General features: G+C 41.6%; 406 protein-coding genes, 2 tRNA genes, 12 pseudogenes and 2 riboswitches (2 of these 422 only partly in view). Of the genes and pseudogenes, 354 read left to right on the plus strand and 66 right to left on the minus strand.

Annotated elements, in window-relative coordinates; genetic code table 11:
- The 21 genes from I2432_RS02285 to I2432_RS02385 form a co-directional block, all read left to right on the plus strand.
- On the plus strand, nucleotides 1-360 hold the 3' end of the coding sequence (locus I2432_RS02285) for a PFL family protein (RefSeq protein ID WP_206156406.1). 978 nt of this gene lie to the left of the window's left edge; 360 of the gene's 1,338 nt are visible here — the last part of the coding sequence; the start codon falls outside the window, past its left edge; the stop codon is at nucleotides 358-360.
- Between the two features lie 74 nt (nucleotides 361-434).
- Nucleotides 435-1,142, plus strand: coding sequence for a histidine phosphatase family protein (locus I2432_RS02290; protein WP_012678458.1), 708 nt, complete (start codon nucleotides 435-437; stop codon nucleotides 1,140-1,142).
- Nucleotides 1,132-1,875, plus strand: coding sequence for a M15 family metallopeptidase (locus tag I2432_RS02295; RefSeq protein WP_043040136.1), 744 nt, complete (start codon nucleotides 1,132-1,134; stop codon nucleotides 1,873-1,875). Before I2432_RS02290 ends, I2432_RS02295 begins: the two co-directional genes overlap by 11 nt.
- Complete coding sequence (locus I2432_RS02300; protein WP_206156405.1) at nucleotides 1,872-2,444, plus strand: glucosaminidase domain-containing protein; 573 nt, start codon at nucleotides 1,872-1,874, stop codon at nucleotides 2,442-2,444. The genes I2432_RS02295 and I2432_RS02300 overlap by 4 nt, the downstream gene beginning before the upstream one ends.
- Nucleotides 2,445-2,893: 449 nt before the next feature.
- The gene (hrcA, locus tag I2432_RS02305; protein ID WP_206156404.1) at nucleotides 2,894-3,928 is read left to right on the plus strand and encodes a heat-inducible transcriptional repressor HrcA; all 1,035 of its coding nucleotides are present in this window, start codon (nucleotides 2,894-2,896) and stop codon (nucleotides 3,926-3,928) included.
- A 44-nt stretch (nucleotides 3,929-3,972) separates the two neighbouring features.
- Nucleotides 3,973-4,542 (plus strand): nucleotide exchange factor GrpE, encoded by a 570-nt coding sequence (gene grpE, locus I2432_RS02310; protein WP_126436367.1) that lies wholly within the window; start codon nucleotides 3,973-3,975, stop codon nucleotides 4,540-4,542.
- A gap of 404 nt (nucleotides 4,543-4,946) precedes the next feature.
- Nucleotides 4,947-6,776 carry a molecular chaperone DnaK gene (dnaK, locus tag I2432_RS02315; protein ID WP_041785294.1) on the plus strand — a complete coding sequence of 610 codons (1,830 nt, stop codon included), beginning with the start codon at nucleotides 4,947-4,949 and terminating at the stop codon, nucleotides 6,774-6,776.
- Between the two features lie 156 nt (nucleotides 6,777-6,932).
- Entirely contained in the window at nucleotides 6,933-8,069 is a 1,137-nt protein-coding gene (dnaJ, locus tag I2432_RS02320; protein ID WP_206156403.1) for a molecular chaperone DnaJ, read from the plus strand.
- A 326-nt stretch (nucleotides 8,070-8,395) separates the two neighbouring features.
- Nucleotides 8,396-9,187 carry an enoyl-CoA hydratase gene (locus tag I2432_RS02325; protein WP_206156402.1) on the plus strand — a complete coding sequence of 264 codons (792 nt, stop codon included), beginning with the start codon at nucleotides 8,396-8,398 and terminating at the stop codon, nucleotides 9,185-9,187.
- Nucleotides 9,188-9,266: 79 nt separating this feature from the next.
- A complete protein-coding gene (gene fabT / locus I2432_RS02330) occupies nucleotides 9,267-9,701 on the plus strand; it encodes a fatty acid biosynthesis transcriptional regulator FabT (protein ID WP_012515055.1) in 435 nt (144 codons plus the stop codon).
- On the plus strand, nucleotides 9,701-10,675 hold the full coding sequence (locus I2432_RS02335; protein WP_012678450.1) for a beta-ketoacyl-ACP synthase III: 975 nt from the start codon (nucleotides 9,701-9,703) through the stop codon (nucleotides 10,673-10,675). Before fabT ends, I2432_RS02335 begins: the two co-directional genes overlap by 1 nt.
- Nucleotides 10,676-10,732: 57 nt before the next feature.
- The gene (locus I2432_RS02340) at nucleotides 10,733-10,957 is read left to right on the plus strand and encodes an acyl carrier protein (protein WP_012515057.1); all 225 of its coding nucleotides are present in this window, start codon (nucleotides 10,733-10,735) and stop codon (nucleotides 10,955-10,957) included.
- A gap of 194 nt (nucleotides 10,958-11,151) precedes the next feature.
- Complete coding sequence (fabK, locus tag I2432_RS02345) at nucleotides 11,152-12,138, plus strand: enoyl-[acyl-carrier-protein] reductase FabK (RefSeq protein ID WP_012678449.1); 987 nt, start codon at nucleotides 11,152-11,154, stop codon at nucleotides 12,136-12,138.
- Nucleotides 12,139-12,150: 12 nt separating this feature from the next.
- Complete coding sequence (gene fabD, locus I2432_RS02350; protein ID WP_206156401.1) at nucleotides 12,151-13,071, plus strand: ACP S-malonyltransferase; 921 nt, start codon at nucleotides 12,151-12,153, stop codon at nucleotides 13,069-13,071.
- A gap of 16 nt (nucleotides 13,072-13,087) precedes the next feature.
- Nucleotides 13,088-13,822, plus strand: coding sequence for a 3-oxoacyl-[acyl-carrier-protein] reductase (gene fabG / locus I2432_RS02355; RefSeq protein ID WP_206156400.1), 735 nt, complete (start codon nucleotides 13,088-13,090; stop codon nucleotides 13,820-13,822).
- Nucleotides 13,823-13,837: 15 nt separating this feature from the next.
- Complete coding sequence (gene fabF, locus I2432_RS02360) at nucleotides 13,838-15,070, plus strand: beta-ketoacyl-ACP synthase II (RefSeq protein ID WP_159334817.1); 1,233 nt, start codon at nucleotides 13,838-13,840, stop codon at nucleotides 15,068-15,070.
- A 1-nt stretch (nucleotide 15,071) separates the two neighbouring features.
- Nucleotides 15,072-15,545 carry an acetyl-CoA carboxylase biotin carboxyl carrier protein gene (gene accB, locus I2432_RS02365; RefSeq protein ID WP_012515062.1) on the plus strand — a complete coding sequence of 158 codons (474 nt, stop codon included), beginning with the start codon at nucleotides 15,072-15,074 and terminating at the stop codon, nucleotides 15,543-15,545.
- Complete coding sequence (gene fabZ, locus I2432_RS02370; protein ID WP_012515063.1) at nucleotides 15,542-15,964, plus strand: 3-hydroxyacyl-ACP dehydratase FabZ; 423 nt, start codon at nucleotides 15,542-15,544, stop codon at nucleotides 15,962-15,964. Before accB ends, fabZ begins: the two co-directional genes overlap by 4 nt.
- A gap of 34 nt (nucleotides 15,965-15,998) precedes the next feature.
- Entirely contained in the window at nucleotides 15,999-17,363 is a 1,365-nt protein-coding gene (locus tag I2432_RS02375) for an acetyl-CoA carboxylase biotin carboxylase subunit (protein ID WP_043040143.1), read from the plus strand.
- A gap of 8 nt (nucleotides 17,364-17,371) precedes the next feature.
- The gene (accD, locus tag I2432_RS02380) at nucleotides 17,372-18,238 is read left to right on the plus strand and encodes an acetyl-CoA carboxylase, carboxyltransferase subunit beta (protein ID WP_014622368.1); all 867 of its coding nucleotides are present in this window, start codon (nucleotides 17,372-17,374) and stop codon (nucleotides 18,236-18,238) included.
- On the plus strand, nucleotides 18,235-19,005 hold the full coding sequence (locus I2432_RS02385; RefSeq protein ID WP_012515065.1) for an acetyl-CoA carboxylase carboxyl transferase subunit alpha: 771 nt from the start codon (nucleotides 18,235-18,237) through the stop codon (nucleotides 19,003-19,005). The genes accD and I2432_RS02385 overlap by 4 nt, the downstream gene beginning before the upstream one ends.
- A gap of 229 nt (nucleotides 19,006-19,234) precedes the next feature.
- On the opposite strand, the gene serS is transcribed toward I2432_RS02385, so the two are convergent.
- Nucleotides 19,235-20,512 carry a serine--tRNA ligase gene (serS, locus tag I2432_RS02390; RefSeq protein WP_206158973.1) on the minus strand — a complete coding sequence of 426 codons (1,278 nt, stop codon included), beginning with the start codon at nucleotides 20,510-20,512 and terminating at the stop codon, nucleotides 19,235-19,237.
- A gap of 599 nt (nucleotides 20,513-21,111) precedes the next feature.
- Here serS and I2432_RS02395 point away from each other — a divergent pair.
- Nucleotides 21,112-22,164, plus strand: a complete 1,053-nt coding sequence (locus I2432_RS02395; RefSeq protein ID WP_151374899.1) for an acyltransferase — start codon at nucleotides 21,112-21,114, stop codon at nucleotides 22,162-22,164.
- 166 nt (nucleotides 22,165-22,330) lie between these two features.
- On the opposite strand, the gene I2432_RS02400 is transcribed toward I2432_RS02395, so the two are convergent.
- From I2432_RS02400 to I2432_RS02420, 5 genes are all read right to left on the minus strand, one after another.
- A complete protein-coding gene (locus I2432_RS02400) occupies nucleotides 22,331-22,714 on the minus strand; it encodes a DUF956 family protein (protein ID WP_012678440.1) in 384 nt (127 codons plus the stop codon).
- 134 nt (nucleotides 22,715-22,848) lie between these two features.
- Nucleotides 22,849-23,760, minus strand: coding sequence for a PTS system mannose/fructose/sorbose family transporter subunit IID (locus tag I2432_RS02405; RefSeq protein ID WP_012679088.1), 912 nt, complete (start codon nucleotides 23,758-23,760; stop codon nucleotides 22,849-22,851).
- A gap of 15 nt (nucleotides 23,761-23,775) precedes the next feature.
- Nucleotides 23,776-24,585 (minus strand): PTS mannose/fructose/sorbose transporter subunit IIC, encoded by an 810-nt coding sequence (locus I2432_RS02410; protein WP_012679089.1) that lies wholly within the window; start codon nucleotides 24,583-24,585, stop codon nucleotides 23,776-23,778.
- Between the two features lie 167 nt (nucleotides 24,586-24,752).
- Nucleotides 24,753-25,745 (minus strand): PTS sugar transporter subunit IIB, encoded by a 993-nt coding sequence (locus I2432_RS02415; protein ID WP_012515071.1) that lies wholly within the window; start codon nucleotides 25,743-25,745, stop codon nucleotides 24,753-24,755.
- Nucleotides 25,746-26,096: 351 nt separating this feature from the next.
- Nucleotides 26,097-26,909 carry an HAD family hydrolase gene (locus tag I2432_RS02420; protein WP_012678437.1) on the minus strand — a complete coding sequence of 271 codons (813 nt, stop codon included), beginning with the start codon at nucleotides 26,907-26,909 and terminating at the stop codon, nucleotides 26,097-26,099.
- 255 nt (nucleotides 26,910-27,164) lie between these two features.
- Between I2432_RS02420 and I2432_RS02425 the strand changes: the two genes are divergently transcribed.
- From I2432_RS02425 to lytR, 4 genes are all read left to right on the plus strand, one after another.
- Nucleotides 27,165-28,625 (plus strand): NCS2 family permease, encoded by a 1,461-nt coding sequence (locus I2432_RS02425; protein WP_165620132.1) that lies wholly within the window; start codon nucleotides 27,165-27,167, stop codon nucleotides 28,623-28,625.
- Between the two features lie 366 nt (nucleotides 28,626-28,991).
- Complete coding sequence (gene tsaE / locus I2432_RS02430; RefSeq protein WP_014622376.1) at nucleotides 28,992-29,435, plus strand: tRNA (adenosine(37)-N6)-threonylcarbamoyltransferase complex ATPase subunit type 1 TsaE; 444 nt, start codon at nucleotides 28,992-28,994, stop codon at nucleotides 29,433-29,435.
- Nucleotides 29,428-29,955, plus strand: coding sequence for a GNAT family N-acetyltransferase (locus tag I2432_RS02435; RefSeq protein ID WP_014622377.1), 528 nt, complete (start codon nucleotides 29,428-29,430; stop codon nucleotides 29,953-29,955). Before tsaE ends, I2432_RS02435 begins: the two co-directional genes overlap by 8 nt.
- Entirely contained in the window at nucleotides 29,956-31,218 is a 1,263-nt protein-coding gene (lytR, locus tag I2432_RS02440) for a glycopolymer--peptidoglycan transferase LytR (protein ID WP_165625996.1), read from the plus strand. It begins immediately after the preceding gene.
- Between the two features lie 169 nt (nucleotides 31,219-31,387).
- On the opposite strand, the gene I2432_RS02445 is transcribed toward lytR, so the two are convergent.
- The 3 genes from I2432_RS02445 to I2432_RS02455 form a co-directional block, all read right to left on the minus strand.
- Nucleotides 31,388-31,684 carry a hypothetical protein gene (locus I2432_RS02445; protein ID WP_012679094.1) on the minus strand — a complete coding sequence of 99 codons (297 nt, stop codon included), beginning with the start codon at nucleotides 31,682-31,684 and terminating at the stop codon, nucleotides 31,388-31,390.
- A complete protein-coding gene (locus I2432_RS02450) occupies nucleotides 31,681-32,100 on the minus strand; it encodes an HIT family protein (protein WP_111689882.1) in 420 nt (139 codons plus the stop codon). The genes I2432_RS02445 and I2432_RS02450 overlap by 4 nt, the downstream gene beginning before the upstream one ends.
- A 456-nt stretch (nucleotides 32,101-32,556) precedes the next feature.
- A complete protein-coding gene (locus tag I2432_RS02455) occupies nucleotides 32,557-32,865 on the minus strand; it encodes a hypothetical protein (protein ID WP_043038651.1) in 309 nt (102 codons plus the stop codon).
- A gap of 536 nt (nucleotides 32,866-33,401) precedes the next feature.
- Between I2432_RS02455 and I2432_RS02460 the strand changes: the two genes are divergently transcribed.
- The 12 genes and pseudogenes from I2432_RS02460 (at nucleotide 33,402) to rbfA (ending at nucleotide 43,952) form a co-directional block, all read left to right on the plus strand.
- Nucleotides 33,402-34,127 (plus strand): ABC transporter ATP-binding protein, encoded by a 726-nt coding sequence (locus I2432_RS02460; RefSeq protein WP_012678429.1) that lies wholly within the window; start codon nucleotides 33,402-33,404, stop codon nucleotides 34,125-34,127.
- 3 nt (nucleotides 34,128-34,130) lie between these two features.
- Nucleotides 34,131-35,165 carry an ABC transporter permease gene (locus I2432_RS02465; protein WP_043983780.1) on the plus strand — a complete coding sequence of 345 codons (1,035 nt, stop codon included), beginning with the start codon at nucleotides 34,131-34,133 and terminating at the stop codon, nucleotides 35,163-35,165.
- A gap of 62 nt (nucleotides 35,166-35,227) precedes the next feature.
- Nucleotides 35,228-36,019: a cell cycle regulator CcrZ gene (gene ccrZ, locus I2432_RS02470; RefSeq protein ID WP_012515084.1), complete on the plus strand. Its 792-nt coding sequence runs from the start codon at nucleotides 35,228-35,230 to the stop codon at nucleotides 36,017-36,019.
- A complete protein-coding gene (trmB, locus tag I2432_RS02475) occupies nucleotides 36,019-36,654 on the plus strand; it encodes a tRNA (guanosine(46)-N7)-methyltransferase TrmB (RefSeq protein WP_115250646.1) in 636 nt (211 codons plus the stop codon). The genes ccrZ and trmB overlap by 1 nt, the downstream gene beginning before the upstream one ends.
- Before the next feature lie 59 nt (nucleotides 36,655-36,713).
- Nucleotides 36,714-36,800, plus strand: a tRNA-Ser gene (locus tag I2432_RS02480).
- A 1,359-nt stretch (nucleotides 36,801-38,159) separates the two neighbouring features.
- Nucleotides 38,160-38,642 (plus strand): ribosome maturation factor RimP, encoded by a 483-nt coding sequence (rimP, locus tag I2432_RS02485; RefSeq protein ID WP_042670147.1) that lies wholly within the window; start codon nucleotides 38,160-38,162, stop codon nucleotides 38,640-38,642.
- Between the two features lie 109 nt (nucleotides 38,643-38,751).
- Nucleotides 38,752-39,906: a transcription termination factor NusA gene (gene nusA, locus I2432_RS02490; RefSeq protein ID WP_012515088.1), complete on the plus strand. Its 1,155-nt coding sequence runs from the start codon at nucleotides 38,752-38,754 to the stop codon at nucleotides 39,904-39,906.
- A 15-nt stretch (nucleotides 39,907-39,921) separates the two neighbouring features.
- The gene (rnpM, locus tag I2432_RS02495) at nucleotides 39,922-40,218 is read left to right on the plus strand and encodes an RNase P modulator RnpM (protein WP_012515089.1); all 297 of its coding nucleotides are present in this window, start codon (nucleotides 39,922-39,924) and stop codon (nucleotides 40,216-40,218) included.
- A complete protein-coding gene (locus I2432_RS02500; RefSeq protein ID WP_042670148.1) occupies nucleotides 40,211-40,513 on the plus strand; it encodes a YlxQ-related RNA-binding protein in 303 nt (100 codons plus the stop codon). Before rnpM ends, I2432_RS02500 begins: the two co-directional genes overlap by 8 nt.
- A gap of 19 nt (nucleotides 40,514-40,532) precedes the next feature.
- Nucleotides 40,533-41,328: pseudogene (locus I2432_RS10505) on the plus strand (translation initiation factor IF-2 N-terminal domain-containing protein); the annotation flags it as partial.
- A gap of 68 nt (nucleotides 41,329-41,396) precedes the next feature.
- Nucleotides 41,397-43,412, plus strand: a complete 2,016-nt coding sequence (gene infB, locus I2432_RS02505; RefSeq protein WP_373419095.1) for a translation initiation factor IF-2 — start codon at nucleotides 41,397-41,399, stop codon at nucleotides 43,410-43,412.
- Between the two features lie 189 nt (nucleotides 43,413-43,601).
- Nucleotides 43,602-43,952, plus strand: a complete 351-nt coding sequence (rbfA, locus tag I2432_RS02510) for a 30S ribosome-binding factor RbfA (RefSeq protein ID WP_012515093.1) — start codon at nucleotides 43,602-43,604, stop codon at nucleotides 43,950-43,952.
- 71 nt (nucleotides 43,953-44,023) lie between these two features.
- On the opposite strand, the gene I2432_RS02515 is transcribed toward rbfA, so the two are convergent.
- Nucleotides 44,024-45,055: an alpha/beta hydrolase fold domain-containing protein gene (locus tag I2432_RS02515; protein ID WP_206156397.1), complete on the minus strand. Its 1,032-nt coding sequence runs from the start codon at nucleotides 45,053-45,055 to the stop codon at nucleotides 44,024-44,026.
- A gap of 229 nt (nucleotides 45,056-45,284) precedes the next feature.
- Between I2432_RS02515 and I2432_RS02520 the strand changes: the two genes are divergently transcribed.
- The 4 genes from I2432_RS02520 to I2432_RS02535 all read left to right on the plus strand — a co-directional run bounded on the left by I2432_RS02520 (nucleotide 45,285) and on the right by I2432_RS02535 (nucleotide 50,334).
- On the plus strand, nucleotides 45,285-45,719 hold the full coding sequence (locus I2432_RS02520; RefSeq protein WP_206156396.1) for a CopY/TcrY family copper transport repressor: 435 nt from the start codon (nucleotides 45,285-45,287) through the stop codon (nucleotides 45,717-45,719).
- A complete protein-coding gene (locus I2432_RS02525) occupies nucleotides 45,719-47,950 on the plus strand; it encodes a heavy metal translocating P-type ATPase (RefSeq protein WP_043983775.1) in 2,232 nt (743 codons plus the stop codon). The genes I2432_RS02520 and I2432_RS02525 overlap by 1 nt, the downstream gene beginning before the upstream one ends.
- An 869-nt stretch (nucleotides 47,951-48,819) precedes the next feature.
- Nucleotides 48,820-49,770: a DUF3137 domain-containing protein gene (locus I2432_RS02530; RefSeq protein WP_043983774.1), complete on the plus strand. Its 951-nt coding sequence runs from the start codon at nucleotides 48,820-48,822 to the stop codon at nucleotides 49,768-49,770.
- 12 nt (nucleotides 49,771-49,782) lie between these two features.
- Nucleotides 49,783-50,334 (plus strand): LemA family protein, encoded by a 552-nt coding sequence (locus I2432_RS02535; protein ID WP_038674501.1) that lies wholly within the window; start codon nucleotides 49,783-49,785, stop codon nucleotides 50,332-50,334.
- A 415-nt stretch (nucleotides 50,335-50,749) separates the two neighbouring features.
- Here I2432_RS02535 and I2432_RS02540 read toward each other — a convergent pair whose 3' ends face one another.
- Nucleotides 50,750-51,532 (minus strand): DeoR/GlpR family DNA-binding transcription regulator, encoded by a 783-nt coding sequence (locus tag I2432_RS02540; protein ID WP_206156394.1) that lies wholly within the window; start codon nucleotides 51,530-51,532, stop codon nucleotides 50,750-50,752.
- 201 nt (nucleotides 51,533-51,733) lie between these two features.
- Between I2432_RS02540 and lacA the strand changes: the two genes are divergently transcribed.
- The 11 genes from lacA to I2432_RS02595 all read left to right on the plus strand — a co-directional run bounded on the left by lacA (nucleotide 51,734) and on the right by I2432_RS02595 (nucleotide 61,870).
- Nucleotides 51,734-52,159 (plus strand): galactose-6-phosphate isomerase subunit LacA, encoded by a 426-nt coding sequence (gene lacA / locus I2432_RS02545; RefSeq protein WP_012515101.1) that lies wholly within the window; start codon nucleotides 51,734-51,736, stop codon nucleotides 52,157-52,159.
- A 15-nt stretch (nucleotides 52,160-52,174) separates the two neighbouring features.
- A complete protein-coding gene (lacB, locus tag I2432_RS02550; RefSeq protein WP_043983773.1) occupies nucleotides 52,175-52,690 on the plus strand; it encodes a galactose-6-phosphate isomerase subunit LacB in 516 nt (171 codons plus the stop codon).
- Between the two features lie 8 nt (nucleotides 52,691-52,698).
- Entirely contained in the window at nucleotides 52,699-53,631 is a 933-nt protein-coding gene (locus I2432_RS02555; RefSeq protein ID WP_043983772.1) for a tagatose-6-phosphate kinase, read from the plus strand.
- Nucleotide 53,632: 1 nt separating this feature from the next.
- The gene (lacD, locus tag I2432_RS02560; protein ID WP_206156393.1) at nucleotides 53,633-54,625 is read left to right on the plus strand and encodes a tagatose-bisphosphate aldolase; all 993 of its coding nucleotides are present in this window, start codon (nucleotides 53,633-53,635) and stop codon (nucleotides 54,623-54,625) included.
- A gap of 297 nt (nucleotides 54,626-54,922) precedes the next feature.
- Nucleotides 54,923-55,753, plus strand: a complete 831-nt coding sequence (locus I2432_RS02565; RefSeq protein WP_043030517.1) for a PRD domain-containing protein — start codon at nucleotides 54,923-54,925, stop codon at nucleotides 55,751-55,753.
- A 10-nt stretch (nucleotides 55,754-55,763) separates the two neighbouring features.
- Complete coding sequence (lacF, locus tag I2432_RS02570; protein ID WP_012515107.1) at nucleotides 55,764-56,075, plus strand: lactose-specific PTS transporter subunit IIA; 312 nt, start codon at nucleotides 55,764-55,766, stop codon at nucleotides 56,073-56,075.
- Between the two features lie 3 nt (nucleotides 56,076-56,078).
- Entirely contained in the window at nucleotides 56,079-57,761 is a 1,683-nt protein-coding gene (locus I2432_RS02575) for a lactose-specific PTS transporter subunit EIIC (RefSeq protein ID WP_111692241.1), read from the plus strand.
- Between the two features lie 9 nt (nucleotides 57,762-57,770).
- Complete coding sequence (gene lacG, locus I2432_RS02580) at nucleotides 57,771-59,180, plus strand: 6-phospho-beta-galactosidase (RefSeq protein ID WP_206156392.1); 1,410 nt, start codon at nucleotides 57,771-57,773, stop codon at nucleotides 59,178-59,180.
- A 210-nt stretch (nucleotides 59,181-59,390) separates the two neighbouring features.
- Nucleotides 59,391-60,266 carry a DUF4300 family protein gene (locus I2432_RS02585; RefSeq protein WP_206156391.1) on the plus strand — a complete coding sequence of 292 codons (876 nt, stop codon included), beginning with the start codon at nucleotides 59,391-59,393 and terminating at the stop codon, nucleotides 60,264-60,266.
- 160 nt (nucleotides 60,267-60,426) lie between these two features.
- Nucleotides 60,427-61,041 carry a trimeric intracellular cation channel family protein gene (locus I2432_RS02590; protein ID WP_012678408.1) on the plus strand — a complete coding sequence of 205 codons (615 nt, stop codon included), beginning with the start codon at nucleotides 60,427-60,429 and terminating at the stop codon, nucleotides 61,039-61,041.
- A gap of 4 nt (nucleotides 61,042-61,045) precedes the next feature.
- Entirely contained in the window at nucleotides 61,046-61,870 is an 825-nt protein-coding gene (locus I2432_RS02595) for a Cof-type HAD-IIB family hydrolase (protein ID WP_043029425.1), read from the plus strand.
- A gap of 410 nt (nucleotides 61,871-62,280) precedes the next feature.
- Here I2432_RS02595 and I2432_RS02600 read toward each other — a convergent pair whose 3' ends face one another.
- Nucleotides 62,281-62,838, minus strand: coding sequence for a TetR/AcrR family transcriptional regulator (locus tag I2432_RS02600; protein ID WP_012515113.1), 558 nt, complete (start codon nucleotides 62,836-62,838; stop codon nucleotides 62,281-62,283).
- Nucleotides 62,839-62,969: 131 nt separating this feature from the next.
- Between I2432_RS02600 and I2432_RS02605 the strand changes: the two genes are divergently transcribed.
- The 7 genes from I2432_RS02605 to I2432_RS02635 all read left to right on the plus strand — a co-directional run bounded on the left by I2432_RS02605 (nucleotide 62,970) and on the right by I2432_RS02635 (nucleotide 69,763).
- Nucleotides 62,970-63,812, plus strand: a complete 843-nt coding sequence (locus I2432_RS02605; protein WP_043983767.1) for a DegV family protein — start codon at nucleotides 62,970-62,972, stop codon at nucleotides 63,810-63,812.
- 270 nt (nucleotides 63,813-64,082) lie between these two features.
- Entirely contained in the window at nucleotides 64,083-65,066 is a 984-nt protein-coding gene (locus I2432_RS02610) for a LacI family DNA-binding transcriptional regulator (RefSeq protein WP_043029426.1), read from the plus strand.
- Entirely contained in the window at nucleotides 65,059-65,970 is a 912-nt protein-coding gene (gene rbsK, locus I2432_RS02615) for a ribokinase (RefSeq protein WP_042670173.1), read from the plus strand. The genes I2432_RS02610 and rbsK overlap by 8 nt, the downstream gene beginning before the upstream one ends.
- On the plus strand, nucleotides 65,945-66,343 hold the full coding sequence (gene rbsD, locus I2432_RS02620) for a D-ribose pyranase (RefSeq protein WP_041785314.1): 399 nt from the start codon (nucleotides 65,945-65,947) through the stop codon (nucleotides 66,341-66,343). The genes rbsK and rbsD overlap by 26 nt, the downstream gene beginning before the upstream one ends.
- A 15-nt stretch (nucleotides 66,344-66,358) precedes the next feature.
- On the plus strand, nucleotides 66,359-67,837 hold the full coding sequence (locus I2432_RS02625; RefSeq protein ID WP_206156390.1) for a sugar ABC transporter ATP-binding protein: 1,479 nt from the start codon (nucleotides 66,359-66,361) through the stop codon (nucleotides 67,835-67,837).
- A gap of 1 nt (nucleotide 67,838) precedes the next feature.
- Complete coding sequence (locus tag I2432_RS02630) at nucleotides 67,839-68,780, plus strand: ABC transporter permease subunit (RefSeq protein WP_012515120.1); 942 nt, start codon at nucleotides 67,839-67,841, stop codon at nucleotides 68,778-68,780.
- Nucleotides 68,781-68,794: 14 nt separating this feature from the next.
- Nucleotides 68,795-69,763 carry a substrate-binding domain-containing protein gene (locus I2432_RS02635; RefSeq protein ID WP_012515121.1) on the plus strand — a complete coding sequence of 323 codons (969 nt, stop codon included), beginning with the start codon at nucleotides 68,795-68,797 and terminating at the stop codon, nucleotides 69,761-69,763.
- 427 nt (nucleotides 69,764-70,190) lie between these two features.
- On the opposite strand, the gene I2432_RS02640 is transcribed toward I2432_RS02635, so the two are convergent.
- Together I2432_RS02640 and I2432_RS02645 are read right to left on the minus strand one after the other, a co-directional pair.
- Nucleotides 70,191-71,761, minus strand: a protein-coding gene (locus I2432_RS02640) for an IS3 family transposase (protein ID WP_206158698.1) whose coding sequence is annotated in 2 segments (ribosomal slippage) — nucleotides 70,191-71,116 and nucleotides 71,116-71,761 — 1,572 coding nt in all. Because the reading frame shifts where the segments join, the coding sequence is not laid out codon by codon here.
- A gap of 300 nt (nucleotides 71,762-72,061) precedes the next feature.
- Nucleotides 72,062-72,808 carry a hypothetical protein gene (locus tag I2432_RS02645; RefSeq protein WP_165627891.1) on the minus strand — a complete coding sequence of 249 codons (747 nt, stop codon included), beginning with the start codon at nucleotides 72,806-72,808 and terminating at the stop codon, nucleotides 72,062-72,064.
- A 190-nt stretch (nucleotides 72,809-72,998) separates the two neighbouring features.
- Between I2432_RS02645 and I2432_RS02650 the strand changes: the two genes are divergently transcribed.
- From I2432_RS02650 to I2432_RS02730, 17 genes are all read left to right on the plus strand, one after another.
- Nucleotides 72,999-74,630, plus strand: coding sequence for a Na/Pi cotransporter family protein (locus tag I2432_RS02650; RefSeq protein WP_206156389.1), 1,632 nt, complete (start codon nucleotides 72,999-73,001; stop codon nucleotides 74,628-74,630).
- A 116-nt stretch (nucleotides 74,631-74,746) separates the two neighbouring features.
- A complete protein-coding gene (gene nagA, locus I2432_RS02655) occupies nucleotides 74,747-75,895 on the plus strand; it encodes an N-acetylglucosamine-6-phosphate deacetylase (RefSeq protein ID WP_012515125.1) in 1,149 nt (382 codons plus the stop codon).
- An 86-nt stretch (nucleotides 75,896-75,981) separates the two neighbouring features.
- Nucleotides 75,982-76,821, plus strand: coding sequence for an aldo/keto reductase (locus I2432_RS02660; protein WP_165627892.1), 840 nt, complete (start codon nucleotides 75,982-75,984; stop codon nucleotides 76,819-76,821).
- Between the two features lie 50 nt (nucleotides 76,822-76,871).
- Complete coding sequence (locus I2432_RS02665; RefSeq protein WP_269205574.1) at nucleotides 76,872-77,075, plus strand: hypothetical protein; 204 nt, start codon at nucleotides 76,872-76,874, stop codon at nucleotides 77,073-77,075.
- Nucleotides 77,076-77,341: 266 nt separating this feature from the next.
- Nucleotides 77,342-77,875 carry an isoprenylcysteine carboxyl methyltransferase family protein gene (locus I2432_RS02670; protein WP_012515132.1) on the plus strand — a complete coding sequence of 178 codons (534 nt, stop codon included), beginning with the start codon at nucleotides 77,342-77,344 and terminating at the stop codon, nucleotides 77,873-77,875.
- Between the two features lie 387 nt (nucleotides 77,876-78,262).
- Nucleotides 78,263-79,174, plus strand: a complete 912-nt coding sequence (glyQ, locus tag I2432_RS02675; protein WP_165623030.1) for a glycine--tRNA ligase subunit alpha — start codon at nucleotides 78,263-78,265, stop codon at nucleotides 79,172-79,174.
- Between the two features lie 365 nt (nucleotides 79,175-79,539).
- Nucleotides 79,540-81,579, plus strand: coding sequence for a glycine--tRNA ligase subunit beta (glyS, locus tag I2432_RS02680; RefSeq protein WP_206156388.1), 2,040 nt, complete (start codon nucleotides 79,540-79,542; stop codon nucleotides 81,577-81,579).
- Between the two features lie 537 nt (nucleotides 81,580-82,116).
- Nucleotides 82,117-82,374, plus strand: coding sequence for a DUF896 family protein (locus tag I2432_RS02685; RefSeq protein ID WP_012515137.1), 258 nt, complete (start codon nucleotides 82,117-82,119; stop codon nucleotides 82,372-82,374).
- 531 nt (nucleotides 82,375-82,905) lie between these two features.
- Nucleotides 82,906-83,070 carry a streptolysin S family TOMM toxin gene (locus tag I2432_RS02690; protein ID WP_012678394.1) on the plus strand — a complete coding sequence of 55 codons (165 nt, stop codon included), beginning with the start codon at nucleotides 82,906-82,908 and terminating at the stop codon, nucleotides 83,068-83,070.
- A gap of 227 nt (nucleotides 83,071-83,297) precedes the next feature.
- Entirely contained in the window at nucleotides 83,298-84,248 is a 951-nt protein-coding gene (locus tag I2432_RS02695) for a SagB/ThcOx family dehydrogenase (RefSeq protein ID WP_206156387.1), read from the plus strand.
- A complete protein-coding gene (locus tag I2432_RS02700; RefSeq protein ID WP_206158974.1) occupies nucleotides 84,245-85,309 on the plus strand; it encodes a streptolysin associated protein SagC in 1,065 nt (354 codons plus the stop codon). Before I2432_RS02695 ends, I2432_RS02700 begins: the two co-directional genes overlap by 4 nt.
- A gap of 12 nt (nucleotides 85,310-85,321) precedes the next feature.
- The gene (locus I2432_RS02705; RefSeq protein WP_021320450.1) at nucleotides 85,322-86,680 is read left to right on the plus strand and encodes a YcaO-like family protein; all 1,359 of its coding nucleotides are present in this window, start codon (nucleotides 85,322-85,324) and stop codon (nucleotides 86,678-86,680) included.
- Entirely contained in the window at nucleotides 86,655-87,326 is a 672-nt protein-coding gene (locus I2432_RS02710) for a CPBP family intramembrane glutamic endopeptidase (protein ID WP_206156386.1), read from the plus strand. The genes I2432_RS02705 and I2432_RS02710 overlap by 26 nt, the downstream gene beginning before the upstream one ends.
- Nucleotides 87,323-88,009, plus strand: a complete 687-nt coding sequence (locus I2432_RS02715; protein WP_206156385.1) for a SagF family protein — start codon at nucleotides 87,323-87,325, stop codon at nucleotides 88,007-88,009. Before I2432_RS02710 ends, I2432_RS02715 begins: the two co-directional genes overlap by 4 nt.
- 22 nt (nucleotides 88,010-88,031) lie before the next feature.
- Complete coding sequence (locus tag I2432_RS02720; protein ID WP_206156384.1) at nucleotides 88,032-88,955, plus strand: ABC transporter ATP-binding protein; 924 nt, start codon at nucleotides 88,032-88,034, stop codon at nucleotides 88,953-88,955.
- Between the two features lie 8 nt (nucleotides 88,956-88,963).
- Nucleotides 88,964-90,091 (plus strand): SagH family ABC transporter permease subunit, encoded by a 1,128-nt coding sequence (gene sagH, locus I2432_RS02725; protein ID WP_206156383.1) that lies wholly within the window; start codon nucleotides 88,964-88,966, stop codon nucleotides 90,089-90,091.
- Nucleotides 90,088-91,206: an ABC transporter permease gene (locus I2432_RS02730; RefSeq protein WP_042670190.1), complete on the plus strand. Its 1,119-nt coding sequence runs from the start codon at nucleotides 90,088-90,090 to the stop codon at nucleotides 91,204-91,206. The genes sagH and I2432_RS02730 overlap by 4 nt, the downstream gene beginning before the upstream one ends.
- Before the next feature lie 132 nt (nucleotides 91,207-91,338).
- Here I2432_RS02730 and I2432_RS02735 read toward each other — a convergent pair whose 3' ends face one another.
- The 4 genes from I2432_RS02735 to I2432_RS02750 all read right to left on the minus strand — a co-directional run bounded on the left by I2432_RS02735 (nucleotide 91,339) and on the right by I2432_RS02750 (nucleotide 97,436).
- A complete protein-coding gene (locus tag I2432_RS02735) occupies nucleotides 91,339-92,619 on the minus strand; it encodes a thioester-forming surface-anchored protein (protein WP_206158975.1) in 1,281 nt (426 codons plus the stop codon).
- Between the two features lie 309 nt (nucleotides 92,620-92,928).
- The gene (locus tag I2432_RS02740) at nucleotides 92,929-94,872 is read right to left on the minus strand and encodes a thioester-forming surface-anchored protein (RefSeq protein WP_206158976.1); all 1,944 of its coding nucleotides are present in this window, start codon (nucleotides 94,870-94,872) and stop codon (nucleotides 92,929-92,931) included.
- Between the two features lie 393 nt (nucleotides 94,873-95,265).
- Nucleotides 95,266-96,351: a hypothetical protein gene (locus I2432_RS02745; protein WP_206156380.1), complete on the minus strand. Its 1,086-nt coding sequence runs from the start codon at nucleotides 96,349-96,351 to the stop codon at nucleotides 95,266-95,268.
- A 455-nt stretch (nucleotides 96,352-96,806) separates the two neighbouring features.
- Nucleotides 96,807-97,436 carry a copper homeostasis protein CutC gene (locus I2432_RS02750; RefSeq protein ID WP_043983756.1) on the minus strand — a complete coding sequence of 210 codons (630 nt, stop codon included), beginning with the start codon at nucleotides 97,434-97,436 and terminating at the stop codon, nucleotides 96,807-96,809.
- 210 nt (nucleotides 97,437-97,646) lie between these two features.
- On the opposite strand from I2432_RS02750, the gene I2432_RS02755 reads away from it, so the two are divergent.
- From I2432_RS02755 to I2432_RS02765, 3 genes are all read left to right on the plus strand, one after another.
- A complete protein-coding gene (locus I2432_RS02755; RefSeq protein ID WP_043983755.1) occupies nucleotides 97,647-98,201 on the plus strand; it encodes a GNAT family N-acetyltransferase in 555 nt (184 codons plus the stop codon).
- Between the two features lie 457 nt (nucleotides 98,202-98,658).
- Nucleotides 98,659-99,171, plus strand: coding sequence for a methylated-DNA--[protein]-cysteine S-methyltransferase (locus I2432_RS02760; protein WP_012679132.1), 513 nt, complete (start codon nucleotides 98,659-98,661; stop codon nucleotides 99,169-99,171).
- A gap of 3 nt (nucleotides 99,172-99,174) precedes the next feature.
- Nucleotides 99,175-99,528, plus strand: a complete 354-nt coding sequence (locus tag I2432_RS02765) for an arsenate reductase family protein (protein WP_014622436.1) — start codon at nucleotides 99,175-99,177, stop codon at nucleotides 99,526-99,528.
- 77 nt (nucleotides 99,529-99,605) lie between these two features.
- On the opposite strand, the gene I2432_RS02770 is transcribed toward I2432_RS02765, so the two are convergent.
- Complete coding sequence (locus I2432_RS02770) at nucleotides 99,606-100,433, minus strand: exodeoxyribonuclease III (protein WP_012515158.1); 828 nt, start codon at nucleotides 100,431-100,433, stop codon at nucleotides 99,606-99,608.
- A gap of 352 nt (nucleotides 100,434-100,785) precedes the next feature.
- Here I2432_RS02770 and I2432_RS02775 point away from each other — a divergent pair, with 352 nt between their 5' ends.
- The 40 genes and pseudogenes from I2432_RS02775 (at nucleotide 100,786) to I2432_RS10295 (ending at nucleotide 147,155) form a co-directional block, all read left to right on the plus strand.
- Complete coding sequence (locus tag I2432_RS02775) at nucleotides 100,786-105,690, plus strand: S8 family serine peptidase (RefSeq protein WP_206156379.1); 4,905 nt, start codon at nucleotides 100,786-100,788, stop codon at nucleotides 105,688-105,690.
- A gap of 174 nt (nucleotides 105,691-105,864) precedes the next feature.
- Nucleotides 105,865-107,544, plus strand: a complete 1,680-nt coding sequence (locus I2432_RS02780; protein WP_043030542.1) for a hypothetical protein — start codon at nucleotides 105,865-105,867, stop codon at nucleotides 107,542-107,544.
- A gap of 534 nt (nucleotides 107,545-108,078) precedes the next feature.
- Nucleotides 108,079-109,359, plus strand: a complete 1,281-nt coding sequence (locus I2432_RS02785; RefSeq protein WP_043036553.1) for an SHIRT domain-containing protein — start codon at nucleotides 108,079-108,081, stop codon at nucleotides 109,357-109,359.
- Nucleotides 109,360-109,744: 385 nt separating this feature from the next.
- Nucleotides 109,745-110,443, plus strand: a complete 699-nt coding sequence (locus I2432_RS02790; protein WP_206156377.1) for a YoaK family protein — start codon at nucleotides 109,745-109,747, stop codon at nucleotides 110,441-110,443.
- Between the two features lie 219 nt (nucleotides 110,444-110,662).
- On the plus strand, nucleotides 110,663-112,666 hold the full coding sequence (metG, locus tag I2432_RS02795; protein WP_043030544.1) for a methionine--tRNA ligase: 2,004 nt from the start codon (nucleotides 110,663-110,665) through the stop codon (nucleotides 112,664-112,666).
- Nucleotides 112,667-113,223: 557 nt separating this feature from the next.
- The gene (locus I2432_RS02800) at nucleotides 113,224-114,117 is read left to right on the plus strand and encodes a helix-turn-helix domain-containing protein (protein WP_024273139.1); all 894 of its coding nucleotides are present in this window, start codon (nucleotides 113,224-113,226) and stop codon (nucleotides 114,115-114,117) included.
- A 352-nt stretch (nucleotides 114,118-114,469) separates the two neighbouring features.
- Complete coding sequence (locus tag I2432_RS02805; protein ID WP_012515166.1) at nucleotides 114,470-114,610, plus strand: hypothetical protein; 141 nt, start codon at nucleotides 114,470-114,472, stop codon at nucleotides 114,608-114,610.
- A gap of 112 nt (nucleotides 114,611-114,722) precedes the next feature.
- Nucleotides 114,723-114,881 (plus strand): hypothetical protein, encoded by a 159-nt coding sequence (locus I2432_RS02810; RefSeq protein WP_021320463.1) that lies wholly within the window; start codon nucleotides 114,723-114,725, stop codon nucleotides 114,879-114,881.
- 13 nt (nucleotides 114,882-114,894) lie between these two features.
- A complete protein-coding gene (locus tag I2432_RS02815; protein WP_021320464.1) occupies nucleotides 114,895-115,041 on the plus strand; it encodes a hypothetical protein in 147 nt (48 codons plus the stop codon).
- A gap of 22 nt (nucleotides 115,042-115,063) precedes the next feature.
- Entirely contained in the window at nucleotides 115,064-115,231 is a 168-nt protein-coding gene (locus tag I2432_RS02820; RefSeq protein WP_012515168.1) for a class IIb bacteriocin, lactobin A/cerein 7B family, read from the plus strand.
- Nucleotides 115,232-115,457: 226 nt separating this feature from the next.
- On the plus strand, nucleotides 115,458-117,611 hold the full coding sequence (gene comA, locus I2432_RS02825; RefSeq protein ID WP_012515169.1) for a peptide cleavage/export ABC transporter ComA: 2,154 nt from the start codon (nucleotides 115,458-115,460) through the stop codon (nucleotides 117,609-117,611).
- A 14-nt stretch (nucleotides 117,612-117,625) separates the two neighbouring features.
- Nucleotides 117,626-118,993, plus strand: a complete 1,368-nt coding sequence (locus I2432_RS02830) for a bacteriocin secretion accessory protein (protein ID WP_206156376.1) — start codon at nucleotides 117,626-117,628, stop codon at nucleotides 118,991-118,993.
- A 508-nt stretch (nucleotides 118,994-119,501) separates the two neighbouring features.
- Complete coding sequence (locus I2432_RS02835) at nucleotides 119,502-119,738, plus strand: hypothetical protein (RefSeq protein WP_024273149.1); 237 nt, start codon at nucleotides 119,502-119,504, stop codon at nucleotides 119,736-119,738.
- A gap of 457 nt (nucleotides 119,739-120,195) precedes the next feature.
- On the plus strand, nucleotides 120,196-121,209 hold the full coding sequence (gene nrdF, locus I2432_RS02840; protein WP_012515172.1) for a class 1b ribonucleoside-diphosphate reductase subunit beta: 1,014 nt from the start codon (nucleotides 120,196-120,198) through the stop codon (nucleotides 121,207-121,209).
- Between the two features lies 1 nt (nucleotide 121,210).
- Nucleotides 121,211-121,618, plus strand: a complete 408-nt coding sequence (nrdI, locus tag I2432_RS02845) for a class Ib ribonucleoside-diphosphate reductase assembly flavoprotein NrdI (RefSeq protein ID WP_206156919.1) — start codon at nucleotides 121,211-121,213, stop codon at nucleotides 121,616-121,618.
- Nucleotides 121,619-121,664: 46 nt separating this feature from the next.
- On the plus strand, nucleotides 121,665-123,836 hold the full coding sequence (gene nrdE, locus I2432_RS02850) for a class 1b ribonucleoside-diphosphate reductase subunit alpha (protein ID WP_043030545.1): 2,172 nt from the start codon (nucleotides 121,665-121,667) through the stop codon (nucleotides 123,834-123,836).
- 525 nt (nucleotides 123,837-124,361) lie between these two features.
- Nucleotides 124,362-125,705, plus strand: coding sequence for a branched-chain amino acid transport system II carrier protein (brnQ, locus tag I2432_RS02855; RefSeq protein WP_126436428.1), 1,344 nt, complete (start codon nucleotides 124,362-124,364; stop codon nucleotides 125,703-125,705).
- Nucleotides 125,706-126,205: 500 nt separating this feature from the next.
- Nucleotides 126,206-126,502: a WXG100 family type VII secretion target gene (locus tag I2432_RS02860; protein WP_012515178.1), complete on the plus strand. Its 297-nt coding sequence runs from the start codon at nucleotides 126,206-126,208 to the stop codon at nucleotides 126,500-126,502.
- Nucleotides 126,503-126,571: 69 nt separating this feature from the next.
- Nucleotides 126,572-129,760, plus strand: a complete 3,189-nt coding sequence (esaA, locus tag I2432_RS02865) for a type VII secretion protein EsaA (RefSeq protein ID WP_206156375.1) — start codon at nucleotides 126,572-126,574, stop codon at nucleotides 129,758-129,760.
- 10 nt (nucleotides 129,761-129,770) lie between these two features.
- Nucleotides 129,771-130,250, plus strand: coding sequence for a secretion protein (locus I2432_RS02870; protein WP_230923370.1), 480 nt, complete (start codon nucleotides 129,771-129,773; stop codon nucleotides 130,248-130,250).
- Nucleotides 130,251-130,566: 316 nt separating this feature from the next.
- A complete protein-coding gene (locus I2432_RS02875) occupies nucleotides 130,567-130,809 on the plus strand; it encodes a type VII secretion protein (RefSeq protein ID WP_012678362.1) in 243 nt (80 codons plus the stop codon).
- A gap of 2 nt (nucleotides 130,810-130,811) precedes the next feature.
- A complete protein-coding gene (gene essB, locus I2432_RS02880) occupies nucleotides 130,812-131,969 on the plus strand; it encodes a type VII secretion protein EssB (RefSeq protein WP_206156373.1) in 1,158 nt (385 codons plus the stop codon).
- Nucleotides 131,970-131,980: 11 nt separating this feature from the next.
- Complete coding sequence (essC, locus tag I2432_RS02885; protein ID WP_206156372.1) at nucleotides 131,981-136,357, plus strand: type VII secretion protein EssC; 4,377 nt, start codon at nucleotides 131,981-131,983, stop codon at nucleotides 136,355-136,357.
- 12 nt (nucleotides 136,358-136,369) lie between these two features.
- Nucleotides 136,370-136,699 (plus strand): DUF4176 domain-containing protein, encoded by a 330-nt coding sequence (locus I2432_RS02890; RefSeq protein WP_012515184.1) that lies wholly within the window; start codon nucleotides 136,370-136,372, stop codon nucleotides 136,697-136,699.
- A 3-nt stretch (nucleotides 136,700-136,702) separates the two neighbouring features.
- Nucleotides 136,703-137,137 carry a YwqH-like family protein gene (locus I2432_RS02895; RefSeq protein WP_012678359.1) on the plus strand — a complete coding sequence of 145 codons (435 nt, stop codon included), beginning with the start codon at nucleotides 136,703-136,705 and terminating at the stop codon, nucleotides 137,135-137,137.
- A gap of 1 nt (nucleotide 137,138) precedes the next feature.
- Nucleotides 137,139-137,423: a TIGR04197 family type VII secretion effector gene (locus tag I2432_RS02900; protein WP_043030550.1), complete on the plus strand. Its 285-nt coding sequence runs from the start codon at nucleotides 137,139-137,141 to the stop codon at nucleotides 137,421-137,423.
- A 9-nt stretch (nucleotides 137,424-137,432) separates the two neighbouring features.
- Nucleotides 137,433-137,987: pseudogene (locus I2432_RS10465) on the plus strand (T7SS effector LXG polymorphic toxin); the annotation flags it as partial.
- A gap of 105 nt (nucleotides 137,988-138,092) precedes the next feature.
- Nucleotides 138,093-139,355: a hypothetical protein gene (locus I2432_RS02905; protein ID WP_346265916.1), complete on the plus strand. Its 1,263-nt coding sequence runs from the start codon at nucleotides 138,093-138,095 to the stop codon at nucleotides 139,353-139,355.
- Nucleotides 139,337-139,726, plus strand: a complete 390-nt coding sequence (locus I2432_RS02910) for a hypothetical protein (protein ID WP_154803729.1) — start codon at nucleotides 139,337-139,339, stop codon at nucleotides 139,724-139,726. The genes I2432_RS02905 and I2432_RS02910 overlap by 19 nt, the downstream gene beginning before the upstream one ends.
- A gap of 9 nt (nucleotides 139,727-139,735) precedes the next feature.
- Nucleotides 139,736-140,158, plus strand: coding sequence for a hypothetical protein (locus tag I2432_RS02915; RefSeq protein ID WP_206156370.1), 423 nt, complete (start codon nucleotides 139,736-139,738; stop codon nucleotides 140,156-140,158).
- Between the two features lie 69 nt (nucleotides 140,159-140,227).
- Nucleotides 140,228-141,649: a hypothetical protein gene (locus tag I2432_RS10290; protein ID WP_249093348.1), complete on the plus strand. Its 1,422-nt coding sequence runs from the start codon at nucleotides 140,228-140,230 to the stop codon at nucleotides 141,647-141,649.
- Nucleotides 141,642-142,073 (plus strand): UCP033725 family protein, encoded by a 432-nt coding sequence (locus tag I2432_RS02925; protein WP_042670223.1) that lies wholly within the window; start codon nucleotides 141,642-141,644, stop codon nucleotides 142,071-142,073. Before I2432_RS10290 ends, I2432_RS02925 begins: the two co-directional genes overlap by 8 nt.
- A gap of 10 nt (nucleotides 142,074-142,083) precedes the next feature.
- The gene (locus I2432_RS02930; RefSeq protein ID WP_052495504.1) at nucleotides 142,084-142,932 is read left to right on the plus strand and encodes a DUF4299 family protein; all 849 of its coding nucleotides are present in this window, start codon (nucleotides 142,084-142,086) and stop codon (nucleotides 142,930-142,932) included.
- Nucleotides 142,933-142,972: 40 nt separating this feature from the next.
- The gene (locus I2432_RS02935; protein ID WP_249093352.1) at nucleotides 142,973-144,286 is read left to right on the plus strand and encodes a glycohydrolase toxin TNT-related protein; all 1,314 of its coding nucleotides are present in this window, start codon (nucleotides 142,973-142,975) and stop codon (nucleotides 144,284-144,286) included.
- On the plus strand, nucleotides 144,276-144,599 hold the full coding sequence (locus I2432_RS02940) for an Imm59 family immunity protein (protein WP_043029553.1): 324 nt from the start codon (nucleotides 144,276-144,278) through the stop codon (nucleotides 144,597-144,599). The genes I2432_RS02935 and I2432_RS02940 overlap by 11 nt, the downstream gene beginning before the upstream one ends.
- Nucleotides 144,600-144,632: 33 nt before the next feature.
- Nucleotides 144,633-144,920, plus strand: a complete 288-nt coding sequence (locus tag I2432_RS02945; protein ID WP_206156925.1) for a hypothetical protein — start codon at nucleotides 144,633-144,635, stop codon at nucleotides 144,918-144,920.
- Nucleotide 144,921: 1 nt separating this feature from the next.
- A complete protein-coding gene (locus I2432_RS02950) occupies nucleotides 144,922-145,344 on the plus strand; it encodes a hypothetical protein (protein WP_043030553.1) in 423 nt (140 codons plus the stop codon).
- Between the two features lie 488 nt (nucleotides 145,345-145,832).
- The gene (locus I2432_RS02955) at nucleotides 145,833-146,075 is read left to right on the plus strand and encodes a hypothetical protein (protein ID WP_080358081.1); all 243 of its coding nucleotides are present in this window, start codon (nucleotides 145,833-145,835) and stop codon (nucleotides 146,073-146,075) included.
- Nucleotides 146,076-146,089: 14 nt separating this feature from the next.
- On the plus strand, nucleotides 146,090-146,350 hold the full coding sequence (locus tag I2432_RS02960; protein WP_206156369.1) for a hypothetical protein: 261 nt from the start codon (nucleotides 146,090-146,092) through the stop codon (nucleotides 146,348-146,350).
- Between the two features lie 322 nt (nucleotides 146,351-146,672).
- Nucleotides 146,673-147,155 carry a hypothetical protein gene (locus I2432_RS10295; RefSeq protein WP_428843968.1) on the plus strand — a complete coding sequence of 161 codons (483 nt, stop codon included), beginning with the start codon at nucleotides 146,673-146,675 and terminating at the stop codon, nucleotides 147,153-147,155.
- A 452-nt stretch (nucleotides 147,156-147,607) separates the two neighbouring features.
- Here the strand turns inward: I2432_RS10295 and I2432_RS02965 are convergent.
- Nucleotides 147,608-148,893, minus strand: a pseudogene (locus tag I2432_RS02965) (transposase).
- Between the two features lie 389 nt (nucleotides 148,894-149,282).
- Here I2432_RS02965 and ccdA2 point away from each other — a divergent pair.
- The 8 genes from ccdA2 to I2432_RS03005 all read left to right on the plus strand — a co-directional run bounded on the left by ccdA2 (nucleotide 149,283) and on the right by I2432_RS03005 (nucleotide 157,105).
- Nucleotides 149,283-149,993, plus strand: a complete 711-nt coding sequence (gene ccdA2 / locus I2432_RS02970) for a thiol-disulfide oxidoreductase-associated membrane protein CcdA2 (protein WP_014622479.1) — start codon at nucleotides 149,283-149,285, stop codon at nucleotides 149,991-149,993.
- Between the two features lie 13 nt (nucleotides 149,994-150,006).
- Nucleotides 150,007-150,657, plus strand: coding sequence for a TlpA family protein disulfide reductase (locus I2432_RS02975; protein WP_043029461.1), 651 nt, complete (start codon nucleotides 150,007-150,009; stop codon nucleotides 150,655-150,657).
- Nucleotides 150,658-150,674: 17 nt separating this feature from the next.
- Nucleotides 150,675-151,787, plus strand: a complete 1,113-nt coding sequence (msrB, locus tag I2432_RS02980; RefSeq protein ID WP_043029462.1) for a peptide-methionine (R)-S-oxide reductase MsrB — start codon at nucleotides 150,675-150,677, stop codon at nucleotides 151,785-151,787.
- A gap of 267 nt (nucleotides 151,788-152,054) precedes the next feature.
- A complete protein-coding gene (locus tag I2432_RS02985; RefSeq protein ID WP_165623575.1) occupies nucleotides 152,055-152,795 on the plus strand; it encodes a response regulator transcription factor in 741 nt (246 codons plus the stop codon).
- On the plus strand, nucleotides 152,792-154,510 hold the full coding sequence (locus I2432_RS02990; RefSeq protein ID WP_206156367.1) for a cache domain-containing sensor histidine kinase: 1,719 nt from the start codon (nucleotides 152,792-152,794) through the stop codon (nucleotides 154,508-154,510). Before I2432_RS02985 ends, I2432_RS02990 begins: the two co-directional genes overlap by 4 nt.
- Nucleotides 154,511-154,549: 39 nt before the next feature.
- Complete coding sequence (locus I2432_RS02995) at nucleotides 154,550-155,638, plus strand: MmcQ/YjbR family DNA-binding protein (protein WP_043052850.1); 1,089 nt, start codon at nucleotides 154,550-154,552, stop codon at nucleotides 155,636-155,638.
- Between the two features lie 14 nt (nucleotides 155,639-155,652).
- Nucleotides 155,653-156,357, plus strand: coding sequence for a B3/B4 domain-containing protein (locus I2432_RS03000; protein WP_206156366.1), 705 nt, complete (start codon nucleotides 155,653-155,655; stop codon nucleotides 156,355-156,357).
- Nucleotides 156,358-156,616: 259 nt separating this feature from the next.
- Nucleotides 156,617-157,105 (plus strand): prolyl-tRNA synthetase associated domain-containing protein, encoded by a 489-nt coding sequence (locus tag I2432_RS03005; RefSeq protein ID WP_206156365.1) that lies wholly within the window; start codon nucleotides 156,617-156,619, stop codon nucleotides 157,103-157,105.
- Between the two features lie 510 nt (nucleotides 157,106-157,615).
- On the opposite strand, the gene I2432_RS03010 is transcribed toward I2432_RS03005, so the two are convergent.
- Nucleotides 157,616-158,089: an arginine repressor gene (locus tag I2432_RS03010; RefSeq protein ID WP_165623104.1), complete on the minus strand. Its 474-nt coding sequence runs from the start codon at nucleotides 158,087-158,089 to the stop codon at nucleotides 157,616-157,618.
- A 140-nt stretch (nucleotides 158,090-158,229) separates the two neighbouring features.
- Between I2432_RS03010 and I2432_RS03015 the strand changes: the two genes are divergently transcribed.
- From I2432_RS03015 to I2432_RS03065, 11 genes are all read left to right on the plus strand, one after another.
- Entirely contained in the window at nucleotides 158,230-158,910 is a 681-nt protein-coding gene (locus I2432_RS03015) for a Crp/Fnr family transcriptional regulator (RefSeq protein WP_014622486.1), read from the plus strand.
- 268 nt (nucleotides 158,911-159,178) lie between these two features.
- Nucleotides 159,179-160,414, plus strand: coding sequence for an arginine deiminase (gene arcA, locus I2432_RS03020; RefSeq protein ID WP_043029465.1), 1,236 nt, complete (start codon nucleotides 159,179-159,181; stop codon nucleotides 160,412-160,414).
- Between the two features lie 9 nt (nucleotides 160,415-160,423).
- On the plus strand, nucleotides 160,424-160,855 hold the full coding sequence (locus I2432_RS03025) for a GNAT family N-acetyltransferase (protein WP_012515214.1): 432 nt from the start codon (nucleotides 160,424-160,426) through the stop codon (nucleotides 160,853-160,855).
- Between the two features lie 14 nt (nucleotides 160,856-160,869).
- The gene (argF, locus tag I2432_RS03030; protein WP_012515215.1) at nucleotides 160,870-161,883 is read left to right on the plus strand and encodes an ornithine carbamoyltransferase; all 1,014 of its coding nucleotides are present in this window, start codon (nucleotides 160,870-160,872) and stop codon (nucleotides 161,881-161,883) included.
- A 162-nt stretch (nucleotides 161,884-162,045) separates the two neighbouring features.
- Nucleotides 162,046-163,539 carry a YfcC family protein gene (locus tag I2432_RS03035; RefSeq protein WP_014622488.1) on the plus strand — a complete coding sequence of 498 codons (1,494 nt, stop codon included), beginning with the start codon at nucleotides 162,046-162,048 and terminating at the stop codon, nucleotides 163,537-163,539.
- A gap of 16 nt (nucleotides 163,540-163,555) precedes the next feature.
- On the plus strand, nucleotides 163,556-164,887 hold the full coding sequence (locus tag I2432_RS03040) for a dipeptidase (RefSeq protein WP_206156364.1): 1,332 nt from the start codon (nucleotides 163,556-163,558) through the stop codon (nucleotides 164,885-164,887).
- Nucleotides 164,888-164,904: 17 nt separating this feature from the next.
- The gene (gene arcC / locus I2432_RS03045) at nucleotides 164,905-165,855 is read left to right on the plus strand and encodes a carbamate kinase (RefSeq protein ID WP_043029469.1); all 951 of its coding nucleotides are present in this window, start codon (nucleotides 164,905-164,907) and stop codon (nucleotides 165,853-165,855) included.
- A 219-nt stretch (nucleotides 165,856-166,074) separates the two neighbouring features.
- A complete protein-coding gene (gene asnA / locus I2432_RS03050) occupies nucleotides 166,075-167,067 on the plus strand; it encodes an aspartate--ammonia ligase (RefSeq protein ID WP_126436451.1) in 993 nt (330 codons plus the stop codon).
- Nucleotides 167,068-167,235: 168 nt separating this feature from the next.
- Nucleotides 167,236-167,775, plus strand: a complete 540-nt coding sequence (gene rsmD, locus I2432_RS03055) for a 16S rRNA (guanine(966)-N(2))-methyltransferase RsmD (RefSeq protein WP_014622490.1) — start codon at nucleotides 167,236-167,238, stop codon at nucleotides 167,773-167,775.
- On the plus strand, nucleotides 167,765-168,265 hold the full coding sequence (gene coaD / locus I2432_RS03060; RefSeq protein ID WP_014622491.1) for a pantetheine-phosphate adenylyltransferase: 501 nt from the start codon (nucleotides 167,765-167,767) through the stop codon (nucleotides 168,263-168,265). Before rsmD ends, coaD begins: the two co-directional genes overlap by 11 nt.
- Nucleotides 168,243-169,280, plus strand: coding sequence for a SepM family pheromone-processing serine protease (locus I2432_RS03065; RefSeq protein WP_206156363.1), 1,038 nt, complete (start codon nucleotides 168,243-168,245; stop codon nucleotides 169,278-169,280). The genes coaD and I2432_RS03065 overlap by 23 nt, the downstream gene beginning before the upstream one ends.
- Nucleotides 169,281-169,583: 303 nt before the next feature.
- Here I2432_RS03065 and I2432_RS03070 read toward each other — a convergent pair whose 3' ends face one another.
- Entirely contained in the window at nucleotides 169,584-170,843 is a 1,260-nt protein-coding gene (locus I2432_RS03070) for an ISL3-like element ISSeq1 family transposase (RefSeq protein WP_014622678.1), read from the minus strand.
- Between the two features lie 479 nt (nucleotides 170,844-171,322).
- On the opposite strand from I2432_RS03070, the gene I2432_RS03075 reads away from it, so the two are divergent.
- Both I2432_RS03075 and rlmN read left to right on the plus strand, forming a co-directional pair.
- Nucleotides 171,323-171,937 (plus strand): YutD family protein, encoded by a 615-nt coding sequence (locus tag I2432_RS03075; protein ID WP_012678319.1) that lies wholly within the window; start codon nucleotides 171,323-171,325, stop codon nucleotides 171,935-171,937.
- Between the two features lie 3 nt (nucleotides 171,938-171,940).
- Nucleotides 171,941-173,023 (plus strand): dual-specificity RNA methyltransferase RlmN, encoded by a 1,083-nt coding sequence (rlmN, locus tag I2432_RS03080; RefSeq protein WP_043030580.1) that lies wholly within the window; start codon nucleotides 171,941-171,943, stop codon nucleotides 173,021-173,023.
- Nucleotides 173,024-173,445: 422 nt separating this feature from the next.
- On the opposite strand, the gene I2432_RS03085 is transcribed toward rlmN, so the two are convergent.
- Nucleotides 173,446-173,943: an A24 family peptidase gene (locus tag I2432_RS03085; protein ID WP_249093356.1), complete on the minus strand. Its 498-nt coding sequence runs from the start codon at nucleotides 173,941-173,943 to the stop codon at nucleotides 173,446-173,448.
- A gap of 351 nt (nucleotides 173,944-174,294) precedes the next feature.
- Here I2432_RS03085 and I2432_RS03090 point away from each other — a divergent pair, with 351 nt between their 5' ends.
- From I2432_RS03090 to ileS, 17 genes are all read left to right on the plus strand, one after another.
- Nucleotides 174,295-174,825 (plus strand): Dps family protein, encoded by a 531-nt coding sequence (locus tag I2432_RS03090; protein ID WP_012515230.1) that lies wholly within the window; start codon nucleotides 174,295-174,297, stop codon nucleotides 174,823-174,825.
- A 372-nt stretch (nucleotides 174,826-175,197) separates the two neighbouring features.
- On the plus strand, nucleotides 175,198-175,431 hold the full coding sequence (locus I2432_RS03095; RefSeq protein ID WP_012515231.1) for a YqgQ family protein: 234 nt from the start codon (nucleotides 175,198-175,200) through the stop codon (nucleotides 175,429-175,431).
- Nucleotides 175,406-176,377 carry an ROK family glucokinase gene (locus I2432_RS03100; protein ID WP_206153029.1) on the plus strand — a complete coding sequence of 324 codons (972 nt, stop codon included), beginning with the start codon at nucleotides 175,406-175,408 and terminating at the stop codon, nucleotides 176,375-176,377. The genes I2432_RS03095 and I2432_RS03100 overlap by 26 nt, the downstream gene beginning before the upstream one ends.
- 9 nt (nucleotides 176,378-176,386) lie before the next feature.
- Nucleotides 176,387-176,767 (plus strand): rhodanese-like domain-containing protein, encoded by a 381-nt coding sequence (locus I2432_RS03105; RefSeq protein ID WP_012678312.1) that lies wholly within the window; start codon nucleotides 176,387-176,389, stop codon nucleotides 176,765-176,767.
- A gap of 395 nt (nucleotides 176,768-177,162) precedes the next feature.
- The gene (gene typA / locus I2432_RS03110; protein ID WP_012678311.1) at nucleotides 177,163-179,004 is read left to right on the plus strand and encodes a translational GTPase TypA; all 1,842 of its coding nucleotides are present in this window, start codon (nucleotides 177,163-177,165) and stop codon (nucleotides 179,002-179,004) included.
- Nucleotides 179,005-179,085: 81 nt separating this feature from the next.
- Entirely contained in the window at nucleotides 179,086-179,334 is a 249-nt protein-coding gene (locus I2432_RS03115) for a DUF3165 family protein (protein WP_012515235.1), read from the plus strand.
- A 152-nt stretch (nucleotides 179,335-179,486) separates the two neighbouring features.
- Nucleotides 179,487-180,848 (plus strand): UDP-N-acetylmuramoyl-L-alanine--D-glutamate ligase, encoded by a 1,362-nt coding sequence (gene murD / locus I2432_RS03120; RefSeq protein ID WP_206156362.1) that lies wholly within the window; start codon nucleotides 179,487-179,489, stop codon nucleotides 180,846-180,848.
- A complete protein-coding gene (locus I2432_RS03125) occupies nucleotides 180,845-181,927 on the plus strand; it encodes a UDP-N-acetylglucosamine--N-acetylmuramyl-(pentapeptide) pyrophosphoryl-undecaprenol N-acetylglucosamine transferase (RefSeq protein ID WP_206156361.1) in 1,083 nt (360 codons plus the stop codon). Before murD ends, I2432_RS03125 begins: the two co-directional genes overlap by 4 nt.
- Complete coding sequence (locus tag I2432_RS03130) at nucleotides 181,928-183,118, plus strand: cell division protein FtsQ/DivIB (RefSeq protein ID WP_206156360.1); 1,191 nt, start codon at nucleotides 181,928-181,930, stop codon at nucleotides 183,116-183,118. It abuts the gene before it with no gap.
- 211 nt (nucleotides 183,119-183,329) lie between these two features.
- A complete protein-coding gene (gene ftsA, locus I2432_RS03135) occupies nucleotides 183,330-184,694 on the plus strand; it encodes a cell division protein FtsA (RefSeq protein WP_012678306.1) in 1,365 nt (454 codons plus the stop codon).
- 23 nt (nucleotides 184,695-184,717) lie between these two features.
- Nucleotides 184,718-186,046 carry a cell division protein FtsZ gene (gene ftsZ / locus I2432_RS03140; RefSeq protein WP_206156359.1) on the plus strand — a complete coding sequence of 443 codons (1,329 nt, stop codon included), beginning with the start codon at nucleotides 184,718-184,720 and terminating at the stop codon, nucleotides 186,044-186,046.
- Between the two features lie 2 nt (nucleotides 186,047-186,048).
- Nucleotides 186,049-186,720 (plus strand): YggS family pyridoxal phosphate-dependent enzyme, encoded by a 672-nt coding sequence (locus I2432_RS03145; protein WP_012678304.1) that lies wholly within the window; start codon nucleotides 186,049-186,051, stop codon nucleotides 186,718-186,720.
- 12 nt (nucleotides 186,721-186,732) lie between these two features.
- A complete protein-coding gene (locus I2432_RS03150) occupies nucleotides 186,733-187,395 on the plus strand; it encodes a cell division protein SepF (protein WP_012678303.1) in 663 nt (220 codons plus the stop codon).
- A 4-nt stretch (nucleotides 187,396-187,399) separates the two neighbouring features.
- Complete coding sequence (locus I2432_RS03155; RefSeq protein WP_014622505.1) at nucleotides 187,400-187,657, plus strand: YggT family protein; 258 nt, start codon at nucleotides 187,400-187,402, stop codon at nucleotides 187,655-187,657.
- The gene (locus I2432_RS03160; RefSeq protein ID WP_206158978.1) at nucleotides 187,654-188,448 is read left to right on the plus strand and encodes a YlmH family RNA-binding protein; all 795 of its coding nucleotides are present in this window, start codon (nucleotides 187,654-187,656) and stop codon (nucleotides 188,446-188,448) included. The genes I2432_RS03155 and I2432_RS03160 overlap by 4 nt, the downstream gene beginning before the upstream one ends.
- 9 nt (nucleotides 188,449-188,457) lie before the next feature.
- Nucleotides 188,458-189,213: a DivIVA domain-containing protein gene (locus tag I2432_RS03165; RefSeq protein ID WP_206158979.1), complete on the plus strand. Its 756-nt coding sequence runs from the start codon at nucleotides 188,458-188,460 to the stop codon at nucleotides 189,211-189,213.
- Between the two features lie 270 nt (nucleotides 189,214-189,483).
- A complete protein-coding gene (gene ileS, locus I2432_RS03170) occupies nucleotides 189,484-192,282 on the plus strand; it encodes an isoleucine--tRNA ligase (RefSeq protein WP_206156358.1) in 2,799 nt (932 codons plus the stop codon).
- A gap of 657 nt (nucleotides 192,283-192,939) precedes the next feature.
- Here ileS and I2432_RS03175 read toward each other — a convergent pair.
- The 3 genes from I2432_RS03175 to I2432_RS03185 all read right to left on the minus strand — a co-directional run bounded on the left by I2432_RS03175 (nucleotide 192,940) and on the right by I2432_RS03185 (nucleotide 196,153).
- Nucleotides 192,940-193,242 (minus strand): DUF1827 family protein, encoded by a 303-nt coding sequence (locus I2432_RS03175; protein WP_012515246.1) that lies wholly within the window; start codon nucleotides 193,240-193,242, stop codon nucleotides 192,940-192,942.
- A gap of 61 nt (nucleotides 193,243-193,303) precedes the next feature.
- Nucleotides 193,304-193,750, minus strand: coding sequence for an NUDIX hydrolase (locus I2432_RS03180; protein WP_206156357.1), 447 nt, complete (start codon nucleotides 193,748-193,750; stop codon nucleotides 193,304-193,306).
- A 147-nt stretch (nucleotides 193,751-193,897) separates the two neighbouring features.
- The gene (locus I2432_RS03185) at nucleotides 193,898-196,153 is read right to left on the minus strand and encodes an ATP-dependent Clp protease ATP-binding subunit (protein WP_206156356.1); all 2,256 of its coding nucleotides are present in this window, start codon (nucleotides 196,151-196,153) and stop codon (nucleotides 193,898-193,900) included.
- A gap of 282 nt (nucleotides 196,154-196,435) precedes the next feature.
- On the opposite strand from I2432_RS03185, the gene I2432_RS03190 reads away from it, so the two are divergent.
- On the plus strand, nucleotides 196,436-196,666 hold the full coding sequence (locus I2432_RS03190; RefSeq protein ID WP_012515249.1) for a DUF1797 family protein: 231 nt from the start codon (nucleotides 196,436-196,438) through the stop codon (nucleotides 196,664-196,666).
- A gap of 444 nt (nucleotides 196,667-197,110) precedes the next feature.
- On the opposite strand, the gene I2432_RS03195 is transcribed toward I2432_RS03190, so the two are convergent.
- Nucleotides 197,111-198,121, minus strand: coding sequence for an LPXTG cell wall anchor domain-containing protein (locus I2432_RS03195; RefSeq protein WP_206158980.1), 1,011 nt, complete (start codon nucleotides 198,119-198,121; stop codon nucleotides 197,111-197,113).
- A 346-nt stretch (nucleotides 198,122-198,467) separates the two neighbouring features.
- On the opposite strand from I2432_RS03195, the gene I2432_RS03200 reads away from it, so the two are divergent.
- The 16 genes from I2432_RS03200 (at nucleotide 198,468) to I2432_RS03275 (ending at nucleotide 213,352) form a co-directional block, all read left to right on the plus strand.
- Complete coding sequence (locus tag I2432_RS03200) at nucleotides 198,468-199,151, plus strand: amino acid ABC transporter permease (protein ID WP_206156354.1); 684 nt, start codon at nucleotides 198,468-198,470, stop codon at nucleotides 199,149-199,151.
- A gap of 1 nt (nucleotide 199,152) precedes the next feature.
- Nucleotides 199,153-199,890 (plus strand): amino acid ABC transporter ATP-binding protein, encoded by a 738-nt coding sequence (locus I2432_RS03205; RefSeq protein ID WP_021320504.1) that lies wholly within the window; start codon nucleotides 199,153-199,155, stop codon nucleotides 199,888-199,890.
- 459 nt (nucleotides 199,891-200,349) lie between these two features.
- A complete protein-coding gene (locus tag I2432_RS03210; protein WP_043029482.1) occupies nucleotides 200,350-202,044 on the plus strand; it encodes a phospho-sugar mutase in 1,695 nt (564 codons plus the stop codon).
- A gap of 111 nt (nucleotides 202,045-202,155) precedes the next feature.
- A complete protein-coding gene (locus I2432_RS03215; RefSeq protein WP_043029483.1) occupies nucleotides 202,156-203,010 on the plus strand; it encodes a bifunctional methylenetetrahydrofolate dehydrogenase/methenyltetrahydrofolate cyclohydrolase in 855 nt (284 codons plus the stop codon).
- Complete coding sequence (locus tag I2432_RS03220) at nucleotides 203,007-203,861, plus strand: NAD(P)H-hydrate dehydratase (RefSeq protein WP_206156352.1); 855 nt, start codon at nucleotides 203,007-203,009, stop codon at nucleotides 203,859-203,861. Before I2432_RS03215 ends, I2432_RS03220 begins: the two co-directional genes overlap by 4 nt.
- A gap of 282 nt (nucleotides 203,862-204,143) precedes the next feature.
- Complete coding sequence (gene xseA, locus I2432_RS03225) at nucleotides 204,144-205,484, plus strand: exodeoxyribonuclease VII large subunit (protein WP_043983712.1); 1,341 nt, start codon at nucleotides 204,144-204,146, stop codon at nucleotides 205,482-205,484.
- Complete coding sequence (locus I2432_RS03230) at nucleotides 205,462-205,677, plus strand: exodeoxyribonuclease VII small subunit (RefSeq protein WP_012515261.1); 216 nt, start codon at nucleotides 205,462-205,464, stop codon at nucleotides 205,675-205,677. Before xseA ends, I2432_RS03230 begins: the two co-directional genes overlap by 23 nt.
- Nucleotides 205,677-206,546: a polyprenyl synthetase family protein gene (locus I2432_RS03235; RefSeq protein WP_206158981.1), complete on the plus strand. Its 870-nt coding sequence runs from the start codon at nucleotides 205,677-205,679 to the stop codon at nucleotides 206,544-206,546. Before I2432_RS03230 ends, I2432_RS03235 begins: the two co-directional genes overlap by 1 nt.
- Nucleotides 206,539-207,366: a TlyA family RNA methyltransferase gene (locus tag I2432_RS03240; RefSeq protein ID WP_206156350.1), complete on the plus strand. Its 828-nt coding sequence runs from the start codon at nucleotides 206,539-206,541 to the stop codon at nucleotides 207,364-207,366. Before I2432_RS03235 ends, I2432_RS03240 begins: the two co-directional genes overlap by 8 nt.
- A complete protein-coding gene (locus I2432_RS03245) occupies nucleotides 207,353-207,823 on the plus strand; it encodes an arginine repressor (RefSeq protein ID WP_021320511.1) in 471 nt (156 codons plus the stop codon). Before I2432_RS03240 ends, I2432_RS03245 begins: the two co-directional genes overlap by 14 nt.
- Before the next feature lie 17 nt (nucleotides 207,824-207,840).
- A complete protein-coding gene (gene recN, locus I2432_RS03250) occupies nucleotides 207,841-209,502 on the plus strand; it encodes a DNA repair protein RecN (RefSeq protein WP_206156349.1) in 1,662 nt (553 codons plus the stop codon).
- Nucleotides 209,503-209,718: 216 nt separating this feature from the next.
- Nucleotides 209,719-210,591: a cell surface protein gene (locus I2432_RS03255; RefSeq protein WP_111710439.1), complete on the plus strand. Its 873-nt coding sequence runs from the start codon at nucleotides 209,719-209,721 to the stop codon at nucleotides 210,589-210,591.
- A 148-nt stretch (nucleotides 210,592-210,739) separates the two neighbouring features.
- Complete coding sequence (locus I2432_RS03260) at nucleotides 210,740-211,579, plus strand: DegV family protein (RefSeq protein ID WP_037584068.1); 840 nt, start codon at nucleotides 210,740-210,742, stop codon at nucleotides 211,577-211,579.
- Nucleotides 211,572-212,414 carry an SGNH/GDSL hydrolase family protein gene (locus I2432_RS03265; protein ID WP_021320515.1) on the plus strand — a complete coding sequence of 281 codons (843 nt, stop codon included), beginning with the start codon at nucleotides 211,572-211,574 and terminating at the stop codon, nucleotides 212,412-212,414. The genes I2432_RS03260 and I2432_RS03265 overlap by 8 nt, the downstream gene beginning before the upstream one ends.
- Nucleotides 212,392-212,979: a YpmS family protein gene (locus tag I2432_RS03270; RefSeq protein WP_012515269.1), complete on the plus strand. Its 588-nt coding sequence runs from the start codon at nucleotides 212,392-212,394 to the stop codon at nucleotides 212,977-212,979. The genes I2432_RS03265 and I2432_RS03270 overlap by 23 nt, the downstream gene beginning before the upstream one ends.
- Before the next feature lie 97 nt (nucleotides 212,980-213,076).
- Nucleotides 213,077-213,352, plus strand: coding sequence for an HU family DNA-binding protein (locus I2432_RS03275; RefSeq protein ID WP_012515270.1), 276 nt, complete (start codon nucleotides 213,077-213,079; stop codon nucleotides 213,350-213,352).
- 60 nt (nucleotides 213,353-213,412) lie between these two features.
- Here the strand turns inward: I2432_RS03275 and I2432_RS03280 are convergent, their stop codons facing one another.
- The 3 genes and pseudogenes from I2432_RS03280 to I2432_RS03290 all read right to left on the minus strand — a co-directional run bounded on the left by I2432_RS03280 (nucleotide 213,413) and on the right by I2432_RS03290 (nucleotide 215,136).
- Nucleotides 213,413-214,201: an ADP-ribosyltransferase gene (locus I2432_RS03280; protein ID WP_228269162.1), complete on the minus strand. Its 789-nt coding sequence runs from the start codon at nucleotides 214,199-214,201 to the stop codon at nucleotides 213,413-213,415.
- Between the two features lie 226 nt (nucleotides 214,202-214,427).
- Nucleotides 214,428-214,895, minus strand: a pseudogene (locus I2432_RS03285) (MFS transporter); the annotation flags it as partial.
- A complete protein-coding gene (locus tag I2432_RS03290) occupies nucleotides 214,876-215,136 on the minus strand; it encodes a helix-turn-helix domain-containing protein (protein WP_247874349.1) in 261 nt (86 codons plus the stop codon). The pseudogene I2432_RS03285 and the gene I2432_RS03290, both read right to left, overlap by 20 nt.
- 370 nt (nucleotides 215,137-215,506) lie before the next feature.
- Between I2432_RS03290 and I2432_RS03295 the strand changes: the two genes are divergently transcribed.
- Nucleotides 215,507-215,680, plus strand: a complete 174-nt coding sequence (locus I2432_RS03295) for a hypothetical protein (RefSeq protein ID WP_012515275.1) — start codon at nucleotides 215,507-215,509, stop codon at nucleotides 215,678-215,680.
- Between the two features lie 47 nt (nucleotides 215,681-215,727).
- Here I2432_RS03295 and I2432_RS03300 read toward each other — a convergent pair whose 3' ends face one another.
- Nucleotides 215,728-216,663, minus strand: coding sequence for a dihydroorotate oxidase (locus I2432_RS03300; RefSeq protein WP_206156348.1), 936 nt, complete (start codon nucleotides 216,661-216,663; stop codon nucleotides 215,728-215,730).
- A gap of 242 nt (nucleotides 216,664-216,905) precedes the next feature.
- Here I2432_RS03300 and I2432_RS03305 point away from each other — a divergent pair, with 242 nt between their 5' ends.
- From I2432_RS03305 to I2432_RS03355, 11 genes are all read left to right on the plus strand, one after another.
- Nucleotides 216,906-217,601: a phosphoglycerate mutase gene (locus tag I2432_RS03305; protein ID WP_206158982.1), complete on the plus strand. Its 696-nt coding sequence runs from the start codon at nucleotides 216,906-216,908 to the stop codon at nucleotides 217,599-217,601.
- Between the two features lie 108 nt (nucleotides 217,602-217,709).
- Entirely contained in the window at nucleotides 217,710-218,231 is a 522-nt protein-coding gene (locus I2432_RS03310; RefSeq protein ID WP_041785362.1) for a transcription repressor NadR, read from the plus strand.
- A gap of 392 nt (nucleotides 218,232-218,623) precedes the next feature.
- Complete coding sequence (locus tag I2432_RS03315) at nucleotides 218,624-219,163, plus strand: hypothetical protein (protein ID WP_014622531.1); 540 nt, start codon at nucleotides 218,624-218,626, stop codon at nucleotides 219,161-219,163.
- Between the two features lie 153 nt (nucleotides 219,164-219,316).
- A complete protein-coding gene (locus tag I2432_RS03320; RefSeq protein WP_115266811.1) occupies nucleotides 219,317-220,435 on the plus strand; it encodes an ISAs1 family transposase in 1,119 nt (372 codons plus the stop codon).
- Between the two features lie 142 nt (nucleotides 220,436-220,577).
- Nucleotides 220,578-221,348: a formate/nitrite transporter family protein gene (locus I2432_RS03325; protein WP_012678274.1), complete on the plus strand. Its 771-nt coding sequence runs from the start codon at nucleotides 220,578-220,580 to the stop codon at nucleotides 221,346-221,348.
- Between the two features lie 111 nt (nucleotides 221,349-221,459).
- Nucleotides 221,460-223,514, plus strand: a complete 2,055-nt coding sequence (gene pbp2b, locus I2432_RS03330; RefSeq protein ID WP_206156347.1) for a penicillin-binding protein PBP2B — start codon at nucleotides 221,460-221,462, stop codon at nucleotides 223,512-223,514.
- A gap of 11 nt (nucleotides 223,515-223,525) precedes the next feature.
- Nucleotides 223,526-224,122 carry a recombination mediator RecR gene (gene recR / locus I2432_RS03335; protein WP_012679200.1) on the plus strand — a complete coding sequence of 199 codons (597 nt, stop codon included), beginning with the start codon at nucleotides 223,526-223,528 and terminating at the stop codon, nucleotides 224,120-224,122.
- Between the two features lie 147 nt (nucleotides 224,123-224,269).
- Nucleotides 224,270-225,316 (plus strand): D-alanine--D-alanine ligase, encoded by a 1,047-nt coding sequence (locus I2432_RS03340; RefSeq protein WP_206156346.1) that lies wholly within the window; start codon nucleotides 224,270-224,272, stop codon nucleotides 225,314-225,316.
- Nucleotides 225,317-225,554: 238 nt separating this feature from the next.
- Nucleotides 225,555-226,940: a UDP-N-acetylmuramoyl-tripeptide--D-alanyl-D-alanine ligase gene (locus tag I2432_RS03345; protein ID WP_165623119.1), complete on the plus strand. Its 1,386-nt coding sequence runs from the start codon at nucleotides 225,555-225,557 to the stop codon at nucleotides 226,938-226,940.
- 83 nt (nucleotides 226,941-227,023) lie between these two features.
- A complete protein-coding gene (locus tag I2432_RS03350) occupies nucleotides 227,024-227,719 on the plus strand; it encodes a TMEM164-related integral membrane acyltransferase (RefSeq protein WP_206156345.1) in 696 nt (231 codons plus the stop codon).
- 168 nt (nucleotides 227,720-227,887) lie between these two features.
- Nucleotides 227,888-229,432 carry a peptide chain release factor 3 gene (locus I2432_RS03355; RefSeq protein ID WP_042670316.1) on the plus strand — a complete coding sequence of 515 codons (1,545 nt, stop codon included), beginning with the start codon at nucleotides 227,888-227,890 and terminating at the stop codon, nucleotides 229,430-229,432.
- A 143-nt stretch (nucleotides 229,433-229,575) separates the two neighbouring features.
- On the opposite strand, the gene I2432_RS03360 is transcribed toward I2432_RS03355, so the two are convergent.
- The gene (locus tag I2432_RS03360) at nucleotides 229,576-229,719 is read right to left on the minus strand and encodes a hypothetical protein (RefSeq protein WP_158303440.1); all 144 of its coding nucleotides are present in this window, start codon (nucleotides 229,717-229,719) and stop codon (nucleotides 229,576-229,578) included.
- Between the two features lie 119 nt (nucleotides 229,720-229,838).
- Between I2432_RS03360 and cshA the strand changes: the two genes are divergently transcribed.
- Nucleotides 229,839-231,455, plus strand: a complete 1,617-nt coding sequence (gene cshA / locus I2432_RS03365) for a degradosome RNA helicase CshA (protein ID WP_012678268.1) — start codon at nucleotides 229,839-229,841, stop codon at nucleotides 231,453-231,455.
- Between the two features lie 126 nt (nucleotides 231,456-231,581).
- A complete protein-coding gene (locus I2432_RS03370; protein ID WP_012678267.1) occupies nucleotides 231,582-233,585 on the plus strand; it encodes a KUP/HAK/KT family potassium transporter in 2,004 nt (667 codons plus the stop codon).
- A 216-nt stretch (nucleotides 233,586-233,801) separates the two neighbouring features.
- On the opposite strand, the gene I2432_RS03375 is transcribed toward I2432_RS03370, so the two are convergent.
- Nucleotides 233,802-234,083 carry a GIY-YIG nuclease family protein gene (locus I2432_RS03375; RefSeq protein WP_206156344.1) on the minus strand — a complete coding sequence of 94 codons (282 nt, stop codon included), beginning with the start codon at nucleotides 234,081-234,083 and terminating at the stop codon, nucleotides 233,802-233,804.
- A gap of 32 nt (nucleotides 234,084-234,115) precedes the next feature.
- Nucleotides 234,116-234,883: a tRNA1(Val) (adenine(37)-N6)-methyltransferase gene (locus I2432_RS03380; protein WP_206156343.1), complete on the minus strand. Its 768-nt coding sequence runs from the start codon at nucleotides 234,881-234,883 to the stop codon at nucleotides 234,116-234,118.
- A 117-nt stretch (nucleotides 234,884-235,000) separates the two neighbouring features.
- On the opposite strand from I2432_RS03380, the gene I2432_RS03385 reads away from it, so the two are divergent.
- From I2432_RS03385 to sodA, 5 genes are all read left to right on the plus strand, one after another.
- Nucleotides 235,001-235,741, plus strand: coding sequence for a lysophospholipid acyltransferase family protein (locus I2432_RS03385; protein WP_164335069.1), 741 nt, complete (start codon nucleotides 235,001-235,003; stop codon nucleotides 235,739-235,741).
- Between the two features lie 315 nt (nucleotides 235,742-236,056).
- Nucleotides 236,057-236,734 (plus strand): helix-hairpin-helix domain-containing protein, encoded by a 678-nt coding sequence (locus I2432_RS03390; RefSeq protein ID WP_012515294.1) that lies wholly within the window; start codon nucleotides 236,057-236,059, stop codon nucleotides 236,732-236,734.
- The gene (locus I2432_RS03395) at nucleotides 236,715-238,958 is read left to right on the plus strand and encodes a DNA internalization-related competence protein ComEC/Rec2 (protein WP_206158983.1); all 2,244 of its coding nucleotides are present in this window, start codon (nucleotides 236,715-236,717) and stop codon (nucleotides 238,956-238,958) included. The genes I2432_RS03390 and I2432_RS03395 overlap by 20 nt, the downstream gene beginning before the upstream one ends.
- A 112-nt stretch (nucleotides 238,959-239,070) precedes the next feature.
- On the plus strand, nucleotides 239,071-240,132 hold the full coding sequence (gene holA / locus I2432_RS03400) for a DNA polymerase III subunit delta (RefSeq protein WP_206156918.1): 1,062 nt from the start codon (nucleotides 239,071-239,073) through the stop codon (nucleotides 240,130-240,132).
- 77 nt (nucleotides 240,133-240,209) lie between these two features.
- Nucleotides 240,210-240,815: a superoxide dismutase SodA gene (gene sodA, locus I2432_RS03405; RefSeq protein WP_043983699.1), complete on the plus strand. Its 606-nt coding sequence runs from the start codon at nucleotides 240,210-240,212 to the stop codon at nucleotides 240,813-240,815.
- A 277-nt stretch (nucleotides 240,816-241,092) separates the two neighbouring features.
- On the opposite strand, the gene I2432_RS03410 is transcribed toward sodA, so the two are convergent.
- Both I2432_RS03410 and queA read right to left on the minus strand, forming a co-directional pair.
- Complete coding sequence (locus tag I2432_RS03410; protein WP_206156917.1) at nucleotides 241,093-242,310, minus strand: DUF3114 domain-containing protein; 1,218 nt, start codon at nucleotides 242,308-242,310, stop codon at nucleotides 241,093-241,095.
- Between the two features lie 9 nt (nucleotides 242,311-242,319).
- Nucleotides 242,320-243,348 (minus strand): tRNA preQ1(34) S-adenosylmethionine ribosyltransferase-isomerase QueA, encoded by a 1,029-nt coding sequence (gene queA / locus I2432_RS03415; protein WP_012678257.1) that lies wholly within the window; start codon nucleotides 243,346-243,348, stop codon nucleotides 242,320-242,322.
- A 267-nt stretch (nucleotides 243,349-243,615) separates the two neighbouring features.
- Between queA and nagB the strand changes: the two genes are divergently transcribed.
- From nagB to alaS, 10 genes are all read left to right on the plus strand, one after another.
- Nucleotides 243,616-244,320 carry a glucosamine-6-phosphate deaminase gene (gene nagB, locus I2432_RS03420; RefSeq protein ID WP_206158984.1) on the plus strand — a complete coding sequence of 235 codons (705 nt, stop codon included), beginning with the start codon at nucleotides 243,616-243,618 and terminating at the stop codon, nucleotides 244,318-244,320.
- A 171-nt stretch (nucleotides 244,321-244,491) separates the two neighbouring features.
- The gene (locus I2432_RS03425) at nucleotides 244,492-245,208 is read left to right on the plus strand and encodes a pseudouridine synthase (protein ID WP_012515300.1); all 717 of its coding nucleotides are present in this window, start codon (nucleotides 244,492-244,494) and stop codon (nucleotides 245,206-245,208) included.
- A gap of 91 nt (nucleotides 245,209-245,299) precedes the next feature.
- Entirely contained in the window at nucleotides 245,300-246,277 is a 978-nt protein-coding gene (locus I2432_RS03430) for a competence protein CoiA (RefSeq protein ID WP_043030612.1), read from the plus strand.
- The gene (gene pepF, locus I2432_RS03435) at nucleotides 246,267-248,069 is read left to right on the plus strand and encodes an oligoendopeptidase F (protein ID WP_206156340.1); all 1,803 of its coding nucleotides are present in this window, start codon (nucleotides 246,267-246,269) and stop codon (nucleotides 248,067-248,069) included. The genes I2432_RS03430 and pepF (I2432_RS03435) overlap by 11 nt, the downstream gene beginning before the upstream one ends.
- A gap of 199 nt (nucleotides 248,070-248,268) precedes the next feature.
- Nucleotides 248,269-248,826 (plus strand): GNAT family N-acetyltransferase, encoded by a 558-nt coding sequence (locus tag I2432_RS03440; RefSeq protein ID WP_012678253.1) that lies wholly within the window; start codon nucleotides 248,269-248,271, stop codon nucleotides 248,824-248,826.
- Entirely contained in the window at nucleotides 248,816-249,451 is a 636-nt protein-coding gene (locus tag I2432_RS03445) for an HAD-IA family hydrolase (RefSeq protein WP_206156339.1), read from the plus strand. The genes I2432_RS03440 and I2432_RS03445 overlap by 11 nt, the downstream gene beginning before the upstream one ends.
- Before the next feature lie 46 nt (nucleotides 249,452-249,497).
- Nucleotides 249,498-250,136 (plus strand): HAD family hydrolase, encoded by a 639-nt coding sequence (locus tag I2432_RS03450; protein WP_172954538.1) that lies wholly within the window; start codon nucleotides 249,498-249,500, stop codon nucleotides 250,134-250,136.
- Nucleotides 250,137-250,218: 82 nt separating this feature from the next.
- On the plus strand, nucleotides 250,219-250,926 hold the full coding sequence (locus I2432_RS03455; protein ID WP_206156338.1) for an O-methyltransferase: 708 nt from the start codon (nucleotides 250,219-250,221) through the stop codon (nucleotides 250,924-250,926).
- A 62-nt stretch (nucleotides 250,927-250,988) separates the two neighbouring features.
- Nucleotides 250,989-251,990, plus strand: coding sequence for a peptidylprolyl isomerase PrsA (gene prsA, locus I2432_RS03460; RefSeq protein WP_111692313.1), 1,002 nt, complete (start codon nucleotides 250,989-250,991; stop codon nucleotides 251,988-251,990).
- A 355-nt stretch (nucleotides 251,991-252,345) separates the two neighbouring features.
- Nucleotides 252,346-254,964, plus strand: a complete 2,619-nt coding sequence (gene alaS, locus I2432_RS03465; RefSeq protein WP_206156337.1) for an alanine--tRNA ligase — start codon at nucleotides 252,346-252,348, stop codon at nucleotides 254,962-254,964.
- Nucleotides 254,965-255,086: 122 nt separating this feature from the next.
- Here alaS and I2432_RS03470 read toward each other — a convergent pair whose 3' ends face one another.
- The gene (locus tag I2432_RS03470; protein WP_014622554.1) at nucleotides 255,087-256,250 is read right to left on the minus strand and encodes a DNA/RNA non-specific endonuclease; all 1,164 of its coding nucleotides are present in this window, start codon (nucleotides 256,248-256,250) and stop codon (nucleotides 255,087-255,089) included.
- A gap of 421 nt (nucleotides 256,251-256,671) precedes the next feature.
- Between I2432_RS03470 and I2432_RS03475 the strand changes: the two genes are divergently transcribed.
- Nucleotides 256,672-257,958, plus strand: a complete 1,287-nt coding sequence (locus tag I2432_RS03475; protein WP_012678246.1) for a polysaccharide deacetylase family protein — start codon at nucleotides 256,672-256,674, stop codon at nucleotides 257,956-257,958.
- Between the two features lie 269 nt (nucleotides 257,959-258,227).
- Here I2432_RS03475 and I2432_RS03480 read toward each other — a convergent pair whose 3' ends face one another.
- A complete protein-coding gene (locus tag I2432_RS03480; protein ID WP_012515312.1) occupies nucleotides 258,228-259,310 on the minus strand; it encodes a DEAD/DEAH box helicase in 1,083 nt (360 codons plus the stop codon).
- 95 nt (nucleotides 259,311-259,405) lie between these two features.
- Between I2432_RS03480 and udk the strand changes: the two genes are divergently transcribed.
- Both udk and I2432_RS03490 read left to right on the plus strand, forming a co-directional pair.
- Nucleotides 259,406-260,032, plus strand: a complete 627-nt coding sequence (udk, locus tag I2432_RS03485) for a uridine kinase (RefSeq protein WP_012515313.1) — start codon at nucleotides 259,406-259,408, stop codon at nucleotides 260,030-260,032.
- A gap of 22 nt (nucleotides 260,033-260,054) precedes the next feature.
- Nucleotides 260,055-260,327: a DUF1294 domain-containing protein gene (locus I2432_RS03490; RefSeq protein WP_021320543.1), complete on the plus strand. Its 273-nt coding sequence runs from the start codon at nucleotides 260,055-260,057 to the stop codon at nucleotides 260,325-260,327.
- Nucleotides 260,328-260,520: 193 nt separating this feature from the next.
- Here the strand turns inward: I2432_RS03490 and I2432_RS03495 are convergent, their stop codons facing one another.
- On the minus strand, nucleotides 260,521-261,336 hold the full coding sequence (locus I2432_RS03495; protein WP_043983694.1) for a PrsW family glutamic-type intramembrane protease: 816 nt from the start codon (nucleotides 261,334-261,336) through the stop codon (nucleotides 260,521-260,523).
- Nucleotides 261,337-261,471: 135 nt separating this feature from the next.
- Between I2432_RS03495 and I2432_RS03500 the strand changes: the two genes are divergently transcribed.
- The 3 genes from I2432_RS03500 (at nucleotide 261,472) to I2432_RS03510 (ending at nucleotide 264,229) form a co-directional block, all read left to right on the plus strand.
- Nucleotides 261,472-261,969 (plus strand): GAF domain-containing protein, encoded by a 498-nt coding sequence (locus tag I2432_RS03500; protein WP_012678242.1) that lies wholly within the window; start codon nucleotides 261,472-261,474, stop codon nucleotides 261,967-261,969.
- On the plus strand, nucleotides 261,969-263,645 hold the full coding sequence (dnaX, locus tag I2432_RS03505; protein WP_206158985.1) for a DNA polymerase III subunit gamma/tau: 1,677 nt from the start codon (nucleotides 261,969-261,971) through the stop codon (nucleotides 263,643-263,645). The genes I2432_RS03500 and dnaX overlap by 1 nt, the downstream gene beginning before the upstream one ends.
- 380 nt (nucleotides 263,646-264,025) lie before the next feature.
- A complete protein-coding gene (locus I2432_RS03510) occupies nucleotides 264,026-264,229 on the plus strand; it encodes a DUF3272 family protein (RefSeq protein ID WP_024273159.1) in 204 nt (67 codons plus the stop codon).
- Here the strand turns inward: I2432_RS03510 and birA are convergent.
- Entirely contained in the window at nucleotides 264,204-265,145 is a 942-nt protein-coding gene (birA, locus tag I2432_RS03515) for a bifunctional biotin--[acetyl-CoA-carboxylase] ligase/biotin operon repressor BirA (protein WP_196819946.1), read from the minus strand. The two genes, I2432_RS03510 and birA, sit on opposite strands and share 26 nt — an antisense overlap.
- A gap of 511 nt (nucleotides 265,146-265,656) precedes the next feature.
- Nucleotides 265,657-267,054, minus strand: a complete 1,398-nt coding sequence (locus tag I2432_RS03520; protein ID WP_115250549.1) for an ISNCY-like element ISSeq2 family transposase — start codon at nucleotides 267,052-267,054, stop codon at nucleotides 265,657-265,659.
- 190 nt (nucleotides 267,055-267,244) lie between these two features.
- Between I2432_RS03520 and I2432_RS03525 the strand changes: the two genes are divergently transcribed.
- The 39 genes and pseudogenes from I2432_RS03525 to I2432_RS03715 all read left to right on the plus strand — a co-directional run bounded on the left by I2432_RS03525 (nucleotide 267,245) and on the right by I2432_RS03715 (nucleotide 313,486).
- Nucleotides 267,245-269,482 carry a leucine-rich repeat domain-containing protein gene (locus tag I2432_RS03525; RefSeq protein ID WP_196819947.1) on the plus strand — a complete coding sequence of 746 codons (2,238 nt, stop codon included), beginning with the start codon at nucleotides 267,245-267,247 and terminating at the stop codon, nucleotides 269,480-269,482.
- A 342-nt stretch (nucleotides 269,483-269,824) separates the two neighbouring features.
- Nucleotides 269,825-271,030: a methionine adenosyltransferase gene (metK, locus tag I2432_RS03530; protein ID WP_012515321.1), complete on the plus strand. Its 1,206-nt coding sequence runs from the start codon at nucleotides 269,825-269,827 to the stop codon at nucleotides 271,028-271,030.
- 315 nt (nucleotides 271,031-271,345) lie between these two features.
- Nucleotides 271,346-272,605, plus strand: coding sequence for a UDP-N-acetylglucosamine 1-carboxyvinyltransferase (gene murA, locus I2432_RS03535; RefSeq protein WP_206156335.1), 1,260 nt, complete (start codon nucleotides 271,346-271,348; stop codon nucleotides 272,603-272,605).
- A 425-nt stretch (nucleotides 272,606-273,030) separates the two neighbouring features.
- The gene (locus I2432_RS03540) at nucleotides 273,031-274,575 is read left to right on the plus strand and encodes an MFS transporter (RefSeq protein ID WP_014622570.1); all 1,545 of its coding nucleotides are present in this window, start codon (nucleotides 273,031-273,033) and stop codon (nucleotides 274,573-274,575) included.
- A gap of 85 nt (nucleotides 274,576-274,660) precedes the next feature.
- Entirely contained in the window at nucleotides 274,661-275,689 is a 1,029-nt protein-coding gene (locus tag I2432_RS03545; RefSeq protein WP_043983690.1) for a sugar kinase, read from the plus strand.
- Between the two features lie 20 nt (nucleotides 275,690-275,709).
- On the plus strand, nucleotides 275,710-277,500 hold the full coding sequence (uidA, locus tag I2432_RS03550; protein ID WP_043983689.1) for a beta-glucuronidase: 1,791 nt from the start codon (nucleotides 275,710-275,712) through the stop codon (nucleotides 277,498-277,500).
- A gap of 41 nt (nucleotides 277,501-277,541) precedes the next feature.
- Complete coding sequence (locus tag I2432_RS03555; RefSeq protein ID WP_012679236.1) at nucleotides 277,542-278,213, plus strand: FadR/GntR family transcriptional regulator; 672 nt, start codon at nucleotides 277,542-277,544, stop codon at nucleotides 278,211-278,213.
- Between the two features lie 192 nt (nucleotides 278,214-278,405).
- A complete protein-coding gene (locus I2432_RS03560; protein WP_043025537.1) occupies nucleotides 278,406-279,023 on the plus strand; it encodes a bifunctional 4-hydroxy-2-oxoglutarate aldolase/2-dehydro-3-deoxy-phosphogluconate aldolase in 618 nt (205 codons plus the stop codon).
- A gap of 30 nt (nucleotides 279,024-279,053) precedes the next feature.
- The gene (gene uxaC, locus I2432_RS03565; RefSeq protein ID WP_043983687.1) at nucleotides 279,054-280,451 is read left to right on the plus strand and encodes a glucuronate isomerase; all 1,398 of its coding nucleotides are present in this window, start codon (nucleotides 279,054-279,056) and stop codon (nucleotides 280,449-280,451) included.
- A 254-nt stretch (nucleotides 280,452-280,705) separates the two neighbouring features.
- Nucleotides 280,706-281,800 (plus strand): mannonate dehydratase, encoded by a 1,095-nt coding sequence (locus tag I2432_RS03570; protein WP_014622577.1) that lies wholly within the window; start codon nucleotides 280,706-280,708, stop codon nucleotides 281,798-281,800.
- Between the two features lie 14 nt (nucleotides 281,801-281,814).
- Complete coding sequence (locus tag I2432_RS03575; RefSeq protein WP_206156334.1) at nucleotides 281,815-282,654, plus strand: SDR family oxidoreductase; 840 nt, start codon at nucleotides 281,815-281,817, stop codon at nucleotides 282,652-282,654.
- 265 nt (nucleotides 282,655-282,919) lie between these two features.
- On the plus strand, nucleotides 282,920-283,723 hold the full coding sequence (locus tag I2432_RS03580) for an HAD family hydrolase (RefSeq protein WP_111677895.1): 804 nt from the start codon (nucleotides 282,920-282,922) through the stop codon (nucleotides 283,721-283,723).
- Between the two features lie 123 nt (nucleotides 283,724-283,846).
- On the plus strand, nucleotides 283,847-285,637 hold the full coding sequence (locus I2432_RS03585; RefSeq protein WP_206158986.1) for a glycoside hydrolase family 3 protein: 1,791 nt from the start codon (nucleotides 283,847-283,849) through the stop codon (nucleotides 285,635-285,637).
- A 559-nt stretch (nucleotides 285,638-286,196) separates the two neighbouring features.
- The gene (locus I2432_RS03590) at nucleotides 286,197-287,498 is read left to right on the plus strand and encodes an albumin-binding GA domain-containing protein (RefSeq protein WP_206156332.1); all 1,302 of its coding nucleotides are present in this window, start codon (nucleotides 286,197-286,199) and stop codon (nucleotides 287,496-287,498) included.
- A 293-nt stretch (nucleotides 287,499-287,791) separates the two neighbouring features.
- Entirely contained in the window at nucleotides 287,792-288,346 is a 555-nt protein-coding gene (locus I2432_RS03595; RefSeq protein WP_043040353.1) for a GNAT family N-acetyltransferase, read from the plus strand.
- Nucleotides 288,339-289,622 (plus strand): CBS-HotDog domain-containing transcription factor SpxR, encoded by a 1,284-nt coding sequence (gene spxR, locus I2432_RS03600; RefSeq protein WP_012515337.1) that lies wholly within the window; start codon nucleotides 288,339-288,341, stop codon nucleotides 289,620-289,622. The genes I2432_RS03595 and spxR overlap by 8 nt, the downstream gene beginning before the upstream one ends.
- A gap of 16 nt (nucleotides 289,623-289,638) precedes the next feature.
- Entirely contained in the window at nucleotides 289,639-290,499 is an 861-nt protein-coding gene (locus I2432_RS03605) for a methionyl aminopeptidase (protein WP_014622584.1), read from the plus strand.
- A gap of 1 nt (nucleotide 290,500) precedes the next feature.
- The gene (locus tag I2432_RS03610; RefSeq protein WP_206156331.1) at nucleotides 290,501-291,439 is read left to right on the plus strand and encodes a YihY/virulence factor BrkB family protein; all 939 of its coding nucleotides are present in this window, start codon (nucleotides 290,501-290,503) and stop codon (nucleotides 291,437-291,439) included.
- A gap of 133 nt (nucleotides 291,440-291,572) precedes the next feature.
- Nucleotides 291,573-292,856: a 3-phosphoshikimate 1-carboxyvinyltransferase gene (gene aroA, locus I2432_RS03615; RefSeq protein WP_206156330.1), complete on the plus strand. Its 1,284-nt coding sequence runs from the start codon at nucleotides 291,573-291,575 to the stop codon at nucleotides 292,854-292,856.
- Nucleotides 292,849-293,343 (plus strand): shikimate kinase, encoded by a 495-nt coding sequence (locus I2432_RS03620; RefSeq protein WP_021320558.1) that lies wholly within the window; start codon nucleotides 292,849-292,851, stop codon nucleotides 293,341-293,343. Before aroA ends, I2432_RS03620 begins: the two co-directional genes overlap by 8 nt.
- A 197-nt stretch (nucleotides 293,344-293,540) precedes the next feature.
- Complete coding sequence (locus I2432_RS03625) at nucleotides 293,541-294,971, plus strand: LCP family protein (RefSeq protein ID WP_042670356.1); 1,431 nt, start codon at nucleotides 293,541-293,543, stop codon at nucleotides 294,969-294,971.
- Between the two features lie 77 nt (nucleotides 294,972-295,048).
- Nucleotides 295,049-296,680 (plus strand): 23S rRNA (uracil(1939)-C(5))-methyltransferase RlmD, encoded by a 1,632-nt coding sequence (gene rlmD / locus I2432_RS03630; RefSeq protein WP_206158987.1) that lies wholly within the window; start codon nucleotides 295,049-295,051, stop codon nucleotides 296,678-296,680.
- A 19-nt stretch (nucleotides 296,681-296,699) separates the two neighbouring features.
- Nucleotides 296,700-296,981 (plus strand): CD1845 family protein, encoded by a 282-nt coding sequence (locus I2432_RS03635; RefSeq protein WP_111689996.1) that lies wholly within the window; start codon nucleotides 296,700-296,702, stop codon nucleotides 296,979-296,981.
- A gap of 77 nt (nucleotides 296,982-297,058) precedes the next feature.
- Nucleotides 297,059-298,096, plus strand: coding sequence for a DUF6017 domain-containing protein (locus tag I2432_RS03640; protein WP_111690549.1), 1,038 nt, complete (start codon nucleotides 297,059-297,061; stop codon nucleotides 298,094-298,096).
- Nucleotides 298,096-298,581 carry a PcfB family protein gene (locus I2432_RS03645; RefSeq protein ID WP_111689997.1) on the plus strand — a complete coding sequence of 162 codons (486 nt, stop codon included), beginning with the start codon at nucleotides 298,096-298,098 and terminating at the stop codon, nucleotides 298,579-298,581. Before I2432_RS03640 ends, I2432_RS03645 begins: the two co-directional genes overlap by 1 nt.
- Nucleotides 298,578-299,846 (plus strand): annotated as a pseudogene (locus I2432_RS03650) (VirD4-like conjugal transfer protein, CD1115 family); the annotation flags it as partial. The gene I2432_RS03645 and the pseudogene I2432_RS03650, both read left to right, overlap by 4 nt.
- 497 nt (nucleotides 299,847-300,343) lie before the next feature.
- Nucleotides 300,344-300,508: a hypothetical protein gene (locus I2432_RS03655; RefSeq protein WP_154803975.1), complete on the plus strand. Its 165-nt coding sequence runs from the start codon at nucleotides 300,344-300,346 to the stop codon at nucleotides 300,506-300,508.
- 146 nt (nucleotides 300,509-300,654) lie between these two features.
- Nucleotides 300,655-302,565 carry a group II intron reverse transcriptase/maturase gene (gene ltrA, locus I2432_RS03660; protein WP_206158988.1) on the plus strand — a complete coding sequence of 637 codons (1,911 nt, stop codon included), beginning with the start codon at nucleotides 300,655-300,657 and terminating at the stop codon, nucleotides 302,563-302,565.
- A gap of 103 nt (nucleotides 302,566-302,668) precedes the next feature.
- A pseudogene (locus I2432_RS03665) lies at nucleotides 302,669-303,181 on the plus strand (type IV secretory system conjugative DNA transfer family protein); the annotation flags it as partial.
- Between the two features lie 163 nt (nucleotides 303,182-303,344).
- On the plus strand, nucleotides 303,345-303,656 hold the full coding sequence (locus I2432_RS03670; RefSeq protein ID WP_111690001.1) for a single-stranded DNA-binding protein: 312 nt from the start codon (nucleotides 303,345-303,347) through the stop codon (nucleotides 303,654-303,656).
- Between the two features lie 3 nt (nucleotides 303,657-303,659).
- Nucleotides 303,660-303,875 carry a Maff2 family mobile element protein gene (locus I2432_RS03675; RefSeq protein ID WP_000394022.1) on the plus strand — a complete coding sequence of 72 codons (216 nt, stop codon included), beginning with the start codon at nucleotides 303,660-303,662 and terminating at the stop codon, nucleotides 303,873-303,875.
- 19 nt (nucleotides 303,876-303,894) lie between these two features.
- Entirely contained in the window at nucleotides 303,895-304,761 is an 867-nt protein-coding gene (locus I2432_RS03680) for a VirB6/TrbL-like conjugal transfer protein, CD1112 family (protein WP_111690002.1), read from the plus strand.
- Nucleotides 304,762-304,780: 19 nt separating this feature from the next.
- A complete protein-coding gene (locus I2432_RS03685) occupies nucleotides 304,781-305,044 on the plus strand; it encodes a conjugal transfer protein (protein ID WP_111690003.1) in 264 nt (87 codons plus the stop codon).
- Between the two features lie 3 nt (nucleotides 305,045-305,047).
- The gene (locus I2432_RS03690; RefSeq protein WP_111690004.1) at nucleotides 305,048-305,437 is read left to right on the plus strand and encodes a PrgI family protein; all 390 of its coding nucleotides are present in this window, start codon (nucleotides 305,048-305,050) and stop codon (nucleotides 305,435-305,437) included.
- The gene (locus I2432_RS03695) at nucleotides 305,349-307,778 is read left to right on the plus strand and encodes a VirB4-like conjugal transfer ATPase, CD1110 family (RefSeq protein ID WP_165619934.1); all 2,430 of its coding nucleotides are present in this window, start codon (nucleotides 305,349-305,351) and stop codon (nucleotides 307,776-307,778) included. Before I2432_RS03690 ends, I2432_RS03695 begins: the two co-directional genes overlap by 89 nt.
- Nucleotides 307,779-307,781: 3 nt before the next feature.
- Nucleotides 307,782-309,905, plus strand: a complete 2,124-nt coding sequence (locus I2432_RS03700) for a CHAP domain-containing protein (RefSeq protein WP_165622921.1) — start codon at nucleotides 307,782-307,784, stop codon at nucleotides 309,903-309,905.
- A 12-nt stretch (nucleotides 309,906-309,917) separates the two neighbouring features.
- Nucleotides 309,918-310,157: a hypothetical protein gene (locus I2432_RS03705; RefSeq protein ID WP_000711921.1), complete on the plus strand. Its 240-nt coding sequence runs from the start codon at nucleotides 309,918-309,920 to the stop codon at nucleotides 310,155-310,157.
- Nucleotides 310,132-311,685 (plus strand): CD1107 family mobile element protein, encoded by a 1,554-nt coding sequence (locus I2432_RS03710; RefSeq protein WP_111690007.1) that lies wholly within the window; start codon nucleotides 310,132-310,134, stop codon nucleotides 311,683-311,685. Before I2432_RS03705 ends, I2432_RS03710 begins: the two co-directional genes overlap by 26 nt.
- Before the next feature lie 94 nt (nucleotides 311,686-311,779).
- On the plus strand, nucleotides 311,780-313,486 hold the full coding sequence (locus I2432_RS03715) for a DNA topoisomerase 3 (protein WP_111690008.1): 1,707 nt from the start codon (nucleotides 311,780-311,782) through the stop codon (nucleotides 313,484-313,486).
- Between the two features lie 75 nt (nucleotides 313,487-313,561).
- Here the strand turns inward: I2432_RS03715 and I2432_RS03720 are convergent, their stop codons facing one another.
- Nucleotides 313,562-314,959: an ISNCY-like element ISSeq2 family transposase gene (locus I2432_RS03720; RefSeq protein ID WP_115250549.1), complete on the minus strand. Its 1,398-nt coding sequence runs from the start codon at nucleotides 314,957-314,959 to the stop codon at nucleotides 313,562-313,564.
- Nucleotides 314,960-315,141: 182 nt separating this feature from the next.
- On the opposite strand from I2432_RS03720, the gene I2432_RS03725 reads away from it, so the two are divergent.
- The 12 genes and pseudogenes from I2432_RS03725 (at nucleotide 315,142) to I2432_RS03780 (ending at nucleotide 334,306) form a co-directional block, all read left to right on the plus strand.
- Complete coding sequence (locus tag I2432_RS03725; protein ID WP_009643971.1) at nucleotides 315,142-315,321, plus strand: AbrB/MazE/SpoVT family DNA-binding domain-containing protein; 180 nt, start codon at nucleotides 315,142-315,144, stop codon at nucleotides 315,319-315,321.
- 17 nt (nucleotides 315,322-315,338) lie between these two features.
- The gene (locus tag I2432_RS03730; RefSeq protein WP_206159073.1) at nucleotides 315,339-316,790 is read left to right on the plus strand and encodes a DUF8451 domain-containing protein; all 1,452 of its coding nucleotides are present in this window, start codon (nucleotides 315,339-315,341) and stop codon (nucleotides 316,788-316,790) included.
- A gap of 173 nt (nucleotides 316,791-316,963) precedes the next feature.
- Complete coding sequence (locus I2432_RS03735) at nucleotides 316,964-325,684, plus strand: helicase-like domain-containing protein (protein ID WP_206158989.1); 8,721 nt, start codon at nucleotides 316,964-316,966, stop codon at nucleotides 325,682-325,684.
- 41 nt (nucleotides 325,685-325,725) lie between these two features.
- Nucleotides 325,726-326,385: a DNA-binding protein gene (locus I2432_RS03740; protein WP_206158990.1), complete on the plus strand. Its 660-nt coding sequence runs from the start codon at nucleotides 325,726-325,728 to the stop codon at nucleotides 326,383-326,385.
- Nucleotides 326,386-326,843: 458 nt separating this feature from the next.
- Nucleotides 326,844-328,997, plus strand: coding sequence for a peptide cleavage/export ABC transporter (locus tag I2432_RS03745; protein ID WP_111690012.1), 2,154 nt, complete (start codon nucleotides 326,844-326,846; stop codon nucleotides 328,995-328,997).
- 31 nt (nucleotides 328,998-329,028) lie between these two features.
- Entirely contained in the window at nucleotides 329,029-329,190 is a 162-nt protein-coding gene (locus tag I2432_RS03750; RefSeq protein ID WP_172454088.1) for a bacteriocin, read from the plus strand.
- Nucleotides 329,190-330,503: a GHKL domain-containing protein gene (locus I2432_RS03755; RefSeq protein WP_111690014.1), complete on the plus strand. Its 1,314-nt coding sequence runs from the start codon at nucleotides 329,190-329,192 to the stop codon at nucleotides 330,501-330,503. The genes I2432_RS03750 and I2432_RS03755 overlap by 1 nt, the downstream gene beginning before the upstream one ends.
- Nucleotides 330,503-331,252 (plus strand): response regulator transcription factor, encoded by a 750-nt coding sequence (locus I2432_RS03760; RefSeq protein ID WP_231146896.1) that lies wholly within the window; start codon nucleotides 330,503-330,505, stop codon nucleotides 331,250-331,252. The genes I2432_RS03755 and I2432_RS03760 overlap by 1 nt, the downstream gene beginning before the upstream one ends.
- A 341-nt stretch (nucleotides 331,253-331,593) precedes the next feature.
- Nucleotides 331,594-332,121: an EntV family bacteriocin gene (locus I2432_RS03765; protein WP_206158991.1), complete on the plus strand. Its 528-nt coding sequence runs from the start codon at nucleotides 331,594-331,596 to the stop codon at nucleotides 332,119-332,121.
- A 775-nt stretch (nucleotides 332,122-332,896) separates the two neighbouring features.
- Nucleotides 332,897-333,034, plus strand: a pseudogene (locus tag I2432_RS10510) (LytR/AlgR family response regulator transcription factor); the annotation flags it as partial.
- Nucleotides 333,035-333,370: 336 nt separating this feature from the next.
- Nucleotides 333,371-333,601, plus strand: a complete 231-nt coding sequence (locus tag I2432_RS03775) for a Blp family class II bacteriocin (protein WP_010817848.1) — start codon at nucleotides 333,371-333,373, stop codon at nucleotides 333,599-333,601.
- A 543-nt stretch (nucleotides 333,602-334,144) separates the two neighbouring features.
- On the plus strand, nucleotides 334,145-334,306 hold the full coding sequence (locus tag I2432_RS03780) for a hypothetical protein (protein ID WP_206158992.1): 162 nt from the start codon (nucleotides 334,145-334,147) through the stop codon (nucleotides 334,304-334,306).
- 957 nt (nucleotides 334,307-335,263) lie between these two features.
- On the opposite strand, the gene I2432_RS03785 is transcribed toward I2432_RS03780, so the two are convergent.
- Nucleotides 335,264-336,595: a relaxase/mobilization nuclease domain-containing protein gene (locus I2432_RS03785; RefSeq protein WP_111690018.1), complete on the minus strand. Its 1,332-nt coding sequence runs from the start codon at nucleotides 336,593-336,595 to the stop codon at nucleotides 335,264-335,266.
- Nucleotides 336,596-336,600: 5 nt separating this feature from the next.
- Nucleotides 336,601-336,951: a plasmid mobilization protein gene (locus tag I2432_RS03790; protein ID WP_111690019.1), complete on the minus strand. Its 351-nt coding sequence runs from the start codon at nucleotides 336,949-336,951 to the stop codon at nucleotides 336,601-336,603.
- A gap of 303 nt (nucleotides 336,952-337,254) precedes the next feature.
- Between I2432_RS03790 and I2432_RS03795 the strand changes: the two genes are divergently transcribed.
- The 11 genes and pseudogenes from I2432_RS03795 to I2432_RS03845 all read left to right on the plus strand — a co-directional run bounded on the left by I2432_RS03795 (nucleotide 337,255) and on the right by I2432_RS03845 (nucleotide 345,997).
- Entirely contained in the window at nucleotides 337,255-338,154 is a 900-nt protein-coding gene (locus I2432_RS03795; protein ID WP_111690020.1) for a helix-turn-helix transcriptional regulator, read from the plus strand.
- A 64-nt stretch (nucleotides 338,155-338,218) separates the two neighbouring features.
- Nucleotides 338,219-338,833, plus strand: a pseudogene (locus I2432_RS03800) (GyrI-like domain-containing protein).
- 12 nt (nucleotides 338,834-338,845) lie between these two features.
- Complete coding sequence (locus I2432_RS03805) at nucleotides 338,846-339,397, plus strand: ClbS/DfsB family four-helix bundle protein (RefSeq protein WP_165622983.1); 552 nt, start codon at nucleotides 338,846-338,848, stop codon at nucleotides 339,395-339,397.
- 115 nt (nucleotides 339,398-339,512) lie between these two features.
- Nucleotides 339,513-341,399 carry a group II intron reverse transcriptase/maturase gene (gene ltrA, locus I2432_RS03810; RefSeq protein ID WP_249093364.1) on the plus strand — a complete coding sequence of 629 codons (1,887 nt, stop codon included), beginning with the start codon at nucleotides 339,513-339,515 and terminating at the stop codon, nucleotides 341,397-341,399.
- Between the two features lie 103 nt (nucleotides 341,400-341,502).
- A pseudogene (locus I2432_RS03815) lies at nucleotides 341,503-342,012 on the plus strand (type IV secretory system conjugative DNA transfer family protein); the annotation flags it as partial.
- Nucleotides 342,013-342,092: 80 nt separating this feature from the next.
- On the plus strand, nucleotides 342,093-342,641 hold the full coding sequence (locus I2432_RS03820; RefSeq protein WP_043025566.1) for a DUF6609 family protein: 549 nt from the start codon (nucleotides 342,093-342,095) through the stop codon (nucleotides 342,639-342,641).
- A gap of 46 nt (nucleotides 342,642-342,687) precedes the next feature.
- The gene (locus I2432_RS03825) at nucleotides 342,688-342,906 is read left to right on the plus strand and encodes a hypothetical protein (protein WP_038674400.1); all 219 of its coding nucleotides are present in this window, start codon (nucleotides 342,688-342,690) and stop codon (nucleotides 342,904-342,906) included.
- Nucleotides 342,907-342,965: 59 nt separating this feature from the next.
- Nucleotides 342,966-343,607 (plus strand): annotated as a pseudogene (locus I2432_RS10470) (KilA-N domain-containing protein).
- Between the two features lie 138 nt (nucleotides 343,608-343,745).
- Complete coding sequence (locus tag I2432_RS03835; protein ID WP_043983682.1) at nucleotides 343,746-344,120, plus strand: hypothetical protein; 375 nt, start codon at nucleotides 343,746-343,748, stop codon at nucleotides 344,118-344,120.
- Nucleotides 344,121-344,296: 176 nt separating this feature from the next.
- Complete coding sequence (locus tag I2432_RS03840; protein WP_206156328.1) at nucleotides 344,297-345,502, plus strand: ATP-binding protein; 1,206 nt, start codon at nucleotides 344,297-344,299, stop codon at nucleotides 345,500-345,502.
- Nucleotides 345,503-345,739: 237 nt separating this feature from the next.
- A pseudogene (locus I2432_RS03845) lies at nucleotides 345,740-345,997 on the plus strand (hypothetical protein).
- 340 nt (nucleotides 345,998-346,337) lie between these two features.
- Here the strand turns inward: I2432_RS03845 and I2432_RS03850 are convergent.
- The 5 genes from I2432_RS03850 to I2432_RS03870 form a co-directional block, all read right to left on the minus strand.
- Entirely contained in the window at nucleotides 346,338-346,982 is a 645-nt protein-coding gene (locus tag I2432_RS03850; protein WP_014622656.1) for a histidine phosphatase family protein, read from the minus strand.
- A gap of 18 nt (nucleotides 346,983-347,000) precedes the next feature.
- On the minus strand, nucleotides 347,001-347,366 hold the full coding sequence (locus I2432_RS03855; RefSeq protein ID WP_021320585.1) for a YccF domain-containing protein: 366 nt from the start codon (nucleotides 347,364-347,366) through the stop codon (nucleotides 347,001-347,003).
- Nucleotides 347,363-347,842, minus strand: coding sequence for an aminoacyl-tRNA deacylase (locus I2432_RS03860; protein WP_014622658.1), 480 nt, complete (start codon nucleotides 347,840-347,842; stop codon nucleotides 347,363-347,365). The genes I2432_RS03855 and I2432_RS03860 overlap by 4 nt, the downstream gene beginning before the upstream one ends.
- 160 nt (nucleotides 347,843-348,002) lie before the next feature.
- Nucleotides 348,003-348,566, minus strand: a complete 564-nt coding sequence (gene thiT / locus I2432_RS03865; protein WP_012678185.1) for an energy-coupled thiamine transporter ThiT — start codon at nucleotides 348,564-348,566, stop codon at nucleotides 348,003-348,005.
- Nucleotides 348,567-348,612: 46 nt separating this feature from the next.
- A riboswitch (TPP riboswitch) is annotated at nucleotides 348,613-348,709 on the minus strand.
- Between the two features lie 328 nt (nucleotides 348,710-349,037).
- Nucleotides 349,038-349,904 carry a glycoside hydrolase family 25 protein gene (locus I2432_RS03870; protein WP_012678184.1) on the minus strand — a complete coding sequence of 289 codons (867 nt, stop codon included), beginning with the start codon at nucleotides 349,902-349,904 and terminating at the stop codon, nucleotides 349,038-349,040.
- A gap of 216 nt (nucleotides 349,905-350,120) precedes the next feature.
- Between I2432_RS03870 and I2432_RS03875 the strand changes: the two genes are divergently transcribed.
- Entirely contained in the window at nucleotides 350,121-350,624 is a 504-nt protein-coding gene (locus I2432_RS03875) for a hypothetical protein (RefSeq protein WP_043029568.1), read from the plus strand.
- Nucleotides 350,625-350,834: 210 nt separating this feature from the next.
- Here the strand turns inward: I2432_RS03875 and I2432_RS03880 are convergent, their stop codons facing one another.
- The 3 genes from I2432_RS03880 to pepF (I2432_RS03890) form a co-directional block, all read right to left on the minus strand.
- On the minus strand, nucleotides 350,835-352,028 hold the full coding sequence (locus I2432_RS03880) for an MFS transporter (protein WP_206156327.1): 1,194 nt from the start codon (nucleotides 352,026-352,028) through the stop codon (nucleotides 350,835-350,837).
- A gap of 498 nt (nucleotides 352,029-352,526) precedes the next feature.
- On the minus strand, nucleotides 352,527-353,030 hold the full coding sequence (locus tag I2432_RS03885) for a glutathione peroxidase (RefSeq protein ID WP_206156326.1): 504 nt from the start codon (nucleotides 353,028-353,030) through the stop codon (nucleotides 352,527-352,529).
- Nucleotides 353,023-354,822, minus strand: coding sequence for an oligoendopeptidase F (gene pepF / locus I2432_RS03890; RefSeq protein ID WP_206156325.1), 1,800 nt, complete (start codon nucleotides 354,820-354,822; stop codon nucleotides 353,023-353,025). Before pepF (I2432_RS03890) ends, I2432_RS03885 begins: the two co-directional genes overlap by 8 nt.
- Nucleotides 354,823-355,019: 197 nt before the next feature.
- Here pepF (I2432_RS03890) and ppc point away from each other — a divergent pair, with 197 nt between their 5' ends.
- From ppc to ftsX, 15 genes are all read left to right on the plus strand, one after another.
- Nucleotides 355,020-357,803 carry a phosphoenolpyruvate carboxylase gene (gene ppc, locus I2432_RS03895; protein ID WP_206156324.1) on the plus strand — a complete coding sequence of 928 codons (2,784 nt, stop codon included), beginning with the start codon at nucleotides 355,020-355,022 and terminating at the stop codon, nucleotides 357,801-357,803.
- Between the two features lie 207 nt (nucleotides 357,804-358,010).
- Nucleotides 358,011-359,291 (plus strand): cell division peptidoglycan polymerase FtsW, encoded by a 1,281-nt coding sequence (gene ftsW / locus I2432_RS03900; protein WP_012678178.1) that lies wholly within the window; start codon nucleotides 358,011-358,013, stop codon nucleotides 359,289-359,291.
- Nucleotides 359,292-359,637: 346 nt separating this feature from the next.
- Nucleotides 359,638-360,498 carry an Rgg/GadR/MutR family transcriptional regulator gene (locus tag I2432_RS03905; RefSeq protein WP_021320592.1) on the plus strand — a complete coding sequence of 287 codons (861 nt, stop codon included), beginning with the start codon at nucleotides 359,638-359,640 and terminating at the stop codon, nucleotides 360,496-360,498.
- Between the two features lie 50 nt (nucleotides 360,499-360,548).
- Complete coding sequence (locus I2432_RS03910; RefSeq protein WP_154231861.1) at nucleotides 360,549-360,689, plus strand: HGH motif RaS-RiPP peptide; 141 nt, start codon at nucleotides 360,549-360,551, stop codon at nucleotides 360,687-360,689.
- Between the two features lie 72 nt (nucleotides 360,690-360,761).
- Nucleotides 360,762-361,868, plus strand: coding sequence for a radical SAM protein (locus I2432_RS03915; protein ID WP_041790494.1), 1,107 nt, complete (start codon nucleotides 360,762-360,764; stop codon nucleotides 361,866-361,868).
- Entirely contained in the window at nucleotides 361,822-362,907 is a 1,086-nt protein-coding gene (locus tag I2432_RS03920) for a radical SAM/SPASM domain-containing protein (protein WP_012678175.1), read from the plus strand. The genes I2432_RS03915 and I2432_RS03920 overlap by 47 nt, the downstream gene beginning before the upstream one ends.
- Nucleotides 362,894-363,154 (plus strand): hypothetical protein, encoded by a 261-nt coding sequence (locus I2432_RS03925; RefSeq protein WP_012678174.1) that lies wholly within the window; start codon nucleotides 362,894-362,896, stop codon nucleotides 363,152-363,154. Before I2432_RS03920 ends, I2432_RS03925 begins: the two co-directional genes overlap by 14 nt.
- The gene (locus tag I2432_RS03930; RefSeq protein ID WP_021320595.1) at nucleotides 363,147-364,046 is read left to right on the plus strand and encodes an ABC transporter ATP-binding protein; all 900 of its coding nucleotides are present in this window, start codon (nucleotides 363,147-363,149) and stop codon (nucleotides 364,044-364,046) included. The genes I2432_RS03925 and I2432_RS03930 overlap by 8 nt, the downstream gene beginning before the upstream one ends.
- Complete coding sequence (locus I2432_RS03935) at nucleotides 364,036-364,776, plus strand: ABC transporter permease (RefSeq protein WP_111690554.1); 741 nt, start codon at nucleotides 364,036-364,038, stop codon at nucleotides 364,774-364,776. Before I2432_RS03930 ends, I2432_RS03935 begins: the two co-directional genes overlap by 11 nt.
- Complete coding sequence (locus I2432_RS03940) at nucleotides 364,769-365,347, plus strand: hypothetical protein (RefSeq protein ID WP_154298852.1); 579 nt, start codon at nucleotides 364,769-364,771, stop codon at nucleotides 365,345-365,347. Before I2432_RS03935 ends, I2432_RS03940 begins: the two co-directional genes overlap by 8 nt.
- 271 nt (nucleotides 365,348-365,618) lie before the next feature.
- A complete protein-coding gene (locus tag I2432_RS03945) occupies nucleotides 365,619-367,175 on the plus strand; it encodes an ATP-binding cassette domain-containing protein (RefSeq protein WP_206156323.1) in 1,557 nt (518 codons plus the stop codon).
- Between the two features lie 9 nt (nucleotides 367,176-367,184).
- Entirely contained in the window at nucleotides 367,185-368,747 is a 1,563-nt protein-coding gene (locus tag I2432_RS03950) for an ATP-binding cassette domain-containing protein (protein ID WP_043052932.1), read from the plus strand.
- A gap of 382 nt (nucleotides 368,748-369,129) precedes the next feature.
- A protein-coding gene (gene prfB / locus I2432_RS03955; RefSeq protein WP_115266987.1) for a peptide chain release factor 2 occupies nucleotides 369,130-370,231 on the plus strand; the annotation gives its coding sequence in 2 pieces (ribosomal slippage) (nucleotides 369,130-369,201 and nucleotides 369,203-370,231; 1,101 coding nt in all).
- A gap of 50 nt (nucleotides 370,232-370,281) precedes the next feature.
- Nucleotides 370,282-370,974 carry a cell division ATP-binding protein FtsE gene (gene ftsE, locus I2432_RS03960; RefSeq protein WP_012678167.1) on the plus strand — a complete coding sequence of 231 codons (693 nt, stop codon included), beginning with the start codon at nucleotides 370,282-370,284 and terminating at the stop codon, nucleotides 370,972-370,974.
- On the plus strand, nucleotides 370,967-371,896 hold the full coding sequence (gene ftsX / locus I2432_RS03965; protein WP_041785395.1) for a permease-like cell division protein FtsX: 930 nt from the start codon (nucleotides 370,967-370,969) through the stop codon (nucleotides 371,894-371,896). The genes ftsE and ftsX overlap by 8 nt, the downstream gene beginning before the upstream one ends.
- A 536-nt stretch (nucleotides 371,897-372,432) precedes the next feature.
- On the opposite strand, the gene I2432_RS03970 is transcribed toward ftsX, so the two are convergent.
- Nucleotides 372,433-373,074: an MBL fold metallo-hydrolase gene (locus I2432_RS03970; RefSeq protein WP_111677937.1), complete on the minus strand. Its 642-nt coding sequence runs from the start codon at nucleotides 373,072-373,074 to the stop codon at nucleotides 372,433-372,435.
- 336 nt (nucleotides 373,075-373,410) lie between these two features.
- Between I2432_RS03970 and I2432_RS03975 the strand changes: the two genes are divergently transcribed.
- The 13 genes from I2432_RS03975 (at nucleotide 373,411) to lacD (I2432_RS04035) (ending at nucleotide 390,301) form a co-directional block, all read left to right on the plus strand.
- A complete protein-coding gene (locus tag I2432_RS03975; protein WP_206156322.1) occupies nucleotides 373,411-375,888 on the plus strand; it encodes a bifunctional DnaQ family exonuclease/ATP-dependent helicase in 2,478 nt (825 codons plus the stop codon).
- Nucleotides 375,889-375,999: 111 nt separating this feature from the next.
- Nucleotides 376,000-376,389 carry a cell wall elongation regulator TseB-like domain-containing protein gene (locus I2432_RS03980; RefSeq protein ID WP_043030657.1) on the plus strand — a complete coding sequence of 130 codons (390 nt, stop codon included), beginning with the start codon at nucleotides 376,000-376,002 and terminating at the stop codon, nucleotides 376,387-376,389.
- Nucleotides 376,386-377,597 (plus strand): pyridoxal phosphate-dependent aminotransferase, encoded by a 1,212-nt coding sequence (locus I2432_RS03985; protein WP_012678162.1) that lies wholly within the window; start codon nucleotides 376,386-376,388, stop codon nucleotides 377,595-377,597. The genes I2432_RS03980 and I2432_RS03985 overlap by 4 nt, the downstream gene beginning before the upstream one ends.
- 12 nt (nucleotides 377,598-377,609) lie before the next feature.
- The gene (gene asnS / locus I2432_RS03990; protein ID WP_012679348.1) at nucleotides 377,610-378,956 is read left to right on the plus strand and encodes an asparagine--tRNA ligase; all 1,347 of its coding nucleotides are present in this window, start codon (nucleotides 377,610-377,612) and stop codon (nucleotides 378,954-378,956) included.
- A gap of 297 nt (nucleotides 378,957-379,253) precedes the next feature.
- A complete protein-coding gene (locus tag I2432_RS03995) occupies nucleotides 379,254-380,276 on the plus strand; it encodes an LPXTG cell wall anchor domain-containing protein (protein ID WP_206158994.1) in 1,023 nt (340 codons plus the stop codon).
- A gap of 527 nt (nucleotides 380,277-380,803) precedes the next feature.
- Nucleotides 380,804-381,694: an RNase adapter RapZ gene (gene rapZ / locus I2432_RS04000; protein WP_012515369.1), complete on the plus strand. Its 891-nt coding sequence runs from the start codon at nucleotides 380,804-380,806 to the stop codon at nucleotides 381,692-381,694.
- Entirely contained in the window at nucleotides 381,691-382,668 is a 978-nt protein-coding gene (locus I2432_RS04005; protein ID WP_012679350.1) for a YvcK family protein, read from the plus strand. Before rapZ ends, I2432_RS04005 begins: the two co-directional genes overlap by 4 nt.
- The gene (gene whiA, locus I2432_RS04010; protein WP_012679351.1) at nucleotides 382,665-383,576 is read left to right on the plus strand and encodes a DNA-binding protein WhiA; all 912 of its coding nucleotides are present in this window, start codon (nucleotides 382,665-382,667) and stop codon (nucleotides 383,574-383,576) included. Before I2432_RS04005 ends, whiA begins: the two co-directional genes overlap by 4 nt.
- Nucleotides 383,577-383,937: 361 nt before the next feature.
- Nucleotides 383,938-385,335: a C69 family dipeptidase gene (locus I2432_RS04015; RefSeq protein WP_126436569.1), complete on the plus strand. Its 1,398-nt coding sequence runs from the start codon at nucleotides 383,938-383,940 to the stop codon at nucleotides 385,333-385,335.
- Nucleotides 385,336-385,559: 224 nt separating this feature from the next.
- A complete protein-coding gene (locus tag I2432_RS04020; RefSeq protein WP_043030662.1) occupies nucleotides 385,560-387,110 on the plus strand; it encodes a zinc ABC transporter substrate-binding protein AdcA in 1,551 nt (516 codons plus the stop codon).
- Nucleotides 387,111-387,380: 270 nt separating this feature from the next.
- Complete coding sequence (locus I2432_RS04025; protein WP_206156320.1) at nucleotides 387,381-388,109, plus strand: GntR family transcriptional regulator; 729 nt, start codon at nucleotides 387,381-387,383, stop codon at nucleotides 388,107-388,109.
- Nucleotides 388,110-388,120: 11 nt separating this feature from the next.
- Nucleotides 388,121-389,296 carry an SIS domain-containing protein gene (locus I2432_RS04030; RefSeq protein ID WP_206156319.1) on the plus strand — a complete coding sequence of 392 codons (1,176 nt, stop codon included), beginning with the start codon at nucleotides 388,121-388,123 and terminating at the stop codon, nucleotides 389,294-389,296.
- A gap of 9 nt (nucleotides 389,297-389,305) precedes the next feature.
- Nucleotides 389,306-390,301 carry a tagatose-bisphosphate aldolase gene (gene lacD / locus I2432_RS04035; protein ID WP_206156318.1) on the plus strand — a complete coding sequence of 332 codons (996 nt, stop codon included), beginning with the start codon at nucleotides 389,306-389,308 and terminating at the stop codon, nucleotides 390,299-390,301.
- Nucleotides 390,302-390,342: 41 nt separating this feature from the next.
- On the opposite strand, the gene I2432_RS04040 is transcribed toward lacD (I2432_RS04035), so the two are convergent.
- A complete protein-coding gene (locus I2432_RS04040) occupies nucleotides 390,343-391,062 on the minus strand; it encodes a GntR family transcriptional regulator (RefSeq protein WP_206158995.1) in 720 nt (239 codons plus the stop codon).
- Nucleotides 391,063-391,201: 139 nt separating this feature from the next.
- Between I2432_RS04040 and I2432_RS04045 the strand changes: the two genes are divergently transcribed.
- From I2432_RS04045 to I2432_RS04065, 5 genes are read left to right on the plus strand one after another with little or no spacing between them, the layout of a single operon-like run.
- Nucleotides 391,202-392,986, plus strand: a complete 1,785-nt coding sequence (locus I2432_RS04045) for a glycoside hydrolase family 35 protein (RefSeq protein WP_206158996.1) — start codon at nucleotides 391,202-391,204, stop codon at nucleotides 392,984-392,986.
- The gene (locus tag I2432_RS04050) at nucleotides 392,983-393,468 is read left to right on the plus strand and encodes a PTS sugar transporter subunit IIB (RefSeq protein ID WP_014622687.1); all 486 of its coding nucleotides are present in this window, start codon (nucleotides 392,983-392,985) and stop codon (nucleotides 393,466-393,468) included. Before I2432_RS04045 ends, I2432_RS04050 begins: the two co-directional genes overlap by 4 nt.
- Before the next feature lie 45 nt (nucleotides 393,469-393,513).
- Nucleotides 393,514-394,395 (plus strand): PTS mannose/fructose/sorbose/N-acetylgalactosamine transporter subunit IIC, encoded by an 882-nt coding sequence (locus I2432_RS04055; RefSeq protein ID WP_206158997.1) that lies wholly within the window; start codon nucleotides 393,514-393,516, stop codon nucleotides 394,393-394,395.
- On the plus strand, nucleotides 394,382-395,200 hold the full coding sequence (locus I2432_RS04060) for a PTS system mannose/fructose/sorbose family transporter subunit IID (RefSeq protein WP_021320614.1): 819 nt from the start codon (nucleotides 394,382-394,384) through the stop codon (nucleotides 395,198-395,200). The genes I2432_RS04055 and I2432_RS04060 overlap by 14 nt, the downstream gene beginning before the upstream one ends.
- 3 nt (nucleotides 395,201-395,203) lie before the next feature.
- Nucleotides 395,204-395,605, plus strand: a complete 402-nt coding sequence (locus I2432_RS04065) for a PTS sugar transporter subunit IIA (protein WP_043983663.1) — start codon at nucleotides 395,204-395,206, stop codon at nucleotides 395,603-395,605.
- 106 nt (nucleotides 395,606-395,711) lie between these two features.
- Here I2432_RS04065 and I2432_RS04070 read toward each other — a convergent pair whose 3' ends face one another.
- The 3 genes from I2432_RS04070 to I2432_RS04080 all read right to left on the minus strand — a co-directional run bounded on the left by I2432_RS04070 (nucleotide 395,712) and on the right by I2432_RS04080 (nucleotide 397,467).
- On the minus strand, nucleotides 395,712-395,972 hold the full coding sequence (locus I2432_RS04070; RefSeq protein WP_012515383.1) for a type B 50S ribosomal protein L31: 261 nt from the start codon (nucleotides 395,970-395,972) through the stop codon (nucleotides 395,712-395,714).
- Between the two features lie 124 nt (nucleotides 395,973-396,096).
- A complete protein-coding gene (locus I2432_RS04075; RefSeq protein ID WP_042670471.1) occupies nucleotides 396,097-397,029 on the minus strand; it encodes a DHH family phosphoesterase in 933 nt (310 codons plus the stop codon).
- A 9-nt stretch (nucleotides 397,030-397,038) separates the two neighbouring features.
- Nucleotides 397,039-397,467 (minus strand): GNAT family N-acetyltransferase, encoded by a 429-nt coding sequence (locus I2432_RS04080; RefSeq protein ID WP_043025613.1) that lies wholly within the window; start codon nucleotides 397,465-397,467, stop codon nucleotides 397,039-397,041.
- Nucleotides 397,468-397,723: 256 nt separating this feature from the next.
- Here I2432_RS04080 and add point away from each other — a divergent pair, with 256 nt between their 5' ends.
- The 6 genes from add (at nucleotide 397,724) to I2432_RS04110 (ending at nucleotide 402,172) form a co-directional block, all read left to right on the plus strand.
- Nucleotides 397,724-398,749, plus strand: a complete 1,026-nt coding sequence (gene add, locus I2432_RS04085; protein WP_043983662.1) for an adenosine deaminase — start codon at nucleotides 397,724-397,726, stop codon at nucleotides 398,747-398,749.
- Between the two features lie 60 nt (nucleotides 398,750-398,809).
- The gene (locus tag I2432_RS04090; RefSeq protein ID WP_012678143.1) at nucleotides 398,810-399,256 is read left to right on the plus strand and encodes a flavodoxin; all 447 of its coding nucleotides are present in this window, start codon (nucleotides 398,810-398,812) and stop codon (nucleotides 399,254-399,256) included.
- Between the two features lie 322 nt (nucleotides 399,257-399,578).
- On the plus strand, nucleotides 399,579-399,872 hold the full coding sequence (locus tag I2432_RS04095; RefSeq protein ID WP_041785397.1) for a chorismate mutase: 294 nt from the start codon (nucleotides 399,579-399,581) through the stop codon (nucleotides 399,870-399,872).
- Nucleotides 399,853-401,085: a chloride channel protein gene (locus I2432_RS04100; RefSeq protein WP_206156916.1), complete on the plus strand. Its 1,233-nt coding sequence runs from the start codon at nucleotides 399,853-399,855 to the stop codon at nucleotides 401,083-401,085. The genes I2432_RS04095 and I2432_RS04100 overlap by 20 nt, the downstream gene beginning before the upstream one ends.
- A 145-nt stretch (nucleotides 401,086-401,230) precedes the next feature.
- The gene (rplS, locus tag I2432_RS04105) at nucleotides 401,231-401,578 is read left to right on the plus strand and encodes a 50S ribosomal protein L19 (RefSeq protein WP_021320621.1); all 348 of its coding nucleotides are present in this window, start codon (nucleotides 401,231-401,233) and stop codon (nucleotides 401,576-401,578) included.
- A 522-nt stretch (nucleotides 401,579-402,100) separates the two neighbouring features.
- Nucleotides 402,101-402,172: transfer RNA gene (locus I2432_RS04110), tRNA-Arg, on the plus strand.
- Between the two features lie 150 nt (nucleotides 402,173-402,322).
- Here I2432_RS04110 and I2432_RS04115 read toward each other — a convergent pair.
- Complete coding sequence (locus I2432_RS04115; RefSeq protein ID WP_014622390.1) at nucleotides 402,323-403,582, minus strand: ISL3-like element ISSeq1 family transposase; 1,260 nt, start codon at nucleotides 403,580-403,582, stop codon at nucleotides 402,323-402,325.
- A 131-nt stretch (nucleotides 403,583-403,713) separates the two neighbouring features.
- Nucleotides 403,714-404,472 carry a DNA/RNA non-specific endonuclease gene (locus I2432_RS04120; RefSeq protein ID WP_043029597.1) on the minus strand — a complete coding sequence of 253 codons (759 nt, stop codon included), beginning with the start codon at nucleotides 404,470-404,472 and terminating at the stop codon, nucleotides 403,714-403,716.
- Nucleotides 404,473-404,637: 165 nt separating this feature from the next.
- Between I2432_RS04120 and I2432_RS10515 the strand changes: the two genes are divergently transcribed.
- From I2432_RS10515 to I2432_RS04130, 3 genes are all read left to right on the plus strand, one after another.
- Nucleotides 404,638-404,850, plus strand: coding sequence for a competence regulator inhibitor paratox (locus I2432_RS10515; RefSeq protein WP_012515393.1), 213 nt, complete (start codon nucleotides 404,638-404,640; stop codon nucleotides 404,848-404,850).
- Between the two features lie 281 nt (nucleotides 404,851-405,131).
- The gene (locus I2432_RS04125; RefSeq protein WP_037578738.1) at nucleotides 405,132-405,347 is read left to right on the plus strand and encodes a helix-turn-helix transcriptional regulator; all 216 of its coding nucleotides are present in this window, start codon (nucleotides 405,132-405,134) and stop codon (nucleotides 405,345-405,347) included.
- A complete protein-coding gene (locus tag I2432_RS04130) occupies nucleotides 405,344-406,120 on the plus strand; it encodes a DUF3169 family protein (protein ID WP_206156316.1) in 777 nt (258 codons plus the stop codon). Before I2432_RS04125 ends, I2432_RS04130 begins: the two co-directional genes overlap by 4 nt.
- Before the next feature lie 68 nt (nucleotides 406,121-406,188).
- Here the strand turns inward: I2432_RS04130 and I2432_RS04135 are convergent, their stop codons facing one another.
- From I2432_RS04135 to nrdH, 4 genes are all read right to left on the minus strand, one after another.
- Nucleotides 406,189-407,445 carry a chloride channel protein gene (locus I2432_RS04135; RefSeq protein ID WP_206156315.1) on the minus strand — a complete coding sequence of 419 codons (1,257 nt, stop codon included), beginning with the start codon at nucleotides 407,443-407,445 and terminating at the stop codon, nucleotides 406,189-406,191.
- Nucleotides 407,446-407,529: 84 nt separating this feature from the next.
- Nucleotides 407,530-408,489 (minus strand): class 1b ribonucleoside-diphosphate reductase subunit beta, encoded by a 960-nt coding sequence (gene nrdF / locus I2432_RS04140; RefSeq protein WP_014622701.1) that lies wholly within the window; start codon nucleotides 408,487-408,489, stop codon nucleotides 407,530-407,532.
- A gap of 172 nt (nucleotides 408,490-408,661) precedes the next feature.
- The gene (nrdE, locus tag I2432_RS04145; RefSeq protein ID WP_111690045.1) at nucleotides 408,662-410,821 is read right to left on the minus strand and encodes a class 1b ribonucleoside-diphosphate reductase subunit alpha; all 2,160 of its coding nucleotides are present in this window, start codon (nucleotides 410,819-410,821) and stop codon (nucleotides 408,662-408,664) included.
- Between the two features lie 20 nt (nucleotides 410,822-410,841).
- A complete protein-coding gene (gene nrdH, locus I2432_RS04150; protein WP_021320625.1) occupies nucleotides 410,842-411,060 on the minus strand; it encodes a glutaredoxin-like protein NrdH in 219 nt (72 codons plus the stop codon).
- Between the two features lie 422 nt (nucleotides 411,061-411,482).
- Here nrdH and I2432_RS04155 point away from each other — a divergent pair, with 422 nt between their 5' ends.
- The 8 genes from I2432_RS04155 to I2432_RS04190 all read left to right on the plus strand — a co-directional run bounded on the left by I2432_RS04155 (nucleotide 411,483) and on the right by I2432_RS04190 (nucleotide 422,122).
- Nucleotides 411,483-411,746: a phosphocarrier protein HPr gene (locus I2432_RS04155; protein WP_012515399.1), complete on the plus strand. Its 264-nt coding sequence runs from the start codon at nucleotides 411,483-411,485 to the stop codon at nucleotides 411,744-411,746.
- Between the two features lie 4 nt (nucleotides 411,747-411,750).
- Complete coding sequence (gene ptsP, locus I2432_RS04160; protein ID WP_021320626.1) at nucleotides 411,751-413,484, plus strand: phosphoenolpyruvate--protein phosphotransferase; 1,734 nt, start codon at nucleotides 411,751-411,753, stop codon at nucleotides 413,482-413,484.
- Nucleotides 413,485-413,685: 201 nt separating this feature from the next.
- Nucleotides 413,686-415,113, plus strand: coding sequence for an NADP-dependent glyceraldehyde-3-phosphate dehydrogenase (locus I2432_RS04165; protein WP_111690046.1), 1,428 nt, complete (start codon nucleotides 413,686-413,688; stop codon nucleotides 415,111-415,113).
- 652 nt (nucleotides 415,114-415,765) lie between these two features.
- Nucleotides 415,766-416,980, plus strand: a complete 1,215-nt coding sequence (locus tag I2432_RS04170; RefSeq protein WP_115250829.1) for an FtsW/RodA/SpoVE family cell cycle protein — start codon at nucleotides 415,766-415,768, stop codon at nucleotides 416,978-416,980.
- Nucleotides 416,981-417,084: 104 nt separating this feature from the next.
- Complete coding sequence (locus I2432_RS04175; protein ID WP_012678130.1) at nucleotides 417,085-417,645, plus strand: HAD-IA family hydrolase; 561 nt, start codon at nucleotides 417,085-417,087, stop codon at nucleotides 417,643-417,645.
- Complete coding sequence (gene gyrB, locus I2432_RS04180; RefSeq protein WP_021320630.1) at nucleotides 417,646-419,598, plus strand: DNA topoisomerase (ATP-hydrolyzing) subunit B; 1,953 nt, start codon at nucleotides 417,646-417,648, stop codon at nucleotides 419,596-419,598.
- A gap of 148 nt (nucleotides 419,599-419,746) precedes the next feature.
- Nucleotides 419,747-421,471 carry a septation ring formation regulator EzrA gene (gene ezrA / locus I2432_RS04185; RefSeq protein WP_012678128.1) on the plus strand — a complete coding sequence of 575 codons (1,725 nt, stop codon included), beginning with the start codon at nucleotides 419,747-419,749 and terminating at the stop codon, nucleotides 421,469-421,471.
- Nucleotides 421,472-421,822: 351 nt separating this feature from the next.
- Nucleotides 421,823-422,122, plus strand: a complete 300-nt coding sequence (locus tag I2432_RS04190; RefSeq protein ID WP_249093367.1) for a hypothetical protein — start codon at nucleotides 421,823-421,825, stop codon at nucleotides 422,120-422,122.
- Between the two features lie 184 nt (nucleotides 422,123-422,306).
- Here the strand turns inward: I2432_RS04190 and I2432_RS04195 are convergent, their stop codons facing one another.
- The gene (locus I2432_RS04195; protein ID WP_138119098.1) at nucleotides 422,307-422,780 is read right to left on the minus strand and encodes a DUF1694 domain-containing protein; all 474 of its coding nucleotides are present in this window, start codon (nucleotides 422,778-422,780) and stop codon (nucleotides 422,307-422,309) included.
- Between the two features lie 213 nt (nucleotides 422,781-422,993).
- Here I2432_RS04195 and eno point away from each other — a divergent pair, with 213 nt between their 5' ends.
- Together eno and I2432_RS04205 are read left to right on the plus strand one after the other, a co-directional pair.
- A complete protein-coding gene (gene eno, locus I2432_RS04200) occupies nucleotides 422,994-424,301 on the plus strand; it encodes a surface-displayed alpha-enolase (RefSeq protein WP_012515409.1) in 1,308 nt (435 codons plus the stop codon).
- Nucleotides 424,302-424,539: 238 nt separating this feature from the next.
- Nucleotides 424,540-424,629, plus strand: a complete 90-nt coding sequence (locus I2432_RS04205) for a type I toxin-antitoxin system Fst family toxin (RefSeq protein ID WP_111677961.1) — start codon at nucleotides 424,540-424,542, stop codon at nucleotides 424,627-424,629.
- Nucleotides 424,630-424,748: 119 nt separating this feature from the next.
- Here the strand turns inward: I2432_RS04205 and I2432_RS10530 are convergent.
- Nucleotides 424,749-424,884, minus strand: a pseudogene (locus tag I2432_RS10530) (site-specific integrase); the annotation flags it as partial.
- 343 nt (nucleotides 424,885-425,227) lie between these two features.
- On the opposite strand from I2432_RS10530, the gene I2432_RS04210 reads away from it, so the two are divergent.
- The 3 genes from I2432_RS04210 (at nucleotide 425,228) to I2432_RS04220 (ending at nucleotide 431,118) form a co-directional block, all read left to right on the plus strand.
- Nucleotides 425,228-426,798 (plus strand): IS3 family transposase gene (locus I2432_RS04210; RefSeq protein ID WP_206158698.1). Its coding sequence is split into 2 segments (ribosomal slippage): nucleotides 425,228-425,873 and nucleotides 425,873-426,798, totalling 1,572 coding nucleotides; the frame shifts between segments, so codons are not numbered across the junction.
- Nucleotides 426,799-427,242: 444 nt separating this feature from the next.
- Complete coding sequence (locus tag I2432_RS04215) at nucleotides 427,243-427,872, plus strand: HAD family hydrolase (RefSeq protein ID WP_231147224.1); 630 nt, start codon at nucleotides 427,243-427,245, stop codon at nucleotides 427,870-427,872.
- Nucleotides 427,873-428,337: 465 nt separating this feature from the next.
- Complete coding sequence (locus I2432_RS04220) at nucleotides 428,338-431,118, plus strand: DUF8508 domain-containing protein (RefSeq protein ID WP_206158998.1); 2,781 nt, start codon at nucleotides 428,338-428,340, stop codon at nucleotides 431,116-431,118.
- A 428-nt stretch (nucleotides 431,119-431,546) separates the two neighbouring features.
- Here I2432_RS04220 and I2432_RS10410 read toward each other — a convergent pair whose 3' ends face one another.
- Nucleotides 431,547-431,684, minus strand: coding sequence for a putative holin-like toxin (locus I2432_RS10410; protein ID WP_074632251.1), 138 nt, complete (start codon nucleotides 431,682-431,684; stop codon nucleotides 431,547-431,549).
- 231 nt (nucleotides 431,685-431,915) lie between these two features.
- A riboswitch (PreQ1 riboswitch) is annotated at nucleotides 431,916-432,034 on the plus strand.
- Between I2432_RS10410 and I2432_RS04230 the strand changes: the two genes are divergently transcribed.
- The 26 genes from I2432_RS04230 to I2432_RS04355 all read left to right on the plus strand — a co-directional run.
- Nucleotides 432,032-432,538 (plus strand): QueT transporter family protein, encoded by a 507-nt coding sequence (locus tag I2432_RS04230; protein ID WP_042670491.1) that lies wholly within the window; start codon nucleotides 432,032-432,034, stop codon nucleotides 432,536-432,538. Its footprint overlaps the riboswitch before it by 3 nt.
- Nucleotides 432,539-432,630: 92 nt before the next feature.
- Nucleotides 432,631-434,589 (plus strand): NAD-dependent DNA ligase LigA, encoded by a 1,959-nt coding sequence (ligA, locus tag I2432_RS04235; RefSeq protein WP_042670492.1) that lies wholly within the window; start codon nucleotides 432,631-432,633, stop codon nucleotides 434,587-434,589.
- A 12-nt stretch (nucleotides 434,590-434,601) separates the two neighbouring features.
- A complete protein-coding gene (locus I2432_RS04240) occupies nucleotides 434,602-435,624 on the plus strand; it encodes a diacylglycerol kinase (RefSeq protein ID WP_043029612.1) in 1,023 nt (340 codons plus the stop codon).
- A gap of 8 nt (nucleotides 435,625-435,632) precedes the next feature.
- Nucleotides 435,633-437,933, plus strand: a complete 2,301-nt coding sequence (gene pulA / locus I2432_RS04245) for a type I pullulanase (RefSeq protein ID WP_138119998.1) — start codon at nucleotides 435,633-435,635, stop codon at nucleotides 437,931-437,933.
- Nucleotides 437,934-438,079: 146 nt separating this feature from the next.
- Complete coding sequence (gene glgB, locus I2432_RS04250; RefSeq protein ID WP_206158999.1) at nucleotides 438,080-439,960, plus strand: 1,4-alpha-glucan branching protein GlgB; 1,881 nt, start codon at nucleotides 438,080-438,082, stop codon at nucleotides 439,958-439,960.
- A 66-nt stretch (nucleotides 439,961-440,026) separates the two neighbouring features.
- Entirely contained in the window at nucleotides 440,027-441,166 is a 1,140-nt protein-coding gene (locus I2432_RS04255) for a glucose-1-phosphate adenylyltransferase (RefSeq protein WP_012678117.1), read from the plus strand.
- Entirely contained in the window at nucleotides 441,156-442,289 is a 1,134-nt protein-coding gene (glgD, locus tag I2432_RS04260; RefSeq protein WP_043025646.1) for a glucose-1-phosphate adenylyltransferase subunit GlgD, read from the plus strand. The genes I2432_RS04255 and glgD overlap by 11 nt, the downstream gene beginning before the upstream one ends.
- Entirely contained in the window at nucleotides 442,286-443,716 is a 1,431-nt protein-coding gene (glgA, locus tag I2432_RS04265; protein WP_206159000.1) for a glycogen synthase GlgA, read from the plus strand. Before glgD ends, glgA begins: the two co-directional genes overlap by 4 nt.
- An 18-nt stretch (nucleotides 443,717-443,734) precedes the next feature.
- Entirely contained in the window at nucleotides 443,735-446,131 is a 2,397-nt protein-coding gene (locus I2432_RS04270; RefSeq protein WP_206159001.1) for a glycogen/starch/alpha-glucan phosphorylase, read from the plus strand.
- A gap of 340 nt (nucleotides 446,132-446,471) precedes the next feature.
- Complete coding sequence (locus I2432_RS04275; RefSeq protein ID WP_012515426.1) at nucleotides 446,472-446,669, plus strand: F0F1 ATP synthase subunit C; 198 nt, start codon at nucleotides 446,472-446,474, stop codon at nucleotides 446,667-446,669.
- A 33-nt stretch (nucleotides 446,670-446,702) separates the two neighbouring features.
- Complete coding sequence (atpB, locus tag I2432_RS04280) at nucleotides 446,703-447,419, plus strand: F0F1 ATP synthase subunit A (RefSeq protein WP_206159002.1); 717 nt, start codon at nucleotides 446,703-446,705, stop codon at nucleotides 447,417-447,419.
- A 17-nt stretch (nucleotides 447,420-447,436) separates the two neighbouring features.
- Entirely contained in the window at nucleotides 447,437-447,931 is a 495-nt protein-coding gene (gene atpF / locus I2432_RS04285; RefSeq protein ID WP_012678113.1) for a F0F1 ATP synthase subunit B, read from the plus strand.
- The gene (locus tag I2432_RS04290; RefSeq protein WP_037578685.1) at nucleotides 447,931-448,467 is read left to right on the plus strand and encodes a F0F1 ATP synthase subunit delta; all 537 of its coding nucleotides are present in this window, start codon (nucleotides 447,931-447,933) and stop codon (nucleotides 448,465-448,467) included. The genes atpF and I2432_RS04290 overlap by 1 nt, the downstream gene beginning before the upstream one ends.
- Before the next feature lie 15 nt (nucleotides 448,468-448,482).
- Entirely contained in the window at nucleotides 448,483-449,988 is a 1,506-nt protein-coding gene (atpA, locus tag I2432_RS04295) for a F0F1 ATP synthase subunit alpha (RefSeq protein ID WP_012515430.1), read from the plus strand.
- Between the two features lie 17 nt (nucleotides 449,989-450,005).
- The gene (locus I2432_RS04300; protein WP_012515431.1) at nucleotides 450,006-450,881 is read left to right on the plus strand and encodes a F0F1 ATP synthase subunit gamma; all 876 of its coding nucleotides are present in this window, start codon (nucleotides 450,006-450,008) and stop codon (nucleotides 450,879-450,881) included.
- Nucleotides 450,882-451,048: 167 nt separating this feature from the next.
- On the plus strand, nucleotides 451,049-452,455 hold the full coding sequence (gene atpD, locus I2432_RS04305) for a F0F1 ATP synthase subunit beta (RefSeq protein ID WP_021320644.1): 1,407 nt from the start codon (nucleotides 451,049-451,051) through the stop codon (nucleotides 452,453-452,455).
- A gap of 12 nt (nucleotides 452,456-452,467) precedes the next feature.
- Nucleotides 452,468-452,884 (plus strand): F0F1 ATP synthase subunit epsilon, encoded by a 417-nt coding sequence (locus I2432_RS04310; RefSeq protein WP_012515433.1) that lies wholly within the window; start codon nucleotides 452,468-452,470, stop codon nucleotides 452,882-452,884.
- Nucleotides 452,885-453,017: 133 nt separating this feature from the next.
- Nucleotides 453,018-453,254 carry a DUF1146 family protein gene (locus I2432_RS04315; RefSeq protein ID WP_206159003.1) on the plus strand — a complete coding sequence of 79 codons (237 nt, stop codon included), beginning with the start codon at nucleotides 453,018-453,020 and terminating at the stop codon, nucleotides 453,252-453,254.
- A gap of 64 nt (nucleotides 453,255-453,318) precedes the next feature.
- Nucleotides 453,319-454,590: a UDP-N-acetylglucosamine 1-carboxyvinyltransferase gene (gene murA, locus I2432_RS04320; RefSeq protein ID WP_037578679.1), complete on the plus strand. Its 1,272-nt coding sequence runs from the start codon at nucleotides 453,319-453,321 to the stop codon at nucleotides 454,588-454,590.
- A gap of 3 nt (nucleotides 454,591-454,593) precedes the next feature.
- Complete coding sequence (locus I2432_RS04325; RefSeq protein WP_012678107.1) at nucleotides 454,594-454,782, plus strand: DNA-directed RNA polymerase subunit beta; 189 nt, start codon at nucleotides 454,594-454,596, stop codon at nucleotides 454,780-454,782.
- 31 nt (nucleotides 454,783-454,813) lie between these two features.
- Nucleotides 454,814-455,692, plus strand: coding sequence for a DNA/RNA non-specific endonuclease (locus tag I2432_RS04330; protein WP_206159004.1), 879 nt, complete (start codon nucleotides 454,814-454,816; stop codon nucleotides 455,690-455,692).
- A 13-nt stretch (nucleotides 455,693-455,705) separates the two neighbouring features.
- Entirely contained in the window at nucleotides 455,706-455,864 is a 159-nt protein-coding gene (locus I2432_RS04335; RefSeq protein WP_206159005.1) for a hypothetical protein, read from the plus strand.
- Nucleotides 455,865-456,600: 736 nt separating this feature from the next.
- Nucleotides 456,601-457,644, plus strand: a complete 1,044-nt coding sequence (gene pheS, locus I2432_RS04340; protein ID WP_021320646.1) for a phenylalanine--tRNA ligase subunit alpha — start codon at nucleotides 456,601-456,603, stop codon at nucleotides 457,642-457,644.
- 34 nt (nucleotides 457,645-457,678) lie between these two features.
- Entirely contained in the window at nucleotides 457,679-457,840 is a 162-nt protein-coding gene (locus I2432_RS04345; protein ID WP_172452926.1) for a hypothetical protein, read from the plus strand.
- Nucleotides 457,834-460,239: a phenylalanine--tRNA ligase subunit beta gene (gene pheT, locus I2432_RS04350; protein ID WP_206159006.1), complete on the plus strand. Its 2,406-nt coding sequence runs from the start codon at nucleotides 457,834-457,836 to the stop codon at nucleotides 460,237-460,239. Before I2432_RS04345 ends, pheT begins: the two co-directional genes overlap by 7 nt.
- A gap of 236 nt (nucleotides 460,240-460,475) precedes the next feature.
- Nucleotides 460,476-461,373, plus strand: partial view of an ABC transporter permease gene (locus I2432_RS04355; RefSeq protein ID WP_206159007.1) — the 5' portion only. 179 nt of this gene lie beyond the right edge of the window; the window shows 898 of its 1,077 coding nt (coding positions 1-898); the start codon lies at nucleotides 460,476-460,478; its stop codon lies beyond the right edge, outside the window.

Consider the following 461,373-nt stretch of genomic DNA (forward strand, 5'->3'; position numbering starts at 1 on the left):
TTTATCCCTGTATCAGAGGACGAGGGCATGATTGCAGCAGTGCAGGGAGGCTCGCTTAATCTTGAAAAGCTGGAAGCCATGACTGCCATTTGCTCAGTTGGCTTGGATATGATTGCGATCCCAGAAGAGACACCATCTGAAACCATCGCAGCTATGATTGCTGATGAGGCAGCTATCGGGGTGATTAACCAAAAGACAACAGCTGTTCGTATTATTCCAAAGGGTAAAGAGGGTGATATGATTGCTTTTGGTGGCCTTTTAGGTACAGCCCCAGTCATGCCTGTCAACCCACATTCGTCTCTTGAGTTTATCGCGCGTGGTGGGCAGATCCCTGCACCTATCCATAGCTTTAAGAATTAACTGCTAGCACTTGCATGGTTTTGCAAGTGTTTTCTTTTAATGCTATAATAGCAGAGAGACTTTGGAGGTTCATTATGACAAAAACAAGATTATACATTGCCAGACATGGCAAGACGATGTTCAATACCATTGGTCGTGCACAGGGCTGGAGTGATACCCCCTTGACAAAGGCAGGAGAAGAAGGCATTCGTGAATTGGGACTTGGTTTGAAGGCTGCTGGTATTCCATTCAAGGCTGCTTTTTCGAGTGATTCAGGTCGTACCATGCAGACAATGGAGATTATTCTACGAGAGTCTGACAATGAGTTTTTACCCTACACTAGAGATAAGCGGATTCGTGAGTGGTGCTTTGGTAGCCTGGATGGGGCTTATGATTCTGAGCTGTTTTTAGGTGTTCTTCCTAGAACAAAGGCCTTTGAAAATCGTGACAATCTGCGTGATGTGCCTTATTCAGAATTAGCAGAGAGTATTGTCGAGGTTGATACTGCTAACTGGGCAGAGCCCTGGGAGGTATTGAGCAAGCGTATCTATGAGGGCTTTGAGGCTATCGCGCTTGCTGTTGAAAATGCAGGAGGTGGCAATGCTATCGTGGTTAGTCATGGCATGACCATCGGTACCTTTATGTGGCTAATTGACCCAGATAGGGAAAAGCAATACATTGACAATGGAAGCGTCACTGTTGTGGAATATGAGAATGGGCAGTTTACCATCAAAACGATTGGAGATATGAGCTACCGCTATCGTGGTCGTGAGATAATTGAGTCAATAAGAGATGAAGAATAACACTATAAGAGTCCTTTTACAGGCCTTGGTCGTCCTGTTGTTTTTATCAGGGGTTTACCTCTTTATCAAGCCTGAAAAACAGGCTGTAGGCCCCAAGGCCAATCAAACAGTACCTGCCCCAAAGGCAGCTAAGCAGGCTAAAAAGACTACTGATCTGCCAAAGGTATCAACTACGGACTGGCAGCTGGTCCTTGTCAATCGCGATCACCCTCAAGAGGAAATGAGTCCTGAGTTGGTTGAGATTAATGGGATTCCTATTGATAAGCGCATTGAGCAGGAGACGGCTGATTTTCTAGCAGCGGCGCAGACGATTGAACCTCAGGAGCACTTGATTGCTGGTTATCGTTCGGTTGTCCAGCAAGAAGAGCTTTATCAGTCTTATATTGCCCAAGAGCTGGCAAATGATCCTAGCCTGACCCAAGAGGCAGCTGAAGCCTTGGTTCGGAAATATGCCCAGCCAGCAGGCACTAGTGAACATCAGACTGGTCTAGCCATTGATATGAGCACAGTAGATAACTTAAACGCTAGTGATCCTAAGGTGGCACAGGAGATTCAAAAAATAGCTCCACAATTTGGTTTTATTTTGCGCTATCCAAAAGGGAAGCAGACTAGCACAGGGATTGAGTATGAGGACTGGCATTATCGCTATGTTGGTAAAGCCTCTGCCCAATACATTACCGCTCATAGCCTCAGCCTGGAAGAATACCTAACACGATTGAAGGAGAAAAAATGAGAAAACGACTTAAATTTTCCTATTTTCTAGTGTTTTTAGTGTTCATTATGGTGGCTTTGATTGGTCCCTTGTTGTTCAATGCCAAAGGCACATCGGCCAGTCAAGAAATGCCTGTTCCCTATACAGAGAAGCAATTTATCCAGTTGGTTGCTAAGGAGGTCAAGCCATTGGCCAAAAACTATGGCATTCGTCCTTCTATTTTGGTTGGTCAGATTATTTTAGAAACCAATTATGGCAGAACCCTGTTGGCGGCCAAATACCACAACCTTTTTTCACTGCAGCCAGCTCCAGGGCAGGCTTCCATTAGCCTCAAGAAGCAAGCAGCTTCAAAGCACAAGACAGTCTATGCTATCTATCGGGACAGAGAGGACTCTATCAGAGCTTACTTATCATGGCTTAGTCAAGGCACAGGCGAGGAGAAAAAGCTTTACCAAAGCCTAGCAACTGAAAAAGGGTATAAAAAACCTGCTAAAAGTCTGCAGACCTATCGCTATTCTGATGATAAAGACTATGCCCAAAGGCTTGTGCAGCTGATTGAAGTAAGAGGTTTGACAAGCTATGATGATTGAGGAGATGAAAAAGACACCGAAACAACTGGTAAGCTCAGGTATTTGCTTTAGTAGGTATTGCAACTTTGTATCAGCTTGAAGATGTAAGCCTTAAGAGTAGGAGCTGTGAGCACGCAGCCTGATTTATCCTACTCTACTAAAGGCTTGATTGTTAGGCCTTAAGGCTTCAGGCAGTTAAGCTAATCCCCCTTACAGCTTAGCGCTCCTTTTAGCTAGCGAGTCGGGAGAAGCCAATACCAGTCTGAGAGGTAGTAAGTGGCTCTCTATTACTTCTTTCAAGCATAATGTCAAAGGCAACACTGTCAATGTTTTATAAAAATTAGCACTCTAAAAAAAGAGTGCTAATTTTTTGAGTTTTTTTCTTGACATGCTAGTTTAAAAGGATATAATAGAACTATAAATTAGCAGTCCAATGTATAGAGTGCTAACAGAAAGGGAGTGATTGGTTTGTGATCACAGAGAGACAATCTAATATTTTGAATCTTATTGTAGATTTATTTACACAGACCCATGAACCAGTTGGCTCTAAGGCTTTGCAGTCACTTATTGCTTCTAGTAGTGCCACTATTAGAAATGACATGGCAAAGCTTGAAAAACTAGGATTGCTGGAGAAGGCTCACACATCAAGTGGGCGCATGCCAAGTGCGGCAGGCTTTAAATATTTTGTAGAGCATTCTCTTAATCTTGGCAGCATTGATGAGCAGGACCTTTATCAGCTGGTCAAGGCCTTTGATTTTGAGGCCTTTAAGCTGGAGGACGTTTTGCTAAGAGCCAGCCAGATGCTATCGGATACGACCGGCTATACGGCGGCGATTTTAGATGTTGAGCCTGCAAGGCAAAGGCTGACAGGCTTTGATATTGTTCAGCTATCTAGTCATGATGCCTTGGCAGTTTTGACCTTAGATGAGTCCAAGCCGTTGACCGTACAGTTTGCCATTCCTAAGAATTTTATGAATCGTGATTTGCTGGTGCTTAAGGGCATTGTTGCTGATCGCTTACTTGGCAAAGATGTCATGACTGTTCATTACAAGCTGCGAACAGAAATCCCTCAGATTGTTCAGAAGTATTTTACGGTGACGGACAATGTTTTGGATTTGTTTGACTATATCTTTGTTGGGCTTTTTCGAGAAACGATTTTTGTCTCTGGCAAGGTTGCTGCTCTTGATTATGCTGGCCTTGCGACCTATCAGTTTCTTGATGAGGAGCAGCGCTTAGCCCTATCCATCAGACAGAGTCTATCAGAGGAAGAGATGGCAACGGTTCAGGTTGCTGACAGCAGTGAGTCAGCCCTAGCAAACGTGACCTTGCTGACCTACAAGTTTTTAATTCCATACAGAGGATTTGGCCTGTTAAGCTTAATTGGGCCGGTTGATATGGATTATCGTCGTAGCGTTAGCTTGATTAATGTGATTGGTCAGCTGCTGGCTGTGAAGCTAAGAGATTATTACCGTTACTTAAACAGCAACCATTATGAGGTTCACTAAGGCCTTAATATGATTTAAGAAAATGTAAGAAAGGGGTAGACACCTTGTCTAAAAAACCAAAAGAAGAGCTCAAGGATCAAGAGGACATTCTTGATGAGGCTGCTGAGGAAGCAGTAGAGCCAGTTGAAGAGGCTGATCAATCAGCTGATACTGTTGCTGATGAAGCAGCCAAAGAGATATCTGAGCTAGAGTTGGCTCTCCAGCGAGCAGAGGATTTTGAAAATAAATACCTCAGAGCTCACGCAGAAATGCAAAATATTCAGCGTCGTGCGAATGAAGAACGCCAAAGCTTGCAGCGCTATCGTTCACAGGATTTAGCTAAAAAAATCCTTCCAAGCTTAGATAACTTGGAGCGTGCTTTGGCTGTTGAGGGTCTGACAGATGATGTCAAAAAAGGCCTAGAAATGGTGCAAGAAAGCCTTGTTCAAGCCCTTAAAGAAGAAGGTATTGAAGAGGTTCCTGTGGAAGCCTTTGACCACAATCTGCACATGGCAGTCCAAACCCTACCAGCAGATGATGACCACTCAGCAGATAGTATCGCTCAGGTTTTCCAAAAAGGCTATAAGCTTCATGAGCGCTTACTAAGACCAGCGATGGTGGTTGTGTACAACTAGTCACTAATGATGGCTATTAAAATGGCTCGTCATTAGACGGCAACCGCTGTGGCGGCTTGCCTAGACTCCTTACTAGCTCAATAGCAAAATGGTATCGATTTTGCTATCTCACGTCGCAATTATCCCGTGATGATAGCTAATCAATAAAATGAATCATGTCCGAAATGACGGTAAACTATGAAAATAAGAAATAAGATTGCTGCTTTTTGCGCTAGCAAAAGCGAACGAAGTGAGCATTACCGATACTCTTCGCCGTGGCAAAAGTCATAAAACATTAGTGTTTTATGACTCGGAAAATTTGAGACTTTAGGCTCAAATTTCAGCTATGAGATTCCATAGGAAGCTGCTAGCGTCCGTGCCACATAAGAGGAGTATCATAAATATATAAAAGAGGAAAAAATATTATGTCTAAAATTATTGGTATTGACTTAGGAACAACAAACTCAGCAGTAGCAGTTCTTGAAGGAACAGAAAGCAAAATCATTGCCAACCCAGAAGGCAACCGCACAACCCCTTCAGTAGTGTCATTTAAAAACGGTGAAATCATTGTCGGTGACGCTGCCAAGCGTCAAGCAGTGACAAACCCTGATACTGTTATCTCAATCAAATCAAAAATGGGAACCTCTGAAAAGGTTGCTGCTAATGGTAAAGAATACACACCACAAGAAATCTCAGCAATGATTCTTCAATACCTTAAAGGCTATGCAGAGGACTACCTTGGTGAAAAGGTAACAAAAGCTGTTATCACAGTTCCTGCCTACTTCAACGATGCACAACGTCAAGCTACTAAGGACGCAGGTAAGATTGCTGGGCTTGAGGTAGAACGTATCGTCAACGAACCAACTGCAGCAGCTCTTGCTTACGGTCTTGACAAGACAGATAAAGAAGAAAAGATCTTAGTCTTTGACCTTGGTGGTGGTACCTTTGACGTGTCTATCCTTGAATTGGGTGATGGTGTCTTTGATGTGCTTGCAACTGCTGGTGACAACAAGCTCGGTGGTGACGACTTTGACCAAAAAATCATTGATTTCTTAGTAGCAGAATTCAAGAAAGAAAACGGAATCGACCTATCACAAGATAAAATGGCTCTTCAACGCTTGAAGGACGCTGCTGAAAAAGCTAAAAAAGATCTTTCAGGTGTCACTCAAACTCAAATTTCATTGCCATTCATCACTGCTGGCGCTGCTGGTCCTCTTCACTTGGAAATGAGCCTGTCTCGTGCAAAATTTGATGACCTGACTCGTGATTTAGTAGAGCGTACGAAGGTTCCTGTTCGCCAAGCGCTGTCTGATGCAGGCTTGAGCTTATCAGAAATCGATGAGGTTATCCTTGTTGGTGGTTCAACTCGTATCCCAGCTGTGGTTGAAGCTGTTAAGGCTGAAACTGGCAAAGAGCCAAACAAATCAGTGAACCCTGATGAAGTTGTAGCGATGGGTGCTGCTATCCAAGGTGGTGTGATCACTGGTGATGTTAAAGACGTTGTTCTTCTTGACGTGACACCATTGTCACTTGGTATCGAAACAATGGGTGGCGTCTTTACAAAGCTTATTGACCGCAACACAACAATTCCAACCTCTAAATCACAGGTCTTCTCAACTGCAGCAGACAACCAGCCAGCTGTTGATATCCACGTGCTTCAGGGTGAACGCCCAATGGCGGCAGATAACAAAACACTTGGACGTTTCCAATTGACAGACATTCCTGCAGCCCCTCGTGGTATCCCACAAATCGAAGTAACCTTTGACATCGACAAAAACGGTATCGTTTCTGTTAAGGCAAAAGACCTAGGTACTCAAAAAGAACAACACATTGTCATCAAATCTAACGATGGTCTTTCTGAAGAAGAGATTGAACGCATGATGAAAGACGCTGAAGCCAATGCTGAAGCCGATGCAAAACGTAAGGAAGAGGTTGACCTTAAAAATGAAGTTGACCAGGCTATCTTTGCAACTGAAAAGACTATTAAAGAAACTGAAGGCAAAGGCTTTGACACAGAGCGTGATGCTGCTCAAGCAGCTCTTGATGAGCTTAAGAAGGCTCAAGAGTCAGGCGACCTTGATGATATGAAAGCTAAGCTTGAAGCGCTTAATGAAAAAGCACAAGCCCTTGCTGTTAAAATGTACGAGCAAGCAGCTGCAGCACAACAAGCCCAGGCTGGTGCAGAAGGTGCAGCAGATACAGGCTCAACAAACAGTGGCGATGATGTTGTAGATGGTGAGTTCACTGAAAAATAAGCTGTGAGGAGCTGAGGCCGCTCAGTAAAGCTAGAAACTGAGGCGATAGTCCCCTCCCCTAATTGCTAGAAAATAGCATAGCAAGGCTAAATAAATAGAAATCAAATAGGCGGGGCGCCTCGCTCCGTCTGTTTTTGTCAATGAAGGAAAGAATAAATGAATAATACGGAATTCTATGATCGTCTTGGAGTCTCAAAGGACGCTTCAGCCGATGATATTAAACGAGCTTACCGTAAGATGTCTAAGAAATACCACCCAGACATTAATAAAGAGCCGGGAGCTGAGCAAAAATACAAGGACGTGCAGGAGGCTTACGAGACCCTAAGCGACTCACAAAAGCGCGCAGCCTATGATCAATACGGTGCAGCCGGAGCAAATGGTGGCTTTGGTGGTGGAGCAGGAGGCTTTGGCGGCTTTGATGGCGGCGGCTTTGGTGGCTTTGAGGATATTTTCTCAAGCTTCTTTGGTGGCGGCGGTATGCGTAATCCCAATGCCCCACGTCAGGGTGATGACCTTCAATACAGGGTCAACCTTTCCTTTGAGGAGGCCGTTTTTGGGACTGAAAAGGAAGTCAGCTACAATCGTGAATCAACCTGCAGCACCTGTGCAGGCTCAGGAGCTAAGCCTGGAACAAGTCCTACAACCTGCCGTAAATGTCATGGCTCAGGGGTTATCAATGTTGATACGCAGACCCCACTTGGCATGATGCGTCGTCAGGTGACCTGTGATGTCTGTCATGGCAGCGGTCAAGAAATCAAAGAGCCTTGCCATACCTGTCATGGAACTGGTCATGAAAAGAAGGTTCATAAGGTTTCAGTAAAAATCCCAGCAGGTGTTGAAACCGGCCAACAAATCCGCCTACAGGGTCAGGGTGAAGCAGGCTTTAATGGTGGACCTTATGGTGATTTGTTCGTTATTTTAAATGTGCTTCCAAGTAAACAGTTTGAGCGCAATGGCTCTACTATTTACTACAGCTTGAATATTTCATTTGTTCAGGCTGCTTTGGGAGATACAGTAGATATTCCAACGGTCCATGGTGATGTTGCCATGTCTATTCCCGCTGGAACACAAACTGGTAAGGTATTTCGCTTGAAGGGCAAGGGGGCTCCTAAGCTTCGAGGCGGAGGCCAAGGAGACCAGCATGTAACTGTAAACATTGTAACGCCTACCAAGCTCAATGAGGCTCAAAAGGAGGCCTTGAAGGCTTTTGCGGAGGCTAGTGGCGAAAAGCCGATTGCTCCAAAGAAAAAAGGTTTCTTTGACAAGGTCAAAGACGCTCTAGAGGATATTTAAGCGGGTCTTGTTTACACACTCTATGAGCGATTGATCACAATTGTATAGAAATGGTTGAGCATAGGTCATGCTAAAGCTGCAGAGTCTGAGACATTTTTGTCTTAGGCTCTTTTTGTTAGAGGTATAAGGGCTGTGCTGGATCTAAGCTTGGCTTTGGAACTGAACTTTTTAAATTGCGTATATAATTTTAATGTATTTTTTACAATCTTTTTCTTGCATAACGACTGATTCTAGTGTACTATAGTCTAGTAATTAATTTGATTGTCAAATTATTTGGTCATAAAATTATTTGTTCATCAAATAAGCTGTCAGAAAAGAGGAGTGATATGACGTTTCAAAATATCATTTTTGAGCTTGAAGAGGATTTGGCCATTTTAACCTTAAATCGTCCAGAGGTTTCTAATGGCTTTAATATTCCAGCCTGTCAGGAGATTCTTGAGGCTATCCAGGTGGTTAAGGATAATCCCTCTTTGCGCTTTTTAGTGATTAAGGCAAAGGGTAAGGTCTTTTCAGTCGGTGGTGACTTGGTTGAGATGCAAAATGCTGTTGAAAGAGATGATGTCCAGTCTCTGGTCAAGATTGCTGAGCTGGTTCAGGACATTTCCTTTGCTATCAAGCAATTGCCAAAGCCTGTTATCCTCTGTGCTGATGGTGCGGTGGCTGGTGCGGCCTTTAATATTGCCCTAGCGGTGGATTTTTGTATTGCTAGCACCCAGACAAAATTTATTCAGGCCTTTGTTAATGTCGGCTTAGCGCCAGATGCAGGCGGTCTTTTCTTGTTAACACGTGCCGTTGGCCTAAATAGAGCGACTCATCTGGTGATGACCGGTGAGGGGGTGACAGCAGAAAAAGGGCTTGAGTACGGATTTGTCTATCGAGCTGCTGAGTCAGATAAGCTTGATAAGACCTGTAGTCAGCTGTTAAAGCGTTTGAGGCGTGGCTCTTCAAATTCCTACGCCGGCATGAAATCTTTGGTATGGCAAAGCTTTTTTGCAGGTTGGGAGGATTATGCTCAAAAAGAGCTTGCTATTCAAGAGGAATTGGCCTTTAAGGAGGACTTTAAAGAGGGCGTCAGGGCTTATGGAGATAGGAGGCGGCCAAATTTTCAGGGGAAATAGCTCTTATGTGCTTGCAAAATACTTTGATGTCTGATATACTTTGAAAATCAAAGTATTTTACAGCTAGGGAGGTGTTTACTTGGAATATAATAAGATTAATCAATATTTAGTTGATATTTTCAACAGAATTTTGGTTATTGAGGAAATGAGCTTAAAAACAAGTCAATTTAATGATGTTTCTCTAAAGGAGATGCACACAATTGAGATTATTGGAAAATATCAGCAGGTAACGCCAAGTGACATCGCAAGAGAGCTCATGGTTACCTTAGGAACGGTTACCACTAGCTTAAACAAGCTAGAGCTAAAGGGCTATATTGAAAGAACAAGGTCAAGCGTGGATAGACGGGTTGTTTACCTGTCACTGACCAAAAAGGGGCGTCTTCTGGATCGTCTCCATGCAAGATTCCATAAAAATATGGTCGGTCATGTGATCGCTGATATGAATGAGGACGAAATGCAAGCCCTGTTACGTGGCTTGGGGAACTTACATCAGTTTTTGGAGGATTTGGTTTAATGGTCTTTTCAAAAATTAGTCAGGTGGCTCATTATACGCCTAAGCAGGTTATTAGTAATGACGATCTGTCGCAAATCATGGACACCAGCCACGAATGGATTTCGTCACGGACTGGGATTGAGAAGCGTCACATTTCCACTGTGGAGATGACCAGTGATTTAGCCATTCGGGTAGCAGAGCAATTGTTAGCAGGGTCAGGATATGATGCGACTGCACTTGATTTTATCATCGTTGCTACGATTAGCCCAGATGCTAGCATGCCATCGACGGCAGCAAAGGTTCAGGCTGCTATCGGTGCTACTAATGCATTTGCTTTTGATATGACAGCGGCCTGCAGTGGCTTTGTCTTTGCCTTAGCAATGGCGGATAAGTTGATTGCATCAGGGGCTTATCAAAGAGGCTTGGTTATTGGAGCAGAGACCCTGTCTAAGATTATTGATTGGCAGGATAGAAGCACAGCTGTTTTATTTGGAGATGGTGCTGGCGGAGTCTTATTAGAGGCCAGCGAGCAGCAGCATTTTCTAGCTGAGGCCTTACATACTGATGGTGCGCGAGGTCAAAGCCTGACATCAGGTCAGAGCAGTCTGCGCTCACCATTTTCTCAAGGACAGGAGGTCAACTCCTTTCTTCAGATGGATGGTCGTGCTATCTTTGACTTTGCGATTAGAGATGTTTCAAGAAGCATTACAGCAATCATTGAGCAATCAGGATTGGCCAAGGAGGAGTTAGACTATCTGCTTTTACATCAGGCCAATCGGCGTATTTTAGATAAGATGGCTAAGAAAATTGGTATGCCAAGAGAGAAATTTCTGGAAAATATGATGCACTATGGCAATACCAGTGCAGCTAGTATACCAATCTTACTATCTGAATCAGTCCAGAATGGACAGCTTAAATTAGATGGCAGCCAGCATATTTTACTGTCGGGCTTCGGCGGAGGTTTGACATGGGGCAGTCTAATTGTTAAAATCTAGTTATATCATGTGCCTAGCACATTTATAAAATAAATATTTATATTAAGGAGACATAAAATGGCAGTATTTGAAAAAGTACAAGAAATTATCGTTGAGGAGCTTGGTAAAGACGCAGAAGAGGTAACCCTAGAAACTACCTTTGATGATTTAGATGCTGACTCACTTGATGTTTTCCAAGTGATCTCAGAAATCGAAGATGCCTTTGACATTCAAATCGAAACAGAAGAAGGCTTAAACACAGTTGGTGACCTTGTTGCCTACGTTGAAGAAAAAACAAAATAAAGCTCAAGCAAGTGAGAATACTGATTAACCAGCCTGCTGATTAATGAACTGCTTTAGTTGGTCAATTGATATGTAATAATCGAACCATCAGGGTGAGATTAGACCCTCTTTCAGGCTCTAACTCGCTCTTTCTTCTTATTATGATAGTTTGATTATCAAATTATTCTCCTGATTTCTTTGCATAGAAGGTTATTATGAAAACACGTATTACAGAATTACTTAATATTGATTATCCCATTTTTCAGGGAGGTATGGCCTGGGTGGCTGATGGTGATCTAGCAGGTGCTGTCTCCAATGCTGGTGGTCTTGGGATCATTGGTGGAGGAAACGCTCCTAAAGAGGTGGTCAAGGCAAATATTGATCGTGTCAAAGCGATCACAGATAAGCCCTTTGGGGTTAATATCATGCTGCTATCTCCCTTTGCAGATGACATTGTCGATTTGGTGATCGAAGAAGGTGTCAAGGTGGTGACCACTGGCGCTGGAAATCCAGGGAAATACATGGAGCGCCTTCATGAGGCAGGTATTATCGTGATTCCAGTTGTTCCTAGCGTTGCCCTGGCTAAGCGCATGGAAAAATTAGGCGTTGATGCTGTTATTGCTGAAGGAATGGAGGCTGGTGGCCATATCGGTAAATTGACAACGATGACCTTGGTTAGGCAGGTGGTAGATGCTGTTTCTATTCCAGTTATTGCAGCAGGTGGGATTGCAGATGGTCGAGGTGCAGCAGCAGCCTTTATGCTGGGTGCTGAGGCTGTTCAGGTTGGAACTCGATTTGTTGTGGCAAAGGAATCTAATGCTCACCAAAGCTTTAAGGATAAAATTTTGAAGGCTAAGGACATTGATACTGTCATTTCAGCTCAAGTTGTTGGTCATCCGGTACGCTCTATCAAAAATAAGCTAACATCAGCTTATGCTAAGGCTGAAAAAGAATTTTTAGCAGATCGTAAGGCTGCTAGTGACATCGAAGAAATGGGAGCAGGAGCTCTGCGCAACGCTGTGATTGATGGTGATGTGATCAATGGCTCTGTCATGGCAGGGCAGATTGCAGGCTTAATTAGAGCAGAAGAAAGCTGTGAAGCCATCCTAAAGGATATCTACTATGGTGCAGCAGCAGTGATTAGTCAAGAAGCTAAGCGCTGGCAAGCTCTTGCAGCTGATGACAAAAACGAAACGATATAAATAAGGAGAAGTATGACAAAAACAGCCTTTTTATTTGCTGGTCAGGGTGCTCAGACACTAGGCATGACAAGAGATTTGTATGACCAATATGCCATTGCTCGTGACACCTTTGATCAGGCTAGTCAGCTTTTAGGCTATGATTTACGCAAGCTCGTTGATACCGACCAGGATCGGTTGAACCAGACAGCCTACACGCAGCCAGCAATCTTAACCGCTTCAGTCTCCATTTACCGTATCTTAACTTCTTACGGGGTTCATCCTGATATGGTGGCGGGGCTTTCTCTTGGAGAATATTCTGCTCTAGTTGCGGCAGGTGCTCTGAGCTTTGAGACTGCTCTAGAGTTAGTTGCAAAAAGGGGACGCTTTATGGAGGAAGCAGCGCCTGCTGGCTCTGGTAAAATGGTGGCTGTGATGAATACAGAGGCTAGGCTTATTGAGGAGGCTTGTCAAGAGGCTTCCTCGGTTGGTGTTGTGTCACCTGCTAACTATAATACGCCAGGACAGATTGTTATTGGTGGGACAGCTGAGGCTGTCAATGCAGCACTTGAAATCTTAAAAGCAAAGGGAGTGAAGCGTTTAATTCCGCTGAATGTCTCAGGACCTTTCCATACAGCACTTTTAGCGCCTGCTAGTCAAAGGTTGGCAGAGGAGCTCAGCAAGATTCAATTTCAGGACTTTGATCTGCCACTGGTTGGAAATACAGAGGCTAAGGTCATGGAAAAGGATCGGATTGCAGAATTATTGGCGCGTCAGGTCATGGAGCCTGTTCGTTTTTACGACAGTATTGAGGTTATGAAGGCTAACGGTGTCAATCAGTTTGTTGAGATTGGCCCTGGCAGGGTTTTAACAGGCTTTATTAAAAAAATCGACAAAAAGCTGCTATGCAGCAGTGTTGAAGATGTGCCAAGCCTACAATTGTATTTGGGAAAATAGGAGGGAATGCTAAGCTATGGAAATTAAAGGAAAAAACGTTTTTATCACAGGGTCAACAAGAGGTATTGGACTAGCAATGGCTCACCAATTTGCAGGACTGGGTGCAAACATTGTTCTCAATGGTCGCTCAGCAATTTCTGATGAGCTGGTGGAGACGTTTAAGGATTACGGTGTGAAGGTTGTGCCGATCTCAGGAGATGTTTCAGAGGGTGCTGATGCTAAGCGAATGGTTGATGAGGCTATTGAGCAGCTTGGCTCTGTGGATATTTTGATCAACAATGCTGGTATCACTAATGACAAATTGATGCTCAAAATGTCAGAGGAGGACTTTGAGTGCGTCTTAAAAGTCAATCTGACAGGAGCATTTAACATGACACAATCGGTCTTAAAGCCGATGACAAAGGCTCGCCAGGGTGCTATCATCAATGTGTCTAGTGTTGTCGGCCTAACAGGAAATATCGGTCAAGCAAACTATGCAGCGTCCAAGGCTGGCTTGATTGGCTTTACCAAATCAGTTGCTCGTGAGGTTGCGGCGCGTGGCATTCGGGTAAATGCAATTGCACCAGGCTTCATTGAATCTGATATGACAGGTGTCCTTTCTGAAAAGATGCAGGAGCAGATTTTAAGTCAAATTCCAATGAAGCGTATTGGTAAGGGGCAGGAAGTTGCTCAGGCAGCAAGCTTCCTAGCTAGTCAGGATTATATTACTGGTCAGGTGCTTGCCATTGACGGCGGCATGACAATGCAATAAAATAGAGGTATTAAAATGACATTAAACAGAGTAGTTGTAACAGGTTATGGCGTGACTTCCCCAATTGGGCATACTCCAGAGGAGTTTTGGTCAAGCTTAAAGGCAGGTCATATTGGTATTAAGCCTATCACAAAATTTGATACGAGTGACTTCGCTGTTAAGAATGCAGCAGAGATTCAGGATTTTCCATTTGATAAGTATTTTGTCAAAAAGGATCTAAATCGCTTTGACATGTATTCCTTGTATGCCTTATATGCTGCGACAGAGGCGATTGAACATGCTGGCCTAGATATTGAAGCGATTGATTCTGACCGCTTTGGTGTTATTGTAGCGTCTGGTATTGGAGGCATTCAAGAGATTGAAGAGCAGGTGATTCGGTTACATGAAAAAGGGCCAAAGCGTGTTAAGCCGATGACTCTGCCAAAGGCCTTGCCAAATATGGCGGCTGGTAATGTTGCCATGAAGCTGAATGCCCAAGGCGTATGTAAGTCAATCAATACAGCCTGTGCCTCTTCAAACGATGCTATTGGCGATGCCTTTCGTACAATTAAGTTTGGTCTTCAAGATGTGATGATGGTTGGAGGATCAGAGGCAGCCATTACAAAATTTGCCATTGCGGGCTTCCAAAGCTTGACTGCCTTGTCAACAACTGAGGACCCAAGCCGCAGCTCTATTCCATTTGATAAGGATCGAAACGGTTTTATCATGGGTGAAGGATCAGGTATGCTGGTTTTGGAAAGCTTAGAGCATGCTCAAAAGCGCGGTGCGACTATTTTAGCTGAGATTGTTGGCTACGGCAATACCTGTGACGCTTACCACATGACCTCACCACACCCAGAAGGACTTGGTGCTCGTAAGGCCATTAATCTAGCATTGCAGGAGGCTGGTATTGATGCAGCAGCTATTGACTACGTGAATGCTCATGGCACCTCAACTCCTGCCAATGAAAAAGGAGAAAGTCAAGCTATCGTTGCAGTACTTGGCAAAGAGGTTCCTGTCTCATCAACCAAGTCCTTTACAGGCCACCTACTAGGGGCAGCTGGTGCTGTGGAAGCTATTGCAACGATAGAAGCAATGCGGCATAATTATGTTCCAATGACAGCTGGGACAAAGGAACTGTCAGACGACATTGAAGCAAATGTTATTTTTGGACAAGGAAAAGAAGCCGATATTCGTTATGCCATTTCAAATACCTTTGGCTTTGGAGGTCATAACGCTGTATTAGCCTTTAAGCGTTGGGAGGATTAAAATGAATATTCAAGAGATAAAGGATTTGATGGCACAGTTTGATGCTTCAAGCCTCCGCGAATTTTCATTCAAATCAAGTGATGGGGAACTGTTATTTAGTAAAAATGAGCATCGTCCGGTGGCAGCACCAGCTCCTGAGCCTGTTACCTTGCATCAGGAGGTAGCACCTATTAGCCTTACGCAGGAGATTGTCTCTAGACAGGAATCACTCCCTGCTTCTTCAGATCTGCAAGAGCCAGAAGGAGAAGTAGTTGACAGTCCTCTTGTTGGTGTGGCTTATCTTGCAGCTGGTCCTGACAAGCCTCCATTTGTTACTGTTGGAGATAGTGTCAAAAAGGGACAGACATTGTTAATTGTTGAGGCGATGAAGGTCATGAACGAGATTCCTGCTCCCTGCGATGGTATCGTGACAGAGATTTTAGTGGCCAATGAGGACGTGGTTGAGTTTGGACAAGGATTGGTACGCATTAAATGATGGATATAAAACAGATTCAAGAAGCACTGCCACATCGTTACCCAATGCTGCTTGTTGATAGGATTTTAGAGGCTTCAGACGATGAAATTGTTGCCATCAAAAATGTCACTATCAATGAGCCCTTCTTTAACGGTCATTTTCCTCAGTATCCAGTCATGCCAGGTGTTTTGATCATGGAGGCCTTGGCACAAACTGCTGGCGTCTTGGAGCTATCAAAAGAGGAAAATAAAGGCAAGCTTGTTTTTTACGCTGGTATGGACAAGGTAAAATTTAAAAAGCAGGTGGTTCCGGGAGACCAGCTAGTCATGACAGCTAGGTTTATTAAGCGTCGTGGGACAATAGCAGTTGTTGAGGCCAAGGCAGAGGTTGATGGCAAATTAGCAGCTAGTGGGACCTTGACCTTTGCTTTTGGGCAGTAAAAGACTAATCGTCTGTGGAGGAAAAAAGAAACCTATGTTTAACAAAATCTTAATTGCCAATCGTGGTGAAATAGCAGTGCGGATTATTCGTGCAGCACGAGAATTAGGCATTTCCACAGTTGCTGTTTATTCCGAGGCTGATAAAGAGGCTTTACATACGATCTTGGCAGACCAGGCCATCTGTATTGGACCGTCAAGATCAAAGGAATCCTATCTCAATATGAATTCTGTCTTGTCGGCAGCTATTGTGACAGGGGCGCAGGCTATCCACCCAGGATTTGGTTTTTTAAGTGAAAATTCAAAATTTGTGACCATGTGCGAGGAAATGAACATCAAGTTTATTGGCCCCTCAGCAGCTGTCATGGATAAAATGGGCGACAAAATCAACGCCCGCGCTGAGATGATTAAGGCAGGTGTTCCTGTTATTCCAGGCTCAGACGGCGAGGTTTACAATGCCCAAGAGGCCCTTGAGGTCGCAAGGCGGATTGGCTATCCAGTGATGCTAAAGGCTGCTGCAGGCGGTGGAGGTAAAGGAATCCGAAAGGTTGAATCCGAGGCTGATTTAGAGGCTGCTTTTAATGCTGCTAGTCAAGAAGCTCTAGGAGCTTTTGGTAATGGTGCCATGTATTTGGAGAAGGTTATTTATCCGGCAAGGCATATTGAGGTGCAAATTTTAGGTGATTCACAGGGGCATGTGATACACCTTGGAGAGAGAGATTGCTCCTTACAGCGTAACAATCAAAAGGTACTGGAGGAAAGCCCTTCGATTGCGATTGGCACAACACTGCGTCAAAGGATGGGTGAAGCTGCTGTTCGTGCTGCCAAGGCGGTGTCCTATGAGAATGCTGGCACAATTGAGTTCTTATTAGATGAAGCTAGCGGTGATTTTTACTTTATGGAGATGAATACGCGTGTTCAGGTAGAGCACCCCGTAACAGAGTTTGTTACAGGCGTTGACATTGTGAAGGAGCAATTGCGGATCGCAGCAGGTCTTCCTTTATCAGTTCGCCAAGAGGATATTGTGATTACAGGCCATGCTATTGAGTGTCGTATTAACGCAGAAAATCCAAGCTTTAATTTTGCTCCAAGCCCTGGTAAGATTACAGATCTTTACCTACCAAGTGGAGGTGTTGGGCTTAGGGTTGATTCTGCTGTCTACAGTGGTTATACGATACCGCCTTATTATGATAGTATGATTGCTAAGATTATCGTTCATGGAGATAACCGATTTGATGCTTTGATGAAGATGCAAAGGGCTCTGTTTGAGTTAGAGATTGAAGGGATTATGACCAATATTGATTTTCAGATGGACTTGATTTCAGACAAGCAAGTGATTGCGGGTGATTACGATACCTCATTTTTGATGGAGACCTTTTTACCCAGCTACAATAAAGATTAGGAGTAGGTATGGCCTTATTTAGTAAAAAAGACAAATATATCCGTATTACTCCCAATAATTCTCTCAAAAGCTCTGTCAGTCGTAATGTTCCAGAGGTGCCAGACGAATTATTTGCCAAGTGTCCTGCCTGTAAGCACATGATTTATCAAAAGGATCTAGGACCGGCAAAGATTTGTCCGACCTGCTCCTATAATTTTAGGATTTCTGCTCAGGAGCGCTTGGCCTTAACCGTCGATGAAGCCTCCTTTCAGGAATTGTTTACAGATATTGAAACCAAGGACCCATTAAGATTTCCAGACTACCAAGCCAAGCTACAAAAGGCAAGGCAGGCTACTGGCTTGCATGAGGCTGTGCTGACTGGAACAGCTCTGGTCAAGGGACAAAGGCTTGCCTTAGCCATCATGGACTCGCATTTTATCATGGCAAGCATGGGGACCGTTGTTGGTGAGAAAATCACTCGCTTATTTGAGCTGGCTATTAATGAGCGGCTCCCAGTTGTTATTTTTACGGCGTCTGGTGGAGCCCGTATGCAAGAGGGCATTATGAGTCTGATGCAGATGGCTAAGGTTTCTGCAGCTGTAAAGAGACATTCAAATGCTGGGCTTTTTTACCTGACTATCCTAACTGATCCGACCACAGGTGGTGTGACAGCGAGCTTTGCAATGGAGGGTGATATGATTATCGCAGAGCCTCAGTCCTTGGTTGGTTTTGCAGGTCGACGCGTCATTGAGACGACAGTTAGAGAAAATTTACCAGATGACTTTCAAAAGGCAGAGTTCTTAAAAGAGCATGGCTTTGTTGACGCTATTGTGAAGCGGACTGACCTGCGTGATCGGATTGCTCATTTGGTGGCATTTCATGGAGGTGTATCATGACAGACGTCGCAAGAATATTAAAGGAAGCGCGTGACCAGGGTCGAATGACAGCTCTAGATTATGCCAGTTTGATTTTCGATGAGTTTATGGAGTTGCATGGGGATCGTCAGTTTGCTGATGATGGCTCTATTGTTGGTGGAATTGCCTATTTGGCTGATCAACCGGTCACAGTGATTGGTATTCAAAAAGGAAAAAATCTTCAGGATAATTTAGCTAGAAATTTTGGTCAGCCACACCCAGAGGGCTACCGTAAGGCCTTACGCTTAATGAAGCAGGCTGAAAAATTTGGCCGTCCGGTGATTACCTTTATCAATACAGCAGGGGCTTATCCGGGCGTCGGTGCTGAGGAGCGCGGTCAAGGTGAAGCTATTGCCAGAAACTTGATGGAAATGAGTGACCTCAAGGTTCCTATCATTGCTATTATTATTGGCGAGGGCGGATCAGGCGGTGCTTTAGCTTTAGCTGTTGCTGATCAGGTTTGGATGCTGGAAAACACCATGTACGCTGTTCTTAGTCCAGAAGGCTTTGCCTCTATCCTCTGGAAGGATGGCTCTAGGGCTACTGAAGCTGCTGAGCTCATGAAAATTACCGCAGCTGAGCTGTATCAAATGGGTGTCATTGATCGGATTATTCCAGAGCGGGGTTATTTTTCGAGTGAGATTATTGAGATGATAAGATCACACTTAATTGACGAAATCACTCAGCTACAGGCTAAGTCCTTGGAGGAATTACTGGATCAGCGTTACCAGCGCTTTAGAAAATATTAAGGACATCAAAAAGACCTCTGTAAGGCTAGCAGTTAGCTAGGAGTTACAGAGGTCTTCTTTATTGTTAGGATCAATCTCATTAATCGGCTCTTTGTCCCCCTACAATTGATAAAGAGCCTTTTTTTGTACATAGGAAAAGCTCTATCATTTCTGCTGTGGCCTTACCCACTATAGAAAGATAGAGCCCATTAATTGTCGTGCTGACGCCTTATTCGGTCAATCTTTGGCTTTAGCGTGGCTTGATAAGCTCTAGTCCTCCCATATAAGGACGAAGCACTTCTGGAATCGTCACTGAGCCGTCCTCATTTTGGTAATTTTCTAGGATAGCAGCTACGGTACGCCCGACAGCAAGCCCAGAGCCATTTAGGGTGTGTAGCAGCTTAACCTTGCCGTCTGCCTCATCGCGGTAGCGAATTTGTGCGCGTCGTGCTTGAAAATCTTCGGTATTTGAGCAGCTTGAGATTTCGCGATAGGTGTTTTGAGCAGGGATCCAAACCTCTAAATCATAGGTTTTAGCGGCCGAAAAGCCCATATCCCCAGTACAAAGAGCCAAGACACGATAAGGGAGCTTTAGCTTTTGGAGAATATGCTCGGCATTGGCGGTCATTTTTTCCAGCTCATCATAAGATGTTTCAGGCTTAGCAAACTTAACCATTTCGACCTTATGGAATTGGTGTAAGCGAATCAAGCCACGAGTGTCGCGGCCAGCAGAGCCAGCCTCAGAGCGAAATGATGGGCTCATTGCAGTAAAGTAGATTGGCAGCTCCTTACCATCTATGATGTCACCACGATAGTAATTGGTTAATGGGACTTCAGCAGTTGGGATAAGAACAAAGTTTGTCCCATCTAGCTCAAAGGTATCCTCCTTGAATTTTGGATATTGACCAGTGCCAAACATAGAGTCATGATTAACCATATAAGGAGGAATGATTTCTTGATAGCCCTCTTTTAGGTGCTCATCAAGCATGAAGTTATAAAGGGTACGCTCCAGCCTTGCACCAAGATTTTTATAGAATAAGAAGCGAGCACCGGTAACCTTTGCGCCACGCTCCCAATCAAGGATATCTAAGGCTTCTCCAAGATCCCAATGCGCCTTGATGTCAAAATCAAACTGACGTGGCTTTCCCCAGCGACGAATCTCTACATTGTCCTCTTCATCAGCTCCAATAGGAACTGAATCATGGGGAGTATTTGGCAAAACAGTGATGATACCGGTAATTTCTTGGTCAATGTCAGCTAGCTTAGCATCAATTGCCTTGATGTTAGCAGCTAGCTGCTGCATGTCAGCAATCTGTTGGCTAGCGTCTTTCTTTTGGCGTTTGGCTTGGGCGATAGCAGCAGAGGCGATGTTGCGCTGAGCTTTTAGCTCTTCTGTTTGAACAAGCAGGGCGCGTCGCTGTTCATCTAAGGCTTTTAGGGTGGTCAAGGTATCCTCTGACACACCACGTGTCTTGAGCTTAGCAGCGACAGCATCAAAATTGGTACGAATACGCTTAAGATCTAGCATAAATAAATCTCCTTTTTAGTGGTGATAAGATGGTCAGTTATAAAATAGCACGAGCAAAACTAGCTGATGGCTTTGCTATTTCTGACGAGATAAAAAAGCACAGCCTATGAATACACTGGAGCGCCTGAGCGCGGTTCCATCCAGCTTCACAATCTGTGCACTTAATTCATATTTAATTGGTAGACGGTAGAATTTCGTATGACTCCTCTATCTGTTTTCAGCAACCACAGACTCTCTGAAAGACAGAGCCAGACTACTTATCCGCTAGACCTATTATAACAAAAAAGGAGAAAAAGTAAACTCCCAAATGAGTGTCAGCTACATCAAACGCGCGAACTAGTTATTTTGGAATTAGAGTAGACACTTTCAATGTTTTTCCTATAGTAAAGTCTATAAAAAACAAGACATATCCTTGAAATACAGAAAGCTTTCTTTTCTTGCTAAAACTTTTTCATGCGTCTGTCGCGGAGCGTCAGTAATACAAAAGGCTGATGACAAGTAGAGCTTAGGTCATAGGCACAAAAAATCTCGTTGTCAGACAAAATCAAATCGTTAAATATTAAAAATTGTGGTAAACTAATATTATGTGTAAAAATGTAATGACATTAGATAAGCACCGCCATTACGGTTTAGATTTATTGCGAATCATTTCCATGTTTATGATTGTGATCACACATGTTTTGGGAAAGGGTGGCTTGCGGTCAACTGTCGAAGGTGAGGCAGATTCTTATTTTATTGTTACCTGGATGATTCAGGTTCTTGTTTATGGAGCTGTCAATTGCTATGCTTTGATTAGTGGCTATGTGGGCATTAAGTCGCCCTATAAATATTCCAAAATCGTTAATATTTGGGTACAAGTTTTCTTTTATAGCTTTCTGATGACCCTTTTGTTTGCCCTATTTGGCTTTCCAGTTAGCTTGGAGAATTGGCGTCAGGCCCTATTTCCCATAGTGAGTGGCAATTATTGGTATATCACAGCCTATTTTGGCTTGCTGATTTTTATGCCTATGATCAATGGTGGACTCAATACCTTATCCAATAAGCAGCTAGGCCGCTTGGTGCTGCTGGTTTTTGGTGTTTTTTCGTTGATCCCAGCTTTGATGAATCAGCAGGTCGATGAATTTTCCTTAAGCAAGGGCTTTGAAATGACCTGGCTGATTATTCTCTACATTGTTGGAGCCTATTTAAGGAGAATAGAGCTAAGCAGGATTAGTCATAAGCTTCTTATTGCGGTTTATATGGGATCTTTGGTGGTTACCTATATCATGAAATTTATGGTGGGAAATATCTGGTACTGGTATGTGTCTCCCAGCCTGACCTTGGGAGCTATCGCTTTATTTATCCTTTTTGCTAAGCTAAAGCTGACATCAGAAACTATTCTGCTGCGCTTTATTGTGATCGTATCTCCAACGACCTTAGGCATTTATCTGGTGCACTTACACCCCTTGCTGGTCAAATTTATTATTCGTGATTTTGCAGAGCCCTTTGTCAATGCTCCTATCCTTTTATATCCACTACTGATATTTGGTGTCGGCATTGTGATTTATTTCTTGTCCTTTTTGGTTGAACAGGCAAGATTGATGCTTTTTAAAAAACTAGGCTTTCAAAATTTGTTGAAATGGGTGGACAAGAAAATCCCCTTTGCAGATTGATGAGGAGTAAGGTTAGATTTAGCTTGAAGAAAGGATTTGCTTAAGCTTGTTTTTCAAGCTTTTTTGTTAGCAACGAAAAAAACTCTTAGACATATTGCTATGGTGCTATGTCTAAGAGTATTATCATGCTGGTCTATGACCGTAATATTGAGTTAAGGCAGGCCCATCAATGAGATTTCTTATCCTTTTTTTGACGATGAAATAGCTTTGCTATTATGGTTTGGACCAAGGTCGGCAGCTTGATGACCTTGTCATTGCCAATTGTTTCTCTAGCAACCTTCAAGATTTTTCCTGAATCCTTTGAAGCAAAGAGAAATTTGCCTTGATCGGTAAAGATTTCAAAGTGACGACTGACCTTTTTTCCAGAAACATTGGCACCGATTTGGTTAATGGCCGTCCAGGGAATTTGAATGAAGTCCTCAACGTTTTTATCATTGTAAAATTCCAAAGCCTTATCTCCAAGTAAGATTTTCCCAACCTTTCCTCCGATTCCAAGATAGGAGACAGCTGTTGTCTGAAGGATCACCCTTTGATTTAAAGATTGTGCCATAATAAGTCCTTTATTGTTTTTTGTTTATTATAACATAAAAATATAGCTTGTAGCAGGCTGAATACTGGCCTTTGCTAAGGCTTTAGGCAGCCAAAAATTAAGGAACTGGGAAGCCCCCAATTCCTTAATCTTTATTACATGATGTGAAGAAGGTGTGCGATGATACCAAATGCAAACAAGGCAATGATGATTGCGATTGGTGATACTTTTTTCTTCAATAACCACATGCAAAGGAAGGTAAGTAGTAATCCAGCAAGTCCTGGGATCAATGAGTCCAATTGCCCTTGAAGGGTTTGTGATTGAACTTTATCAAGGCTCATGCCACCCATAGCTTGTCCAAGAATACTTTTTAGCTCAGCACCTTTAACGGCTCCCTCAGGGAAGACAACATAGGCACCTTCAGAAAGCTGCTTGCCTGGAAGGTTGATGGTAAAGTTGATAGATACCCAGCGTTGTACAAGGACAGCAAGGATAAACATACCAAGGATAGAAGCTCCCTTAGTGATGTCTTGTAGGATACCACCTGACATGTCTTTGGTGATTTCAGATCCAGCCTTGTAGCCAAATTCTTGAGTGTACCACAAGAAGGCCATACGGATAATGTTCCAGCCAAAGAAGAAAAGGAGTGGACCGACAAGGTTACCAGTTTGTGCAAGAGAAGCACCAAGAGCACCAAGGATAGGACGCACTGTAAACCAGAAGACAGGATCACCAATACCTGCAAGAGGTCCCATCATACCGATCTTAACCCCTTGGATAGCAGCGTTGTCAATAGCAGTACCGTTGGCACGTTCTTCTTCAAGGGCAAGCGTTACCCCGATGATAGGAGCAGCCACATATGGGTGAGTGTTAAAGAATTCCATATGACGCTCAAGTGCAGCAGCACGATCTTCTTTAGTTGTGTAAAGCTTTTTAAGTGCTGGGATAAGTGCATAAGCCCAACCCATGTTTTGCATACGCTCATAGTTCCAAGACCCTTGAAGGAATTGTGAACGCCACCAAACACGTTTACGGTCAGCTTTTGTTAATTTAATTTGTTCAGTCATTAATCTTACCCCTTTCTAGTAGTCTTCTAGGATATCGCCGATTGGGTCAGCAGAGCCTGCTCGACCTCCACCGTTACCACCTTGTTTTGAAAGGTTAAGGTAGATAAAGGCAATAGCCACACCGATAACACCCATAGCGATAAGTGTTAATTGGGTCACAGCTGCAAGGGCAAAACCAAGTGCGAAGAATGGCCATACCTCACGTGTAGCCATCATGTTGATAACAAGAGCGTAACCTACGGCAACAACCATAGCACCACCGATTTGCATACCTTCATTCAACCAAGCTGGCATAGCCTTCAAGACACTTTGAACGGCCTCAGTTGGCACAGCAACAAGAAGTGCAGCTGGTACAGCAATACGCAAGCCTTGAAGAAGAAGTGCAGCAAAGTGGAAGCGCTCGATAGCAGAGAAGTTACCCTCTAAAGCAGCCTTGTCCCCAGCGTGAACAAGTACAGTTGAAATGGTACGAACAATCATAGTAAGGAAAAGACCTGCAACCGCAAGAGGAATAGCTGTTGAGTATGCAAAGGTAATCCCTTTTTGAGTAAAGTCGCCACCCTTAACCATGATAATAGCCGCTGCAACAGATGCAAGAGCAGCGTCAGGAGCTACAGCAGCACCAATGTTTGCCCAACCAAGTGCAAGCATTTGAAGAGTACCACCAAGCATAACACCTGCTTCAAGGTGACCAGTCACAAGTCCGATTAAGGTACACGCAACAAGTGGTTGGTGCATTTGAAATTGGTCCAAGATACCTTCAAGACCGGCAAAGAAGGCAACGATAACGACCAAGATTGCAGAAATTAATGAAATATCTGACATTTTGTTATCCTTTCGTATATGAGTCAATTGTCAATGGACAATATAAAGCGTTATTAAGTGATGATGATTTGTCTAGAAGCAATCATCAGGCTTATCATATCATCGCAGCAGTCTAGATAAGATGCATGGCTTGTTGAGCTCAACAGGCCTGCCTATTATCTGATTGCTTATTGCACATTTGCTTTTTGGATAAGCTCAAACAGGTTTTTCTTAGAGTCATTTGGCACCTTACGAACGTCAAATGACACACCTAGATCACGTAATTTTTCAAAGGCAGCAACGTCATCCTTGTCCATAGACAATACGTTATTAACCATTGTCTTACCTGTTGAATGCGCCATTGATCCAACGTTCAGCTCTTTGATCTCAACGCCGCCTTCAATCGCACGAAGGGCGTCCTGAACAGTTTCAAACAAGATAAGAGCATGAGTGTTACCAAAGCGTGGGTCTTTAGAAGCCTCAATCAATTTACTGATTGGAACAACATTAGCCTTAACCCCACCAGGAGCCGCCTGCTTGATCAATTGCTTACGAAGCTCGTCCTTAGCCACAGAATCTGACGCTACAATAATACGATCAGCCTTAGAAGCTGGTGTCCATGCAGTTGCTACCTGACCATGAAGAAGACGAGTGTCAATACGAGCAAGGTTGATTTTTAGCTTACCATCTCCAATGACAGTTCCCTTAGGAATAGCTCCTTGAAGCGCTTGACCACCACCATTAGCTGTAGAAGCCTCCTCAACTGGATTGAGCTCTTCAGGAAGGGCTTTAATACCGTCCTTAGATTCTTTAATGATGTTTGCAGCGACTTGTTCAACACCTGCATTAGCGTCCATCAAACGCTCAGTGTAGGCCTGAATAAGCATTGGCAAGTTGAGACCAGTGATGATAGCCATTTTGCGATCAGGATTTTCTCCTGCCACACGACTAGCCTGATTAAATGGAGAACCACTCCAAAGGTCAGCTAGTACAAGGATTTCATCATCAGCATCAAATTGTGCGATAGCATTGTTGAAGTGTCCATACAGGTCATCTGGTCCTTCATTTGGCATGAAAGTGACAACTTGAACTTTCTCTTGTTCACCAAAAATCATAGAACCAGATTGATGAATACCTTCAGCAAATTTACCATGGCTGGCAATAATAATACCGATACCCATTCTTGTTCTTCCTCCTTATTAAAATATTTTTCGTTGAAATGAAGAAGAATAATCTCCTTCCAAATAGCATTTGGCAATTCTTTTTCACTTAAACGAAATTCAAGAACGTCTCTATTTTAAAACGTTTTCACTTAAAAATCAAGCCCTTTCGGAAAAATCTTACGAAATATGAAAAAATTTTCATAATGCGCTGCCGAATAAGTAGAATATTGATAATAAAGGGATTTTTATGCCGCATAAAAAAGAAAATATGCTGAAAAATAACGAAAATATTAGAAATTCTTTCATCAATTGACGGAAACGGCATTAAGAAAACCATCGTTTTCTGCAAAACAATGGTTTCGTTTGCTTTCATAAGAAAAGCTCCTCTAGTTTTCTAGCGACTCCGTCTTCTTCGTTGGAGTAGGCTAATTGCTGGTCTGCAAAGGGCAGCAGCACAGGGCTGGCATTTTTCATGGCATAGCCGGTTCCGGCAAAGGCCAGCATTTCTGTGTCGTTATGCTCATCACCAAAGGCGATTAAATCCTTAGGCTCCTTGTTGTAAATGCTAAGCAGGTATTTTAAGGCATAGGCCTTATTAATGTTTTTGGGGGACATCTCAAGGATATTTAAGGGACCACCCCAAGAGTCCACCTCAATTTCGTCCTTGAAGAAGGCGCGCATGGCCTTGGCTAGGGCATACTTATCCTCATGATGCGTTTGCATGAGAAGAGCATTTGGATCCTGCGTGATTTTGTCGATCTGTAAAGCCATATCTGGTGTGATGGCCTCAACACCAAAAAGGTTGGGGTCAATGCTCTCAGGCCTATTCATGGTAATGTAGAAGGCTTTTCGGTACTCACTAGCAATAAAGTCCATCTGGAAGTCCTCTTGCACTGCTAGGAGTTTGAGAAGGTATGCCTTATCCAGAGTCACATTATGCTCGTATTTCCATCTTTGCTCAGGTAGGTGGGTCAAAGAGCCATTAAAGCTAATCATAGGTGTCTTTAGCTCTAGCTGAAGGTAGTAGTCAATAGCCATACGATAAGGACGTCCTGTCGAGATGATGACCTCATGTCCCTTAGCTTGGACGGCCTTAATGGTTTTTTGAGTATAGGTAGAGATGGTATTGTCGTGATGCAATAAAGTCCCGTCTAAATCAATAGCAATTAGTTTTTTAGTCATACACTAGATTATAACAAATTTTAGGATCAGTGGAAGAGAAAATTGCTGCTTGGACGGTTGATAGAAAAAGGCTGTTAAATTTTGAACGATCATGATAAACAAACGAAAAAAGCTATTGAAAATAGAACGATAAAATGTTATGATGAATATATCGTTCGTAAAACGATAATAATCATTTGGTTTTAAGAGAAAAAGCTTATCTGATGAGATAAGGGCTTTTTTGATTTTGCCTATCAATAAGGAGACTCCATTCAAATGGAAAAGTTTTTTAAGTTAAAAGAAAATGGCACGACGGTTTCAACAGAGCTGATGGCTGGTGTGACGACCTTTTTTGCGATGTCATATATCTTATTTGTTAACCCAAGTATTTTGAGTGCAGCGGGTATGCCGTCTCAGGCGGTGTTTTTAGCGACTATCATTGCAGCTGCTATCTCTACCTTGATCATGGGTTTGTTTGCTAATGTGCCTTACGCATTGGCTCCTGGTATGGGACTTAATGCTTTCTTTACTTACACTGTTGTTTTTAGCTTAGGATTTTCTTGGCAGGAGGCCTTGGCTATTGTCTTTCTTTGTGGTCTGTTTAATATCTTTATCACTGTCACAAAGCTTCGCAAGAGCATTATCAAGGCTATTCCAGTAAGCCTGCAGCATGCTATTGGCGGAGGTATTGGAGTCTTTGTTGCTTATCTAGGTTTTAAAAATGCTAACCTGATCACCTTTTCGCTATCATCTGCTGAGATTGTTACTGTAAATGGTGTTGAGCCAGCTAAGGCAACTGCTGAAACATTTGCTAATGGCGTCTTCTCTGTTAATGCTAATGGTGGTGTGGTTCCAGCTATTTCAACCTTCACCGATCCGAGTGTTTTGCTAGCAGTTTTTGGTCTGCTGCTAACAGCAGTGCTTGTGCTTAAGAACGTTCGTGGAGCCATCCTAATTGGTATTACAGTTACAACTTTAGCCGGTATTCCTATTGGAGTGGTTGATCTTTCTGCTGTTAATTTTGCGGACAATCACATCAGCTCAGCCTTTGCCGAATTAGGGACAACATTCTTGGCTGCCTTTGATGGTATGGCGTCACTGTTTAGTGATTCAAGCCGCTTGCCGCTTGTTTTAATGACGATCTTTGCCTTTAGCTTGTCTGATACCTTTGATACGATTGGAACCTTTGTTGGAACTGGTCGTCGAACAGGGATTTTCTCTGAGGAGGATGAGAGAGCTTTAGAAAACAGCTCTGGCTTTAGCTCAAAAATGGACCGCGCGCTCTTTGCTGACGCTATTGGTACTTCAATCGGAGCTTTATTTGGGACCTCAAACACCACAACCTACGTTGAGTCTGCTGCTGGTATTGCAGAGGGAGGACGTACAGGTCTAACAGCTGTATCAACTGCTGTCTGCTTTGTCTTATCTGTTTTACTGCTGCCGATCGTGGGAATTGTTCCAGCCGCTGCGACTGCACCAGCTTTAATCATTGTCGGTGTTATGATGGTATCGTCCTTCCTTGATGTTGATTGGAGCGACTTTGATGTTGCCTTACCGTCCTTCTTTGCCGCTTTCTTTATGGCACTTTGCTACTCTATTTCATACGGTGTGGCTGGCTCCTTTATTTTCTATTGCTTGGTGAAGCTTGTGAAGGGCAAAACCAAGGAGATTCACCCGATTCTTTGGGGAGCAACCTTCTTATTTATTCTGAATTTTATCATTTTAGCGTTATTGTAAATGACTGATGAGGTACCGAGGTGCCTCTTTTTTGTTGGGACAATAAAGACAGGGATCACCGTCTGGACTGGGACTATGGGCTTTCTAAGATCATAGGCATTGCCGCCTTTTCCTAGTCCTATATTTAGACTAGATCTTAGGGTTTTAGAGCTTCGAATTGATTTCTAGAGCATTTAGTCCTGGCTATTACAGCAGAATATCATGACTGTTAGACTCGCTTGATTTGCTGATGGCTCTTTTGATTTATTGGCCTTTAAAGCTGATTGAGCTTTGACGACATTATATGAGGGCTTACGAGCCTAGAATATTTTACTGACAGGCTGGCTTAGGCTTGGAAGACCGTTTTTTTTCTGTTATAATAGCCTTATGTTTTATAGCAAAAATGAGAATGAATTGATCGCTTACGGGCAAGGCATTGGTAGACAGCTAAAGGCAGGAGATGTGCTTATCTTGACTGGTGACTTAGGTGCTGGTAAAACAACGCTGACCAAGGGGATCGCTAAGGGTTTGGGGATTGATCAGATGATTAAAAGCCCAACCTATACTATCGCTCGAGAATATGAGGGAAGACTACCCTTATATCATTTAGATGTTTATCGGATTGGTGATGATCCAGACTCTATTGATTTAGATGATTTTATCTTTGGTGGTGGGGTTACTGTGATTGAGTGGGGCGAGCTTTTAGCCGAGGAAACCCTGCATGACTACCTTGAAATTTTAATAACAAAAACAGAAACAGGCCGGCAGGTTGATTATCTAGCACATGGTCATCGATCAGAGGCACTTCTTGAGGAGCTTAAGCATGTCTGAGCAGGTGGTGACAATCGAAGAGGCCAAGGCCTCAGATGCGTCAGCTTTGATCACCCTAATCAAGGAAGCTGCTGATGAGACAGATTTTATCACAGGGACTGAGGCCGTCATAGCTGCTACCGTAGAGGAGCTTGAGTGTTTTCTAGAGGCTAGTCAGGAATCTTTGACAGATATTTGCCTTTTGCTAAGGGTGGGAGATACATTAGCTGGCCTGCTAAATATAGCTGGTAAAGCATATCGTGAGACCAGCTATGTTGGCGATTGCTTTATGCTGGTCTTGACATCCTACCGCAATCATGGCCTAGGGCAGCTGTTGATGGAGACTGCCCTTGATTGGGCCAGAGAAACAAAGCAGCTTTGTGCTTTGGAGCTGGAGGTTCAGGCTCGAAATACTTGTGCCTATCATATTTATGAGAAATATGGCTTTAAAATAGAGGGCGTCAAAAGAAAGGACGTCAAATCAAGAAATGGAGACTATCAGGATGTTTACCTTATGCGTAAATATCTGGAACGTGAATAGATGAAAATTGGAAAAAAAATCTTTTTAATGCTGACAGCTATTGTGCTGTTGACCTTGGGGGCTATGGGAGTTTACCTAACCAATGCCTATACCTTTTCAACTGGAGAATTGTCAAAGACCTTTAAGGATTTTGCAACGTCCTCCAAAAAAAGTGATGCCATTCAACAGACAGAGCCCTTTTCAATTCTATTGATGGGAGTTGACACAGGATCGTCTCACAGAACCTCTACCTGGCAAGGAAATAGTGATTCTATGATTCTGGTTACGATTAACCCTAAGACCAAAAAGACAACCATGACAAGCTTAGAAAGAGACATTCTAATCACCTTATCAGGCCCAAATGATAATGAGATGAATGGAGCAGAGGCTAAGCTAAATGCTGCTTATGCAGCTGGTGGTGCGCAGATGGCTATCATGACGGTTCAGGACTTGCTAAATATCACGATTGACAAATACGTTCAGATTAACATGCAAGGGCTCATTGATTTGGTTAATGCTGTTGGTGGCATTACTGTTACCAATGAATTTGACTTTCCTATCTCTATTGCAGACAATGAGCCTGAGTATCAGGCTACCGTTGCACCAGGAACTCACAAGATAAATGGAGAGCAGGCCTTGGTATATGCTAGAATGCGCTATGATGATCCAGAGGGAGACTATGGTCGTCAGAAGCGTCAGCGAGAGGTCATTCAAAAGGTGCTGAAAAAGATTCTTGCCCTTAACAGTATCAGCTCCTACCGAAAGATCTTGTCAGCTGTTAGTGGTAATATGCAAACCAACATTGAAATATCATCACGAACCATTCCTAATCTTTTAGGCTATACAGACGCCCTTAAAAATATCAAGACCTATCAGCTAAAGGGTGAGGGAGCGACCTTGTCAGATGGCGGCTCCTATCAAATTGTGACCTCAGACCATCTCTTAGAAATCCAAAATCGCATTCGTGCTGAATTAGGCCTTGAAAAGCTTAGTCAGCTAAAAACGACTGCCACAGTTTACGAAAACCTTTATGGCTCGTTAAAAACTCAGTCTACTCAAGATAGCAGCTATTATTACAATTCAGGCAGCCTGCCAGCCTATACAGACTCATCTACCCAGTACTCAACCTATTCCTCAGAGACGTCCTCTAGCAGCACCTATCAGGACACAACAGCTGGTACACAAGAGTCAGGAGCAGCTAATGTGACTCCTAGCCCTCAAGCAGACTCACCAGCAGAGCAGCAATCAAGCGGTACAACCACTGGTACACCAGCAGTGCCTTAGGGCACAGCCAAAAAAACGAAGAAATCTCATCAAGGCTTGATCCTGTGAGTAATTTCTTCGTCTTTTTTGTACATACAAAAAGAGCCCATAATCCCTATAGCGGACTTGTCCACTACAGAAACGATAGAGCCCTTTTTTGTCACCTTGAGGCTTGGTAGTCTGCTTAGGCTTATGGGGTTTCCTGCTGGTACTTGCTCATACGTTGTTGGATTTCAGTCAGATGGGCCTGAGCTTCTTGGTTAAAGGCCTGCCATTTGTAGGCTAATTCTGTTCCTGCTGCTTGAAGCGTTCGAGCCTCCTTTTGAATGATGGCGAGATTTGCCTTAATCCTATCAACATCGGCCTGGATAGCCTTCTTAGAGGTTTGCATGGCTACTAGGGTTTCTTTGATTTGATGACGTTTACGATACACTTGGTAGGCTAAAACGGATGTGAGACCAATTGTGGTCATTGTTTTTAGAGTCATTGGCTAATCTCCTGACTAATTTGTTGTGCCAAGGCTGCTAGGGCTGGGAAGTCAGGCTCATGTGTTGTATACTGAATAGCGATCCCGTCTTCTTGGCTGTAGCGAGGAACGAGGTGCACATGCGCGTGAAAAACAGTCTGACCAGCTAGCTCTTCATTATTGTTGATAATGTTCATTGCAGTAGCACCAGTTGCTCTTTGAATAGCGCGAGCGATTTTAGGTAATCGTTCAAAGGTTTGACCAGCTGTCTCGGCGTCCATTGCCAGGATATTTCGGACATGCTTTTTAGGAATCAAGAGGGTATGACCCGCTGTTGTTTGCGAAATATCCAAAAAAGCGAGTACCTGCTCATCCTCATAAACCTTGGAGGAGGGAATCTCACCGCTAATAATGCTGCAAAAGATACAATTTTCCATGTGATAATCCTTTCGTCTGCGTAGCAATGGCTCAGCTCAAATCAGTAGTCGAATAATTTTAGAATAAGAAATCAGTAGTTGCTCAGTGACCATAGCTATCTCATACTATAGCTATCTTAGCATGTACTGGTCTATATTGCAATTGTTTGTAGCTGGAGCTAATGGTTATCGATCACATGACTAGCAGGGCCTTTTGAATCATGCTGATGGACAAGCGATTATGGTTAAGCACACAGCTAGGCTTGCTATGTGCTGTAAGCTAGATCCTTAAAAGGTGTGCATTTGCGCATTATCGTATGATAGTGACATGGCACAATATCTGTAAGGACAAGAGTTTCAGAGAGTATGAGGTGCTGGAACTTCTTGACAGTTAAGGCTGAGAAAGCTTTTAGAACAAAAAAAGATTGAAGCATCAGCAACATAGGCCTTATCTTCAATCGAGTGCGGATGGCTTTACTACAGGCTAGGGTCCTCGTTTTGCGAGAATTTATCAGGAACAGCCCATAGGCTAGGGTCCTCATTTTGTGAGAATTTATCAGGAACGGCCTCTTGAGCTTCTTCAGAGCTGACCTGCCATTCGTTTGCAGTGTTTACTTCCTGTGGCTTTTCAGAGATAGTTTGCCAGCCATCTGTGATAACCACCTCCTGTGGCTTTTCAAAGATAGTCTGCCATTCGTTAGCCTTAGCCTCTGTTTGGACTAGGCCTGAAATTGAAAGTGCTGAAAGTGATACCAAACCAAATGTTAAAAAGCGTGACAAATTCATAACATACCTCCTTTGTCATTAAAGACGCAACACTTATTTACATGTTAACGATAACATTATATTATTAAAAATTCAATACAATAAGATAATATTATCATGATTTTTTAGATGACGCCTTAGATGAGCTGCTATTTAGGATCACCAGGTCATTCGAATATGATGTGATAGATGGTTAGGACTGATAGATCAAGCTAATATAGCCTCTGTTTTTATAGCTAGGCCTTTTTCTTGATGATCTTAAAATAGACTTCAGATTCACTCAGCGTTTTTAGCTGATGGGAGCATTGATCAAAACAGTTAACGCTCTGTGCAGAAATTTGTTATAATAGCTAATATAAGTGTACCCTTAGTATTAGCTGCCCCAGCTTTCTTAAGTAGGGTCAAGCTAATCGGTCTTATCAGTGCTTCAAAGCGCTGGATAGGCTGATGATGACAAAGCATTGCCTAGTAAGTCCTATCTGTCTAGGCTAATAACCTGTCATCTAGGGAAGCTAGTATGCAAAGCTACAATAGATTAGATATTAGAAAGAAATGATATGTTAAACATTGAGAATGTCACTGGAGGCTACCTTAATATTCCAGTTTTGAAGGATATTAGCTTTTCTGTTGGAAATGGAGAGCTAGTAGGGCTTATTGGTCTAAATGGTGCTGGTAAGTCAACAACGATTAATGAAATTATTGGGTTTTTAAAGCCTTATAAGGGAAGGATTTCCATTGATGGCTTAACCTTGGCGGAGCATGAAGCTGATTATCGCAAGAAAATTGGCTTTATCCCAGAAACACCAAGCTTATATGAGGAGCTGACCTTAGCAGAGCATATCAATACGGTAGCTATGGCCTATGATATTGATGTGGAGCTGGCACATAAGCGAGCTGAGCCCTTCTTAGAGCTGTTTCGTTTGACGGATAAGCTGGATTGGTTTCCAGTGCATTTTTCTAAGGGAATGAAGCAAAAGGTTATGATTATTTGCGCTTTTGTCATTGATCCTAGTCTTTTTATTCTTGATGAGCCCTTTTTGGGGCTTGACCCCTTAGCAATTGCTGATTTGATTAAGGCTTTAGAGGTTGAAAAGGCAAAGGGCAAGTCAATTCTAATGAGTACCCATGTGCTGGATTCGGCAGAAAAAATGTGTGACCGCTTTGTGATATTGCATCAGGGGCAGGTGCGTGCGCAAGGGACTCTGGCGGATTTGCAGGCAGTCTTTGGAGATGCTTCAGCTAGTCTTAATGACATTTACCTAGCGCTGACAAAAGAGGGGTAAGCTATGAAGGCATTATTTCGTAAGCGTCGTCAGGAGTTTCAGCATAAGCATACCAAGTATTTGCCTTATGTCTTTAATGATCATTTTGTTCTTGTCTTGCTGTTTCTTTTGGGCTTTATTCTTTTTCAGTACAGTCAACTACTCAAGCATTTTCCTGCTAATCCTCTACCGATTCAGCTAGGCTTGTTGATTGCTGTCTTGTTTTTGCTTAGTCTGGGGTCTGTTGCCACTTATCTTGAAAGGGCTGATCAGCATTTTTTGCTGACCAAGGAGGCAGAGGTTATTGCCCATATCAGGTCAGCAGAGCGCTTGTCCTTTATTCTTTGGTCTAGCCTTCAAACGGTCTTGCTGTTACCTTTATTTCCTTTGTTTCAAAGGCTTGGTGTTTCCTTGCTTGCCTTTGTGCTATTGCTTGGTGTTTTGGTGCTGGCTAAGCGCTTACTGTTAAAGCGTAAGGTGGCAAGCTTTTTGAGCTCCAAGGGGCTTGATTGGGAAAAAGCGATTGCTTTTGAGGCAGATCGCCAGCAGGCCATTTTAAAGTTTTATGCTTTGTTTACAAATGTTAAAGGAATCTCAACCAAGGTTAAGGAAAGACCTTACTTGAACCCTATACTTAAGCTTGTCAAGGCAGATAGCAAAAAGGTTTGGACAAACCTATATTTAAGGGCATTTTTACGAAGCTCTGATTATTTAGGGCTATTTTTACGTCTGCTCTTGCTTAGCTCTTTAGCTCTTGCCTTTATTTCCAACCCTTATTTAGCAGTAGGCTTGGCCTTGGTCTTTCATTATTTAAGTCTTTTTCAGTTATTATCACTTTATCATCATTATGATTACCATTATATGAGTGGGCTTTACCCGACTAAACCGCAGCATAAGCAAAGAAATCTACTTTCTTTGTTGAGGCAATTAAGTGGTTTGATGCTTATCGTCAATCTTGTGCTCTGCCGTTCTTGGCAAAATGCTCTTGTGTTGATTGTGGCGATGGGATTATTAAATCTTCTTTACTTACCGTACAAGTTAAAGAAGATGATTGACTAAGTCCTTTAAAACAAGTAAAATAGGGATAACTGGTTACAGAAGATAGAAAAGGAGGGGATAAGGTGACAACAACCGAACAGGATCTTGTATTGACTCCCTTGCGCGGAAAAAGTGGCAAAGCCTACAAAGGGACCTATCCAAATGGCGAAAGCGTCTTTATCAAGCTTAATACAACACCAATCCTACCTGCCTTAGCAAAGGAACAGATTGCCCCACAATTGCTTTGGGCAAAGCGTATGGGGAATGGCGATATGATGAGTGCTCAAGAGTGGCTCAATGGTCGTACCCTGACTAGAGAAGATATGAACAGTAAGCAAATCGTCCATATCCTGCTGCGCCTCCACAAGTCCAAGCAGTTGGTTAATCAATTGCTTCAGCTCAACTATAAAATTGAAAATCCTTATGACCTTTTAGTAGACTTTGAGCAAAATGCACCTTTGCAAATTCAACAGAATTCTTATTTACAGGCTATCGTCAAGGAGCTAAAGCGCAGCCTACCTGAATTTCGCTCTGAGGTGGCCACGATTGTACATGGTGATATCAAGCATAGCAACTGGGTGATTACCACCAGTGGCATGATTTTTTTGGTGGACTGGGATTGTGTGCGCCTAACAGATCGAATGTATGATGTGGCTTATTTGCTAAGCCACTATATTCCTCGGTCGCGATGGGCAGACTGGCTATCCTATTATGGCTATAAAAATAATGATAAGGTCATGCAAAAGATTATTTGGTATGCTCAATTCTCCTATCTGACTCAGATTTTAAGGTGCTTTGATAAGAGAGATATGGAGCATGTCAATCAAGAGATTTACGCTCTTAGGAAATTTAGAGAAATGTTTAGAAAGAAATAATGCGAGTTAGAAAACGAAAGGGTGCGCAGGAGCACTTGGAAAACAATCCTCACTATGTCATTTTAGAGCCGGAGGCTGCTAAGGGGCGCTGGTGTGAGGTCTTTGGTAATGATCATCCGATCCATATTGAGGTTGGCTCAGGCAAGGGAGCTTTTATCACAGGTATGGCGTTGAAAAACCCAGAGATCAACTATATTGGCATTGACATTCAGCTATCAGTGCTGAGCTATGCGTTAGATAAGGTCCTAGCCTCTCAGGCTCCTAATGTTAGGCTCTTGCGGGTTGATGGGTCAAGCCTGACCAATTATTTCGATGCCGGTGAGGTTGATATGATGTATTTGAATTTTTCAGATCCTTGGCCCAAAAGCAGGCATGAAAAGCGTCGACTAACCTACAAATCCTTTTTAGACACTTATAAGCAGATTTTGCCGGAAAATGGTGAAATTCATTTTAAAACAGATAATCGTGGCTTATTTGAGTATAGCCTAGCGAGCTTTTCACAGTATGGCATGACACTCAAGCAGGTTTGGCTGGACTTACATGCTAGTGATTACCCAGACAATGTCATGACCGAATATGAAGCTAGATTTGCTAAAAAGGGGCAGGTTATTTACCGCTTAGAAGCAACATTCTAGTGGCTATTTTGACAAAAATATGATACACTATTGAGGTTGAGTTGATCAGCCTTTTATCTGGAGAGGTCGCATAGTGGCCGAGTGCGCACGCTTGGAAAGCGTGTAGTCCTTAACGGGGCTCGGGGGTTCGAATCCCCTCCTCTCCTTATATCCTCTTGGTATATCAAGGGTTTCGGGGTTTTCGCCCGTTTTTCACCCGTCAAATTTGAGATTTTGAAAAATGCTTTTGACCTGATGGTCATTTTTTTTCTTTTAACTTATCCAATTGGTGAACATATATTTTAGGCTCTATCATTTCTGTAGTGGATTTATCCAGTATGGAAATGATAGGGCTTTTTGAGTACAAAAAAGTCCCATAAGACTTATCATGAGAAGCACTAACAATCTCATTAGAAAGTATCTTATGGAACATATCGATAATATCACATTCCGCTTCGCTGTTGTCGGATTAATAATTTTGTTGCTCTAATTTTTTCAATACTTTTTGACTAATTAGTAAAACCACTACTCCTAAAAATATAGTCCCAGTAAAGTCATAAAAAGGACCTCTTCCTGTAAGGGCAAACCAAATGAATCTCGAAATAATAACAAGAAATGTTATACAAATACTATATCTTTTTGACATTAAAACCACATGCACCTTCCAAAGCTCCAAATTAATGATGCTGCAGCTGCAGCAGGGGCTACGTTCTTGATGCCCACTTTAAGTATTAGTTTCGCTATTTCCGCTGCTGCTTTACGTTGAACTAGACCTACAATGCCTCCACTCAAGCAGTATTCTCATCTTCAAGTATATCAAATGTCACTTGAAATACGAGTCTGTTTTTGAAATCGTTTTTATGATACAATGAAAAAGATTACAGTTTTTATTATATCCTCATATAAACTTATATAGCTCATAAATAGTGGTATTAAAATTACAAATTGAACTAATTTAAGCTTTATTAAATGATTTAACTTCATGTACCTACGTATTAAAAAATGGGCTAGTTATTGAGCTGAGGATTATAAAAAAATCACAACACTAAACATATTTATTTTATATATATTAATTTAAATATAATTAAATAACGTAAAAATCATTGACAATATAATATATCATACAAATATACTAATATGTTATATAACTATCAATGGCCTCTCTCGCATACGCATAGATCTGTTCTGATGGGAGGTTTTCTCGTTTTGGTAATGACCATGAAGCAGCCGCAAATATTATTTTAGTTGTCTTTTTTACCCTTTAATATTTTATCATATGAATACAAAGGTTAGAGGGGATAAGGAAAGAGAAAAAAGCAAGGTTAAAGATCTCCTCTCCTTTTAAAAAATAGGATTTTTGAGGCCTTATTGACACTTTTAGTAGGGATTTTCTTGCAATTCATTTTGATTGTGGTATAATAGGTTAAAATAATACAGAAGGGTGGTGAGAAATATCTCGCCACTTTTGTGTTGATTATCAAGAGGACAAGGCTATAGAGGTATAGCAGTCATCAGTAAAGGAGGTTATTAACATCGCAAACACAGCTATTATTGATATTGTTACCCAAACCGTAGAACCTGTAATTAAAGCACCCTATGAATTGGTCGACATCGAATACGACAAAATGGGCAGTGATTATGTCCTTAGTATCTTAGTTGATAAGGCTTCTGGGATTACTGTTGAGGATACTGCTGAGCTCACAGAGCTCATCAGTCCACTCTTAGATACGATTTCTCCAGACCCTTTTCCAGATCAGTATATGCTGGAGGTTTCCAGCCCTGGGCTAGAGCGTCCTTTAAAGACTGCTGAGAGCTTGAAGGCTGCGGTAGGCTCATATATTAATGTCAGTCTTTATCGGGCAATTGATAAGGTGAAGGTTTTTCAAGGAGATTTAGTGGCTTTTGATGGCGATACCCTAACCATTGATTATCTAGATAAGACGCGTCACAAAACAGTTGAGATTCCTTACCAAGCAGTGGCTAAGGCTCGCTTAGCTGTCAAATTATAAGGCAATTGCTGAGCGATCTGTCTTAGTCGGTTGGCTAAGCCCTAAATGGATTAATTTATAAGATAAGAAAGGATTTTTACCAAGCTTTGAGAGCAAGGTAGACAACATTATGAGCAAAGAAATGCTAGAAGCCTTCCGTATTTTGGAAGAAGAAAAACACATTGATAAGGCAGATATCATTGAGGCAGTCACTGAATCACTGAAATCAGCTTATAAACGTCGTTATGGTCAAGCAGAATCCTGCGTCATTGAATTTAATGATAAAACAGCAGATTTTCAGGTTTTTACGGTTCGTGAGGTTGTTGAAGAGGTATTTGATAGCCGTCTGGAAATTAGCCTGAACGATGCCCTTGCCATTAGCTCAGCCTATGAGTTAGGAGATAAAATTCGTTTTGAAGAATCAGTCAGCGAGTTTGGACGTGTGGCTGCTCAGTCTGCAAAGCAAACCATTATGGAAAGGATGCGTCGTCAGATGCGAGAAATCACCTTCAATGAGTACAAGCAGCATGAAGGTGAAATCATGACGGGTACGGTTGAGCGTTTTGACCAACGTTTCATTTATGTTAACCTTGGTTCCTTAGAGGCTCAGCTCTCACACCAGGACCAAATACCAGGAGAAACCTTCAAGTCACATGATCGGATAGATGTTTATGTCTACAAGGTAGAAAACAATCCAAAGGGTGTTAATGTTTTTGTTAGTCGTAGTCACCCTGAGTTTATCAAGCGCATCATGGAACAGGAAATTCCAGAGGTTTTTGACGGGACTGTTGAGATTATGAGTGTTTCTCGTGAGGCAGGTGACCGTACTAAGGTTGCTGTGCGTAGCCATAATCCAAACGTTGATGCGATTGGAACGATCGTTGGACGTGGCGGCAGCAACATCAAAAAGGTTATCAGTAAATTCCATCCAAAGCGCTATGATGCTAAGACAGGACTTGAGATCCCAGTAGAAGAAAACATTGACGTTATCCAATGGGTAGATGACCCTGCTGAATTTATCTACAATGCCATTGCACCTGCTGAGGTTGATATGGTTCTCTTTGATGATGACGATCTTAAGCGTGCGACTGTGGTGGTGCCTGATAATAAGCTATCGCTTGCTATTGGCCGTCGTGGTCAAAACGTTCGTTTGGCAGCTCATTTGACAGGCTATCGCATTGACATCAAATCAGCCAGTGAATATGAACGCCTTGAAGCAGAAAAAGAAGCAGCAATGACTGAAGCAGTAGCTACAGAGGAGCTCTTAACCAACGAGGAAGTGTAAGAAAAGAGGTGTTTTATGCCTAAAGTAAAAAAAATACCTTTACGTAAGTCGCTTGTTTCTGGTGAGATCATTGATAAGCGTGACCTCCTTCGTATTGTCAAAAATAAGGAGGGGCAGATTTTTATTGATCCAACCGGCAAGCAAAATGGGCGTGGTGCTTATATCAAGCTGGATAATCAAGAGGCACTTCTGGCTAAGAAAAAGCAGGTTTTTAATCGTAGCTTCTCAATGGAGGTTCCAGAGAGCTTTTACGATGAAGTGATTGCATATGTTGATCACAAAGTTAAAAGAAGAGAGCTAGGCCTTGAATAGTTTAAATAGATTATCTCATTTGATCGGACTGGCTCAGCGGGCCAAAAAAGTGATTTCAGGTGAGGAATTGGTCATCAAAGCTATTCGACATCAGCAAGCCCATCTTGTTTTTTTAGCCAATGATGCCGGCCCAAATATCACTAAAAAAGTAACAGATAAAAGTAATTATTACAATGTAGAAGTCTCCACAGTGTTTAGTGCACTGGAATTAAGTGCTGCACTTGGCAAGCCTCGTAAGGTGGTTGCCATTGCAGACGCTGGATTTTCAAAGAAAATGAGGACTCTTATGAAATAGACGAATAGGAGGACACAAATTGTCAAAGAAAAGATTACATGAAATTGCCAAGGAAATTGGCAAAAGTAGTAAAGAAGTCGTTGAGCGTGCCAAATCCTTAGGATTAGATGTCAAAAGCCATGCGTCAAGCGTTGAAGAAGCAGATGCTAACAAAATTGCCTCTAGCTTTTCAGCAGGTGTGACTAAGAATGGTCAAGCAGGTTCAGCAAAAGACAAGCAAGTAGCAGAACAAAAAGCAAAAGCAGCTAAAGCCACTACACCACAGCCAGCAGCCTCTAAAGCAGCAGAAAAGCCAGCTGCTGCGACACAAGAAGCATCACAGCCGGTTGCTGTTAAGCCAAAGAGCCGCAATTTCAAGGCAGAGCGTGAAGCACGTGCCAAGGAGCAGGCAGCGAGACGGCAGGCTGGGCAAAATCGCTCTAATGACCGCAAGTCAGACTATCGTCAACTTGGACGATCACAAGGTCAGCAGACGGAGCGAGCTGGCCACAAGTCACAAAATCAGCAAAGAGATAGACGCTTTGATAACAGGCCATCATCTGGAAATAACCGAAACGATGGGCATAGACAAGCTGGTAATCGTGACAAAAACCGTTCCTTTAACGCTAATAGTCGTCAACAGGATACAGGACGTCAAGGGCAGACCCAAGCCGGTGCTCCTAAGATTGATTTTAAGGCGCGTGCTGCTGCCTTAAAGGCTGAACAAAACGCAGAGTATGCCAGACAAAGGGAATCACGTTTTCGTGAACAAGAAGAGGCGAAGCGCTTAGAGCAGCAGGCAAGGCAAGAGGCTAAGGCAGCCGCCCTCAAGGCTCAGACAGAGGACAAAAAGCATCGTGAAGCCCCAGCTAAGGCTACTGAGCCAGCTGAGCCGGTAGCTAGTATAGCTGCTGCACCGGTAGCAAAACCGGTTGATAAGCGTCGAAAAAAACAAAATCGTCCAGACAAAGCGCATGATAGGGATCATGGCCTAGAAGATGGACAAAAGAAAAATAAGAAGAGTTGGAATAGTCAAAACCAAGTGAGAAATCAAAAGAATAGTAACTGGAATAACAACAAGAAAAACAAAAAAGGTAAGCATCATAAGAATAGCAACACAGCTCCAAAACCAGTAACAGAGCGTAAATTCCATGAACTACCAAAAGAATTTGAATATTCAGAGGGAATGACCGTTGCTGAAATTGCAAAACGGATCAAGCGTGAGCCAGCTGAGATTGTCAAGAAATTATTTATGATGGGTGTGATGGCAACGCAAAACCAATCCTTAGATGGTGATACCATTGAGCTCTTAATGGTGGATTATGGCATTGAAGCTAAGGCCAAGGTGGAGGTTGATGAAGCTGATATTGAGCGCTTCTTTACTGATGATAGCTACCTTAATCCTGAGAATATTGTTGAGCGTGCACCGGTTGTTACCATTATGGGACACGTCGATCATGGTAAGACGACCCTGCTTGATACCCTTAGAAATTCTCGTGTTGCAACAGGAGAAGCAGGAGGGATCACCCAGCATATTGGAGCTTACCAGATTGAGGAGGCAGGCAAGAAGATTACCTTCCTAGATACACCAGGACATGCTGCCTTCACAAGCATGCGTGCACGTGGAGCGTCAGTGACAGATATTACCATTTTGATTGTAGCTGCTGATGACGGGGTAATGCCACAAACCATTGAAGCTATTAACCATTCTAAGGCGGCTGGTGTTCCAATTATCGTTGCCATCAACAAGATTGACAAGCCAGGGGCTAATCCTGAGCGTGTTATTTCAGAATTGGCTGAGCATGGGATCATCTCAACTGCTTGGGGTGGTGAGTGTGAGTTTGTTGAAATCTCTGCCAAATTTAACAAAAACATTGATGAGCTGCTAGAAACAGTGCTTTTGGTAGCTGAGGTTGAAGAGCTAAAGGCTGATCCTACGGTTCGTGCGATTGGTACGGTCATTGAGGCTAGACTTGACAAAGGTAAGGGTGCGGTTGCGACACTTCTGGTCCAACAAGGAACCCTACACGTACAGGATCCAATCGTTGTTGGAAACACCTTTGGTCGTGTGCGTGCCATGACAAATGACCTTGGTCGTCGTGTGAAATCAGCTGAGCCGTCCACACCGGTATCTATTACTGGTCTCAATGAAACCCCTATGGCGGGTGATCATTTTGCGGTCTATGCTGATGAAAAAGCAGCGCGTGCAGCAGGGGAGGAGCGTGCTAAGCGTGCCCTTCTCAAGCAACGTCAAAACACGCAACGTGTCAGCCTTGATAATCTATTTGATACCCTTAAGGCTGGGGAGATCAAAACCGTTAACGTAATCATCAAGGCAGACGTACAGGGCTCTGTGGAAGCTTTGGCAGCCTCACTCCTTAAAATTGATGTTGAGGGCGTTCGAGTGAATGTTGTTCACTCTGCTGTTGGTGCTATCAATGAGTCAGATGTGACCTTGGCAGAGGCTTCAAACGCTGTTATCATAGGTTTCAATGTGCGTCCGACACCACAGGCGCGTCAGCAGGCTGATACAGATGATGTTGAGATTCGCTTGCACAGCATTATCTATAAGGTGATCGAAGAGGTTGAGGAAGCCATGAAAGGTAAGCTTGACCCTGAGTATCAAGAAAAAGTTCTTGGTGAGGCTATTATTCGTGAAACCTTTAAGGTCTCTAAGGTTGGGACAATCGGAGGCTTTATGGTTGTTAATGGTAAGGTAACGCGCGATTCAAGCGTACGTGTCATTCGTGATAGCGTGGTTATCTTTGATGGTAAGCTAGCCAGTCTTAAGCATTATAAGGACGATGTTAAGGAGATTGGTAATGCCCAAGAGGGTGGTTTGATGATTGAAGGCTTTAATGACATTAAGGTCGATGATACCATTGAGGCTTACGTCATGGAAGAAATTATCCGTAAATAGTCGTGGTGGCTAGTAGCTTAAACAGCCTTGTCCTAAGGCAATAGACAATGTCACCACCTGATTTGAACAATCACTATTAATAGTATAGCCATCAGCCTAATAGAGAAAAAGGCTTGAAAGTCATCAAGCTTTTCTCTTGTTATTGGGCTATTAAGAGTCTGTACTATTTGACAATAGAAAGGAAGGGCCATGACAAATCATCGTATTGATCGTGTTGGTATGGAAATCAAGCGTGAGGTCAACGAGATTTTACACAAAAAGGTTCGTGATCCACGTGTGCAGGGTGTTACGATCACAGAAGTGCAAATGCTGGGCGATTTGTCAGTTGCTAAGGTTTACTATACCATTATGAGTGACCTAGCTTCAGACAATCAAAAGGCTGAAATAGGCCTAAAAAAAGCAACAGGAACCATTAAGCGTGAGCTTGGTAAGCAATTAACCATGTATAAAATTCCGGATTTGGTTTTTGAAAAGGACAATTCTATCGCCTATGGCAATAAAATTGATCAATTGCTTCGTGAGTTAGAAAAGAAACAGTAATCATGCTGTGATCAGAAAATGCCTACCAGGCTTTGGCAAAAAGCTCAAGTCTGGTAGGCATTTTTGTATTATTATTTTTGGGGTTCGTACTCTTTTTTTATGGTATCAATGATTTGGTATTGTGCTGTCTTGGCCTCTTCAATCGGGTAAATAGGATAAACATGGTTCATCTCTTCTCCAACAAAGAGCTGGTGTGTATGCTTTCTTTCTGCCAACATCTTATCAAATTTCGTGATGTCTGGGTAAAAGATTTCGTGAGTTCCGACAAACATGGTAATAGGTGCTAGTCCACTTGTATCGCCATAAATAGGGCTAACGTAGGGGTGCTTAGTGTTGTTTTCACCACGTCGTGCCCAGATATCGCCCACGATCCGCAGCCCCCAGGCAGACAAGATAGGGTCAGAGGATTCGTATTTTGGAATATCTGGATTAGATAGGGTGACATCAAGCCAAGGAGAAAGCAGGATAATGTCCTTAGGTTGAGTGATATTCTCAGTTTTTAAGGCTAGGGCAAGTCCCAGTGCCAAGCCACCACCAGCAGAGTCTCCCATGATAGTGATGTTTTGAGGGCTAGTGCTTTTTAGAATATCCTGATAAAGACTAACTAATCTTGGCATAGCGACATCATAGGTATAGGTCGGAGCCTTTGGATAAATGGGCAATACAATCTTAGCATCAAGGCTAGTTGACAAGGTTTTGAGCATGTCAATATGGTATGAGGTCGGGTTGTTTAGGTAGGAGCCACCATGCAGGTAGAGAATGACCTTTTGATCTGATGATTTATTAGGTTTTTCATTCCAGCTGTGAACCTGCATGTTGTCTCTGCGCTCTGTCTTTAACTCTCCGTTGACCTCATTTTGAGTGAGATTAAAGCCTTGATTGCTCTTTTCACCGGCTGACTTGACGTAGTTGTAGAAGGTATTCTCATCTTGCTCGGCATAATAGCTTTTGTCTCGTTTAAGCCAAAAATATTGTTCGATAAACCAACTTTTCCAGGATCGCGTGCTGGCTTGAACGACTGTTTGGCTACCTATAGCTGTGAGTAGAAGGACCAGTAGGATTAGCTGTCTTTTAAGATATGTCAATGTTTTCTCCTTAATCATTACAGTATTACTGTCATATAGTAATATACAAGGACTCATTTTGTCAATATAAAGTTAATCAGATAAGACCAGAAAGCTCAGACTATTAAAAGCTAGCTGCTGACTTTAGCTGTCAGTCTTTTTTTGACGCTGTTTCTCATAAAGAGACCTTTTTTAGTTATTATTTGTTTACAAATGTAAACAAATAAGCTATACTTAGTAAAACTACAGATGAAAGAGAGGTAGTGATGTGGATACAATATCTGATGCAGAATGGGAGGTTATGCGTGTTGTTTGGGCTAATGGGAACATGAAGAGCTCTGAGATTATTGCTATTCTTCATGCAAAATACCGCTGGTCTGATTCTACCGTTAAGACCTTGATTGGACGTTTGGTTAAGAAAAAAGCCCTAAGGGCTGATAGACAGGGACGGTCCTATATTTACCAGTCCTTGCTTGATCAGGATAGGCTAGAGCTTGCGATCTTACGTGAGAGGCTTGATGGCATGTGTCAGCGTCACCATAGTCATCTGCTGCTAGCCTTACTCAAGGAAACCCCGATGACCTTGGAGGATATTCAGAACTTTCAAGTATTATTGGAAGCTAAAGCAGCGCAAGCGGTACCTGATGTTTTGTGTCATTGCTTACCGGGGCAATGTTATTGTCAGAAAAAGGAGGAACATTAATGGCTAAAGAAACCTTTATGCTAGAGGGCATGCATTGCACCTCCTGTGCGCTAGCGATTGAACAGGCGGTTAAGCAATTACCAGGTGTTGAGGACGTGGTGGTTAATGTGACAACTGAAAAGCTGTCAGTAACTTACTTGGCTGCTAGGTTGACCTCAGCAGAGATTATTCAGGCTGTAAGAGATGCAGGCTATAAGGCAGAGCTGCTTGATGAGACTGATGTGAGGGGACAAATGGACCGTCTAGAGGAGCAGGCGCATCAGACTTGGTATCGTTTTGTCTGGTCTGCTTTGTTCAGTCTGCCGCTGGTCTACCTGTCAATGGGGCCTATGCTTGGCTTGTGGCTGCCTGATGCCCTATCTCCTCGTTTGCATGCGATAAGCTATGGTCTTGTTCAGCTTTTGCTGACCCTGCCTGTCCTTTTCTTGAATCGGCAGTACTATGTAAATGGCTTTAAGGCACTGGTAAAGAAACACCCTAATATGGATTCGCTTGTGGCATTAGCCACTAGTTTTGCTTTTAGCTACAGTGCTTATAGCTTCTTTAAGATTGTGACTGGAATGGACTCGTTTGTTCATCAGCTTTATTTTGAATCTGTCGTGGTTATTTTGACCCTGATTACCCTTGGCAGCTATCTGGAGAGCCGCACAAAGGGGCGAGCCTCGCAAGCTATTCAAAAGCTGCTGTCCTTAACGGTCAATGATGTCAGGGTTATTCGTCAAGGAGAGATCCAGCTGATTCCTTTAGAGCAGGTGACGAGTGAGGATATTTGCTTTATTCAACCAGGCGAAAGGGTCGCTATTGATGGGCTGATACTAGACGGACAATCTGCTGTTGATGAGTCCATGCTGACAGGAGAGAGCCTACCAGTGGATAAGCAGGCTGGTGATCATGTATTTGCTGGTACCATCAATGGCCAAGGAGCTCTAAAGGTTCAGCCATCTAGGCTTGGGCAGGATACGTTGCTAGCGCAAATCATTCAGCTAGTAGAGCGTGCACAGCAGACTAAGGCTCCGATTGCTGCGATTGCTGATAGGGTATCTGGTGTTTTTGTCCCTATCGTATTAGGCTTATCCCTGCTGAGCTTTCTTTTTTGGTTCTTTGTTATGAGAGAAAGCCTTGATTTTGCTTTGACAGTGGCTACTGCTGTGTTGATCATTGCTTGTCCTTGTGCTTTGGGGCTAGCAACTCCCACTGCCATCATGGTTGGCTCAGGTCGTGCAGCTGAGCAAGGGATTCTCTTTAAGGGAGGAGATATTTTAGAAAAGACTTATCAGGTGCAGACGATTGTGTTTGATAAAACAGGCACATTGACGCAAGGAAAGGCTCAATTGCAGCATATCGTCCTTCTTGCTGCTGATAAAGAGCAGGCTCTTCAAGAGGTTGCTTCCTTAGAACAGTATTCGCAGCACCCTTTAGGAGAGGCGATTGTTAAGGCAGCACGTGATCAGGACTATGACCTGTTAACGGTGACAGACTTTCAATCGTTTGTTGGCTTAGGTGTTACTGGATCCATTGATCAGCACCGCTTGGCTGTTGGTAATAGTCAGCTGATGGTGCAGCAGGGGATTGCGATAAGTGCTGCTCAAGCCTATGCTGAGCAAGCTGCTTCAAAGGGGCAAACTGTTATCTATTATGCCAAAGATGGTCAGTTATGTGCCTTATTTATCGTTGCCGATAGGATAAAAGCAGATAGCAGAGCAACAGTAAAAGCCTTGCAGGATTTGGGCCTTCAAACGGTTATGCTAACAGGTGATCATGCTATAACTGCTCGAGCGATTGCTGATGAGGTAGGGATTGATCAGGTCTTTAGTCAAGTCTTACCTGCTCAAAAGGCGCAGGTTATTGCTGATTTGAAGGCTAGTGGGCAGCTGGTTGCGATGGTTGGTGATGGGATTAATGACGCACCTGCCTTGACCTTAGCCGATGTTGGTATCTCGATTGGCTCTGGGACGGATATTGCTATTGAGGCAGCGGATATTATTCTGATGACATCGTCATTGTTAGATGTGGTTGACTGCTTGGAGCTTAGTCTTCAAACCATCAGAGTAGTTAAGCAAAATTTATTTTGGGCCTTTATCTACAATAGCTTAATGATCCCTATTGCTATGGGAGCTCTTCACATATTTGGCGGCCCTCTATTAAACCCAATGCTGGCTGGCTTTGCCATGAGCCTTAGCTCAATATCAGTGGTATTAAATGCTTTGCGATTAAGGCATCAAAAATGGTAAAGGCTCTCACCGACCTTACCGTCAGTATAGTAAAGCTAAAGGCCTGCGCCGACAAAAGGCATAAGCAAAACAAAGAGCAGGAATAAAAAAGCAGATCATTTATTGGTTAAGGCTACCAGAAGCCACCAAGTGCTATAGCAACCTGATATGGCAAATAGCACCGAAAAATATGACAGGTATAGGATAACCTTACATTATCGCTGAGAGATTTAAAGGTGCTATTATTGTTACCGATCATAGGTTTCTTCATATTGACACCACTTTTTAGCTGTTAATATGAGAAGACGGTTTAAGCAGGCTTCGTATTTTGATTGAGAATAGACTAAGTGAATTGTTCTATGACAAAGAAAGGATAACAGGCTTTATGAGTTAATAGGGTGTCATTAGCTCCCAGCTTATTTTTGGACTAATATCAACAGAAGAGCAGTAAACCAAGCAAGGGTTTGCTGTTTTTTCTTGCTCAGCATGAGACGGAAAAAGAGAGCATAACAAGCAATCAAAAAGAGCAGCTGAATCATGGTCAGGCAAAGACAGCATGCGAAGAACAAGCTGAATAGTGACTCCAAAAGAAGGGCTGGCGCTGATAGTCTTGATCTCATAGAGGCCTTTATGGCTTCCCTGATAAGCAGGGGTATTGCTCACAACATGATTAGGTAAAAAAGAGCACAATGATGCCTATATTAACATTATGTGGTTGTTATTGAGCGTCATTTAAATCTAATGATAGAAAAAATAGTTTAAAAATGGTATAATATTATAAATTAGCTGTAACTCAATTGTCATTTATAGGTTAAGCAAAAGCATAAAGTGACTGGTGTTATCAAGAGCAGCTGAGAGCTGCTGATGGAGAAGTATCTGGAGTAAGTGAGATGAACGAAAATACTAAGCGATTGACAGATCCTATTGTTTTGGAGAAGATTAGAGCTATAGAAGCTTCGCCTGAGCATCACCAAAAGCTGGAGCAAATTAAAAGCGATATGAGTGGAAATGCTAGAAAGAATAATCTGGGCTGGCTGACAATGGTGATAGGCGCAATCATCTTGTATGGCATGGTTGACCGATCTCTTGCCTTATTTCTCATTATCTTTGTGGGGGGCTTGGTTTGGCCGCGGCTGAAAACATTCAAAACAGCAAATGAGCTCTCCTATGTGGATCACTTTTTGCTGCCTGTTTTACAGGAGGCCCTGCCAGATGTCAAGATAGATTACTATTCAGGGATTGAGCTCTCCTTACTAAAGCTTGCAACACCGTCCTCCAGATGGTATGACAGTAATTGCCATATTATTTTTGGAGATGACATGCAGACAGAATTTTGCAATCTTTATGCCTACCATGAGGAAAATGAGGATGATAACTGGCATCGGGTCACTGATTTTAACGGACAGGTGCTGCTGGCTAAATATTATACAGCTATCAAGGGTTATATTAGAATTGTGCCGACTCAAAAGGGCTTTTTGGGCAGAGAAAAGGTCCATAGTGGCTACAAGGCTAAGCTAAAGGGTGAGGTGCAGCTGGAAATGGAGGACATTCGCTTTAATGAAACGTACAATGTGTACTGCACAGATGAATTAAGCGCTAGAATGCTCTTAAATCCTTATATGCTGGCAGTGCTTGATGAATGGAGAGAGGAGATGCCTGTAGCAGTTTATATGAATGGTGATACTGTTGTTGTGTCCTTCTATTCCGGTCAACAGCTCTTGAAAACCCCTAGCTCTAGAGGGGCTATTGAAAAGCTAGCGTTAAGTAGCGAATATGAAAACATTCAAGACAAGCTTGTTAAGATGTACCGCTTGTTGGATACACTAAATCATCAGCTTTAAGGAGGCTTTTTTATGTCAGTGACGTCATCTATGTTAACACTTATTCTTTGCATGACTATACTATGGCTTATTGGAGTGAGAAACAAATTAGAAAGGTATCGAATCGTTATAGAGGAGTCTAAACGAAATGTCGATATTGCTCTTGAGAAGAGATATGATACCATTTCGGAAATGCTAAAAATCGCTAAGTCCTATGCCAAGCATGAGGAAAAGGTCTTTACTGAACTCGTGAAGCTGCGTCAGGGGCTTTCCTTGGAGGAAACAAATGATGTGATGAGGACACAGGAGCAGGCCTTGAATGAGGTTTTTGCTGTAGGAGAGGCTTATCCGGAAATGCGCTCCTCTGAGCAGTTTTTGAGCCTGCAAAATGAGATTGCTAAGGAAAATGCAGCCTTGGCAGCAGCAAAACGCATTGTCAATAGTAATATTAGTCTCTTCAATCAAGCGGTGGTTGCTTTTCCGGTATCAATTGTAGCCAGCCTTATCAATGTCAAGCAGATGACCTTTCTTGATATTGACCTTGACCATAAAAAGAGTCTTGATCAGCTGGACTATACCATTTAGGCTGTCTGCTCGTTAAGAGGTGAGGTAGGTAAATAGCTGTTAGAAAGCGGCTAAGCTGTCGTATGAGCCCTTTCACAGCCCTCAGCGTAGAAAAAGAGTGGAATAACCATTCAATCGTCATGACCTGGCGATGTTGATTAGGTTATCCACCCTCGAGCAGCTGATTAAAAAGGCCACATCGCTTGAAAAATGAGGGCTAAGAGCCCTCCAATCAACTCTATAGTTTGACGATTTTAAAAGAGGAAGGATTTTTGTCCTAGCCTCTTTTTGCTTTGCTTAACGTGTGACAAGTTAAAAAAGGCATGAAGCCCCATTGCAATATTAGTGGTTTCATGCGCTTTTATGGTGCTATTTCGTTTGATGGCTTTGTTTACCTGCTGGACTCATGGTGGAAACAGATAGAGAGGTAGGCTGTCTAGCTGCTGACCTGATTGTCAGCTGGCCTTGCGACCAAGAGCTTGGCAAATTGACGGTAACGCTCCTTAACGCTGTCACTAACCTTGGAGTCGGTGATAATGGCGTCGATATTGTCAAGGTGATAAAAGCTGTAAAAGTCATAGGCGTTAAACTTTTGGTTGTCAGCGAGCAGGTATTTTTCGATGGCATTGTCACAGGCTAGGCGCTGAATAACCCCTTCGTTTTCACTGTAGGTGGCAATGTCATTTTTATAAATACCGTTGCAGCTGATGAAGGCCTTGGCAAACTTCAAGGATAAGATGGTTTGACTGGCAAGACTACCAACAAAGGCACCTGTAATAGCTCGATACTCACCACCGATAAGAATGAGATCAACAGTTTTGCTTTTATTAAGAATCGTAAAAACAGGCAGGCTGTTGGTAATAATCCGTATGTGGCGATTGACTAGAGCCTCAGCCAAGCATTCTAAGGTCGTTCCGGGACCTATAAAAATGGTCTCGCCATCGTTAATGAGCTGGCTGGCATACCTAGCAATTTCTTTTTTTTCTTCAATTTGTACGGTTAATTTCTCAGTATTTGACCGCTCGAGCTTTTGAGGCATAGCAATGCTTTGGGCACCACCATGAATGCGGACTAATTTTCCGGCTTTTTCTAGCTCATCTAAATCTCGTCTGGCTGTCATATCTGAGACCTTTAGTTGTTCAATGATATCGTGAACCGTAATAATACCGTTGGCGTTTACCTTTTCAATGATTTTTAACAGTCTCTCACGCTTAAGCATGACCGCTCTCCTTATCTAGGATATGATTAGTTAATGATAGCACAAAGCATCGTTTTTTTCAATAAGCAACAAAATTCAAAAAAAATAAAACAAAAATATCAAAAATATATGTTGATAAATGTTTGTTTTTAATATAAAATAATCTTGTAAACGATTAACAAACAATATCGAACAAAATTAATCAAATGTAAAGGAGATGTGATGGCTATTATTTTGGGTGCAGATGCACATGGCAATGAGTTGAAAGAGGTTCTTAAAAGCTTTCTTCAGCAGGAAGGCTTTGATGTGACAGACGTGACAGACATAGATAAGGATTTTATTGACAATACCTTGGCAGTTGCTCAGGCGGTCAATGATAAGGACACTAATCTTGGTATTATGGTCGATGCTTATGGTGCAGGCCCATTTATGGTGGCGACCAAGCTAAAAGGCATGATAGCAGCAGAGGTTTCTGATGAGCGCTCTGCCTACATGACACGTGGCCACAATAATGCTCGTATGATTACCCTTGGTGCAAGGATTGTTGGTGAGGAGCTGGCAAAAAACATTGCTAAGGCTTTTGTGGTCGGCAGCTACGATGGCGGACGCCATCAAATACGTGTAGACATGCTCAATAAAATGGCTTAACGAAGGGAAGATATCATGAAAATTGCTATTGGCTGTGACCATATTGTGACGAATGAAAAAATGGCTGTTTCAGATTTTTTGAAATCAAAGGGCTATGAGGTGATTGACTGTGGGACCTATGACCATACCCGCACCCATTACCCGATTTTTGGGAAAAGGGTTGGTGAGGCTGTCGCCAATGGCCGAGCTGATCTTGGTGTCTGTATCTGTGGCACTGGTGTTGGGATCACTAATGCTGTCAACAAGGTTCCTGGCATTCGCTCAGCGCTTGTTAGGGATATGACAACAGCACTGTATGCAAAAGAGGAGCTCAATGCAAATGTCATAGGCTTTGGCGGTAAAATCACAGGCGAGCTTTTAATGTGTGATATTATTGATGCTTTTATCAAGGCAGATTATAGGGAAACTGATGACAATAAAAAGCTGCTTGCTAAAATAGCTCATTTAGAGACACAGCACGTCAATCAAGAGGATCCTGACTTTTTCAACGAATTTCTGGACAAATGGGATCGCGGTGACTACCAGGATTAGGAGAGCATATGATTTTAACAGTAACCTTAAATCCTTCTATTGATATTTCCTATCCTTTGGAGGCCTTAGCCTTGGATCGGGTAAACCGCGTGGAAGCGGTTCAAAAAACAGCTGGCGGCAAGGGGCTGAATGTGACCAGAGTGTTAGCAGAAGCTGGTCAGTCAGTTATGGCAACAGGATTTATTGGTGGGAAACTGGGTGACTTTGTCATTCATCAGTTACAAGAACAGGGCATTTCTAACCAATTCTTCAAAATCAAAGGGGAAACGAGAAATTGTATTGCTGTTTTACATGAAGGCATGCAGACGGAAATTCTGGAAGCTGGTCCCTACATTGATATGGACGAGGCTGAAGGCTTTTTGAACCACATGAGTATTATTGCTAAGCAGTTTGATGTCTTAACCTTTTCAGGCAGTCTGCCTAAGGGTCTGACCGCTCACTATTATCAAGACTTGATTACTATGGCGAGAGCCTATGGCAGCAAAGTGGTTTTAGATTGCTCTGGTGCTCTTTTAAAAGCGGTACTGGCTAGCAAAGATAAACCAACTGTTATCAAACCCAATTTGGAAGAATTGGAGGATTTGATAGGCCAACCTGTCACATTAGATGAGGAACGTTTAATCTCTCTGTTGAGTCAACCTTTATTTGAAGGGATAGAATGGATTATTGTTTCTCTTGGTGCCCAAGGAGCCTTTGCCAAACATCATAACAGGTTTTACCGTGTTACCATTCCTAAAATTGAGGTAGTCAATCCTGTTGGATCTGGTGACGCTACTGTGGCAGGGATTGCTTGGGCTTTGGCAGAAGGAGATGACGATGAGACGCTTCTGAAAAAAGCCAATGTTTTAGGCATGTTAAATGCGCAAGAAACAAGAACAGGTCATGTGAATATGGCACATTTTGATGAGCTATTTGACCGTATTCAAGTAGAGGAGGTATAAGATGACATTAACAAGAAACAAAAAAGCTTATTTAGAAAAGGTCAGTCGTAAGGGAATCATTTCGGCTTTGGCCTTTGATCAGCGCGGTGCCTTGAAGCGCATGATGGCAACCCACCAAGACACAGAGCCTGCTCCTTGGCAAATCGAGGCCCTAAAGGCTCTGGTATCAGAGGAGCTAACCCCCTATGCCTCCTCTATCCTGCTTGACCCTGAATATGGCCTGCCAGCCACTAAGGTGCGTGATCAGAAGTCTGGCTTATTATTAGCCTATGAACAAACTGGCTATGATACGACAACCACCAGCCGCCTGCCAGATTGTCTGGTGGATTGGTCAGTCAAGCGCCTCAAGGAGGCTGGGGCTGACGCAGTGAAGTTCTTGCTTTACTATGATGTTGATGGAGATGAATACATTAACCAGCAAAAGCAGGCCTATATTGAGCGTATCGGCTCAGAATGTCAGGCAGAGGAGATACCATTTTTCCTTGAGCTGTTGACCTATGATGAGGTGATAACAGACAATCAGAGTGTAGCCTTTGCCAAGCTAAAGGCACACAAGGTTAATGAGGCCATGAAGGTCTTTTCAGCTGAGCGCTTTGGGGTTGATGTCCTAAAGGTAGAGGTTCCTGTCAATATGGCCTATGTTGAGGGCTTTGCAGAGGGTGAGGCTGTTTACAGCAAAGAGGAGGCTATTCAAGCCTTTCGTGATCAAGAGTCTGCTAGTCATTTGCCATATATTTATTTGAGTGCGGGTGTATCAGCTAGTCTGTTTCAAGAGACCTTGGTTTTTGCGGCAGAGGCAGGAGCTAGGTTTAATGGAGTGCTATGTGGTCGGGCTACCTGGTCAGGAGCAGTAGCGGTGTACATGTCAGAGGGCGAGGCGGCAGCGCGTCAATGGCTTCGCACAGAGGGATTTCAGAATATTGATCGTCTCAATCAGGTGCTTGAGAAAACAGCCAGCCCTTGGACAACAAAGCTTACTCTTGATGAAGCCTAGTAAAGGCATGATAAAAGCAATGCCAGGACATTGCTGTGACAGTAACAGCCTATCCTAATCAAATGGTAAGACTTTTCCAAGAAGCTGAGGCTGCAATAGCCCTAGGTGAGACCTTGGTTGTGATAGCAGTATTGAAGAAAGGGTTTACATTTTTAGGATAATGCCTTATAATAGCATTACAATGACAATCGTATATGGTGGATTGTGACTAAAGCTGATTTAGGCAAGACCGCAAACGAATTGGGAGCTTTTTTCTGATTGGTTTGTGGTCTTTTTATGTTAAAAAAGGAGGTAAGAATGTTCCGACTGATTCGTCCATTGAATAACAATGCCGCCTTGGTTAAGAATGCTGCCAACGAGCAGGCAGTAGTTATGGGGGCAGGAATTGCTTTTCAGAAGAAAAAAGGAGACTTGATTCGAGAAGAAGCCGTTGAAAAAACATTTTTATTAAAAAATGATGAAGCAAGGGAAAACTTACTGCTCTTGCTAAAAGATGTGCCGTTAGATGTCATTACGGTGACCTATGATGTGATTGATTGGTTGGTCTTGACCTATCATTACCCGGTCCAGCAGTACCTTTATGTGACATTGACCGATCATATCTATGCTGCTTATCACATGCTGCAAAAGGGGACCTATTCGGTTAATCGCTTGCCTGACATTTCTAAAGAATTTGGTCAGGAATATGAGATGGCACAGGCTGCTCTGGAGATGTTTCGGCAAAGGCTAAGGACAACCTTTCCAGATGATGAGGTGACAAAGATTGCCCTGCATTTTATTAATGCTAAGGGTGAGGAATCTAGTCCTCAACGAGAGCATAGCAGCACCAAAAAGCTCCTTAATCAGGTGGAAGCAGCCCTGCTGGCTAATGGGATCACACGAACAAGCACTAACAGTCATTTTTATGATCGACTGATGATCCACTTGACCTATTTTATCCAGTCGCTAGACCGTAAGAATCAAGGCTATCATGCTATGGGGAGCTTGGAGGAGCAAATCAAAAAGGAATACCCAAGAGCCTATGAGATAGGCAGTGCTATCTATCAGCTGATGACAGATCTAACAGGTCAAGAGCTGGTAGAGTCTGAAAAAATCTATATTGTAATCCATATTCAACGCTTACTATAAAGGAGACAAAATGACTAAAGACGAGATAACCATGCTTGGTTTTGAAATTGTTGCTTATGCTGGTGAAGCCAGATCGAAGCTGATTGAGGCCTTAGAGGCCGCTAAAAAGGGCGATTATGACAAGGCAGAGACGCTTTGTCAATCAGCCAATCAATCCATTTTAGAAGCGCATAAGGCGCAGACGAGTCTTTTGCAGGAGGAGGCGACAGGCTCAGATATTGCCTTTAGTGTTACCTTGATGCATGGACAGGACCATTTGATGACGACTTTGCTGCTGCAGGATATGATGAAGCACCTTATTGAGCTTTACAAGAGAGGATAAGACATGAACAAGCTAATTGAACACATTGAAAAGAGAAAGCCTTTATTTGAGAAGATTTCTCGAAACATTTACCTACGTGCTATTCGTGATGGCTTTATTGCAGGTATGCCGGTCATTTTGTTTTCAAGTATCTTTATTTTACTGGCTTATGTTCCAAATGCTTGGGGCTTTCATTGGAGTAAGTCTGTTGAAGCCCTACTCATGCTGCCTTATAGCTATTCAATGGGTATTCTTGGCTTTTTTGTTGCGGGGACAACAGCCAAGGCCTTGACTGACTCGATCAATCGTCAGCTAGAAGCTACCAATCAGATGAATTATTTATCAACCATGCTTGCTGCAATGGTTGGCTTTCTACTAATGGCTGCTGATCCTGCAAAAGAAGGCGGCCTTCTAACAGGCTTTATGGGAACAAAGGGACTTTTGACTGCCTTTATTTCTGCCTTTGTGACGGTAATCATTTATAAGCTTTGTGTCAAAAATCATGTGACCATTCGCATGCCTGATGAGGTACCGCCTAACATTTCACAGGTATTTAAGGACTTGATCCCATTTACCTTATCTATTGTTTTGCTTTATCTTGTGCAGCTGATTGTCAAGCACACCTTGGGTGTTAATGTTGCTGAGTCCATCGGTGCCTTATTAGCGCCATTGTTTCAGGCTGCAGATGGTTATTTGGGAATCACGCTTATTTTTGGAGCCTATGCCTTCTTTTGGTTTGTGGGGATTCATGGTCCATCCATTGTTGAGCCGGCAATTGCAGCGATTACCTATGCCAATGCTGAGGTCAATCTCAACCTCTTGCAGGCAGGCCAGCATGCTGATAAGATCCTCACCTCTGGTACGCAAATGTTTATTGTGACAATGGGCGGTACGGGAGCCACTCTTGTTGTGCCATTTATGTTTATGTGGCTGACCAAATCAAAACGCAACCGAGCTATTGGACGTGCTTCTGTTGTGCCTACGTTCTTTGGGGTTAATGAGCCGATACTCTTTGGTGCTCCGCTGGTGTTAAATCCGATTTTCTTTATTCCTTTTATTTTGACACCGATTGTTAATGTTTGGATCTTTAAATTCTTCATTGATGTTTTGGGAATGAATAGCTTTACAGCCAACCTGCCTTGGACAACGCCAGCTCCGCTTGGCTTGGTATTAGGAACGAACCTTCAGGTGCTGTCCTTTGTCCTTGCTGCTGTGTTGATTGCTGTTGATGTTTTGATTTATTATCCTTTCTTAAAGGTCTATGATGAGCAAATCCTTGCTGAGGAGATAGCTGGAAATACCTCTCATCAATCTCTAACAGATAAGGTAGCTGCTAGCTTTGATACTAAAAAAGCGCAGGCTATTCTTCAAAAGCACCAACCAATCACCGCAGAAGCTAATATCCTTGTGCTTTGTGCAGGTGGTGGAACAAGCGGCCTTTTGGCCAATGCGCTGACAAAGGCTGCCAAGGAATACCAAGCACCAATCAAGGCTGCTGCAGGCAGCTACGGTGCTCACAGGGAGATATTGTCGCAATATCAGCTGGTTATCCTAGCTCCGCAGGTTGCTTCTAATTATGAGGACATCAAGCTGGAGACAGACAAGCTAGGCATTAAGCTGGCCAAGACAGAAGGAGCAGAATACATCAGACTGACGCGTGATGGTCAAGCTGCCTTGGCTTTTGTGCAACGAGAGCTAGAAAACTAGGAGGTCATCATGATCAAACGATTACCTGACGATTTCATTTTTGGTGGTGCTACAGCAGCTTATCAGGCTGAGGGTGCCACAACAATAGACGGTAAGGGAGCAGTGGCTTGGGATCGTTATTTGAAGGACAATTATTGGTACACAGCAGAGCCAGCGAGTGATTTTTATCATCAGTATCCTGTTGATTTGGCCTTGGCTGAGCAATTTGGGATTAATGGTATTCGCATTTCCATTGCTTGGTCGCGGATTTTTCCAGAGGGCTTTGGCGAGGTTAATGCTAAGGGTGTCGCCTTTTATCACAGCCTTTTTGCTGAATGTCACAAGCACCATGTTGAGCCCTTTGTGACCCTGCATCATTTTGACACGCCAGAAGCGCTTCATTCAAGGGGAGATTTTCTTAACCGAGAAAACATTGATCACTTTGTTGCTTATGCTGCTTATTGCTTCAAGGAATTTCCAGAGGTGAGCTATTGGACAACCTTTAATGAGATTGGACCGATTGGTGATGGACAGTATTTGGTCGGGAAATTTCCTCCTGGCATTAGTTATGACTTGGCCAAGGTATTTCAATCACATCACAACATGATGCTAGCTCACGCGCGTGCTCTTGTGCACTACAAGGAACAGGCTTATCCTGGCGAAATTGGTATTGTTCATGCGCTGCCAACAAAATACCCTCTAGACCCAAAAAAGCCTGGTGATGTTCTAGCGGCAGAGCTAGATGATATTATTCACAATAAATTTATCCTAGATGCTACCTACCTAGGGCGATACTCAGAAAAAACAATGGCTGGTGTTAAGCATATTCTTGCTGAAAATGGCGGCAGCCTTGATCTAAGACCAGAAGATTTTGAGCTATTACAGGCAGCCAAGGATTTAAACGATTTTCTTGGGATTAATTACTACATGAGTGATTGGCTGCGTGCTTTTGATGGTGAGACCGAAATCATTCATAATGGCAAGGGAGAAAAAGGCGGCTCCAAATATCAGATAAAGGGGGTTGGTCAACGCGTGTTTGATGTTGATGTGCCGCGTACAGACTGGGATTGGATGATCTATCCACAGGGGCTTTACGATCAAATCATGCGGATCAAGGCAGACTATCCAGGCTATAAAAAGATTTATATCACTGAAAATGGCCTTGGCTACAAGGATACCTGTATTGATGGCAGGATTGATGATGACGCTAGAATTGATTACATCAAGCAGCATTTGGCTGTGATTGCAGACGCTATCGGTGCTGGGGCTAATGTTAAGGGCTATTTTATCTGGTCCTTGATGGACGTCTTTTCTTGGTCAAATGGCTATGATAAGCGTTATGGCCTCTTCTATGTTGATTTTGAAACCCAAAAGCGTTACCCTAAAAAAAGCGCTTATTGGTATCAGCAGCTAGCTACCACAAAAACCATTTCAGTGTAATCTCCTAACGAAAAGCACCGGCACAAGGGCTGCAAGGCTTCAAGAGCTGGTGCTTTTCTTTTTTATGCTATACTGGTAACGATGAGATCATGACATAAAGAGATAGCAAGTGGGTTGTAGCAACCTCGTATTAGCTGCCAGCTGCTGATAATCTCATTTGGTGATGATGGAGAGTACCAGCTTGAATGACTCATTAAAAAGGAGGTTATGATGAAAAAAGTAATGATGTCTTTGCTAATCCTTGCTACGGCAACTCTTGGGGCTTGCCAGGCTTCTCACCAGTCTGATCAGCCCAAGCAAGAGCAAAAAGAGCCACAGGCTAAGAAGAAGGGACGTCTTTTCCTATCTAACATGAACAGTGCAAAGAGCCAGCAGGAGGTCAGAGCTGCCCTATCACATCAGCTGAAGGAAGCTAATGTCAATGCCTTTATGGCTGGTGTCCAAGAATATAATAGCCTAGTTGGCAAAACAGGCTTGACAGGGGCCTTTACCTATCAGAAGCAGCCTGATTATGATGTGGTAGCAATTGATGAGCTGTGGTTGCAAAAGCAAGGTGACTTTATTGGTACGAATTGCCGGATCAACACCTTTATGCTGTTAAAGGACACGATAGCCATCAAGCCAATCAGCAGTGATGACACGCTTTTATTTATGGACGAGGACGCCATTACTACAAGACAGCTCTTTACGCAGGCAGAGACAGAGCGCTTTAAGCAGCTGTTTTCAAGGGTGAAAACGGAAGCCACCAAGGACATTCAGGTGCATGCCAAGCATATGCAAGAGCATTTCTCAGCTGTTAGCTTTAATGGTCCAGCCAAAATGCTTGCTGTTGTGATTCACGATCAGCTAGATGGTGATTATTTGTTTATTGGTCATGTGGGAGTGCTGGTAGAGCATAAGGGCAAGTATCTGTTTGTTGAGAAATTGTCCTTCCAAGAGCCCTATCAGGCAATTCTCTTCGATCAAAAACAGGATTGCTACCAATACCTCTACCATAAATACAAGACCTATCAAACCAAGACATCAGCAGAACCCTTTCTCATGGAAAATAACAAGGCTGTGAATTTGGCAAGCTATCGCTCCTAACTCCTGCTACTAGGAGCCTAGCCTATATAGGGGCTAAATCTTTGGTGCAAACAAAAACAGGTCATCAGTAGGATTTTTGAGGACCTTGCTCTTATTTTGACTTATATTTTGATTAAAAAGATGGTAGACTAATAGGGGATTAGGAAGCATTAGGTGAGTTATGACAATTGATATGTGGGAGCTTTTAAGCATTATTGGAACGATAGCCTTTGCCTTGTCCGGCGCTATTGTCGCTATGGAGGAGGAGTTTGATGTTCTGGGGATTTTTATTCTAGGCTTTGTCACAGCCTTTGGTGGTGGGGCTATTAGAAATACCTTGATCGGACTGCCTATTGAAGCCTTATGGGGACAAAGACCAGAATTTGCCTGCGCTTTTATAGCTATTATTCTGATCATGCTGTTTCCTAGGCTGGTGGCTAAGGGCTGGGTCAGAGCAGCGGTGCTAACTGATGCTATTGGGCTTGCAGCCTTTAGTGTTCAGGGGGCTTTACATGCTGTTCGACTGGCCCAGCCTTTAAGTGCTGTTATTGTAGCAGCGGTTCTTACAGGAGCAGGCGGTGGTGTTGTCAGAGATGTCCTGGCAGGCCGTAAGCCAACTGTTCTTAGAAGTGAGATTTATGCTGGCTGGTCTATCATAGCAGCACTTGTGCTTTATTTTAAGCTGGCCACTTCAAATGTTGAATGCTACTTGCTGGTTGTTTTATTGACAGTCATGCGTATGATTGGCAACAAAAGACAATGGCACCTACCTAAGATAAAATGGAAAGAGGACTGATACGATGATTCAGCTTATAGCAATTGATTTAGACGGTACCCTGCTGGATAGCAAAAAGCACATTCCAAAAGAGAATATCAAGGCTATCCAAGCAGCTGCACAAGAGGGGATAAAAGTTGTTCTCTGCACAGGCCGCCCCCAGTCTGGGACAAGGCCGTATTTTGAGCAATTAGGCTTGAGTGATAAGGAGGAGTACCTTATTTTAAACAATGGCTGTAGCACCTATAGGAGCCCAAGCTGGGAGCTGCTACATTATCAAAGCCTGACCTTTTCAGCTATTGAGCACCTTTACCAGCTGTCACAGCCCTTTTCAGATATTTACCTCACCCTGACTGGAGAGCGTGATTATCTTGTGATAGATAGCAAGGTTCCAGATATGGTTCAGGCTGATGGTGATTTGGTTTTTACAAAGGTAAAGGCTACTAACCTATCTCAGTTATCCAACAGCAGTCAAATCATATTTCAGGCTATGTACATGGGAGAAAAGGCTGCCCTAGATACTTTTGAGGCTCTTGTTAGAGAAAAACTCAGCGCAAGCTTTAGTGTGGTCCGCAGTCAAGAGACCATACTAGAGGTAATGCCGGAGTGTGTGACCAAGGCCTCTGCCCTGAAAGAATTAACCGCTGATCTGAGGCTGCGTCCAGACCAAGTGATGGCTATTGGAGATGCAGCAAATGATCTTGAAATGTTAGCCTATGCTGGCTTAGGTGTCGCTATGGGAAACGCTGATGAGGCCATTAAAAAGGTCGCTGACAAGGTAAGCCTCTCCAATGATCAAGCAGGTGTGGCCCATGCCATTAATCAATTTGCATTGAAAAAGGGCTCTTAAGCACAGTCAAACCAGCCCGTCAGAACAGGCATCCAAAAGCTAGAGATGATAAGCTCAGTTTTAGAGGTGTTGACTAGAGCTGAGCTGTCTTGGAACACCACAAGCCTAGGTGTGTGAGATCGACTGAAAAATAAAACACGAAAAAACCTCCAACAAAGGAGGTTCTGGATTGAAGAACAGGCTAATCTCGTCAGCCTCTTCAGTCTTTTTTTATGGCTTGGCTAAAAGTAAGAGCCTTTAAGCCTCTGCACAACAGCGAGCGACAAGTCACACCTTGCCTGTAGTAGGGCTAGTACATATCTTGGTAGGCAGTGCCAGTGCTTAAGTCAAGCCAGCTAAGCGTCCTGTCTGATGGTGCAAGCTTGGTTTCTTGGGAAGTTGTCTAGGAGCTATAGGTGATCTAGAGACAACTAGGCTAATAAGGGCAGCCCCATAGCAGCCATCTCCTCGGCAGGAACAACCATATCATCAGAAATCCAATTGGAAAGGACAGAGACAATAGCGTTGCTCCAAAAGAGCAGTGCGTAGTGAGACAGCTTTTTTTCCTGCCACTTTTGGTAGGCTCTCAAACGCTTAGTAACCATCTGCGTCAAGAGCTGCTGCAGGTGATGGTTAAAGATAATACTAAGCAGCGTCGCTTCTTTTTTGGCCTCTGTAAACAGATAAAGCCATGCCTGATAGGCTTGTGTCTTTAGATCAAAGGCCTTCAGTCCACGAAAGATACGTCTGATAACAGAAGTCAACAGACACTCAAGAATATCCTCTTTTGAGCTGTAATTGCGGTAAAAAGCATTTCTTGAAACCCCAGCTCTAGCTACCAATTCTGAAATGGTAATGTGTCCTAAGGGCTTCTTTTCTAGTAAGCTAAGCAGAGCAATTTCAATAGCTTCTCGTGTTAACCGTCTGGATTCCTGATTGCAGTGGGCTAAATTTTGAAGGGACTGTTTAGAAATTGGTTTACCAGCCATTACAAATACCTTTCAAGTGTTACATCTGATGTCGTTTAGCTAGCAAAAGCCTAGCTAGTGATGATATAATTTTATGGGAAAATGCTTACTTTGTCAACCAAAACAGACTATGAAGGAAAAGAGGAAAACGAATGACCTGGAAAATTGTATCGGATTCAGGCTGCGATATTAGAGCCCTAAAAAGCCAATCCAATCACCTGCGCTTTGAGCGTGTGCCGCTAACCCTACAGATTGGTTCAGATATTTTTAGAGATGATGATGGTCTAGATATTGATCAAATGATGGAGACTATGTATCAGTCCTCTAAGCCAGCAACCTCAAGCTGCCCAAGTCCTGATGCTTTTTTACAAGCCTACAGGGGAGCAGATAATGTCATTGCCATTACCATTACCGGTACGCTATCAGGCAGTCACAATAGTGCTAGATTAGCTCAAAATGATTTGCTTGAGGAAAATCCGAACGCAAACATTCACGTGATTGACTCTTTGTCAGCAGGTGGTGAGATGGATTTGATTGTGTTAGAGCTAGAGCGGTTGATCAATCAGGGGCTCTCTTTTGATGAGGTCGTTGAGAAAATTACAGCTTATCAGGAAAAGACTAGGCTTGTTTTTGTGCTGGCTAAGGTTGATAATCTGGTTAAAAATGGCCGCCTGAATAAGCTCATTGGTAAGGTGATTGGCTTATTAAACATCAGAATGGTAGGACAGGCAAGTAAGGAAGGCACGCTTGAGCTGCTTCAAAAGGCCAGAGGTCAAAAAAAGGCAGTGTCAGCTGTTTTAGAAGAGATTCAAAAGGCAGGTTATAAGGGAGGGCGAGTCTTTATCTCCCATGCCAAAAACCCTAAGATCTGTGAACAGATTACAGAAAAAATTAGAGCGATTTACCCAGAAGCAGAGATTCAAACCAGCCCAGCCTCAGGCCTATGCAGCTTCTATGCAGAAGCTGAAGGGCTTCTCATGGGCTATGAGGTTTAAGGCCTATTAGTCCAAAAGCAGCAAATGCTGCTGGTAGCTGAGCCTGTCTGGGCAGTTGCTTGTTATGTCAGTGTTTAAAACCTAGCTCGTGTAGCTTTGCACCCCAAGGTTAGAGGTCTTGTCTAATTCTTGGGGTATTTTGGTTGCTTGATTTTTTAACTGTTCTTAAGAGTCACAAAATAAAATGGGGAAAAGTATTGACAGTGATTTAGAAAACGGTTACAATAACAACATGAGAACGGTTCCACAAAAAAGAAGGTGATAAGACTTATGGTGACAATTAAACAGGTAGCCAAGGAAGCTGGTTTATCAAAGTCAACAGTTTCACGCTACATTTCACAAAAAGGCTATGTCAGTGAGGAGGCAAGAGATAGGATTAAGGCAGCTATTGAAAAGCTGCACTACAGTCCAAATCTGTCTGCTCAATCCTTAAAAACCAAGAAAAACCAGCTGGTGGGCTTACTTCTGCCGGATATTTCTAACCCTTTTTTCCCTCGCTTGGCTAGAGGGGCTGAGACCTTTTTGAAGGAAAAGGGCTACCGAGTCATGCTGGGAAATCTCTCAGACAATCCAGTCTTGGAGGAGGAGTATCTTAATGTCATGCGACAAAGTAATGCGGCTGGCATTATTACGACACATGACTTTACCAAGACTCACCCGGAGATTGACATTCCAATTGTGGTGGTTGACCGGGTCAATCAAGAAACCCAATTTGGTGTCTTTTCAGACAATGAAGAGGGTGGGCGACTGGCTGCCCAGAAGGTTTGTGAGTCGGGTGCTGATCATATTCTTCTTATCCGAGGGCCGCTAGATGATGCTGAAAACCTGCACGAGCGTTTTGAAGCTAGCCTAACCTACCTTCAGGAGGCTGGTGTTCGGACGTCTATTTGCGATAGTAGTAGCTTTGACTTTGAAGCCATTCAAGACGAAGCCAAGCAGGCCCTGGCTGATTTTCCAGATTTGGATAGTGTCATTGCACCATCAGATATCCATGCCATTGCTTACATTCATGAGCTTCATTCCTGTGGTAAAAGGATTCCAGAAGATGTTCAGGTGATGGGCTACGATGATATTTTGATGAGTCAGTTTATTTATCCATCACTTTCAACCATTCATCAATCCTCTTACTTGCTGGGCTATAAGGCCGCTGAATTGGTTTATCAGATTACCAACCAGCTTCCGATTGATGAAAAGCGCATAAAATTACCCGTTCACTATGTGGAACGCGAAACAATAAGGAGAAAGCATGAGTAATATTGTGATTATTGGTAGCATTTCTATGGACCTTGTCATGGAAACTAAGCGGATTGCTAAGGAGGGAGAAACGGTCATTGGAGAAGCCTTTTCTATGGTTCCTGGTGGTAAAGGAGCCAATCAGGCTGTCGCTGTAGGACGGCTGAGCTTAGACAGTGATAGAATTACCATGTTAGGAGCTGTTGGGCAGGATTCCTTTGGGCCACTCTTGCTTGACAACCTCAAAAAGAATGGTGTTTCTGTGGAGTATGTGGGAACGGTACCATTATCTAGTGGAATTGCCCAGATTACCATTTTCAATCATGATAATCGCATTATTTATTGCCCGGGGGCTAATGGTCAAGTAGATACCAGGACATGGCAGGCGGAGTGGGAGGTGTTAGCGGCAGCAGACCTGGTGATCCTGCAAAATGAGATTCCCCATGAGGCTAATCTGGCTATTGCTCGTTATTGTCATGAGCGTGGCATCAAGGTCCTCTACAATCCTGCACCAGCTCGTGAAACAGACTTAGACCTGTTGACTTTTGTAGACTACGTTACCCCAAATGAGCATGAATGTCAGGATCTATTCCCAGAGCTGAGCCTTGAAGAGGCTCTAAGGACCTATCCCAACAAGCTAATCGTGACACTCGGGATTAGGGGAGCTGCTTATTGTGATGGTAAGGCTATTCATGTGATTCCAGCTATCAAGGCAGAGGCGGTTGATACCACTGGAGCAGGTGATACTTTTAATGGTGCCTTTGGTCTTGCGATCTCACATGGGCTAAATACAGCGGCAGCCTTACGCTTTGCGACCTTGGCTTCTCACCTATCTGTCCAACAATTTGGTGCCCAAGGGGGCATGCCAAGGCTAGAAGAAATGAAGGAGCATGAAGCATATGAAAAAGCATGGGATTTTAAATAGCGATGTAGCTAAGCTGGCTGCCGATTTAGGACATACTGATCGTGTCTGCATTGGAGATTTGGGGCTGCCGGTTCCTGTAGGAGTCCCGAAGATTGATCTGGCACTTAAGCGTGGTCTGCCAAGTTTTCAGGACGTGTTAGGCATGTATCTTGAGCATGTGGTGATTGAGAAGGTGATTCTTGCTGAGGAAATAAAGACAGCTAATCCAGATCAGCTAGCAGCTATTTTGACACAATTAGATGACACAGTAGCTGTTGAATATGTCAGTCACGAAGAGTTGAAAGCGCTTAACAAATCCGTTAAGGCAGTTATCCGAACAGGAGAGGATACACCTTATTCAAACATCATTTTACAATCAGGAGTTACTATTTAGAAGGGAGGTAGAACCATGAAAATTGAAATGACTGCCATTTCTAAATCCTTTGGGAGCAATAAGGTGCTAGAAAAAATAGATCTGGTGCTGCATTCAGGCCAAGTTCATGCTTTAATGGGAGAAAATGGTGCAGGAAAATCTACCCTGATGAATATTCTAACCGGGCTTTTTCCAGCTAGCTCAGGAACCATTGTCATTGATGGTGTTGAAAAGCAATTCTCCAATCCCCAAGAAGCAGAGGCATTTGGGATTAGCTTTATTCACCAGGAGATGAACACCTGGCCTGATATGACGGTGCTTGACAACCTCTTTCTTGGACGTGAAATCAAGGGAACCTTTGGCCTTTTAGACCAAAAAGCAATGAAGGAAAAGGCAAAGCGTGCCTTTGACCGCTTGGGGATTTCTATTCCACTTGATTTACCGATTGGGAGCTTGTCTGTTGGTCAGCAGCAGATGATTGAGATTGCCAAGAGCCTGTTGTCAGAGGTGTCTTTATTGGTCATGGACGAGCCCACAGCCGCCTTAACAGATCGTGAGACAGAAAGTCTTTTTCAAATGATAGCCAGCTTGAAAAAAGAAGGGGTAGGCATTGTTTATATCTCTCACCGGATGGAGGAGATTTTTAGGGTGACAGATCTGATCACTGTGATGCGTGATGGCATTGTTGTTGACACAAAGCCAACAGCTGAGACTAATCCAGCTGAGCTGGTAAAAAAAATGGTCGGTCGTGACATTGATGATTACTACCCAGCAAAAGCAGCTGAGCTTGGAGAGCTGGTCTTTGAAGTGGAGAACTTATCTGGTGAGTGCTTCAAGGACATTTCATTTCAGGTTCGAGGGGGTGAAATTCTTGGTTTTTCAGGCTTGATGGGTGCTGGTAGGACAGAAGTGATGAGAGCAATCTTTGGTCTAGATAAGAGGACAGCTGGACGAATCAGACTTAATGGCCAAGACATTCAGGTGACTAATCCGGTACAGGCAATCAGGGCAGGTATTGGCTTTTTAACAGAGGATCGTAAGGAGGAGGGGTTAATTCTTGATTTTTCCATCAAGGACAATATGACCCTTCCAAGCCACAAAGACTTTAGCAAGAATGGCTTTTTTGATGACAAGACCAGTCGTGATTTTGTTCAAAAAATGATTGACCGCCTGCGGATCAAATCAGGAAGGCCAGAGATGGTTGTTGGCAACCTCTCTGGAGGTAATCAGCAGAAGGTGGTTCTTGCTAAATGGATTGGCATTGCACCTAAGGTGCTGATTTTAGATGAGCCAACCAGAGGTGTTGATGTTGGTGCCAAACGTGAGATTTATCAGCTAATGAATGAGTTAGCTGATAGAGGTGTTCCGATTGTACTAGTCTCCTCTGATTTGCCAGAGGTTCTTGGGGTTAGTGATCGGATCGTGGTTATGCATGAAGGGAGAATCACTGGAGAACTTAGTCGAGGAGAAGCCACTCAAGAAAAGGTAATGCAGCTAGCAACAGGAGGTAAGTAAGGTGAAGCAGGCTATGAAATACATGTCAGAGTTAACAACTCTGATAGCGCTGGTGGGCTTGATGATCGTGATAACCATTATCAATCCAAGCTTTTTAACCACTAACAATTTATTGAATTTATTACTACAGGTAACAGCTAATGGGTTTATTGCCTTTGGCATGACCTTTGTGATTCTAACAGGTGGGATAGACCTGTCTGTCGGATCAAGTTTGGCTTTATCAAGTGCACTTGCAGCAGGCTTGATTGGTGGTGGCCTTCCTGTTCCTGTCGCAATTGTGCTAGCCATCTGCTTGGGTGGGCTCTTTGGCATGCTAAATGGCTTACTGATTGCTTATGGGAAATTAGCACCCTTTATTGTCACCTTGGCCACCATGACGATTTTTCGTGGAGCTACCTTGGTTTATACCAATGGAAATCCAGTGACAAAGGGACTTAGTGATAGCTTTCTTTTCCAATTTTTGGGGCAGGGCTATATTGTTGGGATTCCCTTTCCTGTGATTCTCATGTTTCTTGTTTTTGTGATATTGGCTATCTTGCTACATAAAACAGCCTTTGGTAAAGCTGTCTACGCACTGGGAGGAAATGAAAAAGCAGCGTATATCTCAGGCATTAAGTTGAATAAGGTCAAAATCATTATTTATACCATTTCAGGCATGATGGCATCGCTATCTGGATTGATTATCACATCACGCCTTAGCTCAGCCCAGCCAACAGCGGGTGCTAGCTATGAAATGGACGCTATTGCTGCGGTTGTCTTGGGAGGGACCTCTCTCTCAGGAGGTAAGGGCCGTATTTGGGGAACCTTGATTGGTGCTTTGATCATTGGTGTGCTAAACAATGGCTTGAATATTATTGGTGTGTCTGCATTCTGGCAGCAGGTTGTCAAGGGGATCGTTATTCTGATTGCTGTCTTACTTGATCGTTTTAAAGTAGCAAAATAAAAGGAGGCTAACAAATGACATTTGGTAAAAAACTAGGCTTTTTAGCCCTTATTCTCTCAATGGTGCTTGTACTTGGTGCTTGTGGCAAGACTGGTCTAGGTGGGTCATCATCAGAATCAACCAAAGAGACCACTAAAAAGGAAGCCAAGGATTTGAAGCTCGGAGTTTCCATTTCGACAACTAACAACCCTTATTTTGTGGCCATGAAGGACGGTCTTGATAAGGCTGCCAAGAAAACTGGTGTCGCTATCAAGGTTGCAGACGCTCAAGACGATGCTGCTCGTCAAGCAGATGATGTGCAAAACTTTATCAGTCAACGGGTGGATGCCCTTCTCATCAATCCAGTTGATTCAGATGCGATTGTCCCCGTTATTAAGGCGGCAAATACTGCTCATATCCCAGTCATCTTGATTGACCGAGGCAGCAATGGCGGTGAGGTCTTGACAACCGTTGCTTCTGACAACGTAGAAGCAGGTAAAATGGCAGCTGATTTTATTGTCAAAAAGCTTGGTGATAAGGCCAAGACTTTTGAATTGTCAGGTGTTCCAGGAGCTTCAGCTACTGTTGATAGAGGCAATGGCTTTAATAGCATTGCAAAAGAACACTTGACAGTTTTGTCTAGTCAGTCAGCAGGCTTTGATCGTGCAAAAGCTCTTAATACAGCTCAAAACATGATACAGGCTAATAAAGATGTTCAAGTTATTTTTGCTCAAAATGATGAAATGGCGCTAGGAGCTGCTCAGGCTGTGAAGGCTGCTGGTCTGAAAAATGTCCTTATTGTTGGTATTGATGGTCAGCCAGATGCTCATCAGGCTATTGAAAAAGGTGATCTCACAGCCACTATTGCTCAACAGCCGGCCAAGATGGGTGAGATTGCCATTCAAGCAGCTGTTGACCACTATCAGGGTAAGGCTATTGACAAGGAAACAGTATCTCCTATCTACCTTGTAACAAAAGAAAATGTTGATAAGTACAACTGGTAATAGAGCTAGTAGCTATCTAGCAGACCCTTTTAGAGAAGGCTTGCGAACTTAGCTGGTCAGCAGAAGCATCAAAAATAGCTGCTTGTCTGGTGGACAGGTAGCTGTTAGTTCAGAGCTACGACCTCTTGCCTATTAATGGCTATTAAGCTGATTTCAAGCTAGCTATCGTGAAAAAAGATAGACAGAAGCCCCTAAGCATTTGGGGCAGTCTAGCTTAAAAGATATCATACTGCTAGTCGGCTGGTAGTGATGCTTACTGAGGTGGTTTGATTAGTAGAGATGGTAAGATAGAGATCTTCTGACGTTTTTTGCTACCCCTTTTTTGTTCAAGCCTGCTTGCTTGATTAATGGCCCCCTCAAAAGAGTAAAAAAAGCTGGAGCCGCTTTGAACTGCTCCCTGTCAAGTAGACAATGAAATAATAAAAGATTAAGCAACGGCCTTGTTCCTCACTTCAAGAGGGGCAAGGCCGTTGTGCTTCTCTTGAAATCGTTCGTTATTGTAAAAATAGATATAGTCATCAATATCATAAACTAACTCCTCAAACGTCTTGTAATCCTTCAAGTCATAACACTCCGTCTTAAAGTGACCAAAGAAGCTCTCAATTGGGGCATTGTCAATGCATTTACCAACTCGTGACATTGAACGTGTCATCTGATACTGTGTTGTTACCATGCGATATTCCCGCGACGTGTATTGGGAGCCTCTATCACTATGAAGCAATGGTGTGGCTCCTGAGTTAATCTCTATTGCCTTTCTTAGAGTTTCCATAACAAGTGGATTATCATTGTGCTTACTGATATGGTAAGCTACGATAGAGCCGTCATAAAGGTCTTTAATAGCACTTAAATAAGCCTTACAACCTCGTCCATACTGTAAGAAAGTCACATCTGTACACCATTTTTGATTAGGGGCATGAGCTGCAAATTCTCTATTGAGAATGTTCTCTTCGATATTCACAAAACTGGTTTTCGTGCAATAACCACGAGAACGACGGATAATTGAGGAGATACCAAGAATGCGCATTAGGCGACGAATTCGCTTCTTGTTATAAGTTGTTCCAAGTTTCCGATTGACAGCTCGCGTCATTCGACGATACCCTAAAATTCCCTTGCGTTTGGTATGAAGTTCCTTTATGGTTTTTAATAGTGTTCGATTTGTCTCCTCAGATGTCGTCTCTTTGTGATTAAGCCACTTATAATAACCTGATCGAGATACACCAATCAATTGGCATAACTGGCTAATAGAAGCTTCACTATGCTTATCGGAATAATCTTTAATAGCTTGAAATTCTTCTAAGTAACGTCCGATTCTTACCGTCGGTTTCTGCGTCTGATTTCTTCTAACTTTTTTAGCAATCCTACCTCCATTTCAAGGTAACGATTGCGTTCCTCTAACTGTTTGATTTTAAGCTGTAACTCTTCTTCCGGAGTAAGGTTAAGCTTACTTTCTAACCCTTTCCCTCTGCGGTCTAGAAGTCCTTGGCTACCGTCCTTCTCAAACTTTCTTACCCATGAATAAACTTGTTGGTAAGAAATACCGTATTTTTCAATAGCTGCTTGATAGTCCTTATCATGAGCAATGGTGAAGTTGACAATCTCAACACGTTCTTCAAAAGTGGTTTTTCGTCCTTGCTTCATACGACTTAGTCCTTTACTAGTGGTTTGTAATGCTTTATCACTAGTATACTGGTTTATCCAACGTTTGAGAACACTTTGACTAGAAATATGATATGTCTCAATAATCGTCTCTAAACTTCCTAAGTTGTTTAAATAGTCTTGTACAGCTTGTTCCTTCAATTTTTTACTGTATTGTTTCCAAGTTCGACTTTCTTTAAGACCATCTATGCCTGAGTTTTCGTATTTTCTAATCCACTTCTTGATAGTTGTACTAGCCACTCCATAAGAACTAACTAAGGTTGAAATAGATACTCCTTGTTCTTGATACAGCTGTACAAGCTCTAACTTTTCTTCTACTGATTTTGGGCTTCTCTTGGACATATGAAAACTCCTCCTATAGTTTCTAGTGAATTTTTGTTTTTTCACTGTCCACTATAAGGGGAGTATATCACTTGGGCCCAGCTTTTTTGCAGCTTAGAGGGCTTTAACCTTTATGAGCTGCTCTTTTATTGGAACTGCTCTTGGTATAATTGGCTATTAGCCCTATCTACTGATCCCCAATCGTTAGAATTTTGGTCTAACCTTTTGGAATCACCGCAGTAATGTCAAGTCCTGTTTTTATGGCTATTATTTTCTCTAGTGGCACGAAAGCATGACTTCCGCAGCTCTAGCTGTCCTTTCTTAGCTTTGTCCTGCTGGAGCAGTGTTTTCGGTTTGCTCTGTTGCAGGTGGTTGAGGACTAGGTGTGTTGGTTTCTGGTTGAGGATTTGGCTGAGGGTTAGGACTAGGCGTTGGCTCTGGGTTCTCTGGAGCTGGACTAGGACTAGGCTGAGGATTCGGCTTAGGACTAGGTTTAGGGTTCGGTGCTGGCGTCGTTCCCCCAGAAGACGGTGTGGTATGCTTTATTTGTGGAGCCGCAGGAGCTGGTGCTATATTTTTTTCTGCTGCTGGTGTTGCAGTCTCAGGCTGTGCAGTGCTAGGCTTTGAAAGTCCAATAGCGTCAAGTCTAGCCTGTAAGGCAGCTTTTTTAGCCTCATCAGAGAGCTTACTAATGGCTTTTTGTGCAGCCTCCTTAAGTTCAGGGCTTGGATTGTCCTCGGCTGCCTTTAGGACCTTGATAGCAACGTCTTCTTGATTGTGCTTTAAGCTGACAGCTGTTAGTCGAGCCTGTAATTCCTCCTTAGACTGGGTCTTTTTTAGCTGATTAATTGCTTTTTGAGCCTTTGCGATAGCTTCTTTAGTTGGGTTGTCTTCGGCCTCCTTGACTAATGCTTGAGCCTTAGTTAACAGCTCATAGCCCTTAGATTGGGTGGTAATGGTAGCTGGCTTTGGAGAGAGGCTACTAAACATAAGGTAGGCCCCTCCTGCAATGGCAATAGTAAGCAAGCTAATGATGAGGTAGTGGGTCTCTTTTGTCGGTTTTCTCATGGTATCTCCTTTGAAATCATTGTCGCTTGAGTAGCACTATTATACCCTGAATATAGGAAAATGAAAAGAGGACTAGGGCTCTAAAATAGGTTCTAAATGAGCACTATTTAAAAGGATTAAAAAACCCTTGTGATAACTGAATAAATACATTAAAATAGAAGAGAATAAATAAGCGAGTGAGGACAATATTGTGTCGGTAAATTGGCAAGACATTGCGTTTCATTTTTTTGGGGGTCTAGGTCTTTTTCTTTTCAGTATCAAATACATGGGAGACGGCTTGCAGCAGGCCGCAGGTGATAAGCTTAGGTATTACATTGATAAATACACAAGCAACCCCTTCTTTGGTATCTTAGTTGGAATGGCTATGTCTGCTTTGATTCAGTCTAGCTCGGGTGTGACGGTGATTACAGTTGGCCTAGTATCTGCAGGCCTTTTAACCCTACAGCAGGCGATTGGTATTGTCATGGGGGCCAATATTGGAACGACGGTGACCTCCTTTTTGATTGGCTTTAAGCTGGGAGATTACGCCCTGCCCATGATTTTTATTGGGGCAGCCTGTCTCTTTTTCACGTCAAATAAAAAGCTTAATAACCTAGGTCGTGTCATCTTTGGTGTGGGAGGGATTTTCTTCTCCCTCAACCTAATGGGCGATGCGATGGATCCTTTAAAATCAGTCTCAGCCTTTCAGCATTATTTAGCGACACTTGGAGACAAGCCCTTTCAGGGTGTTTTTATCGGGACAGCATTGACCATGCTGATTCAATCCTCAGCGGCCATCATTGGTATTTTACAGGGGCTTTTTTCGGGCGGTCTGTTGACCTTGCAGGGTGCTATTCCTATTTTGCTTGGCTCTAACATTGGTACCTGTATCACAGCGGTTTTGGCAGCTATAGGCTCTAATATTGCTGCTAAGCGTGTTGCCGCTGCTCATATTCTTTTTAATGTTATTGGGACAGTCATCTTTATGATTTTGCTGATGCCATTTACCTCCTTTATGCTATGGCTTCAGTCTGTTTTGGCCCTGTCACCTGAGATGACCATTGCCTTTTCACATGGGACCTTTAACATCACAAATACCCTGTTGCTGCTTCCTTTTATCAGCACTCTGGCAAAGCTTGTGACTACCTTAATTCCAGGTGAAGACGAAATCGTCAAATATGAAGCCTTGTATTTGGACCGTTTACTAATCACTCAGGCTCCTTCTATTGCCTTGGGAAATGCCCATAAGGAATTGGTACATCTGGCTTCCTATGCTATTCAGGCCTTTGAGGCCTCTTATAGCTACATTATGACAGCAGAGGACAGGTTTGGCGAAAAGGTGAGGCGATATGAGAAGGCGGTCAATACGATTGATGAGGAGCTGACCACTTACCTTGTTGATATTTCCAATGAAGCCCTTAGTCCTAGTGAAAATGAGGTTTTAGCAGGTCTGTTGGATTCGTCTCGTGATTTGGAGCGAATTGGTGACCACTCTGAGTCGTTGGCGACTCTCATTGAGGGGATTACAGCAAAGCAGATTGACTTTTCAGCAGCTGCACGTGGTGAATTAACAGAAATGTATCACCTGACCCACTGTTTAACTTTAGATGCGATTAGGGCGATTGTGGATAGTGACAAGGCTCTAGCCCAGTCTATTGTTGAGCGTCATAGGACGATTGAGCAAAAAGAGCGTCAATTGCGTAAAACACACATCGAACGCCTCAATCGTGGCGAATGCACAGCACAGGCAGGGATTAATTTTATTGACATTATATCTCATTACACACGTATCACTGACCACGCCCTAAATCTAGCTGAGAAAGTACTTTCAGGACAGCTCTAATAAAAGGGAAAACTTGAAATAGTATTCAGGTTTTTCTTTTTAACAGAAGGACTGGTATATACCATTTACAAAATAAGAATTAAGGCGTATAATAAACGAAAAAGGGAGGAAAAAAGATGACAAGCTATATTAAAGCAGATTGCTTTTATTACCCCAACGAGGTAAAGCCAGCAGGCTATTTGGAGCTAAATAATGGCACATTTGGTCATTGGACGGCTACTGTTGATGATCAGGCAGAGGTTATTGATTATACAGGCTATCAAATAGCACCAGGACTTGTAGATACTCATATTCATGGCTATGCTGGTGCTGATGTGATGGATAATTCAGCAGAAGGTCTCCATGCCATCAGTGAGGGTCTCTTATCAACAGGAGTGACCTCCTTCTTACCGACTACCCTAACGTCAACCTTTGAGCATCTAGAGCAGGTGTCTGCAACCGTTGCTTCTGTTGCTGATCAGGTCAAAGGAGCAAAGATTCAGGGGATTTATTTTGAAGGGCCTTACTTCACTGAGGAATACAAGGGAGCCCAAAACCCAATATATATGAAAAATCCTCGCTTAGACGAATTTGCAGCTTGGCAAAAAGCAGCTAAGGGCTTGATCAAAAAAATAGCTTTGGCTCCTGAGCGTGATGGCGTAGAAGCATTTGTCTCTGAGGTGACCAAGCAGGGTGTCACAGTAGCTTTAGGTCACTCAAATGGTACCTATGCTGAGGCTAAAAAGGCAGTAGCAGCAGGAGCTAGTGTTTGGGTTCATGCCTACAATGGGATGCGTGGCTTGACTCATCGTGAGCCTGGTATGGTTGGAGCTGTTTATAATATTCCTGGAACGGTTGCAGAGCTGATCTGCGACGGACATCATGTCTCACCTGTTGCTTGTGATATTTTGATGCAGCAAAAGGGGCATGAGCATGTGGCTTTGATTACGGACTGTATGCGTGCAGGCGGTTCACCAGATGGTGATTACATGCTTGGAGAGTTTCCGGTTATTGTGGAAAATGGCACAGCTCGCTTGAAGGATAGTGGTAATCTAGCAGGCTCTATCTTAAAATTAAAGGACGGCATTAAAAATGTTGTTGCCTGGGGAATTGCAAGTCCAGCAGAAGCAATTCACATGTCCTCTTACGTCCCAGCTGCTTCGGTTGGTATTGATGATGTCTGTGGCCAAATCAAGGCAGGTCATGCTGCTGACTTTATTGTTCTTGATAAGGACTTAGAATTAGTAGCAACCTACCTAAATGGTCAAAAGGCCTTTGAGGCTTGATACAGCAAAGGAATTGGGCTAGTGATCAGCTCAATTCTTTTTGCTTTGCTTATCATTGTGCTACAATGAAAAAGGAGGTTTTAGATATGATTAAAACAGTAACAATGGCTAATGGTCTTGCTATTCCAGTGCTTGGCTTTGGGACCTTTAAGGCTGCTGATGGTGAGGAGGCCTACCAATCCACCCTAGGAGCGATTAAGGCAGGCTATCGTCATATTGACACAGCTGCCATTTATCACAATGAAAAAAGTGTTGGACAGGCCATTCGGGATTCGGGCGTTCCTCGTGAAGAGCTCTTTATTACCACTAAGCTCTGGAATGATGCTCATAGCTATGATGGCGCTAAGGCAGCCTTAGCAGCCTCTCTTGAGCGCCTTGGACTAGAGTATGTAGACCTTTATCTGATTCATTGGCCAAATCCTAAGGCTCTTAGGGATTGCTGGCAAGCAGCCAATGCAGCAGCTTGGTCTTATATGGAGGAGGCTGTTGAAGCAGGCTTGGTTCGCTCGATTGGTGTCAGCAACTTTATGGTTCACCATCTGGAGGCTCTTAAACAGACAGCAACCATTACACCAGCAGTCAACCAGATTCGCTTGGCGCCTGGCTGCTATCAAAAAGAGACGGTTGATTATTGCCGCAGGCATCACATTTTGCTAGAGGCCTGGGGTCCATTAGGACAAGGAGAGATATTTGCCGATGATACCATGCAGGCATTGGCTAAAAAGTACAACAAGACAGTGGCTCAGCTAGCCCTTGCTTGGTCTATTGCTGAGGGCTTTATTCCTCTACCTAAGTCGGTGCACAAGGAACGCATAGTAGAAAATATGGCTATTTTTGATTGTGAGATTAGTCCAGAGGATTCAGAGCGCATTCGTTGCCTGCCGGGTATGTCAGCTATCCCAGATCCTGATACCAAGGACTTTTAGCAAGAGCTGCAGGGATTAAGTGGGTTGCCTTAGTAGCGCTTGCTCGTGCTTTGGTCAAAACACCGCAGCTGTTATTGGCAGATGAGCCAACAGGCGCCCTGGATATTGAGGCTGAGCAGGAGGTCTTACAAGCCATCAGAGCTTGTCAGACTGAGGATATGATTGTCTTAATGGCAACACACAGCGATGAGGTTGCAGCGCAATGTGACGCTATTTACCATATTGAGGATTTGTGTTTACGACAGGCGAAGTAGGTCAGGCCTGCAAAATGCCTCTTGGGTGCTGCTTGCTGCTCGTGAATTGACTGAGTCTAGGAGCTGTCTTTTGATGGTGATTTGGTACGACCTTAAAGCTTTGATGAGGTCTCTTGATGGTGCTGTGTGACGACCTCTTGTTTTTAGAGATCAAAGAAAGACATCTTTTTTTTGAAAACGGTTTGACAAGGCTTTGTAACTTAGCTATAATTTTAATTAGTGTTTCGTGAAAGAAACAGATTAAACTAGAATAAAGGAGTCTTACTTTGATTATCCTGTTATTGATGCTATTGATGTTTGCTATTCGTTTAGTATTCTTAAAAAAATCGATCAAAAACGAGAAGGCTATCCTGGCTAATGGAGGCAAGGAATTTGGTGCGCAAAACACTAAGTTTTTGACCCTGCTGCATATCATGATTTATGTCTTTGCTGTGACAGAGGCATTGCTCAAGCAGATTAAGTTTGATGGCATTAGCTTTCTTGGCTTGCTGCTGATGATTTTTTCGATAGCTGTGCTATATGAGGTAACTCGGATCTTGGGAGATATTTGGACAGTGAAGCTGATGCTGGCAAAGGACCATAAATATGTCGATCATTGGCTCTTTAAGACTGTTAAGCACCCCAATTACTTTTTAAACATTGCTCCAGAGCTGGTTGGTATTGCTTTGCTTTGCCATGCTCAGATTACGGCAATGCTGCTTTTCCCTTGCTATATTATTGTGATTTATCTGCGTATTCGTGAAGAAAATAGGCTCTTGTCTGAGGTTATTATTCCAAACGGAACTCGTCCAAAATCATAATAGTTGATTAGACAATCATAGGATTTTGTGATAAACTAACCAATAGGAAAGAAAATAGCAGGTTTCTGATCTAAAGCGAGCTCGGGGCTGGTGAGAGCCGAGTGATGGTACTGCTGGTTGGCGCTTTCTCTAAAGAGCAAGCTCAGGTGTTTGTAGCTTGCTTGACATCTGTTTATCAACAAGATCAAATGAAGTAATAAATTAGGGTGGAACCGCGTTTTGACGCCCCTATGCCTTTAGGTGTAGGTGGCTATAGACGCGGTTTTTTTCTTTGAAAAACTGTTTAAGAGCCAACCATAAGCCAAGTTGTCCCACCTTACGAGCCAAGCCTTAGCCAGCCTTTGGTTAGTGCCTGCTGTAAGATATAAAAAATAGAAAGAGGAAATCATGAGTAACAAACTTACCTTTCAAGAGATTATTTTGACGCTACAGCAATATTGGAATGATCAAGGCTGTATGCTAATGCAAGCCTATGACAATGAAAAAGGAGCAGGGACCATGAGTCCTTATACCTTCCTTCGCGCTATTGGTCCAGAGCCTTGGAATGCTGCCTATGTGGAGCCATCTCGTCGTCCTGCTGACGGCCGATACGGCGAAAATCCCAATCGTCTGTATCAGCACCACCAATTTCAGGTGGTGATGAAGCCTTCTCCAAGTAATATTCAGGAGCTTTACCTGCAATCTCTTGAAAGACTTGGGATTAATCCATTGGAGCATGATATTCGATTTGTTGAGGACAACTGGGAAAATCCTTCAACCGGCTCAGCTGGACTTGGCTGGGAGGTCTGGCTTGATGGTATGGAGATTACACAATTTACCTACTTCCAGCAGGTGGGAGGCCTAGCAACATCACCAGTGACAGCAGAGGTCACCTATGGCTTAGAGCGCTTAGCCTCATACATTCAAGAGGTGGATTCGGTCTATGATATCGAATGGGCACCTGGTGTTAAGTATGGCGAGATTTTTCTTCAGCCAGAATATGAGCATTCCAAGTATTCCTTTGAGGTATCCAATCAGGACATGCTGCTTGAAAACTTTGAGACCTTTGAAAAAGAAGCAGAGCGTGCTTTAGCACAAGGGCTTGTCCACCCAGCCTATGACTATGTCTTGAAATGCTCTCATACCTTTAACCTGCTTGACGCTCGTGGTGCAGTCTCTGTGACAGAGCGTGCTGGCTATATTGCTCGGATTCGTCATTTAGCTCGCAGCGTTGCCAAAACCTTTGTTGCAGAGCGTAAAAAGCTTGGCTTCCCATTGTTAGATGATGCTAGCCGAGTAGCCTTGCTGGCAGAGGACTAAGGAGCTGGACCTAAACCAGCTCCTTGTAGTAAATGCAGCTTGTATGATCTTGTAAGCTCTAGTTGCTGCTAGCAGCTTACCTATCTGGTAGGTGCTTTTTAAAAGCGATGATGCTTAAAGGCCTGGTGACTAGTCCTGTCAAGCTCAGTCTTTCTGCTAAGTGATCTTGTCTAACAGGCAGCTTATTAGCAGGCTTGCAGGATTAGGAGCTAGTGATTTGGTCTCCTAAACCTACCCCATAACTTGAAGAAAGGAAAGAAAGATGGGACAAATCTTGTAGACAAAGGATCGTCCAAGCTTGCCCAAGGCATGCTAGGATCGGTTTGATCTTCTCTTTTAGATTTGATACCCATAGGATTTTAATGATGACAAAAGATTTACTTGTAGAACTTGGTCTTGAAGAGCTTCCTGCCTACGTTGTCACACCTAGTGAAAAGCAGCTTGTGCAGCGTATGGCTGATTTTCTTAAGGCCAATCGGCTTAGCTATGACGCAATCGAAGGCTTTTCAACGCCCCGTCGTTTAGCAGTGCGTGTGCTGGGCTTAGCTGATCAGCAGACTGATCTGACAGAGGATTTTAAGGGACCCTCTAAAAAAATTGCTCTTGATGCTGATGGTCAATTTTCAAAAGCCGCTCAGGGCTTTGTTCGTGGAAAGGGCTTGACCGTTGATGACATCGAATTCCGAGAGGTCAAAGGCGAGGAATACGTTTATGTCACCAAGCATGAAGTGGGCAAGCAGGCTAAGGACGTTTTAGCAGCGGTGCCCGAGGTTCTTGCTTCCTTGACCTTCCCAGTCAGCATGCACTGGGCTAACAACAGCTTTGACTATATTCGTCCGGTGCATAGCTTGATTGTACTGTTAGATGATGAGCCTTTGGAGCTTGACTTTTTAGACATTCATTCGGGACGTATCAGTCGCGGGCATCGCTTCCTTGGAGAAGAGACTAGCATTACAAGTGCTGATTCCTATGAGGCTGATCTGCGCAGCCAATTCGTCATTGCCTCTGCTAAAGAGCGTCAAGAGATGATCATAGCACAAATCAGAGCCATCGAAGCAGAGCAAAAGGTTCAGGTGGATATTGATGAGGACCTCTTAAATGAGGTGCTCAACCTGATAGAATACCCAACTGCTTTCATGGGAAGTTTTGATCCCAAGTACCTGGAAATCCCAGAAGAGGTTCTAGTAACCTCAATGAAGAACCATCAGCGTTATTTTGTCGTGCGTGATCAGGCTGGCAAGCTAATGCCGAATTTTATTTCTGTTCGTAACGGTAATGCTAAGCATCTTCAAAATGTGATTAAGGGCAATGAAAAGGTGCTTGTTGCTCGTCTTGAAGATGGAGAATTTTTCTGGCGTGAGGACCAAAAGCTATCTGTTGAGGATTTGGTTGCTAAGCTAGCTCATGTGACCTTCCATGAAAAGATAGGCTCTCTGGCTGAGCATATGGACCGGACCAAGGTTATTGCAGCCTTTCTTGCTGACCAGGCTGGACTCTCAGAAGCAGAAAAAAGTGCTGTCGCTCGTGCTGCCCAGATTTATAAATTTGACCTGCTAACTGGCATGGTTGGGGAATTTGATGAGCTACAAGGCATTATGGGAGAGAAATACGCCCTTTTAGCTGGCGAAGCTGCTGCTGTCGCAACAGCGATTCGTGAGCATTATTTGCCGGATTCGGCAGAAGGAGAGCTGCCTGAAACAAAGGTTGGTGCTGTTCTTGCTCTTGCTGATAAGTTAGACACCCTGCTGTCCTTTTTCTCTGTTGGTTTGATACCGTCAGGATCCAATGACCCTTATGCCCTACGTCGTGCAACTCAAGGGATCGTCCGAATTCTTGAGCATTTCGGCTGGAGCATTCCTATGGATAAGCTGATTGATAGCCTATATGAGCTGTCATTTGAGAGCTTGACCTATCAGCATAAGGCTGAGGTGTTGGACTTTATTTGTGCACGTGTGGATAAAATGATGGGCTCAGCCATTCCAAAAGATATACGTGAAGCAGTTTTGGCTAGCTCAAGCTTTGTTGTACCAGAAATGTTAGCAAGAGCAGAGGCTCTGGTTGCAGCAAGCCAGCTAGACACCTACAAGCCAGCTGTCGAGTCGCTGTCTCGTGTCTTTAATCTAGCGAAAAAGGCAGCTAACGCTGTGCCGATTGATACGAGTCTCTTTGAAAATGACTACGAAAGGGCTTTGGCACAGGCTGTTGATTCACTAGTGTTATCTGGCTCAGCCAAAGAACAGCTAGCTCAGGTCTTTGCCCTTAGTCCAGTTATTGATGACTTCTTTGACCATACGATGGTCATGACAGAGAACGAAGCCATTAGATGTAACCGCTTAGCGCTGTTAGCAGAGCTGGTTAAAAAGGTAGAGACCATTGCGGCCTTTGACCGATTAAATACTAAATAATTCGCTGTGTAAGATTAAGCACATCGCCCTGTGTTAGCTGTTCGTATTCCCTAGATGATATAGGTGACTGATTACCTGCCTTGGGATAAGTCCTTCCCTAAGCACTCAAGACTTATCAAGCAATTGATACTTAGTCAAATCAGTCCCTCTTGCTTGCTAGGGGATATCGTCTTGGGCTAGCTTTGCTAGCAATAGCTGTGCTGGTCAGTGGTCAATAAAAGCATCAGGATCGCTGTTAGTAAAGTGAGCATGGATTTTAGCTTTTCACAAGAAGTTAGCTACAGCCTTCTTAGCAGAAGCATAAGGCTAAGCAGCTGCTGGCACAGCCTTAGATATAGACAAAAAGAGTGCAGTACTCTATGTCACAAACGAAAGAGAAAGGATTAGAGGCAGCCCCATTTGCAGGAAACCCTTGCTGGCAAAGCTGGTGAAAAAGGACTTGAAAGGTCCTAGTAACGGTCCTAAAGAGACTGTCTAGCCCATCATCAAGCCTCATCAGCTGCCCACTGCTTTTGGTGCAGCCCTTATATGTGATTTATGGATCCTAAAAAAATCGCTCGTATTAACGAGCTTGCAAAAAAGAAAAAAACAGTTGGCTTGACTGGTCCTGAAAAGGTAGAGCAGGCCAAGCTGCGTGAGGAATACATTGAGGGCTATCGCCGCTCAGTGCGCCATCACATTGAAGGCATTAAGATTGTTGATGAAGACGGAAACGATGTTACTCCTGAGAAATTAAGACAGGTGCAGCGCGAAAAAGGTCTGCATGGACGGTCACTTGATGATCCGGAATCTTGATTATTAAATGAATATAAATATTTTGCCATGATTTAATGTTACTAATGAGAAAAAGATAAACAAAGACAAATAGCTTTAATCATTAGGTCTTTCGGCAAAAGAGTCATTATTTTTAGAAATGGTTAATTGTGAGGCACTAACCATCTGTCTCATCAATACAGTTGTAGGTAGAGATAATAATATCTCTACCTATTTTAATGCGTTTCATTAAAAAGACTGATAGTTTATAAATGCCATTAAAGAGATAGGCTTAAGACTTTGTCAAGCTCAATAAGCTAACCTTTCTGAAAAAAAATAATGACATTTTTGTAAGAAAATATTAAAGAAAGCATTTACATATGTCTTGAATTTTAATATAATATAGTTGGTAAGAATTGAATGGTCACTTTAACAAGGGCGATACAAAATAGCTAGCCTTGTGTTGCTGGATACTGGCTCATGATTGCTTTTGCTATCAGTTGAGAGGTATTCTCATTTAACTCTTATCAGTGTTTTGTTTTACCGATCAGGCGATATAAGGAGGTAAGCATTATGTTACAATTTACTTCAAATATCTTAGCTACTAGTGTAGCAGAAACAACTCAAGTTGCTCCTGGTGGTTGCTGCTGTTGCTGTTCTTGTTGTTGCTGCGTCTCAGCTTCATGGGGCAATACTACCATAAACAACAATTATGGTGCAGCTGAGCCAAAAGCGTAAACTTTAATACTTCTATTTAATAGTTAATAGCTAGATCACAATCATTAGTTTGCTAGCGACTAAGGTTACAGTTTGTAATTGATGGTGTTAGCTGGTGTTGGATAGGGGTGTTACATGACAAGAGACGAAGACAATCAGCTTGATGTCAACGTCTTGTAGTAATTAGCAGGTACTAGTCGGTACCTGCTAATTACTATTATTTATTAATATATTACAGGAAGACAGTTATGCCATTTTTTTCTAAGGAAAAACAACGTTCGGATAACCAAAGTGACCTAACAAGAGAAGAAGCACGACAGTTATTTGAATTTAATACCAATCACTTATCGTTATCAACCTATCATCATCAAACGGTATTAAAAACATCAAAACAGCTTGTGGCACAGCATTTGATGCCTGATGAAACAGACAATCTTAGCCAACGGTTTTTGATGAATTACAAGGCTAATAACAATTACCTAGGGTTTAAGACCAGTGTGGCTGAGTTTTTTACGGATTCTGCAGTGACCACCTTTTCAAATAGTGACTATTTTGAGGATAGGGCAAACACGATAGCACTTCCTAAAGCTAAGAAGGTCTCAGCAGCCCTATCAACCTGTATCACCAACCGGAGAAGTCATAGGCAGTTTATAGATGAGGAGATGCCTTTGCAGGATTTGGCTGATTTGCTTTATTATGCTTGTGGTGTCAGCTCTCAGGCGATTATCAAAGAAGGCATGACTAAGACAGTAGCCTTAAGAAATTGTGCTTCTGGTGGGGGTCTGTACCCCATCACCTTATTTTTCTATGCAAGAAACGTAGAAACACTCAAGGACGGTTTTTATGAATACCTTCCTTATCAGCACGCCCTGAGGTGTCATCATCTTAGTGATCAGGAGGATATTAGAGCCTTTGCCGAATACGGACCGATCACTGCCGAAAACTGCAATGTCATTCTTATCTATGTTTATCATTACATCAAAAACACACGTAAATATGGAAATCAAGCTACTGCTTATGCCTTTATTGAAGCTGGAGAGATTGCTCAAAATGTTCAATTGGTCTCAACAGCTTTGGTATATGGAAGTGTTGATATTGGGGGGTACAATAAGGAATACCTCCAAGAAAAGCTAGGCTTGGATGGCTTGACCCAGCATGTGATTCACATGACGATTATTGGAAATAAGGAGTCTCAATGAAATATCAATTAAATAGCAATGTTCGCATTGTGCAATTTGACGATACGTTTTGCTTTAGAAAAGGCCTATGGGATTTTAATGAAGCTGTTTTAGACATTGCACAAGAGCCACAAGCCTTAAAAGAAGCCTACTACAGTATCATCTCCGATTGGTTTAACGGGAAGGTTATTGATACTGATACCTACGAAAAAACACTAGAGTCTGACTTATTTGCAAAATTGTCAGAGGTCATCACAGCCTTGTATTATAACGACCTATTGATGCTTGAGGACGCTTATGCTCTTGAAGAAAATATCATGAAGGTCTTAACAGGCAATTATCATTTCATAGCTGAATCAGGACAGGCTAAGGATACTGCACCTGTCTTATTTATCAGTGATTCAAGCTATGTCAATGAATCTGCTGAGCTGCTGGCCAAGCACCTGAACTTAAACCTTCAGGTGGCTAGCGATGAGCTAAAAATGCTCATTCAAGAAACAGATGTTACCTCTCGCTTAGATGCTCTGGAGCACCATCGCAACATGAAGTGCTTATCTGAGAAGCTCGCAGACTATCAGAGTATTGTTATTTGTCAAGGCCGGTTGAATATTATGATGCTGCGTCACCTTAATGAAATCAGTGTGGCCTTGAAAAAACAATTGGTGCTTGGCTTTGTTGATGGGCCATTTATCCATGGTTGTACCTTAAATCCTCCTCATAGTGCTGATTTTGATAGCTTGGAGAGAAGGGTGCTGGCACGTCTACAGGACCATACGCTTTATCAGCGCTTTGCAAGTCAGCAGCTGCCGCCAACGCAGCCTGTTAGCTCCTCTTATGTGCCTTTGTTAAATGTGTTAATGAATCTGGTTGTCAGTGAGGCCTTTATTATAGCTCAAACAGGAAGCTCAAAATTTGAAGGGCGTTTGTTAAGTGTCTATTTGCCAACGCTTGAGATTCAGGTGCAGGATATTTTGAAAATGTCTAATTCTCAGACACAAGGGGCTCTGGCAAAATTAAGGTATGAGGATCAACAGATTTCAACACGTGAGATTGTTAAAAAACTCCTTCAAGAAGAGTCATAAGGAGGTCTAACAATGCTACATTATTACCCTTCGTTCAACCATATCCTTGATAAGCTAAAGGGCCTTAGTGGTAACCGAACTGGTATCTTAAATCAGTCTCAGGTTCCTATTTGTAACCATCCTCATGATGTTTACCTAAAGAGTGTGACAGGTCAGATGCCTGATTACCACAAGCAGTTTATTGGTGAGCTGAGTCAGGTGAGCTATCATATCATCGGTTATGGCAGTCATTATGAGGAGGCCTTGATCAAATACTTAGGTGAAAGCATTGAGCGTTATGCCACTGTTATTGCTGGGGAATTATTATCAGACCGGATTGTTTATGCTTCTTATAGAGAATTGAGCCAGACAGATCCTGTCATGCCCTTAGAGTATTTGCAGGTTTTTACACAGGAACAAATTGACCGTTGTCATGATTTGCACATGATCATGTGTGATAAAATGGTGACACAAGACGATGTCTTGGGCTGGGTTAAGTGTCCGATGTTTTTTGAAGATAAGGAGATGTATGTGCCTGCCCAAATGCTTTGCGTTGGCTATAAGACCAACCAGGCTGTAGGCGAAAAGCACATCATTCCAGGTTTTTCAACGGGGACAGCCTCTCATACAACACTAGAAGCAGCCATGTGTAATAGCTTGATTGAGTATATTCAAATTGACTCTATGATGCTTAGCTGGCATACTAAAAAGCCTTGTCCCAAGGTGATTATTGATGATCCGGAAATTCTAGCTCTTTTGGAGGAAGCTAGACTTGGTAAGGACAGTCTCTATGAGATTATCCCTATTGACATGACTGTTGGAGAGGATAATCCGCTTTATACCTTTGGTATTATCCTCAAAAACAAATACAAGGAAGGTCCTTATCTCTTATTTGGGGTTCAGGCAGGCTTGGATCCTAAGCATACCCTGTTAAGAGGAATCATGGAGGCCTCAGCTATTAGCTATAGCTATTACTATAATTTGTTTTATAATCCAACGTCAACACAAAATGCTGAGAGTGATTCTCCCTTGTTCTTAGACCTAGATAGTAATGTTTTTTACTATGCTCATCCAAAGGATCAGGAGCTTAAATGGGAGGCCTTTGAGCCCTTGATTTCAGGAGAGGTTCGTCTTAGCGACCTGACAAGTCATGCTGGGAAAGATAAAAAAGAGGATTTAAAGACACTACTAGCTTACACTAAAAAAGTAAGTCCCAATGCTGTCTTTTTAGACATTACTCCTCCTGAGGCCTCAGAAAAAGGCTGGTACGTGACACGTGTCCTCACTCCTGAGCTTCTTGAGATGTGTATTCCTGCCTTTCCATTTGCTAATCATCCACGTATGAGACAGTTTGGAGGTGTGACAAATGCCTTTGTACACCCAATGCCTTAACCTATGCTTTTTAATGGCTACCTTTTGTCCGTCGATCGCGATGCAGGCTATTTTTGGCCAAGGTCGTGATAGCTATAGCTTTAATCTGATAGGCTTTTTAAGAGCCGTACTGGTTTATTATGCCCTTGTCTTAACAGGGATTTACCTGCTGTCACCTTCTATTAAGGTACCCTTAGGTCATAGTGATGGTCGTCTCTTGTTCATTGGTTTTATCTTGAGCTTTGTTGTGCTCTTTGTTGAGGTTGCTTTTTTGCATATTAGCCGCTGCTGGCAAAAAAAAGAGTGGCTTCCCTTAGTCCTATCATTTGTCGGAACGACACAAAAATGGCCACAGATAGGCTATCCCTTGGTTTTGGCCTGCTGTGAGGAAATCACCTATCGTTTGATTTGGTTTAACATCTTGTGGCTTCAATGGCGATTGCCAATTGCTCTTGTCTTGTTGATCACCAGCCTGTGCTATGCCCTAAACCATTTCCTGATGGGCAGATCCATTTTTTACGCCAAAATAGTGACCGGTCTTATTTATGGAAGTATTTATTATGTTAGTCAGAGCTTCTGGCTGGTGTTGCTTGTTCATGTTGGAGGCAATTTATGGGTTGAAGGCTTGAGTCATCTTCAATCAATGCATAAGAAGGTGGTACGATGATCATAATACTAGCATTACTATCCTTTTTAATCCTAGTGACCCTTTTTCTAACAAGTCATAAAAGACGTCGCTTAGTCAGATGGCATTTAAGGCATATCAGGGCAGTGTCCTATCAGCAATGGCTTGATCTATTGCTTGGTCTAATCCAGCTTGGCCTAGTGGTTGTTTGTCTATTATTTTCTGATGCTTTAGCTCTTGATGGTTTGCTGGCCTTTTTGGGTCGAGTATCCTTTGGTTGGCCAATCATTTGTTATGTGCTATTGTATGGCATAGCCTTGGTAGAGCTGACCCTGTTGGTTCTGGTCTTGCTTTTTGATCTTATGCTGAAAAAGGATAGTCGCCTACTCTTAGGAAAAATGACTTGGCTAGCCTTTAAATTAGATAGGGCAGCAGCTAGCTTTCTTTTATTAAGTCTTGTCACACTGGTTGATGCCTTTTGCTATTTGGGTTTATGTCTCTTTTTAGGAAAAGGCTCAGTGGCAGGTCTTACGATTGTGGTTTTGGGCTATGCCTTGGTCAAGGCCTGTCGTTACTCAGGCTGGCTACAGCAGCTACTAGCCATATGCCTCTTTAGTGTGATTGGTGTCTGGTGTGTGACAGCCGCCTTATTATATGGCTGGCTGATTGGTTTGCTTTTATTGACCTTAACTTATCTGCTAATTAGTTTTAAAGAGCAGCATTAGAGTTGGAAAGAAGGAATAATATATGAGTTTTGTAGAGTTAAAAGATGTTGTCAAGGTCTATCGAGGCGGCAAAAAGGCAATAGATCATGTCTCACTGACAATTGAGGAAGGGAGAATCTACGGCCTTTTAGGGCCTAATGGCGCTGGTAAGTCAACCTTAATCAATGCTATTTTAGGGTTAATCCCTTTGAATGCTGGCGAAGTGACTGTTTTACAGCAATCTTATAAATCTATTCGAAAAATTAGTTCCAAGATTGGCTATGTCCCTCAGGATATTGCTGTTTATCCTGATTTAACAGCCTATGAGAATGTTGAGCTTTTCGGCTCTCTCTATGGCTTAAAGGGAAGTGAGCTCAAGGAGCAGGTCCTAAAAAGCTTGGAGTTCGTAGGGTTAAAATCACAGGCAAGCCAGTTTCCAAGTCAGTTTTCAGGAGGTATGAAAAGACGGTTAAACATTGCCTGTGCTTTGGTGCATTCTCCTAAGCTAATCATCTTTGATGAGCCGACGGTAGGGATTGACCCACAGTCTCGTAATCATATTTTAGAGTCTATTCGCTTGTTAAATGAGCAAGGAGCTACTGTTATTTACACGACCCACTACATGGAAGAGGTTGAGGCCTTATGTGATTACATTTACATTATGGATCATGGTCAGGTGATTGAAGAGGGCAGTCAGGCCGAGCTAGAAAGACGCTATGAGGCTGATTTCACAAAGCAAATCATGGTGACAGTCGCAGCTGACCAAGCAATCGATCTCTCTGATAAGCCCAATTGGAGATTGATGGATAATGAGCTTGAAGCAGTTCTCTTGATTGAAAATGAAGACATTGGCTCAGTTGTTCGTCAGTTAACAGATGCTCATATTGCTTTTAGTGAGATTAGGCATAAGCATTTGAATTTAGAAGAAATCTTCCTGCATTTGACTGGTAAGAAGCTAAGAGATTAGGGGTTGTTATGGTCTTATTTCATTTAATCAAAAAAGAAAGCTTACAGATTTTTAGGGATCGGACTGCTTTGTTGATGATGGTGGTTTTTCCTATCTTGATGATTCTGATTTTAAGCTTTGCTTTTAAGTCCAGCTTTAATACAGCAGCTACTGTTCCTAAATTGACGGTTCGTTATCAGCTTGAGGGCAAGGAAACAGAGTATCAAAAGAACTTTATCACGTTTTTAAAGCTGTTAAATAAAGAGCTTCATTTAGAAGCTAAAGAAACCAAGGATATCGCCAAGGCTAAGCAAAAGGTCAGTGAGGGCGCCTTAACAGCAGCTCTAGAGGTTAAGAGCGATCAAAACATTGAGGTGACCACCAACAGCATTAACCAACAGAATGCTGATTTGATTAATATGCTTGTCAATATCTATGTGGATAACGCCAAGACCTATGATTCGATTGCTAACCTTTATCCAGAAGCCATTAGCAACATCAAGAAAAGAAAAATAGACTATATCGCCTCTAGCTCTGTGCAAACCAGTAAAGGCATGAGCTCAGCGGATTACTATGCTATTTCCATGTTTACCATGATTACCTTTTATAGCATTATGTCAGCGATGAATCTGGTGCTATCAGATCGTCAGCAAGGGGTGGCTAGCCGCATTTATTTGACAGGAGTCTCAAATAGTGCTATTTTGCTTGGAAAATTAATTGGTGGTATGCTAGCAACAGCAGTCCAGCTAACCATTCTTTATGTCTTTACCCGATTTGTGTTACGTGTTAATTGGGGGCCCAATGACTGGCAGATTATCGGTGTGACAGCCTCGTTAGTTTATTTGTCTGTTGCCATCGGTATCGGACTTGCGACTGGTATTAGAAATCAATCCTTTTTGACGGTAGCGTCTAATGCAGTCATTCCGATCTTTGCCTTTTTGGGAGGGAGCTATATTCCTTTATCAACCTTAAATAGCGCCTTGATTAATCAGCTGTCTAATATTTCCCCGATAAAATGGGTCAATGATAGCTTGTTTTATCTTATTTTTGGTGGGCAATCCAATCCCATACCGGTTACCTTAATGGTTAATCTTGGCATAGGAACAGCCTTTATCCTCTTTGCTTTGGTCAGAATGAGAAAGCAGGTGGCAGCATGATTCCTTTTATTAAAGCTCTATTTATCAAAATTAGACGTAAAAAAACAAGCTATATCACCTTTATCCTGTTGCCTATGCTAACAACAATGCTGGCCTTGTCCTTGAGCTTTACAGGGGGAAGTCAAGCCAAGATTGGGATCTTAGATAAGGATAAGAGTCAGGTTTCCAAGCAATTTGTGTCGCAATTAAAGCACAATAAAAAGTATCAGATATATACTAGGCTAGAGGAAAGGGCTATTGATCAATACCTAAAGGCCAAGACACTAGAGGCTGTGCTGACCATTGAGCCGGGCTTTGGTGAGAAGGTTCTAAAAGGAGATACTCAAAAGCTTGCACTGCGTTCGATTGCTGATAGTCAAATAACAGAATGGTTTAAGGCGCAGGCTAATTATCTCTTGGAGAATTACAATATCATTGGTGATGCGGCAGCAGGCAATCAAGAGGTTTTCAAGAAGATTTCAGCCCATAACACAAAGCTATCCTACAAGGTCAAAGAAATCACCCTAGCTGATCGTTCCCAAAGTAAGTCTGTTTCCTCGACAACAACTGGCTTTTTATTGATCCTAATGCTAGGCAGTACCAGTGTCTTGTACGGTGGTATCTTGCTTGATAAGTCCAGTCAAATCTACAATCGCTTAGTCTTATCAAGGCTATCAAGGCTTCAATACATGCTGAGCTATGTCTGTGTTGGTATTGTTGCCTTTGCGATACAAATAGTGATTATGCTGGGATTACTCAGGGTAGCAAATGTCAGCTTTTATATTCCAACAGCCATTGTTTTGTTGACCTTCTTCCTTTATAGTTTGTTAGCTATAGGCTTTGGCTTAATGATTGGTGCAGTTTCTAAAAATGCGCAACAAAGCAGTCAATTGGCTAATCTGATTGTGATGCCAACCTCTATGTTGGCAGGTTGTTTGTGGCCGCTTAGTATTACGCCGCCTTATATGCAGGCGATTGGAAAGCTACTCCCACAGCATTGGGTGCTAACCATCATCAGCACTTTCCAAAATGGCGGTAATCTAGGTGAGGCTTGGCCTTATTTCTTGGCCTTGTTTGTAGCAGCCATGACCTTAATGGTACTAGCAAGCGTGCTGATGAAGCCTTTACATCGCTAGACTAAGTTGTCTTACCCTTTTTGAACAAAGCTTAAAAAGCCTTATCGTTCCATTTATGGCGCGATAAGGCTTTTGTGTTGTATTAGACTAGATACTGATCAACTAAACGACTACAGATAATCTTTTAGTGTCTTAGTCTTTTCTTTTGCGTCTTGTTAGGAAGCCTAATCCAAGAAGAGAGAGTAAGCCTGTTCCAAGTCCTGTCATTAGACTGCCTGCTTCATTTGTTCTTGGTAGTCCCTTGCCGCTAGATTGGCTAGTAGCGTTTGACGGCTTGGTTGGTTTTTGAGGTTTAGCTTCTGACTGAGGCGCAGGTTTAGGTTGAGGTTTTGTCTCTGGTTGAGGTGTAGGTTTAGGCTCAGGTTCCGGCTTAGGCATTGGTTCCGGCTCAGGCTGCGGTTCTGGTTTAGGCTGAGGTTCCGGTTTAGGCTGAGGTTCCGGCTTAGGCTGAGGTTCCGGCATTGGCTTAGGCTCAGGATCTGGCTTAGGTTCAGGATCAGGCTTAAGTTCAGGATCTGGCTTAGGCATTGGTTCTGGCTTAGGCTCAGGTTGTGGCTTAGGCTCAGGTTGTGGCTTAGGCTCAGGATCTGGCTTAGGCTCAGGATCTGGCTTAGGCTCAGGATCTGGCTTAGGCTCAGGTTGTGGCTCAGGCTTAGGCTCAGGATCTGGCTTAGGCTCAGGCTCTGGTTTAGGCTGCGGCTCAGGCTTAGGCTTAGGGCCAGGTTTCGGAAGAGGTACTAAAGTTGAACCAAGAAGATTTTGAAATGGCTTATGCCTGTCGTAACTTTGTTGTGTTGTTACATAAATATCTAAATGATATGTTGGCTGTTCATGTCCTTTAGCTGCTTTCTCTCCAGTTTCAATTAAATTCATAAGAGATTTATTTTCTTCTTCAGTTAGGTGATAATTGTCTTTAAAGTATTGCTTGTCGAAACTATCGCTGAAATACCAGATAGCTAGCTGGGTTAATATTCTACTTTTAGTATTATCATGACTCAATTGCTTATTGGGATAACCGTTAGCAAGAACTGCTACTAGAGCCTTACCAATATCTCCAATTTGTCTGGGGTTACTAGCGTTTTGTTTAAAAGTTTCAGTTGTTCCAGTTAATTTATTATATAAAGGTAGTTTGTATGGGTATGGTATAGATTCAGGAGTAGGATATACACTTTCCCAGTTCTCTGGCCATTCTTTATCTCTGTTAAAGCAATAGACTACATTGCTATTTTCTGTTTTTCTCTGACTTTCATTTGTTGGTGTTACATACAGAAAAAGTGGCGATGCATACCTAGTTCCATCATTCCACCCATAATACTGCTCGGCTAGGATTCTGGCTGATCCGCCGATAAAGCTGCCCGACATGATGATGCAGACTGTCGAGGCTGCCAGCATCTTCTTCATTGTTTTTCTCATGTTTCTCTCCTTTGAGTTTAGAAATAGTCATTCCCAAACCTTTCTTCTCCGTAGAATAGCTTAACATGGTGAGTCTAAGCTGTGAATCATTTTCTGATAATTGGCGTCCGTAGTTTCGTTTTTTTTTTAATTAAAACGTAAATTGTCTGATATTATTTTGGGTTAGCAAAACCAGTCTAAAGCTGGAAAAATAGTATTGAGGCCAAACAATAGGGAATGCAAAAAAGCTAATCGTTCGGAGTAAAACGATTAGCTTTTTTGTCATCTAGTTGATAGCCAATGATTAAAAGGCTATGGGTAGTGTTTTAGTTATTGCTTTCTTTTGCGTCTAGTTAGGAAGCCTAATCCGAGAAGAGAGAGTAAGCCTGTTCCCAATACTGTGATCAAGCTGCCTGTGTCATTTGTTTTTGGCAGTGATTTGCCGCTAGATTGGCTAGTAATGGTTGATGGCTTGGTTGGTTTTTGAGGTTTAGCTTCTGACTGAGGCGCAGGTTTAGGTTGAGGTTTTGTCTCTGGTTGAGGTGTAGGCTTAGGTTCTGGTTTAGGGTCCATTGGCTTAGGTGCAGGGTCAGGCATTGGATGTGGCATTGGATCTGGGGTAGGAGTAGGATTTTCTCCACGAGGTCCTTGTTCCCCGCGTTCGCCTTGAGGCCCTTGCTCCCCGCGTTCGCCTTGAGGTCCTTGCTCCCCGCGTTCGCCTTGAGGTCCTTGCTCCCCGCGTTCGCCTTGAGGTCCTTGCTCCCCGCGTTCGCCTTGAGGTCCTTGCTCCCCACGTTCGCCTTGAGGTCCTTGCTCCCCACGTTCGCCTTTTTCTCCATCTTTTCCAGGATCACCCTTAGGACCAGGAATGCCTTGTTGCCCAGGGTCTCCTTTTTCACCTTTAGGCCCAGGCTGCCCGTCCTTACCATCTTGTCCGTCTTTACCAGGATCCCCTTTGGGACCAGGAATGCCTTGTTGCCCAGGGTCCCCTTTTTCACCCTTAGGCCCAGGCTGCCCGTCCTTACCATCTTGTCCGTCTTTACCAGGGTCCCCTTTGGGACCAGGAATGCCTTGTTGCCCAGGGTCCCCTTTTTCACCCTTAGGCCCAGGTTGCCCATCTTTACCATTTTCTCCATCTTTTCCAGGATCACCCTTAGGCCCAGGCTGCCCGTCTTTACCATTTTGTCCGTCACGTCCAGGAGCACCATCTTTTCCTGTATCGCCTTTAGGACCCTTTTCACCAGGCTTACCGTCTAGACCTTTTTCACCTTTAGGCCCACGTTCTCCGGTTTCTCCTTTGTCACCTCTAGGTCCCTGTGGTCCAGTATCACCTTTAGGGCCGCGCTCGCCTCTTTCACCTGGTTTGCCATCTAGTCCATCACGTCCAGGTTTACCAGGATCTCCTTTTTCCCCACGTGGACCATCTAGACCATGTTTGATAAATATTCTGTCAATCTCTTCGTTTAAATCCTTATCATATCTTCCATTTTTATTCTTGTCATTATAAGTAATAATCCAGTAGCCGTTGTTATATCCTTGTCGCCCAGCTTCAAATGTTAATTTATAGCACTGACAATTTTCTTTGTATGGTATATCAGGAACCGGAGATTTAGAAATTAAATGTGTGCCAAGAAGATTTTGATATCCATATTTTTTATAACCACCAGATTTATAAATGTATAAATCTAATGTCTGTTTTTTATTTAATTCCGCTTTTTCGCCTATGGTTATTAGTTCAAATAATTTTTGTTCTTCTGTTTCAGTCAAACCATAATTGGTACGGAAACTTTCTTTAGGGTAACTATCAGTAAAATACCATATGGCTAATTGAGTGACTTTCCTTGCTGAAGAATCTGATAAGCCAAGATTAGAATTAGGATATCCCTTGCTTAAAAGAGAAACCAAAGTTTTTGTAATTTCTGGGACAGTATTTCTAAAATTTGAAGCATTGCTTTTAAATGTATTATCATCTCCTGAGATTCTATCATATACTGGTAAACCATTATGTATACTCGAAACATTATGAAATCGTTCTTCCCAAGGATCTGGGTAAAATTTTGTTTTGTTAAAGCAATAAACTACACGTTGCTTACTCAAATCTCTAACTGAATTAATTGCAGGTGTTACATATAGAAATGAAGGATTTTCATGTTTTCCATCTTCCCACCCATAATATTCCTCCGCCAACACTCTGGCTGATCCGCTGATGAAGCTGCCTGACATGATGATACAGAGCGTCGAGGCTGCTAGCATCTTCTTCATTGTTTTTCTCATTGTTTCTCTCCTTTGAGTTTAGGTATAATCATTCCTAAACCTTTCTTTTTCCAGACAATACTTTAGCACGACGCCTGCGGGCTGTGAATAGCTTTCTGACAATTGCTCTCCGTAGTTTCGTTTTTTTTTTTTTTTAATTAAAATCGAAATTGTCTGATATTGTTACACATCAACAAGACTTATATAAGGCTAGAAAAGCATTGTTATTGGGAGGCTAATGGTTCTTACAACTCACGAGCTGTATGCACAGGCTGGGCGGTTGCTTAATGATTAATGGTCTATTCATTAGCTCATACAAATAGGCCTTACTGACGTTGAGAATCCATAAGAAAACACCCCATGATGAGTTGTTTTGTCTAACCATTGGGGTGTGGATATTAGGCTTATTGTGATTTATGGTGTGGGCTTAGCGATCATGGCATGGGCGTGCGTCACACCGTATTGATCTAGGTTGATGCAGGTCATCTGATGGCTGCTGCAATCGTATCGGTAAAGCTTTTTGGGAAAGAGGAAATAGTAGCTGCTTGAGGTCATCATAAAGTAGGGAGAGCTTGTCTCCTGACCGGCTAGCTCCTCAAAGCGAATGGTTCTTTCCTCTCCGGTATCTAGCTGGTAGATGGTCCATGCAAAGTCAGGATTATAATGCTGATCATTTTCGATGATAAGCTCATTGGTTTTGGCATGGTGGTAAATGGCTCTAGGACTGTTGACATGAAGCATGAGGTAGGACTTTTGACCGCTATCTAAGTCATAGGTCATCACCTTGTTACCAGGTCTAGGTTCTCCAGTTTCTAAAATGCCATCAGCAGCCTGAGTAATGTAAAGGGTTCGTCCGACGTTGACCATGCGCAGATAGGCAGTGCTTTCGTCCAGATCTATCCGATCAGTGATAGTAAAGGATTTGTCCATTTTCCATAGCTCAGTTTTGGGTTGCTGACTCTTGATGTCTACAGCACTGACAAGCAGGTACAGAGCGTCATCAATCACCAGAAACTGATTGCTGGCATTAATGGTGTCTCGGTTTGGGATAGACTTGTGAGCCTGTTTTTTCAGGTGGCAGTCATACTTGTAGCAGTCAATACGATCGGCAAAGACAGCTGTTGTGTAAAAGTAATCACCATCAGTTGTAGAGGTGTAGGCGTCATTGCCATCAGCATGAAGAACCTTTTCTTCTAGGCTTGCTTGATCAATGTGAGTTAACAGGATCTTAAGATCATTTCCCTCTCTTGTCTTTGCAAAATATCCCTGATTTGCCTGCTTAAAGCTTTCTCGCTCAAATAGCTTGTGTTGTGTTCGAGAGACAGTCTCAACAGGCACCAGACTGTCAGCTTTTTCCATAAAGGTCCTAACATGATCCTTGTCAAAAATAGCGACTTGATAGGGCTTACTAATCTTGGAGTGGCAAGCAGATAGGGAAAATCCTCCTAATGCTAGTATCAATATCGTCAGCAATAGCTTATAAAAATACCTTATCATCATTATTTATTCCAATTCTTATAGGTAGGATGGTAAACATAAACCTAAAGTCTAAATGATTAAGTAGCTTAAAAATAAAAAGAAAGCGCTCTTTGTTTATAATATCACAATAATCAATAGGAAATGAATAATGATTCACTAATGATTTCCTATAATTGCTTATTTTATGTTTTAATTTAGAAAAAAGTTATCTGTTTTTTAATACTAACCAAAGCTTTTAGGCAGCTCAGAAGCTGATGATAGATACTGATAGTAGTAGAGCCAGCTATGGTTTTCTATCAATGTGTGGCTTTCTCTTTTTCTGGACGGCAGCCTTTTTGATGTAAAGGCAGTGAAGGTCCTATGCTATTAGTTTGCTAGGAGCCTAGTTCAAAGGCTCAAGCATAGCCTTCAACGAGAGTGGCAGCTATTATTTGCCCCCTTTTAAGGAATACTTTTTTCTTCACTTGAGCTGATGCTTAGATGATTTTTGTGCCATGCACAATAGCTGTTCCTGTTAGTTGGCTTAGCTCTTGGCAGTTGTCAGCTGTGATACCACCGCCAATCATGATTTCGATACGATTTCGAGCAGCCTTGACTAGCTGCTTGATATGGTCAATGTTTTCATAGATGGATCTGGTATCGCTTGAGCCATGAAGCAGGATTCGTACAAAACCATAGTCGATGAGCTGTTCTATGCTTGCGATTTGTTGGTCACGAGCAATCAGGTCAAAGGCCATGTGAAAGACCAGAGGGAGTCCCTGTGTAGCTGGTAGGAGCTGTTCGATAGCGTCGGTGTCAAGCTGGTTGTCCTTAGTCAGCAAGCCCATGACCAAGGCGTCAGTTCCTGCTTCGATAGCCTTTAAGATATCTGCCTCCATGGCACGTAATTCGATGTCGTTATAGACAAAATTACCCCCTCTTGGGCGGATCATTGTTGCAACACTAATCTGCTTGTCATGTAAGAGGTCGCAGGCTTCCTTGATGACGCCATAAGAGGGGGTGGTGCCACCGACTGCAAGGTTGTCGCAGAGCTCAACGCGATTGACTGACTGGCTGGTCAATTGGCTTAGCATGGTTAGGTTTTCAGCACAAAATTCTTTAATCATAATGGTTCTCCTTTGTGATTTACTTTATTATAGCATGATTGCTGGCAATCCTTGAAGAGGCTTTTTGTCAAATGATGACTATTATGCTATACTCAGCTGAGATGAGAAGCAGGCATACCGCTATGAGGTGTCCCTAGCAGAGTGACAAGGTGTAAGGCTTTTTGCGGTAGCATAGCATCATCAAATCAGAATAGATTGTGAGTGTGAACGATGGAGATTAGACTTGCTTTTCCTAATGAGCTTAGTCAGATCATGACAGTGATCAATTCAGCTAAGTCTGCCTTAGCCCAATCAGGCTCTAGTCAGTGGCAGGGGGACGATGGTTATCCTGCTTATCAGGATATTGCTGCTGATGTGTTGCAAGGGCAGGGCTATGTGGCTTTGCTTGAGGGGCAGATTGTTGCTTATGCGGCTGTTATTGATGGCCAAGAGGACGCCTATGACAGGATTTATGATGGGAAATGGCAGCATAATCACCGCCGTTATGTGACCTTTCATCGTGTGGCGGTACTGAGTGATAGGACTGGTCAAGGGCTTGCTCAGACCTTTTTGCAAGGGCTCATTGAGGGGCAGCATGGGCCAGATTTTCGGATAGATACTCATGAGCATAATCAGGTCATGCGGCATATCATTGAAAAGCTAGGCTTTGTTTATTGTGGCAAGGTACCGATTGATGGCGAGCGCTTAGCCTATCAAAAAATAAAGAAAAGCCATGAAAGAGCCGCTTATCAGGAGACTAGCGAGGATAGCCGCTATAGCTATTGATATAGGACCAGAAGAAGCTCATGAGGCCTTTAGTTAGCTATCAGGCAAGCAAGACTGAGCCGGTAAATATGTCTGCCTATCCCAATGTGATAAAATGCAGCTTATAGACGAGCTATCTGATGACCTGTGAGAGATTGGTCTAGCCCCACGCTATGTGTTTTTATTTGAGTAGGTATTAGCGCATGGAATGACTTTTTAATCAGAACATTGGCCTTTAATTAGAACAACATCTAATCAGGCACCAGCGCGTGAAACAGCTTTAGCATGTTGTGTCTTTCCAGCTTCGTTTTTCAAGGGGGACAGCTGTATAGTAAGCGACTTTTGACACTAACGATTGTATGGCAGCATTGAAAGAGCCGCTATTGTTTTTTCATGCGTTTGTTGTGGTGTCAGAGGGCTCCTTCTTGCCTTTAGCTAGGCTTTTTCTTATAATAAATAGTCAAGGGAATAAGCTATTATGTGGGGAGGTCAGATCTTGCCATTGTACGAGTGTGTGTATCAATCGCCCTTAGGAAAAATATCCTTGGTTGCGACTGATGTTGCTTTAATAGGAGCCTGGTTTGAAGGTCAAAGGTATTTTCAGGCTGGGATTAAAGTGCAGCCCATCTGGCAGGAGCAGCATGCCCTGTTAAAAAGAGCCTGTTTGTGGCTTGACGCTTACTTTGAGAGGAAGCCCTATCCCATGCTTGATTGCTTATCTCCACAGGGTACTGATTTTCAGCGAGCTGTTTGGCGAGAATTGCAGACGATAAGATGGGGAGAGACCTTGAGCTATGGTGAGCTTGCCAAGCGCCTGCAGTGTCGTTCGGCTCAGGCTGTTGGTGGTGCCATAGGACGTAATCCTTTAAGTATTTTTATTCCCTGTCATCGTGTACTGGCTGCTGATGGTCGCTTGATTGGCTATGCTGGAGGACTTGAAAAGAAGGCCTGGTTGCTCAGGCACGAGCAAATTAGTGTTAATAAGGAGTAACTGATGATTACCATTTACCAATACCCAAAGTGTAGTACCTGTCAAAAAGCTCTTGCTGAGCTAAAGACCTTGGTTTCTGAGGTTGATGTCATTGATATTAAGGCCAATCCCCCTAAAGCTGAGCAGCTGAAACAATGGCTAGAGCATTCAGATTATAGCCTCAAAAGCTTTTTCAATACCAGTGGTATGCGTTATCGTGAGCTTGGGCTTAAAGATAAGGTTAATTCACTGAGCATCGAGGAGGCAGCAGAGCTTTTGGCAACAGATGGCATGCTGATTAAGCGGCCGATCCTCTTACAGGATAATCAGGTCTTGCAGGTGGGGTATCGAACAGCCTATAAGGATCTAGGTCTTTAAGCGATTAAAAAAAACGGTTCTCTTGGAGAGCCGTTTTTTTTTGATGCTTGGACTGATTTGTCCGAATGCCTCTGACCTTATAGGTCAATTTCTAATAAAATTGGTGTGTGGTCCTGACGTTCTCCTGAGGAAATCATCTCTGAGCGACTAACCTTATCAATCAACCGATTTGACGTGAGCCAGTAATCAATTCTCCAACCGGTATTGTTCAATTTACTGGTCTTGCTGCGCTGTGCCCACCAGCTATAAACGTTTGGAATATCGCCATGAATAAAGCGAAAGGTATCCGTAAACCCTCGGTTAAGCAGGTTAGTAAAGCCAAGCCGTTCCTCATCTGTAAAGCCCGGAGAGCGGTGGTTGCTAGCTGGGTTAGCCAGGTCGATCTCCTTGTGGGCAACGTTGTAATCACCAGTAGCCAAAACAGGCTTTTGGGCATCGAGCTGGGCTAGGTAGTCGGCATATTTTTGATCCCAGAGTTGGCGCTCTTCCAAGCGTCTAAGCCCATCACCAGCATTTGGAGTGTAGACCTGTGTGACAAAGAAATCGTCAAATTCTAGGGTGATAATGCGCCCTTCAGCGTCCATAGTGGTAGGAGCTCCGATATCTGGGAATGTGACAATGGGATTGAGCTCTTTTTTATAGAGAAACATGGTTCCGGCATAGCCTTTTCTGGCCGGCTCAACAGATGAACGCCAAACATTGAGATGATTAGGAAAATAGCCAAGCAAGCTCTCAAGGTGCTTCTTGGTAGGGCCTTTGGCAGATAGCTTTGTCTCTTGAATCGCGATAATATCAGCGTCTTGTGCCACGAGAGTATCAAGCACAGCGCGTGATAAGAGGGCTCTAGGAGATTCACCAGTGAGGGCAGCATTTAAAGAATCAATGTTCCATGAGATGAGTTTCATTTTTCTTCGCTTTCTAAATGATAATCTTAACCTATATTGTAACAAAAAAATAAGGCCAAGGCGACTGTGGAAGCTTGGTTCTGTTATAGGTATGAGGACAGGTAATGTCTAAAAATGGTGTGACATTTTTGAAGTCTAGCGGCTGAGTTTAGCCTTATCTGTTGATGAGACAGGTTCTGAGAGGCTTCATTTCAGTGAGTTGAATGATTAAAAAATGACATAAACTGAGAGCTTCTAGTCTTATTGCTTTTGCGATTAAAAAATGGTTAAATAGCTTAGACATTATTGATTAAAACATAAATGAATCATTTGTTTAAAATAACCTTTTTTAATAAATCTAGGAGGACATCAAGTGGAGAAAAAAGAACGCTTCTCACTGAGGAAATATAAATCAGGAATGGTTTCTGTGTTGATTGGAATCCTTTTTCTGACAGGAATAGGATCAGTTGCGGCTGAGGAGCAGGGAGTTAGCTCAGCTCACGTGTCAGCAGGACAACATCAAGAATCAAGGGAGGTGCTATCTGTCTCTCAGGCTAGTGAGGGAGCTGCTGTTAATGCTCAGGACATCGACAGCCAGTCAAGTAAAGCAGAGGAAAAGACAGAGGAAGCAACGGAGCCTGGATTAGTTCCTTCCGAAATGGAAGCGCTAACGCAAACTAATCAGTCAGTCAAGCAGCAAGAAGAATCGCGCGAGCTACCTCCAGTAAATATGGATACTCACCGCTGGATAAAAACAGAAGGAGCTTGGAATAGAGGCTATAAGGGTCAAGGTAAGGTTATTGCTGTTATTGATACTGGTATTGACGCTAGTCACCATGCCATGCGCATTACAAACCCAGCAGCTGCTAAGTTTACATCAAAGGCAGATATTGACCAGCGCAAAAAAGCAGCAGGCATTCAGTACGGTGTCTGGCTAAGCGATAAGGTAGTCTTTGCCCACAACTATGTGGAAAACAATGATAAGGTAAAGGAGATAAAGGACGATCCGTTTGAGGGCCTTGGCGATTTGGATTTTGATGTGATTGTGCAGCAGATTGATATTAGGAGGAACCGTCCGCAGTCAATAGAGGCACCTCAGGAAACGGTTATCAAGCTTGATGACACATCAGGAGGAACTATCATTGACTGGCAAGATACAGATGATGACAGCAAATATGAATCGCATGGCATGCATGTGACAGGCATTGCAGCTGGAAATGGCCTAAAGGCTGCCGCAGCAGGAGAACGCTTTTTAGGCATTGCTCCGGAGGCTCAGGTCATGTTTATGCGGGTTTTTACCCATGATTTGATGGGAACTGGAGATCCCTTGTTTATCAAAGCCATTGAAGATGCTGTGGCACTGGGTGCTGATGTGATTAATTTAAGTCTGGGCTCGGCCAATGGGTCTCAATTGAATGGGAATCGTGCCCTGATGGCAGCTATCGAAAAGGCAAGGCAGGCTGGTGTCTCTGTGGTCGTTGCTGCAGGTAATGAGCGTGCCTTTGGGTCAGATCATGCAGACCCGTTGGTGACAAATCCTGATTATGGCTTAGTGGGGGCTCCATCAGCAGGTCGGACTCCTACCTCAGTTGCGTCTATTAATAACAAAGTGATTATAGAGCGTCTGATGACGGTGGAGGGCTTGAAAGATAGAGCTGACTTAAATCATGGAAAGGCTATCTATTTGGAATCTGTTGATTTCAAGGACATTAAGACTAGTCTTGGCTTTGATGTGCCATACTCATTTGTTTATGTCAAAGCTTTGACAAAAGAAGGCTACCAAGAACGCGAAGTGAGTGGCAAGATTGTCTTGGTGCAGCGTGATCCTAATCGGAAATACGACGATATTATAGCAGAGGCCAAGCAGTATGGTGCAGTCGGGGTCTTGATCTTTAACAATGAGCCAGGCAAGGCTAACCGAACCATGCGTCTGAGTTCAAAGGGAATGGTGCTGCCATCTGCCTTTATCTCTTATGAATTTGGCATGGCAATGGCTGCTTTAAATGGCGATGGAACAGGCACTCTGACCTTTGATGCTGAGGTCTCTAAGGCCATTAGCCAAAAGGGAAATGAGATGAACTATTTCTCTAACTGGGGCTTGACCTCAGATGGCTATTTGAAGCCTGACATCACTGCTCCAGGTGGAGATATTTACTCGACCTTCAACGATGATCACTATGGTAGCCAGTCAGGAACTAGTATGGCAACCCCACACATTGCAGGGGCAAGCCTTTTGGTCAAGCAATATCTAGAAGCGCTTCAACCACAGCTTGCCAAGGATAAGCTAGCAGATCTGGTCAAAAATATACTGATGAGTAATGCTCAAGTTCACGTCAACCCTAAGACCAATACCACCACGTCACCACGCCAGCAGGGAGCAGGGCTCTTGAATATAGAGGCCGCGGTAACCAGTGGTCTGTACCTGACAGGTAAAGACAACTATGGCAGTATTTCTCTTGGAAATGTGACTGATCAAATAAGCTTTGAGGTGACAATTCATAACTTGTCTAATCAGGCTAAGTCGCTGCGCTACCAGACAGAATTGTTGACTGATCAGGTGGATACTAAGGAAGGACGTTTTGCCTTACGTTCAAGATCTCTGAAAACCTATCAGGGAGAACAGGTTGACGTACCTGCTCAAGGACACAAGACCATTACCATTACCCTAGATGCCTCAAGCTTTACAGAGGAACTCTCTAAGCAAATGCCAAATGGCTATTACCTTGAGGGCTTTGTTCGCTTTGTGGATAGTAAGGACGAGCATAAGGATAACATCAACATTCCATTTGTTGGCTTTAAGGGAGCCTTTGAAAACCTACCTGTTGTTGAAGCCTCTATTTATGAGCTAAAGGCTCAAGGAAAAACTGGCTTTTATTTTGACAGCTCAGGGCTAAGGGACGAGATTTATGTTGGCAATCATTTTACCGGGCTGGTGACTGTTGGTACAGATACCAATGTCTCTATGACTACTATTGCTGACAATGGCTTGCACACACTAGGAACCTTTCGCAATAAAGACGGTAAATTTGTGTTGGAGCGAAATGCAGCTGGCTATCCTGTGTTGGCTATCTCTCCAAATGGCGACAACAATCAAGACTTTGCTGCCTTCAAGGGGGTGTTCTTACGTAAATACCAAGGCCTGCACGCCAGTGTCTATAAGGCAACAGATACAGACCGTAAGGAGTTGCTCTGGACGAGCCCATCAGCCCTTCAGGGGGATAAAAACTTTAACAGTGATATTCGCTTTGCCAAGTCAACAACGCTGTTAGAAACAGGCTTTAGTGGTAAATCGCTGACCGGAGCTGACCTACCAGATGGCAAATACCATTATGTGGTTTCTTATTATCCAGATGTGGTAGGAGCGAAACGTCAAGAAATGGTCTTTGAGGTGATTGTGGACCGTCAAAAGCCGGAACTAGGAACAGCAAGCTATAACCCTGTGACCCATCGCTTCAGACCGTCCCAGTGGCTTGATCGCGGTCAGGCCGGTATTCTTCGAGATAGTGTTTTTTACTTGGAAACAAAGGATGACAAGCCTTATACGATTACCATTAATGATGGCTTAAAGTATGTGACCGTATCAGACAATAAGCAGTTTGTTGAGCGCTTAGCAGATGGCTCTTTTGTCCTGCCAGTTGATCAGGTGGCGCTTGGTGATTTTTATTACATGGTCGAGGATTTTGCAGGCAATGTTGCCATTGCTAAGCTGGGAAATCACTTGCCAGAAAAAATCAGTCAGGCTGAGTTGGCATTGCCCCTAACTGATATTAATGCTCAGCATCAGCTGGGCTACAGTGATAACCTCAATATGACTGCTGCAGATACAGGACTGGTGACAAATGAAGCAGAGCTTCTCATTATTAGCCGCAATAGACCACAGAGTCGTTTGGCTAATTTAGGTCAAACCGCTGTCATCTCGCCGAATGATGATGGAAACAAGGATTTTGTGGCATTCAAGGGCTTGCCACATCAAGTGTATCAAGATCTAAAGGTAACGGTCTTTGCCCAGGAGGATACAGCTATGACAAGCCCAATCTGGTCTAGCCAACCAGGTGCAAGCGTGGCTAATGTTGACAGCACCGCTTGGTATGGCACAAGAGCCTCAGGAGCTAGGGTGATGGCAGGACATTATCGCTATGTTGTTTCTTATCTAGACGCTAATGGTATGCCTCAAGCAGAGACCTATGGGGTGACAGTCAGCCATCAAAAGCCAGTCATTACGCCAGCCAGCTTCCAAGCTGATGGTGCTACTGAGGTCTTTCGTCCGGGACCAAGCAAGGGACAAAGTCCAATAGGTATTGTTAGAGAAGAGGTCTTCTACCTTGTCAAGAAAGATGGACGCAAGTTTGATCTAACTGTCGAAGATCAGCTGATCAGATTCAAGGATAATAAGGTGATGATTGCTCAAAATGCAGACGGCACCTACACCATTCCTAAGGTTGAAGGCGTTGCAGAAGCAGATTATTATTATCTAGTGGAAGACGAGGCAGGTCAGATTGCTTATATGAGCTTAGCTGCTTTGCGAGCTGTAGGACCAGACAAGGGAGTAGTGTCCGTTGCCTTGGCACTTGATGTGCTTGAGAACAAAAAAGAGCCAGCCTTTACTTATCTTATTCGTGATGAGCAGGGCAAGCCAATCGAGCAGCTGGATTATTTCAATAGCTCAGCTAATAGCTTGATATTGCCATTTGGACGCTACACCGTTGAGCTCTTGGCTTATGACAATCATCTGTTTGAGCTAAGGTCTGACAACTTGGTTAGCTTTAGTCTAGATGCGGATACAAGGCTTGCTTCAGTTGCCTTTGAGATGACAAGGCCTATTGTGGCTTCTGTTTGGCTCTTGTTTAACCAAGTCTTGCCAGAAGGCAGCAGGGTCAGCCTGAAAGCAGCAAATGGTCAGTTGATTTCTCTAGCTCCGTCTCTCTATGTTCCAAGTGCCTATGGTAAAACACTGCGACAAGGAAGCTATGAGGTCCTCGTTGAGCTACCGGAGGGCTATCAGCTAATCGGTCAAGGAGGTCTAGAGGTATCACATAATGGCGTGATTGAGCTTACCTTTGAGGTTATCAAAGCTAAGCAGCCTCAGCTAGAACATCAGGCTGGAGGCTTGACTCATTATACCGGCTCATCAATCACTAGCTCTGCCCTAACAGCACAAGCAGTTAAAAAAGCCCAAGTCCTACCATCAACGGGTGAGCAAGCAGCGGTCAATCTAGTCCTGCTAGGCTTGCTCAGTCTTGGAGCAGCAGGCTCTTGCCAGCGTCAAAAGAAGTACTAAGCAAGCTCTATGAGCGTAGCCTGTCAGCTGTATTGATCACTCTAGCTGAGGTGCTCTAAGAGCTGATAAAAATGTCTGGCTGAGATGTCATATTTTGAGGGGAAATGTGGTACAATAGCGGTGAGAAGATATTGAATACCCCTGATAGCCTTAGGGTGTGACGAGGAGATTAGTATGACAAAAAAAGTTGCTTCTTTGGTGCTGATTGGCTTAGACAGCTTGATCCTGGCTGGCTTTTACTGGATTTATTTGCCGCCAATGAACGTGATGAGCTTAGAATTTTGGTTTTTCGTGATTCTTGCGCTTATCTTGGCGATGGTGAGTCTTTTTATCCTGTCCTTGTTTGGGTTGAAAAAAACAGTGACCAGCTTTTTCACGCAAAAGTCTGGCCGCAAGGACGTGACCTCAGGTCTTTCACTCAAGCAATTAACCGGTGGCATAAAGTGGCTTGGTCTTGCCCTTGCTGTTATCATTGCTGGCTTGTCCTTGCTGCTAGCTGTTAACACTAGAATGTTTCGTGCTAAGTCCTATGCTCATGTGATTAAGGTAAAGGACGCTGATTTTAACAAGGATTTTCCGGATACGGATCTGTCAGCCTTGGCGCTTTTGGACCGAGATTCGGCTGAGAAGATTGGAGATACCTATCTTGGGACCATTGATAAGGTATCACAGTTTGGTATTTCTGATGAATACCGTCAGATTACGATCGGCAAGCTCCCTTATCGTGTCTCTCCCTTAGAGTACAAATCCTTCTGGAAATGGCTAACCAATCGTAAGGACGGTATTGGCTATTATGTCAAGGTCAATCAGACAACTGGTAAGGCAGAGCTAGTCAAGTTAAAGCAGCCTATGAAGTATTCTCATTCTGAATTTATGTTTAGAGATACAATGAGGCATTTGCGCTTCCAATACCCGATGACCATTTTTTCAGACCCGTCATTTGAAGTTGATGACGACGGTAACCCTTACTATGTCGCAACAACCTACGCTCCGAAATTTGGCCTGTCCTCTCAGGAGCCGACAGGTGTTATCCTGCTAGATGCGGTTAGCGGCAAGTCTAAATACTATGAGCTAAAGGACGTTCCAAAATGGGTTGATCGTGTCTATTCTGCTGATAATGTCTTAGAAAGGGTTAATGACTATTACACCTATCAAAAGGGCTATTGGAACACTGTCTTTAGCCAGACAGATGTCAAGCAAACAACAGACAGTTATAACTACATTACCATCGGCTCAGACATTTATCTCTATACAGGAATCACCTCAGCAACAGCTGATTCGTCAAACCTAGGCTTTATTTTGGTTAACATGCGTACAAGAGAGATCACTAACTATAAGCTGCCTTCTGCAACAGAGGCCTCTGCCATGAAATCAGCCGAGGGTGAGGTTCAGGAGAAAAAATACACTGCAACTGCACCAACCCTAGTCAAGTTAAATGACAAGGCTTATTACCTTATCTCATTGAAGGACGGGGCTGGTCTGATAAAATCCTATGCCTTGGTTGATGCAGAGGATTATCAGCAGGTAACAGTGAATAATGACATTCAGACCCTAATCTCACAATTCACAGATAAGGACACAAGCTCGCTGTCAGTGTCAGACACCAATGATCAGAAGGTCAAGATGATTACTGGGCAGGTGGAGCAATTGGCCAGCCAGATTATCTCAGGAACAACGGTTTATTACATTTCCTCCAAGGGTCAGATTTATAAAATCAAGGCAAGCAGTGAAACTAGTGACCGTCTGCCTTTCCTAAAGGTCGGAGACCAGTTTAAGGCTCAGCTGGCTGATGACAACTACCTCAATCACATGACCATTGAGAGCTCGTCAGCAGACCAAGCTATAACAGAGTAATATTGTTTAGCTTTAGCTTGGCTGGCAGCCACTGCTTTATGCAGTTGTAAGAGTAGCTGGTACTATCAGAGTAGCCGCAGGAAAGCTCAGTCACCTGTGGCTCAGGGACTAACGAGGAGCAGCTGCTATTGGAGATCAGTTGTAGAAAGTACCAAACCAAAGCTCGCTCCTTTCTTGAAGAAAACCATGTCATTGCAATGTGGCATGGTTTTTGTTTGCCTTTTAAAATGGCTAAACAGCTGATTGTAGGATAGTTTTGATTAAAAATTCTAATAATTAAAAATGATAATTATCATATGATTAATGTTTTGTGATATTATATTGTCATCAAAGAGTGCTTGAAACGCCTTACCTATAGGTTTTTCAGAAAAATTAAACCAAGTCGGATGTGACATATAACTGTAAAATAACAGAAATGTACAAGAAACAGTTTAATCTTGACTAAACAGAAAATACCTTTTATAATAAAAGTATAATTATCTGTCATTGATAATTAGGAGACATTATGTCCATTATATTTAAAGGGGAATAAAAATGGCAAAAAAAGAAATGAAGTACTATCTTCGTAAGTCGGCTTTCGGACTAGCTTCAGTATCTGCAGCCTTGTTAGTTGGTACAGCTTCTGTATCGGCTGCGACGACAAGGGCTACTACTGCTGCACTAAAAAAAGATGCAGAAGCTAAACTGAGTGCTTTATCGGCTCAATATCCTGGAATGGTAGATCTGGAAGCTCTTAAAAAGGAAATGAAAGATAAAGTTCAGCCTGAAGAATTTTCAGCTTTACTTGCTTCTGCTACAGCAAAGGCAGAAGCTCAAGCAGAAGCAGAGAGACAAAGACGTGCCGAAGAAGAAGCAGCCAGACGTTGGGAAGAAGCAGCTAACGAAGCTCTTCGTAAAGAAAAGAGTACAGTTATCTACATTTTCGGTAACAAGCAAGGCATTACCTTACCACAGGAGCTTCTTGATGCTGCTAAAATGCCAGACTCTGTAGTGGTTAAGAAGGGCGAAAAGGTTCCATTACCAACCTATGGTAATGTCAGAACTGCAACTGGTGAATGGAGATTTACTGGCTGGTCACGCTACACAAATGATGGCGAAACTAAGCTTACAGAAGGCTACACTGCACCAGGTGATGGCGATATTACCTTAATTGGTGATTGGGAATTTGTTCCGTTTAATGCTAACGTTCTTGTGTCATATGTGGATACAGAGGGTAATGTTTTAGGGGAAACTGTTGCGGTATCACAAGGCTTGCCGGGTGAAGCGTACGATACTACCTCACTTCGTCTTGATAAGATTGAAAAAGATGGTAAGGTCTACAAGTTCAAGAAGCTTCAAGAGGGCTCACCTAGTGAAACTGGTACAACTCTAGAAGGCGATCTTCGTGTGGTTTATGTGTACGAAGAGGTTAAACCTGAGCCTAAGCCAGAACCAAAACCTGAGCCTAAGCCAGAACCAAAACCTGAGCCTAAGCCAGAGCCAAAACCTGAGCCTAAGCCAGAGCCAAAACCTGAGCCTAAGCCAGAACCAAAACCTGAGCCTAAGCCAGAGCCAAAACCTGAGCCTAAGCCAGAACCAAAACCTGAGCCTAAGCCAGAGCCAAAACCTGAGCCTAAGCCAGAGCCAAAACCTCAACCTAAACCAGCTCCAAAACCTGAAGCTAAGAAGGAAGAGAAGAAACCAGCACCTAAGCAAGAAGCTAAGAAGCTTCCATCAACAGGTGAAGCAACACATCCATTCTTCACAGCGGCAGCTCTTGCAGTTATGGCAAGTGCAGGTGTGGTTGTTGTGTCAACAAAACGCAAGGAAGACTAATGTTGTGCTCCAATGAAAGGCTGTCCTTAGCGTTATAGCTTGTGTAAGCTACAAGTTGTTGAAGAGGCCGACTAAGAAGTCATCAGAAATGGTGGCTTTTTAGTTTTTTTATCAGGTTTACCTGCTTGTCCTCATAGAGGGTGAGTACTTTTTGGCTAATGGTTAGTCTTATGGTGTTAGTTGATCCTGCAAAGCATCTTGATAAAAGAGACTGCCTATGCTATACTAAAGCTGTATTTGGGGGACTTACCGAGTCTAGCTGCAGAACTTGCTTTGGTGACTATCTGTGATCAAGGGCAATTGAGCTTAGCTTATCCTCCTAATAATCACATCAAATACTGTTTGTCAGTATTTTTCTTTTGGAATCACATTAAGGAAGGCAAGTATGTCAAAGAGGAAACGAAAAACGTATCAGGTATATGAGGGCTTAAGGTGCGCCATGATGCTTTGCTTTATCAGTGGTTATGTCAATGCCTTTACCTACATGACGCAAGGCAGGCGCTTTGCAGGGGTTCAGACAGGTAATCTCTTATCCTTTGCGATTCGTCTTTCTGAGCGCCAGTTTGACCAAGCTATGCAATTTTTACTGCCTATCATTGTTTTTATGATTGGACAGGCCTTTACCTACTTTATGCATCGCTGGGCCAATAAGCATGGTTTGCATTGGTATCTTTTGTCTAGCTTTATCTTGACCCTGATTGCTCTTGTGACAGCAATCCTAACCCCCTTATTGTCGTCATTTTTTACAGTTTCAGCTCTAGCTTTTTTTGCGTCAATTCAGGTGGATACCTTTAAAACCTTGCGTGGTGCAAGCTATGCAAATGTGATGATGACTGGCAATATTAAAAATGCTGCCTACCTATTGACAAAGGGACTATATGAGAACAACAAAGAGCTAGTCCATATTGGTCGCAATACCTTGATTATTATCCTCTCCTTTGCCCTTGGAGTGGTCTGTTCTACTCTCTTATCACTATCCTATGGTGAGTATGCCTTATCTCCCATGCTGATTCCATTGTGCTACGTGAACTACCTCTTAGCACAGGAATTTTATCATCATCAGGTATCATTGAAAAATGATTGAAGCTCACTAATTGATATCCTCCTCTTATAGTTTTTGGTGACTGTTTGTTTTTTACTATTGACTATCAAGGGGAGGCAGCGGTTAATAGGGTAAGTGATCATTTTTTATGCTAAAATTGTGGTATAATGTCAGTTGATAGCTGACAGGACTCAGCTTGGGAATGGGTATTGCCCTGATCCCTGAATTAGAAAGGTTTCATTAGCCTTGAAAGGACGTAAGATGACTAAGAAAAAACCATTTTATATTACAACTCCTATTTACTACCCGTCAGGTAAGCTTCATATTGGCTCCGCCTATACTACGATTGCCTGTGATGTTCTTGCTCGCTATAAGCGTATGATGGGTTATGATGTTTTTTATTTGACTGGTCTTGATGAGCATGGTCAAAAGATTCAGGATAAGGCACAAGAAGCCGGCTTATCCCCTCAAGCTTATGTTGATGGCATGGCTGAGGAAGTCAAGGCACTATGGAAGCTCCTTGATATCTCTTATGATAAGTTTATCCGCACCACTGACGACTATCATGAGGAGGTGGTTGCTGCTGTATTTGAGAGGTTGCTGGCGCAGGATGATATTTATTTAGGGACCTATTCAGGCTGGTATTCTGTTTCAGATGAGGAATTTTTTACAGAAAGTCAGTTAGCTGAGGTTTATCGCGATGAAGCTGGCAAGGTCATTGGTGGTGTGGCACCATCAGGGCATGAGGTCGAATGGGTCTCTGAAGAATCTTATTTTTTACGCCTGAGCAAGTATGCGGATAGATTGGTTGCCTTCTTTAAGGCTCAGCCTGATTTTATTCAGCCGGACGGTCGCATGAATGAAATGCTTAAAAACTTCATTGAGCCAGGTCTGGAGGATCTAGCGGTGAGTCGAACAACCTTTACCTGGGGAGTTCCTGTACCATCAGATCCTAAACACGTTGTTTATGTCTGGATCGATGCTCTCTTAAACTATGCAACAGCACTAGGCTACGGTCAGAAGGATCATGCTAACTTCGATAAGTTCTGGAGTGGTAGGGTTTTCCATATGGTTGGTAAGGATATTTTGCGTTTCCACAGCATTTATTGGCCAATTTTGTTGATGATGCTTGATTTACCAATGCCAGAGCGTTTGATTGCTCATGGCTGGTTTGTCATGAAGGATGGTAAAATGTCTAAATCAAAGGGAAATGTGATTTACCCTGAAATGCTGGTTGAGCGTTTTGGTCTTGATCCTCTGCGTTATTACCTCATGCGTTCCTTGCCGGTTGGCTCTGATGGCACCTTTACCCCAGAGGATTATGTTGGTCGGATTAATTATGAGCTGGCTAATGACCTTGGTAACCTTTTGAACCGCACAGTTGCCATGATTAATAAATACTTTGACGGCAGGGTTCCTGCTTATGTCAAAAACGTTACAGCCTTTGATGCGGATCTGGAGCAGGTTGTGGCTGATCATATTTCCGAATACCACAAGCAAATGGAGGCTGTTGATTACCCACGTGCCTTAGAGGCCGTATGGACGATTATTTCACGCACGAACAAATACATTGACGAGACAGCTCCTTGGGTGCTTGCCAAAGCAGCTGATAGTAAGGAGCAGCTAGCCAGTGTGATGGCACATTTAGCTGCAAGTCTGCGCGTGGTGGCTCATTTGATTCAGCCATTTATGATGACAACCTCAGCTGCTATGATGGAGCAGCTAGGTCTCGGTGCCAAATATCATCTGGAAGAGCTTGATTTAGCAGATCTTCCGACAGGTGTGACGGTTGTTGCCAAAGGAGAGCCGATCTTTCCTCGTCTTGATATGGAAGCAGAGATTAACTATATCAAAGAGCAAATGAAAATGAGTACAGCTAAGCCGCAAGAAGCAGACTGGGATCCTGAAAAGGTAGCCCTTAAGTCTGAAAAGGATACGATTACTTTTGAGGCCTTCGATGCTATAGAGCTTCGTGTAGCAGAGGTAAAAGAGGTATCACGAGTTGAAGGCTCTGAAAAACTGCTGCGCTTTAGATTAGATGCTGGTGATGGCGAAGACCGTCAAATCCTGTCAGGTATTGCAGCCTATTACCCAAATGAACAAGAGCTCGTCGGCAAGAAGGTGCAAATTGTTGCCAACCTCAAGCCGCGAAAAATGATGAAAAAATATATCAGTCAGGGCATGCTTTTGTCAGCAGAGCATGATGGCAAGCTGACAGTGCTGACGGTTGACCCGAGTGTGCCAAATGGTGCGATTATTGGCTGATTGGGCTTTTAGATGACAATATCCCGTATGGGTCTTGCTAATAGATTGATTAGCAGGAGCATACGGGATTTTTGGTGTCTTAAAAACGAAATAAACAACAATGCTTTAGACAGAAGTGCTCTTTCAAAAATGGTATATAATGATTAAAAAGAAAGAAATGGATATGTGAATCAAGTGACGTTTTTGACTGATATCTCTTTAAACTGCTACTGCGCCACAGCCTTGTATGACGATGCTAGTGTTAACGTGTGAACGAACAATGAATCAGATTGGCTAGTTTATTTTGAAAGATGCTCAACAAAGCTATTAGAGTTATTTGAGGTGTCGCCTTGATTTTATTTACTTTATTACCTTCTGAGAGGAAGATGCTAAGGGAGATGGCATCTAAGTCTCAAATCCGTATGTCGGATTCATTATTTGTGGCTTCCAATTTCACCCAGAAGACCTATGAAGAGAGTAGTGAAAGTAGGTAATTACTATATCATTTCATTATTTTTTAAAAATAAAAAATTTTGTTATAATTTAGAATATATGAAAGTATAGGAGAATTTATTTTAGTGGGAGATATTAAGATTGAGATTGGCAAAAGGATTCGTACAGCACGCTTAGATAAAGGATTCACTCAGATAGATATTTGTGATGATGAATCTGAATTGACAATACGACAGTTGGCGCGTATTGAGAATGGACAAGCTATGATTACATTACCTAAGATAATCTTTCTGTCAGAGAAGCTTGGTATTCCAGTTCAGGACTTAATTGATGAAAAAATAGAGATTCCTAAACGCTATTTGGAATTGAAAAATAAACTCATAAAATCTCATACTTATGGCGATAAAGAGAGAATTCGTCACCATGAGTCAATGTTCAATGAAATTTATGAAGAGTTTTATGATAATTTACCAGAAGAGGAACAGCTATTAGTAGAGGTTTTACAAGTTAGATTAGATGTTTTTTCGAGTAGAAATTCTGAGTTTGGAATCAGTTTACTTGAGGAATATTTTCATCAGATTCTAAAAAAGAAGTATCATAGCTATAATGACCTTTTGATTATTGACTTATATCTCTTTTGTTGTGCGGTTGGTTTGGAGGATAAAACTTATTTTGATGATTTATCACAAAAAGTTCTGTCGTACATTGACTATAGTGATTTTGAGCGCATATATGTATTAGAAAAAATATTGCTTTCTATACTGATACAAGTCGAACCAGAGAAGTATCTTTTGTATACGAAAGTCTTTAGAGAAATTATGGAAACAACGAATAATTTTCAGCATAAGCCGGCTATCTATGCTTTTGAAGCAAAGTATTATTTACAAGTGCGGAAAGATGTTGAAAAGACGATAGAGTTATACGATAAGTCGATTATGTTCGCAAGAATGCTTAATGATTCAGTATTAGTAAGTAATCTAGAAAAAGAAAAACTAGAGGACTTAGGCAACCTGACTTAGAAGTCATGTTGCTTTTTTTATGTTTTGAATATAATAAGATTATAAAAAACGAGACAAATTAAAAAGAAAGGAGCAAAGGTATGATTCTAGCAATTATACTTACAGCTTTGATTTGGATTGCAGGATGATACAATCATCTATTTGTTATCAAATCAAAAAAATTTTTATCGAGCATAAAGAGATTACCATAAAAAATAACTCTGACTTTGATAGGTTATGTAGGGTTGCTATCAATCATGAACTGTTCAAGATTATATATTTAACTCTTAGAGCAGAAGAGGTAATCAAATATACAGGTGGAGTAATCCGACATATAGAAGTTTCACGTATAGAAATTGAAGAAGGAGAATAGATGGAACAATTTAAAAATTTAAGTCAATCTGAATTACAAAACACCAATGGAGGAGGTGCTTGGTCTCCAATTGTGACAGTACCGGTACCAGTTGTTTTACCTATGAAGGTAGTTAAATGGGTAGCTGGTTTCTTTGAATAGCATATTAAACTAAAAATAAAAGGAGGAAGCTATAAAAGATATTCGAGTCTCAAATAGATAATAGAGATACTGTAACACACAGATAAAATTTAAATATAAGGAGAAAAATAATATGACTAGATTTGAAACACTAGACAACATGAATTTTGTATCATTATCTGAAGCAGAAATGATGGAAATGACTGGAGGTGGCTTTGATATTGCAGCTCCTATCAAAGCTATTTTTAACGCTGGTAAAGAATTTGGCCGTGCATTGGCAAAGTGGATTTAAAGGGTAGAAAATTATGGAGCAACTAAAAAATTTAACGTTATATCATTTAATTATTTTAATTGTAGTTATCTTGTTACTATGGTATTTTGCTCCAAGTATTATAAATGCCATTTTTGAAATAGGTAAAGAATTTGGACATGCATTAGCAAAATGGTTTTAACATAATAAAAGGGAGAAAAAGTATGGAAAATTTTGTAAATTTATCAGAACAAGAGTTGAAGGAAATGACTGGAGGTGCGGTATTGGAGACTGCTGCAGTTATTTATGTCACAAAATGGGTAGCGGGTGGTGCGATTGCCCTTTTTGGAGCAGGAGCTTTTGTTGGATACACTGAAGGGAAGAAAAAATAATTTCTAAGTACGAAACAATTGCAACTATCGTGTTTAGAGTCTATAAACGTACTATATTTCAAAAGTTAGGAGCAAAATCTAATGCTCAAATAAGAAGAGCTTGGGACAAGCCACCCCAAGCTCTTCTTATTTGAGCTGAAACTAATTTTGTCTAGAATTATTTTGGCGATTTTCTAAATATATAAAATTATAATAGAAAATAAAATATAACAATTTAGGAGATTCTATGAAATTTAGAAGAAAACACTACCGTGCTCAGGTTGATACTCGCGATTGTGGCGTAGCTTCTCTGGCCATGATTTACGGTTATTATGGATCGTATTATTCGCTAGCAACGTTACGTGAAGCTGCAAAGACAACGCAGGAAGGGACTACAGCTTTTGGTTTAGTCAAAGTTTCTGAGGCGCTTGGGTTTGAAACGAGAGCTATTAGGGCTGACATGAGTTTATTTGATGTGGAAGGATTATCTTATCCTTTTATTGCCCATGTTCTAAAAAAAGGTAAGTTCCTTCATTATTATGTGGTAACAGGACAAGATAAAAAATATATTCATATTGCAGATCCAGATCCAACTGTAAAGTTGACTTGTCTTTCTCGTCAGCGATTTGCTTCAGAGTGGACAGGTGTGACAATTTTTATCGCTCCTACTCCTGAATACAAACCTCACAAGGAAAAGAAAAATAGTCTGCTAGATTTTGTGCCTCTCCTAGCAAAGCAAAAAGGATTGATTACTAATATCGTTGTGGCAACGCTTTTGGTAACGATTATCAATATTATTGGTTCGTATTATCTTCAATCAATCATTGATACCTATGTTCCTAGTGTGATGAAGAATACACTAGGTATTATTTCCGTAGGTTTGGTTATTGTCTATGCCCTTCAACAAGTGATCTCATATGCGCAAGAGTATTTATTGCTGATATTAGGGCAACGTTTATCTATTGATGTAATTCTTTCTTATATCAAACATATTTTCAACCTTCCTATGTCTTTTTTCGCGACGAGAAGGACCGGGGAAATTGTTTCTCGTTTTAATGATGCTAATTCAATCATTGATGCTTTAGCAAGTACAATTTTATCTATTTTCCTTGATGTTTCTGTCATTGTAATTATATCTCTTGTTCTTTTTTCGCAGAATGTAAATCTATTTGTTATCAGTTTGCTTGCTCTGCCTATCTATGCAGTGATTATCTTTGCCTTCATGAAGCCATTTGAACGGATGAATCAAGAGACAATGGAAGCAAATTCAATCATGTCATCTTCTATTATTGAAGATATAAACGGTATTGAGACTATTAAATCATTAACTAGCGAAAAGATAAGATACCAAAAAATAGATAAAGAATTTGTAGCTTATCTTAAGAAATCTTTCAACTATAGTAGGGCAGAAAGCCAACAACGAGCATTGAAAAAAGTAGCTCAGCTTATCCTAAACGTGAGCATACTCTGGATAGGAGCCAATCTGGTTATGGACGGAAAAATGAGTTTAGGTCAACTGATTACCTATAACTCTCTCCTAATCTACTTTACAAATCCTCTGGAGAATATTATCAATCTTCAAACGAAACTTCAAACCGCTCAAGTCGCTAATAATCGATTGAATGAGGTATATCTAGTTGAATCCGAGTTCTCTGAAAAGAAGAATGTTCAAGACTTATCTTTGACCTCTGGTGACATAAAATTCAATGATGTTAGCTATCGATATGGATATGGAAAAGATGTTTTATCAGAAATAAATTTGCATATTAAACGAGGAAGCAAGGTTGCTTTTGTTGGGATTTCAGGTTCTGGAAAAACGACTTTAGCTAAGATGATTGTCAGTTTCTTTGAACCAAGCAAAGGCGAAATATCATTAAATAATGTGAATCTAAATCAAATTGACAAACATGCTCTTCGCCAGCACATTAACTATCTTCCTCAACAACCTTACGTATTTAATGGGACAATCCTTGAGAATTTACTTCTTGGAGCACGTGAAGGGACGACTCAAGAAGACATTATGAAGGCAGTAGAATTGGCTGAAATCAAGTCTGATATTGAACGTATGCCTTTGAATTATCAAACAGAGTTAACCTCAGATGGTGCAGGGATTTCTGGAGGTCAACGTCAACGTATTGCCTTAGCAAGGGCATTATTGACAGATTCTCCTGTTTTGATATTAGACGAAGCTACAAGTAACTTGGATATTTTGACTGAGAAGCGAATTGTTGATAACCTGATGGCTTTAGATAAAACCTTGATATTTATTGCTCACCGTTTAACTATTGCAGAGCGTACAGAGCATGTCGTCGTTTTGGATAAAGGAAAGATCATAGAGCAAGGAACACACAGAGACCTTGTTTCTCAGAATGGCTTTTATGCTCACTTGGTCAATAGTTAGGAGGATTTGATAAAATGAATAACAATATATTAGAAAGTGCGGAATTTTATAACCGTCGTTACCACAACTTTTCTAGTCGTATCATTCTACCTACTTTGCTGCTTTTCTTGTTTGGTGTTTTCTTCCTAGCATTTGCAAAGAAAGAAATTTCTATTATTTCAACTGCAACAGTTGAACCAAATATAATTCTTTCCAATATTCAATCTACAAGTAATAATACAATATTAACCAATAATCTAAAAGATAATAAATATGTCAAATTTGGAGACTTATTGATAAAATATGATTCAAGAAAAGAAGGTATTCAACAAGAGACCTATCAAACTCAATTAAATAATTTACAAATCCAAAAAGAACAGTTAGAGCTATTAAAAGCAAGTATTGAAGCTGGAAACAGTCAATTTCCAGAAAAAGATAATTATGGATATTATCAAACATTTATTGACTACTTAAATCAGATAAACACCTTATCAGCCAATGTAAATCAGCAAAATGAAAATGTCTCTTCACAAAATACTGCAGCTAGCAATCAGCAAGTAGAAATTGAGAATGCCATCAAAGGTCTCACAAGTCAAATTTCAGATTATCAATCTGTTCGCTCGGCGATTCAAAATGGAACAGTGGTAGATCTTGATAATCGGGCTTATTCTATCTATAGGAGTTATCTAACTCAAACATCGAGTTTGGTAGATAATACTGATAAAACCGCTGTTATTAATCAATTTGTTGCTCAAATTGATAGTCAGATCAATCAACTAGAGAGTAGTGTAGCTGGTTATCGGATTCAGCATGCTGGTTCAGGAGTGCAACAATCTTACTCTTCAACTCTAGAGAGTCAACTGGCTTCCTTAAAAGCGCAAAGCATAACCAAAGTTGAGCAAGAGTTGTCTGCTTTGTCGAATCAAATTACAGAATTAGAGGGAACAAATAAACTTCAGAAGAACACATCATCTAAGACCTCTATAGTTGCCAATGAAGATGGTGTGTTGCATCTTAATCAGGAATTTATTGGTGCAAATATTGTTCCTTCAGGAACAATATTTGCTCAAGTTTATCCAGAAATGAAAAAAGGAACTGTTGTAAAAATCACAGGTTATTTACCTTCGACGGAAATATCAAGTATTTCTATTGGAGATACAGCACGATTTTCCACGAAAGATGATAATGGCGAAACTCTTGATTTAATAGTTAAATTATCTAGTATTGACAATGCTGCAACTAAAACAAAAAATGGGAATTATTTTAAAGTTGAATCTAAGTTACAGCTTAAAGAAAAAGAAGCTCAATTATTGAAATATGGGCTTGAGGGTAAATTTATTTTAATTACGGGAACAAAAAGTTACTTGAATTACTATATTGATAAATTTATCGGTGAGAAGTAAACTGGATCATCGTTTTAATATCAGGAAGCTATCTTAAGTTTTTAGTAATGAAGAATATTTATCTACTCTAGGTTCTGAGGGACACTGAAATAGTGGAATTATTTCTGGGATTTATCACGCTAAAAATATTTTATGATTACAAGAAATACACATCAACTTTTTGACCGACTATTATTGTCGGTCTTTTTTATGAATACAACAGTTACCTCACTAGAAAAGTTTTAAAGCCATATAAAGAACTACTTTCGTTTGTTTTTTGTGATAGAAAAAATAAGAATAATTGTTTAAACTATTTTTAGGAGGGATAGAGTCTCCAAGCTTTTAATATTATCAGTCAAAGTGAAATAACAATTTCAAAGAGGCTGATGACATTATTTTTGAGGTATTGTGACCACAATACCTGAGCTCACCACAACCCAAAGATCAAGTTTAGGTTCATTAATTCCTAGTCATATAGTGTACGGCGTACAGTTGTTTATTGTACGACTAGGAATCATGAAGAGTTATCGTGATAAATGACATAAGAAATGTTAGACGAGAAGTAAAACTTACTCGTAAAGCAAATAAGATTTTGGAAGATATGCTGAGAGTTGCCCCATCAGATAGTTTTTCAGAGTTTATTCGTAAAAGACTTTTAAATAATTTTCCTGAAGAAAAGTATATTGAAAACTTTCTAGAAAATTATTTAAAAATCGAGTTGTTGTATGGGATTCGGAACATCAGTAGAGATATTCATAAAATCTAATTTTACGCTACTCAAGGACAGTAAGCAGCAGCTTTGCTGATGCTTAATCTGGATATGAGCTGTCTGCTAGTTGAGGGGATTGGTGAGCATACAGACAGGGCTTTCGTTAAGGTGCTGCTAGCTCCTTTTATGATTTCTTTTTCATAAATTAATCTATATATTGTATCAAAAAATATTGCAAAGCACTATATATTGTGTTATTATAACAAACATAAGAATTAAGTATACTTAATTCAGTCGGAGAAAAAAGCGGGCTTAGCCTTGCTTACAAAGCAGTTGCTGACTGGTTAGGGATCTTCAGCAAGAAATTATCATTAGCCTGTAGGATTGCCCTTTAGAGCAAGTCTTTTTGTGTTGCCTAAATGTGGCACTTAGCAGTCTTCCCTAGTCCTAAAGCTGTAGAAGGCTTGGCAGCTGAAGGATTGATATTGCGACTATCAAGCTTGAAGGAGAAAACATGACCCAATATTATTACGACCGATCACAGTCACCCATTGACTATGCCTTGTCTCAAACCAAAAAAAGTTTGCGCTCTGTCAATTGGAATCAGCTTAATGACGACAAGGACCTGGAGGTCTGGAACCGAGTGACGCAAAATTTTTGGCTGCCTGAGAAGGTTCCTGTTTCTAATGACCTTAATTCTTGGCGTTCTTTGGGGGAGGATTGGCAAAGGTTAATTACAAGAACCTATACCGGCTTGACCTTGCTAGATACGGTTCAAGCAACAGTTGGAGATGTGGCACAAATTCAACATTCTTTGACCGATCATGAGCAGGTGATTTATACTAATTTTGCCTTTATGGTTGCTATTCACGCTAGGTCCTATGGGACAATCTTTTCGACCCTGTGCAGCAGTCAGCAGATCGAAGAGGCCCATGATTGGGTGGTGTCAACAGAGAGCTTACAGGAGCGAGCGCGTGTGTTGATTCCGTATTATACTGGTGATGACCCTCTGAAGTCTAAGGTCGCAGCAGCTATGATGCCAGGATTTTTGCTGTATGGCGGCTTTTACCTTCCTTTTTACCTGTCAGCTAGAGGCAAAATGCCCAATACCTCAGATATTATCCGACTAATCCTGAGAGATAAGGTCATTCACAATTATTACAGTGGCTACAAGTATCAACAAAAGGTGGCAGCCCTAAGTCCTGAAAAGCAGGCTGAGATGAAGGCCTTTGTGTTTGATCTGCTTTATCAGCTGATTGATTTGGAGAAGGCTTACCTGAGGGAATTGTATGACGGCTTTGATCTTGCTGACGATGCGATTCGCTTTAGCGTCTATAATGCTGGAAAATTTTTGCAAAATCTAGGGTATGATTCTCCCTTTACTGAGGAGGAAACACGTATTTCTCCTGAGGTATTTGCTCAGCTATCAGCGCGAGCAGATGAGAACCATGACTTTTTCTCAGGAAATGGCTCTTCTTACGTGATGGGAGTTACTGAGGAAACCACTGATGACGATTGGGAGTTTTAAGATGGCTGCAAGGATAATGCTTGTTTATTTTTCATCGCGATCTAACAACACTCACCGCTTTGTGCAAAAGCTAGATGCAAAGGCCCTCAGGATTCCAATTAGTGGGGAGCCTCTCTTGGTTAATGAGGACTATATTCTTATTGTCCCCACCTATGCTGCTGGTGGCTCAGACAGCAAGGGAGCTGTTCCCAAGCAGGTGATTCATTTTCTAAACAAGGCTAACAATCGAAGGCACTGTAAGGGGGTTATTTCCTCTGGCAATACCAACTTTGGTGATACCTTTGCCATTGCAGGACCCATTATTGCCCAAAAATTGCAGGTGCCGCTTTTGCACCAATTTGAATTGCTGGGGACACAAAGAGATGTCATCAAGGTGCAGGCGATTTTAGCAGGTGATGAAGCCTTATAACTAATGATAGAAAAACGATCACACATTGTAACGAAAGGAAAAAAGAATGTCACAAAAAGAGTCCTACCTCTCATTAAATGCCCTTACACGCTTTAAACGAGCAGATGGTACCTATCACTTTGACAGTGATAAGGAGGCTGTTCAGCGCTATTTAGAGGAGCATGTCTACCCACAAAGCCTATCCTTTGATAGTTTGGAGGAGAAATGGCGTTATTTGGTGGCGCATGATTATTATGATCAAGAGATTTTAAAGGCTTATTCGGCTGAATTTATCACTGAAGCCTTTACCTACGCTTACCAGCAAAAGTTCTCATTTTTGAGCTTAATGGGAGCCATGAAATTTTACCAGTCCTATGCGCTTAAAAGCCTAGATGGGTCACAATACCTAGAGCATTTTGAGGATCGTGCTGTTATGAATGCCTTGTTTTTGGCTAATGGTGATCCTGATTTGGTGCGGGATTTGATTGATCAGATACTTAGCAGGCGCTTTCAACCGGCAACCCCTACCTTTTTAAATGCAGGTAAAAAGCGTCGTGGCGAATACATTTCCTGTTATTTGCTGCGAATTGAAGACAACATGGAATCTATTTCGCGTGCGATTGGTACGAGCCTGCAGCTCTCAAAAAGAGGTGGTGGCGTTGCTTTGTGCTTAACTAACCTAAGAGAGGTTGGCTCTCCCATAAAAGGCATTGAAAATCAGGCGACAGGCATTGTGCCGGTGATGAAGCTGCTGGAGGATTCCTTTTCCTATGCCAATCAGCTAGGGCAAAGGCAGGGGGCAGGTGCGGTTTACCTCAATGTGCACCACCCAGAGATTCTGACCTTTTTAGATACGAAGAGAGAAAATGCAGACGAAAAAATCCGTATCAAGTCACTGGCGTTAGGCGTTGTCATTCCTGATATTACCTTTCAGCTGGCGCGGGAAAATAAGGACATGGCACTATTTTCTCCCTATGACATTAAGCGAGCTTATGGTAAGGACATGTCAGATATTGCCATTACCGAGGAGTACGACCGCCTAGTGGCCAACCCAGCCATTAAAAAGACCTATATCAGTGCCCGTAAGCTCTTTCAGCTTATTGCAGAGCTTCATTTTGAATCTGGCTACCCTTATCTCTTGTTTGATGATACGGTTAATAAGCGCAATCCACACCCACAAAAGGGGCGGATTGTCATGTCAAACCTTTGCTCTGAAATCGCTCAGGTCAGCACAGCCAGCACCTTTGAAGAGGATTTGACCTTTAAGCAAATCGGCGAGGACATTTGCTGTAACCTTGGCTCTATTAATATTGCCGAAGCCATGAAGCATGCGGCTGGCTTTGAGCAATTGATTGCAACTAGCATTAGGGCCTTGGACCATGTGTCAAGGGCCTCAGACGTCAGCTGCGCTCCTTCTGTTGAAAAGGGGAATGCTGCTAATCATGCTGTTGGTCTTGGGGCGATGAACCTGCATGGTTTTTTGGCGACCAATCACATCTTTTATGATTCAGCTGAAGCAGTAGATTTTACTGATCTCTTTTTCCACACAATGGCCTATTATGCCTTTAAGGCTTCTAGTCAATTGGCTAAGGAAAAGGGAGCATTTGCTGGCTTTGAGCAATCAACCTATGCAGATGGCAGTTATTTTGCTCGTTATTTGACTGAAGAGGCTAAGCCTAAGACAGCCAGAGTTGCAGCCTTGCTTGAGCACTATGGGTTTCGAGTGCCTAGTGTGGCTGATTGGCAGGAATTAGTTGCGACGATTCAAGAGACAGGCCTTGCCAATGCTCACTTGATGGCAGTTGCACCAACCGGTTCGATCAGCTACTTGTCCTCATGTACGCCGAGCTTACAGCCTGTTGTTGCACCGGTTGAGGTGCGAAAGGAAGGGCACTTAGGAAGGATTTATGTGCCTGCTTATCAGATAAGCGATGATAACTATGCTTATTATGAGCGTGGTGCCTATGAGGTTGGGCCTGAGCCTATTATTAATATCGTAGCGGCGGCTCAAAAGCACGTTGATCAGGCAATTTCCTTAACCCTATTTATGACAGACCAAGCAACAACACGTGATCTCAATCGTGCCTATATACACGCCTTTAAGTTAAAGTGTGCGTCCATTTATTATGTCCGCGTCAGACAGGACGTTCTAGAAGGAAGCGAGCAGTATGAGGAAGATACGATTGTAGCGCTTACCGATAATGCTTCAGGCGAGGCATGCCAATCCTGCATGCTTTAGATCTTTTTTAGCCTTAAAAATAGGCAGCACCAATCAGCCTTCATGCTCTGTCTAGCCAGTTTGTTAATAGGCTTATAGTATCGCTTGATCCAACAGGCTGATGGCAAGCTCTCTTGAGCTTAATGCAGCTCAGCCTGATTTGTGATCAATGCTTGCTGACAAGACCCTTGTCAAATGAAGTGGGCTACCGGTGCTTGTTGTAAGGACATTTGGCTTGGATAAGCCAATGCTTGCTGATTTGCTTAAGGAGAATCAAGAAAAAAGCTCCCTCTTCAATCGATAATTACTGGGGCTTGTCTCCGTATTAACCACTGGGATTTCTTGTAACTGTCAAAACAATCAGAAAATTCAAAACAACCTATAGTATTTCTAAAATATTCTGTTATAATAAAAAAATAGCTGGTTAGGCTAAGACAGCATAGTGTGAGAGACAAGGGTTTGGCTGTGTCTATCTTAGCTTAACTGAAGTGCTAGTATTTTGTACAGAAAGGGTGTAGGCTTTTCAGCTTACATAAGTGGTTGCCGATGGTTAGAAAAGGATTTTTAACGGGCTTACTTTTATTTGGTATCTTTTTTGGAGCAGGAAATTTGATTTTTCCACCGACCTTAGGTGTTGGCTCAGGTCAGGAATTTTGGTCTGCGATTTTGGGCTTTTGCCTATCTGGCGTAGGATTAGCGGTGATTACGCTTTTGCTAGGTACACTGACAAATGGTGGTTACAGAGAGGAAATGACTCAAAAATTTGGATCATGGTTTTCGATAACCTTTCTCGTTGTGCTTTATTTGACGATTGGTCCTCTTTTTGCCATTCCAAGAACGGCAACGGTTTCCTTTGAGGTTGGAGTCAGCCCACTTGTCGGCCATAGCCCACTTGCTCTTTTCTTGTTTTCAGCCTGCTTTTTTGCGGCTGCCTATTTTCTTGCCATTAGGCCAAACGGTATCCTAGATAGCGTTGGGAAAATTTTAACACCAGTCTTTGCCTTGCTTATTCTACTACTAGTGGTGGTAGGAGCCATTGTTTACGGAGGGCAGGAGCCTGCTCAAGCAAGCGCAGCCTATGCAGATCAGGCTTTTGGCAGCGGTGTTCTGGCTGGCTACAATACCTTAGATGCTCTGGCAGCTGTCGCTTTTTGTCTGGTGGCAACAGAAACCCTTAAACAGTTCGGCTTTCAAAGTAAAAAGGAATACCTATCGACCATCTGGGTGGTAGGGATCGTCACAAGTCTTGCTTTTAGTATTCTTTATATCGGTCTTGGCTTTTTAGGCAATAGGTTTCCTATTCCAGCTGATGTTTTAGCTGATCCTAATGTGAACCAAGGTGCTTACGTGCTGTCTCAGGCCTCTTATCAATTGTTTGGTTCCTTTGGCCGCTTGTTCCTTAGTGTGATGGTTATTTTAACCTGCTTTACCACAACGGTTGGTCTGATTGTCTCGGTTTCAGAGTTCTTTGAAAAGAGCTTTCGTTTCGGGAATTACAGGCTCTTTGCAAGATTATTTACCTTTGTTGGCTTTTTGATTGCTAATCTTGGCTTAAATGCTGTCATTACCTTTTCTGTTCCGGTCTTGACCCTGCTTTATCCGATTGTTATTGTCATGGTCGTTATTATTTTGCTCAACAAGCTAGTATCTCTCTCTAAAAAGGGCATGACATTAACTATTGGCTTAGTGGCCTTGGTCTCCTTGATGGAGGTCTTGGCAAGCCAATTTCAGCTGGGAGCTTTGACAGCACTGGTAGGCTTGCTGCCCTTTCATACAGTGTCTATGGGCTGGCTAGTCCCAGGTCTAGTAGGCTTGCTTGTGGCTATGCTTTTGCCGGATAAGCAAAAAGGTCAAGCCTTTGATCTAGAAGCCTTTAATCATCAGGATTAGTACCTATCATCGCTATAGCAAGAGCTATTTAAGCAGTGTTCTTACCTTAAAGATCCTCACTCAATGACCTTGAGTGGGGTCTTTTTTCTTTGTCTAGTAGTGTGACTTGCACTAGCTTTTTGCTAATGCCTACCTAGTGCAAGATACCCTAGTGCTGCTTAAGGCGTCTAGCTACTCTTAGCATAGTGAAAAAGCGTGATCCTAGAGTTACTTGATTTGCAAAGTGTTTTTTCTTACGATGCTTCTAAGACTATTGGTGTGTATCTATAGTATCAGCCAAGCCTTGTGGGCTGTGTTTTTGGTTTCTCAGCCCTTACTAGCTTCTAAATAGACTCTCATACAGATTAGCTATCAAAAAAGAAATTTTATACCATAATTAATAGTAAAGAACATTTAATATAATAACAAAATAAAAAAATTAAACAAAATATACACAAAAACTTGTAAAAATTGTAACAATATGTTAGTATTAAGTTATTAAATAGTTAAAGGAGACAATTATGTCAGGACAAATTCGTGTATCGCCAGAAACGCTTCAGTCACGTGCGCGTGAATATGGTAAAGCATCAAATGATATTACAACTATCTTGAATAACCTTCAACGTCTTCAAGATACCCTTCGGACAGAGTGGGAAGGTGCGGCATTCCAAGGCTTTGATAATCAATTTAACGAGTTGAAGCCAAAGGTACAAAACTTTGCAGAGCTAATGCAGCAAATTAATACACAGCTTGATAAAACTGCACAAGCGATGCAACAAAATGACCAAGAGTTGTCTCGTAACTTTGGTCTGCATTAAACATAAGAAACTGGTAAGGTTGGGGAGGGCTCCTCAGCCTTTTTTTATTTTAGCGATTAAGGAGCAGCAATGAGTAAGAAAACACTAATGGTATTAACAGGGTTACTGTTGATATTAACAATGTCAGTATCTTTTTTTGCTATTGTCAAACCTTCATCTATTGGCATGGAAGCTTCAGATCAAGCAGCTAAGAAGCATACCATAAGGATTGCAGCGGTCAATGAAGATGCAGGCATGACCTATAATGGCCAGCCGGTGAACATAGCCTCAGCTCTATTAGCGTCATTTTCTTCTCATACGGATTATGATGTTGAGCTGGTCTCGCGATCAATTGCAGAGCGAGGGCTGGAAAATAATGTTTATCAGCTAATGCTAGTGTTACCTAGTAAATTTTCAGAAGAGGCTCTGGCTCTTGAAACCACAAATCCAAACTCAGCAACCTTTCATTACCAAATTACCTCAGACCAATCCTTAACAGTGAAGCAGGCAGAGCAGGCTGTGATTGATTTGAAGTCTTTGTTTAATAAGGATTTGATTACGATTTATTTCTCAAGCATTATTGGAAATCTCCAAAGTGCTCAGTCTCAAATGGTAGATGCTATATCAAATGAGGATAAGGTGTTATCAGCTTATCAGCTTCATTTAATCAATCCTTTGTCTCTGCATTCTCAGCAGTTTACAGGCTTAGGGACAGCTCCTAATGAGCTACTTTCTAACTATTTGACCTTTAATAAAGAGTTGAACCGTTCAACAGATGCTTTTAAGTCAATTATTGATGTTGATAAGACCTATGAGTCTGAATTGGCACAGATCAAGGCTCAGCAAGAGGGCTGGCAGCAATCTCTTAGCGCTCGTGAAGACAAGCTACTAGCCTATGATAAGGGCTTTTCTAATCTAACCATTGAAGAGCAATTAGCAAAGCTGACTGAAATCAATGCTTATGTGACAGAAAAGCTGAATGAGCCAGCCATTTGGAAGGATACTCTGGATAAGGCAACAGCTTATAACCAAGACATTACAAGCCTCCTAAAATACCTAAGAGGGCTAAATACCAAGATTACCACCACCCTTTCTAATTATGATGCCAATATCAAGCAGGCGATTGAGTCCTCCTTGTCTCATAGGGATCCGGGAGCTGGTGGTATGGGTAAAACCTTAGGAAGCTATATGGAATCACTGAAGGCTAGCATGCTATTGCAGACCAAGCAGAAGTGGCCGGCATTTTGGTATAGTGATGAGATGATTGCGGCTTTTCCTTTGTCAGAGCAGGATAGGCAGCACTTGAAAAATATCAATGCTTTTATGCGTTGGTATAGTCACAAGTATTTGCTGCCCTTGCCTCAGCTGAGAGCCTCAAGCCTTGAAGGGCTTTATCTTGCTCAGGTCAAGGAGGATAGAAAAAGACACCTTGCTGAGACTAGAAGTCTTACAATATCTGGGGTAAAGGGAAGAGCCAAGCAGCTTGATATTACCGTTCCAAAGCACTATCAGCTAGAGGTTGAGCGCCATTTGCTGCGTAGTCTTGGTGAGGGGCATTATCAGATTGACCTTGAGGATCAGGATACCTCTGATGTGACTATTCAGTATAGGCTGTCAGTGACTGATTCAGATGTGACTCTTTTTAGTCCGGTAGTTGTCTCAGCACAGCTGCTGACTTCAGAAGAGGTGACTGCCTTAAATACAGAAGATGATGAAGATGCCGCAGACGAGGACTATGTACCAGATTCTAACGGACCTTTGTCTAAGCGTAGGAGAGGGTCTAAATCCTCTGCTACAGCTACGAGACTGACAAGGAAGGCTACAAGAGCTGGTGAGTCAGCTCAGCAGGTGATTGATCGAACCTATACGGTACAAGATGTCATTGCAGATACCACCTATACGCCTACGGAAAATGCTAAGGCTCTTTTCCAAGATGTTCAATCCTACTTGCAGCTATCAGGTCTGGCTACAGCCTATTTTGGGCGTGATTTGTCAGAGGGTGTCTATAGTGAGACAGCTATCACACCACGTGAGGGCTCTGTAGCAGCCTTAGCTAATGGAGATGACCTCAAGGCCATTATGACTAATCTGATCAAGCAAGCAACAGTGGAGGCTCTAAAGGCTGATTTAACGATTTCAGAAGAAGAGCTTGCAAGCATTGAAAAGCGTAGGGTCAGTGTGGAGGAGCTGACGAAGACCATTGAGGGCTTACGTGTAGCAACAGCTGATTTGAAGACACGTCTAAGCCAAATCCTAGAGGAATTAGGAGTGGTGCATAAGACGCTTCAAGAAAAGCCGGTCTTTACTACTACAGAAAAATGGGACAACACAGACATGGTAGCTGTCAGCATGACCATGAATAGTGACCTTTCTAAGCTAATGGCAGCTAGTAGGGTATTGATGGACAATACCAAGTCCAATCAAATCGTTTCTGAAACCATTGAGGGCACCATCAAGCAGCTATCAAATGATGTAACGACCCTTGAAAAAAATGGAGAGGCACTAAAGGGCCATGTGACAGAGCTAAAGGATACCATGACAGGGGATTATGGCTCCAATGCAGCATTTTTAAAGGCCTTTACAGCTGTTTTAAGCAATACCAAAAAGGGAAATGCCAAAAATACAGCAGTCTATGAGTATTTATCAAATCCGGTAGATGCCTCTAAGATTGATAGGGTGTTATCAGCAGCAGCTGGTCTCAAAGCAGTTAGGCAGGACGAGCGCTCAGGGCTTTTGATTATCCTGATCACTTACTTGACTAGCTTGGCAGTGGCCTATCTTTTCCAGCAGGGAGCAGGTTTGCAGGGGAGCTTAAGAGTGACACAGCGTCTTGCTTGGAAAAATGCTGTCGCACCAATGACTTATTTAAGTGGTATGGTCTTATTGATCGCTCCAGTGATTGCTGTCATTTCGGGCTATAGATTGGATTTTTCGCTGGGGCAATTGGCTTTCTTTGCTTTATTACTTGCGGTCATGATGTTGGTAATGACCTATACGCTTAACCTGCTGCTGGAAAAAACAAGAAGTCTGGGATTTTTAATGAGCATTGGTATTCTGATGTTGTATCTTATCACAGCAGCTCAGCTGTTTGATGCCTACTATGCTCGTTCGCCTCAGTTACTGGTTAGGCTGTCTCCTTTGACCTATTTGGAATTAATGGTGAGGGCCTTTATCAATCGTCAAGGAGGACTAACCATTCCAATGACTATATTAGTTGTTCTAGCCTTAGCCTTGGCGGTTGCTAATGCTTACCATTACCGACAGGTTAAGGATAGGTGAGGAGGCTATGATGAGAAAAATAATGACTTTGCTGGTTTTGGCTGGCCTTAGCCTTGGGCTGAGCTCTGCTGTTTTGGCAAATGACGGTTCCTTACATATTGATACCTCTCTTAATCAGGGGGGTGAGAAAAAAGACATTAGCTACATCGAGCAAGAGGGCGATCTGTTTGCCCTATTTCAATCAGAGACAGACTTAAGCATTAAAAAGAAACAGCAGCATAGAAAAGAAGCTAGTCAGACGACCAAGAATCACCTATTTATGACTCATATTGATAGTGACAACCTTGTTGCAAGGTATCAGCCACTCTTATTTAACCCAGAGCAGCGTCTGGCAGCAACAGATGACCAGTATGGTGTTTTGCTCGCTCAAAAAACTATCGGCATCACTTGGCAAATGCTGGCCATACTTCTTGTGGGAGCTGTACTGACTGGCTATTCTCTGACTAGAGGGCGATTATCAAGGCAAAAACACAAAAGACATCACGAGTAGAATCGTCTGTCAAGAGTATCTACTCACTGAAAATAGAGTGCTAGCTTGGGAGACTTCCTAATGCTGCATTTATAAGAAAAGGCCCTCAGCTGTTTTGACAGTATTGGGCAAGGCCTCAGGGTCTGTAGCAAATATGAAGAGCTGCTTTGATCAGCAGGTGGCAAATCAGTCAATACAAATGCTTGAAAGCCTACCTGCTGAGAAAAGTGTGTGTTCTACGATACTTTAGTGATGTGAATCACCTCAAGAGGCTTTTAGCTAGCTTGGCAGGTGATGTCAGGTGACATGGAAACTTATCAGGAAAGGGCTAATTTTTATGGAGAATTATATTAGTATCAGTCTTGATTGCTCGCATTTTTTTCCACAGGAATTTGATTTGCGGGTACCAAGGACAATGACCTTTAAGGAGCTATTACAAATCGTATCAGATGCTTATGGTTTGGGATTTCAGGTGGTAAATCCCAGTGCTAGAAATGAGCAAGGTGGTCAGCTGATGACAAGCACCAGTCGCATGGATACCCTAAAAAATGGTGCACTGTTAGTATTGGAAAATTTATAAACATGGAGAAAAAGATGAAAACAATAATACGTGAGCTATTGGTTGAGGATGTTAAAGGAGATGCTGAGGTTGCTTATGCCTTACTAGCTTCTGAGCATTCTCTTTTTGTTCCTTCCAAATTGGAGCAGGCTTCCGACAAGCTGATTCTAGAGGCTAGTCTTGATGACATGTATGACTGGTCAGCCCTAGAGACGATGATCGTTGAGGAAAAGCTAAGGCATTTGCTAAATCTTAGTGAACTGTTTGATCAGCTCTCGGACTCAAAGTTCACCTACAGCTTTACACCAGATAATCTGGTCTTTAACCGTAATGCAGAGCCACAGTTGATTTTTCGGGGAATCAAGGATCAGGTTCCTCCTTACCAGCCGCTTGAGCGTGAGGTCTTTGTGAATACACTGAAATGTATGACAATTGCCTTGCTTGATAAAAAGACCAGCTATGACGCTCTGATGGATGGCAAGCTTCCCTTTTACAAAGGCAATCTTTTTTGCGAAGCAGTAGCTAAGGCTGAGATGCTGCAGGAGTTGCAGGAGCTTTTAGCGACAAAGTACCATGAGGAGCAAAAAGACAATAAAGAGCATTTTTCTCGTGTTGCTAACAAGACGATATCGCGCTTGAAATTGACCACCATTTGTTCATCAGTGCTTGCTTTGTTGTCTTTGGCGGGCGTTCTTTATTTTCTATTGTTTGCTATGCCTTATCAGGAAATGGTTGCTAGTCTGCGTATGGCTTTTATTAATCAAGACTATTCTAAGGTTATCACAACAGCGAAGCATACAGACAGCAAGGCCTTAAGCCAGGGTGATAAATATATTGTGGCTTACTCTGTCATAATGACAGAGCCTCTAACAGACAAGCAAAAGGAGGAATTAAGTAAAATATCGAACCAGTCTAATGAAGATTATTTACGCTATTGGGTGCTGATTGGGCAAGCAAAGATAGATGATGCCATGGATATTGCGAGCTATCTGGACGACCCGCAGCTCTTGATGTACGGCTTGACTAAGAAGATTGATGATGTTCAGCGAGATCCTAATCTGACAGCAGAGGCGCGTACAGAGCAGCTTAATAGCTATAAGAGCAAATTAGACGAGCTCAAAAAGGCCTACCTAACCCCTAGAGAGGAAAAGGCAGCAGGCTCTAGCAGTGACAAGGAGTGACGGAGGAATTTATGATATACCTTATTTATGATGACAATGCCTATCACCTTTATTCGGATACCGTTTATCAGTTGGGACCTTCATCAGGGTCTGATATTTTCCTGCCCTTGCTAAAAGATATTACCTTATCAGTGGAGGGATCAGGTGTTGTCCTACTGGAAAAGAGCTATAGCACTGGTAAGCATTGTGTTGCTCTTTCTGATGAGGTTACGGTGACCTTACTTATTTTTGAAGCTGTCACTAAATACCTGCTGCCAGACTCCTCGCTTTACATTTCAGGAGAGACTACCGCAGCACTTCAATTGCTTGATTACCCTAGTGAGCTGGTGCTGACCCTGGACTCGGATTCTGCCAGCTGCTATAGCCCGGTGCCTTATTATCTAAATGGTAAATGGACGAAAGGCAAGCAGCCTCTTAAAGCATCTGATGAACTTGTTTTTTCAGATGGCTTAGTGCTTAGTTTTCAGGATCAGCTGCTATCGATTCAGTCCTTGTATGCTATTCAGACAGCATTGCTGCCTCTTACAGAGGCAGTAGCTGAGGATAGAGCCAGTGAATTTCATCGTTCTCCTAGGATTATCCTGCGTGAGCCTGAGGGAAAGGTGACGATTGCTTCTGTACCCACAGATGATGAAGGGAAAAGACAGTCTTTATTAAAGCTGATCATAACGCCGTTTGCGATGATTGTCTTTACAGGGCTCTCCTATGTCTTTTTCCGAGGTGGGGGCATGCTCATGATGATGATGGGAATGTCTGTGATTACGATTGGAAGCTCCATTCATTCTTATTTTTCAGATAAAAAATGGCATAAAGAAGCCCAGCAGCAAAAAATCAAGGATTATCTAGCCTATTTGGATACCAAGTATGTAGAGCTAGCCGGCTATCGTGAAGAGCAAATCGAAGCACTGCTGTATCATTACCCTAATATGACGACTATTCTGGAGATGGCACAAAAAACAGATCGCCGTATTTATGAGAAGGCTCCATATCATTTTGACTTTTTGACCTACTGCTTGGGGCTAGGTGATACTCCAGCTAGCTTTCACATTGATTATTCAGATTCTGAGCTGACCAAGCATCATGAAAAGGCAAGGAAAAGGGTTCAAGAGCTGATTGCTTATTATCGGGTGACAGCACAGGTGCCTATCCAAAATGCGATTGCCAGTCCAATCGGTTATATTGGAGCACGCAAGGTCGTGATTGAGCAGGTTCAGCAGCTGATGATGCAGATCGCTACCTTCCATAGCTATCATGATGTGCAGTTTATTCCTATTTTTCGAGAAGAAGAGCTGCCATTGTGGAATTGGAGCCGGTGGCTGCCTCATACTAAGCTAAAGGCGCTAAATAGTCGTGGCTTTGTTTATAGCCAGCGAACACGTGACCAATTGTTGACCTCGCTTTATCAGCTGATCAAGGAGCGGCAATTAGACAGTGAGCAGGATAAGGGGACAGAAAAGCAATACACTCCGCATTATATAGTGCTGATTACTGACATGAGCCTCATGCTTGACCACAATATCATGGAATACATCAATGAGGATTTGTCTCATCTAGGCATTCATTATATTTTTGTTGAAGAGGTCATTGAAAGTCTCCCTGAGCATGTCAAAACAGTTATTGATTATCGTGGAGATAAGCATGCTCAGCTCATTTTGCAGGAGGGGCTCTACCTCAATAAGGCCTTTACCCCGCTTCAGCCCTTATCTATGAAGGATAAGGAGATCTTTGCTAGACATATGGCAGGGATTAATCACGTTGAAACCTTACGCAATGCGATTCCAAATAGTGTGACCTTTCTTGAAATGTATGGCGTTAACAAGGTCGAGGAGCTTAATCTCTTAAAGCGCTGGAAGGAAAATGAGGCCTACCAAACAATGGCTGTTCCGCTTGGGGTGCGTGGTCGTGATGACATCTTGTACCTAAACCTTCATGAAAAAGCCCATGGACCACATGGCTTGATTGCAGGAACGACTGGATCTGGTAAATCAGAGCTGGTTCAGTCTTATATTTTGTCCTTGGCGGTGAATTATCATCCCTATGAGGTTGCCTTTTTGCTGATTGACTACAAGGGTGGTGGTATGGCCAATCTCTTTGCTGATTTACCACATGTCGTTGGAACCATTACCAACCTAGATGGCAATCAGGCCAATAGGGCTTTGGTATCGATTAAGGCAGAGCTGAAAAAGCGTCAGCGGATTTTCCTTGAAAATGATGTCAATCATATTGATCAATACACTAAGCTATTCAAGGAAGGACGAGTTAAGGAGCCCCTCCCACACCTGTTAATCATCAGCGATGAATTTGCAGAATTAAAGGCCAATCAGCCAGAATTTATGGACGAGCTGGTCTCAACCGCCCGTATTGGTCGTTCTCTTGGTGTTAAGCTCATTTTAGCAACGCAAAAGCCAAGTGGTGTCGTTAATGACCAGATTTGGTCGAATGCGAAGTTTAAAATTGCTTTGAAGGTTCAAGATGTTGCAGATTCTCGTGAGGTGATCAAAACCCCAGATGCAGCAGAGATTACCCAGGTTGGTCGTGCTTATCTCCAGGTTGGTAACAATGAAATTTACGAGCTGTTCCAAAGTGCCTGGTCTGGAGCAGACTACGATCCAAAGGGACGACATACGATTCAGCATGAGACAACGGTCTATGAAATCACAGCTAATGGTCAATACCAAGCGATTAACAAGGACCTTAGTGGACTTGACAAGAAGAGAGAAGCAAAATCCATGCCAACAGAGCTAGATGCGGTTGTAGCAGAGGCTCAGCAGCTCTTTGAGGACCTGCATATTCCAAAGGTGGCCAGCCCTTGGCTGCCGCCCCTTTCAGAAAAAATCTATGCCAGTGATTTGCAATCGACGCATTTCAAGGACTATTGGGGACAGACACAGGACTTGCAGCCTGTTTTGATTGGCTATCAGGATATTCCTGAGCAGCAAGAGCAGTCCCCGCTCTATTTTCACATGGAAAAGGCTGGGCATATCCTCTTAGTGTCTAGTCCCGGCTTTGGGAAGTCTACCTTCCTTCAAGGCTTTGCTTTAGATGTGATGCGAAAGCAAACACCGGCACAGGCTCATTTTTACCTCTATGATTTTGGGACAAGCGGCTTGATTGCGCTTTCTGATTTTCCACATGTGGCAGATTACTTTACTCTAGATGAGACAGACAAGATCATGAAATCACTTCGTTATTTAAGTGAAGAAATCAAGACCCGTAAGCATGCCCTATCTAAGGCTAAGGCAACCAACCTCAATCAGTACAATCAATTGTCCAAGGATACCTTCCCGGCTCTTTTTGTCATCATTGATGGCTTTGATAGTGTCATGGACGCACCATTTGTAGATGCTGTCTACAATGTCTTGAACGTTATTGCGCGTGATGGGGCTTCCTTGGGAATGTACCTTGTTGTGACCTTATCAAGGCTTAATACCATGAGGCTACAGCTGCAGTCTAACTTTAAGACCAAGCTATCCCTCTTCTTGTTTGATAATAGTGATTTATCAAGTGTGGTTGGTCGCTCAAATATCCCACTAGATGATATCAAGGGACGAGCTATCATGAAACGTGACGACATTATCCAATTTCAGATTGCCTTGCCATATAGCAGTGAGTACTATACAGATTATATGGCGGAGGTAAAAAGAGAGGTCGAGGCGATGAGGGCTGTTTATCAAGGTGCTTTGCCAGCGGCTATTCCAATGCTGCCAGAAAAGGTCACACCAGATATGATAGCAGCCATGTCAGACTCTGCTCAGGACTTTGTGATTGGTTTGGAGCGAGAGGAGGTTGTTCCTGCTGGCTTTACCTTTAAAAAGCCAATACTGATGGCCTCTGATAGCCCAGCCTTTGTGGCTAACTATTATAAGCTGCTTGATTTTCAGTTGCAGCGTCTGGCTGACCAGTACCGTACGGTTATTTTAGATCCTAGTCAGCGCATTGCAAGGCAATTCTTTGAGGATAGTCAACGCTTTAGCACAGCCTTAGATGTTGGAGACACTCTAAGGGCTATTGTAGAGGACTTTAAAAAGCGTCTTGCAGCACCTGGTCAGGATTATCAAAAATGGCTAGTTGTGATTCCTGATATTGCAGCTACAGCGCTGGCAGCAGGAATTAGCGAGGAAGACTTTAAGCAGCTTGTGACCGAGGGCAGCCAGTATGGGGTCACCCTTATCTTTGTTGGAGCTTATCAGGATCTGGTCAATAATACCTATGATAACTTTGTGAAGCTTGCAAATCAGCTCATTGAGCAGGTCTTTTTAGGCATGCGGATCAGTGATCAAAGCCATACACGATATGCCTATATCAGCAATGAGCCTTCACTTAGACCGACCCAGGGCTATATCCTATACCCAGAAGGCTATGACTTTATTCAATTATTAGAGATTTAGAAAGGAACAAAGATGTCAACAGTTACGATGCTTCCACTTGGTAGTATTGTCATTTTAAAGGGCAATACTAAGAAAATGATGATTATTGCGCGTGTGATTGCAGCTCCAATCAAAGGGGAGGTTTACCGCTTTGACTATGGTGCCTGCCTGTATCCGGAGGGCATGATGGGGGATAGTTTGATTTACTTTAATCATGACGATATTTTTAAGATTATTCAAGAAGGCTATGCTGATGATGACAATGCTCTGATGTTAGAGACGATAGCACAGGCTTTAGCAACAACGGACATTCCAAAAGGAGATGTTTCAGCCTTAAACGATAGAAAGACTGTTGAGGACTAGCTTATGGGGCAAGTTGACTACAATCATATCAATCAGCTTCAACGTCAGGTTGACCAGCACAGGGCCAGTCTATCAACGGCTACAGCAGAGATAGCGTCAATAGACGAAAAGCTAGAGCGCTTGCGTTGTGCCAAGGCTTCTGTTGGAGCGATTCAAGGAGATGTTCATCAGATCAAGGTCTCTGTGATGGCTAAGAGGGATCAGCCTGATTGGAAGGGGGAACGTAAGGACCGCTTGATGTCGAGCTGGGAGGAGTTCTCTCATGACTATCGCCACTTTCAGCTGGAGCTAGATGCTTATTACGATGCCATTTGTGATACGATAACACGCTTGGAGAATCAAAAATATGAGCAGCAAGGGCTTATCGGCTGGTGTCAGAGCATGATTAATAGCTTGGGAAATGAGATTGAAAAGCTATTTCATATTAGGGAGGGCTAGCATGTTTGGTGTTATTCAATTATCTGAGGTTGTTTTTGGAGCACATGTGTTAAGCCTGACTGCTGCTAAGGCTAGCTTGTCTGATGTCAAAGCTAGCTTTCCCAGCCATCAGTCATCAAGTAAGGTGCTCGATCTGTATCAGGCAGAGTTTGAAGCTCTCTCTCAGCTTGTCTCTGCCTATGCTAGGCTTTTGGAAAAGGATATTGCTTTGATTGCTGAGGCTGGTCAAGAATTGGCCCTAACAGATAAGCAGTTGGGACAAGCCATAGGATTTAGGTTACAATAGGAGGAGGGTATGGGATATAAGATTCACTTTGAGGCCATCAGTGCCGCCCAACAAAGCACCCAAACCACGATCAGTGCTTGGGGAGATGGGATGACGAGTATCCAGACCGCCCTGTCAGCCTTGATTGGAGACAGTCGCTTTCAGGGTCAGACCGCTAACGCCATCAAGAGCTACCTGAGTGAGGTGCATGGGACACTCTTACAAACCCTGCAAAGCCTGATGAATGATTACTCAGCCAGCCTCCTGCTGTATAAGGACGGCTATTACCAGATAGACAGCAACAGCCATGCCCAGTTACCAGGTCAGGTCTTTAAGACCCTGCAGTCAGAGCTTCGACTCTCGCAGGCTCACCTCAAGGATCAGCTTGAGTTACTACAGAATGCCAGGGCTAAGGTATCAGACTTGGTGCACTATTCTGGTGTCAGTCATGCCAAGACAGTGGTGGATTATAGCGAGCTGATCACTGATATCAATCGTTTGGACGAGGCCATCATTCAATACGAAAGCAATCATGCCAGTCAGGACTTGTCCGCCTTCAAGGAGCTTTTGGCTTCGACCAAGGCCTTGATAGCAGAGTACAGCAGTAAGCCCAAGCGGGCTGGGAGCTATCAGGTTGGGGATATAGGACAGCTCAACACCATAAAACGCTTTGCGACAGCTTATCAGGGGGTGGCTCGTCATCTTGAGACCAATGCCAAGCGTCTCCAAGTGGCGCAGGAGCGAGATCAGGCCCGTTTTGAGGCAGTAGCTGCAGAGGACAGGGCCAAGCAGGGCTGGATAGATCTAGCACTCAGCCTTGTGACAATAGCGGTTGGGGTAGCGGCTATCGTCATGACAGCAGGGGCAGCGACTCCCTTGGTGGTTGGGGCCTGTGTAGTTGGCAGTGGAACAGTTGCTTATGGGGCGTCGAACCTGTATGAGGCTGGGCACAACATTTATCTAGGTAGCGTTGGCGATGGGCTTACAGTGGCTACCAATCCCCTTCGGGATACCTTGTTCATGGGGAATGACAGGCTGTACCATCAGGTTGGTGGTTTGTTCACAACAGCCAGTGCAGCACTAATCCCGATAGGCCAGACCAAGAGTATTGCCAAGGGCTTAACAGAGTTCACGATCGGTGAGGTTGGCGGCTTTATCGGTGGTCAGGCCAGCTATCATGGCACCAAGCTCCTAGGTGGTAGTGAGCAAGACGCCCAAAGAGCTACATTGGTAGGGAATATCCTAGGAGGACTTGCCGCCTCAAGCGCCGCCAGAAGGTTCAGCTTGAATGAGCTACCAACTTCCAAATCGTTTATAGATGGCATGAGTCCTGAGGATAGTCAGCGCTACATTCAATGGAACAAATACGCAAAGGCAGGGCTTAGTCCGTCGGATCGGGTTCGCGTTCTGGAAATTTCGGAGAAGGCGCCGAAAATTAAACTAAAAAGTAGGAAGAATCGGCAAAAGTTTTTTAAAAAAATTGAAGCAATTGACAAAGAAGTTACTCGCCGACCAGATCCATCAAGTTATTTAGCTCCAGAATACATAGAAGCCCATCGTCATTTGTTTGATAATGGAGCTGCTAGATTCCAAAGATTCCAACCTAGTGAAAGTTGGAACAATGGGGTTGTTGGTGGTAAGGATGGCATGAGCTTCTGGGTTAGTAAGGATCATGCGGATATTATTGAGGATATTGCCAAGGGTGATAATCGTCTCTACGAGACGCTACTCGGCTTCGACGAGGGTTATCTTGGCAATGATCCGCTCTATCGCTTGGATCTTTCGCCCAAGATGGTTTCAAAAAAGGGTGTTTCAATACCAAGTGGTAATGAATCGGGAGCTAATGAATGGTGGCGACCGGGAGGCCGAACCTATCCAGGTAATATGCCAGAATGTGTTATAAAAGGTATCAGTACAAAGAAAGGAGAGCATACATGGAACGTAGTCAATTAACATGGGAAGAAGTCAGTCAATACGAGGAAGTCAAGGGTTATGGTCAACAGGTGTGGAAGCATCAGGGAGAATATTATCTAGTTAGGGAAGAAGGAGGAATTGCCACACAACGAGTAGTGTATAACCTACCTAATGAACTTTTTCAATTATTGGATAGTGGCCGAAAATCTTTATTAGAAATAGATTTTTATGTCAAAAATAACTGCTGGCCACCGAATATAAGTCAGGAAGAAGCAGATAGACTCTTTTTAAGGGACAATCCTGAGCTATTGGAAAATGATGTTGACAATCAAAAACTCTTTACGCGAAAAGAACTAGAGGAGTTATTGCCGAAGGGATCCCTTATTTTAGCAAGCAGCGATAGCGATTAAGGTAATAATATGGGGATAACGCAAATGACGTGGGAAGAATACGAAACGTTTAACAAAGTAGAGACGCCTGATAATCTTTATATTCGTGAACACCGAGGTCATTATTATACTGTTTTTGAACTTGGTATTGCTTCTGTTCGCCGAATTTTTGAAATTAAGGCTATAGATTTTAAGGAGTATATGTCTGGGAAACACTCAGCAGATGATTTGCTTTTTAAGTCACAGAATGATTGCTGGCCACCAACGGAAGAGGAGAAAAATCGAATAATGAAAGAAAGAGCCAAAGATAGACCAATGGTCCTCATTTCTAATCCTAAAAATCAAATGCTTTTTACCCAAGAAGAGCTAAGAAAACTGATTCCAATTGCGGAGCAAAAATGGATAGATTGGAAGGGAAAGCTGCCAGATGATTATATTAGTCCTTTGAAGTAATGTTTAAGATAGCGGAGCTGTGGTTAGCTCTGCTATTTTAAAACTAGCTTTGCGACAGCTTATCAGGGGGTGGCTCGTCATCTTGAGACCAATGCCAAGCGTCTCCAAGCAGCGCAGGAGCGAGATCAGGCTCGCTTTGAGGCAGTAGCTGCGGAGGATAGGGCCAATCAGGGTTGGGTGGATCTAGCACTCAGCCTTGTGACAATAGCGGTTGGGGTAGCGGCTATCGTCATGACAGCAGGGGCAGCGACTCCCTTGGTGGTTGGGGCCTGTGTAGTTGGCAGTGGAACAGTTGCTTATGGGGCGTCGAACCTGTATGAGGCTGGTCACAACATTTATCTAGGTAGCGTTGGTGATGGACTCACAGTGGCTACCAATCCTATTCGGGATACCTTGTTCATGGGGAATGACAGGCTGTACCACCAGGTTGGTGGGCTGTTCACAACAGCCAGTGCAGCCCTAATCCCGATCGGACAGACCAAGAGCATCGCCAAGGGCTTAACGGAGTTCACGATCGGGGAGGTCGGCGGCTTTATCGGTGGCCAAGCCAGCTATCATGGCACCAAGCTCTTAGGCGGCAGTGAGCAAGACGCCAAGCGCGCTCACTTAGTTGGTAATATCCTAGGAGGCCTCGCTGCTTCAAGCGCCGCCAGAAGGTTCAGTTTGAATGAGCCAATAGCAGCTAAGGTGACGAAACCGACCTACAACCGCCAGCAGCTTTTGAAGAACCTTGAGAACAGCAGGCTGGCAAGAGAAAGCTCAAGGTTTCAGAATTATGTAGCAAGAGAAAAGTTAGTGAAGTTTAGGGGAGCTAGTAATGTAGACAATTCCCTTAAGGTAATAAGCACTTGTAAGGAAGGCACTGTAAAATCAACAAATCAAATTATTTTTGAAAAGTTGAAAGAACACAATTTAAATTTAAATGAATTCAAGCGGTTACGAATGAGTCGTGTTTCTAATATGACAGAACTAGAGCTGAATATGATGAAAGATATTCGTGAAGCAATACCTCATCCAACAAAGCAGACAGTAATGTCAAAAATAATTCCAGTCGAAAACGCGGATAATTTTTTGAATGGATACTGGGATCCTCGTGCAAGAGGGTATTTTTCAAAATTATCTGATGTGAAAGATGTAAAAAATGCAGATGATGTTATAAATGCATTGCGTCTGGATTATGAAGGCACTCCTTACATAGATGTGAATGGCAATAATGTTAATGATTTTGTTCGTATTGAGTTTACTACAAATCAAATTGATGATATAGAGATTCCATATGGTAAAGAAATGGGAGGAGGCTACATAGATCCGTATCCTGCAACTGGAAATGGTTTTACATCTTCTCCAGATTTCATTGTTCCCGAATATGTTGCTAAAGGAAATATTCCCTTAAATGATGGGACTAAAATATATCTAAATATAGATGAAGAAGAGGTTTTGGTTGGTAAACTTGAGGGCTCGTTTAAATACATGAAAGGAAATTATGAATAAAGTATTTGTGGTTTACAATGGTTCTTCTTACTCACGACACATGTCTACTGATGGAGGAGAATATGTGTATAGTACGGATCCAACAGTTTTAGGGCAAGGATTCGAGATTGAAGGAGATGGTTTAAATCAAACATATCGCAAGTTTATTCTAAATGATGACATTGAGGCTATTTACAGTATCCGAGATACAGTACTCTTTGAAGGACGCGAATTTGATATTGTAAAATCAAGCGATGATAATTTTGATCAACCGGATTCTTATGTGTGTATTTATACAGATGATGTTGATTTACTAAAAGAGCATCAGCTTTGGGAAGATGCGGAGGTTATGGAAACACAATATGGTCATCTCTGGTATATGTCTGCTAAAATTCCTGTAGAAAAAGTGACAATTTTACGTAGAAGAAAATACATTGATATTTGAGAGGAAAAGTATGGATTCAACTACTTTTATGCTTGTTAGCTCAATTGAGTTAAGCATTGCTAATTTATTACAAAGTGAACTCTTTGAATGCGCCGGTATAGTCTTTAAGGGGGCGGACCATAGTATTAAGATGGATTCTCAAATCGCTTCATTTCAAGCTGTCAAGTTTGCAGTTAAAGATGAGTCAACATTTGGGTTTGATATCTCTAGGATAGGAGATTGCTATAAGGTAGTTATACCACCTCTAGCAACAGAGTCAGATTGGGTTGGCGCTTTGATGTTTCTCAAAATGCTCATGCTTATACTAGAGGTATCATGTCAACAGGGAGAACAGATATATGATGTTGAAACAATAGAGAAGTTTCCTTTCACATCTATCTTATTACGGAATATTCAACAGTTAACACAGGCCTTAAATCAGGTTTCATTATTATCGGCTGAAGGTATTAAAAGGACTGTTCATTTTAGTATGACATTTTTGGATCAGATTTTCTCAGTTTCTAATGAACACATTTTAGAATCTTATGATACACACATGAAACTGACTCAGCATATCCAAGCGTATTTTTCAGAGCAACAAGTGTTTCGACTAGAACAGAATAATGATAATAATCTTGTGGTAGTTAATTATCTTAAGAATGATGGAGTAACAGTGTTACCCTCTAAACCAGAATTAACTGCTGTTAATCAGCATTATCAGGACAGTAGCCACAAAATAATGTATCTTATAGCTACAATAGATGGAAATGGCAAACGACTAACTGAAGAAAAGTATGAGGACTGTATTACTCACCTATCCCAACGGACGACTCTATTAGATGGGAAATTACTTATCGTGAAGCCGGCAGTTAGTAAGTAAGCTTAAAGCATAAATTCATTTTGCGACAGCTTATCAGGGGGTGGCTCGTTATCTTGAGACCAATGCCAAGCGTCTCCAAGCAGCGCAGGAGCGAGATCAGGCTCGCTTTGAGGCAGTAGCTGCGGAGGATAGGGCCAATCAGGGTTGGGTGGATCTAGCACTCAGCCTTGTGACAATAGCGGTTGGGGTAGCGGCTATCGTCATGACAGCAGGGGCAGCGACTCCCCTAGTGGTTGGAGCCTGTGTGGTCGGCAGCTGCACAGCTGCTTATGGCGCGTCGAATCTTTTTGAGGCTGGGCACAACATTTATCTAGGCAGCGTTGGTGATGGACTCACAGTGGCTACCAATCCGCTTCGGGATACCTTGTTCATGAGAAATGACAGGCTGTACCACCAGGTTGGTGGCTTGTTCACAACAGCCAGTGCAGCCATGATCCCGATCGGACAGACCAAGAGCATAGCCAAGGGCTTAACGGAGTTCACAATAGGTGAGGTTGGCGGCTTTATCGGTGGCCAGGCCAGCTATCATGGCACCAAGCTTTTAGGAGGCAGCGAGCAAGACGCCCAAAGAGCTACATTAGTTGGTAATATCCTAGGAGGAATTGCCGCCTCAAGCGCCGCCAGACGGTTCAGCTTGAATGAGCCGATAGCAGCTAAGGTGACGAAATCAGCCTACAACCGCCAGCAGCTCTTGAAGAACCTTGAGAACAGCAGGCTGGCAAGGCAAAGCTCAAGGTTTGACGATTACCTTCGAAGAGAATACCAGTTAAAGGGAAGGTATTTTGCAGAAAGAATCACCATGCCAGATGGATCACAAGCATATATGTCTGCTGATTGTTTTGCTGGAGTTCAGGTACCTGTTCGTTCAAGAACTTATGTAGATACAGCAAGTCATATTAAATGGCCAAATGCAGATGGATTTGTTTTAGATAAAAATGGGATTCCAGTTACTGTATCTGCTAATTTAAAGGCAGGGCATATTGTTGACCGTTATGGAGAGCCATATGGTAGATTTACTAGTCCAGTTGAAAATAGTGAAATATTACCGTTTAATAAACGAGGGCTACCATATCCTAAGAATTTTCAAAAGTATCATCAATATGAGGTATTGGAAGATTTAACAGAAGAAAACATTATAAAAGCATTTAATAATGCACCTGCTAATATTCAAGAAAGCATAAGTGACGCGATGAAGAACAGAGGATTCACTTTTTCTGATTTAGCAGATAATCGCAGAGGAAAAATAGCTAGAGTTTTCGGAAATGGCGGAGGAGTTCAAATTCAATTTGGTAGTTCTCTAATATATTATGAGGATTTAGGTTTAATAAGAGAGGTAAAAATAGGTGGAAACTAAGGAAATTGAAAACCTGAAGCAAGACTTGCTTCAGGAAATTCAAGAAAAAGGTTACTTATCACTAAAATATGTTTTGTTTAACGAACAAGATAGAACGCCATATGCAGTTCATATTTTCTATCGTCAAAATGTTTTTATGGTCAACAGTAGAGATGATAGATCATATGTGAATGGAAAAACATTTGAATTCAATAATTTTCAGGAAGCTAAAGATAAATTTTTATCTATCTTAGATTTTATCGTTCGTGAGGGTAAAAGAGAAGTTAAAAAAAGGGGGAATTATATGTACCCCTCACCTTTATGGGATGATTAGTCACATTTTTGGTTCCGGTTGAGATTGTATTCTATGTTAAAGAGATTAAAAGACACCCTGATTGATGTAAGTAAGGGAGAGCCTAGAATTTTGGAAGATTTGTTAGGACTTCATCTAGGAGATTTAGGTGATTCCCCAGTAGCCATTGATATTCCAAAAGAATCCATTCGAAATCTGAGAATCCCAAGCGGTAATGAAGGATTTGCATTTGATGGTTTATGGAAACCTGGAGGCCGAACCTATCCAGGTAATATGCCAGAAGCAGTCATTGATGAGGTTCCATGGGGAGACTACACTATTAGACCTTTAGGAGGAAATTAATATGGGAATAACGCAAATGACGTGGGAAGAATACGAAACGTTTAACAAAGTAGAGACGCCTGATAATCTTTATATCCGAGAGCATAATGGAACATATTATACTGTTTTTGAACTTGGTATTGCTTCTGTTCGCCGAATTTTTGAGCTTAGTGCAGCTGATTTTGAGGAATATTTAAAAGGTCTTCGCACAGCAGACGAGATTCTCTTTAAGGCTCAAAACGACTGCTGGCCGCCAACAGAAGAGGAGAAAAGGAATGTTCAGAAACAATTGTTGATAAAGCATCCAATATCTTTAATAGATGTTCCGAAAAGTAGAGCATATTTTACTCAAGAGGAATTGAAAGAGCTAATTCCAATCGCAGAACAACAGTGGATAGATTGGAAGGGAAAGCTGCCAGATGATTATGTCAGTCCTTTGAAATAATATTTAAGATAGCGGAGCCGAGATTAGCTCTGCTATTTTAAGACTTATCGGTGGTCAAGCAAACTATCATGGCACCAAGCTCTTAGGCGGCAGTGAGCAAGATGCCCAAAGAGCTACATTGGTAGGGAATATCCTAGCAGGCTATGCCGCCTCAAGCGCCGCCAGAAGATTCAGCTTGAATGAGCCAATAGCAGCTAGGGTGACGAAACCGACCTACAGCCGCCAGCAGCTTTTGAAGAACCTTGAGAACAGCAGGCTGGCAAGAGAGAGTTCTAATTTCGGAGGCTATATAAAAAAAAGAAAGTGTTACAAAATATCCAACTCAAATAGATAGTAAAGTAACAGTTGGGGCTAAGGAAAATCTTCCTGGTTGGATTGCAGATTCATTTACAGATAGTCACTATAGAACAGTTATTACAGGTGAGGAAATAACACTTTATAGGACTTTTGGAGGGGCGTCAGATGCTGGAGGTGGTTTTGTCACAACGGTGCCTGCAACTAATCGTATACAAGCAAAAATAGATACAGCTTTACTTCCAGAATGGAAAAATACTAGACAATATGAGGCTGTAATTAAAATACCAAAGGGGAGTCAATTGAATATTGGCAAGGTTGCCCCACAGACGGTTAAATCTTCAGGAACAACCTTAATTGGAGGTGGAGATCAGGTCTTACTTCCCAATCGGTGGCCATTGGAGTGGATTCAAGAAATAAGGATCGTTCCTAACTAAAAAAGGAGAAATTTATGGATAATAATAACTGTTTTCAACATACACAAAGGCTTAGAGAGTTGATAGAACTTGAGTATCCCGAGCAAAAAAACTATTCAGGAATATTAAGAGATCTTTATGTTTTGACTAATGATATTGATAATAATCGGATTGTTGGGAATATTAATTTTTCAAGTTTAGCTAGACAATTTGTTGATGATACAACACAGTATGATAGTCCAATTTTAAAAACTTTGAAGGACTTAGAAGTATGCCTAAATAAGAAGAGGAGATGATGAGTGAGATTAGATTGCTCGAATGGATTAAAATGTTAAGATGAATTATGATAAAAAACTGAAGAAAAGAGGAACAAGAGTAAGCTGATTATGCATCAATCTTTTATGAAAGCTTACTCGGCTTCGACGAGGGTTATCTTGGCAATGATCCGCTCTATCGCTTGGATCTTTCGCCCAAGATGGTTTCAAAAAAGGGTGTTTCAATACCAAGTGGTAATGAATCGGGAGCTAATGAATGGTGGCGACCAGGAGGCCGAACCTATCCAGGTAATATGCCAGAATGTGTTATAAAAGGTATCAGTACAAAGAAAGGAGAACATACATGGAGCGTAGTCAATTAACATGGGAAGAAGTCAGTCAATACGAGGAAGTCAAGGGTTATGGTCAACAGGTGTGGAAGCATCAGGGGACTTACTATCTAGTGACTAATGAAGGCGGTATAGCTGAGCAGCGAGTAGTATATGAGTTGCCGTATGATTTATTTCAATTATTGGAGCAAGGAAAACGGAATTTAGGGGAGATTGCTTTTAAATTACAAGATGGTTATTGGCCGCCGACAGAGGAGGAGAAGAAAAAAGCAAAAAAAGAATTCTTAACAAAGCATCCATCGTCTCTGATTAACGTTCCTAAAAATAGAGAGCTCTTTACTCAAAAAGAACTTGCGGAATTGATTCCGATTGCAGAAGAACTCTGGATAGAAGGTGAAGGTAAATTGCCAGATGATTATGTCAGTCCTTTGAAATACAATCGTATTACCCTGACCGTCGATATTAACAGTCTCGCCCTTTGCGGGCGAGTGGATTGAAATTAAATTGATACCAATTCCAAAAAATAAAACATCACGTCTCGCCCTTTGCGGGCGAGTGGATTGAAATATCAATGAAAAGAAAGTAAATCCCAAAAAACACGTCTCGCCCTTTGCGGGCGAGTGGATTGAAATTAGGATTGATTTTAGCTCAAAGAGCAGATAGTCAGTCTCGCCCTTTGCGGGCGAGTGGATTGAAATTCATATTGCTTTTGGACGTGTAACTCATTTTGGCTGTCTCGCCCTTTGCGGGCGAGTGGATTGAAATTTTGCTGCTATGCAAGGAGTGACACTGATTGAAGTCGCTCTCTTCTCGAGGGCGTGGTCCGTATCCCTGGTACTTTTCATGAAGGGATAAATCATATCACATTAATCAAGTTGATTTAAGTTTTTTATGGTACTATGTCAAATAGATAAAAATCTCTGTGTCAAGTGTAGTGGGTGACTGATAACTAAGCACGAGAGGAGACGAAGGTCGCCTTCTCTTTTATGATGTTCAAAGCAAGGTAAATACTTTTCTTGAAGTTGTCAACGTTTCTGAATCCAAAAGCATTGCGCTTGATACCTTTGATAAATTTGTTAGTTGCTTCAAGCTTGGCGTTAGAATAAGGCAGTTCAATGGCATTGATGATATAGTCGTTATAGCGTATAAAGGTGTTTAAAGTCGTTTTGAAGGTGTGATTGAGATGAGGCAAAGCATCTTGACTTAACCCAAAGAAGAGCTCTGTCTTCTTTTCTTGCAAGTGAAAAAGAAGTCATTGGTACAGATCATAATAGCCTTTTAACTCAGGGATTCGTTTGAAAATCTTATTGAGACATTGTCTAGGAGTTAATGTTTCTCTAAAGGTCCTAGAGTAGAAAGTATTAAGAGATAGTTTCCAGTTATCCTTTAGACTAAGCTTCCAATAGTATTTAAGAGCCCGATATTCAAGAGCTTTCTTATCAAATGGCTTCATGAGTTGAATGCGAGTTTGATTGAGCGCTCTACTCATGTGCTACACAATGTGGAAGCGATCGAGAACAATTTTAGCTTTTGAGAGTGAACTAGTCCAGTGGACTAATTCAGCCTGAGCTTAAAAATAGAAGAGCGAAGGGTTTAATGAGAGGAATGTAACTTCCTGACATATCGACAGTAACAACTTTGCCCTTATTTCTAGCTTCTTTGGAGTACTTAAAGAAGTGATTTCGAATGGTTGTTTGACATCTGTTATTGCGAATGATAATGATTTTCTTGGTGTTGAAATCCTGAGCGATAAAGGCTAGTTTGCCCTTTTGATAAGAGAATTCGTTCCAGGAAAGCACCTCAGGTAAGGTGGTGTAAAAGTGACATTGCTTGAGCTTATGATAGACGGTAGAGGTAGAGATAGCGAGTTTAGCAGCGATATGCGTAAGAGCCTCTTTATTGAGCAATAGCTGAGAGATCTTCTGTCTAACTGGTTCAGAGATTTGGCAACTTTTCTTCACGAGATTGGTTTCAGAGACAGTTACCTTGCGACAGGACTTACACTGAAATCTTCTCTTTTTCAATCGGATAAGACTAGGGTCCCCCAATTTCGATGAAGGGAATTTTAGAAGGTTTCTGGAAGTCGTATATGATTTGTTTCCCTTTGCAGTGCTTATACTTAGGAGGGTGATAGTCCAGTGTAGCGCTGACTTCGATATGTGTATCATGCTGGATAGCCTTATTCAAGGTGATATTTTGATCTTTAATTCCGATGAGTAGTGTGGTATGATGAATCTTTCCATAAGATACTTTTTAATGATAGTTTAGTTGCTTTTCATGATAAGTCTTATGGGACTTTTTGTGTACTCAAAAAGCCCTATAATTTCCATGGTGGCTTTACCTACTACTGAAATTATAGAGCCCTAAAAACCAATCTGAGGTTGTTGCAACAGGATTGGTTTTTTCTTGTGATTGCAGATCAGACTTTTCAAAAGAACAAGCACATTATCTCAGCTAGACTGGTGCTTGATAGCTCCTGAGCCCTTGTTTGCTGTAGTTGATAGGACTTGGCTGATGGCCTAGTCAGGCATATCGTATCAAATTCAAGTTTTTTCATGTCACTGTCTATAGTTTGTCTGCCCTACTTTAGGTAGAATAGAGGTAACTTAAGAGAGGAGTTTATTATGGAATTAACGATGCTTTTGATGGTTTCAGTTTTCATTGCAGGGCTGTTATCATTCTTTTCCCCTTGTATCTTTCCAGTTCTGCCGGTGTATTTAGGCATTTTGTTAGATTCTGATGATTCTAGGTCTATTACTATTTTTGGCAAGAAACTATATTGGTACGGTATTGTTAAGACCCTTGCTTTTATTTCAGGTCTATCTACCATTTTTATCATTTTAGGCTATGGGGCGGGGTTACTAGGTAATATTTTATATGCTGCTTGGTTTCGCTACCTACTTGGTGCCTTTGTGATTTTGTTAGGTATTCATCAAATGGAAATCGTAACCATTAAGAAGCTGCAATTTCAAAAGAGCGTAGCATTTCAAAATAAGAAGGACCGCAATGCTGTTTTAAATGCCTTTTTGCTGGGAATTACCTTTAGCTTTGGTTGGACGCCCTGTGTTGGACCAGTTCTTAGCTCGGTGCTTGCCTTAGCGGCTTCAGGTGGCAGTGGGGCTTGGCAGGGTGGCTTCTTGATGATTATTTATACCTTGGGCTTAGGCCTACCATTTTTACTACTATCTTTTGCTTCTGGTATTGTGTTGAAGCACTTTAATAAATTAAAACCACACATTCCTCTATTGAAGAAGTTAGGTGGCTTACTTATTGTTGTAATGGGCTTACTGTTGATGACAGGAAATCTCAATAGTTTATCAGGTTTATTTGAATAAAGGAGAAGAAACAATGAAAAAAACCACACTTTTAACAACAGGCTTAGCATGTCTTGCTTTATTAACTGCATGTTCGGCGAAGGATAAAATGGCCATGAATGATAGTAAAAAAGACCATATGACCATGACTGATCACAAATCAAAGATGAAAAAGGATCAAAAAGACATGATGTCAGACAAGAAGGATATGATGTCAGATGACAAGCACATGTCAGATGCTGACAAGGCTAGCAAGAATGATGGGCAAATGGCCCCAGACTTTGAATTAAAGAGTATTGATGGCAAAACCTATCGTTTGTCAGACTTTAAAGGCAAGAAGGTTTACTTGAAATTTTGGGCCTCATGGTGTTCTATCTGCTTATCAACCTTAGGTGATACACAGTCATTAGCTACGATGAAGGATAAGGATTTTGAGGTCTTAACCATTGTTTCACCTGGTCATCAGGGTGAAAAATCCGAGGCTGATTTCAAAAAATGGTTTGAAGGAACAGACTTTAAGGATTTACCAGTCTTGCTCGATCCAGATGGTAAGCTGCTAGAGGCTTATGGTGTGAGATCTTATCCAACTGAAATTTTTGTTGGCAGTGATGGTGTTTTAGCTAAGAAGCATATTGGTTATGCAAAGAAATCAGAGATTGAAAAAACCTTAAAGGAGATTAAATAAGCAAAGGAGGCTGTCTCATGGAACACAAATGGAAATTATTGCTACTCGTTTTTGGAGCCTTAGTATTTTTAGGAGGTGTTTTGATGGTCTTTCAAAGAGGCTACGCTACTAGCTACCATAATAATCAGGTCAAGCTGCCTGCCAAAGGGACGTCTCAGCTCAAGAAGACTGCTAATGCCAAGTTGCCTGAGAAGAAAAAGGAGATTTACCTTGCAGGAGGCTGTTTCTGGGGTGTGGAGGAGTATTTTTCAAATGTTGATGGTGTTCTAGATGCTGTTTCTGGCTATGCTAATGGTAGAGGTGATACAACGTCTTATCAATTATTGCATCAGACAGGACATGCTGAGACGGTTCAGGTTGTGTATGATGCTAATCGGATTAGCTTAAAGGAGCTTCTTTTACACTACTTTAGAATTATTGACCCAACAAGCCTCAATAAGCAGGGCAATGATCGTGGCAGTCAGTACCGTACAGGCGTTTATTATACTGATCCATCTGATTTGACTGTTATTGATACAGTATTTCAGGAAAAGGCTTCGGATTACAAAAAGAAAATTGTTGTGGAAAAAGCTCCCCTAAAGAGCTTTACCAAGGCTGAGGAATACCATCAGGATTACCTCAAGAAAAATCCTAATGGCTACTGCCATATTAATGTCAACGAGGCTTCTTACCCAGTGATTGATAAGACAAAATACCCTAAGCCAAGTAAGGAAGAGATTAAAAAGAAGCTATCAAAGGATGAGTATCGTGTGACCCAAAACAATGAGACTGAAAAAGCCTTTTCAAATAGGTATTGGGATTCCTTTGAAGCGGGGATCTATGTAGATGTGGTCACTGGTGAGCCGCTGTTTTCTTCCAAGGATAAGTTTGAATCAGGCTGTGGCTGGCCAAGCTTTAGCAGACCTATTAGCCCAGATGTGCTACGCTATAAGACAGACAAGAGCTTTAATATGAACCGCACAGAGGTGCGAAGCCGCTCAGGCAATTCCCATTTAGGTCATGTCTTTACCGATGGTCCTAAGGATCAGGGTGGTCTGCGTTATTGTATTAACAGTTTATCCATTCGATTTATTCCAAAGGCTGAAATGGAAGCTAAAGGCTATGGTTACCTTTTAACAGCAGTTGATTAGAAGATTATCCTAAGATTTGTTATAATAAGATGAGGAAGCACAGATGATTGATTATAGTTATTAAGACCTGAAGATTACTTCAGTCGATATTGCTAAATGTGATCAGGCTCATGTCCTTTAGTCTTGCTTAAGAGGTAGTAGCTTTTAAAAGAGTGATTACGATAAGAGGCATTTGCTCAGAGCTTGTCCTATTTAGCTCTTGTCGAGCTATGTGCAGAGCTTGTATGACTATGGTCACTAAGCATTAGAAATAGTAGGAGAAATGGTGTGTACTCATTACTTATTGTTGAAGACGAATACCTTGTGCGTCAGGGTATTCGTTCTTTGGTTGATTTTGACCAATTTGCCATCGATCGTATAGCAGAGGCTGAGAATGGTCAGGTGGCTTGGGAGTTGTTCCAAGAAAATCCTTATGACATTGTTTTAACAGATATTAATATGCCAAAGCTTAACGGCATTCAACTGGCAGAGCTTATAAAGGCAAAGGCTCCAAAGACTCATCTTGTTTTTTTGACAGGTTATGATGATTTCAATTATGCCCTATCTGCCTTAAAGCTAGGGGCTGATGACTACCTGCTAAAGCCATTTTCCAAATCAGATGTTGAAGAAATGCTCAAAAAGCTAAAGCAGAAATTAGAAAAGCTCAAAAAAACAGAGGCCCTTCAAAAACTAGTTGATAAGCCGCAGCAAGAAGGCTCAGAAATTAAGCTAGCTATTCAGGAGCGTTTAGCGGATTCAAGTTTAACGCTAAAAAGCCTATCAAGTCAGCTGGGCTTTAGCCCTAACTACCTAAGTGTTTTAATCAAAAAGGATCTAGGTTTGCCCTTTCAGGATTACCTGATTCAGGAGCGTCTCAAAAAGGCTAAGCTCTTATTATTAACAACGGATTTGAAGGTTTATGAGATAGCAGAGCAGGTTGGCTTTGAGGATATTAATTATTTTTCCCAGCGCTTTAAGCAGTTGGTTGGAATGACACCAAGGCAATATAAAAAAGGAGAAGGCCAATGAAGCGCTACCCTCTTTTAGTACAATTAGTGAGTTATTTTTTTCTGATTGTGATTTCACTAATCACTATTCTGGGAGTGATTTATTATCAGACCAGCTCTCATAATATCAGGCAGCTCATTGAACGCGAAACCAGACAGAGCATTCGGCAGAGCTCTCAATTTATTGATGCCTACATTAAGCCATTAAAGGAGACAACCTCAGCCTTGGCTAATCATACGAGCATTCAGACCTTTGCCAAGGAAGCTAAGAGCAATGATCAAAGCCAGGTATTGGCATTGATGACAACTGTGCTGTCGACCAATTCAGACCTGCTCTCAGCGGTTCTGGTGACAAAGGATGGTCGTATGGTCACAACCAACCCAAAGCTAATCATGACTACCTCGCATGATATGATGGCAGAGCCCTGGTACAAGTCAGCTATTGACCGCAAGGCCATGCCGGTGTTGACCCCTGCAAGGCAGCTGTCCTCACATTCTAAAAAGGACTGGGTGGTGTCTGTGACTCAAGAGGTTGTGGATCAAGCAGGAAACAATCTGGGGGTGTTGCGGCTAGATATTGGCTACAATACCATCAAATCCTCCCTAGATCAATTGCAGCTTGGGCGTAAGGGCTTTGCTTTTATTGTTAATGATAAGCATGAATTTGTCTATCACCCTAAAAATACCGTCTATAGCTCAGAGCGAGAAATGGCCGCAATGAAGCCCTACCTTGCTGTTGCTGATGGCTATACAAAGCCTAAGGATTATTTTGTTTACCAAAGGGTGATTCCAGACAGTCAATGGACCTTGATTGGAGTTGCCTCTTTGGATCAGCTCTATCATGTGCAGCGGCAGATTTTTTGGTCCTTTTTAGGGACGGGTCTGCTTGCAACTGTCATCTGTGGTCTTGGGACAGTATTTGTTCTGAGAAGCTGGATTGGTCCTATCAGGAGGCTTCAGGCTCTCATTTTAGCTATTCAAAAGGGTAACCGTCAGCTGCGTGCTGAGGAAATTGGCTCGCCTGAGTTAGCTGATTTGGCACGTCAGTTTAACGCCATGCTGGATCAAATTGATAGCCTTATGGTATCAGTGGCCGACAAGGAAAAAGCCATTGGGCAGTATCGTCTGCAAGCCTTAGCCAGCCAAATTAACCCTCATTTTTTGTACAACACCTTAGATACTATTATTTGGATGGCAGAGTTTAATGACAGCCAGCGTGTAGTTGATGTCACCAAGTCTCTGGCTAAGTATTTCCGCTTGGCCTTAAATCAGGGAAATGAATTCATTAGCCTTGCTGATGAATTGGATCACGCTCGTCAGTATTTGTTTATACAAAAGCAGCGCTATGGTGAGAAGCTGCACTATGAGATCAAGGGGCTTGAGAAATATCAGGACTTTATGATTCCTAAGCTGATTCTTCAGCCCTTGGTGGAAAACGCCATTTATCATGGTATTAAGGAGGTTGATAGACCTGGAATAATCAGAGTGACTGTATCAGAAGCTGATCGTCATGTGATATTATCCGTTTGGGATAATGGAAAGGGCATAAGCTTAGCTGATGACAGCAGTCAGACCCTGCTTGAACGTGGTGGTGTTGGCTTAAAAAATGTTGACCAGCGCTTGAGGTTGCAATATGGTCATCTCTATAGAATGGCAATCACTAGCGAGCAGGCTGTTTTTACTGAGATTAAGCTTTATCTTCCCAAGGCGCTTGATAGCCTAGATGAGGCCCCCTAATCAATATTCCCTTAGTAGCAACAAGGAAAAGAGAGGTTTATGTCTTTAGAATCCGATTATTTTAAGCGAAAAAGTCCTATATTTGAAGCCCTTATCCCTTATGGCTTTACCCAAGAGGGTGACACTTATTGTTATCAGGAGTCATTTATGGAAGGAGATTTCAAGGCCTTGATTACGATCAAGTCGTCTGGTCAGCTCTCAGCTAGAGTGATTGATACTGACCTTGGGGAGGACTATCTCCCCTTGAGAAATGATAGACAGCAGGGAGTTTATGTTGGTCAGGTTCGTCAAGCTTATCTAGAGCTTCTTGGACGTTTATCAGCTGCCTGCTTTAGGTCTACCCCTTTTCAGACAAGGCAGGCCAACCAAGTGGCAACAAGCATTAGCCAGCAGTGGAATGATCCACTAGATTACCCCTTTGAAAAATTCCCTAATATTGCCACTTATCGTGTTTCTGGCAAGTGGTATGCGATGGTATTGCCCCTGCTAGCCGATAAATTAGGACAGGTGCCAAAGGTCTTACAGGGGCAAATGGTTGAGGTATTGACTGTTAGAATTGCTCCTAATCAGCTAACACACCTCTTGCAGCAACGTGGTGTTTACCCAGCCTATCATATGTCTAAAAAGACCTGGATTAGCCTATTACTAGATGGTACACTAGCAGATGATCAGCTCTGGGAGCTAGTCACGAAAAGTCGTCAATTGGCTAATCCTAATGGCCTAGCTAACCCAGATGGACCAGATTACTGGGTGATTCCTGCTAATCTCAGCTATTACGATATTGACGCGGAATTTGCAGCTAATCCTGACATTCTCTGGACGCAAAAGGCTTCCATAAAAGCTGGAGACTATGTTTTTATTTATATCACTGCACCGACCAGATCGATTCGCTATGCCTGTCAGGTCTTGAGATCAGACATTCCTAATCAAGGCTATCGGAAAAATGCGAAAATTAAGACCTTAATGTCGCTACGCTTGTTGCATTGCTACGAAGATGGTTTGATTTCCCTTGATTTGATGAAACAGTATGGGGTTAATGCTGTTCGCGGTCCAAGACGGTTAAGCCCACAATTAGTTGCATTTTTGAAGGAAAAAGAGTATTTTAAAGATGTGAAACAAAAAGAATGATAAGGAGAGTGGGTATGACTCAATTTATAGCAGATCAGAGCTTTTGGGAATTATTTCCTGATGCTAAGCTAGGTGTTTTGTTGCTCAGGAACTATGACAATCAGGAAGACTCCCCACAAGAGGTCAAGCAATTATTGGCAGACAGCCATGACATAGCTAAGCAGTATTTGACTGAAGAGTCGTTTAGTGACAATGAGATCATTCAGGTCTATCGTCAAGCCTATCAGCGTTTTAAGACAAAAAAGGGAGCCAGATCCAGTATTGAAGCTCTCCTAAAGAGGGTGGCAAATGGTCAAGTCCTGTCCTCCATTAACCCTCTGGTGGATATTTACAATGCAGCCAGTCTACGGTTTGGTCTGCCAGTTGGCGCAGAAGATAGTGATTGCTTTGTAGGTGACTTACGCCTGACGTTAACAGAGGGAGGCGATGAGTTTTACCTCATTGGTGATTCTAAAAACAGTCCAACTCTGCCAAATGAGCTCTGCTACAAGGACGATGCTGGTGCTGTTTGCCGCTGCCTAAACTGGCGCGATGGCGAAAGGACAATGATTACCGATCGCACTAAAAATGCCTTTTTAATCATTGAAGCATTGGATACCAAGACTCAGGCAAGATTGCAGGACGCTCTTAAGTTTATCGAAGACAAGGCCAAGCGCTACCTGAAGGCAGAAACAGCACTATATACGCTGGATAAAACCTCACCAAGTATCACGCTTTAATCAAAAAAAGCTAGGAAGCCAGTATTCCTAGTTTTTTCAGTTGTTCAGGTGCTTTTATCTGGTGTTGTCGAGGGAGATTTCCTTATAGCTGTAGGATATGGTATGACAGGGAAACAGTTTTTGCTTGTTTGATCTAATTAAGCGATTAATAAAAGCTTTTAAGCTGTTGTTTATGCTAAAGGGCTTTCTTAATCCTATCAGAGAACTTTAAAAAATAGTATAATGTAGTTAACTTATGAGGATAACTAAGGAGGTCAGCATGGAGTTATTTGACAAGGTTGATGATACGTTAAAGGCTTTAGCGATTCACTACCAGCTGATTGAGCATGAGCCAGCTTTAACCACAGAGCAGGCAGACCAGTTCATAGAGGGCATTGAAGGGGTTAGAACCAAGACAATGTTTTTAACGACTAGGAAAAAGAAGCATTTTTATCTGGTCATTATGGACGATGCCAAGAGACTGAATATGAATCGCTTCAAGGAACTTGTTGGAGAAAAGCAGATTAAAATGGCATCAGCAGAATGCTTGCTTGCCAAGATGCAGCTGCCACCAGGAGTTGTTTCTCCTTTTGGTCTTTTAAACAACGAGGATAAGGATATTCAGGTTTACGTTGATAAAGCTATTGCTCACGAAGCTAGAATGAGCTTTCACCCAAATACCAATGACAAAACCATCTTTATTCAAACAGATGACCTCTTTAAGTTTCTAGCGGCTATAGGTTACGCGGTCAATATCGTGGATCTATAGCTAAATTCAAGGTTCTTCTAGCGGTTCTTGCTCACATCAGTTCACAAAGCTGGTGGCCTAGCCAATCCAGGGCAAACAAAAAGCACAATAGCCTTTCTTGACTACTGAGAATAGCCAGTAGACCCTTGTGTCATATGCTTATCTGGTATTTGAGCTTAAATCTCAAGGCTTTTGAACAGAGGATCAAACAAAGAAAACGACCAGCAGACCTTGCGTGATGACTGATTATCAAGTCTGGTAGGAGCTAAAATTAGTCATGATCTTGAGGTCCTAAAACGTCCCATTTGTCGCCCCTGTTGCTGGGGCATTAGTTGACATGTATACCCACGACTAACCAAGCCGAGGAGGGCTGTCGCTCTCTTTGCAGGAGCGTGGGTTAAATTGCAAAAGGAACCTGATAGACATTTCTGATTTTAAAGCTAGTCCATCAAAAAAACGCATGACACCACTGTAGTGGGACATCATGCGTTTTTGCTAAGCTAAAGTGATTTGACGCTTCCTTTGAAAGGGTTATTTATTGCTGAAGAAAAAGGGTGGTGTGTAATGGCTCAGGATCTCAAAGCAGGCTTTAGCCTGTTCATTGTCCTCACAGATAATCAGACAGGTATCATCACCACAGATAGTGGCTACGATTTCTGAGATTTGCATAGCATCAAGGATAGAGCCAAAGGATTGTGCCAGCCCTGGTAAGGTTTTTAAAATAATCTGATGCTGAACAACCCTGAGCATGACAAGGGCGTCCTCCATATAAAAGCGCAGACGATGCTCCCAACGCGTCTGAGAAATGGTCAGCGCTTCATAATGCGTGTCATTACCAGTTGTAACCTTGACAAGGTTAAGTTCTTTCATATCACGTGATAAGGTTGCCTGTGTGATGCTTATCCCATTTTTTCGTAAACGCTCCTGTAATTCCTGCTGCGTGTGAATAGTTGTTTCAGAAATTAGAGATCGAATTAATTGATGACGTGTTTCTTTTTTATTCATTTCTTATAATATTCCCCTAATGATTAGTAACATTCAGAGTATAACAAAAAGATGGCAGTGTGTAAAGTTTTAGATGAACCGCTTACAAAAATAGTCTTTTTATGTTAAAATAGAAGGGGTGCTTAGAAAAGGAGATTTGCGTGATTCGAAGAGAAGATTATCAATACCTTAGAAAACTTGATGATTTCTGTCATTTTTCAATTGAACAATTTGACAAGATTGTCGGCCAAATGGAATTTAGACAAGCTAAAAAGGATCATATGTTATTTTTTGAAGGTGATAAGAGGGACAGACTCTTTTTAGTGACCTCAGGTTATTTTAAGATTGAGCAGTCAGATCGGACAGGAACCTTTACCTATACTGATTTCATACGACATGGGACAATTTTTCCCTACGGGGGGCTGTTTACAGATGACTACTATCATTTTTCGGTGGTTGCGATGACAGATGTCACCTACTTTTATTTCCCGACTGATTTGTTTGAGGACTATTCCTTGCACAATCAGCAGCAGATGAAGCATCTCTACAGTAAAATGTCGTCCTTGCTGGAGCTTCATGAGCTCAAGGTGCGCAATCTCATCACCTCCAGTGCAAGCTCACGTGTGATTCAATCCTTGGCTATTTTACTGGTTGAAATGGGAAAGGATAGCGATACTCTGCCTTTTCAGCTGACGACTACTGACATTGCACAAATGAGTGGAACAACCAGAGAAACCGTTAGTCATGTCTTTAGAGATTTGAAAAAGGAAGGCTTGATTGCAGTCAAGGGGAAATACCTCACCTACCTAGATAAAAGCTATTTTCTGCAGTATACAACCTAAGGTCAAGTCAAAAAGCTTCGCTTAAAAAGTTTTTTGACTTTTTTCAATTTATAAATATAAGATTTTTCGTTAAAATGTAAAAAACAAACAAGAAAACGTATACAAAAACATAAACATTCATTTTTGAGCAAAAAAGTGTAATCGTTTACACAAATCAGCTGTGAGAAATACCCTATTTTTGAATGCCGCTTGGAGTAAACTAGGGGTGTAAGCAAAAGCTAAGAGTCTTAGCAGTGAATTCACAAAACATTAGAAAGAGGTAATTCTTATGACTGCTCAAACACCGATTCATGTTTACTCTGAAATTGGCAAGCTAAAAAAGGTTTTGCTCCACAGACCTGGTAAGGAAATTGAAAACCTGATGCCAGACTACTTGGAACGTCTATTATTTGATGATATTCCATTTTTGGAGGACGCTCAAAAAGAGCATGATGCTTTTGCACAGGCCTTGAGAGATGAAGGAGTAGAGGTGCTATACCTTGAAACACTAGCTGCTGAATCACTTGTAACACCAGAAATTCGTGAAGCCTTCATTGATGAATACCTAAGCGAAGCTAATATTCGTGGAAGGGCAACTAAAAAAGCTATTCGTGAGCTGCTGATGTCTATTGAAGACAATCAGGAATTGATTGAAAAAACAATGGCAGGTGTGCAAAAATCAGAATTGCCTGAGATTCCAGCAGCAGAAAAAGGCTTGACTGACTTGGTTGAATCAAGCTATCCTTTTGCGATTGACCCAATGCCAAACCTTTATTTCACACGTGATCCCTTTGCAACTATTGGTACAGGTGTTTCGCTTAACCACATGTTCTCAGAAACACGCAATCGTGAGACCATTTACGGTAAATACATTTTCACACATCACCCAGTTTATGGTGGCGGTAAGGTGCCTATGGTTTATGACCGTAATGAAACCACTCGGATTGAGGGTGGTGATGAGCTTGTGCTATCCAAGGACGTCCTTGCAGTAGGTATCTCACAGCGGACTGACGCCGCATCAATTGAGAAGCTCTTGGTTAATATCTTTAAGCAAAATCTTGGCTTCAAGAAGGTTTTGGCCTTTGAATTTGCTAACAATCGTAAATTCATGCACTTAGATACAGTCTTTACAATGGTGGATTATGATAAATTCACGATTCACCCAGAAATTGAAGGAGATCTTCGCGTTTACTCAGTGACCTATGAAAATGAAGCGCTTCGTATTGTAGAAGAAACTGGTGATTTGGCTGAGCTTTTAGCTGCTAATCTGGGAGTTGAGCGTGTTGAGCTTATTCGCTGTGGTGGTGATAACCTTGTGGCAGCTGGTCGTGAGCAATGGAACGACGGTTCAAATACGCTAACAATCGCACCAGGTGTCGTGGTTGTTTATAACCGTAACACTATTACGAATGCCATTCTTGAATCAAAGGGCTTGAAGCTCATTAAGATTCATGGAAGTGAATTGGTTCGCGGTCGTGGTGGACCTCGTTGCATGTCAATGCCGTTTGAACGTGAAGACATCTAGGAGAGGCAAATGACAAGGGTTATTGTTGGAAATCAGCCTTTTCAACGGGCAGCTAGCTTATATATTCGCTATCAGGTTTTTGTCTTAGAGCGGCAGATTGATCGGCAAGATGAATTTGATTGCTTTGACGATAACGATCGCGTGTATGCAGTCTTGTATGATGGTGATCAGCCTGTATCCACAGCTCGCTTTTTACCCACAGCTAAAGATCAGGCTCGTCTAACAAGAGTTGCTACGCTGCGTCAGTATCGTGGTAGGGGCTATGGTGCGCAGGTGATAGAAGCGCTTGAGCAGTATGCCAGAGAGCAAGCTTACGAGCGATTGGTTATTCATAGCGAGATTAGCGCACAGTCATTTTATGAAGGTCTTGGCTATCAAGCCTTTGGCGAGCCTTATGATGAAGACGGTGAGCCTTGTCAATCAGTAGAAAAATATTTATAAAAAGGAGAATTTAAATGACACAAGTATTTCAAGGACGTAGCTTCTTAGCAGAAAAAGACTTTACACGTGAGGAATTTGAATACCTCATTGATTTTGCAGCACACTTGAAAGACCTTAAAAAGCGTGGTATTCCACATCACTATTTAGAAGGTAAAAATATTGCCCTCTTGTTTGAAAAAACATCAACGCGCACACGTGCTGCCTTTACAACTGCGGCGATTGATTTAGGAGCTCATCCTGAATACCTTGGCGCTAACGATATTCAGCTTGGTAAAAAGGAATCAACAGAGGACACAGCTAAGGTATTGGGTCGTATGTTTGATGGGATTGAATTCCGTGGCTTTAGCCAACGTATGGTTGAAGAATTGGCAGAATTCTCAGGTGTTCCAGTGTGGAATGGCTTGACTGATGAATGGCACCCAACCCAAATGCTTGCGGACTACCTTACTGTCAAGGAAAACTTTGGTAAGCTTGAAGGCTTGACCTTGGTTTACTGTGGTGATGGACGCAACAACGTTGCCAATTCACTGTTAGTAGCAGGTACCTTACTAGGTGTGAATGTTCATATCTTCTCACCAAAAGAGCTCTTCCCAGCAGAAGACATCGTGAAGCTGGCTGAGGGCTATGCTAAAGCATCAGGTGCGCATGTGTTAGTTACTGACAATGCTGATGAGGCTGTTAAGGGCGCAGATGTGCTTTACACTGATGTGTGGGTGTCAATGGGTGAAGAAGACAAGTTTGAAGAGCGTGTGAAGCTCTTGAAGCCATATCAAGTGAACATGGAGCTTGTTAAAAAAGCAGACAACGACAACCTTATCTTCTTACATTGCTTGCCAGCCTTCCATGACACAAATACTGTTTACGGAAAAGACGTTGCTGAGAAATTTGGTGTAGAAGAAATGGAAGTAACAGATGAGGTCTTCCGCAGCAAATACGCTCGTCACTTTGACCAAGCAGAAAACCGTATGCACACTATTAAAGCGGTTATGGCCGCAACTCTTGGTAATCTTTTCATTCCAAAAGTGTAAGCTGTGATTGGTACCTTTTAATTTATTTTAGCTCATTTCATTAATTTAACAATTTAACTACTAAAAAACGTACTTTAACTACATGACGAGTCGTTCTGGTTCTCGTGTCCTTGACCGGAACTGGGACGGCTTATTTTTATGAAAAGGTAAGAGGTAATCACTATGACAGAAGAAAAAAAACGAGGTTTTAAAATTCCTTCTTCTTACACTGTTTTGTTTATCATCATTGCTATTATGGCAGTATTAACCTGGTTTATTCCAGCTGGTGCTTATGAGACTGCTAAGGATGGCGGTGTGATTTCAGGGACCTACCAAACGGTTAAGTCAAACCCTCAGGGCTTTTTTGACATTTTAATGGCACCTGTTCGAGGCATGCTAGGTGTCAAAGGGACTGAAGGGGCAATTCAGGTTTCTTTCTTTATTTTGATGGTTGGTGGCTTTTTAGGGGTTGTCAACAAGACAGGTGCGCTTGATACAGGGATTGCTTCTGTTGTGCGTAAAAATAAGGGTAGAGAAAAGCTGCTTATTGCGATTTTGATTCCTTTGTTTGCACTTGGTGGCACAACCTACGGAATGGGAGAAGAAACAATGGCGTTTTACCCTCTTCTTATTCCGGTAATGATTGCGGTTGGCTTTGATAGCATTGTTGCAGTAGCTATTATCCTGATTGGTTCGCAGATTGGCTGTTTGGCTTCAACCATCAATCCCTTTGCTACTGGAGTGGCAGCAGATGCAGCTGGTGTTAGTATCGCAGATGGTATGATTTGGCGGATTATCCAATGGTTTATCCTTGTTGGTATGTCTATCTGGTTTGTTTACAGTTACGCTAGCAAGATTGAAAAAGACCCAAGCAAGTCTCTTGTGGCTGATAAGGCCGAAGAGCATAAGGAATTCTTCCAGCTACAAAATTCCGGCGAGGATTTGACTAGTCGTCAACGAAAGGTTTTAGCTATCTTTACCTTGACATTTGTCATCATGATTCTTAGCTTGATTCCTTGGGAAGATTTTGGCATTAAGCTGTTTACAAATATCAATACTTGGCTAACAACTACACCTGTTTTAGGTGGTATTATTGGTAAAACAATGGGAGCCTTTGGAACCTGGTATTTCCCAGAAATTACCATGCTCTTTATCATGATGGGTGTTTTAGTGGCTATTGTTTATCGCATGAGTGAAGAAGACTTCTTCTCAGCCTTTCTAAGTGGTGCAGGTGAATTCCTTGGTGTTGCGATTATTTGTGCGGTAGCGCGTGGTATCCAAGTGATCATGAATGGTGGTATGATTACAGCAACCATTCTTCATTGGGGTGAAACAGGTCTTGCAGGCTTGTCATCACAGGTCTTTGTTATCTTAGCTTATATTTTCTATTTACCAATGTCCTTCTTGATTCCATCAACCTCAGGGCTTGCTGGTGCAACTATGGGAATCATGGCACCGCTTGGACAATTCTCAAATGTTCCTGCTCACTTGGTTATCACAGCCTTCCAATCAGCATCAGGTATCTTAAACATGATTTCACCAACCTCTGCTATTGTTATGGGGGCGCTTGCGCTTGGACGTATTGATCTAAGTACTTGGTGGAAATTTATCGGCAAGTTTATCGTTATGGTAATGCTTGTTAGTGTTCTGCTATTAGTAGTAGCGACATTCTTTTAAGAGATAGGAGGCTTCTATGGAAACCTATATCCAATCAAGACACCAAGAGGCTTGTGTGGCTGCGATTAAAAAAATAGTGTCTTACCCTTCTGTGCTGAATGAGGGGGAAAATGGCACACCCTTTGGTCAAGCTATTCAAGATGTTCTTGAAGCAACCTTAGCCTTATGCCAAGACCTTGGTTTTAAAACCTATATTGATCCTAAAGGCTATTATGGCTATGCTGAATTAGGTGATCAAACAGAGGTGCTTGCTATTCTTTGTCACTTAGATGTGGTGCCTGCTGGTGATTTGAAGCTATGGCATACAGATCCCTTTACTTGTATTGAAAAAGATGGCTGCTTGTACGGACGTGGCACTCAAGATGACAAGGGGCCTTCGATGATGGCACTCTTTGCCACTAAAGCACTCATGGACGCTGGTGTGGTCTTTAACAAACGCATTCGCTTTATCTTTGGAACAGACGAAGAAACCCTCTGGCGCTGTATGAACCGTTATAATGAAGTAGAAGAGGAGGCAACCTTTGGTTTTGCCCCAGACTCAAGCTTTCCATTGACCTATGCTGAAAAAGGGCTTTTACAAGCCAAGCTAGTTGGTAAGGGGTCGGCTAGACTCAATCTTGAGGTTGGTCAGGCCTATAATGTCGTTCCAGCCAGAGCTTCTTATCAGGGAGACAAGCTAGAGGCATTAGGTGAAGAGCTTGATAGGCTTGGCTTTGAATATGTTGTCAAAGATGGTGAGCTAACCGTCTATGGACTTGCTCAGCATGCTAAAGACGCTCCAGACGGGATTAACGCCCTTATCAGACTTGCAAAGGCTCTTGTAGTGCTTGAGCCAGAGCCAGTCCTTGACTTTCTTGCTCATGTGGTTGATGAAGACGGCAGAGCAGTCAATATTTTTGGTCCAGTTCAGGACGAGCCATCAGGAGGGCTTAGCTTCAACGTAGCTGGTCTTACCTTAACAAAAGAGATGACAGAGATTCGTTTGGACATTCGGATTCCGGTCTTAGCAGATAAAGATACCTTAGTAGACCAGTTAAGCCAAAAAGTGCAGGACTATGGTCTAGCTTACGAGGAATTTGATTATTTGGCACCCTTATATGTGCCCTTGGACAGCGAGCTAGTGACTACTCTGTTAGAGGTATATCGTGAAAAAACAGGGGATCAATCACCAGCCCAATCATCAGGTGGAGCAACCTTTGCTCGTACAATGGCTAATTGTGTGGCCTTTGGAGCATTATTCCCTGATGCTGTTCAAACAGAACACCAAGAAAATGAACGTATCGTCTTAGCGGATGCCTACCGTGCAATGGATATTTACGCGGAAGCCATCTACCGACTAACACGATAAGATGAGGAGTATCATATATGACAAAACAAAAAATTGTTGTCGCACTTGGAGGAAATGCAATCCTCTCAACAGACGCGTCAGCTAAGGCACAACAAGAGGCCTTGGTTTCGACATCAAAATCACTAGTGAAGTTAATCAAAGAAGGCCATGAGGTGATTATCACGCATGGCAATGGTCCGCAGGTTGGTAATCTCTTATTGCAGCAGGCAGCAGCTGATTCTGAGAAAAATCCAGCTATGCCATTAGATACCTGCGTTGCTATGACAGAAGGTAGCATTGGTTTTTGGCTAGTCAACGCGCTAGACAATGAGCTACAAGCCCAAGGCATCACAAAAGAAGTAGCAGCAGTTGTCACCCAGGTCATTGTTGATGAAAATGACCCTGCCTTTAAAAACCCGACTAAACCAATTGGTCCTTTCTTGACCGAAGAAGACGCTAAAAAGCAAATGGCAGAATCAGGTGCTAGCTTCAAGGAGGATGCTGGTCGTGGCTGGCGTAAGGTGGTGCCATCACCAAAGCCAATTGGTATCAAAGAAGCCAATGTGATTAGAAGCCTAGTTGATTCTGGTGTTGTGGTTGTCAGTGCTGGTGGTGGCGGTGTGCCAGTTGTGAAAGACCCTACAAGTAAAACACTTACAGGTGTGGAAGCTGTTATTGACAAAGACTTTGCTAGCCAAACCCTTTCAGAATTGGTTGACGCTGATCTCTTTATTGTCTTGACAGGTGTTGATAATGTCTATGTTAACTTTAACAAGCCTGATCAAAGAAAATTGGAAGAGGTAACGGTTTCTCAAATGAAGGAATACATCGCTCAGGACCAATTTGCTCCCGGAAGCATGCTGCCTAAGGTGGAGGCTGCAATTGCTTTTGTGGAAAACAAACCAAATGCCAAAGCTATCATCACATCGTTAGAAAATATTGACAATGTTCTCTCAGCAAATGCTGGTACACAAATTATCGCAGGCTAATTCAGATGACTGCACAATGAGCTTAGGCTTTTGTGCTTTGATAGGTTTTAGCTGATAAGCTTGAAAAATTGATTTAAAAGGTTAAATTAGGTTAATTTAGCCTTTTCTTTTACTTTTAATCGGTGTATAATAAGCGTAATATTTTTTTATTTTTACTCATGATTAGAATGGTAAAAAATAAAGGTGACTTAGTCGCGAAAATGATTTAAAGGAGGAGCTATGAAAAAAAGCTTTATTCATCAACAAGAGGAAATTTCCTTTGTTAAAAATACATTTACGCAGTATTTGATTGCTAAGCTTGATGTTGTTGAGGTGCAGGGACCTATTTTAAGTAGGGTCGGAGACGGCATGCAGGATAATTTATCTGGGGTTGAAAATCCGGTATCTGTCCATGTCCTGAATATTCCTAATGCGACCTTTGAGGTGGTGCATTCGCTAGCAAAATGGAAGCGTCATACCTTAGCACGTTTTGGCTTTAATGAGGGTGAAGGTCTTGTGGTGAATATGAAAGCGCTCCGTCCTGATGAAGATTCGCTAGACCAGACGCATTCAGTGTATGTGGACCAGTGGGATTGGGAGAAGGTTATCCCTGATGGCCAGCGTAACCTAGCTTACCTCAAAGAGACTGTTGAGACGATTTACAAGGTTATCCGCTTGACAGAGCTAGCTGTTGAGGCACGCTATGATATTGAAGCTGTCTTGCCAAAGAAAATTACCTTCATTCACACCGAGGAGCTTGTTGCCAGATACCCTAATTTGACACCAAAGGAGCGTGAAAATGCTATCACAAAAGAATTTGGTGCGGTATTTTTGATTGGTATTGGCGGTGTATTGCCAGATGGCAAGCCACATGATGGTCGTGCGCCAGACTATGATGACTGGACCAGTGAGTCAGAAAATGGCTACCATGGCTTAAATGGTGATATTCTCGTTTGGAATGAGCAGCTAGGCACAGCCTTTGAGCTATCCTCAATGGGAATTCGTGTTGATGAAGAGGCTCTAAAGCGTCAGGTGGACATTACTGGAGATCAGGAACGCCTACAATTTGATTGGCACAAATCGCTGCTAAATGGTCTGTTCCCCCTAACCATCGGTGGAGGAATTGGTCAATCGCGTATGGCCATGTTTTTGCTTCGTAAAAAGCACATTGGAGAGGTCCAAACATCGGTGTGGCCACAAGAGGTTCGCGATACCTACGACAATATTTTATAGATGATACAGAGGCTAGGTTTTTACCTATAGCCTCTATTTTTATAAGGTGATAATTCACTAGAGCTAATTTGATGCTATGTAAGCTAGTCAGTTATATAATAGGTCAGAAATTTGAAAAAATGAAGCATTTTTAAGGCTTGACACTAGATTTTTGTTATAATAACAGTTATGAGAATTGTATCAGGTGAATTTGGAGGGCGTCCCCTAAAAACGCTCGAAGGCAAGACTACTCGCCCCACATCAGATAAGGTACGTGGCGCGATTTTTAATATGATTGGTCCTTATTTTAAGGGTGGACGTGTCTTAGACTTGTTTGCTGGATCAGGTGGTCTATCAATAGAGGCTATTTCTAGGGGCATGTCAGAGGCAGTGCTGGTTGAGCGTGATCGTAAGGCGCAAGCCATTATTCAAGCTAATATTGAGATGACAAAAGCTAGCCAGCAATTTACGCTATTAAAAATGGACGCTGAGCGTGCGTTTGATCACTTATCCGGGCAGTTTGATGTGGTGTTTTTGGACCCACCCTATGCCAAGGAAGCAATAGTGGCTAATATAGAAGCCTTAGCTGAAAGAGGTCTTTTGAGTGATGATGTGATGATTGTTTGTGAGACGGATCGGTCGGTAGCTCTGCCAGAGGAAATTGCCTGGCTAGGGATCTGGAAAGAAAAACAATATGGAATTAGCAAGGTAACAGTATATGTCAGGTAAGATTGGACTTTATACAGGGTCATTTGACCCAGTGACAAACGGACACATGGATATGATTAAGCGTGCTAGTCATTTGTTTGAGCATGTTTATGTCGGGATTTTTAACAATCCAAATAAGCAGGGCTTTTTTACTTTTGAGCTGCGAGCGCAGATGCTAAGAGAAGCGGTTTGTGCCTTGCCAAATGTGACAGTGGTTTCTGCCAAGCATGGTCTTGCGGTTGATCTGGCTAGGGAGCTGTCTGTGACCCACCTTATCCGAGGGCTTCGCAATACAGCTGATTTTGACTATGAGGCAGGCTTAGAGTATTTTAATCATAGACTAGCCCCTGATATTGAGACCATTTACCTGATGGCGACTCATGATCTTCAGCCAATTAGCTCTAGTCGTATCAGAGAGTTGATTGCTTTTAGAGCGTCAATTACCGGTTTGGTTCCGCAGGCTGTTATTAATCAAGTGGAGAAAATGAATGAAAACAATAAAAAAATTTAAATGGTGGCTGATTGGCTTTGTTGCCTTGCTTTTTCTACTGTTGACACTGTTTTTCCCCTTGCCTTATTATATTGAAATGCCAGGTGGAGCCTATGATATTCGCTCGGTATTGACTGTCAATGGCAAAGAGGATAAGGAAAAGGGAGCTTATCAGTTTGTTGTGGTGAGCTTCAGTCGGGCTACCTTGGCTAAATTGCTCTATGCTTGGCTAACGCCTTTCACTGAGATTAGCACCATGGAAGATACTACTGGTGGCTATAGCGATGCTGATTACCTGCGAATTAATCGCTTTTATATGGAAACCTCTCAAAACAGCGCTGTTTACCAGGCCCTTACTCTAGCAGGTAAGGAGGTAAGCTTTGATTATAAGGGTGTTTATGTCTTAGACGTCAGCAAGGATTCTAGCTTTAAAGGTGTGCTGCACCTAGCAGATACAGTGACAGGTGTCAACGGTAAAACATTTACAACGTCTGCCGATCTGATTGATTATGTTTCTCATTTGACCTTGGGAGATGAGGTGCAGGTACAATTTACAACCGCTGGTGAGTCAAAGACTGAAAAAGGAAAGATTATTAAGCTTAAAAACGGTAAAAATGGGATTGGCATTACCCTGACAGACCACACACAGGTCATTTCTGGTGATGAGGTCGACTTTAGCACCGGAGGTGTGGGTGGACCAAGTGCAGGCTTGATGTTTACTCTTGATATTTATGATCAAATCAATCACGAAGACTTGCGCAAGGGACGTGTGATTGCTGGTACAGGAACCATTGGCAAGGATGGAAAAGTTGGAGATATTGGCGGGGCGGGCCTAAAGGTGGCTGCCGCCGCCGCTGCTGGTGCTGATATTTTCTTTGTTCCAAATAATCCTGTGCATAAGGACGTCAAAAAAGCAAATCCTAAGGCTATTAGCAATTACGAGGAGGCTAAAAAAGCAGCTAAACGACTAAAGACAGCAATGAAAATTATTCCTGTGAAAACCGTTCAAGATGCTATAAGCTACCTTAAAAAATAGAAGCAATGTATGACTTGCCTTCTTTAAGGGCCTGTCTAGAAGCAATGTAAAGCAAGCTAATAGGATATGCTCTGTCTTGCCTCTGGTTGGGAGCTTAGCGACCTCAAAGGTTTTGAGACCTAAGCATAAGGTCTGGGCAGGGCATTCTAGAGCTAGACTGGTTGCTTGATCCTGAACAAGGAAGATCGCCAAGGAAGAATAACCTCCTCAGGCTGAAATAGTCTGTAGGAAAATTTTCCACCATTTATTAAGACTTTTTGAAGAAAATCGGCTCCATGTCAACTGTAGTGGGTAATTGACAAGCTAACATCTGGAGAGGACCAATTTGGTCTTCTCTTTTTTCATATTGATAGCGATCAAAATCCGTCTTTTAAAGTTTTCAAAGTTCCGAAATCCAAAAGCATTGCGCTTGATGACTTTGATGAGATTATTGGTAGCCTCCAGTTTAGCGTTAGAATAAGGCAAATCCAGTGCGTTCTCAATCTTGTCTCTGTCTTTCAAAAAGGTCTTGAAAACGGTCTGAAAGAGAGGATTGCTGCTGTCTATCTGCTCCTCAATCAGGCCGAAAAAGTGGTCAGCTTGCTTTTCCTGGAAGTGAAAAAGCAGAAGCTGATAAAGGTCATAATGCTTTCTAAGCTCGTCAGAGTAGCTCAAAAGACGCTCGACCACCTCCTTGTTTGTCAAATGCATGCGAAAAGTCGGGCGGTAAAAACGCTTGTCACTGAGTTTGCTACTATCTTGTTGAATCAGCTTCCAGTAACGTTTCAAAGCCTTGTATTCGTGGGATTTTCGATCAAAAGAGTTCATGATTTGAGTACGGATACGGTTCATGGCACGTCCCAAATGTTGCACAATGTGGAAACGATCAAGGACAATCTGAGCGTTTGGGAAAAGCATCTTAGCCAGGTTGTAATAGGGGGTAAACATATCCATGGTGATGAGTTTAACGTCGTTTCTGACCTGCCGAGGATATCTCAGGAAGTGGTTGCGAATGACAGCTTTCGTCCGTCCATCCAAAATAGCGATGATGTTGTTGGTGTCAAAGTCCTGAGCAATAAAGCTCATCTTGCCCTTCTTAAAGGCATATTCATCCCAGGACATATGTTCGGGTAAATAAGTCAAATGAGACTTGAACGTGAACTCGTTGAGCTTTCGCATGACGGTTGAGGTGGAGATGGATAGTCTATCAGCGATAGCGGTCATGGAGACTTTCTCGATGAGAAGCTGGGCCACCTTCTGTTTGACGATGGTTGGTATTTGATGGTTTTTAGGGACTAGAGAAGTCTCAGCGACAGTAATTTTTCCGCAAAACTGACATTTGAAACGGCGCTTTTTGAGGCGAATCAAAGTCTTGTAGCCTGCGCAATCGAGAAAAGGGACCTTGGATTCCCGTTGGAAGTCGTACTTGCCCATCTGACTTTGGCAGTTAGGGCAAGGTGGGGCATCGTAGTCAAGGACAGCTTTCAATTCCTTATGAGTTTTCATGTCGTGTATTTCTTTGGAGAATGTGATATGAGGGTCTTTAATTCCCAGTAGTTGTGTGATAACATGTGATTGTTCCATATGAGTCTTTCTAAATGATAGTTTAGTCGCTTTTCATTATAGGTCATATGGGACTTTTTTGATACTCATAAAGCCCTATAACCCCTGCAGTGGACTTACCCACTACAGAAATTATAGAGCCAGAAAATCACTTAAAGACAGTAAGGTATTAGGCTTTACTGTCTTAGTTTTTCTTGCCTGCAGTTATGGCTGCTGCTGACACCGCATCAAGACTTGATAGCCAGCAGAGCACAAGAAAGCTGCTTTAGATCAAGTCTATTTTCTCTGCTGATTAGTAAAGAAGGCTCTAGTAGGCATTGTTGTCAGTCTGCTTACAAAAATCTAAAAATAGTGTATAATAGGTAGGCTATGGGCTGTCAGGAGCTGCTAGCCTGCCTGCTGAGACTAGCCCTTTGAAAAGAGCAAGTATAGCTCTTTGTAGAATAACCCAGGATTAACGATTAACAAACATGAAAACTAATGCTAAGGAAAGGAGCTATATGAAAAGAGATATTTCACCAGAGATGTATAATTACAATAAATTTCCCGGTCCGGAATTTATTCATTTTGACCATTATGTTAAGGCTGAAGGCATTGAGTTATTGCTGCTGAAAAATGAAAAAAATGCTTTTAATACAACAAGCTTTGGTCAGCGCTTTACAGAGATATTATTAAAGTATGATTATATTGTTGGAGATTGGGGCAACGAACAGCTGCGGCTCAAGGGCTTTTACAAGGATCATCATGATGTCAAAAAAGCTAGCCGTATTTCTAGATTAGAAGACTATATCAAAGAATTTTGTAACTTTGGCTGTGCTTATTTTGTTTTGGAAAACCCTAATCCCAAGGACATGCCAAAAGAGGAGGATAGACCATCAAGGCGCAGGAAATCGTCTAAAGCCAATCGCCGCAGAAATCAGCCTCAGCATAGTCAGCAGGCACCTGCTAAAGACAACTTCAAAAAGCTAACCAAGGATAGGTCAGCGGACAAGCCAAGCTTTACCAGCAAAAAGCGCCCAGCTCCTAATAAGACCAAGGGAAACCAAAGGCGCTCTCGTACTAGTCAACTGAACCATAAAACGGATCACTTTATCATCAGAAAGAAGGACAATTAATCTATGAAACCATCAATCTATGGCCTAACGCGCGACGAGCTAATTGCTTGGGCGATTGACAATGGTCAAAAGGCATTCAGAGCGACACAGATTTGGGACTGGCTTTACAGAAAACGGGTTCAATCCTTTGATGAAATGACTAATATTTCTAAGGAATTTCTTGCCATTCTAAAGGACAGCTTTTGTATTAATCCCTTGAAGCAGCGTGTTGCTCAGGAATCAGCTGATGGAACGGTTAAGTATTTGTTTGAATTGCCAGATGGTATGCTGATTGAAACGGTTTTGATGCGTCAGCACTACGGGCAGTCGGTCTGTGTAACCACACAGGTTGGCTGTAATATAGGCTGCACCTTCTGCGCTAGTGGCTTGATTAAAAAGCAGCGGGATTTAAACAGTGGTGAAATCACTGCACAAATTATGATGGTGCAAAACTATTTTGATCAGCGTGCTCAAGACGAACGTGTCAGCCATGTTGTTGTGATGGGGATTGGAGAGCCCTTTGATAATTATCAAAATGTGATGACCTTTCTTCGGACGATCAATGATGATCATGGGCTTGCTATTGGTGCTCGTCACATTACTGTTTCAACCTCAGGCTTGGCTCACAAGATTCGCGAATTTGCCAATGAAGGAGTCCAAGTCAATCTGGCTGTGTCACTGCATGCACCTAATAATGAGCTGCGCTCAAGTATCATGAGGATCAATCGTTCCTTCCCACTTGATAAGCTCTTTTCAGCAATCGAATATTACATTGAAACAACTAATCGTCGTGTGACCTTTGAGTATATCATGCTTAATAAGGTTAATGATGGGGTAGAGCAGGCACAGGAATTGGCAGATTTGACCAAAAGGATTCGCAAGCTGTCTTATGTTAACCTGATTCCCTATAATCCTGTCTCAGAGCATGACCAATACAGTAGAAGTCCTAAGGAGCGTGTGGCAGCCTTTTATGACATTCTAAAGAAAAATGGAGTGAACTGTGTCGTTCGTCAGGAGCATGGTACAGATATTGATGCTGCCTGCGGTCAGCTGCGCTCTAATACCATGAAAAAGGACCGGCAAAAAGCGGCAGCTGCAAGGACATGATGACTTGGTCAAGGTTGCTGATTTGATTGATAGGAGATGGAGATAAAAATCTGACCCCAAATAAAGCAAACAAACAGGTCTAGTTTTCTGAGATCCCGAAAGCAGGTCTTGTTCGTTTTTTAATGAATGAGACTAGGTCATAAAGTACATGCGTTAAGAATGTCTAAAGTGCAGCTCTTTTTATCCCAGCTCCTCTCTTTGATCTTGGTAGCAGTTGTCAAGTAATTGCTAAGCAACGGTGTTTTATCTTTATTGGCTGTAAAAAAAGATATAGTGCCTTTATTCACACCTTTTCTGAAACACTTGAGCTTTTGATCGTTCCTTTTGGTGCTTCTGGTTTCCTAAGCTTTTCAGTACCATGAATCGAGGCAAAATAATAGGTGTTAGCCCTAGCTGCTTAATGTAGCTAGGGCTTTTGTGACCTAGCTGCCAGTAAGCCTTTCAAATAGCAATATGGTCATAAGGCCCAGTGTCAGATAGGGAATAAAAGGGATTTTCTTAGTTTGTAGAAGTAGGCAGGCTAGAATTCCGATCAGACTGGCAATTTGGACGATCCATAACAAAGAGCTAAGCTTGACCACAAGAGCAAGATTAGCTAGGTAAAGAAAATCTCCGGCACCAATATTGATAGGAAAAGCTACGCTTAGCAGTGCAAGCAAAAGCAATAGCACTGTTAACAGGTTAATGCTATAAAATGGCAGCAGCAACAAAAAGCTCATCAGCCAGATGAGCAAAGGATACTCTTGACTGTCTAAATCAAAAAAGCACAGTAGCAAAGAGAAGCATAGGAGATAAAGCTGTGTCCAGGTCAAGCCGCAAAGGGCAGACAGTCCGAAAATGAGGCTGGTGATTATTTCTAAATAAGGAAGCATAACCCAGTGCTTTTGTTCATGTTTAGAGTTGTAAGTGGGCTTTGCCATAGGAAAAAAGAGGCTTGAAAGATGAAGTTGACCTATATGGAGCTTGACCCAAGCCTTTGCTTGCTGTTCAGAAAACAGGTTAAGTATTAGCCGAAAGAGGTTTCCCACAAGAAAACCACAATAGCAATAAAAAATAGTGTTCATACTTATTTATCCGAAAAACAATTTAAATTCTTGCAATATTTTAAAAAACGGTGTACAATGAAACTATAAAACGAGAATGATTCTAAATAAGCTGTTGATACTTATCTGAATTGGCTCGTTATCGTCGAATGGAGCTGACAAGAGAGTGACTTTTCTTGCTGCATACCATTCATGCCCTTTTATATCTATCAGTAAGGAGAGTTTATTATGACAAACACACTCGTTGAAAACATTTATGCATCAGTAACTCATAATATTTCTAAAAAAGAAGCATCAAAAAATGAAAAAACCAAGGCTGTTTTAAATCAAGCAGTAGCAGATCTATCTGTAGCAGCTTCAATTGTTCATCAGGTTCATTGGTACATGCGTGGTCCTGGCTTTTTATACCTGCACCCTAAGATGGATGAGCTATTAGACCGCTTGAACGCGAACCTAGATGAGATGAGTGAGCGCTTGATTACTATTGGTGGGGCACCCTACTCAACCCTAGAGGAGTTTTCACAGCATTCTAAGCTAGATGAAACAAAGGGAAGCTATGATAAGTCAGTAGCTCAGCATTTAGCTCGTTTGGTAGAGGTTTACCTTTACCTTACCAGTCTTTATCAGGTTGGTTTAGACATTACTGATGAAGAGGGTGATGCTGCTTCAAATGATTTGTTCACAGCAGCAAAGGCTGACGCTGAAAAGACTATTTGGATGCTACAGGCAGAGCGTGGTCAAGGTCCTGCTATTTTCTAAAGCGTCATACAACTGATATAACATAAAAAAGGCAGAGCGTGGTATAGCCCTGTCTTTTTAACGCCTTTAAAGTCAGCTATTAGTGCTAGTGATGTCAGGTCTCACAGCTTTTTTATGATAGATGACCAACATTTTTAGACCTTGTCACCACAGCAGAGCATGTGGCATTTAGTCCACCTTGGGCTCACGTCGATGGTCTTACTTATGATATATCAAGGCTTGTGACATTACCGTTGCCTTTTATCTTCAGTCTGAGCTGCTGGTTCCTACTGCTGATGCTGCTTGATAGTGTTATAGTGATTTTCAGAAATATGGAAAGCGATTGCATAATTGTCTTGAAATCTCATGCGTAATTTGCTAAAATCTAGTTATATGAAAACATTATACGATGTACAGCAGCTGTTAAAAGGCTTTGGTATTGTTATCTACATGGGAAAGCGGCTTTATGATATTGAAATGATGAAAATAGAGCTGCAAAGGCTATATGATGGTGGCTTGTTGGATAAACAGGCTTATTTAACTGCTGAGCTGATTTTACGACGTGAGCATCGATTAGAGCTAAAAAGAGAAGGGCAAGAAAATGAGTCAAAAATTGATAGGGATTGATTTGGGCGGAACCACGATTAAATTTGGTATTTTAACCTCAGAGGGTGACGTTCAGGAAAAATGGGCGATTGAGACAAATGTTTTAGAGGACGGTAAACATATCGTTCCAGATATTGTCGCCTCACTCAAGCATCGCCTTGACCTTTATGGACTGACTAAGGACGATTTTATCGGTATTGGTATGGGCTCACCTGGAGCTGTCAATCGCACAGATCATACTGTTACGGGGGCCTTTAACCTCAACTGGAGAGGTACCCAGGAGGTGGGATCTGTTATTGAAAGGGAGCTAGGAATTCCCTTTGCTATTGATAATGACGCAAATGTTGCGGCCCTCGGCGAGCGCTGGGTCGGTGCAGGTGACAATAATCCTGATGTGGTCTTTATGACCTTAGGAACAGGTGTTGGTGGTGGTATCATCGCTGATGGGAACTTGATTCATGGTGTGGCTGGAGCTGGTGGTGAGATTGGGCACATGATAGTAGAGCCGCTTAAGGGCTTTGCTTGCACCTGTGGCTCACAGGGCTGCCTGGAGACAGTGGCCTCTGCTACAGGTGTTGTTAAGGTTGCTCGTCTGTTAGCAGAAGCCTACGAAGGAGATTCAGCCATCAAGGCAGCTATTGATAATGGAGAGGCTGTCTCAAGCAAGGACATTTTTGTTGCAGCGGAGGCTGGTGATGCTTTTGCCAACTCTGTTGTTGAAAAGGTCAGTTATTATCTAGGACTGGCAGCGGCTAATATCTCAAATATTTTGAACCCTGATTCGATCGTTATTGGCGGTGGTGTATCTGCTGCGGGTGAGTTTTTACGCTTACGTGTTGAAAAGTACTTTATGACTTTTACCTTTCCGCAGGTTAGACAGTCCACTAAGATCAAAATAGCAGAGCTTGGTAATGATGCTGGGATCATTGGTGCGGCTAGCCTTGCAAGACAATTTATCACAGAATAGGAGTTAATGATGTCACCACTTACAATGATTGGCTGGGTATTACTTGCGGGAGTGATTGCCTATTACCTTTGGAATTATGTTTCCTATAGAAGAATGGCAAAGCAGGTTGATAATGATACCTTTAAGGAGCTGATGCGTCAGGGGCAAGTGATTGACCTGCGTGATCCAGCTTCCTTTAGAGCAAGGCATATCCTAGGAGCTAGAAATTTTCCTGCCCAGCAGTTTGAAGCCTCTATTAAGGCTTTGAGAAAGGACAAGCCAATCTTGCTTTATGAAAATGTAAGACCTCAATACCGGGTCAAAGCAGTCAAAACGTTACGTAAGGCTGGCTATACTGACCTTTATGTCCTAAAGGAGGGACTAGATTATTGGAATGGTAAGGTTAAATAGCCTTATAGCCCTCTTTGTTGAGCTAGTTCTTGCTGCTATGTGTTGGAGCGTTGCAGGCAGCAGCTTATCTAAGCTTGTCATGCTAGTTTCACAGCCCAAAGTGGCTGGCCGTATAAACGCAGCTGCTTTTAGATGCCGGTAGGAGCTTTTGTCAGCTTCTTTAGGGATTGTTTTAAGTGATGTAGAGAGGCCATTCTGAGAGAAAGCCTTGTAGTTAGAAAAAGAGATGAGAAAGCTAAGGCTCTTGCTGCTGTTGTAAGAGTTAGCTTTCTTTTTCTTTTTTGTGTGGCGCATTCAAGAGCTTGAAAACATTTACAATTCCCTCAGATCGGTTTTTTAAAAAAATTTGTGTTATACTGTTTTAGTTAAAACTATTTATGCTACAAGAGGAAAAAATGACAAAATTTAGAGAAGATATTCGTAACGTTGCTATTATTGCTCACGTTGACCATGGGAAAACAACGCTCGTTGATGAATTACTAAAGCAATCCCATACACTAGATGAGCGCAAAGAGCTTCAAGAGCGTGCGATGGATTCAAATGACCTTGAAAAAGAGCGTGGTATTACCATTCTTGCTAAAAATACCGCAGTAGCTTATAACGATGTTCGTATTAATATCATGGATACTCCTGGGCACGCTGACTTTGGCGGCGAGGTTGAGCGTATCATGAAAATGGTTGATGGTGTTGTCCTTGTTGTTGATGCTTACGAGGGAACCATGCCTCAAACACGCTTTGTGTTAAAGAAGGCCTTAGAACAAAACCTAACCCCAATTGTTGTGGTTAATAAGATCGATAAGCCATCAGCTCGTCCGGCTGAGGTTGTTGATGAGGTTCTTGAGCTTTTCATTGAGCTTGGTGCAGACGATGATCAGCTGGAATTCCCTGTTGTTTACGCTTCAGCGATCAATGGCACGTCTTCGTTATCAGACGATCCTGCTGACCAGGAAAAAACAATGGCTCCGATTTTTGATACCATTATCGATCACATTCCAGCACCTGTTGATAACTCGGCTGAGCCCCTTCAATTCCAGGTGTCACTTCTTGATTACAATGATTTTGTAGGTCGTATTGGGATTGGTCGTGTCTTTCGTGGGACTGTTAAGGTTGGAGATCAGGTGACGCTTTCAAAGCTTGATGGCACCACTAAAAATTTCCGCGTCACTAAGCTTTTTGGCTTCTTTGGACTTGAGCGCAAGGAAATTCAAGAGGCCAAGGCTGGTGATTTGATTGCTGTTTCTGGTATGGAGGACATTTTCGTTGGTGAGACGATTACGCCAACGGATTGTGTTGAGGCTTTGCCTGTTCTTCGTATTGATGAGCCGACACTTCAAATGACCTTCTTGGTTAACAACTCTCCCTTTGCTGGTCGTGAAGGTAAATGGGTAACTTCTCGAAAGGTTGAGGAGCGTTTGCTTGCAGAGCTTCAAACCGATGTGTCTCTTCGTGTTGAACCGACAGAATCACCAGATAAATGGATTGTATCAGGTCGTGGTGAGCTGCATCTATCTATTTTAATTGAGACCATGCGTCGTGAAGGGTATGAGCTTCAGGTATCGCGTCCAGAGGTTATCATTAAAGAAATTGACGGTGTCAAATGTGAGCCTTTTGAGCGTGTACAGATTGACACACCAGAGGAATATCAAGGTGCTATTATCCAATCCTTATCAGAGCGTAAGGGGGATATGCTTGATATGCAGATGGTTGGTAATGGTCAAACGCGTCTTATTTTTCTTATTCCTGCCCGCGGCTTGATTGGTTATTCAACTGAATTTTTATCAATGACACGTGGCTATGGTATCATGAATCATACCTTTGATCAGTATCTACCGGTGGTTGCTGGTGAGATTGGTGGACGTCATCGTGGAGCGCTGGTTTCGATTGAAAATGGTAAGGCAACAACCTACTCAATCATGCGTATTGAAGAGCGCGGAACAATCTTTGTTAACCCAGGAACTGAGGTTTATGAGGGCATGATTGTTGGTGAAAATTCTCGTGACAATGATCTTGGGGTTAATATCACAACTGCTAAGCAGATGACCAACGTTCGTTCAGCAACAAAGGATCAGACAGCTGTTATCAAAACACCACGTATTCTAACCCTTGAGGAATCTCTTGAATTCTTGAATGATGACGAATACATGGAGGTAACGCCAGAATCAATCCGCTTGCGCAAGCAAATTTTGAACAAAGCAGCGCGTGATAAAGCTAATAAAAAGAAAAAATCAGCAGAATAAAGGCTGATTAGTCTGAGAGTCACACTCCCTTGCCGCTTTAACTAGTAAGCTAGGTTGGCAGAGGATTGAAAGGAGCTTTCTGTGTTTTATCTTATTATTGCAGCCTTGATTACCTCTTATTACCTGTTTATGGCACCAAAGAGCGTCCGTAACACACTAGGTATGATTGGTTTGGTTGGTTTGGTTGCCCTATTGATTGTGCTAGCTGGCTTAAGCTTTATCAAAATCATGCAGACGCCAAAGGAGATTTTTGTTGGTCTAGCCATGATAGTATTGGGCTACTATGCCCTAAGAGACATTCAAAAAATCCCTAAAAAAACCAGAGAGTAATCATTAGCATCAAGCATTGAGTCAAATCTTAATAAGGTTTGACTTTTTCTGTCTTTGTAGTGGCCTTATGCGCTGCTATCTGTAAAATCTTGAAAAAGCAGTTAAATAAGGGTAAAATAGTAGTCAAATAGACATAGATAGTGTGGGTAAAAATGAAGACAATAATGGAATTCCAAAATAAAAAGGTATTGATCCTTGGCCTAGCCAAATCAGGCGAAGCAGCAGCTAGGCTTTTAGTCCGATTGGGCGCTATAGTGACAGTTAATGATAGCAAGCCCTTTGAGGAAAATCCAGCAGCACAGGCTCTTCTTGAGGAGGGCATAAGGGTTATTTGTGGTAGCCACCCCTTAGAGCTGTTAGATGAAGACTTTTATTGTATGGTTAAAAACCCAGGGATTCGCTATGACAACCCGATGGTGGTACGCGCCTTAGATAAGGCAATTTCTATTCTAACAGAGGTTGAGCTGGCTTATTTGGTATCTGAAGCACCTATCATTGGTATTACGGGCTCAAATGGTAAAACCACTACAACCACAATGATTGCTGATGTGCTAAATGTTGGGGACCAGTCAGCTCTTTTGGCTGGAAATATCGGCTTTCCTGCTTCAGAGGTGGCTCAAGCTGCTACAGCAAAGGATATACTGGTCATGGAATTGTCTTCCTTTCAGCTGCTGGGGACTGAGCAGTTTCAGCCACATATTGCAGTCATTACTAACCTAGTGCCTACTCATCTTGATTATCATGGGAGTTTTGAGGACTATATAGCAGCCAAGTGGCGCATTCAACATCGAATGACCGGCAAGGATTACCTTGTGTTAAATGCTGATCAAGAGCTGGTAAAATCATTGGCTCAAAAGACCAAAGCAAGCCCTGTCTTTTTTTCTACCAAAGAAAAGGTTGATGGTGCTTATTTGGCAGATGGGTATCTTTATTTCAAAGAGGAGAGGCTGATGTCAGCAGCTGAGCTTGGTGTTCCCGGAAGGCACAACATTGAAAATGCTCTTGCCACCATTGCTGTTGCAAAGCTAAGAGGCATTTCTAATCAAGTGATATCAAGGACTTTGTCTCACTTTAGGGGGGTGAAGCACCGCCTTCAGTTAGTTGGTACACTGAATCAAGTGACCTTCTACAATGACAGCAAGTCAACCAATATCTTGGCTTGTCAAAAAGCCTTGTCGGGCTTTGATAATAGCAGGGTTATCCTGATTGCTGGTGGCTTGGATCGTGGCAATGAATTTGATGAGCTGGTGCCAGACCTCGTTGGCCTTAAAAAGATGATTCTTTTAGGGGAATCCGCAGAGCGTATGAAGCGAGCTGCAGATAAGGCAGGAGTGTCCTATCTTGATGCCAAAGATGTTGCAGCTGCCACTAAAATAGCCTTTGAGCAGGCAAAGGCTGGTGATATTATCTTGCTGAGCCCAGCCAATGCTAGCTGGGATATGTATCCAAGCTTTGAAAGCCGCGGCGATGAGTTTTTAGCAGCCTATGATGCGTTAAAAGGAGAGGCTCAATGACCAAGAAAATCATTTTTACCGGTGGTGGTACAGCTGGTCATGTCACCTTAAACCTTATCCTCATACCGAAGTTTATCAAGGATGGCTGGGAGGTTCATTATATTGGTGATGACAATGGTATTGAGCATCAGGAGATCAAAAAATCAGGTCTTGATGTCACCTTTCATGCCATTGCAACTGGAAAATTAAGGCGTTATTTCTCTTGGCAAAACCTGCTTGATATCTTCAAGGTAGGCTTTGGTGTCATGCAATCACTTTTTATCATAGCTAGACTAAGGCCTAAGGCTCTCTTTTCAAAGGGAGGCTTTGTGTCGGTTCCTCCTGTGATTGCTGCAAGGCTTTTAGGGGTGCCGGTCTTTATTCATGAGTCGGATCTTTCTATGGGCTTGGCTAATAGGATTGCTTATCGGTTTGCAACAACGATGTATACAACCTTTGAGCAAGAGCAGACACTGGTAAAGCTCAAGCATGTCGGGGCAGTTACTAAGGTGACAGCTCCTAAGAGTCGATCAGTAGCTTCTAAGCAGCTTGCAGCTGTTTTGGAGTATTTTGATCCTAATTTAAAAACACTTTTGTTTATTGGAGGCTCCGCAGGGGCTAGGGTGTTTAACCGCTTTATCACTGACCATCCTGAGCTAAAGGAAGACTTTAATATCATCAATATCTCTGGCGATCCTAGCCTAAATGAGCTTAGTCGGCATCTTTACCGCGTGGATTATGTGACTGATCTGTATCAACCGCTCATGGAAATGGCTGATCTGGTAGTGACTCGCGGAGGCTCTAACACACTTTTTGAATTATTAGCGATGAGAAAGCTCCAGCTGATTATCCCACTTGGTAAAGAAGCCAGTCGAGGTGATCAGCTTGAAAATGCTCATTATTTTACAACAAGGGGCTATGCTGAGCAATTATTGGAACAGGAATTGACTCTGCCTCATTTTCAAGAGAAGGTGAGAGAAGTCTTTGCTAAGCAATCGGACTATTTATCTGCAATGACGAGCTCCAGTGAGCTCCAATCACCAGAAAGCTTTTATCAGCTTTTAAGTGCCGACATTAGCTCCGCGACAAAGGAAAATTAAATGGCAGATAAGACAAAACATTCAGAAGAAAAAGCCGCTTTGACCGAATGGCAAAAGCGTAATATTGAATTTCTCAACAAGAAGAAGCAGCAGGCTGAGAAAGACAAAAAACTAAAAGAAAAATTATTAAACGAGAAAATAGCGCAAGCTCAGAGAGAGGCAGCTTCAAAGGCTGACCAAGAAGATACAGATGAAGCTGAGGAGAAAACTGAGGTAAGCCAAGCGGGTACTGATGAGGGTGAGCAGCTGCCAGAAGCATCAGAGCAGGAAGTCCCCTCCCAAAAAGACAAGCCATTAAAGGTTCCAAAAGAAAAAAGTCCAAGGCAGCAGGCTCTTCAAAAGGGCTGGCCAGTGTTACTGGTGTCGTTTGTGGTTTTGTGCCTGTCGATTTTTATGATCACACCCTATAGTAAGGTCAAGGATTTCTCCGTCAAGGGCAATAAAAAAACAAGCGTTGAGGACCTAGTCAGAGACAGTGGGATCAAGTCATCTGACTATTGGATCACTCTATTAGCCTCTCCGGGTTCTTATGAAAATGCGGTTTTAAAAGCCAATCCCTGGGTGAAAAAGGTGGCTTTGCGTTACGGCTTTCCCAATCATTTCCGCTTTGATGTGACAGAGTTTGATATTATTGCCTACGCTCAGGTAGCTGAAGGGTTTCAACCGATCCTAGAAAATGGCAAGCGAGTTGCTGCTGTCAAGCAGGCTGCTTTGCCTAAATCCTTTTTGATTTTAAATCTTGAGCATGAAAAAGAGATTCAAGATGTCATTAATCGCTTGACCAAAATTCCAAGTGACCTAGTCAAGGCTATCAAATCAGTGTCATCGGCCAATTCACAGACAACTAAGGATTTGCTGCTTCTTGAAATGCACGATGGCAACCTTATCAGGGTACCTCGGTCACAGCTTGAGCTAAAGCTACCTTATTACCAAAAAATCAAGAAGAATCTTGACACTGCTAGCATTGTTGATATGGAGGTTGGTATCTATACGACCACTGCTGAAATTGAAAACATGCCTGAGGTGCCAGCGTCTGCTCAAGTTACTCAGGCAGATAAGCCTGGTGAGGCTTCACCAGAGCAGGGTGAAGAGCAGGCCACACAGGAGCAGCCTAGCCCTGAAACACCTGCTAATCCTGAGGCCACAAATCCCTCAGTCGCCCAGCCTACTGAGCAGGCAAATCAACAGTAATCGTTTAGGGTAAGAGAAGGGGGCAAAAAAGCATTTAAGGCTCTTAAATTAGGCCCTTGTTGAACGGCAAAAAAACATTAAGTTTATATAACAAAAAACGTAAAATGGTAACATTTTACGTTTTTTTATGATATAATATTCCCTGAATAATTCTGCTTTTTAGCAGTGTTTTTGAATAGTAAAAGTTTGGAAAGTAAGTGAGGTCGAGTGAATGGCTAGAAATGGCTTTTTTACTGGTTTGGACATTGGAACAAGCTCGATAAAGGTTTTGGTAGCAGAGTTTATCTCTGGTGAGATGAATGTTATTGGTGTGAGCAATGTTCCGAGTACTGGCGTAAAAGATGGCATAATCATTGATATAGAGGCAGCAGCCGCTGCTATTAAAACTGCAGTAGAACAAGCTGAAGAAAAAGCAGGAATGACAATTGAAAGGGTCAATGTTGGGCTGCCAGCAAACCTCCTTCAAATTGAGCCGACACAAGGCATGATTCCTGTTCCTAGCGAATCAAAAGAAATCAAAGATGAAGATGTTGATAGCGTTGTTAAGTCAGCACTAACCAAGAGCATTACGCCAGAGCGAGAGGTGATTTCCTTAGTCCCTGAAGAGTTTATTGTAGACGGCTTTCAGGGCATTCGAGATCCTCGTGGCATGATGGGGATCAGGCTTGAAATGCGCGGTCTGATTTACACTGGACCAAGTACAATCCTGCATAACTTAAGAAAGACAGTTGAGCGTGCTGGGATTAAGGTTGAAAACATCATCATTTCTCCTTTGGCAATGGCTAAGGCGGTGTTAAATGAAGGTGAACGTGAATTTGGTGCTACGGTCATTGATATGGGGGGAGGACAAACCACTGTTGCCTCAATGCGAGCACAAGAATTACAATACACCAATATCTATGCAGAGGGCGGCGAGTATATCACAAAGGATATCTCTAAGGTTCTTAAAACGTCAATGTCAATTGCAGAGGCCTTGAAGTACAATTTTGGGCAGGCTGATATGGCAGAGGCGAGTCTGACTGATACCGTTAAGGTTGATGTTGTTGGCAGTGATGAGCCCGTTGAGGTAACAGAGCGTTACTTATCAGAGATTATCTCGGCTCGTGTTCGCCATATTCTAGATCGCGTTAAGCAGGATTTAGAAAGAGGACGCCTGCTTGATTTACCTGGTGGCATTGTGCTGATAGGTGGCGGCGCCATTATGCCGGGCGTGGTTGAGGTTGCTCAAGAGATTTTTGGAACCAATGTTAAGCTTCATATCCCAAATCAGGTTGGTATTCGTAACCCGATGTTTGCCAATGTCATTAGCTTGGTCGAGTACGTTGGTATGATGTCAGAGGTGGACGTTTTAGCGCAAAATGCTGTATCAGGCGAGGAATTGCTAAGACGTAAGCCGATTGACTTTACTGGCCAAGAAGCTTACTTACCAGACTACAATGAAGCTAGAGGGTTTGAGCCGGCTCCTAATTATGAGCAGCAAGTGCCCCAAGCAGACTACGAGCCTCAAGAACCCGCTGAACCAAAGCAAAAGATTTCAGAGCGTGTTCGTGGCATTTTTGGAAGTATGTTTGATTAAAAGTAATAAAGTGAGGAAATAAAATGGCATTTTCATTTGATACGGCATCCATTCAAGGTGCAATCATTAAGGTAATCGGTGTTGGTGGAGGTGGCGGAAACGCTATTAACCGCATGATTGATGAGGGGGTTGCAGGTGTTGAGTTTATCGCTGCAAACACTGATATTCAGGCATTAAGCTCATCAAAAGCAGAAACAGTTGTTCAGCTTGGTCCTAAATTAACTCGTGGTCTTGGTGCTGGAGGTCAGCCTGAGGTTGGTCGTAAGGCAGCAGAGGAAAGCGAAGAGGTTCTCACAGAAGCTCTGACTGGCGCTGATATGGTCTTTATCACTGCTGGTATGGGTGGAGGCTCAGGAACAGGAGCAGCTCCAGTAATTGCTCGTATTGCTAAGAGCTTAGGAGCTTTGACTGTGGCAGTTGTGACACGTCCATTTGGTTTTGAAGGCAACAAGCGCAGTAATTTTGCCATTGAGGGGATTCAGGAGCTAAGAGAGCAGGTTGATACCTTATTGATTATTTCAAATAATAACTTGCTTGAAATTGTTGACAAAAAGACACCATTGCTTGAAGCGCTTAGCGAAGCAGACAATGTTTTGCGTCAGGGTGTACAAGGGATTACTGATCTGATTACAAGCCCTGGCTTGATTAATCTTGACTTTGCCGATGTTAAGACTGTGATGGCAAATAAAGGCAATGCACTTATGGGGATCGGTATTGGTTCTGGTGAGGAACGTATTGTAGAGGCAGCTCGTAAGGCTATCTACTCACCATTACTTGAAACAACAATTGACGGTGCTGAAGATGTTATCGTTAACGTGACAGGTGGACTTGATATGACCCTCACAGAGGCTGAGGAGGCATCTGAAATTGTTGGTCAGGCAGCAGGTCAAGGCGTTAACATCTGGCTAGGAACATCTATTGATGACTCTATGAGAGATGAAATTCGCGTAACAGTTGTTGCAACAGGTGTTCGTCAGGATAAGGCGGAGCAAGCCTCAGGATTTCGTCAGCCACGCACCTACACTCAATCTAACGCTCAGCAGGCTGCTGGAGCACAATATGCTTCAGAGCAGGTGAGACAGACTGCACAGCCAAGCTTTGATCGTCGTTCATCAAGCTTTGATTTTGATATGGGTGAAACACGTGAGATGCCTAAGTCTCAGCAAGCTATGCCAGCTCATGGGCACAACCACAATCAGAGCTCAGCTTTTGGAAACTGGGACCTACGTCGAGACAATATTGCTCGTCCAGCAGAAGGTGAGCTTGACAATCAATTGAACATGTCAACCTTCTCATCAAATGATGACATTGATGATGAATTAGAAACACCACCATTTTTCAAAAATCGTTAATGATGGATTTACAAAAAAATAAGGATATTGTTTTTGAAAATATTCGCTTAGCCACTCAGGCAGCCAACCGGCCTGAAAACAGTGTGTCAGTTATCGCTGTCACAAAATATGTGGACAAGGCAGTTGCAGGTCAGCTGATTGATATGGGGATTGAGCATATCGCTGAGAACCGTATTGATAAGTTTCTAGATAAATATGAAGCCTTGAAAGATAGGCAAGTTACTTGGCATTTTATCGGTACTTTACAGCGTCGAAAGGTAAAGGAAGTGATTAATAAGGTTGATTATTTTCATGCCTTAGATTCAGTAAAGCTGGCTTTAGAAATTGAAAAGAGAGCTGACCACCCTGTGAAGTGTTTTCTACAAGTTAATATTTCTGAAGAAGAAAGCAAGCATGGTTTTAAGATTGCTGAGCTTGATGCTGCTATTGAGGAAATCAGCAAGGTGGAAAAGCTTCATCTTGTCGGTATCATGACAATGGCACCTATTGATGCCAGTCAGCAAGAGCTTAGAAGCATTTTCCAAAAAGCAAATCAATTAAGAAAAAACTTGCAGTCAAAAAAGAGAAAGAATATGCCGTTTACAGAATTGAGTATGGGCATGAGTAACGATTATCCAATTGCTATTCAAGAAGGCTCAACCTTTGTTCGTATTGGAACATCTTTCTTTCACTAAATGGAGAATAAGATGGCAATTAAAGACGCATTTAATAAGATGATTTCTTATTTTGATACTGATGGGGTCAGTGAAGTAGAAGAGGAGCTATCCTCTAAAAAGCAAGAAGAGCCAGTGACTAAATCACAACAGACTAGCAGACCTAATCAGCAGCAACAAGCAGCTAGAGCGAGTCAGCCCCAGCAGCCTAAGCAGGCTAGACCTCAGATGCAAGCTCAGCAAAGACCACAGTCACAATCAAGAGCTGCCTATGCTGAGCGACCATATCAAGGTCAAAGTCAAGCACGTGTTTCTCATGACTACAATGACAGAAGGGCGACGTCAGCCCCGTCTGCTTCTAGTCGTCGTGAGCAATATCAGCATGCTGCTCATCAAGAGCAAACAACTATTGCCTTGAAGTATCCTCGTAAGTATGAGGACGCCCAAGAAATTGTTGATCTTTTGATTGTTAATGAGTGTGTGCTGATCGATTTTCAATACATGCTAGATGCTCAGGCAAGGCGTTGCCTAGATTTTATTGACGGTGCTAGTAAGGTATTGTATGGTACTCTGCAAAGGGTTGGTTCTTCCATGTATCTGTTGACCCCATCAAATGTATCTGTTAATATTGAAGAGATGAATATCCCAAATAATGGCCAAGATATTGGTTTTGATTTTGATATGAAGAGACGCTAGTGTGATGATTTTTATACTGTTGATACTTCTAAAGCTAATTAAGGTTTATTCCTATTTGCTGCTAGCCTATGCCTTACTGTCTTGGTTTCCTGGAGCCTACGACTCTTGGCTTGGCAGGCTGGTCAGCGATATAGTAGAGCCTATCTTAAAACCCTTTAGATCATTGAACCTGCAGTTTGCGGGCTTGGACTTTACTATTTACCTAGTGATGATTGGTCTAAATGTTTTAAGTGAGATCTTGATAAGAGTGTTGATCTCATGACTGTTCAAACAATGCTTTATCAGCATTTTCAGCCTGATGAACACCCATTTATTGAAAGAATGCTTGACTTGATCGCTCGTGTTGAGGCTAATTATCTATTAGAGGTTACTGATTTTTTAAATCCGCGAGAGGTCACGATTTTAAAAGGCTTAGTCGCAGCAACCAATCTGCAGTGCTTTAGCTCTACTGATTATTATCCTAGTGAATATGGTCGTGTGATTGTTGCTCCTGACTATTATTGTCTAGATAAGGCAGATTTTGATTTGGCTTTGATTGAGGTGACCTATAATGCTAAGTTTAATCAGCTGACACATGCACAGATTTTAGGTACCTTAATTAATGAATTGGGAATCAAAAGAGCCTTACTTGGCGATATTTTTGTTGAGATAGGTCATGCTCAGGTCATGATTAATCGACAGCTGTTAAGCTATTGTTTAGGAACGATTGCTAAAATAGTAAAAGCTAGGGTCAAGCTCAAAGAAATTGATCTTGATCAGCTGTTAAATCTGACAGCTAATCAGCAGGTTCTGACTGATATAATGGTATCTAGTCTACGCGTTGATCGCTTGATTGCTACCGTATTAAAGCAATCTAGAAATCAGGCGATAAGGCTTGTTGAAGCAGGCAAGGTCAAGGTTAACTATCAGCTTGTCACTAAAGCCTCTCAGCCTGTAGCTGTTGGTGATTTAATCAGCATTCGTGGCTACGGTAGGTTTAGCATACTAACAGACAATGGCTTCACAAAAAATGGGAAATATAAGCTAACACTTAGCAAAATGATGCGTAAATAAGGAGATATAATGGCACTTACAGCACTAGAAATTAAAGATAAAACGTTTAAGACAAAGTTTCGTGGCTACAGTGAAGAGGAAGTAAATGAATTTCTTGAGATTGTTGTAGACGATTATGAGGCTTTGGTTCGCAAAAATCGTGATAATGAAGCTAAGATAAGAGAGCTTGAAGAAAAGCTGTCTTACTTTGATGAGATGAAGGAATCATTGAGTCAATCTGTTATCCTAGCCCAGGAAACAGCTGAAAAAGTGAAATCCTCAGCAAATGCTGAAGCAACCAATTTGGTCAGCAAGGCAACCTATGATGCTCAGCATTTACTTGATGAGTCAAAAGCAAAGGCTAACCAACTGTTGCGCGACGCAACAGATGAAGCAAAGCGCGTTGCTATTGAGACAGAGGAATTAAAGCGCCAGACACGCGTTTTCCATCAGCGCTTGGTTTCAGCTATTGAGTCACAGCTAAGCTTATCCAATTCGCCTGAGTGGGACGAATTGTTGCAGCCAACAGCTGTCTACCTTCAAAACTCTGATGCAGCCTTTAAAGAGGTGGTTAAAACTGTCCTTAATGAAGATATTCCTGAGGCTGATGACAGCAATTCCTTTGATGCAACACGTCAGTTTACACCAGAGGAGCTAGAGGAGCTGCAACGTCATGTTGAAGAAAGCAATAAGGAGCTAGAAGCCTATCAGGTGCAGCGAGAAGAGCAAGCTAGCGAGCCTGAAGTGAACCTAAGCGAGACACAGACCTTTAAATTGAATATTTAATCATAAGAAAAACAGGATTGAATGCCCAAAATCACAGCAAGTAGGAGATGATGAGAGTCCTATATTCCCTGAGCATGACAATTATCATTTTCTTCAATCATCACTGAATGACAGTAAGTGACGAGGGAGGCTCACCTTACGAGCAAAGAGGGAACAGCAAAAGGGATTTTACTGTTCTGAATTAAGGTGGTACCACGAGCTTTCGTCCTTTTTGAGACGGGGCTTTTTTTGTAATTCTGATAAGATATTGACTAAAAGGAGTTTGACAAGATGAAATTAAAAGAAACACTTAACTTAGGCAAAACGGCCTTTCCAATGCGTGCCGGTCTACCCAACAAGGAGCCACAATGGCAAAAGGCTTGGGACGAGGCTGAGATTTACAAAAAACGTCAAGCCTTAAATGAAGGCAAGCCTGCCTTTCACCTGCACGATGGGCCTCCCTATGCAAATGGTAATATCCATGTCGGACATGCGCTGAATAAAATTTCAAAAGACATTATTGTACGTGCCAAATCTATGTCAGGCTATCAAGCGCCTTTTGTTCCAGGTTGGGATACTCATGGCCTTCCTATTGAGCAGGTCTTGGCTAAGCAGGGGGTTAAGCGTAAAGAGATGGATCTGGCTGACTATCTTGACATGTGTCGTCAGTACGCGTTAAGTCAGGTTGATAAGCAAAGAGACGACTTTAAGCGTCTCGGTGTATCTGCTGATTGGGACAATCCTTATGTTACCTTAGATCCAAGCTTTGAAGCCGATCAAATTCGTGTCTTTGGTGCGATGGCTGATAAGGGCTACATTTATCGTGGGGCAAAGCCTGTGTATTGGTCATGGTCCTCTGAATCTGCTCTTGCTGAGGCAGAAATCGAATACCATGATATTGATTCTACATCGCTTTACTATGCTAATAGGGTTAAAGATGGTAAGGGAATCCTTGATACTGACACCTATGTTGTGGTTTGGACGACCACACCATTTACGGTAACAGCTTCTCGTGGTCTAACAGTTGGACCTGATATGGATTATGTGGTTGTTAGACCTGCAGGTTCAGACCGTAACTATGTGGTGGCAGAAGGACTGCTAGACAGTCTGGCTGCTAAGTTTGCTTGGGAATCATTTGAGATTTTGGCCAATCATAAGGGCTCTGACTTGGAATACATTGTAACCGAGCACCCTTGGGACAGTGAGGTTGATGAGCTAGTCATTCTTGGCGATCATGTGACGCTAGATTCAGGTACAGGTATCGTTCATACAGCACCTGGCTTTGGTGAAGATGACTACAACGTTGGTATGACATATGGACTTGAGGTTGCAGTTACAGTTGATGAGCGTGGTTTGATGATGGAAAATGCAGGTTCTGATTTTCATGGTCAATTTTATGGCAAGGTAACTCCGATTGTTATTGAAAAGCTTGGAGACCTATTGCTTGCTCAAGAAGTGATCAACCACTCCTATCCATTTGATTGGCGCACGAAAAAACCAATTATTTGGCGGGCTGTTCCTCAGTGGTTTGCTTCTGTGTCTGACTTCCGTCAAGAGATTCTAGATGAGATTGACAAAACAACATTCCACCCGACATGGGGAAAGACACGACTCTACAATATGATTCGTGATCGTGGCGATTGGGTGATCTCTCGTCAGCGTGCTTGGGGTGTTCCACTGCCTATTTTCTATGCAGAGGACGGCACAGCCATTATGACTAAGGAGGTAACTGATCACGTCGCAGATCTGTTCCAAGAGCATGGGTCCATTATTTGGTGGCAAAAAGAGGCTAAGGAGCTTTTACCTGAAGGCTTCACACACCCAGGCTCTCCAAATGGGGTATTTACCAAAGAGACAGATATCATGGACGTCTGGTTTGATTCAGGGTCTTCTTGGAATGGTGTGATGAATGCTCGTGATCATCTTGCTTATCCAGCTGACCTCTACCTTGAGGGCTCCGATCAATATCGTGGCTGGTTCAACTCATCACTGATTACCTCAGTTGCGGTTAATGGTCATGCACCGTATAAGGCTATCCTATCACAGGGCTTTGTCCTTGATGGTAAGGGTGAAAAAATGTCTAAATCTAAAGGAAATATCATTTCACCTAATGATGTTGCTAAGCAATATGGTGCTGATATTCTCCGTCTCTGGGTAGCTTCTGTTGATACAGATAATGATGTGCGTGTGTCAATGGATATCCTAGGACAGGTCTCTGAAACCTATCGTAAAATCCGTAACACGCTTCGCTTCTTGCTTGCTAATACATCAGACTTCAATCCACATACAGATAAGGTGGCTTATGCTGAGCTTGCTACTGTTGATAAGTACATGACCATCAAGTTTAACAAGCTAGTAGGAGCTATCAACGCTGCCTATGAGCGTTATGACTTCATGACGATTTACAAGGCTGTGGTTAACTTTGTAACGGTTGACTTATCTGCTTTCTACCTTGATTTTGCCAAGGATGTGGTTTACATTGAGGCTGCTAACAGCCTGGCACGTCGTCGTATGCAGACTGTCTTTTATGATATTTTGGTTAATATCACTAAGCTATTGACTCCGATCCTTCCGCATACGGCAGAGGAAATCTGGTCATATTTAGAGCATGAGCCAGAAGACTTTGTACAGCTATCAGAGCTGCCACAGGCTCAGACTTTTGATAATCAAGATACTATTCTAGAGGAATGGGAAGCCTTTATGACGCTTCGGGCACAGGCGCAAAAGGCTTTGGAGGAAGCGCGTCATGACAAGATTATTGGTAAGTCCTTAGAAGCTCATCTGACAATTTATGCAAGTCCAGAGGTTAAGACACTGTTGACAGCTCTAGATAGCGATATTGCACTGCTATTGATTGTCTCTCAGCTAACCATTAGTGAGGAGCCAGCTCCTGAGAATGCTGTCAGCTTTGATGATGTTGCCTTTACGGTAGCTCGTGCGCAAGGAGAGGTTTGTGAGCGGTCACGTCGTATTGATCCAACAACCAGAATGCGGTCTTATAATGCCTTTGTTTGTGATCATAGTGCCAAAATTATTGAAGAAAACTTCCCAGAAGCAGTAGCAGAAGGCTTTGACTCAGCTGCTAATTAAGCAGTCAGAATTAATAGTAATCATAAGTTTTTATTGGGAGTCTGGATGATGTTTATCCAGGCTCTTTTAATATTGTCTCGTCAAGCACCTGATTGTCAGCTTTATCAAAAAAGAAAGCATAGATAAGCATGAGACAGGCTGGTGTGATAAGCTTTCCTGAAATCTGGGCTCAGTTAGTCGCCACGACAGCCGCATGAAAGATGTTTAGCAAGAAAAGAAGGCTTTGCTGTATTTCATGTTCCGCTATTTCAAGCATATGTCTTATTTTGTATAGGAAAAAGGTTGAAAGGATCTGCTTTACTCTATATTATTATTCGGAAATAACTGTTTCGTGCATTTGGCATGGCTTACCTGCTGACCTTTGTTGACAGGTGCCCTTTAGCCCTATCTAATGTCTAGAGCAGTCTTATGAATCCAGCTTCAAAAAAGAAGCAAAGATAGCCTCACATTAGTTCTATAATGTGAGGCTATCTTTGCTTGTGGTTGTTTGGTTTGAAGCGTTAGCTATGCTGTCAAGAGATAAAAAAGCCCAGACCGCTCTCGTGTGGTCTAGACCTCAGGCTCCGAAAAAGGCTGCTTTTATGGGCTTGTACAGACAGCAAGAGCAGCCAGCTTTGACATATGATATGACAGCTAAGGCTTGATCGCAACAGAAGGCTATACAGAGGTTTGGAAGGAAATTTCAATCAAGTTATTGGTGTGCAGGGTTTTGGAGTGACCTGGAATTACAATTGATTGATCAATTTTACGCTTTAAGAAAAACTCACGAATCACCTCAAGCTCGTCCTCTTTGATAGCACGATATTTATTTGAAATGAGCAGCTCATAATGCTTAGGTGCTTGGGTAAAGATGACGTCAGTATTGCCAGCTGAGTACACCTCAACGAGGTGAGCATCTGTATTTTGCAGCTGATTTCTGACAAGCTCGGGGTGACTGCTGGTGGTATTAATAAGTCTCATAAATCTTCTCCTGACTATTTTTACTTTTATTATAGCACTATTTTTAAATTGATTAAGGATTTTAATGATGCTTTTTCTGCCATTCCTCGACGCCCCACCTGTGGCTGCCACGCTTTAAGACTGTTATGGCGTCCGCAATAGGAAACCAAGCCAGATGGTTAAAGTCTTCCAAGGGCTTTGAAATTGCTTGAAAGGAAGTGACCTCATAGAGGTAGGCAGGATTATAGTAGTAGGTATCGCGGTGACGAGAATAGAAGTATTCGTCTGCTTGACCATAATAATAACCAATATCAGCAGCAAATCCCAGCTCCTCAACTAGCTCACGCTCCAGTGCCTGTAGCTGGCTTTCACCAGCCTCTATTTCTCCTCCTGGCAAAAACCAAGCACCATTTGGAGCCTGCACTAGGATAATCTCTGTTTTAGCCGAGTTAGGAATCACTGCATAGACACCGTAACGTGCGGTGTAATGCTGGTCATCTATCTTATCACCAAATATTGGAACGGTCATATCGCTTCTCCTTTGTTTTATTATACTAAATTTTTGGTCATTATTCTCATAAAACTGTAGATTTATCAAAAATGTTTCATAAAAAAATGCTCGTCAAAAAGAGAGAAAATGCTGTCTGCTTTTCTCTCTGCTTTTTGGTATGCCCTGTTAGTCCGCCTGCTTCGCCTGAGATTTGACTACAGGCTTGATTATAATGTGTCCATTAGAGGTCAAGACAGCTCGCAGGTCTTTTTCTGCTGGGTGCTCAAGGTAGAAGTCAGTAATAGCGTCCTCAATGTAATCCTGAATGGTGCGGCGCAGTGGTCGTGCTCCCATCTTGGGATCATAGCCTAGCTCGACGAGCTTTTCCTTGACCTTTTCGGTCACATCAAGGTGAATGCTATTGTGAGCAAGGCGCTGATTAACGTCATCAAGCATTAAGTGAACGATACGTAGCAGATTGTCCTTGCTTAGCGGCTGAAACTCAATAATCCCGTCAAAGCGGTTCATAAATTCGGGACTAAAGAAATGACTAAGCTCACCTAGGACAGAGTTTGTCCGTCCTTCTCTAGCAGCACCAAAGCCGACTGAGGCTTCTGTTTTGCCAGTGCCAGCATTTGATGTCATGATGATAATAGTGTCCTTAAAGCTAACGGTACGTCCCTGTCCGTCGGTTAATCGACCGTCATCTAGGACCTGTAAAAACATGTGCATGACATCAGGGTGAGCCTTTTCGATCTCATCTAACAAAATGAGCGAGTAAGGGTTGCGGCGCACCTGCTCTGTTAACTGACCCGCCTCCTCATAGCCGACGTAGCCAGGAGGGGCACCGACAAGCTTAGCCACAGCATGCTTTTCCATGTATTCAGACATGTCAAAGCGAATCATGTTATCAGCAGAGCCAAAAAGCTCAATGGCTAATTGCTTGGAAAGCTCTGTTTTACCGACACCAGTTGGGCCAACAAAGAGGAAGGAGCCGATAGGACGATTTGGGGTTCCCAGTCCAACACGATTACGACGGATAGCCTTTGCAATTTTATCAACAGCATCGTCTTGACCGATAACATGCTTTTTGAGATCGGCGGCCAGATTGACTAGCTGTGATTGTTCTTTTTCCTTTAAATCACCAACTGGAATATTGGTTTTTTGTTCAACGATTGCTTCGATGGTCTTGTCAGTGATGATCGGGATATCTTGCTCATCTAGCTTTTGAGCCTGCATTTCTTTATATTTGGCGATTTGATCGCGGAAATAGGCTGCTCGCTCATAATCCTCATCACGTGTGGCTTGGGTCTTGAGGTTTTCAGCCTCAATCAAACGCTTATCAATGTCTTTGGGGTCAACAAAGTTAAGGGTTAGGTTCATCTTTGAGCCGGCTTCATCTAGCAGGTCAATGGCCTTATCAGGCAAGAAGCGGTCTTGAATATAGCGGTTGGAGAGGTTAGCAGCTGCTTCGATAGCTGACTGGCTATATTTGACATGATGATAGTCCTCATATTTGGGTTGGATTCCTTTTAGGATAGTGATTGTTTCTTCAACCGAAGGCTCATCCACCTTAACCGGCTGCATGCGTCGCTCAAGGGCTGCGTCCTTTTCGATGATGCGGTATTCATTGAGAGTGGTCGCTCCCACTAATTGAAGCTCACCACGAGCAAGTGCTGGCTTTAAAATATTTCCTGCGTCCATGCTGCCGTCACCAACTGCACCAGCTCCCACAATTTCATGGATTTCATCAATAAATAGAATCACGTCATGGCGCTTGCGGATTTCTTCCATGAGCTTTTGCATGCGCTCTTCAAATTGGCCACGAATACCTGTCCCCTGAACGAGGCTAACCACATCAAGGCGAATCACCTGCTTACTCTGTAGCTTTTGTGGCACATCACCATCAACGATTTTTTGAGCAAGGCCTTCAACGACAGCAGTCTTACCAACTCCAGGCTCACCGATTAGGACAGGGTTATTTTTGGTACGACGGTTGAGAATTTCGATGACGCGGATAATCTCATCATCTCGTCCGATGACCGGGTCAATATCACCACGCTTAGCCATTTCAGTGATATTAATGCCGAATTCCTCCAGAAGCCCCTTGCTAGCCTCCTGTGTTGGCTGTGTTTGATTGGGGCGATAGCCACCGTTGTGACCTCCGCCATGCTGGCCTCCTGATTGGGTAGGTGGTGTATTGGGGAGCTGACCAAAGGCTCTAAAGTTGTTGAGGTCACCAAAAAAGTCATCAAAGAAAGGGTTTTGAGAAGGCTGCTGCGCCTTTTGGTTGCCATTATAGCCTCCTAAGATAGGATTTTTAGGGTCTGTTTTCATGATTTGGTAGCAATTTTGACAGAGGTCAATCTGCCTTTGCTTTCCGTTAATGCTTGTATAAAGATGAATGGTTGATTCATTTAAATTACAGTTTTGACAAAGCATATCATACCTCCAAGGGGTTATCTAAAAAGTCAAGGTCATTTAGTCAAAAATGGTCAAACTTTATAGTCATATTATAGCACCTTAGGCTTGGAAATCAAGTAAAAAGCTTCATTATTAGCACTATCCAGTATAGAGTGATAAGATTTAGCCACTCTGCTATGAATGAGCGCCAGAAAAACTTGTTTAAGAGGATAAAATAAAGAGAAAAAGGCTACTTTTCTTGTTTGTTTTCGGTGATTTATGTTAAAATATAAAGGGACAATAAAGAATAGGAGAAACGAAATGGAATCACATTTAGTGAGAATCATCAACCGTCTGGAGCTGATGGTGACAGATGGCGGTAATTTAAAGAGAAATTTTGAGCGAGATGGTGTCGTTGTTGCAGAGGTTGCATTTGTCAACGATCCTGAAAATGGTCCAGTCTTTATTTTACGTGATATTGAAGCGCGTGAGTCATACTCATTTGACAGCATTGACTTGATTGCGATGGAAATTTACGATTTGTTATATTAAGCTATTGATGATGACATGGGCTTGCTGGGAGGCAGGTCCAACAGAGGACAAGCTGGTGATTTTACTAGTTTGTTTTTATTATCCCCTAAAGCCCTCTTTCTCCTATACCTTGTCTAGCTGTAGGGCTTGTGGGTGAGCAGTGCTGCCAAAGGCCCTGTGGCTTGGTTCTTTTTCAGGGCTTGTGATAATCCTGCTGACAGCAAAGGCTCTTAGCTGAGTGATTTAAGGTCAGCCGATCATTTCTGTGCTGCTCTAATGCAGCTTTTTTAACAATTTGGATAGCTTTTGAGAGCCCTTAGAAAAGCCATTGCTAAGGGCTTTGTTATGCCTATCTGTTGGTGTCTAAAAGAGCAGTGATACGATAAAGAGAGGTCAGAAAAGACCTCTCTGATGTTTGTGATTAGCTGTTAGCTATTGCCATAGGGGAAAGACACAATAGCTAGCTTAGCTTTTCTTTTTCTTTAGGCTTAGGACGCCTGCGCTAGCGATGACGCTAAGGGCTGCAAGGGTGAAGAATGGGTGATTTGTCTCCCCTGTAGCTGGTAGCGTGCTCTTTTGAGCTGCTGGTGCTGACTTAGGCGCTGGTGCCTTAGGCTGAGTTGATTTTTCTGGAGCCTTTGGTGTAGGAGCCTTTTCAGGCGCTTTTGGAGCTGATGGCTTGGTATCCTTTCCTTGCTCACCCTTTGGCTGTTGCTCGCCTTTTTCGCCACGTTGGCCTTGTTCACCTTTTTCGCCGCGTTCGCCTTGTTGACCTTTTTCGCCGCGTTCGCCTTGTTGACCTTTTTCGCCACGTTGGCCTTGCTCGCCTTTTTCGCCACGTTGGCCTTGCTCGCCTTTTTCGCCACGTTGGCCTTGCTCGCCTTTTTCGCCGCGTTGGCCTTGCTCACCTTTTTCACCGCGTTGGCCTTGCTCACCTTTTTCGCCGCGTTCGCCTCTGTCACCCTTAGGGCCGGCTGGTCCTTGTTCACCTTTAGGACCGGCTTCTCCGGTTTCGCCTTTATCTCCACGTGGTCCCATAGGCCCAGCAGGCCCTTGTTCGCCTTTAGGACCGGCTTCTCCGGTTTCACCTTTATCTCCACGCGGTCCTTGAGGTCCAGTAGGACCTTGCTTGCCCGGGTCTCCTTGAGGTCCAGCTTCTCCTTTAGGGCCAATAGGTCCCGCGGGTCCGGCAGGACCGGTCTCTCCTCTAGGTCCGGCAGGCCCCATAGGTCCAGGTTGTTCTGCTTTTTCTTCTAATTCTTTTAGGTAACCCTTTAGAAAGTCTCTCAATTCATGAAGATATTTTCTTACTTCATTATCTCCCAGTGTTTTGCTACTAATTCTATGAGTTGGGTCTGGATAGTCCTTTAATTCTTTATGTTCAGCTCGGGCATTTCCAGCTGTTCCTAGGCTGGCCATTGTTGCTAGAGCAATGGCTGCTGAGCAGACGCTGTACTTGCGTATTGGTTTTCTCATCGTTCTCTCCTTTGATGATAGTATCATTACTTTTTCAAAATTCTTTCCCAAAGAAGAGTTTAGCATGGCAGCTGATGATGAGAAATAGCTAGGCGTCAGTTTGTCTCCGTAGTTTCGTTTTTTTTTTTTTTTTTAATTCAATGCCGAATCTTCTGATTTTATCATAGGGTTATTTTTTAAAAGGCGAGGAGTTGTTTTGCTAAGCTAGTCTAGCAGTCCACAAGTCAGCTTATTTTTCCTTGTTTGTTTTTGGGAATATTTTTCGATAAAAAGATATTGTATCAATATTCATTTGATGGTATAATTATATCTATTGCAATGATCTTATGAATGTTAGGAGATGGGAATGGATTTTACATTTTTACCCAAATACTGGGCTTATTTCAATTATGGCGTGCTTGTAACCATAATGATTTCAGCCTGTGTTGTCTTTTTTGGCACAATTATAGGCCTTTTGGTGACTCTGATAAAACGCAGTCATATCAAGCCTTTATCCTGGCTGGTCAGTCTTTATGTCTGGATCTTTCGTGGAACACCGATGGTGGTACAGATCATGATTGCCTTTGCTTGGCTACATTTTAACCATCTACCGATTATAGGTTTTGGTGTGTTGGATTTGGATTTTTCAAGGCTGCTTCCTGGTATTATTATTATTTCCTTAAATAGCGGAGCTTATATTTCTGAAATCGTCAGAGCTGGGATTGAGGCGGTGCCAAAGGGGCAGCTAGAGGCCGCTTATTCGCTTGGTATCCGTCCTAAGCATGCTATGCGCTATGTGATTTTGCCTCAGGCCTTTAAGAATATTTTGCCGGCCTTGGGCAATGAATTGATCACAATCATCAAGGATAGTGCCTTGCTTCAGACTATTGGGGTGATGGAGCTGTGGAATGGGGCTCAGTCGGTTGTGACGGCGACCTATCTGCCTATTACACCCTTGCTGTTTGCGGCCTTTTATTACTTGATGATAACAACAATATTGTCGCAATTATTAGGCTGCTTGGAGCGCAAGCTAGCACAGGGAGGGAGATAAGATGACTGAGACAGTGATTTCGATTCGTCAGTTGCATAAGAGCTTTGGCAAGCATGAGGTGCTAAAAGGAATAGACCTGACGATTAATCAGGGTGAGGTTGTGGTGATTATTGGGCCATCTGGCTCAGGAAAGTCCACGCTATTGCGCACGATGAATTTGCTTGAGGTGCCAACAAAGGGACACATCAGCTTTGAGGGCGTCGATATTACGGATAAGGCAAATGATATTTTCAAGATGCGTGAGAAGATGGGCATGGTTTTTCAGCAGTTTAATCTGTTTCCCAATATGACAGTGCTGGAAAACATCACCCTGTCACCCATCAAAACAAAAGGAATGTCAAGGGCTGGCGCGGAGCAGAGAGCTTATGAGCTGCTTGAGCGAGTTGGGCTGAGAGATAAGGCTGCTGCCTATCCGGCAAGCTTATCCGGTGGTCAGCAGCAGCGCATTGCGATTGCGCGCGGCTTGGCAATGGATCCCGATGTGCTGCTCTTTGATGAGCCGACCTCAGCGCTTGACCCCGAAATGGTGGGTGAGGTTTTGGCTGTTATGCAGGATTTGGCAAAATCAGGCATGACGATGGTCATTGTGACGCATGAAATGGGCTTTGCCAAAGAGGTGGCAGATCGTGTGATTTTTATGGACGGTGGCCTTGTGATTGAAGAAGGCAGCCCTGATCAGGTCTTTGAAGCCCCTAGGGAGGAGCGAACCAAGGACTTTTTGAGTAAGGTATTGTCATAGCTAGGGCAGCTAAGGGGAAGCATGTCACCTCAAGGGCTGGCTATTAGTCAGTTAACTCTTGCTGTGGCCTGTTTGCTTTGGCCGTTTTTTCTGTAAAAGGATTAGAAAGTTTGGCTAGTGCTGTAGCCATATCTGGCTTTGCAGGTCTGGATCTACTCGCTGAGCGCTGAGGGCTTATCCCTAGTGATTGAAGGTGTGGTCTCTTTATTTGTCAGCACTGTTGTGGCAGGCTGTCACAAGGGCTTTGCTTGTTGTGCTGAGTAAGGGGGTTCATTTGCGTGTGTGTTAACATTGCTTAATTGCGGAATTAGGTTGACTTTTGTGTTATTGTTTGTTACTATTCAGGTAAGTCTATCATTAGAAAGCGCTTTGCTTTTTGGTGATGGCAATCATTATCATATGATCAAATCTTAAGTAAATGTTGATGTCAACATGGTGGTCTAAAAGTAGGAGGATAATATGGACTACAAAGCTGTTTATCAGGAGTGGCTGCACAATGATTTTTTCAATGAAGAAATCAAGGCAGATTTAGAGGCGATTAAGCATGATGAGGCTGAGATTCAAGATCGTTTTTATAAGGTGCTTGAGTTTGGGACAGCAGGGCTTCGAGGCAAGCTGGGTGCTGGAACCAACCGCATGAATATTTATATGGTTGGTAAGGCTGCTCAGGCTTTAGCTAATACCATTATTGATCATGGACCAGAAGCAGTCTCACGCGGGATTGCCATCAGCTATGATGTGCGCTACAAGTCTAAAGAGTTCGCAGAATTGACCTGCTCTATCATGGCAGCTAATGGGATTAAGTCTTATATCTACAAGGGTATTCGTCCGACACCAATGTGCTCTTATGCGATTCGTGCCTTGAATTGTATCTCTGGTGTTATGATTACTGCTAGTCACAATCCTCAGGCCTATAATGGCTACAAGGCTTATTGGGAAGAGGGGTCACAGATCCTAGATGACATCGCTAATCAGATAGCAGCTCATATGGACGCTATTGAGCGTTTTGAGGACGTTAAGCAAATACCATTTGAGGAGGCATTGGCAAGTGGTTTGACCAGCTATATTGATGACAGCATAGAGGAAGCCTATAAAAAAGAGGTTCTAGGCTTGACCATCAATGATACTGATATTGATAAATCAGTGCGTGTGGTTTATACGCCTTTGAATGGTGTTGGTAATTTACCTGTTCGTGAGGTATTGAAGAGACGAGGCTTTGATCATGTCTTTGTGGTGCCGGAGCAGGAAATGCCAGACCCAGATTTCACAACAGTTGGTTATCCAAATCCAGAGGTGCCAAAGGCCTTTGCTTATTCAGAAAGACTAGGGCAAGAAGTAGGAGCAGATATTCTGATTGCGACTGATCCGGACTGTGATCGTGTGGCACTAGAGGTTCGAGCTGCTGACGGTAGTTATGTCTTTCTTAATGGTAATAAGATTGGTGCTTTGTTGTCCTACTATATCTTTTCACAGCGCCATGCTAGGCATAACCTTCCTGACAATCCTGTCCTTGTCAAATCCATTGTGACAGGGGATTTGTCAAAGGCTATTGCCACTAAATATGGCATTGAAACGGTTGAGACCCTTACAGGCTTTAAAAACATCTGTGGCAAGGCTAATGATTATGACATCACAAAGGAGAAGACCTATGTCTTTGGCTATGAGGAAAGCATTGGTTTTTGTTACGGTACCTTTGTGCGTGATAAGGACGCGGTTAGTGCCTCAATGATGGTGGTAGAGATGGCTGCCTACTACAAGCAAAAAGGTCAATCACTCTTAGACGTGCTTCAAGACATTTACAAGGAATTTGGTTATTACAATGAGCGTCAGGTAGCGCTTGAGCTAGAGGGTGTTGAGGGGCAAAAGCGTATCGCACGTATCATGGAGGACTTTAGAAATGAGCCTATCGAGCGTGCAGGTGCTATGAGCTTAAAGACCATTGTGGACTTTAAGGACGGCTACCTCGATTTTCCAAAGCAAAATTGTTTGAAATATTATTTTGATGATGGGTCATGGTATGCGCTGAGACCATCTGGAACAGAGCCTAAGATCAAGCTTTACATCTATACTATTGGTGAAACAGAGGCAGACAGCATTGCTAAGCTAGACGCTATTGAATCAGCCTGTCAAGCAAAGATGGACAGTGTCAGCTAATTGTTCAAGCTCTGCAACAGAAAATCAGCTAATCAATAAGCAAAAAGGAAAAGGAAGTGACAGTGCTTCCTTTTTTCGTTATAATAGTTAAAAAATTAGCAAGGAGTGCATATGGTACAGATTATTGATGGGAAGGCCCTAGCACAGAAAATGCAGGCAGCATTGGCTAAGAAGGTAGAGAGCTTAAAGGCAGAAAAAGGAATTGTTCCAGGCCTTGTGGTCATTCTGGTAGGAGACAACCCTGCTAGTCAGGTTTATGTCCGTAATAAGGAACGCGCTGCCTTAGCAGCAGGTTTTAAAAGTGAAACCGTTCGCTTGTCTGATTCAGTCTGTCAGGAAGAGTTGATAGAGCTCATTGAGCAATATAATCAAGATGATACGATTCATGGTATTTTAGTGCAGCTTCCTCTTCCGCACCATATTAATGACAAAAGCATTATCCTTGCTATTGATCCTAAAAAGGACGTCGATGGCTTTCACCCTATGAATACAGGTCATCTGTGGTCAGGTCGTCCGAATATGGTCCCTTGTACTCCGGCAGGGATTATGGAGATGTTTCATGACTATGGTATCGAACTTGAAGGAAAAAATGCTGTTATTGTTGGGCGCTCAAATATTGTTGGGAAGCCTATGGCGCAGCTGCTGTTGGATAAAAATGCTACGGTAACGCTTACCCATTCGCGCACGCGCCGACTGGCAGATATTTGTCGTCGTGCTGATATTTTGATTGTTGCTATTGGTCAGGGGCATTTTATTACGAAGGACTTTGTCAAAGAGGGTGCTGTTGTTATAGATGTCGGTATGAATCGTGATATCAATGGGCGATTGATTGGAGACGTCGCCTTTGATGAGGTGTCAGAGCTGGCTAGCATGATTACTCCTGTTCCGGGTGGTGTTGGACCGATGACCATTACTATGCTTTTGGAGCAAACCTATCAAGCAGCTCTAAGAAGGGTGAGTCAATGATTATAGATCAATCGTTTGTTGCTAGGGTTGTTGTTCCGCGGCAGGCTGACTCCCATAAAGGGAGTTACGGCAGAGTACTGTTAGTAGGTGGCTTGTATCCATACGGTGGTGCTATTATTATGGCAGCGCTGGCCTGTGTTTATAGTGGCGCTGGCTTAGTAACTGTTGTAACTGATAGGGAGAATATTGCTGCCTTGCATAGTCATTTGCCAGAGGCGATGGCGATTGCTGTAGATGATGAGGATTTACTGTTATCCCAGCTAGATGCGGCAGACTTGATTTTGATTGGTCCTGGGCTGTCGGAGAATAGCAGAGCAGCTAGGCTGTTTGAACTGGTCCTTGCACATGTCGCTGACCACCAGGTATTGGTCATTGATGGCTCTGCCTTAAGGCTTTTAGCGAAAAAGACAGCTGATACCAAGCAGCTGAGGTGCCCTCTTGTGTTAACGCCGCACCAAAAGGAATGGGAGGCGCTGTCAGGTCTAGCGATTGATCAGCAGCATGATAGTGCCAACCAAGCAGCTCTCAAGTATTTTTCAAAGGCTACGATTTTGGTTGCCAAAAGCTCAGCAACCAAGATTTATCATGAGGATCAAATCTACCAGCTAAGAGTGGGAGGACCTTATCAGGCTATAGGTGGTATGGGAGATACCTTGGCAGGTATGATAGCAGGGATAGCTGTCCAGTTTCCAGAGTCAAGCTTGGTGGATAAGGTTGCTTGTGCGACCTATCTGCATTCTGCGATTGCTGATGAGCTGGCAAAGACTGCTTATGTGGTTTTGCCGACTGCTATTAGCTATGAGCTTCCTAGATGGCTAAAGGCAATCAGCACAGGCCAGAAGCTAGGTTGAGGCTGTGCTGCGAGGTCGTTTGGAAAAAGCGGTTAATTGGTAGGCATGACAGCAGCTGGTTTCAGTCGTTTAGCTATTTTGAGTTTAGAGCTGCTAGCTTAAGACTGGGTGCTGCTTTATGATTCAAGGAAGCTATCATTGGAAAAACTTGTGTCAAGCTGTAGAAGCCCTAGCTGGCTTCTTTTTTGTCTCTTTTTTGCTCACTATTTATGTGGAAACATGATATAATTGCATTAGTATACAGTTGGAGCAGTTAGGCTTCATGAAGTGAAAGGTAAACTGATGGCAGACTATTTATCCGTCACTCAGCTGACAAAATATTTAAAATTGAAATTTGATCGAGACCCTTATCTGGAGCGTGTCTATCTCACTGGTCAGGTGTCCAATTTCAGAAAAAGACCAAATCACCAATATTTTTCCTTAAAGGACGAGGGGGCGGTGATTCAGGCTACCATGTGGGCAGGAGCTTATAAAAAGCTTGGCTTTGATTTAGAAGAAGGCATGAAGCTCAATGTGGTCGGGCGTATTCAGCTCTATGAGCCAAATGGCTCGTATTCCATCATCATTGAAAAGGCTGAGCCAGATGGTATTGGTGCTTTGGCGCTGCAATTTGAGCAGCTCAGGCAAAAGCTGGCTGGTGAAGGCTTCTTTGATGAGAGGCATAAGCAGGCTCTGCCACAATTTGTGACAAAGGTAGGTGTTGTGACGAGTCCAAGTGGGGCTGTGATTCGTGATATTATCACAACCATTTCAAGGCGTTTTCCTGGGGTGAGCATTCTTTTGTTTCCAACAAAGGTTCAGGGCGAGGGGGCAGCTCAAGAGGTTGCTGCTAATATTGCTAGGGCTAACCAGCGTGAGGATCTGGATTTGTTGATTGTTGGGCGCGGCGGTGGCTCGATTGAGGACCTGTGGGCTTTCAATGAGGAAATCGTTGTTCAGGCTATTTTTGAGTCTCGCTTGCCTGTTATTTCTAGTGTGGGGCATGAGACAGATACGACCTTGGCTGATTTTGTCGCTGATCGCAGAGCTGCTACCCCAACCGCAGCTGCTGAGCTAGCGACACCTATTACAAAAACAGATATTGTTTCTTGGATTGCTGAGCAACAGAATCGTTCCTATCAGGCCTGTTTGCGCTATATCAGACAAGGGCAGGAGCGAGTGGATAAGCTGTCTTATTCTGTTATGTTCAGGCAGCCAGAGAGGCTCTATGATGCTTATAGCCAACGCCTAGATAGGCTTACGACCTCCTTGATGACCACTTTTAAAGAGACATTATCAGGAGCTAAGCAGGAGCACTTGATTTTGGAGCATCGTTTAGCCTCTGTCAATGTACAGGCAAGGCTTGAACGTTATCAGGATCGTCTGGCAACTGCACATCGTCTCTTGATAGCCAATATGACTAATCAATACGATAGTAAGCTAGCAGGCTTTGAGCGAGCTCAAGCTGCCTTGCTGTCGCTTGATACGAGCCGTATCATTGCCCGCGGCTATGCCCTGTTAAAAAAGGACGGTGTAGTAGCTGCTTGTGTTAAGGACATTAAAAAGGGAGATCATCTTAGCATTGTCATGCGTGATGGTCAATTAGAAGTAGAGGTAGAAGATGTCAACGAAAAAAACATTTGAAGAACGTTTACAAGAATTAGAGGCCATTGTGACGAGGCTAGAAAATGGTGATGTGCCGCTAGAAGAGGCCATCTCTGAATTTCAAAAGGGTATGGTGCTGTCCAAGGACCTTCAAAAAACCTTACAGTCAGCTGAAAAGACACTTGTTAAGGTCATGCAGGCAGATGGCACAGAGCTAGAAATGGACGCCTAATGGATAAGCTAACAAGAATTGATGCCACGATTCATCAGTATTATGACAGGCAGTCTACTGTTTCAGCAGATCTGGAGGAGGCCATTTTATATTCTGTTGATGGTGGTGGAAAGAGGCTCCGTCCACTCATTTTATTGGAGCTGCTGGAGGGCTTTGGTCTTGCTTTGACGGACGCCCATTACGCGATTGCCGCTGCTATTGAGATGATTCATACAGGAAGTCTGATTCACGATGATTTGCCTGCTATGGATAACGATGATTATCGACGCGGGCGATTAACCAGCCACAAGCAATTTGACGAAGCAACTGCTATTTTGGCAGGAGATAGTCTTTTTTTGGATCCTTTTGCTCTAATCGCAGGGGCAGATTTGCCGGCTGACTTGCTGGTGCAATTGATTCAGCAGTTTTCCTTAGCGTCAGGAACCTTTGGCATGGTCGGTGGTCAGCTCTTGGACATGAAGGGTGAGCAGCAGCTGCTGGATATTCAGGAGCTATCTGATATTCATACCAATAAAACAGGGAAATTGTTGACTCTTCCCTTTGTGGCTGCGGGGATCATAGCTGAGCAGTCAGCAGACGTTTTGTCTTGTCTGTGGGAGGCTGGTAGGCTTGTTGGACAGGCCTTTCAGATAAGAGATGATATATTAGACCTTACGGCTAGCTTTGCTGATCTTGGCAAGACACCGAAAAAGGATCTTGCCGTTGAAAAATCAACCTATCCGAGTCTGCTTGGTTTAGAGCGCTCAAGGGCTATTTTGGAGGAGTCTTTGAGTCAAGCGCTAGCTATTTTTAGCAGGCTAGAAAGGGAAGAAGGCTTTGAGTCTCAGGCTATTATCAAAAGGATCGAGGGGTTGCGACTAAATGGCTAAAGAAAGAGTAGATGTGCTAGCCTATAGACAGGGACTTTTTGAAACGCGAGAACAGGCCAAGCGCGGTGTGATGGCTGGGCTAGTCATATCAGCTATAAGTGGCTTACGCTTTGATAAGCCTGGTGAAAAGATTGATGAGGAGATCGAACTAAGGCTCAAGGGTGAGAAGCTTAAGTATGTCAGCCGAGGGGGTCTCAAGCTGGAAAAAGCCTTGCAGGTCTTTGGGATCTCTGTGCAGGATAAGGTGACAATTGATATTGGTGCTTCAACAGGTGGCTTTACAGATGTTATGCTACAGGCAGGAGCTAGGCTGGTTTACGCTGTTGATGTTGGAACCAATCAATTGGTCTGGAAGCTCAGGCAGGATAGTCGTGTTCGAAGCATGGAGCAGTACAATTTTCGCTATGCAAAGCTAGCAGATTTTTCAGAAGGTCAGCCAGCCTTTGCCAGCATTGATGTGTCCTTTATTTCTCTTAGCCTGATACTGCCGACATTGCACTGTATTTTGCAGGAAGGGGCAGAGGCTGTTGCTCTGATCAAGCCACAGTTTGAAGCAGGGCGCGAGCAGATTGGCAAAAAAGGGATTGTCAAGGATAGACTGATTCATGAAAAAGTGATTAAGCAGGTGACAGATACTGCTCTTAATTGCGGATTTATCGTTAAGGGACTTGATTTTTCGCCTATCCAAGGTGGTCATGGCAATATTGAATTTTTGGCTTATTTGGTAAAGGAGAGGACGTCCCAAATGATTGATCATCAGCTCATACAGAGCGTTGTTAGCAGTGCACATAAGGAATTTGAAAAGCATGAAAAAGAGTGAACGATTAGACTTAATTAAAAAAATGGTTTTGTCTCATGATATTGAGACACAGCATGATTTACTAAAGCTTTTGGCTGATTATGGGCTGGAGCTGACTCAGGCAACCATTTCAAGAGATATGAATGAAATCGGTATTGTTAAAATTCCATCTGGAACAGGTCGTTACATCTATGGCTTGTCACAGGATAGTGGCAAGCGGGTGGTGCAAAGGCCTGCCTCTATCAAAAAAACGATTTTGGAAATGTCTGAAAAAACAGCGGGCTTGGAGCAGCATATTCACCTCAACGTTGTTCCAGGCAATAGCAAGCTAATCAAACGTTATTTGATGACAGACTTTTCAGGTCAATTGTTTAGCCTGATTGCAGATGATGATAGTTTGCTGTTGATTGCAAAATCAGAAGCAGACGCTGATCATATCCGTCAGGAATTGTCCCTTTGGATGCAGGGATTGGTCTAAAAAATAGAGAGAAGCCGATGTTATTAGAAATTTCCATTAAGAATTTTGCTATCATAGAGGAAATCTCTTTAAACTTTGAAAACGGTATGACCGTACTGACTGGGGAGACAGGGGCAGGAAAGTCCATTATCATTGATGCGATGAACATGTTGCTGGGTGCACGCGCAAGCACTGAGGTGATTCGACATGGTGCTGATAAGGCAGAGATTGAGGGCTTCTTTTCGGTTGATTCTAATCCCAATTTAGCTGCTGTGCTGGCAGAATCAGGGATTAGCATGGAAGAGGAGTTGATTCTTCGTCGTGATATTTTTGCTAATGGTCGTAGCGTCAGTCGTATCAATGGCCAAATGGTCACTGTCAGCACCCTAAAAAGGCTCGGGCAGTTTTTAGTGGATATTCATGGTCAGCATGATCAGGAGGAATTGATGCGTCCACAGCTGCACCAGCATATTTTGGATAGTTTTGGAGATGAGGCCTTTGACCAGCTCAAGCAGTCCTATCAGCAGATTTTTGATCGCTATAAGGCTTTGCGAAGGCAGGCTCTTGAGAAGCAAAAAAATGAAAAAGAACATCAGGCGCGCCTTGATCTGCTGGCCTTTCAGGTAGGGGAAATTGATGCAGCAGATTTGGTTAGAGGAGAAGATGACCTGCTTAATCAAGAAAGGCAGCGATTGCTCAATCACAAAAAGATTGCTGATACCTTAACCAGTGCCTACCTTTCCTTGGATAATGAGGACTTTTCCAGTCTCTCACAGGTCCGCTCTAGCATGAATGAGTTGCTGTCTATTGAGGACCTTGCCCCAGAGTATCAGCTTATATCAGCTGGTGTGTCAGAGGCTTATTATATTCTTGAGGAGGTCACAAAGCAATTATCTGATACCATCGAACAGCTTGATTTTGATGCAGGCAGATTGCAGGACATTGAGCTGCGTTTAGACAGCATTAATAGTCTGACAAGAAAATATGGCGGTGGTGTGAATGATGTTTTGGACTACTATGCCAATATTACCAAGGAATACCAATTATTAAGCGGAGGTGATCGCTCATCTGATGAGCTGGAAAGGGAATTAAAGGCTCTTGAGAAGCAGCTGGTGCTGACTGCCTCACAGCTAAGTGATCAGCGTCACGCCCTGGCCTTGGAATTAGAAGCCGACATCAAAGCTGAGCTAAGAGAGCTTTATATGGAAAAGGCTGATTTTAAGGTTCACTTTACAAGGTCAAAGTTTAACCGAGAAGGCAATGAAAGCTTAGAATTTTATATCTCAACCAATCCAGGTGAAGGCTTTAAGCCACTGGTTAAGGTTGCTTCAGGTGGTGAGCTTTCCCGCTTGATGCTTGCTATCAAGGCTGCCATTTCTAAAAAAGAGGACAAGACAAGTATTGTCTTTGACGAGGTGGATACAGGTGTCTCAGGACGTGTGGCACAGGCCATTGCTAAAAAAATATATAAAATTGGCCGCTATGGTCAGGTATTAGCGATTTCGCATTTGCCACAGGTGATTGCTATTGCAGATAACCAGTATTTTATTTCCAAGGAAAGCAAGGAGGAGTCGACAGTGTCTAAGGCTAAGCTATTGACACAGGAGGAGCGGATCGAGGAAATCGCAAAGATGATTGCAGGAGCTGATGTCACAGAGGCAGCAAGAAATCAAGCGCGTGAATTGCTAGGTAAGGACTGAGTATCATAGCAAAAGCAGAACAGCAGCTTTAGAGCAAGCTTGCCTGCTGCACTTGTCGCTACAGGTTCAGAATGAGCCACCTGAAAGGCAAGCAAGAAGGCTAGCTCTTATGCGTATGCTATCAGAGGCTAAGTCTTTTTGTCTCTTGCATTGGCGAGTGATTGATAATATTATGATAAATAGAAGGACTAAAAGAATACTGACTGAGGAGGTAAAATGCTGAAAAAAAGAATGGGCCTGGCTTGCCTGCTAGTGCTAACAACCTTTATTTATCAGTGCTGTTCAGTTACTGCTGAGCAGTATTCTGATACTGAGGCTGAGGTGCTGCAGATTAACGAGGAGAAAAGCCAGATCATGGAAAGTCAAGAGGTGCTTGAAGGCCTCATCACGTCGTCTGATCAGCTAAAGAAGAAAGCTTTAAAGCCTAAAGAGGCAGATGCCAACAAGAGCGAGCAAGAGGCTTCGACAGTTTATTTAGCTGAGGACGATCCTGTAACCATTGATAGCTCTGACGAGGAAAGCAATCGAGATATTATAGCGGATTCTGTTCCTGATTTGGTTATTAAAGGTGATCAGGTGGATGTATCTGAGGTTATGGTCTCTGTAAAGGAGGATCCATCGAAAGTTGCTAAGCAAAGAACAAACGCAGCGCAGCGGTATAGTATGGCCAAGCATCAATTGACCCAAAAGTTTGAGGCCTTTAATACTGCAACGAACCAATTGCTGACCATGATTGCTAAAAAATCTGATTTGACTGGTCAATATTATGTGGTTGGGCATTCGTTGGGAGAAATGCTGGCTGCTCAAAATGAAAAAAAGCTTGCTGAGCAATTGGTCATGCAACAAAAGCACAAAAAAGGCTTAGACTCATCAGCCACTATTTTAGACGAATTAGGACGTGTGATTTCTGACATTAGTGGTCATAAAGGTATGCTTCCTTTTAATCGTAAGATCAGCTTTAAGGCACATCAAGTCAGATACGATCTTCCACTAACTGGTGATCGAACAGTGCTACCTGCCCAGCTGGCTGGCTTACTGCTTTTACTAATAGGCCTTATGCTGCCTAAAGTAGCTAACAACAAAAGCTGAGATACGGTCTTGGCTTTTTGTCTTTTAAGAGGGTGAGTTCTTGACAGATAGTTTAGCTAACACCAAGGGCTAGATACCAGCTTTGCTTTATTTTTAAAGGAGTGATAAAATAAAGAGACGATAAATGAGGTTAGAAATGGAACTTAAGATGGGAACTATTAAAATTGTTGCAGATTCATCAATGACGATTGAACCAGAGCTAATCAAATCTCTTGATATTACGGTTGTACCGCTTTCTGTCATGATTGATAGCAAGCTGTATTCTGATAATGAGCTAAAAGAGGAAGGGCAATTTCTACAGTTGATGAGAGCTAGTAAGTCATTGCCAAAAACTAGTCAGCCACCGGTAGGGCTTTTTGCAGATATTTATGAGCGATTGGTCAAGGAGGGGGCGACAGCTATTGTTGCCATTCACCTCTCACCAGCTCTTTCAGGAACAATTGAGGCATCACGTCAGGGAGCTGAAATCGCAGCAGCACCTGTTACGGTATTAGATTCTGGCTTTACTGATCAGGCTTTGAAGTTTCAGGTGGTTGAGGCGGCTAGACTGGCTCAGTCTGGCGCTAGCCTTGAGGAAATCCTTGAGGCAGTAGAGAGTATTAAACGAAAGACAGAGCTTTACATAGGGGTGTCAACGCTTGAGCATTTGGTTAAGGGGGGACGAATCGGTCGTGTGACAGGCTTGCTTAGCTCCTTGCTGAACATTCGTGTGGTCATGGAAATGAAAAATGATACCCTGCAAACACTTGTTAAAGGACGCGGCAATAAAACCTTTACCAAATGGCTGGATAGCTACCTAGCAGAAAACAGTCAGCGACAGATAGCTGAGGTGGCCATTTCCTATGCTGGGCAAAGGGATTTTGCTGATGGCCTGAAGCAGACAATCGCTACTGTCTTTGATGGGCCAATTACTGTTTTGGAGACTGGCTCAATCATTCAAACACATACTGGCGAGGGCGCTTTTGCGGTGATGGTTAGATATGAATAAGCGAGGGTTTTTGGGAGGCCTTATCTTCTTTTTCAGTGTTTTTGCCTTATCATTTGTGATATTAGCTGTCCTTATTCCAAAGTCTGACCCACAGCTGAAGAAAAGTGATTTTCTAAAAAACAAGAAGATAAGCCTTAATTATATTGCTATCGGAGACTCCTTGACAGAGGGAGTGGGTGATCTCACCAACCAAGGAGGCTTTGTGCCCTTATTGTCTGGTGATCTTGGAGACTACTTTAATGCTACCGTTAATACTGAAAATTACGGTGTTTCCGGTAATACCAGCCAGCAAATTTTAACGAGAATGACTGAGAATAAGGAGATCACAGAGCAGCTCAAAAAAGCCAATCTCATGACATTGACGGTTGGTGGCAATGATGTCTTGGCTGTTATTCGCAAGAACTTGGCTAATCTTAAGGTGTCAAACTTTAAAAAGCCAGCAAGACAATACCAAGAGCGCTTACGCAAAATCCTTGACTTGGCCAGAAAGGATAATCAGGACCTGCCGATCTTTGTTTTAGGCATCTACAATCCTTTTTATTTGAATTTTCAGGAGCTAACAGAAATGCAGACGGTCATTAATGACTGGAACAAAAAAACACAAGAGGTTGTTGATGACTATGACCATGTTTACTTTGTTCCAATTAATGATCTATTGTACAAAGGAGTAGATGGTAAAGAGGGCATTGTCCAATCAACAGGAGAGCAGACAACCATTGTGAATGATGCTTTGTTTTCAGGTGATCATTTTCACCCCAATAACACAGGCTACCAAATCATGTCAGACGCAGTAATGGAGACAATAAGAAAGAATGGAAAAGAAATTAAACCTTAATTGGTGGAAATGGGCTTTTTTGCTATTATTGGCTTTTAATACAGCCTTTTTAGCAGTTATTGGCAGTCGTATTATACAAATAAGAGAGCCTAAGTCTGAGCTGATCAATCAAAAAGCAGCAAAGAATATTAAAATAGGGACCTTAACAACCACTAAAGAGCAATTAAATGAGGCAGTCGTTAGCTACCTAAAGGATTTTCAGACGAAAAAAATGACCTATAAGGTGTATGCCACCTCCTCGACCATTCTCTTTGAAGGAACCTATCAGCTCTTAGGATATGAGGTGCCTCTATACATTTATTTTCAGCCTCATCGCTTAACCAATGGTGCGATACAGCTGCAGGTTCTCTCCTTTTCTGTGGGGACCCTTTCTTTGCCGGAAAAGGACGTTTTGCAATACTTGAAATCCAGCTATAAGCTGCCAAAATTCGTTGAAGTCTTACCTAAGCAATCAGCTATTATTATCAATCTACAGCAATTGGAAAATGATGCCAACATCTATTTAAAGGCTCAAAAGATTGATCTTGTCAAGGATGATATTCGGTTTGACATCTATAAGAAATGAGTCTAACTAACGTTTAATACTTGACCTGTGGCTGTTTTTTAGATATGATAATATCTGTTAAAGCGTTAAGCTTACTAATTATTTGGAGGATTGTTAAATGGCTAACAAACAAGATTTAATCGCAAAGGTTGCAGAAGCAACTGAGCTTACAAAGAAAGATTCAGCAGCAGCAGTAGACGCTGTCTTTTCTGCAATCGAAGCTTTTCTTGCTGAAGGTGAAAAGGTACAATTAATTGGTTTTGGTAACTTTGAGGTTCGTGAACGCGCTGCTCGTAAAGGTCGCAACCCACAAACTGGTGAAGAAATTGAAATTGCAGCTTCAAAGGTTCCAGCTTTCAAGGCTGGTAAAGCTCTTAAGGACGCTGTAAAATAATAAATCAAAAAAAGCCCTATCTCATTAAGCTGTTTAGCCTGTGAGATAGGGCTTTTTCCATTAAGGAAGGAGTCTTGTTTCAATAAGTAATCTTGTGTGATCGTCTGAAAGATTAGCGCCAATAATTTCTAATGTGCACTGTCTTGGGAACAAGAGTTCCATTTCATAAGGATAAAATGAGTAGGGCTGTACAAAAGCAGCCTGGCTGCCTTGAGGGACCCGAATTCTTAATTCCACTGAGCGATGTGGCATAGCAGCATTTTTGATGGCTGTAGTACTCATAAAGCCTTGCTTTGTATAACGAGCACCTGGCTTGATCGCTGATAGGATCTGCGGATCAAAGGTCTTATCATGGTAGTAACGAGCGAGGTCCTCTTCAGAAATGCCTAATTCTGTTAAGAATATTTCATAAACATAGCGATAGACGATGATATTCCAAGGGATGGTTAGCTTATGAGTAGCACTATCAAGTAAGGCTACAGACTGCTGCAGCTGGGCATCCAGTTGGCTGGTATCTCCCATCACCTGTTCTAGGGCTAGGTTAATAGGACTAGCAGAGGCGTGTGTATATTGATACATCATCTTTTTTTCTGCTTCTGTAAAGGCTGTTTGAGACCTCCAGCGATTGGTGATAATGTATTTGGTAACATTAGGCTCACTAAATTTATAATAAGGCTTAAAGCTGTTCCCATAGGGCTCAAAAACAACTGTTTGTCCTTCATCATAAGACTGTGCCTTGATGGTTGAAGGCTGAACGACAAGCAACGATAAGAAAAATGTAAACAAGCATAGTGTACGAATAGCTATCCTTTGATAAGATAACTTTGCGTTATGATGTTGATGAGTCATTTAGCTTTTCCTCCTTTACAGTAGTGCCAAGAGTGTCATCACCTAATGATGATGTCTGTTGCTAACAGGATTAGCCTTAGTTGAAATGATTACAAACTTCCTTAATGTAACAAACATAATAAAAATAAATTATTTTTTTATTATATATTAGTTAAGCTCAGATGACAAGCTATTTGATTTTTTTCTGAGATAATGTTACAAGGGATTTCTAACACCAATGACTAACTCAGATGAAGGGCTTTTTCTTGGAGGATTGCCTATAGTTACAATAGTAGGCAAGACTGGCAGTCGCCATGATACCTATTCCAATAACAGCAAAGGTTGCTAGATGAACAGAGGCTGGTATACAGGTCATGATGGTAGTTGCCAGTGGCATTAAGAGAATAGCAGTTGTGACGATTGAGCTAAAGACTCGTCCTAGCAATGCCTCAGGAACCTTTTTTTGAACGATAGAAAAGAAGTGAATGTTAAAGATTGTTAAAAAGCATTCAAACCATAAATTCCCAAGGACAATCACAATGATTGGAAGCTTCAAAAGGGCCATAGGCGTTATTAGAAGTAGCCCTAGGCCACTCAGTCCTAGAGATAGGAGTAAGCTCTGTTGATTATTTTTAAAGAGCTTGTTAGCCATAAATGCTCCTAAGATAGCCCCTAAAGCTCCCATCGAAAGAAGACTAGCATAGCTTGATTGGCTGCGACATGAATTGAATTTGCTCTGTCTGTTTGAAGCTGGCAGCTATGTCCATAAATTCGCTGATTTCCACCTGCATGCTATCTAAAGCTGTTAAAAATTTTGTTACTGACAGATCAGATTCGCCGCGCTCAAAGCGGGACAACTGAGACAAGGAAACGTCTTTACTGGCAAGCTGCTGTAAGGTGATATTTCTGTTTTGTCTAATGCTGCGAAATGTTTTTCCCAATTGATGATTAATCATATCTTTTCCTCCTTTGATTAGTATATCATGTAGGGCCTTTGTGGCCTATTTTTCCCGTATGTGCAAGCCTTGAAGGGCTATTAGCTCTTGCCTGCTGCCAGCACAAAGGCATGAAAACAGTTACGCTTTTTGATAGCCATTTTTATCACCGATATGGTCTTTTTCGCAGAATTTGTAGAGTATCATCAGATTGAAATTAAGGAACTGATGATGTGACACTGTAAAAATATCTTGAAGAATGCATATGGCTGGAAAATGGGTACATGGATGTTCTTTATGCCTGCGTCATGACCTGCTGCTATTAAAGCTTGCTTGAAAGGGAAAAAGAGCTTATAATAATAGTGAGAACATTAAAAATGAAAGTAGAGCTATGCCAATAACTGTCATCCTTGGACTTGCTATCTTTTCGGTGGTTAAGGTCATTATTTTTCTATGCTTTTATAAAGCATTTGAGAAAAAACAATTAAAGAAGCTAGAACAGGATCAAAAAGAAACCAAGCAGGCGATTGACCAAGAGGAGTCAAAAAAAGCCTTTCCCTTTTAGCATAAAGCTAAAAATGAGTCTGAGATGTTTCGTCTCAGACTCATTTTTTAAGGCTTGTATTGTAATTGACCACGAAAATCGTCTAGTGTCTTGTAGCCCTTTTCAGCCATAATGTCTTGTAGCTCTTTAGTGACACGCTTAAAAATAGCTGGCCCTTCCTGGTGCAGTGCTGTTCCAATTTGTACCATAGCTGCGCCGCATAGGATATGCTCAAAGGCATCACGTCCTGTTTTGACGCCACCTGTGCCAATGATCTGAATCGAAGGGTTAAGCCGTTGGTAAAAGGCATGAACATTAGCCAGGGCAGTTGGCTTGATGTAATCACCACCAATACCACCAAAGCCGTTTTTAGGCTTGATGACGACCTGCTCGTCATCAATAACCAGACCATTGCCAATAGAATTGACACAGTTAACAAAGGCTAAGGGGTATTGATTGAAAATGGCTGCGGCTTGGTCAAAATGGACAATATCAAAATAAGGAGGTAGCTTGATGCCTAGAGGCTTGGTGTAATAGGAGAAAATCTTTTTTAGGAGGTGATCTGTGGCTTCAAAGTCATAGGCCAGCTGAGGCTTGCCTGGGACATTTGGGCATGACAGGTTTAATTCCACAAGTCCTTGATAATCAGAGGCCTGGATGGCTGTTAAAATAGCTTCTGTCTCTTCAGCAGACATGCCCACAACAGATAAAAAGTGGTGCTTGCTTGTTTGATCCTTTTGCATTTCGATCACAAGATCCAAATAGTATTGGTAACCATAGTTAGGAAGCCCCATTGAATTGATTGAGCCAAGTGCTGTATCTGCATAGCGAGGCTCAGGGTTGCCCTGTCGAGGGGCTAGAGTGCCTGTTTTCGTCACAAATGATCCAGCCTCAGAGGCCTCAATGGCTAGCAGCTCTTCCTTGGTCATGCAATACACCCCGGCAGCATTCATCAGGCAATTATCAAAGGCAAATGTAGCGATTTTTGTGGCAGTAGAAACCATGTTTTCCTCCATTTTTAGACAAATTTTTTCCATTCTATCACTAGAGCATGAGAATAGCAAGGCATTTTTGCAAAATATTTGCTTGAAGGCCTTCTTTTGTGAGGTTTTAGCTTTTTTCATGATATTAACAAAATGATTTTCAATAAAGAGAGGAATAGACTAGCTTTTTTAGCCTATTTTTTGTAAAATAGGAGTTGTAAAAAGGCAGGAAGCCTTTAAACTTAATAAGGAGATATTAACTAATGGTAAAATTGGTTTTCGCTCGTCATGGTGAGTCAGAATGGAACAAAGCAAACCTTTTCACTGGTTGGGCTGACGTTGATTTGTCCGAAAAGGGAACACAGCAGGCTATTGATGCTGGAAAATTGATCAAGGAAGCTGGCATTGCATTTGACCTTGCCTTTACATCTGTGCTTAAGCGTGCTATCAAGACAACTAATCTTGCACTTGAGTATTCTGATCAGCTTTGGGTGCCTGTTGAAAAATCATGGCGCTTGAACGAGCGTCACTATGGTGGCTTGACTGGTAAAAACAAGGCAGAAGCAGCTGAGCAATTTGGTGATGAGCAGGTTCATATCTGGCGCCGTTCATACGATGTGTTGCCTCCTGATATGGCAAAAGATGATGAGCATTCAGCACATACTGATCGTCGTTACGCTCATCTTGATCATTCTGTTATTCCAGATGCAGAAAACCTGAAGGTAACACTAGAGCGTGCCCTTCCTTTCTGGGAAGATAAGATTGCACCAGCCTTAGTTGATGGTAAAAATGTTTTTGTTGGAGCACATGGTAACTCTATTCGTGCCCTTGTCAAACACATCAAGCAATTATCAGATGACGAGATTATGAATGTGGAGATTCCAAACTTCCCACCACTTGCGTTTGAATTTGATGACAAGCTAAACCTTACTGCTGAGTACTACCTCGGCGGTGAATAATGCTGTGAGGCCAGACTTAGCTCTGGCTTTTTTGTTTTGGTGATAAAAAAGGCGTTTCCACCAGAAATGTGATATGATAGTTAAAAAGTGGTAAAAGAAGGGAATCTTATGAAAGCAAAGGAACGCCGAGAAGCTATTACAGATAGGCTAAGCCAAGCACAAGAAGCCATCTCAGCAACTAGCTTAGCCAAGGCATTGGGAGTTAGTCGTCAGGTGATTGTCGGAGACATTGCCTTACTTAGGGCGCAGCAGCTTGACATTATTTCAACACCAAAGGGATATATCCTGTCAAGTGCTTTGTTTAGTCATCACTATTCTGCTAGAATTGTTTGCCAGCATGGACCTGAGCAGACAAGGCAGGAGTTGGAGTTGATATTAGCACATGATGGCATTGTGACCAATGTGGAGGTAGAGCACCCTATTTATGGCATGCTGACAGCACCGCTTAACATTAAAAGCTCAGCTGATATTAATAACTTTATTGAAAAGCTCGGAGCCTCTAGGGCAGAATTATTGTCGTCTTTGACAGAGGGTCTGCACACTCACCTTTTGTCCTGCCCTGATCAGGAGGCATTTGAAGAGATCAAGAGAGATCTAGCAGCTGCAGGCATTCTCTATGGTGAACAATAATCTGATAGCAGCTGGCTTCACAGGGATTTAGTCTTGGCTTGATAGCCAATGTCCCTCTTTTGTCGTAGGTGATAGGGACCGCAGGACAGCTCCTAGATGCTGAGGCCAAAGCCTTGTGGCTGGGCCTCAAATGAGGTTAAAAGGAAGGAGGCTGCTGCGGTTATGGTGAAAGGGCTAGATTTCCCCTTACTTTTTTGCTAGGATAATCTTTTATGCTGTTAGGCCGCAGGGCTTGGTGCTGTAATAGCTGAGATGTGTCTGTCTTTTATCTTAGCTTTTGGTGCTTGAGGAGGGCTGGTATTGAGCTTATGCAGTGGTTGGTTTTGATTTACTAGGTGTCTTGACATCTGTCATATTTTTGGTTATACTAGCGACTAGTAAAAGGAGATATTATGACCAAAAAACCAACACAACTGATTGCCTACTCTTCTATTTTGGTGGCCTTTGCCATCTTGATTCCGATGATAATGCCCGTTAAGCTTATTATTGGACCGGCTTCCTTTACCCTAGCCAGCCATCTGCCCTTGTTTTTAGCCATCTTTATATCCATTCCAGTAGCGATCCTTGTAGGGATAGGAACGGGTCTGGGCTTTTTGCTAGCAGGCTTTCCCATGATCATTGTCTTGAGGGCTTTTTCCCACGTGATTTTTGCAGCCATCGCGGCTTTTATGCTCAAAAGGCAGCCTAAATGGTTGGAAACACCGTTAAGGACCTTTGTTTTTGGGATTATCGCAAATGTGATTCATGGCCTAGCAGAGTTTTTAGTGGTTTATCTGATGACAGCAACAGCAGCAACTGGCCTTTCTTATTTTTGGTCAATGCTAATGCTTGTTGGCTTTGGGTCTTTGCTGCATGGTATGGTGGATTTTTATCTAGCCTTATTTATCTGGCGCTTCTTAAGGCAGAAGGGTCATCTATCAGTGACAAGCTAGGATTTCTGTGGGTATTTATGTTTTAGTAGCCAAGGCTGTTACAAGCTGAGGCTCTTTTTTCTCACGACAAACGCATGAAGAAAATTTAGTTTTCAGAAAACAATTTCATACCAAAGCATCAAATCCTTCGCTATACTAATAGTGGAGGGTTTTATGATGGACAACATTATCAAATTTTTAATTACCGTAAGAGATGACCGAGAACCTTGGAAAGTAAAACATGTGTTATCAGATATCGTCCTTCTTATTTTCTTTGCGCGCTTATCTGGAGCGGAATACTGGGATGAAATAGAGGCATTTGGTCAGGCTTATGAAGCTACTCTAAAAACGGTTCTTCAGTTGGAAAATGGGATTCCCTCCCATGATACCCTTCAGAGAGTTTTTGCGACTTTGGATCCCCAAGTATTGGTAGAAGTCACCCAAATGTGGTCAGACATTCTAGAAGAATCAGACTTATCCTCTAGGAATCTTTTTAGCTTTTCGAAACGGCTAGTCGCTATTGATGGGAAAACGATTCGAGGCAATGGCAGCACTAAGCAGAAAGCCTTACATATTGTGACCGCTTATGCGACGGATTTAGGGATTTCCTATGGTCAAGTAGCGACTAATGAGAAGAGTAATGAAATCACTGCGATTCCAGAGTTATTGGATATGATTTCAGTCAAAGATTGTATGGTGAGCATTGATGCGATGGGAACTCAAAAGGCCATTGCGGATAAGATTATCAAGAAGAAAGCTGATTATTGCTTAGCTGTTAAAGAGAATCAGAAGACCCTGTTAGAGAATATTGTGCCATTTTTTGAGATGAGTCAAGATGCGGATGATCATTATCACACCGTTGAAAAAGCGCATGGTCAAATAGAGACGAGAGCATATGAAGTGATTCATGATGTCAGTTGGCTGAGGAAGACCCATCCTGAATTTGGTCATATTCAAAGTATTGGACGAGCTCGTATTCATCTTGATAAGAATGGTCAAGAAAGCGAAGAGTCCCGCTACTTTATATTGAGTTGTCAGGTTAGTGCTAGAGAATTTGGGGACTATGTCCGAGGGCATTGGCAAATAGAGAGCATGCACTGGTTGCTAGATGTTGTTTTTAGAGAAGATGCCAATAAGACCTTGAATAAGCAGTTAGCTTTTAATCTGAACGTGATGGATAAATTTTGCTTAGCCGTGCTTAAGCGCTTGGATTTTGGTAAGAAAATGAGCATGAGGCGCAAGAAATATGCCCTAAGTCTGTCCTTTGACAAGTATTTGAAGAAAATAACCTAGTTCAAAAAAGGGCAAATGGGGAAAAAGGGGGAAATAACCTCTCATGCGTTTGGCGTGCTTTTTTCTGAAAGTGCTTGCATTTTTTTGAAAAATTGCTATACTAAAGAGTGCATTTGTGAATATACTAACAAAAGGAGATGTCATGAAAACACCAGAACAGATATTAGCCGCGACGATTACGATTGGTGAGCATAAGGTTGCAAAGCCTTTTTTGGCTAAGGCTATTTTAGGCTTTATTGGCGGTGCGATGATTAGTTTGGGCTACTTATTGTATGTTAGGATTGCAGCTAGTGGGCTGGAGACCTTTGGTGCTTTTTCTAGTATTTTGGGTGCTTGTGCCTTTCCGATTGGGCTGATTATTATTTTGATGGCTGGTGGTGAATTGATCACAGGCAACATGATGGCGGTGTCGGCAGCCTTTTTTGCAAAAAAGATTAAGGCCAAGGACTTGATGGCCAATTGGCTGGTGATTACTCTTTTTAATATTTTGGGAGCCTTGTTCGTTGCCTTTGTTTTTGGTCATTTTCTGGGTCTGACAGCTAGTGGCAGCTTTAAAGAAGAGGTCATTGAGGTAGCCCATGCCAAGCTTGCTGCAACTCCCCTACAGGCTATTGTTTCAGGAATTGGCTGTAACTGGTTTGTTGGCCTGGCGCTTTGGCTGTGCTATGGCGCTAGTGATGCGACAGGTAAGCTCCTTGGAACCTGGTTTCCTGTGATGACCTTTGTTGCCCTTGGCTTTCAGCATAGTGTGGCCAATGCCTTTGTTATTCCGGCGGCTATTTTTGAGGGTGGCGCCAGCTGGATGGATTTTGTGACCAACTTTGCGCTTGTTTATGTGGGCAATGTTCTGGGCGGTGCTATTTTTGTTAGTCTCTTTTATTACAAGGCTTATGATCACTCTAAGGAAGCCTGATTAGTGCTGTTATATTTTTAGACTGGGAGACCTTATTCTCAGTCTTATTTTTATATTTTGTGATAAAATAGGAAACGACGTTTAAAAAGGAGGAGTTGATAAGCATCTAATATGGCATCATGGATAAAAAAGAAAAAAGCAAGCATTCCTAGGCGAATTCATCTCCTTTTTTTGGTGATTGTTTTTTTGTTTGTTGCCCTGATTTTGAGATTGGCACAAATGCAGATTTACGAGAAGGATTTTTATCAGGCAAAGCTGACAGCATCAACCGTTTACAAAGTAAAAAGCTCTATGCCAAGGGGAAACATTTTTGACCGTAATGGGAAAGTTCTAGTTTCTAATCGTATCAAGGACGTGGTGACCTATACGAGAAGCCCTAAGGCTAGCGCTAAGGACATCAAGGTTCTGGCCCATCAGCTAGCTGCTTATATTAGCTATCCTGAGGCTAAAGTGACAGCTAGGGCCAAAAAGGATTATTATTTGGCAGATCCAGAGGCTTATGCTAAGACGGTTCAGGCCCTACCCAAAAAGGATAAGGTGGATCGCTTTGGCAATAAATTAGTCGAAGCACAGATATATCAAAATGCAGCAGCCTCTCTTAAGGAAACAGACTTGACCTATTCAGACCAAGAGCTAAGGGTCATTGCTATTTTTAACCAAATGAATGCAGCAGCTGTATTTAGCACTGTAAAGCTCAAAACATCAGCCTTGTCTGAGCAGGATATTGCCATCATTATGGCCAATAAGTCAAAATTACCAGGAATTTCAGTTGGGACAGACTGGGAGCGTCAGGTGGAGGAGACAAGCCTTGCTGCTATCATTGGAAGGGTCTCTAGTGAGGAAGCCGGTCTTCCAAAGGAAGAAGCCAAGGCCTATCTCAAAAAGGGCTATTCGCTTAATGATCGTGTCGGAACCTCTTATCTGGAAAAGCAATATGAGGAGGTCCTTCAAGGAAAGCATGAAACCAGAGAAATCAAAACGAGCAGATCTGGTGAGGTTATTTCAGATAAAATAGTCGAAAAGGGTCAGGTGGGGCGGAACCTAAAGCTGACCATTCCACTTGATTTTCAACAGGGTGTTGAGCAGATCCTAAATCAGCACTTGCAGACAGAGCTCAAAAATGGTCAGGCTGCTTACTCAGAAGGGATCTACGCTGTGGCACTTAACCCTAATACGGGAGCTATTTTAGCGATGGCAGGTCTATCACACAACCTAGAAACTGGCTCGCTTCAAAAGGACGCTTTAGGGACCATTACTGATGTATTTACCCCTGGGTCTGTTGTCAAGGGGGCGACCTTGGCTGCTGGCTGGCAGGCTGGAGTGATTCAAGGGAATCAGGTTTTGATTGATCAGCCGATTCAATTTGGTGGCTCCCAGCCGATTAATTCTTGGTTTACCAGCGGTCAGCACCCTATTACTGCTAGTCAGGCGCTGGAATATTCATCAAATACTTACATGGTTCAGGTTGCCTTGAGAATGATGGGGCAGGATTACGTGACTGGTATGACCTTGGCCAATACTGGTATGAAGGAAACCATGAAAAAATTGCGGGCAGCCTATGCTGAATTTGGTATGGGAGTGGCAACTGGCGTTGATTTGCCTGGCGAATCCAGTGGCTACCTCACAGATCAGTATAATACTGCAAATGTTTTGACAGAGGCCTTTGGTCAGTTTGATAACTATACAACCATGCAATTGGCCCAATATGTCTCAACTATTGCTAATGGCGGCAGTCGCCTTGCGCCTCACATTGTAGAAGGCATTTATCAGGATAATGACCAGTCAGGACCAGGTAAGCTAAGTAAGGCTATTGAGACTACCTTGTTAAACAAGGTGCACTTAGCTGCTGATAGTTTAGCGATTATTCAGGACGGTTTTTATCAGGTGGTCAATAGCGGTAGTGGCTATGCTACAGGTAGGGCTCTTGCAGGAGGTCCTGTTACCATTAGTGCTAAAACCGGTACCGCAGAAACCTATGCTAAGGATAAAAATGGTCAGGCTTTATCTACCTTTAACTTGAATGTTGTTGCCTATGGTCCGAGTGCTAGTCCTCAAATTGCTGTTGCTGTCATGTATCCTCATGCGACAGACTCTCTAGCCAAGGCACATCAATACGTGGCTAAGGATATCATTAATTTGTACATGAAGATGTATAAAAACCAATAAAGGAGAAACGAGTGCTTTACCCTATACCAATCGCAAAATTAATTGAAAGCTATTCTAAATTACCAGGGATTGGTGTTAAAACAGCGACAAGATTGGCTTTTTACACCATTGGAATGTCTGATGAGGATGTGAATGATTTTGCCAAAAATTTATTAGCAGCTAAGCGAGAATTAACCTATTGCTCTATCTGTGGCAATTTGACAGATGATGATCCCTGCCATATTTGCACAGATAGCAGTCGGGATAAAGAGATCATTTTAGTTGTTGAGGATTCCAAGGACGTTTCTGCTATGGAAAAAATTCAAGAATATCATGGCTATTACCATGTGCTGCATGGCTTGATTTCTCCCATGAATGGGGTTGGTCCAGATGACATCAATCTAAAGAGCCTAATCACGCGTTTGATGGCTGGAGAGGCAACAGAGGTCATTGTTGCAACGAATGCCACAGCAGATGGAGAGGCGACTGCGATGTACATTTCACGTCTCCTAAAGCCTGCTGGTATCAAGGTAACGAGATTGGCTAGAGGCTTGGCAGTAGGATCAGACATTGAATATGCTGATGAAGTGACCCTGCTGCGAGCGATTGAAAATCGAACAGAATTATAGCTCAGCCCATTTTCAGCTCTCTGTCATTAGCCCTTATGCCATGTGATAAGGCCATAAAGGAAGGCAGATTTTGTCAGAGTCTTTTGAAAAGCCAGCTCGTTTTTGTTATAATAAGTGATAGTCTAATTCAGATAGGGAAGGTTATCAATGTCTAAACAAACCTTAATTTTATTATACGGAGGGCGTTCGGCAGAGCGTGAAGTATCAGTGCTTTCAGCTGAGAGCGTGATGAGAGCAGTTGATTACACCAAGTTTTTTGTTAAAACTTATTTTATCAGCCAGACAGGTCAGTTTATCAAGACACAGGAATTCTCTAGTCGGCCGACCTTAACAGAAAGGCTGATGACCAACGACACTATTAGGCTAGAGCAGCAGATAAGGCCTAGTGATATCTACGAGGAGGGGGCTGTTGTTTTTCCAGTCTTGCATGGCCCTATGGGAGAGGACGGCTCTATTCAAGGCTTTTTAGAGGTGTTAAAAATGCCTTATGTGGGGACTAATATCCTCTCATCAAGTGTTGCTATGGATAAGATTACCACCAAAAGAGTTCTAGAGTCAGCTGGTATCCCACAGGTTGCTTATACCGTTTATATTGAGGGACAGGATTTAGATAGGTGTCTGGCAGAGACTGAGGCTGCGTTGAGCTACCCTATTTTTGTTAAGCCGGCCAATATGGGCTCATCTGTTGGTATTTCTAAGGCAGAATCAGAAGAGGAGCTGCGTGCAGCTATTCTGTTGGCCTTGACGTATGACAGTCGTATCCTGATTGAGCAAGGGGTTTTGGCAAGAGAAATTGAGGTTGGACTGCTTGGTAATACCGAAGTCAAATCAACCCTTCCAGGAGAGGTAGTCAAGAATGTTGACTTTTATGATTATCAGGCCAAATACATTGATAATGAGATCACAATGGCTATTCCGGCGGCTATTGACGAATCAGCTATGACAAGCATGCGTACCTACGCAGAAACAGCCTTTAAGGCTATTGGGGCTTGTGGCCTGTCGCGTTGTGATTTCTTTCTTGGTCAGGACGGTCAGATCTACCTCAATGAATTAAATACCATGCCTGGCTTTACGCAGTGGTCCATGTATCCCTTGCTCTGGGAGCATATGGGACTGAACTATGCTGAGCTTATTGAGGAGCTAGTCAGATTAGCACAGGAAATGTTTGAAAAGCGTGAAGGGCATTTAATATAAGAGACAAAGGACGGAAGGAGATATAGCAATCCTCTGTCCTTTCGTTTGGCCTGATTGGTAGCCTTTTTTGGTCAAAAGCCTTTAAAGCCCTATTGTTTATTATTGGTTGTGCTAGCTTGAGCCTGTCTATGAAGGATCAGCCTGTAGGCATAAAGTGAAATAGAAAGAATATTCCTAATATGTTATGCTATAATATAAGCAAAGCTTTAAAAACCAGTGTTTTAAGAGGAAAAATAAGATGAAATTAACATTACATGAAGTGGCAAGAGTTGTTGATGCTCAAAATAGTCTTTCTGATTTAGACGACGTTCCTCTGAATCAGATTGAATTTGACAGTAGAAACATTACAAAAGGTGATCTTTTTTTACCGCTACAGGGTGAGCGAGATGGCCATGATTTTATTGACTTAGCCTTTGAAAATGGAGCAGTAGCTACCTTTTCAGAAAGAGCAATCAGTGGCAGACCCTATATACTAGTTGAGAATTGCTTGGCTGCCTTTCAAAAATTAGCCCAGTATTATATTGATAAGCTACGTGTCGATGTCATTGCTGTAACAGGCTCAAACGGTAAAACATCAACCAAGGATATGATTGAAGCGGTCCTGGCAAAAGCTTATAAGACCTACAAAACCCAGGGCAATTATAATAATGACATTGGCTTGCCTTATACGGTGCTTCACATGCCAGAGGATACTGAGAAGATTGTTTTAGAGATGGGGCAGGATCATATGGGAGACATTCAGCTGCTCTCTAGAATTGCCAGACCTCATATTGCAGTGCTAACCCTTATTGGTGAGGCTCACTTAGCCTACTTTGGTTCTCGCGAGAAGATTGCCGAGGGAAAAATGCAAATCGTTGATGGGATGGACTCTAACGGGATTTTAATTGCTCCTGGTGATCCTATCCTTGATCCATATTTGCCGGATAGTCAGATGGTCATTCGCTTTGGCGATCATCAAGAGCTGGTGGTTGAGGATATCAAAGAGCGCAAGGACTCCTTGACCTTTAAGACTAATGTCTTACCAAGACCGGTCACTCTTCCCTTAACTGGAAAATACAATGCAACCAATGCTATGATAGCAGCTTATGTTGGTAAACTCTTGGCTGTGCCTGATGAGGATATTATAGAAGCTTTAGAAACCGTCAAGCTGACACGCCACCGAACCGAGTGGGTCAAGGCGGCTAATGGCGCCGACCTTTTGGCAGATGTGTACAATGCCAATCCAACTGCTATGCGGTTAATTTTGGAAACCTTTGCTGCCATTCCGGCCAACCCTAATGGCAAAAAAATAGCTGTTTTAGCTGATATGAAGGAATTAGGTGCTGACTCAGTTGCTTTGCATTCTCAGATGATTACCAGCTTAGACCCCAAGCGTATTGATCAATTGGTCTTTTATGGTGATGATATTCAAGCCTTGGCCAAGCTAGCTAGTCAAGATTACCCAAGTGGTAGAGTTAGCTTCTTTAAAAAGAATAATCAAGAGGATCAATACGAGGACATGTGCCAGTACCTGCTGACTATTCTTGAGCCTAATGACCAGATGCTGCTAAAGGGCAGCCACTCCATGTTGCTAGCAAATGTGGTTGATCGCCTGACAGCTCCTCATGTTGGGAAGCCCTCCTAACATTTTTTCAGAAAAAACACATGAAACATCTTGTCCTCTCATTAAGATTAAGGTATAATGAAAAAATGTAGAAAGGGATGTTTATGAATTTTTTTGCAATTGAACCTATTGGGCTACCGCATGTGTCCTTGCTATTTTACCTACTATCGGTTATGATAGCGCCGTTTTTGGTTTTTATGACCCTGCAGCTCTATCAGCTAAAGTCGTATCGCTATACCTTCTTAGGACTTCAGTTGGTCCAGTTGATTGGCTTGTATACCTGGTATGCCTTACGAGGCTTTCCGTTGACAGAGGCTTTGCCGCTTTACCATTGCCGAATGGCCATGCTGGCTATCTTTTTCTTACCGGATCGCAGTAGCTTAAAGCAGCTTTTTATGGTTTTAGGAATTGGTGGAACCTTCTTGGCTCTGTTATCACCTGATTTATACCCTTATCAGCTATGGCATGTGGCTAATATTTCTTTTTACCTAGGGCATTATGCTCTTTTGGTCAATGGCTTGGTTTACCTGCTGCGGTTTTACAATCCAAGTCAGCTAAAGCCAGTCCTTGTTTGCCGTTACTTGGCAACGATTAATTTTGCTTTAGTATTGGTTAATTTAGCAACAAAGGGAAATTATGGCTTTGTGATGGATATTCCGATTATTCATACGCATCACCTGCTTTTGAATTTTGTCATTGTGACAATGGGGTTGACTGGTTTAATTAAGCTGATTGAGCTTATCTATGTGAGATTTAGTGAGGCCAATCAGTTAGAGCTGAAGCTCTCTAAAGAAAGATAGGGCGTTGAAAAAGCGCTTCGAATCAGCTATAATAAAGGAGCTGCTCTAGCAGCTCTTTTTATCATATCAGTATTTAGGAGTGAGATCATGTAGACATAACTGTGACGTGTGACTTGAAGCTATTAATCAGAGTCTTGCTCTGCAATGTGAACAAATAAGGAAAAAAGAATGTCAATTACAGAAGAAATTAAAAAGCGTCGAACCTTTGCGATTATCAGTCACCCAGATGCTGGTAAAACAACTATTACCGAACAGTTACTTTATTTCGGTGGTGAGATTCGTGAGGCTGGGACCGTTAAAGGAAAAAAATCTGGTCAATTTGCTAAGTCAGATTGGATGGATATTGAAAAGCAACGTGGGATTTCAGTCACATCATCAGTCATGCAGTTTGACTATGCTGGTAAGCGTATCAATATTTTAGATACACCTGGTCACGAGGACTTTTCAGAGGATACTTATCGTACCTTAATGGCAGTTGATGCTGCTGTGATGGTTGTTGATTCGGCTAAAGGGATCGAAGCACAGACGAAAAAGCTCTTTGAGGTTGTTAAGCATCGTAACATACCTGTTTTTACGTTTATTAATAAATTAGATCGTGATGGACGTGAGCCTTTGGAGTTGTTGGAGGAGCTAGAAGAGGTCCTTGGGATTGCTTCTTATCCTATGAACTGGCCAATTGGTATGGGACGGGCTTTTGAAGGTTTGTATGATTTGCACAACAAGCGTTTGGAGCTCTATAAGGGAGAGCAGCGGTTTGCTGATTTAGAGGAGGGGGCAAGGATTTTTGCCAGCAACCCTTTTTATGAGCAGGTGCTTGAAGATATTGAGCTCTTGGAGGAGGCAGGTAATGACTTTTCAGAGCAGGCTATTTTAGATGGTCAGCTGACTCCGGTATTCTTTGGCTCTGCCCTAACAAATTTTGGGGTACAAACCTTTTTAGATACCTTTTTAGCCTTTGCACCAGAGCCTCATGGGCATAAGACGACAAAGGACCAGATGATTGATCCCCTCAATCAGGATTTTTCAGGCTTTGTCTTTAAGATTCAGGCTAACATGGACCCTAAGCATCGTGACCGCATTGCCTTTGTGCGTATTGTCTCTGGAGAGTTTCAAAAGGGAATGGCTGTAAAGCTGTCTCGTACAGGTAAAAGCGTTAAGCTATCAAATGTTACCCAGTTTATGGCTGAGTCTCGTGAAAATGTCCAAAATGCAGTTGCCGGTGATATTATTGGGGTCTACGATACAGGGACTTATCAGGTTGGAGATACCTTGATTGTTGGTAAAAACCAGTTTGAATTTGAGCCATTGCCGACCTTTACCCCAGAGATTTTTATGAAGGTTGCACCTAAAAATGTCATGAAGCAAAAATCCTTCCACAAAGGTATTGAGCAGCTTGTACAGGAGGGGGCTGTTCAGCTTTATAAGAATTATCAGACAGGTGAATACATGCTGGGCGCAGTTGGCCAGCTGCAGTTTGAGGTTTTCAAGCACCGTATGGAGGGTGAGTACAATGCAGAGGTCATCATGACACCAATGGGCAAAAAGACTGTTCGTTGGATTTCAGAGGAGGATTTGGACCAACGAATGTCATCAAGCCGAAACATTTTGGCAAGGGATCGCTTTGATCAGCCTGTTTTTCTCTTTGAAAATGACTTTGCGCTTCGTTGGTTTGCAGATAAATATCCAGATGTTAAGTTAGAAGCAAAAATGTAGCAGCTAAGCGGATTAGGGGAACCTAGTCCGTTTTTGCACTTCTGCTGCTAAGAAAAGGCAGGCTATTGGCATAAGGAGCTTTCAGGATCCTAAGTGCTGTTTTTGAAGATTAGTAATGGCATCGTGAAGGCTCGTCTTGATGTTTAGCAAAGGAGGATAAAAAGCATAGGCAAGCAGGTCCGACGAGGACCTTTTGAAGCTGTTAGCCAATCAGCAATAAGACGTAATGCTTTTGTCAATTTGGCTGCCTGATAGTGCCAATCATTTTGAGATAAAAACACTTTCATGGCTTATTTCCTATCTTTTTAATATTAATTATGTTACACTAAATAAGTTGTTAATCGAACGACAATATTAAAAGGTTTATAAGGCAGCTTCGCACTGCCTTTTTAGAAAAGAGAAACAATTGAAATTTACAGCATTTAACTTATCAGAAGATATTCAGTCAGCTGTTGTTACAGCAGGCTTTGAAAAAGCCTCTCCTATTCAGGAGCTGACAATTCCGTTAGCCTTGGAGGGACGAGATGTTATTGGTCAGGCTCAGACGGGAACAGGAAAAACAGCAGCCTTTGGTCTACCAACTCTGAATAAGATTCGTACAGCTGACAACACCATTCAAGCATTGGTGATTGCTCCGACGCGTGAGCTGGCTGTCCAAAGTCAGGAAGAGCTGTTCCGTTTTGGTCGTGATAAAGGCGTCAAGGTTCGCTCAGTATATGGTGGCTCAAGCATTGAGAAGCAAATTAAGGCCCTAAAGTCTGGGGCGCATGTCGTTGTTGGAACACCGGGACGTCTATTAGATTTGATTAAGCGTAAGGCCTTGAGGCTAGACCATGTTGAGACACTCATTTTAGATGAAGCTGATGAAATGCTGAATATGGGATTTTTAGAGGACATTGAAGCAATTATTAGTCGTGTCCCTGATCATCGTCAAACCCTGCTATTTTCAGCAACAATGCCAGCTCCAATCAAGGAAATTGGTGTCAAGTTTATGAAGGATCCTGAGCACGTTCAGGTTAAAAACAAGGAATTAACAAATGTGAATGTTGATCAATACTATGTGCGTGTTAAGGAGCAAGAAAAATTTGATACCATGACACGTCTGATGGACGTTCAGCAGCCAGAGCTATCAATTGTATTTGGTCGCACAAAGCGCCGTGTTGATGAAATCACGCGTGGCTTGAAATTACGTGGCTTTCGCGCAGAAGGGATACATGGTGACCTTGACCAAAATAAGCGCCTTCGTGTCATACGGGACTTTAAAAATGATCAACTTGATATTTTAGTGGCAACTGATGTTGCTGCGCGCGGGCTTGATATTTCAGGCGTTACTCATGTGTACAATTACGACATTACCCAGGACCCAGAAAGCTATGTGCACCGTATTGGCCGGACCGGTCGTGCAGGTAAGTCAGGGGAATCCATTACCTTTGTCTCACCAAATGAGATGGGCTATCTGACCATGATTGAGCACCTGACTAAGAAGCGCATGAAGCCACTCAAGCCAGCTACGGCAGAGGAAGCCTTTCAGGCTAAGAAAAAGGTTGCCCTCAAAAAAATTGAGCGTGATTTTGCAGATGATGCTATTCGCTCAAACTTTGAGAAATTTAAGGGCGATGCGATGAAATTGGCAGCAGAGTTTACCCCAGAGGAGCTAGCACTCTATATCCTGAGCTTGACCGTCCAAGATCCAGATACCTTACCAGAGGTTGAGATTGCGCGTGAAAAGCCATTACCGTTCAAGTACGTTGGTGGTGGTCATGGCAATAAAAATGGCAAGACAGGTCGTGGCAATCGTAGTCGTAGCGGTCGTGATAACCGTCGAGGTGGCTATCGTCATGAGAAAAGAAATGATTATGATGGTGACCGCCGTCCAAGGCGTGATAAACGTGACAGTCATGATAGCAGTGGTAGCTATGACTTTAAGCGAAAGCAAAAACGCTCTAACAAGGACCTGCACAAGAAGGGCAAGGCTGTCGAAGCTAAGACGTCTGGATTTATTATCCGTCATAAAGGGAACTAAAGTTTCAAGAGAGCTGATGATTGTCAGCTCTCTTTTTAATTTTCTGAAAATATTGATTTTGTTATAGATTTTGCTATAATGGTCTCAGTCCATTTGGCATGATTAAGTCTTAGGAGGAACATTGGGATGTCTAATGCCCATCATGATGCCTTTGATAAAGCAACAAAGGCAGGTTTTATTATTGCACTAGGAATTGTCTATGGTGATATTGGCACAAGTCCACTGTATACCATGCAGTCGTTGGTTGACAATCAAGGCGGCCTTTCACAGGTGTCTGAAGCTTTTATTTTAGGCTCAGTATCCTTGATTATTTGGACTCTAACCTTGGTAACGACAATCAAGTATGTTTTGATTGCTTTAAAGGCTGATAATCATCATGAGGGAGGGATTTTTTCACTCTTTACCTTAGTTAGAAGGATGTCAAGGTGGTTAATCATTCCAGCTATGCTTGGGGGAGCAACGCTCTTATCAGATGGTGCCTTGACACCAGCTGTTACGGTCACATCAGCCATTGAAGGCTTAAAGGCTGTTCCTGAGCTCAGCAGTATTTACCAGAATCAGACCAATGTGATCCTAACGACCTTGCTGATATTGATGGTCTTGTTTGGCCTGCAGCGCTTTGGAACGGGTGTTATTGGTAAATTATTTGGGCCAGTCATGCTGGTTTGGTTTAGCGTTTTGGGGATCAGTGGTCTCTTGAATAGCTTACAGCATTTGGAAATCCTAAAGGCTATCAATCCCTATTATGCGCTGCACTTATTGGTTAGTCCGGAAAATCATCGGGGTATTTTCATTTTAGGCTCTATTTTTTTAGCGACAACTGGTGCTGAAGCTCTTTATTCTGATTTAGGTCATGTCGGTCGAGGAAATATTTATGCTAGCTGGCCCTTTGTTAAGGTTTGTATCATCTTATCCTATTGTGGTCAGGCAGCTTGGATTTTAGCGCATAAGGACTCAGGCATTGCGCTTAATCCCTTCTTTGCTAGTGTTCCAGAGGGATTACGGGTTTATCTTGTTATTCTAGCAACTCTAGCAGCCATTATTGCTTCGCAGGCTTTAATCTCAGGTTCCTTTACCTTGGTTTCTGAGGCTATGCGCTTGAAGATTTTTCCGTTGTTTAAGATTACCTATCCAGGTGCCAACCTAGGCCAACTATACATCCCTGTCATTAACTGGAGCTTGTTTGCGGTAACGTCTTGTACGGTGCTGTATTTTAGAACATCAGCGCATATGGAGGCTGCCTATGGCCTTGCCATCACGATTACCATGCTGATGACAACGATTCTCTTAGCCTATTACCTTATTAAGGAGGGGGTAAAGCCGCTCCTAGCTAGTCTGCTCATGGCTTTTTTTGCCTTTATTGAGTTTATTTTCTTTTTAGCATCTGCAGTTAAGTTTATGCATGGGGGCTATGTTGTTGTTGTTTTAGCTCTTGCCATTGTCTTTGTTATGGTGATTTGGCATGCTGGAACCGTGATTGTTGCTAAATATGTTAAGTCCTTGAGCCTAAATGATTACAAGCATCAAATCAAGCTCCTTAGAGATGATCTTCGCTTTGATTTGTATCAGACCAATGTTGTTTACTTGACCAACCGCATGAAAAAAGATCTGATTGATCGTTCAATCCTGTATTCCATTTTAGATAAGCGTCCTAAGCGCGCGCAGGTTTATTGGTTTGTCAATGTTCGTGTGACAGATGAGCCTTATACGGCGACCTACAAGGTGGATATGTTAGGAACAGACTATATTGTGTGTGTAGAGCTCTACCTTGGCTTTAGAATGCCACAGACTGTTCCGCGTTACCTTAGAACGATTGTTCAGGATTTGATGGAGAGTGGTCGTCTGCCTAAGCAGGTTCAGGATTACACGATTACACCAGGCCGAGAGGTTGGTGACTTTAGATTTGTGATCATTGAGGAGCGCGTGTCATATGCAAGGCAGCTGAGTACTCTGGAACGTTTTGTCATGCAGACAAAGGCTAGTATCAAGCATGTGACAGCAAGTCCTATGCGCTGGTTTGGCTTGCAATATTCTGAGGCAACAGTTGAGGTTGTTCCTTTACTCTTATCAGATGTCTTAAAGCTTCCAATCAAGGAAATCAAAGCGTGTACAAAAGATGAAAAGGCCTAGGTAAGGCTTGGCTTATTCTGATCGCTTTTTAAGCTAAACTAATAAAAAGACCTCCAAGGGCTTCTACTAGCTAGAAGTTATGGAGGTTTTGCTGCTTTTTTGGTTTTGGACTTTAGTAGCCTCGGGCTAAATGAGCCTTGATCTAGTAGCATGGGCTTATCTCAGCTGTTGACAGTAAGTCCTATAGCGGTTTGCCAGCTTAGGTGTGTCAGGAGCTTAGTCTGTCTTAGCTTTTTTGCTTTGCTGCTCTGCAATATAGGTGAGCTTTTGCTGTCTGGTGTTTCGTTTTTTAAACAAGGCTTCGGCTCTCATTGCAGCCTGCTTGCTATCAAAGCTTTCATAATACAGCAGGCTGACAGGTAAGCGGCAGCGTGTGTATTTTGCTCCCTTACCAGCATTATGGGCTTTGAGACGCTTATCTAAGTCTGTTGTATAGCCAGTATAGAGGGTTTTGTCTGCACATTCTAAAACGTACATATATGCTTTTTGAGTTGTCATGATGAAAAAACCTCTTGATGTAAAAGAGCCTGTCAGCTCTTAAAAGCCTTGTCCTTGGCTCCGAAATAAATCTCCTTAATTGTATCGGTATAGTCTCCGTTGTCTTTATGGACAATAAGTGGTGGCAGGATTTTCAAGCCCTCCATAGAGCCATCCTTGATGGCCTCAATCAAGAGCATGTTGGCTTCCTTACCAAGCTTTGGATAGACAAATTGCAGCCGCTTTGGAGCAAGACCGTTTGTTTTTAAGGTATCAAGAATCTCTAAAAAACGATCAGGCCTATGGACCATAGCTAGACGGCCATTGGATTTGAGTGCATGGCGTGCTACCTGACAGATCTTAGCTAGATTTGTTGTGATTTCGTGTCTGGCTAGGAGATAATGCTCAGATAGGTTTTTCTTTGAGGTCTGACTGCTTTTAAAGTAAGGAGGATTACAAAGAATGATATCAACGCCTGAGCGAGGCACATGCTGAAGTAGGTTGTTCAAATCATCACAAATCATCGTCACCTGATCCTCTAGCTGATTGAGCCTGATAGAGCGCTGTCCCATATCAGCTAATCGTGGCTGAAGCTCAATTTCAACAATAGAGGCCTTGGTTTGTGTACTAGCAAATAAGCCGACTGCACCATTTCCAGAGCACAAATCTACAATTAGCCCACGTGAGGGAAGCTTTGGAAAGCGAGAAAGCAAGACGCTATCAATAGAATAGCTAAAGACCTCTTTGTTTTGAATAATTTGAACGTCGCTTGAGAAAAGCTGGTCAATCCGTTCACCATCTTTTAATATCGAATGTAGCATATCATTATTATAGCAAAAATAATCCTATCAGAGTAGGGGTGCTGAGTGGGCTTTCTCTTTAATATTGAAATATTTCATGATACAATGAGTAGGATTATAAGTGAAAAGGAGACTGATGTGTTTTACGTCTATTTACGTGGCTTAGTTGTCTTTTTATTGTGGGTTGTTAATGGCAATGCCCACTACCATAATGAGGATAGGATTCTTGATAAGTCTGAAAATTATATTCTAGTTGCTCCACATAGGACCTTTTGGGATCCTGTTTACATGGCATTTGCTGCACGTCCAAAGCAATTTATTTTTATGGCAAAAAAAGAGCTCTTCACCAATCGTTTATTTGCCTGGTGGATTAAGATGTGTGGTGCCTTTCCAATAGACCGCCAAAAGCCTGGTCCAGATGCCATTCGGTATCCTGTTAATATGCTGAAAAAAAGTAATCGCTCTTTGGTGATGTTTCCGAGTGGGAGTCGTCATGCGACAGATGTCAAGGGTGGTGTTGCTGTTATTGCCAAGATGGCCAAGGTTAACATAATGCCCGCAGCCTACCAAGGTCCCATGACCCTAAAAGGCTTGCTAGCAGGTGAGCGCGTTGATATGAACTTTGGTCATGCAATTGATGTTTCTGACATTAAGCGTATGAATGATGAGGGGATTGAGGAGGTAGCTAGGCGTATTCAGGCTGAATTTGACCGCTTAGACCAAGAAATGGCTCCCTTTAAGTCTAGTCAAAGGCGTTCTATGCTGACCTATCTTTACCGTATTCCACTAGGAATACTTCTGGTGTTTATTTTGGCCTTAACCATGCTATTTTCTTATTTGGCAAGCTTTGTTTGGGATCCAGACAAGCATCGCTCTTAGGTCGTGTTATGGATTAGTGCTGAGCGCACAAAAGTCAGGGCTTTATTGCCATATTAGTGAGGAGGACTTACAGCGACTTTTCTGATATGCTATATCTAGGATATAATGCCACTGGTTAGTCAAAGCTACAAGAAAGCCAGTATTTTTCCACAGTAGGAGGAATAGGCCAGGCAAGGTGAGCTATATCTATAGTGTGGCTATATGATACCATCTTATGAGCTTAAAGAGGTAGTCCATTTTGGACTGCTTTTTTAATATGCTAGAAAATAGAACAATTTTAAAGGCTTTTATCGAATAATATATTGAGGTGAAAAAATGTTAGAAGAATTGTTCCTAAAGGGTAAAGAGATGATAAAGGCCCCTTATTTTCTGTCACGCTGTGTTACTGTTGTGCTGTCTGTAGGGCTTTTGCTGGTGCTGTGGCTTGCCTTGGCTGGAGGGGAAAAAGCAAGAAAGGAGTCAGTTTCATTTCCTGACCATTCTCAGATTCAGCAGTCAGAAAAGCCAGCTCAGCCAGAAGCTAGTGAGCAAGAAGTAGCAGCTGAGGATATCGTAGTGGATATTAAGGGAGCTGTTCATAAGGAGGGCGTCTATAAGCTGGCTAAGGGAAGTCGTATCACAGATCTGATTGAGCTGGCAGGTGGCTTGACAGAGCAAGCTGATAAAAATGCTATTAATCTAGCTGAAAAGTTATCTGATGAAAAGGTTATTTATGTTGCTAAGCTGGGTGAGAATATATCAGTCATTAAAGAGCCTTCATCTGAGACTCAATCAGCGTCTGCTGATCATCAGAAGCCTGAAAAGGTTCATTTGAACAGGGCTAGTCTTGCTGATTTGCAACGCATTTCAGGCATTGGTGCAAAGAGAGCACAGGATATTATTGATGTACGAGAAAGCCTGGGTGGCTTTAAATCTCTAGAAGATCTGAGAAAGGTACCAGGTATTGGTGCTAAAACACTGGAGAAGCTAAAGCATGACATTTCCCTTGACTAAGTATTTTCCGATTGCTCCGATACAATTTGCCCTTTTAGTGCTTGTTTTGTATTATCAGATTTATAGGCCTAGCTGGTTAACAGCTGGTTTGTTAGCTGGCTTGTTGGTATTATTAGGCTATCGCTTTGTCCTCAAGCAGGTCTTAAAGACGCTTCTTTTGCTAGGGCTTTTTGGCTGTCTTTTTGCTTATCAAAAGGGTCAGCTAGAGGCTAATCAGATCAATCAGCCTGATCGCTTATCAACGGTTGTGCTGATTCCAGATTCGATAATGGTGAATGGTGATCACCTATCCTTTATCGGTCGGCACTCGGGGCATCATTATCAGTTGGCTTATCGCATGACCTCAAAAGAAGAGGCAGATTTTTTTAAGCAGCAGAGCCAATTTCTAAAGCTAAAGGCTGACATCAGGCTAGAGGAAGCAGCAGGGCTTAGAAATTTTAAGGGCTTTAACCATCAGGCTTATTTAGCTTATCAGGGAATCTTTAGAGTAGGAAAAATCAAAAGCTTGCAGTCATTGAAGATTATCTCTCCTAGGTCTATTAATGATCATATTAGCCAATGGCGACGTCAGGCCATCGTTTGGTGCCAATCTAGGTTTCCACAGCCGATGAGTCATTATATGACAGGATTGTTATTTGGCTATCTTGATAAGTCCTTTGGGCAAATGACAGAGCTATACAGCCAGCTTGGTATTATTCATCTGTTTGCTTTATCTGGTATGCAGGTCGGCTTTTTTCTGACCTACCTGCGTCGTGGCTTGGTCTGGTTACATATTCCAATAGACAAGATTAAGGTACTGGAGGTGGTATGTTCATTTTGCTATTCTGGTTTGACTGGTCATAGTATTTCTGTGATACGTAGCTTGCTGCAGGCCCAGCTGCGTCATATTGGTTTGACAGGACTAGATAATCTAGCAATGACTTTTTTGATGATGTTTTTGATTAATGGTCACTTTCTGATGTCTATTGGTGGTGTCTTGTCCTTTGCTTATGCTTTTATCCTTGCTACGGTCAGATTTGAAGAGCTTTCTGGCAATAAACAGAGGCTTTTGAAAGCCTTAGCCATTTCCTTTGGCATTGTGCCCTTGCTGGCCTACTATTTCTCGGTTTTTAATCCGATCTCGGTAGTATTGACAGCCTTATTAGCCTATTTGTTTGATGGTCTTATTCTACCAGGTCTAGCGATCTTGTTTTTCTTCTCGCCCCTTGCTGTTGTGACTGCCGTCAATCCATTCTTTTTATATTTAGAAAAGGGGATCGGCATGATTGGAAGCTATTTTAGTGCTCCCTTGGTGTTAGGAAGTCCTACAGCCTTACAGCTTTGCCTTTGTATGGCTTGCTTGGCTATAGTGTATGATTATCGAGGGAATCGAGGCTTACAGTTGGTTGCAGGTGGTTTGTTGTTGCTGACGCTCTTTACGGTAAAATGGCCCCTGATCAATGAGGTAACGCTTGTAGATGTTGGGCAGGGAGACAGTATTTTTATTAGGGATAAGCAAAATCATACCATGCTGATTGATGTGGGAGGAGTGCCTGCTCCTCAGGAAAAGGAGCAATGGCAAAGGAAATACCAGGCCTGTAATGCCCATAAAACACTCATTCCCTATCTTAGAAGCCGAGGGGTGGATACGATTGATCAACTGGTGCTAACCCATACCGATATTGATCATGTTGGAGATCTGGAGGCTGTTGCTGAGGCTTTTAGTATCAAGCAAATCTATGTTAGTCGGGGAAGTTTGACGAATACTCGCTTTGTCAAACGCTTGCAAAGACTCGCAATCAAGGTTAAGGCCATTAGTGCTGGTGATCACTTGCCCATTATGGGAAGCTTTTTAGAGGTGCTCTATCCTTGGGAGCTAGGAGATGGTAAAAACAATGACTCTTTAGTCCTTTATGGCAGGCTGTTGGATAAAAGCTTTTTGTTTACGGGTGATTTGGAGGCAGAAGGAGAAGAAAGGCTGATTGCCCGTTATCCTAAGCTTAGGGTTGATGTTTTAAAGGCAGCTCATCATGGCTCTAAGGGCTCTTCTATACCAGCATTTTTAGACCATATCCAGCCTCAGCTAAGCTTGATTTCAGCAGGAAGGAACAATCAGTATCAGCACCCTAACCTCGAAACCTTAGCACGCTTTGAAGCGAGACACATTCCTTACTACAGTACAGCAAGCAGGGGTGCTATTCGCTTGACAGGCCAAGCTCACTGGCAATTAGAAGTTTGCAGATAACCTTATCGAGCTAGAGCTATATACAAGAGCCTAGGCCAGCTAGTGAAGCAGAGAATGAAAAAGATCCGCTTTAGCAAGGTCATATTTGGTGAGAAAATGCTATAATAAAACCATGATTGCGATAGAAAAAATAAATGCACTAAGCAAAGAAAGCTTAGGCTTGATTACGGTTGTGGCTGGCGAGGATATTGGGCAATATAGCCATATGAAGGCCTTGCTACTAAAAAAAATAGCCTTTGATCAAGCTGACTTGACCTATTCTTATTTTGATATGTCTGAGGCCTTGTATCAAACAGCTGAGATGGACCTTGTGAGCATGCCCTTTTTTGCTGACCAAAAGGTGGTTATTTTTGATCATCTGCTGGATATTACCACTAGTAAAAAAAGCTACCTAAAGGAAAAAGAGCTAAAGGCATTTGAGGACTATTTGGAAAATCCTGTAGAGACCACACGTTTGGTTATCTTTGCACCAGGAAAGCTTGATGGTAAGCGTCGTTTGGTCAAGATTCTCAAGCGTGATGCCCTTATTTTTGAAGCCAGTCCTTTAAAGGCTGCTGAAAAAAGGACCTATTTTCAAAAATACAGTCACCAGCTGGACTTGAGCTTTGCTAGTGGTGCTTTTGATCAATTGCTGTTGAAGTCAAATGATGATTTTAGTCAAATCATGAAGAATATGACCTTCTTGAAGGCCTATAAAAAAAGTGGTCCTATCACAGTAGAGGACATTGCTCAAGCGATTCCCAAGAGCTTGCAGGATAATGTCTTTGACTTGACAAGATTGGTGTTACAAGGAAAGATTGATGCTGCTCGGGAGCTGGTTCATGATTTGCGCCTATCTGGCGAGGACGATATTAAGCTTATTGCCATTATGCTGGGGCAGTTTCGTCTGTTTTTGCAGCTGGCAACCTTGGTGCGGTCTGGAAAAACAGAACAGCAGCTAGTCACTAGCCTATCAGACCTGTTAGGCAGACGTGTTAATCCCTATCAGGTGAAATATGCACTCAAGGATTCTAGAGCCTTGTCTCTCTCTTATTTGCAGCTGGCTGTAAAGACCTTAATTGAAACAGATTATCACATTAAAACAGGTGTTTACACAAAGGATTATCTTTTTGACCTTGCTCTCTTAAAGCTAGTAGCGCATTCTCAGGGAAATACTGACCTCTCAGACCTATGAGCATCAATCAAATTAGTTGAAAGCCTCTATTTTTTGAGATAAGATAGACTTATCATAAAGGAAAAGAGGAAAGAGACATGACCATTACATTACCGGATCTTCCGTACGCATATGATGCCCTTGAGCCTTATTTTGACACAGAAACAATGACGCTTCATCATGATAAGCACCATGCCACCTATGTGGCTAATACCAACACTGCTTTGGAAAAATACCCAGAGCTAGGAGAAAATTTAGAGGAATTATTAGCAGATGTAAGCAGCATTCCTGCTGACATTCGTCAGGCTGTGATTAATAATGGCGGTGGCCATTTGAACCATGCGCTTTTCTGGGAGCTGCTTTCTCCAGAAAAGCAAGAGGTTTCTGCTGATGTCGCAGCAGCTATTGATGACGCTTTTGGTTCCTTTGCTGCCTTTAAAGAGCAATTCACAGCAGCAGCTACGGGTCGTTTTGGCTCAGGTTGGGCCTGGCTGGTTGTGAATAAGGCTGGTCAGCTTGAAATCACATCAACTGCTAATCAGGACACACCAATCTCAGAGGGCAAGCAGCCTATTTTAGCACTTGATGTTTGGGAGCATGCTTATTACCTCAATTACCGCAATGTTCGTCCAAATTATATCAAGGCCTTCTTTGAAATCATTAATTGGAAAAAGGTCTCAGAGCTTTACCAAGCTGCAAAATAATAGAAGTCAGTTACCAATCTCAGAAGTAGATTGGTTTTTTAAGTGTGCTAATAAATTACTAGTGTAGGTGGTAAAAGCCTCCAAGTCTTTTGGAATTGTTCTCTAACGTGATAGATAATACGTCTAATGTTCAGAGTGTATTTGATAGCTTGGTATCATTATAAAAAGCCCTATCATCTTTCTAGCGAAATTACTCACTGGAGAGATGACAGGCAGCTTTTTGTTAGTATGCGACTTTCAGTGTGAAACAAACCATAACTATCCGTTTAACAGGTGGTTATGGTTGGGTCTTGCTGAGATGGCTCTGATAAGTCTGTTGATAATGGTGAAGTAATTTTTTAAAGGCTTTAGCCGCCACTTTTGTTAATTGCTTGGAGGATTTGCCATTTCGGCTAAAAATAGGGTGCTGTTGATCATTTTGCTGCTCTAAATCTGGTACTATAAATGGACTATCAAGGTTTATCATTGCTGTTTCAATGAAATCAGGCTCAAATAGCTCAATGGGTTCAATATCAAGCAATCTATGCAGCTCGTTGTTTTGATTGGCATAGTTAAAAGAAGACCCATTGATGAGACCATTTTGACTTGGCTGTTGAGGATCTAGGGCAGCCAAGAAATGACCAGCCTCTGATAAAATAAATTCTGAGTGAAAATGAACTAAAACCTTATAATTAGCTTGAGGGAGATTGTCTGGGTAAGTGATTTGGAGCTGATTGGCTGTATCTAAATGACTAGCTACCTTATTGTGGTATCTGGCTGATTCATTAAGACTATAATCAGATTCGTCTAGGGTAGCTAGGTATCTAGCCAAGGCATCAGCATCTGTTTTTCCTGCTCTCCCATAATTGTTTCTAACCCATTCTATTTGCTGCACTGACAGGACATAGCGCAGCTGATAGAGCTTGCGGTTGAAGGTTTGATAAGGAATATGCTCCAAATGATCATAATAAAGCTGAACTAGTGATGACAATTGGTCCCAAAAGGCATCTGTCGGGCTTAAGGACGGACTGAATTGCTTAAGCAATTGCTTTGTTTCAGCGCTTTGCCCACTTAATTCTTCGGGCATTTTTACATAGGTCAAAAGTAAGTTGAGGTCTCTTTTAGCTTCAAGCTTATGTTGAGCCCTTGGCTGCCTTTCCCACATGCGATGAAAAGCAGGAGACCCAATGACCTGTAGACTCTGATAAAGCTGCTCAAAGTTATAGCTTGCTTGCTTAGGCTTGAGATGGTCTAGGTAGCCCTTTTCAATGGCCTCATAGGACCACCCGTCCTGTGCTAGCTTTTTGGCATAATGCAGCAGATCTTTCCTGAGCTGAAACTGATCAGATAGGCTTGAGGGCTGTTGTTTTATATGCCGCTTTTCAAAGGAAATAACCATGTCCTTGTAAGCTTGGTGGCTCTGCTCAAAGGCCAGCCTTGCTTGCTCATGCTTTGCAAAGCTAACAACAAACAGCACAAATAATAAAAACATGAGCCCGCTGTGAATGTATTTCATCATTAGGCTTTACTTAACAAACATGGCATCACCAAAGCTAAAGAAGCGGTAATGCTCATCAATGGCATGCTTATAGGCTTCAAGGACAAAGTCACGACCTGCAAAAGCAGAAACTAGCATGACAAGCGTTGACTTGGGCAGATGGAAGTTCGTTGAAAAAGCATCAACAACCTTAAATTGGTAGCCTGGCTTAATAAAAATATTAGTCCAACCAGAATCTGCCAGAATTTGCCCTTGGAATTTGCTGCCAATCGTTTCTAGTGTGCGAATAGAAGTAGTACCAACAGCAACAATGCGTCCACCAGCGGCCTTAACCTTCCTAAGGGTTTGGGCGGCCTCTTCAGATAGCAGGTAGAATTCAGAGTGCATGTCATGCTCATCGATATTATCGACAGAAACTGGTCTAAAGGTTCCTAGGCCAACATGGAGGGTCAGGTAGACGAGGTGTACTCCTTTGGCTTCTATTTTTTGCAGAAGCTCCTGAGTAAAGTGTAGTCCGGCTGTAGGAGCAGCTGCTGAGCCATTTTCCTTGGCGTAAACGGTCTGGTAGCGCTCAGCGTCTGCTAGCTTTTCATGGATATAGGGCGGCAGAGGCATTTCGCCTAGAGTCTCTAAAATCTCTAGGAAAATACCATCGTATGAAAACTCAACGATTCGACCGCCATGCTCTAGCTCTTGAATGACCCTTGCCTTTAGGAGTCCATCACCAAAGCTGATCTGTGCACCGGCTTTAAGCCGCTTTGCAGGCTTGGCTAAAACCTCCCATTGGTCTCCCTGAATGTTTTTAAGCAGCAAAAGCTCAACATGCCCATGTGTTTCCATTTTTTCACCGTATAAGCGGGCAGGAAGGACTCGAGTATTGTTCATGACCAGTGCATCTCCTGGCTCTAGTTGATCAATGATATGGTCAAAATGGCTATCTGTCATGGTGTGCTCTTGATGGTCGATAATCAAGAGCTTCGAGCGATCCCTTTGTTCAAGTGGTGTTTGTGCAATCAGCTCCTCTGGCAGCTCAAAATCAAAATCGTTGGTATTCATCTTAACTCCTTTACCCTTCTTGTGAGGCTATTTACAATCAGCCTATCTATCCTTAGAGATAAATCCTTTCTATTATATCACTTGTCCCTGGCTACGTCACCTGTCATGGTTATGAGACATATAGAGATGATTGGTGGCTTTTAGCTCCTTATTAGCTAGTGCTTCTTAGCTGACGACATGGGATATGAGATTATGGCTTGACAATAATTGGTATATACCATATAATAGAACCACAAAAGGTCTATACCAATCAAAAAGGAGAATCAGATGAAAATTATTCGTGTACAGGATCAGTTAGAGGGTGGCAAGATTGCTTTTAGCCTATTAAAGGAAAGCTTGGCAGAAGGGGCTACAACCTTAGGTTTGGCAACAGGCAGCACACCGATTACCTTTTATCAGGAGCTGGTTAATAGTGATTTGGACTGTTCAGCCTTGACCAGTATCAACTTAGACGAATATGTCGGGCTGCCGGTTGAAAATGATCAGAGCTATGACTATTTTATGCGTGACCAGCTGTTTAACGCTAAGCCCTTTAAGGAAAGCTTTTTACCAAACGGCTTAGCTGATGACTTAGAGGCAGAGGTTAAGCGCTATGATCAAGTTATCGCAGAGCACCCTATTGATTTTCAGATTCTTGGAATTGGGCGCAATGGTCATATCGGCTTTAACGAGCCAGGAACCCCTTTTGCAGAAAAGACGCATGTGGTGGATTTGCAGGCTTCGACAATTGAAGCCAACAGCCGCTTCTTTGCTAGTATTGATGATGTGCCAAAGCAGGCTATTTCAATGGGAATTGCTTCTATCATGGCATCAAAAATGATTGTCCTATTGGCCTTTGGTAAGGAAAAGGCTGCCGCTATTAAGGGCATGGTATCAGGTCCAGTTACTGAGGCTTTGCCAGCAAGTGTATTACAGCAGCATGATAATGTTGTGGTTATTATTGATGAGGCTGCCGCTTCAGAGCTGGATTAGACTATTGCTGATGGCTAACAGCTAGTCTGCTATCCGTTGTGCTCTTTTGATACAGTGTAGGTATCTGGCTAAAGGTTTCTTGCTGACTTTAGCAAAAAATCTGATCAGTTATTAAAAGAGGCTCTTTGGCCTCTTTTTTAGAATTAAGGTATATTGTGATAAACTAATGCTATGCGTTTAGATAAATTATTAGAAGTGACAGGCTTTGGTTCTAGAAATCAAGTGAAACAACTCATCAAAGGAAGGTCTGTCTTGATTGATGGGCAACCAGCTAGAGCTGGTTGTCAGAGTGTTGATTCAGGTCTTCAAGTGATAATGGTAAATGGCAGGCAAATAAAGGCATTTGCTCATCGCTATTACCTGCTTCATAAGCCAGCAGGGGTTGTGTCAGCTTGCTCTGATAGGAAGCACCAAACTGTCATTGATTTGATTCGTAAGGAGGATAGAGTGGCCAATCTTTACCCTATAGGCCGCTTAGATAGAGATACAACAGGGCTTGTCCTCTTGACGGATAATGGTCCATTAGGGTTTCGTATGCTTCACCCGAAGCACCATGTGAACAAGACCTACCTTGTGACTGTCAATGGCTCTTTGGCTGCTGATGCGGTGCCTTTCTTTGAAAATGGTGTTACCTTTCTTGATGGTACTCGCTGCAAGTCTGCCGCCTTGCGGATTATAAAGGCTGATCAAATGGAGTCACAAGCAGAAGTAACACTCTCTGAAGGAAAATACCATCAGATCAAGAAAATGTTTTTAAGCTATGGCTTAAAGGTCACACAGCTCAAGCGAATTGGTTTTGCAGAAATAGCGCTAGGGGATTTAGCTGAGGGAGCTTATCGTCAGCTAACAGTAAAAGAAAAAAAGCTCATCAAGACCTATTTAACATAAAATATTGTTAGATTTGAAGTTGACTGACAGGTTAAGTCCAGTGTTTTTCGGATATATGCTATAGAGAGAACGATAACAACTGGAGACCCCTATGCTAACTGCCTTAGACCAAGATCAAAGAGTCATCTCGCTTACAGATGGCTCTTCCCCCTCACGCAAGCAAGCCTTTACCTGTCCTGCTTGTGGAGCTGCTGTACGCTTGAAAAAAGGAAGAATTATCCGACCCCACTTTGCCCATATTAGCCTAAGTCATTGCCAATACCTGACTGAAAATGAATCACATGAACATCTCAGGCTAAAGGCTGATCTGTACCGTAGCCTATCTCGCTCTGAGACAGCAGAGGTTGAGGCCTACCTGCCTGATCTAAATCAAATTGCAGACCTTCTGGTTAATAAGCACTTAGCCTTAGAAATCCAGTGTAGTCAGCTACCAATCAAAAGGCTGGAGCAACGCAGTAGGGCTTATCAGGCTAATGGCTATCAGGTGCGTTGGCTCTTAGGAAGAAAGCTTTGGCTGCAAAAGCGTCTGACAGGTTTACAAAGGCAATGCCTTTATTTTTCTTGGCAGCTTGGCTTTCATCTTTGGGAGCTCGATGTGGAACACCACCTGATACGATTGAAATATATGATTCATGAGGATTTATTTGGTAAGGTCAGCTATCTAGTAAAGACCTGTTCCTTAGATGATGATTTGTTGGCCTTTTTGCGGCTGCCTTACCAAAGAAAAGGCCTGTCAGCCTATCAGCTCCAGATGGATAAGCACTTGCTTAGAAGGATTCAAAAAGCCTTACTGGTAAAAGACAGCAAATGGTTGAAAAAGCAAGAAGAGGCTTATCTAGCTGGGGATAACCTGCTTGACAGACCCCTAGAAGCTTATTATCCACAGGTTAAGCCGATTGCTTGCCCAGCTGGCTTTTGCCAGATTCAGGAGGATTTGAGCTATTACTATGATTGCTTTGAAAAATATTATGCAAAAGCAGCAAATAAAGAGGTGCAAAAGCTTTTTTCACCAGCATATTATGTTAAAATGATTAATAACAGAAACTTAGGAGGTCCGTATGACAGATAATCGTAGTCATCTAGAGGAAAAGTACACTTGGGATTTAAGCACTATTTTTGCAACTGACGCAGCTTGGGAAACAGAGGCAGATAGCCTGTCAGCAGCTATTGAGGCTGCAAGACAGCAGGCTGGGCATTTGTTGGATTCAAGTAGCAGTCTCTTAGACATCACAGAGCTACAGTTGGAGCTGGCTCGTCGTGTTGAAAAGCTTTATGTTTATGCCAGCATGAAAAACGATCAGGATACAACAGTTGCGAAGTATCAGGAATATCAGGCTAAGGCTTCTGGTATTTATGCTAAATTTAGCGAAGCCTTCTCTTTTTATGAGCCAGAGTTTATGGACTTGACTCAAGAGACCTATCAGGCCTTCTTAGCGGAAAAGCCAGAATTAGCAGTCTATGACCATTTCTTTGACAAGTTGTTTAAGGCGCGTGAGCATGTCCTTAGTCAGGCTGAGGAGGAGCTATTAGCAGGGGCACAAGAAATCTTTAATGGTGCTGAGGAGACCTTTAGTATCTTAGATAATGCCGACATTGCTTTTCCTATTGTGACAAATGATAAGGGAGAAGAGGTTGAGCTAACACATGGTAATTTCATTAGCCTAATGGAATCTAAAGACCGTACAGTGCGTCAGGCGGCCTATGAGGCGATGTATAGCACCTATGAGCAATTCCAGCATACCTATGCTAAAACCCTGCAAACCAATGTCAAGGTGCAAAATTATAAGGCACGTGTCCATAAGTATGCTTCAGCCCGTCAGGCAGCGATGTCAGCCAACTTTATCCCAGAGGCTGTTTACGATACCCTACTAGAAACCGTTAATAAGCATTTACCGCTGCTTCATCGTTATTTGAAGCTACGTCAAGAGGTGCTTGGTTTAGATGATCTAAAGATGTATGATGTTTATACTCCTTTATCTGAGACAGATCTTGCTATCGGCTATGATGAGGCCTTGGAAAAAGCAGAGAAGGTTTTGGCTGTTTTTGGTCAGGATTATTCAGAGCGTGTGCATCGTGCCTTTACAGAGCGTTGGATTGATGTGCATGTCAATAAGGGCAAACGCTCAGGTGCCTATTCTGGTGGTTCCTATGATACAAATGCCTTTATGCTCTTAAATTGGCAGGACACGCTTGATAACCTCTATACTTTGGTGCATGAGACAGGCCATAGCCTGCATTCAACCTTTACGCGTGAAACACAGCCTTACGTGTATGGAGATTACAGCATTTTCCTAGCTGAGATTGCCTCAACGACGAATGAAAACATCATGACTGAGGCCTTGCTAAATGAGGTAGAGGACGACAAGGAGCGCTTTGCTATTTTGAACCATTACCTAGATGGTTTTCGTGGAACGGTTTTCCGTCAGACACAGTTTGCTGAGTTTGAGCATGCTATTCATCAGGCGGATCAAAATGGTGAGGTGTTAACAAGTGAATACCTCAATAAGCTATATGCTGATTTAAATGAAAAGTATTATGGATTAAAGAAAGAGGACAACCACTTTATCCAGTATGAGTGGGCTCGTATCCCACACTTCTATTACAACTACTATGTCTATCAATATGCAACAGGCTTTGCTGCAGCTAGCTACTTGGCTGATAAGATTGTGCATGGTACTCAAGAGGATATTGATCACTACTTGACTTATCTGAAGTCTGGAAATTCAGATTATCCTCTTGAGGTGATTGCTAAGGCTGGGGTTGATATGGCTAAGGGTGATTACCTCGAAGCAGCCTTTAAGGTCTTTGAAGAGCGTTTGACAGAGCTAGAGGACTTAGTGGCAAGAGGGGTACATCTCTAATAGTTGCCATCTACTCTTAAGTTTTGAGCTATTGGTAAATAGCAGCAGTCAGTGTTTATTAGCCTAGCTTCAAGGCCTATGGGTTGCCCCTAGCATGATGTTATATCAACAATCCTAGGGGCAGCTCTTTTTAGTTGATATGATGAAATGCTTGGGAAAAATATTCTAGTTGATCGTTATCGTATAAGAGGAGCGATGCATGAAAGAGATTCGAACAATTGCTTTAGCTGATCAAGCAGCCTTTGAGCGCTTTCAGGACATACTATTAGCTGAAAAGGCTTCAGGCAATACCTTTGTTGAGACCCAAAAAGTAGAGGACTTTGCAGCTTTTGTTGAGCAATCTAGGCGGTTTGAGGTCCAAACTGATCATCCTGACTGGTCCACTAGCACTAATTATTACTATTTTTTAGATGGTCAGCTAGTGGCTAGAATAGGCTGTCGCTGGCAGCTGGAAAAAGGAGACTTGGCAACCGTTGGTGGGCATATCGGCTATGTAACAAGGACAGATTATCGTGGACAGGGGATTATGACCGCCCTATTAGCCTTTGCCCTGGAGCAATACCAAAAGCGTGGCATCAAGCGTGTCTTAATAACAGCTAATAAAGATAATATAGCCAGTCGAAAAACCATTGAAAAGGCTGGTGGTATTTTAGAGGATATTATTCAGGTAGCAGATGATTACCCTACTAAAAGAATGGCAGGGCAGGCAATCGCCCGTTATTGGATTGATTTAGGAGGTAGAGATAGTGACGGTTAATTTAATTTGGGATTTTGATGGGACCCTCGTCCAATCCTCTGAGGCTATTCGTCAAGCCTTGCGTCTACTGTATCAGACCTATCAGCTGCCCTTTGATGAGGCTTGGGTTATGGATACGATTATTCAAGAATCCATCGGACAGCTTTTGAAGAGGTTAGCAGAGGCACATCAGCTGGATTTTTCAGAATTGCTGGCCTTCTTTACCCGAGAGCAGGAAGCGCGTGATCACCTAATAGCACTAATGCCTACAGCCAAGGAAACATTAGCCTTAACCTCTCAGCAGGGGGTTAAGCACTTTATTGTGACCCATAAGGGTAAGACCACTCAGGCGGTTTTGCAGCGCTTAGGCATTGCTGATTATTTTACAGAGGTGATTACAGCAGCTTGTGGCTTTAAACGCAAGCCAAATCCTGAGGCACTTCTTTTTCTCATTGACAAATATCAAATGGCTAAGGCAAAGACCTATTACATTGGTGATAGGCCCTTAGATCTTGCTGCAGCAAGGGCCGCTGGTATTTGCTCGATCAATTTATTGCTGCCAGATAGCGATGATAATCATCATATTAGTCAGCTATCAGACATTGCTGAGCTTTTTTCTGGTAAAAATAGTTCCAGCAATCAATAGTTCTGCTCTTGATCTGACTTAGATATAGCATAAGGGGAGGTAGATGATGAAAACAAGTCTTATTTTTGATATGGACGGTGTGATTGTTGACTCAGAATATATCTTTTTGTCAACCAAGACACAAATGCTATTGGACAGAGGCATAGATACTAACGAAGCTTATCAGTATCAGTTTATGGGAACCACCTTTGATGATATGTGGACAACCATGAAAAAGGAGTGTCAGCTAGAGGATTCTGTTGAAGCCCTCATCGCTGAGATGAATCATCGTCGTCAGGCAATGCTTGAGCGTGACGGTGTCAAGGCAATAACAGGTGCTGCTCAATTAATCAAGCACCTGCATGCGAAGGGTTACCGCTTGGCGGTAGCTTCCTCATCACCTAAGGCAGATATTATTAGAAATCTCACTGTACTAGGTCTTTTAGACTGCTTTGAGGTATTGGTGAGTGGTGAAGAGGTTACTCACTCAAAGCCAGCACCAGATATTTTTCTTAAGGCTGCTGAATTATTAAGAGTTAACCCCAAGACCTGTCTTGTCATTGAGGATACTAAGCATGGCAGTCAGGCAGCTAAGGCTGCTCAGATGACCTGTATCGGCTTTGCCAATCCTGACTATCCCTTACAGGACTTATCTGCTTGTGATAGCATTGTCCAGCAGCTCAAGGCTGTTTGTGAGCTCCTTTGATAGATACCGCCAAGATCATTGAAATTGAAAAGGCTAGTGAAAAACCTAGCATTACCTAGAGTTTTTTTATATAATGAATAGCATGGTTAAATCATATAGTAAAAATGCAAATCATAATATGCGCCGCCCTATTGTCAAAGAAGACATTGTTCACTACATGCGAACGCAGCTAAAGCAAAACGAAGGCTTTTTAGCAGAGCTTGAGGCCTTTGCCAGACAAGAAAATATTCCCATTATCCAGCATGAGGTTGTTGCTTATTTCAGGCTTTTATTGCAAAGCTTGCAGCCCAAGAGGATTTTAGAAATTGGCACAGCTATTGGCTTTTCTGCCTTGCTAATGGCAGAAAACGTTCCTGAGGCAGAGATTATAACGATTGATCGCAATGCTGAGATGATTGACTTTGCCAAGGAAAATTTTGCAAAATACGATAACCGCAAGCAAATTACCCTTCTTGAGGGAGATGCGGCTGATCTTTTAGCAGGGCTTACTGGCGAGTTTGACTTTGTTTTTATGGACTCTGCAAAATCAAAATACATTCAGTTTCTTCCAGAGGTGTTAAAGCACTTAAAAATAGGTGGAATGGTTGTTTTAGATGATGTCTTTCAAGGAGGCGACATTGCTAAGCCTATCAAAGAGGTTCGCAGAGGACAGCGCACGATTTATCGTGGTCTACAGGACTTATTTGCTGCAACCTTGGATAATCCTGGATTAACAGCCAGCTTGCTGCCACTTAGTGATGGCTTGCTGATGATTCGTAAAAATCAAGCAGATATTCGTTTGTTAGATTAAGTTACGTTTAAGAAATTGTGATATAATATACTGGTTAATGACAAAAAGGAGCACAAAATCACATGAAAAAATCAACTAAATTACTTGCTGGTATAGTAACCCTAGCATCAGCAATGACCCTAGCAGCCTGTCAGTCTACAAATGACAACACAAGTGTCATTACGATGAAGGGCGACACTATCAGTGTTAGTGATTTTTACAACGAAACAAAAAATACAGAGATTTCTCAAAGAGCAATGCTAAACCTTGTGGTTAGTCGTGTTTTTGAGGACCAATACGGTAAAAAGGTTTCTAAGAAAAAAACAGAAGAAGCCTACAATAAATCAGCTGAGCAATACGGTGCGTCATTCTCTGCAGCCCTTGCGCAGTCTGGCTTGACAACAGATACCTACAAGCGTCAAATTCGCTCAGCTATGCTGGTTGAATATGCTGTTAAAGAAGCAGCTAAAAAAGAGCTGACAGATGCTGATTACAAAAAAGCCTATGAGTCATACACACCAGAAATGACTACTCAGGTCATTACTCTAGACAATGAAGAAACAGCAAAGGCTGTTTTAGGTGAGGTTAAGGCTGAGGGTGCTGACTTTGTTGCTATTGCTAAGGAAAAGACAACAGCAGCAGACAAGAAGGTAGACTATAAGTTTGACTCAGGAGACACTAAGTTACCAGCAGATGTGATCAAGGCCGCCTCAGGATTAAAAGAGGGTGATATTTCAGAGGTGGTTTCTGTCTTAGATCCGGCTACTTATCAAAACAAGTTCTATATTGTTAAGGTAACCAAAAAAGCCGAAAAGGCTTCTGATTGGAAGAAATATAAGAAACGTCTAAAAGAAATTGTCTTGGCTGAAAAGACACAAAACATTGATTTCCAAAATAAGGTCATTGCAAAGGCCTTAGACAAGGCAAATGTTAAGATCAAAGACCAAGCCTTTGCTAATATCTTGGCACAGTATGCCAATACCGATAAAAAAGCAAGCAAGGCGAACACAAGCAAGTCAGATCAGAAATCATCTTCAGACTCAAGCAAGGATAGTCAATCTTCTAAATCTAAGTCAGAAAAATAGATTTTCATTGACGAATGTGCAAAAAAGCTTTATACTGGTTTAGTTAAGAATTGTTTATCAAGGATTTGACCCAGAGAAGTGACGGTTGCTGTGAGTTACGGATAATCTGATAGGCATGCTGCTTAATGTGATTTTATCTGATATAAGTAATTAAGAATGACAAGCTCATTGAATAGAGGTGGTACCGCGGTTTTCGCCCTCTGTGATATGGGCTTGTTTTGTTTTGATGGCTTTTAGCCTAATCCTATAAAAAATCAACGAAAGGAACTGAATGCGAGTAGAGATCGTCTCTTAAGCCTACTCATGCTAAGGACAATCTTACCCAGTCTCTCTAATCGCTCTTGGTATCTTAAACATGAAACAATTAACATCAGCCCAAATCCGCCAAATGTGGCTTGATTTTTGGAAATCAAAAGGTCACTCTATTGAGCCTTCGGCCAATCTTGTGCCAGTCAATGACCCAACCCTGCTTTGGATTAACTCTGGTGTGGCCACCCTCAAAAAATATTTTGATGGGTCAGTCATTCCTGAGAATCCCCGTATTACCAATGCTCAAAAGTCAATCCGCACTAACGATATTGAAAATGTTGGTAAGACAGCTCGTCACCATACCATGTTTGAAATGCTTGGTAATTTTTCTATCGGAGATTATTTCCGCGACGAAGCGATTGAGTGGGGGTTTGAATTGTTAACCAGTCCGGAGTGGTTTGATTTTCCAAAGGAAAAGTTGTATATGACCTACTATCCAGATGACAAGGACTCTTACAATCGTTGGATCGCTCTGGGCGTTGAGCCAAGCCATTTGATTCCATTAGAGGAAAATTTTTGGGAGATTGGTGCAGGTCCGTCAGGGCCTGATACAGAGATTTTCTTTGATCGTGGCGAGGCTTATGATCCTGATCATATTGGGATTAGATTGCTGGAAGAGGACATTGAAAACGACCGTTATATTGAAATTTGGAATATTGTTTTGTCTCAATTTAACGCAGATCCCACAATTCCTCGCTCAGAGTACAAGGAGCTTCCAAACAAAAACATTGATACGGGTGCTGGCTTAGAGCGTCTTGTGGCTGTTATGCAGGGCGCAAAAACAAACTTTGAAACTGACCTATTTATGCCGATTATCAAGGAAGTGGAAAAGCTATCTGGCCATACTTACGACCAAGATGGTGACAATATGAGCTTTAAGGTCATTGCAGACCACATTCGTGCCTTGTCATTTGCGATTGGAGATGGTGCCCTACCTGGTAATGAAGGTCGTGGCTATGTGCTTCGTCGCTTGCTTCGTCGTGCTGTTATGCATGGCCGCAGGCTCGGTATTCATGAGACCTTCCTCTATAAGCTAGTAGCTACTGTAGGTCATATCATGGAGTCCTATTATCCAGAGATTCTTGAGAAGCGTGACTTTATTGAAAAAATTATCAAGCGTGAGGAGGAAACCTTTGCACGTACCATTGATGCAGGATCAGGGCATTTGGATCAATTGCTGGCGCAGCTAAAGGAAAAGGGGCAAGACAGGCTTGATGGCAAGGATATCTTTAAGCTGTATGATACCTATGGCTTTCCAGTTGAATTGACCGAAGAATTAGCAGAAGATGCTGGCTATAAGATTGATCATGAAGGCTTCAAGGCAGCTATGAAGGAGCAGCAGGATCGTGCCCGTGCAGCAGCTGTTAAGGGTGGCTCAATGGGCATGCAAAATGAGACACTGGCAGGCATCACAGAGCCATCAGAATTTTTGTACGAAACAGAGACTGTTGCCTCTCGCTTATCAGTTATCATCGTTGATAATGAGCGTAGTGAGATGGTTTCAGAAGGACAGGCCTTGCTTGTGTTTGATCAGACACCGTTTTATGCTGAAATGGGTGGTCAGGTTGCCGATCATGGGGTTATCAAAAATGATAAGGGTGACCTTGTTGCTCGTGTGATAGATGTGCAAAAAGCACCGAATGGTCAGCCTCTTCACACTGTTGAGGTTCTTGCAAGCCTTGCATTAGACACTGTTTATACTCTTGCTATTGATCACAAGCGCCGCTATGCTGTTGAGAAAAACCACACCGCTACTCATCTGCTTCATGCTGCCCTTCACAAGGTTATTGGAAAGCATGCCACTCAGGCAGGTTCCTTAAATGAAGAAGCCTTTTTACGCTTTGACTTTACACACTTTGAAGCTGTTACAGCCCAAGAGCTGCGTCGTATTGAAGAAGAGGTCAATGAGCAAATCTGGAAGGCATTAGCTATTACAACCACAGAAACTGATATTGAAACAGCAAAGGCTATGGGAGCTATGGCCCTCTTTGGTGAAAAATATGGCAAAACTGTTCGTGTTGTTCAGATTGGCGATTATTCTGTTGAGCTTTGTGGAGGGACTCACTTGTCCAACTCATCAGAAATTGGTCTATTCAAGATTATCAAGGAAGAGGGAATCGGCTCAGGAACACGTCGTATCATAGCAGTGACAGGTCAGCAGGCCTTTGAAAGCTTCCGCAAGCAAGAAGACACCCTAAAAGAAATTGCACATACGCTTAAGGTGCCGCAAATAGAGCAGCTTCCAAGTAAGGTTGTGAGCCTTAGCGAACAGCTCCGCGATTTGCAAAAAGAAATAGCAGAGTTAAAAGAAAAAGCAGCAGCAGCTCAGTCTGGTGATGTCTTTAAGAAGATCCAGGAAGCAAACGGTCTACGCTACATTGCTAGTCAGGTAGCAGTATCAGATGCAGGAGCCTTGCGCACCTTTGCCGATAATTGGAAGCAAAAGGATTATTCAGATGTCCTTGTGCTGGCTGCAAGCATTGGTGAGAAGGTAAATGTTCTTGTTGCAAGTAAGGACAAAAGAGCTCACGCTGGCAATCTGATTAAGGCCTTAGCTCCAATCGTGTCAGGTCGTGGTGGCGGTAAGCCAGATATGGCGATGGCAGGTGGCAGTGATACAAGCAAGTTACCAGAGCTGTTAGCCGCAGTAGCAGAGCATTTATAAAAGCGATAAGAGGTTGAGTGCTTTATCAGCCTCTTTATCTTTTAGCTAAGGAGCTGTCTAATCCTTCATCACACAAAAAAAGCTGGTTGCTTCAACCAGCTCTTGTGTTAGTCGTTATGAGACTATTGATTTATTTTTTCTAAGGAGGAATGGTGCTTTCCTCGATTTAGGGCTTCCTGCTCGGTCATTTCTACAACCTTATTGAGATTGACCTTCTCTGGCAGATGGTCCTTATTATACCAGTATACCTTTGATTGGCCATTACTTGTAACATAGACTATTGTGTCGTTAGCAGCAGCCTCTGTCTCCATAGCCTCCTCATCAGCTGGTTCAGCTGCTGGAGTGCTTTCGTCTGTAATATCCTCAGCTTCTGACTCACTAGAAGCCTCCATGCCCTTATCATGGCTGATGCCGCCATATTGGTAATTGATGGTAAAGCCATTGACAGTGTTAAAGACTCTTACGGTTTCATCAATTTTACCATCAGAGGAGAGCGCTGAAACCACAACGGCCCTAGGGAGCAATTCAGAGCCTGAATAGATTGGTACGGCTTTGTAATAAACGTGAACCTGAGGGTTATGATTGATATAGTTTAGGACTTTGTTTTCAATGTACTGCATACCCCCCTTGCGGTCGTTGTTGCCAACGTTTTGAGTACGTGTACCTGTGATGAGATTATTTCTAAAAGGACGACCACCTAAGCTGTCAGCAATTAAATGACTACGATCAAAAAGATAGCCGTTACGAATCTTACCGTTGCTAAGGACGATGCTTTCATAGCTATTGTTTGAGGTTCGTTTGACCTTGCTTTTGCTGTGAAGGTAGTTGGCCTCAGTAGCTAGCTTGCCAGTTTCTTTGAAATGATATGTATACCAGCCGCTTGGCTCAGGGTTGCTTTCCCATTTTTCGCGGTATCCGGCTGACATCGCGATCATATCCTTTGTGATAATGCCATAGGCAGCTCTTGAACGACCATAGCCATCAAGTGCAGCGTATTGCAGATCAGAAACAGTAACGCGCTTAGTGCTTCGACCACTTTTTTTGTAAACCTTTTCGGTAGTGGTGTATAGCTTAGGAAAATCCTTGGTGTCGATGTTAGACTTTCCTTCTATGCTATAGTAATTAGGATACTGCTCTAAAGACCATTCTACCGAAGGGGTTAAGGAGTTAACCTCTGCATAGGTGATATGATTAGTCGTCTCGCTTGCAGGAAATATTCCAAATGCTATGGCGGCTAAGGCAGTAACAACAGAGCGAATAAGTTGTTTTCCCAACTTCTGAGACATATCAATGTCCTCCTTTATTTAATTTTTCACCCTCATTTTATCACTAAAGCTAAATAAATCAATATTTTCCCTCATTTTTGTCAAAATTTTTCGAATATATAAATTATAGGCTTAAAAATAGTCTCATTTTTAAGAGATCCTTACAAGCTAAAGAAACAGCAATCAAGTCCTATCAAGGGAAATAGCATGCCTAAGAATGTCAGAATAATGATAGCAATAAAGAGAAGCTTTAGGTATAATGTCTAGCCCCTTATCCAGTGACAAATGGCTGTGATAAAGGGAAAATAACTCAGGCAAATCCTGCACCGTAAAACATTTTTTTGCCCTTATTTTGAACTGAAAAAAGTTAAGGAAACCTAACTTTTTTTATTTATTTTCCAACTATCTTGTGTTAAAATTGTAGGGTAATTGGAGGACGAGATTGAAAAAGCTAAATTATATTCTCATTATTTTATTAAGTTTATTGTTGGTCGGTGTTGCGTTTACCTTCATTAGATCTTGGAAAATAGGGCAGGATACTCAGAGAGTCATTAAGCTCGAACAGACTGCTTCTAAGGATAGTCCAAAGATCAAAAAGGTCAAGCACCTCAAGAAAGGGAAGCAGGATTGGTATTACCTGTCTCCGATTGAGAAGGCTGACGATTTTTATGTGTCAAATCTGCCTATGTCTCTGTATCAAGGCAAGCAGACTGACAAGGCTGTTATCATGGTAAAGCCTAAGCTTGAGGCTTCACATATCAAGCAGGTCAATCAATTGGTTATCTACAAGACGGTCTACAAGCCTCAGTTATTTGGTCTAAAAAAGACTACAGAAAAGGCTGTTAGTCGTTACCATGTGAAAGAGGATTATAGCCCCTTTAAGCTAGAGGAGCTAGTTGCTGGTCGCTTAGATCGCATCGAGGAAGAGGTTGGCAAGCTTTATCCAGGCAAAGAGATCAAGCTGAGCACTGATACGATGATAGAAAAAAATCAGGTATTAAGCGATGGTTTTGCCATTGATTCGGGTAATCTTATTTTACTTGGTCATATGTCAATACCTCTTGCAAGCCTGTTTGATGTTATTAATCCAGATTTTCTAGAGGGTTCAGATAAGACTGCTTATGATGACTATTTAGAGGAAAAGAAGGCAAAAGAGGCAGAAAAAGAGGGACAAAAGCTGGTCGCTCTGACCTTTGATGATGGTCCAGACCCTGTGACCACACCGCAGGTTTTAGATATTTTGGCCAAATATCAGGCCAAGGGGACCTTTTTTATGATGGGGTCTAAGGTTGTTGGCCATGAGGCTTTGGTTAAGAAGGTTAGTGCTGCTGGTCATGATGTTGAGAATCATTCTTGGGATCACCCTGATTTGACGACCCTAACCGTTGATCAGATCCAAACACAGATCAATACGACCAATCAAGCCATCGAAAAGGCTTGTGGAAAACGCCCAGTCTATCTTCGTCCTCCTTATGGAGCTACTAATGATATTGTTAGAAGGGCATCGGGTCTTAAGGAAATGCTTTGGACAGTTGATACCAGAGATTGGGAAAATCGCAATACTGCTGCTATCATGGCAAATGTCAAGCAGCAATTGCAGCCTGGAGGGGTTGTTCTAATGCACGATATTCACCAGACCAGTGTAGATGCCCTGCCAAGTATTATGGAATACCTAAAAGCGGAAGGCTACAAATGTGTGACCTTATCTGAGCTATATGGCAGTCGATAGTCAGTTTGAAAAAGCAAATAAGACTCTGGCGCGTGACTAAGTGGTGGACTCATTTCAAGAGATTGTTTAGTCTGGTTAAGCATGGCTAGTGTCTGCTATTAAAAAAGCCAGTGACGTCAATATAGTAGAAAACGAACGTAAGGTATTTCTGACATAGAGTCAAAACCTTACGTTCGTTTTTAAGATTGGACTTTTGGCAACGAAACCAGCAGTATTCACTCAATTCCTTAGGAATAAGGCATTGAGGTTAGTTTTTAAGCTGATCGCTGCTATTTTTGATGTAATTGCTGATGCTTCAAGTAAATCTCGGTGACCTTGGCAAATTTTTTTAAGCGCTTGATGTCTTCAGGGTGACTGACAAGAGTTATGACAATCCCGGATCGTCCCATACGACCGGTTCGACCAGCTCGATGAGTATATTGCTCTTTATTACGGGGAACCTCAGCGTTAATGACGTATTCTAGCTGGTCAATATCAATCCCACGAGCGACTATGTCCGTCGCAAGCAGCAGTGAAATGCTCTGCTCTTTAAAGGCTTCTAAAATGGCCTTTCGCTGCTTGACATTCACATCACTGGCTAGAGAAGCAACAGAAGCTCCACTATATTGCAGGCGTTCTTCAGTAGCACCTAGGTCTGACAGGCTGTTAAAAAAGACCAGACCACGAAAGTCAGGAATATTTGCTAGCTTACGTAGGATATCGGTCCGATGCCTTTTGTCAACCAGCATGTAGCAGTGCTCAATGCAAGGCAATGCTTGCTTAGACAGATCAATGACCAAGGTATGATCTGCTAGACTGTCTTGGTCTACCTTGTTAGTGGCGCTCATGTAAATCATTTGATGGTCACGAGGCGCGTGATGGGAGAGCTTTTGGACAAACTGGTATTGGGAATCACTCAGCAGGTCGTCGTATTCGTCTAAGATGATGGTGTTAATGGCCATCATTTTGATTTTTTTAAGCTTTACTAATTCAAAAATGCGCCCTGGTGTTCCAATAATGATTTCTGGGCCTTTTTTGAGGCGTTCGATCTGACGTTTTTGACTGCTTCCGGAAATAAAGAGCTGCGCCGTTAATCCTAAGGGCTCTGCCCATTCCTTGGTGACCTCAAAAAGCTGGCCGGCTAGCTCTGTATTAGGCGCTAAAATCAGCAGCTGCTGGGCTTTTTTAGGACTTAGTCTGAGAAGGCTTGGCCATAAATAGGCCAGAGTTTTGCCTGTTCCGGTAGGGCTAATACCTAATAGGCTTTTGCCATCAACAATGGGCTGAAAGACCTGCTCTTGGATTGGGGTGAGATTAGTAAAGCCAAGCTTTGCCAGCTTTTCCTGCCATTGAGTGGGAAGGTTGGTTATCATATGTCTATCCTTTTATTTTGTTTTCTCTTCATTATAGCATTATAGTGGCAAATTTGGTAAAATAGACCGAAAGACTTTTAGATTTGGAGTTTACAATGCTTAAAAAACCCATTATTATTGGTGTGACTGGTGGTTCTGGTGGTGGTAAGACCAGCGTGTCTCGTGCCATTTTAAATAGCTTTCCAAATGCGAGAATTGCGATGATTCAGCATGATTCGTATTACAAGGATCAATCACATATCAGCTTTGAGGAAAGGGTTAAGACTAATTATGATCACCCGTTAGCCTTTGATACGGATTTCATGATTCAGCAGCTAAAGGAACTCTTGGCTGGCCGGCCTGTTGATATTCCAATCTATGATTATAAGGAGCATACTCGCAGCAACAGAACTTTTCGCCAAGAGCCTCAGGACGTCATTATTGTTGAGGGGATTCTGGTATTAGAGGACGAGCGTTTGCGTGAGCTGATGGATATCAAGCTTTTTGTTGATACAGATGATGACATTCGGATTATCCGTCGTATTCAGCGTGATATGGTTGAGCGTGGCAGAAGCCTTGAGAGCATTATTGAGCAGTACACAAGCGTTGTCAAGCCGATGTATCATCAATTTATTGAGCCAAGTAAGCGCTATGCTGATATTGTCATTCCAGAAGGGGTTAGCAATGTGGTTGCTATTGATCTCATCAACACAAAGATTGCCAGCATCTTAGGTGAGCTGTAGTGCTGTGATTGGAGACAGACAAATGCTACCAAGCCTAATCTTGCTTTTTGGTTGGAATGCTGTGGTCTTTGCGGCCTATGGCAGTGATAAACACAGAGCCCAAAAAGGTCAATGGCGACTTTCTGAGAAAATGCTATTAACGTTGTCACTCTTATGTGGTGGGATTGGAGCCTATCTAGCTGGGCATTATTTTCACCATAAAACGAAGAAATGGTATTTTGTCCTTTCATGGTATACGGGGATACTGATCACCCTAGTGCTTTGCTATTATCTGTATCAGTGGTATATCTTGTAAGAAGTGCTTGCTTTTAGCTAAAAATGACTACTAGCCCTTTTAAGACTGGTAGTCATTTTTTCTGCTATTGTGATAGATATTTAGTTTCAAGTAAGATGGCTACCATAAGGTCGGTATCTTGAGTAGCTATATATGCTTATGAGCCATCACATGCCCAAATGCGGCTGGGCTTGGTTGCTCGTGTCCTATGACGCTAGTAAGCGATGCTGTCGTCTAGGGCATGGATTTTTTTGAATAGACTGATAAAGATAAGTGTTGTTATTGTTCCATGAATAACAGCGACACCAGCTAAATCTGAGATAGGAGAGTTCCATATAAAATGTAGGGCTAGAGGACCTACCACCCAGAAAATCTGCAGAGACCTTGGGAATAATTGAGATTTTTTAATTAAAAGGTATACTCCCATTGTAAAAATACCAGTATAGACCCAATGAGAGTTTGGTGAGCTGCTAATCCTGGCAAGCGTTGTGGGCAAAATGTCATTTATGGACCGATCAGCCGCATTTGCAATATAGCTAATGTCCTCAGTCAGCTGGAATCCCATGCCAGAAATGAGACTGATGACTAATTTTTGCTTAAGGTTGATAGTAGGCAGCAAATAAATGACAAGCATAGATGCAAAGGCCTTAATAGGCTCTTCCACAAAAGGCCCTGTCAAAGCTCCCGTCCACTCCTCTAAGGCAATATTGGGCTTTATCAGGCTAATCCAAAACTGCTCTAAAACCTGATTGCCAAAGGAGGCTAAAAAGCCACTAATATAAAGACCGCCTAGCCCAGCTAATAGCAGGGTTGAGATCCTTATCTGGTAGATGCGCTTGAGATAAGCAATAGCCAGTGAAAAGGGAATCAGATAGATCCCTAGTAGGCTGCTTGAGAGGATTAAGGCAGCGGATTGGTAAAAGGTTTGTTTGGGACTGACAAGGTTTAAAAATTCATACTCAATACCATTAAACACTAATAACATAAATAAGGTCGTAGCGATAATCTTTTTGTATCTCAACAATGGCATCTGACTATCCTAATCTTTTTAATATTACTCACTATTTTATCATAAAATCCCTTTCTTTTCTAGAGAGGCTGATTAAAATTCTTTTCCTGTGGAAATCGTTTAACGATTAGTAGCAGATATGTTATAATAAGAACCATGAATAAGACGACAAAAATTGAACATTATCAGCTATTATTGGCTCAAGCTAAAGCCTTATTTTCTAATGAAAGCAATGCCTTGGCCAATCTCTCTAATGCCAGTGCCCTCTTAAAAATGACCTTGCCTCATTCTGTTTTTGCGGGCTTTTACCTTTTTGATGGGCAAGAATTGATCCTTGGTCCCTTTCAGGGCAAGGTTTCCTGTGTGCATATCAAGCTTGGCAAGGGAGTGTGTGGAGAAGCAGCACAATCTGGTCAAACCATCATCGTTGATGATGTCAGAAAGCATGCTAATTACATTTCCTGTGATTCAGCAGCCATGAGTGAGATTGTTGTGCCAATGCTTAAGGCTGGCAGGCTTGTTGGGGTTCTGGATTTGGATTCCAGTCTTGTTGCTGATTATGATCAGATAGATCAAGACTATTTAGAGCAATTTGTAGCTCTATTACTAGAAAAAACAGCTTTTCGTTTTGACATGTTTGGAGTTGAGGATTAATGTATCAAGCCCTTTACCGGAAGTATCGTAGCCAGACCTTTGCTGAAATGGTTGGGCAGTCAGTTATTTCGACCACCTTAAAGCAGGCTGTTGAGTCAGGAAAGATAAGTCACGCCTACCTCTTTTCAGGTCCAAGAGGAACTGGTAAAACCAGCGCAGCCAAAATTTTTGCCAAGGCAATGAACTGCCCTAATCAGGTTAAAGGAGAGCCCTGCAATCATTGTGATATTTGTCGAGATATTACAACTGGCAGTCTGGAGGACGTGATTGAAATTGATGCCGCCTCTAATAATGGTGTTGATGAAATTCGCGATATTCGAGATAAGTCAACCTATGCCCCGAGTCGGGCAACCTACAAGGTTTATATTATTGATGAGGTGCATATGCTGTCAACAGGGGCCTTCAATGCGCTCCTAAAGACCCTAGAAGAGCCGAGTGACAATGTGGTTTTTATCCTAGCCACAACAGAACTACACAAGATTCCAGCTACTATTTTGTCTAGAGTCCAGCGATTTGAATTTAAAGCCATTAAGCAGCCAGCTATTTGTGAGCATTTGGCGGCGATACTGGACAAAGAGGGCATAGCTTATGAAACAGAGGCGCTTCATTTAATAGCAAGACGGGCTGAAGGTGGCATGCGCGATGCCCTATCCATTTTAGATCAGGCCTTGAGCCTATCCTTTGACAATCAAGTGACGCTTGCTATTACAGAAGAAATCACAGGCTCTATTTCCATTTCAGCCTTGGACGACTACGTTCAGCATCTCATCAGGCAAAAAACAAGTCAGGCCTTAGCTAATCTAGAAACGATTTATGATAGTGGCAAGAGCATGAGCCGTTTTGCAACGGACTTGTTAACCTATTTTAGAGACCTGCTCATTGTGAAATCAGGTGGTGATCATCACAGGCAGTCCCCTCTTTTTGATGACAATCTTGCAGTGTCTTTTGATCAGCTTTTTACCATGATTGCTACCGTAACCAAGCACCTGCCTGAGATCAAAAAAGGAACCCACCCTAGAATATACGCTGAAATGATGACCATTCAGCTGGCAGAGCAGGGACAGGTAACAGACACTGCAATACCATCTAGCCTGCTAGCTGATGTTGATGGCTTAAAGCATGAAATTAGCCAGTTGAGGGAGACGATATCACAGCTACAGGCTCAAAAAGGTCTAACTGCACAGGCTACGCCAGCTCATTCTATCAAGCCAAAGGCCTTTACCTACAAGGTTGATCGGGAAAAGATATTGAAAATCATGGAGGAAACTGTTCAAGATAGCCAGCAGTCACGACAATATTTAGAAGCGCTAAAAAATGCTTGGAATGAGATTTTAGATAGTATTTCTGCACAGGATCGAGCTTTGTTATTAGGCTCGGAGCCTGTTTTAGCCAATAGTGAAAATGCTATTTTGGCCTTTGAGGCCGCCTTTAACGCTGAGCAGGCCATGAAGCGTCAGGATTTGAATGATATGTTTGGGAATATCATGAGTAAGGCAGCAGGGTTTTCTCCTCATATCTTGGCAGTACCAAAGGCAGACTTCCACCATATTCGCTCGGAGTTTGCCATGACCATCAAAACCAAAAAAGAGACAGCCAAAGAGCCTGAGCAAGCGACTTTTGACATGCCTGAGGGGTTTGACTTTTTAACTGATAAGATTCATCTCATAGAGGATTAGCGCTAGCTGATGATTAGTAGTGTATCAATTGTCTAGAATAAGGAGATGACAGGGCTCATTGTCAGCACTAATAGATAGCTGACAAGCCAAGCTAGAGAGGACCGGTGTGGTTCTCTTTTTTGCTGCTTAGAGCTAGGTGTCATTGTGACCCAATGACTGAGTTCTTATAAGGCTTAGTGATTCACTGATTTGAGACAATTGACTACAAGCCTAGCAATCAAGCTGGCTTTTGGCGTCGTTTTTAGAGTGAGCTCTTTTTTATTTGACTGTTACAGGCTATCAAAGAGCAGCAAAAAAGCTTGAAGCAGGCTAACTGCCTTTTTCTTCAAGCTGCGTGAAAATCGTTAGTGGAAATTTAGTTTTCTTGGTATAATAGTAGTATGACTATTCGACAATTTATGTTTATGGCATTCATTTGTGCCTTTGAAGCTTATTTTTTCAGCGATTTATTATTTTCAGGCGATTATATTTTTGCAGTGTTTTGGGGGCTTTTGCTCTTTAGAGATTTAAGGCGTGCTTATGCTATTGATCAATTTACCAAAAACATCATTAATGCTGTTAATCCTCCCAGGAAGAAAGACTAATCTCGCCGCTTCTTAAGACCTGTAGCTGACCATTGTCTAATCGAACAATGAGGTGCCCTTCATCAGTCAGGTCAATGGCAGTTGCTGTTTTTTGACGATCATTTTCTTGGAAGCTCACTTGTTTTTGAAGGACAAGTGATTTTTCTTTGTAGACCTTCATGTGGTCCTTGATTGGTATTGTGGTAAAGAGCTTCCAAATGTCAATGATTAGGGTGTTTCGAGTAATGCTAGGCTTACTACTAAAAAGAGAGCCTGCTCGTTCTTTGAGATTTTCAGGAAATTCGGTCACAAAAAAGTTAAGCCCTACGCCAATAATCACATCAGTAATGACGCCTGTTTCCACAGAGGTAATAGCCTCAGTCAGGATACCGGCGATTTTTTTATGGCCAAGGTAAATATCATTGACCCATTTGATTTGGGTGTCAATACCGGTCAATCTTGAAATAGCCTTAACAATACTAGAGGCCACCATCATGGTGTAAGGAGGCATGTCTGCGTAAGGAACATTTGGCTTGAGGTGCAAGGACATGTAAATACCGCCATGAGGTGACGCAAAGAATTGGCGATTAAGCCGCCCCTTAGCCGCATACTGACTTGGAGCGAGATAGAGCCTAGGAGCAGTATGCTTTAGCTCGATTCCTTGCTTGGCGTCTAGCTGTGTTGACTGGCTTTTCTCATGATAAGATAAAGGTATGTTGAGCTCTTGGCTGATGAGCTCTGGCAGCAATATATCTCCTTGAATAAGGCGATAGCCCTTATGCTTGAGGGATTCAATGTGAAGGCCTTGACTCTCAAGGCTTTTGATGGATTTCCAGACAGAGGTTCTAGAAAGCTTGAGCTGCTCTGCCAAGTGTTCTCCACTGACATAGTCATCGCTACAAGCTAGTAATTGGTAAATTTTTTCAGATGTCTTCATAATTCTAGTATAGTATAAAATGACTGGATTTCAAGAGAAAATAAACACAGGTGACGTGAAATGATGGAATAGCTAGCAAAAACGCTTTCCTTTATACAGAAAATGATTCTTTTTGAGGAATTACAATCATTAACGAAGCCTGCTGTTATTTTTGTGCTGATCTCTGATCCTTGACGTTAAGGAGCTTGCTCTTTTTGTCTGAGCTGCTTCATCAGCCTTTCCGCTGTTATGAAGATTTTGTCTGAAAGCCGTAGGGCTTTGATGAGCAAGATAGTGGTGGTAAGATATGTCCTTCTTTTTCTTACAAGTGACTTTAACGACTTTGTATGCTGTTATCTCAGCCATCATTAAGGCTATCTGTTTATTTGATGAGAGTAGGAGAGGCTCATTTTCTTGCCAATCTAGCCAAGCTACTATGATTGTTGAATGAGAATGAATTAAAAATAAGAAAACAGTGTCAATCGAAAATGACAATGTCTTGAAAAAATCGGTTAGATAAGTGAAAAATCTGTTATAATTGTGGGTGAGAAGAATTCTTCTCACGCTGGAATTCTTCATAAGATTTTCCGATTTTATGAAGGTATTGTTTGAAAGATGCAAGTTTCCACGGATGGGATTGTGGTGGAATATACTTGCGTCTTTCTTTTTTAGTTTTAGGCACCATTTCGAATTCTTTGGAGTGCTTCTCGTGTTTTGGTAACTTTCTAGTGGCATAAATATTGTCTGCGATATTAAGGTAGATGTCTCCATCGAATGCCTCAATCACAAGTGCCTTTGTCTTACGCGTAAAATAGATTTCTTTATCCCCTTCGACGGGCAAGTAGAAGTTGTTTTGATATCGAATATGATGCCCACTATCAATTACTCTTTCAGAGATTCTCGCTAACAGTAGGTTTCGCTGGGCTGGTTTAGGTGCTTTCTCAAAAACAGACTCACTAGCCAGTCCACCAAACTGCTTGTTAAATCGTTTAATCCATCTCTTAAGATAACGATTCGCTTGAGAGATGCTGGTAATTTGATTCCTCTGTAAATCAATTGGTAGACGCGATTGAAGGGTCTGATTAAGACGTTCTACACGCCCTTTAGCTTGAGGGATAGAAGACGTTTCAATGGCAATACCAAGCTGATGGCAAGCATATCCAAACTGTGTAAAGGTATCTTCCTCGATCTTTTTAGACTGACTGGAAGCATAAGTGAATACAGTCCTTTTATCAGTAAGGAATTGGAAAGGGATACCATGTACCTCTAGAATCTGTTCTAAGACATGATAATACCCGTTTAGCGTCTCCTGAGTATCAAAGTAAGCCCCGACAATATCACCGGAGGCATCGTCAATAGCGACATGAAGGTGTGTTTCCTGTTGTCCAAACCAAGGGAATTGACTGGCATCCATTTGAATGAGTTCCCCTTTGAATTTCTTTCTTGCTCGGCTGGGATGAGCTTTGTCAGGTTCTTCAAAGAAGTTGGAAGCAGTTGGGAGTTTGGATCCTCTTTTTTCTGCCTCCCTTTTCTTTTGTTTGGCTTCTTGTTTCAATCGTCTTTTCGTTGCTCGTTGAGTCTTTGGAGATAGAAACCCTGCTTGGTAGAGTAGTTTTCTAACAGTTGTATCTGAATAGGCGATGTTTTCTTCTTCCGCTAGTAGTTCGCAGAAATGAACAACATTTGGTCTTAAATCACCGTAACTTTGATATTTCTCGATAATCCTTCTCTTTGTTTCTAAAGACATGGCATGAGTTGGTCTTTTTGATCTATTACCATGAACGAAAGCTGACTTTCCTTTCTCTTGATAGGCTAGTATCAATCGGTTCACCTGCCTCTTGCTTAACCCTAATTCTACACAAGCCCTGTTTTTCTGTTTTTTACCCTCACAAACAGCTTTGATGACTAGGTATTTCTTTGACTCTATCATAGTTAGTTCTATTTTCCTCATCTTTCTAGTTTAACAGACGGGACATTTTCACATTCGACCTAGCTAAGACATTATCACTTTCGAATGATAGAGAATGAATTAAAAATAAGAAAACAGTTGAAATTATTTGTTTTTTTGGTATAATTAACTAGTTAATATCTTATTTAACTAGTTAATTTATGGAGGAAAGATGAAAAGTAAAAAATTAATGCTAATGGCTAGCCTGTTTATGGCCTGTCACCTGATCCTGACAGCTTGTCAGTCGACAAAGCAGCAAACAAATCAGCCTAAGACAAAACAGACAGCTAAAAAAGCCACCAAGAAGAAGCAGTCTAAAAAGGTTAAGAAAACAAGAAAAGACCGTAAGGGAGTAGCGGGGATTGACTTCCCAACAGATGACGGCTTTATCTTGACGAAGGACTCAAAAATTTTATCTAGAACAGAAAATGGTATTGTTGTTGAGCATGATGGGCATTCGCACTTTATCTTTTATGCAGACCTCAAAGGCAGTAAGTTTGAGTACCTGATTCCAAAAGACGCTGACCTAAATAAGCCTGAGCAGACCAAGGCAGCATCAGGTCATCACCATACTAGTGCTAATGACCCGCACCATCACTATGTGTTTAACCCAGCTGATATTGTAGCTGAGGACGCCTTAGGCTATATTGTCCGTCATGGGGATCATTATCACTATATTCTAAAAAGCTCACTAGGTGGTCAGGTAGCCTACCCAGTGCCTAATCATGTGCCGCTGTCAAATCCATCATCACCAGCTGGAAAATTTGCAGGTGTTGATTACCCAACTAGCGACGGCTTCTTATTTGATGGTACAGGGATTGTCGGTCGAACATCTTATGGCTTGATTGTTGACCACAATGGGCACAATCATTTAGTCACTTATGAAAGCCTGCGTCACAGTAAGTGGAAGCATTTAATTGAAACACCAAAGGAAGAGGCACCGGCTAAGCCTGAAAGTGATCTTGAGAAAACAATCGCTTTGAAAAAAGCACATTTGGCTAAGTCATTAAATATTCCTGAGGACAGCATTCGTGTGGAGCATACAGAAGAAGGTGTCATTCTTGACTATCCACATGGTGACCACCGTCATGCGACCTATATTGATGACATTGATTTATCAAAGCCGTTTGATCCTCATGCGGTAGATCCACACGCTAAGGATAGGATTGGTATGGCAACCTTGAGAAAGCTTGGCTTTGATGAAGAGGTCATTTCATCGATTATTCACGCGAGTGCGCCAACTGAGTTTCCATCAAGAGAACGAGACCTAGAAAAAATGAAGGCATGGTTGGCGACTGTTGAGTATCTCAATATTGGTGAGATCAAGGATCCTCTTAAGCGGGCAGGTTTAAACCTGATGCCTAATATACAGATTTTAGGTATTGGCTTTACACCAATTACTGATATTACACCAGTCTACCAGTTCAAGAACCTCAAACAATTGTGGATGACACAGACCGGTATTAAAAATTATGATTTCTTGAAGAACCTGCCAACACTTGAAGGAATTGATATTTCTCAAAATGGTGTTTCTGATTTGAGCTTCCTTAAAGCCTTTCCGCATTACAAGGTAATTTCGGCAGCAGGAAATGATATCACAGATATTTCTATTTTGAAGGAATTGCCAAACCTAGAGTCCGTTAACCTTGACTTTAACAAGATTACAGACCTTTCTGCTCTGGCAAATGCTCAAAAGCTAGTCGCTGTCAGCCTGGAGCACAATCAGATCAAGGACTTGAGTGCCTTGTCAAACAAGGGACAATTGACCAAACTCTTTGTGTCAAACAACCCTGACCTTGATTTGTCAACCTTAAAATCCTCTGCTCTCAAGGAAATCACTGCCAAGGAGGTTAATTTACAAAGCCTTAGCTTTGTCAAGGATCTACCGGCATTAGAGCAGCTAGTGGTTGACCAAAACAAGCTTAACAGCTTGACAGGTCTTGAGCACAATAAGAGCCTGGTTCAGCTATCAGCTAACCAGAACATGATTAATAGCTTGGCCTTACCAGGTACACAAAGCTCCTTGCAATCACTTAATCTTGAGGAGAATCAGCTGACTAATTTTGAGGGTGTGAATAGCTATTTAGCCCTAGAGTCAATCAATGTTAACCGCAACAAGATCAATACCTTAGCCTTGAAGGAGCCTAATAAAACGCTGAAATACATTCAGGCTGACGGTAATCACTTCCCAGCTGAGGAGCTAGCTGCTGAACAAGGACAATTCCCACAAGGAATTATCAAGAACTTCAAGGTAGCAGAGGGTGGTAGTCTAAATAATGCCACACCAGCAGAAGCTGCTCAAGACGAGCATAAACAGGCTGATACCGATCATGAGGAAGCAGATAGCCATGATCACGAGACAGCTGATGAGCATCATGATCATGACCACGATGACCATCATCATGGGTAATGACAGCTAGTGCTGATAATCACTGAAATAAGAGGGGAATACAGCTGCTGAGGTAGCTTGGCTGTATTCCTTTTCTTGTTTTTAGTGAAAAAGCTTAAAGAGCTCTTTCAAATACAGCTAAAAATGATATAATAAATAAGTTATTAAGTCCCGATAAGACGGCTTTGTTGCCTGAGGGTGACAGTCTAAAAGCCGGTACTTTGTAACTCGCTAAGCCTTATCCAAAAGTCCTCACTGGAGATATCCTGTTATTTCAGTGGCTGGCTTGAGGTCTAAGGCTAGGAAAATCCTATCTGGCATATGTGCTGGTGGGTATCATTCTTTTTAAGGGGGGACATTTTTATGTCAGAACGTAAACTTTTCACGTCTGAATCAGTATCTGAAGGGCATCCAGATAAGATTGCAGACCAAATTTCAGATGCTATTTTAGATGCTATTTTAGCCAAGGATCCAGAAGCACACGTTGCTGCAGAGACCTGCGTTTACACAGGCTCAGTCCACGTTTTTGGAGAAATTTCAACAACTGCCTATGTGGATATTAATCGTGTGGTTCGTGATACCATCGCTGAGATTGGCTATACTGAGGCAGAATATGGCTTTTCAGCAGAATCAGTAGGTGTGCACCCTTCTTTGGTTGAGCAATCACCAGATATTGCTCAAGGGGTTAACGAAGCACTTGAAGCACGTGAAGGACAAAGCGACGATTTCAATGTGATTGGTGCTGGAGATCAGGGCTTGATGTTTGGTTTTGCAATTGATGAGACACCAGAACTAATGCCACTGCCGATTTCCTTATCTCATCAGCTTGTACGTCGTTTAGCGACACTGCGAAAATCAGGTGAGATCAGCTATTTGCGTCCAGACGCTAAATCACAGGTTACGGTCGAATATGATGAACATGATAAGCCTGTGCGTGTTGATACAGTTGTTATATCAACCCAGCATGATCCAGAAGTAAGCAATGACCAGATTCGTCAAGATATGATTGAGCAGGTGATTAAGGCTGTTATTCCAGCCCACTATCTAGATGAGAAGACAAGATTCCTTATCAATCCGACTGGGCGTTTTGTTATTGGTGGTCCTCAGGGAGATTCTGGCTTGACTGGTCGTAAGATCATTGTTGATACCTATGGCGGCTATGCGCGTCATGGTGGTGGTGCCTTCTCTGGTAAAGATGCTACTAAGGTTGACCGCTCAGCCTCTTATGCAGCTCGTTATATTGCTAAAAACCTTGTGGCAGCAGGGCTTGCAAGCAAAGCAGAGGTTCAATTAGCCTATGCTATCGGGGTTGCACAGCCAGTTTCAGTTCGTGTGGATACCTTTGGGACATCAACAGTGTCAGAAAGTATTTTGGAAGCGGCTGTTCGTCAGGTCTTTGACCTGCGCCCGGCAGGGATCATTAAGATGCTTGATCTCAAGCGTCCGATCTATAAGCAAACAGCAGCCTATGGGCATATGGGGCGAACAGACATTGACCTGCCTTGGGAACACTTAGACAAGGTATCTCCATTGACAGAGGCGGTAGCAGCACTGTCAGAGGGTGCTTAAGCAGATTGAGCGCCGGTTAGTTGATGCTTGACTTAAAGGTATAATAGCTCCTGAGCTAGTGGCTGTGCTGCTAGTTGGGAGCTTTTTTAGTCCAGCAAAACTTGTCAGGCTTGGCGGCTATGAAAGACAAAAAGGCCTGCGCAGCAGAAGAAAGATCCAGATAAGAGTCTGGCTTCTCAAAAACCTGTTATGAAAAGTGATCAAGAGGCAGGTTGTTAAGCCTGTTGCAGCAGCTGGTGATGAGGTGATTGTAATAGACCGCTATTTGTGATAAAATAAAAAGGTTGAATTCTAGTATCAGAAAGTTTTGAAAGTATGCGAAAAATTATTATTAATGGTGGAAAAGCCTTATCCGGAGAGGTGGCAGTTTCAGGCGCTAAAAATAGCGTTGTAGCTCTCATTCCTGCGATTATTTTGGCAGATGGTGTTGTCACTTTAGATGGGGTACCAGCTATTAGTGATGTTGACAGTCTTATTGAAATCATGAAGCTCATGGGAGCTATGGTGACCTATCAGGGGGATACCTTGGAGATTGACCCCAGAGGGGTTCAAGATATTCCTATGCCTTATGGTAAAATTAACAGCCTAAGAGCCTCTTATTATTTTTACGGAAGTCTATTGGGGCGCTTTGGGCAGGCGGTTGTGGGCTTGCCGGGTGGCTGTGACTTGGGTCCTAGGCCTATTGATCTCCATTTGAAGGCTTTTGAAGCCATGGGAGCTCAGATATCTTACGAGGGAGAAAGCATGCGCTTGATGACAGAGGATCAGCAGCTTCATGGTGCTCATATTTACATGGATACTGTCAGCGTAGGTGCTACCATTAATACCATGATTGCTGCGACAAAGGCAAAGGGCAAGACCATTATTGAAAATGCAGCTAGAGAGCCTGAGATTATTGACGTTGCAACACTGTTAAATAACATGGGAGCGCATATTCGTGGTGCAGGTACTGATGTGATTACGATTGAGGGAGTTGAAAGGCTTCATGGTACCAGGCATCAGGTGATCCCAGATCGTATTGAGGCCGGTACCTATATTGCCTTAGCGGCCGCTATTGGTAGTGGGGTAAGGATTACCAATGTCCTTTACGAGCACTTAGAGAGCTTTATTGCTAAGCTGGAGGAAATGGGTGTGAGAATGACGGTTGAAGAGGATTCTATTTTTGTGGAAAAGCAGGAAGCTTTGAAAGCAGTCACTATTAAAACCTCTCCCTATCCAGGCTTTGCTACTGACCTACAGCAGCCTTTGACCCCTCTGCTTTTAAGGGCTGAGGGTCGTGGTAGTATCATTGATACGATATATGAAAAGCGTGTCAACCATGTGCCAGAGCTTGCTCGTATGGGAGCAGATATTGCCATTCTTGGCAGCCAAATTGTTTATCATGGCTCTAATCGCCTCAGTGGGGCACAGGTTAAGGCAACTGATTTGCGGGCTGGTGCTGCTTTGGTGATTGCAGGCCTAATGGCTCAGGGTAAAACCGAGATTAGCAATATTGAGTTTATTTTACGTGGCTACGCTAACATTATTGATAAGCTAACAGCCTTAGGGGCTGATATTCAGCTTATTGAGGATTAAGAACTTAAGGCTTTCATAGCCTAATGATTATGACCTAATATGAAAGCTTAGAGCTCCTAGGACTGCTTGGTATGAGAGTGGTTTTAGGGGCTTTTGGTTTTGAAGAAGCCCCTGCCTATCCTGTTGGTGGGGTGACGATACTGACCTCAAAGGGGTTGGATAAGTGTTGGTAAAAGGCTTGAGCTCTGTCTTGTGCAGGGCTCAGTTTTTTTGGTGTCAATGATTAATTGTCTGATGACTATTTTTAAAGATATCAGAAATTATCAGATGAATTTAATGATAACAATCCTAAATAAGCTTTATTTTTTAAAATCAGGCGAAAAAAGTTTAAATTGTGTTGACAAATCGTCAGATGAATAGTAAGATAGGCATGTAGAAATAAAACGCTTACACTATAAGCGAATGATAAAAGGGGGATTTCTCTGATGGAGAAAACAATTGACCAAAGGGTTGAAGAGGTTACCTATAACCGCGCTAAGGTTTGGCAGCTTGTTTTATTTGCTTTGAACAATGCTTCAACCAATATCTACCTATTCACATTTATGTTTGTGACCTATTTTTCAACAGGTGTTCTAGGCTTGGCGGCTATTTTTGTCAGCCAGATCATGGGTTATATTCGTATCTTTGATGGCTTTATTGATCCTGCGATTGGTATCTTGATTGATAAAACAGAAACTAAATTTGGTAAGTATCGTCCGATCCTAATCATAGGAAATATTATCACAGCCCTATCACTTATCCTGCTGCTTGGTCTAAGTGGTGTTGATGAAGGAATTCGTTTCCCACTTTTTATCATGGTTTTGATTATTCATAAAATCGGCTACTCTATGCAGCAAACCATTACTAAGGCTGGTCAGACAGCCCTCACAAATGATCCGAAGCAACGTCCTATTTTTAATATTGTTGATGCGATTATGACAACCCTGTTGATGACAGGCGGACAGTTTGTTGTATCCAGCTTCTTGGTTCCAACATTTGGCAACTTCACACCAGCCTTCTTCCATGTTTTGATTTATGGCACTATTGTTATCTCAGCTATTTTGGGCCTATTGGCAGTGCTTGGTATTTGGAGCAAGGACAGAAAGGAATTCTTTGGTCTTGGTGAAAATACGCAAAAGACAGCTCTGAAGGACTATTTGAAGGTTATCAAGGGCAATCAGCCATTGCAGGTTTTATCAATTGCAGCAGCGCTGGTTAAGTTTGCTGTTCAATTCTTTGGTGATTCGGTTGTCATGGTTATCCTGTTTGGTGTTTTATTTGGTAACTATGCCTTGTCTGGTCAATTCTCATTGCTATTTATTGTTCCAGGAATTTTGATTAATATTGCTTTTTCAGGCATTGCTCGTAAGAGAGGCTTGCGTTTCTCATACATCAGAGCTCTTCAGATTGGCTTGGTTGGCTTGTTAGCCTTTGGTATTGTGCTCTTTATGGGTAATAAGGGAGATCTCAGCTTAAGCCATATTAACCTTTACACTGTTTTATTTACTGTGACACTTATTATTGCTCGCTATGCCTCACAAGCGCCTGCTAGCTTGGTGCTAACAATGGGTGCTGATATTTCAGACTACGAAACATCAGAATCAGGTCGTTATGTATCAGGAATGATTGGTACAATCTTTTCCTTGACTGACTCTATTGCATCATCATTTGCGCCAATGGTTATTGGTGCAGTGCTGGCTGGTATTGGTTTTTCAAAGGCCTACCCAACGATTGAGACACCACTTACCCCAAGTTTAAAGATGGCCCTGATTGCGCTCCATGTAGGTATTCCATTTGTAGCCTTACTAGTGGCTTTGATTTTGATGTCATTCTACAAGCTTGACAAAGAGGAAATGGTGCGTATTCAAGAGAAGATTCAAGTGATGAAAGCAAGCTCTGATAAGGAACGCGTGCAGGCTATCGCTAAAAATGTACCACTGTCAGACATGGACTATGTCGATGTGACAAAATATCCTGTTGATAAGGATTAGGTGCTGGGTCAGCTATTTCTTTGAGGAGTGGCTGACTTTTTTGTAGAATATAACAGAGTAGCTTGATAGTACAAGGAGGAGTGTTGTGAAAAAAGTTGTATCCTTGGGTGAAATCCTTTTGCGATTGTCACCTCCTCAATATCAGACATTAAAGCAGGCAACAAGTCTAGATTGTCAATTTGGAGGTTCTGAGCTTAATGTCATCTCAAGCCTTGCTCAGCTAGGGCATCGGGTCTCCCTTATTTCGGCTATTCCAGACAATGATCTGGGACAAATGACAAAAACCTTTCTCTTTTCGCGTCAAATTAATCAAGAGCATATTATTGAAAAGGGGCAGCGCTTAGGGATTTATTATTATCAAAAGGGCTTTTCTTTGCGAGCAAGTCGGGTTACCTATGATCGTTGTCATTCTGCCTTTTGGGAGTCAAAGCGTGCTGACTATGATTTGGAGCATGTTTTTGAGGGGGCTGATTGGTTTCATGTGTCTGGGATAACGCCTGCTCTAACGAGTGATCTTTATGAGCTGACCTATTATTTGATGACAAAGGCTAGAGCAGAGGGAGTGACTATTTCCTTTGATTTGAATTTTAGGGCCAGTCTATGGTCCTCCTTTCAGGAGGCTAGAGATCTCTTGTCGCCTCTTGTTCAGCTGGCTGATGTTTGTATCGGTATTGAGCCGCTGACGCTTAAAGGAAGTGGTGTGCTTGATTTAAAGGACCAATTAGGCTTGAATAGACCCTATGATAACGAGGCCTTGTTGGAGGAGGTGCTGGCTAAGTTAGCTGATACCTATGGGGTAAAATGCTTTGCCTTCACTCAAAGAGAGATGGGCTATACCAATGAATACCTGTTAAAAGCCTACCTGTATCAAAATGGCAGCCTTTACCAAACCCAAAAATCTGGTATTCAGGTTCTGGACCGAGTAGGGACGGGTGATGCCTTTACAGCAGGGTTGATCCATGGCTTATTAAGTCATAAAGAAGAGCAGGCTACTTTAGATATTGCAATGGCTAGCTTTAAGTTTAAGCATACCATTGAGGGTGATAGTAATATCATGACACAAGATGACATTGATCATTTACTGGCCAAGGAATCGCATGAGATTCAACGATAATGTGATAAAGGAGAAATTGTATGTTATACCCAATACTGACAAAAACAAGAAAGATTTATGATTTAGGTGGGCTCTGGCAATTTAAGCTAGGAGACCATAACCCGCAGGAGCTCCTAGCCTCTGATGAGCTGATGGTTGTGCCGACCTCCTTTAATGATGTGGTTGTGGATAAGGACAAGCGCAATTACATCGGTGATTTTTGGTACGAGTGCTTTGTTGATGTGCCAGATCTTGCTGCTGATGAGGAGCTGGTACTTCGCTTTGGCTCTGTCACGCACAATGCAACAGTCTATGTTAATGGGCAAGCTTTAGGGCAACACAAGGGAGGCTTCACTCCATTTGAGGTGTTGGTGCCTGAGACCCATTATCAGGATAATCAAATTAAGGTATCTGTTTGTGCCAATAATATTTTAGATTATACCAGCCTTCCAGTGGGCAATTATAGTGAAGAAACTCAAGAGGATGGCAGTATCAAAAAGATTGTCAAGGAGAATTTTGACTTCTTCAACTATGCTGGTATTCACCGTCCAGTGAAGCTTATGGTGCGGCCAAAATGCCATATCTCAGATATCACGATCACGAGTGACTTGTCTGAGGATCTGACATCAGCCTTAGTTAAGGTATCTGTTGAAACCTCGGTGGCTGTTGATGAGGTTAAGGTGACGATCTTTGATGAAGAGCACAAGCTCGTTGCGCAGGCTATTGACGGCAAGGCAAGACTTGATAAGGTTCGTTTATGGGAAGTTTTAGATGCTTATCTATACACTGCCCACGTTGAGATCATCGTAGATGGCAATGTTGTAGATAGTTATGATGAGCCATTTGGTATCAGAAGTATTGCAGTTGAAAAAGGACAATTTTTACTAAATGGCAAGCCTGTTTATTTCAAGGGCTTTGGTAAGCATGAGGATACCTTTATCAACGGGCGTGGATTGAATGAAGCAGCTAATTTAATGGATATGAATCTGCTCAAGGAGCTTGGTGCCAATTCATTTCGTACCTCACACTACCCTTACTCTGAGGAGATGATGCGTCTAGCGGATCGTATGGGGATCATGGTTGTTGATGAGGTTCCAGCAGTAGGGCTCTTCCAAAACTTTACAGCCTCCTTGGATCTTTCGCCAAAGGACAATGGCACTTGGTCTGTCATGAAAACTAAGGAAGCGCATGAGCAAGCAATTCGTGAGCTCGTCAAGCGTGACAAGAATCACCCTTCTGTTGTCATGTGGGTCGTGGCCAATGAGCCTGCCAGCCATGAAGAGGGAGCACACGAATACTTTGAGCCATTGATTGCTCTTTATAAGGCACTAGATCTGCAGCAGCGTCCAGTAACATTGGTTAATCTGCTATTAGCAACACCTGATCGAGATAAGGTGATGGATTTGGTTGATGTGATCTCCTTAAACCGTTATTATGCTTGGTATGTTGATCATGGAGACTTGATCAAAGGAGAGGTTGGGCTGCGTCAGGAGCTATTAGAATGGCAGAAGAAGTTTCCTAACAAGCCTATCCTGATGACAGAGTACGGTGCAGATACGCTTCCTGGTCTTCATTCGATGTGGGATATTCCATATACAGAGGAATTTCAGTGCCGCTTCTATGAGATGAGTCACCGCGTTTTTGATGAGATTCCTAATCTAGTTGGAGAGCAGGTATGGAATTTTGCTGATTTTGAAACTAATCTGATGATCTTCCGCATTCAAGGCAATCACAAGGGGCTTTTTTCTAGAAATCGCCAGCCTAAGCATGTGGTTGGTTTGTTTAAAGAACGTTGGAATACCATTCCCCACTACAATTATAAAAAGAAATAGTGTACAATAGTAGCTAGCAATAAGTAGGAAGAAGGGATTGTATGGCTAGGCCTTTAGTCGAAAAAACAGCAGAGCGCTTGTTAAAGCTAATTTTAGAACGGGGATATGAGGTTGGAGCAAAGCTCCCCAATGAATATGAGTTAGCACAGGACTTAGAGGTTGGAAGAAGCACTATTAGAGAAGCTGTTAGAAGCTTAGCAACTAGAAATGTTTTAGAGGTTAGACAAGGATCAGGTACTTATATTAGCTCGAAAAAAGGTGTTTCTGAGGATCCTTTAGGCTTTTCCTTAGTCAAGGACACAGCCAAGCTGACCGCTGATTTGTTTGAATTGCGGCTATTGCTTGAGCCTAGGATTGCCGCTTTGACAGCACAGCATGCAACGCCAAAGGAGGTTGAAGCCTTAGAGAAGCTTGTTGTTGATATTGAAGAGGCCGTAGCTGCTGGTGATCCTAAGCATTTGCAGCTGGATGTGAATTTCCATTCCTTGATGGCAAAATACAGTGGCAATATTGCTATGGATAGCTTGCTGCCGGTGATTAATCAGTCGATTCATCTGATCAATGCCAATTACACAAATCGTCAGATGAAAGAAGATTCTCTACAAGCCCACAGAGATATTTTGAATGCGATTAAAGCAGGAGATCCCATTGCAGCACATGACGCTATGCTTTTGCATATCATGACCGTTAAGCGAACTGCATTTCTATCGTAAGTTTAGGCTTTCTTGATGGATACAGCCAAGTGCAGCCTTTTGGGTTTTAACTGATTTATTTGATGGCTTAGATAAGAAGGCTTGGTTTTAGAGATACTAGAACCAAGTCCTTTTTTTGCTTTTTCCTTGACAAATCATCTGATGATTTATATAATAAAACTAAGACAACGGTTTCATAAAAAGGAGGAGCCTATGCTAAACCGATTAAAAGAGAATTATTTTTTTGCTGTTATTCGTGGAAAAACAGTAGAAGACGCTATTGCCATTGCTAAGCATGCTATTTTAGGCGGTATTCGTAATATCGAGATTACCTATTCTACTCCAAATGCTTCAGAGGTTATTAGAATATTGTCAGCTGAGTTTGAGCATGATGATGCTGTGATTATTGGAGCTGGGACAGTGATGACGCCTGATCTGGCAAGAGAAGCTATTGCAGCAGGTGCTAGCTTTTTAGTTAGTCCTCATTTTTCAAGAGAGATTGCAGATATTGCTAACCAAGCCTCAAACCTTTATTTTCCGGGCTGTGCAACAGCTACCGAGATTGTCACAGCTATGGCTGCTTCTTGTCCGATTATCAAGGTCTTCCCTGGAGGCGTTGTAGGGCCAGGCTTTATTAAGGACATTCATGGGCCTATTCCTGAGGTTGATTTGATGCCATCAGGAGGGGTGTCAATTGACAATGTCAAGGAGTGGAAAAATGCTGGTGCTGTTGCTGTTGGTGTTGGTTCAGCCTTGGCTAGCCGAGTTGAGGCTGAGGGCTATGACAGTGTGACTCGTATAGCAAGAGCATTTGTTTCAGCCCTTGATTGAGAAGTAGTAGGTGTGTAAGAGGAGGACGAGATGGCTTTTAATGACGACAATTTTATGCTAAAAAATGAGGCAGCAAAGCGCCTCTATCAACAAATCAAGGATCAGCCTATTTTTGATTACCATTGTCACTTAGATCCAAAGGAAATTTTTGAGGACAAGGTTTATGACAATATTGTTGACCTTTGGCTTGGTGGTGATCACTACAAATGGCGTTTGATGCGCGCTAATGGTATTTCCGAGGAGGAAATCACAGGCTCAGCCTCTAAGCTGGATAAATTCAAGGCCTTTGCCCGTACGCTTCAGCGCTCCTATGGCAATCCTGTTTACCACTGGTCAGTGATGGAGTTGAAAAATGTCTTTGGTGTCTGTGAGCTGCTGACTGAGGATAATGCAGAGGAAATCTATCATCGTATCAATGCTTACTTGGTTGAGCACCAGATTAGTCCTAGAAAGTTGATTTCAGATAGTCGGGTGCGGTTTATTGGCACGACCGATCACCCGCTTGATGACCTAGCTTGGCATAAGAGATTAGCTGCTGATGATACCTTTGAGACGGTTGTCGCGCCAACCTTTAGACCAGATGAGGCTTTTATTGAGCATCAGCGCTTTGCAGATTTTGTGGCTCGTCTTGCTCAAGCTACCGGAAGAACTATTACAGATTTTAAGAGCTTTATAGCGGCTATGGAAGAGCGTATTGCCTATTTTGCAGAAAATGGTTGTAAGGCCAGTGACATCAGCTTTACAAAGATTGTCTTTGAAGCAGCAGAGCCAGAGCAATTAGACCGTCTCATGACAAGGGTTTTAGAGGGCTATCAGCCGCAGCCGTTAGAGATCAAGCAATGGCAGACAGCGGTGTTTGCAGAGCTTTGTAGGCTTTATAAGCACTATGGCTTTGTTACTCAGGTACATTTTGGCGCTCTTCGCAATAATCATTCAGCTATTTTCAACAAGCTGGGAGCAGATGTGGGTGTTGACTCACTGGGAGATCAAACAGCACTAGCTATCAATATGAACCGTCTGTTGGATCATCTGGTACAAAGAGACAGCCTGCCAAAAATGATCTGGTATAACCTAAATCCAAGCTATAATATTACTGTTGCCAATACGCTTGCTAATTTCCAAGCCAATGAAAACGGTATTGCGGGCTATCTGCAATTTGGTGCAGGCTGGTGGTTTGCTGATACCAAGCTTGGTATGATTAGCCAGATGAATGCCTTGGCTGAGCAAGGCTTGTTAGCTAATTTTGTTGGCATGCTGACGGATTCGCGTTCGTTCTTATCCTATCAGCGTCATGATTACTTCAGGCGTATTTTATCGACCTACCTTGGTGAATGGATTGAAGAAGGTGAGGTACCAGAGGATTATCAGGCACTCGGTAGCATGGCCAAAGACATTGCCTACAATAACGCTATCCAGTATTTTAGCTAGGCTGTCTTGGTCGTTAGCTATAAGAAGCATAGAGATATGATGTTGCTCTATGGTCAAGATCCTGGTCTTAAAAGAGGCTAGGACAATATCGGCCTGCTGACTGCTATCGGTGTCTTGTTGGTTGGCTAGATCCCAAAGGCTAAACCAAGCAGCAGGCCCTTTAGCTATAAGGGCATTAGCTCAAAAAACAAAAACAATAACAATTGTGTGAATCGAAAGGAAAAGGAGTTTACGAGAACTCGAGGTATGATACTATGAAAATGTCGTTTCGCTGGTATGGAAAGCATGATCCAGTAAGTTTAGAGGAAATCAAGGCCATTCCTGGTATGCAGGGAATTGTAACAGCTGTGTATGATGTACCGGTTGGTCAGGCTTGGCCACTAGAAAATATCCTTGAATTGAAGAGAACAGTTGAGGCTGCAGGCTTAGAGATTTCAGTCATTGAATCCATTCCTGTTCACGAGGACATCAAGCAAGGAAAGCCCAATCGTGATGAGCTGATTGAAAATTATAAGACCTCTATCATCAATGTTGGTAAGGCAGGTATTCCTGTGGTTTGCTATAATTTTATGCCGGTGTTTGATTGGACCCGCTCAGACCTCAATTACCCGCTGCCTGATGGATCAACCTCACTTGCTTTTTTAAAGGCAGACTTAGCAGATGTGGATCCTGTGGCAGATGATTTGAACCTGCCGGGCTGGGATTCTTCTTATTCAAAGGAAGAGATGAAGGCTATTATTGAGCATTATCGTCATCATATTTCTGAAGAAGACCTGTGGGCTAATTTAGATTATTTTATTAAGGCTATTATGCCAACAGCAGAGGCAGCTGGCGTTAAGATGGCTATCCACCCTGATGATCCTCCTTATGGTATTTTTGGCTTACCACGTATCATAACAGGTCAAAAGGCTGTAGAGCGCTTCTTAGACCTTTATGATTCCCCTAATAATGGGATTACCATGTGTGTGGGCTCCTATGCTTCTGATCCTCAAAATGATGTGATCGCTATGACGGAGTACGCGCTTAAGCGCCAGCGTATTAACTTTATGCATACGCGTAATGTCACCGCTGGTGATTGGGGCTTCCAAGAAACCGCTCACTTGTCACAGGCTGGTGACATTGATATGAATGCTATTATCAAATTATTGGTTGATTATGACTGGCAAGGACCACTTCGTCCAGATCATGGTCGTCGTATCTGGGGAGATCAAACCAAAACCCCTGGCTATGGGCTGTATGACCGGGCACTTGGTGCGACCTATTTTAATGGGCTTTATGAGGCTAATATGCGTGCAGCTGGAAAGACACCAGATTTTGGTATTACTGTCAAAACAGTTGGAGATAAATAGAAAAGGGGCATGAGATGAGTCGAGTTATTGAATTTAAGGACAAGGTTGTTGTGATCACAGGAGCTGGCGGTGTCCTTTGTGGTAGTATGGCAAAGGCATTTGCAAAAGTAGGGGCTAAGGTGGCACTGTTGGATCTTAACCAAGAGGCGGCACAGGCCTTTGTTGATGATATTGAGGCAGAGGGTGGCATTGCAAAGGCCTATCAGGCAAATGTATTGTCTAAAGAAAACCTAGAGGCCGTTCATCAGGCAGTTTTAGCAGATTTTGGTCCAGCAGATATTTTAGTGAATGGTGCTGGCGGAAACAGCCCTAAGGCAACAACGGATAATGAGTTTCACGACACGAGCCTGCCAGAGGATACAAAAACCTTCTTTGATCTTGATGAAGCAGGTATCAGCTTTGTCATTAATTTAAACTATTTAGGAACCTTGCTGCCGACACAGGTCTTTGCTCAGGATATGGTTGGTCGTAAGGGGGCAAATATTATTAATATTTCTTCAATGAATGCCTTTACGCCATTAACAAAGATTCCAGCCTATTCTGGAGCTAAGGCAGCTATTTCCAACTTTACCCAGTGGCTGGCTGTTCACTTCTCTAAGGTTGGTATTCGTTGTAACGCTATTGCACCTGGCTTTTTGGTAACCAATCAAAACCGTAGTCTCCTTTTTACAGAGGACGGACAGCCGACTGCTCGCGCTGAAAAAATTCTGAAGAATACACCAATGGGACGCTTTGGTGAGGCAGAAGAATTAATTGGAGGCCTCTTTTTCTTGGCTGATGAGCAATCTGCTTCCTTTGTGAACGGAGTTGTTCTCCCAATTGATGGCGGCTTTGCAGCTTATTCAGGCGTTTAAGCTAAAACATAAACCACTTGAGAACTCAAACTGCAATGCCTCAAGTGGTTTTTCTATTGTGATAGCTTGCTTTGTAGCCAAGATGTCATTAATAAAGGTATGATGATTTTAGGGGTTAGTGCTAAGGGGTATTAGCCTAACCTTTGGAGGTAATCAATAAGTAACTATAGCTTTTAAAAAAGAAAGGCAGCTGATATTAGGTTTGTTATTGACAGCGTTTTCTTACTATGTTAGAATTAATTCATCAGATGATTTGGAGGTTGGAATGACAGCTAAAACTGAACAATTTGTCTTTTGTGTGGACTCAGATGGCTGCGCAATGGACACCATGACTTATAAGCATCAGCTCTTTTTTGGTCCGCTTGCGGCGGATTATTTTGCGGTGGCAGATCAAGCGTCTTTCTTAAAAGAGTGGGATCGCATTAATCTTTATTCGCGTACACGCGGTGTTAACCGCTTTGTTGGGCTTGTTATGGGGCTAGAGTACGCAGGAGTTACAGGGATTGACGCTTTAAAGCAATGGGTACAACATACTGCCTCATTATCCAATCAATCTCTGGAGGCGGAGCTTCTTAAGCGTCCTAGTGATGACCTGCAAAAGGCCTTGGACTGGTCAAATGAGGTAAACCGTCAGATTGAGGCTTATCAAGGAGAGGCTTTGGCGTTTCCAGGAGCTTTGTCTGGTCTTAAGGCCTTGCACCAGCTTGGTCGGGTTTTTGTTGTCAGCTCAGCTAATAAAGAGGCTGTTCAAAAGGAATGGCAGGATCAAGGCTTGATGGCACATATTGATGACTTGTATTGTCAGGATCGTGGCAAAAAAGAGTCTGTCATTGCACAGCTCATTGATGAGGGGTATGCAAGAGAGCGCATGATGATGATAGGAGATTCACCGGGTGATCTAGCGGCGGCTGAGCAAAACCAGATCACCTTTTTCCCAATCCTCGTTGGTAAGGAAGCTAGCTCGTGGCAGGACCTGTCACATGCTGCTGAGGCTTTTACGACTGGTGACTTGACAGAGCTTGATGTCAAGAGCCTTACAGAAGCCTTCTGGCGTAATCTTGATAGGTAGACAGGTAGATCCTGCAGCAGATAAGTGGAGCTGAGCCTGTTAGGGCTTGGTAGCAGGTTGCTGTAGCGCCATTCATTAAAACAGAAAAGCAAGCAGAGAAGGCTTTAGTTGAAAGGAAGTACAATGACACATTTAGTAGATTTAAGAAAAAAACCATATAGCCTAGACGAAGAAGCTATTTGCTGGGTGGAGGATACCATTGCAGCAATGACCTTGGAGGAGAAGATAGGTCAGCTATTTGTTAATATGGGGGCTAGTCGATCAGAGGATTATTTAACTCAGGTGCTTGAGGATTATCATATTGCAGCTGTTCGCTACAATAAAGGCATGGCTTCAGAAATTTGGGATCAAAATTATATCCTGCAAACTAAATCCAAGATTCCAATGCTCATTGCTGCCAATACAGAGGCTGGTGGTGATGGTGCTGTCAATGATGGCACTAAGGTTGGTGATGAAATCAAGGTAGCTGCGACAAACGATCCTAAATACGCTTATGAAATGGGACGGATTGCAGGACTGGAAGCGTCAGCTGTTGGCTGTAATGCCTCCTTTGCGCCAATTGTTGATTTGACGCGTAATTGGCGTAATCCAATCATTGCTAATCGCAACTGGGGGGCAAATGTTGATCAAATCATTGAGCTTTCCAAAGAGTATATGAAGGGGATTATGGAATATGGTATCATGCCCTTTGCCAAGCACTTCCCTGGTGATGGTATTGATGAGCGTGACCATCATTTGTCCTTTGCCTCAAACCCAATGACCAAGGAGGAGTGGCTATCTAGCTTTGGATGTATTTATGGCGAGCTTGCAGAGGCTGGCTTACCTGGTATTATGGCAGGACATATTCACCTGCCAAATGTTGAAAAGGCTATGCACCCTGAGCGTGAGTTAGATGATATGCTTCCAGCCTCACTTAACAAAACCCTCTTAGATGAGCTGCTGCGTGGTGAGCTTGGCTATAATGGTGCTATTGTGACTGACGCTTCGCATATGGTTGCGATGACAGCCTCAATGCCACGTCGCTTATTGTTACCAACAGCGATTGAGGCAGGCTGCGATCTCTTTTTATTCTTTAATGACCCAGATGAAGACCTACAATGGATGAAAGAGGGCTATGAGGCAGGGATTTTAAGTGACGAACGCCTTCATGACGCCCTTCGTCGTACGCTTGGCTTGAAAGCAAAGCTTGGGCTTCATCGCTTTGAAGGACACCGAGAAGATATTATGCTGCCTAAGGAAGAGGCGATGGCCTTGATCAATACACCAGAGGCTCAAGCAATTGCAGATGAGGTTGCCGACAAGGCCATTACCCTTGTGAAAAACAAGCAGGCAGGGATTTTCCCGGTAACTCCAGAGCGCTACAAGCGTGTGCTGATTGTTAATGTTGAGGGTTATAAGGGTGGCTTTGGTGCCATGATTGCAGGACAGAAGAAACGGGCTTCAGATATTGTCAAGGAATTGCTAGAGGCGCGTGGGCATGAGGTAACTGTCTGGGAATCAACCGAAGAGCGAATCATGCAGCTACCAGAGGAAGAGCGTGCAGCAGCTATTGCTAATGTTTATGCACAAAAGCAGCCGATTTCAAACATTACAGAGCATTATGATTTGATTCTTAATTTGGTGGACGTCAATTCTGGAGGCACAGTTCAGCGTATTATCTGGCCAGCTGCTAAGGGAACACCGGATCAGCCATTCTACGTCCATGAGGTCCCAACAATCGTTGTTTCAGTTCAGCATGCCTTTGCCCTTGCTGATATGCCACAGGTTGGTACCTATATCAACGCTTACGATGGCAAGGACAATACCATGAAGGCTTTAGTTGCAAAATTAGCTGGTGAATCTGAATTCACCGGAGTGTCTCCTGTTGATGCCTTTTGTGGCTTGATTGATACCCAGCTATGGCATAGCTTCTGAGGTTGCTACAGGATAAGTAGAGGCTTTACGTGTTCTGCGGTGATTGCTCTGAATGATTTAAAAAGATTTCAGGATAAAACCTGTTAATCAGCCCCTTGTAGCTGCAGAAATAGCCCCATAATCCCTGTGGTGGGGAGTTTTATCCGATATGGAGATGATAGAGCCTGTTAATCCTAAAGAAAAGCTAGAGGGTCATTCTAGCTTTTCTTTTTGTGCCTAATGATCAACCTTGCTTCAGATGATAGACAAGCTATAAGCTTGTTGATAAGTGAAACAATTGAACAGATAATGTTTTTTAGAGATGATATATTAAGAATAATTTTAAATTACGAAAAAATATAATATATTAATGATTTATAACAAAATCAATAATAATAACTTATTTTGTCAGCATTAACAATTAATAGTCATCAAAAAACAGCTTAATAAAATTAATCATACAAAAATTAACAGAAAAATTAAATAAAATGGTTGATTAAAAAGAATGGCGTAGTATAATAGAAGTGACATTAATAGTTTTTAGTATCAAAGTTTTTTTACAAAAAGCGAGGGAGGAAAAATGGAAAAAAACAAAAAGGTATCCTACTTTTTGCGTCAATCAGCTGTTGGTTTAGCTTCAGTGTCAGCAGCCTTTCTGGTTGGAACGACTTCAGTGGGTGCTTTAGACGCAGCAACAGTGTTAGAGCCTACAACAGCCTTCATTAGAGAAGCTGTTAGGGAAATCAATCAGCTGAGTGATGACTATGCTGACAATCAAGAGCTTCAGGCTGTTCTTGCTAATGCTGGAGTTGAGGCACTTGCTGCAGATACTGTTGATCAGGCTAAAGCAGCTCTTGACAAAGCAAAGGCAGCTGTTGCTGGTGTTCAGCTTGATGAAGCAAGACGTGAGGCCTATAGAGCAATCAATGCCTTAAGCGATCAGCACGAAAGTGATCAAAAGGTTCAGCTAGCCCTGGTTGCTGCAGCAGCTAAGGTGGCAAATGCTGTTTCAGTCGATCAAGTGAATGCAGCCATCAATGATGTTCGTGAAGAAATTGCAGGTATCACAGGACAGCTAGCAGCAGAGGCTTTGCTCAAGGCCAAAGAAGCTGCTATCAATGAACTAAAGCAGTATGGCATTAGTGATTACTATGTGACCTTAATCAACAAAGCCAAAACTGTTGAAGGTGTCAATGCGCTTAAGGCAGAGATTTTATCAGCTCTACCGAGTTCTGAGGTCATTGACGCAGCAGAACTAACACCAGCCTTGACTAGCTATAAGCTTGTCATCAAGGGAGCAACTTTTTCAGGTGAAACAGCTACTAAGGCAGTAGACGCAGCTGTAGCTGAGCAGACCTTCAGAGACTATGCTAATAAAAATGGTGTAGACGGCGTTTGGGCTTATGATGCTGCCACAAAGACATTTACAGTCACTGAACAGCCTGTAGCTGAGACTATTGAGGCGGCAGAATTAACACCAGCTTTGACCACCTATAGGCTTGTTATTAAGGGGGTTACCTTCTCAGGTGAAACAGCTACTAAGGCAGTAGACGCAGCCACAGCCGAGCAGACCTTCAGGCAATATGCCAATGACAATGGCATTACTGGTGAATGGGCTTACGACACTGCTACAAAGACATTTACAGTTACTGAGGCTTTGGAGGAGAGTCCAGCTGAGCCAGAAAAGCCATCAGCTTCTCTTCCGTTGACACCGCTTACACCAGCAACTAAGACAGCACCAGCTAAGCAAAAAGATAAGCAAAAGGCTAAGACTCTTCCAACGACTGGTGAGAAGGCTAATCCCTTCTTTACAGCAGCGGCTCTTGCCATTATGGCGAGTGCAGGTGCTTTAGCAGTGACTTCAAAGCGTCAGCAGGACTAAGCAGTGTATTTATGGAAGCATGTTTAGCCTTAGAAGGATGAGCTTACTCATAGGACTTTTCTATGATGTAGCCCATTTAAGCATTAGCAGATAAGATAGCAAGAGAAGATCAGACGGTCTTCTCTTTTTTGGTTTTGACTGTTAGTAATAGTTTAACAGCTTAGAGTCTGATTGAGCTATGATATGGCTTGTCAGGTTATTATGATCATCATGGCAAAACTCATGACAGTTATAGAATGTTTAGGTGATATCTGCTATAATAATAGTATTACAGGCATGTTGAAGGGGAGGCTATGGATATTTGGACACAGCTAGCAAGGTTTGCTTTTGTTGAGACGCAACGACTGCTCTTGAGGCCCTTTCAATATGCAGATCATCAGCCGTTTTATGATATGATCAGTCATAACAGCCATTACCAGTTTGTGTTTCCAGAGAGCATGACCAAGGCTGAGAGTGATTTCTTAATGGTCAATGCTTTTATGAAAGAGCCCTTGGGAGTCTGGTTAATAGAGGATAAGACCAGCCATAGCATGCTTGGCTCTATTAGACTAGAAAAATATGATAAGCAGCAGGCAAGTGCTGAGATTGGTTATTTTTTAGCGCAGCCCTTTTGGGGGAAGGGCTTAATGACCGAGGTCTTAAAGACGCTTACCTTTTTAGCTTTTCAGGAGTTCGGCCTAAGACGGCTAATCATTGTGACACATCTGGAAAACAAGGCCAGCCAGAGGGTTGCTGAAAAAGCCGGCTTTCGATTAACAAAGCAATTTAAGGGCAGTGATCGGCATAGTCATCACATACGAGATTATTTAGAATATCAACTAACGATAGGTGAGTATCATTATGAGTAAGCATCAAGAGATTTTGGATTATTTAGAAAGACTTGCTATTGGAAAACGTGTCAGTGTTCGGAGTATTTCAAATCATTTAAAGGTTAGTGATGGTACTGCCTATAGAGCGATCAAGGAGGCTGAAAATCGAGGCATTGTTGAGACTAAGCCTCGCAGCGGTACTGTCCGTATTGAAAAAAAGGGTCGGGTTCGTATTGACCGTTTAACCTATGCTGAAATTGCAAGGATCAGTGATTCTGAGGTTTTAGCTGGACATGCTGGTTTGGGACATGAGTTTAGCAAGTTTTCTATTGGAGCGATGACCCAGCAAAATATTCACCGTTATTTGATCAAAGGAGGGCTTTTGATTGTTGGCGATCGTGAAAATATCCAGCTGTTAGCCCTTAAAAATCACAATGCTATCTTAGTGACGGGTGGCTTTCCGGTGTCTAAGCAGGTTATTGAAACAGCTGATAGCCAAGGTATTCCGGTCATGGTGACCCATTACGATACCTTTACAGTGGCAACAATGATTAACCATGCCTTGTCTAATATTCGCATTAAGACTGATTTAAAAACAGTTGCTCAGGTTCTGATTCCAGTTGAAGAATACGGCTGCCTTTATGAGACAGACACTGTCGAGGAATTTAATGCACTGATTAAAAAGACAGGTCAAGTAAGGTTTCCAATTGTAGATGCGCTTGATCAGGTGGTTGGTGTGGTCAGTATGCGTGATGTGGTTGATCAGCCCACCGATACCAGACTTGAGCAGGTGATGTCTCCAAATCCTATCACTGCAAAGCCCAATGCTAGCCTGGCTAATATTAGTCAAAAAATGATCTTTGAGGATTTGAACATGCTCCCAGTAGTTGATGATCATCATTTTCTGCTGGGGATTATTACCAGACGACAGGCTATGGAAAATCTGCCGAATCACCAGCCGGGAAATCTTTACACCTATAGCCAGCAAATGCTATCAAGCCTTGAGGAGACCTTGGATTATTATCAGGTCATGATTGAGCCTACCATGATTGATAGTGCTGGCAATCTGTCAAATGGAGTGGTTGCTGAATTCTTAAAGGAAATCAGTGTCAGAGTGTTAACGAAAAAACACCAAAAAAATATCATTATCGAGCAAATGATGATATACTTTCTACATGCTGTCCAAATTGATGATCAATTGAGGATATACCCTAAAATTATAACTGAAAATAGAAGAAGCAGTACACTTGATATGGAGGTCATGGTTGATGATCAGGTGATTGCTAAAGCCATTATTACAACTAAGCTTAATTAGAGGAGAAACAAAAACAATGATAACATTAAAATCTGCGCGTGAAATAGAAGCTATGGATAGAGCAGGAGACTTTCTTGCTGGAATTCACATTGGCCTCAGACAGATCATTAAGCCTGGGGTTGACATGTGGGAGGTCGAAGAATATGTGCGCAGGCGCTGCAAGGAAGACAATGTGCTTCCTTTACAGATCGGTGTTGATGGTCAATTGATGGATTATCCTTATGCTACCTGCTGCGGGCTAAATGATGAGGTTGCACATGCTTTTCCGCGCCATTATATTCTACAGGAAGGGGATTTGCTTAAGGTAGATATGGTGCTAAGTGAGCCACTTGATAAGGCTGTCGTTGATGTAGCGGCCTTGGATTTTGATAATGTGGCAGAAATGAAGAAGTGGACAGAATCTTATACAGGTGGTTTGGCTGATTCCTGCTGGGCTTATGCTGTAGGTACACCGTCTGATGAGGTCAAAAGGCTGATGGACGTGACCAAGGAAGCCATGTATCGTGGGATCGAGCAGGCAGTTGTGGGGAACCGCATTGGTGACATTGGTGCAGCAGTCCAGCAATATGCTGAAAGTCATGGCTACGGTGTGGTTCGAGACCTTGTTGGTCATGGTGTTGGACCAACCATGCACGAAGAGCCGATGGTGCCTAACTATGGTACAGCAGGAAGAGGACTACGTCTGAAGGAGGGCATGGTGCTCACCGTAGAGCCGATGATCAATACTGGCACATGGGAAATTGATACAGATATGAAAACAGGCTGGGCCCATAAAACACTTGATGGTGGCTTGTCCTGCCAGTATGAGCATCAATTTGTGATTACAAAGGATGGTCCAGTGATTTTAACTAGTCAGGGCGAAGAAAGAACTTATTAGAATGTCAATAAAGAAATTCTTGGACAAGGTCATATCAAAATGGCAATATGAGCCGATCAAAGCCTTTATGCGCCATTTTCAGAGTGCAGAGATGGATTTGTCAGCGATCGCAGTTGCTTATTACCTTATTTTGACAGCCTTTCCACTCATTGTCATTGCGGCTAATATTTTTCCTTATTTAAATATTGATATTTCAGACTTATTACGCTTAATGAAGGAACAGCTGCCTAAGGATATTTATCGCTCTGCCTCCTCTATTGTGGTTAATATTTTTTCCAAGCCATCAGGAGGTGTCTTAGGAATAGCTACCTTGACAGGACTTTGGACAATGTCACGAAGCCTAGCCTCTTTACAAAAGGCCTTTAATAAGGCCTATGATGCTTCTGAGCATCGTGATTTTTTGCTCGGTCATTTGGTAGGCTTACTAACCAGCCTGCTGATCCTGTTTTTGTTGACCTTTGCCTTGATTTTTTCAACCTTTTCTAAGGCAGCGATTCAGGTGCTGGATAGGCATTATCACTTAAATGATAACATCACGACGCTCTTTTTGTTCCTGATTCAGCCGGTTACGATACTGATTATATTTGTTGGTCTGATGTTGCTTTATTTTTTGTTGCCAAATATCAAAATCAAGAAAATCAGGTATATCTTACCAGGAACATTTTTTACCACCTTTGTCATGATTTTTTTGAGCAATATGGTTGGTAATTATGTGGTGCATAATGTGGAGCGAATGGTCGATATTAAAACCTTTGGTTCGGTCATGGTTTTTATCATCATGCTGTGGTTTATTTTCCTGGCAAGGATATTGATTATGGGGGCAGTTTTTAATGCTACCTACCAAGAGCTATCCATCGGCAAATTAGAGGGACGCAGCGGTAATGTTGTTTCTCTCATCAAAAAGACATTAGGCAATGATGGTGCGCCGCCCAAGAAATAGTGGCTTATCTTAAAATGAAAAGCAAGACTGTGCTTGGTGATTAGTTGATGGGGTAAGGGCCCTTGTCCTTACTTCATTTTCTTTTATTTGCTTTGTTGAGCCGATGCTGGTATGCTAAAAGACAGGAGTAGTGATGAAATTAAGAACAAAAGCTAAGGCGCTTAGGGGACGTCTAAGGGTACCAGGTGACAAGTCAATTAGCCATCGTGCAGTCATCTTTGGTGCTATAGCAGAGGGGCAAACGGTGATTCATGGTCTTTTAAGGGGGCAAGATGTTTTAGCCACTATTCAAGCCTTTCGAGACCTAGGTGTCACCATTTACGAGTCAGCTGATAGTTTAATCATTGAAGGAAGAGGTTTTAAAGGCCTAAAGCCAGCTCAAAAGCCTCTAGACATGGGCAATTCAGGTACTTCTATGCGCCTGCTTGCAGGGCTATTAGCAGCACAGGATTTTTCGGTGCAGCTGCTTGGAGATGATAGCCTATCAAGGCGTCCTATGGATCGTATTACCATACCATTGTCTCTAATGGGAGCAGAGCTATCTGGTCAAGGAGAAAAAGAGCTTCCACCACTAATTGTAAAGGGCTGTCAGGAGTTGCGGCCGATCCATTATCAGCTGCCTGTGGCGTCTGCTCAGGTCAAGTCTGCTATTTTATTAGCTGCTTTGCAAACACAGGGAGAGACTGTTATTCTTGAAAAGGAATTGACAAGAAATCATACCGAAGAGATGATTGAACAATTTGGTGGAAAGCTCTCAGTAGCTGGAAAGCAAATCAGTATCAAAGGACCGCAGCGTTTGCAGGGACAGATCTTACAGATTCCTGGTGATATCTCTAGTGCAGCCTTTTGGCTAGCTGCTGGTCTGATTGTTCCGGGGTCAGATCTTGTGCTCGAAAATGTAGGGATTAATCCTACGCGGACAGGTCTTTTGGAGGTTATTGAGAAAATGGGTGGCCAGCTTTCTTATCAGGCTGTTGATAAGGACATACAGTCTGCTAGCTTAAGGGTCTCTTATTCCAGCTTAAAAGGTGTTGAGATTTCTGGTGACTTGATTCCCCGCTTGATTGACGAATTGCCTGTCATTGCTTTGCTGGCAACTCAGGCACAGGGAACGACTTATATCAGGAACGCTCAAGAATTACGGGTCAAGGAAACTGACCGCATTCAGGCTGTTACTGATGTATTAGGACAGATGGGTGCTGATATTCAGGCGACAGAGGACGGTATGGTGATTAGAGGCAAAACACCATTACATGGTGCAGCTGTCAGTACCTGTGGAGATCATAGAATTGGCATGATGACAGCTATTGCAGCCCTACTGGTTGAAGAAGAACAGGTCACCCTAGAGCGAGCAGAAGCTATCCTGACTTCTTATCCTGACTTTTTTAAGGATTTAGAGAGGTTATGGCATGACTAAGCTGTTATTAGGATTTATGGGAGTTGGTAAGACGACAGTTGCAGCCCAATTAGATGAGCATTTTTTGGATATGGATAGGCTTATTGAGGCTAAAATAGGCATGAGCATATCAGCATTTTTTTCCTATCGTGGTGAAGCAGCCTTTAGAAAGCTTGAGTCAGATACCTTACAGGAAGTGCTGGCACTTGATAGTAAGGCTATCGTATCAACTGGTGGAGGTGTTGTCCTTAGTAAGGCAAACCGAGAATTAATCAGAAAAAATCACAAACATAATATCCTCTTAACAGCCTCCTTTGAGGTTTTGTATGACAGGCTTAAAAAAGATAGGCTGTGCCAAAGACCACTGTTTTTAAACCATTCTAAAGCAGAATTCTATGCTATTTTTCAGCAGCGCATGGCCTTGTATGAGGGATTGGCAGACAAAGTGATTAATGTTGAGCATAGAACACCAAAGGAGGTTGCAGCAATCATTGCCAATATGTCGTAACTGCTGAGGATTAGACTTTTGGCCTCCTATTCGCAGCCCAGCTTTTCTTAATGATTAGGTATGAAAAGCTAATAATAGGATGAAATAAAGTTGAATTCTAACGATTTTAGAGGACAATCTCGTTAATATAGGTTATAATAGAATCATTAGACAAAGAATAGAAGAAATTGTATTAGAATACTAAGAGTTGGAAGAGCATGACGAGATACCAAAAGGGTGGTCTAAGCCACCACGAAGAATTACGATATTTTTATTTATTAAGAAATTTAAATTATTTGACTGAGACTGAACGCAGAGAATTTACCTTTTTAAAGTCAAAGATGGAGTCAAGGGCTATGCCTTCTCGTTCTCAGCGCTCCTTGACTCATTATACTAGGGGTGGGCGTGACGATTATGCTCAAGCTTCACAGGATAATGCTGATGCTTATGATATGAGTGATGAGCAACAGGCTGGACCTAATGGCCTGCCTCTTTATCCGAGATCAGAAAGACGTAGCAAAAGGCATCAGCAAAAGCCAATACTAGCCCCTCAGCAGGACTTCTATGATGACCCAGATCAGGCGATCTATGAGGAGCTTGCGCCTGAGGCTATGCCTAAAAAGGGTAGAAGGAAAAAAAAGAAGGGACGTCTGAGACGTTTTTTCAGAGTACTCTTTTTCTTGTTGCTGCTGCTTGTTGCAGGGATAGCTTTCATGTTTTTCAAGGGAATGATGGACGTGTCTACTAACAAGGCCAATTATAAGCCAGCAGTTTCGCAGGTCTTTCATGGTCAGGATACTAGCGATGGCACTAATATTTTAATTCTAGGCTCAGACCAGAGGATTACGCAAGGCTCAACAGATGCTCGAACAGATACAATCATGGTGGTTAATGTTGGCAATAAGGAGAATAAAATCAAAATGGTCTCCTTCATGAGAGATACCTTGGTTAATATTCCTGGCTATAGCTATAATAATCAGGATTCCTATGATTTAAAATTGAACGCCTCCTTTAATTTAGGAGAGCAGGAAAATCATCAAGGAGCAGAATTTGTGCGTCAGACACTCAAGCATAATTTTGATATTGACATTAAATATTATGTCATGGTTGACTTTGAAACCTTTGCTGAGGCTATTGACACACTGTTTCCAGATGGTGTTACCATTGATGCCAAATTTGCTACTGTAAATGGCGAAGCAGTCGCTGCTGTTGATGTACCAGATGATTTACGAATGAAAGACGGAGTGGTTCCCAACCAAACCATAACGGTTGGTGAGCAAAAAATGGATGGTCGTACCCTGCTCAACTATGCTCGCTTCCGAAAGGACGATGAGGGTGATTTTGGTCGGACCGTACGTCAGCAGCAGGTGATGGCTGCTATCATGTCTCAAATCAAGGATCCAACCAAGCTCTTTACAGGCTCAGCAGCTATTGGTAAGATTTATGCCCTAACCTCAACCAATGTCTCCTTCCCATTTGTCCTTAAAAATGGAGTGTCCGTCTTGACTAATGGCAAAAACGGTGTGGAGCATGTGACGATTCCTGAAAATGGGGATTGGATTGATGAATATGACATGTATGGTGGTCAGGCTCTCTTTATTGATTTTGCTAAGTATCAAAATCGATTATCTAAGCTGGGATTACGCTAAGATATGCTATAATGAAGGGTAACGATGGTTGCTCTTCTTTTTTGAGTGATTAGTGTAGTAAAAGAAAAGGAAAGTAAATGTTAAGTAAAAACGATATTGTTCAGGTGGAAATTTCTGATTTAAGCCATGATGGCTTAGGAATCGCTAAGCATGAGGGCTTTGTTTTCTTTGTTGAAAATGCTCTTCCAGGTGAAATCATTCAGATGCGTGTCCTAAAGGTCAATAAAAACAGTGGCTTTGGCAAGGTAGAGGCCTATCTAACAACCTCACCGGTGCGTCAAGAAAAACTTGATGTGACCTATCTGCGCACAGGTATTGCTGATTTGGGGCACTTGCTTTATCCGCAGCAGCTGCTCTTTAAGCAAAAGCAGGTTCAGGATAGTCTCTATAAGATTGCAGGGATTAGCAATGTTGAGGTCAAAGAAACAATTGGTATGGAATATCCTTATGCTTATCGAAATAAAGCCCAGGTTCCTGTTCGTCGTGTCAATGGTCAGCTAGAGACTGGTTTTTTCCGTAAGCATTCTCATGAGCTAGTACCGATTTCTGATTTTTACATTCAGGATAAAGAAATTGATCGCTTGATCGCCTTTACACGCGACCTTTTGCGCCGTTTTGACATCAAGCCCTATGACGAAAAAGAGCAGTCAGGCCTGATTCGTCATCTTGTGGTTCGTCGTGGGCATTATTCAGGAGAAATCATGCTGGTTTTAGTGACAACACGACCTAAAATCTTTCGTATCAACCAGATGATTGACAGCCTCGTCGCAGAATTTCCAGCGATTACTTCTATCCTGCAAAATATCAATGACAAGCCTACTAATGTTATCTTTGGTAAGGCGTTTACAAGACTCTATGGAAAAGAGACAATCACAGATACGATCCTGGGCAATCAATACTGTATTTCTGCTCAGTCCTTCTATCAGGTCAATACAACAATGGCTGAAAAGCTCTATCAAACAGCTATTGATTTTTCTGAATTGACCGCTGACGATGTGGTGATTGATGCCTATTCAGGCATTGGAACCATCGGGCTATCCTTTGCTAAAGAAGTCAAAGCAGTATACGGTGTCGAAGTGATCGAAGCAGCAGTGCGTGATGCCGAGAAAAATGCAGCGCTAAACGGTATTACCAATGCCTACTATGTCGCTGACAGCGCTGAAAATGCGATGGCAAACTGGTGTCAGGAGGGCATAAAGCCAACAGTTATCATCGTAGACCCCCCACGAAAGGGACTAACTGAGAGCTTTATCAAGGCCAGTGCAGCAATGCAGCCTGACAAAATAACCTATATATCCTGCAACCCCGCCACCATGGCGCGTGACATCAAGCGCTACGAGGAACTCGGCTATAAACTCCAGAAAGTGCAGCCAGTAGACTTGTTTCCAATGACACATCATGTGGAGACGGTAGCATTATTGTCCAAACTTAATGTCGATAAGCATATAAGTGTTGAAGTAGAGCTGGATGAACTTGATTTGACAAGTGCGGAGAGCAAAGCTACTTATGCTCAGATTAAGGAATATATATTAGAAAAATTTGGTTTGAAAGTTTCAGCACTCTATATTGCCCAGATTAAAAAGAAATGTGGAATAGAGTTGAGAGAAAATTATAATAAGTCAAAAAAAGAAAAACAAGTTATTCCACAATGTACACCGGAAAAAGAAGATGCTATTATGGATGCGTTAATGCACTTTAAAATGATTTAAGAGAAGGGAGGGGTATTATATGAGGTGGATATTAAAAATAATCTTGTTTCCAATAATATTACTTCTATCAATACTAATTTCTTTTCTAAAATTCATAATTAGTGTTAGTGGAATGATTTTAGGGATATTATCATTCTTAGTGGTGTTAGGTTCGATTGCAGCACTTATACAAAAAGATACAACTACCTTTATTCAGGCATTGATAATAGCATTTTTGATAAGTCCTTATGGACTACCTAAAATAGCATTATGGATTACAGCATATATTGAATTTGCAAGAGATAGATTGAAAGAAATATAAAGAAACTATTGAGGCGATAGAGAAAAATACTATCGTCTTTTTTCATGCCAAAAATTGAAAAGAAAGGAGGGGACGATGTGAGTATGTATTTATTTGATGAACAGCCTATTGTTGCAAATAAAGCATTGGCAAGAGCGCTAGGGTTAAATGAAGCCTTAATATTGCAACAAATAAATTATTGGATTGAGATAAATAAGAAGTACGGTAAAAACTATCATGACGGGAAATATTGGACATACAATTCTATAAGGGCATGGCAAGAAAAAGACTTCGACTATATGAGTGTTGATACAGTAAAAAGAACTTTTGCTAAGCTCGAAAAGGCGGGTTATCTTTTGGTAGGAAACTATAATAAAGATCCAAGAGATAAAACAAAATGGTATACGATAAATGATGAAAGATTAGAAGAATTATATCTTGAATTTAACAGGAAAAAACTGGAGCATGAAAGAAAAATTTTAGAGAAAGAAAGTCAAAACGCTATGCACAATGCATTAGGGCAAAATGCCCCAATGGAAGAGTGCAAAATCCACCAATGCAATGACGCATATAGCATTGATGCATTTGATGAAAATCCACCAATGCATTATGGCAGCTTGCATGAACCATTACCAGAGATTACTACAAATAATTCATCAGAGAATACTTCATATATTTCATCAGAGAATTCCTCCCACCTACCCATCCATAAATATGAGGACTTGTATATGAGGGACGGATTGGAGGGAGGGACTAAAAAAATAAAATCATATAAATCCTGTTTAGAAGAACTTAGAGAAAGTACAGGGTATAACGAACACATGGAATTAGGAAATAAGATTATTGCAAAAACATACGATGAAATTATTAGAGTTTTAGCCGATGTAATGATATTAAATGCAGATGATACAGTTACTATCAATCAAACAAAATTACCTGCATATATAGTTCAAGAGAGATTTAGAAGTTTAGATTCATCGCACATGGAGTATCTCGTAAATGCTTTATCAGAGAATGAAGCTAAAATAAGAAATGTCAGGGCATTTATTTTAACGGCGGCATATAATGCACCAAGCAATATGGATGCCTATTATACAGCACTTGTTAGTTATGACATGAGGGAAGGAGGACTTTAATGATAAATGAAGAAATTGCAAATAGAGTAATAAGTATTGAAATAAATGTATTTAAAGCAACATATCAAGAGATATTAAATCATATCAATAAATTACATCAGCGATCAAAACAACATGGCAGTTTAGGGAAATTAGTTAAAGCTGAAGGTAGTGAAGTAAAGCTCAAGGATATGGTAAAGAAAGGTCAGCTTGAAGAAATTCCGGTTGAAGAAGCGGAGCTTAAGGAACTGAAAAGAGAACTTAATCGGTATGGTGTTAAGTTTTCAGTGATGAAGGATAAGGAAACAGGAAAATACTCTGTATTCTTTCAAGCCAAAGATATGAAGGTTATGGATAGAGCCTTTAAGCACGCATTAGCACAGTCTGAAAAGAAAACGGAAAGGAAAGAATCTATTCACAAGAATATTGAGAAGTTTAAGGAAATGGCTAAGAACTCTGTTTCCAAAGATAAAATCAAGAATAAACAAAAGGAGCAGAGCCTATGATAGATAAAATATTAAAGGACATCAAAGGCTTATTTAAGGTGCAGGATAAGGCAAAGTTTGTAAAGCAAAACATTCCCCATCTTGCATTTTTCTATTTAGGAAACATCTTTGCCCATCATGTGAGAAGCTATACCGGTGGTGATGTCATAGATAAAATCTTTCAGGGAATATTAGAGCTTAATACCATGAGTTTTCTTCCAAGTATTCATCCGGTGGATGTAATCATAGGAGTCGGAGTGGCTGTACTGATTAAATTTATTGTCTATACCAAAGGGAAAAATGCTAAAAAGTTTAGACAGGGAAAAGAGTATGGCTCAGCAAGATGGGGAAATAAGAAAGATATTGAGCCATACATGGATGAAAAGTTTCAAAACAATATCTTGCTTACCCAGACAGAACGCCTAACTATGAATGGTAGACCGGCTAATCCAAAGTATGCTCGTAACAAGAATGTACTTGTAATCGGTGGATCAGGAAGTGGTAAGACAAGATTTTATGTCAAACCTAACCTTATGCAGATGCACTCGTCATATTGTATAACCGATCCGAAAGGAACGATAGTCATTGAATGTGGCAAGATGCTTGAAGACAATGGATATGAGATAAAAATTCTAAATACCATAAACTTCAAAAAATCCATGAAATACAATCCCTTTGCCTATATCCGTTCTGAGAAAGATATACTCAAATTAGTGCAGACAATCATTGCAAATACAAAAGGTGAGGGAGAAAAAGCGGGTGAAGATTTTTGGGTCAAAGCGGAAAAACTCTACTACACAGCACTTATCGGATATATCTTCTATGAAGCTCCAAGAGAAGAAAAGAACTTTGCAACGCTCCTTGATATGATAGACGCTTCAGAAGTAAGAGAAGATGACGAAACCTATATGAATCCGATAGACAGACTCTTTGAAGCACTTGAGAAAAAGGAGCCTACGCACTTTGCGGTCAAGCAATATAAAAAATATAAATTGGCTGCGGGAAAGACAGCAAAATCTATTCTTATATCTTGTGGTGCAAGGCTTGCTCCATTTGATATTCAGGAACTACGGGACTTGATGAAAGAAGATGAACTTGAGCTTGATACACTGGGAGATAGAAAGACAGCACTCTTTGTTATTATCTCTGATATAGATGACACCTTTAACTTTGTAGTGTCTATTATGTATTCACAGTTATTTAATCTACTTTGCGATAAGGCTGATGATGTGTATGGTGGCAGGCTTCCTGTTCATGTAAGATGCTTACTTGATGAGTTTGCAAATAGTGTGACACGTTCTACGCCCAAAGCGGTAGGAATAACCGACAAAAGCGTAGCCTAAAGTCACAAATAATTTAATAATGTGGTTTTAGAGAACTGCATAACTGAAATCTCAAATGAAGGGGTAACGCCCTGAAGGGGATTCGCTAATACTCCGAATAGCGTTGGTCGGATACAGACGACTAAGGTTATAAGCTCGGAGAAGTCGTGCGAAGCACACCCTAAAGTAGAAATACTAGGAAAGATACCTAGAGGTAGGTGTTGTGTGTGACAGTGCGGGCGGGGTTATCATATGGTTAGAATGACCAAATAAGTGGTCTGACAAAATTCCGAATGTACGGCTCTAAACGAATGGCTGGTAGAAATGCCAGTGTACCAATGGGTACGCAAGTGGGGTAGAGTAAAAGTTGTTAGTATGACATACCCTCTGTGTTAACAGGACACAGGTATCTTGAGAAAACTCTTGAAGATAATACTTGCAGGGCTAAAGGAATGACCTAAGTGGTAACAATCCTAAGTTATGTGGAACGTGGAAAGCAACCAATACGGGAGCTGACTGTATCAGCGACAAAGTACCGTAGTTGTATCGAAAATGAAAAGGCTGAAAGAACCTTTTCTACAATAAGTGCATTGGTGGTTGTGAGAGTAGTGGCACAGTACCGTTGAAACCATGATAATAAGCGGTGGAGGGATAGCCACAAGCCGATACTAAACTTTCTTTCATGTCTATATAGTAATCACCAAAAGGAGATTTTCATAGCTGTCGTGGTGCGACTAAGAAAAAATCATTCTCCGCTAAGGAGTTGGTTACTATGGCAAAACGAATTGTAAATAAAGCAGAACGAAATGCAGAAAGGTATGACGCTAAAGAAATAGGATATCAGCTTTATGAAGAGAGCCTAAACGGTAAGAGATTTGATAGGCTCATGCCAATGATTGTCTCTGACCAAAACATCATACTTGCATATCGAAATATCTGCAAAAATAACGGGAGTAAAACTCCAGGTACAGATGGTAAAACGATTGTAGAAATACAGAAATTACCTATCGAAATGGTCATAAAAACCATCAGAAACAAGTTGAACTACTATCAACCAAAGAATGTCAGACGAGTAGAAATTCCGAAAGATAACGGAAAAACAAGACCTCTTGGTATTCCGAGCATTTGGGACAGGCTAATACAACAGTGTGTCTTACAGGTACTAGAGCCAATCTGTGAAGCTAAATTTCATGAACGAAATAATGGTTTCAGACCATATAGGTCTACGCAAAACGCAATAGCACAGTGCTATAAAATGGCACAGTTACAAAATCTGCACTTTGTTGTAGATGTAGACATTACAGGATTCTTTGATAATATTGACCACTCAAAACTTATCCGTCAGTTATGGGGATTGGGAGTACAGGACCGAAAGCTGATTATGATAATCAAGCAAATGTTAAAAGCGGATATTCTGTTCAAAGATATCGTCATCACACCAGAAACAGGTACACCTCAAGGTGGTATTTTATCTCCGCTACTAGCTAATGTAGTGCTGAATGAACTGGACTGGTGGGTTGCTAATCAGTGGGAAATGTTCAAAATCAAAGAGGGAAGTACAGGCTACGAGTTTACAAAGGTTGATAACGAGGGAAACATACTCACAATAGACCGAACGCAGAAATGGAACAAGCTCAGAGCAAAAACAGGATTGAAAGAAATGTATATTACTAGATATGCAGATGACTTCAAGATTTTTTGCAGAGATTATGCGACAGCTGTCAAGGTAATGAAGGCTACGAAGCTATGGTTGGCTGAAAATCTGCATTTGCAGACAAGTGATGAAAAATCAGGAATTACCAACCTTAGAAAGAACTACACGACTTTTCTTGGAATAAAATTCAAGGTAGTACCAAAAGGGAATAAATGGATTATTCGTTCCCATATGGCAGATAAGAGTAAAGCAAAGGTTATCAGTAAACTGGGTTCTGTTTGGAAAGATATTAAAAACCCAAGCAAACAAAGTGAATTAGATAAAAATATAAGTCTTTACAATGCTATGGTAATGGGAATGCACAATTATTACTGTATGGCAACGCTTGTGTCAGCTGATTTTGCGGAAATAGCCTTTAAGGTTACAGGGAAAAGCAACGGAATGAATCATAACAGACGATGCTTTCCCATAGAGAAACAAGGCGAAATGACAAGCAAATACATCTTGGAAAAATACGGAAAGTCTAAACAATGTCGATGGATAAATGGTCGTATGATTGTTCCTGTCGGATATGTAGCATACGAATACCCAAAGTATAAAAGGCGTGAGGTCAACAAATATGTGAGGAAATACTCAGACGCTGAAAACTGTATCAGTTTTGAAGTTATGAAATATCTGATGGAAAATGCTCATCTCTATCCTACATTGGAGATGGCAGATAACGCTCTTTCAAGGTATATAGCACAAAAGGGAAAATGTGCGGTTACGCATAATGCCCTAACTGTTTCGGATATGATGTGTGAACACATTAAGCCTTGCAAAGGAGAAAGAAACGATACTTACAGGAATTTAATTATTCTCTCAAAAGAAGTATCGGATTTGGTAGGAGAAGAAAATAGCAATAAAGTAAGTAAGCTACTCAAAAACCTACCATTGACCAAAGAAATGCAAGATAAAATCAATAAGCTTCGTGAACACAGGGAGCTAGAAATGATACAATTCGAGGACTATATAGGCACTAAAAAGTAAGATTTAGTCGGTGGAACGCCGTGTGATGGGAAACTATCACGCACGGTGTGGAGCGGGGGAAAAGCCCGAGGTGGCAACACCAGAGGCTTACCTATCGCTATTCGGCTTAATTCCAAAGTTTGAGAAGCTCATAGCGACAATCCGTTCCAGAGAAATTTCAGCAAGCATCATTTTGCAAGCACAATCACAACTAAAGGCAATCTACAAAGACAACGCTGATACAATCGTAGGTAACTGTGATAGTACCTTGTTTCTTGGAGGTAAGGAAAAGACTACATTAAAAGAACTTTCTGAAACACTTGGTAAAGAAACTATCGACCTTTACAATACATCGGAAACAAGGAGCAATCAAAAGAGCTTTGGACTTAACTATCAAAAAACAGGCAAAGAGCTGATGAGTCAGGATGAGATTACGGTTATGGATGGTGGAAAATGTATCTTTCAGCTTAGAGGTGTCAGACCTTTTCTTTCAGATAAGTACGATATTACAAAGCACAAGAACTATAAGCTGCTTGAGGACTATGATAAGAAAAATTTATTTGATATAGAAAGCTACATGAAACGGAAAGGAAAAGCAAAACTGAATAGGGAAACAGTTATTACAAGAATGCAGTAAGTCTACAAAATAGATTTGCTGCTTTTTTATGCAAAAGTAAGGAGGCAAGATGATAAGGATCAGAAGTCCCACTGAGTAAAAAACTAAATAGTATGAGTATAGCGATTGGAAAAGTAATACTTCCGGTCGCTTTTTTTATTGAAATGAAAAGGAGAAATTTTTAATGAAACAAGAAATGATTAACATCAACGCCAATTTAGTGGCAGAGCCTACTTTCTCAAGTTTTGAAAAAGAGGGCGAAGAAGTAGAAGTTGTAAACTTTACGCTTGTAAAAAAGTATGGAAAAGGAAAGGAATATATCAATTGTGCAGCCTACGGAGAAAAAGCAGAGAAAGCAAAGGACTTTGAAAAAGGCAATCTGATTCATGTATTCGGCTACTTTAAGAAGCGTGAAAAAGAGGGAAAGACTTACAAAAATTTTGTAGTGAAGTCATACAACAAGATTGAAAAGAAAGAAGAAAATGAGGAGGAATAAATTATGGAATTTTTCGCACAGGCAGTAAATGTATTAAAGATTTTGGTTATGGCAGTAGGAGCAGGACTTGGAGCATGGGGTGTCATTAACCTTATGGAGGGATATGGTAATGACAATCCCGGAGCCAAGAGCCAAGGGATCAAGCAATTGATGGCGGGAGGAGGCATTGTCCTTATCGGACTTAAGCTGATTCCGCTTCTTGCAAATGTACTCAAGTAATAAGAAAAGGAGAGCTTAGATGTTTGGAATATTCGACAAGATAGAAGAATTCTTTAAAGAGCTTCTACTGGGGGGTATCCAAGCAAACTTAGAGTCCATGTTTCTTGACATCAACGACAAGGTTGGTGCAGTTGCAACAGATGTAGGTAAAACGCCTATGGGGTGGAACGGAGATGTATTTGCTTTTATCAAGAGCATTAACGATTCGGTCATTATTCCCATAGCGGGACTAATCATCACAGCAGTTCTTTGTATCGAGCTTATCAATATGGTTATACAGAAAAATAACCTACATGATAATACGGATACCTTTGAATTTTTCAAGTACATCATCAAGATGTGGATTGCTGTATGGTTAGTATCTCATGCCTTTGAGTTTTCAATGGCGGTTTTTGATGTGGCACAGCATATGGTAAATAAGGCGGCAGGGGTGATAAACACCTCTGCCACCGTTTCCGGAGATCAGATAGTGGCGATGATGGATACCCTAAAAGAAAAGGGACTTGGAGAGCTTGTCATGATTCTCTTTGAAACCTCGCTCATTAAGGTTGCCATACAGGCAATTTCCATAGTAATTATGCTTGTGGTTTACGGAAGGATGTTTGAGATTTATGTTTACTCATCGATTTCAGCCATTCCATTTGCCACAATGGGAAACAAAGAATGGGGGCAGATTGGAACAAATTACATCAAAGGATTATTTGCACTTGGACTACAAGGACTCTTTTTAATGGTTTGTCTTGGAATTTACGCAGTATTAGTTAAGACGATTGAAATAACAGATATACACACAAGCATCATGACGATACTTGGCTATGCGGTTTTGCTGGGGTTAATGATGCTAAAGAGCGGAACACTGGCCAAAAGCGTATTAAATGCACACTAAAAAAGAAAGGAAAGATAGTATGAATAAAAGAAAAACAGTATTTACAGCAGTAGTAATTGGAGCAGGCATTATGGAGGTAATTGATAGAATCAGACTTCATAACAAGGTAGAAGAATTGGAAGAAAGGACACAGGACATTGGTCGCTGCCACAATGATTTTTGCTTGATGCAGCAAAGATATAACAAAAATACAGATGAACAGCTTGCAATTATTCAGGAAGAAATCGGCTCTGTATATGAACACTTTGAGGAGCTGTCAAAGGACAAGGAATATGGGAGGTAAGCTATGGCGTATGTACCAATCCCAAAGGACTTAAAGAAGGTTAAGACAAAGGTAGCATTTAACTTAACGAAAAGGCAGCTCATAGGATTTACCATTGCAGGACTTGTTGGAATACCGGTCTATTTATTTATGAGAAAGGTAGTACCAAACGATATAGCTGTCATATTTCTGATTGTGTCCACACTTCCAATCTTTTTCATCACACTTTTTGAAAAGGATGGACTGACCTTTGAGAAATATTTTAAGCATGTCTATCTTCATAAGTTTTATCAGCCGGCAAAGAGAGTGAGAAAGGAGGTTTACCTTGAACAAGAACAGAAAAATTCAGCAACTAAAGTTAGAAGAAAACAAAAAGGCGTTAAGAAATCAAAAACAGGACTTAAAGAAAAGTAATATTAAGTCAAAAAAAGACAAGGGAGGAATCCTTGATCTTATCTTTAAGAAAGAACAGAAAAGATATACGGTAGAAGATACCATTCCCTATCTCAGACTCTTAAAAAGTGGGATATGCCAGCTCGATGAAAAGCACTTCAGTAAAAGCATAGCCTTTCAGGACATTAACTATCAGCTTGCTTTAGATGAAGATAGGGATTTGATTTTTAATCAGTTTGCAAACTTTCTAAATTCCTTTGATCCAAGCATAGCGATTGAGTTTTCCTACATCAATCAGCTTGGACGAAACGAAGAAATGAAATCGGCAATTCAGATACCGGATAAAGGGGACGGTTTTGATGATATACGACTTGAGTTTAGAGAGATGCTAAAAAGTCAGATTGTAAAGGGAAATAACGGACTGAAAAAATCAAAGTATGTAACCTTTACAGTAGAAGCTGATAATTTAGAGCAGGCTACATCAAAACTTGAAAGACTGGAGATAGATATACTATCTAATCTCAAAAGCATGGGGGTAAGAGCTGAAAGCCTTACAGGAGAGGAAAGGCTAAAGATACTTCACGATATATTAAATCCGAATAAGACCTTTGAGTTTTCCTACAAAGACCTGAAGAAAAAGGAGAGTACCAAGACATATATCGTGCCTGATGAATTTAACTTTATACCTTCAAGGTATTTTAAGTTTGGGAAGTTTATCGGAGCAACAAGTCATTTTCAAATCCTTGCAAGTGAGCTTTCAGACCGTATGCTATCAGAGTTTTTGGATATTGATGATAACATCAATATATCTTTTCATATTAAGGCGATTGATCAGTCAGAAGCCATCAAGATGGTAAAACGAAAAAACACCGATATTGATAAGATGCGAATTGAGGAAAACAAGAAAGCTGTAAGGTCAGGCTATGACATGGACATTCTTCCAAGTGATTTAATTACTTACGGAGAAGATGTAAAAAGTCTTTTAAAAGATTTACAGACAAGAGATGAGCGTATGTTTGTTGTAAGTATTGTCTTTATGAATTTTGCAAGGACAGTGCAAAAGCTCGATAACACCATAGCTCAGATAAGCTCCATTGCAAACAAGCATAACTGTAAATTGAAAAGACTTGACCATACGCAGGAACAAGGCTTAGTGAGCGTGCTGCCTCTTGGGGTAAACAAGATTGAAATAGATAGAGGGCTAACCTCATCATCAACAGCAGTCTTTATGCCATTTACCACAGAGGAACTTTTTATCAACTCAAGTAACAGTCTGTACTATGGACTAAATGCTTTAAGTCATAACCTGATTATGGCGGACAGGAAGAAATTAAAGAACCCAAACGGCTTAATTTTAGGGACTCCCGGAAGTGGTAAATCCTTTAGTGCTAAAAGGGAGATGGCAAATGCGATTTTAGTAACGGACGATGATGTGATTATTTGCGATCCGGAGGGAGAGTATGGAAACCTTGTAAGACAGTTTAAGGGAGAAGTGATAAAGGTCAGCAGTAAGTCAAAAGACTACTTAAATCCCCTTGATATAAACATGAACTATGGCGATGGAGATGCACCTCTTAAAGACAAGGCAAATTTCATTATGTCCATGCTTGAACTTGTAGTTGGAGGAAGTGGACTTACAGCAGAAGAAAAGTCGGTTATAGATAGATGCCTTCCTAAAATTTATGAAAAGTATTTTGAAGAGCCAGAGCCTTGTAATATGCCGATTCTTCAAGACCTATACGATATGTTAAAAGGGCAGGAAGAAAAGGTTGGTAAGAAGCTGGCAACGGAGATGGAAATATATGTATCAGGTTCTCTTAATGTCTTTAATCACAGGTCAAATGTGGACTTAAATAAGAAGCTGCTGTGCTTTGATATTAAAGAGCTTGGAAGCCAGCTTAAAAAAATCGGTATGCTTGTCATTCAGGATCAGGTGTGGAATAAGGTATCGCAAAACAGAGGAAACAAGGCTACAAGGTACTATATAGATGAGTTTCACTTGCTATTAAAAGATGAGCAGACAGCTTCATACTCGGTTGAGATATGGAAGCGTTTCAGAAAATGGGGAGGTATCCCAACAGGTATTACGCAAAATGTCAAAGACCTACTTATGAGTAAGGAGATAGAAAACATCTTTGATAATACGGACTTTGTCTTAATGCTAAATCAGGCTTCGGGAGATAGGGAAATACTTGCAAGAAAACTTAAAATCTCACTTCCACAGCTTCGGTATGTAACCAACTCCAATGAGGGCGAGGGATTACTTTTCTTTGGAAATACCATTGTGCCTTTCCTTGATAAGTTTCCGAAAGACACAATTCTTTATCAGAAGATGACTACCAAGCCTGAAGAAGTGAGGTAGCTTATGGATGGGAAGCTGAAAAAAGATTTTAGAGAAAGGCATAAGGCAAGTCTTGAAAGGGAGATGTTAAAAGATGAAACAAGCTCTATACCTGAAGAAAGTAAGCTAAAGCACAGCGATGATTACAGAGGGAAAATCGTCCATGATAAAGAAAGATTTCAGGATAAAGTACATGAAAAGATAAGTAAGGTAAGCTCTGATAATGAGAAAATAGAGGGGACTTCCAAAAGAAATGCAAAGTATAGAGCTTCTGATAAGGGAAGTGTAAATGAAGCAGGAAAGGCTGACTATGATACTGAGGTAAAGAACGGAAAAATCTATGATTCTTTAGGACAAGACCTTGATAATGATGGAATCATAGACAGATACGATAATGATTTTAGGGACAGCGACTACTTTGAGTCGACCTATGATGTAGATGACAATCTTCATAAAAAAGATGAGTTTATTGGAAGTTCCTCTAAAAATCATAAGGCTCAAAAGAGTATGTATAAGAGGAAAAACTATTCCGAAAGCCTCTATACAAGGAAAAAAGATGATGTGCCAAAGGAAAATAAATCTGAGGGCAACAAGGCAGGGAAGGATGCTGTAAGTGAAAAAGAAAATATTAGCCTATCGAAAGATCAAAAGAAAAAGCTGAAGAAAGATATGGTAAAAGTATCTGCCCTGTCAGGACTTGCTAAAGGAAGTGAAACCGTAAGAGATTATTTATCTCATGGAAGCGATGAAAATAAAGGCGTAGAAGCAGGAGAAAAGACGGCGGACGCAAGTTCCAAGCTCATTCATGGTATTAAGAGATACTCAGATAAGAAAAGAGCTAAAAAAGGATATGACCTTACAAATAAGGACTATAAAATCAGAAAGCGTAAATCAAAGTTAGAGTTTCGTGATGCCAAAGAGGAACTGAAAAAGACAGATGAGTATAAAAGAGCAAGTGTCTATAAAAGATTTCAAAAGAAAAATCAGGTAAAGGCAGCGATTTCTCGTGAGAATAAGTCAAGACTTAGAGATCGAATCAAAGAAGGTCTAATTGGAACGCTTAAAGGCTCAAAGGATATGATTATCCGAAAAGCAAAAGGACTTATGCTTATCTTCATAGGTATCATTATCTTGGGAACTTTTGTGATTAACTTTGCAGGAACAAGCATGACAGGCTTTATGAACTCAACAAGCTCTGTCCTTACAACAAGCTATTTATCAAAGCCAAATGTCCTAAGTGAAATCAATCAGAAGTTTTCTGCTATGGAGAGTGAGCTTCAAAGTGAGGTTGATCATGTAGAAGAAAATTATCCCGGATATGATGAATACATCTTAAATAACACAGAGTACATCGGTCATAATGTCCATGAGCTTTTATCCTACATTACATCAAGATGCGGAGAGGTAAAGAATGTATCGGAAGTAGAATCCATATTAAAAGAATTGTTTGAGTCCATGTATGACCTTGAATACAGGGAAGAAATTGAAATCAGATACAGGACAGTTACAGAAACCTATACCGATGAAGATGGCAATGAATATACCGAAAGCCACGAGGAACCCTATGAGTACAAAAAACTCATTGTAACGCTTCATAAAAAAGAGATGGATAGCATTATCCGACAGGTCTTTGCAAACTATCCAGATAATCTAAAGCATTATGAAGCCTTATTCCTTGCACAAGGAAATATGGGAGAAGCCTTTGGAAATACCGACCTTATTAGCTCTAATGGCGGTGTAGGTGGTGGGAAAGAGTATGAGGCATCTTCGGAAGTACAAAAGAAGATTGTTAATGCTGCATATATCACTCCATCTCCGGGTGCAGGCTGGTGTGCCATGTGGGTATCGCAAGTTTACCAAAATGCGGGACTTGGATATATCGGAGGAAATGCTAATGATATGTATCGAAACTATACCTTTACATCCGATAGGTCAAAGCTCAAGGTAGGAATGCTTGTAGCGGTAGAAAGCAGCAGTAGCGGAAGCACAGCAGGACTTACCTATGGTCATGTCGGAATCTATATCGGAGACGGCAAGGTTATTGATAATATCGGTTATATAAGAGTAACTACTTTAGATGATTGGATTGCGACTTTTTGTAAACACCATCCGGTAGGCTTTGGTTTTCCACCAAATGTAAACAGATAAGGAGGGAACAATGTGAAAAAAGAACTGACAGCAGTAAAAAATAGAATAAAAAAGTTAAAGGATAAAAAGGCTCTGATTGATGAAGAATTGGAGCCTTTATTTATTCGTGAAGAAGAACTTGAAAATGAAGAAATCATTGCCATTTGCAGAAAGAACAACATCACAATCAGTGATTTGATGGCAAAGGTAAACAGAGAAAAAGCAGAACTGAAAAAGGAGAGGACAAATGAAAACCAGTTTGAAAAAGAATAATAAATTTTGGACAGCAGCACTTGCAGTAATTGTAAGTATTAGCTGCATTTTAGGACTTTGGACGGTTGTTTACGCCAAGGAGAAAAGCTCTGACGCTCCTACAAAAAACGAAGCTGTCCAAACGGAAGTTGAAGTAAATGTAAAGTATATCTTTGAAGATGAAAAGGTATTTAAGGAAGAAAAGATTAAGGCAGAGAAAGGACAGCTTCTTGATAGTGGCGATCTTCCAATGCTCCCTGATGATATGAAATTTATTGATGAATTCCTGTTTTATGAAGTAAAGGGAGATGGAAATGATGAAATTATCCGTAAGGTAGCAAAGACTGAGGTTAAGGATAAGGAAACGCAAACGGAAGAAGAAAAACCAAAGCAGGACGAAAGCACGCAAACAGAAGCTACAAAAACGGAGGATAAAGGCACACAGACAGAGCTTTCTAAAGACGATATTTCTAAGATGGAAAAAGAGGCTAAAGAGCTTCAGGAAAAATTTGATAAGTTAAATAGTGAGCTTAAAGACAAGGATAAGTTGAGTAATAAGCAGAAAGAAAAAATCAAAGACCTTGAAGATGAGATTGAAAGTCTGAAAGAAAAAATGAAGAAAGATAAGGGAAACAAAGACTTATCAGAAGATATGAAAAAGGAAATAGATAAGCTATCTGAAAAGGTTAAAGAGCTTGAGAAAAAGGCTGTGGAAACAAATAAAGCTCCTGTAACACCGCAGTCAATTACACCGATTAGTCCTATTTCTGGTATTAAGACAAGCTCAGGTATTTCTTCTCAAACACCACAAACTTCTATAAGTAGTTCCGGTAAAGGCTCATCTGATACAGTAAGCTCCGGCAATACTACAAAAGATACAGGTAAAACAGAAGTAAAGGAGAAAGAAAAGGAAGTTCGTTATCCCAATAAGCTGACAGCAAAAGCACCTGCTAATAATAGTGGTCAGGATTCATCTATGGACTCTGCAAGCACTAATGTAAATACCAATAAGGGAGTGGCTTCAGCTCCATCAAAGGCAAGAGCATCCGTTACAGAAAATAAGGATAATGCAAACAAGGACTATCCAATTCATCATGGAGATAGCAGTGATAACAAAGAAACGGATCAGTATTCAGCAGATGCAAGGCAGTTTATTACCTTTCAAACAAAAAACGGTAAGACTTTTCATCTTATCATCAATCATGATGAGGGTAGTGAGAATGTAATGCTTCTTACAGAAGTATCTGAAGATGATTTACTGAATATGGTAGAGAAAAAAGAAGCACCAAAGCAGGAAGTAGTAAAAGAAGAACCTGTCAAAGAAGAAGTAAAGCCTGAGAAAAAAGAGGAAAAGAGCAGTTTAGGGACATACATTATTCTGCTTCTTGTAGTAGGTGGTGCGTTAGGAGCAGGCTACTACTTTAAGGTTGTAAAAAAGAAAGAAGATAAGGAGCTTGAAGCCTTAGAGGAGGAAGATGATGATTTCTTTTCTGAAGCAGAAAGTGAAGAAGAAACAAATGATGCAGATGAAGTAGAAGATGAGGAATAAACGCACCTAAAAACATATGATTTTGGGTGCAAAGTTGGGGCGGGAGAGTAATATCTTTCGCCCTATTTTGATTTATAACAGGAGGAAAATACGGATGAAGTTAGTCATTGCAGAAAAACCAAGTGTTGCAATCTCCATTGCAAAGGTTATTGGAGCAAATAAAAAGAAAGACGGATATTATGAGGGAAACGGATATAGGGTAAGCTGGTGCGTTGGTCATTTAATTCAAATGGCAAATCCCGATTCTTATGATGAAAAGTATGCTAAATGGAATATGGCGGACTTGCCGATTATTCCAAGAGAATATATGTATGAAGTTGCAAAGTCAACCAAGAAGCAGTTTAACACTCTTAAAAAGCTGATGAATGATAAAGAGATTGATATGGTTATCAATGCCTGCGACGCAGGGCGTGAGGGAGAAGCTATCTTTAGGCTTGTATATAACGAAGCGAAATGCAAAAAGAAAATGAAACGCCTATGGATTTCATCTATGGAAGATAGTGCGATTAAAGAGGGATTTGATAATCTAAAAGATGGAAAGGACTATGATAATCTCTTTGAATCAGCACAGGCAAGAGCAGTAGCAGACTGGCTTGTCGGTATGAACATCAGTAGGCTCTATTCTTGCCTATATAAGCAAAATTACTCTGTTGGCAGAGTTCAGACACCGACTCTTGCCATGATTGTAAAAAGAGATGATGAAATAAATAATTTCAAGAAAGAAAAATACTACACCGTAGAACTTTCTATGAACGGCTTTACACTATCGACAGACAGAATTGATGATGAAATAACCGCAGAACAGCTAATCAATTTAGTTGGCGATAATATTGAAATAACTGATGTCATTCAAAAAGAGAAAATCACAAAACCTGAGCTTCCATTTGACCTTACAACACTTCAAAGAGAATGCAATAAATATTTTGGATATTCAGCAAAGCAGACACTTGATTATGCTCAAAGCCTTTATGAGAAAAAGCTCATCACCTATCCAAGAACGGATAGCAGGTGTTTAACAGAGGATATGATTGTAAGTACGGTCAATAACATTTTGGGTAAAAATGACTTTGATACAGAGCGTATTAAGGTAGTATTTGATTCTAAAAAGGTTACAGATCATCACGCTATTATTCCGACAGTAAGCTCGCTAAGTGAGGATTTATCAAATATTCCTGAGAGTGAAGTAAAGGTATATAGGCTTATTTCTAATAAGCTCCATGCAAGTGTAGGCTATCCACTCATTGAAAATACAACAAAGATAGTAGCTTCATTTGACGGTTTTGAATTTACAAGTTCAGGTAAGGTAATTAAGGATGAAGGCTTTAGCAAATACCTTAAAGAATACAAATCAAAAAAGAGTGAAGATGCTGTGCTGCCTGATGTAAGTGTTGGTGATGTTTTAAGCATTGAAAATAAAGAGATAAAAGAAAAATTTACCCAACCTCCGAAACACTTTACTGAAGATACGCTTCTAAAGTCTATGGAGATTGCAGGAAATGACGCACTTGAAAAAGGTGTAGAAGTGGAAAGAAAAGGGCTTGGAACACCTGCAACAAGGGCAGGTATTATTGAAAATCTAATCTATAAAGGCTTTGTAGAAAGAGATAAGAAAAATCTTGTAGCCACGCATAAGGGGATCGGTCTTGTAACAATAGTATCTGATACCTTTAAGTCAGCAGAAACTACTTCAAAGTGGGAAATGCAGCTTACAGAGATTGCACAGGGGAAAACATCAAAGGAAGAATTTTTAGAAGCGATTGAAAATGAGATAAGAGAGGTTGTTCTGACATATAGTAAGTAAGAGACAACTAATTTCAGAGTGTCAATCGAAAATGACAATGTCTTGAAAAAATCGGTTAGATAAGTGAAAAATCTGTTATAATTGTGGGTGAGAAGAATTCTTCTCACGCTGGAATTCTTCATAAGATTTTCCGATTTTATGAAGGTATTGTTTGAAAGATGCAAGTTTCCACGGATGGGATTGTGGTGGAATATACTTGCGTCTTTCTTTTTTAGTTTTAGGCACCATTTCGAATTCTTTGGAGTGCTTCTCGTGTTTTGGTAACTTTCTAGTGGCATAAATATTGTCTGCGATATTAAGGTAGATGTCTCCATCGAATGCCTCAATCACAAGTGCTTTTGTCTTACGCGTAAAATAGATTTCTTTATCCCCTTCGACGGGCAAGTAGAAGTTGTTTTGATATCGAATATGATGCCCACTATCAATTACTCTTTCAGAGATTCTCGCTAACAGTAGGTTTCGCTGGGCTGGTTTAGGTGCTTTCTCAAAAACAGACTCACTAGCCAGTCCACCAAACTGCTTGTTAAATCGTTTAATCCATCTCTTAAGATAACGATTCGCTTGAGAGATGCTGGTAATTTGATTCCTCTGTAAATCAATTGGTAGACGCGATTGAAGGGTCTGATTAAGACGTTCTACACGCCCTTTAGCTTGAGGGATAGAAGACGTTTCAATGGCAATACCAAGCTGATGGCAAGCATATCCAAACTGTGTAAAGGTATCTTCCTCGATCTTTTTAGACTGACTGGAAGCATAAGTGAATACAGTCCTTTTATCAGTAAGGAATTGGAAAGGGATACCATGTACCTCTAGAATCTGTTCTAAGACATGATAATACCCGTTTAGCGTCTCCTGAGTATCAAAGTAAGCCCCGACAATATCACCGGAGGCATCGTCAATAGCGACATGAAGGTGTGTTTCCTGTTGTCCAAACCAAGGGAATTGACTGGCATCCATTTGAATGAGTTCCCCTTTGAATTTCTTTCTTGCTCGGCTGGGATGAGCTTTGTCAGGTTCTTCAAAGAAGTTGGAAGCAGTTGGGAGTTTGGATCCTCTTTTTTCTGCCTCCCTTTTCTTTTGTTTGGCTTCTTGTTTCAATCGTCTTTTCGTTGCTCGTTGAGTCTTTGGAGATAGAAACCCTGCTTGGTAGAGTAGTTTTCTAACAGTTGTATCTGAATAGGCGATGTTTTCTTCTTCCGCTAGTAGTTCGCAGAAATGAACAACATTTGGTCTTAAATCACCGTAACTTTGATATTTCTCGATAATCCTTCTCTTTGTTTCTAAAGACATGGCATGAGTTGGTCTTTTTGATCTATTACCATGAACGAAAGCTGACTTTCCTTTCTCTTGATAGGCTAGTATCAATCGGTTCACCTGCCTCTTGCTTAACCCTAATTCTACACAAGCTCTATTTTTCTGCTTTTTACCCTCACAAACAGCTTTGATGACTAGGTATTTCTTTGACTCTATCATAGTTAGTTCTATTTTCCTCATCTTTCTAGTTTAACAGACGGGACATTTTCACATTCGACCTAGCTAAGACATTATCACTTTCGAATGATAAGTAAGTAAGAGACAACTAATTTCAGAGTGGAAAAAATGTCCTAAAAGTGTTATAATCTTTTGTAGGAAAAGTAGGGCGAAAGGAAGTAAGTATGAAAGATATATTTATGGATACTGCAAAAGTTATGGCAAAAGGACAGGTTACTATCCCGAAAAGGATAAGAGAACTTTTGAATTTAGAAAATGGAGACTATGTTACTTTTGTAGTCAATAAAGATAGAGTTGAAATTCAAAATTCCAAAGTTTTTATTGAAGAAAACATTGGGAAATAAAGGTGGTGAAAAAGCAGATTATGATAGATGAAATAAAGAAGTTAATTCAAAATGGAGAGAAGATAGATGTCGAGTTTAAAGAATCCAAAAATGCTTTAACCAAAGATGTCTTTGATACAGTATGCTCTTTCAATAATAGAAATGGTGGACATATTTTACTTGGTGTAAATGATAAAAGAGAGATTGTTGGTGTTAGTAAAGAGAAAGTTGATAAAGTGATTAAGGAATTTACTACGGCAATCAATAATCCGCAAAAGATGTATCCACCACTTTATTTACTACCTGAAATCTTTGATATAGACGAGAAAAAAGTAATTTACATCAGAGTTCCGGAAGGCTATCAGGTGTGTAGGCATAATGGAAGAATTTGGGATAGGTCTTATGAGGGAGACATCAATATAACAGACCATTCCGAACTTGTATATAAGCTATACGCAAGAAAGCAAGGAAGCTATTTTGTTAATAAAGTATATCCGAATCTTGATATTGATTTTCTTGATGCTTCTGTCATTGATAAAGCTAAAAAAATGGCTGTTTCCCGAAATAAAAATCATGTTTGGGAGAATATGAGCAATGAAGAACTTCTTAGAAGTGCCAATTTGATACTGACCGATCCGGAAACAAAGCGTGAGGGAATTACATTAGCTGCTATTCTGTTATTTGGAAAAGACAACTCTATTATGTCTGTCCTTCCGCAGCACAAAACAGATGCAATATTCAGAGTTGAAAACAAGGATAGATATGATGATAGAGATGTTGTCATAACAAATCTGATTGATAGTTATGACAGGCTTATTGAGTTTGGGCAAAAGCATTTGAATGATTTATTTGTATTGGACGGAATTGTAAATGTCAATGCAAGAGATAGGATACTTAGAGAGATAGTTTCCAATACATTGGCTCATAGGGATTATTCAAGTGGGTATCCTGCAAAGATGATTATTGATGATGAGAAAATTACTGTTGAAAACAGTAACTTAGCTCATGGTATGGGAGCGTTAGACTTGCAGAAATTTGAGCCATTTCCTAAAAACCCTGCTATATCAAAGATCTTTAGAGAAATAGGTCTTGCAGATGAACTTGGTTCAGGAATGAGAAACACTTACAAGTACACACAGCTTTATTCAGGACAAAATCCGTTGTTTGAGGAGGGAGATATATTCAGAACGATTATTCCTTTGAAGAAGATAGCGACGCAGAAAGTTGGAGGCGACAATGTCGCTCAGGGTGTCGCTCAGGGTGTCGCTCAGGATGTCGCTCAGGGTGTCGCTCAGGATGTCGCTCACGATAAGGTAGTCCTCGTAGAGTTCATCAAAGAAAAAGTAAGAAGCAATGATAGGATTACAAGAAAAGCTATTGCAGATGAAGCTGGGGTTAGCGTAAAGACTATTGAAAGGGCTATAAAAGAAATAGATAACCTGAAGTATGTAGGTAGTGGAAATAATGGTCATTGGGAACTTAATGAGTAAAATTAAGTTGCAGAGCCATGATTTTTAGTAGGTAATTAATGTCTAAAAGTACCATGCAATAAGGCTTTGTAGTAGAAAAATTAAGTTGCAGCAAGTTGCAATACACAGAATCAAAAGGTGATTAGAGTAAAATTTAACCGCCTTTTTTATTTGAAAAAAAGAAGGAGGTAAAAATGCGAATAAATGATTTTCATAACATTTTGGAGCTTGTAAAACAAGATATTTTGCAAAGTGAAGCAGAATACCTGAAGCTCTTAAAGGTTGTCGGAAATAATCAAAGATACGATTTTAGAAGTCAGTTAAGTATCTATGATAAAAATCCTGAAGCGACAGCCTGCGCCAAGTTCGACTATTGGAGGGAACGCTTTAATCGTACCGTTATGAGAGGACAGAAAGGTATCCCTATTTTAGAGGACTATGGCACATACAAGAAAGTGGACTATATCTTTGATATAGGTCAGACAGTTTCAAGAAACAGAGATGTCAACGAAGTAAATCTTTGGAAGTTTGACAAAGAAGCTCATAGGGATGTCTTAAAGAAAATGATAAAAAGTGAGGGATATGAAGAGAGTGAAAGTATCTTAGAAAATATCTTTTCTTTAAGCAGGCTTTATGATGATGAAAAGATAGACAGCCTTATGAATGAACTTAGAATAGCAGATGAAGATAGAATATCTTTTACAAAGTTTGTGAGAGATTCAGTGAGCTATGCCATAGCTTCAAGGTTTCAGCTTGATTATCCTATGGATAGTGAACTTTTAAGAGAAAGTTTTGTAATGCTTGATAGTATATCTCTTATGAGTCTTGGTGAAACTGTATCGGATATTAGCGGAAATATCATTGATGCGACCATTCAGAAAAGTAAAGAGCTTGACAAAGAAGTTTTAAGAAGAAAAGAAGCAGGATATAATAAGATTAGAGAAGAAATTGAGGAGGTAGAAGAAAATGTACTTCGACGAGATGATCAGAAAAGAAATGAAAACGAGCGAGTTCTCCGAAATGGAGAGTACGGACGAGATAATAGAGAAAATCAGGGAGAATACGCTAAACAGCTTAGAGGAACAGACGGACTTCATGAAAGAATTTCCGAATCCGATATACGCAGTGATGAGGCTGGATTTCCTTTCACAGAGCGAGGAGCAGAGCCACTTCGAGATGTTAGTGGATCTATACAAGGAGAAGAAGCTGACAAATTATCTGATGGATATTCAGAAACAAGCGATAGAGTTTATGAGAGCAGAGAAGCCGAAGCTGATGGCAGCTTGGAAGATAGAGGGCGAGAACAATCCGCAATATGGGGCGATGATTTCAGCACTAAAAGAGATGACCATCAAGGAAGTAGTGGAAATCTAAAAGAAAATACTGAGGTAGAGATAAGAGAAGCTGATAAGGCTTCTTTTTCTTTACCTGAAAATTCTTATGGACAGATGAGGCTTACTGTTCCTCTTAATCAGAAAGACATAGATACTATCCTTATTAACGGAGGAAACCATGATGGCGGCAGACTTCCTATCATTGCTGAGTTTTCTAAAGGAAAGAGAAATGAAGAATTGGGAAAATACCTCAAAGATACCTTTAGAGGAGGAAATGGATTTTACATTGATGAAAGAGAGGTATCTTCCTGGTATTCGGATAAAGGTATTCATTTAGCTTATGGGACTTCGGCAAGAGAAGATGATGCACAAATTTTAAGTTGGAATGAAGCAGCAAGTAGAATAAATGAGCTTCTTAATAGTGGAGGCTTTGCCACAAATATAGAAATTTCTGAAGCACTTGATTATGAAAGAGATAGAATTTCAGAATCCCTATGGTATCTAACTCATGATTTAAGTGAGGCAGGAGAAGAGCAAGGGTATTTTAGCTTTTTTGAAAGAGGTGGTGGATTTCCGGAAGAAACGAAAAGATTGTCTGAGGCATTAAAAAATCCTGAGTATCTGAAAGAAACGATCAAAGAATACAGCAGATTTTTAGCAGGATATAAAGAAAATAGAGATGTACTAAGATTTCACTACCGCAAGGTAGATAGCCTTTATCAGAGATTACAGGAACTTGAGCTGCCACGAAAGGAATATAGTACCAATCTGACAGAGCTTCCTAAAGTAAACTCTTTTATTACAGAAGATGAAGTCAAAGCTACTATTTCAAGAGGAAGCGGAATAGATAAGGGAAAAGAGCGAATTACAAAATTTTTCAAAGAAAACCATACACTTCAAGAAAAGGCTAACTTCTTAAAAGATGAGTATGGCATTGGGGGAAGCTCTCATGCTGTTTCAGGGGAAATGGGAAGTGATGAATGGCACGATGCTAAGGGACTTAAATTACAAAAGAAAGATTGCAGTGATGTATTTCTTACTTGGTCAAGTGTGGCAAAGCATATTGATGAGCTGCTTTCTAAAAATCTGTATGAAGAAAAGAAAATAGAGAGCAAGACAGAGATAGAAGAATCAAAAGCACCACAATATTATTCTAAAGATGATCCTGAAAACTTAATGACCGATGAAATGCTTAAAAGAGTTCCCGAGCTTTATGCACAGGAAGATGTTGCTTTAGCTGATAAACAGGTTCATGCTGCATATATCATTCCGTTTAGAAGTAATTGGACTTGGTATATGACAGAATACGATAGGGAAAGTGGTGATGCCTTTGGACTTGTACTTGGGATTGAACCTGAATGGGGATATTTCAATCTTGAAGAATTGAAAGAATTAAATGCCCAAAGGCTTATTTTAGAAGATTTTCCAAAGACCTTTAGCGAACTCAAAGATACGGAACTTGTCAAGCAGATGGATGAGCAGGAGCTTCAATCAGTCTTTAACGGAGAGCTTAGTTTTGAAGAAGAAACAGAGCTTGAAGCACCTGAAGAAGTAGAAGAAAGAGTAGCTGTAACACCTGTTCAGGGAACACTATTTGATTACCTCAAAGAAAGAGAAGAAGTAGAGCTTAATGAAGAAAAGGAAAGTCTTTCAGATGAATTTGAAGTTAAAGCAGGTGATACCGTCTATTTTAATCATGAAGAATACACTGTAAGGGAGATTGCTAAAAACCAAATCACAGGAAGAAATGATTTATGGCTTGATCCGATAAGAAGTGGAAACCATCAAATCCCAATTGTAGCATTTGATGATAATGAGGATTTATTAAAGCAGGTAAGTCTTGAAAGACCTATCTTTATTGTTGGTGATGAAGTCAGATACAAGGATAAAGACTATACCATAACACGCTTTGATGATATGGGAAATAATCTAAAGACAGTAACGGTTAAGGACAATACCGAATATCTTGGCGGTATGATAACAGGCTCCGATGTAATTTCTTACCGTCTTGAAAGTGATCTTAATAGGATATTTGAAAATCTAACCTATACGAAACCTGAAAAGACTATTGAGGGAGTGGAAGTAAAGAAAACGGAAGCACATAACTTCAAAATTACAGAAGAAACACTTCCTGAAAAGTTATCTCCAAGCGAAAGACTGAATAACAACCTTGAAGCAATCTCTATGCTTAATCGTGTAGAGAGCGGACAAAGAGAGCTTGACAGTACAGCTCAGGAAGTTTTAGCAAAATATGTAGGCTGGGGCGGACTTGCTGATGTGTTTGATGAAAGTAAAGAGGGACAATGGGAAGTTGCAAGAAGTTTCTTAAAGGAAAATCTATCACCATCTGAATATGAGGCTGCAAGGGAGTCAACCTTAACAGCCTTTTACACACCGAAAACCGTTATTGACGGAGTGTATAGGACGCTTTCCGATATGGGATTTAAGAGCGGTAATATCTTAGAGCCAAGTATGGGAGTTGGAAACTTTATCGGTAATCTTCCCGATGAAATGAGTAAATCAAAGTTTTATGGAGTTGAACTTGACTCAGTAAGCGGTCGTATTGGAAAGCTCTTATATCCTGAAAGTGAAGTGCAGATTAAGGGATTTGAAGAAACTACCTTTTCAAATAACTTCTTTGATGCAGTTATCGGCAATGTTCCCTTTGGAGAATATAAGGTAAATGACAGGGAGTATAACAAAAATAATTTCCTTATCCATGATTATTTCTTTGCGAAATCCATTGATAAAGTCAGAAATGGCGGCATCATCGCCTTTATTACATCTTCAGGAACAATGGATAAAAAGGACGAAAGTGTCAGACGTTACATTGCAGCAAGAGCAGAGTTCTTAGGAGCTATCAGACTTCCAAATGATACCTTTAAGGGAGTTGCCGGAACGGAAGTAACATCAGATATTATTTTCCTAAAGAAAAGAGATAGTATCAGGGAAAGGGATGAGGACTGGATATATCTATCTGAAGATGAAAAGGGACTTGTATATAACAAATACTTTGTGGATCATCCTGAGATGGTGCTTGGAAGTATGGAGGAAGTACCAGGAAGATTTGGAAATACGATAGCTTGCCTTCCAAAAGAAAATGCTGACTTAAAGGAATTACTTACAAAAGCAAGCGAAGAAATCTCTAAAGAGGCAAAGTATGAAGAAATAGAGCTACTTGATGATGAAATCAGCACAATACCTGCAACGGATGATGTCAAAAATTTTTCATATACCATTATTGATGATGAGGTGTATTACAGAGAAAACTCACTTTTCGTAAAGAAAGAAGTAACGGAGAAAAATAAGGAAAAGATTAAGGATTATCTTGAGTTAAATGATGTTCTAAAAGATGTAATTTACAAGCAAAAGGAAGATTTTTCCGATGATGAAGTAAAGAACGCTCAGGAGAAGTTAAATGAAGTTTATGACAGTTTTTCTAAAAAGCATGGCTATGTCAATAACCTTTCTAATACCAGAGCCTTAAAAGAAGATAGTAACTTCCCACTTGTTTCCTCCATAGAAATCCTTGATGAAGAAGAAAATTTTAAGGCAAAGGGCGATATTTTCAGTAAGAGAACTATTACAAAGGCAAAGACCATCGACCATGTAGATACTTCCCTTGAAGCTCTTGTGTTATCTATTTCTGAAAAAGGTTATGTGGACTTTGAGTATATGGGAAGTCTTACAGGAAAAGACAGACCGACTCTGATAGAAGAATTAAGGGGAGAAATCTACCTAAACATTAGAGAAGAACAAAACTTTTACAGACCGTTATCTTTTAACCCTGAAGATGGGGATTTACCTTTTGCCTGTGCAAATGGCAGTAATTCATATAAATATGGCTATGTAACAAAAGACGAGTACCTATCAGGAAATATCAGAGATAAGATTGCGATTGTTGACAGTTATCTATCAAAACTTAGACAAACGGAAAGAGAACTACCTCATCTTGGATATGCGGAAGATGGCAAAGAAAAAGAACTGATAAACTATGAAATGAACCGATTGGAATACCAAAAGGCGGAGCTTACCAAAGTTTTACCAAAGGAGCTTGAAGCAAGTGAAATCAATGTAAGACTTGGTGCAACTTGGATACCGATAAAAGATATTGAAAAGTTTACCTTTGAAACACTGAAAACTCCGGGCTGGGCAAGATGGGATATTAAGGTTAAGTTTTCAAATCTCACAAGCGAATGGAATATTGAAGGGAAAAGCAAAGACAGAGGAAATGACCTTGCAGAGATGACCTACGGTACAAGTAGAGTAAGTGCCTATAAGCTGATTGAAGATGCCTTAAATCTTAAAGAAACAAAGGTATTTGACCAGATTATAAATCCTGACGGCTCGAAAACTTCTGTACTAAATAAAAAGGAAACTCTCCTTGCAGGACAAAAGCAGGAGCTTCTAAAAGAAGAATTTAAGAACTGGATATTTAATGATCAGGAAAGAAGAAACAGGCTTGTAAAGCTATATAATGAGCGTTTTAACTCCATCAGAAATCGTGAATATGACGGCAGTAACCTTTCCTTTGAGGGAATGAATACTAAAATAGAGCTTAGACCTCATCAGAGAAACGCTATTGCAAGAAGTTTGTATGGTGGAAATACCTTGCTTGCCCATGTGGTTGGTAGTGGAAAGACCTTTGAAATGGTAGCTTCTGCAATGGAATCTAAAAGGCTTGGAATGTGTAGTAAATCACTCTTTGTTGTGCCGAACCATCTGACAGGACAAATCGGCAGAGAATTTATGCAGCTCTATCCATCGGCAAATATTATGGTGGCAGATAAAAAAGACTTTGAGCCGAAGAACAGAAAGAGATTTATCGGAAGAATTGCAACAGGAGAGTACGATGCGGTAGTAATCGGGCATACGCAGTTTGAAAAAATTCCGATGAGTAAGGAATATCAGAAGAAGCATATTCAGGATCAGATTGATGAAATCATCAATTATGTTGAGGAATATAAGCATGACAGAAATCAGAACTTTACAGTAAAACAGCTTGAAAAGACAAAGAAAAAGTTGGAAACAAGGCTTGAGAAATTAAATGACGATTTTAAGAAAGACGATGTCATTACCTTTGAGGAATTAGGCGTTGATAAGCTATTTATCGACGAAGCACACAATTACAAAAATCTCTATCTCTACACAAAAATGAGAAATGTAGCAGGTATTGGTCAAAGCGAAGCCTTTAAGTCATCCGATATGTTTATGAAGTGCAGATATATGGATGAAATGACAGGTGGAAAAGGCATTGTTTTTGCCACAGGAACGCCAGTAAGTAATTCCATGACAGAGCTTTATACCATGCAGCGTTATCTTCAGTATGAAAGCCTTAAAAAGAATAATTTAGAGCATTTTGATTCTTGGGCATCTACATTTGGTGAAACACAGTCTGCCTTTGAATTATCTCCGGAGGGAACAGGGTACAGAGTTAAAACAAGATTTTCAAAGTTCTATAACCTACCTGAGTTAATGTCTATGTTTAAGGAAGTTGCAGATATTCAGACAGCGGATATGCTAAATCTTCCAACACCTGAAGCACACTATGAGGTTATTAAGACTTTGCCAAGTGAGGAGCAAAAGGAAATCCTAAAGAGCTTATCCGAAAGAGCTGATGATGTCAGAAACAGAGTGGTAGAACCTGATGAAGATAATATGCTGAAAATAACCAATGACGGCAAAAAACTTGCCTTAGATCAGCGTTTAATCAATCCTTTGCTACCCGATAATCCTGACAGTAAGGTCAATGTCTGCGTGAAAAATGTGTTTGCCATTTGGGATAAGACTAAAGAGAACAAGTCTACACAGTTACTTTTCTCTGATATGTCCACACCGAAAGGCGATGGAGAATTTAATATCTATGATGATATTAGAGATAAACTTGTTGCAATGGGAATACCGAAAGAAGAAATTGCCTTTATTCATGAAGCTAATTCAGATAAACAAAAAGATGAACTCTTTGCAAAGGTAAGAAAAGGAGATGTGAGGATATTACTCGGCTCTACTCAGAAGATGGGAGCAGGCACGAATGTCCAAAACAAGTTGATTGCACTCCATGACCTCGATGTCCCTTGGCGTCCTGCTGATCTTGAGCAGAGAGCCGGAAGAATCGTAAGACAGGGAAATGAAAATAAGGAAGTAAACATCTATCGCTATGTAACGGAAAATACCTTTGATGCGTATTTGTGGCAGACCATTGAGAATAAGCAGAAATTCATTTCACAGATTATGACAAGTAAAACGCCTGTCAGAGTTGCGGAAGATGTGGACGAAAGCTCCCTTAACTATGCGGAGATTAAAGCACTGGCGACAGGCGATCCAAAGATTAAAGAAAAAATGGACTTGGATAATGAAGTTACGAAACTTAAAATGCTGGAAGCAAACTTCAAGTCCAACCGTTACAGATTAGAGGATAAGGTGGCTAAAAATTATCCTGAAGAAATCGCAAGGATGGAAAAGTTAATTGAGGCTGTAAAGAAAGATATAGCAAATGTAGAGCCTAAAGCAGAGGGAGAGGAAAAGTTTACTTCGATTGCCATTTTTGGAGAGAAAATTACTGATAAGAAATTAGCCGGCGAAAGACTGCTCGAAGCTATCAAGACCGTAAAAATCAATGAAAGTAAGGTTATCGGTAGGTATAGAAATATGGATTTGGAAGTAAGCTATAACTTCTTTACCAATGCTCATAACTTTAGTTTAAATGGTGCTGCAAAGCATTCAGGAGAGCTTGGAACAAGTGCAGACGGTAATATCACAAGACTTGATAATGCCCTTGAGAAAATGCCTGAAAAATTGAAAAGACTGGAGGAGAAGCTCACAAGCACAAAAGAACAGCTTGAAAATGCCAAAGAAGAACTCAAAAAGCCTTTTGAAAAGGCTGATGAACTAAAGAATAAGGTGTTAAGGCTTGCAGAACTCAATAAGCTGCTTGATATGGGAGATGTGGAAGAAAAGAGAAATGACAATCCTCTTGTGGAAGATGTTAAAAGAGCCATCATTGATTTCTGTAACAGAGAGTATGAAGAAAATTATAGCTATGAGGAATTTAATACCTTGTATCCTGATTTGAAGCATATAGGCATCGCTTATACCGATACACCTGATGAAAGGCATGGAATACAATTTGAGTTAAACCTTGAGGATTATACAGCTACTCAATATGTAAATGACGTTATAGTAAGTCATTATGATTATGTCAAAGAAAATGGCAGCATTGAAAAAGCTCTTGATGTTATGAAATTTGAAATGGAAAACGGAGAATTCAGCACTTTCGTTGCAGTTGATGAAGATGAATTAAGAAAAGCTACTGGAATGGAGATTGATGATGAAGGTAACTTTTATGATCCACTTGCAAAAGATTTAGATAATGATGGAATTGCTGACCGTTATGATAATGACTTTAAGGACAGTGATTATTTCGAGTCAACTTATGATGTCGAGGATAATCTTCATAGTAAAGGAGAAACTACACAAAAATCAGAGGACAAGCCGTCTATTTTAGGTCAGATAAGAGCCTATCAAAATGAAAGCAAAACAGAAGAAAAACAAACAACAAAAGAACATGAATATGTACGATAAGGAGCGAAAAGCTCCCTTATGCCATGAAAGGAGATAAAAACATGGATTACAAAACGATGAGAGATAGAATCGAAGATATGGTAAATGATAACCATAAGGAATTTGTTAAGGCAATTATCAGTATGGAAAAGGGTATTAACGATGAAAGTGCATTAGACAAACTATACGATGCCTATGTGGACAATGACACCGTCAATTTACTGCATGAGGAATTTGACTATATGATTGAAGATTTAAGAGAACAGGGACAGATAAAAGACCTGCCATATGTTCAGGAGGAGAAAGACAATCTTATAAATATCGTTGGAAATATTGTGGGTAAGGTTGATGTAGTTGAAAGGGAAAATAAGAACGGAGAAGCCTTTAAGGTGGCAAATTTCTCCGTTGTATCTAAAGATGATGAGGGTAATAAGGTGTATCATAATTGCTCCGCTTATGGAGAAAAGAGTGATATTCCAAAGGACTTTAAGCAGGGAGATTTTGTGAAGCTCTTTGGACAAATCAAAACTTCCATTGATGATAATGGCAAGGAACATAGCAATGTAAGGATACTTTCTTCAAAGCTCTTAAAGGCAAAGGAACAAATGAAAGGACAGGAGGAAAAGAAAGAATCTGTACTTGGAGCTATCAAAAAATATCAGGCTGAAGATAAAGAAAAGCCAAAAGAAAAGAAAGAAGCATCAAAAGAAGTTGAAAGATAAATATATGGTCGGTGTGGTCTTAGGACTGCACCGGCTTTTTTTATGCAAACAGAGAAGATAATTGACTTAATGAAAAAATACAGACTAACGAAGAACAAGATATACTCCAAAAGCTTAACGGCATTCTAAAAAAGGATGAATAGAAATATATTTGTAAACAAGATGTTTTTTACTAAAAATAGTAAGAAGACATTTATAAGAAATGAATCATTACAGAGGAATAGTACTGTAGGCACAGTGTTTTTTATGAAGTAAACTTTATCTAAGTACTTGCAAATATGAATAATTACTTGTAAAAAATAAGTGTTAACTATATACTAGCTGTGTACAGTAATACATTTCAGGTACAAAAATAGACATTTCAAGCACACATACTCATTGAAACTTTTAAATTTGCTATAGTATCGACATACAAATACTTATTATCAATTTACTATAGAATAAAATTAGGAGGTTTTATGAGATTTAAGAAATGTCATTATCGGTCGCAAGTAGACATGAAAGATTGTGGTGTGGCTACTCTCGCAATGATACTTGAATATTATGGTTCGTATTATTCTTTGGCAACATTAAGAGAAATGGCAAAAACAACACAAGACGGAACTACTGCTCTAGGACTTGTTAAAGTAGCGGAAGCCTTACACTTTAATACACAAGCTATTCAAGCAGACATGTCACTATTTGACATAGAAAATCTATCATTTCCTTTTATTGCACATGTAATAAAGAATGAAACACTTTTACATTATTATACGGTAATAGGTTGTGATAAAAAGAATATTCATATTGCTGATCCAGATTCTTCTGTAGGAATAACGAAAATGTCTCGTAAACAGTTTGAGAAAGAATGGACAGGCGTTACATTATTTTTTATACCGTCTAATTGTTATAAGCTATATAAGGAAAAGAAAGTTAGCTTATGGTCTTTTGTACCTGTTTTGAAGAAACAAAAACTACTGATTAGTCAGATTATTGGGGCTACTTTATTTATAACTTTTATCAATATTAGTGGTTCTTATTACTTACAAGCTATTATTGATAATTATATCCCAAATCAAATGTTTCATGTATTAGGAATTATTTCTATAGGATTGATCATTGGTTATATGATACAACAATTAGTGTCATATGTTCAGTCACAATTGTTAATGATATTAGGACAACGTCTATCTATTGAGATTATTTTGTCTTATATCAAGCATGTTTTACATTTACCACTCTCTTTTTTCTCAACCCGAAGAACTGGAGAAATTGTTTCTAGATTTACAGATGCAAATGCAATCATAGAGGCTTTAGCGAGTACAGTATTATCTGTCTTTTTAGATGTTTCTGTTGCTATAATCGTAGCAGTTATTTTATGTTTACAACATCCTCTATTATTTTTGATTAGTATTCTATCACTGCCGATTTATACTTTAATTGTCTTCCTATTCATGAAGCCATTTGAAAGAATGAATCAAGAGGTCATGGAAACTAATGCAAAATTATCGTCTTCTATTATTGAAGATATAAATGGAATAGAAACTCTTAAAGCATTATCAAGTGAAGATACAAGCTATCAAAAAATAGATAAAGAATTTACCGTACATTTAAAGAAATCATTCACTTACTATCGAAGTGAAAACATACAGAAAGCAATAAAAACTTTACTGCATTTATTATTGAATGTATTTATTTTATGGACAGGATCAAAACTTGTTATGAGTAATCAAATGACTTTAGGACAATTGATTACATTCAATACCATGTTAGTATATTTTACAAATCCCTTAGAGAATATTGTGAATTTACAAACAAAACTACAAAAAGCACATGTGGCAAATGCACGATTAAATGAAGTTTATCAAATTAAATCAGAGTTTTTATCTCAACAGCCGATGATTGATTTTAAAGAGTGGAAAGAGACAATTACATTTACAGAGGTTAGTTTTCGATATGGATATGGTGCAGAGGTTTTAAGTAAAATTGATTTTACGATTCAAAAAGGAAGTAAAGTAGCTTTTGTTGGTATATCGGGGTCTGGTAAAACAACTTTGGCAAAGCTATTAGTAAATTTTTATGAACCTACTCATGGAGAAATAACATTAGATCATATAAACTTAAAGAAAATAGATAAGAAAAGCTTACGACATTTGATTACTTATCTTCCTCAACAGCCGTATATATTTAATGGAACAATTTTAGAAAATTTACTATTAGGTGCACCAAAAGATACAACGCAAAAGGATATTATAGAAGTATTAAATTTTGTTGAATTGAATACAGATATCTTTCGATTGCCTATGCAATTACAGACAGAATTAACCTCTGACGGTACAGAATTATCTGGTGGACAAAAACAAAGAATTGCTTTAGCCAGAGCATTGCTTACAAAATCACCTATATTAATTTTAGATGAAGCAACAAGTAGTTTAGATGTATTAACAGAGAAAAAAATAATTAACAATCTATTAGCATTAGATAAAACCATTTTATTCATTGCTCACCGTTTAACAATTGCGGAACGAGCAGATCGTGTCATTGTGTTAGAGAAAGGACAGCTCATTGAAGATGGTACACATGAAACACTGCTAAAAAAAGGCGGTTTCTATACCCATTTAATGAATGGTTAAAATTTTAAAAAATTTAAGAAGGAGAGTATTTATGTTGAAAGAAAATAAAAAAATAAAAAATATAGAAAACTATAAAAAGTTGTCAAACCAAAATTTACAGAGTATTACAGGAGGAGCAAAACGTTCAGAAAGTATTATTGTATCCATCTGTAATTGGTTAGGTTTTTGTAATAATAAGGATATGAGAAAATAATGTTCATTGATTTATTGGGATTGATTTTTTCGATTATGGGTTTGCTTCTTCCTAGAATCGTTTTAGGAAGTCGAATTGACGGAATATTTCTTCAAAAGAGAAATTGGCTATATTTATTTTTATGGCATTTGATTGTTACAAGAATCAACATGGCGTTTAGTGGAATTGGAATAATTATTTTTTATTACATGATTTTCATTATTCGCCTAAAAAAAGATAAGAAAATAGCCTTGTTTTACTCTCTATATTTATTCTTAGCTTATGAATCCATTCGGTTCTTTTTTGCGAGTGTATTTTATCGTGTAATTTCAACAAGAGAGATGCCGATCTTTTTTTCAGAAGGATTAGATTTACTATTAACAGTATTCTGCTTATTGATCGCTACATTAATCTTTAAATATATAAGACTAGATAAAGAAGTATTAGAATCTAAGCGTTTTTCAGTCTCCATTAATTATACTTTATGGATATTTTTCGTTTTAAGTGTTTTGAGGATTACATCTTCGGTATTAACGAAAATCAAAAATCCATTTATTTATGAATTTGATACAACGGTATCTTTGTTTATTTTTATTAGTTATCTATTAACTATTTTATATCTTCATGAAAAACAACTAAGCTATTTCCATCGAGAAAATATTAAGAAAAAAGAACAAGAGAATCGAGATTTAAACGAATTGATTATAGAGTTAGGTTCACTCTATGAAGAAATACGAGGATTTAGGCATGATTTTGGTGGTATTATCGCCTGCTTAGAACCAGCGATAGAAAAACAAAATATTAATGAAATTAAGCATATCTATCAGCATGTGTGCCTTAAAATGAATCAACGTTTGATAAAGGCAGAGTATACAGCTTTTAATTTAAAGCAAATAGAAGATATTGCCTTTAGAAATGTATTGACACAAAAAATGCTTCAAGCAAAAGCTCAAAAAATTCCTTTTTATTTGGAAGTATCGAACAATATTCCTATTGTAGAAGTGCCTATGTTGGATACAGTTCGTTTATTAAGTATTTTATTGGATAATGCATTAGAAGGAACAGAAAAAGCACTGTATCCACAAATTACAGTCGCGATTATTCATGATACTACTACAACTTCTGTTTTGATTCAGAATACAAGAGAATCTGTTGTGATCGATAAGCGAAAAATTTGGGAAAAAGGATATTCTACAAAGGGAAAAAATAGAGGAATTGGATTATCTTCTTTGTTAGATATGATTTACAAATTGGGAAATGTAGATATTGAAACGATTGTTGAAGAAGAATCTTTTACTCAAAAATTAATTTTTAGAAAGCGAGGTACTTATTAATGATCAATATTGCGATAGTAGAAGATAATCTTCATCATCTTATGCGATTAGAAACCATATTGTATGATCTTTCAAAAGAAATGCATATAAAAATAAATATAGTCAGTTCAGCAAGTATAGAAGAATATCAATCACAATTATCTGAAAAAACGATATATGATTTGTATTTTCTTGACTTAGAAATTGATAATAATAAAAACAAGGGATTTGACTTAGCTAAACATATCAGAAGCTATAATCCCTATGGAACAATTGTGTTTATTACAACATTGTCTGAGGCAATGCCTTTAGTTTTTAGAAATCATGTATCCGCTTTAGATTTTATAACAAAAGATAATAGTGAATCTATTTTTAGAGAACGTGTCAAAGAGTGTCTAAAGTACGTATTGTCTAAAAATCAAATACAAAAAGCAGAAGAAATTTTAAGTTATTCATATCAAGGAAGAACGGGTATTCATATCCCCTTTTCGGATATTTTATTCATTCAAACAGCCCCTACTTCCCATAAATTAATCCTTTTTGGCGTTAATTTTAGAAAAGAGTTTTATGGAACTATAGCAGATATTTTAAAGTTAGATACAACTCACTGCTTTCAACAAGTAGATCGTTCAACAATTATAAATATTGAAAATGTAATTGAAGTAAATTCACGTGAACGAGAGGCATTATTCTATGAAGGAACAAGCTGTTCTATTTCCAGATTAAGAATCAAAGCACTAATAGAAAAACTAAAAGAAAAAGAGGGCTAATGCATGTGTTAGTCTTCTTTTTATATACAATGATAAAAAGAAGACATTTCAGGCACAAAAATCATACATTTTAGGCACACATGCTCTATAACGTTTATAAAATGCTAGACTATAAACAAGAAATGATTGAAGGGGAGGATAAAAGATGATTTGTTTTTCAGTACCGCCTTAAATAATATCTATGCCAATAATCTGATTTATTTTTGTATTTGAAAAGAATAGAGAAGTTAGGAGCAACTGCATAAATAAAAAACAAACAAGATTTGAAAAAAAGTATATGTAATTTAGCAGATATACTATTGTAAAACAAAATTTATTTTATAGAATTGGAGTGATTTTTGATGAAAAAAATTTTTAAAACATTAATACTTGCTTGTAGTATTTTAACTATATCTACTAGCCTTCTTCCATCTACAAAAGTGTTTGCAAGTGAATCTATCAATACTGAAATTTCAAATATTTCTGAAACAAATATCTCATCTCAAGAAGTAGATCAAGTAGCTCAAGCTTTAGAATTGATGTTTGATAATAATGTATCAACATCTAATTTTAAAAAATATGTTAATAATAATTTTTCTGATTCTGAAATTGCTATTGCTGAATTAGAATTAGAATCTAGGATAAGTAATTCTCCTTCGGAATTTCGAGTTGCATGGAATGAAATGGGAGGGTGTATTGCTGGGAAAATAAGAGATGAATTTTTTGCTATGATTAGTGTAGGAACAATTGTAAAATATGCACAAAAGAAAGCCTGGAAAGAGTTAGCTTTAGTTGTATTGAAATTCGTTAAAGCTAATGGACTAAAAACAAATGCAATAATTGTAGCTGGTCAATTAGCTTTATGGGCTGTTCAATGCGGATTAGAGTAATGATGGAAAGAAAAAAATTATTTTTTGACTGTATAATATCAACTATAATTAGTTTTATAATGGTTTTCTTTCTTTTAGAAAAATTTGATTTATGGAAAAGCATAATATTTTCTATTGTATTTGTTTTTGTTGCTACTATTATTCCTTATTTTATTCATAAGAAAAAAGAATAATAATATAGTTTAACTTTAAAAATATCTAATATATGACTACTAACTTAGTCAATTCTGAAATTTTAGTCTTCTAGAGTAACTGAAAAAGATAAAGTCAAAATAGGAAACAGACGGAGTGAATCTGTGGTGTGTGAATTACCAAGGCCCCGTTATCTAATATGTAGATAGTCCTACTTCACATCCCGTCTATTCTATCCAACAGGTTAAAAATCACCTATCTGATACAATAAAATATAAGGTATATGTTTCTAATAGCATATATCTTTTTTTGATTGGAGGAATTAACATGAATAATACAGAATTTATTGAAAAATTAAAACAATAAAGAACTGGCTGTGATTATTCACAAGCAAGACTAGTAAGAGAACTTTATATCAGTAGACAAAATTTAAATGAAATTGAAAGTGGTAAAGTAAAAGCCAGTCGAGAAATGTGACGTTTACTGTTACATTATCTTGATTACCATCAATGTAAACAGACCGTTTACACTAATGATTGATTATTTGCATATTCGCTTCCCTATTACAGACGCATTGGAAATTATTAAAGTAGATATTTTAAAGTTAGATACAACTCATTATTTTCAGTAAGTAGATCGTTCAACAATTATAAATATTGAAAATGTAATTGAAGTAAATTCACGTGAACGAGAGGTATTATTCTATAAAGGAACAAGCTGTTCTATTTCCAGATTAAGAATCAAAGCACTAATAGAAAAACTAAAAGAAAAAGAGGGCTAATGCATGTGTTAGTCTTCTTTTTATATACAATGATAAAAGGAAGACATTTCAGGCACAAAAATCATACATTTTAGGCACACATGCTCTATAACGTTTATAAAATGTTAGACTATAAAAAAAGATGATTGAAGGAGAGGATAAAAGATGATTTATTTTTCAATACCGCCTTAAATAATATCTATGTTAACAATCGTATTATTTCTAGTTTTCTAAAAATGGAGATATATAACTCGTACAAGTTTTACATTTCCATATTTATATAGTTGACATTAAAGAAATTGTTGTTAAATTAAGGAATAAAACTATAAAAATATTATTAGTTAAAAGGAGAAAAATATGAATACACAAGTGATTGATAAATTTGAAGTTTTAGATAAAGAGACTCTTTTAAGAGTTGAAGGTGGTGGATGGCTTAAATGTGGATTAGGAACAGTAGGAGGTGCTCTAACAGGAGGAGTTGCAGGAGCAGCAGTTGGTACAGTTACATTACCAATTATTGGGACGGTATCTGGAAGTGCAGCAGGATTCTGGGGAGGAGCGGCTACAGGTGCAGCCACATTCTGTTAATTAAAAAATATATTTCTTAAAAGGAATGATTAGATGGAGAAAAGGATAGTATCTTTTATTATTACAATAGGAATTCTTATAGTTTCAATATGCAATTTTTTTAAAGAATTAAGTTTATTACTTCTTGTTTTAAACTCTGTAGGATTCTTTATATTTATTGTTATTTTAATTGCCAATATGAAGTATGTAATTTTTAGTAGAGATAAATATTAAGAAATATGCTAATACCCCTTTTAATAATGATTCAATGATAAAAATATATTCTTCTGTTTCGTTCAATAAAACAGAAGAATATATTTGGTCAGAAATTTTTTCTTTCCAATAATTAGGAAATAATCCTTTTATACTTTAAATAGATATCAAATAATAAAAAGATATAAGTATAAGATATATAGGAATTAAAACTAGTGATTGGTTTATAAATAGATAAAGCATATTTAAAAATATTAATGAAGTAAAGGAAATGTGATTATAATGAAAATCGAGGATTTTAAAACATTAAACTTAAATGAATTATAAAACATTTACGGAGGTGGTAATGTTTTGGACTGTGCTGCAGGAATTGGCGCATCAGTGGCAACACTGGGAGTTGCTGCTACAACGCCAGTTGGCTGGATAGGTCTTGGAGCATTAGCTCTTTCTGGAGGGCTAAGTGGATTTGCATCTGGATACTCATGTACAGCGCTCTATTTTGAAGGAAATTAGGAGGGATATAGTATGTATAAAAAACTAAAATTTGATGAGCTAACAAATATTATTGGGGGAGGAAATATTTTAGTGCAAGTGGTACACTCACAGGTGGTGTTGCAGCTTCTGCTTTAACTGGTCCCGGTTTTGTTTTTGGTCTTATTGGATCGGGAGTTGCTGCATTTGCTACCGGATATTCATGTGCAGCGTTGTACTATGAAGGTGATTAAATGGAAAAATGGACTATTAAAAAAAAGAAGGCTGGTCTCGCTATCTCATTTTTTCTTCTATCACTTGTTCTTATTTCACGTATTTCTAACAATAATAGTTTATTGAATTATATATATGGGATAGGAGCTATCTCATTCTTATTAGAAGTGTTATGGATAATCTTTCATAAAAGAAAATAGATCTGAAATGGATTCTTCTGTCTGTGAGTAAGCCTGTGGTGAGCAATGATAAAGCCTCCGTTATCTAGCAATAGGACAAAGAAACTGGAAACGATGTACACAATATCCTGTATTTATACAGTGTATCTGCATTTTTAAAGGTGTGAAGTAATATGACTACTAACGTAGTCAATTCTGAAATTTTAGTCTGCTAGAATAACTAAAAAAAGATAAAGTCAAAATAGGAAATAGACAGAGTGAACCTGTGGTGTGTGAATTACCAAGGCCCCGTTATCTAACAGGAGGAGTTACAGGAGTAGTAGTTGGTACAGTTACATTACCAATTATTGGGGACGGTATCTGGAAGTGCAGCAGGATTCTAGGAAGGAGCGGCTACAGGTGCAGCCACATTCTGTTAATTAAAAAATATACTTCTTAATATGAACAATAAAGATTTTATACAAGAAGTGAAAGAAGAAAAAACACTACCCCTTATAAACAGGGATATATTGACGGTTTGTGATAGTTATAAACAGATACTGAAAAATCTATACTGCTTTTACTATAGAAAAATAAGGAGGTGTAACTATCTATCCATCTCTTTATCCATATATACTCCATAGTTTTTTCGTATCTGATTAAGATCATCCATCGTGGTTTTTGAGGAAGAATACTCTTGCATTAGGGTAGTCTTTTTTTCTTGCAGTTTATCAAGTCTATTTAAAATATCCTTTGAATTTGGGAGTTTGGAATAGGATTTTTTCAGCTTGGAAAGAGCCGTTTCGTAGCGTGTGATTTCAGCCTTATGCTCCTCAAAAAATGCCTTATCGGATGGATTAGCTTTATATTCTTTGTAGTAGGCTCGATATTTTTTAACAGTATGAACTTGTTCCATCGTATCAGAAAGTAGCTGCATATCCTTATCAATTTCTTTGATTTTATCTTGCAGGTTCTGTCTTTCTTCAGCACTTTTTTGAATGTATTCATCAAGTTGCTTAACGGAGTTAATGCCATGTTCTCTGATGAAAATAACCGATTCAGCCATTGTGTTTAAGTTATGCTTGGTTGCCCAATATTCATAGCCTTTGCTCTCTTTTACTTTGGCATTGGTATTCATATTGATGACATTGCCGATTCGTTTTTTGACAGATGAGGTTTTAATGGCTCGATTTTCTGTAATACGCTTTTTTAATCTTTCTTCGGTATAATCTTCACCGATAGTCTTAGCTCTTGTAAATCTCTGCTTATCTTTTGGCTTAAAGGCTATGTGTTTTCCATGTTTTATTTCATAACCAAGTTCAGCCATTTTCTTTAGGAAATCCTCCCAATCTTTAGCCTGTTTTATCAGATGATCAATGTCAAATTGAAGTCTGCTTTTCCAAGAAGTGCCTTTCTTAGACTGCTCATTTTCGTACCATGACTTGCCATTTGTTTTGTATTTTTTCTTGTAGGCTTCATAGGACTCATCAATAACAGAAAGGTTGTTTCCTTTGCATAGCTTATCGCTTTGATACCTGATTTGATGATAGCTTCTTTTGTTAGATTGGTAGCATTTGCCAGTAATCATATTTACATTATTGAAGATGATATGGTTATGAATATGTCCTTTATCTATGTGAGTAGATAAGACAAACTCGTACTCATCTTTCAATATCTTTTTACACAGTTCAAGACCGATTTGATGTGCCACTTCGGGTGTGGTTTCTCCTGGTAAAAAGGATTGAATAAGGTGTCTGGCAAGAACAGTTCCGTTTGTGCCAGCATCATTTCGTGTTCTTAAAAACTGTGTATGAGCAGTTTCCTGATGACATTTATGAGTGCTTACTAAGATCTGCTCATCTGTTTTTTTGCCATTAACAATGTATGAAATGGCAAGATTAAGGGTTGATTTTATAGGATGTATTTTTGTGATAGCCATAAAAACTAATCACCTCCTGAAGTCCTGTTGAGCAGTAGTGAATGTATTTGCCATAGTTCTTTTGAAAAATGTTCAATCTGTTTTTTCATATCATTTATATCATCCTTGTAGATTACGCCGGTAGAATTTATACGCTTTGCAATCTGATTTATGTTATTTGTTGCGTTTGAAAGCAAGCCTTGCAAATCTCTGAAAGGCTCTAAATCTACTTGATATATTTCTTTTTCTAAAACGCATTTGCGGATAAAATGGCTCATATTTCTGCACTTTGCAAGTTTTCTTTTCTCCTCAAAAAGAGCTTTTTCTTCTTCGGTCAATTTGATTTCAAGTCGTTCATTTCGTATTCTATTTACCATAGGTAAATCCTCCTTTAGGTGTATTTCGGGGTCTTAGGGTTCTCCCTAACAAGCTAAAAATTGATAAAAAAAGAAGCAGCTCCCGAAGGTCTGCTTCATCAATTTTTTCGTAAGTGTCCGTACACTTACTGTGCTTGCTACAAAAGAATGAATCAGATAGCAAGCTTTAAGCAAGTTTTAATTATATGCTTTTATTATACTAAATGAGATAAGTAATGTCAGCGGAATTGGGAAAAATATTTTATAACATGACAATAGATGTCAAGTTATTGTGGTATAATAAAAACAGGAGATGTTAAGACGATGAAAGATAATAGGCTATTCAGGATACTGTATTACATTTTAGAAAAAGGAAAAGTTACGGCAAGAGAACTTTCAGATAAATTTGAGGTGTCAGTCAGAACGATTTATCGAGATATTGACTCTATCAGCAGTGCCGGTATTCCCATTTATGCCACACAAGGAAAGGGTGGTGGAATAGAAATTGCCGAAGATTTTGTGCTTAGTAAATCGTTGCTGTCTGAAAAAGAGAAACAGCAAATTATGTCAGCTCTTCAAGGATTAGATAATACGACAATACAGCATGAGAATGAGCTGCTAACAAAACTTTCTGCGCTCTTTAAAATAAAGAATACCAGTTGGATAGAAGTTGATTTTAATAATTGGCAAAACAATAAGCTGTATGAAAAAACATTCAATGATATTAAGTCTGCTATTTTAAGTAAGAATATTATTTCATTCACATATTTTAGCAGCAATGAAAAAGAAACAAACAGAAGCGTTAAACCTGTGAGATTACTTTTCAAGAGTCAGGGCTGGTATCTATATGCCTTGTGTTTGCTTAGAAATGATTTTAGATATTTCAAATTGTCTCGGATAAAGAATTTAGAAATTCATACTGAAAATTTTAATGACAGTTTTGAAGATACAATACTCAAAAAAGAAATGCCACATGAGAATACAGTGTATATAAAAGTTAAGTTTGATCGTAAAGTTGCCTTCAGGGTATATGATGAGTTAAACGGAGAAATTACAGAAGATAATGACGGAAATTTATATACAGAAATAGAAGTTCCAAATGATTACAACTTATATAACTATATTTTTTCTTTCGGAGATGGAGCAGAAGTATTAGAGCCAAAAGAGATACGAATGCAGATTAAAGAAATGATAAATAAAATGGCAGAAAAATATATAACTTGACAAACGGTGTCAAGTATCCTCCTGTATAATTTAATTAACCAAGATGCAAATGGAGGATTGGATAATGAAATATGAATGGAGAAAACAAGAAAAAAATCTTTATGGTGTGAAGCAGACACCTATCATTGTAGAAGTGACAAAGCAAAAATTTATTTTGGTAAAAGGTAAAGGAAATCCGAATGAAGCAGATTTCTCAGACAGAATATCTGCATTATATTCTCTTGCCTATGCCATTAAAATGTCGTTTAAAAATGCAATGAAAAATAAAACTGATAACGAGATTACAGATTTTACGGTATATCCATTAGAGGGATTTTGGAAAAAAGTAAATTGAGAAGAGCTTGATAAAAATAAACTGGAATACACATTGATGATTAAACAACCTGATTTTATTACACAAGAGATATTCGCAAAGGCACTTGAGAATATAAAAAAGAAAAAGCTTAACGCATTGTATGATGAGATAAGTTTTAGAAAAGTAGAAGAGGGTAAATCTATTCAGATTTTACATGTTGGAAGTTATGATGATGAGCCAAAATCATTTGAATAGATGGATGAATTTGCAAGAAAACTTGATCTTACAAGAATAGGTGATTTTCATAAAGAAATATACCTAAGTAATAAAAACAGGACATCAGAAGAGAAACAAAAAACTATATTAAGATATTCAGTGAAATAGGAGGAATTTGTTATGCTAAGACCGACGACAAAAAATGATTTAATGATTGCTGCTAAAGAAAACTATGAAAAGTTAAATTTACTTATTTCAAAGATGACTGAGGAAGAGTTAAATACACCATTTGATTTTTCAAAAGAGGAAAAGAAAAAAGAAGCCCATTGGAAAAGAGATAAAAATCTAAGAGATGTTTTAATCCATCTCTATGAATGGCATCAGCTTATTTTGAATTGGGTACATTCCAATCAAAAGGGAGAAGAAAAACCATTTTTGCCTGAACCATATAACTGGAAAACTTATGGAGATATGAATGTGGAGTTTTGGAAAAAACATCAAAATACTTCTCTTGAAGACACAACTAAAATGTTTCATAAATCCCATAGCGATGTTTTACAGTTGGCTGAAACCTTTACAAACGAAGAACTTTTTTCAATAGGTGTATATAAATGGGTTGGAGGAAGTACACTTGGTTCATATTTTGTAAGCTCAACTTCAAGTCATTATGATTGGGCAATGAAAAAGCTAAAGGCTCATCAGAAAAACTGTAAGTCAAAACAATTGGGGTAGTAAAGTGCATTTTACAAAAGCAAAAGGAATACTTTCTTCAAAAAATGGAATGAATTTGTTTAGAGGTTGCACTCATGGATGTATTTATTGCGACTCAAGAAGTAAATGCTATCAGATGAATCATAAATTTGAAGATGTAGAAGTAAAAGAAAATGGAATCAGTCTTTTGGAAGAGAGCCTAAACGGTAAGAGATTTGATAGGCTCATGCCAATGATTGTCTCTGACCAAAACATCATACTTGCATATCGAAATATCTGCAAAAATAACGGGAGTAAAACTCCAGGTACAGATGGTAAAACGATTGTAGAAATACAGAAATTACCTATCGAAATGGTCATAAAAACCATCAGAAACAAGTTGAACTACTATCAACCAAAGAATGTCAGACGAGTAGAAATTCCGAAAGATAACGGAAAAACAAGACCTCTTGGTATTCCGAGCATTTGGGACAGGCTAATACAACAGTGTGTCTTACAGGTACTAGAGCCAATCTGTGAAGCTAAATTTCATGAACGAAATAATGGTTTCAGACCATATAGGTCTACGCAAAACGCAATAGCACAGTGCTATAAAATGGCACAGTTACAAAATCTGCACTTTGTTGTAGATGTAGACATTACAGGATTCTTTGATAATATTGACCACTCAAAACTTATCCGTCAGTTATGGGGATTGGGAGTACAGGACCGAAAGCTGATTATGATAATCAAGCAAATGTTAAAAGCGGATATTCTGTTCAAAGATATCGTCATCACACCAGAAACAGGTACACCTCAAGGTGGTATTTTATCTCCGCTACTAGCTAATGTAGTGCTGAATGAACTGGACTGGTGGGTTGCTAATCAGTGGGAAATGTTCAAAATCAAAGAGGGAAGTACAGGCTACGAGTTTACAAAGGTTGATAACGAGGGAAACATACTCACAATAGACCGAACGCAGAAATGGAACAAGCTCAGAGCAAAAACAGGATTGAAAGAAATGTATATTACTAGATATGCAGATGACTTCAAGATTTTTTGCAGAGATTATGCGACAGCTGTCAAGGTAATGAAGGCTACGAAGCTATGGTTGGCTGAAAATCTGCATTTGCAGACAAGTGATGAAAAATCAGGAATTACCAACCTTAGAAAGAACTACACGACTTTTCTTGGAATAAAATTCAAGGTAGTACCAAAAGGGAATAAATGGATTATTCGTTCCCATATGGCAGATAAGAGTAAAGCAAAGGTTATCAGTAAACTGGGTTCTGTTTGGAAAGATATTAAAAACCCAAGCAAACAAAGTGAATTAGATAAAAATATAAGTCTTTACAATGCTATGGTAATGGGAATGCACAATTATTACTGTATGGCAACGCTTGTGTCAGCTGATTTTGCGGAAATAGCCTTTAAGGTTACAGGGAAAAGCAACGGAATGAATCATAACAGACGATGCTTTCCCATAGAGAAACAAGGCGAAATGACAAGCAAATACATCTTGGAAAAATACGGAAAGTCTAAACAATGTCGATGGATAAATGGTCGTATGATTGTTCCTGTCGGATATGTAGCATACGAATACCCAAAGTATAAAAGGCGTGAGGTCAACAAATATGTGAGGAAATACTCAGACGCTGAAAACTGTATCAGTTTTGAAGTTATGAAATATCTGATGGAAAATGCTCATCTCTATCCTACATTGGAGATGGCAGATAACGCTCTTTCAAGGTATATAGCACAAAAGGGAAAATGTGCGGTTACGCATAATGCCCTAACTGTTTCGGATATGATGTGTGAACACATTAAGCCTTGCAAAGGAGAAAGAAACGATACTTACAGGAATTTAATTATTCTCTCAAAAGAAGTATCGGATTTGGTAGGAGAAGAAAATAGCAATAAAGTAAGTAAGCTACTCAAAAACCTACCATTGACCAAAGAAATGCAAGATAAAATCAATAAGCTTCGTGAACACAGGGAGCTAGAAATGATACAATTCGAGGACTATATAGGCACTAAAAAGTAAGATTTAGTCGGTGGAACGCCGTGTGATGGGAAACTATCACGCACGGTGTGGAGCGGGGGAAAAGCCCGAGGTGGCAACACCAGAGGCTTACCTATCGCTATTCGGCTTAATTCCAAAGTTTGAGAAGCTCATAGCGACAATCCGTTCCAGAGAAATTTCAGCAAGCATCATTTTGCAAGCACAATCACAACTAAAGGCAATCTACAAAGACAACGCTGATACAATCGTAGGTAACTGTGATAGTACCTTGTTTCTTGGAGGTAAGGAAAAGACTACATTAAAAGAACTTTCTGAAACACTTGGTAAAGAAACTATCGACCTTTACAACACATCGGAAACAAGGAGCAATCAAAAGAGTTTTGGACTTAACTATCAAAAGACAGGTAAAGAACTGATGAGTCAAGATGAAATAACGGTTATGGACGGCGGAAAGTGTATATTTCAGCTTAGAGGTGTAAGACCTTTTCTTTCAGATAAGTATGATATTACAAAGCATAAGAACTATAAGTTCCTTGAGGACTATGACAAGAAGAATTTGTTTGATATAGAAAGTTATATCAAGAGAAAAGGCAAAGCTAAACTAAATAGAAATACATTGATTACAAGATTGTAATTTTACATGTTATTTCTTTACGGAAAGAGGGTATACTTGATATATTAAAATAAAAGAATTAGAAATAGTGGGAGATATTTATGAATTTTCTTAATTACGATAAAGATGAAAAGTTGGAATTTAATTATAAGAGAGCATGTGGTTTATGGTTAATTGTAGTAGCAGTGATTATTTCAGCAGCTACCTTAATAGGAGGAAAACAAATAATAAATATGCAAGTGTTTAGCATTGGGTATGTTATCAGTTTTTTCTCAATAAATATGAATAAAAAAGTATTGAATAAATTATCTGATGGTTTGTCAAGTAAATTTCAAGATACAGTGTCATCATATGCAATTATTTTGTTATTTATTTTAATGTTTTTGTTAGGTGGACCGTTTTTTGCAACTGAGAATTGGAGATTGATTTGGTTGGGGGCATTTATGGCAACTGCACTACATTTTTTCCCGTATTATTTTGTACATGGTAAATCGATGATATATTTAGGTTTTATTTGTGCTATTAATATTTCTGTAGGATATATTTTTGTTGACACTCCATTAGTGGTGGTTGCATATATTGATGCAGCAATTAAGTTTGTGTTTGGAATGTATTTACTATTTTTTTCAAAGCCATTAAAACAGAGATAATGTTTACTTTGTAGGGATAGGTAAATTTGAATTTGGAGGAAAAAATATGAAGAAGAATGAAAAAATAGCTAAAGGCTTCTTTATAGGCGCAATATGTTTCTATATTGTAGCGGCTATAATTTTTTTAAATAAAGGCTCAAACAGTAATACTATGTGGATCATGTTTCTGTGTTTAGGGTCTTCATGGGTAGCCATAGGCGGATCTTTTGCGAATAAACAGAAAAATAAAGACGATAATAATTTTTCGAATAATCAAGGAGAATGAATTATCAAATTTCGGTTTGTAAGAATAGATAATTATAAAGTTATGTAGGAAAGAAGAATTTGTATGTCCAAGCTAAAAAAGAGCAGCTTTCTGTAAAAGGTTTTGCGATTCAAATTTATACTGAAGATTTTAAAAACGACTATATAAGTCCTACAGATATTGCCAAGTATAAAAATAATGATGATCCCAGATTTGTTATATAAAATTGGCTGAGAAATAGAAATACTTTAGAATATATAAGTTTATGGGAAGTGCTAAATAATCCAAATTTTAATCGTGTGCAATTCAACACATCTAGAAATGAAGCAGGATTAAATAGATTTACTATGACACCACAAAAATGGATTGATTCTACAGATGCTATTAAAGAATATCTGTTAAAAGTTCCTACAAATGATTAGTTATCTTATAAATATGTCAGTGAAGCCGATATGCTTGATGTTGCTCTATTCAATAAAAGAGCGAAATAGTGTCTTGATAAAAATCCAGACCTTAAAGGTAATATGAGAGATTATGCAAGTCTTAATGAATTATTAGTGCTTGCCAATATGGAAAGCTATAATGCTATTTTAATCGGTAAAGGAATAGAACAAAAAGAAAGAATAATAGAACTTAGAAAACTTTCCAGAACACAATTACTATCTATTGAAAAGTTAAATAACACAAAGCTTGAAAGTTTAGAAGATAAGCAAAAGAAATAAGGATAGCATGGATTTAAAAAAGATATAAAAAACTACAGACATGTGTGCAATGAGGAAATAAATATAGGAGATTATAAATATATGGAGGTGAATGCTTATTGAAATAATAAAGAAAGGGTTGTAAAAATACATTCATCTATGTATCAGCAATTAAAGGAAAGAGGATATGCTGCTTCTGTAGATATGTTGATGGACTTAGAATTACTTTCTAAAAAAGATTATGAGCTTTGGAGAAATGGAAAAATTCCATATTTAGAAAAATCATGTAATATCAATTTAAAGAAACTATCAATGATTTTGCATGAAATGAGAGTATATGCTAAGAAAAGTAATCTTAAGCCTTCCTATACGGTATATAAGCAGTGGGCGGTGAAGAAAAGAAATGGGCAAGGAGGAACTCCTGTTATAAAATTGAGATTTAGTAAAAATGGGTTAGATGATATTGAGAAATGGTATGCTACTCATTTTGTAGATACTAAGATGATAGAAGATTTAAAAGAAGAAAAGCAGTAGATCTTAGGATTTATTGCTTTTTTCATTTGAAATAAGGCTAAGCATAGGGCTATATGGTGTTTATATTCTATAAACATCAATAAAATATGATATATTTCGATTATACTCGAAAACAATATTGGAAAATATATTTTTATCGTGTATAATATAATCAAAGCTAAAGAGAGGTGAATGATATGGAATATATTGAACGACCCAAGTATTTAAACCATATAGAAAAATTTATTGATAAACCTATTATTAAAATCTTAACTGGGATGCGAAGAGTTGGAAAATCTACCATTCTGATGATGATTAAAGATGAAATTTTGAAACATGTGCCGGATGAGCAAAAGATATATATCAATTTTGAATCTTTGGAGTTTATGAGTATAAATGAAGCGAGCTTTTTGGCAAGTTATATAAGTGAAAAGTCAAAAAATCTAAGTGGTAAATTATATTATTTCTTTGATGAAATACAGTTGGTAAATAACTGGGAAAAAGTAGTTAATGGGTTAAGAGTAGATCAAGATTGTGATATATACATTACCGGTTCAAATTCAAATTTGATTTCCGGTGAACTTGCCACACTTCTTGCAGGAAGATATATAGAATTTGAAATACAGCCATTTACTTTTGGGGAATTTTTAAAGATTTTTAGTGATTCAAATCTAACTAAAGAAGCACTTTTTGATAAATTTATAAAATTAGGTGGAATACCGATTTTAAAATATTTTAAGTTAGAAGAAGATAGCAGTTATAAATATTTAAGCGATGTATATAATACTGTCTTGGTTAAAGATGTGCTTAATTATAATAAGATACGAGACGTAGATATATTTAACAGGATATTATCTTTTGCTATTGAAAATATCGGATCTACTTTTTCCGCCAACAGTATAAAAAAGTATTTGAAAAATGAGAGCAGAGAAGTATCTGTTGATACAATTTTAAATTATTTAGAGTATTGTAATAGAGCTTTCATACTAAAAAAAGTACAAAGATTTGATACTGTAGGAAAAAAGAAGTTAAAGGTTGATGAAAAATATTATCTTACAGATCATGGATTTAGGCAGGCAAGAGGATACTCCAATACAAAGGATATTGAAAGAACACTGGAAAATATCGTTTATATTGAACTTATTTCAAGAGGATATAGAGTTGAAATTGGCAAAGTAAAAGATATGGAAATTGACTTTATTGCAAGTAAGGATAATGAAAAGTTGTATTATCAGGTTTCTTATTTGATGGAAACAGAAGAAACAAGAAAACGAGAGTTTGGTGTGTATGATTTTGTTAGAGATAATTATCCTAAATTTGTCTTATCCATGGATAAAGTGGATTTTAGTCAAAATGGAATTATTCACAAAAATGTGATTGACTTTTTATTGGAAAGCAAGTAGTTGTTTCCTTAAATGTTTGCATACTATTCAAAAATTAAATATAAGTTATAAGAGACAATGGAAAAAGAAAAAATCTACCGTCTTTTTTGTGTTTAAAAAGGAGGATATAGATGATAAGGATTAGAAGTTCTACCGAAATAAAAATAAAATAGTAGAAGTATCAGCGATTGGAAAAAGTCCAGTCGCTTTTTTAATGGGAATTTTAAATTAAAAAATGAGAAAAATTATGAATAAAAAATGATTAATATTAACGCAAATTTAGTAGCAGAATCAATTTACTCAAGTTTTGAAAGAGAAGGAGAAGAAGTATAAGTTGTAAATTTTACACTTGTAAAGAAGTACGGTAAAGGCAAGGAGTACATCAACTGTGCAGCTTATGGAGAAAAAGCAGAACTGAAAAAGGAGAGGACAAATGAAAACCAGTTTGAAATGGATGAAAGATTTTTAGCAAGAAAAGAAATCTTTCTGAATTTTAATGTTCCTATATTTCAATGAGCTGTATTGTTTTGTATAGATGTTACTACAAGAAAATCATTGAAAATATCTACTGTAATCGCTACTATCATCAGGAAATAACTGTTTTGCGCGTTTGTCGTGGTTGAAAGCCTTAATTAGCTTGACAAATGATAGAAAAGGACTGAGTCCTGTTCGATACAGAATTCAGTCCTTTTTTAAAATGAATTGTCAAACTTTTGAGGTTATCCAATTGGTCCTCTTGTGTATCTAGCTTTTCACAACTTTCTACAGCTAATAAAGCGTCCCTCAAAAAATGGGATGTGCTCTCTGACTAATGGAGTATAGTTTAGCTGTCTTGGAGCTTTGTGCTTAAGAGCTACTAGGGTGTTACTCTAGTAGCCTTTTTTTGTAAAAATGATGTATCATTCCACCTTAGACAATGAAAGTGTTTGAAGTCCAAGGTTTCTATGATGGTCAGGCTAGCATTATCCAGTCCTCCCTGTGCCCGAAGCATAGCTGGCTCAAAGCCTAAAAGGGCCCGAATGGAAGCTGTCAAATGGGCACCATGTCCTACCATTAAAACATGTTGATAGGTCTTATTTTCCAAGGTTTTAATGAGCTGATAAAGCCTTTGTGTGGTCTCATAAAGGGATTCAGCCTTAAATTGACTGGGCTTAAATTGAGCTAAATTGTGATAAAAGGCTGACATCTGACTAGGATAGATGGCAGATACGGTCGCTATTTTTGTTCCTTCAAGGGTGCCTAGGTTCCATTCTCTCAGCTGCTTGGTATAACTAATATCAGTTTTGCAGTTAGCTTCGTCCACAATAATGCTAGCGGTATCAGCAGCTCTTTTTAGGTCGCTGGAGTAGATAGCATCAAAGGAAATGTCCTGTAGCTCTCTTGCTAGCTGGCGCAAATCGTCCTTAGAGCTTTCAAGCAAGGGCGAATCTCCGTTAGCTCCCTGAAAACGGCCCTCTAGGTTCCACAATGTTTTACCATGTCTGACAAAATACAATTTCATAAGTCTTTTACCTTCTTATTAAATGTCATAAATGATAGCTCCAAAAGGAAAGAGGCTAATCTTAGCCAATTTTAGAGATTGCTGGGCAAATGGAATGCCAACAATCGTTAGGCACAAGAGAAGGGCAGAAGTCAAATGCATGATTGCTAAGCTCCAGCCACAGCAGACAATCCAGATGATATTGAGCAGCAGGCTGCCTGCTCCCTGGCCAATTTCGATGGCTTTTCCAAAGGGAAAAAGACCAAAAGCGCCTATCTTGAAGCATTGTATGCCAAAAGGAATCCCGACAATTGTTAAGCACAGGATAAGCCCAACAATAGCCCAAGAGATCCAGGCCCAAAAGCCTGAAAAAATAAACCAAATCATATTTCCAATAAGTCTCATTTGTTCTCCTTTATGTCAGCAAAGCTAGCCCCAACAAAATCTGCTAGGGCTTGACTATTGATCTGTATGGATCGACCAAGCTCACCAGCTGATACAATAATTTCTTGCTTGGCTAGTGCAGACTGGTCGATGTAAATAGGATAATTGTGCCTTTGTCGAATACCAACTGGATTGTTTGCACCATGAACATAGCCGGTTATTTTTTGCAGCTCCTTTTGAGGAATCATGGAGACCTTTTTGTTTCCAGAAAGGCCTGCTAGCTTCTTTTCAGATAAATGCTCTGTCAAAGGAATAATCCCAATCAAGGGGCCTGTCTTATCGCCAGTCAGTGCTAGGGTTTTATAAATATCTGATGGGTTGATTGTGTCTGGGAAATCACCTTTTAGGGCATTGATCCTAAGAGCTTGATAAGAAATAGCTGCCTTATCTAGGATTTGCTCCACCAGCGTTTTCTTTACTTTTGCCTTTTTAGCCATTTGTTAACTTCCTTATGTGTCAATATCAAAAACAGTCTAACAGTAGTAGTATACCATTAGACTGAAAAAAAGTCTTTTTTGATCCTTTTTCTAAGCTTAGAAAGAGCAGGCCTTTACAGACCTACCTCAGCTTTATGATTTTCAGATTCGAACTCTTGTCTTATTTACTAGGCTTAAAAAATTGTGGTTGCGTCGGTAGGATAATGAGCAGGGCAATAAGGGTCACGATAAAAGTTAGAAGACCTGCTGTGCCATTGACAGTAAAGGAATACCAAATAGCAGAGGTGCCCTTAGGAGCATAGCTCCCCCAGAAAACAACACCAGCGATAAAATGCCAGATATAACGAACCCCAATTGCTAAAAAGGCCGCTGCGCTAGCAATTAGAAGGCTGAAGGATCTTTTGTTGGTGTCAAGACTATTAGCCAAGGGCTTAGAAAATAGACCGGCCAAGCCCATTGAGGTAAAAGCGAGGATATACTCAATAATAACCTGAGACAGACTGAGGTAATATACCTTAGCTAAAACAAAATGCAGCAGTCCCCAAATCAAGCCAGTTAGCAGGCCATACCTTAGGCCACGCCTAAGCGAAAATAAAACGAGAGGAATAGCACCATAAGAGGGGCTAAACCAGCCGGCAAAATCTGGTATAAATGATAAAGCCATAGCAAGAGCAGCAAAAATAGCAGCCTCAATCAGAACGGTAACAGTTGTCTTGTTTGACATAAAAAAACTCCTTTTGCACACAAAAAGAGAATCGTTTTCCAATGCTAATGATATTGGTCACAATCCCTACGCTTGTATTAACAAGATCAGGTCCTTAGGATTTCGCATGCGCGATCTCAGCCAAAGCACTCCTTTGTGATAATTATATTTTCTATAATTATAAAATGAGATTGCAGCAATGTCAAGAATTTGGCCTGGAAATCATGAAACCAAGTTAACATAGCGGTATTGCCAAAAACTGATCATACCAAAAAAGGCCGATCTCACAGCCAGCCTCTAAACCAAAAACAAGCAATAATTGATGTTATCAATATCAGATTCTAGATACAGTTGTCCTTAATGCTCAAATTGACGTCAGAAGGGGTACAACATAAAGGTTAAAGCGTTTTGCTTTAACCTTTATTTATTGTGTTAATGCATATTGAAATGACATGCAGTTATCAGGGATGACAAGTAATGCTTAGTTACTGGTTATTGTTTTGCGCCTTTGTCAGGCTTTACTTTCCCAAAAAGCTTTTCAAAGGTTTTTTTAGTGTCTTTTGTGACAGCGATTTGATTTAAATCTAATGGATTGTTAAAGCCATTGAGGTAGCCTTGCGAGGTGTATTGATGCAGGTCGTAATCTAGGCTGGTGTCTGGGGCTGCCTCATAGTAGCCGGAATCACCACCATAGGTAGGAATCCAGATGGCGTCAAAGCCTTCTGTTGAAATGTCCTGCTCAGCCATAAAATAAGTGCCGATATACAGGCCAACATTTTCTGCACCTAACCGTTTTAGCTCCTCTCTAAATGCCTTGACCCCTTTATTCATGTCCGTCATGGTAGCTTCTTCAACATCAATCCAATAATAGGTTGGATTAAAGGGAGAAGCGTTTTTGTAAAAGGTTCTTGCTTCAGCCCGCATTTCCTTAGCACTACGACCAAGAGCGTAGCTATAGACAGCAACTGGGATATGTCGTTTTTGAAATTCTGTAATGTGCTTTTTAAATGATTTATCAATCCCAGTAGTAAAGGCAGCATTATTATGGGCAGTAATTTGTGATCCGCCATAAACACGAACAATTGCTGCAGAAATATTAGATGCTAAAAGGTCATAGTCAATGTCACTTGGCAGCTGCCATCCAGAAACATCAATAATGGGGTTTAGTAGAAATTCAGTAGTTTCAGATGTGCTTGTAGTCGACTTATTGGACGTGCTAGTGTTAGTGGGAATGCTTGCCTTGGCAAGCTTTAGCTCTTTACTTTTGAGATTATCAGAATGAGCCTTTCCAATGATTAACAAAGTAGCAATCAGCGTAAAGAAGACCACAACAACAATAGGTTTTATTCTTCTTCTCATCAGTCTTATTGTACCTTAAATGCCTCAAAAAATCAAAGTGGTCTTACGATTTTCTTAGGTTTTTAGCCTGTTAGGACAGCTTTGGCAGATCATGTCCTATCTATTTTCGTTTGATTTTAGTCTATCTGTCTTGTAATCATCTATCAAAAAGCTGTTGAGGCTGGTCAAGAGGTGTAAAATCTGTCATAATAGATAAAAAACACTCAAAGAGGGATTATGTCTACCAAAGTTGTTAGTCGACTAGCTATCGTTTCTGTATGTTGTTTCTTGCTACGCTTAGCCTTTAGCGGCTTTCTCATTGCCCAGCCAGTCATGGCTCTTTTATTGATTTACCTGCTCTATGTTAATGTAGCAGAGGCTATTTTAGCAATGGCGGGCTATGTGCTCTTGTTAGCTTGCTTTTTTGGTTTTGGTCCTTGGATCTTTTGGCAAATGGCTTGTTATTCAATGGTATTGGTTTTGTGGAGGTATTTCTTGAATCCCTTATCAGACAGGCTATCGCAGCACAGATTGATCAATCAAGTCTTAATGGCAGGAGTCTGCGCCTTTTGCTATCATATACTGCTAGATAGTTGCTTTGCTTACCTTTATAGTATCTCTTGGTGGAGTTATGTATGGGCAGGAATGCTTTTTACGGTGACTAATGCCTTAGCCACTATGGGTTATTTCTTGGTAGTGCTTTTATTGCTTAAAAGGCTATCTGGTAAAAAAAGACCTTAAGCTGTCCGCTTAGGGTCTTGATGCTGGCTTTGACGTCATAACTAGTAGTAGCGCAGTTGCTGTCGATCAATCATTTCTTTTTTTTGTTTTTTGAATCCTCTTATGTTGATGGATAGTTTTTGATTATTTAATATTGAGTTCTGGTTTCTTTTGGTAAGGAAGCTTATTTTGTTGAAGAGCTTTATCCATTTTGCTGGTTTTAGAACTAAGCTATTTTCTTTCTTGCTGTAAATGGACGATGAGTAATCCAAAGCCTATCATTATTGTCAGACTATTGATCAGGATTCCTATAATCCTTATGTCGCTATAAACAAAGGGAATCAGTAAAAATAGGACACCAAAAACAGCGTATAAGGTTGCATTGGTCGTGTAGATCAAGGCGAGCTTGTTGTGGTTATACTCACTATAAATCATTTTTTCAAATACATTGCCCGATATGCCAATAATCGTGAAGGTAATGAAAAACAAAAGTAATTTTACCATCGGATAGGGAATCATAAAGCAAAGCAAGAAGCTGCTTCCAGACAGGATATAATCAATGAAAAAGAAGCTTCGTGGAGATACCTTAATGCGAGGCGCAACTAGAGCCCCTAATAAATCTGCTGCTCTGTGAGCTGCTAAAACAAGGCCAATGTATTCGATTGAAATGCCCTCAGACAGTAGATACAAGGGAAGGAGTGCTAGTAATAAATCGGTTCCTCCGCTGAGAAAGGCTTCTACCAAGATGGTAAAGGAAGCAAAGGTCGACTCTCTAAATGCACGTAGTGATTCTGTTACAGAAGCAGGTTTTTCAATCTCGTCATTAGTCGTGGTACTAAGCTTAGACGGGCTAAGCTGAATCCTAAAAATAAAAGCTATGGCTCCTATAAAGAAAGGCAGGCTCAATTGCAGTAAAACGAGATAGGAAACAAAGCTAAGAAGAACAGAGCCCACAAAATTGCTAACAATATCTAGAACGTTTGATGTAGCGTATTGAATATCTACTGATTTTTCAATGAGGTCTGAATCATCGTCTAGTGTTCTGGGAACGATTTTCATTTGAATGGTATTTAATACGGTTGTGACCAAGTTAAAGGCAAGGTTGAGCACATACATGACAACAACCGGTAGCTGATAGCTTAAGCAGATGATAATACTGATGATGACAATGAGCTGTATCATCTGAAAGACAATTAACCATTTTTTATCATTTTTTAAGTTATGGATTAAAGAACCGTAAGCAAAAGACAGCATATTTGGCAATAAACCAACCAATGTCAAAAAAGAAAGTTCTCCCGCGTTAATGTTGTAAACCTTAAGTAAACCAACAGACAAAGCAATCATGTAAAAACTGTCTGCGATATTGCGACTTGACCTACTAAAAATAAGGTTATAGAAGTTACTTGTTAACCCTTGAAATCTCATGCTGATAAACTCTCCAATCAGTACAATCTATTTGAATGTCATTTGAAACTCCTGAGGTCATTTGCATGCTGTCCACTGTGATAGGATTAAGGGTAAGGGCTTTTGGCAGCACAGCTTAGATCATTCAATAGTCATGTGTTTTTCTTAATTTTATAAGATGATTTTAATGATCCTAATCACATGCGTCAATGCTTTTTACTGTTGATGACTGAAGTAAATGTCCTTAAATCATGTGAACCGGTACTTTTTGATAAACATAAAAAGGCTAGCATAAGTTATCATTGCTCAAGTGCACCAGTCCTTACAGGAAGCAGCTTGAATGATTTGATTGAAAAAAGTAAGCTTAGGTGTGAGGACAAGGTCCCCTTCAAAAAAGTTCTTTGAAGAATAGACAAGCAAATAGCTGACCTTTAGCAGCTCCTTGGCAAAGCAAGAAGCTTTAGATATAAAAATAAGCCAAGAAATAAGGATCTTGGCTTGTTTTTTGATAGGACTTCGTTAGTCTGATTGGTCAATTGGCTCTTGGAAAAGCAATTGCTGTAGGGCTTTTTCAATCATTTTGGGGTCTGTTTTTGAGGCATAGCGCTCAACAACCTGCCCCTTTTGATCAATTAAAAATTTTGCGAAGTTCCATTCGATGCGCTTGCCGAGTGGGCCACTTTTTTGTTCTTTGAGCCAAGTGAATAATGGCTCTGTCTCCTTGCCATTAACCTTGATTTTGGCAAAGCGTGGAAAGGTGGTGTGGTAAGTTAAGCTGCAAAAGGTATTGATTTCTGTAGCATTACCCGGTGCTTGATGTAAAAATTGATTGCAGGGGAAATCAAGGATTTCAAAGCCTTGTTCCTTGTAGGTGTCATAAAGCTCTTGTAATGCTTGATATTGAGGAGTTAATCCGCATTTAGTGGCGGTGTTGACCACTAATAGGACCTTTCCTTGGTATTGCTCCAGTGAACAATCAGTGCCATCTTGTCTTTTAACGCTAAAGTCATAAATGCTAGTCATGACCAATTTCCTCTGTATAGGCAATGATCTGATCAACCGTATCGCTCAAGAATTGAATGGTATCGCGAAGCGGCTTGTCTGTTGAGATGTCAGCTCCGATGAGTAGGGCTGTCTCAAGCGGGGTACGACTGCCACCAGACTTTAAGAAATCAAGCCATTCGTTGGCACCATTTGGGTTATTCTTTAGATTGAGGTAGCCGGCAGTCGAAATCACAAGCCCTGCAGAATAAGTATAGCTATAAAGCCCCATGTAATAATGAGCCTGCCTCATCCAGGTAAGGGTAGCGTCATCATCAATCTCAACAGCATCACCCCAGAACTCTGTTAAAACATCCTTCATCATGGCATTAAGCTGCTCTGCACCAAAGGTGCCCCCCTCTTCGATGAGGGTATAAACCTTACGCTGAAAAGCAGCCTCTAACAAATGCGTGATGAAGTTGTGGAAATAAGTATCTGTCAGGCGGTGCGCCAGTGCAAAGCGTTTTTGACGAGGCGTGTCAAATTGTGCCTCCAAATAATCACTCAGCATTAGCTCATTAAAGGTTGATGGCGCTTCAACGTAATAGGTTGACATGTGTGTGTTGAAGTAGCTTTGGTGATTGTCAGAGAAGATAAACTGACCAGAATGGCCAATCTCATGGATCAGCGTGTAAACGTCAGACATACGGCCTGTCCAGCTCATCAGCACATAAGGGTGAACCTTGTAAGGGTCAGCAGCGTAGCCACCAGAATCCTTATTGGCATTTGCAGCAAAGTCCACCCAGCGCTCTGTTTGGTAGCGTTCAACTTCTTTCGTATAGGCTGGACCAAGTGGTGCTAATGATGCCATCACCAAGTCATAAGCCCCATCAATAGAGACCTCTGGATTGAGGGCATTATCAATATCTAGCTTCCAGTCTGCAAAAGTCATCTTGTCTAAGCCATTTACCCTTGCCACATGCTTTAAGAATTTTTGAGCAACTGGACCAAATTCGGTCATGATGAGGTCGATTTGACGGTCAAACATGCTGCGGTCCACCTCCTGCTCAGCCAGCAGGTAATCAAAAACAGACGCATAGCCCTTCATATCAGCTAAGAGCTTTTCTGATTTGACCTTAGCAAGATAGGCTGCGGCTGCTGCATTTTGGTGCTTACGCAGTCCGTTTGAGAAGGAACGAAAGGCCTTGTCACGAATGGCAGCATTTTCATGGTTTTGATAAAAGTTTTCATAGGAAACAAAGCTATTTTTGTAGACTTTACCATCAACTTCAAAATCCTCCATCTCAAAATCTCCAGCCCGCATTTTGGTGTAAATGTCGTAAGGAGCGTTGATCACTTCTCGTAGATTGGTCAGTGCCTTTTCAACATCAGGGCTTAGCAAATGCTCTTTTTGGATTTTCGCCATGCGGATAGCTGCGCTGAAATAGGGATTTTTTTCCAATTCATCAAGAACAGCAAGGTCTGCATTAGCTAGGGCTGTATCAAAGAAGCTGAGGGCTACGCTAGCCTTGGTCATGAAGTCATCACCAGCCTGGGCAATTTGAGCAAATGCTTCATCTGAAAAATCAGTGGTCTGTGGCATAAAGGCATAGGTGCTAATATGACTCATTTGAATATAAATCTGCTCAATCTCCATCAAGGCCTGTGTAAAATCCTGAGCAGTTGTTAATTTGCCTTCGTAATTGCGTTGGAATAGGCTGACATCTTGTAAGGCTTTTTCAATAGCCAATAGAAAATCTTCCCTGTCTTTGTAGAGGGCAGTTAGGTCCCAAAGCTCATTTTCAGGGAATTCTGAACGTTTTTTTAATTCCATAATGTTCTCCTTCATGAGTAATTACCTATAGTATAACAAAAATTAGAAGCGATAGCCTGTAAAAGCTTTACAAACATTTTTGTACCAATGAATCTTATATGTCAAGGAAAACAAACATTCCTAGCCAATAGGCTTACATTTTTAGCAAAAAGTGGTATGATAGGAGGGAAACTAGCATAAGAAGGGAAGTCCGTCATTTGTCAGTCAAAAAATTAGAGAGCTATAATAATCAGGAGATTATTGCTGAAGAGGTTGCTATCCTAAAGGAAATACTTGAGAGCATTACGCGTCGCATGATTGGTGATGAGGCCTTTGCAAGGATTGAGGAAATTATAGACCTATCTGAAAAACAGGATTATGTGCTTCTAGAGCAATTGATCGCTAAGATTAGCAATAAAGATATGGAATTTATTTCACGATATTTTTCGATTCTTCCGCTGTTGATTAATATTTCAGAGGACGTTGATTTGGCTTATGAAATCAATCGTCAAAACAATACAAATCAAGACTATCTGGGAAAGCTTGCTCTGACCATTGCTTCTGCTGCTGAAAAGGAAAATGCCAAGGAACTGTTGGAAAGGGTGACGGTGGTTCCAGTCTTGACAGCTCACCCAACACAGGTTCAGCGAAAGACAGTTCTAGAGTTGACCAATAGCATTCATAACCTTCTTCGTCGCTATCGTGATGTCAAGGCGGGTGTCATGAATCAAAACAAATGGTATAGTGAGCTGTACCGTTACATTGATATTCTCATGCAGACGGATATCATTCGTGAGAAAAAGCTCAAGGTCAAAAATGAGATTACCAATGTCATGCAGTATTACAATAGCTCTCTGATACAGGCGATCACAGCGCTAACAAGCAAGTATAAGACGCTGGCCAAGGACAAGGGGATCTTGCTGGACAATCCAAAGCCGATTAACATGGGCATGTGGATCGGAGGAGACCGAGATGGCAATCCTTTTGTCACAGCAGAGACACTGAGGCTGTCTGCAACAGTTCAAAGTGAGGTTATTCTGCGCTTTTACATTGACAAATTGTCAGCTCTTTATCAAACCTTTTCGCTGTCATCAGCTTTGATAAAGACCAGTCCTGAGGTGGAACGCTTGGCTAGCCTATCCAGTGATCAGTCCATTTATCGTGAGAATGAGCCCTACCGCAGAGCTTTTCACTATATTCAGACTCGTCTAAGCCAAACCCTGCAGGAGCTAGTGGGTCAGCCAGCCTCAGCTAGTCTAGCATCTAGAATGCCTGCTACGGTAGGCTCGCTTCAGTCGGGCGTTACAAGCATTGTGACCAATAGCAGTGACCAGCAAGCACCAGCCTATAAGACAGCAGCAGCTTTTAAGGCTGATCTGGTCATGATTGAGCAATCTCTCATTGCAGCTGGGGATTCCTCCTTGGTTGAGGGGGATTTGCAAGAGGTCCTACAAGCGGTTGATATTTTTGGTTTCTTTTTGGCCAGTATTGATCTGCGGCAGGATTCTAGTGTGCAGGAGGCCTGTGTTGCTGAGCTTTTGAAAAATGCTGGTATTGTTGAGAATTACAGTGCTTTGTCAGAGGAGCAAAAATGTGAGGTCCTCTTAAAGGAGCTGACAGAAGACCCTCGCACCCTCTCATCGGCAGCTGTTGAAAAGTCAGAGCTGTTAGAAAAGGAGCTTGCTATCTATACAGCGGCACGTGAGCTCAAGGATAAGCTTGGTGAAGAGGTGATTAAACAGCACATCATTTCACATACAGAGAGTGTTTCTGATATGTTTGAGCTGGCTATCATGCTAAAGGAGGTTGGTCTCATTGACCAACGTCAGGCGCGCGTGCAGATTGTGCCTTTATTTGAAACGATTGAGGATTTGGATAATGCTAGAGCGATCATGACACAATACCTTAGCTATGATATTGTCAAGTCTTGGATTGTTACAAATGCTGGCTATCAAGAGATTATGCTTGGGTATTCAGATAGCAACAAAGACGGTGGCTATTTGGCGTCTGGCTGGACACTTTACAAGGCGCAAAATGAGCTGACCAAAATTGGGGAGGACAATGGTATCAGCATCACCTTCTTTCATGGACGTGGTGGGACTGTTGGACGTGGTGGCGGTCCATCCTATGAGGCGATCACCTCACAGCCATTTGGCTCTATTAAAGACCGAATCCGCTTGACGGAACAGGGTGAGATTATTGAAAACAAATATGGCAATCAAGATGTGGCTTACTACAACTTGGAAATGCTGATTTCTGCTTCTATCAATCGCATGGTGACTCGCATGCTGACAAATCCCGATGAGATTGATGGCTTTAGGAAAATCATGGACGAAATTGTTGAAGACAGTAAGCGTATTTATCGAGAGCTGGTTTTTGACAATCCGCATTTCTATGACTATTTCTTTGAAGCCAGTCCGATTAAGGAGGTATCAAGCTTAAACATTGGTTCTCGCCCTGCTGCTCGTAAAACCATTACAGACATCTCAGGCCTGCGTGCCATTCCTTGGGTATTTTCTTGGTCACAAAACCGGATCATGCTTCCAGGCTGGTATGCAGTAGGCTCTGCCTTTAAGCGTTTTATTGATAAAGAAGAGGGAAATTTAGCCAAATTACAGCATATGTATGACAAATGGCCATTCTTTCATTCCTTGCTGTCTAATGTTGATATGGTATTATCAAAATCAAACATGAACATTGCCTTTCAATATGCGCAGTTAGCAGAAAGCAAGGAGGTCTGTGAGGTCTTTCATACCATTCTTGATGAGTGGCAGCTGACTAAGAACGTTATTCTTGCTATCGCACAGCATGATGAGCTGCTTGAGGAAACCCCATCCTTGAAGCAAAGCTTGGATTTCCGCCTCCCATATTTTAATGTGTTAAACTACATTCAGATTGAGCTGATTAAGCGTCTTCGTCATGAGCAGCTAGATGAGGACTATGAAAAGCTGATCCACACAACTATTAATGGTATTGCTACAGGACTTCGTAATTCCGGCTAAGCCGTTGAAGATCAATCAGCAGCTCACACAGACAGGCTACTAGGTTATAATGGCTTGTCTGTGTTTTTTAGATTGAGCGATTCCAAGGATACAGCAAGCTTTGTCTAGAGCCATGCTTGGCTAGGTGCTTGCAATGTATTTTTCCTTTGTTTTACCAATGAAAGATGATATAATGCTAATGATTATCTCAAGATTATAGGGGAAATGATGAAAATTGATAAAAGGCATTTGCTAAATTACTCCATATTACTACCTTATCTGATTTTATCTGTGATTGGGCTGATCATGGTTTATTCCACAACCAGTGTTAGCTTGATTCAGGCTCAGGCCAATCCATTTCGGTCAGTTGCCAATCAAGGGCTCTTTTGGGTTGTCAGCTTAGTTGCTATTACCTTTATTTACAAGCTAAAGCTGAATTTTTTGACCAATACCAAGGTTTTAACAATTGTTATGCTGCTTGAAATCCTGCTATTGATTGCTGCTCGCTTTTTTACGACAGCGATTAATGGCGCGCATGGCTGGATTGTCCTTGGACCTCTGAGGTTTCAGCCAGCAGAGTATCTGAAGATTATCATGGTTTGGTACCTAGCACTCACCTTTTCAAAGATGCAGGAAAAGATTCATCAGTATGATTATCAGGCCTTGACGCGTCGCAAATGGTGGCCAACAGAATGGGGTGACCTGCGTGATTGGCGTGTTTATTCCTTGATTATGATTGTGCTGGTTGCTGCGCAGCCTGATTTGGGCAATGCCTCTATTATCGTGTTGACAGCTATTATCATGTTTTCGGTCAGTGGTATAGGCTACCGTTGGTTTTCTGCCATTTTAGTGCTAATTACTGGTTTGTCAACTGCTTTTTTGGGAATGATTGCTGTCATTGGTGTTGAAAAGGTGGCTAAGATTCCAGTTTTTGGTTACGTTGCCAAGCGCTTTAGTGCTTTTTTCAATCCTTTTCGTGATTTGACAGATTCGGGACATCAGCTGGCTAATTCTTATTACGCCATGAGCAATGGTGGCTGGTTTGGCAGAGGGCTTGGAAATTCGATTGAAAAACGAGGCTATCTTCCAGAGGCACAGACAGATTTTGTCTTTTCTGTCGTGATTGAGGAGTTAGGACTGATTGGTGCAGGATTGATCCTTGCGCTTGTTTTCTTTCTTATTTTGAGAATCATGAATGTCGGGATTAAGGCTAAAAATCCCTTTAACGCCATGATGGCTCTTGGTGTTGGTGGCATGATGCTGATGCAGGTATTTGTTAACATTGGTGGCATTTCTGGCCTCATTCCTTCAACAGGGGTTACCTTTCCATTCTTATCACAGGGAGGAAACAGCCTGCTGGTCTTGTCTGTAGGGGTTGGCTTTGTCCTCAATATTGATGCCAATGAGAAGAAAGAGGATATTTTAAAAGAAGCAGAGCTATCCTACCGGAAGTCCGTCCGAGAGGAAAACAGTAATAGTAAGATTATTAATATTAATCAATTTCAGTAAAGAAGCTCCTTGTCAACTGTGGCGGGTGGCTTATAACAAACATTTAGAGAGGACCAGGTGGGTCTTTTCTTTTTGTCATCATAGCACGAAGTTAAATAAAAGAAAAGTCAGCATCTTTAAGTGCTGACGGATAGTGTAGGCTTATGATTCTAGTACAAACCACTCGTTAGGCAAATGGTTATAAGTAGCCTACAACGATGACAATAATTTCTTCTAATACCATCAAAAGAAGCATTAAAAAATGACGTTTGTTCATGTGATAATCCTCACTTCTGTTTTTCTATAGTGTATGTTATGATAGAACTAATGATAAGTCTTTCCCGTATGTACAAGTGAGGTGGTAGTTTTGAAACATTTTGGAAAACTTTTTAAGAAATTTAGAGAATCTCGTGGGTTGCTCTTGAAAGATGTCGCAAAGGCTGGTATATCAACATCTCAGTTGTCACGTTTTGAAAATGGAGAGACTGATTTAACGATTTCTAAGTTTATGAGTGCCTTAGATGAGATTAATATGCCTATTGATGAATTCATGTATGCGGTACATGATTTTCATCGCGATGAGTTAAACGAACTGTTGTCTAAAGTCCGTCATTTTGTGTCTACTCGCGATGTAGAAGGCATGAAAAAACTTCTATATTCTCAGATGGAGTCGGAGAATAAGCGCGAGAAATTTCATCAAATCAACACGATTTTGTTAAAAATTCGCTTGCAAGAGTTATCAGGGGAAACCTGTTATTCTGATCATGATCTATCTTATTTGACTGATTATCTTTTTAGTGTTGAATACTGGGGTTACTATGAGCTCTTGATTTTTTCCAATACATTAGATGTTCTAAAGCATGATGTATTTATGGTTTTGGCTAGAGAAATGTCTAGGCGGTCTGACTTTTATAGAGAAATACCAAATAATAGACGGCTCATTTCAACGATGTTGTTAAATGCTTATATCACATGTATTGGACAAGGAGAGCTAATTGATGCCTTGTATTTTGAAAAACAGTTAAACCAATGCTTTTTCATCGAAACAGAGGTTTATGAACGTCTGGTTTTCCAATATGCTCATCATCTTTACAAATACAAAAAAACTGGAGATTGTAAGGCTATTATTGAAATGAAAAAGTGTATTGCCGCAATGACATTGGCTGGAAGTAACCATTTAGCAAAGACTTATGAGGGACACTTGAAAAAAATCATAGCAAGCAAGTAGCAAGTGCAGATATGGGAATAGTGTTCAATAATTATTTCAGAAGGGTATAATTGGATCATCAAATTAAGGAGGAATTTATCATGCAAAATGATAGTCAAAAGGAATCAGAATCACTTGACTTATCAATTAATAAAATTGATTTGTCATCTGTTATTCTACTTTATGAGAGTTCAAAATCTCATGGGCACTAATTAATGATTAAGGGGGGGAGTTTTTTCCTCCTTAATTTTATAAATTTGTATTAATAATAAAGGAATTAGTAAATGGACGAACGCCTTTGGTTAACTAACTGGAATAAGTTATATATAAAAAACAAAATTGATTTAAAGGAGGCTATAATGCCTCTCTATATAGGATTCAAAATTACGGAAAATTGTAATCAAAGATGCAGACACTGCTGGGCTAGTAAAAATGTGATGGCACATTATACACTTGATGACATTAAAGCTGCATTAGGAAAAATCAAACAATTAAACCCTTATCACGTTACAATTACAGGCGGAGAACCATTGGTACATGACAATTGGTTCGAAATTTTACAATTTGCTAAAGATAACTTTCCAGTTGTTGAATTGTTCACTAACGGTGTACTTTTGAATGAGAATAACATTAGGCAACTGTCTGAACTTATGGAAGAATTAGACTATATTCAAATAAGTCTTGATGGATTACGAGAGAGCTATAATAGGCAACGAGGCTCGGATGATTTTAGTACAGTAATTAAAAATATTAAATATATTGTTCAATACGGTATTAATGTTCGAGTTAATATGACGGTTACACACTATAATATTGATGAGATAATGGAGGTTTATGAACTTGTTAGAAGCCTTGGAGTATCTTCATTTTCAGTATCTCCTGTGTATCCTTTAAGAAGAGGAGAAAAATTAGTACCTTTAGTAGATTATAACAGTTATCTATCTTTTGGAGAAAAATTGGAAAAAACTCACTCAGAACTTGAGAACGATATGAATTTGACGATAATCTATCCTATCGAGGTTCAATCAAAGTTGGCAGAATATACTAAGAAGAATGTTATTAATCAATTTAACACAGATTTATTACATTGGACTGTTGATGGGAAAGGGGATATTTTCCATTTTATGGATCAATTTCCATATAAAGAATTAAGAGTTGGGAATATATACGAAAATTCCTTGGTGGAACTCTCCAAAATGGATTTTCAAATTCAAAATAAAATACTATCACATTCCAGTAAAGGCTTGAAATGTGAAAATTGTAGTTTAGTAGCATCTTGTCCTGGCCTTGCCTATGCTAATTCTTTTCCAGAATTAGCATTTAGTTATAGAAGGTGTATTTTTAATGAGAAAGAAACATATACTAGAAGTATCACAAACTCTGGGGAGTGATTTTGATTTACCTTATTATATATATTCCAAAATAAAAAGAAATAAGACGGAAAAAGTTATATCTCCTCTTAAAATTGGTTTGAAAATTACCAATGCATGCTATTTTAGATGTCCGTACTGTTTTGTATCAAAAGAAGAAGATTACCTCTTGTTTGATCATTTGAAAATAATAATAGATAAACTACCTCAACTTCCGTTTGAAGTTTATCTAACTGGTGGTGAAGCTACTTTACATCCTGAGTTTCCTAAAATTGTGGATTATCTTGTTGATCTAGGAATTCTTGTAAAACTTCATACAACTGGGGTAATTACTGAAAAAAGTAGAAATTATATTATTTCTAATTTAGAAAAATTTTCTTCAATACAAATAAGCATTGATTCTATCAAGAATTTTGATAAACTTAGACCAAGTCATATTGTTATCAATCCTTTGGAACAAATATGTTCTTTTGTGCAGAAATGTTTAGATAGAGACTATAAAAAATTGTTAGTGAATATTGTTATTAGCTCGTTAAATATCCATGAGCTTGATGAGGTCATAGATTTTTGTTTTAAACAAGGATTGTTACGTATCCAATTATCTTCTATTTTTTCTATTCATAATAGATTATTAGTATCTGATGAAAAATATGCTGCACATTATAATAAATTGATAGAGAAATTTAGTTGTTTAGGTGTTCAATTTTTAACATCACCTTTTTGTCACCCATGGTCTCTTGCAATAAAGCATGGAATTGAATATCATTCCCCACTTTACTGTCCAGCTCAAAAAACGGAATTTGAGATTGATATGTATGGAGATGTCTATCCTTGTCCATTCTTACACGATAAAATTCACTTAATGGGAAATTTAATTTCTGATGATTTTGAAACTATTTGGTACTCTGGAGTAGAACAGTTAAATAGAAGGGCTTGGTCAAGTAATGATAGTTGTAAAAATTGTAAATTATTTAATGATTGCGGTGGAGGGTGCTATGCCATGGCATTTGTTTCACAGCTAGAATATGATAAGAGGTGTATATTACATGCAAATCAGTAAAAATTGGTTTATTAGATTTGAACCTAATTTTCAAACGACACAAAATACGATATTATTTAATAAAGTAAGCGGAGAGCTGTTTGAGGTAACAGAAGTTTACTATGATTGTATCAATTCTCTGAGAATTGGTGTCGATTTTCAAGCTCTTCTGATGGAAAAGTATGCTGTCAACGCAGGGGACGTGATTGACGTAGAAGATACGATTTTAAAAAATCTAATATCGCTAGGAGTAATTCTTAATGAGTGACATCACTATACGCCATGTCAAGAAAAGCTTTCATCATCAGGTAGTCTTAGATGTGCCTAGTTTTGATGTAAAGCGTGGAGAAATTGTTGCTATCGTTGGTGCAAATGGTGCAGGTAAATCAACTTTGATCAAAATGATCTCTGGTTTAATGCTGCAAGACACAGGATCTGTTTTGGTTTATCATCATAAAAATACTTCAGCAGCTATTCATCGTGATGTGAAATTTGTCTTAGAAAGTGGTAGGGGCTATTACGAGTATCTGACTGCAAATCAAAATATTGATTACTTTTTACATTTGAATAACCTGTCACGCAGCCAAGTCAAAGAAGAATTGGCAGAGTTGTGCCAAAAATTGGCTTTTAATCCCTATACTGATCGGTTGGTTTCTGAATTATCCCAAGGCACAAGACAAAAATTGTCTTTGATTATTGCTCTTCTTTGTCAGCCCAAGGTTCTGTGCTTAGATGAGCCAACAAATGGTCTAGATGTGGTTGCAAAAAAGCAATTTGCAACCTTGTTGCTTGAGCTTAGTCAAAAAAAGCAAACGATTATCCTGATGACGACTCATGATATCTTTTTTGTAAAAGAGCTATCAGCAAGAATTTGTGTCATGAGTAAAGGGAAGATCAAAAAACAGGGGAGTTTTTCAGAAATTTTCGGAGAAAACAACACGTGGATGAAATATAGAATCGGTATCCCTAAGTTTGAGAAGGCTAGTTTTGATCAGTTATTTCCTTTCTTAGCTTATCAGGTAGAAGATGAGAGATTAGTCGTCGAAGTGACAGATAGTCAGACAAAACATCATATCTTTGAGCATTTTGAGATTATATTTTTTGAAGAGGTTGAAAAAAGCATCGAAGAACTATTATATGAGGTTATTACTGATGATTAAAGAAATACAAAGGGAGTTGAAAAGACAATTGCAGGAGATGATGCAATTCAAATTCAATTTATTTTTTGCAAACTTTGGTATTTTGATCATGGTGTCATCTTATCTTCACTATTTTGAAGATACGCAAAGTCAGTTCTTGTTATTATGTCTATTATTCACTTGGTATTTTACGAGTCATAGCATCACACATCCAACCTTTTTTATTGAGGATGACCTTTATGATAGAACGTTGATCAGTGTTATTCAAAGCAGCAAGAGTGTTTTTCATGTCCTCATGCTTAAAATTATTGTTCAACTATTGGTGGATTTAGTTAAGGCAATACCTATTGTTATCATGTTATCACTCCTTAATAATATTGACTTTCCAGAAAGTAGCTTGAGGGTGATGGGAAGCTTTGTTGCCTGTTTTTTGACAGTCATTAGTACATACGGTCTTGGCTTTTGCTTATCCAGTCTCTGTTTTGTGTTTAATCGTACCTCCAGTGTTACTGCGTTAATTTCTTATTTCATGCTATACTTTACCGGCATACTAACGCCATTAGATGGCTCACTTGGTCTTATTGGAAAAATGTTCCCTTATTATGCTTTGAGAAATGCTATTATGTCCCCTTCATATCAAAGCGTATGTTGGATTGTGGCTTACGGTGTGATATATTGGTCGGTCGGTACGTTATTGTTTTCTAGGGCATTGACAATGGCTAAAAAAAGAGGGAGTCTTTTTCATGTTTAGTGAAATGAAACGATATATGACTTATAGGGTGCGCTATTTATTTAATAGTATTTGTGATGTGATCTATTCTTTTATTTTTATTACCGGCATTATTGTGATCGTTGATAGTAAAGCACCGATCAATATCTTGTATTTCTTTACATACTATTTGATCACTAATGTGATTTTGCTAGCTAATGAAGAGCTAGAGTATGAAATTCGTACCAATCAATACATGAATATCAAAACAACAAAACAGACGCCCTTGATGATTTATATCTATCGATCAGGAACCTATTTTATCTGGTCAGCACTTATTTTTCTGATGTCAATCAGTTTAGCGCAAATTTTTTTCAAGGGTAAATGGCTGTTTCCCACATTGACTGTATTGGAAGTGATTTTAATGTTAATGGTTAATGGTGTTGTAGCCTTGGTTTTGTATATTTTGGCGATTAAACTAACAGAACGTTTTAAAAGGGTTTCTGTTTTCTTGCATTTGATGAATACCTTAATGTTATTTTATTCTGGTTTAGTATTTCCTGTCCCCTTTTTTACTTATGCAAATGTGTTGGATTTTATAGTAGGTATATGAGGCATAGAAGCGAAGTTCAATGAGAAAGTCTTTTTCAGTCTTGGGGCAACATCAATTTGAAATACAGCTAAAGAAAAGGTTAGGTGTAGACAATACCGTTGTCATGACAAGTCATCAAAATGATGATAGCTTACATCTGTTTTAGCATCTTTGGCCTGTTTCAGAATGAAATACTCTTTGTCAAGCATATGCAAAATAGATGAGCAGTTTGACAATATACTGGTGATTGCCGAGGTTTAGAAAGCCATTATAGAATCTTTTGAGGAGTGCTATGAAAAAATTATTATCTTATCTTGGGAGATTTCGTTATTTTGCCCTTCTGGTGTTTATGCTGGGGGGATTTTCTAGTATTTTACAATCACTTGTTATTCAAAGAGTTATTGCCATTGATACGGTATCAGATTTTAGGTCTCTTTGGAAACTCTTTATTGTGGGGCTTTTGACCTATCTATTATTTTATGGATTGGAATTTGGTGCCAATGTGGTTTATGATGTGGCTTGTAAGCGGATCATGTTAGCTTTACGAGATAAGCTGACGAGAAAGCTGCTACTATCGGGTCAAGCAATAGACCAGCATGAGGCAACGAATTTTCTTAGTCAGGACCTAGAGTTTTTCTATGATAACTATGTCACACAAGTCATGCGTCTGCCTAAGGATGGGATGATTTTTCTTGTCGTGGCGATATACCTGATTACATTGAACCCGCTTCTTGCCTTTCTTTTTATTGTAGGTTCTTTGTTACGTCCCTTGCCTCAGTTATTTTTGACCCAAACAACAGAATCCCTAGGGAAAAGGCAGAGTGATGAGCGCGAACGTTCCATGTCCTTAATAATGGATTATGTGAATGGTAGTAGTACTCTATTACATCATCAGGCCTTTGAAAGTACCTATGATCAATTAGCAAATCAGGTCTTAACCTACGAGACTGCTCGTCGTAACTATTATTACCTGTCCAATTTTCTTTTTTTCTGTAATGGTCTGACTCAATTTTTAGGTAGAGTAGTGCCGATTGGCCTTTATTTTTTATTACCAATGGTTTTTGGTCATATCCCAGTATCGTCACTTATCGCCATGTTTATGGCATCAAATCATTTAGCGAATCCCTTGCAAAATATGATGTATGCCACTTTTAGCATGCAGGCCGCAGTCTCTGTAAAAGCTAAGATTGATGATATGATGGATCAGGTAGCTGATGAAGCAGAAACTCCTTATGTACCATATTTTAAAGCTCTGGCTTTGGAAGGGATCACAAAGTCCTATGGCGCCAAGCTGATCCTTAAGGATTTTTCCTATACCTTTGAACAGGGGAAAAAATATTTGATAAAGGGTGCCAGTGGTAGAGGTAAGTCGACTCTGTTACACATTATTAAGGGAGCTGCTGTTGACTCAGGTAAAATAGCGTTTATCACCAAAGACAAGCAATCATTTGAAAACTATCAAGCTAACGTTGGCATGGTGAATCAGGCTCCTTTTCTCTTTAATGGCACCTTGGAAGAAAATGTCTGTCTGAATCAGGAGTTTTCCAAGGAGGATATCCTTGCTGTCTTGGACCAAGTTCACCTGTTGGAGGAATTACCAGCTGGTCTAGGCTTTCAGATAGAAAATAATGGAACCAACATTTCGGGTGGCCAGCGAGTGCGCATAGAATTGGCTCGATTTTTGCTACGTCAGAAGGATATTTTATTGCTTGATGAGGTCACAGCAGCCTTGGACAAGGACAATGCTCGGCGAGTAAGGGAGCTGATTTTTTCTCTTCCTATTACCATCATTGAGGTGGCTCATCATGTGGATCAAGCTATAGCTTATGATGATATGATAGAATTGTAGGTGATTAAGATGTTTAAGTATTTTAATAAATATCTAGTGACACTAACGCTTGTTGCATGTGCCTTAAACAGTCTTGTCTTTCTGATTGAACCCTTGATCACTAGTAAGATTTTTGATTTAACGTCCTTAAATAATCATCAAGACACCTTGTCCTTTTTAGGCTATGGTCTGACCTTATACGTGGTCTTATATTCTGTTATGTTCATTGCTAATCTTCTGATCAACCATATCATGACGATTGGGTGTGGTAGAATCAGGCTGCGTCTCTATCAGAATTTAATCTTAAATCATCGGGAGATGAGTCATGACAAGAAAATTTCTATGCTGACTCAAGATGTAGAATATTATCTATGGAATCACATCAGCCCTAGCATTCTTCTCGTATCACACGTGAGTAATGTCCTCCTGCTCAGTGCTTACCTGTTATCAAAAAACATGCTAATTGGTCTTATTTTTATTGCATGCGCTTTTGTATTTTTAGTGGTTCAGCATGTGATTGGTCAAAAGGCAGAGCAAAAAGGTAGTGAGCTGGCAGTAGCGAGACAAAAGCTGCTTGGCTTATTAAGTGATGTGGTTGCGGGGCGTTCGACATTGACTCAAAATCAAGCTCTTTTTGCTAGCCTCAAACAGGTAAAAAAACAGTCAGAGCATTATGAGAGCTCACGTCAAGGATTTGAGATATTTAGGTCTTTCTTTACCCTATTGGCACATCTGATGCTGTTTATTTCTCAATTTTTGCCCATTTTTTTAGGCTTAGCCTTAACCTTATTAGGTGTTAAGCTGAGAACAACTGATCTTATTGCCATGTTTATTGCAGCAACACGCTTAGAACAGCCACTCAAAAATATTGTTGATGATATTTTTAGGCTTAATGGTGCAAAAGCCATTGCCAAGCATTTTGAGACACTTTTAGAGCAGCCTATTCCAAAATATCAGTCGCATGCTATGACAGGTGATCCTTTTGAATGTTTAGATGGTCATCATCTGGCGAAATCATTTGCAGGTAGGACCTTATTTTCCGATCTCTCTTTTCATTTTGAGAAGGGAAAGAAATACTTGATTAAGGGACCAAGTGGATCTGGTAAATCCACACTCTTTAAGCTTATCTTACAGGAGATGAGTCCTGATGAGGGGACACTAGATATGGTATTGGCTGGAGGTCAGACGACTGATAATTACCACCATCGCATAGGGCTGATTGCGCAGTCGCCTTATCTTTTTAACGATAGCATTCGGTATAATTTGACCTTGGGGGAGGCGTTTTCTGATGAGTTGCTTTTAGAAAAGCTAGAACAGGTTGGCTTGACTGATGAATTTGACGATATTTTAAACTACCAAATTGTTAATAACGGAGAAAATATCTCAGGTGGTCAAAAGACACGTCTTGAAATCGCAAGAAGCCTCATTAGACAAAAAGATGTTCTTCTAGCAGATGAAGTGACGGCTCCACTTGATGTCAACAATGCTAAAACTATCCGACAGCTACTATTTAGTTTACCGGTAACAGTTATTGAAATTGCTCATCATATTGATGACACCTTTATCTATGACGGTGATATTGATTTATCGTAGAAAATATCATCACATTGCTTAGAAATAATAATTGATGCTTATGAAATTGTCATTCACACAGTGAATGGCTTTTTCTTAGGCTAAATTCTCCACGTGGAGCTTGATCCGATAGGCTATCTGAGAAAAAAAGCTAACAACAGCCATGTTTTTTTTGGCTATGACTGTTCTAATACGAGCTGCCTCTAACTGCTGGTATATAAGAGGTGACATGATTGTCACAATTCGTCATCATTTTGTCGTTAAGTTTTTACATAGATTTCTTATGCTAGTCATGGTAGAGCTCCTTACCCTAAAAAGAAGGGAATTTAGCTGATGGGAAATAGCAATTCTAAAGCCTTTATGATAAAATGAAAAAAGACACTATAATAGAAGAGGTAACTGTATGGAAGTGGCAGAAATGCGCCAGCAAATAGTAGAAAACAAAGAGAAGTTGACTAGCTTCAGGAGGTCTCTTTGACTTAGAGCGCTTGGAAGAGGACATAGCTCTTTTAGAAAATAAGATGACAGAGCCTGATTTTTGGAATGATAATATGGCAGCTCAAAAAACCTCTCAGGAATTAAATGAGCTCAAGCTAACCTATCAAACCTTTCATAATATGCAGGAGCTATCTGATGAGACAGAGCTTTATTTAGAAATGCTTGATGAGGACGATAGCGTCAAGGAAGAGCTAGAAGCAAGCCTTACCAGACTTAGCCAGATGCTAGCAAGCTACGAGATGACGTTGCTCTTGTCTGAGCCTTATGACCATAGCAATGCAATCCTAGAAATTCACCCAGGTTCAGGTGGCACTGAGGCACAGGACTGGGCAGATATGCTTTTTCGCATGTATACTCGCTTTGGAAATGCCAAGGGCTTTAAGGTAGAAACTCTGGACTATCAAGCAGGGGACGAAGCAGGAATAAAGTCTGTGACTCTTTCTATTGAAGGACCAAATGCTTATGGCTTCTTAAAGTCAGAAATGGGGGTGCATCGTCTGGTGCGTATTTCTCCTTTTGACTCTGCTAAGCGTCGTCACACCTCCTTTGTTTCAGTTGAAGTCATGCCAGAGCTTGATGATACCATCGAGGTGGAGATACGTGATGATGACATTAAGATGGACACCTTCCGCTCAGGTGGTGCTGGTGGGCAAAATGTCAACAAGGTCTCAACTGGGGTACGCTTGACCCATATCCCAACAGGAATCGTAGTGGCGTCAACAGTTGACCGCACCCAATATGGCAACCGTGATCGCGCTATGAAAATGCTTCAAGCCAAGCTTTATCAGTTAGAGCAGGAGAAAAAGGCAGAAGAGGTCAATGCCCTCAAGGGAGATAAAAAGGAGATCACCTGGGGCAGTCAGATCAGGTCCTATGTCTTTACGCCTTATACGATGGTGAAGGATCATCGTACCAATTTTGAGGTGGCTCAGGTTGATAAGGTGATGGACGGAGATATTGAGGGTTTTATTGACGCTTATCTCAAATGGCGCATGGGTGAGGATTAAAGTGATCCCCACTCAGATAAACACTAACAGCTTAGAGAAGGAAGAATAAGATGGCATTAATTGAAATGAAGGGTGTTTCTAAGAAATACCGTCGCTCGACAACAGCTCTGAGAGACATTAATGTCTCAGTCAATCAAGGGGAATTTGTCTATATTGTTGGTCCATCAGGAGCTGGTAAATCAACCTTTATCAAGCTTCTTTATCGCGAAGAAAAGCTAAGCTCAGGCAGCCTAAAAGTGGGTGAGTTTGACTTAACCAAGCTAAGAGGACGTGAGGTTCCAATTTTACGTCGCAGCATTGGTGTTGTTTTTCAGGATTATAAGTTGCTCCCTAAAAAAACGGTCTTTGAAAATGTTGCCTATGCTATGGAGGTTATCGGAGAGAGACGTCGCCATATCAAAAAGCGTGTTCCTGAGGTTCTAGACCTTGTCGGGTTAAAGCATAAGATGCGCTCCTTTCCCAATCAATTGTCAGGTGGTGAGCAGCAGCGTGTTGCGATTGCACGCGCTATTGTGAACAATCCCAAGCTCCTCATTGCAGATGAGCCTACAGGCAATTTGGATCCGGAAATTTCTTGGGAAATCATGCACCTGCTTGAGCGTATCAATCTACAGGGGACAACGATATTAATGGCAACGCATAACAGTCATATCGTTAATACTCTTCGCCATCGCGTGGTTGCGATTGAAAATGGGCGTATTGTCCGCGATGAGGAGAAAGGAGACTATGGTTACGATGATTAGACATTTTTTCCGTCATATCTGGGAATCTATCAAAAATTTAAGGCGTAATCTCCTCATGACCTTTGCGTCAGTCAGTATGGTGACCGTCACCTTAACCCTGCTTGGGGTCTTTGCTGCAACCCTGCTGAACATTCAACGTGTCGCTTCTGGCGTGGAAAACAACATTCAAATCAATGCTTATTTGCAGGTTGATTCGACAGATGCTGCCAAGGTGGTTCAGTCGATTAATGGAGAGCAGGTGAATAACGAGAATTACCATAAGATTTATGATCAGATTGCAGGGCTAAAGGGCGTTGAGAGGATTATTTTCTCAAGCAAGGACGAGCAGCTGCAAAAGCTACAGGATAGTCTGGGCGATGTCTGGGGCATGTACAACGAGGATAGCAATCCCCTGCAAGACATCTATATCGTGGAAACCAAGACCCCTAAGCAGGTCAAATCAGTCACTAAGGCTATCAAAAAGATTCAAGGGATTGAAGATGCGGACTATGGTGGTATCAATTCGGATAAGCTCTTTAAGTTTTCAAAGCTGATCCAAACATGGGGCATTATTGGAACGCTGTTGCTCTTGTTTATTGCAATCTTTCTGATTTCCAATACCATTCGCATGACTATCATGTCTCGTCAGCGCGATATTGCGATCATGCGTCTGGTTGGTGCGAAAAATTCTTATATTCGTGGCCCGTTCTTTTTTGAAGGGGCATGGGTTGGTCTGCTTGGTGCGATATTGCCATCGTTGATTCTTTATTATGGCTACGAGTTTGCCTACAAGCATTTCACCCCAGAATTGCAGCATAATAGCCTATCTATGTACCCTATCAATCCATATGTTTATTACTTGATTGGTCTGCTTTTTGTGATTGGTATTATCATTGGATCACTAGGGTCAGTCTTATCTATGAGACGCTACCTTAAGTTTTAATTGAAAGAGCTTCTAGCCTGTGTGCCTGGACTGGTACCCTGCGGTTAGGGCTCTTTTTGCTTTTGGGGCAATGCTTGCTAGGTAAACAACAACAGAGGCTGGGACAAAATGAGCTGCACTTTAGCAATCCTCAACGGATATCTCTTATTGCCTAGTCTCATTCATTAAAAAGCGAACAAGACTAGCCTTCTGTATCTCAGAAAACTTGTCTTGTTCGTTTGTTTTATTTGGGATCAGCCTTTTGCCCCAGTTTTGATGTTATGGCTAATGTAGATGTGTTTAGATAGCAAAAGCAGCCAGCACTTGAGGTGCCCTATCTAGGACTTCAGCTATAGTCTTTCTGGCAGGCTGGCACACCTTCAAATAGCACTGACTTATCGGACCATGAGGAGATCTTCTGCTTGTAGTAGCTGGCTTGTAGTGATCGACAGGTGCTAAGTCAAATTAGCCATCCTGATGGACTGGAGTCATAGCTTTTGCTGCTGCGACTGGTTGGGCATAGACTGGGCTTGTCAATTAATCTCGGTAGCTTGAGCTTATCGCTGTCTCAGAAAGGGATTGCTATTTTTTTCATGGCTAATAGTGGTAGCTGAGCCATGCCCCGGATAAATCTGATAATGGTTAGGAAGTTTTAGCAGCTTATCACGAATGCTAGCAAGCAGCTGTTCAAGATTTCCAGTCGGCAAATCTGTTCTACCAATGCTTTCTCTAAACAGAGCATCGCCAGTAAACACCGCCTCCTCCTGTTCAAAGATAAAGGAAACACCACCGGCAGAGTGTCCTGGTGTTGGCACTACTGAAAAGTGAAATCCAGCCAGCTGATAAGGTGTCTGATACTGAAAGAGCTTTTCTGCTGGTTTGCAGATGATATCAGGCAGATCAGCGTGACGTATCAGCCCTGACAGGTTCATTTCTGGTTTATAAAGCCAGTCCGCCTCCTCCTTGGCAACATAGACAGGAGGGTGCTGGCAGCTCTCTCTCACCAGCTCTAGGCTCATAATGTGATCATAATGCGTATGAGTCAGTAGAATAGCAGCAACAGGCTTATTGATGGCATGGATTTGTGATAAGATAGCCTGCCCCTTGCTTCCTGGGTCAATGACTAAAATAGCCTCGTCATTGACAAGAAGGTAAGTGTTTTCACCCGCAACGAGATTCATCAGTGTCATAATAGTCATACCCTTAGTTTACCAAAATCTGACTCAAAAGACAGCTCAAAACCACCTCTTTTGATAAAAGTGATCTGTTTAATGGTTTTGATGGCTAAGCCAAGAGAGCTCCAGCTTAAAGGCTGCTTTTTTTAATTAATAGGAGCAAAAAGGAGTTGCCTCAGTGTTAACAGCTAATCAGGGCATTAGCTCTCTAGTGTCATAGCAAGGAAGTAGGCTGTGACGATTAAAAGGCTTGATAACTAGCTTTTTATGATACTGACTAGCCCTATTGAGCTGAGCTAAGACTGGTATTGTCAGATTTAGGCAAAGCCTGTCAGAAAACGTGCTATAATAGATAGTACTATGATCAATGAGTTTTCACAAAAATATGCTGTGATTGACCTGGAAGCCACTAGCCCAGGTCCAACAGCGTCTATTATTCAGGTTGGCATTGTGATCGTTGAAGGAAAAGAAATCGTTGATTCGTATCAAACTGATATTAATCCTCATGAGCCCTTGTCAGACCATATCAAAGCACTCACAGGTATTACAGACCAGCAGCTAGCTCAGGCACCGGATTTTTCACAGGTAGCAAGAACCATTTTTGAGCTAATTGAGGACTGTGTTTTTGTTGCTCATAATGTCACCTTTGACGCCAATTTGTTGGCAGAAGCCTTATTTTTGGAGGGCTATGATCTCCTCACTCCTAGAGTGGATACTGTTGAGCTGGCTCAGATTTTTTACCCCAGCCTAGAAAAATACAGCCTTAGCCACCTATCAGAGGTGCTAGACCTAAACCTATCTGATGCTCATACCGCTATTGCTGATGCTCAGGCGACTGCTAACTTATTTATCAAGCTGCTTCACAAGATAGAGAGCTTGCCAAGAGAATGCTTGGAGACTCTTTTGCTGTATGCTGATAGTCTGTTATATGAGACAGCTATGATTGTGAGACAAGCCCTTGCAGTCAGTCGGCCTTATTCTACGAGTGACTACATCAAGATTAATCAGATCTTGCTAAAAAAGCCGGATCAGCTAACAAAGCCCTATCAATTATCCCAGTCCTTTGAGATTAATGCGGCCCTCTTAGCCCTTGAGGAGCGCCCCAAGCAGCTCAGCTTTGCAAAGATTGTCGAGGAGACTCTTTTTCAGACCGAGCCAGCCTTTATCGAGGCTCAGGCAGGCATTGGCAAAACCTATGGCTACTTACTGCCTCTCCTTGCACAGAAGCATCAGACCCAAATCTTGGTTAGTGTGCCAACCAAGCTGCTACAGGACCAAATCATGGCTAATGAGGTGAGGGCTATTCAGGAGCAGTTTCACATCGACTGCCATAGTATCAAGGGGCCTGCTAATTACATCAAGCTAGACAGCTTTCAAGAGAGCCTCAATCAGCTTGATGACAACCGCTTGGTTAATCGCTATAAAATGCAATTGCTGGTTTGGCTTTTGGAAACAAGAACTGGTGATCTAGATGAAATCAAGCAAAAGCAACGGTTTGCAGCTTACTTTGACCAGATCAAGCATGATGGCAGTATCCAGCAGACCTCGCCCTTTTACGCTTATGATTTTTGGCAACAAAGCTATCAAAGGGCTAAGTCAGCTCGCCTGCTGATCACCAATCATGCCTATTTTTTACACCGGATTCAGGACGATAAGGCATTTGCCAAGGGTAAGATTCTAGTCTTTGATGAAGCTCAGGCCTTAATGCTGCAGCTAGAGGAGCTAGCTCATCAGCGACTGAATATAGCTGATACGCTCCAAGAGCTTCAAGACCAACTAGCTGCGCCAAACAGCTTACTTGAACAACGCTTGTTAGAAGGCATTGCCTTTGAGCTCAATCAATTAAGCAGTCATTATCACCAGGGGGAGGGGGAGGAGAAGCAGCAAGCTCAAGTCTCACAGCATTTGCTGCGGCTGCAAGAGCATGTCAAGGAGCTAGGTGCTGCAGCTTCTCAGAGCCTCAAGCAGCTGTTCAAGCAGCAGGAAATGGATTATTGGGTGAGCAGTGAGCAGCAGGCTGACAAGCGCCAAACCTTTTTAAATGGTAGCAGCAGGACGGTCCTTCAGTTTAAAGCATTGCTACCGGAGGTTTTTAAGGCCTACTTTGTCTCAGCTACTCTACAGATTAGCCCTAGCATTAGCTTGGCTGATTTATTGGGCTTTGACACTTATTCTTATCACCAGCTGGCTAAGGAGAAGAGCACTCAGCAATTGGTTGTCATTGACCAAGACATGCCCTTGATTAAGGACTTGACTGACGAGGCTTACACACAGGCCATAGCAGCAAGACTGTTAGTGCTTCATCAGCAACAGCAGGTACCTATCTTAGTGCTCTTTAATGCTAAAAAGCACATGCTCATGGTTTCTGACTATTTAGAGGCTAATCAGGTGCAGCACTTGACACAAGGCAAAAACGGCACAGCCTATCAAATCAAAAAGCGCTTCGATCGTGGCGAGCAATCAATGCTGCTAGGGCTTGCAGCCTTTTGGGAGGGAGCTGACTTTGTCCATGCTGATCGCATGATAGAGGTCATTACCCGCCTGCCCTTTGACAATCCAGAGGATATTGCTACTCAGAAAATGCAGCGTCACCTGCAAGCAATGGGAAAGCAGCCCTTTAATGATTATTTTCTGCCGATGATGATCTTAAGGTTAAAGCAGGCGCTTGGTCGAACTCTGCGTCGAAAAGAACAGAAATCAGCAGTTTTGATCTTAGATCGCCGCATTCTGACCATGTCCTATGGTCAGACCATTTTGCACAGCCTAGAAGAGAAATTCCTGATATCACAACAAAATTTCCATGATAGTCTAGCAGAAATAGGCGATTTTTTGATATAATAGGAAAGATCATATGCAAAGGAGCTGAAATTGGACAAGCACACAAGGCTCAAAACAGTTTTATATCAATGTGCCAGCTTGGTCGTACTGCTTTGTCTTGGAGTGATGAGCATGTTTTATCTTGCTGTTCATGATCAATTTGACAAGAAATCAAGGCTAGCCGAGATAGCAAAATCAAGAACTGGTGTCATCTCAATTGACCATATTGATTGCTATCATGGCACTCAGAGCTACCTCAGTCTTTTTGGAAAAAACAAGGCAGGCAATACCATCATCGTCACAATAGAGGAGCAATCAGAGCAGCTCTTGCTTAGTCGCCCTAGCAATGGCATTAGTGCCAAGGAAGCACAGGAAATTGCCTATCAGGCCGGAGCAAGGGCCATTGAAGCAGTGACATTTGGGATTGAAAACCACAAGAGGATTTGGGAGGTGGCTGCTCAAAACGGCTACTATCTGATTGATTTCAAAACCGCAAAAGTGATCAAAAAGGAGGTTTTATGACCAAGCTATCAAGGCGCGTGTTAGCAATGGAAGAAAGCGTCACCCTAGCAGCAGGTGCTAGAGCAAAGGCATTAAAGGCTCAGGGACGCGATATTTTAAGCCTAACTCTGGGAGAGCCAGATTTTATAACACCGCAGCATATCCAAGAAAAGGCCATTGAGGCCATCACCACTGGTAAGGCAAGCTTTTACACTGTTGCTTCGGGGTTGCCGGAGCTCAAGGACGCCATTGCCGCCTACATGGAGCGGTCTTACGGCTATACTCCTACTAGGCAGGAGATTGTAGTGGGCGCAGGAGCCAAATACGTTTTGTATGCCTTTTTCATGGCTGTTTTAAATCCTGGTGATCAGGTGTTGATTCCGACCCCTTATTGGGTCTCTTATGCTGATCAGATAAAAATGGTGGACGGGGTGCCGGTCTTTGTACAGGGCTTGGAGGAAAATCAATTTAAGGTCACAGTAGAGCAGCTAGAGGCTGCCAGAACTGATCAAACAAAGGTTGTTTTGATCAATTCTCCGTCCAATCCAACTGGCATGATTTACAGCCGACAGGAGCTTGAAGCCATTGGCAATTGGGCTGTTCAGCATGATATTCTGATCCTGGCAGATGATATCTATGGTGCATTGGTCTACAATGGCAATCAATTTACTCCAATATCAGCCTTATCAGAGGCTATTCGTAGACAGACCATTACTGTAAATGGCGTTGCCAAGAGCTATGCGATGACAGGCTGGCGTTTGGGCTTTGCGGTCGGAGACACTGATATTATCGCTGCTATGGGTAAGATTATCGGGCAAACCACCTCTAATGTGACAACAGCGTCCCAATATGCAGCGATTGAGGCCTTTGGCGGTGACCAAACGTCAGTTGAGGAGATGAGACAGGCCTTTGAAGAGCGCCTCAATACCATTTATCCCCTGCTCAATCAAGTTCCTGGCTTTGAGGCTATTAAGCCCCAAGGAGCCTTTTATTTCTTTCCCAATGTCAAAAAAGCTATGGAGATGAAGGGCTTTACCGATGTGACAGCCTTTACTGATGCAATCCTAGAAGAGGTAGGACTGGCTGTTGTCAGCGGAGCTGGCTTTGGTGCTCCAGAAAATATCAGGCTAAGCTATGCCACTGATTTGGCAACCCTAAAAGAAGCTATCAGACGACTCAATCAGTTCATGACAACTGACAGCAGCCATGACAACAAAGAGAATGAATAGAAAAGAGACATTATGACCAAAAAATACGTTTCCATTATTGATGTTAAAGACCATGTAGGACAAGAAGTGACAGTTGGTGCTTGGGTCGCCAACAAGTCAGGCAAAGGGAAAATAGCCTTTTTGCAATTGCGTGATGGCTCAGCCTTTTTCCAGGCAGTTGCCTTTAAGCCAAACCTGATCCAAGCCTTTGGTGAGGAAGCAGGAGCAGCTAAGTTTGACACGATTAGGCATCTCAGCCAAGAAACCTCTGTCTTAGTAAAGGGCATTGTCAAAGAGGACGCTAGATCAAAATTTGGCTATGAGCTAGACATTACGGACCTAGAGGTTATTGGGGATTCCAAGGATTACCCAATCACCCCAAAGGAGCATGGGACAGACTTTCTCATGGATCACCGTCACCTTTGGCTGCGCTCTCGCAGGCAGGCAGCAATCATGCAAATCCGTAATGCCATCATCTATGCTTCCTATGAGTTTTTTGATCAAAATGGCTTCATCAAGTTTGATAGCCCGATTTTATCAGGCAATGCTGCTGAGAACACAACAGAGCTATTTGAGACAGATTATTTTGGCAATCCAGCCTTTCTCAGCCAATCAGGTCAGCTATACCTTGAAGCTGGTATGATGGCGCTTGGTCGCGTCTTTGACTTTGGTCCGGTATTTCGTGCCGAAAAATCAAAAACACGCCGCCACCTGACAGAGTTTTGGATGATGGACGCAGAATACCCCTTCTTATCCCATGAAGAATCCTTAGACCTACAGGAAGCCTATGTTAAGGCGATGATTCAGGGTGTGCTTGATCGTGCTCCACAGGCATTGGAGCTTTTAGAGCGTGATACAGAGTTGCTGAAAAGATACATTGCAGAGCCCTTCAAGCGTGTCTCCTACGACGATGCGATCAGCCTGCTTCAGGAGCACAGCACAGATGACGATGCCGACTACGAGCCAATTCAGCATGGCGATGACTTTGGCTCACCGCATGAAACCTGGATTTCCAATTATTTTGGTGTCCCAACCTTTGTCATCAACTACCCAGCTAGCTTTAAGGCCTTTTACATGAAGCCGGTTCCCGGCAATGAAGAGCGCGTGCTATGTGCGGACCTGCTAGCACCAGAGGGCTACGGTGAGATTATCGGAGGCTCGGTTCGTGAGGATAACTATGACAAATTGTTGGCGAAAATCAAGGCTGAAGGCCTAAATCCTGAGGATTATGACTTTTACCTTGACCTTCGCAAATATGGCTCAGTGCCGCATGCTGGTTTTGGACTTGGACTAGAGCGCATGGTGACCTTTGTTGCAGGTACCAAGCACATTCGTGAGGCTATTCCATTCCCACGCATGCTTCATCGCTTAAAACCATAATGACCCTATCAGCGTCCGCCATTGGGCGCTTTTTTGCTGCGCTGAGCAGTACTTAGAGCTCAAGCCTCCCAGTTAGACTTGGCAGAGCTGTAGCCCTTTGCTTGAGCTATTGTAGGCAAAGGTAGCACTGGATATAAAAATAATAAAATCAGACAACTGATATCAAAATTAAAAAAAAAAAAACGAAACATAGGAGGATCGGCGAGCTTATTAGTTTGGTACTAACCGCCATCATGCTATAATTGTTTTCACAAATAATTTAGAAATAGTTCATATTTCTATCATTAAAGGAGAGAGATGATGAATCGTAAAAAGCATACCAAACTCATTCGTAACTACAGTATCTGCTCAGCAGTGGCTGTCCTAGCAGCAGTTAGCTTGGGGACAGGTCAGCAAGTACAGGCTTCGGATTCCGTTCGATTTCCGAATGTGAGAGATTACATTCAGGAAGAGTATAATGGAGATGTTGAAAAATTATCTCGAAGTCTGCAAATTTATTTTGGTAATCTAAAAGAGTACATAGAGTTCCAATTTGAGAATCGAAATCAAGGTCCTGCCGGCCCTCAAGGCCCACGTGGAGAAACAGGCCCTGCTGGTCCCGCAGGACAACAAGGACAACCAGGAGAAGCTGGTCCCGCCGGTCCTCAAGGCCCAGCAGGACAACCTGGTGCTCAAGGACCTAAAGGAGATAAAGGTGACAAGGGTGATACTGGAGCTACCGGTCCTAAGGGTGATACTGGCGCAACAGGCCCTCAAGGCCCTGCTGGTCCAAAGGGTGAACGCGGTGAGCAAGGACCAAAGGGTGATCGTGGTGAGCAAGGACTAAAGGGCGATCGTGGCGAGCAAGGACCAAAGGGTGAACGCGGTGAGCAAGGGCCAAAAGGTGATCGTGGCGAACAAGGACCAAAGGGTGATCGTGGCGAGCAAGGACCAAAAGGTGATCGTGGCGAACAAGGACCAAAGGGTGATCGTGGCGAGCAAGGACCAAAAGGTGATCGTGGCGAACAAGGCCCAAAGGGTGATCGTGGCGAGCAAGGACCAAAAGGTGAACGCGGTGAGCAAGGACCAAAAGGCGATCGTGGCGAGCAAGGTCCAAAGAAGGAGCCAGAAAAAGACACCAAGCCATCAGTGCCAAAGGCACCAGATAATATGGCTGCACCAAAGGCTCCGGAGAAGAAGAACCCTAAAGCACCGGCTCCTAAGTCAGCTCCAAAGGCATCATTGCCATCAACAGGAGACACTAGCCAATCATTTGTTGCAGCAGCCCTTGGCCTTATCGCTAGCGCGGGCTTGCTAGTCTTCAAAAGAAAGAAAAATTAAGCTAGCTAAAGACTGTAAACAAGTCTCAACTGTCACAGCAAGCCTCTTTGACATCTTGCAGATAAAGAGAACCTCTTAGCGAATAAAGTGAACCTAAAGTCAGAGCTTCTGCTGTGCTAGCAGTAGCTTATCTCCCTGAAACAATCAGTCATGCTAAAGCATTGAGCCTTAGTTGCAAGGCTTAGGTGTGACCTTTCAAAGGAAGCTGCTTTTGCCTGTATCACTTTAGGAAGATATCTAAAAGAGACGCTTGTTTCACACTGAAGCTAAGCTAGCTTTTCCTATGACAACTATCCTATAACAATAAACTCCAAACAAAAGAGAGGTCAAATGAGATCTCTCTTTTGCTTAGCTTTAGGATGGATAGGCTTAAAGGCAGCTCTGTCTCTTGATTAAGAAGTCCTTGCTGATAGAGTCTGTCTTAGCCGGGCTTATATGGTATAATACCTAATGGAGATAAGAAAAGCTCTTAAGAAATAGAGTTTCATCTATTGTTACAGGAGTGATCAAGTGAAAGGAGATGCTAAATGTCAGATAAACAAATCAATTTGGTTATTGTTACAGGAATGAGTGGTGCCGGCAAAACAGTTGCCATTCAATCATTTGAGGATTTGGGGTATTTTACTGTTGACAACATGCCACCAGCTTTAGTGCCTAAGTTTTTAGAGCTGCTTGAGAGGACCAATGAAACCCAAAAGGTTGCTCTGGTGGTGGATATGCGCAGCAGACGCTTTTTCAAGGAGATTAATTCGATCTTAGATCATATTGAGCTAAATGCCAACCTCAAGCTACGGATCCTCTTTCTTGACGCGACTGATAGTGAGCTAGTATCACGCTATAAGGAAACAAGAAGAAGTCACCCTCTGGCTGCTGATGGTCGGGTGCTTGACGGCATTAGGCGAGAAAGAGAGCTGTTAGTTCCGCTTAAGAGCATGAGTCAGCATGTGGTCAATACCACCGATCTAACCCCAAGACAACTGCGTAAGGTGATTTCGGATCAGTTTTCAAGTGAGTCAGACCAAGCCTCATTTAGAATTGAGGTGATGAGCTTTGGCTTTAAATATGGCCTCCCCTTAGATGCGGACCTTGTCTTTGATGTGCGCTTTTTGCCTAATCCTTATTATCAGGTGGCGCTAAGAGAGCAGACAGGGCTTGATCAGGCTGTTTTTGATTATGTGATGACTCATCAAGAGTCAGAGGCCTTTTATAATCATTTGTTAGGCTTGATCGTTCCTATTTTGCCTGCTTATCAAAAGGAAGGCAAATCAGTGCTAACCATTGCTATTGGCTGTACAGGTGGTCAGCATAGAAGCGTCGCCTTTGCCCATCGCTTGGCCCAAGACTTGACAGCAGATTGGCCGCTGCATGAGAGTCATCGGGACATCAATCGTCGTAAGGAAACGGTAAATCGCTCATGAGAAATCCTAAAATAACGGTGATAGGAGGAGGAACAGGTATTCCTGTTATCCTAAAAAGCCTTCGTAAGGAGGCAGTTGACATTACTGCTGTGGTCACTGTTGCTGATGATGGCGGGTCATCTGGTAAGCTGCGCAATGCCATGCAGCTTACCCCACCAGGTGATTTGCGCAACGTCTTGTTGGCTATGAGTGACATGCCTAAGTTTTATGAGCGTGTGTTTCAGTATCGTTTTAATGAGGCAGATGGTGCTCTAGCTGGTCATCCTCTAGGCAATTTAATTATCGCAGGTATTTCTGAGATGCAGGGGTCCACCTATAACGCTATTCAGATTTTGACGAAATTTTTCCATATCACCGGCAAGATTTTTCCCTCAAGCGAGCAGCCTTTGACATTGCATGCTGTCTTTAAGGACGGTCATGAGGTGTCAGGAGAAAGCTCTATTGCCAGCTACCAGGGCATGATTGATCATGTCTATGTGACCAATACCTACAACGATGACCTGCCAAAAGCCAGTCGGAAGGTGGTTGAGGCTATTCTCCAGAGTGACATGATTGTGCTTGGTCCTGGTTCCTTGTTTACCTCCATTTTGCCCAATCTTGTGATTCCAGAGATCAAAGAAGCCCTGAGAGTAACCAAGGCAGAGGTGGTTTATATCTGTAATATTATGACCCAATATGGTGAGACAGAGCAATTTTCCGATGCGGATCATGTTGCGGTTTTAAATCAGCATCTGGGCAGGGACTTAATTGACACTGTTTTGGTTAATGTTGAGCAGGTGCCAAAAAGCTATATGAATTCCAACCAATTTGACGAATATCTGGTCCAAGTAGAGCATGACTTTGCAGGTCTGTGTAAGACCGCAAAGCGTATCATCTCGTCTAATTTTCTGCGTTTGGAGAATGGTGGAGCCTTTCATGACGGGCACTTGGTTGTAGAAGAATTAATGAACCTAGTTAGGATAACCAAGCTATGAGTTTTACGACAACTGTTAAAGAAGAATTGATTCATTTATCTGCTTCTGATCAAACAGAATTATCAGCAATCATCAAGCTGGCTGGTAGCCTAGGCTTGGCTAATCAGAGCTTGAATTTGTCTATCACAACTGAAAACGCTAAGATTGCTCGCTACATCTATGCGCTTATCGAAGACACCTATCATATCATTCCAGAAATCAGGTACCATCAAAAGACCAATTTGAAAAAAAATCGTGTCTATACGGTTTATTTGGATAAGCAGGTGGATAAGCTCTTAGCGGATTTAAAGCTGGCAGATTCTTTTTTTGGCATTGAGACAGGTATTGAGCAGCAGGTCATGTCAGATGATGATGCCGGTCGTGCCTATCTCAAGGGGGCTTTTTTAGCGGCAGGGACTGTGAGGGATCCAGAATCTGGCAAGTATCAGCTAGAGATCTACTCCGTCTATTTAGACCATGCTCAGGATTTGGCCCAGCTCATGCATAAGTTCATGCTAGATGCCAAGGTTATCGAGAGAAAAAATGGTGCAGTAACCTATTTGCAAAAGGCTGAGGATATCATGGATTTTCTCATTATTATTGGTGCCATGTCCTGTAAGGAGGAGTTTGAGGCTGTTAAGCTTTTGCGTGAGGCGAGAAATGACATCAATAGGGCCAATAATGCAGAGACTGCTAATATTGCTAAAACCATCACCGCCAGCATGAGAACCATTAATAATATTATCAAAATCATGGATACGATTGGCTTAGACAGCCTGCCAGTTGAGCTGCAGCAGATTGCCCAGATGAGAGTAGCCAACCCAGACTATTCTCTTCAACAAATCGCAGATTCGCTTGACTTTGCCATCACCAAGAGTGGGGTCAACCATCGCCTACGAAAAATCAATAAGCTGGCAGAGGATTTATAAAGACAGCTTAGCCTTTTTCAGGCTGATAAAAAAGGGGGTAAGGTGATACGAACAAGCCGCCTTTTAAGAGATGTCTTGTCAAGCTTTTTATAGGCTGTTGATGGAGTGCCCTCTAAGGACTGTTGTTACTGTCATTCCAACAGGCTATCTGGTTTTGGAATGACTTGACTTACTAATAAGCTTTTCTAATGGCTGACTGACAACGATTAGTGATATAGTTAAGGCTTATCATGATTCAATAAGAGGTCTTGGCCTCTTTTTTGCTTGTCGGAATTATTTTTTTAGGCTTTTCTTACAAATGAGAGGATAATGTGACAATCTGTGGTATGATATTAGTAATGAATACAAAGGAGAACAAATCATGTCATGCACAACTATTCTTGTCGGTAAAAAAGCGACCTATGATGGATCAACAATCGTTGCTCGTACAGAGGATTCACAAAATGGGGAATTTACCCCTAAAAAAATGACAGTTGTTAGACCAAAAGACCAACCTAGACACTATCAATCTGTCTTGTCTAGCTTTAGCATGGAGCTGCCTGATCAGCCGATGGCTTATACCTCGGTGCCTGATGCCCTAGGAAAGGACGGTATCTGGGGAGAAGCAGGTGTCAATACCCTCAATGTCGCTATGTCAGCAACTGAGACCATTACTTCAAATGCCCGCGTTCTTGGAGCAGATCCTCTTGTTTCCTCTGGTATTGGAGAAGAGGACATGCTGACCTTGGTGCTTCCTTATATTCGTTCTGCAAGAGAGGGTGTTCTTCGTTTGGGAGCTATCCTAGAAGCATACGGTACTTATGAGGCTAACGGTGTTGCCTTTTCTGATGAGCATGAGATTTGGTGGCTGGAAACAATAGGTGGTCATCATTGGATTGCAAGGCGCGTTCCTGATGATGCTTATGTCACTAATCCCAACCAGTTTGGCCTTGATCACTTTGAATTTAACAATCCAGAGGAATACCTGTGTTCCAAGGATTTAAAGGACTTTATTGCCAAATACCATCTGGATTTGACCTATAGCAATGAGCATTTCAACCCTCGCTACGCCTTTGGCAGCCAAAGGGATAAGGATCGTCATTACAATACACCACGCGCTTGGATTATGCAGCAATACTTTAATCCGGAGCTTCTGCAGGATCCACGCAGCTTTGAGCTTCCTTGGTGCCAAAGACCTTATCGCAAGGTGACCATTGAAGACGTTAAATACGTGCTTAGCAATCATTATCAGGATACCCCTCATGACCCTTATGGTTCAGAGGGGACGCCTACTAGTCGAAAATCTTTCAGGCCGATTGGTATTAACCGTACGAGTCAGACTGCTATCTTACATATCCGTCCCAACAAGCCTAAGGAAATTGCTGCCATTCAGTGGATGGCCTATGGTTCGATGCCCTTTAATACAATCGTTCCGCTATTCACACAGGTCAAGACTATTCCGGATTATTTTGCAAATACTGTTGAAAATGTTTCCACAGACAATTTCTATTGGACCAATCGCTTGATTGCAGCTCTGGCTGATCCTCACTTCAAGCACCATGAAGCAGATTTGGAGGACTATCTCGAAAAAACAATGGCCAAGGGTCATGCCATGTTGCATGCTGTTGAAGCAGCGCTAGTAAAAGGTCAGCCGGTTGACCTAGAAGAGGCCAACCAAGGCATGAGTGATGACATTCAGGCAGAGACACAGGCTCTGCTCAATAAGATCCTCTTTGATGCCAGCAATCTCATGACCAATCGCTTTAGCCTAAGTGACTAAATAATCTCAATAGTCAAACGAGCTCATATCATCATAGATATGGGCTCTTAGCTTGAAAAGGATAGTACCGCCAGGCTAATGGTAATGATGAGTCCAGTTAGGGTAAAAAAAGAGCACTCAGCTAATGCAAAAAAAGTAAAAAACTTGCAAAAGAATGATATTGTGTTATACTTAACCAGTAAATATTAAGAGCTATTTGCGATATGATATATAGAGGAGGAATCATGAAAAAGAAGTATCTTTTAATGATGAGTGTGCTCAGTGTCTTTTTTGCAGGACAGATCAGTCAAGCAAAACAGGTCCTAGCAGATAGTAAGGTCAAGATTGTCACCACCTTCTATCCTGTTTATGAATTTACCAAAGGCGTTGTCGGAGGTGAGGGAAATGTGTCTATGCTGATGAAGGCAGGAACAGAGCCTCATGATTTTGAGCCGTCAACAAAGGACATCAAAAAGATCCAAGATGCTGATGCCTTTGTTTATATGGACGATAATATGGAAACTTGGGTCCCTGATATGAAGAAATCACTGACTTCTAAGAAGATTACGGTGATTAAGGGAACAGGAGACATGCTGCTGGTAGCTGGCGCTGGTCACAGCCACGAGCATGACCATGACGATGCCGATAAAAAGCATGATCATGACCACGACGAGGAAGGGCACAGCCATGCTTTTGATCCACACGTGTGGTTGTCACCTTATCGCAGCATCACCGTTGTCGAAACAATTCGTGATGGTCTGTCTAAGGCCTATCCTGAAAAGGCTGACCACTTCAAGTCTAATGCTGCTGCTTATATTGAAAAGCTCAAGGAATTAGATAAGGAGTATAGTGACGCTTTTTCAGCTGCCAAGCAAAAGAGCTTTGTGACTCAGCACGCAGCCTTTGGCTATATGGCGCTTGATTATGGCTTGAACCAAATCTCAATCAATGGTGTCACACCAGATACGGAGCCTTCAGCTAAACGCATTGCAGAGCTATCAAAATACGTCAAAAAATATGACATTAACTACATTTATTTTGAAGAAAATGCTTCAAGCAAGGTTGCCAAAACCCTAGCCAAGGAGGCTGGTGTCAAAACAGCTGTTCTTAGCCCACTTGAAGGCTTAACAGAAAAGGACATGAAGGCCGGCAAGGATTACTTTACTGTTATGCGTGAAAACCTCAAAACCCTACGCTTAACAACTGATGTAGAAGGAAAAGAAATTCTTCCAGAAGAGGACACAACTAAGACTGTTTACAATGGCTACTTCAAGGATAAGCAGGTCAAAGACCGCAAATTGTCTGATTGGTCTGGTAATTGGCAATCTGTTTACCCTTTCCTTCAAGACGGTACATTAGACCAGGTCTGGGATTACAAGGCCAAAAAATCTAAAGGCAAGATGACCGCAGCTGAATACAAGGACTATTACACTACTGGCTATCAGACAGATGTCAGCCATATCAAGATTAATGGTAAGAAAAACACCATGACCTTTGTTCGTAACGGTGAAAAGAAAACCTTTACTTATAAGTACGCTGGTAAAAAGATTCTAACCTATCCAAAGGGCAATCGTGGTGTGCGCTTCATGTTTGAAGCTAAGGAGCCAGACGCTGGTGAATTTAAGTATGTTCAGTTCAGTGACCATGCCATCGCACCAGGTAAGGCGGAGCATTTCCACCTATATTGGGGTGGTGACAGCCAAGAAAAGCTTCACAAGGAGCTAGAGCACTGGCCAACTTACTATGATGCAGACCTATCAGGTCGTGCCGTTGCCCAAGAAATCAATGCTCATTAATCACTCAAAAGACTAGGCAGTTCAATCGGCCTAGTTTTTTCTTGTCTTAGTTGCTGTATAGGACCTAAATGCTGATAGCTGGTCTTAAGATTTGTTTTTAATTTTTCTAACTATATTTAGGTTTTATTTGTTTGTTAATACCAAATCCATTGTTTTAGGGATTGTATAGCATTAATATATGAAATATTTTAATATTTTTCAAAAAAGTGTTGACTTTTAAGCTGTAATATAATATCATTTAAGTGGTTATAACAAGTTAGGGGTATTAGTATGATAAAGGAGCAGCCACTCTACTTACAAATTGTTGATGTATTAGAGGTCAAAATTAGAAATACCATGTCAGCTAATGATAAATTGTTGTCCGAACGAGAGCTAAGTGACTTATTTGGTGTTAGTCGGATAACCATCAGATTGGCACTTAAGGAGCTAGAACTGCGTGGGCTTATTTACAAACAGCAGGGCAAGGGGACCTATGTATCTGGCATAAAGGAGCCTGCTACAGACCTGTCCTCAGCCTATAGCTTTACCGAAGAGATGACAAAGCAAGGGCGTAAGCCTCAAACAGTCATTCTTTCATTTGAAAAAATCAAGACCACAGCATACTTGTCTGGTATGTTAGATTTAGATGTTGATACTGATGTTTTTGAGCTAGAGCGTCTAAGGATTGCAGATGGAAAGCCATTAATGTTTGAGCGTACTTATATACCTGAAAGGGGATTTGAGGGGCTAACCAGTGATTTATTGGAAAAAAAGCCCTTATATGATGTGTTTGCTGAGGATTTTCAGGAAGCTATCCGATTAGCTGATGAGGAGTTTTATGCTAGTATCGCCCTAGATTATGAAGCAAAGCTATTAGGGATCAAAAAAGGAGATCCTGTGCTGCATATTATGCGCAAGACCTATAATGAGAAAAATAGGCTAATCGAATTTACCTTTAGCATTGCTAGAGCAGACCAGTTTAGGTACCGTATCCAGCACCACCCTAGCAAGAAGATATAGGAGGCAAGAGAATGTTTACAAAAACACAAGCAGAATTAGAGCTACTTGGCGCAGCTATCACCACTAGAGAAATCAAGCAGCAGCCAGAGCTATGGTCTGAGGTCTTTGAGTCTTTTCTGAAGCAAAAAAAAGACCTCTTAGCCTTTTTTGACAGGATTATTGAAAGCGCTAACAGAAACAAGGTAAAAATTATTTTTACAGGAGCTGGAACCTCTGAATACATTGGCAATACCATTTGTCATTATTTGGAGATGACTGGTGACAGGGAAAATTATTTATATTACAGCATTGCTTCCACAGACCTTGTTGCAGCTCCAAGCCAGTATCTCTTTGAAGAGGATACAGTCGTGCTTGTTTCCTTTGCAAGAAGTGGCAATAGTCCTGAAAGTGTCGCTGCTGTTAGTCTTGTTAATCAGCTGGTGTCAAATCCTTATCATTTGGTGATAACCTGTGCCAAAGAGGGGGCCTTAGCTCAAAATGCTAAGAAGGACCAAAGGAGCTATTTATTCTTGATGCCTGAGGCCTCAAATGACGCTGGCTTTGCTATGACGGGAAGCTTTAGCTGCATGATGCTAGCGGCCTTGTTGATTTTTGATCAAGCGCATTCCCTTGAGGAGAAAAAATGCTATTTAGATCAGATTGTAGGTATGGTGGCAGCTATTATTCAGCAGGAGGTTGATTTACAAAAGCTGGTTAGCTTAGAGTTTCAACGTTTGGTTTATCTGGGATCAGGAGCCTTAGCGGGGCTTACGCAAGAGGCTCAATTGAAGATTTTAGAATTAACAGCTGGCAAAATTGCAACAGTCTATGACTCCTCTATGGGCTTTAGACATGGTCCAAAGTCGTTTATTGATCATCAGACGCTGGTTATTGGCTTTGTCAGCAACGATCCTTATACAAGAAGGTATGATCTTGATGTTTTAGAAGAGATAAGAGAGGACGCTATTGCTGTTGATACGCTTGCATTACAGCAGCAAGGAAGCGAGGGCTTTGGTGGGCATTGCTTTGACTTAGACTCGTCAATGCTATTGCCAGATGCTTATTTGGCCTTTCCGCTTGTTTTTATCGCTCAAACAATTGCTTTGCTGTCGTCTATTAAGGTTAATAATTTACCAGATACCCCTTCAGCCACAGGAACGGTTAACAGGGTTGTCCAAGGTGTTAAGATTTATCACTATTGTAGGTAGGAGAACAAGATGTACCATTTATCAAAAGCTAAGTATCGTCTTCTTGAAAAGGTCAGTCGTAAGGGAATCATTTCGGCCTTGGCCTTTGATCAACGCGGGGCTTTAAAGCGCATGATGGCAGCCCACCAAGACACAGAGCCAGCCCCTTGGCAAATCGAAGCCCTAAAGGCTCTGGTATCAGAGGAGCTAACCTCCTATGCTTCCTCTATCCTGCTAGACCCTGAATATGGCCTGCCAGCCACCAAGGTGCGTGATGAGAAGTCTGGCTTATTATTAGCCTATGAACAAACCGGCTATGACACAACCACCACTAGCCGCCTGCCAGATTGTCTGGTGGATTGGTCAGTCAAGCGCCTCAAGGAGGCTGGGGCTGACGCAGTGAAGTTCTTGCTTTACTATGATGTTGATGGAGATGAATACATTAACCAGCAAAAGCAGGCCTATATTGAGCGTATCGGCTCAGAATGTCAGGCAGAGGAGATACCATTTTTCCTTGAGCTATTGACCTATGATGAGGCTATTTTAGACAATCAGAGTGTAGCCTTTGCCAAGCTAAAGGCACACAAGGTTAATGAAGCCATGAAGGTCTTTTCAGCTGAGCGCTTTGGAGTTGATGTCCTAAAGGTAGAGGTCCCTGTCAATATGGCCTATGTTGAGGGCTTTGCAGAGGGTGAGGTTGTTTACAGCAAAGAGGAGGCTATGCAGGCCTTTCGTGACCAAGAGGCAGCTAGTCACTTGCCCTATATTTATTTGAGTGCGGGTGTATCAGCTGGTCTGTTTCAAGAGACCTTGGTTTTTGCGGCAGAGGCAGGAGCTAGGTTCAATGGTGTGCTGTGTGGTAGGGCCACTTGGTCAGGAGCAGTAGCAGTGTACATGTCAGAGGGCGAGGAGGCAGCGCGTCAATGGCTTCGCACAGAGGGTTTTGAAAATATTGATCGTCTCAATCAGGTGCTTGAGAAAACAGCCAGCCCTTGGACGACAAAGCTTACTCTTGAGGAAGCCTAGTAAAGGCATGATAAAAGCAATGCCAGGACATTGCTTCTGTATTATTGGTAATCACTGGAGGACAAGGCGTACTTGAAAAATTGCCAGTGCTTGTAGGACTCGGTGTACTCTAGGATACGGCCATTGTCTATCGACCGAGTGAGCTTGGTTTGAAGGACACAAGGAGTGCTGTCTATCACATTTAAAAATGTAGCGACATCTTCAGGCATGTGATCTGTCAGCTGTGTTTGCTGGGTGAAGCTTTGTGACCGCATTTGAATGTGATAATCCAAAAAGAAGCGCTTATAAAGCGACTGGTAGTCAGCTAAATCACGCTCAGGGCACAGCAGGTAATCATGAGGAATATAAGATAGCTGGTATAAATAGGGCTGCTGATTAATCGTTCGTGTACGAGAGATGGTGTAGTAAAACTCAGTTTTATGAAGCTTCAAGAGGTTCAGATAGTAGGGATCGTTTCCCTTAATCACACTAAGGACAGTCATCTCTTCTTTTTGCTCCTTAAAGGTATTGAGATAGGAAAATTGGACTAGCTGTTCTTTTCTGGTACGGGTAATGAAGGTTCCAAGTCCCTGCCTTCTTCTGATAAAGCCTTCTTTTTCTAATTCCTTCAGGGCTCGAATAATGGTTATGGAGCTAACATGAAAGCGTTTAATCAGCTCAGCCTCGGTATAAAATTTGTCCCCGGTATGGTAGTGGCCATTCAGAATTTGGTTTTGTAATTCTTCTTTGATTAGTCGGTATTTTGGGTATTTGATGTTCATAGTTACTCACTCAATAATTGTTTAGTACGATTATAGCAAAAATAGCAAGCTGATGTCATATCTTACCAGTTATTGCTCAGATAGCTTGTCAATAAGCCATTGATCAAAGGCTGATGGTTAATGAATAAAAGGAGATAATATGAAGCAATTTTGCATAAAGGAGCAGTTTTACCTTGATGGCAAGCCGTTTAAGATATTATCAGGTGCCATTCATTACTTTAGGATAGCTCCTGATAGCTGGTCTAGGGTGCTTTATCAGCTGAAGGCCTTAGGCTTTAATACAGTAGAAACCTATATTCCTTGGAATATGCATGAGCCAAGGAAGGGACAGTTTACCTTTGAGGGGATTGTAGATGTTGAGGCATTTTTGGATTTGGCACAGGAATGTGGCCTATATGCTATTGTCAGACCCTCTCCTTATATCTGTGCTGAATGGGAGTTTGGTGGTTTACCGGCTTGGCTATTAACTGAAAATTGTAGGCTCAGATCAAGCGATGAGGTCTTTCTTAAGCATGTATCAGATTATTATGATGTGTTACTACCAAAGCTGGTGAAGCGTCAGTTAGATAATGGCGGCAATATTCTGATGTTTCAGCTTGAAAATGAGTATGGTTCTTATGGTGAAGAAAAGGCTTATTTAAGAAAATTAAAAGAGCTTATGCTTGCTAAAGGCATTAGTGCCCCTCTCTTTACCTCAGATGGGCCTTGGTCAGCCACGCTAGCATCAGGGAGTCTGATTGACGATGATGTTTTTGTGACAGGCAACTTTGGATCAAATGCTTCAAAGCAATTTGCCAGCATGCAGGATTTTTTCCAAGCACATCAAAAGCAATGGCCTCTGATGTGTATGGAATTCTGGTTGGGCTGGTTTAATCGCTGGAATGAGCCAATCATTCGAAGGGACCCCAAGGAAGCTGTTGATGCAATCATGGAAGCTATAGAGCTAGGCAGCATTAACCTTTATATGTTTTGTGGTGGCACTAATTTTGGCTTTATGAATGGCTCGTCAGCTCGTCTGCAAAAGGATTTACCACAGATAACCTCCTATGATTACGACGCATTACTAGATGAGGCAGGAAACCCAACAAAGAAATATACCCTGCTGCAAGAACGTCTCAAGGAGCGTTACCCCCAATTATCCTTTGCAGAGCCAATGATTAGTTCTACGATGGCCTTAGAGTCTATCAAGCTGTCGGCAAGGGTTAGTCTTTTTAAGACAATCAAAAATGTAAGCGCTCTTAAGAAGAGCTTTTATCCCTGCAATATGGAGGAGCTAGGTCAGCCAACGGGCTACCTACTGTATAGAACGCACCTCGCTAGACATAGCAAGGAGGAGCGGCTCAGGGTCATTGATGCTAGAGACCGCATTCAGCTCTTTTTAGATGAAAAGCACGTGAAAACCCAGTATCAGGAGGAAATCGGTCAGGATATATTGATACATCAAGAGGGTGAGACCACACAGCTTGATATTTTAGTCGAAAATATGGGACGTGTCAGCTATGGGCACAAGTTGACAGCACCAAGCCAACAAAAAGGATTAGGCAGAGGCTTAATGGCTGACTTGCATTTTGTAGGTGATTGGGAGCATTTTCCGCTAGATTTTCAAGAGCTGGATTGGATTGATTTTTCTGCAGGTTGGACCGATGGGGTGCCAGGATTTTATGCCTATGATTTTGATTGTCAGCAGCCGGCAGATACCTATCTTGATTTGAGTCAATTCGGAAAAGGAATTGCCCTTGTAAATGGTGTTAACCTAGGACGTTTTTGGAAGGTCGGTCCAACATTATCGCTTTATATTCCTAAAGGGCTATTAAAGCAAGGTCAAAATAGACTGTTGATATTTGAAACCGAAGGGCAGTTTAGTGAGTCAATTCGTTTAACTAAGGAACCAATTTATAATGATATAAAAGGAGAAAACTTATGACAATTGTTGCAGCACGTATTGACGGCCGGTTAATTCATGGTCAAGTAGCCAATCTCTGGACGACAAAGCTAAACATTAGCCGTATCATGGTGGTCGATAATGAGGTGATTAGCAATGACCTTGAAAAAACAGCACTGAAGCTAGCCACACCTAGTGGTGTTAAATTATCTATCTTATCCGTTGAAAAAGCAGCCAACAATATTTTGGAGGGCCGCTATGATTCTCAACGCTTGTTGATAGTAGCCAGAAAGCCGGATAGCTTTTTAGGGCTGATTCAAAAAGGGGTTACTATTTCAGAGTTAAATGTCGGCAATATGTCACAGACGCCAGAGACTCGTCCGGTAACGCGTTCCATTAACGTTGTAGACGAGGATATAGAGGCATTCAAGGCTATTTCAGCCAAAGGGTGTCATCTCATTGCCCAAATGGTACCCAATGATGCCCCAGCAGACTTTATGCAGCTGTTGGATAAGGTTGATTAAGATGTGTCAAATCAAAAACGAATCTGTTTCAGGAGGTAAAAGCTTATGATTCAATGGTGGCAAATCCTATTATTAACACTCTACTCAGCTTATCAAACATTAGATGAGCTAACAATTGTCTCTTCTGCAGGCTCACCTGTATTTGCAGGATTTATTTCAGGTATCATCATGGGAGATGTGCAAACCGGTCTTTGGATTGGTGGTAGCCTTCAATTGATGGTGCTTGGTGTTGGGACCTTTGGAGGAGCTTCGCGTATCGATGCAACCTCTGGTGCGGTTATTGCGACAGCCTTCTCGGTTGCTCAAGGCATAGAGCCAGAATTAGCGATTTCAACCATTGCAGTTCCGGTAGCGGCCTTGCTGGTTTATACTGATATTCTAGGACGCTTTTCAACGACCTTCTTTGCTCACCGTATTGACCGCCATGTTGAAAACTTTAACTACCGAGGCATTGAGCGTGATTACCTTATGGGAGCTGTACCTTGGGCCCTATCACGTGCTCTGCCGGTATTTTTAGCGGTCTCTTTAGGTGGTGGTGCGGTTGATACAGTTGTTAAGTTCATTGACCATTATGAATGGCTAGCAAATGGTCTAACTCTTGCAGGAAAAATGCTTCCAGGCTTGGGCTTTGCGATCTTGCTTCACTACCTACCAGTTAAACGTAATCTCCATTATCTGGCTTTAGGTTTTGGCTTGACAGCAATGTTAACAACCATTTACACCAACCTTCAGGTAGCTGGAGGCGCCCTTGCAGGAGTAGCCAAGGATTTCAATGCTGCGCCATTCAAGGGACTACCAATGATTGGTATTGCTATTATTGGACTTGCCTTGGCAACCCTCCATTATAAAAACGGTCAACAAGCACCTGTAGCTGAACAAAAAACTGGGGTATCAGAAAGTGGGGAAATTGAAGATGACGAAATCTAATTATAAATTAACCAAACAGGATTTTAATCAGATCAATAAACGCAGCCTGTTCACATTCCAATGGGGCTGGAACTATGAGCGTATGCAGGGCTCTAGCTATCTTTATATGATTTTGCCACAGCTTCGTAAGATTTATGGCGATGGGACTCCAGAGCTAAAAGAAATGATGAAGACGCACACGCAGTTTTTTAACACATCAAATTTCTTTCATACGATTATCACAGGAATTGACTTGGCGTTAGAGGAAAATGAAGGCCTTGCCTCAAAAGATGCTGTTAATGGGATCAAAACAGGCTTAATGGGACCATTTGCTCCAATTGGTGATTCGGTTTTTGGCTCCTTAGTACCAGCTATTATGGGCTCTATAGCTGCAGGTCTTGCTAAAGAAGGGGTTTGGTCAGGGATTACTGGCGTATTGATGTGGGTATGTACTCAGATGATCATCAATGTGTTTCGTTGGAAGCAGCTTGAAATTGCTTATAAAGAAGGTACAAAGCTCGTCACCACCATGCGTGATAAGCTAACCGCTGTAGTAGATGCAGCCTCAGTCATGGGAGTATTCATGGTAGGGGCCTTAATTGCAACGATGATTAATTTTCAGTTTACCGCAGCACCCAAAATTGGTGAGAAGGTTATCAATATTCAAGATTTAATTGATACCATTTTTCCACGTCTAGTTCCAGCCTTATTTACCGGAGCCATCTTCTGGTTGCTAGGGCGTAAGGGCATGTCACCAACTAAAGCAATTGTTGTGATTATTTTATTTGCCTTAGTGATGTCTTATTTCAATATTTTAGGAGTATAGCTGATGGCACAAACCTTAATTCTCATTAGTCATGGAGCCTTTTGTCGAGAGCTAAAAAAGAGTACAGAAATGATTATGGGGCCACAGGACAATATTCTAACAGCAGAACTGCTGCCCAACGAAGGTGCCGATGACTTTAAAGAAAAGCTTTTAAAGCTAATTGCAGGCTTAGATGATGTTCTTGTATTTGCAGATTTGATGGGTGGAACACCCTGTAACGTTGCCAGTCGTTTGTTAATGGAAGGACATCAATTTGAGCTGTACGCAGGCATGAATATGCCAATGGTCATTGGTTTCATTAATGCCTGTTTGATCGGTGAACAGCTTGATTTCAAAGCCTTTGCCTGTGACAATATCCACCATGTCAATACCCTCATCTCAGCCCTAGCAGATGATGACGACTAACCAAGCTCGTTTATTTGTTTCGCACCTATCGGAGTGAAACGGACTGAAAGTTGCATAAGCAAAAAAGACACTGCCTGAATTTGGCAGTGTCTTTGCTGTAAGCTTATTATTTTGCTGCATTCGCGTCTTTGAGACCGTATTTTTTGTTGAAACGATCCACACGTCCATCGGCTTGCGTAAACTTTTGACGACCTGTATAGAATGGGTGTGAGTCTGATGAAATTTCTACACGAACAAGAGGATAAGTTTCCCCTTCAAACTCAATGGTTTCTTTAGAGGTCTTAGTTGAACCGCTAAGGAATTTGTAGCCTGTAGTTGTATCAAGGAAAACAACTGGACGATAATCTGGATGAATGTCTTTTCTCATCTTAAAAAAGTTCCTTTCTGCCATGATACTGTCCGTATCATAGTTATTAACTATTCTAGTTTAACAAAAGTTAGTAAGCTTGACAAGCTTTTTCTATCACTATTCATCAATAAGATGATAAGTCTTATGTTAAGAGATCAATCAGCTCTTGGTAGATTTGCTCATTTTCCTCTAAGCCTGATGACGTGGCACCGCTAGCAAGAGGGTGCCCGCCTCCTTGATGACGCTTAGCAATACCATTGATGACCTTTTCTTTACTGCGCATGCGTACTCGGTACTGGCCATCTGGCAGCTCAACAAAGATAACCCAAGCCTGCACCACGTCTATTTTTCCAGGAGCAGAGACAATTGCTGAGCTTTCTGCCAAGCTAATACCAAAGGAATTTAGGACCTTCTGACTAAGCAGTAGGCGGGCTGCACCACTGTCATCTATATCAAGCTGCTCAAAAACATAGCCTTGTAGCTTGGCAATTTTAAGTGGAAAGGAGTCCATCTGCCTCGAAATAGCAGCAAAGTCAAAGGCATAGTTTCTTAATTGACTTGCAATGGCCAGTGTTTTGCTGCTTGTGGAGGCATAGAGAAAGCGCCCTGTATCTCCCACAATGCCAGTATATAATAGTCTAGCTGCCTCATCAGTTAAAGCCAATCCTTGGCTAAAGGCAAATTCAGCAATAATCTCACTAGCACTTGAGGTCTTGGTGTCAACGTAGGAGAGATCACCATAGACATCATCGTTAGGGTGATGATCAATTTTAATGAGGCAAGCGCCCATTGTGTAGCGCTCATCATCAATGCGGGGGCGATTGGCAGTATCTGTAACAATCACTAAAGCTTCCTTATAATCATCGTCGGACACCTGATCCATGAGACTAATCCAAGCCAGACTAGGCTCATCAAAGCCTGTTATCAGGACCTTTTTGTCAGGGAAATTATGCCTGATAATCTCTTTAAGTCCTGCTTGGCTCCCTAGAGCATCTGGATCGGGGTTTTGGTGCCGATGAATGATGATGGTTTGATAGTGCTTAATGTGTTCTAAAATAGTTTGAAACGTTGTCATAGGTATCCTTTAGTTTTTGATCATATCAATGTGAGGAATATTGTCTTCCAGATAAATCTCAGAGACTGCTTTAAACCCAAATGAGCTGTAAAAAGGCTCAAGATAAGCCTGCGCTTGAGCGTAGACGGGAAGCTTTGGAAAGTGCTGTTGACAATAGGCTAAGGCTTGATGAACTAAGTCACGTCCTAGTCCTGTTCGCCTTGCCTTTTGTGCTACCAGTACTCGTCCCAGCTTTATGCTATTGTCAGTTGGGATTAAGCGACAATAGGCCCTAAGCTCTGAATCAACCTGCTTGAAAAGATGGATAGCTTTTTGATCCAAATCGTCAATATCAGGATAGGGACATTGCTGCTCAACCACAAAAACTGCCACACGCTCTTTATAGATGGCAAACAATTCATCTCTTGTTAACTGATCAAATGCTTTAACAACCCACATTAGCTAGCCTCCAAAATCACTGGTACAATTTCCTTTATGATAACATAATAGCATATATCAGCCATAATGGAACGAAAAAAGCCTGTCTCTTAATGGACGATGTCATGATGATAATCAAATCTTGCCCCAAAAGCTGCTAATTTTCATGGGTATAGAAAAATGCGGTCCTTCCGTTGCTTTTTGAGAAAATGCTCACTTGCTTTTTGGCAATTTTTTGGTATCATACTAAAAAATAGACTTAATAAGGAGATACAGCTTGGAAACAAAAGATTTAAAGAAGCTTGCTAAAGCTGAGCTGCACTGCCATTTAGACGGTTCTTTGTCATTAGACACTATTCGTCAATTGGCGGCTTTGGCGCAGGTAGATGTTCCTCAAGATGATTCTGAGTTAAAGCAGCTGGTAACCGCACCGGAAACCTGCGAATCCTTGATGGATTATTTAAAAACCTTTGATGTTATCAGACCATTATTACAAACGCCTCAGGCTTTAACATTGGCTGCTTATGATGTTGTGAAGCAGGCTGCCCTTGAAAATGTCATCTACATTGAAATTCGATTTGCTCCTGAGCTATCAATGGATCAGGGGCTGACCGCTACTCAGGTGGTAGAGGCAGTCCTAAAAGGGCTTGAGCAAGGACAAAAAGAGTTTGGCATTGTCGCTAAGGCTATTGTGTGTGGCATGCGTCAGTCCTCACTAGACATTAGCAGAGAGATTTTTGCAAATGTCTTAGAGTGGGCCAACAAAGGCTTGGTAGGCTTTGATTTTGCAGGCAACGAGCTGGACTTTCCTCCAGCTGTCTTAGCAGATTTGATCAAAGAGACGCAGGCCTATGGGTTACCATTTACGCTTCACGCTGGTGAGTGTGGCTGTCCAAACTATATTGTTGATGCTATTGATTTAGGTATCAAACGCTTAGGGCATGTGACGGCCATTCATAACCAAAAGGATTTATTGGCCAAGTTTATCGCCAATGATGTGACAGCAGAGCTGTGCTTCACGAGTAATCTACAAACCAAGGCTGCTAGGACTGTTGAGGACTTTCCTTATATGCAGCTAAGGCAGGCTGGCGCTAAATTATCCATTAACACAGACAATCGGACAGTATCAGATACTAACCTGACAAAGGAATACGAACTGTTTGTCAAGCATTTTGAGACAAGCGTCTCAGACTTTTTGGAACACAATCGTGATGCAATTAAGGCCAGCTTTGCCAGTCCAGCTGAAAAAGAAGCTTTATTGGCTCGTTTGGACAAGGCCTATCAGTCTTACATCAAGAAATGATGCTTTTCTTGGCAAAGTATGATAAAATATACTGACATTTAGTTATTTTGGGAGGAAATTATGGCATTAGCCAAAATCGTTTATGCCAGCATGACAGGAAATACTGAGGAAATTGCTGATATTGTTGCTAATAAATTGCAAGAGTTGGGACATGATGTTGAGGTTGATGAGTGTACAACAGTTGATGCTTCAGAGCTTGAGGCTGCTGATATGGCAATCGTTGCGACCTATACCTACGGTGATGGGGACTTACCAGATGAGATTGTCGACTTTTATGAGGATTTGCAGGACTTGGATTTGTCAGGCAAGATCTACGGTGTCGTGGGCTCTGGTGATACCTTTTATGATTATTTTTGCAAATCAGTTGATGATTTCGACGAGCAGCTAGCTGCCACTGGTGCCACTAAGGGAGCTGATTCGGTCAAGGTTGATTTAGCTGCTGAGGAAGAGGATATTGCTCGCCTAGAATCCTTTGCTGAGCAAATGTCCCAGGCATTAGAGCCATAAGTAAGATTTTGATATAGGATTGGTAAAAATGTCAGTGGTGGCTTGCGTTTTTAATCGCCAAATGCATGAAAAACTGATATTTTCTGATCGTTTTGTCATGACTATGTGCTCTTTTTCAAGAAAAGTCATGGCATTATTAACCTGAATGCAAACAATTGATAGTGTCAAAATGTTGATCATATCTAAAAAATGCATGTGACTAGAAAGCAGTTACATGCATTTTCGTTATGCGTATGATGTGAGGCATTTTGGGGGTTACTTGCTTACTGAGCTGAAATTCACTATAATAAAAAGATAAATAAAAGAAGAAGTTAGGTGAATGATGGGATTAGAGACCATACGACAAGATATTAATGCTGTTGATCGTCAGTTGATCGCTTTGCTGGAAAAGAGAATGGCCTTGGTTGACCAAGTAGCGGCCTATAAGCAGGTACATGATGTGCCAGTGCTTGATCAAGAGCGAGAGGCTGAGGTTTTAAGGAGCGTGTCACAGCAGATTCGGCATAAGGCCTTTGAGCCTGCCATTCTTGAGCTATTTAAGGCGATTATGGCAGCATCAAGGCGTTATCAGGCTGAGCAAATAGCGGTTGGTTCAAATGATGATGAAGCCTATTAAAAACAATCAAGACATCAGTATAGGGGATAATGTTTATTTGGCTCTTGCAGCCCTGCTTGTTGGGGTGATGGTAGGTGTGATAGATACTGTTTTTGGACAAGGCTTATTGCTCTTGTCTGCTATTCGTGACGCTCATCTCATTTACCTGTTACCCTGCTTAGCTCTTGCTGGACTTGTGATTGTGTTCTTATATGAACAGTATGGCCAAATCGCTAAGCAAGGAATGGGATTAGTGTTTGATGTGGGGCATGGTGAAAAAGCAAAACTGCCACTGGTGTTGATTCCGTTGATTATCCTCTCAACCTGGCTAACGCATTTATGTGGAGGCAGTGCTGGTCGTGAAGGCGTAGCGGTTCAAATTGGAGCAACAGTGTCACATTTTTTGGGACGTTTTAGCCATCTTAAGGACAAATCTCAGCTATTTTTAGTCATGGGCATGGCCGCAGGCTTTGCAGGCTTATTTCAAACGCCAATGACAGCGGTTGTTTTTGCCTTAGAGGTCTTATTGTTAGGAAATATAAGCTATTTAGCCTTGCTGCCTTCTCTTATAGCAGCTTTTACTGCCTCTTGGACCTCCCATTGCCTAGGCTTAGAAAAATTTTCAGTCCCGATAGCCAAGGCCTTGAAAATCACCCCGATAACCTTTGGGAAATTAGTGCTACTAGGCCTTATTTTTGGCTTGGCTGGTAACCTTTTTGCCTTCTTATTGGCAAGGGCTAAGCCATATATTGCAGCAAGGCTGTCAAATCCCTATTATCGTGTGTTGCTTGTTGGTAGCATTTTATCGCTTAGCCTGCTGCTGTGCCATTACGGGCGCTATAGTGGCCTAGGCGCTAACTTAATTACATCGGCCTTTAGTCACCAGACTATTACTAATTATGATTGGCTGTTAAAGCTCTTGTTTACCATTATTACTCTCTCGGCTGGCTTTCAGGGGGGTGAGGTCACGCCACTTTTTGCTATTGGTGCGGCTTTAGGAATTGTCTTAGCACCATGGCTTGGCTTGCCAGCTCAGCTGGCTGCAGCTCTTGGCTATGCTGCGGTCTTTGGCAGTGCTACCAATACCTTTTTAGCCCCGATATTTGTTGGATTAGAAGTTTTTGGTGCAACAAACGCAGCCGCTTATTTTATCGTGATGGCCTTTGCCTATATGGTGAGCCGCAGGTATTCAATCTACACTAAGCAAAGGGTGACCACTAGCATCGCTTCCTAGTGCTTTGATCAGTTTTTTGGGGGAAATAGCTTTACAAGTAAGGCTTATTTTGTTAAAATGAATTTCGTGTGTAATGGACGCACAAAAATTACGGCTAATCCGCTAAGACTCGCGCTTAAGATTAGTAAGATAAGGAGAATAAACAATGAATCCATTAATTCAAAGCTTGACAGAAGGTCAACTTCGTACTGATATCCCTAGCTTCCGTCCTGGTGACACCGTTCGTGTGCACGCAAAGGTTGTCGAAGGATCTCGTGAACGTATCCAGATCTTTGAGGGAGTAGTCATTTCACGTAAAGGTCAAGGCATCTCAGAGATGTATACTGTTCGTAAGATTTCTAGTGGTATCGGTGTAGAGCGTACCTTCCCAGTTCACACACCACGTGTTGAAAAGATTGAGGTTGTGCGTCATGGTAAGGTTCGTCGTGCTAAGCTTTACTACCTACGTGCCTTGCAAGGTAAGGCAGCGCGTATCAAGGAAATTCGTCGCTAAAAAGAGCATACGAGAGGTTTTTCACTGTCTTATGAAAGGACTGCTGGAGCAGCAGGGTCTTTGGGACAAGCTTCTTTTCGCAGGTATGTGAACCTACGCTCAATTCAAGACATATCAAAGGCTCATTCTATGATAGAGTGGGCTTTTTGATTGCAGCTATACCTAGTATCAAGTAGATGACCGCAGCTTGACTAATGGCGAGCTTGCCTGACTTTGGAAATGCTCAAGACTTGAATCACCAGATAGAAGCTGATATCGTGTCATAGCAATTAAAGGAAGAAGGGCTAGATTTTTTTGGTGAGGTGTTGATCTGTGCCCCTGATGTTATGGGGAGCTATGGGGATTTAATAGAGTAATTAAAGATTTCGTCTTGCATTCTGCCTTTTTCTAGGTTACAATAGACAGGTAGCCTGATTAATGGGCTAAAGACGTAGGGATGGGTTCTAAAAAAGAACGATTCTGGCCTTTCTGGCTAATCTAAGCTGACAGCTTTGCTAGGCAGTGTTCCTAGTCATCTGGTCGGTCCTGCTAGTTTAACGGATAAAACAAGCGCCTCCTAAGCGCTAGCTGTGGGTTCGATTCCCGCGCGGGACATTAAAAACAAAGTAAAAAGAGTCTTTATTTTAAAGGTTCAGATTGAAGGCAAACCTCCTATTGGTGGTTTGTCTTCAACCTAAAACGCTCAGAAGTTAAGCTGAGCGTTTTTTGTAGGCTCCATGTCAACTGTAGTGGGTAGTTGACAAGCTAACATCTGGAGAGGACCAAATTGGTCTTCTCTTTTTTCATATTGATAGCGATCAAAATCCGTCTTTTAAAGTTTTCAAAGTTCCGAAATCCAAAAGCATTGCGCTTGATGACTTTGATGAGATTATTGGTAGCCTCCAGTTTAGCGTTAGAATAAGGCAAATCCAGTGCGTTCTCAATCTTGTCTCTGTCTTTCAAAAAGGTCTTGAAAACGGTCTGAAAGAGAGGATTGCTGCTGTCTATCTGCTCCTCAATCAGGCCGAAAAAGTGGTCAGCTTGCTTTTCCTGGAAGTGAAAAAGCAGAAGCTGATAAAGGTCATAATGCTTTCTAAGCTCGTCAGAGTAGCTCAAAAGACGCTCGACCACCTCCTTGTTTGTCAAATGCATGCGAAAAGTCGGGCGGTAAAAACGCTTGTCACTGAGTTTGCTACTATCTTGTTGAATCAGCTTCCAGTAACGTTTCAAAGCCTTGTATTCGTGGGATTTTCGATCAAAAGAGTTCATGATTTGAGTACGGATACGGTTCATGGCACGTCCCAAATGTTGCACAATGTGGAAACGATCAAGGACAATCTGAGCGTTTGGGAAAAGCATCTTAGCCAGGTTGTAATAGGGGGTAAACATATCCATGGTGATGAGTTTAACGTCGTTTCTGACCTGCCGAGGATATCTCAGGAAGTGGTTGCGAATGACAGCTTTCGTCCGTCCATCCAAAATAGCGATGATGTTGTTGGTGTCAAAGTCCTGAGCAATAAAGCTCATCTTGCCCTTCTTAAAGGCATATTCATCCCAGGACATATGTTCGGGTAAATAAGTCAAATGAGACTTGAACGTGAACTCGTTGAGCTTTCGCATGACGGTTGAGGTGGAGATGGATAGTCTATCAGCGATAGCGGTCATGGAGACTTTCTCGATGAGAAGCTGGGCCACCTTCTGTTTGACGATGGTTGGTATTTGATGGTTTTTAGGGACTAGAGAAGTCTCAGCGACAGTAATTTTTCCGCAAAACTGACATTTGAAACGGCGCTTTTTGAGGCGAATCAAAGTCTTGTAGCCTGCGCAATCGAGAAAAGGGACCTTGGATTCCCGTTGGAAGTCGTACTTGCCCATCTGACTTTGGCAGTTAGGGCAAGGTGGGGCATCGTAGTCAAGGACAGCTTTCAATTCCTTATGAGTTTTCATGTCGTGTATTTCTTTGGAGAATGTGATATGAGGGTCTTTAATTCCCAGTAGTTGTGTGATAACATGTGATTGTTCCATATGAGTCTTTCTAAATGATAGTTTAGTCGCTTTTCATTATAGGTCATATGGGACTTTTTTGATACTCATAAAGCCCTATAACCCCTGCAGTGGACTTACCCACTACAGAAATTATAGAGCCTTTTTGTACTCTAATTTTTAGGAGTCGCAGTGCCAGTTAGGTAATCAAGATTAATGTTAGGAGCAGAATTTTCTAAGACGACGGTTGTCACACCATCTCCATCAATGCTTTCCTTGTTACTATTTAATCTTATAGTCAGTAATTCACCAGATGAGTCAATTCCGACATATTGTAATTCGACTTTTCGAGGAAGTAACTCGTCTCCGTTATATATAGGAGTTACCTTATAATCTAGCCAAAAATTGGGATGTAGTGCAAGCCAAGAATCTAAACGATTTTCATAGTATAACATTCCTTCAGGATTGCTGTCATTTGCTCCTGCATAAGCACCAGTATTTAACCAAGCAGTCATAGTGACTAAATTTCTTGCTTCATCATTTAATCCACAGAATTGGTAGCCAACTAAGTGTCCGCGATTCATTACCCATGATGATTTTGTTCCATTACCATAAGGGAAGTTATAGTTATGCCAACCCACTGGATCGTAATTTATCTTTGAACGAGTAATTTTAGTTTCATGTTTATCTTGGAGTTGTATATGAGAAAAGGTTGCTCGGTTTAGATTATCTAAATCGCCCAATTGTAACTGATAATCACCAGTAAATGGAAGCACCTTACTAGAAATAGTGTTCTTAGAATGGGTACTTACATGCGAGACATTTGAATACGTTCGTGTTCTAGCAGCGTCAACCTTTGTTGTCGTTATAGAAAAGGAAAGCAGTAGTAAAACAACAGTAAACAAGCTTGTCTTATGTTTAGATAATTTCATAATGACACCTAAACCTTTCCAATTTAGCTTTTATAGTGGATCAATTATTGCACTTTACGAGTTAAGTATAGCATTTTTAATTAAAAAAACTTAAAATTAATAAAATTATGTTAGCTATAATTTTTATCTAAATTATCTTTATTTTTAATTAAGTCATATAAACAATTGATTTACATAAATAAATTGAAGCAAGCAATAGACTGTAGCTATATCACAGACGAAATAGTAATGATCGTGCGAAACAATAAACTGATTTTTCCATGCGGGATATTTGTTATCAGTGAGTTGAATGGAACTAGCAGCTATTGTTTTATTGTTAGTCATCTAGTGTTTTTAAGGTGCTTATTTTCTGTTACAACAGTGATGACAACAGGTTAAGCTAAGTTCGATGGAGCTTGGTTTTTTATTGTTACAAGAAAGCTCATAGATGGTGATTGCATTCTTTTATCATATGACAATGTTTCTATTTTTGACAAATATTGTTGTCAAAAAGTAAATGATCTGTTACAATGAGGTTAGACTCATGAAAGAAAAAAGCAATCAGTAGGATAGCAATAACAAAGCTATTTTAAGCTTATACCATTGTGTCAATGGATTGTTGCTGGAAATGACTGGTGCTTTCTGTTCAATCAGGAGACAACATTTATTAGGAGTGAAGCATGGCTTATAGGTTGAGAAATCGGCTCAAGGAGCTACGAGCTAGAGATGGCATTAATCAGACGCAGATGGCAGCATTAGCAGGTGTTTCCAGGCAGACCATTAGCCTCATTGAGCGAAATGAATACACACCATCTATTATTATTGCAATGAAAATTGCTAAAGTATTTAATGAACCAATTGAACAAGTATTTAGCTTAGTGGAGGACGAGAGATGAAAGCTTTTATGACGGAAAAGGACAGTACGTTGGTGAGAATACTTAAGTCATTACTGCTTGGATCAGGGGTTGGCTTAGTGGTAGGTGGCCTTGTTGGTTTTGGTTTAGCTAGGTTTAACATATTAGAAAATGGCTTTCCAATATCAGAAGAAGACATCATAACTGGAATAAAGTGGGCAATGAGACCCCTTGTTATCGTGCTTATGCTACTGAGTATTTATGATATTTATCAAGTTGTCAAAGAATATGCTAGATATGTCAAGCTAAGCGATGATGAAACAGAGGAGCTGTATCGTTACATTAACCTTAAGCATGCCTATGCTTTAGGATTTAGTGCTATGGCTATGGTCTTGAATATAGTCGTTTTTTCTTTGGGATATAGGGTGACTATTGCTAACAATGCTAGCTATCTTGGTTTGACTTTTCCTATTTACGAGGCTATGATGCTTGTGGTTATTAGTGTTCTCCATGCTTATATTTTGAAGGTTTATACTCGGATTCGCGGGGTCAAGATGACGCTTGCGCCTACCTTAAAGGAATTAAAGCAGAATATCTTACAACAGGACGAGGCAGAATTGCAGGCTAATTATCAAATGTCTTTTGAGGTTGTCATGGGCCTTAGTGGCTTTATATTACCAGGCATTTACGTGATATTATTACTTTTATCTATGATTCTTCAAAGGGTTGAGCTGACTGGGCTAATTATTACTGCTAGTATTCACCTCTATATTCTGGTGAAGTCCTTTAAATCAGCACATGATTTTTATAGGTAAGGCGTAAGGTTTTACCTACTCAAGAATTGTTATACAGCAAAAAAGCTTTGATAAGCCATTACTGGCGATCAAAGCTTTTTGTGTTTGTTGAAAAAGAGGCTTTTTTGAAAGAGCTGTTGGCTGAGATAGCTTGTCAAACCTACAATTGCAAGTGGCAGCAGACTAATGAGAGGTTGTCCGGTAATTTCAATGAGAAAAAAAGGAGCAGTAAGAGGTATCTGATTAATGATTCCCAAAAAGAGGGTCGCTCCAATGACAATGGCCAAGGGAAGTGGTACAGAGAGATAACCTAGCTGATTGCTAAGGCTTGCTAATAGCAAGCCACTAGCCCCTCCAAGCATCATAGAAGGAGCAATTTTGCCTCCTTTAGCTCCAGAGGCAAACACTGCATAGACAGCAGCTGCCTTACTTAGTAAGAGAAAGGCGGTATAAGATAGGCTGACATCATGGTGGAGTAGCAGGAGAAGACCAGCCTTGCCATTTCCTAAAATCTCTGGGAAATAAAGGCTTAAACAAGCACTAAAGCCAAAAGCCCCTAAGACACGAGGGATAAACCATCGGCTCTTGGGCTTTGCCTTTGGTACATTTTTGAGCAGCTGCTGATAGCAAAAGGCTAGAAATGCTAAGATAGGACTGGCAAAGACAGCCCAAAGGACTGTTGTCAGTTGCCAGGCTTGTGGGGGAATGAGATACTGTATGTCCTGATGTCCGCTTAGAACAAGCACACTCTGAACAGCAGTGAAAGCAGTTATAGCTGCTGCGTAGATGTGTTTAACTGAGCATTTTTTGACAATAGCCTCCATGATAAAGACAATTGTAGCTAGTGGTGCCTGGTAGACAGCTCCAAGGGCAGCTCCTGAAGCACAGGCTAAAAGCAATCCTTGCTCTGCTGCTGGGGCGTTTATAGCCTTATTGAATGCGGCAGTCAGTGCCACAGCAGCCTCACGTGAAGCACCTTCACGACCGACAGGTGCTCCCATGGAGACGGTTATTAATTGCAGCCAGCCATGACAAAACTGGGACCAAGGACTGAAATCCTTTTGCTGACTGAGTGTTTGTTGGATAGGCTGAATAGGCTTGGCTTTTTTAGCAAGCAGCTGCCAACCGAGACCAGCAATAGCTCCAGCCAACAATAGAGATAAAAAGCGCCTTTCTGGAGCTACCGTTGCAATCATGGTGCTAAAGGAGCCAGATTGGTAGCCAAAGCTAAGAGCCTGTATGAAATGAATGGCTTGAGTGAGCACGTAAGCCACCACACCAGCAATCACACCAGCTACCACTAGCCGGAGCGTCCATGTTAAGAAAGTAATCAATCGAGTCATCATATCTTTTATTATAGCAGATAAAAAGAACCTGAGACTACTCAGGCTCCAAAATATAGACAAATCCAATCTTCATGAGAAGCTGGACTATAGTCCATAATTGTAATCGTCATCAGTCATAGCTTCAACGGTGCCAAGAAGGTAGCCGTTACCAACCTGAGAGAAGAAATCGTGGTTTGACGTGCCAGTTGAAATGCCATTCATAACGATTGGGTTGACATCATTGGCAGTGTCTGGAAATAGAGGGTCCTGACCAAGGTTCATCAAGGCTTTGTTAGCATTGTAGCGTAGGAAGGTCATCACTTCCTCGGTCCAGCCAACCTCATCATAGAGGGTCTTAGTGTATTGCTCTTCATTTTCATATAGCTGGTACAGCAGGTCATACATCCAGTCACGAAGGCTTTCTTGCTCACTGTCTGATAGTTCATTAAAGCCCAGCTGAAACTTGTAGCCGATATAAGTGCCATGAACGGACTCATCACGAATGATGAGCTTAATAATTTCAGCGACATTAGCCAGCTTATTGTTGCCCAGATAATAGAGTGGTGTAAAAAAGCCAGAATAAAAGAGAAAGGTTTCGAGATAAGTTGAGGCTACCTTCTTTTGAAGGGCACTGCCATTTTCATAAATGTCGTTGATGATCTTAGCCTTATTTTGAAGAAATAGGTTGTTGTTGGTCCACTCAAAAATGTCTTCAATTTCTTTTTTGGTGTTTAGGGTCGAAAAGATTGATGAGTAGGATTTAGCATGGACAGACTCCATAAATTGGATATTGTTAAGAACTGCCTCTTCATGCGGGGTGCGCACGTCCTTGCGGATGGCTTCGACTCCTGACTCAGACTGCATCGTATCAAGAAGGGTTAGCCCGCCAAAGACCTTACCTACTAAATCCTTTTCAACAGCAGATAATTTGCGCCAGTCATCAAGGTCATTTGACAGTGGAATACGTGTATCAAGCCAGAATTGCTCCGTCAGCTTTTCCCAGGTTGACTTGTCAATGACATCTTCGATTTCATTCCAGTTGATTGCTTCATAGTATGTGGTCATGGGTTTCTCCGATAGATTGTAATATAGGGTTAGGTAGTGCTAGGAGGAGAGCCTTGAGTGCTGGCTTTAGCGCCAGCTATTTTGCTGTGCTGGTCTATCCTTAGGACAGGTGCACCAACATCAGCTGGATACTGACATCAAGGACTGGTTCACCTTACTGCAACTCACTTGGTTAGATGACGCAGCTTTCACACTGATTAGCTCCGACTTCCTCACCGTCATCGGTAAAGGTTCGGATATAATAGATTGATTTTATCCCTTTGTTAAAGGCGTAATGTCTCAAAATCGATAAGTCACGAGTGGTTTGCTTGCTTTCTGTTTTCCATTCGTAGAGCTCCTTTGGCAATTCGCTGCGCAAAAAGAGTGTTAACGATAGCCCTTGATCAACATGCTTTGTAGCAGCTGCATAGACATCAATCACCTTTCTCATATCCATATCATAGGCAGATGTGTAGTAAGGAATGGTATCTGTAGATAGGCCGTTGGCTGGGTAATAAATCTTACCAATTTTCTTTTCCTGACGTTCCTCGATCCGCTGAGTAATCGGGTGAATCGAAGCAGAGCAGTCGTTGATATAGGAAATGGATCCATTAGGAGCAACTGCCAGACGGTTTTGATGATAAAGCCCATCAGCCATAACCGATTGACGCAGTGCTTTCCAATCTGCTGCTTGCGGAATAAAGTGATCCTTGAAAAGACTTTTAACCAGCTCTGATTTTGGCACACATTCTCCTGTGATGTATTGGTCAAAATAAGTGCCGCTAGCATACGTTGATTTTTCAAAGCCAACAAAGGTTGTCTGCCGCTCGCGAGCGATCTGATTGGATTCGACAAGCGTCCAGTAATTCATCAGCATAAAGTAAATATCAGTAAATTCGATAGATTCTGGACTGCCATATTCGATATGGTGCTGAGCCAAATAGGAATGAAGCCCCATAGCCCCAAGGCCAAAGGTATGTGCTTGACTGTTACCATTTTTAACGGTTGGGACTGCTTCGATATTAGAGGAGTCAGTGACAAAAGTCAGGGCACGTGTCATAGCTTTGATGGAACGACCAAAGTCAGGTGACGTCATCATGTTTAAGATATTAGTTGATCCCAGATTGCAGGAAATATCAGTTCCCATTTTGACGAACTCCTGCGCATCATTAATGAGACTAGGCGTTTGAACCTGTAGAATTTCTGAGCATAGGTTGCTCATGATGATTTTACCGTCAATAGGGTTTGACCTGTTGGCAGTGTCGATGTTGATAACATATGGATAGCCAGATTCCTGCTGGAGCTTGGAAATCTCCGTCTCTAAATCACGTGCCTTGATTTTCGTTTTGGTGATATTGGGATTGGCAACCAATTCGTCATACATGCTAGTAATGTCAATGTAGTTAAATGGTAGGCCGTATTCTTTTTCAACGCTATAAGGGCTAAAAAGGTACATGTCATCATTGTGACGGGCAAGCTCATAGAATTTGTCTGGTACAGTAATACCAAGTGACAATGTCTTGACCCGCACCTTTTCATCAGCATTTTCTTTTTTGGTTGACAAAAAAGCGATAATATCAGGGTGAAAGACACTTAAATACACCACACCAGCCCCCTGGCGTTGGCCTAGCTGATTCGAATAAGAAAAGCTATCCTCAAACAGCTTCATCACAGGCACAACACCAGAAGCAGCTCCGGCATAGCCCTTGATTGGAGCGCCAGCCTCACGAAGGTTGGATAGGCTAATGCCAACACCACCCCCAATGCGGGATAATTGCAAGGCAGAATTAATAGAGCGGCCAATGGCATTCATGTCATCTGTCACCTGAAGGAGAAAGCAAGAAACCAGCTCACCGCGGCGGCTTCGTCCAGCATTTAAAAAAGAAGGAGTAGCAGGCTGGTAACGCTGATTAATCATTTCAATGGCTAAGTCCTTAGCTAATGCTTCATCGCCATCAGCAAAGTAAAGGGCATTGAACAGGACGCGATCCTCTATGCTCTCTAGGTAGAAATTGCCATCGTTGGTTTTTAGGGCGTACTGCTGGTAGAATTTATAGGCTGCCATAAATGATTTAAAGCGAAAGCCCTCTGCCTCAATGCTCTTGGCTAGGTGGCTAATAAATTCAGGAGAATAGTTTTGGATAAAGGCTGATTCAATATAGTCATTGTCTACAAGATAGGCAATCTTTTCGTTGATAGAAGAAAATGACATGGTGTTAGGAATAACATTTTCAGCAAAAAAAGCCTCCAAAGCTTCTTTGTCTTTGTGAAGCGGAATGCTACCATCAACAGGACGGTTAATTTCATTGTTGAGGCGAAAATAAGAAATATCGCCAAGATCTTTGAGACTCATATCAATTGTTCCTTGTCTAGTTAAATAATATCTTTTAGTTTTGCTGGCTGAAACCCTGAGAATACTACCTGGTCTGTCTCAATAACAGGAGCAGCAGTAAAGCCAAGGCTCTTAACATAATCCACTTTTTCTGGATGCTCATCAATATTAATCTCTTGGAAAGCAGCTCCATGCTGTTCTAAAAATTTCTTAGTCATTTTGCACTGCATGCAATTGTGCTTTGAGTATACTGTAATCATTGCTCGTCCTTCCAACTATATAGTCTTTCACTCAATTTTAGGAAAAATCAAATGACTCTAATAGGATATAAAAAATGTTCCTAAAAAGCAAACGATTTATTTCGGAATAGCACAAGATATTGTGGTTGTGTGTGAGAATATTTCTAAATATTGTGTCATCCTCTCTTATCACTGATAATTGCTACAAGAGGCTTATAGTTCTTAAATGCATACTAATCAGGTTGGAAGGTTCATTTGACATTATGAAAATCATCATGTAAGAAATATTGACAACAAATGAAAATACAAGAAAACTGTTTCATGATTTTTTCTTGTTAGAACATTTAACCTTGAAAATAAAAAAGCATTGTGCTATAATCACTTATTGTAAGGGTTATCATGTGATAGCTCGAAAATACACAATTCAAAAGGAGAACCATATTATGGCTTCAAAAGACTTTCACATTGTTGCAGAAACAGGTATTCATGCACGCCCAGCTACCTTGCTAGTTCAAACAGCAAGCAAATTTGCTTCAGATATTACACTTGACTACAAAGGTAAAGCAGTAAATCTTAAATCAATCATGGGTGTTATGAGCCTTGGTGTTGGTCAAGGTGCTGACGTAACAATCACAGCAGAAGGCGCTGATGCAGATGACGCTATTGCAGCAATCGAAGAAACTATGACTAAAGAAGGATTGGCATAAGACTATGACAGAAATGCTTAAAGGAATCGCAGCCTCTGACGGTGTTGCTGTTGCCAAAGCATATCTGCTAGTTCAGCCGGATTTGTCATTTGAGACTATCACAGTCGAGGATACAAATGCAGAAGAAGCTCGCCTTGATGTTGCATTACAAGCTTCACAAGACGAGCTTTCTGTTATCCGAGAAAAAGCAGTAGAAAGCTTAGGCGAAGAAGCGGCAGCAGTTTTTGATGCCCATTTGATGGTTCTTGCTGATCCAGAGATGATCAGCCAAATTAAAGAGACTATTCGTGCGAAGCAAACGAATGCTGAAACAGGTCTAAAAGAAGTGACTGATATGTTCATCACAATCTTTGAAGGCATGGAAGACAATCCTTATATGCAAGAGCGTGCAGCTGATATTCGAGATGTTGCTAAGCGCGTCTTGGCTCATTTATTAGGTGTTAAGCTTCCAAATCCAGCTACAATTGATGAAGAAGCAATTGTTATTGCACATGATTTGACTCCTTCAGATACTGCACAGCTTAACAAACAATTTGTAAAAGCATTTGTAACAAACATTGGCGGACGTACGAGTCATTCGGCTATCATGGCCCGTACACTTGAGATTGCGGCTGTGCTTGGTACAAATGATATTACTAAGCGTGTCAAAGATGGTGACCTTATTGCTGTTAACGGTATCACTGGTGAGGTTATTATTGACCCAAGTGAGGAGCAGATTCTTGCTTTCAAGGAAGCTGGAGAGGCTTATGCGAAGCAAAAGGCTGAGTGGGCTCTGCTTAAGGACGCACAAACTGTCACAGCAGATGGCAAGCACTTTGAATTAGCAGCAAACATCGGTACCCCTAAGGACGTTGAAGGTGTCAACGATAATGGTGCTGAGGCGGTAGGTCTTTACCGTACTGAGTTTCTTTATATGGATTCTCAAGATTTCCCAACTGAAGATGAGCAATATGAAGCCTACAAGGCTGTTCTTGAAGGAATGAACGGCAAGCCTGTTGTTGTTCGTACAATGGATATCGGTGGGGATAAGGAGCTTCCTTACTTTGATTTACCAAAGGAAATGAACCCATTCCTTGGTTTTCGTGCCTTACGTATTTCAATCTCTGAAACAGGTAATGCTATGTTCCGCACACAAATTCGTGCTTTGCTGCGTGCTTCTGTGCATGGTCAATTGCGTATCATGTTCCCGATGGTTGCCCTTCTAAAGGAATTTCGTGCTGCTAAAGCCGTATTTGAAGAAGAAAAGGCTAGCTTGCTGGCTGAGGGTGTTGCGGTTGCAGACGATATTCAGGTTGGTATCATGATTGAGATCCCAGCAGCAGCAATGCTTGCTGACCAATTTGCCAAGGAGGTTGACTTCTTCTCAATTGGTACAAATGACCTTATCCAGTACACAATGGCAGCAGACCGCATGAACGAGCAAGTGTCATACCTTTACCAGCCATATAACCCATCAATCCTTCGTTTGATTAACAATGTTATCAAAGCAGCTCATGCTGAAGGTAAGTGGGCTGGTATGTGTGGTGAAATGGCAGGTGACCAACAGGCTGTGCCGCTTCTTGTTGGTATGGGGCTTGATGAATTTTCAATGTCAGCAACATCTGTGCTTCGCACACGTAGCCTGATGAAAAAGCTTGATTCAGCGAAAATGGCAGAGTATGCTCATCGTGCACTGACAGAATGCTCAACTGCTGAAGAGGTTCTTGAGCTTGCCAAAGAGTATATTACAGAAGCTTAAATAGAAATAACGAGGAGCTGGTTTTGTCCGGCTCTTTTTTACTAGAAAAATGACTAATCAGATCCAGATGAAAGCTTGCTTTATAAAGTAGTTTGATGTTTCAAGTTTTATCAGAATTTTCAGACTCTTCCTGTAGCGAATTGTTGAAATATGCTAAAAAAGTGATAGAATAATAGTACCATTATAAAAGGAGAAAAAAGTTTGGCTAAACAATATAAAAATTTAGTGAATGGTGAGTGGAAGCTCTCTGAAAATGAGATCAAGATCTATGCACCAGCAACCGGCGAGGAGTTAGGTAGTGTACCAGCTATGTCTCGTGAAGAGGTTGATCAGGTTTATGCGTCAGCTCGCGCTGCTCTTGCAGATTGGAGAGCGCTTTCTTATGTTGAGCGTGCTGCTTATTTGCACAAGGCTGCTGATATTTTGGTGCGTGATGCTGAGAAGATTGGTGCTGTTCTCTCAAAAGAGGTCGCAAAGGGTTATAAGGCTGCTATTAGTGAGGTTATTCGTACAGCAGAAATTATTAACTATGCAGCAGAAGAAGGGCTTCGTATGGAAGGCGAGGTCCTTGAGGGTGGCAGCTTTGAAGCCGCTAGCAAGAAAAAGATTGCGATCGTACGTCGTGAGCCAGTGGGACTTGTGCTTGCGATTTCACCCTTCAATTACCCGATTAACCTGGCAGGCTCAAAGATTGCTCCAGCCCTTATTGCAGGAAATGTCGTGGCTCTTAAGCCGCCGACACAGGGCTCTATTTCTGGCTTGCTTTTAGCAGAGGCATTTGCAGAAGCAGGTCTTCCTGCTGGAGTCTTTAATACCATCACTGGACGCGGCTCAGTTATTGGTGATTACATTGTTGAGCATGAGGCTGTCAATTTTATCAACTTTACAGGTTCAACGCCAATCGGAGAGCGGATTGGTAAATTAGCCGGCATGCGTCCAATTATGCTTGAGCTTGGTGGTAAGGACTCAGCCATTGTCCTAGAAGATGCCGATATTGCCTTAGCTGCTAAAAACATTGTTGCAGGTGCCTTTGGCTACTCAGGTCAACGCTGTACAGCAGTTAAGCGTGTGCTTGTTATGGAAAGCGTTGCAGACCAGCTGGTAGCAGAGATTAAGGGCTTAGTTGAGAAATTACTTATCGGTATGCCAGAGGACAATGCTGACATCACACCATTGATTGATACCAAAGCGGCAGATTTTGTTGAAGGTCTGGTTAATGATGCAGCAGACAAGGGAGCACAGGCGCTTACTGAAATCAAGCGTGACGGTAATTTAATTTGTCCTATCTTGTTTGATAGAGTAACAACTGATATGCGCTTGGCTTGGGAGGAGCCATTTGGTCCGGTGCTGCCAGTGATTCGTGTAAGCTCTGTAGAAGAGGCAATCAGCATTTCAAATCAATCTGAATACGGTTTGCAAGCGTCTATCTTTACGACTAATTTCCCACAGGCCTTTGCTATTGCTGAGAAGCTTGAGGTTGGTACAGTACACATTAACAACAAAACCCAACGTGGTACAGATAATTTCCCATTCCTAGGGGCTAAGAAATCAGGAGCTGGTGTTCAAGGGGTCAAATATTCAATTGAGGCAATGACAAGTCTCAAATCAGTCGTATTTGATATTCAATAACAAAAAAGCTAGGGTATCTTAGTTTGAAAGCAGTCGCACATTTGTGCGGCTGTTTTATTTGTGTCTCTAGTTTTAACAGCTAGCTATGCAAGAAGGTGAGTTGTCCCAACCTCAAAGATGAGATTTAAATATTTAATGATTTTGGGGTCGTAAAAAAGTTTAGAGTGTTTTGATCTCCTTAAGATGTGAGTGTACAAAGTCTCGCCAACAGCCAGTAGGACTAGCCATTGAGGTCAAGGAAGCTGCTAAAATAGCTGATGGTTCAAAAGCTTGGTGAAAGGCTTAATATCTATCATTGCTATTTTGAGGGCTTTCCATTATAATATGAATACTAGAGCTGCTTGTCGGTCTGCCTCTTGAGCTGTGAGATAGCTACTGGATTTAGTTGTTTCCTTGTGCACAAGAGGCTTATAGGCAAAGGCTGTGGCTATGCTTCTTGCTTCTTTTAGTGAAGTGTGTGAGATCTTATGAAAACTCATATAGGCTTTGGTATCTTTGCAAGAGGACTAATGGCTTGCTTTACTTGCCTTGATAGAGGGCTGGGATTGAGGGGTGATGACCTGCGGTGGTCATCTCTAGAGCTCCTTGCTTCTTTTTTTATATAGACTAATGGTTTAGACTGCTAGCTTCCTTGTTTAGAAAGTAGGACATCATGTTACCCAAGAGAAAATTAATTGATCAACGTCTTGATTATGCCATTATTTTTCCCGTTTTTTGTTTGCTAATATTTGGTCTGGTATCTGTGTATGTGGCGGCGAGTCATGATTTTCCACAAAGCCTAGCCACTGTTATGCTTCAACAGGTTCTCTGGATCCTTCTTGGAGCTTTGATTGCCTTTACCCTAATGTTTTTTAGCACAGAGATTCTATGGAAATTAACGCCTGCCTTTTATCTTTTGGGTGTGCTATTAATGGTTCTGCCACTCATCTTTTTTAGCCCTCGGCTGGTAGCTGCTACGGGGGCGAAAAATTGGATTACGATTGGCTCAACGACCCTATTTCAACCATCAGAATTTATGAAAATATCTTACATTCTGGCAATGTCTCGGTTAACGGTCTGGTTCAAGAGAAAGCAGGAGAGAAGTCGATTTTTAGATGATTGGAAGCTTTTGGGCTTATACCTTGTCTTGACGCTGCCGGTCATGGTCCTGCTAGCACTGCAAAAGGACTTAGGAACAGCTATGGTTTTTTTAGCCATCTTAGCTGGGATTATCTTAATTTCAGGGATTTCTTGGTGGCTTATTTTACCGGCCTTGGCGCTAGTATTTTTGCTGGTTTCAGCTTTTTTCTTTGTTTTTTTGTTGCCGGAGGGAAAAGAATTCCTTTTAAAAATGGGAATGGATACCTACCAATTGAATCGCATTTCAGCTTGGCTGACACCGTTTGATTTCTCAGATACCATCGCCTATCAGCAGACGCAAAGTATGATTTCGATTGGGAGTGGTGGCTTTTTTGGGAAGGGCTTTAATCAGCTTGAGCTGTCAGTGCCAGTCAGAGAGAGTGATATGATTTTTACAGTGATCGCTGAAAATTTTGGCTTTCTTGGTGCAGCTAGCTTACTGATCTTGTATTTAATACTGATTTACCGCATGCTTAGGGTGACCTTTGCATCGAATAACCTTTTTTACACCTATATCTCAACCGGCTTTATCATGATGATACTATTTCATATTTTTGAAAACATTGGCGCAGCAGTTGGTCTGCTGCCTTTGACCGGTATTCCACTTCCCTTTATTTCTCAGGGCGGCTCCTCGTTGATTTCAAATCTGATTGGGGTCGGTCTGATCCTATCGATGAACTACCAGCACGTCCTTGCTCATGAAAAGCAAAGCGAGCATGAGCTTAGCAGAAGCTCACGTTATGTTTAAGAGGCATGTTTGGCTCTTGTTCGGTTAGAATGAGCTGCCAATCAGCCTTTTTTTATTTGTTTAATCGCTATAAAAATAAAGAAAAATATGTTATAATTAAGGTTATGAATTATCATGATTATATTTGGGATTTGGGCGGCACTCTCTTGGATAACTATGAAATTTCTACCCAGGCTTTTATTGAGACGCTGCATTTTTTTAAGCTGTCTGCAAGCCATGATGCCGTTTACCAAAGGCTTAAGGAATCAACAGCAACCGCCATTCAAGTATTTGCTCCCAACGAACCGCAATTTTTACAATATTACAAGGCGAACGAGGCTAAGAAATTAGCCAATCCTATTTGGTGCCTAGGTGCAAAGGATATTCTAAAAAGGATTGTGGCATCAGGCTCGCGCAATTTTTTAATATCCCATCGTGATCATCAGGTCAATGATTTGCTGGAGCAGGCTGGGCTTTTAGGCTATTTTACCGAGGTTGTTACCGCCTCAAATGGCTTTGCCAGAAAGCCTAACCCTGAGAGCTTGCTTTATTTGAAGGAAAAGTACCTAATCAGCAAGGGCTTAGTGATTGGTGATCGCAGACTTGATATAGAAGCAGGACAAGCAGCAGGCTTTGATACCCTGCTTGTTGATGGCAGAAAAAACCTATTGGAGATAGTAGATTAGATGGTTGAAGAAAATAAACAATTAGAAGACAAGGCTCAAGAGTATGACGCTAGCCAAATTCAGGTCTTAGAGGGGCTCGAGGCTGTTCGCATGCGTCCTGGAATGTATATTGGCTCAACTGCCAAGGAGGGCTTACATCACCTAGTTTGGGAGATCGTTGATAATTCTATCGATGAAGCCTTGGCAGGCTTTGCCAGCCATATTCAGGTTTTTATTGAGGCAGATAATTCTATTACAGTTATTGATGACGGACGTGGTATCCCAGTTGATATTCAAGCCAAGACAGGCCGGCCTGCTGTAGAGACTGTTTTTACAGTTTTGCATGCTGGTGGAAAGTTTGGCGGTGGTGGCTACAAGGTTTCCGGAGGACTTCATGGTGTAGGCTCCTCAGTTGTTAATGCCTTATCCACACAGCTTGATGTTCGTGTCTATAAAAATGGGCATATCCATTATCAGGAGTTTAGGCGTGGTGCTGTAGTAGATGATCTAGCCATTATTGGAACGACTGATGTTACAGGGACAACAGTGCATTTTACACCTGATCCAGAGATCTTTACAGAAACAACAGAATTTGACTATCAGGTCTTGGCAAAGCGTATTCAGGAGCTGGCCTTTCTTAATCGTGGCTTAAAAATCTCAATCACAGATAAACGAGCTGGCCTTGAAAGAGAGGAGCATTTCCATTACGAGGGCGGTATCGGCTCTTATGTTGCCTTTTTAAATGACAACAAGGAGGTCATCTTTGATACTCCGATTTATTCTGATGGTGAGCTGGAGGGGATAACAGTTGAGGTGGCGATGCAGTACACTACAGGTTACCATGAGACTGTTATGAGCTTTGCCAACAATATTCACACACATGAGGGTGGTACCCATGAGCAGGGCTTTAGAACAGCTCTGACGCGCGTGATTAATGACTATGCTAAGAAGGCTAAGATTCTCAAGGAAAACGAGGACAATCTGACAGGTGAGGACGTCCGCGAGGGATTGACCGCTGTTATTTCTGTCAAGCACCCAAATCCACAATTTGAAGGGCAAACAAAGACAAAGCTAGGAAATTCTGAGGTTGTTAAGATTACCAATCGCCTGTTTAGCGAAGCCCTTCAGCGCTTTCTACTAGAGAATCCGCAGGTTGCCCGTAAGATTGTTGAAAAGGGGATTCTAGCCTCTAAGGCTCGCATTGCTGCCAAGAGAGCGCGTGAAGTAACCCGCAAAAAATCAGGCCTAGAGATTTCCAATTTGCCAGGGAAGCTGGCTGATTGCTCCTCAAATGATGCTAGTCAAAATGAGCTTTTTATCGTGGAGGGGGATTCGGCTGGTGGATCAGCGAAGTCAGGTCGCAATCGTGAGTTTCAGGCTATTCTGCCCATTCGCGGTAAAATTTTAAACGTCGAAAAAGCAACAATGGATAAGATCCTTGCTAACGAGGAAATCAGAAGCCTCTTTACTGCTATGGGGACAGGTTTTGGAGCGGAGTTTGATGTTTCTAGAGCTCGCTATCAAAAGCTGGTCATTATGACTGATGCAGATGTCGATGGAGCTCATATCAGAACGCTTTTGTTAACGTTGATTTATCGCTTCATGCGACCAGTATTAGAGGCTGGCTATGTTTACATTGCTCAGCCACCGATTTATGGTGTTAAGGTTGGCAGCGAGATTAAGGAATACATTCAACCGGGAGTCAACCAAGAAGAGGAGCTAAAGGCTGCTCTTGAAAGACACAGCACAGGGCGCTCAAGGCCGACTATTCAACGCTATAAGGGTCTAGGAGAGATGGACGATCACCAGCTTTGGGAAACAACAATGGACCCTGATAATCGTCTAATGGCACGTGTGACCGTAGATGATGCGGCAGAGGCTGATCGGATTTTTGACATGCTGATGGGCGATCGTGTTGAGCCAAGGCGTGAATTTATTGAGGAAAATGCGGTCTATAGTACGCTTGACATTTAGTCAAATATATTTTGAAAAGCACCTAAAAGTATGTTATAATCGTAACGTTATAGTGTATTTTTGATAATATAATAAAAGGCGATTCTTGCTAGTTGTTCCTACTGAACCGGCAGTTGATCAATCGCATCTAAATAATAAGGAGATTAAGATGTCAAGCGGAATTATCTTGCTGATTGTGGCCATAGTCTTACTAGTGATTATTGCTTATTTAGTGGGTGTTATTATACGCAAGCGTAATGACACATTAATTACCAGTCTAGAAGAACGAAAACAAGCTTTATTTGGCCTTCCTGTTAATGACGAAATCGAGGAAGTCAAGTCTCTTCACTTGATTGGTCAAAGCCAGACCTCATTTCGTGAATGGAATCAAAAGTGGGTTGATTTGACCCTAAATACCTTTACCGATATTGAAAAGCATATCTTTGAGGCTGAGCACTTAAATGACACCTTTAATTTCATTCGTGCCAAGCATGAGATTAATAGCGTTGAGAGTCAATTGAATCTCGTTGAAGAGGATATTACCGCTATTCGTGAAGCACTTGGCATATTAAAGGAGCAGGAAGAAAAAAACAGCGCGCGTGTTACTCATGCACTAGATTTGTACGAAAAGTTGCAGGCTTCCGTTGCTGAAAATGAAGATAATTTCGGATCAACAATGGCCGAAATTGAAAAGCAAATGAAGAATATTGAAGCAGAGTTTTCACAATTTGTTGCCCTTAATTCATCAGGTGACCCTGTTGAAGCGGCAGAGGTTTTGGATAAGGCTGAGGAGCACACGATTGCCTTGGGGCAAATTACAGAGCAGATCCCTGCTATTGTAGCAAAGCTTGAAGATGATTTTCCGGATCAATTGGACGATCTGGAGACAGGCTATCGTCGTTTGCTGGAGGAAAATTATCATTTTCCAGAAAAAAATATTGAAGCCCGCTTTCAAGAGATTCGTGAGTCTATTCGTGCCAACTCATCAGAGCTGGTCACCCTTGATTTGGACCGAGCTAGAGATGAAAATACTCACATTCAAGAGCGTATCGACTCACTGTATGAGCTCTTTGAGCGTGAGATTGCAGCCTACAAGGTGGTTGCTAAAAATAGCAAAATATTACCAAGATACCTGGCTCACGCCAAGCACAACAACGAGCAGTTGAAGCATGAGATTGCTCGTCTATCACGTAAGTATATCTTGAGTGAAAATGAAGGCTTAAATATCAAGGCCTTTGACAAAGACCTCAAAGATATCGAAGACAATGTCCTTGAGATTGCTGAAGCCTTTGATCAGCAGGAAAAGCCATTTTCAGAGCTACAGCTGATTCTTGATCGTAGTATCAAGACGTTGGCTTCTGTAGAGTCTGGTCAGATGGACGTCTTTGCTGCTGTTAAAGACATTGAAAAGATTGAGTCACAGGCTCGCCAGCACTTAGAAATCTACGTCACACAGCTTCACATGATTAAGCGTTATATGGAAAAGCGCAATTTACCGGGAATTCCACAGGATTTTCTGAGTACCTTCTTTACCACTAGCTCGCAGCTAGAGGCATTGATGGACGAGCTGAGCAGAGGACGCATCAACATTGAAGCGGTGTCCCGCCTATCTGAGGTGGCAACAGCTGCTATTGCTAATCTAGAGGAGCTAACCTACCAAGTGGTTCAGCATGCTACCTTGACAGAGCAGCTGCTCCAGTACTCTAACCGTTATCGTTCCTTTGAAGCTGGTGTGCAAAATAGCTTTGAGCATGCCTTGAAATTATTCGAGGTGGATAATGACTATCAGGCATCATTTGATGAGATTTCCTATGCCTTGGAGACAGTTGAGCCAGGAGTGACAGAGCGTTTTGTCAATTCCTATGAAAAAACACGTGAACGTATCCGCTTCTAATGTGACAAGGGCTGATACTTTATATTACGAAAAAGCTTGAAAAAGCAGTCCATGCTGGGCTATGCTTTTTCAAGCTTTTTGAATGGTCAGGCTATGGCCTCCTTGAGCTATACCCAAAAAGCTGGTTCAAGCCAGTCAGTAGAGATAGACAAGGCCTTAGTGCTATTGGGCTGTTGCTACATGAGATATTTTGTAATAAAATCAGACGATTATCCTTTTAATTAAAAAAAAAAAAAACGAAACTGCGGAGGAAACCTGACGAGCAGCTATTTGTGGCTATCAATCAGCATGTTACACTCTTTTTGGAAGGTCTAGCAGTCACTGACTGTGAGGTTAACCAAAGAAAATAAGATGTTAAGGAGAATATCAATGAAAGTAACTAAAGCATTGTGCGCCTTGGCTGCTGCAGCCACCCTAGCCTTGGCACCAATCAGCTCAAGTCCTGCACCAACACAGACTGTATTTGCTGCTACACGTGGTACTGAAGAGTACTGTCATAATGGGTGGTGCAGTTTTCTTGATGAACATGGTGAGTGGAACACGAAACGTGAGGGCGAATCTAATAGTCCCCTACAGCGAGGTTCATGGTGGGATTGGATTTCTTATTGGTCTGGTTATATATGGTATTCTGTATATAACTGGTTTAGGTAACCTCTCAACGCCACTGCTACCATACTGATAAATCCCTTAGACTATTCTAAGGGATTTTTACTGCAAAAAGCACATAGGGACAAGGCAATACAAGCTCCAGCCTGTTCTTAGCTCCCTATACCGGTAAGGATCATAACACTCAGAACTCCGGCAGATGATTGCAGGAGCTATTGGAGAGTGAGGACTAGTGAAAGAGCCTCTGCCAGAGGGATTTGCCCTTAGTCTTTGTTTGTTCAGCAGGCTTATTGTCAGAGGGCTTGTCTAGTATAGCCTTGAGATTGGTTTCCTCTTTGGTGATAGCATGATTGCTATGAATGATCAGAGCAAAAGGAGAGACAACTCCTTGCTCGTCTACAATAGTAGCAGACAGACCGTTTTGTTTGGCCAATGTCATGTAGTACATTTGGTAGGCGGAGCTGAATTCAGAGGATAATTTGAATGACAAAGGGAAATAAGCCTCTTTGAGGTAAGGCAGCTGGGCTGTAATGTAGCCTTTGGCTCTTTCATGGTCAACCTCTGTCAAGGGAAGAGCTAAGACAATCCTTTCAGCATAGGTCCCTAAATAATAGCGTTGTTGGTCGGGGTCAAATCGGTTTTCTCCTGAAGCTCCCTTTAAGAGTCTTGTATCTAATGAGTCCATACCAGTCCTTTCAAGCATATGATACTGTCATTATACTATTAACTGCGCCAAATACCAATGATAAAGCATTTGATCGGCTTTTGATCGGCTTTTGTAAGGAGCTGAAAGCAAAGAAAATAAACTTGAAAACAGACGTCTCATTTCATGAAATTAGTTTTTAAGTTGCTTAAGGCCCTAGTTTGTGGTATTATTAACATGTAAAATATTAAAACTCATAAGGAGAGTATTATAATGTCAATTATTACTGATGTTTACGCTCGCGAAGTCCTTGACTCACGCGGTAACCCAACACTTGAAGTGGAAGTTTATACTGAATCAGGTGCTTTCGGACGTGGTATGGTTCCTTCAGGAGCTTCTACTGGTGAGCATGAAGCAGTAGAACTTCGTGATGGCGACAAATCTCGTTACCTTGGTCTTGGTACTCAAAAGGCAGTTGACAACGTTAACAACATTATCGCTGAAGCGATCATTGGTTATGATGTTCGCGATCAACAAGCTATTGACAGAGCCATGATCGCTCTTGACGGTACTCCAAACAAAGGTAAGCTTGGTGCTAATGCTATTCTTGGTGTGTCTATCGCTGTAGCGCGTGCTGCTGCTGACTACCTTGAGGTGCCACTTTACACTTACCTTGGAGGATTCAATACTAAGGTTCTTCCAACTCCTATGATGAATATTATCAACGGTGGTTCTCACTCAGACGCTCCAATTGCTTTCCAAGAGTTCATGATTATGCCAGTTGGTGCACCTACCTTCAAAGAAGGTCTTCGTTGGGGTGCTGAGGTATTCCATGCTCTTAAGAAAATCCTTAAAGCGCGTGGACTTGTTACTGCTGTTGGTGACGAAGGTGGATTTGCTCCTAAATTTGAAGGAACTGAAGACGGTGTAGAAACTATTCTTAAGGCTATCGAAGCTGCTGGCTACGAAGCTGGTGAAAATGGTATTATGATTGGTTTTGACTGTGCATCATCAGAATTCTACGATAAAGAGCGCAAAGTCTACGACTACACTAAGTTTGAAGGTGAAGGCGCTGCTGTTCGTACATCTGCAGAGCAAATTGACTACCTTGAAGAATTGGTTAACAAATACCCAATTATCACAATCGAAGACGGTATGGACGAAAATGACTGGGAAGGCTGGAAAGCACTTACTGAGCGCCTAGGCAAACGTGTTCAATTGGTTGGTGATGACTTCTTCGTTACAAACACTGAATACCTTGCTCGTGGTATCAAAGAAGGTGCAGCTAACTCAATCCTTATCAAGGTTAACCAAATCGGTACTTTGACTGAAACCTTTGAAGCTATCGAAATGGCTAAGGAAGCTGGCTACACTGCTGTTGTATCACACCGCTCAGGTGAAACTGAAGATTCAACAATCGCTGACATCGCAGTGGCAACAAACGCTGGCCAAATCAAAACAGGTTCATTGTCACGTACTGACCGTATCGCTAAATACAACCAATTGCTTCGCATCGAAGATCAACTTGGTGAAGTTGCACAATACAAAGGGATCAAATCATTCTACAACCTTAAAAAATAATCTCTTTATGGGGTTAGGGGCGTAAAAGTCCTGATATCAAGCACCTTGGGAAGCTGTCCCAAGGTGCTTTTTTAGAATTTACCACCCATTGTACTACCCCATGTTTGAAATGCAATATTTTAGGTATAGTAAGAGGGTAACTTTTAGATTAAGCACCCTTGATACTATATTGTTTAATGGTTTAGATTTTGCTATAATGTGCCTTGCCCCCTCAAACTAGAAGGGAGGTGAGTTATATATGGATGCCTTCACATCCTTTCTTGTCGCTGTATCAAGCGGTATTGTTATTATACTGTTTGAATACTGGTTAAATAATCGTGACAAGTAGCCCTAGGGGCAAAAATAAAACCCTCAGCAGGGCACGCTGGGGGTTTTGAGTTATATAAGAATGTCCTTCACAACTTTCTTATTTGTATTATACCCAGTATGCTTTTATTTGTCAATTATTTATAAGCTATTGATGGCTGTTTCATCATTTGAGACAGCTTTTTTGCTTAGTATGCCAATAAACATTTTCAGTCATCATCAAGCTAGAGTGTCCTAGTTTGTACTAAAGATCTTTAGGGCTAGCTTGGGTGCAGAGTATCGTATAGAAATGTCAACATGAGCAAGCAAACATGCGATTATAGAGACTTTTAACCAGATAGCTTAAGAGCTAGTAGAAGCTATCAAATCAATGAATAACTCATGAAAGTGCATGATAAGATAATGTATCTAGAAAAGGAAGATGATGAGCATAGTAGCTATTAGATTGTAGCAAAGATTGATTTGTGATATTCAAGATGATAAGATGGTGGTGCTGGCACTTGTGTTTGGATATAAAAAAGATTTACAAAAAGCAAACAGCATAGACCATTGATATACTCCCCTTATAGTGGACAGTGAAAAAACAAAAATTCACTAGAAACTATAGGAGGAGTTTTCATATGTCCAAGAGAAGCCCAAAATCAGTAGAAGAAAAGTTAGAGCTTGTACAGCTGTATCAAGAACAAGGAGTATCTATTTCAACCTTAGTTAGTTCTTATGGAGTGGCTAGTACAACTATCAAGAAGTGGATTAGAAAATACGAAAACTCAGGCATAGATGGTCTTAAAGAAAGTCGAACTTGGAAACAATACAGTAAAAAATTGAAGGAACAAGCTGTACAAGACTATTTAAACAACTTAGGAAGTTTAGAGACGATTATTGAGACATATCATATTTCTAGTCAAAGTGTTCTCAAACGTTGGATAAACCAGTATACTAGTGATAAAGCATTACAAACCACTAGTAAAGGACTAAGTCGTATGAAGCAAGGACGAAAAACCACTTTTGAAGAACGTGTTGAGATTGTCAACTTCACCATTGCTCATGATAAGGACTATCAAGCAGCTATTGAAAAATACGGTATTTCTTACCAACAAGTTTATTCATGGGTAAGAAAGTTTGAGAAGGACGGTAGCCAAGGACTTCTAGACCGCAGAGGGAAAGGGTTAGAAAGTAAGCTTAACCTTACTCCGGAAGAAGAGTTACAGCTTAAAATCAAACAGTTAGAGGAACGCAATCGTTACCTTGAAATGGAGGTAGGATTGCTAAAAAAGTTAGAAGAAATCAGACGCAGAAACCGACGGTAAGAATCGGACGTTACTTAGAAGAATTTCAAGCTATTAAAGATTATTCCGATAAGCATAGTGAAGCTTCTATTAGCCAGTTATGCCAATTGATTGGTGTATCTCGATCAGGTTATTATAAGTGGCTTAATCACAAAGAGACGACATCTGAGGAGACAAATCGAACACTATTAAAAACCATAAAGGAACTTCATACCAAACGCAAGGGAATTTTAGGGTATCGTCGAATGACGCGAGCTGTCAATCGGAAACTTGGAACAACTTATAACAAGAAGCGAATTCGTCGCCTAATGCGCATTCTTGGTATCTCCTCAATTATCCGTCGTTCTCGTGGTTATTGCACGAAAACCAGTTTTGTGAATATCGAAGAGAACATTCTCAATAGAGAATTTGCAGCTCATGCCCCTAATCAAAAATGGTGTACAGATGTGACTTTCTTACAGTATGGACGAGGTTGTAAGGCTTATTTAAGTGCTATTAAAGACCTTTATGACGGCTCTATCGTAGCTTACCATATCAGTAAGCACAATGATAATCCACTTGTTATGGAAACTCTAAGAAAGGCAATAGAGATTAACTCAGGAGCCACACCATTGCTTCATAGTGATAGAGGCTCCCAATACACGTCGCGGGAATATCGCATGGTAACAACACAGTATCAGATGACACGTTCAATGTCACGAGTTGGTAAATGCATTGACAATGCCCCAATTGAGAGCTTCTTTGGTCACTTTAAGACGGAGTGTTATGACTTGAAGGATTACAAGACGTTTGAGGAGTTAGTTTATGATATTGATGACTATATCTATTTTTACAATAACGAACGATTTCAAGAGAAGCACAACGGCCTTGCCCCTCTTGAAGTGAGGAACAAGGCCGTTGCTTAATCTTTTATTATTTCATTGTCTACTTGACAGGGAGCAGTTCACATCACTAGGCATATCTTTTGTTTACTGAACTTATCATTTTAGTTCCTTTTTGTGTCTATAGTGTCATAAGCTTATACCAGTTTTTGGAACATGACAGTAAAACGGTTTTATGATATAGGTCTATTCTGTGTTATTAAATTTATAGCAGGCCACTTGAACAGATCATCTGTTTAGCTTTTTTGAAAAGGCAGAGGTGTTCAATAGTCGAAGGACTTAGCAGCTGCTACAGGTAGGAGAGGGCTGGTGCGGGTGGCTGGTATTGATCAGGCTGATGATAAGACTAGATGGCTAATCTTGTCAGCAATTAGCGGGAGTAGCTGCTGTAGTTGAAGGAAATAGCAAGTCTTTGAAGGCTTGAGTATCAGGTATTCACGACGAAAGGTAGGAACAAGGAGGTGTGTGATGACTAAATGGTTATTTTTTGATGTGGGCTCAACCTTGATTGATGAATCCCTTGCTTTTAATGCGTTTATGAAGCAGTGGCGTATCAGTCTAGCCCGTTGCGGAAAGCAATTAACTAGAGAAGAATTACTATCCTCAATCAATATGCTGACAGCCGCAGGGATTTGTGAGTTTGATTTGCTGTGGCAGCGTCTTGCTCCTAAGGGGTGTCAGCGTCCCAAATGGAGCCATCAGCTGGAGAGGCTCTTTGCGGATACAAAGCCTTGTCTACAGGTCTTGTCTAAGACTTATCAGCTGGGAATTATTGCTAATCAGGCAAAGGGTCTAAAAGAGCGCTTAGAGAGGTTTGGGATTAGTCATTATTTTGCTCTTATTGTATCATCTTCTGATGTGGGGCTACAAAAGCCTGATCTTGCTCTGTTTCGCTATGCACTTGATCAAGCAGGCGTATTAGCGCGTGATGCTGTTTATATTGGTGATCGTGTTGACAATGATATTATTCCTGCTAAGACACTGGGAATGACAGCTATCAGGATTCATCAAGGACTTGCTGCGTCCAGTCCGGACGATAGGCTTTATCCTAGTGATGTCCATATTAGCAAGCTTAGTGACCTGTTAAAATGCTTTTAACCAGTCTTTAGCTTGAACTAGCTTTTTGTGCGCTCTTTCTAGGTGAATGGCAGCAAGCTTTGGAGTCATGTTATGGCTAGACCTTGGATCTAAGGGCGCTGAGCGTCTCATATGATGAGGCCGATCAAGTAGTCTCCTTGACAAGTAGATTATTGTTTGGTGCTTATAGGTGGCTTTAGGTGATGACTGGTTTTGCCTCAACTAAGGCTCGCTATTGCTATCTGGGGTATCTTCTGACTTTTTTAATGTGCTCTTATCTGGTTGGATTAGACCTGCTCCTTGCTTGAGGAAAGCTGTTTTTAACGCTGATGAGTCTGGGAAATGGTGAGATTGGTGTTGGCTTTTACTAGTTTTTTGCGTTTACTTGGGCTAACTTTATATGAGAAAAAAAGAAAAATATTTATTTTATCTGTTATTTTTGTTACAATAAGCGTGTAAACTAAGATGCATTAAAAAGGAGTTTTTATGTCGAATAAGAAATTTTTTACTTATGCTTCATTATTGGCATTAATCGCTGTTCCTACTGTGGTTGAAGAGGTGACTGCACAGCCTTCAGCTCAGCTTGTTTATGCAGATGAGCTAAGGCTATCACCAAGTACCGACTCATCTCCAGTAACAAAGACCGATGAGGCTGATCAGCCAGTTGCTCAATCTGTTTCTGCGACAGAACCAGTAGAGGCTCTTGTTATTGCGGATAAAGAAAGCGCTTTAAATCTTGCTGTTCTAGCTGATGCCGATGGAAGTCAGCCGATTGCAGTGGTTAGAGCTGGTCAAGAGGGTCAGCCTTATACCGTTACTGGCAAAATCATCAGTGCTGTTAATGGCTGGGGGGGTCATGGCTTTTATATCCAGGACAGTCAGGGATCAGGTCTTTACATTTATCCAGGAAGTGCTTTGGGGTACGTGACTGGTGATGTGGTGCAGCTGACAGGAACACTGACTACTTACAAGGGTGAGCTTCAGCTTAAAACGATTACAAAGCATCATAAGATTAATGGCGAATTACCAACACCTATTGCTGAGGTAACCATTCCGGAGCTAGAAAAAGCAAGCCCGTCTACCCTGGTGAAGCTTTCAAATGTGACTGTTGGAGACATTTCATCAGATAAGCACGAAACCTCCTCTTTTAAGGTCAGCGATACAGCTGGCAATAGTGTTGCGGTGCGTCTTGATAATCGTACAGGTGTTAAGACCTCTGACTTACTCTCTAAAATCGGCAAGGGTGATGTGATTAATCTGACAGCTATTCACTCAACCTTTGATGGGAAGCTCCAGCTCAAGCCCTTTAGCCTTGAGCAATTTGAGGTAGTAAAGAAGGTTGTTCGAGAAGAAGAGGTGACTCCTCTTGGTCGAGTGGTTAAAATCGGCCAAATTCAAGGTGCCAGCCACACCTCACCGCTCTTGAATCAAGCTGTAACAGTAAAAGAGGTGGTGGTGACCTATCTTGATGATGCAACTCATTTCTATGTGCAAGATATTAATGGTGACAACGATAAGGCGACCTCAGACGGTATTCGTGTCTTTGCTCAAAATGCTCAGGTGCAGGCTGGTGATGTGCTGACCATTTCCGGAACAGTGGAGGAGTTCTTTGGCAAAGGCTACGATGACCGTAAGCAGACGGATCTGACCATTACGCAAATCAAGGCATCTAAGGTCACTAAAACAGGGACTGCTCAGGTACCAGCTCCGCTTGTGCTAGGTAAGGATCGTGTTGCTCCAGCTAATATCATTGATAATGATGGCTTTAGTGTTTTTGATCCAGAAGAGGACGCTATTGATTTTTGGGAATCCTTGGAAGGAATGCTTGTTGCCGTTGATAATGCCAAGATTTTAGGCCCAATGTCTCATAAAGAAATCTATGTTTTGCCAGGCTCATCAACCCGCATGCTGACCAATTCAGGCGGTATCCTGCTTCCTGAAACAGGCTATAATACAGACCTGATTCCGGTTCTCTTTAAATATGGAAAGCAAACCATTAAGGCCGGTGATTCCTACAAGGGACGACTTACAGGTCCGGTGTCTTACAGCTATGGTAATTATAAGGTCTTTGTCGATGACAGTAGTCATATACCAATCTTAACTGATGGCCAGCTCAAGCCTGAAAAGACACAGATCAAAAAGGACCCTAGCAAGCTAAGCATTGCTTCTTACAATATTGAAAACTTCTCAGCAAATCCATCATCAACCAAGGACGAAAAAGTAAGGCGTATTGCAGAATCCTTTATTTATGATTTAAATGCTCCTGATATTATCGGTCTTATTGAGGTTCAGGATAATAATGGACCTACTGATGATGGTACAACCGATGCCACACAAAGTGCTCAACGATTGATTGATGCGATTAAAGCATTAGGTGGACCAACTTATCAATATGTGGATATTGCTCCGGAAAATAATGCTGATGGTGGGCAGCCGGGCAGCAATATTCGTACAGGCTTCTTGTACCAGTCAGAGCGTGTCAGCCTTTCTGACAAGCCTAAGGGTGGTGTCAATGACGCTGTGAAGTGGGTAAATGGCGAGCTAAGTCTTAGCGTTGGACGAATTGATCCAACCAATCCTGCTTGGAAGAGTGTTAGAAAATCACTGGCTGCTGAGTTTATTTTCCAAGGTCATAAGGTGGTAGTGGTTGCTAATCATTTGAATTCTAAACGAGGAGACAATTCATTATATGGACGTGTTCAGCCGGTAACCTTTAAATCAGAAGAAAGACGTCATGTCTTAGCAAGGCTTTTGAGCCAATTTACTAAGGAGGGGGCTAGTCAGCAGGCTAATATCGTTATGCTGGGTGACTTTAACGATTATGAGTTTACGAAGACCATTAAGCTGATTGAAGAAGGAGATATGGCTAATTTGGTGAGCAGGCATGAGCTTTCTGACCGTTATTCTTACTTCTACAGAGGAAATAACCAAACGCTTGATAACATGCTTGTTTCACGCAATTTGCTTGGTCGCTACGAGTTTGATATGGTTCATGTGAATTCACCATTTATGGAAGCGCATGGACGTGCCTCTGACCATGATCCGTTGCTTCTTCAGCTCTCCTTTGGGAAGGATAAGCCAGGAGCGCCATCAGCTCAGCCAAAGAAAACCCCAGCACCAGCTGCGACAACTCAAGCCTCTAAGGCAGGACGTGTACAGCTATTGCCAAAAACAGGTGATAAGACAGGCCTTATGGTAAGTATCTTAGGCTTAACAGCTGTCTTTAGCTCCTTTAGCCTGTTTAGGAAACGTCAGGAAAGGAAGTAAAGGATTTCTTTGGGGTAGGCCAGCAGCAGAGCGGCTATTGCATTTTGTCTGCTGGTGTTATTATAGGTGGTTGAAGCGAGCGATCTAAGAGGGGTATGCTTCTAGGTTCATAGTACAATATCTTATGCTTAGAAACGAACACAATGCTCCTTATGAGCATTCAAAACCTATACTCAAAAGGAATATAACAGCTGATTTAAGAGGGATTGCTTTTGACCGATTTTAGCAAAAAAGAGAGATCTTGAGGAGTTGGCTAGTGATCTAGCTGCCCAAACCCGTATCTCGTTTGACTATTTTTCCCTGTTGGGATATAATGGGAATAGAGAAAGGGCAGTTGCACAAACAACTACCCTATGCAGAACCGTTTAAGACGGTGGCATATCTTTAATTATTAAAAAATAATCGTCGACCTACCAAAGTTCAGACGGTTATTTTTTATTGTTTAATATGACGATTGCAACGACTAAGCTGATTAAGGTAAGTAAGAAACTACCAAAAGCCAGCATGAGTTGAAGGGCCTCGTAAGTAGACAATAAAACGCTCCTTTCTGTTGGATTTTGATGCATTGCCCATAGGCATCACCTACCTTTCAGAAATCAGAGCCACCGCCTTAGCTTTTCTGCAAAGAACATTATATCATAATCACATGAGAAAGCCGTTAGATTTTAAACTGATCAGGCGGCTTTTTGGTGTTTTGCTGTCTTTTAGTGGAATCGCCTAAGCTTTGCTGTATAGTATGGGATTTTATGCTTTTTGTAAGGGCTTAGGCTGCTATGGCTTTGTCAATAGCTTGGTTTTATGGTACAATGTAGGCGTTGCTTAGCAACCCTTGGTGCTTAGTTCCCTTTCACCAAGCATATTACAAACGTGGCGGAGCTGTTTATGCTCTAGTCTGACGTCAAAGGAGAAACACATGACAACTTTTACTGTTCGTGACTATGTTCACATTGCTTTAGTAGCTGCCCTTTATGTGGTTTTGACAATCACCCCACCCTTGAATGCTATTTCCTATGGCATGTATCAATTTCGGGTTGCCGAGATGATGAATTTTTTGGCTTTTTACCATAAAAAGTATATCATTGCGGTGACCTTGGGCTGTATGATTGCTAATTTTTATAGCTTTGGCTTGATTGATGTTTTGGTGGGTGGAGGCTCAACGCTCATTTTTGTTAGCTTAGGTGTTGCTTTATTTAAGCAATACCAAGAGGAATATCTCTTAAATGGCTTGCTGAATAAGGCCTTTGTTTATTTCTCACTATTTTTTGCGACTTCTATGATCACCGTTGCTATTGAGCTTTACTTCTTTGGAGCACCATTTTTCCTAACCTGGTTTACCACTGCTGTGGGGGAATTGGCTTCGCTTATCATCGGCTCTATGATCATTGATCGCTTATCAAAACGCATTAATTTACGACAATAATAGCTAGATGAAGCTTTCCTTTTGGGAAGCTTTTTTACTTTCTACTAGCTAGGCAATAGCTTATTTGCTATGTTTTGTGATAAAATAAGACTATGAAAAAACGAATAAGAGAATTGACTGATCTGTTAAATCAATACCGTCAGGAGTATTACACAAATGATGCTCCTTCTGTATCTGATAGTGAGTATGATAGGCTTTATCGTGAGCTTGTAGAGCTGGAGCAGGCTTATCCAGCCTATGTCCTAAAGGGTAGCCCCACTCAGCTGGTGGGCGGTACGATTTTGACAGGCTTTCAGAAATATCAGCACCAGTATCCGCTCTTTAGTTTGCAGGATGCTTTTTCACGTGAGGAGCTTAACGCCTTTGATCAGCGGATCAAATCAGCCTTTCCTGAGGCTGAATACCTTGCTGAGTTAAAAATTGATGGCTTATCCATTTCATTGGTTTATGAGGCTGGTATTTTAAAAGTTGGAGCGACGCGTGGTGATGGGACTATTGGTGAGAATATCACTGAAAACATCAAGAACATTAAGGATATTCCCAAACGGCTAGATCAAGCACTTGATGTGACGATACGAGGAGAGGCCTACATGTCGCGCAAGGCCTTTAAGACGATCAATGAAGAGCGCCAGGAAAATGGTGAGCCAGAATTTGCCAATCCAAGAAATGCAGCGGCAGGAACGTTGCGGCAGCTGGATACTAGGATTGTTGCCAAGCGGCAGCTAGCGACCTTTTTGTATCAGGAGGTAGGCTTAGAGGCTGCTGATAGCCAGCAAAGGACCTTGGAGCGCTTGGCTGATTTAGGCTTCTCGGTCAATAGCCATTATTTGCTGTCCTCATCTATGACTGACATTTGGGACTTTATCCAGAGCATCGAAGCCACTAGAGAGCAGCTGCCCTACGAGATTGATGGTGTTGTGATCAAGGTTAATCAGCTGGCTATCCAAGAGGAGCTTGGCTTTACCGTCAAGGCACCACGCTGGGCTATTGCTTATAAGTTTCCGGCAGAAGAAAAGGAGGCTGAGATTGTATCTGTGGATTGGACAGTTGGCCGAACAGGTGTGGTCACACCAACAGCTAATTTGACCCCTGTTCAGCTGGCAGGCACCACTGTCAGTCGAGCTACTCTGCATAATGTTGATTATATTGCAGAAAAGGATATTCGCATTGGGGATACGGTGGTGGTGTATAAGGCTGGTGATATTATTCCGGCTGTCTTACGAGTGGTTGAGGCAAAGCGCAGCAATCAGACCCCAATGCCCATTCCTACAGCCTGTCCTTCTTGTCAGAGTCAGCTAGTGCATTTTGAGGACGAGGTAGCTCTGCGCTGTATTAATCCCTTGTGCCCAAGTCTTATTCAGCGGAGCTTGGAGCATTTTGCCAGTCGTCAGGCGATGGCTATTGCTGGACTTGGTCCGGCAGTTGTTGAAAAGCTTTACTCTGCTGGCTTGGTGCATGATGTGGCGGATATTTACCGGCTAAGCTTGGAGGACTTGCTGACGCTAGATGGCATCAAGGAAAAATCAGCTGAAAAGCTCTTGGCAGCTATTGAACAATCAAAGGCTAACTCAGCTGAAAAGCTCTTGTTTGGGCTTGGTATTCGTCACGTTGGAGCCAAGGCCAGCCGCTTGATATTAGAGACCTATGGTGATTTGGAGACCTTGTTAAGCGTGACCGCTGAGGAGCTGGCGCAAATTGATGGACTTGGTCTGGTCATTGGACAATCGCTGGTGCAGTATTTCCAGCAGGATCAAGCAGCTCAGCTCTTAGCTGAATTAAAGTCGGCAGGTGTTAATCTAGCTTATTTGGGCCAAAGACCTGATCGGCAGGCTGAGCTTTTTGGATTCACAGTAGTATTGACAGGAAAATTAGAAAAGCTAAACCGTACCCAAGCCAAGGAAAAGCTTGAGCAGCTTGGTGCCAAGGTAACAGGAAGCGTTTCTAAAAAAACAGATTTAGTGGTTGCTGGCAGCGAGGCAGGCTCTAAGCTGGCAAAGGCTCAGCAGCTGGGCATCAGAATTGAAGATGAGGATTGGTTGCTCAATCTTTAGTGAGGTAATAACATGAAAAAACAAATGAGGGCTCGTCTGATTTACAATCCAACCTCTGGTCAAGAAATCATGAAAAAAAACGTTGCAGAGGTGCTGGATATTTTGGAAGGCTTTGGCTATGAAACCTCTGCCTTTCAAACGACAGCAGCTAAGCACTCAGCCTTAAAGGAGGCAAGAAGGGCAGCTAAAGCAGGCTTTGACCTCTTGATTGCTGCTGGCGGTGATGGGACGATCAATGAAGTGGTCAATGGCATTGCTCCCTTAGAAAAAAGGCCTAAGATGGCGATTATTCCAGCAGGAACCACAAATGATTTTGCTAGGGCCTTAAAGGTACCAAGAGGCAATCCCGTTGAAGCGGCTAGGCTGATCGGCAAAAATCAAACGATTCGCATGGATATAGGGCGTGCCAAAAAAGACACTTATTTTATCAATATTGCAGCCGCAGGAAGCCTGACAGAGCTGACCTATAGTGTCCCTAGTCAGCTCAAAACCATGTTTGGCTACCTGGCTTATCTGGCTAAGGGAGTGGAGCTCTTGCCTCGAGTGAGTAATGTTCCGGTGAAAATCACGCATGATCATGGCATTTTTGAGGGAGAGGTATCAATGATTTTTGCAGCCATCACTAATTCTGTTGGTGGCTTTGAAAAGATTGCCCCAGATGCTAAGCTAGATGATGGCATGTTTACCCTTATTTTGATTAAAACAGCCAACCTGTTTGAAATTGTGCACCTGCTGCGGTTGATCATTGACGGTGGTAAGCATGTTACGGATCGCCGCGTCGAATACATTAAAACCAGTAAAATCACCATTGAGCCCCAATCAGATAAGCGCATGATGATTAATTTAGATGGTGAATATGGTGGTGATGCACCAATGACCCTAGAAAACTTAAAAAATCACATCACCTTTTTTGCCAATACTGACTTGATTTCAGATGATGCCCTTGTCCTAGACCAGGAGGAGCTGGAAATCGAAGAAATGGTCAAGAAATTTGCGCATGAGGTAGAGGATTTAGAGCAGGGATTGGAGGAATAGGGCTAGTGATGGATAATGCAGTTATTGTTCATTATCATAGTTGCAAGGGACATTATTTTCAATTAAGTCTATGGCAATGGCGAGATGGTAAGCTGGGCAAGGACGCTTATTTTTCGAGGTTTGACAGCTTTGGAGCAGTTGCTTATCTCACTTATCCAGCACCTTATTTTTTGAGCCATGCTTATGTGATTGTAAAGGATCAGTTTTGGCATTATCAAACCGTTGATTTTCGGATTGAGCGTGATTATGGGGTTCCAAAGACTGAGGTATGGCTTGTTGATGGTGATCCTACGGTTTATTATTCGAGACAGGCTGCTGTGGCTAGTCGGCATTATGGTAGATGTGATGTGCATGCCTTTGATATGGCTGTCAATAGTCAGGCCTTTGACAAGCGCTGGGGCTTTAGTGGCTGGCTAGGCTTTCGCTATCAGCCTGAGGAGACGTCTTTTCGTTTGTGGGCCCCAACAGCAGAAAAGGTTGAGCTCATTCTCTATGCTTCGACTGATGAGAGAGCTAGTGTTGCCAAGGTTTTGCCCATGCAGCGTGGGCAGCAGTACTCGCCAGATCATCATGCAGAAAACACATGTGGTGTGTGGGACATCAGCCTAAGAGGTGATTATAATTACCATGCTTATTGCTACCGGGTTTATTATCGCAGGCGTACCTTTAGAGACACTAGGGATCCTTATGCGATCGCAACGACAGCAAATGGCAAAAGGTCAATTGTCATTGCACCGGAGCATTTAAGACCGCAGGGCTTTTCAGTGAAGCAGGGTAAGGAGGCTACCTGGCGCTTAGACAATCCTAATCAGGCGGTGATCTATGAAATGCATGTTCGCGACTTTTCAAAATCAGAAACCTCGGGCGTTAGCTTGGCTAATCGTGGCAAATTTAAGGGGCTGATTGAGACAGGCACGCGCAATGCTTTTGGAGATTCAACCTGCTTTGATTATGTCAAGTCCCTTGGCATTACGCATATTCAGCTCCAGCCGGTCTTTGACCATCATCAATTCTTTGATGAAAATGGAGATTATGCCTATAATTGGGGCTATGACCCTGAAAATTACAATGTTCCAGCAGCCAGCTTTACCAGTAATCCGCATGAGCCAGCTACCCGTATCCTGGAATTAAAGGAGGTCATTCAGGCTTATCATGATGCAGGCATCAATGTGATCATGGACGTGGTGTACAATCATACCTACTCATCAAGAGAGTCAGCCTTTCAGCTGACGGTTCCGGATTATTATTACCGGATGAACCCTAATGGCTCCTTTCAAAATGGCTCTGGCTGTGGCAATGAAACGGCTAGTGAAAAGGAAATGTATCGCAAATACATGCTTGATTCGATCCTATATTGGACCAATGAGTTTAACATTGATGGCTTCAGGTTTGATCTGATGGGCTTACACGATATTGACACCATGAATCTTATCCGACAAGAGCTAGATAAGATTGACCCAAGGATACTTGTTTTTGGTGAGGGCTGGGACATGGGAGTTGGTCTGGCAGCTGAGCAGAAGGCTAAAAAAGAAAATGCTAGTAAAATGCCTGGCATCGGCTTTTTTAATGATGATCAGCGTAATGCGGTTAAGGGGGCAGAGGTTTATGGTAGCTTTGAGAAGGGCTTTGTATCAGGTGCACCGACAGAAGGACTTGTAGCCAAGTCTATTTTGGGCAGTGATGAGCTGGTTTCTTATGGTACACCTAGTCAGGTGATTAATTATGTTGAAGCCCATGACAACTATAACCTCAATGATTTACTGTGGGTCTTGAATCCAGAGGATAGCAAGCAGGATCATGTCAAACGGGTTCAGCTAGCCTCAGCCATGACGATTCTCATGCAAGGGATTTACTTTATGCAGCTTGGTCAGGAATTTTTACGAACAAAGCTTTACCCAACAGGTCAGGATAAGGAGCTGACACAGGCAGACCGAGAAAGGGCGATGAATTCCTACAATGCACCTGACCATGTGAATCAGGTTGACTGGAGACAGGTTAGCTTGGAGCGAGAAACAGTCGCCATCATGAAAAAGCTAATCTATCTGAAAACCAAAACGCCTTTGTTTTCATACCCGTCATTTGAACAAATCAGACAGCATGTTTACATTGAGCATGCTGACGATAATACCGGCTTTATTAGCTTTACAGTAGAAGATGAAAGAAAGTATCGGTTGATTTTCTCTAATTTTAGAAACCGCTTGCAATCACCTGCTAATCATGTTATAATTGAAACAGATGATAAGCGCTTTCAACATAGCGAATCAATGCTAGAGGATTTGACAGCGATGCTCCTTGACATCACACAATAGCCTGAGTGTTCTCAGGTTATTTTTGTTTGTTGTCGAGGATAAAAGGGCTGTAGTCACAGTTAGCAGAGACCTATTAGGACCTTGCTTATCATATCGCTTAGCGCCTTGAAAAAGGGTTTAGGAGTAGGGAAAGAAGAGGTGATGGGATGGATAATGACTTAGCGCTTTATACCTTTGGCACAGGTGAGAATTTCCATGTACAGGATTATCTAGGTGTTCATCGTATTAACAATGACACAGGCACCTGCTATGTCTTTAGGGTATGGGCGCCCAATGCAGAGGCTGTCAGCTTGATTGGAGATTTTACTGATTGGCAGTCCAATCCACTTGAGATGACACGAAATGAGGCTGGCGTGTGGGAGGTTACCACTAGCTTGCCGCAGGAAGGAGATATTTATAAGTACTGGGTTAGGCGCCAAGGTGGTCAGCTTGTTGAAAAAATTGATCCAGTGGCCTTTCTATTTGAAGCTAGACCAGGAACGGGTGCTATTGTCAAAACCCTTCCAGTCAAAAAATGGCGTGATAGCTTATGGATGGGACGTCGAAAGCGTTTTGGCTTTAGGCAGCGTCCAGTTAATATTTACGAGGTTCATGCCCATTCATGGAAAAAAGACGAAAACGCAAGGCCTTATGACTTTAGCAAGCTAAAAGAAGAGCTCATTCCCTATCTCAAGAGCATGCACTACACTCATGTTGAATTTATGCCGGTCATGGCTCACCCCTTAGACATGAGCTGGGGTTATCAGCTGATGGGTTACTTTGCCTTTGAGTCAACCTTTGGAAGCCCAGAAGCCTTTCAGGATTTTGTTGAGGCCTGTCATCTTAATAATATTGGTGTCTTGATCGACTGGGTCCCAGGGCATTTTACACAAAATGATGACGCCTTAGCTTATTTTGACGGTACAGCTACCTATGAATATCAGGATCACCATCGTGCTCATAATTATGGCTGGGGGGCCCTAAATTTTGATTTGGGTAAAACTCAGGTACAGTCCTTTTTGATTTCAAGTGCCCTTTTTTGGCTGGAGGCTTATCATGTTGACGGCATTCGAGTAGATGCTGTTAGCAATATGCTTTACTTGGATTATGATCAAGGCCCTTGGACTCCGAATCAATATGGTGGCAACCAAAACCTTGAGGGGATAGCCTTTCTTCAAAAATTAACCACAGTTATCAAGGAAAAACACCCTGATGTGATGATGATTGCAGAGGAGGCGACCTCAGCTACCCCAATAACCAGCCCTGTTGCAGAAGGGGGACTAGGCTTTGATTATAAGTGGAATATGGGCTGGATGAATGATATTCTTAGGTTTTACGAAGAGGACCCTTATTATCGAAAATACGATTTCAATCTCTTAACCTTTAGTTTTATGTATTGCTTTAAGGAGCATTATATTTTACCTTTTTCTCATGATGAGGTTGTTCATGGCAAAAAAAGCCTTATGCATAAAATGTGGGGAGACCGCTACAATCAATTTGCAGGCTTAAGAAACCTTTACACTTATCAAATCTGCCATCCAGGTAAGAAGCTGCTTTTTATGGGATCTGAGTTTGGACAATTTTTAGAATGGAAATACGACCATCAATTGGAGTGGCAAAATTTAGAGGACGAGCTCAATGCCAAAATGCAGCATTTCACAGCCAGCCTAAATCAGCTATATAAGGACCATAGCATGCTGTGGCAAAATGATGAAACCTATGACGGCATTGATATTATTGATGCAGACAATAAGGACGAATCAGTCTTGTCGTTTTGTCGTCAAAACAATAAAGGAGAGCTCCTGCTTTGTGTCTTTAACATGACACCTGTTGAAAGACCAGACTTTACCATAGGTGTGCCAATAGCAGGTCTTTACGAAGAGATTTTCAATACAGAGCTTGAGGCCTTTGGAGGTGTCTGGAAGGAGCACAATCCCTTAACCAGCACAGTAGCCAAGAAATGGAAGACTTATCCGCAGACCTTGAGCTTTACCCTGCCTGCACTAGGAGCAAGCATCTGGAAAATCAAGCGTCGTCAGAAGCAATAAGCTATTCACTGCTTACTTAGCTGTTTCAACCAAAAGAAGTCACTACAGTCATGAAAGGATAACGAAATGAAGAATGGAATGTTAGCCCTCATATTAGCAGGGGGACAAGGAACTCGCTTAGGAAAATTGACACAGAGCATTGCAAAGCCTGCTGTGCAATTTGGAGGTCGGTATCGTATCATTGATTTTGCCCTATCCAATTGTGCTAACTCAGGGATTCATAATGTGGGGGTTATCACCCAGTACCAGCCTCTTGCCTTAAATAATCATATTGGCAATGGTTCGTCATGGGGATTAGACGGTATTAATTCTGGTGCTACGATTTTACAGCCCTACTCTGCAACAGAGGGAAATCGTTGGTTTCAAGGAACTAGTCATGCCATCTATCAAAATATTGATTATATTGATAGCATTAATCCTGAATATGTGCTGATCCTGTCGGGTGATCATATTTACAAGATGGATTATGACGACATGCTTCAGACGCATAAGGCTAATATGGCTAGCTTGACTGTTGCTGTGATTGATGTTCCTCTAAAGGAAGCCGGTCGATTTGGTATTATGAATACAGATACCAATGATCGCATTGTCGAATTTGAAGAAAAGCCTGCCAATCCAAAATCAACCAAGGCTTCAATGGGTATTTATATCTTTAATTGGCAGCGCCTTCGGACCATGCTGGTTGACGCAGAAAAAAACAACATTGATATGTCTGACTTTGGTCAGCATGTGATTCCGTCCTATCTTGAGTCTGGCGAGCGTGTCTACACCTATAACTTTAAAGGCTACTGGAAGGACGTCGGAACGATTGAGTCTCTTTGGGAAGCCAATATGGAATATATCGGTGAGGAAAATGCCCTAGACAGTCGTGATCGTTCTTGGAAGATTTATTCTAAAAACCATATCGCTCCACCAAACTTTATCACAGAGGACGCCGAGGTCAAGGATTCTTTGGTAGTAGATGGCAGCTTTATCTCTGGTAAGGTCAACCATTCTATCTTGTCTACCAATGTGCAAGTGAGAAAGGGAGCTGAGGTTAAGGATTCCTTTATCATGAGCGATGTTATTATTGGCGAGGGTGCAAGGATTACACGAGCTATTATTGGTGAGGGAGCAGTCATTGGCGATCATGTGGTTATTGATGGTAGCAAGGACGTTCAAGTCGTAGGCTATAATGAAGTAGTGGGGGTACCAAATGAAGATTGATAAATATTCTGCCATCCTAGGCAGCTCAATTGGCTTTGCTGAAATGAAGGGGTTAACAGACACAAGACCATTAGCCAACCTACCCTTTGATGGGAAATATCGGCTCATTGATTTTCAATTGTCCAATCTTGCCAATGCAGGTGTCCGTAGCATCTATGGTATTTTTCGTGGGCAAAATATCCGCTCAGTGTTTGATCATATCAGGTCAGGTCGTGAATGGGGGCTTAATTCCTTACTAAGTCATTATTTCCTTGGCTTTTATAACACCAAGGAGGATTCTAAAGAGGCTGACAAGGACTATTATCAGCAGATTTTGACCTATTTAAAGCGCTCAGGGTCAGATCAGACCATTTACATGAGCTGTGATATTCTCTGCAATATTGAGCTTGGGCAGGTTATTCATCTGCACAATGCCAACCATCGCAACATTACGGTTGTCTACAAGAAAATGCCGACCAAGGCCATCTCTAAGGCTAACGATATTTTAGATATTGACGAGACAGATACTGTTGTTGACAGGCAAAGTCTGTCTGAGGGGCAGGAGGTTGAAAAAATGTCAGCAGGCATTTACATCGTCAATACCCCATGGTTAATTGAACAGATGGAAAAAGAAGCCGAAAAAGAAAACCCTCAAAAGCTACGCTTCTTATTGCGCGATCTTATCGTATCAGAGGGTGCTCTTGGCTTTGAATATACGGGCTATCTTGCCAATATTCACTCTGTTAAATCTTATTTTGATGCCAATATGGACATGCTGGATCCGCATAAGTTTTATTCACTATTATATGCTAATCAGAAGGTCTACACGCGTGTCAAAAATGAAGAGTCAACCTATTTTGATGCGGCTTCTGAGGTGAACAATGCCCAATTTGCTTCAGGAAGCATTGTCAAGGGCTATGTCGAGCACTCAATTGTCTCTCGCAATTGTCGCATTGCCTCACAGGCACGTGTTACAAATAGTATTTTATTGCCAAAGGCAGTGATTGGTGAGGGTGCTGTCATTGATTATGCTATCATTGATAAATCCGTAAGGGTTGCACCAGGTGTTACTATTAGAGGAAGCGCTGAGGAGCCAATAGTTGTTGCCAAGGGGACTGAGGTTGTTGAGGATATGATAAAATGAAGATAATGTTTGTTGCAGCAGAGGGAGCTCCCTTTGCTAAGACAGGTGGCCTAGGCGATGTCATTGGGGCATTGCCTAAATCACTTGTTAAAAATGGTCATGAGGTGTCTGTGATACTGCCTTATTATGACGTGGTTGATCAAGCCTTTGGTCAGCAGGTTGAGGACGTCTTGTATTTTTATACGCAGGTTGGCTGGAGACGCCAATACGTGGGCATTAAAAAGCTTGTCAAGGATAAGGTGACCTTTTACTTTATTGACAATCAAGGTTATTTCTTTAGAGGCAGGATCTATGGTGATTGGGACGACGGTGAGCGCTTTGCCTATTTCCAGCTGGCTGCCATAGAAGCAATGGAGAAAATCGGAGTTATTCCAGATATTTTACATGTGCATGATTACCATACTGCTATGATTCCTTTCCTATTGAAGGAAAAATACCATTGGATTCAGGCCTATCAAGCGATTCGGACAGTTTTTACCATTCATAATATTGCATTTCAAGGGCAGTTTGATGCTGGCATGCTAGGCGATTTGTTTGGTGTTGGTATGGAGCGCTATGAGGATGGCACCCTGCGTTGGCATGATGGCCTGAACTGGATGAAAGCAGCAGTCCTATATGCAGATCGGGTAACCACTGTTTCACCTTCTTATGCGCATGAAATTCAGACACCAGCCTTTGGAAAGGGCTTGGATCAAGTCATGCGAATGGAGGCAGGCAAGCTATCAGGCATTGTGAATGGCATTGACACTGACTTATTTAACCCAGCAAGGGATCCTCATTTGCCTGCTCCGTTTTCAGCTAAGGATCTATCAGGTAAGGCGGCTACTAAACAGGCCTTGCAGGAACGGTTAGGGTTAGCAGTCAGGGCAGATGTTCCATTGATTGGTATGGTTTCGCGCTTGACGGATCAAAAGGGCTTTCAGCTTGTTCTTGAGGAATTACCGCATATCCTGCAGCAGGACGTTCAGCTGGTCTTGTTAGGAACAGGTGATCCTGATTATGAGGCTGCCTTTTCATGGTTTGCCAAGGCCTATCCAGAAAAGCTATCTGCTAATATTACCTTTGATCTGCCATTAGCTCAGCACATTTATGGAGCCTGCGATCTCTTTTTAATGCCAAGTGCTTTTGAGCCCTGTGGACTTTCGCAAATGATGGCTATGAGATATGGCGCGATACCGATTGTCCATGAGATCGGCGGCTTGAAGGATACTGTTGCCTCCTACAATGCTTATGAAAAGACTGGAACTGGTTTTGGCTTTGATCAGTTTTCAGGATTTTGGTTAACGCAGACGCTCTTGTTTGCCCTTGATATTTACCATAACCACAAGGAGGATTGGCAGACGATTCAACAAAATGCCATGACCAAAGATTTTTCATGGGACACAGCTAGTCTGGCCTACCTTGATTTGTATAAAAGCTTACTATAACACAGAAAAGGAATGGGAATGCACGTCACAAAAGAACAATTTATTCGAGATTTTAAAGATACCTTACATGAGGAACAATTGATTAAGGTTCCTGCTGCAACAGCTGCTGAGCTCTTCACCTCATTAGCAAAGCTAATTCGTAAATACTATACAGATACTTGGATTGAAAGAAATCGTTCCTTAACCGATCAGCAGCAAAAAATTGCCTATTATTTTTCGATCGAATTTTTACCAGGAAGAATGCTAGAAACAAATCTTCTTAATTTAGGCATTCTTGATACAGTTAAAGAAGCCTTTGCTGACTTGGGAATTGATTTTCAAGCAGTGAAGCATGCAGAGCACGACATGGCTCTAGGCAATGGAGGTCTAGGACGTTTGGCAGCTGCCTTTATGGATTCGCTAGCGACAACAGGCTATCCAGGCTTTGGAAATGGGCTGCGTTATCGTTATGGGCTGTTTAAGCAACGGATTGTGAATGGTTATCAGGTAGAATTACCAGATTCTTGGTTTGGCTCTATTGGTAATGTCTGGGAGATCAGAAAGGATCATGACATTGTAGACGTCAAGCTCTTTGGGAATGTTTACCTAAAAGCCAATCAGGACGGTAAGCTAGCGCCAATCTATGAGGGAGCTCAGGTTTTGAGAGCTGTTCCCTACGATGTTCCTCAGATTGGCTTTGAAAATGATGTGATTAACAATCTTCGCCTCTGGGACGTAGAAATCCCAGAAGAACATGAGCTTGATTACCCAACCATCGAGTCAAGACGGGCAGTCAAGGACATTACTGCCATTTTGTACCCAGACGACAGCAGCTATGAAGGCAAAAAGCTTAGATTGATCCAAGAATATTTCATGACCAGCGCAGGCCTTCAAACCATTATCAAATCCTATTTAAAGCAGGGCTTGCCACTCACTGAGCTTCATCAAAAGGTATCTGTTCATATCAATGATACTCACCCAGCAGTAGCTCCAGCAGAGCTTATGAGGCTTTTGATTGACGATTATGGCTTAGAATGGGTAGACGCCTGGGCGACAACCGTCAAAACCATGAGCTATACCAATCATACGATTTTGTCAGAGGCCCTAGAAAAATGGGACGCAGAGCTCTTTAAGACAGTGCTGCCCCGCGTTTATCAAATCATTTTAGAGATTGATCATCGCTTTGTTGCTGAAATGGCGCAAAAGGGTATTGATCCTCAGATCATTGAAAACACTAGAATCGTTAAGGACAACCAGATTTATATGGCTAATCTTGCCATTATTGGTGGCTATTCGGTCAATGGCGTTGCCAAGCTACATACAGAGTTGTTAAAGACAGATACCCTTAAGGACTTTTATGCCTTGTATCCCGAAAAATTCAACAACAAAACCAATGGTATCGTGCAAAGACGCTGGACACAGATTGCTGCGCCAGAGCTATCAGCAGCTATTGACCGCACCATTGGCAAAGACTGGCGCAAGGATATTCACCAGCTTCTACAATTGAGTCAATTTACAGAAGATCCAGCTGTGCTAAATGATTTTTATCAGGTAAAACAAGCAGCTAAGCAGCGCCTAGCCAGGTATATCTTGGAAAAAACAGGTCTTGAGGTTTCAACAGAGGCTATTTTTGATGTGCAGGTCAAACGCCTACATGCCTACAAGCGGCAGCTCCTGAATGTCCTGCATATTATGAAGCTTTACCTTGATTTGAAGGCTAATCCAGATTTAGATATGGTGCCTAGAGTCTTTATTTTCGGCGCAAAGGCTGCACCAGGCTATCATTTTGCTAAGTCAGTGATCAAAATCATCAATGAGCTGGCTAATCTCATTAACCATGATACCAGTCTCAAAGGAAAGCTAAAGGTTGTTTTTCTTGAAAATTATAACGTGAGTCTAGCAGAGCTCATTATCCCTGCGGCAGATATTTCAGAGCAGATTTCACTGGCCTCCAAGGAAGCCTCAGGAACATCAAACATGAAATTTATGATGACTGGTGCTATCACCCTAGCGACCCTTGATGGGGCAAACATTGAAATCAAAGACGAGGTCGGAGAGGAAAACATTGTGATCTTTGGTATGGATAAGGATCAGGTCTATGACCACTATGCCAAGCATGATTATTATTCAAGAGGCCTATATGAGAGCGACCCTCAGATTAAAGCAGTGGTAGACGCTTTTGTCAATGGCACCATTCCAAATAGTCAACACGAAGGTATGGAAATCTATGATGCCCTAATCACGCATAATGATGAATACTTCTTGCTAGAAGACTTTTCTTCCTATGTAAAAGCACAGGCTAAGATTGATCAGCTCTACCGTCAAAAGGACAAGTGGTCAAAAATGTCACTTATCAACATTGCGCATTCTGACAAGTTTACATCAGATGATACCATCACCCAGTATGCCAAGGACATCTGGCAGCTAAAACGCTAATCCATCAAGGAAGAAAAAGCATTAGTTACCTTAGATTGAAGAGAGTGTCTTTTTGGACCGTTTTCTTCAATCTTTTTTGATCGCAAAAAATCTGGGAGTCAGATCAGCTGCTTGCCTAATACTTTGGATTATCAAGGTATTTTGGAATTTGTTAATCTTTTTGTTATAATAGTGATGTGAAGCTATTTTTTAAATGAAAAAGCCAACACCTCAAGATGGTTTTAAAGTAAGGTTAGTATTAGTCTAAGAAAGCGTAACCACATTAAAGAAAGCTGTTGACATTCTCAATTTTAAGGAATAGAATAACAAAGTAAAAAATTTTTAAAAGGAGTATTCTATTATGAATCCTATTTTCGCATTGGCTCTTGCCTGCTTTGGTGTATCACTTGCCGAAGGCTTTTTGATGGCTAATCTCTTTAAATCAGCGTCACGCCAACCAGAAATTATCGGTCAATTACGTTCCTTGATGATCCTAGGTGTTGCCTTTATTGAAGGTACCTTCTTCGTTACCCTTGTTATGGCCTTCATTCTAAAATAACAGCCTATTTGATATAGAAAAGGAGGGTATTAAATGGAAGAAGCTAAAGTACCGATGGTAGAGCTTGGTCCAATAACCTTTAATTTGACCCTACTTGCTGTTTGTATTGTTACTATCCTACTGATATTTGGCTTTGTTTTTTGGGCAAGTCGTCAGATGATATTAAAACCAAAAGGCAGGCAAACTGCGTTAGAATATTTAATCAGCTTTGTTAATGGTATTGGGGAAGAGCATTTGGATAGTCATCTTCAGAAGTCTTATTCGCTTTTACTTTTTACCATTTTTCTTTTTGTGGCAGTTGCCAACAACTTGGGCTTATTTACAAAGCTAGAAACAACCAGTGGCTACAACCTATGGACATCGCCAACAGCTAATTTGGCCTTTGACCTAGCCCTATCTCTGTTTGTGACGCTTCTTGTTCATATCGAAGGCATTAGACGTCGTGGTTTTGGCGCTTATTTAAAACGCTTTGCGACACCTTGGCCAATGACTCCGATGAACCTATTAGAAGAATTTACCAACTTCCTATCACTTGCTATCAGGCTGTTTGGTAATATCTTTGCAGGAGAGGTTGTGACAGGCTTGATTGTTCAGCTGGCCAATTATCGCCTGTATTGGTGGCCAATTGCTTTCCTTGTTAATATAGCATGGACAGCCTTTTCCATATTTATTTCCTGCATACAAGCCTTTGTATTTACAAAATTAACAGCAACGTATTTAGGAAAAAAAGTTAATGAATCAGAAGAATAAGAAGGGAGGACAAACGAATGTCAGTTACAATTGGTGAGCTCATTGGGAATTTTATTCTGGTAACAGGCTCTGTCATCGTCTTGTTGCTCTTGATTAAAGCCTTTGCTTGGGGTGCTATCGAAGCTATTTTACAGGCACGCTCACAGCAAATTTCACAGGATATTGACCAAGCAGAGCAGGCGCGTCTCAACGCCCAGCAGCTTGAAAAGGAAGGTCAAGCCAACTTAGAAGCCAGCAGATCAGAGGCTAGCCAGATTGTTGAGGCAGCCAAAGAAACTGGTAAAGCACAGGAGACACGCATTGTAGCAGAGGCTACAGAAGAGGCCGATCGCCTAAAAGCAGCAGCATTGACAGATATCGAACACAGCAAGTCAGAGGCTATTTCAGCCGTTAAGACAGAGATGTCAGATTTGACAGTTCTACTAGCAGAAAAAATTATGGGAGCCAATCTTGATAAGGCGGCTCAAAGCCAGCTTATTGATCGCTATCTTGATGACTTAGGAGAGGCTTAATGACCAAAAAAGAACAAGCTCTTATCGAGCAATATGCAAAAAGTCTTGTGCAGGTCTGTCAGGAGCGAGACACTCTTGAAGCACTGCAGGCTGATGTGCTTGCCATTTTAGAGGTTTTTAAAGCTACTAATCTTGCTAAGACCTTGTCAAGCTTAGCTGTTCCACGTGCTAAAAAGCTTGAGCTAGTAAGGCAGCTTCAAGGAGATAATATCATTTATCTGAATAATTTTTTAGAAGTTATGCTGCAAAATGAGCGTGAAGCTTATTTATATCAGGTGCTTCTAAGGGTTTTATCCGAGCTGGCTAGTGTCTCAAATCAATATGACGTGACAGTTACGTCAGCAGTTCCTTTAAGTGAGGAACAAAAGCAGCGCGTGCGTACAGTGGTTTCAAAGAGACTTGCAGTAAAGACAGGTCGCTTAATCGAAAAGGTAGATCCTTCTTTAATTGGAGGATTTATCATCAGTGTCAATAATAAGGTAATTGATACAAGCATTCGTCGTCAATTACAAGCATTTAAAATGAATTTAAAATAGAAAGTGGTGTGACTTTTGGCAATTAATGCACAAGAAATTAGCGCTTTAATTAAAAAGCAAATTGAGAACTTCCAGCCAAATTTTGATGTCACAGAAACTGGAGTTGTTACCTATATTGGTGATGGAATTGCACGTGCTCGTGGCTTAGACAATGCGATGAGTGGCGAGCTTCTTGAATTTTCAAATGGTACCTTCGGTATGGCTCAAAACCTAGAGTCAAACGATGTTGGTATCATTATTCTTGGTGATTTTTCAACGATTCGTGAGGGTGATGAGGTCAAACGCACCGGTAAAATTATGGAAGTGCCAGTCGGTGAAGCTCTCATTGGACGTGTGGTCAATCCACTTGGTCAGCCTGTTGATGGCTTAGGTGACATTGAGACAACTGGCTTTAGGCCTGTTGAAACTCCAGCTCCTGGTGTTATGCAGCGTAAGTCTGTTTTTGAGCCCTTACAAACCGGTCTAAAGGCTATTGATGCTTTGGTTCCGATCGGTCGTGGCCAGCGCGAGCTGATTATCGGTGACCGTCAGACAGGTAAGACGTCTGTAGCCATTGACGCCATTTTGAACCAAAAAGGTCAGGACATGATCTGTATCTATGTCGCTATTGGTCAAAAGGAATCAACAGTGCGGACACAGGTTGAAACGCTGCGCCGTTATGGTGCTTTGGATTATACCATTGTTGTAACGGCCTCTGCCTCACAGCCATCACCCTTGTTGTTTATTGCACCTTATGCCGGTGTTGCGATGGCAGAAGAGTTTATGTACAATGGCAAGCATGTTTTGATTGTTTATGATGACTTGTCTAAGCAGGCAGTAGCTTATCGTGAATTGTCACTCTTGCTTCGTCGTCCACCGGGTCGTGAGGCTTATCCAGGAGATGTTTTCTACTTGCATAGCCGCTTGCTTGAGCGCTCAGCTAAGGTGTCTGATGACTTAGGTGGTGGTTCAATCACAGCCTTGCCATTTATTGAGACGCAGGCTGGGGATATCTCTGCCTACATTGCGACAAACGTGATTTCGATTACAGATGGTCAGATTTTCTTGCAAGAGGATCTCTTTAACTCAGGAATCCGCCCAGCCATTGATGCTGGCTCATCGGTATCTCGTGTTGGTGGCTCTGCACAGATCAAGGCCATGAAAAGGGTTGCAGGGACTTTGCGTCTTGACCTGGCCTCTTATCGTGAATTAGAAGCCTTTACACAATTTGGCTCAGATCTAGATGCAGCAACTCAAGCAAAATTGAATCGAGGTCGTCGTACCGTTGAAATCCTAAAACAGCCACTGCACAAGCCATTGCCTGTTGAAAAGCAGGTGGTCATTTTGTACGCCTTGACTCATGGATTTTTAGATGATGTTCCTGTAGATGATATTTTAGCCTTTGAAGAAGCACTTTATGACTACTTTGATGCGCATTATGATCACTTATTTGAAACAATCCGTACAACCAAGGACCTTCCGCAGGAGGCTGAGCTGGACGCTGCTATTCAAGCCTTCAAAGCACAGTCAAACTTTAAATAAAAGAGGGAGGTACTAGTATGGCAGGCTCTCTAAGTGAAATTAAGGCTAAAATCATTTCAACCGAAAAAACAAGCAAAATCACTAGCGCCATGCGTATGGTTTCTTCTGCAAAGCTTGTTAAATCTGAGCAAGCAGCTCGTGATTTTCAAATCTATGCTTCAAAAATTCGTCAAATTACAACAGACCTACTAAAATCAGACCTGACAACAGGCTCAGATAATCCCATGCTGGTGTCTCGTCCTGTGAAAAAAACAGGCTATATTGTCATTACCTCTGATAAGGGGCTGGTCGGTGGTTACAATTCAAAAATCTTGAAGTCCATTATGGATATGATTCAGGAATATCATGCCGCTGGTGATTATGAGATTATCTCAATTGGCAGCATCGGCTCAGATTTTTTTAAGGCCAGAGGCATGAATGTTGCCTTTGAGCTGCGTGGGCTAGCAGATCAGCCAAGCTTTGATCAGGTCGGAAGAATTATCTCCCAGTCTGTAGATATGTTTGTCAATGAGATTTTTGATGAGCTATATGTGTGCTACAATCATCATGTCAATAGCTTGACGAGCCAGGTTCGGGTTCAGCGCATGCTGCCGATTTCTGATTTGGTTGCAGAAGAGGCCGCAGAAGAAGGTGTAACTGGGTTTGAATTAGAGCCAAACCGTCATGTGATTTTGGAGCAGCTGCTGCCTCAATTCACTGAAAGCTTAATTTATGGTGCGATCATTGACGCAAAAACAGCAGAGCATGCTGCTGGCATGACTGCAATGCAGACTGCCACTGACAATGCCAAGCATGTGATCAATGATTTGACCATTCAGTACAATCGTGCTCGTCAAGCAGCAATTACACAAGAAATTACAGAAATTGTAGCTGGTGCTAATGCACTTGAATAAGCTTATTGTATGCTGATAGCGCTCTAGCAGAGACCTATTAGCACTTAATGTCATCTTCAAAGCTAGATGACATTTGGGATTAGTGAGCTAGGGGCCTTTTACCCTTAGCTACTCGAATTTAGAAAAATTCAGCTTAATCCCCTACTATCGAATATAAGGAGAAAAACATGAGCTCAGGCAAAATTGCTCAGGTTGTTGGTCCAGTTGTAGACGTTGTGTTTGCGAGTGGGGACAAACTACCAGAGATTAATAATGCGTTGATAGTTTATAAAGATGGCGATAAAAAGCAAAAAATCGTTCTCGAGGTTGCCCTAGAGCTTGGAGACGGTATGGTACGTACAATCGCTATGGAATCAACCGATGGGCTTACACGTGGATTAGAGGTTCTTGATACTGGTCGTGCCATTAGTGTACCAGTTGGTAAAGAGACTCTGGGTCGTGTTTTCAACGTTCTTGGTGAAACCATTGACCTAGAAGCCCCATTTGCAGAAGATGCTAATCGTGAACCGATCCATAAAAAAGCACCGGCCTTTGATGAATTGTCAACATCATCAGAAATTCTTGAAACAGGTATCAAAGTTATTGACCTTCTTGCCCCTTACTTAAAGGGTGGTAAGGTTGGTCTTTTCGGTGGTGCCGGAGTTGGTAAAACCGTTCTTATCCAAGAATTAATCCACAATATCGCTCAAGAGCATGGTGGTATCTCAGTATTTACCGGTGTTGGAGAGCGTACGCGTGAAGGGAATGACCTTTACTGGGAAATGAAGGAATCAGGCGTTATTGAAAAAACAGCCATGGTTTTTGGTCAGATGAATGAACCACCAGGAGCCCGCATGCGCGTTGCCTTGACTGGCTTGACAATTGCTGAATATTTCCGCGATGTTGAAGGCCAAGACGTCTTGCTCTTTATTGACAATATCTTCCGTTTTACTCAGGCAGGCTCAGAGGTATCAGCCCTTCTAGGTCGTATGCCTTCAGCTGTTGGTTATCAGCCAACACTTGCCACTGAAATGGGACAATTGCAAGAGCGTATCACGTCAACGAAAAAAGGCTCTGTTACCTCTATCCAAGCCATCTACGTGCCAGCTGATGACTACACTGACCCAGCGCCAGCAACAGCATTTGCTCACTTGGATTCAACAACTAACCTTGAGCGTAAGCTGACACAGATGGGGATTTACCCGGCGGTTGATCCACTGGCTTCAAGCTCGCGTGCGCTATCACCGGAAATTGTTGGTGAGGAGCACTATGCAGTAGCTACAGAGGTTCAGCGTGTCTTGCAGCGCTATCGTGAATTGCAGGATATCATTGCTATCTTAGGTATGGACGAGCTATCAGAAGAAGAAAAGACATTGGTAGGGCGTGCGCGTCGTATCCAGTTCTTCTTGTCGCAAAACTTTAATGTTGCAGAACAGTTTACAGGCCTTCCTGGCTCTTATGTTCCAGTTGCCGAAACCGTTCGTGGTTTCAAGGAAATCCTCGAAGGAAAGCATGACCACCTTCCAGAAGATGCCTTTCGTGCTGTTGGACCAATTGAGGACGTGATCGAAAAAGCTAAGAAAATGGGCTTTTAGTGAGGTGATACCATGACACAAATGACTGTTCAGGTGGTTACGCCAGATGGTATCAAATACGATCATCACGCTAAGTTCATCTCAGTAACGACACCAGATGGTGAGATGGGGATTCTGCCTAACCACATCAATGTGATTGCTCCTCTACAGGTGCATGAAATGAAGATTCGTCGTGTCGGTGAGGACGATCGCGTTGATTGGGTTGCTATCAATGGTGGGATCATTGAGATCAAAGACAACGTGGTTACCATTGTTGCAGATTCTGCTGAACGTGATCGTGATATTGATGTTAGCCGGGCAGAGCGAGCAAAATTACGAGCAGAGCGTGACATTGCAGAGGCTGAAACCACTCATGACATTAATGAGGTGCAACGCGCTAAGGTTGCGCTGCGGCGTGCTTTGAATCGTATCAACGTGAGTAAAAAGTAATAACATGAGTCTAGTCTACCAATTTGATCAAGACAAAGCGATTAGCGATGCTTAGGAGAAGGTGTAGATAGGCTCTTTTAGTTTTTTCGTCAAAAAATGTCCTCTTTTGTTAGACTTTTGGTATAATAAAGCTATGGAAGTAATTAGAACTCTTTTAATGTTTTTCAGCCATTTATTATTTATTGGCATTAGTTATCAGCTGCTCATCAGCTTGATTGATTGGTCAACATTTACCCATTACCGACCAGAGAACATGGGAAGGCTTCGCTTGCTTGTCCTTTTTTTGGCAATTGCCTCAGGCTATTTAGTTAGCCGCTTTATGCTGGAGTTAATTCAAATCAGTCAGTACCTGCTGTATGATTTCCACTAGAGTAGGCAGTCAGGAAGTATGATATAATGTTTAGTACGATGACCAGTAGAAAATGGAGAAGCTTGTGGATAAAATAATCATAGAAGGTGGGAACACACGTTTAGAGGGAGAGGTAACGATCGAAGGCGCTAAAAATGCCGTTCTTCCTTTACTAGCAGCTACTATCCTACCCTCAACTGGAAAGACTGTCTTGAGGAATGTGCCGATTCTCTCAGATGTTTTTACGATGAACCATGTTGTGCGTGGTCTAAATATTGATGTCGACTTTGATGAGGCTGCCAATCAGATTACAGTTGATGCCTCAGGGGATATTTTAGATGTTGCCCCGTACGAGTATGTCAGCCAAATGCGCGCCTCAATTGTGGTTTTAGGCCCGATTTTAGCTCGTAATGGCCATGCCAAGGTATCTATGCCTGGAGGCTGTACGATTGGCAGTAGGCCGATCGATTTGCATTTAAAGGGTCTAGAGGCTATGGGCGCTGAGATCACCCAGCAGGGTGGTGACATCACTGCAAAGGCAGATCGCCTAAAGGGGGCGATGATCTATATGGACTTCCCATCAGTGGGGGCTACGCAAAATTTAATGATGGCAGCGACCCTTGCTGATGGTGTGACAGTTATTGAAAATGCTGCCCGAGAGCCTGAGATTGTTGACCTAGCCCAGCTGCTCAACAAAATGGGGGCTAAGGTTCGTGGTGCAGGAACTGAAACCCTAACCATAACGGGTGTCACCAGTCTATGTGGTGTTGAGCATGATGTTGTTCAGGACCGTATCGAAGCAGGTACCTTTATGATTGCTGCAGCGATGACCTCCGGTAATGTGCTGATTAGAGATGCTGTATGGGAGCATAATCGGCCCTTGATTTCTAAGCTTATAGAAATGGGGGTGTCTGTTGTCGAAGAGGATGCAGGCATTAGGGTGCAGGCTGATGTGACTAAGCTAAGGCCTGTCACTGTTAAAACCCTTCCTCACCCAGGCTTTCCAACAGATATGCAGGCTCAGTTTACAGCGCTTATGGCCATTGTTAAGGGAGAATCTACAATGGTGGAAACAGTCTTTGAAAATCGTTTTCAGCATTTAGAGGAAATGCGGCGCATGGGCTTACAATCTGAGGTGCTGCGTGATACAGCCATGATTCATGGCGGTCACGAATTGCAGGGGGCGCCTGTGATGTCAACAGACCTGCGGGCTAGTGCAGCCCTCATCTTAACGGGAATGGTTGCCAAGGGCAGGACCACTGTTAATAAGTTGAACCATTTAGATCGTGGCTATTATCAGTTTCATGAAAAGCTTGCCAAGCTAGGCGCCAACATTCAGCGAATTAGTGAGGAGTAGTCAATGACTAGTGGTTGGAGATATGTCATAAATCAGCTAGCGCTAATCATAGCTATCGGGCTGCTAGGACTCTTTTGTCTGGCGCTGGGGCTAATGATTGGCTATAGCCTTATCGGTGATGGCCAGAATCCCTTAGCGATTTTATCGCCAGATAAGTGGGCTGAGCTGATTCATAAATTTACTGGAAAGTAGGCATGGCCTGCTTTTTATGATAAGAGGAAAGATGATCAAAAAGAAGAAAGACATCAGGCTGCTTAATGCCTTTTTAGCGCTCTTGCTTGTTCTTGGAACAGGTTATTTGGTAGGACATGATGACCTAGTAGCTGATAACCCGATCAAGCAGGTCTACCAAAGGATTTTTGGCTCTGACCCGCAGCAAGCTGGGCTACCGAAGGCAAGCCGAGACTGGGACACTCCCTCCAAGGCCTTGGCAGATTCGGTCATGACAGCCACCATCAAACAGCAATTAGGTGATGTGATTACTTGGAATGGCACTGGTGCCTATATCATTAATCATAATAAAACGACGCTAAATGCAAAGGTAGCCAGTCTCCCCTATGCCAATAATAAAACAAAGCTGGTGCAAGGGCAAAGCGTTCCTACCGTAGCCAATGCCCTGCTAACTAAGTCAACCCGACAATATCAGAAGCGCAATGACACTGGAAATGGCTATAGCTCATGGAAGCCTGCTGGCTGGCATCAGGTTCAGGGGTTAAAGGGAAGGTATAGTCACGCAGTGGATAGAGGGCATCTTCTAGGCTATGCGCTTGTTGGCGGGCTAAAAGGCTTTGATGCCTCAATGGCTAATCCCAGTAATATTGCTACTCAAACCGCATGGGCTAACCAAGCAGCCAACGAGAGATCAACCGGACAAAACTATTATGAAACAAAAATTCGCAGAGCCCTAGATAGCAATAAGCGTGTCCGCTATCGTGTAACTTTGCTTTATGAGGGAAATAATCTCTTAGCAAGCGGCAGTCATCTTGAGGCAAAGTCATCAGATGGTAGCTTAGAATTTAACGTCTTTATCCCTAATGTACAGGCTGGATTACAGATTGATTATCAAACAGGTCAGATCACTGTAGCCTCTTCCCAGCCTTAGTGAGGCACATCACATGGCAAAAGCTGATCACGCAGCTAGCCATCATGGCAGAGAAGCATTAGTCCTTGTAGTCCCTCAAAGAAAGGTGCTAACAATATTTGGTCTTGTGGCTTTAGTAGAAAAACAGATAGGTCCTTTAGTCGAAGCACCAAGTATGTCAGCTCCTGATTAGGACAAATGTCAAGGCTAAGCGGTGGTAAGCTAAAGTCTCACAAAAGACAAGACTGGACTTTTGGCTATAGTCCTTTATGACTGATGACAGCTGATAATGGCTCAAGATGATTGAGGTTTCTAGCAATGCTTGTGGCTAGCCTATCGTCTTAGTTAGCGCTGATTGATGAGATGTTGAACAGTTCTTGACTAAAAGCATCCCTACCCTTACGCCTACGTCCTGGTTAGTGAAGAAATAAGCATTGTCATAAAGGCATTTTTTTGATACAATAAAAGTAATTGAATAGCAGTCAATGAGACTAGTACTAATAGGGAAGTTAACAGGGAATGAGGGTCGTGACTGGAAACCCTCTTAATGAAACGATTAGGAATTCACTCAATCAATGACGAGGTAATTAAGGTCTGACTTGCTCAGATGAAAACGGATGGTACCGCGTGTCAACGCTCCGCTTTAGATAGGAGTCTTGATACGCCTTTTTTTGATGACGTGCTGTTACCATAAGCTATTTAACCACAAGCATGCACTAGCCAGCCAAAAGCGAGTGATCACTGTAAGCATAGAAAGATAGAGGCTACAGCCTATCTAGAAAAGCAAGGGCGATAATCTCTGCCTAAAAGTCTTTCTTAGCTTCTGTGATCTGACTAGCTGACCTAGCTGCTCACAGCTGAGCCTAAGGCCTATTGGCACAAGGCCTGCCAGCATTAATGCAATCATTTTCCAAACAGAAGGGAATATCATGGATTTACAAGCACAATTAGAAGAACTGAAAACCAAGACACAAGAAGCGCTCCAGCAGCTAAACGGTGATCACAGCAAGGAATTACAGGAGCTGCGGGTTGCTGTCCTTGGGAAAAAAGGAACGCTTACCGAACTGCTCAAGGGACTAAAGGATCTCTCAAATGACCTGCGTCCTGTTGTTGGCAAACAGGTCAATGAGCTTCGTGACTTTTTGACCCAAGCCTTTGAAGAGCAGGCTAAGGTGGTTGAGGCAGCAAAGATTCAAGCTAAGCTAGATTCTGAAAGCATTGATGTGACCTTACCAGGCCGTCAGATGAAGCAGGGCTATCGACATGTGCTCACTCAAATCAGTGAAGAAATTGAGGACATTTTCTTGGGCATGGGCTTTCAAATTGTTGATGGTTTTGAGGTTGAAAAGGATTATTATAATTTTGAACGCATGAACCTTCCAAAGGATCATCCGGCTCGTGATATGCAAGACACCTTCTATATCACAGAGGATATTTTGTTGCGCACCCACACCAGTCCTGTACAGGCACGAACACTGGACCAGCATGATTTTTCAAAGGGGCCTCTCAAGATGATTTCACCTGGACGTGTTTTCCGTCGTGACACCGACGATGCCACTCATTCTCATCAATTTCATCAAATTGAAGGCTTAGTTGTTGGCAAGTCTATCTCTATGGGAGACCTAAAGGGGACCCTTGAGATGATCATTAAAAAGATGTTTGGTAAGGAGCGTAAGATTCGCCTGCGCCCATCCTATTTCCCTTTTACTGAGCCATCTGTTGAGGTTGATGTCTCATGCTTCAAATGCGGTGGTAAAGGCTGCAATGTCTGCAAAAAAACAGGCTGGATTGAGATTCTTGGAGCTGGTATGGTACACCCAAGCGTTTTAGAAATGTCAGGTGTGAATGCGCAGGAGTATTCAGGCTTTGCCTTTGGGCTTGGTCAAGAGCGTATCGCCATGCTGCGTTATGGTATCAACGATATTCGAGGCTTCTACCAAGGAGATAGTCGCTTTTCTAAGCAGTTTAAGTAATAGTAATCATGTGGTCAAAAACCAAATTACCAGTTTGAAAAAAGAACTGACGCTCAATCTGGAGCTGTTCTTTGGGTTAGAATCAGAAAGGAAAAAGACGGGTAAAGAGCAAAGAAGTGATTGGTTAGCTTACCTCAAGCAGGTGCTAGGCAGATCTCTTATCAGCGCTCGCTACTCTATTGAAGGCTTATGTTAGTATCTTATAAATGGTTGAAAAAATTAGTTGACATTGATGTCTCGCCGGCCGAGCTAGCTGAAAAAATGTCAACAACAGGTATCGAAGTAGAAGGCGTCACAAGCCCCTCTGAAGGCTTATCAAAGCTAGTTGTTGGGCATGTTGTTTCATGTGACGCTGTTCCAGAAACACACCTGCACCTTTGTCAGGTCAACACAGGAGATGATGAGCTTCGTCAAATTGTCTGCGGTGCACCTAATGTTAAAGCAGGGATTAATGTGATTGTTGCACTGCCTGGGGCTCGCATTGCAGACAATTACAAGATTAAAAAGGGTAAAATACGCGGTATGGAGTCTCTTGGCATGATCTGCTCACTTCAGGAGCTTGGCTTACCAGATGCAATTATTCCAAAAGATTTTTCAGAAGGTATCCAGATCCTACCGGAAACAGCAGCAGCAGGTGATAGCATTTTCCCTTACCTTGATTTAGATGACAATATCATTGAGCTTTCCATCACACCTAATCGTGCTGATGCCTTATCAATGCGTGGTGTTGCCCATGAGGTGGCAGCTATCTATGGCAAGTCAGTGTCATTTCCAGAAAAGCCCCTTATCGAATCAGCTAAAGCAGCAGCTGATAGTCTAAAGGTTGCTATTGACTCTGACAAGGTGCTAACCTATGCTAGTCGTATCGTTGAAAATGTCACCGTCAAGCCAAGTCCGCAATGGCTGCAAAATCTTCTGATGAACGCTGGCATTCGTCCAATCAACAATGTTGTTGATGTGACCAATTATGTCTTGCTGTATTTTGGTCAGCCAATGCATGCCTTTGATTATGATACCTTTGCTGATCATAAGCTTTTAGCGCGTGATGCGCGTGAGGGAGAAAGGCTTGTCACCCTTGATGGAGAAGAGCGTGTGCTGACCACAGATGACATTGTCATTACCGTAGCAGACCAGCCAGTCGCTCTGGCCGGTATTATGGGTGGTAAAGCAACAGAAATCACCACCTCCTCAAAGACAGTGGTGCTTGAAGCAGCAGTCTTTAATGGCAAATCAATCCGCAAAACAAGCAGTCGGCTAAACCTTCGTTCAGAAAGCTCATCACGCTTTGAAAAAGGGATTAACCATGACACGCTTATAGAGGCCTTAGATTTTGCGGCAGCCATGCTAGAAGAGCTAGCCGGTGGGACCGTTTTAGCAGGGCGCTTGCAGGCAGGCTCACTGCCTACCAATCCGGTAGAGGTTTCAACCAGCCTTGATTACGTCAATGTCCGCTTGGGAACAGCCTTAAGCTTTGCTGATATTGAGGGTATTTTTGCAAGGCTTGGCTTTGGTATTAGCGGAACTGCCGATCACTTTACCGTTTCAGTGCCACGACGCCGGTGGGATATAACAATTCCTGCTGACCTAGTCGAAGAAATTGCCCGTATCTATGGCTATGACCGATTGCCAACCACATTACCAGAAGCTGCTGGCACAGCCGCAGAATTAACCAAAACACAAGCCCTTCGTCGTCAGCTGCGTGGTCTTGCAGAGGGATTAGGTTTAACAGAAATCATTTCCTATGCTCTAACAACACCTGAAAAGGCTCTTGAATTTGCAATGAAGCCAACCCAGTTAACAGAGCTGATGTGGCCAATGTCAGTCGAGCGCTCCGTCCTTCGTCAAAGCATGGTATCAGGTATGCTTGACACCCTTGCCTACAATGTGGCACGTCAGCAGCATAACCTTGCCGTTTATGAGATTGGTAAGGTCTTTGAGCAAGAGGGCAATCCCAAGGAGGCACTACCAACAGAGCTTAATCATTTTGCCTTTGCTATCACAGGCTTGGTAGCAGACAAGGATTTTCAGACACAAGCCCAAGCGGTTGATTTTTACCATGCTAAGGGGATTCTGGAGTGTCTCTTTGATAAGCTAGGACTGTCTGTGGATTATATCCCAACAAAGGAGATGGCGAGCATGCACCCGGGACGTACCGCACGCATTCAGCTAGGAGATCAAGCGATTGGCTTTGTTGGTCAGGTGCACCCACAGGCTGCTAAGGCTTATCATATCCCAGAGACCTATGTTGCAGAGCTTGACCTGACTGCTATAGAGGCAGCTCTACCAGCTCATCATGCCTTTGTGGAAATCACCAAATACCCAGCTATGGTAAGGGATATTGCCTTATTGGTTGATGCCTCAACCAGTCATCAAGCTATTCTTTCAGCGATCACGTCTGCCAAGGTAAAACGTCTAACAGAGATCAAGCTCTTTGACATTTACGAAGGGGCAACTATCGCGGCCGGTAAAAAATCAATGGCCTATAGCCTAACCTTCCAAAATCCAACAGATAATCTGACTGATGAGGAGGTAGCCGGCTATATGGAGAAAATCACCAAGGCCTTGGTAGAAGAGGTTGGTGCAGAGGTGAGATAAGGACGCTTCTAATTAACTAGTCACCTAAAAAAAGCTAATCTAAAAAGGCTTAGCTGCAACTGCTCTGTTGCGGCCAAGCTTTTTTTGATGCCTAGACTGTCCTTATCCTATGCTAGTTGCAGCAAGGGTTTAGAGATGATTTTGTTTAAATTATCAGTCAAAAATAATTTTTCTAATCAAATTCCTAGCTTTATCTGATCTCCTCTGCTATACTGTGCAATAAGTAAGGAGATTATATGTTTTTAGCCCTAAATGAAATAAAACAAGCTAAGCTCAGATATGGCTTGATTATGGGTCTGCTCTGTTTAGTAGCCTATTTGATGTTCTTTTTATCTGGCTTAGCCTTTGGATTAATGCAAGAAAATCGCTCGGCAGTTGATAGCTGGCAGGCAGATACAGTTCTTTTGTCAAAGGACGCTGACGCCAATCTCAGCCTGTCCTCTTTAAAGACCAGTCAGCTTAAGGAGATCAAGGCTGATGAGGTCACACCTCTAGCCCAGCTGAATACAGTTGCTTGGTCAACCCAAGCTCCAACAGAAGAAGACAAAGAAAAAATCAGCTTTTTTGGCATTGAAAGAGAGTCTTTTCTCAAGCCTACAATCGCAAAAGGAAGGCTATTTAAATCAGACAAAGAGGTGGTGATTGATCAAAGCCTTGCTGAGAAAGGAGGCTTTAAGCTTGGAGATCAGCTGCGGGTCTCAGCCTCTAGCCAGGCCTATACCATCGTTGGCTATACCAAGAATGCTAGCTTTAATGTGTCACCTGTTGCTTACCTCAGTCTGACAGCCTTTCAAGGCTTACTGTATGGTCAAGAAGCAGGCGTACAAGAGCCAAGGGTCAATGCCTTTATTGTCAAGGGCAAGCTAGCTGACTATCCCAAGACAGAGCTTCAGCAACTAGCGATTAAAGACTTTATCAATAAACTGCCGGGCTACAGTGCACAGCTCTTGACCTTTGGCTTTATGATTGGGTTTTTAGTGTTAATCTCAGCCATTATCATTGGTATTTTTATGTATGTGTTGACCATTCAAAAGGCGCCAATCTTTGGTATCATGAAAGCACAAGGCATTGCTAATCGTACCATTGCAAATGCTGTGCTATCGCAAACCTTTGTCCTAAGCCTTTTGGGCAGCA

It is taken from the genome of Streptococcus equi subsp. zooepidemicus (assembly GCF_015689395.1).
GTDB lineage: Bacteria > Bacillota > Bacilli > Lactobacillales > Streptococcaceae > Streptococcus > Streptococcus equi.

Excerpts from the sequence above, each read along its gene's own strand:
- I2432_RS02290 (WP_012678458.1), top strand. The coding sequence starts at position 435 with ATGACAAAAACAAGATTATACATTGCCAGACATGGCAAGACGATGTTC.
- I2432_RS02295 (WP_043040136.1), top strand. The coding sequence starts at position 1,132 with ATGAAGAATAACACTATAAGAGTCCTTTTACAGGCCTTGGTCGTCCTG.
- I2432_RS02300 (WP_206156405.1), top strand. The coding sequence starts at position 1,872 with ATGAGAAAACGACTTAAATTTTCCTATTTTCTAGTGTTTTTAGTGTTC.
- dnaK (WP_041785294.1), top strand. The coding sequence starts at position 4,947 with ATGTCTAAAATTATTGGTATTGACTTAGGAACAACAAACTCAGCAGTA.
- dnaJ (WP_206156403.1), top strand. The coding sequence starts at position 6,933 with ATGAATAATACGGAATTCTATGATCGTCTTGGAGTCTCAAAGGACGCT.
- I2432_RS02325 (WP_206156402.1), top strand. The coding sequence starts at position 8,396 with ATGACGTTTCAAAATATCATTTTTGAGCTTGAAGAGGATTTGGCCATT.
- I2432_RS02335 (WP_012678450.1), top strand. The coding sequence starts at position 9,701 with ATGGTCTTTTCAAAAATTAGTCAGGTGGCTCATTATACGCCTAAGCAG.
- I2432_RS02340 (WP_012515057.1), top strand. The coding sequence starts at position 10,733 with ATGGCAGTATTTGAAAAAGTACAAGAAATTATCGTTGAGGAGCTTGGT.
- fabK (WP_012678449.1), top strand. The coding sequence starts at position 11,152 with ATGAAAACACGTATTACAGAATTACTTAATATTGATTATCCCATTTTT.
- fabD (WP_206156401.1), top strand. The coding sequence starts at position 12,151 with ATGACAAAAACAGCCTTTTTATTTGCTGGTCAGGGTGCTCAGACACTA.
- fabG (WP_206156400.1), top strand. The coding sequence starts at position 13,088 with ATGGAAATTAAAGGAAAAAACGTTTTTATCACAGGGTCAACAAGAGGT.
- fabF (WP_159334817.1), top strand. The coding sequence starts at position 13,838 with ATGACATTAAACAGAGTAGTTGTAACAGGTTATGGCGTGACTTCCCCA.
- accB (WP_012515062.1), top strand. The coding sequence starts at position 15,072 with ATGAATATTCAAGAGATAAAGGATTTGATGGCACAGTTTGATGCTTCA.
- fabZ (WP_012515063.1), top strand. The coding sequence starts at position 15,542 with ATGATGGATATAAAACAGATTCAAGAAGCACTGCCACATCGTTACCCA.
- I2432_RS02375 (WP_043040143.1), top strand. The coding sequence starts at position 15,999 with ATGTTTAACAAAATCTTAATTGCCAATCGTGGTGAAATAGCAGTGCGG.
- accD (WP_014622368.1), top strand. The coding sequence starts at position 17,372 with ATGGCCTTATTTAGTAAAAAAGACAAATATATCCGTATTACTCCCAAT.
- I2432_RS02385 (WP_012515065.1), top strand. The coding sequence starts at position 18,235 with ATGACAGACGTCGCAAGAATATTAAAGGAAGCGCGTGACCAGGGTCGA.
- serS (WP_206158973.1), bottom strand. The coding sequence starts at position 20,512 with ATGCTAGATCTTAAGCGTATTCGTACCAATTTTGATGCTGTCGCTGCT.
- I2432_RS02395 (WP_151374899.1), top strand. The coding sequence starts at position 21,112 with ATGACATTAGATAAGCACCGCCATTACGGTTTAGATTTATTGCGAATC.
- I2432_RS02400 (WP_012678440.1), bottom strand. The coding sequence starts at position 22,714 with ATGGCACAATCTTTAAATCAAAGGGTGATCCTTCAGACAACAGCTGTC.
- I2432_RS02405 (WP_012679088.1), bottom strand. The coding sequence starts at position 23,760 with ATGACTGAACAAATTAAATTAACAAAAGCTGACCGTAAACGTGTTTGG.
- I2432_RS02410 (WP_012679089.1), bottom strand. The coding sequence starts at position 24,585 with ATGTCAGATATTTCATTAATTTCTGCAATCTTGGTCGTTATCGTTGCC.
- I2432_RS02415 (WP_012515071.1), bottom strand. The coding sequence starts at position 25,745 with ATGGGTATCGGTATTATTATTGCCAGCCATGGTAAATTTGCTGAAGGT.
- I2432_RS02420 (WP_012678437.1), bottom strand. The coding sequence starts at position 26,909 with ATGACTAAAAAACTAATTGCTATTGATTTAGACGGGACTTTATTGCAT.
- I2432_RS02425 (WP_165620132.1), top strand. The coding sequence starts at position 27,165 with ATGGAAAAGTTTTTTAAGTTAAAAGAAAATGGCACGACGGTTTCAACA.
- tsaE (WP_014622376.1), top strand. The coding sequence starts at position 28,992 with ATGTTTTATAGCAAAAATGAGAATGAATTGATCGCTTACGGGCAAGGC.
- I2432_RS02435 (WP_014622377.1), top strand. The coding sequence starts at position 29,428 with ATGTCTGAGCAGGTGGTGACAATCGAAGAGGCCAAGGCCTCAGATGCG.
- lytR (WP_165625996.1), top strand. The coding sequence starts at position 29,956 with ATGAAAATTGGAAAAAAAATCTTTTTAATGCTGACAGCTATTGTGCTG.
- I2432_RS02445 (WP_012679094.1), bottom strand. The coding sequence starts at position 31,684 with ATGACTCTAAAAACAATGACCACAATTGGTCTCACATCCGTTTTAGCC.
- I2432_RS02450 (WP_111689882.1), bottom strand. The coding sequence starts at position 32,100 with ATGGAAAATTGTATCTTTTGCAGCATTATTAGCGGTGAGATTCCCTCC.
- I2432_RS02455 (WP_043038651.1), bottom strand. The coding sequence starts at position 32,865 with ATGAATTTGTCACGCTTTTTAACATTTGGTTTGGTATCACTTTCAGCA.
- I2432_RS02460 (WP_012678429.1), top strand. The coding sequence starts at position 33,402 with ATGTTAAACATTGAGAATGTCACTGGAGGCTACCTTAATATTCCAGTT.
- I2432_RS02465 (WP_043983780.1), top strand. The coding sequence starts at position 34,131 with ATGAAGGCATTATTTCGTAAGCGTCGTCAGGAGTTTCAGCATAAGCAT.
- trmB (WP_115250646.1), top strand. The coding sequence starts at position 36,019 with ATGCGAGTTAGAAAACGAAAGGGTGCGCAGGAGCACTTGGAAAACAAT.
- nusA (WP_012515088.1), top strand. The coding sequence starts at position 38,752 with ATGAGCAAAGAAATGCTAGAAGCCTTCCGTATTTTGGAAGAAGAAAAA.
- rnpM (WP_012515089.1), top strand. The coding sequence starts at position 39,922 with ATGCCTAAAGTAAAAAAAATACCTTTACGTAAGTCGCTTGTTTCTGGT.
- rbfA (WP_012515093.1), top strand. The coding sequence starts at position 43,602 with ATGACAAATCATCGTATTGATCGTGTTGGTATGGAAATCAAGCGTGAG.
- I2432_RS02515 (WP_206156397.1), bottom strand. The coding sequence starts at position 45,055 with ATGATTAAGGAGAAAACATTGACATATCTTAAAAGACAGCTAATCCTA.
- I2432_RS02525 (WP_043983775.1), top strand. The coding sequence starts at position 45,719 with ATGGCTAAAGAAACCTTTATGCTAGAGGGCATGCATTGCACCTCCTGT.
- I2432_RS02530 (WP_043983774.1), top strand. The coding sequence starts at position 48,820 with ATGAACGAAAATACTAAGCGATTGACAGATCCTATTGTTTTGGAGAAG.
- I2432_RS02535 (WP_038674501.1), top strand. The coding sequence starts at position 49,783 with ATGTCAGTGACGTCATCTATGTTAACACTTATTCTTTGCATGACTATA.
- I2432_RS02540 (WP_206156394.1), bottom strand. The coding sequence starts at position 51,532 with ATGCTTAAGCGTGAGAGACTGTTAAAAATCATTGAAAAGGTAAACGCC.
- lacA (WP_012515101.1), top strand. The coding sequence starts at position 51,734 with ATGGCTATTATTTTGGGTGCAGATGCACATGGCAATGAGTTGAAAGAG.
- lacB (WP_043983773.1), top strand. The coding sequence starts at position 52,175 with ATGAAAATTGCTATTGGCTGTGACCATATTGTGACGAATGAAAAAATG.
- I2432_RS02555 (WP_043983772.1), top strand. The coding sequence starts at position 52,699 with ATGATTTTAACAGTAACCTTAAATCCTTCTATTGATATTTCCTATCCT.
- lacD (WP_206156393.1), top strand. The coding sequence starts at position 53,633 with ATGACATTAACAAGAAACAAAAAAGCTTATTTAGAAAAGGTCAGTCGT.
- I2432_RS02565 (WP_043030517.1), top strand. The coding sequence starts at position 54,923 with ATGTTCCGACTGATTCGTCCATTGAATAACAATGCCGCCTTGGTTAAG.
- lacF (WP_012515107.1), top strand. The coding sequence starts at position 55,764 with ATGACTAAAGACGAGATAACCATGCTTGGTTTTGAAATTGTTGCTTAT.
- I2432_RS02575 (WP_111692241.1), top strand. The coding sequence starts at position 56,079 with ATGAACAAGCTAATTGAACACATTGAAAAGAGAAAGCCTTTATTTGAG.
- lacG (WP_206156392.1), top strand. The coding sequence starts at position 57,771 with ATGATCAAACGATTACCTGACGATTTCATTTTTGGTGGTGCTACAGCA.
- I2432_RS02585 (WP_206156391.1), top strand. The coding sequence starts at position 59,391 with ATGAAAAAAGTAATGATGTCTTTGCTAATCCTTGCTACGGCAACTCTT.
- I2432_RS02590 (WP_012678408.1), top strand. The coding sequence starts at position 60,427 with ATGACAATTGATATGTGGGAGCTTTTAAGCATTATTGGAACGATAGCC.
- I2432_RS02595 (WP_043029425.1), top strand. The coding sequence starts at position 61,046 with ATGATTCAGCTTATAGCAATTGATTTAGACGGTACCCTGCTGGATAGC.
- I2432_RS02600 (WP_012515113.1), bottom strand. The coding sequence starts at position 62,838 with ATGGCTGGTAAACCAATTTCTAAACAGTCCCTTCAAAATTTAGCCCAC.
- I2432_RS02605 (WP_043983767.1), top strand. The coding sequence starts at position 62,970 with ATGACCTGGAAAATTGTATCGGATTCAGGCTGCGATATTAGAGCCCTA.
- I2432_RS02610 (WP_043029426.1), top strand. The coding sequence starts at position 64,083 with ATGGTGACAATTAAACAGGTAGCCAAGGAAGCTGGTTTATCAAAGTCA.
- rbsK (WP_042670173.1), top strand. The coding sequence starts at position 65,059 with ATGAGTAATATTGTGATTATTGGTAGCATTTCTATGGACCTTGTCATG.
- rbsD (WP_041785314.1), top strand. The coding sequence starts at position 65,945 with ATGAAAAAGCATGGGATTTTAAATAGCGATGTAGCTAAGCTGGCTGCC.
- I2432_RS02625 (WP_206156390.1), top strand. The coding sequence starts at position 66,359 with ATGAAAATTGAAATGACTGCCATTTCTAAATCCTTTGGGAGCAATAAG.
- I2432_RS02635 (WP_012515121.1), top strand. The coding sequence starts at position 68,795 with ATGACATTTGGTAAAAAACTAGGCTTTTTAGCCCTTATTCTCTCAATG.
- I2432_RS02645 (WP_165627891.1), bottom strand. The coding sequence starts at position 72,808 with ATGAGAAAACCGACAAAAGAGACCCACTACCTCATCATTAGCTTGCTT.
- nagA (WP_012515125.1), top strand. The coding sequence starts at position 74,747 with ATGACAAGCTATATTAAAGCAGATTGCTTTTATTACCCCAACGAGGTA.
- I2432_RS02660 (WP_165627892.1), top strand. The coding sequence starts at position 75,982 with ATGATTAAAACAGTAACAATGGCTAATGGTCTTGCTATTCCAGTGCTT.
- glyQ (WP_165623030.1), top strand. The coding sequence starts at position 78,263 with ATGAGTAACAAACTTACCTTTCAAGAGATTATTTTGACGCTACAGCAA.
- glyS (WP_206156388.1), top strand. The coding sequence starts at position 79,540 with ATGACAAAAGATTTACTTGTAGAACTTGGTCTTGAAGAGCTTCCTGCC.
- I2432_RS02685 (WP_012515137.1), top strand. The coding sequence starts at position 82,117 with ATGGATCCTAAAAAAATCGCTCGTATTAACGAGCTTGCAAAAAAGAAA.
- I2432_RS02690 (WP_012678394.1), top strand. The coding sequence starts at position 82,906 with ATGTTACAATTTACTTCAAATATCTTAGCTACTAGTGTAGCAGAAACA.
- I2432_RS02695 (WP_206156387.1), top strand. The coding sequence starts at position 83,298 with ATGCCATTTTTTTCTAAGGAAAAACAACGTTCGGATAACCAAAGTGAC.
- I2432_RS02700 (WP_206158974.1), top strand. The coding sequence starts at position 84,245 with ATGAAATATCAATTAAATAGCAATGTTCGCATTGTGCAATTTGACGAT.
- I2432_RS02705 (WP_021320450.1), top strand. The coding sequence starts at position 85,322 with ATGCTACATTATTACCCTTCGTTCAACCATATCCTTGATAAGCTAAAG.
- I2432_RS02710 (WP_206156386.1), top strand. The coding sequence starts at position 86,655 with ATGCCTTTGTACACCCAATGCCTTAACCTATGCTTTTTAATGGCTACC.
- I2432_RS02715 (WP_206156385.1), top strand. The coding sequence starts at position 87,323 with ATGATCATAATACTAGCATTACTATCCTTTTTAATCCTAGTGACCCTT.
- I2432_RS02720 (WP_206156384.1), top strand. The coding sequence starts at position 88,032 with ATGAGTTTTGTAGAGTTAAAAGATGTTGTCAAGGTCTATCGAGGCGGC.
- sagH (WP_206156383.1), top strand. The coding sequence starts at position 88,964 with ATGGTCTTATTTCATTTAATCAAAAAAGAAAGCTTACAGATTTTTAGG.
- I2432_RS02730 (WP_042670190.1), top strand. The coding sequence starts at position 90,088 with ATGATTCCTTTTATTAAAGCTCTATTTATCAAAATTAGACGTAAAAAA.
- I2432_RS02735 (WP_206158975.1), bottom strand. The coding sequence starts at position 92,619 with ATGAGAAAAACAATGAAGAAGATGCTGGCAGCCTCGACAGTCTGCATC.
- I2432_RS02740 (WP_206158976.1), bottom strand. The coding sequence starts at position 94,872 with ATGAGAAAAACAATGAAGAAGATGCTAGCAGCCTCGACGCTCTGTATC.
- I2432_RS02745 (WP_206156380.1), bottom strand. The coding sequence starts at position 96,351 with ATGATGATAAGGTATTTTTATAAGCTATTGCTGACGATATTGATACTA.
- I2432_RS02750 (WP_043983756.1), bottom strand. The coding sequence starts at position 97,436 with ATGATTAAAGAATTTTGTGCTGAAAACCTAACCATGCTAAGCCAATTG.
- I2432_RS02755 (WP_043983755.1), top strand. The coding sequence starts at position 97,647 with ATGGAGATTAGACTTGCTTTTCCTAATGAGCTTAGTCAGATCATGACA.
- I2432_RS02760 (WP_012679132.1), top strand. The coding sequence starts at position 98,659 with ATGTGGGGAGGTCAGATCTTGCCATTGTACGAGTGTGTGTATCAATCG.
- I2432_RS02765 (WP_014622436.1), top strand. The coding sequence starts at position 99,175 with ATGATTACCATTTACCAATACCCAAAGTGTAGTACCTGTCAAAAAGCT.
- I2432_RS02770 (WP_012515158.1), bottom strand. The coding sequence starts at position 100,433 with ATGAAACTCATCTCATGGAACATTGATTCTTTAAATGCTGCCCTCACT.
- I2432_RS02780 (WP_043030542.1), top strand. The coding sequence starts at position 105,865 with ATGACAAAAAAAGTTGCTTCTTTGGTGCTGATTGGCTTAGACAGCTTG.
- I2432_RS02785 (WP_043036553.1), top strand. The coding sequence starts at position 108,079 with ATGGCAAAAAAAGAAATGAAGTACTATCTTCGTAAGTCGGCTTTCGGA.
- I2432_RS02790 (WP_206156377.1), top strand. The coding sequence starts at position 109,745 with ATGTCAAAGAGGAAACGAAAAACGTATCAGGTATATGAGGGCTTAAGG.
- metG (WP_043030544.1), top strand. The coding sequence starts at position 110,663 with ATGACTAAGAAAAAACCATTTTATATTACAACTCCTATTTACTACCCG.
- I2432_RS02805 (WP_012515166.1), top strand. The coding sequence starts at position 114,470 with ATGGAACAATTTAAAAATTTAAGTCAATCTGAATTACAAAACACCAAT.
- I2432_RS02810 (WP_021320463.1), top strand. The coding sequence starts at position 114,723 with ATGACTAGATTTGAAACACTAGACAACATGAATTTTGTATCATTATCT.
- I2432_RS02815 (WP_021320464.1), top strand. The coding sequence starts at position 114,895 with ATGGAGCAACTAAAAAATTTAACGTTATATCATTTAATTATTTTAATT.
- I2432_RS02820 (WP_012515168.1), top strand. The coding sequence starts at position 115,064 with ATGGAAAATTTTGTAAATTTATCAGAACAAGAGTTGAAGGAAATGACT.
- comA (WP_012515169.1), top strand. The coding sequence starts at position 115,458 with ATGAAATTTAGAAGAAAACACTACCGTGCTCAGGTTGATACTCGCGAT.
- I2432_RS02830 (WP_206156376.1), top strand. The coding sequence starts at position 117,626 with ATGAATAACAATATATTAGAAAGTGCGGAATTTTATAACCGTCGTTAC.
- nrdF (WP_012515172.1), top strand. The coding sequence starts at position 120,196 with ATGACCCAATATTATTACGACCGATCACAGTCACCCATTGACTATGCC.
- nrdI (WP_206156919.1), top strand. The coding sequence starts at position 121,211 with ATGGCTGCAAGGATAATGCTTGTTTATTTTTCATCGCGATCTAACAAC.
- nrdE (WP_043030545.1), top strand. The coding sequence starts at position 121,665 with ATGTCACAAAAAGAGTCCTACCTCTCATTAAATGCCCTTACACGCTTT.
- brnQ (WP_126436428.1), top strand. The coding sequence starts at position 124,362 with ATGGTTAGAAAAGGATTTTTAACGGGCTTACTTTTATTTGGTATCTTT.
- I2432_RS02860 (WP_012515178.1), top strand. The coding sequence starts at position 126,206 with ATGTCAGGACAAATTCGTGTATCGCCAGAAACGCTTCAGTCACGTGCG.
- esaA (WP_206156375.1), top strand. The coding sequence starts at position 126,572 with ATGAGTAAGAAAACACTAATGGTATTAACAGGGTTACTGTTGATATTA.
- I2432_RS02870 (WP_230923370.1), top strand. The coding sequence starts at position 129,771 with ATGAGAAAAATAATGACTTTGCTGGTTTTGGCTGGCCTTAGCCTTGGG.
- I2432_RS02875 (WP_012678362.1), top strand. The coding sequence starts at position 130,567 with ATGGAGAATTATATTAGTATCAGTCTTGATTGCTCGCATTTTTTTCCA.
- essB (WP_206156373.1), top strand. The coding sequence starts at position 130,812 with ATGGAGAAAAAGATGAAAACAATAATACGTGAGCTATTGGTTGAGGAT.
- essC (WP_206156372.1), top strand. The coding sequence starts at position 131,981 with ATGATATACCTTATTTATGATGACAATGCCTATCACCTTTATTCGGAT.
- I2432_RS02890 (WP_012515184.1), top strand. The coding sequence starts at position 136,370 with ATGTCAACAGTTACGATGCTTCCACTTGGTAGTATTGTCATTTTAAAG.
- I2432_RS02895 (WP_012678359.1), top strand. The coding sequence starts at position 136,703 with ATGGGGCAAGTTGACTACAATCATATCAATCAGCTTCAACGTCAGGTT.
- I2432_RS02900 (WP_043030550.1), top strand. The coding sequence starts at position 137,139 with ATGTTTGGTGTTATTCAATTATCTGAGGTTGTTTTTGGAGCACATGTG.
- I2432_RS02910 (WP_154803729.1), top strand. The coding sequence starts at position 139,337 with ATGGAACGTAGTCAATTAACATGGGAAGAAGTCAGTCAATACGAGGAA.
- I2432_RS02915 (WP_206156370.1), top strand. The coding sequence starts at position 139,736 with ATGGGGATAACGCAAATGACGTGGGAAGAATACGAAACGTTTAACAAA.
- I2432_RS02925 (WP_042670223.1), top strand. The coding sequence starts at position 141,642 with ATGAATAAAGTATTTGTGGTTTACAATGGTTCTTCTTACTCACGACAC.
- I2432_RS02930 (WP_052495504.1), top strand. The coding sequence starts at position 142,084 with ATGGATTCAACTACTTTTATGCTTGTTAGCTCAATTGAGTTAAGCATT.
- I2432_RS02945 (WP_206156925.1), top strand. The coding sequence starts at position 144,633 with ATGTTAAAGAGATTAAAAGACACCCTGATTGATGTAAGTAAGGGAGAG.
- I2432_RS02950 (WP_043030553.1), top strand. The coding sequence starts at position 144,922 with ATGGGAATAACGCAAATGACGTGGGAAGAATACGAAACGTTTAACAAA.
- I2432_RS02960 (WP_206156369.1), top strand. The coding sequence starts at position 146,090 with ATGGATAATAATAACTGTTTTCAACATACACAAAGGCTTAGAGAGTTG.
- I2432_RS10295 (WP_428843968.1), top strand. The coding sequence starts at position 146,673 with ATGGAGCGTAGTCAATTAACATGGGAAGAAGTCAGTCAATACGAGGAA.
- ccdA2 (WP_014622479.1), top strand. The coding sequence starts at position 149,283 with ATGGAATTAACGATGCTTTTGATGGTTTCAGTTTTCATTGCAGGGCTG.
- I2432_RS02975 (WP_043029461.1), top strand. The coding sequence starts at position 150,007 with ATGAAAAAAACCACACTTTTAACAACAGGCTTAGCATGTCTTGCTTTA.
- msrB (WP_043029462.1), top strand. The coding sequence starts at position 150,675 with ATGGAACACAAATGGAAATTATTGCTACTCGTTTTTGGAGCCTTAGTA.
- I2432_RS02990 (WP_206156367.1), top strand. The coding sequence starts at position 152,792 with ATGAAGCGCTACCCTCTTTTAGTACAATTAGTGAGTTATTTTTTTCTG.
- I2432_RS02995 (WP_043052850.1), top strand. The coding sequence starts at position 154,550 with ATGTCTTTAGAATCCGATTATTTTAAGCGAAAAAGTCCTATATTTGAA.
- I2432_RS03000 (WP_206156366.1), top strand. The coding sequence starts at position 155,653 with ATGACTCAATTTATAGCAGATCAGAGCTTTTGGGAATTATTTCCTGAT.
- I2432_RS03005 (WP_206156365.1), top strand. The coding sequence starts at position 156,617 with ATGGAGTTATTTGACAAGGTTGATGATACGTTAAAGGCTTTAGCGATT.
- I2432_RS03010 (WP_165623104.1), bottom strand. The coding sequence starts at position 158,089 with ATGAATAAAAAAGAAACACGTCATCAATTAATTCGATCTCTAATTTCT.
- arcA (WP_043029465.1), top strand. The coding sequence starts at position 159,179 with ATGACTGCTCAAACACCGATTCATGTTTACTCTGAAATTGGCAAGCTA.
- I2432_RS03025 (WP_012515214.1), top strand. The coding sequence starts at position 160,424 with ATGACAAGGGTTATTGTTGGAAATCAGCCTTTTCAACGGGCAGCTAGC.
- argF (WP_012515215.1), top strand. The coding sequence starts at position 160,870 with ATGACACAAGTATTTCAAGGACGTAGCTTCTTAGCAGAAAAAGACTTT.
- I2432_RS03035 (WP_014622488.1), top strand. The coding sequence starts at position 162,046 with ATGACAGAAGAAAAAAAACGAGGTTTTAAAATTCCTTCTTCTTACACT.
- I2432_RS03040 (WP_206156364.1), top strand. The coding sequence starts at position 163,556 with ATGGAAACCTATATCCAATCAAGACACCAAGAGGCTTGTGTGGCTGCG.
- arcC (WP_043029469.1), top strand. The coding sequence starts at position 164,905 with ATGACAAAACAAAAAATTGTTGTCGCACTTGGAGGAAATGCAATCCTC.
- asnA (WP_126436451.1), top strand. The coding sequence starts at position 166,075 with ATGAAAAAAAGCTTTATTCATCAACAAGAGGAAATTTCCTTTGTTAAA.
- rsmD (WP_014622490.1), top strand. The coding sequence starts at position 167,236 with ATGAGAATTGTATCAGGTGAATTTGGAGGGCGTCCCCTAAAAACGCTC.
- coaD (WP_014622491.1), top strand. The coding sequence starts at position 167,765 with ATGTCAGGTAAGATTGGACTTTATACAGGGTCATTTGACCCAGTGACA.
- I2432_RS03065 (WP_206156363.1), top strand. The coding sequence starts at position 168,243 with ATGAAAACAATAAAAAAATTTAAATGGTGGCTGATTGGCTTTGTTGCC.
- I2432_RS03070 (WP_014622678.1), bottom strand. The coding sequence starts at position 170,843 with ATGGAACAATCACATGTTATCACACAACTACTGGGAATTAAAGACCCT.
- I2432_RS03075 (WP_012678319.1), top strand. The coding sequence starts at position 171,323 with ATGAAAAGAGATATTTCACCAGAGATGTATAATTACAATAAATTTCCC.
- rlmN (WP_043030580.1), top strand. The coding sequence starts at position 171,941 with ATGAAACCATCAATCTATGGCCTAACGCGCGACGAGCTAATTGCTTGG.
- I2432_RS03085 (WP_249093356.1), bottom strand. The coding sequence starts at position 173,943 with ATGGCAAAGCCCACTTACAACTCTAAACATGAACAAAAGCACTGGGTT.
- I2432_RS03090 (WP_012515230.1), top strand. The coding sequence starts at position 174,295 with ATGACAAACACACTCGTTGAAAACATTTATGCATCAGTAACTCATAAT.
- I2432_RS03095 (WP_012515231.1), top strand. The coding sequence starts at position 175,198 with ATGAAAACATTATACGATGTACAGCAGCTGTTAAAAGGCTTTGGTATT.
- I2432_RS03100 (WP_206153029.1), top strand. The coding sequence starts at position 175,406 with ATGAGTCAAAAATTGATAGGGATTGATTTGGGCGGAACCACGATTAAA.
- I2432_RS03105 (WP_012678312.1), top strand. The coding sequence starts at position 176,387 with ATGTCACCACTTACAATGATTGGCTGGGTATTACTTGCGGGAGTGATT.
- typA (WP_012678311.1), top strand. The coding sequence starts at position 177,163 with ATGACAAAATTTAGAGAAGATATTCGTAACGTTGCTATTATTGCTCAC.
- murD (WP_206156362.1), top strand. The coding sequence starts at position 179,487 with ATGAAGACAATAATGGAATTCCAAAATAAAAAGGTATTGATCCTTGGC.
- I2432_RS03125 (WP_206156361.1), top strand. The coding sequence starts at position 180,845 with ATGACCAAGAAAATCATTTTTACCGGTGGTGGTACAGCTGGTCATGTC.
- I2432_RS03130 (WP_206156360.1), top strand. The coding sequence starts at position 181,928 with ATGGCAGATAAGACAAAACATTCAGAAGAAAAAGCCGCTTTGACCGAA.
- ftsA (WP_012678306.1), top strand. The coding sequence starts at position 183,330 with ATGGCTAGAAATGGCTTTTTTACTGGTTTGGACATTGGAACAAGCTCG.
- ftsZ (WP_206156359.1), top strand. The coding sequence starts at position 184,718 with ATGGCATTTTCATTTGATACGGCATCCATTCAAGGTGCAATCATTAAG.
- I2432_RS03145 (WP_012678304.1), top strand. The coding sequence starts at position 186,049 with ATGGATTTACAAAAAAATAAGGATATTGTTTTTGAAAATATTCGCTTA.
- I2432_RS03150 (WP_012678303.1), top strand. The coding sequence starts at position 186,733 with ATGGCAATTAAAGACGCATTTAATAAGATGATTTCTTATTTTGATACT.
- I2432_RS03155 (WP_014622505.1), top strand. The coding sequence starts at position 187,400 with ATGATTTTTATACTGTTGATACTTCTAAAGCTAATTAAGGTTTATTCC.
- I2432_RS03160 (WP_206158978.1), top strand. The coding sequence starts at position 187,654 with ATGACTGTTCAAACAATGCTTTATCAGCATTTTCAGCCTGATGAACAC.
- I2432_RS03165 (WP_206158979.1), top strand. The coding sequence starts at position 188,458 with ATGGCACTTACAGCACTAGAAATTAAAGATAAAACGTTTAAGACAAAG.
- ileS (WP_206156358.1), top strand. The coding sequence starts at position 189,484 with ATGAAATTAAAAGAAACACTTAACTTAGGCAAAACGGCCTTTCCAATG.
- I2432_RS03175 (WP_012515246.1), bottom strand. The coding sequence starts at position 193,242 with ATGAGACTTATTAATACCACCAGCAGTCACCCCGAGCTTGTCAGAAAT.
- I2432_RS03180 (WP_206156357.1), bottom strand. The coding sequence starts at position 193,750 with ATGACCGTTCCAATATTTGGTGATAAGATAGATGACCAGCATTACACC.
- I2432_RS03185 (WP_206156356.1), bottom strand. The coding sequence starts at position 196,153 with ATGCTTTGTCAAAACTGTAATTTAAATGAATCAACCATTCATCTTTAT.
- I2432_RS03190 (WP_012515249.1), top strand. The coding sequence starts at position 196,436 with ATGGAATCACATTTAGTGAGAATCATCAACCGTCTGGAGCTGATGGTG.
- I2432_RS03195 (WP_206158980.1), bottom strand. The coding sequence starts at position 198,121 with ATGAGAAAACCAATACGCAAGTACAGCGTCTGCTCAGCAGCCATTGCT.
- I2432_RS03200 (WP_206156354.1), top strand. The coding sequence starts at position 198,468 with ATGGATTTTACATTTTTACCCAAATACTGGGCTTATTTCAATTATGGC.
- I2432_RS03205 (WP_021320504.1), top strand. The coding sequence starts at position 199,153 with ATGACTGAGACAGTGATTTCGATTCGTCAGTTGCATAAGAGCTTTGGC.
- I2432_RS03210 (WP_043029482.1), top strand. The coding sequence starts at position 200,350 with ATGGACTACAAAGCTGTTTATCAGGAGTGGCTGCACAATGATTTTTTC.
- I2432_RS03215 (WP_043029483.1), top strand. The coding sequence starts at position 202,156 with ATGGTACAGATTATTGATGGGAAGGCCCTAGCACAGAAAATGCAGGCA.
- I2432_RS03220 (WP_206156352.1), top strand. The coding sequence starts at position 203,007 with ATGATTATAGATCAATCGTTTGTTGCTAGGGTTGTTGTTCCGCGGCAG.
- xseA (WP_043983712.1), top strand. The coding sequence starts at position 204,144 with ATGGCAGACTATTTATCCGTCACTCAGCTGACAAAATATTTAAAATTG.
- I2432_RS03230 (WP_012515261.1), top strand. The coding sequence starts at position 205,462 with ATGTCAACGAAAAAAACATTTGAAGAACGTTTACAAGAATTAGAGGCC.
- I2432_RS03235 (WP_206158981.1), top strand. The coding sequence starts at position 205,677 with ATGGATAAGCTAACAAGAATTGATGCCACGATTCATCAGTATTATGAC.
- I2432_RS03240 (WP_206156350.1), top strand. The coding sequence starts at position 206,539 with ATGGCTAAAGAAAGAGTAGATGTGCTAGCCTATAGACAGGGACTTTTT.
- I2432_RS03245 (WP_021320511.1), top strand. The coding sequence starts at position 207,353 with ATGAAAAAGAGTGAACGATTAGACTTAATTAAAAAAATGGTTTTGTCT.
- recN (WP_206156349.1), top strand. The coding sequence starts at position 207,841 with ATGTTATTAGAAATTTCCATTAAGAATTTTGCTATCATAGAGGAAATC.
- I2432_RS03255 (WP_111710439.1), top strand. The coding sequence starts at position 209,719 with ATGCTGAAAAAAAGAATGGGCCTGGCTTGCCTGCTAGTGCTAACAACC.
- I2432_RS03260 (WP_037584068.1), top strand. The coding sequence starts at position 210,740 with ATGGGAACTATTAAAATTGTTGCAGATTCATCAATGACGATTGAACCA.
- I2432_RS03265 (WP_021320515.1), top strand. The coding sequence starts at position 211,572 with ATGAATAAGCGAGGGTTTTTGGGAGGCCTTATCTTCTTTTTCAGTGTT.
- I2432_RS03270 (WP_012515269.1), top strand. The coding sequence starts at position 212,392 with ATGGAAAAGAAATTAAACCTTAATTGGTGGAAATGGGCTTTTTTGCTA.
- I2432_RS03275 (WP_012515270.1), top strand. The coding sequence starts at position 213,077 with ATGGCTAACAAACAAGATTTAATCGCAAAGGTTGCAGAAGCAACTGAG.
- I2432_RS03280 (WP_228269162.1), bottom strand. The coding sequence starts at position 214,201 with ATGACTCATCAACATCATAACGCAAAGTTATCTTATCAAAGGATAGCT.
- I2432_RS03290 (WP_247874349.1), bottom strand. The coding sequence starts at position 215,136 with ATGATTAATCATCAATTGGGAAAAACATTTCGCAGCATTAGACAAAAC.
- I2432_RS03295 (WP_012515275.1), top strand. The coding sequence starts at position 215,507 with ATGCCAATAACTGTCATCCTTGGACTTGCTATCTTTTCGGTGGTTAAG.
- I2432_RS03300 (WP_206156348.1), bottom strand. The coding sequence starts at position 216,663 with ATGGTTTCTACTGCCACAAAAATCGCTACATTTGCCTTTGATAATTGC.
- I2432_RS03305 (WP_206158982.1), top strand. The coding sequence starts at position 216,906 with ATGGTAAAATTGGTTTTCGCTCGTCATGGTGAGTCAGAATGGAACAAA.
- I2432_RS03310 (WP_041785362.1), top strand. The coding sequence starts at position 217,710 with ATGAAAGCAAAGGAACGCCGAGAAGCTATTACAGATAGGCTAAGCCAA.
- I2432_RS03315 (WP_014622531.1), top strand. The coding sequence starts at position 218,624 with ATGACCAAAAAACCAACACAACTGATTGCCTACTCTTCTATTTTGGTG.
- I2432_RS03320 (WP_115266811.1), top strand. The coding sequence starts at position 219,317 with ATGATGGACAACATTATCAAATTTTTAATTACCGTAAGAGATGACCGA.
- I2432_RS03325 (WP_012678274.1), top strand. The coding sequence starts at position 220,578 with ATGAAAACACCAGAACAGATATTAGCCGCGACGATTACGATTGGTGAG.
- pbp2b (WP_206156347.1), top strand. The coding sequence starts at position 221,460 with ATGGCATCATGGATAAAAAAGAAAAAAGCAAGCATTCCTAGGCGAATT.
- I2432_RS03340 (WP_206156346.1), top strand. The coding sequence starts at position 224,270 with ATGTCTAAACAAACCTTAATTTTATTATACGGAGGGCGTTCGGCAGAG.
- I2432_RS03345 (WP_165623119.1), top strand. The coding sequence starts at position 225,555 with ATGAAATTAACATTACATGAAGTGGCAAGAGTTGTTGATGCTCAAAAT.
- I2432_RS03350 (WP_206156345.1), top strand. The coding sequence starts at position 227,024 with ATGAATTTTTTTGCAATTGAACCTATTGGGCTACCGCATGTGTCCTTG.
- I2432_RS03355 (WP_042670316.1), top strand. The coding sequence starts at position 227,888 with ATGTCAATTACAGAAGAAATTAAAAAGCGTCGAACCTTTGCGATTATC.
- I2432_RS03360 (WP_158303440.1), bottom strand. The coding sequence starts at position 229,719 with ATGAAAGTGTTTTTATCTCAAAATGATTGGCACTATCAGGCAGCCAAA.
- I2432_RS03370 (WP_012678267.1), top strand. The coding sequence starts at position 231,582 with ATGTCTAATGCCCATCATGATGCCTTTGATAAAGCAACAAAGGCAGGT.
- I2432_RS03375 (WP_206156344.1), bottom strand. The coding sequence starts at position 234,083 with ATGACAACTCAAAAAGCATATATGTACGTTTTAGAATGTGCAGACAAA.
- I2432_RS03380 (WP_206156343.1), bottom strand. The coding sequence starts at position 234,883 with ATGCTACATTCGATATTAAAAGATGGTGAACGGATTGACCAGCTTTTC.
- I2432_RS03390 (WP_012515294.1), top strand. The coding sequence starts at position 236,057 with ATGTTAGAAGAATTGTTCCTAAAGGGTAAAGAGATGATAAAGGCCCCT.
- I2432_RS03395 (WP_206158983.1), top strand. The coding sequence starts at position 236,715 with ATGACATTTCCCTTGACTAAGTATTTTCCGATTGCTCCGATACAATTT.
- holA (WP_206156918.1), top strand. The coding sequence starts at position 239,071 with ATGATTGCGATAGAAAAAATAAATGCACTAAGCAAAGAAAGCTTAGGC.
- sodA (WP_043983699.1), top strand. The coding sequence starts at position 240,210 with ATGACCATTACATTACCGGATCTTCCGTACGCATATGATGCCCTTGAG.
- I2432_RS03410 (WP_206156917.1), bottom strand. The coding sequence starts at position 242,310 with ATGAAATACATTCACAGCGGGCTCATGTTTTTATTATTTGTGCTGTTT.
- queA (WP_012678257.1), bottom strand. The coding sequence starts at position 243,348 with ATGAATACCAACGATTTTGATTTTGAGCTGCCAGAGGAGCTGATTGCA.
- nagB (WP_206158984.1), top strand. The coding sequence starts at position 243,616 with ATGAAAATTATTCGTGTACAGGATCAGTTAGAGGGTGGCAAGATTGCT.
- I2432_RS03425 (WP_012515300.1), top strand. The coding sequence starts at position 244,492 with ATGCGTTTAGATAAATTATTAGAAGTGACAGGCTTTGGTTCTAGAAAT.
- I2432_RS03430 (WP_043030612.1), top strand. The coding sequence starts at position 245,300 with ATGCTAACTGCCTTAGACCAAGATCAAAGAGTCATCTCGCTTACAGAT.
- pepF (WP_206156340.1), top strand. The coding sequence starts at position 246,267 with ATGACAGATAATCGTAGTCATCTAGAGGAAAAGTACACTTGGGATTTA.
- I2432_RS03440 (WP_012678253.1), top strand. The coding sequence starts at position 248,269 with ATGAAAGAGATTCGAACAATTGCTTTAGCTGATCAAGCAGCCTTTGAG.
- I2432_RS03450 (WP_172954538.1), top strand. The coding sequence starts at position 249,498 with ATGAAAACAAGTCTTATTTTTGATATGGACGGTGTGATTGTTGACTCA.
- I2432_RS03455 (WP_206156338.1), top strand. The coding sequence starts at position 250,219 with ATGGTTAAATCATATAGTAAAAATGCAAATCATAATATGCGCCGCCCT.
- prsA (WP_111692313.1), top strand. The coding sequence starts at position 250,989 with ATGAAAAAATCAACTAAATTACTTGCTGGTATAGTAACCCTAGCATCA.
- alaS (WP_206156337.1), top strand. The coding sequence starts at position 252,346 with ATGAAACAATTAACATCAGCCCAAATCCGCCAAATGTGGCTTGATTTT.
- I2432_RS03470 (WP_014622554.1), bottom strand. The coding sequence starts at position 256,250 with ATGTCTCAGAAGTTGGGAAAACAACTTATTCGCTCTGTTGTTACTGCC.
- I2432_RS03480 (WP_012515312.1), bottom strand. The coding sequence starts at position 259,310 with ATGATAACCAACCTTCCCACTCAATGGCAGGAAAAGCTGGCAAAGCTT.
- udk (WP_012515313.1), top strand. The coding sequence starts at position 259,406 with ATGCTTAAAAAACCCATTATTATTGGTGTGACTGGTGGTTCTGGTGGT.
- I2432_RS03490 (WP_021320543.1), top strand. The coding sequence starts at position 260,055 with ATGCTACCAAGCCTAATCTTGCTTTTTGGTTGGAATGCTGTGGTCTTT.
- I2432_RS03495 (WP_043983694.1), bottom strand. The coding sequence starts at position 261,336 with ATGCCATTGTTGAGATACAAAAAGATTATCGCTACGACCTTATTTATG.
- I2432_RS03500 (WP_012678242.1), top strand. The coding sequence starts at position 261,472 with ATGAATAAGACGACAAAAATTGAACATTATCAGCTATTATTGGCTCAA.
- dnaX (WP_206158985.1), top strand. The coding sequence starts at position 261,969 with ATGTATCAAGCCCTTTACCGGAAGTATCGTAGCCAGACCTTTGCTGAA.
- I2432_RS03510 (WP_024273159.1), top strand. The coding sequence starts at position 264,026 with ATGACTATTCGACAATTTATGTTTATGGCATTCATTTGTGCCTTTGAA.
- birA (WP_196819946.1), bottom strand. The coding sequence starts at position 265,145 with ATGAAGACATCTGAAAAAATTTACCAATTACTAGCTTGTAGCGATGAC.
- I2432_RS03520 (WP_115250549.1), bottom strand. The coding sequence starts at position 267,054 with ATGATAGAGTCAAAGAAATACCTAGTCATCAAAGCTGTTTGTGAGGGT.
- I2432_RS03525 (WP_196819947.1), top strand. The coding sequence starts at position 267,245 with ATGAAAAGTAAAAAATTAATGCTAATGGCTAGCCTGTTTATGGCCTGT.
- metK (WP_012515321.1), top strand. The coding sequence starts at position 269,825 with ATGTCAGAACGTAAACTTTTCACGTCTGAATCAGTATCTGAAGGGCAT.
- murA (WP_206156335.1), top strand. The coding sequence starts at position 271,346 with ATGCGAAAAATTATTATTAATGGTGGAAAAGCCTTATCCGGAGAGGTG.
- I2432_RS03540 (WP_014622570.1), top strand. The coding sequence starts at position 273,031 with ATGGAGAAAACAATTGACCAAAGGGTTGAAGAGGTTACCTATAACCGC.
- uidA (WP_043983689.1), top strand. The coding sequence starts at position 275,710 with ATGTTATACCCAATACTGACAAAAACAAGAAAGATTTATGATTTAGGT.
- I2432_RS03555 (WP_012679236.1), top strand. The coding sequence starts at position 277,542 with ATGGCTAGGCCTTTAGTCGAAAAAACAGCAGAGCGCTTGTTAAAGCTA.
- I2432_RS03560 (WP_043025537.1), top strand. The coding sequence starts at position 278,406 with ATGCTAAACCGATTAAAAGAGAATTATTTTTTTGCTGTTATTCGTGGA.
- uxaC (WP_043983687.1), top strand. The coding sequence starts at position 279,054 with ATGGCTTTTAATGACGACAATTTTATGCTAAAAAATGAGGCAGCAAAG.
- I2432_RS03570 (WP_014622577.1), top strand. The coding sequence starts at position 280,706 with ATGAAAATGTCGTTTCGCTGGTATGGAAAGCATGATCCAGTAAGTTTA.
- I2432_RS03575 (WP_206156334.1), top strand. The coding sequence starts at position 281,815 with ATGAGTCGAGTTATTGAATTTAAGGACAAGGTTGTTGTGATCACAGGA.
- I2432_RS03580 (WP_111677895.1), top strand. The coding sequence starts at position 282,920 with ATGACAGCTAAAACTGAACAATTTGTCTTTTGTGTGGACTCAGATGGC.
- I2432_RS03585 (WP_206158986.1), top strand. The coding sequence starts at position 283,847 with ATGACACATTTAGTAGATTTAAGAAAAAAACCATATAGCCTAGACGAA.
- I2432_RS03590 (WP_206156332.1), top strand. The coding sequence starts at position 286,197 with ATGGAAAAAAACAAAAAGGTATCCTACTTTTTGCGTCAATCAGCTGTT.
- I2432_RS03595 (WP_043040353.1), top strand. The coding sequence starts at position 287,792 with ATGGATATTTGGACACAGCTAGCAAGGTTTGCTTTTGTTGAGACGCAA.
- spxR (WP_012515337.1), top strand. The coding sequence starts at position 288,339 with ATGAGTAAGCATCAAGAGATTTTGGATTATTTAGAAAGACTTGCTATT.
- I2432_RS03605 (WP_014622584.1), top strand. The coding sequence starts at position 289,639 with ATGATAACATTAAAATCTGCGCGTGAAATAGAAGCTATGGATAGAGCA.
- I2432_RS03610 (WP_206156331.1), top strand. The coding sequence starts at position 290,501 with ATGTCAATAAAGAAATTCTTGGACAAGGTCATATCAAAATGGCAATAT.
- aroA (WP_206156330.1), top strand. The coding sequence starts at position 291,573 with ATGAAATTAAGAACAAAAGCTAAGGCGCTTAGGGGACGTCTAAGGGTA.
- I2432_RS03620 (WP_021320558.1), top strand. The coding sequence starts at position 292,849 with ATGACTAAGCTGTTATTAGGATTTATGGGAGTTGGTAAGACGACAGTT.
- I2432_RS03625 (WP_042670356.1), top strand. The coding sequence starts at position 293,541 with ATGACGAGATACCAAAAGGGTGGTCTAAGCCACCACGAAGAATTACGA.
- rlmD (WP_206158987.1), top strand. The coding sequence starts at position 295,049 with ATGTTAAGTAAAAACGATATTGTTCAGGTGGAAATTTCTGATTTAAGC.
- I2432_RS03635 (WP_111689996.1), top strand. The coding sequence starts at position 296,700 with ATGAGGTGGATATTAAAAATAATCTTGTTTCCAATAATATTACTTCTA.
- I2432_RS03645 (WP_111689997.1), top strand. The coding sequence starts at position 298,096 with ATGATAAATGAAGAAATTGCAAATAGAGTAATAAGTATTGAAATAAAT.
- ltrA (WP_206158988.1), top strand. The coding sequence starts at position 300,655 with ATGGCAAAACGAATTGTAAATAAAGCAGAACGAAATGCAGAAAGGTAT.
- I2432_RS03670 (WP_111690001.1), top strand. The coding sequence starts at position 303,345 with ATGAAACAAGAAATGATTAACATCAACGCCAATTTAGTGGCAGAGCCT.
- I2432_RS03675 (WP_000394022.1), top strand. The coding sequence starts at position 303,660 with ATGGAATTTTTCGCACAGGCAGTAAATGTATTAAAGATTTTGGTTATG.
- I2432_RS03680 (WP_111690002.1), top strand. The coding sequence starts at position 303,895 with ATGTTTGGAATATTCGACAAGATAGAAGAATTCTTTAAAGAGCTTCTA.
- I2432_RS03685 (WP_111690003.1), top strand. The coding sequence starts at position 304,781 with ATGAATAAAAGAAAAACAGTATTTACAGCAGTAGTAATTGGAGCAGGC.
- I2432_RS03690 (WP_111690004.1), top strand. The coding sequence starts at position 305,048 with ATGGCGTATGTACCAATCCCAAAGGACTTAAAGAAGGTTAAGACAAAG.
- I2432_RS03700 (WP_165622921.1), top strand. The coding sequence starts at position 307,782 with ATGGATGGGAAGCTGAAAAAAGATTTTAGAGAAAGGCATAAGGCAAGT.
- I2432_RS03710 (WP_111690007.1), top strand. The coding sequence starts at position 310,132 with ATGAAAACCAGTTTGAAAAAGAATAATAAATTTTGGACAGCAGCACTT.
- I2432_RS03715 (WP_111690008.1), top strand. The coding sequence starts at position 311,780 with ATGAAGTTAGTCATTGCAGAAAAACCAAGTGTTGCAATCTCCATTGCA.
- I2432_RS03720 (WP_115250549.1), bottom strand. The coding sequence starts at position 314,959 with ATGATAGAGTCAAAGAAATACCTAGTCATCAAAGCTGTTTGTGAGGGT.
- I2432_RS03725 (WP_009643971.1), top strand. The coding sequence starts at position 315,142 with ATGAAAGATATATTTATGGATACTGCAAAAGTTATGGCAAAAGGACAG.
- I2432_RS03735 (WP_206158989.1), top strand. The coding sequence starts at position 316,964 with ATGCGAATAAATGATTTTCATAACATTTTGGAGCTTGTAAAACAAGAT.
- I2432_RS03740 (WP_206158990.1), top strand. The coding sequence starts at position 325,726 with ATGGATTACAAAACGATGAGAGATAGAATCGAAGATATGGTAAATGAT.
- I2432_RS03745 (WP_111690012.1), top strand. The coding sequence starts at position 326,844 with ATGAGATTTAAGAAATGTCATTATCGGTCGCAAGTAGACATGAAAGAT.
- I2432_RS03750 (WP_172454088.1), top strand. The coding sequence starts at position 329,029 with ATGTTGAAAGAAAATAAAAAAATAAAAAATATAGAAAACTATAAAAAG.
- I2432_RS03755 (WP_111690014.1), top strand. The coding sequence starts at position 329,190 with ATGTTCATTGATTTATTGGGATTGATTTTTTCGATTATGGGTTTGCTT.
- I2432_RS03760 (WP_231146896.1), top strand. The coding sequence starts at position 330,503 with ATGATCAATATTGCGATAGTAGAAGATAATCTTCATCATCTTATGCGA.
- I2432_RS03765 (WP_206158991.1), top strand. The coding sequence starts at position 331,594 with ATGAAAAAAATTTTTAAAACATTAATACTTGCTTGTAGTATTTTAACT.
- I2432_RS03775 (WP_010817848.1), top strand. The coding sequence starts at position 333,371 with ATGAATACACAAGTGATTGATAAATTTGAAGTTTTAGATAAAGAGACT.
- I2432_RS03785 (WP_111690018.1), bottom strand. The coding sequence starts at position 336,595 with ATGGCTATCACAAAAATACATCCTATAAAATCAACCCTTAATCTTGCC.
- I2432_RS03790 (WP_111690019.1), bottom strand. The coding sequence starts at position 336,951 with ATGGTAAATAGAATACGAAATGAACGACTTGAAATCAAATTGACCGAA.
- I2432_RS03795 (WP_111690020.1), top strand. The coding sequence starts at position 337,255 with ATGAAAGATAATAGGCTATTCAGGATACTGTATTACATTTTAGAAAAA.
- I2432_RS03805 (WP_165622983.1), top strand. The coding sequence starts at position 338,846 with ATGCTAAGACCGACGACAAAAAATGATTTAATGATTGCTGCTAAAGAA.
- ltrA (WP_249093364.1), top strand. The coding sequence starts at position 339,513 with ATGAATCATAAATTTGAAGATGTAGAAGTAAAAGAAAATGGAATCAGT.
- I2432_RS03820 (WP_043025566.1), top strand. The coding sequence starts at position 342,093 with ATGAATTTTCTTAATTACGATAAAGATGAAAAGTTGGAATTTAATTAT.
- I2432_RS03825 (WP_038674400.1), top strand. The coding sequence starts at position 342,688 with ATGAAGAAGAATGAAAAAATAGCTAAAGGCTTCTTTATAGGCGCAATA.
- I2432_RS03835 (WP_043983682.1), top strand. The coding sequence starts at position 343,746 with ATGTATCAGCAATTAAAGGAAAGAGGATATGCTGCTTCTGTAGATATG.
- I2432_RS03840 (WP_206156328.1), top strand. The coding sequence starts at position 344,297 with ATGGAATATATTGAACGACCCAAGTATTTAAACCATATAGAAAAATTT.
- I2432_RS03850 (WP_014622656.1), bottom strand. The coding sequence starts at position 346,982 with ATGAAATTGTATTTTGTCAGACATGGTAAAACATTGTGGAACCTAGAG.
- I2432_RS03855 (WP_021320585.1), bottom strand. The coding sequence starts at position 347,366 with ATGAGACTTATTGGAAATATGATTTGGTTTATTTTTTCAGGCTTTTGG.
- I2432_RS03860 (WP_014622658.1), bottom strand. The coding sequence starts at position 347,842 with ATGGCTAAAAAGGCAAAAGTAAAGAAAACGCTGGTGGAGCAAATCCTA.
- thiT (WP_012678185.1), bottom strand. The coding sequence starts at position 348,566 with ATGTCAAACAAGACAACTGTTACCGTTCTGATTGAGGCTGCTATTTTT.
- I2432_RS03870 (WP_012678184.1), bottom strand. The coding sequence starts at position 349,904 with ATGAGAAGAAGAATAAAACCTATTGTTGTTGTGGTCTTCTTTACGCTG.
- I2432_RS03875 (WP_043029568.1), top strand. The coding sequence starts at position 350,121 with ATGTCTACCAAAGTTGTTAGTCGACTAGCTATCGTTTCTGTATGTTGT.
- I2432_RS03880 (WP_206156327.1), bottom strand. The coding sequence starts at position 352,028 with ATGAGATTTCAAGGGTTAACAAGTAACTTCTATAACCTTATTTTTAGT.
- I2432_RS03885 (WP_206156326.1), bottom strand. The coding sequence starts at position 353,030 with ATGACTAGCATTTATGACTTTAGCGTTAAAAGACAAGATGGCACTGAT.
- pepF (WP_206156325.1), bottom strand. The coding sequence starts at position 354,822 with ATGGAATTAAAAAAACGTTCAGAATTCCCTGAAAATGAGCTTTGGGAC.
- ftsW (WP_012678178.1), top strand. The coding sequence starts at position 358,011 with ATGAAAATTGATAAAAGGCATTTGCTAAATTACTCCATATTACTACCT.
- I2432_RS03915 (WP_041790494.1), top strand. The coding sequence starts at position 360,762 with ATGGACGAACGCCTTTGGTTAACTAACTGGAATAAGTTATATATAAAA.
- I2432_RS03920 (WP_012678175.1), top strand. The coding sequence starts at position 361,822 with ATGAGAAAGAAACATATACTAGAAGTATCACAAACTCTGGGGAGTGAT.
- I2432_RS03925 (WP_012678174.1), top strand. The coding sequence starts at position 362,894 with ATGCAAATCAGTAAAAATTGGTTTATTAGATTTGAACCTAATTTTCAA.
- I2432_RS03930 (WP_021320595.1), top strand. The coding sequence starts at position 363,147 with ATGAGTGACATCACTATACGCCATGTCAAGAAAAGCTTTCATCATCAG.
- I2432_RS03940 (WP_154298852.1), top strand. The coding sequence starts at position 364,769 with ATGTTTAGTGAAATGAAACGATATATGACTTATAGGGTGCGCTATTTA.
- I2432_RS03945 (WP_206156323.1), top strand. The coding sequence starts at position 365,619 with ATGAAAAAATTATTATCTTATCTTGGGAGATTTCGTTATTTTGCCCTT.
- I2432_RS03950 (WP_043052932.1), top strand. The coding sequence starts at position 367,185 with ATGTTTAAGTATTTTAATAAATATCTAGTGACACTAACGCTTGTTGCA.
- ftsE (WP_012678167.1), top strand. The coding sequence starts at position 370,282 with ATGGCATTAATTGAAATGAAGGGTGTTTCTAAGAAATACCGTCGCTCG.
- ftsX (WP_041785395.1), top strand. The coding sequence starts at position 370,967 with ATGATTAGACATTTTTTCCGTCATATCTGGGAATCTATCAAAAATTTA.
- I2432_RS03970 (WP_111677937.1), bottom strand. The coding sequence starts at position 373,074 with ATGACTATTATGACACTGATGAATCTCGTTGCGGGTGAAAACACTTAC.
- I2432_RS03975 (WP_206156322.1), top strand. The coding sequence starts at position 373,411 with ATGATCAATGAGTTTTCACAAAAATATGCTGTGATTGACCTGGAAGCC.
- I2432_RS03980 (WP_043030657.1), top strand. The coding sequence starts at position 376,000 with ATGTTTTATCTTGCTGTTCATGATCAATTTGACAAGAAATCAAGGCTA.
- I2432_RS03985 (WP_012678162.1), top strand. The coding sequence starts at position 376,386 with ATGACCAAGCTATCAAGGCGCGTGTTAGCAATGGAAGAAAGCGTCACC.
- asnS (WP_012679348.1), top strand. The coding sequence starts at position 377,610 with ATGACCAAAAAATACGTTTCCATTATTGATGTTAAAGACCATGTAGGA.
- I2432_RS03995 (WP_206158994.1), top strand. The coding sequence starts at position 379,254 with ATGATGAATCGTAAAAAGCATACCAAACTCATTCGTAACTACAGTATC.
- rapZ (WP_012515369.1), top strand. The coding sequence starts at position 380,804 with ATGTCAGATAAACAAATCAATTTGGTTATTGTTACAGGAATGAGTGGT.
- I2432_RS04005 (WP_012679350.1), top strand. The coding sequence starts at position 381,691 with ATGAGAAATCCTAAAATAACGGTGATAGGAGGAGGAACAGGTATTCCT.
- whiA (WP_012679351.1), top strand. The coding sequence starts at position 382,665 with ATGAGTTTTACGACAACTGTTAAAGAAGAATTGATTCATTTATCTGCT.
- I2432_RS04015 (WP_126436569.1), top strand. The coding sequence starts at position 383,938 with ATGTCATGCACAACTATTCTTGTCGGTAAAAAAGCGACCTATGATGGA.
- I2432_RS04020 (WP_043030662.1), top strand. The coding sequence starts at position 385,560 with ATGAAAAAGAAGTATCTTTTAATGATGAGTGTGCTCAGTGTCTTTTTT.
- I2432_RS04025 (WP_206156320.1), top strand. The coding sequence starts at position 387,381 with ATGATAAAGGAGCAGCCACTCTACTTACAAATTGTTGATGTATTAGAG.
- I2432_RS04030 (WP_206156319.1), top strand. The coding sequence starts at position 388,121 with ATGTTTACAAAAACACAAGCAGAATTAGAGCTACTTGGCGCAGCTATC.
- lacD (WP_206156318.1), top strand. The coding sequence starts at position 389,306 with ATGTACCATTTATCAAAAGCTAAGTATCGTCTTCTTGAAAAGGTCAGT.
- I2432_RS04040 (WP_206158995.1), bottom strand. The coding sequence starts at position 391,062 with ATGAACATCAAATACCCAAAATACCGACTAATCAAAGAAGAATTACAA.
- I2432_RS04045 (WP_206158996.1), top strand. The coding sequence starts at position 391,202 with ATGAAGCAATTTTGCATAAAGGAGCAGTTTTACCTTGATGGCAAGCCG.
- I2432_RS04050 (WP_014622687.1), top strand. The coding sequence starts at position 392,983 with ATGACAATTGTTGCAGCACGTATTGACGGCCGGTTAATTCATGGTCAA.
- I2432_RS04055 (WP_206158997.1), top strand. The coding sequence starts at position 393,514 with ATGATTCAATGGTGGCAAATCCTATTATTAACACTCTACTCAGCTTAT.
- I2432_RS04060 (WP_021320614.1), top strand. The coding sequence starts at position 394,382 with ATGACGAAATCTAATTATAAATTAACCAAACAGGATTTTAATCAGATC.
- I2432_RS04065 (WP_043983663.1), top strand. The coding sequence starts at position 395,204 with ATGGCACAAACCTTAATTCTCATTAGTCATGGAGCCTTTTGTCGAGAG.
- I2432_RS04070 (WP_012515383.1), bottom strand. The coding sequence starts at position 395,972 with ATGAGAAAAGACATTCATCCAGATTATCGTCCAGTTGTTTTCCTTGAT.
- I2432_RS04075 (WP_042670471.1), bottom strand. The coding sequence starts at position 397,029 with ATGACAACGTTTCAAACTATTTTAGAACACATTAAGCACTATCAAACC.
- I2432_RS04080 (WP_043025613.1), bottom strand. The coding sequence starts at position 397,467 with ATGTGGGTTGTTAAAGCATTTGATCAGTTAACAAGAGATGAATTGTTT.
- I2432_RS04090 (WP_012678143.1), top strand. The coding sequence starts at position 398,810 with ATGGCATTAGCCAAAATCGTTTATGCCAGCATGACAGGAAATACTGAG.
- I2432_RS04095 (WP_041785397.1), top strand. The coding sequence starts at position 399,579 with ATGGGATTAGAGACCATACGACAAGATATTAATGCTGTTGATCGTCAG.
- I2432_RS04100 (WP_206156916.1), top strand. The coding sequence starts at position 399,853 with ATGATGATGAAGCCTATTAAAAACAATCAAGACATCAGTATAGGGGAT.
- rplS (WP_021320621.1), top strand. The coding sequence starts at position 401,231 with ATGAATCCATTAATTCAAAGCTTGACAGAAGGTCAACTTCGTACTGAT.
- I2432_RS04115 (WP_014622390.1), bottom strand. The coding sequence starts at position 403,582 with ATGGAACAATCACATGTTATCACACAACTACTGGGAATTAAAGACCCT.
- I2432_RS04120 (WP_043029597.1), bottom strand. The coding sequence starts at position 404,472 with ATGAAATTATCTAAACATAAGACAAGCTTGTTTACTGTTGTTTTACTA.
- I2432_RS04125 (WP_037578738.1), top strand. The coding sequence starts at position 405,132 with ATGGCTTATAGGTTGAGAAATCGGCTCAAGGAGCTACGAGCTAGAGAT.
- I2432_RS04130 (WP_206156316.1), top strand. The coding sequence starts at position 405,344 with ATGAAAGCTTTTATGACGGAAAAGGACAGTACGTTGGTGAGAATACTT.
- I2432_RS04135 (WP_206156315.1), bottom strand. The coding sequence starts at position 407,445 with ATGATGACTCGATTGATTACTTTCTTAACATGGACGCTCCGGCTAGTG.
- nrdF (WP_014622701.1), bottom strand. The coding sequence starts at position 408,489 with ATGACCACATACTATGAAGCAATCAACTGGAATGAAATCGAAGATGTC.
- nrdE (WP_111690045.1), bottom strand. The coding sequence starts at position 410,821 with ATGAGTCTCAAAGATCTTGGCGATATTTCTTATTTTCGCCTCAACAAT.
- nrdH (WP_021320625.1), bottom strand. The coding sequence starts at position 411,060 with ATGATTACAGTATACTCAAAGCACAATTGCATGCAGTGCAAAATGACT.
- I2432_RS04155 (WP_012515399.1), top strand. The coding sequence starts at position 411,483 with ATGGCTTCAAAAGACTTTCACATTGTTGCAGAAACAGGTATTCATGCA.
- ptsP (WP_021320626.1), top strand. The coding sequence starts at position 411,751 with ATGACAGAAATGCTTAAAGGAATCGCAGCCTCTGACGGTGTTGCTGTT.
- I2432_RS04170 (WP_115250829.1), top strand. The coding sequence starts at position 415,766 with ATGTTACCCAAGAGAAAATTAATTGATCAACGTCTTGATTATGCCATT.
- I2432_RS04175 (WP_012678130.1), top strand. The coding sequence starts at position 417,085 with ATGAATTATCATGATTATATTTGGGATTTGGGCGGCACTCTCTTGGAT.
- gyrB (WP_021320630.1), top strand. The coding sequence starts at position 417,646 with ATGGTTGAAGAAAATAAACAATTAGAAGACAAGGCTCAAGAGTATGAC.
- ezrA (WP_012678128.1), top strand. The coding sequence starts at position 419,747 with ATGTCAAGCGGAATTATCTTGCTGATTGTGGCCATAGTCTTACTAGTG.
- I2432_RS04190 (WP_249093367.1), top strand. The coding sequence starts at position 421,823 with ATGTTAAGGAGAATATCAATGAAAGTAACTAAAGCATTGTGCGCCTTG.
- I2432_RS04195 (WP_138119098.1), bottom strand. The coding sequence starts at position 422,780 with ATGCTTGAAAGGACTGGTATGGACTCATTAGATACAAGACTCTTAAAG.
- eno (WP_012515409.1), top strand. The coding sequence starts at position 422,994 with ATGTCAATTATTACTGATGTTTACGCTCGCGAAGTCCTTGACTCACGC.
- I2432_RS04205 (WP_111677961.1), top strand. The coding sequence starts at position 424,540 with ATGGATGCCTTCACATCCTTTCTTGTCGCTGTATCAAGCGGTATTGTT.
- I2432_RS04215 (WP_231147224.1), top strand. The coding sequence starts at position 427,243 with ATGACTAAATGGTTATTTTTTGATGTGGGCTCAACCTTGATTGATGAA.
- I2432_RS04220 (WP_206158998.1), top strand. The coding sequence starts at position 428,338 with ATGTCGAATAAGAAATTTTTTACTTATGCTTCATTATTGGCATTAATC.
- I2432_RS10410 (WP_074632251.1), bottom strand. The coding sequence starts at position 431,684 with ATGCATCAAAATCCAACAGAAAGGAGCGTTTTATTGTCTACTTACGAG.
- I2432_RS04230 (WP_042670491.1), top strand. The coding sequence starts at position 432,032 with ATGACAACTTTTACTGTTCGTGACTATGTTCACATTGCTTTAGTAGCT.
- ligA (WP_042670492.1), top strand. The coding sequence starts at position 432,631 with ATGAAAAAACGAATAAGAGAATTGACTGATCTGTTAAATCAATACCGT.
- I2432_RS04240 (WP_043029612.1), top strand. The coding sequence starts at position 434,602 with ATGAAAAAACAAATGAGGGCTCGTCTGATTTACAATCCAACCTCTGGT.
- pulA (WP_138119998.1), top strand. The coding sequence starts at position 435,633 with ATGGATAATGCAGTTATTGTTCATTATCATAGTTGCAAGGGACATTAT.
- glgB (WP_206158999.1), top strand. The coding sequence starts at position 438,080 with ATGGATAATGACTTAGCGCTTTATACCTTTGGCACAGGTGAGAATTTC.
- I2432_RS04255 (WP_012678117.1), top strand. The coding sequence starts at position 440,027 with ATGAAGAATGGAATGTTAGCCCTCATATTAGCAGGGGGACAAGGAACT.
- glgD (WP_043025646.1), top strand. The coding sequence starts at position 441,156 with ATGAAGATTGATAAATATTCTGCCATCCTAGGCAGCTCAATTGGCTTT.
- glgA (WP_206159000.1), top strand. The coding sequence starts at position 442,286 with ATGAAGATAATGTTTGTTGCAGCAGAGGGAGCTCCCTTTGCTAAGACA.
- I2432_RS04270 (WP_206159001.1), top strand. The coding sequence starts at position 443,735 with ATGCACGTCACAAAAGAACAATTTATTCGAGATTTTAAAGATACCTTA.
- I2432_RS04275 (WP_012515426.1), top strand. The coding sequence starts at position 446,472 with ATGAATCCTATTTTCGCATTGGCTCTTGCCTGCTTTGGTGTATCACTT.
- atpB (WP_206159002.1), top strand. The coding sequence starts at position 446,703 with ATGGAAGAAGCTAAAGTACCGATGGTAGAGCTTGGTCCAATAACCTTT.
- atpF (WP_012678113.1), top strand. The coding sequence starts at position 447,437 with ATGTCAGTTACAATTGGTGAGCTCATTGGGAATTTTATTCTGGTAACA.
- I2432_RS04290 (WP_037578685.1), top strand. The coding sequence starts at position 447,931 with ATGACCAAAAAAGAACAAGCTCTTATCGAGCAATATGCAAAAAGTCTT.
- I2432_RS04300 (WP_012515431.1), top strand. The coding sequence starts at position 450,006 with ATGGCAGGCTCTCTAAGTGAAATTAAGGCTAAAATCATTTCAACCGAA.
- atpD (WP_021320644.1), top strand. The coding sequence starts at position 451,049 with ATGAGCTCAGGCAAAATTGCTCAGGTTGTTGGTCCAGTTGTAGACGTT.
- I2432_RS04310 (WP_012515433.1), top strand. The coding sequence starts at position 452,468 with ATGACACAAATGACTGTTCAGGTGGTTACGCCAGATGGTATCAAATAC.
- I2432_RS04315 (WP_206159003.1), top strand. The coding sequence starts at position 453,018 with ATGGAAGTAATTAGAACTCTTTTAATGTTTTTCAGCCATTTATTATTT.
- I2432_RS04325 (WP_012678107.1), top strand. The coding sequence starts at position 454,594 with ATGACTAGTGGTTGGAGATATGTCATAAATCAGCTAGCGCTAATCATA.
- I2432_RS04330 (WP_206159004.1), top strand. The coding sequence starts at position 454,814 with ATGATCAAAAAGAAGAAAGACATCAGGCTGCTTAATGCCTTTTTAGCG.
- I2432_RS04335 (WP_206159005.1), top strand. The coding sequence starts at position 455,706 with ATGGCAAAAGCTGATCACGCAGCTAGCCATCATGGCAGAGAAGCATTA.
- pheS (WP_021320646.1), top strand. The coding sequence starts at position 456,601 with ATGGATTTACAAGCACAATTAGAAGAACTGAAAACCAAGACACAAGAA.
- pheT (WP_206159006.1), top strand. The coding sequence starts at position 457,834 with ATGTTAGTATCTTATAAATGGTTGAAAAAATTAGTTGACATTGATGTC.